This is a genomic window from Pseudomonas simiae (genome assembly GCF_000934565.1).
GTDB lineage: Bacteria > Pseudomonadota > Gammaproteobacteria > Pseudomonadales > Pseudomonadaceae > Aquipseudomonas > Aquipseudomonas simiae.
Genome location: NZ_CP010896.1, coordinates 4,170,306 through 4,631,678, shown reverse-complemented (window position 1 = coordinate 4,631,678; position 461,373 = coordinate 4,170,306). Strand labels below are relative to the sequence as shown.

Below are 461,373 nucleotides of genomic sequence, written 5' to 3'. Positions count from 1 at the left end.
CTGGTAGTAGTTCCACTGGTTCGCGGCTTCGGTCTTGATGATGGCAGCGTTGTTTTTGTCCATGGCCGCTTCACTTTCGGTGGAGCCGGCCTGGTAGCTGAGCATGGCGCCGAGAGTCGCCATGAGGGCGGTCATCACGGCGATGCGGCTGGCGAAACTGTCACCTCGCCCGTGGGCATGTTCGGTGGTGTACTCGAGGTGTTTTTCGTGGGGGCTGGGGACTTCGAAGGCTTCGGACATGGTGGCGTCTGTGAAGGGACTGAGGGAGTCTGATTCTTCACCAGTGAAGCTGTCTCAATCCTGTACGTAACGCTGCAAACCTTCCACCAGGGCGTCGAACATTACGCGGCAGCGCGGGCTGTTGCGCAGGTCTTCGTGCATCGTCACCCAGGTGTCCAGCCTGAGTGCAAAGCCTTCCGGCAGGACTCGGCGCAGGCGTGGGTCGCGCTTGGCCAGTTGGACCTGGCAGCCGCCGATGCCGGCGCCGGCGCGGATCAGGGCCAGTTGCGCCAGGTCGCTGTCGCTGCTGCAGGCGAAGGTGCTGCGTTCGAAGCCCTTGATGGCCAGGCTGCGGATAAACGCATTTTCCTGATCAAAGCCGATCACTGAGTGGCTGGCCAGGTCTTGCATGTGCAGGGGCGTGCCGTGTTGTAGCAGGTAATCATCGCGGGCATGCAGGCCCACTTCGATCAGGCCAATGCGTCGCGCCAGCAGTTGTTCCTGGCTGGGACGGACCATGCGCACGGCGATATCGGCTTCCAGTTGCAGCAGGTCGCTCAGGCGGTTGGTCAGGACCAGTTCAACCCTGAGGTGCGGGTGAGTCTGGCGCAATTGCGTGAGGATCGGCGGCAGCACTTCTACGCCGACCACTTCACTGGCGGACACGCGCACCACGCCGCGCACGTCGTCGCCTTGAGAAGAGGCCGCACGTTCAAGCGCCGCTGCCGTGCGCTCCATGGTTTCGGCGTGGGCGCGCAGGGTGCGGGCCAGTGCTGTGGGCAACAAACCGTTCGGTGAACGGGTAAACAGCACCACGCCCAGCGCCGTTTCCAGCGCGGCAATGTGCCGTCCGACCGTGGGCTGTGTAATGCCGAGCTGCCGTGCGGCCCCCGACAGCGATCCCTCCCTGAATACACCGAGGAACGATCGGTAAAGCTCCCAACCAATAGTCGATGCCATGCATAAATGTATAGCGACTGCATTGTGTTCGGCAATTTATCTATAGCGAGACTGCACACAAAATGGCCACATCAACCTCTGTGGGAGAAGGCCATGAAAAAGGTTCTGGTACTGGGTGCAACCGGCGGGATAGGCGGTGAAGTGGCGCGACAGCTGAGTGCTGCAAGCTGGGAAGTGTGTGCGTTGACCCGTGATGTCGACAGAGCCCGCAGCCAGAACGCAGCGTTTACGTGGGTTGAAGGCGATGCGCTCAATCGTGATGCGGTACTGGCGGCTGCCCGTGGCTGCGCGGTCATCGTGCACGGGGTCAACCCACCCGGTTATCGCAATTGGGCGGAGCAGGTGCTGCCGATGATCGGCAACACCATCGCAGCAGCCCTCGTCGAAGGCGCCACTATCGTATTACCCGGCACGGTCTATAACTACGGGCCGGATGCATTCCCGGTGTTGCACGAGGATTCACCTCAGCACCCGCAAACTCGCAAAGGCGCAATCCGCGTGCAATTGGAGCAGCGCTTGCTGGACGCCTCCCGTCAGGGGGCGCGGGCGCTGATCGTGCGCGCCGGGGACTTTTTCGGCGCGCGGGTGGCTAACAACTGGTTTGCCCAGGGTTTGGTCAAGCCCGGAAAGCCGGTGCAGGTCGTCAGCTACCCAGGTGCCCCGGGTGTGATGCATCAATGGGCGTATCTGCCCGATGTAGCGCGCACGATGGTCGAGCTGATTGAGCGTCGAGCAACCCTCGACGCCTTCGCCTGCTTCCACATGGCCGGGCACGTGGATGCGGATGGCACGCAGATGGTCCAAGCGATTCAGCGCGTAATGCTGCGTAGGACGGGGCATCAACCGCGCGTCAATCGTTTCCCGTGGTGGTTGCTGAAAGTGGCGGCACCCTTTGTCGTCACCCTGCGCGAGATGCAAGAGATGCGCTACCTGTGGCAAACCCCCTTGCGCATGGATAACCAACGCCTGTTGGTGGCCCTGGGCCATGAGCCGCATACGCCGCTCGAAGCCGCGGTGGAAGCTACGTTGGCCAACCTTGGTTGCTTGCCTGCGCACGCCTGATCAAGCACGCATACACCGCGATATTGATCAGCAGCACCACCGTCCCGAGCGCCAATTGAACCCCAGGGGTCAGCCCCGCCGGGTAGATCAGCGTGAGGATGTAATGCTCGACAAAACCACCGCCGTAACCGTCTTGTCCGGCGAGGTGACGAAGCAGGTTTTCCCACCGGGTCAACGGGCAGGGCAGGTGCAGCACTTCCACCGCCACGCCCCAGGCGGCCGCCGGCAAATGCAGCCAGATTACCCGGCGCCATTTGAGCGCGAGCAAGCCGCCAAACAGCACGAACAGGATAAAGGTGAGGTGAAACAGCACCAGGCTGTCGGCAGCGAGACGGAAGAGCATTGCGGGTACTTCGAAAGGAGGGGGCTACAGTCTAAAGGGTTGCTTGCCGGCAAGTGTGGCCGTTATTGTGCTGAATCCTTTTAGTCCTCTCCCAAGGTTCTGTTGCGATGAATGCACCGCGTACCGCAGTCGGTCCAATCAAGGCCGTGATTTTCGATATGGACGGGTTGTTGCTGGATACCGAAGGCATCTACACCGAAGTTACGCAGATCATCGCCGAACGCTACGGCCGTACCTACGATTGGGGCATCAAGCAGCACATCATCGGGCGCGGTGCCCAGGACTTGGCTGACTACGTGGTGAAGGCGCTGGATTTGCCGATCACACCGGCGCAGTTCCTGGAAATACGCGAGCCGCTGATGAGCGAGCGCTTCCCCAAGGCATTGGGCATGCCTGGCGCTGAAGCTTTGGTGCGGCACTTGAAAGCGCACAATATCCCGATTGCGGTGGGCACCAGTTCGTCGCGCAATTCGTTCGGCCACAAGACCACGCTGCACCGCGAATGGTTTGGCCTGTTCGATACCATCGTCACCGCTGACGACCCGGAAGTCGGTGCCGCCAAGCCTGCGCCGGACATCTTCCTCACCGCCGCCCGCCGCCTGGGCGTTGCGCCCGAGGACTGCCTGGTGTTCGAAGACTCGCCGTTTGGCGTCACCGCCGCCAAGGCCGCGCACATGACCGCCATCGCCGTGCCGGATGAAGCCATGGCCGACAGCAAGTACCACCATGCCGACCAGATCATCCGCAAGCTCGCGGACTTTGACCTAGCGGCCTATGGCTTGCCGCCCCGTCCCTGAATCAAACACAGGTCAACCCTGTGGGAGCGGTCTTGCTCGCGAAAGCGGTGTATCAGTCGATGTATTAAGTGACCGATACTCAGCCTTCGCGAGCAAGCCCGCTCCCACAGGGTTTTGCAGTGTTTAAGAAGTACTAGGCGCTGAAGCCACCATCGATGGTCAAACTGGCACCTGTGATGTAACCCGCTTCCGGCCCTGCGAGGTAAGCCACAAAGCTGGCGATCTCTTCCACATGCCCGTAACGCCCCACCGCCATCAGCCCGATCAAGCTTTCGGCAAAATCGCTGTTCGCCGGGTTCATATCGGTGTCCACCGGCCCAGGCTGCACGTTGTTGATGGTAATGCCGCGTGGCCCCAGATCTCGCGCCAGGCCCTTGGTCAACCCCACCAGCGCCGCCTTGCTCATGGCGTACGGGCCGCCACCGCCAAACGGCATGCGCTCGGCATTGGTGCTACCAATGTTGATCACCCGACCGCCGTCAGCCATATGCTTGGCCGCTTCCTGGGTCGCGATAAACACGCTGCGTACGTTGATCGCTAACGTCTGGTCAAAATCTTCCAGCTTGAAATCTTCCAGCGGCGCGATGGCCAGTACACCGGCGTTGTTCACCAGAATGTCCAGGCGACCAAAGGCTTCGACGGTGGCGTTGACGGCGTTGCGGATCGCCCCGGCATCGGCGCTGTCGGCGTGGATCGCCAGGGCTTTGCCGCCCTCGCTGATCACGCTGTTCTGCAGTTCTTCAGCCTTGGCGACCGAGCTGACGTAAGTAAAGGCGACTGCTGCACCCTGCGCTGCGAGGCGCTTGACGATGGCGGCGCCGATGCCGCGGGAACCGCCTTGGATCAAGGCGACTTTGCCGCTGAGGTTCTGTGTGGTCATGTCGATCTCCTAGCTGTTCAAGGCAGGATGCCTTGTTGTTGGGGGCGAGTATCGACCTCGCCAGTCCCTCCCGGTAGACCGTGATTGCTATAGTCTGTGTAAACCAAAAGTTTAGAGTGAGTCGATATGGAGAGCTTTGGCAGTATCGAATGCTTCGTGCGCAGCGCTGAAGGCGGCAGTTTTGCGGAGGCTGCCCGGCACCTGAGCCTGACCCCGGCAGCCGTCGGCAAAAGTGTCGCCAAGCTGGAGGCGCGCCTGGGGGTGAGATTGTTCCAGCGCAGCACTCGGCGTCTCACCCTGACCGAAGCCGGAAAACTGTTTCTGGAAGAGGTCAGCGGTAGCCTCACCACCATCCAGAACGCCATGGCCAACCTGGCGAGCGCTGAAGGGCGGCCGGTAGGGACGCTCAAGGTCAGCATGGGCACCGTGTTTGGCAATCGCTATGTGGTGCCACTGCTGGGGGAGTTCATGCAGCGCTTTCCAGACATCAGCCCGGATTGGCATTTCGATAACCGTCAGGTGGACCTGATCGGCCAAGGTTTCGATGCGGCCATCGGCGGCGGTTTTGAACTGCCCCAGGGGGTCGTGGCGCGTAAACTCACACCGGCACATCGGGTATTGGTGGCGTCGCCGGATTACCTGGCGCGACGCGCGCCGGTATTGACCCCAGAGGACTTGGCGCGCTGCACGGGGATTCTCATCCGCTCCCCCCAAACCGGCCGCGTACGCTCCTGGCAGTTGACCAGCACCGAGCGTGAACACCGCCCGCTGGTGCTTAAGTCGAGAATGACCATGAGCGACTCTGAAGCTGCCTGCTGCGCCAGCGCGCAGGGCCTGGGCATCGCCCTAGTGAGCATGCCCATGGCCGTGCCGTTTCTGGACAGCGGCGCGGTGGTGCGGGTGCTGCCCGACTGGTATGTCGACGACGGCAACATCTCCATTTACTACGCCGAACATAAACTGCTACCCGGCAAGACCCGCGCGTTTGTGGATTTCATCATCGAGCAGTTTGCCGAACAGCAGTTGAGCCAGCGTTTTAACGCGGCCAGCCGATGATTTTTTTCGGCCTTGGCGTCGCATAAGTCCTGATCTTCGACGTCGACAACCCCAACCGCACCAGCGATTCGGCGATGGTCACTGCGGCGGTTACGCCGTCCACCACTGGCACGCCGGTGCGCTGGCGGATCTGCTCGTCCAGCCCGGCCATGCCGCCGCAGCCCAGGCAGATCACTTCAGCCTTGTCTTCGCTGATGGCCAGTTCCGCCTGGCGCACGATGGCTTCCATCGCCGCCCGCGGGTTTTCTTCCAACTCCAGCACTGCCATGCCGCTGGCCCGTACCGAGGCACAGCGTTGATACAAGCCGGCCAGTTTCAGGCGGTCTTCGATCAGCGGCACGGTGCGGTCCAGCGTGGTCACCACCGAATAGGCATGGCCCAGAAACATCGCGGTACTGGCGGCCGCTTCGGTGATGTCCACCACCGGCACGTTGAGCAACTCCTGCAAGCCTTCGCGGCCGTGCTCACCGTAACCGGCCTGGATCACCGCGTCGAACGGCTGGTCGTAGGCCATCACGCGGTCCATCACGGCGATGGCCGCCAGGTAGCTTTCAAAGTTGCCTTCCACCGACTCCGCGCCGAAGTAGGGCGTGAGCCCGACAATCTCAGTGCCCGGCGCAGCCACAGCCCGTGCCTGCTGGGCGATGGTTTCAGTGATGGATTCGGTGGTGTTGACGTTGACCACGAGGATACGCATGGAGTGTCCTTGATTAATGACTGACGTTATCGACTGCAATGCTTTCGCCGCTGACATCGGCGTAGAACGGCTGACGCTTGGCGATCAGCAGGTAGAGCAACCCTGCAATACCAGCGCCAAACATCCAGGAAAACGGTGAAACACTGGCGAAACCGGGCAGCAGCGCCAGGAGAATGGCGATCACGGCTGCGGGAATGAATGCTGCCACCGCGCGTAAATTGACCCCACGGCTGTAGTAATAAACGCCATTTGGGTCTTCGCTATACAGCTGCAACACGTCCACCCGGCTTTTACGGATCAGCCAGTAATCAACCATGATCACCCCATACAACGGCCCCAGCAGGGCACCCAGGCCGGAGAGGAAATACACAATCACCAACGGGCTGTTGTAGAGGTTCCACGGCAGGATCAGCACCGCCACGGTGGCACTGATCAACCCCGCGCGGCGGAAGTTCAGGTACTTGGGCGCCAGGTTGCTCAGCACAAAGGCTGGTGCGACGAAGTTGGCCATGATGTTCACTGCCACGGTAACGATCAGGAACGCCAGGCAACCGAGCACCAGGAAAAAGGTGCTGGGAATGGCCGCGATGATTTCAGTGGGGCTTTCGATCACCCGGCCGTTAAGCTGGAATTGCCCGCCGCACAGCAGCACGGTGATCGCGGCAAACACCAGGATATTCACCGGCAGGCCCCAGAAATTGCCGACCTGGATGGTCTTGCGGCACGGCGAAGAGCGGGCGAAGTCGCAGAAATTGAGGATCAGCGTGCCGTAGATCGCCAGCCACAGCGCGCCACCGGCAAAGATATTGCGCCACATCTCGCCGCCGCACAGCGGGTCGCGGATCGACCAGGCGATGTTCCCGCCCGTCTGGAAGTACATCCAGCCGGCCAGTGACGCTACCGTCAGCAGAATCACCGGTCCGGCGAAGCCTTCGTAGCGGCGCACCATCTCCATGCCGTAAGCCAGGATCACCAGCTGCACCAGCCAGATCGCCACAAAACAGGCCCAGCCGAGGGACGACAGGCCCAGGATCGAGTTGTGGTCATAGTCGGCAAAACCTGGATGAATTGCCGTCAGCAACACGCGGAAAACCACCGAGGCCAGGTAGGTCTGGATACCGAACCAGGCAATCGCAATCACTGCGCGGATCAACGCCGGAATCTGCGCGCCATGGATGCCGAAGCTGATTCGACTCATCACTGGGAACGGCACACCGGTCTTCTGCCCCATATAACCCGATAGGTTCATGAAGAAGTACACCAACGCCGCGCCGATACCCAGGGACAACAGAATTTGCCAACCGCCCAGACCCAAGGCATACAAGCTAATGGCGAAGGAATAGTTGGCGATGTTGTGCACGTCGTTGGTCCACAGTGCAAAGATGCTGTAGCGCCCCCAGCGTCGGCCTTCGACCTTGGTCGGGGCCAGGTCTTTGTTGTGCAGCCGTGGGCTCAGCACCAGGGGGCCGGGGCTTGTCGCTTCGGGGTTGAGGGGCGAGGAGGGCAGATCCAGTGCGATATTGTTCGAGAGGCTTGGACGCATTCCGGCAGGCTCCAGCGCATCGGCAGCCAGGCCGCAGATGGCAAAGTGTATGTATGTTTTGTATTTATTGTATACAAAGTGCATTTCACCTTAAGCCACTTACGTGCCAGTTTTTGATCTATGAAAGCTGGAGGTAATTTCCTTTTTGCATGTTCTTGAAATAACTATCTGAATTACAAACGATATAAATTGACCGTTTGAACAGCTATTTATTTTGCTGTGGGAAGCGTGCGATGCACGGTGGGAAACTGCGGGCGGATAGAGGTGTTACGTTAGGGTGCGGATCACAGAAAATTGCACACATAAATGCCACCTATGGTTACATCTGTGTGTACACCTTCAGTGTTAAACACATAACAAATGTGGGAGCGGGCTTGCCCGCGATGACGGAAAATCAGTCACGCAGATAGCGACTGATCCACCGCGATCGCGGGCAAGCCCGCTCCCACATTGATTACTTGATCGCGAAGCCCTTAGGCCTTGCTGATGATGTTCCCGGCATGCAGGCCGCATTCCTTCTGCGTGGCTTCTTCCCACCACCAGCGACCTTCGCGTTCATGCTGGTTTGGCAGCACCGGCCGGGTGCAGGGCTCGCAGCCGATGCTGATAAAGCCGCGCTCATGCAGGCTGTTGTACGGCAGCTCCAGCATGCGGATGTAACCCCAGACTTCCTCACTGGTCATCTGCGCCAGCGGGTTGAACTTGTACAGCGTGCGTTCCGGGGTGGAGAAGGCTGTGTCAATTTCCAGCGCCGCCACTTGGCTGCGGGTACCGGGACTCTGGTCACGGCGCTGGCCGGTGGCCCAGGCATTCACGCCTGCGAGTTTGCGGCGCAGCGGCTCGATCTTGCGCACGCCGCAGCATTCGCCATGGCCGTCCTTATAGAAGCTGAACAGGCCCTTCTCTTTGACGAAGGGTTCCAGCTTGCTCTGGTCCGGCGAGATCAGCTCGATGTCGATTTTGTAGAACTCGCGTACCTGCTCGATGAACCGGTAGGTCTCCGGGTGCAGGCGGCCGGTGTCGAGGCTGAATACCTTGACGTTCTTGTTCAGCTTCCAGGCCATGTCGACCAGCACCACGTCCTCGGCACCGCTGAAGGAAATCCACAGGTCATCACCGAACTGGCTGAACGCCAGCTTGAGAATATCCTGGGCGGATTTGTTGGCGTAAGTCGCGGCGAGTTCAGCGACGTCGAAGGCTTGGTTCATCAGGACGGTTCCTACAGGTCAGTGGCGCTGAGCGCTCTATAGGGGAGCGATGGTATCAAAATCCGCTCTGCGTTGCGGCGGTGAGCTTGAATCGCTAGAGTTCGGCAGTCCTTTTGCTCGCTCAACCAACAAACTACAAATGGGAGTGTCTTGTGGAAATTGCCTGTCTCGACCTGGAAGGGGTGTTGGTTCCGGAAATCTGGATCGCCTTCGCCGAAAAAACCGGTATTGAATCCCTGCGGGCGACTACCCGGGACATTCCCGACTATGACGTGCTGATGAAGCAACGCCTGCGCATCCTCGACGAACACGGGCTCAAGCTCGCCGACATCCAGGCAGTGATCGCCACTCTCAAGCCGCTGGACGGCGCCATCGAATTCGTCAACTGGCTGCGCGAGCGCTTCCAGGTGGTGATCCTGTCCGACACCTTCTATGAATTTTCCCAACCCCTGATGCGCCAACTGGGTTTCCCGACCCTGCTGTGCCATCGCCTGATTACCGACGACACCGATCGCGTGGTCAGTTACCAACTGCGCCAGAAAGATCCGAAGCGCCAATCCGTGCTGGCCTTCAAGAGTCTGTACTACCGGGTGATCGCCGCCGGCGACTCTTACAACGACACCACCATGCTGGGCGAAGCCGACTGTGGGATTCTGTTCCATGCGCCGGAGAACGTGATCCGCGAATTCCCGCAATTCCCGGCGGTGCATACGTTCGAGGATCTGAAGCAGGCGTTCATCAAGGCGTCGAATCGGCCGTTGAGCCTGTAGGTTTTTCGCCAAGGCTGGTGGCCCCTTCACAGGCAAGCCAGCGCCCACACGTGAACAGGTTTACACGTCAAAATGTGGGAGCCGGGCTTGCCCGCAATGAGGTCCTTACAAACACTGTAATTTCAGACGCCAGCCAGCAAGCGCTCATAAGGAATACTTAAGCCTTCATGCAGGCGCTTGATCATCGACAAGCTCAGCTTGCGCTTGTGATTCAATACTTCGGACACACGCCCGCTTGTCCCGATGAAAGGCTCAAGATCCCGAGCGGTCATGCCCAACTGCTCCATGCGAAATTTAATCGCTTCCACTGGATCCGAAGGAGGCATTGGATAATGTTCTGCCTCGTATTTCTCTATGAGGACTGCAAGAATTTCGAGCTCGTCACCTTCCGGTGAGCCGACTTCGGCTCCCCATAGCTGCTCGACGCGCGTGAGTGCCGCGGTCAGGTCTTCCTGGGAATGTATAGGTTTGATGTTCATCACACGGTCTCCGCGTTGATCTGGTCGTACTGCGCATGCGTCCCCACGAAACGTATGAACCCAAGCTGGCGCTGGTAATCGATCGCCATGATCACTCGATATTTGTTGCCGCCCACGTTGAAGGCAACCCTGCCACCTTTCAGGATACTTGCCGCTCTAAGCTCTGCTTTGAGTGCTTGCGGCGTTGGGTAAGTGGCTTTCTCCAAATGACGGTACAGTTCGACCAGCGGTGTTTTGGCGTCGGAATAAGCTGAGTGGCTTTCCCAGAATATTCGTAGGGTTGAGAGAGCGATTATGCGCATCGCTGCATCCTCCCAATTTGGGAGAATATAGGCGCGGTTGGATCGAGATGCAATCTCGGAAACAATTTCTTAAGAGTAAGCAGTCGGTTCATGTGATCCCTCACAGGCGGCTAGTGGACGGTCCGAGCCGGACGCTATCTTCCAGCTCGAATGTCGTCCATAGACGTTCTGATTCAGGTTTTTTCCTGCCGGGCGGCTTTGCGTCCGAGAGCCAGGAGGGGCTTGGCGACTACAGGTTTTCCAAAGTGTGTAACAACACCTTCACCTTGGTCAGCGACTCCTGGTACTCCGCTTCCCACTGCGAGTCCGCGACAATCCCGCCGCCCCCCCAGCAACATACCTGCCCATCCTTGACCAGCAGGCTGCGGATGGCGATGGAGCTGTCCATCTCGCCACGCACGTCCAGGTACACCAGCGAACCGCAGTACAACCCGCGTCGCGTCGGCTCCAGCTCGTCGATGATCTGCATCGCGCGGATCTTCGGCGCGCCGGTGATGGAGCCGCCGGGAAAGCTGCCGGCGATGAGGTCGAGGGCGTCTTTGCCGTCGGCCAATTCGCCGATAACGCTGCTCACCAGGTGGTGCACGTTGGGGTAGCTTTCCAGGTTGAACAGTTCCGGCACGCTCACCGAGCCGGTGCGGCAGGTGCGGCCGAGGTCGTTGCGCAGCAGGTCGACGATCATCAGGTTTTCGGCGCGGTCTTTGGGACTGGCCAGCAGTTCGGCGGCGTTGGCGGCGTCCTCTTCGGGCGTCAGACCGCGTGGGCGAGTGCCTTTGATGGGGCGGGTCTCGACGCGGCGCTCGCTGACATGCACGAAACGCTCGGGCGACAGGCTCAGCACCGCGCCGTCGTCCGGCAGGCTCTGGAACCCAGAGAACGGCGTCGGGCAGGCTTCGCGCAGGGCGCAGTAGGCGACCCAGGGATCGCCGACACACGACGCACGGAAGCGCTGGGCAAAGTTGACCTGGTAGCAGTCGCCGGCCTGGATGTAGTCCTGGATGCGCACGATTGCCTGGCGGTAGGCCTCACCGGTGAGGTCCGGGGCCATGGGGCCGTTAAGTTTGAAGGTCGCTGTGTTGTCGGCTACCGGCCGACCGAACAGGGTGATCAAGCGTTGCCGCTCTGTCTCCGCCAGTGCGGGATGAAACACAAGCTGGCTGGTCCGGGCCTGATGATCACTGATCAGCGCCCAGGCATACAGCCCGAAACGCGCATCCGGCAGGTGCAGATCGTCCACGGCAAGGTGTGGCATTTGCTCAAGGTGCCGGCCGAAGTCATAGCTCAAATAGCCGATCAGGCCACCGGCAAACGGCAGTTCACACCCGGTGGGCAGGTCTGCTTTCCCCAACTGGGTAAGGTTTTTCCGCAAGCGTTGCAGGAAATCACTACCACTTTCGTCAGGTGAAACCGTCAAGGTTGCAAGTGGCCAGGCACTCAGCACGTCATACCGCCCACGCTCGGCTGCCGGTCGCCCGCTATCCAGCAGCACCGCGCCAGGCGCGTGGCGAATCGCCGCAAAATACTCGGCGGGGTTAGCCCGATAGGGCAGCGTATATACGGAGCAGGTCGACATGCGGGGTGGATCAGCTAATGGCGCGGGGGAGGGGATTGTAGTCCCCTGTAGGATTTGCTCCTAGAGGGGATGTCGGGGATAAGGCGATGAAAAGTCGCGTTAACCTTCTACGGGCGGAATATGCCCAAACATTTCCTGCGCAAACTTCACCCGCTCCTCCGGCGTTTCCGTCACGCCAGCGGCGTTCAGCTCTTCCAGCCGCGCCTCTACTGCATGAGTTCGCAGGGTCAAACCGCAGTCGTTGGCGATCTGGATATTCAGCCCCGGCCGCGCATTCAGCTCAAGAATCAGCGGACCTTTTTCCTGGTCCAGCACCATGTCCACGCCGATGTACCCCAGCCCACACAACTCATAGCAACCCGCCGCAAGCTTCATGAACCCGTCCCAGTTGGGCAGTTGCACGCCATCCACCGCGTTGGTTGTGTCGGGGTGTTTGGTGATGATGTTGTTGAGCCAGGTGCCGCGCAGGGTCAGGCCCGTGGCGAGGTCCACACCCACGCCGATGGCGCCTTGGTGCAGGTTGGCCTTGCCGCCCGATTGACGGGTCGGCAAGCGCAGCATGGCCATCACCGGGTAGCCCATCAGCACGATAATGCGGATGTCCGGCACGCCTTCATAGCTGATGCTCTTGAAGATCTGGTCAGGCACCACGCGGTACTCAATCAACGCGCGGTCGCGGTGGCCGCCGAGTGAATACAGGCCGGTGAGGATGCTGGATATCTGATGTTCGATCTCTTCGTGGCTGATGATCTTGCCGGACACCGTGCGATAGCGCCCTTCAAAGCGGTCCGCCACCACCAGGATGCCGTCACCGCCGGCACCTTGCGCTGGTTTGATCACGAAATCGCTGCGCCCGCCGATGATCTCGTCGAGCTTGTCGATTTCCTTCTCGGTGGAAATCACCCCGTACATTTCCGGCACATGGATGCCGGCGGCCAGTGCGCGTTCCTTGGTGATGATCTTGTCATCCACGATGGGGTACAGGCTGCGCTTGTTGTACTTGAGCACGTAGTCGGCATTACGCCGGTTGATGCCCATGATTCCCCGCGCTTCCAGCGCCTTCCAGGTCTTCCAGAAACCGAACATTACTGGTCAGCCTTCAAGAAGGCCTTGAAACGCACCAGCTCGGTCAAGCGGTAGCCGCGATAACGACCCATGGCCAGCATGAAGCCCACCAAAATCAGCAGGATGGCCGGGAAGGTGAATACAAAGTAGATCAGCTCCGGCACGCTCATGATCAGGTGCGCCAGGGACGCGGCGAACAGCGTGCCAATCGCCACCTTCAGCGCATGGTTGGCGCCACGCTCTTCCCAGGTGATCGACAGGCGTTCGATGGTCATGGTCAAGATCACCATCGGGAACAGCGCCACCGACAGCCCGCGCTCCAGCCCCAGTTTATGGCTGAACAGGCTGATGGCCGCGATCAGCACTACCACGAACGTCAGCACCACCGACAGTCTTGGCAGCATCTGCAGCTTCAAGTGTTCCAGGTACGACCTGAGGGACAGCCCCAGCGCCGTGATAATCGTAAACAGCACAATCCCGAAGCCCAACTGCGTCTCTCGGAACGCCAGGGCGATCAGCACCGGCGTGAACGTGCCCAGCGTCTGCAAGCCGATCAGGTTGCGCAGGATCAGGATCACCAGCACACCGATCGGGATCATCACCATGATCATGAAGGTCTGCTGGGTTTGCAGCGGCAGGCCATACAGCGAGTATTCGAGGAAGTTGGCGTCGGTGTTCTCGTCGGTCAGCTTGGCCAGGCGAATGGCGTTCATCTCGCTGTTGTTCAGGCTGAAGGTTACCGTGGCTTTCTTGCCGCCATCGACGGTGATCAGGTTTTCATCGCCGGTCCACCACAGCAGGCGGTCGGCGGGCAGGCCTTGTTCGCCGGTTTCCGGGTTGAAGTACAGCCAGTCATTGCCGTTGAAGCTGCGCAGCCACAGTTCCGGGGTTTGCGGCTGGTCGGCGACCAGGCGGATGGTGTGGACCTTTTCCACCGGCACGTGGGCGATGGACAGCAGCAACTCGACGATCTTGGCCTTGTGCGGCGTAGACGGATCGCCCGCCAGCAACAGCTTCACGTTGTCATCGTTGAGGTTGTTGGTGCGCTTGATGGCTTCGCTGATAAACGTCTCGACGTCGGCCGAGTGCTGGCGGATCGGCGCCAGCAGGGCTTCGGCAGCGATCTTTTCCGGGCCTTCCACGGCAATGCTGTCGCGGAAGGTCGGGCCCTTGATCTTGACCTTTTCACCGCTGTAACGCTTGGTGAGGACCAGGCGGTAATACAGGGTCTGGTTGCCCTTGGCGCGGCGGGCCGACCAGGTCACCTTGCGGTTGCCATCGGTGCGGTTGACGCTCACGCCGTAGTTGTTCGAGATGAAGCTCTCGTTGAGGCTGACGAAGTCGCGGCTCAGGGGCGGCACGAACATCTGGATCTTCACCGGGTCTTTCGGGCTGGCGACGAACTCGACCTTGGCGTCGATGTTCCACAAGTCGTCGGTGGCGTCCTCGGTGACGGGGATCCCCAGCACGAAGATCTGGTAAGCGGTGACCGAAATACCCAGCACCACCAGGATGGCGATCAGGATTTTCAGGTGCAGGGTCAGAGAGCGCATTCGGTTTACTCGGCGGTATGAGCGTCGGCGGCGCAGGCGGGTTTGCCTGCTGCGTATTTAAGACTGGGGTCGACCAGCGCATCAAAGCGTTTCAGCGCTTCGGAGCCGATCAGCAGCGGGTATTGGAAAGCGCTGCGGTCAGTCAAGTTCACTTCGATGCTGCGTAAAGCAGTGCCCATGCAGATATCCAGGGCAATCACCGGACGGGCGGTGTAGTTCTTGTCCTCATCGGGGTCGTAGTCACCGGCGCGGCGCTTGATCTTGCTGACGCGGGCCAGGGGGCGTTCGATGGGGTGGGAATGGGCGGTGTCGATGGCCAGGTAGAAGCGCACCCAGGATTCGCCGTTGCGCTTGAAGCGCTTGATATCACGGGCACTGAGGGAGGCGGTCTTGGCACCGGTGTCCAGTTTGGCGGCGACTTCCAGGTCGATCCCGGCCAGTTGGGCATATTCGTTGAGGCCATACACGGTCTTCTCGGCGGCAACGCCAAGGCCCGGTGCGGTCAGGAGGCAAGTCAATAAAAGGAAGGGCTTGAGTCTCATAAATCCCGAGGCGGTGCAGTGCGATGTTCAATTCAAGGCGACTGGCATTACTGCGCAAGCTCCCTCGTGCGCCGTTTCATCTCGCGATGTCAGGCAAAAGTGGCGTGCATTCTAACATGATGCTTTTTTGGCGCCAGCGCTGGCAGGCGGCCATGCTCTGGAAGAGTGCAACAGCGGTTATTAGACGATTGTCGACAATGTGCATTTATTCTTTGACTATCCAGGGCTGATTGGCTAGTTTTTGCGGCATTGCTTTTAAAGGTGTCGACAATATGCTGGATCAGCTGGAATCCCCAGTGGTGGCGCAAGACGATTCCCAGACCATGTCCGAGAACGTCTTCCGGCGTATCCAGGCCGCCATCGTCAAGGGTGAGATCGCGCCCGGCAGCAAGATTTCCGAGCCGGAACTGGCGCGCACCTACGGCATCAGCCGTGGGCCGCTGCGCGAGGCGATTCACCGCCTGGAAGGCCAGCGCCTGCTGGTGCGCGTGCCGCATGTCGGCGCGCGCGTGGTTTCGTTAAGCCATGCCGAGCTGGTCGAACTCTATGAAATCCGCGAATCCCTCGAAGGCATGGCCTGTCGCCTGGCCGCCGAGCGCATGACCGACGCGGAAATCGAAGAGCTGCGCCAGGTGCTGCACACCCACGAACGCGACGAAGCCTTCCAGGCCGGCCTCGGTTATTACCAGCAGGAAGGTGACTTCGACTTTCATTACCGGATCATTCAAGGCGCCGGTAACCGTACTCTGACCCAAATGCTCTGCGGCGAGCTGTACCAATTGGTGCGCATGTACCGCATCCAGTTTTCCGCCACCCCCAATCGTCCACGCCAGGCCTTTGCCGAGCACCACCGCATTCTTGACGCGATTGCCGATCGCGACGGTGAACTGGCCGAACTGTTGATGCGCCGGCATATCGGCGCGTCAAAACGCAACATTGCCCGTCACTTCCCGGACGGTACTGCCCAATCACGAGGTGAATGATGAGTTCCAATAATAAGACGACTCCAGGCCAGCGTTTTCGTGACGCGGTCGCCAGCGAGCATCCTTTGCAGGTGGTCGGTGCGATCAACGCCAACCACGCTCTGCTGGCCAAACGCGCCGGGTTCAAGGCGATCTACCTGTCGGGTGGCGGCGTAGCTGCCGGTTCCCTCGGCGTGCCGGACCTGGGCATTACCGGCCTGGATGACGTGCTGACCGACGTACGCCGCATCACCGACGTGTGCGACCTGCCGCTGCTGGTGGACGTCGACACCGGCTTCGGCTCCTCGGCGTTCAACGTGGCGCGCACCGTCAAGTCGATGATCAAGTTCGGCGCGGCTGCGATCCATATCGAAGATCAGGTGGGCGCCAAGCGCTGCGGTCACCGTCCGAACAAGGAAATCGTGTCCCAGCAGGAAATGGTCGACCGCATCAAGGCCGCCGTGGATGCGCGCACCGATGACAGCTTCGTGATCATGGCGCGCACCGATGCCCTGGCCGTCGAAGGTTTGGAATCAGCCCTGGAGCGCGCCGCCGCCTGCATCGAGGCCGGCGCCGACATGGTATTCCCGGAAGCCATCACTGAACTTGAGATGTACAAGCTGTTCGCGTCCCGTGTGAAAGCGCCAATCCTGGCCAACATCACCGAGTTCGGCGCCACGCCGCTGTACACCACCGAACAGTTGAAATCTGCCGATGTTTCCATCGTGCTGTACCCGCTCTCGGCCTTCCGCGCCATGAACAAGGCCGCCGAAAACGTCTACACCGCGATCCGTCGCGACGGCACCCAACAGAATGTGATCGACACCATGCAAACCCGCATGGAGCTTTACGATCGCATCGATTACCACACCTTCGAGCAAAAGCTCGACGCGCTGTTTGCAGCCAAGAAGTAACAAACAGCCTCCCTAATAAATTCAAGATTGGAGAACCGACATGGCTGAAGCAAAAGTATTGAGTGGGGCCGGCCTGCGCGGCCAGGTGGCCGGGCAGACCGCATTGTCCACCGTGGGCCAGGCCGGTGCCGGCCTGACCTATCGCGGCTATGACGTGCGCGAACTGGCCGCCGATGCGCAGTTTGAGGAAGTCGCCTACTTGCTGCTGTACGGCGAATTGCCGACCCAGACCGAACTGGCCGCCTACAGCGCCAAGCTGAGCAAGCTGCGCGACCTGCCGCAAGCGCTGAAGGAAGTCCTGGAACGCATCCCCGCCGACGCCCACCCGATGGACGTGATGCGCACCGGTTGTTCGTTCCTGGGCAACATCGAACCTGAGAAAGACTTCAGTGTGCAGCGCGACGTCACCGACCGCCTGCTGGCCGCTTTCCCGGCGATCATGTGCTACTGGTACCGCTTCAGCCACGACGGCAAACGCATCGACTGCGTGACCGACGAGCCTTCCATCGGCGGCCACTTCCTGCACCTGCTGCACGGCAAGAAGCCGAGCGAGTTGCACGTCAAGGTCATGAACGTATCGTTGATCCTCTACGCGGAACACGAATTCAACGCCTCGACCTTTACCGCGCGGGTGTGTGCTTCGACCCTGTCCGACCTGTATTCCTGCGTCACTGCCGCTATCGGCTCCCTGCGTGGCCCGCTGCACGGCGGCGCCAACGAAGCGGCGATGGAGATGATCGAGCGCTTCTCATCCGCTGAAGAAGCGGTCGAAGGCACTCTCGGCATGCTGGCGCGCAAGGACAAGATCATGGGCTTCGGCCACGCGATCTACAAAGACAGCGACCCGCGTAATGAAGTGATCAAAGGCTGGTCGAAAAAACTCGCTGACGAGGTGGGTGACAAGGTGCTGTTCCCGGTCTCTGAAGCCATCGACAAGACCATGTGGGAACAGAAAAAACTGTTCCCCAATGCCGACTTCTACCATGCCTCGGCATACCACTTCATGGGTATCCCGACCAAGCTGTTCACCCCGATCTTCGTCTGCTCACGCCTCACCGGCTGGGCCGCGCATGTATTCGAACAGCGCGCCAACAATCGCATCATCCGTCCAAGCGCCGAATACACCGGCGTAGAGCAGCGCAAGTTCGTGCCAATCGAACGTCGCTGAATGGAGAAACCGCTGATCCCGGGGTGAAACCGGATCAAAAATGTGGGAGCGGGCTTGCTCGCGAAAGCGGTGTGTCATTCAACACACATGGCGACTGTTAAACCGCTTTCGCGAGCAAGCCCGCTCCCACCTTTTGATCGCATTCCCTCCCAGGATCCGTGGGCTCCTTTTGCAACCACCGTGACCGAGTCCTGACGATGAACACTGAATTCCGCAAACCGCTTCCCGGCAGCCGCCTGGATTACTTCGACGCCCGCGCGGCAGTTGATGCAATCAGTCCCGGCGCCTACGCCACGTTGCCTTACACCTCCCGCGTGCTCGCGGAAAACCTGGTGCGTCGCTGCGACCCGGCCACCCTCAACGCGTCCCTGAGCCAACTGATCGAGCGCAAGCGCGACCTCGACTTCCCGTGGTTCCCGGCGCGTGTGGTGTGCCACGACATCCTCGGCCAGACCGCCCTGGTCGACCTCGCCGGTCTGCGCGATGCCATTGCCCTGCAAGGCGGTGACCCGGCGCAGGTGAACCCGGTGGTGCCAACCCAACTGATCGTCGACCACTCCCTGGCCGTCGAAGCCGGTGGTTTTGACCCGGACGCGTTCGAAAAAAACCGCGCCATTGAAGACCGTCGCAACGAAGACCGTTTCCACTTTATCGAGTGGACCAAGAAGGCGTTCAAGAACGTCGACGTGATCCCGCCCGGCAACGGCATCATGCACCAGATCAACCTGGAGAAAATGTCCCCGGTGATCCAGGTGCGCGACGGCGTGGCGTTCCCGGACACCTGCGTCGGCACTGACAGCCACACGCCTCACGTAGACGCGCTGGGCGTGATCGCCATTGGCGTCGGCGGCCTGGAAGCGGAAAGTGTGATGCTCGGCCGCGCCTCATGGATGCGCCTGCCGGAAAGCGTTGGTGTGGAGCTCACCGGCAAGCTGTTGCCGGGGATCACCGCTACTGACATGGTGCTGGCGCTGACTGAGTTCTTGCGTAAACAGAAAGTGGTCGGTGCCTGGTTGGAGTTCTTCGGCGAAGGTGCTTCGGCACTGACCCTGGGCGACCGCGCAACCATTTCCAACATGGCCCCGGAGTACGGCGCCACTGCGGCGATGTTCTACATCGACCAGCAAACCATCGCCTACCTCAAGCTCACCGGCCGTGAAGACGAACAAGTCACCTTGGTGGAGCAATACGCTCGCCACACTGGCCTGTGGGCCGATGATCTGAAAGGTGCGCAATACGAGCGCGGCCTCACTTTCGACCTGTCCAGCGTCGTGCGCAACATGGCCGGTCCAAGCAACCCGCATGCCCGCGTTGCCACCAGCGACCTGGCGTCCAAGGGCATTTCCGGTCAGTGGGATGAAGTGCCGGGCCAAATGCCCGACGGCGCGGTGATCATCGCAGCCATCACCAGTTGCACCAACACCAGCAACCCACGCAACGTGATTGCCGCCGGCCTGCTGGCGCGCAATGCCAACAAGCTGGGGCTGACGCGCAAGCCGTGGGTCAAATCGTCTCTGGCACCCGGCTCGAAAACCGTGGCCATGTACCTGGAAGAAGCGGGCCTGGGTCATGAGCTGGAAAAACTCGGTTTCGGTGTCGTCGCATTTGCCTGCACCACCTGCAACGGCATGTCCGGTGCGCTCGACCCCGTGATCCAGCAGGAAATCATCGACCGCGACCTGTACGCCACCGCCGTGCTTTCGGGTAACCGCAACTTCGACGGGCGTATCCACCCCTATGCCAAGCAAGCCTTTCTCGCCTCGCCGCCGCTGGTAGTGGCCTATGCGATTGCCGGCACTATCCGTTTCGACATCGAAAAAGACGTGCTCGGCCTCGACGCCAACGGCAAGGAAATCCGCCTGCAGGATATCTGGCCGAGCGACGAAGAGATCGACGCGGTGGTCAAGGCCTCGGTCAAGCCGGAGCAGTTCCGCGCGGTGTATATCCCGATGTTTGCCATCCACGAAGACACCGGCCCGAAAGTCGCGCCGCTGTATGACTGGCGCCCGCAAAGCACCTACATCCGTCGCCCGCCTTACTGGGAAGGCGCGCTGGCCGGTGCCCGTCCGCTCAAGGGCATGCGCCCGCTGGCGGTGCTGCCGGACAACATCACCACTGACCATCTGTCGCCGTCGAATGCGATCATGCTCGACAGCGCCGCCGGCGAATACCTGGCGAAAATGGGCCTGCCGGAAGTCGACTTCAACTCTTACGCGACGCACCGTGGCGACCATTTGACCGCGCAGCGCGCGACCTTCGCCAACCCGAAACTGTTCAACGAAATGGTGGTTGAGAACGGCAAGGTCAAGCAGGGTTCCCTGGCGCGGATCGAGCCGGAAGGCCAGGTCACGCGGATGTGGGAAGCCATCGAAACCTACATGGAGCGCAAGCAGCCACTGATCATCATCGCCGGCGCCGACTACGGCCAAGGCTCGTCCCGTGACTGGGCGGCCAAGGGCGTGCGCCTGGCGGGTGTGGAAGCGATTGCCGCCGAAGGTTTCGAGCGCATCCACCGCACCAACCTGGTGGGCATGGGCGTGCTGCCGCTGGAGTTCCTGCCAGGCACGGATCGCCACACCCTGAAGATCGACGGCAGCGAAACCTATGACGTGGTGGGGGCACGCACTCCGCGTGCGCAGTTGACCCTGGTAATCAACCGCAAGAATGGCGAACGTGTCGAAGTGCCGGTGACCTGCCGCCTGGACACCGCCGAAGAAGTGTCGATCTACGAAGCGGGCGGCGTGTTGCAACGTTTTGCCCAGGACTTCCTGGAATCGGCGGCGACGGCCTGAGGGGACACCATGGCACACGTAGCGCAAATCAAGATACCCGCCACCTACATGCGTGGTGGCACCAGCAAGGGCGTGTTTTTCAGCCTCCAGGACCTGCCCGAATCGGCGCAGGTGCCGGGTGCTGCGCGCGACGCCTTGCTGTTGCGGGTGATCGGCAGCCCCGATCCCTACGACAAACAGATCGACGGCATGGGCGGCGCGACATCGAGCACCAGCAAGACGGTGATCCTGGCCAAAAGTACCCGCGCCGATCATGACGTGGACTACCTGTTCGGCCAGGTCTCCATCGACAAGCCCTTTGTGGACTGGAGCGGCAACTGCGGCAACTTGTCGGCGGCGGTCGGTTCCTTTGCCATCAGCGCCGGCCTGGTCGACCCGGCCCGCGTCCCCCACAACGGCGTGGCGGTGGTGCGGGTGTGGCAGGCCAATATCGGCAAGACCATCATCGCCCACGTGCCAATCACCGACGGCGCGGTGCAGGAAACCGGTGATTTCGAACTGGACGGCGTGACCTTCCCGGCCGCCGAAGTGCAGTTGGAGTTCATGGACCCGGCGGCGGAAGAAGAGGGCGGCGGTGGTTCGATGTTCCCCACCGGCAATCTGGTCGACGACCTGGAAGTGCCCGGCGTCGGCACCTTCAAGGCCACGCTGATCAACGCTGGTATCCCGACGATCTTCATCAACGCCGAAGACCTCGGCTACACCGGCACCGAGCTGCAAGGCGCGATCAACAGCGACCCGAAAGCCCTGGCCATGTTTGAAACCGTGCGGGCGTATGGCGCCTTGCGCATGGGCCTGATCAAACACCTGGACGAAGCCGCCCAGCGTCAGCACACCCCCAAGGTGGCGTTCGTGGCCAAGCCTGCGGACTACGTGGCGTCCAGTGGCAAGGCAATCAATGCCGGGGATGTCGACCTGCTGGTGCGCGCACTGTCCATGGGCAAGCTGCACCACGCGATGATGGGCACGGCGGCGGTGGCGATTGGCACAGCGGCGGCGATTTCCGGGACTTTGGTCAACCTGGCTGCCGGTGGTGTGGAGCGCAACGCGGTGCGGTTCGGGCATCCGTCCGGCACCTTGCGCGTGGGCGCTGAAGCCACTCAGGTCAACGGCGAATGGGTGGTGAAGAAAGCCATCATGAGCCGCAGCGCGCGCGTATTGATGGAAGGTTTCGTCCGCGTTCCCGGCGACGCTTTCTAAGGTTCGACACTGCTCCCACAGTGGGGGCTTCTATCCCAAGGCTGGCGATCAGACCGGCCATGACCCCATCAACCGTTAGCCCGAGGACTGTCACCCCACCTACCTTTTGGAGAACTGCCATGAGCGCCAACGTCGACCAGAACAACCGCCCGGACTACGACCAGGTTCTGCAGGATATTGCTGACTATGTCCTCAACTACCGCATCGACTCCCGGGATGCGCTGGACACCGCCCGCAACTGCCTGATGGACACCCTGGGCTGTGGCCTGTTGGCCCTGCGCTTTCCCGAGTGCACCAAGCACCTGGGGCCCATCGTCGAGGGCACGGTGGTGCCGTTTGGCGCGCGGGTGCCGGGCACGTCGTTTCGGTTGGATCCGGTCAAGGCCGCGTGGGACATCGGCTGCATCGTGCGTTGGCTTGACTACAACGACACCTGGCTCGCTGCCGAATGGGGTCACCCCTCGGACAACCTCGGCGGCATCCTCGCTGTGGCTGATCATCTGTCGCAAAAGCGCGTGGCCAATGGCGACGTGCCGTTGACCGTGCGCGCGGTGCTGGAAGCGATGATCATGGCTCACGAAATCCAGGGCGTAATTGCCCTGGAAAACTCTTTTAACCGCGTAGGCCTCGACCATGTACTTCTGGTGAAAGTCGCCTCCACGGCTGTCACCGCCAAGCTGATGGGCGCCAACCGTGAGCAATTGCTGGCAGCCTTGTCCCATGCGTTTGTCGATGGGCAGGCATTGCGAACTTACCGGCATGCGCCGAATGCCGGCTCGCGAAAATCCTGGGCGGCGGGGGATGCGTCGAGTCGCGGCGTACGTCTGGCGGATATCGCCATGCGTGGCGAGATGGGGATTCCTGGCGTACTGAGCGCGCCGCAGTGGGGGTTCTACGACGTGCTGTTCAGCCACACCAACAAGGACCTGGCACTCAAGCCGGAGGATAGACGCGCGTTCAGCCTGTCCCAGCCTTACGGCACTTATGTGATGGAAAACGTACTGTTCAAAATCAGCTTCCCCGCCGAATTCCATGCGCAAACGGCCTGCGAAGCAGCGGTGACATTGCATCCATGGGTGAAAGATCGTCTGCATGAAATCGACCGCATCGTGATTACCACCCATGAATCGGCGATTCGCATCATCTCCAAGGTCGGCCAACTGGCCAACGCCGCTGACCGCGATCATTGCCTGCAATACATGACCGCCGTGCCGTTGGCGTTCGGCAACCTGGTGGCCGAGCAGTACGAAGACGAATTCCACGCCGCCCATCCGATCATCGATCAGTTGCGCGACAAGATGGTCATCGTCGAAGACCCACGCTACAGCCGCGAATACCTGGAGGCCGACAAGCGTTCCATCGCCAATGCGGTGCAGGTGTTTTTCAAGGACGGTAGCTGCACGGAACAGGTGGCGGTGGAATATCCGATTGGTCATCGCCGTCGTCGGGTGGAGGGCATTCCGTTGCTGGAAGACAAGTTCAAGGCCAACCTGGCGACGCGGTTCACCGGGCAGCGCAGTGCCGAGATTTTTGCACTGTGCAAGGACCAGGCACGGCTTGAAGCAACGCCAGTGAACCGCTTCGTGGACCTGTTCGTGATCTAGCAGACACCCCGTATTCATCTGTGTAAACCCTATGAATGTGGGAGGGGGCCTGCCCCCGATAGCAGTGGGGCAGTGCCCGCTGCCTCAACTGACAGACTGCAATCGGGGGCAAGCCCCCTCCCACAGTTGACCGTGTTCACTCGAATCGCAGGATTACCCGGCGGTTATGCTTGCTCTTCTTCTCGATCTTCTCGCAGAACACCCGGCCGATTTCTTCGGTGTTGATCACATGGGTGCCCCCACACGGCTGGATATCAATGCCGGCGATTTCAATCACCCTTACCGACCCCTGAATCACCGGCGGGGCCACGGCCTGTGTGCGGGTGATCTGTAGCAGAGTCGAGTATTCGGAAGCCGGCATCGACAGGGTTTTCACCGGGTGGGCCTGTTCGATCAGCGCATTGAGGTCGCGGGTGATGCTGTCTTTATCGAGGGTCATTTCCGGCAGGTCGAAATCCAGTCGGCCCTTGTCCGCACTGATGCTGCAGCCGGTGACCGGTGCGTCGATGATCGAGCACAGCAGGTGCAGGCAGGTGTGCATCTTCATGTGCTGGTAGCGCCGGTCCCAATCGAGGCCGGCATCTACTTGTACGCCTGCAGTCAACTGCGTGGGGCAGTGTTCCACCTGGTGCCAGATGATCGAGCGCAGTACCGGATCGCGCACAGTGCCGGTGACCTCGACTCGCGTACCGTCCGCCAGTGTGAAATGGCCCGTGTCGCCTGGCTGTCCGCCGCCAGTGGGGTAGAACAACGTGTGCTCCAGGGCGATGCCGTGTTCGCTGACGGCAATCACCCGGGCGCTGAAGGCATTCTGGTAGGGCGCGCTGTCGAACAGCGCCAGGGTTTCCATGGTGTGCACGGACATGTTCAACCTCCGACAATCAGTGGGCTGGCTTGCAGCAGGGAGCGCACCATTGCACTCAAGCCAGGGGGGGAGAGCAGGGTAATTTCAAATTCCGGGCCGCAGACTTTCAGGTTCAGCGGCAAGCGCGGTAAATGGCTGCCCGACTCGACGCGATGCAAGCGAAATTGCAGGTGGTGGCGCTCCTTCACCGTGGGCTCCAGCATCAGCCCCGGCAAAGGGTGGAAGTCGGCGTCCAGCACTGTCACCTTATGGCTGGCGTTGATCTCGCCCACCACATGCAATCGCTCTTCCAGGGCGAAGGCTCCGAGGTAGTTGCTGTGGTCCGATTCATCGTTTTTTTGCAGCTGGATCTGGTTCACCACCTTCACCTTGGTGCCGGCGGGGACGTCCTGGGTGATCACGCAGGACGGGCTGATAAACACGTTATCGCCGATCAGCACATAGCCCAGCACGCGGGCACCGGAGCCTACCTCGACGTTGTTGCCCAGGCGTGGGTGGCGCTTGCCGTCGGGGTTGTTGGCGATGCCTCGGGCGCCCAGGGTCACGCCGCAGAGGATGTAGCAGTCGTTGCCGATCTCGCAGGTTTCGCCGATCACCGTGCCGTAGCCGTGGTCCAGCACGAAGCGTCGGCCGATGCGTGCCGCTGGGTGAATCTCGGCACCGGAAAGCACCTTGCCCTGGTTGCTCAGCTTGAGGGCAATGCGCGAAAACACACTATTGGTCTGGTTCGGGAAATGCCACACCAGGTGCGCCAGACGATAATACAGTACCGCCTTGAACGAGGCGTAGGACTCCAGGATTAAATCGCCGCGGCCGCGTGAGGCCGGATCACGGTAGGCATAGGCGATCAGGTCCTCAGCCACCGCCTGGGCGGCGTTCTGGATCAGCGGGGCCAGGTGCGGTTCCAGTTGTTTCATTTGGGCGGGTGTGAGGGTCTTGATGAGGTGGGTAAGCAACTCATCGTGCAGCTGTTGCATGTCGATAAAACCGCCCATGGGGGCACCCCCGCATTCTGGTTGGCTGGATACCCGTTTATTCGAAACCGGGCAGGTAGCTGTCGGCATTGTCGTAGACCATGGTCAGCACCACCGTTTCGGGTGGAAGTTCGGGGGCGAGCCTGGCGATGGCCACCATGTTGGCGGCGGACGACAGGCCCAGGCTGATGGCGTCGGTGCGCATGATGCGTTTCATCATGTCGATGCAGTCCTGGCGCGAGACCTTGAGCATGCCGTCGATCACGTCCAGGTTGAGGATGCTCGGGATCAAACCGATCGACAGGCCCTGGATGTGATGCGGCGCGTGCTGGTTTTTCAGCAGGTCGCACTCTTCCGGTTCCACGCCCATGACGCGCAGCTCCGGCCAGGCGGTTTTCAGGGTTTCGCCGATGCCGGTGATATGCCCCCCAGTGCCGATGCCGCAGACAAAGTAGTCGGCGCGTTTCTCGCCAAAGGCACGCAGGATTTCCGGTGCGGTGGTGTCGCGATGGGTCTGTGGGTTTGCGCCATTGCGTTGCTGGTTGAGCATCACGTAGCTGGGGTTTTCCAGCTGCAGTTCCATGCACTTTTCGCCATGGGAATTGTTACCCAGGCGACTGTCCGACAGCACCACCTTGGCCCCATATAAACGCAGCAGCTTCTGCTTTTCGGGGCTGTAGTTATCGGGGATCACCAACACCACTTTGTAGCCCAGTACATTGCCGGCCATCACCAGGCCGATGCCGGTGTTGCCACCACTGGGTTCGATGATGGTCTGCCCGGAATCGCGGATCAGCACGCCCCGGCGCTCGGCGTCGAGGATCATGCCCAGGGCGATGCGCGCCTTGTGGCTGCCACCGGGGTTAAGGGACTCAAGCTTGGCGTAGACCTCGATGCCGAGGTCTTCGGAAAACTGCGCCAGGCGCACGATCGGCGTTTGGCCGATCACGTCGAGAATGGAGTTATGCAACATCATTCAGCCCTCGCCTCAATACAACGGCATGTCGGGTTCGACATCGCGAACCCAGTGCTTCATGCCGCCCTGCAGGACTTTGGTATTGGCGAAACCGGCTGCCAGCAAGGTACTTGCGGCTTGCTCCGCGCGGGTGCCGGCGTAGCAAATCAGGTAGTGGGTGTTGTCCCGGCTGAGGCGGTCCAGGTGGCCGTCCAGCTCGGCCAACGGGATATGCACCACGCCCGGCAATTTGCACACTTCCAGTTCGCTGGCGTCGCGCACATCCAACAGCACATCGGCGCTGCTGTGGTGTTCGAGTACTTGTTTGAGTACCTGCGGCTTGATATAGCGCTCTTCGGCCAGCGACGGTGGGCTGGGCATGGTATCTGCGCAGGCGGCCGGTGCCCGGGTCTCGCTGTGGCGCAGCGCTGAGCAGCACGGGCAGTCGGCGCGGCGCTTGAAGCGGATTTCACTGAATTTCATCGCCAGCGCGTCGAAGCGCATCAGACGACCGGATAACGGTTCACCAATACCGATCAGTAGCTTGATGGCCTCGGTGGCCTGGATCATCCCGACCACACCGGGCAGCACGCCGATCACCCCACCGGCACTGCAATTGGGCGCGAGTTCTGCAGGCGGTGCGCTGGGGAACAGGCAGCGGTAGCACGGCCCGCCTTTGTAGTTGAGCACGCTGATCTGCCCGTCGAAGCGGTAGATCGCGCCGTACACCAAGGGCTTACCCAGTTGCACGCATGCGTCGTTGACCAAGTAGCGGGTATCGAAATTGTCGGTGCCGTCGATCACCAGGTCGTAGGCGCCCACCAGCTCCAGCGCGTTGTCGGCGTTCAGGGCGGTGTCGTGGGCGTTGATCTGAATATGGCGGTTCAGGTCCTGCAAGCGCTGCCTGGCGGATTCCACCTTGGGCATGCCGAGGGTGCTGTTGCCGTGGACGATCTGGCGTTGCAGGTTGCTGCTTTCGACCACATCGAAGTCCACCAGTCCCAGGGTGCCTACGCCGGCAGCCGCAAGGTAAAGGCTGATGGGCGAACCCAGACCGCCGGTGCCGATGATCAGCACCTTGGCTTTCTTGAGGTTCAACTGACCTTCGCGACCCACGCCTGGCAGGGTGATGTGGCGCACATAGCGTTGTACTTCTTCATTACTCAGCGCGTCGACGTCCATGCCGCCGGACGTGGCCAGGAGCACTTCGATTTTGGCTTTTTCCGGCAGTGGGTCATCAGCACCGATCAATGCTTCCTCGGCAGTGAACAGGAAGTGCTCCTTGAGCTGGTGGTTTTTTTCGTGAAACAGGTGGGGGCGCAGCTGCGGGTGACTGCTGCAGAGGTTTTCAATGACTTCGCGCAATGTCGATCCGGAGCCCTCAAGGGTCGATTCCGGCAGCTTGGCCACGCGAACCAGAATGTCGGGGAAAGAGACAGCGTTCATGGACAACTCCGTGTGCAGGTCGTTGAAAGGTTGAAGAGCGAAATGCTTGCCATCCCAGGCAAACAGCTTGGAGCCCAGCGCCTGGCCCCGGCGAACGTCGACCACCAGGTAGCTGACGGGGTAGATCGGCTCACCCATGAACAGCGCCTTGTCTTGGTCTTCGTCGCTGAAATAGGCACCCACATCCGGGTGCGAGTGGTAGATCACCACCACTGGGTTGTCGCTGCGAAACGCCTTGTTCATCAGCAGGGTGTCGGCCACCGAAAACGTGTAGCCGTTGGCCGCGCTGCGCGGGTACATCTCGGGGTGCTTGCGGTGCAGCTCATTCTGGATATTGCTGCCCAGGTACACGCTGCCGTCGGCGAAGACGAAGCCACAGCATTCTTCGGGGTAGCTGCAGCTGGCGTGGGCGTAGATCTGTTCCAGGGCTTTTGGGCGGAGGACGTCCATGTTTCTCTCGCAGGGTTGTAGAAGGGTCAATTTTTCTTGGCCAGGAGTTTTTCTACCGGCAATTTGGTGATCGCAAAACCGGCCAGCAGGATGGCCGAATACAGCATCAGGTCGCGGGAAATCGATACGCCTTCGTACCAGGCGCCGATGATGACCGCGAACACCGGAAAGATGATGAACACAAACGACAGGATGATCGGGCTCAAGCGCTTGAGCAGCATGAAGTAAACGATGAAGCCGCCCACCGAAGCCACCAGGCCCAGGTAGAACAGCGCGCCCCAGGAACGGAGAGTGATGGCTTCGAAGGTCGGCGTTTCAAACCACAGTCCGGCGACGAACAGCATCAGCCCGGCAATGCCGATGGGCAGGGTGTTGTAGGTGATCACACTGATCGCGCTGCCTTTCTGCTTGGTAATCACGTAGCACAGGGCATGCATGATCGCGGCGGTGAGGATTGCCAGTACGCCGAAGAACTCCGCATGGTCCAGGTGCAGGCCCTGGCTCTTGATGATCATGTAGAGGCTGCCGAAACCGATGCCGATGCCAACCACCTGGGAAAGGTAGATGCGCTCGCGCAGGAACAATGCGGAGAAGATCAGGATGAACACCGGCATGCAGCTGAACAGCAGCGCCGTAAGGCCGGACGACACGTGCATCTCGCCATAATTGAGCAGGTAGTAGGGCACGCTGAAGTAGGACAGGGTCACGAACACGAAGAACCAGCGGCTTTCACGGGGGAACAGGATCGGCTCGCGACGCACCATGGCAAAACACAGGAACAACGGGAAGGCGATCAGGAAGCGCAGACCGGCGGACGTCAGTGGCGGCACGCTCTCCACTGCGATCTTGATCCCCAGCCACGTGGTGCCCCAACTCAGGCACACGATCAGGAACATCACGCTGGTGATCAGCCCGGCCAACCACTGTTTTTGGGTTTTGGTCTTGGCGGTGTTTTCGAGAACGGCGGACATTGGCATCGTTTATTGCTTCCCTGAGCCAGAATTGAACTCTATATTGAGCTTGTAATGAGTTGTAAAATTCGGCGATTGAACCCGTAAAAGCACACTATTAGGGCGAAAGATGGCTGTCAAAACAAATATTGACATGGTGTCAATTATGCGTGAGGGGTTGTCCAACGGTCAGGGCGTGAAGTACAAGCGCCTGTCCGATGTCATGGAACGGGGCATCCTTGAAGGCTTGATTGAACCAGGACGAAAACTGCCTCCCCATCGGGTGCTGTCCGACAACCTGGGTGTGACGATCGGCACCATCAGCCGAGCCTACGGCGAACTGGAACGCCTGGGGCTGGTTGTGGCGCGCGTCGGTGACGGCACCTTCGTGCGCAAGCGTGGAATGGAGCGCCAGCGCGACGAAGGCTTTCGCAATTTCAGCGAAGAGCCGCGCCAGTACTTCGACATGAGCCGCAATATGCACATTCCGGGTCAAGAGACCGTTTTCCTGGCCCAGAGCTTCCAGACCCTGTCGACCAACACCAAATTCCTCCAGGACATCAGTGCCTACACCCCGGATGCCGGCCTGCCGCGCTACCGTGAAGCGGGCGCGCAATGGCTGGTGCAGCGTGATTTTCACCCGATCCCCGAACAAGTTATTTGCGTCAATGGCGGCCAGCACGGCTTGCTGTGCTCGATGATGGCGCTGTTGCGGGCCGGCGATACGGTGGTCACCGAGCAACTGACGTATCCGGGCCTGATCACCGCTGCGCGGATGCTGGGTATCCGGTTGATCGGCCTGGAGATGGACGAAGAAGGCGTGCTGCCGAGTGCGCTGGACGAAGTCTGTCGAAATCACCGGGTTTCAGCGCTGTACTGCACCCCGACTATTCAGAACCCCACCACGGCGGTACTTTCGGTGGCGCGCCGCGAAGCATTGGTCAAAGTGTGTCGCGAGCACAATCTGCTGATTCTTGAAGACGAAGCCCACGGTGTACTGGTCGAAGACCGGCCGCCGCCCCTCAGTCATTTCGCCCCGGAACGGACGATTTTGATCAGCAGCCTCAGCAAAGCCGTGTCAGCCGGGCTGCGTGTGGGCTATGTGCATGCGCCACCGGCGTTGGTCAGCCGTATTTCGGCGGCGCTGCGTTCGACTTGCTGGATGGCCACGCCCGTCACCCTGGAACTGGCTACCCAGTGGATCGAAAACGGCACGGCGGAATACCTGTTGCGCCAACAAATCAACGAGATCAGCCGACGCAAAGCCTTGGTGCGCGACTTGCTGACCGGGCTGGAATACCGCACCCACCTCAACAGCCCACATTTCTGGATTGAAGTGCCGGAGCCGTGGCGAGCGTCGGAAATTGAGGCGGAGCTCAAGCAGAATAATTACCTGATCGCCACCGCCGAGGCGTTTGCCGTGGGACAGACGGCGGTGCCGCAGTTCATTCGGGCGAGTATCTGCAATACGTCGGGGGATGATCAGTTGCTGAGGGCGGGGTTTGATGCGCTGGCGACCGCGTTGGGGCAGGGCGGTGGAAGGTTTCACCTATAACTGCGTGATCGTTCTTCGCGAGCAAGCCCGCCCACATTTGACTGCGTTGTAGGCTTGAGCACGGTCAAATGTGGGAGCTGGCTTGCCTGCGAAGGGCCAGTCCGGACGACACAACTATTTGAATCTACGCTCCACGCCTTTCTCCACCAGAATCTTCGCGGAAATCTCTTCCACCGAAAAATGCGTGGAATTGATATGTGCAATATTCTCGCGGCGGAACAGATTTTCTACTTCGCGGACTTCGAACTCGCACTGTGCGTAGCTGGAATACCGGCTGTTGGGCTTGCGCTCATTGCGGATCGCCGTCAGCCGGTCCGGGTCGATGGTCAGCCCAAACAGCTTATGCGAATGCGCACGCAGGGCGGCCGGCAGCGTCAAATGCTCCATGTCGTCTTCGGTCAGCGGGTAGTTAGCCGCGCGGATGCCGAATTGCATGGCCATGTACAGACAGGTGGGCGTTTTGCCGCAGCGGGACACGCCCACCAGGATCAGGTCGGCCTTGTCGTAGTAGTGGGTGCGGGCGCCGTCGTCGTTGTCGAGGGCGAAGTTCACCGCCTCTATACGCTCCATATAGTTGGAGTTGTGCCCAATGGAATGGGACTTTCCTACCGAGTACGACGAATGCTCACTCAGCTCTTGTTCCAGTGGCGCCAGGAATGTCGAGAAAATGTCGATCATGAAACCATTCGACGTTGCGAGAATCTCACGAATGTCTTGATTGACGATGGTGTCGAAAATGATCGGACGAAAACCGTCTTTTTCAGCCGCCAGATTGATTTGTTGTACCATGGCCCGCGCTTTATCCACGCTGTCGATGTACGGCCGCGTAAATTTGGCGAAGGTAATGTTTTCGAACTGCGCGAGCAGGCTTTGACCCAATGTTTCGGCTGTGATGCCCGTGCCGTCGGAGATAAAGAAAGCAGATCGTTTCATTTGAGCCCTGGGCCTTAAGCTGATGGCGAATCTTGGATATGATAGGCGCGATTTTGCCGTCCCGCAGTGGGCCGCATTCTCACTTATTTTCCAGGTCCAGGCCACAAGCGCTGGTACTCGCTCCTACTGAGCAGCCGGCGTCCTGAGCTTTTCCAACACAGTTAGTGGAGAGATCACCTTGGTAGAGTACGTAGTTTCCCTCGATAAGCTCGGCGTCCATGATGTAGAGCACGTGGGGGGCAAGAACGCATCCCTCGGCGAGATGATCAGTAATCTTGCAGGCGCTGGTGTGTCGGTGCCCGGTGGTTTCGCCACCACGGCCCAGGCTTACCGCGATTTCCTCGAACTGAGCGGCCTCAATGCTCAGATCCACGCCGCGCTGGACGCCCTGGACGTCGATGACGTCAATGCCCTGGCCAAGACCGGTGCCCAGATCCGCCAATGGATCATGGAAGCCGAGTTCCCAGAGAAGCTCAACGAAGAAATCCGCACCGCCTTCGCCACGCTGTCGGCCGGTAACCCGGACGTCGCCGTTGCCGTGCGCTCCTCGGCCACCGCCGAAGACTTGCCGGACGCTTCCTTCGCCGGCCAGCAAGAAACTTTCCTGAACATACGCGGCGTGGAAAACGTGATCCGCGCGGCCAAGGAAGTATTCGCTTCGCTGTTCAACGATCGCGCCATTTCCTACCGCGTACACCAGGGTTTCGACCACAAGCTGGTGGCCCTGTCTGCCGGTGTGCAGCGCATGGTGCGTTCGGAAACCGGCACCGCCGGCGTAATGTTCACCCTCGATACCGAATCGGGCTTCCGTGATGTGGTGTTCATCACCGGCGCCTACGGCCTGGGCGAGACCGTCGTACAAGGCGCGGTCAACCCCGACGAATTCTACGTACACAAGGGCACCCTCGAAGCGGGCCGCCCGGCCATCCTGCGCCGTAACCTGGGCAGCAAGGCCATCAAAATGATCTACGGCGACGAGGCCAAGGCCGGTCGTTCGGTGAAAACCGTTGAAGTCGATAAGGCTGAACGCGCGCGTTTCTGCCTGACCGACGCTGAAGTCAGCGAATTGGCCAAACAAGCGATGATCATCGAAAAGCACTACAAGTGCCCGATGGACATCGAGTGGGCCAAAGACGGTGACGACGGCAAGCTGTACATCGTGCAGGCCCGTCCGGAAACCGTGAAAAGCCGTACCTCGGCCAATGTCATGGAGCGCTACCTGCTCAAAGAAACCGGCACTGTGCTGGTGGAAGGCCGTGCCATCGGCCAGCGTATCGGTGCCGGCAAGGTGCGGATCATCAAGGACGTGTCCGAGATGGACAAAGTCCAGCCAGGCGACGTACTGGTCTCCGACATGACCGACCCGGACTGGGAACCGGTGATGAAGCGCGCCAGCGCCATCGTCACCAACCGTGGCGGGCGTACCTGCCATGCGGCGATCATCGCCCGTGAACTTGGGATTCCTGCGGTCGTGGGCTGCGGCAACGCGACCCAACTGCTCAAAGATGGCCAGGGCGTCACCGTTTCCTGTGCCGAAGGCGACACCGGTTTCATCTTCGAAGGTGAGCTGGGCTTCGATATCAAGCAAAACTCCATCGACGCCATGCCGGACCTGCCGTTCAAGATCATGATGAACGTCGGCAACCCGGACCGCGCCTTTGATTTCGCGCAGTTGCCGAACGCCGGTGTGGGCCTGGCCCGCCTGGAGTTCATCATCAATCGCATGATCGGCGTGCACCCCAAGGCCCTGTTGAACTACGACGGCCTGCCGCTCGACATCAAGGAAAGCGTCGACAAGCGCATCGCCGGCTACAACGACCCGGTAGGTTTCTACGTCGAGAAACTGGTGGAAGGCATCAGCACCCTCGCGGCGGCGTTCTACCCGAAAAAGGTCATCGTGCGCCTGTCGGACTTCAAGTCCAACGAATACGCCAACCTGATCGGCGGCAAGCTCTATGAGCCGGAAGAAGAAAACCCGATGCTGGGTTTCCGTGGCGCCTCGCGTTACATCAGCGAAGCGTTCCGCGACTGCTTCGAACTGGAATGCCGCGCCCTCAAGCGTGTGCGCAACGAGATGGGCCTGACCAACGTCGAGATCATGGTGCCGTTCGTGCGTACCCTGGGCGAGGCGAGCCAAGTGGTCGACCTGCTGGCTGAAAACGGCCTGTCCCGTGGCGAAAACGGCCTGCGCGTAATCATGATGTGTGAACTGCCGTCCAACGCCATCCTGGCCGAGGAGTTCCTGGAATTCTTCGACGGTTTCTCCATCGGCTCCAACGACCTGACCCAGCTCACCCTGGGCCTGGACCGTGACTCCGGGATCATTGCGCACCTGTTCGACGAGCGAAATCCTGCGGTCAAGAAGCTGCTGGCCAATGCCATCCAGGCCTGCAACAAGGCCGGCAAATACATCGGTATCTGCGGCCAAGGCCCTTCCGATCACCCTGACCTGGCCAAATGGCTGATGGAGCAGGGCATCGAAAGCGTTTCGCTGAACCCCGATTCCGTGCTGGAAACCTGGTTCTTCCTGGCGGAAGGCCAAGCGTCCGCCTAAGACCGTCACGTCAAAAGTGCCGGTCACCCGTTGTGGGTGACCGGCATTCTTATCTGTGCAGGGCGGAATTCCTTCCGGACGCCGCCCTTTTTTGTGCAAGAGCATTATGCAAAGCAGCAGCAACCTGTTTCCCGTCGCCCTGATCAGCGCTGAACGTCGTGGCGACCTGAGTGAAGACGTGTACCGACTCAAACCCGGCAACAGTCCCGACGGCACCGTCGAGCTAGCGGTTACCCGTTTGGGCCTGGCCGATGTCCCGGAAAACCGGGGCATCCCGGTCATTTTGTTGCATGGCAGTTTTTCCAATCGGCGTTTCTGGTACTCGCCCAAGGGTATCGGCCTGGGCGCTTACTTGGCGCGCGAGGGGTTTGATGTCTGGATCCCGGAAATGCGCGGCCATGGCCTGTCCAAGCGCAATCATGACTACGCGCGCAACCGCGTCGCTGACTATGCGCGTTACGATTTGCCGGCCATCAGCGCATTCGTGCGTGAGCAAAGCGGGCAGATTCCCCATTGGATCGGCCATTCGCTGGGCGGTACCAGCTTGGCGGCCGCTCTTGGCGGGCAGCACCTTGGTGCGCCGGCTGTGGCGTCGGTGGCGCTGTTTGGCTGCCAGGTCAGTCGCACTCATTGGCCGTTGAAACTGCCACCGGTGGAGTGGACAGGCCGCTTGCTGTTGAAACGCTTCGGCGAGGTCTCTGGCTCGCGCCTGAAGCGGGGCCCCGAGGACGAACCGGCGGGCGTGATGATCGAAGCTATGCGCTGGAATGGCCTGTTTGGCCGCTTTGGCGAAGGCAAGAATGATTGGTGGAAAGGCTTGGCCGAGGTCGATGTGCCGCTGTTGGCCGTCAGCGCAGCCGGGGATCATCAAGACCCCGACTGGGCCTGTCGCAAGCTGTTCGAGCAAATGGGCTCCGAGCACCGTCAGTACCTGTGCCTGGGCCGACAACAAGGCTTTACCGGGGATTTCGGGCATGTGGAGATGCTCGTCAGCAAAGCTGCCCAGTCCGAAGTGTGGCCGTTGGTGGCGCAGTGGCTGAAAGATCCGCTCACACCGCTGTCAGGCGCACAGGCCGAGGTGCGGGCCGCGGTTTGAGGCGGTGCTCTGCCAAGGGCGTTTCGCTTGTGTGTGGTTGCGGCTAAGATATGACGCGTTAAACGCTTCTGGTCATATTCAGTCGCGCAGTGGCTATTGCGTTGCGGCGAGGCGGATGGGATGTTTCGCACCTGCTTGGGCTGGCGCTTCTTTCGAAAGACACTTCTTTGACAGAAAGGAATTTTTCAATGAACCATTACGTGACCCCCGACCTGTGCGACGCCTACCCAGACCTGGTGCAGGTGCTCGAACCGATGTTCAGCAATTTCGGCGGCCGGGACTCCTTCGGCGGCGAGATCGTCACCATCAAGTGCTTCGAAGATAATTCCCTGGTCAAGGAACAAGCCGATCAGCCGGGTGCCGGCAAGGTGCTGGTGGTCGACGGCGGTGGTTCCCTGCGTCGCGCGCTGCTGGGCGATATGATCGCCGAGAAAGCGGCGAAGAACGGCTGGGAAGGGCTGGTGATCTACGGTTGCATCCGTGATGTTGACGTCATTGCCCAGACAGATCTGGGCGTACAGGCCCTCGCCAGCCATCCGATGAAGACTGACAAGCGCGGTATTGGCGACCTGAACGTGGTCGTCACGTTCGCAGGTGTGACCTTTCGTCCGGGTGAATACATCTACGCCGATAACAATGGCGTGATCGTTTCCCCCAGCCCGCTGAAAATGCCTGAATAAGACAGGAGTAAGGATGTTCGAGGAAGAAAACGCGCAATGGGGCCTGGTGCATGCCCTGGTGCTGGACGGTAAAGGCGGTGCGCGTTCGATTGCCCGGACTGAGCTCGACGAATTGCAACTGCAGCCCCAGGAAAGCCTGTGGCTGCATTGGGATCGCAGTCACCCGCAAACCCAGACCTGGCTGCGCAAATCCAGCGGCTTGAGCGAATTTGCCTGTGACTTGTTGCTGGAGGAGAACACCCGTCCGCGCCTGTTGGCGCTGCCGGACTCCGAATTGCTGCTGTTCCTGCGCGGGGTCAACCTCAACCCCGGTGCAGAGCCGGAAGACATGGTCTCGGTGCGCATCTTTGCTGCCGCCAGCCGCGTTATTTCCCTGCGCCTGCGGCCGTTGCGCGCCACTGACGAGCTGTTGGTGCAATTGGCGGACGGCAAGGGGCCTAAGACCGCGTCGGAACTCATCCTTTATATGGCGCAGTACCTGACCAATAAAGTGCAGGATTTGGTCTCCGACCTGTCTGAAATCGTCGACGCAGAGGAAGAAAAACTCGATACCGACGAACGGTATACCCCGGAACATGGCAGCGTTCTACAGATCCGTCGACGAGCCGCAGGGCTGAAGCGATTTTTGGCGCCGCAACGGGATATTTTTGCCCAGCTCACGCGGATCAAATTGCCGTGGTTCTGTGACGACGATGCCGACTACTGGAACGAATTGAACAACAGCCTGACCCGCTATCTGGAAGAGCTCGAATTGACCCGAGAGCGCGTGGGGCTTGTGCTGGAGGCTGAAGACCGGCGTTTGAGCGTGCGCATGAATCGCACCATGTACCGCTTCGGGATCATCACTGGGATCTTTCTGCCGATGAGTTTTTTGACCGGTCTGCTGGGGATCAATGTGGGGGGGATTCCGTTCTCCTCCAGCCCCTATGGATTCATGGTTGCGTGCCTGTTAATGGTCTCGGTGGCGCTCGGACAATGGTGGCTTTTTCGACGACTGCGCTGGGTTTGAGCTGAATATGACCTGAACGTAGGAAGGGGCGTATGTGACCCCAATAATTTTACCCTCGTCTTTTAAAACACTTGCGAGAGGTTTTTATGCACGATCCGTTCGAACAGTCTTTGCGTGACATGCTCAATGCCTCGCCGTCCAACCGCGACGACGATGCTTGCCTGGGCCGCGTGTTGAAAACCGCCAACCGTCAGGTGGGGGCGGGTGACCTGTTCGGTCTGCTCGGCCGTTGGGTGCCGGCGCTGATGATGGCCCTGAACAATGGTTCGGCCCATGTATCGCCCGTGTCCCGTCGTAAATCTCTTGCTCGCACTGCTGATAAGGCTGATTGAATATGGAACTTGATCTCTGGACCCAGAGCCTGGTCACCGCGATGACCGCATTGTGGACCAAGGTGGCGAATTTCATTCCCAACCTGTTTGGTGCCCTGGTGCTGGTGTTGCTGGGCTTTGTCGTGGCCAAGTTGCTCGACACCCTGCTGTCCAAATTGCTCGCAAAACTGGGCCTGGATCGCTTGATGGCAGGCACCGGCCTGACCAAGCTGCTGGGTCGCGCAGGGTTGCAGGTGCCGATCTCCACCTTGATCGGCAAGATCGTTTATTGGTTTGTTTTGCTGATTTTTCTGGTTTCTGCGGCTCAATCGCTTGGACTTGAGCGAGTTTCAGCTACGCTCGACATGCTGGCGCTGTATTTGCCGAAGGTTTTCGGCGGCGCGCTGGTATTGCTGGTAGGTGTTTTGCTGGCGCAACTGGCCAATGGGCTGGTGCGCGGCGCTGCCGAAGGCGTGGGTTTGGATTATGCTGCCGGCCTGGGACGAATCGCCCAGGGGCTGGTGATCATCATCAGTATTTCGGTCGCGATCAGCCAGTTGGAGGTCAAGACTGACCTGCTCAACCATGTGATTGTGATCGTTTTGATTACCGTTGGTCTGGCCGTTGCGCTGGCCATGGGCTTGGGAAGCCGGGAAATTGCCGGTCAGATTCTTGCGGGAATCTATGTGCGTGAGTTATATCAGGTTGGGCAACAGGTGCGTGTGGGCGAGGTCGAAGGGCAAATTGAGGAGATCGGTACGGTCAAGACGACGGTGCTGACCGATGACGGAGACCTGGTGTCGCTGTCCAATCGGATTCTCCTGGAGCAGCAGGTCAGTAGCCGCTAAACCGGCAAACCCTGCTAATGTACGCCGCCGCTGGCCCGGCTGACCGGGTTGTGGCGGACATTGACCTGACTGTCGGCACGACTTGTTTTGAATAAAGCCCAAACGTTGTCCACGCGCTATGACCCCCGTGAGCTCTCTGATGAGGAGTTGGTCGCGCGCTCGCACACGGAGCTGTTTCACGTAACTCGCGCGTACGAAGAATTGATGCGCAGATATCAACGCACTTTGTTCAACGTTTGTTCAAGGTATTTAGGGAACGATAGAGATGCGGATGATGTCTGTCAGGAAGTGATGCTCAAGGTGCTGTACGGCCTGAAGAACTTCGAGGGCAAATCGAAGTTCAAGACATGGCTATACAGCATCACGTACAACGAGTGCATCACGCAGTATCGGAAGGAACGGCGAAAGCGTCGCTTGATGGACGCGTTGAGTCTTGACCCCCTTGAGGAGGCGTCTGAAGAAAAGGCGCCGGCACCCGAGGAGAAGGGTGGACTTGATCGCTGGTTGGTGTATGTGAACCCGATTGACCGGGAAATTCTGGTGCTACGATTTGTCGCAGAGCTAGAATTCCAGGAAATCGCTGACATCATGCACATGGGTTTGAGTGCTACAAAAATGCGTTACAAACGTGCTCTTGATAAATTACGTGAGAAATTTGCGGGCGAGACTGAAACTTAGTGCGTGGCAAATATCTCTTACGTGTAGGCAAGTTCTGTTAGACTTGTCGCCGAGTTGTCCCCCGGTTTGTGGGACTGCTTTACAATCACCAGATGGGGATTTAACGGATGAAACTGAAAAACACCTTGGGCTTGGCCATTGGTTCTCTTATTGCCGCTACTTCTTTCGGCGTTCTGGCACAAGGCCAAGGCGCAGTTGAAGGCGAGCTGTTCTACAAGAAGCAGTACAACGATAGCGTCAAGCACATCGAAGACGGCTTCAATCCTGGCGCTCGCATCGGTTACTTCCTGACCGACGACCTGTCCTTGAACCTGTCCTACGACAAGACCAACCACACCCGTTCGAACGACGGTACTGGTAACCAGAAGATCAAAGGCGATACCGGCAGCCTGGTTGCCCAGTATCACTTCGGTCAAGCTGGCGTAGACAGCCTGCGTCCATACGTAGAGGGCGGTTTCGGCCACCAGAGCCGTACCAACGTTCAAGCTGACGGCCACAGCGGTCGCGACCAGACTACCTTCGCTACCGTTGGTACTGGCGTGAAGTACTACTTCACCAACAACCTGTACGCTCGTGCCGGTGTTGAAGCTGACTACGGTCTGGACAACGGCAAGTGGGACTACTCCGCACTGGTCGGCCTGGGCGTGAACTTCGGCGGTAACGCTGGCGCAGTTGCTCCAGCTCCTACCCCAGCACCAGCTCCAGAGCCAACTCCAGAGCCAGAAGCTCCAGTTGCTCAGGTTGTTCGTGTTGAGCTGGACGTCAAGTTCGACTTCGACAAATCCGTTGTTAAGCCTAACAGCTACGGCGACGTGAAAAACCTGGCCGACTTCATGGCTCAGTACCCAGCTACCAACGTAGAAGTTGCTGGTCACACTGACTCCGTAGGTCCAGACGCTTACAACCAGAAGCTGTCCCAGCGTCGTGCTGACGCTGTTAAGCAAGTCCTGGTTAAAGACGGCGTTGCTCCTAGCCGTATCACCGCAGTAGGTTACGGTGAGTCCCGCCCAGTTGCTGACAACGCAACTGAAGCTGGTCGCGCTGTTAACCGTCGCGTAGAAGCGTCGGTTGAAGCTCAAGCTCAGTAATTACTGAGTGGTAGAAAAAAGCCCGGCTTAGGCCGGGCTTTTTTTCGCCTGTGATTTGCCTCAGGCGCTCACGGCCTGAGCGAGGCAAGCGGCCTGGCCTGGGGCTGCAACACGGCCAATCACCAGGATGGCCGGGCTTTTCAAGGCAAATGCCTGTGCATCTTCGTGCATACGCCACAGCGCGCTGCGACATTCCCTTTGCTGGGGCAGCGATGCGTTCTCGATCATCGCCACTGGCATATCCGCCGCCATCCCGCCGTCCAGCAGTTGCTGGCAAATTTCCTCCAGCTTCGCCACGCCCATGTACACCACCAGGGTTGTCCCACCTTCTGCCAGCGCACGCCAATTCAGGCTGCTGTCGTCCTGGGTATGCGCCGTGACCAGCGTCACGCCCCGACTCACGCCGCGCAAGGTCAGTGGCACCGCGCAATTCGTCGCGCCTGCCAACCCTGCGGTAATGCCGTTGACCAACTCCACCTCGACGCCCCGTTCACGCAACCACATCGCCTCTTCACCGCCGCGTCCGAAAATGCACGGGTCGCCGCCTTTGAGGCGTACCACGCACTTGCCCTGGCGCGTATAGCGCAGCATCAGCCGGTGGATGAAATCTTGCGGGGTCGACCGGCAGCCACCGCGTTTCCCCACGGTGACCACCCGCGCGTTCGTGCAATGTTCCAGCACGGCCGGGTTGACCAAGTCATCGATCAGCACCACATCGGCCTCACGCAGGGCGCGTACCGCCTTGAGGGTCAGCAACTCCGGGTCACCCGGACCCGCGCCCACCAGCCAGACTTTTGCATTCATAGGGTGTTCCTCGTCCAGGGATGACATCAGCGGTGAAAGAGTGAGTACAACAGCACCAGATTGATCAACAGCGAAAGCAGCGCCAGCGTGCGCCAGACCTTCAAGGGTTCACGCTCCAGCAATGGCTTGGGGCGGACACTCAGTTCCTGCCGGTCAGCCTGTTCCAGCACGCGCAACCACTCTTCGGCGGTTTCATAGCGATGGGCTGGATGGGCGGCCACGGCCCGTTCCAGGCTGAGGGGAAGCCAATCCGGCAGGTCGGGGCGGTAGCGGCTGGCGCTGACAGGCTGAGTGAACCGGGGCCGTTGGAAGGCCTCGATTTCGCCGTAGGGGTAATGTCCGGTCAGCAGGTAATACAAGGTTACGCCTACGCTGTATAAGTCCTGTTGAGTCGTAGGGCGCTCGCCGTTGAAGGCTTCAGGTGCAATAAAGCTAGGCGTGCCCGGCAGCGCATGGACGTGGTCTTCAGACAGGCCTGGGCAATACGCCAGGCCGAAATCCAACACACGTAATTCGCCGTCTTCCCCCAGCAGCAGGTTTTCGGGCTTGAGGTCGCGATGCAGGATCTGCCGACGGTGCAAAATGCCCACGGCCCGCAGCAGACGTTCGGCTATTGCCTGCCATTGTGCCAAGGGCAGTGGGCCTTGACGCTGGAACAGTTCGGCCAGGGTCTGGCCCGAATACTCACGCATCACATAATACAAATGCTGACGCGCGCTACCGGCATGGACCTCAGGGAACGCCCGCCCCGCAACCCGCCGCAGAAACCATTCCTCCGACAGTAAGGCCTGGCCGGCGTCGTGATCATCGTCGCGGCTCAAGGGCAGGGTTTTCAGCAGCCAGGGTTGCTGCTGGGCATCGCGCACCCGGTAGAGCAATGACTGCCGGCTTTGCGCCAATACGCTTTCCACCTGCCAGCCTTCAAAGTGTTGCCCGGCTTTCAACAAGGGCGGCAGTGGCCATTGCTGCAACTGCACCAGCGCATCGCCGAGGGTGGCTGCGCCGAGGGCGTCGATACGCACGAGCAGCGCGCTGGCATTGTCCTGGCTGCCTGCCAGGTGCGCGGCATTCACCAGGGTGTTGACCGCCAATTCCATGTCTGTTTGTTCGCGCAAAATCGTCTGGATACTGGGATCACCCAGGGTTGCCCACACGCCATCACTGACCAACAGGAAACATTCGCCTTCACGCAGCTGACCGTCGAGAAAATCCACCACCAGATGCTGATCCAGGCCAAGGGCGCGCTTGAGCACGTGCTGCATGCCCGGTTGCTCCCACACGTGATCCTCGGTGATGCGCTGTAATTGGCCAGCGAACCAACGATACGCCCGACAATCGCCGACATGCGCCAGGGTAAAACGCTGGCCGCGAAACACCAGCGCACTCAGGGTGGTCAACAGAGGCTGGCCACCGCCATTGGCTTGCAGCCAGCGATTCTGTGCCAGTAGCAACCGCTCCAGGGCCTGGGCCACGCCCCAGGTTTGCGGCGTGGCGTAGTAGTCCAGGGCCAGCGCCTGCAAGGTCGAGCGCGCAGCCAGGCCGCCGTCGGCGCACTGGCTCACCCCATCGGCGATGGCACATAAGTAGCCTTTGCTCGCCGCCAGTTCGGCCACAGGCGTGACCACCCGCAGTGCGTCCTGATTTTCCGTCCGTGGCCCGATGGCACTGGCCTGGGCGACGCTCAGTTGCAGGCTCATCAGACCCGCGCAGCCGTGACGGCAGCCGAGCCCCAGGTGGTTCTCCAGCGACGCTTCACGCCGTGCAGGCCGAACCAGGCCAGCACGCCCAGGCTGGCGAACAACCACAACGCCAGCTGATAGCTGCCGGTGCTTTGCTTGATCGCACCCATGCCCGCCGCCAAGGCAAAGCCGCCGATACCGCCGGCCATGCCGATCAGGCCGGTCATCACGCCGATTTCACGGCGGAAACGCTGCGGCACGAGTTGGAACACTGCGCCGTTTCCTGCGCCGAGACCCAGCATGGTGCAGACGAAGAGCGCGAGCGCCGCAACGGGACTCGGTAGGTTGAAACCCACCGCTGCGATACAGATCGCCGCCACGCTGTACATGCCCAGCAGCGTACGGATCCCGCCGAAGCGGTCCGCCAGCGCGCCGCCCAGTGGGCGCATCAGGCTACCGCCAAAGACACAGGCGGCGGTGTAGTAACCAGCGGTCACCGGGCTCAGGCCGTATTGGTCGTTGAAATAACCGGGCAGGGCGCTGGCCAGGCCGATAAAGCCCCCAAAGGTAACGCTGTAGAAAAACATGAACCACCAGCTGTCACGGTCGCCCAGGGCCTTGAAGTAGTCGGCCATGGACTTCGCCTTCGGCCGTTCTGGTGCATTGCGCGCCAGCCAGGCAAAGACAATCAGGGTCAGCACCAAGGGGATCAGCGCGAAGCCGAACACGTTGCTCCAGCCAAAGGCGGCCGCCAATACCGGTGCCAGCAACGCGGCGAACACCGTGCCGGAGTTGCCCGCGCCCGCGATGCCCATGGCTTTGCCCTGGTGTTCCGCTGGATACCATTGGGAGGCCAGCGGCAGTGCGACCGCAAACGATGCACCGGCCATGCCGAGAAACAAGCCCAGCAACAGCGCTTGTTCGTAGCTGTGGATCCCAAGTTTCCAGGCGCCGAACAGGGCGCAGATGACAATCACCTGGCCAATCAGGCCGGCCGTCTTCGGCGACAGCTTATCCGCCAGCATGCCCATCAGAAAGCGCAACACCGCGCCCGCGAGAATCGGTGTAGCGACCACCAGGCCGCGTTGTTGAGTGGTCAGGTGCAGGTCGGCGGCAATCTGCACGGCCAGTGGGCCCAGCAGGTACCAGACCATAAAGCTCAGGTCGAAATACAGGAACGCGGCAAACAGGGTCGGGGTGTGCCCGGATTTCCAGAAGCTTGATTTCATCACGCACCTCAACGGTTGGGAGTCTTGTAAGAAGGCCAAAACGAAAAAACGCCGCCACCGGGTTCGCGTGAGCAAACCGGGTGTGCGACGTCTTTGTCGTGGAGGGGCAACCGCCGTTGGCTACCTGTGATCAATCCTTAGCAAGAGCTGCGCCACATCAGCCAAGCAGCTCACTCATGGCGATAATCTGCTCTGCCACCTGAATCAGTTTCTGCTGGCGGCTCATGGCTTGGCGGCGCATCAGGGTGTAGGCCTCTTCCTCATTGCAGTCCTTCATTTTCATCAGCATGCCCTTGGCCAACTCGATGCGCTTGCGCTCGGCCAACTGTTGGTCCCGCGCCTGGAGCTGCGCGCGCAAGGCCTGATCGCTTTCGAATCGGGCCATGGCCACGTCAAGGATCGGCTGCAGGCGCTGGGCCTGGATGCCTTCGACGATATAGGCGCTGACGCCGGACTTGATCGCCTGGCGCATCACGTTCGGGTCGTGTTCGTCGGTGAACATCACGATAGGCCGGGGTTGGTCACGACTGACCAGCACCACTTGCTCCATTACATCGCGGCCCGGTGACTCGGTATCGATCAGGATCACATCCGGGCGCACCGTTTCGACGCGCGCGGGCAGGTCGATGGTCAGGCCCGACTCATCGATGACGTCAAAACCGGCTTCGATCAGCGCAGTCCTGAGTCGGCCTACTTTGCGCGGCGTGTCGTTGATCAGCAGGATTCGCAGCATGGACGTCCTCCTGTCAGCGCAAGGCTTGGCGGTGGGTGGTATCGGCCAGGGCGTGCAGGCGGAAGCTGCGGGCATAGCCGGCGGGGTCGGAGCCGTCCCAGACTTTGCCGTCGATCAATTGGCTGCTGCGCATGTCCGGGTGTTTTGTGGCGATACCCAGCGCAGCGGCGGCCTGGCGATACAGCGGCAGTTGCTGCACCTGGCGCGCAACGCCGAGGTAGTCGGGGTCTTCGCGCAACAGACCCCACCGCCGGAACTGGGTCATGAACCACATGCCATCAGAGAGGTAGGGCAGGTTCACTTCACCGTCGGCAAAAAATCGCAGCGCGTGGGGATCCTGCCAGTGATTGCCCAGGCCGTCGTCATAGGTCCCCAGCAGGCGCGGCTCGATGCAGTCAAGCGGGGCGTCGAGGTATTCGCGGCCACTGAGCAATTGCGCGGTGGAGCGGCGGTTTTCGCTGCTTTCTTCGATAAAGCGGCTGGCCTCCAGGATCGCCATCACCAGCACGCGTGCAGTGTTGGGATACTGGTCCACGAAAGCCTGAGTGCAGCCGAGCACCTTTTCCGGATGATCCGGCCAGATCGCCTGGGTCGTCGCCAGGGTAAACCCTTGGTTCTGCTTTACCGCGCTGGCGCACCAGGGCTCGCCGACACAAAAACCATCGATGCGTCCGGCTTGCAGGTGCGCAACCATTTGCGGCGGCGGGACCACCACGCTGTCCACGTCCTGCAACGGGTGAATGCCCTGGCTCGCCAGCCAGTAATACAACCACATGGCGTGGGTGCCTGTGGGAAACGTCTGGGCGAAGGTCAGTTTTGTTCGGCTTTGGTGCACGTGGCGATCCAGTGCCTCAGGAGTGATCACCCCTTGTTGCTGCAAGCCGCGGGACAGGTTGATGCTCTGGCCGTTCTGGTTGAGCCCCATCAGCACGGCCATGTCGGTGGGGGCGACACCGCCGATGCCCAAGTGCACGGCGTAGATCAGCCCGTACAGGCTGTGGGCGGCGTCCAGCTCGCCGCTGACCAGTTTGTCGCGCAGGTTGGCCCAGGACGTTTGGCGCTTGAGGTTCAAGGTCAGGCCGTAGGGTTGAGCGAAGCCCTGGGTGGCTGCCACCACCATTGAGGCGCAGTCGCTCAAGGCCATGAAGCCCAGGTCGAGACTGCTTTTTTCCGGTGCATCACTGCCGTTGACCCAGGCCAGCGGGTCATTCATCGGGCTGTTGCCATCCGAATCGTTCATCAACACCTACCTTTTCTTTCAAAAAAAAGCGTCGTTCCCTCAGATGGCGGTGTAAGCCAATGCGGGTAACGACGCCTTTGTCCGTAAGCTCGCTCCGCCATTGGCGCGTGCTCTGATACAGAGTTCATAGCAAGGCACATGCCACGGGTGAGTGGGCCTGGAAAGTCATCAACTTTTCATCAAGATTGAAAGCGGGCGGGCTCTCAGTATGGCCACACCTTCAATGCCCGATCACCCAGGAACTCCCCACGGTGCACGCCGACTTTCTCGCGACGATTTCCTTCCGCCGGTACTGCCGTTGGATGCTGTTTTCTGCGCTGTTGCTGGGAAGTGCGCTGGCCTGGGGCACGCTTTACCAGGCTCAGGACGAAAGTCTGTACACGGTGCTCACCGCACTCTCGGAGCCACTGGGGTTACCCATCGTCGTCAGTCGCGAAGTCGCACGCAAACGTCTCAGCGCCGCCCTGGATTTCAATGCGCCACAACAGACCCTGGAGGCGCTTGCACTTCAACAAGGGTTGATCTGGTACAGCGACGGGCAGGCGCTGTACGTCTATGACGCGGGCGAAGCCAAAAACTCTGCGGTCACCTTGCGACACATTTCCGTCGACAGGCTGCGTAGCCTCATGCGCCGCTCGGGCCTCGATGAGTCACGCTATCCCTTGCGGGAAAGCGGAGCGCGCACGTTCTATGTGTCCGGTCCACCGAATTACATCGATCAGGTGCTGCGTCTGGCCCAGTTGATGGACCGGCAAAGAGCGGAGTTGCGGGTAGGCGCTCAGTCCTTTGCCGTCGTCCAGGTGCTCAATACCGATGTGGCAGACCGGCAGTACGGTACGCGCGCTAACCCGGTCACCGTGCCGGGGATGGCGTCGATGATCGAAACCTTCCTGGCCGGCGAACACAAGGGGTTGCTCTCGGACAAGAGCCTCGGCGTGATCGCTTACCCGGATAGCAACAGCTTGTTGATCAAGGGCAAGCCGGCCCAGGTGAGCTTCATCCAGAAACTGGTGGCGGAACTCGACATCCCCAAGCGAGCGATCGAGGTCTCGCTGTGGCTGGTGGATGTTGAGCGCGAAGAATTGAAGAAGCTGGGCCTGGCCTGGGACGAAGAAACGAAGGCGTCGACCACGCGAGTCCTGGCTCCTTTGGACGATAGCCACCTTATGGCAAAGGTCGGTGCATTGGAGCGCCGTCGACGAGCGAAGGTAACGACATTGCCGGTGATCCTCACTCAGGAGAATGTGCCGGCGGTGTTCCAGGACAATCATACGTTTTACCTGCCACCCCGCGGAGATGATCGCGCTGACTGGAAACCGCTGCGTTATGGCACCCAGGTCAGCGTACTGCCGCGTTTTGTCGAGGCTAACCAGATCGAGATGCGTCTTGAGGTGGAAGAAGGGCGCCTGATGAGTGAGGCGAGCCAGCGTGAGAAAAACGCGGCGGTGAGGCAAGTCGGCATCAACAGCGTGGTCCGAGTGCCTCAGGCCAGGCGCCTGTGGCTGGGGGCGTTTCAACGGGAATCAGAAGGGCGGGGGGCTGGTCGTCCGGCCCAGGCGCGCCTGTTTGTGATCCAGGCCACGGCGGTGGGTAGTGAGTCGAAGGGGCTGGAAGAGGCGGGAGGACCACCGCCCATGACTGCGGCGCAATATGAGCGTGTCCAGCGTGCGTTTGTAAGGCCGCAGCGCGATGTCTCACCGTAAACAAGGTGTTAACCCATGCATCTGGAAATTCTTCTACAGGAACAACTGATCAGCCGCAGGCGCCTGGCAGCCTTTGCGCCCGGAAAGGTGTTGCCGTTGATGCCAGAGATCATCCACTGCGTGGAGGTTCGGGTGAATGGGCAATTGCTGGCGTTGGGCGAGTTGGTGCAGTTAGAGGACCGGCTAGGGGTTGAACTGCATGAGGTGTATCAGACGTGGCTGCCTGGAGGAGCAGGGTAGCGAAACCTCCTACAGTGCTTTTTCAAACGCCGCCTGATGTATGGGTTTTTTCCTAGGGCGAGCCATGAGGCAGGTTTTTACAGTGGTGACATGGGCACATGGGCCAGTGATTGGAATGAGGACGTCAATGTCATTAGTCGGAGGTCGGGGTAGCAATGGCTGTCAAGGATGATGGAGGGGCGACGACTACCCTGGTTTTTGCGCGTTGGAAGCTGCATGACCACGGTCGCCTGACGGGTGAAGGGTCGGATGTGCAGTTACCCCCTAAGGAATGGCAGGTGTTGCGGCTATTGTTGGTGTCTGGTGGTGCCTTGATGACCAAGGATCGCTTGCTGGAACTGGGCTGGCCGCAGGGGGAGGTTGCCGAGGAATCGTTGACGCGCTGCATTTATTCGCTGCGCAAGTACCTCGGTGCCGACAAGGGGTTTATCAAGACGATCTACGGCCGGGGGTATCGCTTTATCTGTCCGGTGAGCACAGTGTCGGGTTGTGCGGAACAAGTGTGTTCGGCCTGCGGCCACGTCAGCCAGGGTGTGTTGAAACGTGGCTAGGTTCTGGAGGAAGGGCTTGTTGCTGGGCGCTGTGATAGTCAGTAATCAGGCGTTGGCCTACTGCTGGGAGGAGGCCGCCAGCCACTACCAAATCGAGCCGGAGTTGCTGCAAGCAATCGCCGTCGTGGAGTCGGGTAATCGTGCGCAAGCGATGAATCATGCCAACCGTAATGGCACCCGGGACATCGGGCTGATGCAGATCAACAGCATTCATCTGCCACGTCTGCTCAAGCAAGGTATTACCGAGGACCGCTTGATCAATGAGCCATGCTTGTCGGTTGAGGTGGGGGCTTCGATCCTGGCCGAGTTCATTCAGCGTTTTGGTTACAACTGGACAGCTGTGGGTTCCTATAACGTGGGAACAGGCGGCGGGCCCGAGCGTGAGGCGCTGCGCCTGCAATATGCACAGAAAATCTGGGCGTATTACGAGCAGTTGGTCGCGCACCGTTACTGACATTGAGGTTCACGCCTCGCGCGTGCCCTCTCACCCCGGCTATAATCGCCGCCACCTTTCGCCGCCTTCGAGTCTAGCCCACCCATGTATACCCTGGCCCGCCAGCTGTTGTTCAAACTCTCCCCGGAAACTTCCCACGATCTGTCCTTGGACCTGATCGGTGCCGGTGGACGCCTGGGGCTCAATGGCCTGGTATGCAAGGCACCGGCGAAAATGCCGGTCTCGGTGATGGGGCTCGATTTCCCCAACCCGGTCGGGTTGGCGGCTGGCCTGGATAAAAACGGCGCGGCCATCGATGGCTTTGCACAGCTGGGTTTCGGTTTCGTCGAAATCGGCACCGTGACCCCGCGACCGCAGCCGGGCAACCCCAAGCCGCGCATTTTCCGCCTGCCGGAAGCCGAGGCGATCATCAACCGCATGGGCTTCAACAACCTGGGCGTTGATCATCTGCTGTCGCGGGTTCAGGCGGCGAAGTACAAGGGCATCCTCGGTATCAATATCGGCAAGAACTTCGATACGCCGGTCGAGCGTGCCGTCGACGATTACCTGATCTGCCTGGACAAAGTCTACGCCCACGCCAGCTACGTCACGGTCAACGTCAGCTCACCCAACACCCCGGGCCTGCGCAGCCTGCAGTTCGGGGACTCGCTCAAGCAACTGCTCGAAGCCCTGCGTCAGCGCCAGGAAGACCTGGCCGTGCGCCATGGCAAGCGCGTGCCGCTGGCCATCAAGATTGCCCCGGACATGAGCGACGAAGAAACCGTATTGGTCGCCCAGGCCCTGGTGGATTCGGGCATGGACGCGGTGATTGCGACCAACACCACCCTCAGCCGCGTAGGTGTCGAAGGCCTGGCCCATGGTGACGAGGCGGGCGGTCTGTCGGGTGCTCCGGTGCGCGAGCAAAGCACTCATATCGTCAAGGTGCTGGCCGCCGAACTGGCTGGACGCTTGCCGATCATCGCCGCCGGTGGCATCACCGAAGGTAGGCACGCGGCCGAGAAGATCGCCGCGGGTGCCAGCCTGGTGCAGTTGTACTCCGGTTTCATTTACAAAGGGCCGGCCCTGATCCGCCAGTCGGTGGATGCGATTGCCGCCCTGCGCTGATGCTTCTCATGTCGGAGTGGTCGTGTTCGCGAAAGCGGTGATTCAGTAACAGATAGGCTGGCTGACCCACCGCTTTCGTGAGCCCGCTCCCACACAGATTATTCTCCAGCCAATAAAAAGGGCTCCATTAAGGAGCCCCCTGGGCCGAAGCCCGCCGCCCGGATGGGGCGTGCATGGTAAGTCGTTACATATTCAGAAGTGGTGATGTCGGAATTAATTGCCCTTGATTAGCCGACGGCGTGAAGTTCGTTGAGTCTGTGGATGCCCGCAGTGCCAGTCATACCGTCCCAGTTGTCGCCGCGTCCTTCTCGCCAGCCGTTGATCCAGGCTTGGCGTACCGACGGTAGAGTAAATGGGCAAAGCTCACGGGATTTGCCATGAACGCCATATTGATATCCGCGTAAAAATGCTCTTTCCAACGGATCACGCTTAAGTCTTCTCATAGGGTGTTTCCCTCACTTGTTGACTGTCTTGATATCCTTCGGTCTCGTCTGAGGCCGGGCAGAGTTTTTCTGCCGTTGGTGGGCTCGCTGCCGGCGTGGCGAGCCTGAGTGTCGGCGTCGTTACGGCGCCAACCTGTGTTGAGTTCTAACCAATAGGTCACATGGATTCAATGATCGTTTTGTCATAAGCACGTAACGATAACGATGCTATAGCCATAAGCTGGGATGGCTTTTCGCCCCATTTGTTGGGCAAAGCCAGCTATGATGCACCCTGCATAGAGGATGGGTTTAATCCTTTAGTGAGAATACCCGCCCGTTGCAGTCGGTTATTATTCGACGAAGGGTCGGAATATTTCTTTTTGTTACGGCTAATTGTTTATCTGCCCCGTCAATAAAGGCCCAAGCGCCTGTTGGAAAGGGGTGGGACGGCACATTCGTGCCACGCGAGCACTCTTCAAGAAAAGTGCTTGATTGAAAACCGAGCCGGCGATGCGTCGCCCGTTCATTTATTGCTGAAAAGCCTGGAATGCCCCATGTCGGACCGTTTTGAACTCTTCCTCACCTGCCCCAAGGGCCTCGAAGGCCTGCTGATCGAGGAAGCCGTCGGGCTTGGCCTTGAGGAAGCCCGTGAGCACACCTCGGCCGTGCGCGGCATGGCCGACATGGAAACCGCCTACCGCCTGTGCCTCTGGTCGCGCCTTGCCAACCGCGTGCTGCTGGTACTCAAGCGCTTCCCGATGAAGGACGCCGAAGACCTCTACCACGGCGTCCTGGACATCGAGTGGGCCGACCATATGGTGCCGGACGGTACCCTGGCGGTTGAATTCAGCGGCCACGGCTCGGGCATCGACAACACCCACTTCGGCGCGCTGAAGGTCAAGGATGCGATCGTCGACAAGCTGCGTACGCCGACCGGCGAACGCCCGTCCATCGACAAGATCAACCCGGACCTGCGCATCCACCTGCGCCTGGACCGTGGCGAAGCGATCCTGTCCCTCGACCTGTCCGGCCACAGCCTGCACCAGCGTGGTTATCGTTTGCAGCAGGGTGCTGCACCGTTGAAGGAAAACCTGGCGGCCGCGATCCTGATCCGTGCCGGCTGGCCGCGCATTGCTGCTGAAGGCGGCGCGCTGAGCGACCCGATGTGCGGCGTGGGCACCTTCCTGGTGGAAGGCGCAATGATCGCCGCCGACATGGCGCCCAACCTGAATCGTGAACTGTGGGGCTTCACCACCTGGCTTGGGCACGTCCCGGCGCTGTGGAAGAAACTGCACGCGGAAGCGGCTGAACGCGCCGCCGTCGGCATGAACAAGCCGCCGCTGTGGATCCGTGGCTACGAAGCCGACCCACGGCTGATCCAACCTGCGCGCAACAACATCGAGCGCGCAGGCTTAAGCCATTGGATCAAGGTGTACCAGGGCGAAGTCGGCACCTTCGAGCCACGCCCGGACCAGAACCAGAAAGGCCTGGTCATCTGTAACCCGCCTTATGGCGAGCGTCTGGGTGACGAAGCCAGCCTGTTGTACCTCTACCAGAACCTCGGCGAGCGTCTGCGCCAGGCGTGCATGGGCTGGGAGGCGGCGGTGTTCACTGGCGCGCCGGACCTGGGCAAGCGCATGGGCATCCGCAGCCACAAACAGTATTCGTTCTGGAACGGCGCGTTGCCGTGCAAGCTGCTGCTGATCAAGGTCAATCCGGACCAATTCGTCACTGGCGAGCGTCGCACCCCGGAGCAGCGCCAGGCTGAGCGTGAGCAAGCCGCTTACGACCAAGCCCCGGCTGAGCCGCAGGAGCGCCAGTACAACAAGAACGGCAACCCGATCAAACCCGCACCGGCCCCTGTCGTCGAGCAGGCGCGCCTGAGCGAGGGCGGGCAGATGTTTGCCAACCGCCTGCAAAAAAATCTGAAGCTGCTAGGCAAGTGGGCCAAGCGCGAAGGCGTGGATTGCTACCGTGTGTACGACGCCGACATGCCGGAATACTCCATGGCGATCGACCTGTACCACGATTGGGTGCACGTGCAGGAATACGCGGCGCCGAAATCCATCGATCCGGAAAAAGCCTCCGCACGCATGTTCGATGCCTTGGCGGCGATTCCCCAAGCGCTGAACATCGACAAGAGCCGCGTGGTGGTCAAGCGTCGCGAGCGTCAGAGCGGTACCAAGCAGTACGAGCGTCAGAGTGCGCAGGGCAAGTTCACTGAAGTCAGCGAAGGCGGCGTGAAGTTGCTGGTCAACCTCACCGACTACCTGGACACCGGCCTGTTCCTCGACCACCGTCCGATGCGCCTGCGCATCCAGAAAGAAGCGGCCGGCAAGCGTTTCCTCAACCTGTACTGCTACACCGCGACCGCCAGTGTGCACGCGGCCAAGGGCGGTGCACGCAGCACCACCAGTGTCGACCTGTCCAAGACCTACCTGGACTGGGCGCGTCGCAACTTCTCTCTCAACGGTTTCTCCGACAAGAACCGCCTGGAGCAGGGTGACGTGATGGCGTGGCTGGAGGCCAGCCGCGATGAGTTCGACCTGATCTTCATCGACCCGCCGACCTTCTCCAACTCCAAGCGCATGGAAGGCATCTTCGACGTGCAACGAGACCACGTGCAGTTGCTCGACCTGGCCATGGCCCGCCTGGCACCGGGCGGCGTGCTGTATTTCTCGAACAACTTCCGCAAGTTCGCGCTGGAGGACAACCTCAGCGAACGTTATGCGGTCGAGGAAATCAGCGACAAGACCATCGACCCGGATTTTGCGCGCAATGCGAAGATCCATCGGGCATGGAAAATCACCGCACGCTGATCGCCCCCTGTAGGAGCGAGCTTGCTCGCGAAAAACTCACTGTCGACGCGTTTTCATGAATAAACGCGGCGTCTTCAAGTTATTCGCGAGCAAGCTCGCTCCTACAGTTCTTTTGGCTGGTCAAATACGGGGCTGATGGCTATAACTTAAGGTCCAGCCAAAGTGACACCCCCGCACGCTGGCGTTGTGAGTGTTGCCTATGCCGTTGCAAGCCGTCCGCCCGAAAATCCTAGGCTTTATCAGTGAGCAGGCGTCGGCTTGGCTGGTGGCAATAGTGGTGTTACTGGCAGGGTTTACCTTGACGGCGATTGTCGCCTGGGCAGCTTCCGACCTCTATCAGCAGCAGGTGCGCCAGCGCTTTCAGTTGCTGGTCAATGAGCGCTACACCCGCCTGCAGGAACGTTTCGAAGACCAGGAGCAACGGCTGAACAGCCTGCGGCGCTTCTTCGTCAACTCCGACACTGTGTCCCGCGAAGAATTCGACGGGTTTGCCCAGCCCCTGTTGCTGCGTGCCCGCGCTTACTCCTGGGCGCCACGGGTGTATCGCGAACAGCGCAGCCAGTTCGAGCAAGACGTATCCAGCCAGCTCGGCACACCCTTTGTCATCCGTGAGTTGAATTCGGCCGGTGAGCTGGCCCCAGCGCCCGAGCGCGACGAATACGTACCGGTGTTGTACAGCCAGACTCAAAGCTTGTTGGGCGCGCCCTTCGGCTTTGATCTTCTGGCCCAGCCCCTGCGGCGTTCAACCCTTGAGCGTGCACAAAAGACCGGCAGGCTGGCGGTGTCCCAGCCCATGCAATTGGTGGGGGTGGAGCCGGTCTATGCCACTGGGGTTTTACTGGTGGCGCCGGTCAGCCACCTGGGCACTTCTGATCAGTCCCAGCACGAGCCCTTTGGTTATGTGATGGCCGTGATCAGCATACGCCAGCTGGTGGCCGACGGTTTGCCCAAGCCGGACCGGGACAACCTGGTGATGCAGATCATCGACACGTCCGACCTGCAGAAGCGCGTGCTCTTCGAGTCCAGCAATGTGGTGGGCGACAGCGACCTTGTCGGCGCACGTCGTCTGACGCTGGGTGACCACGTGTATGCCTTGAATCTGCGCCCGAGCCAGGTATTCGACCATGCCAACCACTCCTCGCTGAACACGATCCTGTTCATGGGCGGCCTGCTGAGCCTGCTCCTCAGTGCTTTGCTCTATGTGCTGGTGAGCCAGCGTCAGCGCGCATTGAAGCTGGTGGAGCAGCGCACTGCCCAGTTGCGCCTGCGCGAGCAGGAGTTGCGCGGCGCCCATGGCCAATTGCGCAGCGTGCTGAATGCCGCGACCCAGGTGGCGATCATTGCCACCGACCTGCGCGGCGTCATCAATACCTTCAACGCCGGTGCCGAGCAGATGCTGGGCTTCAAGGCCGAGCAAGTGGTGGGCACGCACACCCTGGAAAGCCTGCACGTGGCGGCGGAGCTGGAAGCGCGCTCGGCGAGCCTGAGTATGGCGTTGGGCAAGCGCATCCCGGCGAGCCAAGCCATGCTGGTGGAAAGCCCTGACAACCTGCATGAAGCCCACGAGTGGACCCTGATCCGCGAGGATGGCAGCCAGTTGACCGTCAACATGCTGGCCACGGTGTTGCTGGACGACCATGGTTTATGGATCGGCCACCTGGCAATTTACCTGGACATCACCGAACAGAAACGTGCCTACGAGGCATTGGCGGCCCGCGACCGCCTGCTCAAAAAACTCAGCGCCCATGTGCCCGGAGGGATCTTCCAGTTCACCCTGGAACCCCAGGACAACTGGAAATTCATCTATGCCAGCGACGGCATGCGCGACATCTATGAAATCGAACCCAATATATTGCAGCAGGATGCGAAGCGGGTCTTCGAGCGTATCCATCCGTTGGATGCGGAGCGGGTGCGTGCTTCGATCCGCTTGTCAGCGTTGCAGTTGAGCCATTGGCGCGAGGAATACCGCGTGGTGTTGCCGCAACGGGGCCTGCGTTGGATTCGGGGTGAAGCGACTCCGGAAGAGTTACCAGCAGGCGGTACGTTGTGGCATGGGTACGTGTCGGATATTTCCGATCTTAAGCGGGTGGAAGAAGAACTGCGTGCGCTCTCCATCACCGACTCCCTGACCGGAATCCATAACCGACGCTATTTCCAGGATCGTCTCAAGGCGGAGATGGTAAGGCTCAACCGCACTTCGGGAAACTTGTCGGTGATCATGCTTGATATCGATCACTTCAAACGCATCAACGACCAGCACGGGCACGCCGTCGGCGATGGTGTATTGCAGGAACTGTGCAGGCGCATCAGCCAGCGCCTGCGCCGCACCGACGTGTTCTGTCGCCTGGGCGGCGAGGAATTCATGGTGCTGTGCCCGCACACCGATGGCGAACAGGCCTACAGCCTGGCCATGGAATTATGGGCGTCGCTGCGCGGTGCGCCGATGGACCCAGTCGGTATCGTCACTGCCAGCTTTGGCGTGGCCAGTTGGCGGGTCGATGAAGGCATCGACGGGCTGCTGTTGCGCGCCGACTCGGCCGTGTACGTGGCCAAGCAGGCGGGCAGGGACCGGGTGGAAGCCGAGCGCTTGCGTGCTTGAGACCGCCGCAGGCCAATGTGGGAGCGGGCTTGCTCGCGAATGCGGTAGACCAGCCACTCCATTTGGCGACTGATACGCGGCATTCGCGAGCAAGCCCGCTCCCACAGGGGGACTGCGTTACCGTCTTAAAGGACGGGAGCGGCCGCCACTGCCTTAGGCTGGCGATACAAATCCAGCAGCACCTGATCCAGCACCGACGAAGCGCCCCATGGCTTTGGATCGTTGAGGATCGCCACCACGGCCCAGGTATTGCCATTGTTGTCACGGCTGAACCCGGCGATGGCACGTACGGTGTTCAACGTACCTGTCTTGACGTGGGCTTCGCCGCGCATGGCGGTGGTTTTCAGGCGTTTGCGCATGGTGCCGTCGGTGCCGGTGATCGGCATCGAGCTGATGTATTCCGCGGCGTAAGGGCTTTTCCACGCGGCTTGCAGCATGGTCGCCATTTCGCGGGCGCTGACGCGTTCGGCACGGGACAGGCCGGAACCGTTCTCCATCACCAGGTGCGGCGCGGTGATGCCTTTCTTCGCCAGCCACTGGCGCACGACGCGTTGTGCAGCCTTGGCGTCGTCGCCATCGGCATCGTTGCGGAACTGCGCACCCAGGCTCAGGAACAACTGCTGGGCCATGGTGTTGTTACTGTATTTATTGATGTCGCGGATGATTTCAGCCAGGTCCGGCGAGAACGCCCGGGCCAGCACCTTGGCATCCTTGGGCACTGGCGCCTGGATATCCCGGCCCTGGATGGTGCCGCCCAGTTCCTTCCAGATCGCGCGCACGGCGCCAGCGGTGTAGGTGGCGTGGTCCAGCAGCGACAGGTAGGTCTGCGAACTGCAGCCATCGGCCAATTGGCCGCTGACCGTGACCGTCACGCTGCCATCGGCGGCGGTGACCGGGTTGTAGCGCACGTCGCCGGTGCACTGCTTGGCGTTGGAGACCTTGACCTGGTTGTCGATGCGGATGCTGGCAATCGGCGGCTCGACCGACACCAGCACCCGGCCGGAATCATTGCGAGTCACAAAACGCAGGGCTTTGAGGTTGACCAGCAGCGCGTCCGGCTTGACCAGGAACGGTTTGTTCTCATCGTTGCCGTCGTCATTGAATTCCGGCAACAGCGGCTGGTTGAAGAAACTGCGGTCCAGCACCAGGTCGCCGGTGACTTGCTGCACGCCGTTGGCGCGCAGGTCGCGCATCAGCAGCCAGAGTTTTTCCATGTTCAGCTTGGGGTCGCCGCCGCCCTTGAGGTACAGGTTGCCGTGCAGCACGCCACCGCTGAGGGTGCCGTCGGTATAGAACTCGGTTTTCCACTGGTGGTTGGGGCCGAGCATTTCCAGGGCCGCGTAGGTGGTGACCAGCTTCATGGTAGAGGCGGGGTTCACCGAGACGTCGGCATTGAAGACGGTAGGCGTACCCGGGCCGTTCAGGGGGATCATCACCAGGGACAGCGCTGTGTTTTGCATTTTGGCTTTGGTCAGCGCCTGTTGAACACTCGGCGGCAGGGTGGTGTTGACGGGGGCAGCGGAGACGGAAAAGGCCACTGGCAGAATAAGGCCGGCAAAAAAGATTGAACGCAACGATTTGATCATAAGAAGTAAAACCCTACTGCTGAGGAGGGTGAAAAAGTTGAGGGGGAAATAAGAAAAATCCCTCAATGGTCATGAAAGTGTCGGCATTATGCCCCAAGGTAGAGTCACTTGTAGCTGAACCATAGCGGGTATTCGGCGTTTTTTTTACAGGCATTGTGCCGCCTGTCCCAGAGAGTCGGGCAATCGTCGCCTTAAACTGCTAAAGTGCCGCCCGTTATTACTTATGAGGATTGTTCCAATGGCGACTAACCGTTCCCAGCGTCTGCGCAAAAAACTGTGCGTTGATGAATTTCAAGAGCTGGGTTTCGAACTGAACCTGGACTTCAAAGAAGGCCTGAGTGAAGAAGCTATCGACGCTTTCCTCGAAGCATTCATCAAAGAAGCCATGGAAGCCAACGGCCTGGGCTATGTTGGCGGTGATGACTACGGTCTGGTCTGCCTGCAGAAGCGTGGCTCGGTCTCCGAAGAGCAACGTGCTGCTGTTGAAGCCTGGCTGAAAACCCGTTCCGAGCTGACCAAGGCTGAAGTCAGCCCGCTGCTGGACGTGTGGTATCCGGAAAAGCCGATCAACGCGGCTAAGTGATACTAAATAAAACGGCGACCTGAGGGTCGCCGTTTTTTTATGCCTTGCGCCAATTCAGAATCAGCAGCGTCAACACCCCCGCCACAATCCCCCAGAACGCCGACCCGATGGAAAACAGTGTCAAGCCCGACGCCGTGACCATAAAGGTGATCAGCGCCGCTTCCCGCTCCTTCGGCTCATTCATGGCGATGCTTAGCCCATTGATGATCGAGCCAAACAACGCCAGGGCCGCAATCGACAGCACCAGCTCTTTGGGCAAGGCTGCGAACAACGCCGCCAAGGTCGCGCCGAACACCCCGGCAATCCCGTAGAACACCCCACACCACACCGCTGCTGTGTAGCGCTTGTTACGGTCTTCATGGGCATGCGGCCCGGTGCAGATGGCCGCACTGATCGCTGCCAGGTTGATGCCGTGGGAGCCGAACGGCGCCAGCACCAGGGACGCCAGGCCGGTGGCGGTGATCAAGGGGGAGGCGGGCACGTTGTAACCGTCGGCCCTGAGCACGGCAACGCCGGGCATGTTCTGCGAGGTCATCGCGACCACGAACAGCGGAATGCCGATGCTGATGGTCGCCGCCAACGAGAAGTGCGGCGTTGTCCACACGGGCGTTGCGACTTCCAGGTGAAAACCGCTGAAGTCCAGCAGCCCCATCAACCCCGACAATGCGGTGCCGATCAGCAGCGCGGCCAGCACCGCATAACGCGGCGACAGGCGCTTGATCACCAGGTACGTGATGAACATCCCCAGCACCAGCCCGGTGCGATGCTGCGCGGCGACGAAGATCTCGCTGCCGATCTTGAACAGAATCCCTGCCAGCAAGGCGGCCGCCAACGATGCCGGGATGCGCTTGACCAATTTTTCAAAGCTGCCGGTCATCCCGCAAATCGTCACCAGCACGGCGCAGGTGATATAGGCACCGATGGCCTCGCCATAACTCACACCGCCCAGGCTGGTGATCAGCAGCGCGGCACCCGGTGTCGACCAGGCAATGGTGATAGGGGTGCGATAGCGTAGCGACAGGCCGATGCTGCACACTGCCATGCCGATGGAAATCGCCCAGATCCATGACGAAATCTGCGCCGTGGTCAAACCGGCGGCTTGCCCGGCCTGGAACATCAGGACCAGGGAGCTGGTGTAGCCGGTCATCATGGCGATGAAGCCAGCGACAACGGCCGACGCAGACGTGTCGGCCAACGGGCGCAAAGGCGCTTGGGTGGCGTCGTTCATGAAGAGGTGTTCCTTTTACCTGGGTTTTAGCCGGTGACGGCGCGGATTCAAGCCTAAACTCAAACGTAACGACTCATTGCAATACAGCCGACGGCGCAAACAGCCGTACAGTGTGTTGGCGCACTGGGTTGTGTACAATGTGCCCTGTTTTTAGGTGATACTTGCCAGCGACCCGCTGTTGCCGTATTACCGTTAATTCGCCGCCGTTCTCCAAACCCGAGTGCCCATGAACGAACAGTTGCAACCTCTCAAGAAACAACCGCGAGCCGGCAAGGCCGGTCGCAGCGGAACCCAGGACGATATCGTCTACGCGCATATCTTCGAAGCGATCCTCGAACAACGCCTGGCACCCGGTACCAAATTGAGTGAAGAGGCACTGGGCGAAATCTTCGGCGTCAGCCGCACCATCATCCGCCGCGCCCTGTCGCGCCTGGCCCATGAAGGTGTGGTGCTGCTGCGGCCCAATCGCGGCGCGGTCGTGGCCAGCCCGAGCGTCGAGGAAGCACGCCAGGTATTTCTCGCGCGGCGTCTGGTGGAGCGGGCAATTACCGAGTTGGCAGTCCAGCACGCCACGGCCGACCAATTGGCCGAGTTGCGTCAGATGGTCAACGACGAGCGCGACAGCTTTTCCCGTGGCGATCGCGGCGCGGGTATCCGCCTCTCCGGTGAATTCCACCTCAAGCTGGCCGAAGCGGCGAAGAACGCGCCGCTGATCAGTTTCCAGCGTAGCCTGGTGTCCCAGACTTCATTGATCATCGCCCAGTACGAAAGCGGCAACCGCTCGCACTGTTCCTACGATGAGCACACCCAGTTGATCGACGCGATCGAAGCACGGGACGCGGCGTTGGCGGTGAACTTGATGATGCATCACATGGATCATATCGACAGCAAGCTCAACCTCGACGAAGAGAGCGCGTCGGATGATCTGCATGCGGTGTTCTCGCACCTGTTGCAGACCAAGAAGCCGGGGCGCTCCTCGGTAAAACTGTAGTTACCCTGGTTCACCTGGGACTAAAAATGTGGGAGCGGGCTTGCTCGCGAATGCTGAGTGTCAGTCACCCGATGTATTGACTGATCCAGCGCATTCGCGAGCAAGCCCGCTCCCACATTTGGTTCCGGCGTGCTTCAGATCAGCGCTGATGCACCAACTGGCCGGCCGCATAGGTCTGCAACACCGTCCGATCATCCCCCAGCGTCATCAGCACGAACAACGTCTCGGCGATGGTCTTCGCCTGCTTCAAGCGATAGCTCAGCAGCGGTGTCGCGTTGTAATCCAGCACTAGGAAGTCCGCATCGGTGCCCGGTTGCAGCGTGCCGATCTTGTCTTCCAACCGCAGCGCCCGCGCACCGCCCAGGGTGGCCAGGTACAGCGACTTGAACGGGCTCAAGCGCGCACCCTGCAGTTGCATGACCTTGTAGGCTTCGTTCAGGGTCTGCAGCAGCGAGAAGCTGGTGCCGCCGCCCACGTCGGTGCCCAGGCCCACATTCAGTTTGTGCTTCTCGGCCATCGGCAGGTTGAACAAGCCGCTGCCGAGGAAGAAGTTCGAGGTCGGGCAGAATGCGACCGCCGAGCCGGTCTCCGCCAACCGCGCGCACTCGTCATCGCACAGGTGCACGCCATGGGCAAACACCGAGCGTTCGCCGAGCAATTTGTAATGGTCATACACATCCAGGTAGCCGTTGCGCTCCGGGAACAGTTCCTTCACCCATTCCACTTCCTGCTTGTTCTCGCTGATGTGCGTCTGCATGTACAGGTCTGGGTATTCGCCCAGCAGTTGCCCGGCCAGTGCCAGTTGTTCCGGCGTGCTGGTCGGCGCAAAGCGCGGCGTCACCGCGTAATGCAGGCGGCCCTTGCCGTGCCAGCGCTCGATCAGCGCCTTGCTTTCCTGGTAGCCGGATTCGGCGGTGTCGGTCAGGTAGTCCGGCGCGTTGCGATCCATCATCACCTTGCCGGCGATCATGCGCAGATCGAGTTTCTCAGCGGCTTCAAAGAACGCGTTCACCGATTGCGGATGCACGCTGCCAAACACCAGCGCGGTGGTGGTGCCGTTGCGCAGCAGTTCCTTGATGAAAATATCCGCGACTTCTTCGGCGTGGGCCTTGTCGGCGAACTGGCTTTCGCACGGGAAGGTGTAGGTGTTGAGCCAATCCAGCAACTGCTCGCCATAGGCGCCGACCATGCCGGTTTGCGGCAGGTGGATATGGGTGTCGATCAGGCCGGGGGTGATCAGCGCGTCCTGGTAGTGGGTGATGTCGATATCGGCAGGCAGGGTCGGCAGCAAGTCGCTGGCATGGCCGACAGCGCTGATCTGGCCGTTTTCGATCACCAGCAGGCCGTCTTCGAAATACTCATAGGAGGCTTCGATCCCCACTTCAGCAGGGTCGGCGATGCTGTGCAGGAGGGCGGCACGGTAGGCTTTACGCGTTAAAGGCATGGCGATCTCAATTCAAATGGCTTGGCTGCGGCGTGAAGCCGGCAGCAGTTTGGCAATAGGTTCGGCGCTGGCGGTGTGCTGGCCGAAATTGGCGTTATAGGTGGCGATGATTTCGCCGGCGATGGAGATGGCGATTTCCACCGGCAACTTGCCCTTCACCTCGGTGAGGCCCATGGGGCAGCGCATCCGTTGCAAGTGCGCGGTGTCGAAGCCGCGATCTCGCAGGCGGTGTTCGAACTTGACGCGTTTGGTCTTCGAACCGATCAGGCCGAAGTAGGCAAAGTCATTGCGTTTGAGCAGGGCGGCGGTGAGTTCCAAGTCCAGCGCATGATTGTGGGTCATGACGATGCAGTAACTGCCCACTGGCAGGTCAGCAATTTCGTCGACCGGCTCTTCGCTGACGATTTTACGCACGCCCTGGGGTATATGTGCCGGAAACTCCTGGTCACGGGAATCGATCCAGCGCACCCGGCACGGCAGGCTGGCCAGCAACGGCACCAGTGCACGGCCGACATGGCCAGCGCCAAATACCGCGATCTGCGCCTGCACTTGGCCCATGGGTTCGAAGAGCAGCACGGTCACGCCACCGCAGCACTGACCCAGGCTGGCGCCCAGGCTGAAGCGCTCCAGATGAGTGTTCTGCTGACCGCGTACGAGCATGTCGCGGGCGATCTGCATTGCCTTGTATTCCAAGTGCCCGCCACCGATGGTGTCGAAACTCTGCGCGGCGCTGATCACCATTTTGGAACCGGCATTGCGTGGCGTGGAGCCGAGCTCTTCGATGATGGTTACCAGGACGCAGGGTTCGCCCCTGTTTTGCAGGTCGGCGAGGGCGCTGATCCAGTTGTTCATGTCTACCTCAACCTTTCTGTTGTCAGTTCGGCCGTCTTCGCAGGCACGCCAGCTCCCACATTTTATGGGGTTCACACATCAAAATGTGGGCGCCGGGCTTACCCGCGATGGCAGCGCCTCGGTCTAGAGCGAAGCCATCTCGGTTTCAATCTCAACGGCCCTGGCCGCATTCAACTGCCGCATCTGCTCACACCCCCACAACACCCGCTCCGGTGTCGCCGGCGCATCGATCTTGGGCTGATGGCGATAGTCACCCAGGCTCGCCACCGCATCCTTGATCGCGCACCACGACGCGATGCCGAGCATGAACGGCGGTTCGCCCACGGCCTTGGAATGGAACACCGTGTCTTCCGGGTTCTTGCGGTTTTCCACCAGCTTCACCCGCAGGTCCAGCGGCATGTCGGCCACGGCCGGGATCTTGTAGCTGGCCGGGCCGTTGGTCACCAGCTTGCCTTTGTCGTTCCACACCAGTTCTTCCATGGTCAGCCACCCCATGCCCTGGATAAAGCCGCCCTCCACCTGGCCGATGTCGATGGCCGGGTTCAGCGAGGCGCCGACGTCGTGCAGGATGTCGGTGCGCAGCATCTTGTATTCGCCGGTCAGGGTGTCGACGATCACTTCGCAGCACGCCGCGCCGAACGCAAAGTAGTAGAACGGCCGACCGCGCGACTGGCTGCGGTCGTAGTAGATTTTCGGGGTCTTGTAGAAGCCGGTGCTCGACAGCGAGACCTGGGCGAAATACGCCTGCTGGATCAACGCCTCGAAGGTGAGGATCTGATCGCGCACGCGCACATGACCGTTGTGGAACGCCACATCCGCTTCGCTCACGTCGTATTTGCGTGCGGCGAACTCCACCAGGCGCTGCTTGATGGTTTCGGCGGCATTCTGCGCAGCCTTGCCGTTCAAGTCGGCACCGCTGGAAGCGGCGGTCGGCGAGGTGTTGGGTACCTTGTCGGTGTTGGTGGCGGTGATTTGAACGCGGTCGATTTCCACTTGGAACACTTCGGCCACAACCTGCGCGACCTTGGTGTTCAAGCCCTGGCCCATCTCGGTGCCGCCGTGGTTCAGGTGGATGCTGCCGTCGGTGTAGATATGGATCAGCGCACCGGCCTGGTTGAGAAAGCTGGCCGTAAACGAAATACCGAATTTCACCGGGGTCAGCGCCAAGCCTTTTTTCAGGATCGGGCTGTGGGCGTTGTACAGGCGGATCGCTTCGCGACGCTCGGCGTATTGGCTGCTGGCTTCAAGCTCGGCGGTCATCTCTTCGAGCATGTTATGCTCGACGGTCTGGTAGTAGTGCGTGACGTTGCGCTCGTTCTTGCCGTAGTAATTGATCTTGCGCACCGCCAGCGGATCGAGGCCCAGATGGCGGGCGATGGCGTCCATCACTTCCTCGATGGCGACCATGCCTTGCGGGCCGCCGAAACCGCGATAGGCGGTGTTGGACGCCGTGTTGGTCTTGCAGCGATGGCCGTTGACCGTGGCATCGCCCAGGTAATACGAGTTGTCGGAGTGGAACATCGCGCGGTCGACAATCGAGTTGGACAGGTCCGGTGAGCAGCCGCAGTTGCCCGCCAATTCCAGGTTGATTCCGTGCAGGCGGCCCGTGTCGTCGAAGCCCACGTCGTATTCGATGTAGAAGGGGTGGCGCTTGCCGGTCATCAACATGTCTTCGACACGCGGCAGGCGCATCTTGGTCGGCTGGCCGGTGAGGCGCGCGACCACCGCGCACAGGCACGCCGGGCTTGCGGCCTGAGTTTCCTTGCCGCCGAAACCACCCCCCATGCGACGCATGTCCACGACGATTTTGTTCATCGACACGTCCAGCACTTCGGCCACCAGTTTCTGCACTTCGGTGGGGTTCTGCGTGGAGCAATAGACGATCATGCCGCCGTCTTCGGTGGGCATTACCGAAGAAATCTGGGTTTCCAGGTAGAAGTGTTCCTGGCCGCCGATGTGCAGGGTGCCTTGGATGCGGTTTTTCGCGGTCGCCAGTGCGCCTGCCGAATCACCGCGCTGATGGGTGTGGCTGTCGAGCACGAAATGCTTCTTGCGAAACGCCTCGACCACGTCCAGCACGGGTTCCAGGTCTTCGTATTCGATCACGGCGGCCATCGCGGCTTTACGCGCGGTTTCCAGATCGCGGGCGGCTACCGCCAGCACGACCTGGCCGACGAACTGCACCGTATCGATCGCCAACAATGGATCGCCCGGCATCAATGGGCCGATGTCCTTCAGGCCCGGCACGTCTTCATGGGTGATGACAATCCGCACGCCTTCAAAGGCGTAGCAGGGCGCGGTGTCGATGCTGATGATCCGGGCATGGGCACGGTCGGACATGCGCGCATACAGGTGCAATTGGTTGGGGAATTCCAGGCGGTCATCGATGTACTGCGCTTCGCCGCACACATGTTTGGCGGCGCTGTCGTGCTTGACGCTGCGGCCCACGCCAGAGGTGAGGTCCTGTGCGAACAGCTCGGCGAGTTCGGCCTGGGTTTTAACGACGGCGTGATGGTTAGACATAAGCGGTCACCCGAGTCTCGATGTGCGGCGTTTGCAGTTCGATGAAGTATTTGCGCAGCAGGTTCTGGGCGCTGAGCAGTCGGTATTCCTTGCTGGCGCGGAAGTCCGACAGCGGGGTGAAATCCTCGGCGAGGGCGGCGCAGGCCTTTTCCACGGTGGCGCAGTTCCAGGTGGCGCCGACCAACGCCGCCTCGCAGTTCTTGGCGCGTTTTGGCGTGGCGGCCATACCGCCGAACGCGACGCGAGCCTCGCCGATCACACCGTTATCGATCTTCAGGTTGAACGCGGCGCAGACGGCGGAAATATCATCGTCCAGGCGCTTGGAGACCTTGTAGGCACGGAACAAGGCGTGGCCCTTCGGAACGATGATCTTCTCGATGAACTCGCTGTCCTGGCGCGCCGTGACGCGGTAGTCGATGAAGTAATCCTCCAGCGCCAAGGTGCGGCGGGTTTCGCCCTTGCACAGTACGATCTGCGCGCCGAGGGCAATCAGCAGCGGCGGCGAGTCACCGATCGGCGAGGCGTTGCCGATGTTGCCGCCCAGGGTGCCCTGGTTACGGATCTGCAGGGAAGCGAAACGGTGCAGCAGTTCACCGAAGTCCGGGTATGCGTGGTGCAGCGCGGTGTAGCAATCGGAGAGGGCGGCGGCAGCGCCGATTTCCAAGCGGTCGTCGAAGTCGTCGATACGCTTCATTTCTTCAATATTGCCGACGTAGATCATCACCGGCAGCGTGCGGTGGAACTGAGTGACTTCCAGCGCCAGGTCGGTGCCGCCGGCCAGCAGCCGGGCTTGCGGGTAGGCGTCGTAGAGATCGGCGAGGTCGGCGACGGTCAGCGGCACCAGGCAGCGCTTGTCGCCGCTGTTGAGTTCACCGGTTTGCGTCGGCGCAATGGCCTTGAGGCGGGCGATGGTCTCGGCTTGGCGGCTGTCGAACTGATCCTGGGGTTTGTTGCAGCAGGCCTGTTCGGCGGCGGCGAGAATCGGGCGATAACCGGTGCAGCGGCACAGGTTGCCGGCCAGGGCTTCATGGGCCTTTTGGTTGTCGGGGGCGTCGCTGTTCTTTTGCAGGGCGAACAACGACATCACGAAACCGGGGGTGCAAAAGCCGCACTGCGAACCGTGGCATTCGACCATGGCCTTCTGGACGCTGTGCAGTTGACCCTGGTGCTTGAGGTCTTCGACGCTGATCAGTTGCTTGCCGTGCAACGACGACACAAAGGTCAGGCACGAATTGAGACTGCGATAACGAATCTGCTCGGCGCCGGTGTCATCCGTGTGCAGCTCGCCCACCACCACAGTGCAGGCACCGCAATCGCCGCTGGCGCAGCCTTCCTTGGTACCGGATTTGCCCAGGTGCTCACGCAAATAGTTGAGCACAGTCAGGTTGGGGTCCAGGGCGTGCTCGCTACGGAGTTCCTGGTTAAGTAAAAACTGGATCACGGAAGGCCTCGCAGACTCATTATTGTTGTTAACCGCTTTGCGCCGAATCTAGTCATGTCTGACTTTTCGGTCAACGATTTTCTGACCAGAAGGTCAAGAAAATGCGGTCGCAACAATTTCAATTATGGTCCAGTCTTCTGGAACCGGCGTTTTTAGGGGCTTCTGGGTGTTCATCTGTGCTTATTCCGTGCCAAATTCTGAAAGGTGGGCGTAGCGCCATCAGCCAGCCAATGCGCTACACTGCCGCGCTTGTACCGATAGAAGATTTTGAAGGTAAAACATGACGTTCAAGGCGCCGGACAGTCTCGCCGAGCAAATTGCTCACCACCTCGCCGAACGCATCATTCGCGGCGATCTCAAGCCTGGAGAGCGGATCCAGGAGCAAAAGGTCACGCTGGCGCTCAATGTCAGCCGTGGCTCCGTGCGCGAAGCCTTGCTGATTCTCGAACGCCGCCACCTGATCGCGATCCTGCCGCGCCGTGGCGCCCACGTCACAGAGCTCACTGCGCACAAGGTGCAGAGCCTGTGCACCTTGATGGGCGAGCTGTACATCCTGCTCGGCAATGCGGTTGCCCAAGGCTGGCAGACGCAGGCCGACATGGCGCCGTTCGTGCAGATCCAGCAGCGCCTGGTCACCAATTTCGAGCGTCAGGACATCCGCGCCTTCGTTGAAGAAAGCTTCAATGTAATGCGCGCCGCCTATCCTTTCGCTAACAACCCGTACCTGCAGGAAACCGTCGAGAACCTGCAACCGGCGATGAACCGCGCCTATTACCTGGCGCTGGATCAGCGCAAGGCGTCCATGAGCGAGTACCTGGCGCTGTTCGAGCAACTGCTCGCCGCGGTACTGGCCCGTGACCTGCCGCACATTCGTCAAGTGCTGTCGACCTACGGCGAGCGCAGTTGCGCGCTGGTCATCGCTGCGTTGGCGGACGCCTAAGCGTGCGGCTCAAGTGCATCAAACTGGCGGGGTTCAAATCCTTCGTCGACCCGACCACGGTGAACTTCCCCAGTAACATGGCGGCGGTGGTCGGGCCCAACGGTTGCGGCAAGTCGAACATCATCGACGCCGTCCGCTGGGTGATGGGCGAGAGCTCGGCCAAAAACCTGCGTGGCGAGTCGATGACCGACGTCATCTTCAATGGCTCCACCAGCCGCAAGCCGGTGAGCCAGGCCAGTATCGAACTGGTGTTCGACAACTCCGACGGCACCTTGATCGGCGAGTACGCGGCCTACGCGGAAATCTCGATCCGCCGCAAAGTGACCCGCGACAGCCAGAACAGCTACTTCCTCAACGGCACCAAGTGCCGACGCCGCGACATCACGGATATTTTCCTCGGCACCGGCCTCGGCCCGCGCAGCTACTCGATCATCGAGCAGGGCATGATCTCCAAGCTGATCGAAGCCAAGCCCGAAGACCTGCGTAACTTTATCGAGGAGGCGGCCGGCATCTCCAAGTACAAGGAGCGCCGCCGCGAGACCGAAAACCGTATCCGCCGCACCCATGAGAACCTCGCTCGCCTGACCGACCTGCGCGAAGAGCTGGAGCGCCAGTTGGAGCGCCTGCACCGCCAGGCCCAGGCTGCCGAGAAGTATCAGGAGTACAAGGGCGAGGAGCGCCAGCTCAAGGCGCAATTGTCGGCTTTGCGTTGGCAGGCGTTGAATGACCAGGTGGGGCAGCGCGAAGCGATCATCGGCACCCAGGAAATCAGCTTTGAAGCCCTGGTGGCCGAGCAGCGCAACGCCGACGCCAGCATCGAACGCTTGCGTGACGGCCACCATGACCTGTCCGAACGCTTCAATCTGGTGCAGGGTCGCTTCTATTCGGTGGGCGGCGACATTGCCCGCGTCGAGCAAAGCATCCAGCACGGCCAGCAGCGCCTGCGTCAGTTGCAGGATGACTTGAAGGAAGCCGAACGCGCGCGGCTGGAAACTGAATCGCACCTGGGCCACGACCGCACCTTGCTGCTGACCCTCGGTGAAGAGCTGGACATGCTCACCCCCGAACAGGAAATCACCAGCGCCGCCGCCGAAGAAGCCGCTGCCGCGCTGGAAGAATCCGAAACCACCATGCACGGCTGGCAGGAGCAGTGGGACACCTTCAACCTGAAGTCTGCCGAACCACGGCGCCAGGCCGAGGTGCAGCAGTCGCGTATCCAGCAGCTGGAAACCAGTATGGAGCGCCTGGCCGAGCGCCAGCGTCGTCTGCAGGAAGAGCGTGTGTTGCTTGCCGCCGACCCGGAAGACGCGGCGATCATGGAATTGAGCGAGCAGCTGGCTGAAAGCGAAATGACGCTGGAAGAGCTGGAAGCCAGTGAAGAGCAACAAGTGGAGCGCCTGGAGCAATTGCGTCAGCAACTGCAACAGGCGACCCAGGCACAGCAACAGGCCCAGGGTGATTTGCAGCGGCTTAATGGCCGCCTGGCGTCCCTGGAAGCCTTGCAGCAAGCCGCCTTGGACCCCGGCACCGGCACCGCTGAATGGCTGCGTGACCAGCATTTGGCCGAGCGCCCGCGCCTGGCGGAAGGCTTGAAGGTCGAGGCGGGTTGGGAGTTGGCGGTTGAAACTGTCCTCGGTGCCGATCTCCAAGCCGTCTTGGTGGATGATTTTGGCGGCTTCGACCTGGCCGGTTTTGCCCAGGGCGATTTGCGTTTGCTCAGCCCTGCGGCGGATGGCACGCGGGTGCCGGGCAGTTTGCTGGATAAGGTTGAGGCGGCGATTGATCTGTCGCCGTGGCTGGGCCAGGTCAAACCGGTTGAATCACTTGAGCAGGCCCTGGCCCAGCGCGGCCAACTGGCGGCCGGCGAAAGCCTGATCAGCCGCGACGGCTACTGGGTCGGCCGCCATTTCCTGCGCGTACGCCGCGCCAGTGAAGCCGAAAGTGGCGTCCTGGCCCGTGGCCAGGAAATCGTCAATCTGATCGCCGAACGCGAAGAGCGCGAAGCCACCCTCGAAAGCCTGGAAACCGAACTGCAAACCCTGCGCGCCACCCAGCGTCAGCAAGAGACCGGCCGCGAACACCTGCGCCGCCTGTTGCAGGACGAAGCGCGCCAGCAAGGCGAATTGAAAGCCCAACTCTCCGCGAGCAAAGCCAAGGTCGAGCAATTGACCTTGCGCCGCACCCGCCTCGACGAAGAAGTCGCCGAGATGGGCGAGCAGCGCGCCCTGGAACACGAACAGATCGGCGAAGCGCGTCTGCACCTGCAGGAAGCCCTCGACAGCATGGCGCTCGACACCGAGCAGCGTGAATTGCTGCTGGCCCAGCGCGACAGCCTGCGCGAACGCCTCGACCGCGTGCGCCAGGAAGCCCGTCAGCACAAGGATCATGCCCACCAGTTGGCGGTGCGCCTGGGTTCGCTCAAGGCCCAGCACGCGTCCACGGCCCAGGCCCTTGAACGCCTGGAGATGCAGTCCGAACGCCTCACTGAAAAGCGCGAGCAACTGAGCCTCAACCTGGAAGAGGGCGAAGCGCCGCTGGAGGAGTTGCGCCTCAAGCTGGAAGAATTGCTCGACAAGCGCATGACCGTCGACGAAGAACTCAAGACCGCGCAAATCGCTCTGGAAGACGCCGACCGCGAATTACGCGACGCCGAAAAACGTCGAACCCAGGCCGAGCAGCAATCCCAGCTGATCCGCGGTCAGCTCGAACAACAGCGCATGGAATGGCAAGCCCTGACCGTGCGCCGCAAGACCCTGCAAGACCAATTGCTGGAAGACGGCTACGACTTGCACGGCGTGCTCAATACCCTGACCGCCCAGGCCAACGAGAAAGAAGCCGAAGAAGAGCTTGAGCGGATTGCTGCACGTATCCAACGCCTCGGCGCGATCAACTTGGCGGCCATCGACGAATACCAGCAACAATCCGAGCGTAAACGTTATCTGGATGCCCAGGACGCTGATTTGGTCGAAGCCCTGGACACCCTGGAAAACGTGATCCGCAAGATCGACAAGGAAACCCGAAACCGCTTCAAAGATACCTTTGATCAGATTAATAGCGGTTTACAGGCGTTATTCCCAAAAGTTTTCGGCGGTGGCAGCGCTTACTTGGAACTGACGGGCGAAGATCTACTCGATACAGGGGTGACGATCATGGCGCGGCCTCCGGGCAAGAAGAACAGCACCATCCATTTGTTGTCCGGCGGCGAGAAAGCCCTGACCGCATTGGCTCTGGTATTTGCCATCTTCAAGTTGAACCCGGCGCCGTTCTGCATGCTCGACGAAGTTGACGCCCCGTTGGATGACGCTAACGTTGGACGGTATGCGCGGTTGGTCAAAGAGATGTCCCAGACCGTGCAGTTCATCTATATCACCCACAACAAGATCGCCATGGAGATGGCTGACCAATTGATGGGGGTAACGATGCACGAGCCGGGCTGTTCGCGTTTGGTCGCGGTGGATGTGGAAGAAGCGATGGCGATGGTGGAGTCTTGATCCTTGTTGGGACAGAATTTTTATAGCGCGCGGTAAGACGCTTTACCGGTCTGGCGAAAGTGGCAAATGGACATATTTGTTCAAGGCTTTTTGACAGACGGTGTAAAGTTATCTTTGGTCGTGCTAGTTTAATGTCAAATTTTCGTATGCGTGGGCAAAACGTCAGTCAGAACATAGAGTTGGCGCCACGTTTTAAAGCGGTTTGCACGTTGCTAAACCCCTTATTTTTCAGCATTTTTTATTAGAGGCACGGGATTACATGGAAATCGGTCTGCGCGAGTGGCTGATCGTCATCGGCATTATTGTCATTGCCGGTATTCTTTTTGATGGCTGGCGCCGCATGCGCGGTGGCAAGGGCAAGCTCAAATTCCGTCTGGACCGCAACCTGTCCAACTTGCCTGACGACGACGGCAGCGCCGAGCTGCTGGGGCCGCCCCGTGTGCTGGATACCCATAAAGAACCGCAGCTGGACGAGCACGACTTGCCGTCCATGAGCGCGCCGGTGCGAGAAGCGCGCGAGCCGTCTTCCAAACGCGGCAAGCGCGCCGCGCCGGTGGTGGCAGAGTCACGTCAGGCTGATTTGGACCTGGACGTCGATGACGGCCCGAGCTTCAGCAGCCGCGACGATGATTTCCCGGACGAAAACGCTGGCAAGAACGCCCCGCGCCAATCCGTGAACGACCAGCCTGCCGCCGAAGAAGTGTTGGTGATCAGCGTGATCTGCCGCGACGCCGCCGGCTTCAAGGGCCCGGCTTTGTTGCAAAATATTCTGGAAAGCGGCCTGCGCTTCGGCGAGATGGATATTTTCCACCGTCACGAAAGCATGGCGGGTAACGGCGAAGTGCTGTTCTCCATGGCCAACGCGGTCAAGCCAGGCACCTTCGATCTGGACGATATCGACCTGTTCAGCACCCCGGCGGTGAGCTTCTTCCTCGGCCTGCCAGGTCCGCGTCACCCGAAACAGGCTTTCGACGTGATGGTGGCCGCAGCCCGCAAGCTGTCCCAGGAACTGAACGGCGAACTCAAGGACGACCAACGCAGCGTCCTCACCGCCCAGACCATCGAGCATTACCGTCAGCGCATCGTCGAGTTCGAGCGTCGCGCCCTGACACAGAAACGCTGAGGTTCGATCTTAAGCGTTGTCTGTAGAATCCGTGCACTAACATATTGAGCAGCTTCGGCTGCTCTTTTGCTTTATGAGAGAACACCCATGACCGCCGCCCACACCCGCATCCTCGAACTGCGCGCTGAACTGGATCAGCACAACTACCGTTACCACGTCCTCGACGAGCCGAGCATTCCGGACGCCGAGTACGACCGTCTGTTCCATGAGCTCAAGGCCCTGGAAGCCGAGCATCCGGACCTGGTCACGCGCGATTCTCCGACGCAGCGGGTCGGCAGTGCGGCGTTGTCGGCGTTCACCCAGGTCAAGCATGAGATCCCCATGCTCAGCCTCGGCAACGCCTTTGACGAAACCACCATGCTGGAATTCGATCGCCGGGTCACCGAAGGCCTCGACCTGCCGGCCGGTGATCTGTTTGGCAGTGGCGCGGCGGTGGAGTACAGCTGCGAACCGAAGCTGGATGGCCTGGCGGTCAGCCTGCTGTATCAGGACGGCGAACTGGTTCGCGGCGCCACCCGTGGCGACGGCACCACCGGCGAAGACATCAGCGTCAACGTGCGCACCGTGCGCAATATTCCGTTGAAGCTGCACGGCAGTGGTTGGCCGGCGACCCTGGAAGTGCGCGGTGAAGTGTTCATGTCCAAGGCCGGTTTCGAACGGCTCAACGCCTCGCAGCTGGAAGTCGGCGGCAAGACCTTCGCCAACCCGCGCAACGCCGCTGCCGGTAGTTTGCGTCAGCTGGATTCGAAGATCACCGCCAGCCGTCCGCTGGAATTCTGCTGCTACGGTGTGACCACTGATATCAGCGACACCCATATCGGCAACCTGCAACAGTTGCAGAAATGGGGCATGCCCATCAGCCGTGAGTTGAAGTTGGCAAAGGGTATCCAGGATTGCCTGGAGTACTACCGCGATATCGGCGAGCGGCGTAACAGCCTGCCGTATGAGATCGACGGCGTGGTGTTCAAGGTCAACAGCATCGCTTCCCAGCGAGAACTGGGCTTCCGCGCCCGTGAACCGCGCTGGGCCATCGCGCATAAATTCCCGGCCATGGAAGAGCTGACTGAGCTGCTAGACGTGGAATTCCAGGTTGGTCGTACTGGCGCCGTCACGCCGGTGGCACGCCTCAAGCCGGTCAAGGTCGCGGGTGTCACCGTGTCCAACGCGACCCTGCACAACATGGATGAAGTGGCGCGCCTGGGCGTGATGATCGGTGATACCGTGATCATCCGCCGCGCCGGGGATGTGATCCCGCAGGTGGTCTCAGTGGTGCTTGAGCGGCGTCCGGAAAACGCCCGTGCGGTGCCGATCCCGCAGAGCTGCCCGGTGTGTGGTTCCCACGTGGAGCGCACGCAACTGGTCAAACGCAGCAAGGGCAAGGAAACCGTCAGCGAGGGCGCGGTGTACCGTTGCGTCGGGCGTCTGGCCTGTGGCGCGCAGCTCAAGCAGGCGATTATCCATTTCGTCTCACGCCGCGCCATGGACATTGACGGCCTGGGCGACAAAACCATCGAACAACTGGTGGATGAAAAACTCATCGGCTCGCCGGCCGACCTCTACAAACTCAAGTACGAACACATCATCGACCTGGAAGGCTTTGCCGACATTTCCAGCAAGAAGCTGATCACCGCCATCGAAAACAGCAAATCCCCGACCCTGGCGCGCTTTATCTATGCGCTGGGCATTCCTGATGTAGGCGAGGAGACCGCCAAGGTGCTGGCGCGCTCCCTGGCCTCCCTGGAGCGCGTGCAGAAGGCCTTGCCCGAAGTGCTGACGTACTTGCCGGACGTGGGCCTGGAAGTGGCGCATGAGATCCACAGTTTCTTTGAAGACAGCCATAACCAGGACGTGATCGGCGCGCTGCTGTCGCCGGAAGAGTGCGGCCTGCAATTGCAGGATCAGGGTGACCTGAGTGCCGAATTCGCCGCCAGCACCACACTGGGCGGGTTGCTCGACAAGCTGCACGTACCGAGCGTCGGCCCGGGCGCCGCGCAAAAGCTGGCGGACAAGTTCGTCACCCTCGAAGGCGTAATCAAGGCCGACTGGCTGGACATGCGCCAGGCCCTGCCGGAGAAACAGGCCAAGGCCGTGCGCGAGTTCTTCGATAATGCCGACAACGCCCACCGCGCCCTGGCCATCGAGCAGCAGCTCAAAGACTTCGGTATGCATTGGGACAGCGAGAAGAAGGTGGTCGAAGGCTTGCCCGAAGCCGGGCACACCTGGGTACTCACCGGTTCGCTGGAGTTGATGAGCCGCGACGTGGCCAAGGAGAAGCTCGAAAGCCTGGGCGCCAAGGTGGCGGGATCTGTGTCGGCGAAGACCCACTGCGTGGTGGCTGGGCCGGGCGCCGGTTCCAAGCTGACCAAGGCCAGCGAATTGGGCTTGAAGGTGCTGGATGAAGAAGCCTTCGTCGCCTTCCTCGCCAGGAACAACATCAAGGTCTGAACCGATCCCACTGTAGGAGCGAGCTTGCTCGCGAAAAACTTGAGAGCGTCTCGATAAACCAGGAACGCTGCGTCATCGTTGACGTTCTTCGCGAGCAAGCTCGCTCCCACAGAAGCCATGTTGAACGATCGGTAGCGGGAAATGATCTAGTCTCAGTCACCCAGGGAGAGATCGCCATGTTCCGCTACTTCGAGCAACTCAGTTCGCGCATCGCTGCACCGTTCGTAGCCGGCACATCCCGCGACAGCAAAGTGTGGCAGTGCCGTTGCGGCCAATCGCTGTTCTTTCGCAACAGCCAATGCCTGGCCTGCCAGGCGCTGCTCGGCTACCAAGCCCAACAAAGTCGTCTCGCCTCCCTGCAACCCGGCCCCGTCGAAGGCACCTGGCTGCAGGACGGCAACCTCGACGCCGGTGCTTTCCGCCGCTGCGCCAACCTCGATACACCGGCCGCTTGCAACTGGCTGATCCCGGCCCACAGCACCGCGCCGCTGTGCGTGGCGTGCAGCCTGAACCGCACCATTCCTGACTTGTCGATCGCGCAAAACCACGAACGCTGGCGCAAAGTCGAAACCGCCAAGCGCCGCCTGGTAGCACAGCTCATTAGTCTGGGTTTACAAGTGGTTCCCAAAAGCGTCGACGAAGACACGGGCCTGGCCTTCGACTTCGTCGGCATCGACCTGGAAGGCAACGCGCCCATGACCGGCCACGCCAACGGCCTGATCACCCTGGACATCAAGGAGGCCGACGACGCCCACCGCGAGAAAGTCCGCGTACAAATGCGCGAACCCTACCGAACGTTGCTCGGGCACTTTCGCCATGAGGTCGGCCACTACTACTGGGATCGCCTGATCGCCAATACCCACTGGCTTGAACCGTTTCGCCACCTGTTCGGCGACGAACGCGCCAGTTACGCCGACGCCCTCGACCAGCATTACCAAAACGGCCCACGCCCAGACTGGCAACAAACCTGCGTCAGCGCCTACGCCACCATGCACCCCTGGGAAGACTGGGCCGAAACCTGGGCGCACTACCTGCACATGATGGACGCCGTCGACACCGCCCTCGGCTTTGGCATGAGCGCCCGTGAGATGGACCTGGATTACCAGCCATTCCCGCTCACCACCCTGTACGACCCCGAACACCCCGGCGGCGTGGCCTTCCTGTCGTTCGTCAACGCCTGGATCGAACTGGCCGGCATGCTCAATGAACTGTCACGCAGCATGGGCCAACCGGACTTCTATCCCTTCGTGCTGCCACCGGCGGTGATTGCCAAACTGCACTTTATTCACTTGGTCATTCAGGAAGAAGGCGGCAGGGCCGACGAAGCCGTTCTTTTGTAGGCGCGAGCTTGCTCGCGAAGAGCGTCAACGATGACGCAGTGTTCCTGGTTTATCGAGGCGCTCTCAAGTTTTTCGCGAGCAAGCTCGCTCCTACAGAGAATTATGTGAATCCACCAGTCAAGTGCTTGAACCATCGAATATTTTTAATCCGCCGCCAACGGTTGTAACTTCCGATGAGATCGGTACAATGGCCCCGCTTGCCGAGAGGCAGGCGTCGTTATGGTGACCCCATCGGTCCCCCCGCAACGATTACCCGTGAACCTGGTCAGAGCCGGAAGGCAGCAGCCACAGCGGGAACATTGTGTGCCGGGGTGTGGCTGGTGGGGTTGCCTCCATAACGCTCTTCCTTGCAACATCTCCTCAAATTCAATTCAAAAAAATGCTTTCAAGCCATCTGCCATCGCGCAGTCCATGGCGGCATACTCCAGTGCCTGGCATCCGGAGACAACACACGTGGAAAAAGTCGACGACCTCACTCGCGAAAAACTGCGGGAGTGGCAGATGCGGCGCCTGGAGATCAAGGACCGCATTCAATCGCATCCTGAACAGACCCTGGAATTGTCGAGGGTGCTGGACCTCATGGACGACGAGCACGCGGAAATCCTCAGCCAGGCGGAAATGATCCGGTCTGCGGACGCGTCCCAAGAGCCCGCACCGCCCGCCGAGGCCGTGCCGACGCCCCTCACGGGCGCCTACACGCTGCAGTTGAATGTGGCCGCGCAAAGTGCCGAGGACCTGCGCCGGTTGCTGGATATGGCGGTCTTCGAACTCCAGCAGCAGGTCAATGCGATGGCCGCTAAGGCTGACGCGGGTCCCCATTGCGGCGGTATGTCTGGCTCCCTGGGGGAGTATCGGTTTGAACTGGGCGGTCAGGGCAATGCCTGATTCCCTGGCGGCGAGGCACTATGCAACCGGAACACTTTGATTTATCCAGTCCTGTCTTCCTGCCCGTCACGGATGAAACCTGCACGGGCCTGCTCGGGACGGACGGCGCCAAGACGCTGATGGGCCTGACAGACCCGGAGCTGGCTGCCGTGCTGGTCATCCAGAACCTGGCCCAGGCGGCGGAAAAAGACCTGACCTGCGCTGGCGCCGAGCGCATTTTGGCCAAGCTGCTCGACTGGGCGGTGGACAACCGGGCAGAGGGCGCCGCGACGTTGTTGTCCGAAGCCCAGCGGTTGTTCGATCCCCGCAAGCTGTACTTCGGTTTCAACGCCCTTAAAACGGTCAATCTGCGCCTGCTCTCGCCTGAAGAAGTCGCAGCGCGGGATTACCTGCTGCCCACCGGCAAATGGGATATTGGCTACAAGGTCCGTCATCTGCGCAGCAACGATCCGTTCAGCCAGCAGATGGTCACGCCCCGGCACCGCGAGCGCTGGCTCAGCCCGGCCCAGGACAAGCTGGTGCGGACCTTCCGCGCCAACCTCAACGAAGACCTGCATGTCCAAGGTTACGCCGGCATCGGTAAGAGCCACCTGCTGGGCGCCTTGATGGAGTGCCTGCGGCCCGCCCAGACCTTGATACTGGCGCGTACCGGGGCGAAGCTCGCCACCTTGCGTGAACGCATGGGTTTGGCCAGGGACAGCAAGACCGGCTCGACCTTTGCCGCCTTCGCCAAAGCGCTGTTACAGGGGCAACGACCGTCCGTGCAGGCCTCGCCGGCCCGGTTGCCCGGCAAACACGAAGTGTCGCAGACCCTCAATATCCATGGCTGGCGCGGTCACGATGGCGCGGCGACGCTCGATATCTGCCTGAAGGTGCTCGACAGCTATTGCCATTCCAACCATCACAGCCTGTCGGCCCGGCACTTGCCGCATTTCAAGCAACCCTTGTCCAACGTGGATGCCCAGGCGTTGCTGGAGTACTCCAGCCGGTTGTGGACGTATCTGGACGCCAATCCGCAATGGGCCGGTCAGACGGCCTTCGCAGCGCTGTTGCTGATCAAGCGTGCGAGCCTCGATGGCTGCGAGGTGCCGCCCCGGTACACTCATGTGCTGATCGATGAAGCCCAGGACATTCCACCTTCGTTGTTGCAGATCATCGAACGCGGCCGCCAGGTGCTGATCACCCTCGGCGATGAGTACCAGCTGGCCAGCGGTGTGATGGTCAGGCGCAAGCGCGAAGTCCGGCACACCGACATCAATTACTCCGTGCGCTCGGGCCGCAACGTCGAGCGCCTGGTCAACCCGTTGATCAGCGTGCACTCGCAGAAGGGCAAGACGCCCTTCGAAGGCGCGCGGGATGCCGACGTTGGCATTGAGCATTACCCTCAGGGCTTCGTACCGCCGGAAGGCTGCGCGGTATTGACCGCGTCCCATTGGGACACCATGAAATGGGCGATTCAATTGCAGCAGGCCAACTGCCCGTTCGGTTTCTTCGACAGTGCAGCGCAGCAGGATCTCCAGCGCTTCATGATCAGCGTCATCGCGCTGTTCAAGCCGGAGTTCTACAGCAACGAGCACAACGACAATGGCGCCCATGCTTACTTCAGTGACATGGACGATTGGCAACAGGTACGCGATGCCAGCCAGTACGACGAGTCGTTCCTGTGGGTCGAGAGCGAGCTGGAAAAAGGCTTCAATGTCGCCGATATCACGCGTTTGAACCGCCTGAGCGGCGTCCCTGGCAAACGCTGCCTGCTGATGCTGGCGGAGGAGGCGGGCGGCATGGAGTTCGACCGGGTGCTGCTGACGCCCGAACTGCTGACCAACGTGAAATTCAAGGACGCCTACGCGTTCGACCAGCGGCTGTGTGCGGTATACATCGCCATTTCCCGGGCGCGGATGCAGCTTTACCTGCCTTACGACGTGGTCGAGTGGATTGATTTCCACACGTATCAGAAAACCCGTGAATTCCACGGTTACTGATTTAATTAATTCGGCTGTTTCACAACTTTCAGCGGTCGCTCTGGACAACCTAAAACCACCTTGTTAGTTTCCGCCAGCCACTTGTTTCAGAGTGTGACAAGGGTGCGGAGTTGATATTGAAGTGCCATCACCTCTTTAACTAACAAGGATGTCTGTGATGAAAAGCCTGCAAGGGTTGCCCCGTCTTATCAGTGCTTCGGTAGGCGCGCCCGGTAAAGCCCGCAACTTGCCCGCCGATGTGCAGTGCATTCAGTATTTATTCAATTTGATCATTCCCAAACTGGGCTTCCCACTGGCTGAAAACGGTAAGTGCGACGGTCAGTTGGTGCAGTGCATCAGCCAGTATCAGTTCCGTCACCTCAAATATGCGCACCCCGATGGTGTGATCGACCCGACCGGTAAAACCTTCAACAGCCTCATCGAAGAAGCGGTGAAGGTACCGGTGAAGGCGTTCCCGAGCATGCGTATCCCGACCTTCCTGAATGTGTTCGGCAACAACCAGGCAGATGCGGTGCAGGCCACGGTCAATGTGTATCTCGACCGCATGCGCGCGATGATCGAGGCCGAGAAACGCAACCGCCAATTGATGCTCCAGGCCACGTGTGACGGGGGGATGACCCTCAGCGAGACCGACTTCCAGAACGCCGCCACGCAGTTGGGTGGCGGTATTTCGGTGAACATCATCAAGGCCTTCGCCACCGTGGAGTCCGGCGGACGTTCGGGGTTCGGTCCGGCCAAATTGCCGGTGATCGCGTTTGAAGGGCACCTGTTTCGCAAGTACACCAAGCATATCTACGACCAGGCGCACCCGCTGCTGTCCTACCCCTACAAGAAAAAGGCCGGGCCGCAGTGGCAGACCAATAACAAGGACCAGGCCAAGGCCTGGGAAACCATGGCCACTGCCTTTGCGCTGGATCAGGAAGCCGCGTTGATGTCGGCGTCCTGGGGCATGTTTCAGATCATGGGCTTCAATTACGCCTCATGCGGTTACAAGACAGTGTTTGAATTCTCGGCGGCATTAAAAGTGAATGCCGGCAACCAACTAAAGGCGTTCCTTGGTTTTTGCAGCAAGAGCCCGGCGTTGATGAAGGCCATGAAAAGCAAAGATTTCACCAGCATGGCACGTAACTATAACGGCGAGGACTACGGCAACTATGACGTCCTTATGCAGAAAGCCTACGAGAAACTGGAAGGGAAAAAGTAAAATGATGCGTTATCTAGCAGTGGGTGTGTTGTCGTTGTGCGCCGTAGCCCCCGTCTTCGCCGGCTCGCCTGCATTGCATTCCGGCAAGTACGAAGGGCTGATGCTGGCGGTGACGCCCGAGCACCAGGTGGAAGGTTACTACTCGGAAGAAATGGGCGAGGGCGTGACCCGCAGCTGCAGTTTCTACCTGCAAGGCAAGCCCGCCGCGCTGACCACTTGGCTCGATGACGCTTATCCCGGCAGCGTGGCGCCTTCCTCCGACGGCGTGACCCTGACCGTGGCGCAAGGCCGCCAGCATCCCGGTTGCCTCAACGTGCTGATGCCGGAGATTGCCACCGGCCTGGACCTGAGCCAGACCGCAAGCAAAAAATGGATTGGCTTGGTGAAGGTCTCCGCCGACAAGGCTTACCTGCTGAAAAACCCAAATGCCAAGCCTGCTAAACGCCCGTACATCGTCAAGAACGACGTGGTCGGTGTCCTGGCATTCAAGGATGGCTGGGCCCAGGTCGAGTTCATCAATGCCGATGATCGCTCGTTTACGGGGTGGATCAGCCAGGATCAGTACGCGCGGTTAGCGGCCCCCCAGAGCTGATCTCGACAACGATAACAATCTAAGTGTGGGGGCAGTCCCCAAATGTTGGATCTTCATTAACCGAATGTTTCGCGCAGTAATCCGGCAAACGCATCCCGTGCCAGGTGCCGCTGCGTGTCCTTGTGCCAGAACAGCAGGTTTTCCACCGCCTGCAGTTCCTCGAACCGGTACGACGCCAGCTGGTTGGCCTGCTCATAGCGGGCCAGGATGCCTTCCGGTGCCAGCGCCACACCAATCCCTGCACTCACACAACCAATGATCGTGCCCCAACTGGCGTAGCTGGCGATGGCCGGTTTGAAGGCGTGGGGCTTGACCCAGTTTTCCAGCGCCGCCCGATAGGGACAGCCGGGTGGCCACACCAGGAGGGTGCGCCCGGCCAGGTCTTCGGCGCTGCGGATCGGCTCGCTGGAGGCGCTGGCGATCAGTACTAGGCGTTCGCTGTAGACCACGCTGTGTTCGAGCTTTGCGCGTTTGTTGCCGGCGGCCACCAGCGCCACATCCAGGCGATGGTGCTGCAGGTCATCGAGCAGCTCGCCCCAGGCACCGGTTACCAGTTCCAGGCTGACATCCGGGTAGCGCCGGTGATACTCCGCCAGCAGCGGCGGCAGGCGGCCACTGGCGCTGGACTCCACTGCGCCGATACGCAGGGTGCCACGGGGAATGGCATTGGCGTCCACGGCGCGTTTGGATTCGTCCACCAGGGCCAGGATACGCTCGCAGTACTCCAGGAAAATCTCACCCGCCGCACTGATCGCCAACCCGCGCCCGGCACGGATGAACAGTGGCGTGCCCAACTCGCTCTCCAGCTGCTTGATCCGCGTGGTGATGTTGGACGGCACGCAGTGCAATTGCACGGCGGCTTGGGCCACGCTGCCGGTTTGCGCCACGGCTCGCACCATTTTCAGTTGGGCCAGTTCCATTGCTCAGTTCCAGTGATTTCAGAAGTCAGAAACGGTTAATTGTCCTACGCGTTGCTCGGGCCAAGACTGACAGCATTCCTTCTCAGTATTCGGATGCCGTCGATGAACACCCCGTCCCCCCTGAAGCTTACGCTAGTCATCGCCAGCGTCATCCTTTGTTGGGCCTATTCGCCGATTGGCGTACACATGGGGCTGCTCAGCTACGGCCCTGGTCAGCTGGCGCTGTTGCGGTTCTTGATCGCTTCGGTGTTCATGGCCGGTGTGGCGCTGGTGATGGGCATCGGTCGGCCACGCCTGTGGGATCTACCGTGGCTGCTGGTGTTGAGTTTTTTCGGGGTATTCCTGCACCACACCAGCCTCAATTACGGACAGCAATTCGTGACGGCGGGGGCGTCCAGCGTGCTTGCGCAATCGGCGCCGCTGTTCAGTGTGTTGATTGCGTTTTTCTGCTTGAAGGAACGGGTCAGCCTCTGGCGCTGGAGCTGTGTGCTGCTGGGGTTGCTCGGTGTGCTGGTGGTGATCTGGGGCGATCACGGGGTGGGGAATATCGACCCGCGCGGCTTGCTGCTGCTGTTGGCGGCGGTGTCGTGGAGCCTGTACTTCGCCATCCAGAAGCACTACGCCCACCGCTACAGCCCGCTGACGATGGCGTGCTACATGGTCTGGGGCGGCACCCTGATGCTTTGCGTGAACCTGCCGGGCCTGTCGTCTGCCGTGGTACAGGCGCCGTTGCCGGAAAACCTTGCGGTGCTGGTGCTTGGGATTTTCCCCAGCGCCTTGGCGTACCTGGCCTGGGGTTATGTGTTGAAACATGTCGAGGTCAGCCGTGCGTCGGTAGCGATGTACCTGATCCCGCCCGTGGCCATGATGATGGCGGCGACGCTGTTGGGTGAACACATCACCCTGCAAGTGGTGCTGGGCGGTGTGATCGTGTTGGCCAGCGTGGCCGCCATCAGCCTGGAAGGGCGCTGGCGCTCAGTCGCTCAGGCAAAACGCGCGCAGCCGGTGGCCGTCGAGGTCCTGGGCGACGAAGGTGTAGCCGAAATCCAGGGTGGTCGGTGACTGGATGATCGTCGCGCCGCGCGCTACCCACTGGTCGTGCAACGCGTCCACAGCGGCCTTGTCGGCCAGAGACAGGCCCACTTCACCCCCGCCGCCCGTGAGCTGCGCCGCCGGCTGCACGGTATGACGTGACCACAATCCCAGCTTCACGCCATTGTCGAGCATGAACAGGGCGAAGGTCGGGTTGAGTTCCACGGGCGGCTTGTCCAACAGGCGGCTATAGAAGTTGGCGCTGGTGGCCGGACTGTCGACGTACAGCAAAAAGTAATGGGCGACGGTGTACATGTTGGCTCCTTGGAAGCGCGTGTTGTGAGGGGCCGAGTCTATAAGGCGGTGCTGTCAGTTCCTGTCAGGAGTCTCATCGGTGTGGAGCTGGATGATTTGCTCGATCTCGCCCGACATCTTCATAGCGGTGGGGGCGCTGCAAGGCTGCCCGTGGCCATCATTCATAAAACGCCCAGATGTGTGCGCCTAAGCTCTCCGGGTTCAGGCCTTTTCGGGGCCAGTCACAAGGGCTTAGTCAGATTAGGCAAGCATGCCGGATGCAATTTCCCCCTTGCTCCGCTAGCATTACCGGCTTCTGTTTCCCAGTTGCGACGGTTTTCGATGAGTTATCAGGTTCTTGCACGTAAATGGCGTCCGCGCTCGTTCCGCGAAATGGTCGGCCAGACCCATGTGCTCAAGGCTCTGATCAATGCCTTGGACAGCCAACGGCTGCACCACGCGTACCTGTTCACCGGTACGCGGGGGGTGGGCAAGACCACCATTGCGCGCATCATCGCCAAATGCCTGAACTGTGAAACCGGGATCACGTCGACGCCCTGCGGCACCTGTTCGGTGTGCAAGGAAATCGACGAAGGACGTTTTGTCGACCTGATCGAAATCGACGCCGCGAGCCGCACCAAAGTTGAAGACACCCGCGAGCTGCTCGACAACGTGCAGTACGCGCCGAGCCGTGGCCGCTTCAAGGTTTACCTGATCGACGAAGTGCACATGCTCTCCAGCCACTCCTTCAACGCCCTGTTGAAAACCCTGGAAGAGCCGCCGCCCTACGTCAAATTCATCCTGGCCACCACCGACCCGCAGAAACTTCCTGCAACGATTCTGTCGCGGTGCCTGCAGTTCTCCCTGAAAAACATGACCCCCGAGCGCGTGGTGGAGCATTTGACCCACGTGCTGGGTGTCGAGAACGTACCGTTCGAAGACGACGCATTGTGGCTGCTCGGCCGCGCCGCCGATGGCTCGATGCGTGACGCCATGAGCCTCACCGACCAGGCCATCGCCTTTGGTGAAGGCAAGGTCATGGCCGCCGACGTGCGCGCCATGCTCGGCACCCTCGACCACGGCCAGGTTTTCGACGTGCTGCACGCGCTGATCGAAGGCGACGCCAAGGCGCTGCTCGAAGCCGTGCGCCATCTGTCGGAACAAGGCCCTGACTGGAACGGTGTGCTTTCGGAAATCCTCAATGTGCTGCACCGCGTCGCCATCGCCCAGGCCCTGCCTGAGGGTGTCGACAACGGCCATGGCGACCGCGATCGCGTGTTGGCCCTGGCCCAGGCGTTGCCGGCCGAAGACGTGCAGTTCTATTACCAGATGGGTTTGATCGGCCGCCGCGACCTGCCCCTGGCACCCGACCCGCGTGGTGGCTTTGAAATGGTGCTGCTGCGGATGCTGGCGTTCCGGCCCGCCGATTCGGCCGATGCGCCGAGACAGCCGCTAAAGCCAGTGGGGATCAGCCAGGCCACAGTTGATTCCGCCAAACCAGTGGCTGGCGCGGCGGTGGTAGCGCCAGTGGTTGCTGCGCCTGCGCCCGTAGCACCTGTGCCAGAGCCTGAGCCTGTGGTCGCTGCACCCGTGGTCGAGCCGGAACCGGTTGTCGTGCCTGAGTCGGTCGTCGACCTGCCCTGGAATGATCCGGTTGACGCTGAAGTCGAAGCTGAGCAATTGCCCGCCGTGGAGCCCGTGCTGGATACCACCGGCGAGCAGCCCGAGTTGACTCCGATGCCTACCCCGACCCCGGACAGCGTGGTGCCTGACGCCCCTGAATGGGTCAGCGCGCCGGTTCCCGAGCCGACCGTGGCCCAGGTGGAAGCGGCGACGCCGGGTATCGACCTCGACGACGAGCCGCCGCTGGACGAAGACTACATCGAGCCGGATATGGATTCGGCCTACAGCTACCTGGACGACCTGGCCAGCGAACACACCACCGAGCCGGCCCCCGAGCCCGAGGCGGAACCCGCTGCCGCACCGGCGACCGGCCTGGCCCTGCAATGGCTGGAATTGTTTCCGAAACTGCCGATTTCCGGCATGACCGGCAGCATCGCCGCCAACTGCACCCTGATTTCCATCGACGGCGATCACTGGCTGTTGCACCTGGACCCGGCCCACAGCGCCCTGTTCAATGCGACCCAGCAACGCCGCTTGAATGACGCGCTGAACCAGTACCATGAGCGCACGCTGAGCATTACCATCGAGCTGATCAAGCCCGAGCAGGAAACCCCGGCCCAGGCCGCGACCCGCCGGCGCATCAACCGTCAGCGTGAGGCCGAGGACTCGATCCATGGTGATCCGCTTATCCAGCAAATGATGCAACAGTTCGGTGCGGTCGTCCGTCACGATACTATTGAACCTGTCGAAGCTCCGGTGCCTCAGGCGTCCTGATACCGGGCTACTAATTTGATCCACGTACTTTGAGGTGATTCCCATGATGAAAGGTGGCATGGCCGGCCTGATGAAGCAGGCGCAGCAGATGCAGGAAAAGATGGCCAAGATGCAGGAAGAACTGGCCAACGCCGAAGTCACCGGTAAAGCCGGTGGCGATATGGTCAGTGTGGTGATGACCGGTCGTCACGACATCAAACGTGTGAGCATCGACCCAAGCGTGCTGCCAGGCGTCGGCGAAGATGATCTGGAAATGCTTGAGGCCTTGTTCGCGGCGGCCGTCAACGACGCCGTGCGCAAAATCGAAGCCAACAGCCAGGAAAAAATGGGCGGCGTGACCGCTGGCATGCAATTGCCTCCGGGCATGAAGCTGCCGTTCTGATCCTGTCGCTTTAGCTAGACTCCAATGCCAGGCCTCGTGCCTGGCATTTTTGTTTGTGCCAAATCTGATCGAACCCTGGCACAGCACGCATGGTCTGCACCCTATACCGATGGATTCGATAAAGGACCCCCTTCATGCCTCAAGAACCGACCCTGAACCAGCGCATTGTCCTGGTCTCACGCCCCCAGGGCGCACCGACCCCGGAAAACTTCCGTTTGGAACGCGTGAATCTGCCGGAGTTGGCGGACGGCCAAGTCCTGCTGAAGACGTTGTACCTGTCCCTGGACCCCTACATGCGCGGGCGCATGAGTGACGCGCCGTCCTACGCAGCACCGGTGGAAATCGACGAAGTAATGACCGGTGGGGCTGTCAGCCGTATCGAACAATCGCGTAATCCGAAATTCGAAGTGGGCGATCTGGTGGTGGGTGCCACGGGGTGGCAGAGCCACTGCATCTCCGATGGCCGTAACCTGATGCCAGTGCCCAAGGGACTGGCCAGCCCGTCCATGGCCTTGGGTGTGCTGGGCATGCCGGGCATGACCGCCTACATGGGCTTGATGGACATCGGCCAGCCCAAGGCCGGGGAAACCCTGGTAGTCGCCGCAGCGTCTGGCGCGGTGGGTTCGGTGGTGGGGCAGGTGGCCAAGCTCAAGGGCTTGCGCGTGGTCGGGATCGCTGGGGGCGCAGACAAGTGCCGCTACGTGGTAGATGAGTTGGGCTTTGATGTCTGCGTCGATCACAAGAGCGCGACCTTTGCCAATGACCTGGCCCTGGCGTGCTTCAAGGGCGTTGATATCTATTTTGAAAACGTCGGAGGCAAGGTGTTCGATGCCGTGGTGCCGCTGCTCAATCCCAAGGCGCGCATCCCACTGTGCGGGTTGATCGCCGGTTACAACGCCCATGAAGCCCCCAGTGGTCCTGATCGCCTGCCAGCCTTGCAGCGAACGCTGCTGACCAAGCGGGTGCGCATCCAGGGCTTTATCGTGTTCGATGACTACGGCGATCGCCAGCCCGAGTTCCTGAGCGCCATGGCGCCGTGGGTGCGAGACGGCAAGATCAAGTTCCGCGAGGATGTGGTCGAGGGCCTGGAGCAGGCGCCGGAGGCCTTTATCGGTCTACTGGAAGGACGCAACTTCGGCAAGTTGGTCGTGCGCATTTGACGCTAATCCGGGGCGCGGGTATAAACCGCGTCTCGTTGTTTTGTCGGACCCTTCGCCCATGAGCTTCAGCCCCCTGATTCGCCAACTGATCGACGCCCTGCGCACTTTGCCAGGTGTCGGCCAGAAAACCGCCCAGCGTATGGCGCTGCAACTGCTGGAGCGTGATCGTAGCGGCGGCACCCGGTTGGCCCAGGCCCTGAGCCAGGCCATGACCGGTGTGGGTCACTGCCGCCAGTGCCGCACGCTGACCGAAGAAGAACTCTGTCCGCAATGCGCCGACCCGCGCCGCGACGACACGCTGCTGTGCGTGGTGGAAGGGCCGATGGATGTGTACGCGGTGGAGCAGACCGGCTACCGCGGCCGCTACTTCGTGCTCAAGGGCCATCTGTCGCCGCTGGACGGCCTGGGCCCGGAAGCCATCGGCATTCCGCAATTGGTGGCGCGCATCGAAGCACAGGGCACTTTTACCGAAGTGATCCTGGCCACCAACCCGACGGTGGAAGGCGAGGCGACCGCACACTACATTGCCCAACTGCTGACCAACAAAGGCCTGATCACCTCGCGCATCGCCCATGGCGTGCCGCTGGGGGGCGAGTTGGAGTTGGTGGATGGCGGCACGCTGGCGCATTCCTTCGCTGGCCGCAAACCCATCGCACTCTAAAGAACACCGCCCCACAAATGGGGGAGCAAACCAGCTCCCACTGTATTTTGTGGGGTTGTTCAGTGTTTTGTCTTGCTTGATAACCAAGCAAGCGCTTGGTAAGTTCGCTCCATCTCGCCATGGAGCTTGCCGATGTCTGCCTATCAGGACTACTTCGACCCCAGCCACCAATTGGTCCGCGACAGCGTGCTTCGCTTCGTCAAGCGCGAGCTGTTGCCGGGCATCGAGCAGTGGGAGGAGGCGGAAAGCTTCCCCCGTGAGCTGTACCTCAAGGCCGGCGCGGCGGGAATCCTTGGCATCGGTTACCCCGAAGCGCTGGGCGGCAGCCACGAGGGCGATCTGTTCGCCAAGGTGGCAGCCAGCGAAGCACTGATGCGTTGCGGCTCCGGTGGCGTCGTGGCGGGGTTGGGGTCGTTGGATATCGGCTTGCCGCCCGTCGTCAAATGGGCGCGGCCTGAAGTGCGCGAGCGTGTGGTGCCGCAGGTGCTGTCGGGTGAAAAGATCATCGCCCTGGCGATCACTGAACCGGGCGGCGGTTCCGATGTGGCCAGTCTGCAGACTCGCGCCATTCGCGACGGCGAGCATTACCGCGTCAGCGGCAGCAAGACGTTCATCACCAGCGGCATCCGCGCCGATTTCTATACCGTGGCCGTGCGCACCGGCGCGCCGGGCTTTGCCGGCATCAGCCTGCTGCTGATCGAAAAAGGCACCCCCGGTTTTACTGTCGGCCAGCCCCTGAAGAAAATGGGCTGGTGGGCGTCGGATACGGCTGAATTGTTTTTCGATGATTGCCGAGTACCCGTAGGCAATTTGATTGGCGCCGAGAACATGGGCTTTGCCTGCATCATGGGCAACTTCCAGAGCGAGCGCCTGGCCCTGGCCTTGATGGCCAACATGACGGCGCAGATGGCGTTGGAGGAAAGCCTCAAATGGGCTGCTCAGCGCGAAGCCTTCGGCAAACCCATCGGCAGATTCCAGGTGATCAAGCATCGCCTGGCGGAGATGGCCACCGCCGTAGAGGTTTCACGGGAATTCACCTACCGCCAGGCGGCCAAGATGGCCGTGGGCATCAGCGTGATCAAAGAGATCTCGATGGCCAAGAACCTCGCCACCGACACCGCCGACCGCGTCACCTACGACGCCGTGCAGATCCTCGGGGGCCAGGGTTACATGCGCGGTAGCCTGGTGGAACGGCTGTATCGCGACAACCGTATCCTGTCCATCGGTGGTGGCACCCGCGAGGTGATGAATGAAATCATCAGCAAGCAGATGGGGTTGTGATCTGCGCTGTTCTTGTGGGCCTCATCGCGGGCAAGCCCGGCTCCCACATCTGATAGCGTTCACAGATATGAATGTGTGAACCCAATCAAATGTGGGAGCCGGGCTTGCCCGCGAAGAGGCCGGCCCTGGCAACCTTAACGTTCAGTCAATGCAAACTGCGTCAAACAAAACGTCGGAATCCCCATGTCTTCCAGGCGTTGCGACCCGCCCAGCTCCGGCAGATCAATGATCGCCGCCGCTTCGAAGATCGTCGCCCCCATGCGTCGTACCAGGTTCGCCGCCGCGATCAGGGTGCCGCCGGTGGCGATCAGGTCATCGAACATCAACACTGAATCGCCCTCGCACAGGCTGTCGGCATGCACTTCCAGGAACGCTTCGCCGTACTCGGTTTGATAACCCTCGGCCAAAACGTCTGCGGGCAGCTTGCCCTGCTTGCGGAACAGGATCAGCGGCTTGTTCAACTGGTAGGCGATGATCGAACCGATCAGGAAACCCCGGGCATCCATCGCGCCGATATGGGTGAAATCGGCTTCGACATAACGCTGGGCAAAGCTGTCCGCGACCAGGCGCAGCGCGCGCGGCGATTGGAACAGGGGCGTAATGTCACGGAAGATCACCCCAGGCTTGGGGAAGTCGATGACGGGGCGGATCAGGGATTTGATGTCGAACGAATCGAAGGTCATCGTCGAAGAGTCCTGGGGCTGGAAACGGACTCGAAGTATACCTGCGGCCTCGCCGGTTGGCGCGGCCGCAAGTGTCTGGATCAACCCTCCAGCGAACCACCCGCCAGCGCACACAGCTGGATCGGGTCGAGGATATGCACTTCCTTGCCTTCGGCGGCCAGCAGTGAGTTCTGCTGAAAGCGCGTAAACACACGGGACACGGTTTCCACCGCGAGGCCCAGGTAGTTGCCGATTTCGTTGCGCGACATGCTCAGTCGGAACTGGTTGGCCGAGAAACCACGGGCACGGAAACGCGCCGACAGGTTGACCAGGAAGGTGGCGATGCGCTCGTCGGCAGTTTTCTTGGACAACAGCAGCATCATTTGCTGGTCGTCGCGAATCTCGCGGCTCATCACGCGCATCAACTGGCGACGCAGTTGCGGCAATTGCAGGGCCAGTTCATCCAAGCGTTCGAAGGGGATTTCGCACACCGATGTGGTCTCAAGGGCCTGGGCCGACACCGGGTGAATCTCGGTGTCCATGCCCGACAAGCCGACCAGTTCGCTGGGCAGGTGGAAGCCGGTGATCTGCTCTTCGCCGCTGTCGCTCAGGCTGAACGTCTTCAATGCACCCGAACGTACTGCATAAACGGAATCGAACTTGTCGCCCTGGCGAAACAAAAACTCGCCTTTCTTCAACGGGCGGCCACGTTTAACGATGTCGTCCAGCGCATCCATGTCTTCCAAATTCAACGAAAGTGGCAAGCAGAGGGGGGCCAGGCTGCAATCCTTGCAGTGGGCCTGGCCGTGAGCGCGCAGTTTAACTGGCTCGGACATTTCTTAAATCCTTGTGGGAAAACACACATAAGACGTAAGGGTAACGCACTGGGGGCCAATCAGGCCAGCGTGTACAAAAAACCGCCAGCGGTATAAAGCTTTTTGTATCGGGGCCGATACAACGGGCATACCTATTCGTCGGAGCTCGGATCATGTCTGTTATTGCGGCCTACAACCCTGCCATTCGTATCCCGACTGTGCCGGACGCAAAGCCGATTACCGAGACCAAGGCAACAACACCGGTCATTGAAGCTGCCACTGAAACCAAAGTGGTTGAAGGTGTGACCGTGACTATTTCCGCCGATGCATTCAAGGCCGCAGGTGCGGCCAAGAGTTCCAATGCGGATATCGATGACAGTGGCCTGGACGACAACGTCAAGCAGGTGCTGAAAATGATCCGTCAGTTGAAACAACAGATTGCCGAAAAACAGGCCGAGCTGGCGGCCGTTGCAGCGGCCAATAACCTCTCCCCCGAAGAGGCCCGAGCCAAGACCAGTGCTTTGCAGAGCGAGATAAGCTCTCTGCAGGCGGGCCTGATGTCAGCTCAGGCTTCGTTGGCCAAGGCGATGAAAGGCATGAGTGCCGAGGACTCGATGAAAGCCGCCTCGCTGTCGATGTAAATCAGATCACCCGTGAAAATCGTTGCCTGTTCTGGTGTTCCAGATAGGCATCGAACACCATGCACACCGAGCGCACCAACAAGCGCCCCGCCGGCAGTACGCGAATGCCCTGGGCGTCGAGTTCGATCAGGCCATCCTCGGCCATCGTCTCCAGCTGCGGCCATAGTTCGTCGAAATACCCGCGAAAATCAATATTGAAGGCCTGCTCGATCGCTTCGAATGCCAGGCTGAAATTGCAGATCAACTGCTGAATTACCTCCCGCCGCAATCGATCATCCGTGGTGCACACCAGCCCACGGCTGGTAGCCAGCTGTGCGCCGGCCAATGCGTTCTGGTAGCCGTTGAGGTCGCTGCTGTTCTGGCAGTACAGGTTGCCGATCTGGCTGATCGCCGACACCCCGAGCCCGATCAAGTCGCAGTGCCCGTGGGTGGTGTAGCCCTGGAAGTTGCGTTGCAGGGTGCCTTCTTCCTGAGCGATGGCCAGCTCGTCGTCGGGCAGCGCGAAATGGTCCATGCCGATGTAACGGTAACCGGCCTGGGTCAGTTGCTCGATAGTGGTTTGCAGCATCAAGAGCTTTGAGGCCGGGGAGGGCAGGTCCTCGGTGTTGATGCGCCGCTGGGGCATGAAACGCTCCGGCAGGTGCGCGTAGTTGAACACCGACAACCGGTCGGGTTGCAGCTTGATGACTTCTTCCACGGTACGCGCAAAATTGATCGGCGTTTGCTTGGGCAGGCCGTAGATCAGGTCGATATTGATCGAGCGAAATTGCAGCGTGCGCGCCGCATCGATCACCGCGCGGGTTTCTTCCAGGCTTTGCAGGCGATTGACCGCCCGTTGCACCTCGGGATCGAGGTCTTGCAGGCCGATACTCACGCGGTTGAAACCCAGCTCACGCAGCAGGCCCATGGTGGCCCAGTCGGCTTCGCGAGGGTCGATTTCGATGCCGTAGTCGCCCGAGTCGTCATCCAGCAGATTGAAGTGCTGGCGCAGGCAGCCCATGACCTGGCGCAGTTCGTCGTGACTGAGAAAGGTCGGGGTGCCGCCGCCGAAGTGCAGTTGCTCAACCCGCTGTTTCGGGTCGAGGTGGCAGGCCATCAGCTGGATTTCCTGCTCCAGGCGTTGCAGGTAGGCCTGGGCGCGACCCCGGTCCTTGGTGATGACCTTGTTGCAGGCGCAGTAGTAGCAGATGTTCGCGCAGAATGGCACATGCACATACAACGACAACGGCCGCGCGGCCTTGCGGCTGTCGCGCAGGGCGTGGAGCAGGTCGAAGGTGCCGACCTGGCTGTCGAATTGTACGGCGGTGGGGTAGGACGTGTAGCGCGGTCCCGCCAAGTCGTAGCGGTGAATCAGATTGGCGTCCCAACGAATGGCGTCGAGCATGCGGGCGTTCCCCCGGATAGGCTAGTGGGCCGAGTCTAGGGGCGTGGCGGGGATGGCATCTTGACTTGCATCAACGGGGAGCGGCGCTATGCCACATGGCGATTTAATGGCCCATTAGCCAGTGCTGGTGTGGGCCGGGTAATGTCCAGATACCGAAGAGCATGACCAGCAAACCACCCGCCATCCGCACGCTGCGCTTTCGCAATAACGCCGTCACCCGTTCAGCGGCCAACCCCGTCGCCAGCAAGACCGGCCAGGTGCCCAGGCCAAATGCGAGCATCAGCAGCCCGCTGTCCCAGGCATTGCCTTGGCTCGCCGCCCACAGCAGGGTGCTGTAGACCAACCCACACGGCAACCAACCCCACAGCGCGCCCAACAGCAATGCGCGCGGCACGCTGGACACGGGCAGCAAACGGTTGGCGACGGGCTGTATGTAGCGCCACAGGCCGCGTCCGAGGCTTTCGATACGGGTGAGGCCACTCCACCAGCCGGCCAGGTACAAGCCCATGCAGATCAACAACAACCCGGCCAGTACACGCATGAACAGGGCGGCCGGGCTGTTGGCGACTGCCCAACCCGCCAGGCCGATCAACACCCCGGCCGCGGCATAGCTGAAGATGCGCCCCAGATTGTAGGCCAGCAGCAGTTGAAACCTGCGACCGCGCTGTTCCTTGGGGATCGCCAGGGTCAGCGCACCCATCAGCCCGCCGCACATGCCCAGGCAATGGCCGCCGCCCAGCAGGCCGAGGATCAGTGCGGAGACCAGCAGGGGCGCCAGTTCAAGCATGGGGCGGGTCTTTAGGCGGTTGCTCGGGGTGGTTGGCTTCTTCGACGCCGGCCAGGTGGTTCGGGTCCTGATCGTCGAACAGCACGCTATGGGCGGGGCCGTCGAGGTCGTCGTACTGGCCGCTGTCCACCGCCCAGAAGAAGATGTAGATGGCCACGCCCACTAACAGCAGCGCCGCCGGAATCATCACGTATAAAGCTGGCATCTGCACTCCATGTCCCTGCGGCTCACACCGGCAGCGGGCGGGTTACTGAGGGGGCTCGGGTCGCCGGCGCGCTCGGCAGGCGAGTCAGGCGCAGGGCGTTGAGCACCACGGTCAACGAACTGAGGGACATGCCCACGGCCGCCCAGATCGGGGTGATCCAACCCAGGGCGGCAAACGGCAGCATAAGGCCATTGTACAGCCCGGCCCACAGCAGGTTTTCAATGATCACCCTACGGGTGCGCCGCGCCAGGGTGAAGGCTTGTACCAAGGCGTCCAGGCGGTTGGACAGCAGCACGGCATCGGCGCTGGTCTTGGCCAGGTCGGTGGCCGTGCCCATTGCCACGCTGATGTCGGCGGCGGCAAGCACCGGTACATCGTTGACCCCATCGCCGAGCATCAGCACCTTGCGGCCTTCCTTGTGCAGTTGTTGCAGGACTTGCAGCTTGTCATCGGGGCGCAGGCCGCCGTGGGCCTCATCGATACCCAGCTCAGCAGCGACACTGGCGACCATCGGCGAGCTGTCTCCGGACAACAACAGTGTGCGCCAGCCGCGCGCCTTGCACGCGGCCAGCAATGCAGGGGCGTCGCTGCGCAGGCGGTCGTCGAGCACGAACCAGGCCAGGGCGCCTTCGCGGTCGCCCAGCAGTAGCCACTGGCCCGACACTTGCGGTTCGGCAGGAATCGGGCAACCACTGAGTTCACACACAAAACCGGGTTGGCCAATGCGCAATACGCGCTCGCCGACGCGCCCTTCCAGGCCCAGCCCTGGCGAACTGATGACCTCATCAGCGGCCAGTGGCGCTCGCCCAAAGGCGCGGGCAATCGGGTGTTCGGAACGGTTTTCCAGGGCGGCGGCGAGGCTCAGGCACAGGTCGGTGCTCAGGGGGCCGAGGGGCCGGATGGCCCTTAATGCCAGGCGCCCTTCGGTCAGGGTGCCGGTCTTGTCGAAAATCACCGTGTCGATCTGGTTCAACCCTTCCAGCACATGGCCTCGGGTCAACAGCAGGCCGAGTTTGTGCAAGGTGCCGGTGGCGGCGGTGAGGGCGGTGGGGGTGGCCAGGGACAGTGCGCAAGGGCAGGTCGCCACCAGCATTGCCAGCACAATCCAGAACGCCCGCGACGCGTCCAGCTCCCACCACAGCAGGCCGATCAGCGCGGCGGCCATCAGCGAACACAACAGGAACCACTGCGCGGCGCGGTCGGCGATTTGCGCCAGGCGCGGTTTCTCCGCCTGGGCCCGTTCCAGCAGGCGCACGATGGCGGACAGGCGGGTGTCGTGGCCCAAGGCGCGCACTTCGACGGTCAGCGCGCCTTCGACATTGAGCGTGCCTGCCGTGACCGCGTCGCCAGCCTGGCGGGGTTGCGGCAGGTACTCGCCGGTTAGTAGGGATTCATCAATGCTCGATTGGCCTTCCAGAATCACGCCATCCGCTGGCAGCACGGCGCCCGGATGCACCAACACACGATCGCCCAGCGCCAGTTCGGGCAGCAAGATGCGTTCGCTCTGGCCGTCGGCCTTGAGCCGCAGGCACGACGCGGGCAGCAAGTTGACCAACTGCGCGGTGGCCGCGGCCGTGCGTTCACGGGCGCGGCGCTCAAGGTAGCGACCGGCCAGCAGAAACAGCGCGAACATGCCCACCGCGTCGAAGTACAACTCACCCACGCCGGTGATCGCGGTCCAGATCCCCGCCAAATAAGCACCGCCGATGGCCAGTGACACCGAAACGTCCATGGTCAGGTGGCGGGTGCGCAAGTCGCGCATAGCCCCCTTGAAAAACGGTGCGCAGCTGTAGAACACGATGGGTGTTGTAAGAAACATCGCCACCCAGCGCAGGATCACGTGCAGCTCCGGGCTGAGGTCTATATTGAATTCCGGCCAGGTGGCCATGGTTGCCATCATCGCCTGGAACCACAGCAGACCCGCCACGCCCAATTGGCGCAAGGCCAGGCGGTTTTCGCTGGCCAGTTGCTCGGCGGCGCGGTCCGGCTGATAGGGGTGGGCAGCGTAGCCGATATGGCGCAATTCGCTGAGCAGCTGGCTCAGCGGCAGTTGCCCGTCGGCCCAGCGCACCTGCAGTCGATGGTTGGACAGGTTCAACCGCGCCTCGGCCACAGCGGGCAGGCTGCGCAGGTGTTTTTCGATCAGCCAGCCGCAGGCCGCGCAGCTGATGCCTTCCATCAACAAGGTGGCTTCGGCCAGTTCGCCTTCGTGGCGCACGAAAGGTTTTTGCACATCGGCGCGGTCATACAGCGCCAGCTCGTCCACCAGTTGCACCGGCAATGCCTCAGGGTTGGCCGAGGCTTCGCTACGGTGCTGGTAGTAGCTTTCCAGGCCGCCGGCGACAATCGCTTCGGCCACTGCCTGGCAGCCGGGGCAGCAGAGTTCGCGGCGTTCGCCGAGGATCACTGCGGTGAAGCGGCTGCCGGGCGGGACGGGCAGGGCGCAGTGGTAGCAGGGGATCGGGCTGGTCATGGTTATGGATCTTAGTCGGCTGTGAGGGCCTCATCGCGGGCAAGCCCGGCGCCCACAGGGGACCGCGATCCAATGTGGGAGCGGGCTTGCCCGCGATGCGCGAAGCGCAGGTTCGTTACTTCTTCAGGTCTTCGGCACCCTGCAACGGTTCATCGCCCAACAGCAAGTCCTTGTCGTGGCTGACCTGTTCTTCTTCGAACATGCGCCAGGTGCGGTCGCCTTCCACGCCGAGCAACTCGACGAAGCGACGGCCTTCGACCTTGTCGGTGACTTGGCCGATGTAGCGGCCAGGCTCGCTGGCGCTGCGGGCCAGGTTGATCTTGCGATCCTTCTCCGGCTGGGTCGGAGAAATCAGGTTCAATTCCAGGGTAGTCGGGTTGCTGTTGCCGGTGAGGTTCACCTCGACTTCACCGGTCAGCTCATCCAGGTGCACCTTGGCGCGCAGTTGCAGGGTCTGGGCCAGCAGTTCGCGGTCCAGGGAGCGGTTGATGCCTTTGCCGGCCTCGTAGTAGTTGTCGTTGACCAGGTTGTCCGGGTTATTCACTGCGATAGTCACCATGGACAGGGTCAGCGTCACCGAGCAGGCCAGGATGGCAATGATGATCCAGGGCCAGAGGTGCTTGTACCAGGGGCTTGCGGCAGTTGCTACGGACATTGTTCGGTTCTCTTGATTAACGAACTTGCGGGCCGATGAATCGGCTCTTGGCTTCAATGTGGACGCTGGCGTCATCGGCATCGGTGAGGATGAATTTCACCTCGTTGGTGCTCGACGGCAATTGTTCCGGCGCACTCGACAGCTCGACCGGCATGCTGACGATATCACCGGCAGCCACCTTGATTTCGCGGCGGCCTTGCAGCTTGAGGTCCGGCAGGCCGGCGGCGTCGAGCACGTAGGTGTGGTCGCGCTGATCCTTGTTCATGATCTTCAGGCTGTAGACGTTTTCGATGCGGCCTTCGGCGTTTTCGCGATACAGCACACGGTCCTTGCTCACGTCGAAACCCACCAAAGAGCGCATGAAGAACGCCGCCACCAACAGGCTGATCATCGCCAGCAGCACCAGCGCATAACCGATCAGGCGCGGGCGCAGCTTGTGGGTTTTTTGCCCCGACAGGTTGTGTTCGGTGGTGTAGCTGATCAGGCCGCGCGGGTACTCCATCTTATCCATGATGTTGTCGCAGGCGTCGATACACGCGGCGCAGCCGATGCACTCGATCTGCAGCCCGTCGCGAATGTCGATGCCGGTGGGGCACACCTGCACGCACATCGTGCAATCGATGCAATCGCCGAGGCCCTGGGCCTTGTAGTCGACGCCTTTTTTGCGCGGGCCACGCAGTTCGCCACGGCGTGGATCGTAGGAAACGATCAGGGTGTCCTTGTCGAACATCACGCTCTGGAAGCGTGCATACGGGCACATGTAGATGCACACCTGTTCGCGCAGCCAGCCGGCGTTGCCATAGGTGGCGAGGGTGAAGAACCCCACCCAGAAATACGACCAGCCATCGGCCTGGCCGGTAAAGAAGTCGAACACCAGTTCGCGGATCGGCGAGAAATAGCCGACAAAGGTCATGCCGGTGACAAAACCGATCAGCAGCCACAGCGTGTGTTTGCTGAACTTGCGCAGGAATTTGTTGGCACCCATCGGTGCTTTATCGAGCTTGATGCGCTGGTTGCGGTCGCCTTCGGTGACCTTTTCACACCACATGAAGATCCACGTCCACACGCTTTGCGGACAGGTGTAGCCGCACCACACACGACCGGCATACACCGTGATAAAGAACAGGCCAAACGCCGCGACGATAAGAATGCCCGAGAGCAGGATGAAGTCCTGGGGCCAGAAGGTCGCGCCAAAAATAAAGAACTTACGCTCCGGCAGGTTCCACCACACGGCCTGGTGGCCACCCCAGTTCAGCCACACGGTGCCGAAGTAGAGCAGGAAAAGACCGGCACCACCGAGCATGCGCAGATTGCGGAACAGGCCGGTGAAGGCACGGGTGTAGATTTTCTCTCGCGAGGCGTAGAGGTCGACGGTTTTACTGTCGGAACCGTTTGTGTGTTTGGCAGGCGGGGTAACGTCATGTACCGGTATCTGGTTGCTCATCATTGCATCCCACGGCGGTGGAGATTTGCCTCGGCCAGTACGTGCCAACCGGGGTCAAATTAAGGGTGTTGCAGTGGCCTGATGATACGCCCCTGAGGGTATGCCAGGGGTGCGACCTTTGGTCGCGTTGGGGAAAATCAATTGATGGTGTACGTGATCTGGATCAATTGACTTGGCAAGTATGGACGGTTTTTGCGGGTAAGGCGGTCATTCGTCCCATGGGTTAATCAGTGAAACGCCGCTGGATTTGAAATCACTGACATTGCGCGTAACGACGGTTAACCCATGTACCAGAGCAGTAGCGGCGATCAGTGCATCGCTTTCATTGGCCCGGTCAGGAACATGCAGATGTGCACAGCGCAGTGCAACCGCAGCATCCACCGACAGAATCCTGGCATCAAAAGCGGGCATTACATGGCGCTTGAGCCAGGTTCTCAGCACCTTCCCTTGTGCCGGGTTTCGGCGCTCAACACGCAAGACCCCGGTTTCCAATTCTTTCAGCGTAATCGCTGAAATAAACATGCGTGGAGCGATCACACTTTTGGCCCAGGCGACCACCTTTGCATCGGCGTGGGGTTTACGCAGTTCGGAGATAACGTTGGTGTCGAGCAGATACATCAAGAGAGGTCCACGGGTCGATGAGTGATCACGGCACGTTCGGTTTCGAAGTCGATATCGGCCGCTTCCGGCATCACTAGCAGATCAACGATATCGGCATTGAGCCCTGTCAGTTTCTGGTAGTCCTCAATACTTAGCAGTACATGGGCAGGCTTGCCGCGATCGGTGATAAAAACCGGCCCCTGGCGGGCGGCTTTTTTGGCACCACTTGTGTCTTGGTTGAATTCGCGGCTGGAAATGGTTGTGATGGTCATGAGGTGACCCCCTCCGTCAGACTTCATGTAGTTACGTTACTACTTGGAAGTCGACGGCGGCAAGTCGGAGGCTACAAACGGTCATGTGCTCCAATTTGAACAGCTTCTGGGAGCCAGAAAGACCAAAGCCCCGCCAGCTTGCGCTGCACGGGGCTCTGGTCTTTTCGAGTGGTTACTGCTCTTCAGCCTTCTTATCCCCATGGGACAAGCTGTACACATACGCTGCCAGCAAGTGCACTTTGTCGTTGCCTTGCAGTTGCTCCTGAGCAGGCATCTGGCCCTGGCGGCCCCAGCGGATGGTCTGTTGCAGTTGAGCAAAGCTCGAACCGTAGATGAACGCGCCCGGATGGGTCAGGTCGGGCGCGCCCATGGCAGGGGTGCCTTTGCCGGCAGGACCGTGGCAGGCCACGCAGTTGGCGGCGAAGAGTTTCTCGCCGTTGGCCACATCGGCTTTCACGCCTTCGGGCAGCTTGCGGCCGTCAAGGTTGGTGACGACGAACGCCGCCACATCACTGACGCCTTGCTCCTTGAGGATATCCAGCCAGGCCGGCATCACCGCATGGCGGCCTTTCATGATGGTTTCCTTGATGGTGGCCGGCTCGCCACCCCAGCGCCAGTCGGCATCGGTCAGGTTGGGGAAGCCATAGGCACCCTTGGCGTCGGAACCGTGGCACACCGAGCAGTTGGAGGCGAACAGGCGGCCGCCCATCTTCAAGGCTTGTGGGTCCTTGGCGACTTCTTCAATCGGCATCGACGCGAATTTGGCGAAGATCGGGCCGAACTTGGCGTCCGACTTGGCCATTTCCTTTTCCCATTCGTGCACGCCGGTCCAGCCGGTCTGGCCGTTGGCGAAGGGGGTTTGCTTGTCGTTGTCGAGGTAGCTGTAGCCCGGCAGCAGGCCCTTCCAGTTACCCAGGCCGGGGTACAGCGCCAGGTAGCCGAGGGCGAAGATGATGGTGCCGACGAACAGCATGAACCACCACTTGGGCAGGGGGTTGTCGTACTCCTCGATGCCGTCGAACGAGTGGCCGACGGTCTCGTCGGTTTGCTCGGCGCGCTGGCCCTTGCGGGTCGACAGCAGCAGCCAGGTCAGGGCGAAGATGGTACCCAGGCTGAGGACTGTGACGTACAGACTCCAGAACGTAGTCATTCTTTGTTACTCCTAGAAGCTTGCTCGACGTGCTTGATGGCTTCGGGATCATCCGCAAAGGGCAGCAAGGTCGCGTCTTCAAACTCCGACTTGCGCTTGGGGCTGAACACCCACAACGCCAGGCCGATAAAGGCCACCATCACCACAACGGTGCCCAGGCCACGAATCATCCCGATATCCATGAAGAATCACCGTTTGCTTTTGATGATGGTGCCCAGGCCTTGCAGGTAGGCCACCAGTGCGTCCATTTCGGTCTTGCCCTTTACGGCTGCGGCTGCACCGGCGATGTCTTCGTCGGTGTAGGGCACGCCCAGGGTGCGCAAGACTTCCATCTTCTTCGCGGTGTCCTTGCCGTCGAGCTTGTTTTCCACGAGGAACGGGTACGCCGGCATTTTCGATTCAGGCACCACGTTGCGCGGGTTGTACAAGTGCGCGCGCTGCCAGTCATCGGAGTAACGCCCGCCGACACGGGCCAGGTCCGGGCCGGTGCGCTTGGAACCCCACAGGAACGGGTGGTCCCACACGCTTTCGCCGGCAACCGAGTAGTGGCCGTAGCGTTCGGTTTCGGCGCGGAACGGGCGGATCATCTGCGAGTGGCAGCCGACACACCCGTTGGCGATGTAGACGTCGCGGCCTTCCAGTTCAAGGGCGGTGCGCGGCTTCATGCCTTCGACCGGCTTGTTGGTCACGTCCTGGAAGAACAGCGGAACGATCTGGGTCAGGCCGCCGATACTCACGGCGATGACCATGAAGAAGGCCAGCAGGCCGATATTCTTCTCGACTACTTCATGCTTCATCAGTGAGCTCCCACAACGGCGATCTTGGCGGCGGCTTCGGCTTCTGCCGGGTCGGAGGCACGCACGGTGCGCCAGACGTTGTAGGCCATGAACAGCATGCCGGCGGCAAAGAACGCACCGCCCAGGGCGCGGACGATGTAGCCCGGGTGGCTGGCTTGCAGCGCTTCGACGAAGGAGTAGGTGAGGGTGCCGTCATCGTTGATCGCACGCCACATCAGGCCTTGGGTGATGCCGTTGACCCACATCGAGGCGATATAGAGCACGGTGCCGATGGTGGCCAGCCAGAAGTGGGTGTTGATCAGCGCGACGCTGTGCATCTGCACGCGGCCGAACAGTCTGGGGATCATGTGGTAGATCGCACCGATGGAGATCATCGCCACCCAGCCGAGAGCGCCGGCGTGTACGTGGCCGATGGTCCAGTCGGTGTAGTGGGACAGTGAGTTGACGGTCTTGATCGCCATCATCGGCCCTTCGAAGGTCGACATGCCGTAGAAGGCCAGCGATACCACGAGGAAGCGCAGGATCGGGTCGGTGCGCAATTTATGCCACGCGCCCGACAGGGTCATCATGCCGTTGATCATGCCGCCCCAGCTCGGGGCCAGCAGGATGATCGACATCGCCATGCCCAGCGACTGCGCCCAATCCGGCAGCGCGGTGTAGTGCAAGTGGTGCGGACCGGCCCAGATGTACAGGGTGATCAGCGCCCAGAAGTGCACGATGGACAAGCGATACGAGTAAATAGGACGTTCGGCCTGTTTCGGCACGAAGTAGTACATCATCCCCAGGAAACCGGTGGTGAGGAAGAAACCTACGGCGTTGTGGCCGTACCACCACTGGATCATCGCATCCGTGGCCCCGGCGTAGGCCGAGTAGGACTTGAACAGGCTGACCGGCAACGAGGCGTGGTTGACGATGTGCAGCATCGCCGTCACCAGGATGAACGCGCCGTAGAACCAGTTGCCCACATAGATGTGCTTGGTCTTGCGCTTGACGATGGTGCCGAAGAACACCACGGCATAGGTCACCCACACGATGGCGAGCAAAATGGCGATGGGCCATTCCAGCTCGGCGTATTCCTTGGTGGTGGTGTACCCCAGCGGCAGGGTGACGATGGCGCCGACGATGACCGCTTGCCAACCCCAGAAGGTGAAGGCCGCGAGGCTGTCGGAGATCAGTCGCGTCTGGCAGGTTCGCTGCACGACATAGTAGGAGGTGGCAAACAATGCACATCCGCCGAAGGCGAAGATCACCAGGTTGGTGTGCAGCGGGCGCAGGCGGCCAAAGGTTGTCCATGGCAAACCGAAATTCAATTCCGGCCAAACCAGTTGCGAGGCGATGAACACCCCGAGCCCCATGCCAAGGATCCCCCAGACCACCGTCATGATGGCGAACTGGCGGACTACCTTATAGTTATAAGCAGTCGGACTGATTGCTGTGCTCATTCTAAGGTTCCACGGTTTAGGTTTTTTTATAGGTAAAATCGGCCGCAAGTATGTAGAAAGCGAGGGGCCATTGCAACGCAATGGCTGACCTGTATCAATGCGTTCCACGCCAGATTCTGCGCCCTTTCCATGTTTGGCGTAAGGACAAAATTCGAAATCAAAAGCTGATCGAGTGGACAGGAAAATTTTGGGGTCGCAACGAATGCCGTCGCGTACGCCAGGATTGGTCCGCTTTGGGAACAAGCGTAGACCCGAAAGTGAGGGGGGGAAAGGTGGGCTTTGGAAGGGTGTGACACTTGGTCGCGTGCGAAGTCGAGCTGCCGCCCCATGGTGGGGCGGCAGTTCAGGGGTTACTCGGGCTGGCTTTCTGGCGTTGCGCCATCAGCGTTGTGGGATAGGCTGTAAACGTAGGCGGCCAACAGGTGCACCTTGTCATTGCCTTGCAGCACTTCCTGCGCCGGCATCTGGCCTTGGCGGCCGTGACGGATGGTCTGCTGCAACTGCGCGAGGCTGGTGCCATAGATGTAGCCGGCCGGTTTGGTCAGGTCGGGCGCACCCATGGCTTCCATGCCGTGGCCTTCCGGACCGTGGCAGGCAACACAGGTGGTGTTGAACGCCGTTTGGCCAGCCGCCAGGTCGGCAGTGCTGTCAGCCGGCAGGGGCAGCTTGGCCACGTCGTGACGCACATAGGCGGCGACGTTTTTCACACCTTCATCGCCGAGCATGTCACCCCAGGCCGGCATCGCGGCATGACGGCCGTTCAGGATGGTGGTCTTGATTGCCTCGGCCGAACCGCCCCAGCGCCAGATGTTGTCCGCCAGGTTCGGGAAACCAAACGCGCCCTTGGCGTCCGAGCCGTGGCACACCGCGCAGTTGGAGGCAAACAGGCGACCGCCCATTTTCAGCGCTTGCGGGTCTTTGGCGACTTCTTCCACGGGCATGGCCGAGAACTTGGCGAAGATCGGCCCGAACTTGGCATCGGCCTTGGCCATTTCCTTGTCCCATTCCTTGGTCTGGGTCCAGCCGTCTTGATAGCCTGGCAACACGCCTTTCCAGTTGCCCAGGCCCGGGTAGAGGATCAGGTAGCCGACCGCAAACACCAGGGTGCCGGCGAACAGCATGAACCACCACTGGGGCAGGGGGTTGTCATATTCCTCGATGCCGTCGAAGGCGTGGCCCATGGTCTGGTCGACGCTGCCCTTGGTCTCGCCCTTGCGGGTGCCGACCAAAAGCCAGGTCAGGCCGATCAGGCTGCCGAGGGTCAGTACGCAGATCCATGTACTCCAGAATAGGGTCATGGCCGAGTGCTCCTTATTGCAGGCTCTTCTTGAGCGTCGGATGGAGAAGGTTCATCGGCGAAGGGCAGCAGGCGCGCCTGCTCGAATTCCGCATTGCGCCGGTTGTTGAACACCCACAACGACAGGCCGATAAAGGCGATAGCAACCACCAGCGTGCCGAGGCCGCGGATGGTGCCCGCATCGAATTCAAATCCCATGGCTCACCTCTTGCTCTTGATGGCAGTGCCGAGCACTTGCAGGTACGAGACCAGTGCATCCATCTCGGTCTTGCCCTTGAGGCTGGCCACGGCACCATTGATGTCGTCGTCGGTGTACGGCACGCCGAGGGTGCGCATCACGTTCAACTTGGTCTCGGTGTGGCTGCTGTCGACGGCGGCGGTGACCAGCCACGGGTAGGCCGGCATTTTCGACTCGGGCACCACGTTGCGCGGGTTGTACAAGTGCGCGCGGTGCCAGTCGTCCGAGTAGCGGGCGCCGACGCGTGCCAGGTCCGGGCCGGTGCGCTTGGAGCCCCACAGGAACGGGTGGTCCCACACGCTTTCGCCCGCCACCGAGTAGTGGCCATAGCGTTCGGTCTCGGCGCGGAACGGGCGGATCATCTGCGAGTGGCACTGTACGCAGCCTTCGCGGATGTAGATGTCACGGCCTTCCAATTGCAGCGCGGTGTAGGGCTTCATGCCTTCCACCGGTTTATTGGTGACGTCCTGGAAGAACAGCGGGACGATCTGGGTCAGGCCGCCGATGCTCACGGCCAGCACCATGAGCAGCATCAGCAGGCCGACGTTCTTTTCAATCGTTTCGTGTTTCATCACAGACTCCTCAGGCCAGCTGCGCAGTGGTGGTGGCTTCGACGGGCTGCGCCGAACGCACGGTGCGCCAGGTGTTGTAAGCCATCAGGAACATGCCGCAGAGGAACACCGCACCGCCCACCAGCCGCACGATGAAACCAGGGTGGCTGGCCACCAGGGTTTCGACGAAGGAGTAGGTCAAGGTGCCGTCTTCGTTGATTGCACGCCACATCAGGCCCTGGGCGATGCCGTTGACCCACATCGAGGCGATGTAGAGCACGGTGCCGATGGTGGCCAGCCAGAAGTGCGCGTTGATCAGGCCGAGGCTGTACATCTGCTCGCGGCCGAAGACTTTCGGGATCATGTGGTACAGCGCGCCGATGGAGATCATCGCCACCCAACCGAGGGCGCCAGCGTGTACGTGGCCAATGGTCCAGTCGGTGTAGTGGGAGAGGGCGTTGACGGTCTTGATCGCCATCATCGGGCCTTCGAACGTCGACATGCCGTAGAAGGCCAGGGAGACGACAAGGAAGCGCAGGATCGGGTCGCTGCGCAATTTATGCCAGGCACCCGACAAGGTCATCATGCCGTTGATCATGCCGCCCCAGCTCGGTGCCAGCAGCACCAGCGACATCACCATGCCCAGGGACTGTGCCCAGTCAGGCAGCGCGGTGTAGTGCAAGTGGTGTGGGCCGGCCCAGATGTACAGGGTGATCAGCGCCCAGAAGTGCACAATGGACAAGCGATAGGAATACACCGGACGCTCGGCCTGCTTGGGCACGAAGTAATACATCATGCCGAGGAAGCCGGCGGTGAGGAAAAAGCCTACCGCGTTATGCCCGTACCACCACTGCACCATGGCATCCGTCGCACCGCCGTAGAGGGAGTAGGACTTGGTCAGGCTGACCGGGATTTCCAGGTTGTTGACGATATGCAGGATCGCCACGGTGATGATGAACGCACCGAAGAACCAGTTGCCGACGTAGATGTGCTTAGTGTTGCGCTTCATCACCGTGCCGAAGAACACGATGGCGTAGGCCACCCAGACGATGGTGATGAGGATGTCGATCGGCCATTCCAGCTCGGCGTATTCCTTGGAACTGGTGTAGCCCAGCGGCAAGCTGATCGCGGCCAACAGGATGACCAACTGCCAGCCCCAGAAGCAGAACGCGGCGATCTTCGGCGCGAACAGCCGGGTTTGGCAGGTGCGTTGTACCGAGTAGAAAGAGCTGGCGAATAGCGCGCAGCCGCCGAAGGCGAAGATCACCGCGTTGGTGTGCAACGGGCGCAGGCGGCCGAAGCTGGTCCAAGGCAAGTCGAAGTTGAGTGCAGGCCAGACCAATTGGGCGGCGAGAAAAACCCCGAGCCCCATGCCGACGATGCCCCACACCACCGTCATAATGGCGAATTGGCGGACCACCTTGTAGTTATAGGCGGTACTTAAAGTAGTGTTCATGGTTCCCCATCCACGGTTCAACCCAAGCAAGTGCGGCACTTGGGCTGGAGTTATAGGCAGACTGAATAGCGAGGCAAGCATGGGCAAAGAGCACAAGGCCAGTATTGACGGGGATCAATGGGCGCAGTGTGTGCGGGAACACGGCTGGTTGTGGGATGTCGCGTCGACGGTTGCGGGACGTGAACCTGTGACGCTGATCCTGGCCCACGGCGCTGGTGCACCGATGGACTCATCCTTCATGAACGACATGGCTGCACGCCTTGCCGGGCATGGGGTCAGCGTGTTGCGCTTCGAGTTTCCCTACATGGCTCAACGCCGTGTCGACGGCGGCAAGCGCCCGCCGAACCCGGCACCGAAACTGCTGGAAGCCTGGCGCGAGGTGATTACCGAGGTGCGACGTCATGTCGCTGGGACACTGGCCATTGGCGGCAAGTCCATGGGCGGGCGCATGGCCAGTTTGTTGGCTGATGAAGTGGGCGCCGATGGGTTGGTGTGCCTGGGGTATCCGTTCTATGCGCCGGGTAAACCGGAGAAACCACGCACTGAGCATCTGGCTGGGTTGAAGACGCCGACCTTGATTGTGCAGGGCGAGCGCGATGCCCTGGGGAATCGGGCGACGGTGGAGGGGTATGTGTTATCGCCGAGCATCGAGGTGATGTGGTTGGTGGCGGGGGATCATGATTTGAAGCCGTTGAAGGCCTCGGGGTTTACGCATGAGCAGCATTTGGCGGCTGCAGCGGCGAAGGTCGCTGAGTTTCTCGGCGCCTGTTAGGGACCCTTCGCGAGCAAGCCCGCTCCCACATTTGAATGCATTCACACATCAACATGTGGGAGCGGCCTTGCTCGCGAAAGCGGTCTACCGGTTAAACCGCTCCACCAGCGAATACTGGGTATTCGCCGTATGGGTCAGCTCTTCACTCAACTGCGCCGAGTTCATCGCCTGTTCCGACGTCTGGTCCGCCAACAGCGCAATCGTACTGATATTACGGCTGATCTCTTCTGCCACCGAGCTTTGCTCTTCGGTCGCTGCCGCGATCTGGGTAGTCATGTCGGTGATATGCGCCACCGCTTCACTGATGCCCACCAACGCCTGATCGGCCTCCATCACCCGCGCCACGCCTTCTTCGGCCTGGCGATGCCCGGCGTCCATGGTTTGCACGGCGGCGGCAGCGGTCTGCTGCAGCTTGGCGATCAAGGCATGGATCTGCCCGGTTGATTCAGCGGTGCGCTGTGCCAGTTGACGGACTTCGTCGGCGACGACCGCAAAACCACGGCCCATCTCGCCGGCACGGGCCGCTTCGATGGCGGCGTTGAGTGCCAGCAGGTTGGTCTGGTCGGCAATGCCTTTGATCACATCGACCACGCCGCCGATTTCATCGCTGTCCTTGGCCAGTTGGGTGACGGTCACACCGGTCTCGCCCACGGCCACTGACAGACGCTGGATCGCCTCGCGGGTTTCCCCGGCGATATCGCGGCCGCGACCGGTCAGGCGGTTAGCCTCCTGGGTCGCATCGGCGGTACGCTGCACGTGGCTGGCGACTTCCTGCGTGGTGGCTGCCATCTGATTGACTGCGGTCGCCACCTGTTCGGTCTCGACGCGCTGGCGTTCCAGGCCACTGGAGCTGTTATGCGCCAGGGTGTTGGACTGCGCGGCTTGGTCGTTGAGGTGTTCGGCGGTGTCCTGCAAGCGCGTCAGGCAAGTCTTCAGACGTGCCTCCTGGCTGAGGATCGACATTTCCAGACGCGCCTGGGCGCCACGGCTGTCGGTGTACATCTGCGCGATCAACGGGTCGGACGTGGTCTGCTCAGCCAGGCGCAGCAAGCGTTTGAGGCCGCGCTGTTGCCAACTCAGGCCCAGCAGGCCCAACGGCACCGACAACCCCGCCGCCAGGGCAAAGCCCCAGTGGGAGTTCAGCGACGCACCAATCATGAAGCTCAATTGGCTCACCAGGATAAACGGCAGCCAGTCCTGCAACACCGGCAGCCACTTGTCCCGTTGGGGGATCGCCGACTTGCCCTGGTTGATGCGGTGGTAGAGCGCTTCGGCACGGCGGATCTGCTCGGCGGTGGGCTTGATGCGCACCGATTCGTAGCCGACCACCTGATTGCCTTCGAAAACGGGCGTCACGTAGGCGTTAACCCAGTAATGATCACCGGTCTTGCAGCGGTTCTTGACGATGCCCATCCATGGCAAGCCTTGTTTGAGCGTGGACCACATGTGCGCGAACACCGCCGGCGGCACATCCGGGTGACGCACCAGGTTGTGCGGGGCACGCACCAGTTCGTCGCGGGAGAACCCACTGATCTCGACGAAAGCGTCGTTGCAGTAGGTGATCACGCCTTTGGCATCTGTGGTGGAGATCAACCGTTGCTGAGCGGGGAAGGTACGTTCGCGCTGGGTAACGGGTTGGTTATTACGCATGATTGTTCAATCCGCAAGGCTTTCAAGGGTTGTCGGCCGCAGCGGGCTTTTATTTAGCTTAATTTTGTAATAATCAGCTGGCCAGCATCGGGTAGGTAAACAACCCGAAGTGAAGCAGATTCAGGCCAAAGTGCGTGGCAATGGCTGCACCCAGTCCGCCAAAGCGATAAGCGAGGCCATAACCGACGCCTGCAATGCTCGCCAGCAGTACCCAATGCCAGCCTGCCCCAAAGTGCACCAGGCCAAATAGCAGGGATGCCAGCAGCAACGCGAGGTTTTCTCCATAGGGCAGGTGCTTGAAGCGCCTGCTCAAGCCGCCTTGGACATAACCACGAAACAGCGCTTCTTCGACAAGAGTCACCAGCAGCAAATTATTCAGCACCCATAACCAGGCCTGTTCCGGCCATTTCGGCGCCCAGGTGATCATCCCCAGCAAGGCGGCGCCGCCCAAGGCCGCGATGGCGGTGAGCGTCAAGGCGAGGGCGGCCACGCAGATCGATAAACGCAGCGAACGCCGCGCCACAATCCACGGGCAGGCCAGCAGCAGCCAGAAGCCAATCAGCGGTTTGTCCTGGTTCAGGTACATCGAGAAGGGCACGGCATCGTCCGTGAGGCGTTGCGGCGCAATGCCACGTCCGTTGTAGAAACCGGGCAACCAGTGCATCGCCAGGCCCAGGGCCAATACGATAAACAGCCCGTGACCCAGGTAGCGCGCCCACGGCGTGCGTTGCTGGCGTACGGCGTAGGCGGCGATCAGCAGCAGGGCGATGGACACGCCTGCCAGCGCCCCCAGCTGCCCGTAGATCAAGGCCAGCAGATAGCCGATGGAAAGAAGCGCCAGGTACAGCCAGGGCAATGCGATCATGGGGAGTCCTTGGAAAAATCTGGGCGGCATTATAGCGAGCCATCTCACAGGGCCCACATGAAAACTCCGCCATTCAGGGTGATTGCAAAACCTATCAACGGCTGGTTATAGTCCGAGTCTCTTCATCCCTTCACACAAGATCAGCCCATGTCAGCTCTCCAGCGCACAGCAGTAGTCGATTCAGCGGTCAACGCTGCGGTCGAGCCGTGCGGAGAAAAGCAGCCTGTGCAGATCAGTCACTACCCCCCACCTGTCAGCAGCACGCCGGTGTACGCAGTCGTATCACCGCCGGGTGTTGGTATTTCGGGCTGATCAGCTGATTGCTGTTCCCGTCTGCCCGCCTGAAAAAACCTTGAACTTCAGCTTTTGCTGAGTCGGCTTTTTTGCCTGATTACAGGTGGTAACCATGTCTGTTCTTTCGAAACAATCCGTGGCCGCGGCGGCGTCGACGAGCCTGTTTGTCCTGCTGTGGAGCAGCGGGGCGATCTTCTCCAAATGGGGCCTGGCCCACGCGTCCCCCTTCGCGTTTCTGCTCATCCGCTTTGCCATCGCTCTCGCGGGCCTGATGGTGCTGATACCGATCCTCAAGCTGAAACTGCCGCGCCCCGGCAAGCCGCTGTTGTACGCAGCGGCGACGGGGTTGGTGTTATTGGGGGCCTACCAGATTTTCTATCTGTTGGCCCTGGACCTGAGCGTCACCCCCGGCGTGATGGCAACCATCATGGGCGTACAGCCGATCCTCACCGTGGTGCTGATGGAACGCCAGCGTTCGCTGCGCCGCGTGTTCGGGCTGGGCCTCGGGTTGGCGGGGCTGATCATGGTGGTGTATCAAGGCATCGGTCTGTCCGGCATGTCCCTGGCGGGCATGCTGTTCGGGCTGTTGGCCCTGGCCAGCATGACCTTCGGCTCGATCATGCAGAAGCGCATCACCGACAACCCCTTGGGCACGCTGCCGGTGCAGTACCTGGCGGGGCTGCTGCTGTGTTCGGTATTCGTGCCCTTTCAGCCGTTCCACTTTGAATACAGCAGCAGCTTTTACCTGCCGGTGCTGTGGATGGGGCTGGTGGTATCGTTGCTGGCAACGCTACTGCTGTACCGCCTGATCGCCCGAGGCAACCTGGTGAACGTCACCAGTCTGTTTTACCTGGTACCGGCGGTGACGGCGGTGATGGACTACCTGATCTTTGGCAACAGGCTCGCGATGCTGAGCGTGTTGGGGATGGGGTTGATCATTGTTGGGTTGGTGTTTGTGTTTCGCAAAGGTTAGGGACGCGTGCCCTCCTGCGTCGTTGTGGGCGCAGGAGGGCCAGGCCGGAGGGGCTACTGGCTCAGTGTCTCGGCCAGGGATTTCACGTATTCGCGTAATTCCGGTACAGCCGTCGCTTCCCAGTCACGTGCCTGGAGGAAGGGGCCGACGTAATACAGCCAGCTTGATTCTGTCCCGTCACACCCTACCAGGGCGCCGGAAGGGGCGATGGCCATGCTTGTTCCAAGTGCGTCCGGAATCAGCAGGCCGCCGATTCGCAGTGATTCCAGTAAGGGGTCGTCCAATTCTCGCAGGTCAAATGCCGGTGTCGTACAGTTGATCACTGCGCCGACTTCAATGCTGTCCTGGATGCAGGTGCCCCGGCGTTGAAAACTTACACTGACATGATCTTCATTGGGGGTGTAGCCGGTTACCCGTCCCGCAAAAAGTTTGAGTTTGCCGCTGGCGATCTCGGCCTGCAGGCGTGCTCCTGGCTGTGGGGCGCAACGGTGGCGATGAGTATCCCAGTACGGGCGCACATGACGCAAAAAGCGCTGTCGCTCGATAATGGGCAGTGCATGCCATAGTTGAGCCGTGGTTGACCTGAGCCCGCCGATGACGTCCCTCCAGTCCCCCCCGGTACGCGCTTGGTGCATGATTGCGTCACGGACTGTGCGCAGATAGTGACGGATCGTGCAGTTGTCTAACATTCGTCGGGACAGGTGTTCATCATAAGAAGGGCGTGCGTTCAGCACCCGATGAGGTTGTGGGGCGAGGCCTCGACGAGATACGGCATAAATCATTCCCTGATGCCCACGGTCACGCAGGTCAAGCACGACGTCCAGCATCGTCAGTCCGCTACCGATGAGAAAAATGGGGGCGTCCGAGCCGACATTGCTGAGTGCGTCGGCTTTCCAGGGGTCATGTATGTAGCGCGGGTTTGCGTAAAACAGTTGGTGCCCTGCTGCGCTGGACGGTTTTTGGCGGGCGCAGCTGCCGATACTCAAGACGACCTTGTCGACCTCCAAATGATCGCCGTTGTTCATGATTAAGCGCGCCCCATCACGCTCTGCGTTGGGTATCACCTCAACAACCTCGCCGATGACATTGTGCAGTTCGCAACCTTTAGCTGCGTTTTGCGAGGCGTTGCTCAACAATGACTCCAAATAGTCACCGTAAAGGCGTCTTTGCACAAAGGATCCGGACGTGATGTTGGAATCATGGTTCTTGGCGAACGCATAGAAACTGTCTTCATCGTCACTCAGGGCGTTCATTCTGCCCGCGGGGACGTTGAGTAGATGCGCGTAAGAGCGGGTTCCATAGGCAATGCCACGCGCAATTGCGCCAGGCCGGCTAATCAACAGGATTTTCTGTCGCGCGCCGGTTGGATTACGCAGTAAACGCACTGCTAGCGTCGAGCCGCAAAAGCCTGCACCAATAATTGCGATGGTCTGGGTCTTCATCCTTGCTCCAGTGTGGATGGGGGGGGGCTCACCTGACAACGTGAGACGTCCAATTTTTTTTGAGAGCGGGTGGTCCTGCAAGCGATGAGCGCATAGTGACGCGGATGGCGGCACCATTCCAGTGCTCAACGGGTAGGCTCGAGCGTTTATTGATAGGGGTCAATGGGCGTGCGGCTATATAGGGAATTAAAACTCAGAAGCTCGAATGATGTTAATGAGCCATATCGATCAAAAGTTAAGTACGTGCTTGGCTGTAATTAGTGAACTTTCTTACAGGCCATGCTGTCACTGTTCCTTGGCGCCAAGTTAGTCATATAGCCCATAGCACAAAAATTCTTTCACGAGTAACGTCTTAGTAATAACCCGATGGATATTTCTGGGTGGGTTAAGCCGGCGATTTTCACCTTTCAGGCGCTCTAGCTTCAAGGTGTGTGCCATGCAGCCTTCCGGGCCGTGCCAGGCCTGACTATTACGCCCGACCATTGGTTGTGATACAAGATTGTACGTTCTGAATATAACTGCAATAATTCCAGCTTTCTTAGGGCACATACCGCAGATTCCTACAGGCGAGTAAGTGCGTTGCAGCGGGATATTTGTGTCTATTACTACATTGCATAGTCCTTCTCGTCTTCAACCAAGCGATGTTTGCGAAGCAAAAGTTGTCGTATTGATGTGTACGTACAACGGCCAGGCATTCCTTGCAGAGCAGCTTGACTCGTTTGAACGGCAGACCCATTCCAACTGGACGTTGATGGTGTCGGACGACGGTTCTCAGGATGGAACCCTTTCGCTGTTGGAAGACTACGGTCGCCGCTGGGGTCATGCTCGCCTGGGAATAATGATGGGGCCTAAGAGAGGATACGCTGCCAATTTCCTCTCGTTGACCTATCGAGTGGATGATGCAGATTTCTTTGCCTGGTCCGATCAAGACGACATCTGGAGCGAGGACAAGCTGGAGGTGGCGCTGGCGTGGTTGCGAACCGTGCCAACCCATGTGCCTGCGCTTTATTGCGGTCGTACTCAGTTGATCAGCGAAACGGGCGTGCATCTCGGCTATTCGCCGCGTTTTCGACTCGCTCCCGGTTTTGGCAATGCACTGGTTCAGAGTATTGCGGGGGGGAACACGATGGTTTTCAACAAAGCCGCTCGTGCGCTGTTGTGCGAGGCGGGCTACGACCTGAGTGTGCCTGCTCACGACTGGTGGCTTTATCAGTTGATCTCGGGGGCAGGCGGACGTGTTCACTATGATCCGCAGCCTAAGATGAAATATCGTCAGCATGCTGAGAATGTGATTGGTAGTAATGCTGGTTGGGCGGCACGATTAGTTCGATTGCGGATGGTTTTTCAAGGGCGTTTCCATGAATGGAATGACCAGAACATCCGGGCCCTCGATGCCATGCAACACCGTTTGTGCAAGCAAAATCAAGGGACGCTTGAGTGCTTCAAGCAAGCACGGACGCAGACCGTCTTTCGCAGAATCTCTGGTGTCTGGTTGGCGGGACTTTACCGGCAAACCCTGCTGGGGAATTTGGGGCTTCTGCTGGCAACTATAATGAAGAAGCTCTGAATTCTCTCGAGCGTAAATCCGCACATTCAGCGGATGAGCTTTGGTCAGCACGTCGTTGGCGACGGCCAATTTTCGGTGATTTTCGAGGGCGCTACGCTCTGCTTTTGCGATCATAGATAGGCACTTGAGTGCTAGAACTGTCCCGGTCCCTGTTTTCAAGTTAGCCAATATTAGAGTGTTCGATAATGCATCCAGTTGACGCGAATAAAAATGTAGTGATCGTTCTGGGGATGCATCGCAGTGGCACCAGCGCTATCGCTGCGGGGCTTGAGCAGCTCGGCCTGAGTATGGGAAGTTCTTTGTATCAAGGCGACGAATGGAATCCCAAGGGGTATTTCGAAGAGCGCCAGGTTGTCGAGTTCAATAACAGGCTGCTTGCCTTGCAGAACTGCCGCTGGGACTCCCCCTTGCCTCCAGTGTTGGGGAGTGGAGGGCAATGGGAGGCATATGTCGGTGAAGCTGTCGAGCTGGTCCGAGGTTTGTTTGGCGACGCGCCTGCCTGGGGATTCAAAGACCCACGGATGTGTCAGTTGGCCCCTTTTTGGGGGAGAGTGTTCTCGCAGTTGGAGGTCAAGCCGCAGCTGATGTTAGTGGTGCGTCATCCAGCTGAGGTAGTGCATTCGCTGGCTCGACGTGATGGCATTTCCGTTGAGCGTGGGGCCTGGCTGTGGATGACACATTTGCTTGGGGCCTTGGAATACTTAGATAACGCTGAAGACATGCGATTTTTCGCATTCGATCATTTGCTTTTGCAACCGGCCGACTTTCTTTCAGACGTCGCGAGCTGGCTTAAGTTGACACCCGCCCAAGACACCGTTGAGCGCTTCGCCGGCGACTTCATTGCACCAACATTATCCCATGGCTCGGACGCCCGACATCTGAGCCTCCCGGGGCTAGTTCTGAGAGCTTATGAGGCTGTGCATGGTGCTATCGAGGAGGGCATGACCCCCAGGGCCTTTCGAGAGAGTGCTCAGTGGATTCGTATAACATCTGAATTTCAGCGTGATATCATCCCGAAACTTTTGTCAGTACAAGCGTTTTACAAGGATGATCGGCAGCTTTCGACCTTAGAGTCCCGAATTGTTGCTTTGAGTGAGGGATTGGCAATGGCTGAAAAATTGGCAGTCGAACGTCTGGATGAGATGCAGAGACTCGATACTCAGCTTATTCAGACCAGTGATGCTCTGGCCCGCGCTGAACTGATTGTGTTGGAACAGCGGTCGACGCTTGAGTGTGCAAACGAGCAGCTCGGTAGCGAGCCCGTCGACCAGGCCACGGGCGCGCACTCGCCGTTGGCTGAATCTCAATTTCAGCGAGAAGCATCAGCGCAAATAGAAGCGCTTGATTGCCGTCTTCGCGACGCCGAAACACTTGCGGTTGAGCGTTTGGAGCACATAAATAGGCTTGATGCCCAATTGAGTCAAACCAGTGCCGCGCTTGACCGTGCTGAGCACATCGTGTCGGATCAACAGGCTGCGCTCGAGCGTCAAAACGACGCCTATGCTCTGTTCCGTGGGGCTGAGTTGATCGCGATTGAACGTTTGGAACATATACAAAAGCTCGATGCTCAGTTGATCGAAATGAGTGCCGCGCTTTCCCGCGCCGAAGGCATCGTCGTTGAGCAACAGCAGGCATTCCAGCAAAGAGATGCGATGCAAGCAGGCTTACTGGAAGCAGAGAGACTTGCTTTTGAGCGTTTGGCAGAGATGCAGAAACTCAATGCTCAGCTTATCCAAACCTCGGATGCTCTGGCTCACGCTGAACGAATCGTACAGGAGCAACAGGACGCGTTGGAACGCGCATATTTACTGGTGTCGCGTAGAGAGATGACGCCAGTAGGTGTAGCGGAGTCATTGCAAAACGCGACGCTGGACCCTCAAATTAAGTAGGTGGCTTTGGCTTATGTCAAAGAACCGTTGTGGTAGTGAGTTGATAGTGGAACCGATATACATGGATGTAGTTGATCCCAGCCTGCAGTATGGCAGCACCCAAGAAGTACTATCGACAACGTTAATCTGTCAGACAGACCATCTCGTACGCCATCCCCATGGCCTGTTCGGATTCGGATGGGCTCTGGATCATGAACATGTAATTGTTCAGGCCTACCTTCATATGCATTTTGCGGGGGGGCGGCTTGAGCGCGTTGCAGTATCCTTGGGCCGGTCGCGGGAAGACGTTGCCGCAGCGTTCCCTGGTAACGCCCAGGCGGCCAACTCTGGTTATATGGTAATCGCCGGGTGGGGAGCTGAGGCGCCCGAAAGGTGTGAACTCGTTTTTGAAATGCGCGCTGGCGTGATAGCTCGTCATGAGCTTGCTTTGCCAGCACACGACGCAGTGCAAAGTACTGAAGTGTCGCAGAGTCTGTATCTCGCTAAGCGAGCCTGGGCCTATCTGCGTCGAGGAAGTATCAAGACGCTGGTCAGAAAGTGCCTTCGATATCGTGGGCGAAACCCTACGCTGGTGAACTCTGACGAGACTGCTCTCGCGGCACGTCTGAAAAACCGCCCATGCCGCCTGGTGATCGATCATTCGATGGGAGGCGGAGCCAATCTGTTTCGCGAGCGCGTGGTTACTGATTGGCGATCCTCGGGCGATACCGTGATATTGCTTAGTTTTCGCGTTTCTTCCATGCAGACTTTTGTGGAAGTACGAGACCGCAGCGGAACCTATTCATGCCAATTGCCCAGCTTGGACAGCTTTGTCGAGTTGCTGGTGCGCATGGATCTTAAGCAAGTGTTTTTCAACTGCGCCGTATCTTTTCCGCATCCGCAAAGCCTTAGAACGTTCATGCTGGCGTTGAAGCAACGGACCAATGCCAGCCTGATCGTGGCCATACATGAGTACTTCCTTGTTTGCCCTTCGCATTTCCTGCTCGACGATGGTGGGCAATATTGCGGCATACCGTCTGTGTCGCGCTGCAATGCCTGTTTGAGCAATCATCCGGACGGATTCGTCTCCCTAACGGGGGAGCGCTCGATCGTACGTTGGCGTGAAATGTGGGGAGAGCTGCTGGATGCGGCCGACGAAATTCGCTGCTTTTCACAATCTTCTTGTACGTTACTTGAGCGTGCCTACCCGGGGATCGGGGGACGCGCGAAGCTCTTTCCTCATTATGTGGAGCCCCTTCGCGAAGTTAGCGTCCCCGCACCGCCGCGAAAGTATCTGACGATTGGAGTAATAGGTTCGATCTCCCACCACAAGGGCGCAGGCATCCTGCAAGATCTGGCGGCGGCGATTCATCAAGTGGGCGCGCCGGTGCGAATCGTCGTCGTGGGAAGTGTCGACGCGCCATGCCACCCGGAAGTGGTGAAAGAAACAGGCCCCTATGCACAAGACGATTTACCCAAAATCGTTGAAAAGCATGGCATCAGCATGGCTTTTCTGCCTTCAATTTGCCCTGAAACATTCTCATTTGTCGCGCATGAAATACTGTCGATGAAGCTACCGCTGATCTGCCTGGACCTGGGGGCTCAAGCTGACCTGGTTCGCAGTCTTGAAACCGGCTATATCGCGACGCGGCAGGATGGCCCAAGCTTGCTTGAGGATATCCTGGCTTTTGAGCGTTCTCTTCACCCTTTAAGTATTAAGGTCATTTCTTGAAAAAAATACACGTTTACACCAGTGCCGCCTGTAACTACATTCCGAAAGTTCGAGCATTGGTAGAGTCGATCAAAAAATTCCATCCTGATTGGGTCGTGCATTTGGCTCTGTCGGATGAAGTGCCCGCCGGTCTGGATCTTTCCGCAGAGCCGTTTGATGAAATTCACCCGATCAGCAGCCTGGATATTCCGAATGCAAATGGCTGGGCGTTTTGTCACACGATCGTAGAGTTGTCGACAGCCATCAAGCCGTTCCTCCTGGCACGACTGCTTGATCGTCCAGATTGTGCCGGGGTCATCTACCTTGATCCAGATACTGTACTTTTTTCACCTCTGCATGATGTGCTGGAAGCTATCCAGCATTCAAATATCGCTCTGACGCCTCACCAGGTCACTCCAGAGCCAACGTTAGCCGCCATCATGGATAACGAGATCTCCAGCCTGAAACACGGCATTTATAACCTGGGCTTCCTTGCCGTTGCGCCAACGGAAATAGGTAAACAGTTCGCGAGATGGTGGTCAGACCGTCTTTATTATTTCTGCCGCGCTGAAATTCACAACGGCTTGTTTACTGATCAGCGTTGGATCGATCTGGTACCGGCTTTTTTCGAGGGTGTATGCATCCTGCGAACTTCGCGTCTGAACGTCGCCCCGTGGAACATTACGACTCGACAAATTACAGGTGAATTACCGGATAACGTCATGGTGGATGGACAGCCTCTCGGCTTCTATCACTTCACAGGGTTTGACAGTGGTGCGCATCGGACCATGGCGTGGAAAAACGCAGCTAACCAGCCAACGGCACATGCGTTGATCAATTGGTATACGGAGACTATTGCTGACCTGGGCAAGGATCCTTTAAGCCAAGTGCCGTGGGCGTTCTCTCGTTTTGCAGACGGTACTGCTATTCCCAAGGCCGCACGCCTCATTTATCGAGAGCGACTGGACCTGCAGCAAACCTTTCCTGATCCTTTTGCAACCGAAGGCGGCGGTTACCTCGCGTGGTGGGAATCCCAGGGGCGTGTGGAGTTCCCGGCACTTTTTGATCCAGCCACTTCTGCAGCGGAGATGCTTCGGGTGACGTCTGCGTTGACGCCGGGTTATCAAGCAGGTGGGGTACCGGTTGTCTTCAGTTCCAGCCGTGTGCGTGAGCATTTGGGTCAAGTACTGGACGACCCTCGTCACGGAGTGTTGTTGGCCAAGCGTGCGTGGGAAGTGCTTCGCACGGAAGGTGTTCCAGGAATCATGAAGCGTATTTCCCGATGATTCTGCCCGCTGAACAGGACTGGACGCAATGTCAATTATAGATGTTAACCAACGGCGCGCCGTGACAAGTCAAAGCAAGTTGTCTGCGCTGGTGACTGTCAATTCGAGCCCTGTGAGCCGCCTCGTTGTTTTGCTCACCTTCGTTCTTGCATGCGCTGCCATTGCGATACATGCCCCGGGGCAGATGTCGATGGACACGAGCATCCAACTTTACGAAGCCAGCCTCGGGCAGTCCGTAAGTTGGGGGCCGCCGTTCATGTCGGCCCTGCTCAGGTGGATGGGGGGTGGGGAGCTTTCGGCTGCGTTGTTTGTGATGATCAATTCGGTTCTTCTTTATGGGGCCTTTGCCGTTGTCACCTTAACAATGCTGCAAGTGCGCGCTGCTCAAGGCCTTAATACTATCCCTACATGGCGGGTCGTTATTGCGTTCTTGCTGATCATGAATCCGATTGTTTTCATTTATGTGGGAATTGTCTGGAAAGATGTGCTTTTCGCGTCATTGTTAACAGCGGCGTGTGCATTTGCGATCGCGGCAACCGTAGGTTCGCCTCTGCGTCGTTATTGCTGTATCGGCTTGTCGATAGTCTTGCTAGCTGCCGGATACCAGGCTCGTCAGCAAGGGGTTTTCATGGCACCGATCCTCTTACTGTCACTTATGGTCGCCGTTTATTCCTTCAGGCCGACTAAGAAAGTTCTGGCTTCGTCAGTGATCATTGTTTTATTCGTGAGTGTTGTTCTGGGCATTCAGCACCAGGTCGCATCGTCGGTGAAAGGCGCCGGTGATCGCGCCAGTTCTGTGGGCTTTCGCAGCATCATACAGTTTGATCTTGCCGGCATTGTCAGTAACTCAAAGCTTCCCCCTGCCGAGATGGCACTCCCTGTGACGCAAGAGCAGCTTTCTGCAATCAAGTCCGCCTACGACCCGGCCAGGATTGACTTTCTTGATCTGAATCCGGTTGTTCGTGCTTGGTTCGCTTCCATACCCAGCGAAACGCTCCGGCATGAATGGTGGGTGATGGTGAAGCAAAATCCGGGCGCCTATTTGGAGCACCGTTTAACGACCTACGCGACTTTGCTGGGGCTACGAGGACTAAATGGCACTCTGCCGGTCTTTGTCGGAGTTGAAGGCAACCCTGAGTACCTGACTGCAGCCCATGTGAGGCCAGGAACCACGTCAAGAGCTCAAGTAGTTTATGACATGGCCGTGTCTTTTTTCAGTTGGCCGATTTACCGTCACGCTTTCTGGATGTTGTCGCTTATAGTGATTGTGGCTGTGGGCGCGCTCAAGATTTCTCCGGGGCCAGTTAAAGCGATTGGTGGCGTGATTGCACTGGCCACAGTCTTGATGTACGGGTCCTTTCTACCGACGAGCATTGCTTCGGATTTCAGGTATTTATTTGCGACGATACCGTTAGTCATGATGTTGGGCTTGATCCTGTTGTTCGGTGCCGGTGAAAAGAGAGTCGCGGAGGGTGAATGACAAACCGATGGCAACGCACTGTGCATTCAAACGTCCAAGTCTGCCTAAGATGAATATCAATTCGGTTTCTCATTGCTGAGCAGCCCGCCCAGCGGTTTTGTCAAATCACTGGGTCTTTTAATCTCGGCCATAGGCTGTCTTATACGTGTGACCCCAAGACGGCCTATCCAAGCTCCGCTCGGAAAGGTTAAACGTCAGGTTTGAGGAGAGCCATTATCAATACCTATATGGAATACGATCTGCAGGGCGACGTGAGAGGTAGGCCATGAATCCTCATGCCCCCCAACCGATTACGATTGGATCACTGCTACGTAGTTTGTGGGTGAATCGCCAGCTTATTGCTCAAATGACAAGGCGAGAGGTGATCGGTCGCTATAAGGGATCATTCCTTGGTTTGGGGTGGTCGTTTCTCAATCCCTTACTAATGCTCGCGGTGTACACCTTTGTCTTTTCTGTTGTATTTCGTTCACGCTGGGGGATAGCGGAGAGTGGCGGCGAGGAAAGCAAGGCGATGTTCGCCGTTGTGCTATTTGTCGGTATGATCGTGTATGGCTTGTTTGCTGAGATACTTAATCGCGCACCCAGCTTGATTGTCGGTAATGTCAATTATGTGAAAAAAGTAGTTTTTCCTCTTGAGATCTTGCCCGTCGTTGCCGCCTGTGCGGCGCTTTTTCATGCACTGGTTAGCCTGACGGTCTGGCTAATGGCATACACATTACTTATTGGTGTGCCTCACTGGCACGTGCTGTTTCTTCCTCTTGTGCTATTTCCGTTATTGGTCCTTGCGTTAGGACTTGCATGGTTTCTTGCAGCCCTTGGCGTTTTCTTGCGGGATGTCGGGCAAACAGTGGCCATTATCACCACCATGATGATGTTTTTGGCGCCGGTGTTCTTTCCCGTCAAAAACCTCCCGCCGGAATTTCAACCGCTTATCATGGCGAACCCCCTGACATTTATAATTGAACAATCTCGCGATGTTTTAATCTGGGGGAAAATGCCGGATTTCATGGGGTTGCTTAATTACTTTATTGTCGCGCTGGTGATGTTCTGGGCAGGGTATATCTGGTTCCAGAAAATGCGAAAAGGATTTTCTGATGTGCTCTGATATTGCGATAAAGGTAAATGCTGTTAGTAAGTGCTTTCACATTTATGACAATCCGCGTGATCGCTTTCTGCAAATGTTTAATGGTCGACGAAAACAATATTTCAGAGAGTTCTGGGCGCTGCGTGATATTTCTTTTGTTGTAAGAAAAGGTGAGACCGTTGGCATCATTGGTCGCAATGGCAGTGGTAAGTCTACCTTGCTGCAAATTATTTGCGGAACGCTAACGCCGACCGCTGGAGATGTTCAGACTTCTGGGCGAGTAGCTGCATTACTTGAGTTAGGTTCAGGGTTCAATCCAGACTTCAGTGGGCGCGAAAATGTCTATATGAATGCCGCAGTGCTTGGCTTGTCGCGGGAGGAAACAGACGCTCGATTTTCCCAAATCGAGGCATTCGCAGAAATAGGCAATTTTATTGATCAGCCGGTCAAGAGCTATTCCAGCGGCATGATGGTGCGCCTTGCTTTTGCGGTGGCGATTAATGTTGATCCGCAAATTCTCATCGTTGACGAAGCATTGTCAGTGGGCGATGAGCTGTTTCAACGTAAGTGTTTTGCTCGAATTGAAGCGATTAAAGCCAACGGTGCGACAATCCTCTTTGTATCGCATTCCGGCAGTGCCGTTGTTGAGCTGTGTGATCGCGCTATTCTTTTGGACAATGGTGACAAGCTTACGGAAGGTGCTCCCAAGAATGTAATCGGGAAATATCAAAAGTTGCTTTATGCTCCTGCCGAGAAGGTTGAGGGTATTCGTGCAGCGGTGAGCGCTGAAGGGGATGTATCGCTGTCGACGTTGAATTCAATCGCAGGGGCGAATGCACACGCCTCCTCGAAGAATACTACGGATGACGTTGAGGAATTTTACGACCCCCATTTGAAATCCCAAAGTGAACTCGCCTATGAATCCCATGGTGCAGTCATTAATTTGCCGCAGATTGTTAATCTGGCAGGCGAGCCGGTTAATTGCCTGGCGCGAGGGAGAACCTATCGCTATACCTATAAAACTGATTTTTCCGTTGCGGCAACCGGTGTGCGTTTTGGCATGATGATTAAAACACTGGCTGGCGTCGAGTTGGGGGGCGCGGCCACCGCGACCAGTCCTCAAGACGCGGTCAGCTATGTATCGCCCGGAACCATCATTCAGGTTGAGTTTGCCTTTGAGTGTAATCTGAACCCAGGGACGTATTTTGTGAATGCAGGCGTGTTGGGATCAGTCAACGGGGAGGAAACATACCTCCATCGGCTACTGGATGCATGCTTGTTCCGAGTGCTGCCAGTGACTGAGCAGTTAGCAACAGGCGTCATAGATTTTAAATGTGTTTCTGATGTACTAATCTCCAGCAGTGAAAGCGTTTAGCACATGAATAATCAACTTTTAATGAGTCCTTTTTAATGGTTAATAATTTGGTGTTTCAAGCGTCTAGCGTCAGTGCCGACGCCAGAGCCACGATGAAAGGGCAGAAGCCCTTAGTATTGTGGTTAACCGGCCTGAGTGGCGCGGGGAAAACTACCGTTGCCAACGCAATTGAAATCGCTTTGGTTGAACGAGGTCGACACACTTTCTTGATCGACGGCGACAATGTTCGCCTAGGGTTATGTCGGGATCTAGGCTTCAGCGACGCTGATCGTGAAGAAAATATCCGGCGTGTTGCGGAAGTGTCACGGTTGTTCGTCGATGCAGGACTGATTGTGATTACCTCGTTTATCTCGCCATTCGAGCGGGATAGAGCGCTTGCGCGCGAAGTTATCGGTGCGGATGCATTTATGGAAATATTCATTGATGCGCCGCTTTCCGAGTGCGAACGCCGTGACCCGAAGGGGCTTTATGTAAAAGCCCGTAAGGGATTGATCAAGAAATTTACCGGTATCGACTCTATCTACGAAGCGCCTCTTGCGCCAGATATACACCTCAACACGTTGAACGATGATGTAGCAACGGTGGTTTCTACGGTGATGACTTATCTGGATGAGCGCGCGTTGGCGTAGATAATGTGGCGCGGGCTCAGGACTTCACGATTACAGTAATGCCTAGCATAATAATTGCTACGCCGACGAAATACTGTGGTTGAAAGCGTTCTCCAAATACAAAGTGACTGCCTATGGGGACTAAGACGAATGCCAGCGCCATCAGCGGGTATGCCTTGCCTAAATCAATTTTTTGCAATACCCATATCCAGGCTATTGTAGTGATTCCGTACAGTGCAAAAGCTGAAAACAAGGTGATCAATGTTTTGGTATCAAACCAACTGCCACTTTGATGAACGGAAAGGGCACTAAGTTTAAATAGGATTTGTCCGGTCGCAATGCCGATGACACAGGCAAACGCTATCAGGTAAATCATGAGCGTTGGTCCCTTTTAGGCAGTATGTGTTTCTTGCGTAACACGTGGAAGGCTCGCCGTGGCGAAGAAGAAATATCATGGCCTATGAAGGCCAGTAGAAGCTGGAAGCCGATTATAACAGGCAGTGCAGACAGCATGACCGTGCCGGCAGGGGTCGGGACATTTTGCTGCAACGACTCTATCCAGTGGCTAATTCCAAACGTTGAGCCGGCGGTCAGCAAGATAAGACCGAAAGGCAACTCTATCGATGCCAGCGACATGCCGCGGAGATAGTAGTTGTAGAAGATACGTTTTCCAAAGTTTCGAATATGCTTAATTAAAAACTCTCCAATCACCTTAGACACTTTAAGGTTGCTGACTTCATCTTCATACTTTGCGTCCATAGGGATGTCGATCACCACAGCGCCCAATGTGTTAAGACGGAATAGCATGTCGGTTTCAAAGAAGTAGCGCTGGCTAATCTTGTCAAGCGGAAGGTGTTTGGCTACTTCGCTATGTATAGCCGTGTAACCATTTGTCGGGTCAAACAGTTCCCAATAGCCGGAGGACAGTTTTGTCATAAATGACAGTACAGCGTTTCCGAAAAGCCGAATTTTCGGCATTTCGGATATTTTTTCCAAATTGAAAAAACGATTGCCTTTGGTGTAGTCGGCGTTGCCTGCGATGATAGGGGATACAAAGTCACTGATCAGGCTTGGGTCCATTTGGCCATCACCGTCAATTTTGACGATGATATCAATTCCATCTGCGATAGCGGTCCGGTAGCCCGTCATGACTGCACCGCCAACGCCCAAGTTGACAGGGTTACGCAACACGATTACCCGTTCGTCTGTGCAGTGTTGAATGACGAAGTCGCCTGATCCATCCGGGCAGCAGTCGTCAACGACGTAGATCTTACAAACTTCCGGCCCGATCAACCGAATAACTTCTAAGATGTGGCTCTTTACTTTATAGCTGGGAATCAGAACCGCTATTTTCGTCGTTTGATCTGACACGCGAGTGCTCCATCTCTCATGTAAAAAATAAAAGTGAGACTAGCATACTCACTTGTGATGAAGAACCGTTGGGTGTGATTAAATTGGTTGTCGTCTGATACAACGCTTGATTGAACGAGAATAGGGTCTACTCATTTGTAAATGGCAGCGGGCGTCAGAGTGCTTGATCATTTGGTCGAGAGGAAGGTGTGGCTGTGACGGAGCGCTGGTCTGTTGAAAATTGACACCTTGCAGGCGTTGGAGGGGATTTTACGAGGAGATCTCTCGTAAGGGATAATCGAGTCGCTGGTTCATGAAGGAGCAGTGAATTTTGCAGGCTTGGACGACGGTGCAGGGGCTGCATTTTTATCGAGGTTGCCAATCCGGGACGGGTAAGCAACCTGATAAACAGGAGCCTCGAAATGCTCTAGCTTAGGTCTGTTAGAGGCAATTAATGATGAACTTGATTCAGGTGCGACAACTTTTTATGAAGTTGCGCGACTGCAAGGCACATAGTAGGCCAGTCTAAAAAGCCCCGTTGTTCATAATACAGAGGCTGTTGATGTGGTGGCTGTTGTAAGCGATGCCGGTCCACCCCTTGTAAAGACTGAACGCCGTAATAAAAATAGTGCCCTCCCACAAAGGGAAATAAACCTAACCAGCTGCGCCATTGAGACGGATAGGAGAGGCAAAGTCTGATGTAGCGAAAGCGCGCTCGCCAGGCAATGGGATGTCGCTCAGCGGGGCCATTTTCTGGCAGCGGCGACATCACACGAAAAAACGGACCTCGACAATTTCGAGCATTGTAGAGTGGGTATTGCCAGACTGTGGCTGGCTGCGCGCGTGCGCTCATCAACTCAACGACAATAGCATGTAGTACGTCGTGGTCAGGGTGTCCGCCTTCCCAGGCGGGTACGAAACAGGCCTGAAGCGTTGGGTGATCATTAAGGAACGCATCGAGCCAGTCGACAAATACGTCGACATGCTGATGCAGTTGACCATCCGTAATTGACAGCTGCCGGCCTATAAAAAAGATATCATCCACTGCAACCCCCAGTTTTTGCAGCACTGCTCGAGACTCACGGTCTCGGAGATCTGGGTCAGCAGTTGCGGAGCCGTCGGTTACGTAGATGCAACGCACACTTCGGCCGGCCGCTAACTCGTGTTCGATTTGATGGAATAAACCAAACTCATCATCTTGGTGAGGCATAAAAAATACAGACGTGGGCTTCATGCAGGGCCTCCCGAAATTAGGGTATATCAATGGTGTCGAGATTTAGGCGTTTTATTTTTTTAAGAAACAGGGTGTTCCTTTCTACGTCTTCGGTGAGGCATTTGTATCCAAAACTTCTCGGTTCGAAAAGAAAGCCAGGAATCTTAATGAAAAACGGGCCGGGTCTATATGCGGATAGGGTAATCACCAGCCCAATATTAGAAGAGTACAACCCATCTGGACCGAGCAGGTTGATAAGCAGAGGCTTTTTCCTCGTGAACCATCCCCCTGTGGGCCTGACGGCTTTCCATAAACCATCTTCTTTGATTGACTGTCTAAAAAACCGCCAGAAAAACGGTATGCCGACATACAAAAACAAGTTTCCATCAAGCGTCCAGCCCAAGCCTTTTTCGCGAATTCTCCGAATATTCTTATTGGGGTAACCACAAACGACGTCAATATCATCGTCTGCAAACGATTTATATAAACGCTTACCAAGGATAATCGACGACCCTTTTTGGGTTCCATCGGACATAGTATCTGTAGAGAGGAAAACAGCAGAACCTTCATGGCTGAGTTTCAGACCGCAGTACGCGGCCACCATGGTGCCATCCTTGATGGAGTAACAAATTCTTGACTCATTTAGCAAGTACTTTTGGAACACGAGCGTTGCGTTGCTTTCGGAGCCGCCGAAACATCTCTGGAAGAGGCGAGTCCATTGGGAAGTGAAGGCGTCGTTGAAATCACTGCGTCCGGCTATGTGAATGCCGTCATCCAATAAGCTGCTCATGAATAAGTCCCTCTCCTTGTGAAAACTTTAAATATTAATAGCGCACAATTGATTGAATGGTGCATTGCCTTTTTGCTTTGTCAGCAGCATAGCCAGTAGGCGAGTCACGAACGGGAAATTGTAAAGGGTTGGAAGAAAACCTACAAACCGTTTGATCGGGTCAGTCGGTCATCGCGGTAGGGAGATCTGCATGCTGTTCTGTCGCAAAATTCAGCAGCATTTTAACCTGAGCCGACTCGGTACCAAGTGAAGCGCTAAGCACAGCGCAAACCGCCTGAGTACGGCGATGAAACGGCCTGCTTGGTGATTGTGAGAAAACGGATGGCCACCCACTTGGCTACGTGATGATAAATCTTGGTCTGGCAGTGCGGATTTTGTTCAGTTGTCGCTGTTTTATGGTAGATTTCCGCAAAAATTTACTATGGACGGAAAAGAAATGGTTTTCAGCTCGGTCGTATTTATTTTTTACTTTTTACCCGTTTTTTTATTGATTTATTATTTGACAGGCGTTAGGAACGCCGTGCTGCTGACGGCGAGCGCAGTATTTTATGTGTGGGGGGAGGGGCTTTATTTACTATTGCTAATAGCATTGTTGGCCCTTAACTACAGTGCAGGAAAAATAATAGGCGCAGCAGCTGGGCAGCAACGCAAGTGGACGTTGGGTGTATTTATTTTTATAAACCTTATGGTGTTGGGGGTCTTTAAGTATAGCCAGTTTTTTGTAGATATTATATCGGGTCTTATGGGGAGCGAGCCTCCCCACCTCAATATGCACTTACCTTTGGGGATTTCCTTTTTTATTTTTCAGTTGGTATCTTATCTGGTAGAGGTTTACCGTCAAACGATCAAGCCAGAGAACAGCATTATACGGCTGTCTACATACGTAATGATGTTTCCACATCTGGTGGCGGGTCCGATTGTTCGTTATACCGATATCAACGACGAGCTGCATCATCGGACAGTCGGTATTGAGAAGTTTGGTTTGGGTGTTCAGTATTTTATCGTAGGCCTGTGTCAGAAAGTGATGATTGCCAACTCGGTCGCGCCGGCGGCTGATCACTTGTTTAGTCTTGATCCGACAGGCGTCACATCCGCCGTCGCTTGGATCGGTGCAACAGCTTATACAGTGCAGATCTATTTTGATTTTTGTGGTTACTCCAATATGGCTATTGGTCTTGCCTTTATGTTGGGGTTCAGGTTCCCCAAGAACTTTGACTATCCATACTCATCCAAGTCGATCACTGAGTTCTGGCGGCGCTGGCATATGTCTCTCTCGTTCTGGTTTAGGGACTATGTGTATATACCGTTAGGCGGGAGCCACGGAGGAGAGATTTCGACCATTCGAAATCTGTTGATTGTATTTTTTGTGACGGGCCTCTGGCACGGTGCGGCATGGACCTTCATTTTCTGGGGCCTGTTTCACGGCGTATTCGTTGTATTGGAACGTGTGTTTTTAAAACGTGCGCTTGAAGCGGCCCCTGATTTTTTGGCACGCCTCTACACATTGCTTGTCGTCATGGTGGGATGGGTCTATTTCAGAGCCGATAGCTTTGATCAGGCCTGGGTTATTCTAAAAGCGATGGCTGGGTTTGATAGTGCGCTGCAGGAATGGCAGCCCATGATGGTGTGGATGACGCCTGAAACAGTGGTTGCCTTGATTGCCGGAGTAGTTCTTTCATTTCCGGTTATTCCATGGGTATGTGCGCGGCTAAAGTTCACAAGCGTCAATGGATCTACTGAGCCGGGCAGGCATGGTCGTGATGCAGCGGATGTTCATGCGCTGCCTGCGTTTCTGTTGGTAGGCGGTCTGGTCTGTAGTGTGGTTTTGCTGGCCAGCAGTTCGCTTAATCCCTTTTTATATTTTCGATTCTGAGGCGCGTAAATGAGCTATGCTTCTGAAAGTAGTGAGCGGTCTACTGCGACTAAGCGCACCTATCACTGGTGGTCGTTGATAGGAGGGGTAGTGGCAGTAGTTGTCGTCGTTCATCTGTTTCCCCTGTTCAACATTCCTGAGCCTGGGCTGGCTGAAAATAGGGTGCTTGCAAGTGCTCCTTCAGTGCCAAAAAGCCTGTCTGACTGGGCAGTATTGCCAGCAAAGTTGGACGCGTTTGCGATCGACCAGTTTCCACTGCGCACACACATGATTTCGACGTTGAATTTGATTCGGTACACACTCGGATATTCAGGTTCGAAGCGGATTATTGTGGGTCAGAATGGTTGGCTGTTTTATGATGATGGCAGTCACTTGGTGCAGATGTCAGGCGCGTTAATCCTGGATAAACCTAATATTGATGCCTGGGTCAGCGGCTTTCGCCAGCGTGTGGAATACCTGAGCAAGAGGGACGCAAAGTTTTATTTCATGGTGGCGCCTGTAAAGGAAGATATCTACCCCGAAAATCGACCTTATTGGATGCCTGAACAAAGAGTCAATACAGAGGTCGATGAGATCATTAAGGCTTCCAAAGAAGCGGGGATCGATCAGATCGTGGATCCGCGTGTAGCGATCTTCCAGGAGCGCCATAATCAAAAGCTTTATGATGAGTACGATACACACTGGACAGGGTTGGGTGCTTACATTGCCTACAACCAGCTAATGACCAGAATGTCTGTAGACTTTACCGATATGCAGCCATTGCCTCTGGCCGCCTTTACACCGGTAGTACTACCAATGGTGGGGACCGCTAGAGATTTGTCCTTAATGCTTGGGATTGCAGGTTCTGTTCCGCACGATCGAGTTTCGTTTGCCGAGATGTTGACCCATCCCCTCGAAAAGACGACATTTTTGAGTGATAACCATAGTTGGGTTGGGCCACAAGTTCTTCATACCGATGCCAAAACGGGAAAAACACTGCTTCTGTTGAGGGATTCTTTTTCAACTGAACTGCTCCCATTCCTCAAGGAGCATTTTGATAAGATTGTTACAGCGCATGTTCAAGACGGTTTTTTTCGAACGGATCTCATTGAACAGTTCAAGCCAGACGCCGTTGCGGTTGTCATTATCGAGACCGGAGCGCGGCATACAATGGGAATGATGCCCGCCCTAGAGTCTCAATGAATAGCTGGTTTATAACTGCGTGTTTCTGAATATTTAGCGTCATGCCGAAGACGGTGACCGACGTAGTCGTCAAAGCCGTCGGGTTCTTATCTGGCTGAAGATGCGCCCCACCGTGAAGCTGGTGGGGTTTAGGGGGGAGGCTTATTTTGAGCAGTAAAACGTATCTCTCCAGCCTTCGCTGTAATCGACCAGTGCACCTTTGACTTCAGGCTTTTCTGAAATGTATTCATCCCAGTCGAAGGTCTTTGTGGTGTACCCGAAGTGTTTGGCGATGAAGCGTACAGCGCTTCTTGATGGGCGCCCTACAAGGGTCTGTCCATGCCGAGTCAGTGAATCGGAATAGGCCATCTGTTGGTCATCTACCGGGTCAAGCAAGAGCTGGACACCGTAGGGGTTGCCAAACACTACACGAGGGTCACTGGTTTCACCTTCCGGAAACTCATCCACAGTCGGAGTGACCTCGGTGTCGATCACTACCAGTTTAGCCCCTGTACGTTCGATCAAGTCAAATAACTCGGCATGTCGAATAGTGTGGTAATAAAACCCAAGGCAGAAAACAACGTCAAATTCTTTATTGCTGAGGTGGTCGAAGACATCACCGCATAAAAACTCAAAACGCGAAGGGTCGATGCTGTACTCGTTAAATGTCTCTATGGCGTTTTTTATTAGCTCTTGCCTGGGCTCAATACCCGTTACATGAGCTGCACCTGCCTGCAGCGCTGCAAATGACCAACGTCCATCATGGCTTGCTATATCAAGGACACGCTTACCCTTTATAAACTCTATATTTCTTTCCATTATCGCGGTGTGCCGCGAATTCAGGCGGTCTGGAAAAGGGCTGGTTTGGCTGGTTTTATAAAACCTTGGGAAATTATCAAAAAAACCCATATGGCTCCCATACACGCAACTCGGTGAGAGTTGACGTTGAAATGAATAAGGTTCCGATAATACACGACGTACCTGTTGGCGGGAGACCGTAGTCGGATTTATTCGTCTTAAGCAGATGTCCGGATGTGCGGCCTTTATCACCGAGAGTCAAAACACTCAAACAGCTCGCTCACGATTTTTCGGCCTCAACACCAACCACAACGCCCCCCCAATCAACACCCCCCCATACACATGCGCCATCGACAACGGCTCCCCCAGCCACAACGCCCCCCACAACACCCCAAACGGCGGAATCATAAACGTCACCGTCATCGACTTAACCGGTCCAATCGACGTCAGCAGCCTGAAGTACAGGATGTAGGCAAACGCCGTACACACCAGCCCCAGCCCCAGCAACGACCCCCACACCTGCCATCCACCCCAGCTCGCCGGCGGTTGGCTGATGGCGCTGTAGGCAAAGAACGGCAGCAGGAAGAGGGTGGCGCCAAGCATGCTGCCCAGGGCTGATAGGCGGCTGTCCAGGCCACCGCGCTGATCCAGCCAGCGCCGCGCCAGGAACCCGGCAAAGCCGTAACAGGTGGTCGCGAGCAAACAGGCCAGTGCACCCGTCAGCAATTCCAGGTCAAACGCCACCGGCCCGGCGCGGGTCAGCACGCCCACACCGAACAGTCCCAGACATACTCCGGCGATTTTCGACGGTGTGAGACGTTCGCTGAAGAACAGCCCGCCAATCAACACGCCCATCAACGGTGTGGTGGCGTTGAAGATCGCCGAGTAACCCGCCGGCAGCACCTGGGCCGCCACCGAATACATGGTCGCCGGGATGCCGGAGTTGATCACTCCCAATAGCAACACAGTCCTGAACTTGCCTTGAAAATCCCAGTTCACCCGCATCACCGCCAAAATCACTAGCAACCCGGCTGCGGCGATCGATACGCGGAAAAACGCCGTCGGCACCGTGCCGATCTCGGGCGCAATGATGCGCATAAACAGGAAACTCGCGCCCCAAATGGCGGCGAGCCCCAGCAAGTACAAGGTGTCGACAGGTCTCACGGAATACTCCTACATCAATAAGGCGGCGAGTGTTACACGCCCCCTTTACTGATTACAGGACAAACCGCGCCACCAGCCCATTCAGGTCCACCGCCAGGCGCGACAGTTCCTGGCTGGCCGCTGACGTCTGGGTGGCGCCGGCAGCGGTCTGGGTGGACAGGTCGCGGATGTTAACCAGGCTGCGGTCCACATCGCGTGCCACCAGCGCCTGCTGCTCGGCGGCGCTGGCGATCACCAGGTTGCGCTGGCTGATCTGCGAGATGGCCGCGGTGATTTTCTCCAGGGCGCTGCCTGCGCTGTTGGCGCGTTGCAGGGTGTGGCCGGCCTGTTCGGCGCTGCTGTTCAGGGCTTCGACGGTGCCTTGGGTGCCCTGCTGGATACCGGTAATCATCTGCTCGATTTCTTCGGTGGAGTCCTGGGTGCGCTGCGCCAGGGAGCGCACTTCGTCGGCCACCACGGCAAAACCACGCCCGGCCTCGCCCGCGCGGGCCGCTTCAATGGCGGCGTTGAGCGCCAGCAGGTTGGTCTGCGCGGCGATGCCACGGATCACCTCCAGCACCTTGCTGATGTCCTGGGCCTGTACGGCCAGGCCTTCGGCCTTGTTCGACGCGCCGAGCACCTCGTCCACCAAGTTCTGGATCGAGCTGATGGTTTCGCTGATCTGGTAGTGGCCGTGCTTGCTGTCCTCGTCGGAGGCCTGGGAAGCTTCGGCGCTGGACACCGCATTGCCCGCTACTTCATCCACCGCCGCGCTCATTTCGGTCACGGCGGTGGCAGCCTGTTCGATCTCGTCGTTCTGCGCTTGCAGGTCACGGGTGCTTTGTTCCATCACCGAACTCATCTCTTCGGCAGCGCAACCCAGTTGCTGCGCCGACTCACTGATGCCGCGGAGGGTGCCTTGCAACTGCGCCTGCATGGTGGCCAAGGCTGTGAGCAATTGGGCGGGCTCGTCCTTGCCACTGACGGCGATCGGCTGGCTCAAGTCGCCGCTGGCAATGGTGCGTGCCACAATCAGCGCCTGGCCGAGGGGGGCGGTGATGCTGCGGGTCAGCAGCCACGCCAGCAGTAAGGTGGCGGTCAGCGCGAGCACAATGATCGAGCCGACGATCCACTGCGCGCTGGAATAGGTCTGTGCGGCTGAATCCACAGCGGTTTGCACACCGCTCTGGTTGAAGGTAATCATGTCCGTCAGGCTTTTGTTGAGGATCACACCCTGTGGTGCGAGGCGGCTGTTGAGCAGGTCGATGGCGTCTTGTTGCTGGTCCTTGTCTACCAGGGCAACGATTTGTCCGACAAGGCTCAGGTAAGCGTTCGCATTACCTTCGAGCTGCGTGAGCATTTCGCGCTCTTCATCGCCGCTGAGCAGGGTTTTGTGATGGTCGAGCAGGGTTTGCAGCTCGGTGTGCTGGCGGGTGATCAGGGCTTTGCTGTTGTCGCGGATCCGCGATTCGTCGGTGGTCGCCAGGCGCAATGCCTCCAGGCGGATGCTGGCGACAATGGCCGCGCTGTCGTGGATGTTCTCGATGCTGGGCATCCACGATGCTTCAATGACCAGCGCGCTTTGCCGCAACTTGGCCATCTGACCAAGGCCGAACATTCCTACAATCACCAGCAAGCTGGCCAAAACCCCAAAACTCAGACTGGCACGCAGACCGATCCTCATGTTCCTCAATGACATCTCAATGCTCCTTGGGCGATTAGAACCTGTTCCCGGATCGGTCTTCGGACCTTGTTAGGGTGGGAGAGGGCGCGCTATATATCAAAGTGCTATCACTGTGGTAATCAGGGTTTCCCTTAGTTGGATCCACAGCGCTGCGCGGTAACCGCGCCCGGCGTTGTGCGCGGTTTTCCAGTATCAACCTGCCAGGTCCCGCCATTGCAGGGGTGTGAGTAAAACGCGAAGAGACTTCGGGGTGCGTTTATTGACCGAATGGTCTGCTTTAGAAAATTGCAAATAAATGTACGAAATGAACGAAGTTGTACAAGACAGTGCAAGAAATGACTCTTCTCCTGTTCTCGTACACTGGCTAAGCTCAGGGCATCCAGATGCCCGTTCGAGGTTTCCCGCATGTCGCAATCCGCCCTCGCTGTCGCCCAGATGATCCTCGATGGCTTCGACGATTACCGTGAGCACTTCCGCCAGATCACCGATGGCGCCCGCGAGCGTTTTGAGAGGGCTCAGTGGCAGCAGGGGCAGGCGGCGTCGGCGGCACGGATCAACCTCTATGAAGAAAAGGTCAGTGAAGTGACTACGCGCCTGCGCGAACACTTCGATGACGGCACACTGCTTGATATCGACACGTGGCCCGTGGTGAAAAGCGCCTACATCGGGCTGATCGACCTGCGTTTCGACGATGAACTGTCCGAGACCTGGTACAACTCGATCTTCTGCGGGCTGTTCAGTCATGACCTGATCAGTGACGGCTGCATGTTCATCCACACCACCCGGCCCAGCCTGCGCCGGGCACGGGCCGCGCAGACGCGCACGTACACGCCCGCCGGGAACATCCCGCAAATGCTCGCGCAGATCTTTGCCGACTACCGTTTCAGTGAACCCTACGCGGACCTGGCAAGCGACCTGCACCGCCTCGAAACCCAACTGCGGGAAAACCTGCCGGACTGGGTGTGCAAGGACCCGGACCTCAAGGTCGAGCTGTTTTCCTCGGTGCTCTACCGCAACAAGGGCGCCTACCTTGTAGGACGCATCTATACCCGCGACGAACAATGGCCGCTGGTGATTCCCCTGTTGCACCGTGAAGGGCAGGGCATCCAGATCGACGCGTTGATCACCGACGAAGCTGAGGTGTCGATCATCTTTTCGTTCACCCGCTCCTACTTCATGGTGGATGTACCGGTGCCGGCGGAATTCGTCGGCTTTCTCAAGCGTATCCTGCCGGGCAAGCACATCGCCGAGCTGTACACTTCCATCGGCTTCTACAAGCACGGCAAGTCGGAGTTTTACCGCGCGCTGATCAACCACCTGGCGACCACCGATGATCAATTCATCATGGCCCCCGGCGTGCGTGGCATGGTCATGAGCGTGTTTACCCTGCCGGGCTTCAACACGGTGTTCAAGATCATCAAGGACCGCTTTTCGCCGTCGAAAAACGTTAACCGCGCCACGGTGATCGAGAAGTACCGCCTGGTTAAAAGCGTCGACCGGGTCGGGCGCATGGCCGATACCCAGGAGTTCGCCGACTTCCGTTTCCCCTTGAGTAAATTCGAGCCCGAATGCCTGGCCGAACTGCTGGAAGTCGCCGCCGGTACCGTCGAAGTGGAAGGCGACACCGTGTTGATCCGCCACTGCTGGACTGAACGACGCATGACCCCGCTCAACCTCTATCTCGACAACGCCAACCCCGCCCAGGTGCGTGAAGCCCTGGAAGACTACGGCCTGGCGATCAAGCAACTGGCGGCGGCGAATATCTTCCCCGGCGACATGCTTTTGAAGAACTTCGGTGTCACCCGCCACGGCCGTGTGGTGTTCTACGACTACGACGAAATCTGCTTTCTCACCGAGGCCAACTTCCGCCACATCCCCGCGCCGCGCACCCCCGAGGATGAAATGGCTTCGGAACCCTGGTATTCCATTGGCCCGCTGGATGTATTCCCCGAGGAGTTCCCGCCGTTCCTGTTCGCCGATGCTGGCCAGCGCAAGCTGTTTGATGAGCTGCATGGCGAGCTGTACAACGCCGATTACTGGAAAGGGCTGCAGGAGGCGATTCGTGCCGGTAAGGTCATCGACGTGTTCCCGTACAGGCGCAAAGACCGCGATAACGAATGAGGGGCGCGCGCTTTGGCGGTTTTCTGCGACAATCCGCCCCCTGCATAAATAGACGACCTATACGTACCTGATGACTGATCAAGCGCCCGCTATCGACCAATTGCTGAACAACCTCGACCACGCCATGCTCGCCGACCGCCACCGCTTGCGGCGGCAGCTGCTTGAGCTGCGCAAGAAGCCCGACGAGGAAAAGTTGGCGCAGTGGGTTGCGCGCATGCAGGCGTCCTGCGCCCAGGTCACGGCGCGGCGTGCCAGCCTGCCGGTGATCCGTTATGACGACAGCCTGCCGATCGCGGCCAAGCGCGATGAAATCAAAGAGGCGCTGAACAAGCACCAGGTGCTGATCATTGCTGGCGAGACCGGTTCGGGTAAAACCACCCAGTTACCGAAGATCTGCCTGGAAATCGGGCGTGGCCAGTTCGGCCTGATCGGTCACACCCAGCCACGCCGGATTGCCGCGCGTAGCGTGGCCAGCCGCGTCGCCGAAGAGCTGGCCACGCCCTTGGGCGCGCTGGTCGGCTATCAGGTGCGCTTCGAAGACCAGAGTGACTCCAACACCCTGATCAAGCTGATGACCGACGGCATCCTGCTGGCGGAAACCCAGAACGATCGCTACCTGGAACGCTACGACACGATCATTGTCGACGAAGCCCACGAACGCAGCCTGAACATCGACTTCTTGCTGGGCTACCTGAAAACCCTGCTGCCGCGTCGCCCGGACCTGAAGGTCATCATCACCTCGGCGACCATCGACCTGGAGCGCTTCTCCAAGCATTTCGACGATGCGCCGATTGTCGAGGTGTCGGGCCGTACTTTCCCGGTAGACACCTGGTATCGCCCGCTGACCTTGGAACAGGATGAAGAAGGCAACCGCGTCGAGGACGACTTGACCGTTGACCAGGCGATCCTCGCCACCCTGGATGAAATCGCCGCCTATGAGCGCAGCGAACGGCGCAGCCCCGGCGATGTGCTGGTGTTCCTGCCGGGAGAGCGTGAGATTCGTGACGCTGCCGAGATGCTGCGCAAGGCCCAGCTCAAGCACACCGAAATCCTGCCGTTGTATGCGCGCCTGTCGCCAGCCGAACAGCAGCGCATCTTCCAATCCCACCCGGGGCGTCGCGTGGTGCTGGCGACCAACGTTGCGGAAACCTCCCTGACCGTGCCGGGCATTCGTTATGTGATTGACAGCGGCACCGCGCGCATCAGCCGTTACAGCTACCGCGCCAAGGTGCAGCGTCTGCCGATCGAGGCGATCTCCCAGGCCAGCGCCAACCAGCGTAAAGGCCGTTGCGGCCGGGTCGAGCCCGGCATTTGCGTGCGCTTGTACAGCGAAGAGGATTTTATCGGGCGTCCGGAGTTTACCGATCCCGAAATCCTGCGCACCAACCTCGCCGCAGTGATCCTGCAGATGCTGCACCTGCGCCTCGGCGAGATCACCGATTTCCCGTTTATCGAACCGCCGGACGGCAAGGCCATCAGCGACGGCTTCAACCTGCTGCAAGAGCTGTCGGCGGTGGACCGCAACAGCCAGCTCACGCCACTGGGTCGCCAATTGGCACGCCTGCCGGTGGACCCGCGCATGGGCCGCATGCTGCTGGAAGCCGCCAAGCTCGGCAGCTTGCAGGAAGTACTGATCGTCGCCAGCGCCATGTCGATCCAGGACCCGCGCGAGCGTCCGCCGGAACGCCAGCAAGCCGCGGATCAGGCTCACGCACAGTGGAAAGATCCGGATTCGGACTTTGCCGGGTTGGTCAATCTATGGCGCGGCTTTGAAGAGCAGCGCCAGGAACTCACCGCCAGCCCGCTGCGCAACTGGTGCCGCAAGAACTTCCTCAACTACCTGCGTTTGCGCGAGTGGCGCGATTCCCATCGTCAGTTGAGCCTGATCTGCCGCGACATGCAGCTGACGGTCAACAAAGAACCGGCGGACTTCCCGAAACTGCACAAGGCGGTGTTGTCCGGGCTGCTCAGCCAGATCGGCCAGAAAACCGAAGACGGCGATTACCTCGGCGCGCGTCAGCGCCGCTTCTGGATTCACCCGTCGTCGGGCATCGGCAAAAAGCGCCCGCAATGGCTGATGACCGCCGAACTGGTGGAAACCACCAAGCTGTATGCGCGCATGGTCGCCAAGATCGACGCCGACTGGATCGAGCCGCTGGCTGGTCACCTGATCAAGAAAAACCACTTCGAACCCCATTGGGAGAAGAAGCGTGGGCAGGTCGTGGCCTTTGAGCAGATCACGCTGTTCGGGCTGATTGTGGTCGGGCGTCGCCCGGTGCATTACGGTCCGATTGACCCGGTGGTGTCCCGCGAGCTGTTTATCCGCGAGGGCCTGGTGCGTGGCGAGATCCAGTCGCGGGCCAAGTGCCTCACGGCCAACCAGCAACTGCTGGAACAGCTCGACGAGTTGGAAGCCAAGGCGCGCCGTCGTGACATTCTGGCGGATGAAGAAACCCTGTATGCCTTCTACGACGCGCGGTTGCCGGCGGAGATCCACCAGACTGCGACCTTCGACAGCTGGTACAAAATCAACAGCCAGAAAGACCCCCAACTGCTGATCATGCGCGAAGAGGACGTGCTGGCCCGCGAAGCCAGTGAAGTCACCGCCGCGCATTATCCGGACACCCTGCACCTGGGCGACCTCGAACTGGCGTTGAGTTACCACTTCGAGCCCAACCACCCGCGTGACGGCGTGACCTTGCGCGTGCCGGCACCGTTGCTGCCGGCCTTGCCACCCGAGCGTCTGGAGTGGCTGGTGCCGGGGGTGATCGAAGCCAAGTGCATTGCCCTGGTGCGCAACCTGCCCAAGGCCCTGCGCAAAAACTTCGTGCCGGTGCCGGACTTCGTCAAGGCCGCGCTGCAACGCATCGAGTTCGGCCAGGGTTCGTTGCCCCAGGCGCTGGGGCGCGAGTTGCTGCGCATGACGGGTGCGCGGGTCAGCGATGAAGCCTGGGCCGAAGCCGCGCAGCAGGTGGAAAGCCACCTGAAGATGAACCTGGAAGTGGTCGACGGCCAGGGCAAGTTCCTGGGTGAAGGCCGCGACCTGGCCGAACTGACCGCGCGCTTTGCCGAGGCCAGCCAGGCCGCGCTGGCAGTGCCGCAAACCGCGAAAAGCCAACAGCCGGTTGAAGCCAAAGTGTTTGCGGCGGTGGCGGAAAAGACCCAGCAGAAGATCGCCGGGCTGTCGATGACGGTGTATCCGGCGTTGGTGGAAGAAGGCGGCACGGTCAAAGAGGGGCGCTTCTCCACCGCTGCCGAAGCTGAATTCCAACATCGCCGCGCCTTGCAACGCCTGCTGATGCAGCAGTTGGCAGAACCGGCAAAATTCCTGCGCGGCAAATTGCCGGGCTTGACTGAGCTGGGCCTGATGTACCGCGAGCTGGGCCGCATCGATGCGTTGGTAGAAGACATCCTGCTGGCCAGCCTCGACACCTGCGTACTCGAAGGCGAAACCAACCTGCCGCGTGATGGTGCCGGTCTGGCTGCCTTGGCCGAGCGCAAGCGCGGCAGTTGGACCGAACACGCCGAGCGCCTGGCGCGCTTGACCCTGGATGTGCTGAAACTGTGGCACGGCCTGCAAAAACGCTTCAAAGGCAAGATCGACCTCGCCCAAGCCGTGGCGCTGAACGACATCAAGCAGCAACTGAGCCACCTGGTGTACCCAGGTTTCGTGCGGGAAACCCCGGCGCACTGGTTCAAGGAGTTGCCGCGTTACCTCAAGGCCATCGAGTTGCGCCTGGAGAAACTGTCGAGCCAGGTGCAAAAGGACCGGGTGTGGAGCGGCGAACTGGCCGGCTTGTGGACGCACTACGAAAACCGTCTGAAAAAGCATGCCCAGGAAGGCAAGCGCGATCCTCAGCTGGAGCTCTATCGCTGGTGGTTGGAGGAATACCGGGTGTCGTTGTTTGCTCAGCAATTGGGCACCAAAGTGCCGATTTCCGATAAGCGCCTGAGTAAACAGTGGAGTTTGGTGGAGGCCTGAGATCGTTCCCGGTCTCAAGGACGACGCAGGTCCAATGTGGGAGCAAGCCCGCCCCCACACTCGTTTTAGGGTGCTTCGGTGAATGCAGTGTTTATTGGGGATATGGCGCCAAAACCCTGGGTTTGTGGCAAACTTCGCGGTTATAAATGCCGGGATCGTCGTGAAGGGCTGCGACGCGATGGAATAAAGCGATGCCAGTTTGATGTCCGCTGGGCGGGATCGAACTACTTATAGTTTGGTACGACGGTACCAATATCTTCTGCCTGACAGATTTAGAGGAACGACCGTGCATAACGTCGTCATCAGCGGCACTGGCCTGTACACCCCGGCCAACAGCATCTCCAACGAAGAGCTGGTGCAGTCTTTCAATGCCTACGTGCATCAGTTCAACAGCGACAACGCCGCCGCCATCGAGCGCGGTGACGTGCAGCCGCTGACTGAATCCAGCGCAGCCTTCATCGAAAAAGCCTCGGGCATCAAGAGCCGCTTTGTGATGGACAAGGACGGCATTCTCGACCCGCAGCGCATGGCCCCACGCCTTCCCGAGCGCAGCAACGACGAATGGTCGGTGCTCTGCCAGATGGCCGTCGGCGCCGCCGAACAAGCCCTGCAACGCGCGGGCAAGACCGCCGCCGACATCGACGGGGTGATCGTCGCCTGCTCCAACTTGCAACGTGCCTACCCGGCCATCGCCATTGAAGTCCAGGAGGCCCTGGGTATCGAAGGTTTTGGTTTTGACATGAACGTGGCGTGTTCCTCGGCCACCTTCGGCATCCAGAACGCGGCCAACAGCATCCAGCTGGGCCAGGCGCGGGCGATCTTGATGGTCAACCCGGAAGTCTGCACCGGCCACCTGAATTTCCGCGACCGCGACAGCCACTTCATCTTTGGTGACGCGGCCACGGCCGTGGTGCTGGAGCGCGCCGACCTGGCGACTTCCGAGCATCAGTTCGACGTGGTGAGCACCAAGCTGCTGACCAAGTTCTCCAATAACATCCGCAACAACTTCGGCTTCCTCAACCGCGCCGCGGAAGAAGGCATCGGCGCGCCGGACAAGCTGTTCGTGCAGGAAGGCCGCAAGGTGTTCCGCGACGTGTGCCCGATGGTGGCCGAGCTGATCGGTGTGCATTTGGAAGAAAACCAGCTGAACGTGGCCGATGTGAAGCGCTTCTGGCTGCACCAGGCCAACCTGAGCATGAACCACCTGATCGTGAAGAAACTGCTGGGCCGCGAAGCCTCGGTGGAAGAAGCGCCGGTGATCCTCGATACTTACGCCAATACCAGTTCGGCGGGCTCGGTGATCGCCTTCCACACCTATCAGGATGATTTGCCCAAGGGCTCCGTGGCGGTGCTCAGCTCGTTTGGCGCGGGCTATTCAATCGGTAGCGTGATCCTGCGCAAACGCTAAGACAATCGAGGTCTTGAATGGCAGCAGCGGACGACGCGCACCTGCTTGAACGGCTGCTCAAGGGTGAGCAGCGGGCCTACAAGGAACTGGTCACCACCTACCAAAGCGCCATGCGGGCGGTGGCCTACGCCATCGTCGGCCAGCGTCACGCCGACGAAGTCGTGCAGGACGCCTGGCTGTCGGTGGTGCGCAACCTGGCCAAGTTCCAAGGGCGTTCCAGCCTCAAGACCTGGCTGCTGACCATCACCGCCAACGCCGCCAAGGGGCGCTACAAGCAGAATCGTCGCGAAGTGTTGCTCGACGACCTGCCTTCGCCCCACGGTACCCTTGGTGATGACCGTTTCTCCCCCGATGATGGTCACTGGGCCGTTGCCCCCTACGCCTGGCACCAGGACACCCCGGAAGCCCTGCTGACCGAGGATGAACTGCGCAAATGCCTGGAGCATACGTTGCTGAGCTTGTCTGAGTTGCAAAGCAGCGTGCTGGTGTTGCGTGAGCGCCAGGGGCTGGAGTTGGAAGAGATTTGTAATCTTCTGACGCTGTCGCTCTCCAATGTCCGTGTGCTGTTGCATCGAGCGCGGCTTAAAGTCTTCGCCACGGTGGAGCATTTTGAGGAAACGGGCGAATGTTAACCTGTAAAGAACAAGTGGCACGTTCCAGTGACTATCTCGATGGGCAATTGACCTTTCGCGAGCGTCTGCTGGTGCGTCATCACTTGATGTTCTGCCCGAACTGTCGCCGGTTTATCCGCCAGATGCGCCTGATGCAGGCGACGCTGAAGATCATGCCGGATGAGCCGGTAGAGGGTGTGGAGGCCTTGGCGCAGCGTCTGGCTGACGAGCGGCTCAAGCATCACAAAGACGGGGAATAAGCAGGCTCGCGTGGGTAGAGCGAACGGATGATGGGGAGCGATCCACCCACGCAAGACGGGTTCTGCCACCTCGGGCCGTCCTGGCCCAAGGTTTTCAACACTGAGCGTTAGAACTTGGCTTCTGCATCGAGCTGCAGGGTGTTGGTGTTCGCATCACGCTGGGTGCGGCTGGCGTAGTCGGCCTTGGTCAGGAAGTAGGTGGCACCGAGAGCGAAGTTCTTGTCGATGTCGTAGCTGACCTTCATCTTATGCCCGCGCGAACCGGTGGTGCCGTTGGCGAAGTCCGAGTCGGTGAAGGCACCCACCACGGCATTACGTTGAATGTCGCGGTAGTTGTAGTCCAGGTTGAAACCGAACACCTTGGACTTGGCGCCGATCAGCCAGGCGGTGTCCTGGTCGGTCACGGCATCGTTGTTTTTCACGTACTGGCCGTAGAACGCCAGCGGTACTGCCAGGCCGCCGATGTCGGCTTGGGCAAAACCTTCATACAAACGGAACTGGTTGTCGGCCGAGTTACCGTTGACCGCCAGTGCGCAAGGCGTGGTGGTGGTTGTGCAACGGCTGTCCTTGTCGTTCTGGTAGGCGTAGACGCTGCCGCCCAGGGTCATTTTCAGGTTGTCGGTGACCGAAAAGCGCGTCCCCAACTGGCCAGAGGTCAGGCGCAGGTCGTGGCGGAATTGCACGCCGTCGCCGTCGACGTTGTCCTTGAGGTTGTAGTTACCGAGGCTGCCGAACAGCTCGGCACTGCTGCCCAGTGGGTATTTGTAAGTCAGGGCCAGGCCTTCGGGGTTGATGTCGCTATCCCAGATGACGTCGCCCATGCTCACCCACGGTTGCAGCATTTTGCCGCCGATCACGTGCAGGTTCTTGATCTGGTCCGGGTGATAGTCGATGTAGCCGAGGTCCAGCCAGATCGACTTCTTGTCGAAGTAGTTGTCCTGGTCCTGGTTGGTCGAACGAGCATCGTCGCTGCTGCCGGTGGCAATGCGGATGCCCGTGTCGACTTGCGAGTTGATCTCGGTGTAGGCGCCCAGGCGGGCACGGATGCGTTGACGGTCCTTGTCGCGGCCGCCATTGTTGGATTCGCCCTGGATTTTCACGGTTTCCTGGCGGAAACGTACGTCACCCTTGAACTGAGTCTTGGCCGCCCAGGCCAGCTTCTGGTCGAAGCTGCTCAGCTCGTTGGTTTTCTTCGCGGTGGCCGCGATCTGTTCGTTGGTCTCTTGTTGAGCTTGCCGTGCGATCTGCTGTTCTTTCTGGTCTTTGGCCAGTTCGCTTTGCAGTTCGGTGTACTGCGCTGCGGTGATCTGGCCGTTGGCCTTGAGCATGTCGAGCAATTTAGCGTCGACTGCAGCGCTGGCTGGAACGCTCAGGGCCAGTAACAGGCCGCCGCACAGAACCGCCGCAGTTTTAGTGGAAGCAAGACGCATATCAATCTCCGAAAGTGAGGAGGGATGGCTAACCATCCAGGACACAACCGACCGATGACGGACGGAAAAATAGCCGCCGGGTAGAACCAGGCGCTCTAAAAACAGGCGTCAGTATCACGATCGTTTATGACGGAGCAGTGGCGAAGTGATGTCATCTAGATGACAAATTTTTCATGTTCGGAACTATTGGTTTAGTGCCTTGTCGCGCGAAACGGGGGTGTGCCAAGGCCGGCAATCAGCGATACTCGCCAGGCTTTCACGCCCCAAACCAGTGAGGATGCCGATGCCGTTGCAACGCCTGGACAGCCTGTCCGAAATCGCCCCGCAAACCTGGGATGCACTGGTGCCACAGGCCCAGCCGTTCGTGCGGCACGCGTTCCTGAGCGCATTGGAAGACAGCGCCAGCCTGGGCCCGCAATCGGGTTGGCAGCCGGAGCATTTGTTGCATTGGGAGGGCGATCGGCTGGTGGCGGCGCTGCCCAGTTACCGCAAGTGGCATTCCTACGGCGAATATGTGTTTGATCACGGTTGGGCGGATGCCTGCGAGCGGGCTGGCATTGAGTACTACCCTAAGTTGCTGACTGCCGTGCCTTTCAGTCCGGTCAGTGGGCCACGCCTGCTGGCGGCGAGTGCAGACGAGGGTTTCGAACTGCTGAAAAGCCTGCCGGGTTACCTGGAAATTGAAGGCCTCTCCAGTGCTCACATCAACTTCACTGACGAGCTGGCCGACGCCGCGCTGGCCCAACATCCGGGCTGGCTGCAGCGCCTGGGCTGTCAGTTTCACTGGCAGAACCGGGGTTACCGCGACTTCCAGGACTTTCTCGATGCGCTGAGTTCGCGCAAGCGCAAACAGATGCGCAAAGAGCGCGAACAAGTGGCGGGGCAGGGCATCGACTTCGAGTGGTTGCGCGGCCACGAACTGAGCGAGGCGCAGTGGGATTTTGTCTACGCCTGCTACGCCAACACCTACGCTATCCGCCGGCAATCGCCCTACCTGACTCGCGCGTTCTTCAGCCTGCTGGCCGAGCGCATGCCCGAAGCGATCCGCGTGGTACTGGCCAAACAAGGCGCACGCCCGGTGGCCATGGCCTTCAGCCTGATCGGCGGCAACAGTTTCTACGGTCGCTACTGGGGCTGCCTGGCGGAGTTCGACCGCCTGCATTTCGAAACCTGTTTCTATCAAGGTATGGACTACGCCATTGCCCACGGCCTGCAACGCTTCGACGCGGGGGCACAGGGTGAGCACAAGTTGATTCGCGGGTTTGAGCCGGTGATTACACGGTCATGGCACTACCTGCGCCATCCGGGTTTGAAGAATGCCGTGGAGGATTTCCTCGAGCGTGAGCGGATGGGGATCGTGGCGTATGCCGAGGAGGCGAGGACGGCCCTGCCTTATCGGCAGGTGTAACGCTCGGGTCCCGCTGTAGGAGCGTGCTTGCTCGCGAAGAACCAAGACCCCACGTAAAACCAGACCGCCCGCGTTATCCTTGACGTTTTTCGTGAGCACGCTCGCTCCTGCAGAGGGGGCTAGGTCGGTTCCTCCTTGCCCAGCCAGCGGTAGGTGACACCACCGATTACCGCGCCCAGGATCGGCGCGAGCCAGAACATCCACAATTGCTGGATCGCCCACCCGCCGACGATCAGGGCCGGACCGGTACTGCGGGCCGGGTTGACCGAGGTGTTGGTCACGGGAATGGAGATCAAGTGGATGAGTGTCAGCGCCAGGCCGATGGCGATGGGCGCAAGGCCCGGCGGGGCACGGCGGTCGGTGGCGCCGAGGATGATCACCACGAACATGGCGGTCATTACCAGCTCACAGACAAACCCCGCCACCATCGAATAACCGCCGGGCGAGTGCTCGCCATAGCCGTTGGACGCCAGGCCCGACGCCAGTTCGAACCCCGGTTTACCACTGGCAATGAAATACAGCAGCGCAGCGGCGATCGTACCGCCGACCACCTGCGCCACGATGTACGCCGGCAGTTCCCTGGCCGGAAACCGTCCGCCCACGACCAGCCCTACCGACACCGCCGGGTTGAGGTGACAACCGCTGATATGCCCGATGGCGAACGCCATGGTCAGCACCGTGAGCCCGAATGCCAGGGACACACCCAACAACCCGATCCCGACTGCAGGAAACGCTGCGGCCAACACCGCACTCCCGCAACCGCCCAACACCAACCAAAACGTACCTAACCCCTCTGTGATTGAACGCTTGAACAAAGACATGCAACCCGTCCTTGATAGATCGCTCTACCGGATCTGTAAATCAGTGATGCTCCCTGCAGATTTACTTCAGCGCCCGTCTGGGCACTGCACTGATTACAGCACGGTTGCGGCACAAATCCAGAGCATGAAAAAGCGCCAGGGGCCGATGAGTTCGCAAGCCTGGCGCTGAGCGAATGTGGGAGCGAGCTTGCTCGCGAATGCGGAGTGTCAGTCACTGGATGTCTTGACTGATCCAACGCATTCGCGAGCAAGCCCGCTCCCACATTTTTGATTGTGTATAAGCTCGGAATTGTCAGTCGATACCGACAAACCCACCCGTCTGATGCTGCCACAACCGCGCATACAGCCCGCCATGGGCGAGCAATTCGGCGTGGCTGCCGCTCTCGGCAATCTGGCCTTTCTCCAGCACCACCAGGCGATCCATTCGCGCAATGGTCGACAACCGGTGTGCAATTGCGATCACCGTCTTGCCCTGCATCAGGGTTTCCAGACTCTCCTGAATGGCGGCTTCCACTTCCGAGTCCAGCGCGGAGGTGGCTTCGTCCATGATCAGGATGGGCGCGTCCTTGAGCAGCACGCGGGCAATGGCGATACGTTGGCGTTGGCCGCCGGAGAGTTTTACCCCGCGCTCACCGACATGCGCGTCCAGTCCGGTGCGGCCCTCGGAGTCCGACAGCAGCGGGATGAACTCATCGGCGCGCGCCTTGTGCACGGCGGCCCAGAGTTCTTCATCGGTGGCGTCCGGTTTGCCGTACAGCAAGTTGTCGCGGATCGAGCGGTGCAGCAGCGACGTGTCCTGGGTGATCATGCCGATCTGTTCGCGCAAACTTTCCTGGGCGACATCGGCGATGTTCTGGCCGTCGATCAGGATGCGCCCACCTTGCAGGTCGTAGAGGCGCAGCAGCAGGTTGACCAGGGTCGACTTGCCCGCACCGGACGGGCCGATCAGGCCGATCTTTTCACCGGCCTTGATCTCAAGGTTGAGGCCGCCAATGATCCCGCTCTTCTTGCCATAGTGGAAATCCACCTGCTCGAAGCGCACTTCGCCATGGGGCACGCTCAGGCGCGGGGCATTGTCGCGGTCGATCACGGCCAGCGGTTGGGCGATGGTCTTCAGGCCGTCCTGCACTTGGCCGATGTTTTCGAAAATGCCGTTGACCACCCACATGATCCAGCCGGACATGTTGACGATACGGATCACCAAACCGGTGGCCAGTGCAATCGCGCCCACCGAGATCAGCGACTGCGTCCACAACCATAGCGCCAGGCCGGTGGTGGTGACGATCAGCAGGCCGTTCATGGTGGTGATCACGATGTCCATGCTGGTCACCACGCGGCTGGCCAGCTGGGTTTTTTCGGTCTGCTCGATGATCGCTTCCTTGGCGTATTCCTGCTCATAACGGGTATGGGCGAATAACTTCAAGGTGGTGATGTTGGTGTAGCCGTCGACGATGCGGCCCATCAATTTGGAGCGCGCTTCGGAAGAAATCACCGAGCGCTCCTTCACCCGTGGCACGAAGTAGCGCAGCGCCAGGCCGTAGCAAATGATCCAGGTCACCAGCGGGATCATCAGACGCCAGTCGGCTTCGGCAAACAGCACCAGGGAACTGATGGCGTAGATCACTACGTGCCAGATCGCATCCACCGCCGCCACCGCAGAGTCGCGCAGGGAGTTGCCGGTTTGCATGATGCGCTGGGCAATACGCCCGGCGAAATCGTTCTGGAAAAAATTCAGGCTCTGCTTGAGCACGTAACTGTGGTTCTGCCAGCGGATCAGGCTGGTCATGCCGGGGCTGATGGTCTGGTGCACCAGCAGGTCATGCAGGGCGCCGAAGATCGGGCGCAGCAGCAAGGCGACCACGGCCATCCAGATCAGCTCGGTGCTGTGAACCTGGAAGAAGTCTGCGGGCGGCGTGCCCTGGGCCAGGTCGATGATGCGACTCAGGTAGCTGAACAGCGCGACTTCGATCAGTGCACCGATCAGGCCCACCACCAGCAAGGCGGCGAAGTGCGGCCACACCTGGCGCAGGTAGTAGAGGTAGAAAGGCAGGACTTTGTCGGGCGGGGCGGCGCTGGGGGCGTCGCGGAAAATATCGATCAGTTGTTCAAAACGACGATAGAGCATTAGGTATGACCCGCGTGGCGGGCTCTCCTTTCAAATGCGCGCGCGGCCTTGTGGGCTGCGCGCGGAACTACCTGCTACCTCAGTCGATGCGCTTGGCCGACTTGATGTACACAGGATCGATTGGCACGTTCTGCATGCCCTGCTTGGTAGTGGTCTGCGAATTGACGATCACATCAACCACGTCCATGCCCTTGACCACCTTGGCGAATACGGCGTAACCGGCATCACGACCCGGGTCGAGGAAGGCATTGTCGGCGACGTTGATGAAGAATTGGCTGGTGGCCGAGTTCGGGTCATTGGTGCGCGCCATGGACAGGGTGCCACGTACGTTATGCAGGCCGTTGCTGGCTTCGTTCTTGATCGGGTCCTTGGTTGGCTTTTGGGTCATTGCCTGGGTGAAACCACCGCCCTGGACCATGAAACCTGGGATTACGCGGTGGAAGATCGTGTTGGTGTAGAAGCCGCTGTCGACATAGGCCAGGAAGTTCTTGGTGCTGATCGGCGCTTTGACCGGGTCCAGTTCGATCTCGATGTCGCCATTGGTGGTGGTGATCAATACGTGGGGCGCCTTGGCTGGCTCGGCGGCCATCAGGTTGGCGGCGAACAGAACAGAACCGGCAAAGAAGGCGATTTTTTTCAGCATGGGTCAGTGATCCTGGGTAGTGGTTTCGACTGTCTTTAGAAAATCGAGCAAGGTTGCGTTAAAGACTTCGGGTTGGTCCAAGGGCGTGGCATGGCGGGAATCCTCGATCACCACCAGTCGCGCATTGGGTAGCAGTTTTACATAGTTTTCTTTCTGCGCCACAGGGGTGTAGTCATGGTCGGCGCTGATGACCAGGGTTGGACAGGTGATTCTGGAAAGTCGTTCCTGCACGCCCCAGCCCACGATTGCATCGAAGCTGGCGAGATAAGCACGTTTGTCGTTTTTTGCCCAGCGTTCGGCCATCTTGCGGCGCAGGTCGGCCTGCTGCGGCTTGGGAAACAAGCGGTCGCCCAGCGCCTTACCAATGGTGGCCAGGCTGAATACACGTGCCAGGCTCCAACGTTTAGCCCATTGCCAGTAGTCATCGGCACTGCGCACCTTCACCTCCGGTGCGCTGTTGACGATGCACAGGCTCTTGACCTGTGCGGGTTCATCCACCGCCAGTTGGAATGCGATCATGCCGCCCATGGACAAGCCCACCACGTGGGCGGCTGGCAGGTCCAAGTGTTCGATCAGCGCCAGCAAATCCAAGGTGAAGCCCTGAATGCTGTAGCGTTCTCGCGGTTTGTCCGAGCGTCCGTGACCCCGTACATCCACCACGATCAGGCGGTAATGCCTGGCCAACACTGGAATCTGCAGCTCCCAATCCTGGCTGCTGGAGCCCAGGCCGTGGATCAGGATCAGCGGCGTACCGTGGCCGTATTCCTCATAGTGCAGGCTGCATCCTTCGTGGTCGAACCAGGCCATGCATGAACTCCGTTTCAGGCTTGCTGAGGGGCGGCGAAAGGCGCGTCCAGCGGGGCGGTGTCAAAGGTGCGCAGCAGTTCCACAAGGATCTGCGTGGCGGGCCCCAGGGGTTTGTCCTTGTTTGAGTACAGGAAGAACGTGGGGTGACGGCTGCCGCCCTGTTCCAAGGGGAGTTGCTTGAGCACGCCTTCGGCGAGTTCGCGTTCGATCATGTGTCGGGGCAGCCACGCAAAACCCAGGCCGCTGCCCACGAAGGCGGCGGCGGTGGCCAGGCTGCCGACGGTCCAGCGTTGCTCGGCGCCGAGCCAACCCACATCCCGGGGTTGCTGACGGCCGGAATCGCGGATCACCACTTGCATCTGGCTTTCCAGGTCCTGAAAGCTCAGCTCGCGATTCAAACGGTGCAAGGAATGCTCGGGGTGTGCCACGGCGACAAATTCCACATCGCTCATTTCCGTGCCCAGGTAACCCGGGATGCTGAAACCGGAAATCGCCAGGTCGGCTACGCCTTCCATCAGCAACTCTTCGACACCCGACAGTACCTCTTCACGCAGGCGCACACGGCAACCCCGGCTCTGCGGCATGAACGCGGTGAGCGCGCGCACCAGGCGTGCGTTCGGATAGGCCGCATCCACCACCAGCCGCACCTCGGCTTCCCAACCTTGTTCCATATGGTGCGCGAGGTCTTCCAACTGGCTGGCGTTTTTCACCAGTTGCCGGGAACGGCGCAACAGCACTTCACCGGCGTCGGTGAGTACCGCTTTGCGCCCGTCGATGCGCAGCAGCGGCACACCCAGTTGGTCTTGCATGCGGGCCACGGTGTAGCTCACCGAAGACTGCGAACGGTGCAGCGCTTCAGCCGCCTGGGCGAAGCCGCCATGGTCGACCACGGCTTGCAGCGTGCGCCATTGATCGAGGGTAACGCGGGGCGCTTTCAAGATGGGTTCCTCTTGTCCTAAGCTGACAGTCCTTATTGGAGACTGCCGAATGAGAAAATTCTGTTATGTGTTGCTGGCACTGCTGCCGCTGAGCGCATTTGCCTACCCCATCGACGTGACCAAAAAGATCGACGGCGTCAGCATCGATTACACCGCCTCCGACGTGGACGGCGATATCAGTTCGATTCAACTCAATAACTACGGCAAGCAAGACGCGGTCTGCTCGGTAATCTTCACCAACGGCCCGGAATCGCCGCGTCGCCGTACGGTCACGGTGCCGGCGGGCAAAAGCACCAACACCACGGTCAGGTTCAACCGCGCCATTATCAAGATGCGGATCGCCCTGTCGTGTGCGCCGAAGTGACCGAGCAGCGGAGCATGCTCCGCTTATAAACAAATTTATAGATGGGTTATAGCAGTTTTTTGCGCTTTTTAATCGAATTGGCTATGTTTAATCTTCACTCCATCGCCTTACAGCAACTTCTGATGGAGCCTACAACGCCATGTCCAATGTTCTGATCATCGAAAGCAGCGCCCGCCAGCAGGATTCGATTTCCCGCCAACTGACCCAGCAATTCATCAGCCAATGGCAGGCCGCCCATCCGGCTGATCAGATCACTGTGCGTGACGTGGCCCTCAACCCGGTCCCACACTTGGACGCCAACCTGCTCGGCGGCTGGATGAAGCCCGCGGATCAACGCAACGACAGCGAGCAGGCGTCCCTGGACCGCTCCGATGAGTTGACCCGCGAACTGCTGGCCGCCGACGTTCTGGTGATGGCCGCACCGATGTACAACTTCGCCATCCCCAGCACCCTTAAAGCCTGGCTGGATCACGTGCTGCGCGCAGGTGTGACCTTCAAATACACCGCCACCGGGCCACAGGGCCTGCTGACCGGCAAACGTGCCATCGTGCTCACGGCGCGCGGCGGCATCCATACCGGTGCCAGCTCCGATCACCAGGAACCTTACCTGCGCCAGGTCATGGCCTTTATCGGGATTCACGACGTCACCTTCATCCACGCCGAAGGGGTGAACCTCAGTGGTGACTTCCAGGAGAAAGGCATCAACCATGCCAAAGCGCTGCTGGCCCAGGTCGCCTGATCCGTTAATCGTCAGATAATCCCGCGATGGTTATCTAGTGCCACGCAAACCCTTCAAGTACGCGTAACAGACCTCCCTTTGCACTTTCTGCTCCTGAGTGCTCCTGCCCGACTGCCGCTTTAGCGAGGTCGGGTTTTTTTTGCCCCGAGTTTCTTCAACCGCCGAAAACCTTTAATGTCCCGCCCATTCGAAACGAGGCGCGCATGGGCTACTTACTGGTTGTCACCCTGATTCAGGCATTTTCCTTCAGCTTGATCGGCGAATACCTCGCCGGTCACGTCGACAGCTACTTCGCCGTGCTGGTGCGCGTGGTGCTGGCTGGGTTGATCTTCATCCCGCTGACCCGCTGGCGCTCGGTGGAGCCGGCCTTCATGCGTGGCATGCTGGTGATTGGCGCGCTGCAGTTCGGGGTGACCTACGTGTGCCTGTACCTGAGCTTTCGCGTGCTCACGGTGCCGGAGGTGCTGCTGTTCACCATCCTCACGCCGTTGCACGTGACCCTGATCGAAGACGCCCTCAACCGTCGCTTTAACCCTTGGGCATTGATCGCCGCGTTGGTGGCAGTGGCGGGCGCAGCGGTGATTCGCTTCGACCAGATCACCCCGCACTTTCTCGGCGGCTTCCTGCTGCTGCAGTTGGCCAACTTCACCTACGCCGCCGGGCAGGTGATGTACAAGCACTTGGTGGCGCGCTATCCGAGCGATCTGCCGCATTACCGGCGCTTTGGCTACTTCTACCTGGGTGCTTTGTTGGTGGTACTGCCGGCGTTCCTGCTGTTCGGCAAGGCCAACTTCCTGCCCGATGCGCCGCTGCAATGGGGCGTGCTGGTGTTCCTTGGGTTGGTCAGTACTGCGCTGGGCATGTACTGGTGGAACAAGGGCGCCTGCCTGGTGCAGGGCGGCACCCTGGCGGTTATGAACAACTTACATGTACCGGTGGGCTTGCTGCTCAACTTGCTGATCTGGAACCAGCACGAACCGCTAGGGCGGTTGGCCTTGGGCGGGTTGGTGATTTTGGCGGCGGTGTGGATGAGTCGGTTGGGTGTACGCAAGGCGCCAGCGCCACGCTGACGCCCTTGCAGGAGCAAGCCGGTAAGCACTGTTAACTTGAATGCTGTTCGATGGCCGGCAAATGACTGGCCCCCAACACCGCCGGCAACACCCCCGCACGCAAATCATTCCCACTCGGCTGCTGATACAGGCTCAAGCCAAACTCCGGCAATACCGCCAGCAGATAGTCAAAAATATCCCCCTGGATACGCTCGTAATCCGCCCACGCCGTGGTGCGGGTAAAGCAGTAGATCTCCAGCGGCACGCCTTGGGCGGTGGTTTGCATCTGGCGCACCATGCAGGTCATGTTCGGCTGGATGTCCGGGTGGCTCTTCAAGTACGCCAGGGCGTAGGCGCGGAAGGTGCCGAGGTTGGTCATGCGCCGGCGGTTGGCCGACAGTTGCGCGCTGTGGCCCTGGGCTTCGTTCCAGGCCTTGAGCTCGGCCTGCTTGCGCCCGATGTAGTCAGTCAGCAGGTGCACCTGGGTCATGCGCAGCTCTTCGTCGTCGCGCAAAAAGCGCACGCCACTGGCGTCGATGAACAGGCTGCGTTTGATCCGTCGTCCGCCGGAAGCCTGCATGCCACGCCAGTTCTTGAACGACTCGGACATCAGGCGCCAGGTGGGGATGGAGACGATGGTCTTATCGAAGTTCTGCACCTTGACCGTGTGCAGGGTGATGTCTACCACGTCGCCATCGGCGCCGACCTGGGGCATTTCGATCCAGTCGCCGACCCGCAGCATGTCGTTGCTGGTCAGTTGCACGCTGGCGACAAACGACAACAGCGTGTCCTTGTACACCAACAGGATCACCGCCGACATGGCGCCAAGGCCCGAGAGCAGCAACAGTGGCGAGCGATCGATCAGGGTGGCAACGATGATGATCGCGCCAAACACGAACAGCACCATCTTCGCCAACTGCACGTAGCCCTTGATCGAGCGGGTGCGCGCGTGTTCGGTGCGAGCGTAGATATCCAGCAGGGCATTGAGCAGGGCGCTGGTGGCCAGCACCAGGAACAGGATGGTGATTGCCAGGGCCACGTTGCCGATGAACAGGATGGCGGTCTTGCTCAGGTCGGGCACCAGGTAAAGGCCGAATTGAATCACCAAGGACGGCGTCATCTGCGCCAGGCGATGGAAGACCTTGTTGTGCCGCAGGTCGTTGAGCCAGTGCAGCGCCGGTTGCCGGCCGAGCAGTTTGACGGCGTGGAGGATGAGGTAACGTGCCACTCGTCCGAGCAACAGGGCCACTACCAGCAACACCAGCAAGCCGAGGCTGGCATGCAGCAGCGGGTGTTCGTCGAGGGCGCCCCAGAGGTCTTGGACGTTGAGCCAGAGCTGTTTGATATCCATGGGTGAAACCGATTCTTCTATAAGACAACACGGGGCGATTAGAGCATTTAAGTGCAACAAAGTTGATGACATGGACAAATGCCCTGACAAAAAAGCGGCTGATTAGCACTGTTCGCGTAAAGAAACTCGGTTTGGACGCCCGAAACCGGTAACCTATGCAGCTGATTTTTGTATTTCTTCGAGGTAGCACCCGTGTTTTCCCAATTCGCCCTGCACGAACGCCTGCTCAAAGCCGTGGCCGAGCTTAAATTTGTCGAGCCTACGCCGGTGCAAGCAGCGGCCATCCCGCTCGCGCTCGAAGGGCGTGACCTGCGGGTGACAGCTCAAACCGGTAGCGGCAAGACCGCCGCTTTCGTCCTGCCTGTGCTGAACCGCCTGATCGGCCCGGCCAAGGTTCGTGTGAGCATCAAGACCCTGATCCTGCTGCCGACCCGCGAGCTGGCTCAGCAGACCCTGAAGGAAGTCGAGCGCTTCTCGCAGTTCACCTTCATCAAGTCCGGCATCATCACCGGCGGTGAAGACTTCAAGGTCCAGGCCGCCATGCTGCGCAAGGTGCCGGACATCCTGATCGGCACCCCGGGCCGCATGATCGAGCAACTCAACGCCGGCAACCTCGACCTCAAGGAAGTCGAAGTGCTGGTGCTGGACGAAGCCGACCGCATGCTCGACATGGGCTTTGCCGACGACGTCCAGCGTCTGGTGAGCGAGTGCGTCAATCGCCAGCAGACCATGCTGTTCTCCGCCACCACCGGCGGTTCGACCCTGCGTGAGATGGTCGCCAAGGTGCTGAACAACCCTGAGCACCTGCAGGTCAACAACGTCAGCGACCTGAACGCCACCACGCGCCAGCAGATCGTCACCGCCGATCACAATGTGCACAAAGAGCAGATCCTCAACTGGCTGCTGGCCAATGAGACCTATCAGAAAGCCATCGTGTTCACCAACACCCGCGCCGCCGCCGACCGCATCTACGGCCGCCTGGTGGCCCAGGAATACAAGGCATTCGTGCTGCACGGCGAGAAAGACCAGAAGGACCGCAAACTGGCCATTGACCGCCTCAAGGCTGGCGGCGTGAAGATCCTGGTAGCCACCGACGTAGCCGCCCGCGGCCTGGACGTCGACGGCCTGGACCTGGTGATCAACTTCGACATGCCCCGCAGCGGCGACGAATACGTACACCGTATCGGCCGTACCGGGCGTGCCGGCAACGATGGCCTGGCCATCTCGCTGATCTGCCACGGCGACTGGAACCTGATGTCGAGCATCGAGCGCTACCTCAAGCAGTCGTTCGAGCGCCGCACCATCAAGGAAGTCAAAGGCACCTACACCGGGCCGAAGAAGGTCAAGGCGTCGGGCAAGGCCGTGGGCGTGAAGAAGAAAAAGACCGACGCCAAGGGTGACAAGAAGAAAACCGGCGCCAAGTCGCCGACCAAGCGCAAGATCGCCAACCGGCCGAAGACCGACAACCTGTCGCTCGTCAGCAAGGACGGCATGGCGCCTCTCAAGCGCCGCAAGCCGGAAGCCCCGGCTGCCGAATAAGGCTTGAGTGATGTGAAAAAACCGGACAATTGTCCGGTTTTTTTATGCCTTCAGTTTTTGGCCTTGGCCGCTGCTTCCTTGAGTTCCTTCAGACGAGCGTCGATCAACTGGCACTTGTCCGGGAACTCCGCACTTTCAGTGTCCAGGTCCATCTTCTGCAGTTCATCGTTCATTTCCTTGGCCTTGGTCGGGTTCTGCTCGGTCAGCTTGGCCACTTCCTGGGCCAGTTGCTCGCGCTTGGCCGTGGCCTCGTCCGGCGTACAGGCCCAGGCGGGCAGGGCGGCCAACAATGTGGCCGCGAGCGTCAGGTTCATCAGGGTTTTCATGGGTGGACCTCCTTGGCAGGGATATTCAGTGGAGGTCGCCGATACCCGGAAAGTTCACGGGAATGACGCTCGTCTCCTGGGCTGAACGGCCAGTGATGCGGCGGGTCACACCTTTAACGGGCTACCTTCCATCCGCCCGCAGGAGAAATCAGGATGACGACTTACAACTGGGATCTGATCGAACGTCTGCTGCACGAAGTGCAGAACGGCGAAGGCAGTTTCGCCCCGCGCAAATACGCCGAGCAGGAAGCGGCCGAGAAGGCCACGGCGGGCGAGTCCACCGGCAATCTGGACGCGCTCAAGAAGACGGCTGCGGATTATGAAGCGCTGCTGTTCAAGCGCGGTTTTATCGAGTCGCGCCCTGAAGACGAGGGCGGCAATGGCGAGAATTTCATCCTGACCCCGCTGGGCGCGCAGTTGCTGGCGCTGATCGACAGTTCGATCCCTGGCAATGACCACCCGCGCCAAGTGCTGGATGAGCAGCCCGATGCGCTGGACCCGGCGACCTTTGCCGAGGTGGCTTCCAAGGCTCAGATCGCCTGATCGACGTCACGCCTCGGCACAGTCGCAACGTCGGGGCGAAACTGTCAGATCGGTAATCTGTCGCTAAGCTGGCTGACAGCCAGCCCTGCCTACTCTGCTGCCATTCAACTCATGGAATTGAATCGGCATGCACTCCAACACTACCCGACGTACCTTCGTCAAAGGCCTGGCTGCCGGTGGCTTGCTGGGCGGGCTCGGCCTTTGGCGCAGCCCGGTCTGGGCCGTGACCAGTCCGGGCGAACCCACGGTGCTGGCAGGCACCGAGTTTGATCTGTTCATCGACCAAACCCCCGTCAACCTCACCGGCCGCCACCGCACTGCGCTGACGATCAACGGCAGCCTGCCCGGCTTGCTGCTGCGCTGGCGCGAAGGTGACACCGTGACCTTGCGCGTGAAAAACCGCTTGGCCGAACCGACGTCGATCCACTGGCACGGCATTCTCCTGCCGTCGAATATGGACGGCGTACCGGGCTTGAGCTTCAAGGGTATCGAGCCGGGGGGCGTGTTTGTCTACCAATTCACGGTCAAGCAGCACGGCACTTACTGGTACCACAGCCATTCCGGGTTCCAGGAACAGCAGGGCGTGTATGGCCCACTGGTGATCGACCCGAGAGAGCCCGAGCCCTACACCTACCAGCGCGACTACGTGGTGATGCTGTCGGACTGGACCGACGAAGACCCTGTCGCCTTGATGAAAACCCTTAAGAAACAGTCCGACTACTACAACCTGCACAAGCCCACCATGGGCGACTTCGTGCGGGATGTGGGCAAGCAAGGCTGGTCGGCCACGATTGCCGATCGCCTGATGTGGGCGCAGATGAAGATGAACCCCACGGACCTGGCCGATGTCAGCGGCGAGACCTACACCTACCTGCTTAACGGCCAGCCGCCGGAGCGCAACTGGACGGGTGTGTTTCAGGCGGGCGAGACAATCCGTTTGCGCTTTATCAACGGCTCGGCAATGAGCTACTTCGATGTGCGCATTCCGGGGCTGAAGATGACCGTGATAGCCGCCGATGGCCAGCCCGTGCAGCCGGTGGGTGTCGACGAGTTCCGTATCGCCGTGGCGGAGACCTTCGATGTATTAGTCGAGCCGACGGCCGAGGCCTACACGCTGTTCGCCCAGTCAATGGACCGCAGTGGTTATGCCCGCGGCACGCTTGCCAGACAAACCGGGGCGACGGCCCCCGTACCGGCACTGGATCCGCGACCCTGGATCACCATGGACGACATGGGCATGGGCGGCATGGACCACGGTGCCATGGCGGACATGCCGGATATGGCGGGCATGGATCACAGTGCCATGTCGATGCAGGCCCACCCTGCCAGCGAGCAAGACAACCCGCTGGTGGATATGCAGGCCATGAGCCCGGTGCCCAAGCTCGACGACCCCGGCATCGGCCTGCGCAACAACGGCCGGCGCGTCCTGACTTATGCCGACCTGCGCAGCACCTTTGAGGACCCTGACGGGCGCGATCCCAGTCGCACGATTGAACTGCATCTCACCGGTCATATGGAGAAATTCGCCTGGTCCTTCAATGGCGTGAAGTTCTCCGATGCCGAGCCGTTGCAACTGGCCTATGGAGAGCGGGTCAGGCTGGTGCTGGTTAACGACACGATGATGAGTCACCCCATTCACTTGCACGGTCTGTGGAGTGATCTGGAAGATGAAAACGGCCAGTTCCAGGTGCGCAAGCACACCATCGATATGCCCCCGGGCTCACGGCGCAGCTACCGAGTGACTGCCGACGCGCTGGGGCGTTGGGCCTACCACTGCCATCTGCTGTACCACATGGAAATGGGCATGTTCCGTGAGGTGCGCGTGCATGAATGAGGACGCAAGCATGAGCCGTCGAATTTCACCTGTTTTGCTTGCGCTGGCGTTTGCTCCGCTGGCGCAGGCCGACGAGTTCCAAGGCATGAGCCCAGCGACACCGGCGCTCACCGAAAGTCGCACACCGATTCCCGTGTTGACTGACGCTGATCGTGCTGCGATCTACAACGCGCCCGGTGGGCACCGTGTCCACGACCATGGCATCAACTCGCTGCTGCTGATCAACCAGTTGGAATGGCAGGGCGGCGAGGGCGACGGCGCGCTGAACTGGGATATTAAGGGGTGGGTCGGTGGTGATATCGATCGCCTATGGCTACGCAGTGAAGGCGAGCGCAGTGCCGGTCGCACCGAAAGCGCCGAAGCCCAGGCGTTGTGGGGGCATGCCATCAGTCCCTGGTGGGACGTGGTCGGCGGCGTGCGCCAGGACTTCAAACCAGGGGACGGCCAGACCTGGGCGGCGTTCGGCGCCCAGGGCATGGCTCTTTACAACTTTGAAGCCGAAGCCACGGTATTTGTCGGTGAGTCTGGGCGTACCGCTGCGCGGTTGGAGGGCGATTACGACTTCCTGCTGACTAATCGGCTGATCCTGCAGCCCACCGCCGAACTCAACTTGTATGGACGCAATGATCCGCAGCGCGGCGTCGGTTCGGGCCTGTCGGACAGTGAGTTAGGCCTGAGACTGCGTTACGAAGTACGCCGCGAATTTGCGCCGTATGTGGGCGTGACATGGCATCGCAGCTACGGCCAAACCGCGCAATACGCCCGAGATGACGGCGAAGACACGAACCAGGTGCGCTGGGTCGTGGGTATGCGCTTGTGGTTCTGACGTTTTTATTTTTCCTATAACTCGCCGCCATGAGCGGCCTGGAGCCTTGCATGTCGATGTTTAAAACCGCCCTGGCGGGCGTTGTGCTGTCGGCCGGTGTGATCATCAGCCTGGGGGCCTCGGCCCATCCGAAGTTGTTGTCGTCCACGCCAGACTCCGGTGCCCAGGGCGCGGCACCGGCAGTGATTGAATTGCGTTTCTCAGAAAACCTGTTGACGCAGTTCTCCGGCGCCAAGCTGATCATGACCGATATGCCCGGCATGCCCCATTCTCCGATGCCGGTAAAGGCCAGTGTCGCGGCCAGTAGCGATCCTAAGGTGATGTTGATCAAACCGGCCTCCACACTGACGACCGGGACCTATCGGGTTGATTGGCGCGCCGTATCGTCCGACACGCACCCGATCCTTGGCAACGTGGTGTTCAGCGTCCAGCCATGAGTGAACTGGTCGCGGTGTTACTGCGTTTCGCGCTGTATCTGGACTTGATGCTGGTGTTTGGCCTGGGGCTGTTTGGCCTGTATGCAGACAGCAGGTTGCTGAATCTGAAGCCGTTGCTGCGGAGGTTGGTGGGGCTGGGGGTGCTGCTGTCGTTGGCGTCGCTGCTGTCCATGACCCAGGCCATGAGTGGCGCCGAGAATTGGCCAACACTGTGGATGCACCTGCAGATGATGCTCTGGCAGACCGAGCTGGGCTGGACTTGGTGGTTGCGCATTGCGGCGCTGGTGCTGGTTGTGCTCAGTACCCGATTGGCCACTTTGTTCGGCGGTGTCGCGTTGGTGACGCTGGCGTGGGCTGGGCATGGCGTGATGCATGAGGGCTCGTTGGGGGGGTGGCATTTGCTAAGCGACAGTGCGCATCTGCTCGCTGCGGCGGGCTGGGTCGGGGCATTGGCGGCGTTCGGGCTGATGCTAGCGAGTGCGTCTGAGCAGGCGGTGCCGGTGTTGGCACACGCATTGACGGGCTTCGAGCGTGTTGGTGTGGTCTTCGTTGCGGTACTGATGGGTACGGGCGTGGCGAATTATCTGTTTGTGGTCGGGCCGAACCTGGATGGCATCACCGGCGGTGTCTACGCAATCCTGTTGTGCTTGAAGTTGGGGGCTTTCGGCTTGATGTTGGGGCTGGCGGCGCTCAATCGCTCGCACTTGACGCCCCTGCTTCAGCGCTCCCTCGCGGCGGGTGACCACCGAGCGGCACGTCAAGCCTTGCGTCGCAGCATCACCCTGGAGTTTGGGGCGGCGGTTTTGATCCTGGGGCTGGTAGCCTGGCTGGGGACCTTGGCTCCCCGCTAGGGCTGCACGCTCTTCAGGCACTTAAGCGCCTGGAAATCGCTGCGCACCTTGTCGATTTTCTGGGTGAGCTTCTGTCGTTGTTGCACGGTGCTTTCGGCCATCACGTCGACAATCAGGCTGCGGGCCGCGGCTTCCGTCTGAGCATAGGCGGTGCGGTATTGCGGGGTCCAAAGGCTTTCGCGGTCCACCAGCAACTGCTGCATTTTCTGCGGGAAATCGGCGTTTTTGCGCTGTTGCACGGCATCGATAAATTGCGCCTGCCAGCGGGCGCGGTTGCCGATCCATTCCTGGTTCTGCTCGCCCAGTGCGATGGACCAGGCCGTCACACGGTTCTGCTGGCTGGCGCTGAGCGGGCCGATCCAGGCGTCCAGGCGCTTGTTCATGCGCTCGGCGCGCTCCTTGATCTGCTGGGCCAGGGGCGGCTTGAGGTATTCGTCCTGGCGCTTGCGCAAGTCCTTGGCCAGGGCCGCGCTCATGTCCTGGACCTGCTGATCGTCCAGGCCTTGGAGCAGTTCGATGGCAGACGGCGTGATCTCACGGGCGACTTCGTCGATGGCCAGTTTGGCTTCGGTGGTACGGGCTTGTAGCGCGGCGTCGGTGACCTGGTTGTCGTCGGCCATCCGTTGCAAGCGGTCCAGCCAGTCCAGATAGCCTGGCAATTGCGTGGTGCAGTGCCAAGCCAGGTGTTCCTTGAGTGTGTCGTTGAACCAGCTCTTCTGCCCGGCGTTCATGTCCAGGTAGTCATTGAGGGTCCAGGGAATGATCACGTCCAGGTTACGATAGGCGAGGCCCACGCGATTGCAACCGGCGAGCACCAGGCTCAGGGTCAGTAATGCCACCAGTAATTTGAGCCGACGCAGCATGGGCGGGTCCTTCGCAGAGTGGGTTATCACATGTGAACCCGCGCCGGGTGCGACAGTTCAGCCCATCAATAAAACGACCGCGCGGCCTTCAGCGTCAACAGGCCATCGCATTGCGAATTGTGTCCGGAATAGGCCGAGCAATCTCCGCCGCTGAGGCTGGAATCGCTGTAGATCAGGTTCAAGTCCACGCCCATCCACTGCCGGGAGAATTGCACCGACCAGTCGCTGAAGGTATGAATGGAGCCTCCATCGACCGAAACCGGGGTGCCCAATTGATGAGTGGTGTATTTCATGCTGACGCCGATGCCAAACGGTTGGGTGCCGCCGAGGTCGGCAAACAGGGTGCTGTCCTGGCGGTCCGGATCGTTACTGAAGGACGCACCGAAGCGGTTGCCCAATAGATTCAGGCCGCCGTAGAACTCCTGGCTGTCGAGGGGGCTGAGCTTGGGGTAGCTGTAGTGGATCAGGCCCACTTCGTAGCCCAGGGTTTGGTCGAAGGGGTGCTTGAAGCCCATGTAGGAATCGACTTCGAGGTTGCTGGACGAGGACAGGCCCATGTTTGGGGAGAACTGCCCGAAGTACAAGCCGCTGTCGTGGCTCAGGTCCAGCCCACCATGGAACGAATCGCTGCCGGGAGACGTCGGCTTGACGAGTCCTTGGGCCATGCTGCGGCTGGGTGTGGTGCCCAGTTTCAAGTCGAAATCACCCAGTTCACGCTGAAAGATCTGCGCTTCGGCGAGAGGGCTGGCGACCAGGGCACCGACCAGGAATATGCAGGATTTGAACATGCTTCACTCCATGAAAAGCGAGGAGCAGTGACGGAGAAAATCGGGCAGATGCCCGTGCTAGACGTGTGCAAGCATACCGGCGAATGCGTGGCGGTGAGGCCCGTTCGTCGATTGGTGCGGTTACGAAGAGAGTGCAGGGAGCATTTCGGGCTCTAGTCCTAGCGCCTTGAAGGCAAGACGCTTAGGGACCAGGTGTGTTGCGCAGTATTACTTCTTACCCAGGCTGATCTGCTTGGATGGGCCGAAAGTCTGGCCGCTCACGCCCTTGGCAATCTGCTGGATTTCGCCGCCGGACTTGAGAAATGCAGCAATCTGGCTGTTGATCGATTCGCTGGTTTCAACGGCGGGAGCTGGCTTTGCTTTGCTGTTGGATGCTTTTACGCGCATGGCGGCCACTAACCTGTAGAAAATTAACTTGGCCAGGCATCGTACAGGAAATACTTGACAATTGCTTGGTAAATATCCCTCAGGAATAACAGGGGCCATGGGAAATAGCCGAAGTTCATCTTTGAAATAAACCCCTAACTTACTGTTTTAACTCGAAACCATGGATCTATCGGTGCATGGCCGGCTGGGAAAAATTAGCTGATTGATCGGACGAGCGGGGCGATGCCACTGCAATGCCACGTCAGCCCGCGATTTTTCGGGCACGCGCGCGTGGCGGGCGCAAGTCGGGTAGAATGCCGCCCACGTAATGAGGGTATTGAAAATGGCTTTGGTCGGGCGCTACAACAGCTTGCAAGTGGTTAAACATACTAACTTTGGTTTGTACCTGGACGGTGCGCAAGATGGCGAAATCCTCTTGCCTAATCGGTATATCCCCAAAGATATTCCCAGTGAAGATGAAGACTGGCTTAACGTTTTCATTTATCTGGACAGCGATGACAAACTTATCGCCACGACTGAAAAACCCAAAGTTCAAGTGGGTGAGTTCGCCAGTTTAAAAGTGGTGGAAGTCAACAGTATTGGCGTGTTCCTCGACTGGGGTTTGCCCAAGGACCTGCTGCTGCCGTATTCGGAAGAAAAACGCCAGTTGAGCGCCGGTGAATACTGCGTGGTGCACGTCTACCTCGACAAACACACCAAGCGCATCACCGCCACCGCACGGCTGGACCGTTACTTGGACAAGACGCCGGCTAACTACCAGGTGGGTCAGGAAGTCGACCTGCTGGTGGCCGAAGCCACTGATATGGGCTTCAAGGCGATCATCAACAACAAGCACTGGGGCCTGATTCACAAGAACGAAGTGTTCAAGTTCCTGCGCCCAGGTAAAGAAGAAAAAGGCTTTATCAAAGAGATCCGTGCCGATGGCAACATCAGCCTGAGCCTGCAACCGGTCGGTCAGGAAGCGGCCTCCAGTCTCAACTCGAAGATCCTTGCCAAGTTGCGTGAAAACAACGGCAGCCTGCCGGTCAGCGACAAGAGTGATCCGGCAGTGATCAGCAACTTGTTCGGCGTGAGCAAGGGCAACTTCAAGAAGGCCATTGGTGCGTTGTACAAGCAGGGCCAGATCGTGATTCACGCGGATCGCATTGAACTAAGCTGACCCCGTTTCGTTCTTCTGTAGGAGCGAGGGGGACCCCTGGTCCTTGCTCGCGAAAAAGGTACATCCGACACCGTGATGCGCCAGGAATATTTTCGCGAGCAAGCTCGCTCCTACAAAGGGCTGCACCCATGTCGAAAAAGACGTTGTTCGCCTACCTCGGCACGTTGCTCGCGTTCCTGATCCTGGACGGCCTCTGGTTAGGTGTCCTCATGGGCCCCACCTATAAGTCCCTGCTGGGGCCGCTGATGCTGGATCAGCCTCGCCTGTTGCCCGCAACACTCTTCTATCTCCTCTATGTGCTCGGTTGTGTCGTGTTTGTGGTCTTGCCCAGCGCAAGCTGGCAACGCGCCGCACGCCTGGGCGCCTTGCTGGGCCTGGTCGCCTACGGCACCTATGACCTGAGCAATTGGGCCACGCTGCAAGGGTGGTCTGCGCAGTTGGCGGTGATGGACATGGCGTGGGGCACCTTCCTGACTGCAGCTTGCTGCACGGCGGGTTATCTGTGTGCACATCGAGTGCAGCGCTGATTGTGTACAGGATTTCTGTGCACCGTTGCTGAGCGCGTTACCCATCGCTAAGCCTGTATCAGCCCCTTTGGGACGCCGTTCCAGAGGGATTGGGTTCAATTGGCACGCATTCTGCTGACTGTCTCGTATACAAACCATGCCGCCTCCCGTATGCACCCTGCAACGGAAGCGCAGGCCCGTATTTCGAGGAGCCCAGCGATGACCGAACAATTGCCCAAAGGCTACAGCCCGCGCCTATACAACCAGGACCTGGGCCCGCTGCCGCAAAAGTGGAACTGGTACAACATCTTCGCCTTCTGGATGAGTGACGTGCACAGCGTCGGCGGTTATGTGTTTGCGGCCAGCCTGTTCGCCCTGGGCCTGGCCAGTTGGCAGGTGCTGATCGCCTTGCTCGCTGGTATCTGCATCGTGCAGTTGATCGCCAACTTGGTGGCCAAGCCGAGTCAGCAAGCCGCTGTGCCTTATCCCGTGATCTGTCGCCTGTCGTTTGGTGTATTTGGTGCGAACATTCCTGCGGTGATACGCGGCTTGATCGCCGTGGCCTGGTACGGGATTCAGACGTACCTGGCGTCGAGCGCCTTGATCATCGTGGTGCTGCGTTTCTTCCCACAGATGGCGGTGTATGCAGAGCCGCATTTCGCAGGTTTGTCCTACCTTGGCTGGTTTGGTTTCCTCAGTCTGTGGTTGCTGCAAGCGGCGGTATTCTGGGCCGGCATGGAATCCATCCGCCGTTTTATCGATTGGGCCGGGCCGGTGGTCTACGCGGTGATGTTCGCCCTGGCGGGTTGGATCGTGTGGAAGGCGGGCTGGTCGAACATCAGCTTCACGCTGGCAGAGAAATCCCTGTCGGGCTGGCAGGCATTCGGCCAAGTGATTGTGGCGACGGCGTTGGTGGTGTCGTACTTCTCCGGGCCGACCCTGAACTTCGGCGACTTCAGCCGCTACTGCCGCAGTATGCAAGACGTGCGACGCGGCAACTTCTGGGGGCTGCCGGTGAATTTCCTGGCATTTTCGCTGGTGACCGTGGTGATCGTCTCGGGCACCTTGCCGGTGTTTGGCGAAATGCTGCATGACCCGATCGCTACGGTTTCGCGGATTGATAACAGCATGGCGGTGTTGCTGGGGGCCTTTGCCTTTGTCACCGCAACCATCGGTATCAATATCGTCGCCAATTTCGTGTCCCCGGCGTTTGACTTCGCCAACGTCGCGCCGAGCAAGATCAGTTGGCGCGCGGGCGGGATGATCGCCGCCGTGGCGTCGATTTTCATCACGCCGTGGAACCTGTTCAATAACCCGCTGATGATCCATTACACCCTGGATATTCTCGCGGCCTTCATCGGGCCTCTGTTCGGCATCCTGCTGGTGGATTTCTACCTGATCAAAAAACAGAAGATTGACGTGGATGCGCTGTTTGATGACAGCCCGAGCGGGCGTTATTACTTCGATGGCGGGGTGAACTGGACGGCAGTCAAGGCGCTGGTGCCCGCGACGCTGGTGGGCGTCGCGATCACATTCACGCCAGCGCTGCAGGGCATGGCCAACTTCGCCTGGTTTACCGGCTGCTTCCTGGGTGGGCTATTTTTCCTGGTGTTGACGCGGCGTGAACAGGTGCGTGTGCCTGCGCCGCTGGTTGCCGGCTGATCAATATCGAGCCCGCCACCAGCAAACCGGCACCGGCGACCACCAGTGCCGGTTGCAGCCCACCACTCAGGTGGCTGCTGACCGAGGCCAGCAACGGGCCACTCAATTGGCCGATGGCGAAACTGGCGGTCAGCATCCCGGTGTTGCGCTGGTAGCCGTGGGGCGCGACGTCCCGCAGGCGTGCCATCACCAATTGCATACAGGCCAGGAACGGCCCGCCGCATAGCAACACCCCCAGCGCCAGGCCCCAGCCGTTGCCGAGCAAACAGGCGAATACCCCGGCCGCTTGCAGCCACAATGTGGTCATCAGCCAGCGGCGAGTGGTGTCTGGATCCTTGCGGCGCAGGGTCGCCACCACCACGCCGATCGCGGCGGCCAGGCCAAAGCATGGCCAGAACAGGTCGGCTTGCCAGGCGCCCTTGAACTGCGCGCTGGCCATCTGCGACAGGAATGTCGCTGGAATGATGTAGCCAAGGCCATACAACACATAGATCCAGCACAAATGCGCGATGCTGGCATTGCGGCCTGCGTCGACGTGGCCGGCAACGGGCGTGCCGGTGGCAGAGGGTTTGGGCAGGAAGGGCAGGATGGCCAGCAACATCACCAGCGCCACCCCGCCATACACCAGCCACAACGTGGCCGAGTTTTGCCCCATCAGGTTGGAGCCGAGTGCCAGCAAGCCGGTCAACAAAATCCCCAGTCCCGGCCCGGCGAAGACCAAGGCGCCCAGGCGCGGACGCCCTGCGGCAATCGCCAGCGGCTGGCTCAGGCTGGTGATCATTACCAGGGCCCAGGCACTCGCGACACCGGTGCCAAAGCGCAACAACAGATGCGGCCAGAACCCGTGGGCCCAATACGACGCCAGGGTCAGCAGTACACACAACCACAACCCGCCATAGAGACGTCCGCGCACATGATGATGGCTGCGCGCAAAGATCGAATCCACTGCGCCGACGAAGTAGCCCAGGTAGTTGGCGGCGGCGATCAGGCCGGCGCCGGTCAGGTCGATCTGCCCTTCACTGAGCAGATGGGGCATTTGTGGGGTGAGGGCAAAGCGGCCAATGCCCATCGCCATCATCAGGGCGACAAAGCTGGCGAGTAAGCGGACTAAAGGAGACATGGTCGGTGTTCCTGCGGGTAAAGGAATACCCTCAGGCTAAAGCGGATTGACTTTCTGCAAAAATGAATAATAGTGAGTAACTTGTTCAGTTTTGGAGAAAGGTATGGAGTTCAGTCAATTGCGCATTTTTCAGGCGGTGGCGGAAGAGGGCTCCATTACGCGCGCGGCGGACCGCTTGCATCGGGTGCCATCGAACCTGTCGACGCGGCTCAAGCAAATGGAGGAGCAGCTCGGCGTAGAGTTGTTTGTGCGTGAGCGTCAGCGCTTGCAGCTTTCTCCTGCCGGCAAGGTGTTGCTGGACTACAGCACTCGACTGCTGGCCCTGCACGACGAAGCCCACGGCGCGGTGCAAGGTGGCCAACCGGCCGGCGATTTTGTTTTAGGCAGCATGTACAGCACCGCGGCGGTGCATTTGCCGAAGCTGCTGGCGCGCTACCACAAGGCTTATCCGATGGTGAACCTTCAGGTGCAATCGGCGCCCAGCGGTGAATTGCTCGAAGGTCTGATTACCGGCCGCCTGGATGCGGCATTTGTGGATGGCCCCATCACGATCGCCTCCCTGGACGGTGTTGCCCTGTGTGAAGAGCGCCTGGTGCTGATCTGCGAGGCCGACCATCCGCCGGTACAGGGTCCCCAGGATGTGGCGGGACGATCTGTCTTCACGTTCCGCCGCAGTTGCGCCTATCGCACCCGTCTGGAAACCTGGTTTTCCCATGAGCGCGTGGCCATGGGCCGGGCGATTGAGATCGAGTCGTATCAAGGCATGCTGGCGTGCGTGATCGCCGGGTCCGGAGTGGCGTTGATGTCCGAATCAATGCTTGAGAGCCTGCCAGGCAAGGACAGCGTGTCCGTTCATCCGCTGAAAGGGCCTTTTGCCACTGCGACCACCTGGCTGATGTGGCGAAAGGGTATGCTCGGCGCTAACCTCAATGCATGGATCGACCTGCAGCAAGCCGGCAAGACTGCGGTCCTGCAAGACACGCGCGCCATTGCTTGAGCGATCCGTCAGGATTTTGATGAATTCGGTAATAGTTCGTTGTGGTTTCGTTCAAGCATTACGTAGGACTTAGGGCTACTATCAGTGTAGGAAAAGGCGAAAGAACTTGCGCCTACCAGCATTACCCTCAAAGGGGGCAACCATGAAAGAGAAAATTCAAAACTGGCTCCATGATCTGGGTGTTGCACTGGGCTTGATCGAGCCTCCGCTGCAGCCCGTGCCGATTCGCACCGATGACGAGCAACGTCGTCCACGTCGCAGGTAAGTCCTGTAAGCGCTCACGCAATTGCGATGGGCGCACGCTGCATGACGAGTACGACTGGGCGTCTTGTTACCTTGAAGGCACGCTGAACGATCATGGCAAGGCGTGTACTTGGCGGGAGTAACAGGGGAGGTCCTGTGCCCGACAACCGAGCAGTATTTTGGCTGCAAGGCGTGCGGTGATTTGTTTGAAGCGTCCAGCCGGAATGCTGAATAAAAAAAACGGGCACGACATCCGACGTCGCACCCGCTGAAGAAACCGCTTTAACTCCCGGTTTTATCTCAAACTGCGCTAGCCGCAACGCCCGCTGGGCGGCGCGACAGCAAACTCACCACCACAAAACTTACCAACCCCACCGCCAGGCTGTAGTAGATCGGCGTGTTTGCATCCAGCCCATCCTTGATCATGAACACCAGCGCAGTGACAAAGCCCAGCGTCATGGAGGTAATCGCGCCGGATGTGGTTGCGCGTTTCCAGAAAATCGCCCCGATCAACGGGATCAACATGCCGCCCACCAACAGGTTGTAAGCCAAGGTCAGGGCACTGATCACATCGTTCACCACCAGTGCGATACCCAGCACGGCAATACCGGTCAGCAGGGTGAACAGGCGGTTGACGCCCAGGCTCGACTGTTTGCCGCCCCGCAGGCGCGGCAGCAGGTCTTCGGTCAGTACGGTGGAGGCGGCGAGCAGGCCGGCGCTGGCGGTGGACATCATCGCGGCCAGTGCTGCGGCAATCACCAGGCCACGGATCCCGTCCGGCAGCGACATTTTGACGATGGCGGCAAAGGCGTTGTTGACGTTGTCCAAGTCCGGGATCAGCACATGCGCCGCCATACCGATCAGTGCACAGGCCAGGCCGTAGAGGATGCAGTAGAAGCCGGCGAAAGTGCCTGCGTACTTGGCGACTTTTTCGTCACGGGCGGTGAACACCCGTTGCCAGATGTCCTGTCCGATCAGGATGCCGAAGAAGTAGATCATGAAGTAGGTGATGATCGTGTCCCAGCCGATGGCGGTGAAGCTGAAGCTCGACGCTGGCAGCTTGGCAACCAGTTCGTCCCAGCCGCCGACGCGGTACAGGCAGATTGGCAGCAGGATGAACATCAGGCCGACGGTCTTGATCACGAATTGCACGATGTCGGTGAGGGTCAGCGACCACATGCCGCCGATGGTCGAGTACACCACCACCACACCGCCGCCGAGCAGTACCGAGATCCAGAATGGCAGGCCGAACAGCACTTGCAGCACGGTGCCGATGGCCAGGATCGAGGTCACGCCAATCATCAGGGCGTAGGCCAGCATGATCACGGCGCTGGCCTGGCGGGCCATGGGGTTGTAGCGTTTTTCCAGCACCTGGGTCACGGTGAAGATCTTCAGCTTCAACAGCGGCTTGGCCAAAAACAGGTTCAGCGCAATGATGCCCGCGCCCAGCGCGGCACACAGCCAGAAACCGGAGATGCCATGTACATAGCCCAGGCGCACGGTGCCGACGGTGGATGCACCGCCCAATACCGTGGCGGCCATGGTGCCCATGTACAGCGACGGGCCCAGGTTGCGACCGGCCACCAGGTAGTCTTCATGGGTCTTGGCACGGCGCATGCCGTAGTAGCCGAGCACGAGCATGCCAGCGGCGTAGATGAGTACGACGAATAAATCCAAAGCCATGACGGCGGTTCTCCGATTATCTTTTTTATGAGGGTCAGGCGGCCTGTTGCAGCGCCGGTTTAACGCGCGCATCCGTGCGCTTGCTGCGGGAGTCGGTCGGCCCGTAGACAGCCGCCGGTTCCGGGAACACGCGAAGCAAGGTCAGGTACATCAGCGAGGCCAGTCCCAAGGTCACCGGCAGGCTTATATCGATGCCTTCGGCGAGGTTGCCCAGTGGCCCGACAAACTGCCCCGGCAGGTTGACGAAGCACAGCCCCACCAGCGCACTCGGAATCCACGCCCCCAGCCCGCGCCAGTTCCAGCCGTGGCTGAACCAGTAGCGCCCGCCGGTTTCACCCCGGGTGAACACCTGCAGGTCATCCGGGCAATAGAAGCCGCGACGCACGATCAGGCCGATGATCATCATCACCATCCACGGCGTGGTGCAGGTGATGATCAGTACGGCGAAGGTCGACACGCTTTGCACCAGGTTGGCGGCGAAACGGCCGATAAAAATGAAGGCAATCGACATCACCCCGATCAGCAACGTGGCCTTGACCCGCGACAGCAGGCGCGGAAACACGCTGGACATGTCCAGCCCGGTGCCATACAGCGACGTAGTCCCGGTGGACATGCCGCCGATCACTGCGATCAGGCACACCGGCAGGAAGAACCAGCTCGGCGCCACCGCCAGCAAACCGCCGACATAGTTGTTGGCCGCGATGTAGTCCGGTGCCTTGATTGCCACGATGGTCGCGGTGGCCAGGCCGAACAGGAACGGGATCAAGGTCGCGATTTGCGCCAGCACCACTGCCAGCATGATGCGTATTTTTGGCGTTTCACGCGGGATGTAGCGCGACCAGTCGCCGAGGAACGCACCGAAGGAAATCGGGTTGCTCATGGCCACCAGCGCCGCGCCGATGAAGGCGGCCCAGAAGCCGGTCTGGCCCAGCGCGACAGTGCCGGCGAAGTGGCTGTCGAACGCGGGGGCAAACGCGAAGATCCCCAGCAGGAACAGCAGGCTCGCCGCCCACACTGCAATGCGATTGACCCACAGCATGAAGCGAAAGCCGTAGATGCACACGGTCAGCACCAGGATCGCAAACACGCCGTAAGCCAGGCCCAAGGTCAGGTCAGTTTCCGGCAAGCCGATCAGACGTTTCGCACCGCCCACCAGAGCATCACCTGAACTCCACACTGACAGTGAGAAGAAGGCGATCGCCGTCAGCAGCGAGAGAAATGAACCGACAATCCGCCCGTGAACACCAAAGTGCGCACCGGAAGACACGGCGTTGTTGGTGCCATTGATCGGCCCAAACAGGCCCATGGGGGCCAGGATCAGCGCACCCACCAGTACGCCCAGCACAATCGCCCAGACGCCGGCCTGGAATGACAGGCCGAACAGCACGGGGAAGGAACCCAGCACGGCGGTGGCAAAGGTATTGGCACCGCCGAAGATCAGTCGGAACAGATCCTTGGGGCCGGCGGTACGTTCGTGGTCCGGGATCTGCTCGACCCCATTGGTTTCTATCTTGCGAATACTTTTATGGTTGTTTTTATTATTCATGATCTGCTCCGATCACATTGGCTAAGGGGGCGGCAGCCCTTCCGGCATAGCGGACAAATGTTCGTGACAGGCCAGCCACAGGCCTTGTTTTTGTTCTGTGCGGGATCCTTGTCGTTTGAAGACAATGGTCTCGCGTTCCTGGCTAAAAAATTGCTCCCCGTTCATGCGCAGCTCAGTGGCCACGTCATGCATGAAAATCGCCACGTCGCCCTGCAGGCTGACAACGGCGTTGCTCGAGGCGCAGGACAGCACCTCGAACCCCTCGTCCCGACGCCATTGATCCCACAACGCCTGGTAGGCATCGCGACTGAGCAGCGGCTGGGGCAGGGTGTAGAACACGAAGCTGGCATCCGCCGTGAACGCGCCGAAGTAGGCGGTGCGGTCATTGCGGGCGAAGGCCGCCACCAGGTCGGCAGCGGCTTGCAGCACTTCGTGGGTGCTCATCAGCGATGCGCCACACCCGGCAGCACGCAGAGCATCTCGTACAGCAGGTTGGCGCCCAGCAGCGAAGTGTTGCCGGTGGTGTCATAGGGCGGGGAAACCTCTACCAGATCGCAACCAATCAGGTCGAGTCCCTGGCAGCCACGGATGATTTCAATGGCCTGGATGGTGGTCAGCCCACCGATTTCCGGGGTGCCGGTGCCGGGGGCCCAGGCCGGGTCGATGCCGTCGATGTCAAAGCTCAGGTACACCGGGCCGCCGCCGACTTTTTCCCGGACTTCGGCCATCAATGGCGCGAGGGAGTGGTGCCAGCATTCTTCGGCCTGGACCACACGGAAGCCCTGTTTGCGGCTCCAGTTGAAGTCTTCGGCGGTGTAGCCCTGGGCGCGAAGGCCGATCTGCACCACACGGTCGCAATCGAGCAAACCTTCTTCTACCGCGCGGCGGAACGTGGTGCCGTGGGCGATTTTCTCGCCGAACATATGGTCGTTGACGTCGGCGTGGGCGTCGATGTGCACCAGCCCGACCTTGCCATGTTTCTTGTGGATCGCCCGCAGGATCGGCAGCGTGATGGTGTGGTCGCCGCCCAGCGTCAGCGGGATCACGTCATGTTCGAGGATCTCATCGTAGGCTTCTTCGATGATGCGCACGGCGTCGAGCAGGTTGAAGGTATTGATCGCCACGTCGCCAATGTCGGCCACCGACAGCGAATCGAACGGTGCGGCACCGGTGGCCATGTTGTACGGACGGATCATCACGGATTCGGCGCGGATTTCACGCGGCCCGAAACGGGTGCCAGCACGCAGCGAGGTGCCGATGTCCAGTGGCACGCCGATAAAGGCGGCGTCCAGGCCCTTGGCCGTTTGCAGGTGGGGAAGACGCATCATGGTGGCGATGCCGGCGAAGCGCGGCATTTCGTTGCCGCCCAGTGGTTGGTGAAAAATCTTGTCCACAGGAGTGCCTCATCGTTGTTTTGTTTGTTAGGGGCCGATTCTGCGAAATGTGTCGATACGAAAGAATCGGCAGGGGCAAATACTTAGTTCAGGTTTTTCTAAACTAATGCAGGCAGGTAGACTGCAGGCATCCACACCTGGAGCCGACCATGGCCAGCGCCTTGCCCGACCTGAAACTCCTGCGCATCTTCGTCAGCGTTGTGCGGCACCAGGGGTTCGCCAATGCCCAGCACGAACTCAATCTGTCCACCTCGGCCATCAGCACGTACATGAGCCAGCTGGAATCGGCGTTGGGCTTGGTGCTGTGCCATCGTGGGCGGGGCGGGTTCAGCCTCACCAGCAAGGGTGAGTTGTTCCATCAGGAAACCCTGCGCTTATTGGGCGAGCTTGAAGGCTTCGAGCAATACGCCGCCGCGCTCAAAGGCGAGCTGCGCGGTACCCTCAAACTGGGCGTGCTTGATTCCACCGTCAGCGACAAGGCCTTGCCGTTCGCCGAAGTGATCGGCGCCTACAGCCTGGAACACCCGGCGGTACACCTGCATCTGTCGGTGATGAGCCCCTACGAACTGCAACTCGGTGTGCAGGACAATCGCCTGGACCTGGCCATCGGTGCCTTTTCCAACCGGATGAGCGGGCTGATCTACATGCCGCTGTACCGCGAACAACACTGGCTGTATTGCAGCACCCGGCACCCGCTGTTCAACGAGCGACGCATCCCCGAACAAGTGATCACCCAGCAACGCATGGTCGGTCGCGGCTACTGGAGCCAGGCTGAACTGGCGCGCCACGGCTTCAAACACAGCGCCGCCACCGTGGAAAGTATGGAGGCACAACTGATCCTGGTGCTGTCCGGTGCCTATATCGGTTACTTGCCGGAACACTACGCCCAGGCCTGGGCCGACAAGGGCGACCTGCGCGTATTGCTGCCGGCGACCTTTGGCTACCAGGCACCGTTCTCGATGATCATGCGGCGTGGCCGCAGCCGTGAGCCGCTGATCCAGACCTTTCGCGACTTGCTCAAGACTCAGCTCAACCAGGCCTGATAAAACCATGTCCAGACCCCAATGTTCACATTGCCTCAGGCCTGCCACCCACTGCCTGTGCGCGCTGATCCCCAGCCTCGACAGCCGCACCCGTGTGTTGCTGTTGCAGCACCCGAGCGAGGTCAATCATGCGTTGAATACTGCACGGTTGGCGGCGTTGGGGTTGAGCAATGCGCAATTGGTGGTGGGGGAGATATTTGAGGATCTACCGAGCCTGTTGCACCCGCCCGGTTATCAGGCGCGGCTGTTGTTTCCGGCTGAGGATGCCCAACCACTGCAGGCCTACGCGCCCGGCAGTCAGCCATTGCTACTGGTGGTCCCCGATGGCACGTGGCGCAAGGCGCGCAAACTGTTGCACCTCAATCCCTTGCTGGCGGCGTTGCCCCGGGTGACCTTGGCCGAAGGCGCTGCGTCCCGCTATCGATTGCGCAAGGCCCCCGGACCGGGCGCGCTGTCGACAGTGGAAGCGATTGTGCAGGCGTTGCAGGTATTGGAATACCCCACCTCGTTCGAACCGTTACTGCAACCCTTCAACGCGTTGATCGACGGGCAAATTGCGGCCATGGGGCAGGCGGTGTACCAGAAGAACCACACATGAGTCTGCGTATTACATAGCTACCCAATGCGCGCGCGGCAACTGAGTAGGGTGGTCATTTTTCAAGGATAGAAAAATGGCTGAGCCTCCTGCCTATACACCCTCATTGGCTGCCTTCACGGCCGAACAAACGGCTTCGGGACCGTTTCTGACCAGGGACGAATGGTCTTCACTGCAAGCCCTGGACGCTGTGCGAAGCAAGTTCGACGGGTTTCTTGACGGGCTCGACGATGAAGAAAAACGTGAATATGTACGCCTGCAAAAGGCTTGGGTTCAGGCCCGGAAAGCCGTTGAAGACGGTGTCCCCCGGTTTATCGAACGTTTTGAACAGCAGTCCCTGGCGTCCCTGCGCGATGCTTTAAAAACACTGACGGGTTCAGACGTCGACCCGAAAACCGCAAGGATCTACACCCGCTACCTGGCGCCTGCTCGCCGCGTTCGTCGTGAGGCCCAGGGTGATCAGGTGAAGGTTGCCAGCCTGACCTTATGGGAAGCGGCATGCATGAATTACGACGGCGTGACCGGCTGGAGTTTTCCTGGGAATACGGGGATAGCGGACGCCAGCTATATGGACTCGTCCATCAATGCCAGTGCGGCAGCATTCATTGCCTTGGTACGCAAGCTCAATATTGGCGAGACACTCAGAACGTCTCTTGCCCAGGCATTACGCGCGTCCTCCTCCCTGGGCGATGCAATCATGAGGCAGGCAAGCGCCGAATTTGAGTTCGCGTTGATCAATGCCCTCAAGGACCGCGCGACCAGCCGCGTGGACAAAGCCAAATACCACCAGTTGAAGCGTGCGCTCGTCGGTGAAGTGCGTTGGGGCCAGATTGAAGAAATGCATCTGTTTATCCCCCACGGTATCGACAACATCAGCTGGGTCCCTCAACACATTGGCTTGACGGGCCAGTATGTAGGGTCACCGCCTGGAGACAGTGTGAAGATTCCTCATATCGTCTTTTCAGTGAGCGGCTGCAAAGGTGCCTTCAGCTATTTCCCCCATCGACCGTCGGGGGCCCTGCTTCACTACGACAGCCACCGGGAAGCATGCACGGAGTTTTACATGGCCTTTCAGGCCTCCTATGGCAACGGTGACGTGTCGTGGCTGTACCCGTTGATGACCTTGCGTGACAGTGTCCGGCTCAAGCAGATAGCGACATCTCAGCCTCGCCCCGAGCAGCTTTCCCCGCAGGCCGAAGTGCTTTATGACCTCGTTGAGTGGTTGCCGAAGACCACGCTTGTGAAGCGCGTCGGATACGTCCGACAGTCGGTCGAAAAGACCCCAATGGTCTGCTTGCATGATTTTTACACCGCACGTTGTCGCACCAACCTGCAGGAACTGGCAGCCGAAACACCCGGCTGGATGGTGACGATCAGCCGTGTTTTTCAAACGGTGCTCGGCGAGACGCTTGATCTGTTGCTGATTCCGGCGCCGGGCCCACTCAAAGGCCTGGGACGGCTCAGGGCCGTTGCGATGTTTGCCGTCCTCACGCAGTCCTTGATCGAGGGGGGAGCCATGGCAGTGCAGGGTGACTCGGTTGAGTTGCTCCAAACCTTGGTCGACCTGGCTGATTTGCTGATCAGCAGCCGCTTGCATACTCGCCTGGCACGCAGCGTGATGCGTCGCCACCAAGCGCTGTACCGCCAGTTGTCCCCACCAGGCAGCGTTGCCGGTGAGCGGGTCGATACCGCGCTGTTGGAGAGAATGCTCGGCGCCTCGCAGGCGCCGGTCAAGTCGTTGAACGCAGTGCTTGAGGCGAGCAATACGCCTCGACAACTCCTCGACAAGGTCTGGGAGGGCGAGCGACCGTCGGCTTCCCTGGTGGAGGCTTCGCAGCGCTTTAATGTCGATCGTCTGATCGATTGGGCGTCAAGCCCGTCGCCACCCAGTCATCCACCGCCGACTCAGGCGTTCGAAGTGCTGGGGCCGTTGGTCACTCAATTGGCGCAATGGCCGGTTGATACTGCCTTGAGCGTCGAGAACCCGCAGGGCCTGGAGTTGCGACGTTACACGCAGCAGGCGGGCCGTCCCGCTTCTCGGGTGGTCACGGTGACCCGTCAGGAGAACTTCCAGTTCGCCTACTCATCCCCGCGTCGTTTTACTGCGAATTTTCTCCAGGCTGTGGTGGACTTGTTGCCTGCCGTGTTTTCGGCCGGAGAACCGCCGTTGCGCCAGCAGTTGGCGCTGCGGGCCCGCACCGTGAGGCTTGAGCTGTTCGAGGCACTTACACGCTTTGCCCAGGCCGATCGCGCAACGGCCTCTGGCGCGCCGACGGCGATCAAGAACCTGTTGCCTGAGCGCTTGGGGTCTGATCAGCCCGAACCCGCGGTCATCAGTACCCTACGGGCGTTGCACCCCGAAGTCAGTCTGCCCCGCTTGTTGGAGGTGCTGGATCAGCAGCCTCTTTCTTCCCACCAGCAGACCCAACTGTTGGCGTCAAAACTGCAACCCGAGGCGCTCTATACCGCCTTGCGCAGTGCACGGCGGGCAGCCCGCCGAGAGGCGATGATCGACGGGATTTTCCATGGGCGCCGGTACGACGCGCAGACCCTGCGCTGGGCAGGCGAATTTGCCGGCGCAGTATTAAAAAGCGTCACTGGCCAAGCCTTGGTCATCAGTCGCGCCGATCAGCCGGTGCACTATATGTCGAAAGGTGCCAAAGACCGGACTGTGGTGGTGCTGGACCATGGCCGGGGGCGCTTTGCGCCGTTTGATCATCGCACCTCCCTTGCGGGCGCGAGGCTCGGTACTCCCGACGGTTTTTACCAGGCCATCCTGAACCAGTTAACCCATAACGAACGCGTCCGGCTCGGGCTTGAAGGCCCCCAGGCGGTCACCGATTTCCGTCACCGGATTGCCCGCGCCATGCTCGACCATCGTACGGTCGAGGGGCAGTTTTACCCTCACCAGCGCGACATCGCGCAGTATTCCAGTGCTGCGGATACCATGGGCCTGACCCCTGACGCACTCGGTCTCTTTCGCCAGGGCGCGGACTGCTTTCTGTATATGGACGGCTTGTGTTTCAACGTCTCCCAGGCTGGCCCGACCCTGCCATGGCGCATTCCACACCCCACATTGCACGATGCTTACGCCCCGGTGTTGACGCATAACGGCGCAGGTGCCTGGCGCCATGAATGGGAAACGCCGCTGACCTGGGATGGCCACAAACCGTTTTATCGCCTCGGGCCCGCCGTTGGAGCATGGTCGCCGGATGCTATCAACCAGATTCAACAGGTCAGCGGCGTGACCCCGGCGATGCTGCGTCGCGTGCACCTGCGTAACGAGCGCCCACCTGCGATTTTGATGGAGACCATCGAGCGATTCACGTTGCATCGACGGGTCAAGGCGGGCGTGGAGACGGGATGGGATTTTTTTGACGAGTTACTGGGTGAAATAGGGCCTGAAAGCGCCGATGTGTTGGTGGGCAGTGCGGGCTTGAGCCGCGCTGATCAGGTCAGGCGGCTCGAAACCTTTGTTGCGCAGGACAAGCCAGGTATGGCGCGGCTTTTTTTCAAGGCGTTGCTTCATAAAAGCGCGTTGTCTTCGGAGCCCCTGGCACAGGTGCTGCAGCGTGATTTTCCCAGTTTGACAGCGCAAATCGCCGAAGACCTGGTGCGCGATCTCACCCCGGTTGAGCGTCGAAGCCTGGAGGCCGGCCGTGTCCCGTTGACCAAAACCAAAGCCATCCGCTGGTGGATAGAGTACCTGCGCAAGACCAGGGCGATGGAGGGTGTGCACCTGGGAGGTGCGGCAAGTGCGGACAGCTCAAAGCTGATCCTTCATACAGTGGCCGAGATGGACGGCTGGTCTGTTCAAGCACGGGTTGAAGTACGTGAGCGCGGGCGGCTCATTGACAGTGTCGGCCCTGCTGAAGGGCGGCCCAAGCGGGTGCTGGAGGCGCTTGATGGCCGCTATCAGGCCTTTGCTCCCCAATCGAACGGCACGTTGCAACCGCTCGGAAACCCTGGCGATTTTCTCACGGTCTTACTCGACGCTTTACCTCCCCCTGAGCGTCAGGCGATGGGATATACCCATGCGAGTGGCGTTGAAGAGTTGACCCAGGAGATCGGTTATCGCTTGGAGCGTCACTGGGAGTTTGCCGAAACCCTGCTCGAAATAGGGCGTCGCCCTTGGTACAACCCGCCGCGTCGCGTGGCGGATGGGCGGATTGGTTATCCGTTGAGTGGCGGCAATGAGCTGGGGGCAGTGGACCGTGACCAAGTCGCACGGTTGCGGCAGTTATTTCCGACGAAAACCGATGAACAGGCGTTTGAGATCCTTGAGAATCTGAGTGACTCCGTTCAGGAGCGTGAGGACGCGATCAACACCCTGTTCCGAGAACGCGACGCCTTGAATGACAGCCTTGAACGCTGGTGCTTGCTGGGGAAACCCGAGCAACTCAAGGCACAAGTCGAGGCCTCCGCGCGAATTCGACGTTGCTGGAGCAAAGAGGACTCCCCGCGCGGGGTGATGTTTGAGCTCTATCTGGATGACCTGGCCCTGGAAGACTTGCCACAGGTGACGGCGCATTTCGGTCATGTCATGCAACTGAGCCTGCGGAACAATCAGTTACAAGCGCTGCCGATGAAGTTCCTCGGGCGCTTCCCGGCGCTGCGGACGCTGTTTCTCGACGGCAACCGCTTGGACCATGTGCCTCAGGGCTTGTCTGCGCTTCAACACTTGAAACAACTCAGCCTGGCGAACAATCGCATTCAGCCTGAATCAGCGGATATCAGACGGTTGCAGGGCCTGACGCGCTTGACCACGTTGAATCTGTCCAACAATCCCCTGGGCAGAGGGAAGCGCTTGAACGTGTATGCGCTGACTGCGCTGGAGGTCCTCAAGCTCAGGAATACTCAACTCGATCTTTTGCCTCTGTGGGTGGTGATGCTGCCAAGACTTCGCACGTTGGATCTGCGAGACAATCGTTTCAAAGTGTTGACCCACTCTGATCTTCACCTCAATGAAACCGTGTACCGCGCCATGAACCTTCACGGTAACGCGCTTTCCCAGGCGACCTTGCGGCTGCTCAGCCAATACCGGAGACGGCCGGGTTATCAAACGATCGATTTTGGCCTGTGGCACGACGGGGCATTTCCGTTGCCCTCGGTTGAACGCTGGCTATTGCCGGTGCCGCTGAATGAAGTGCCGCAACGGCGGGCTGAATGGGCGCTGTTGGCCGGAGCGCAAATGGCGGACGGTTTCTTTAACCTGCTGTGGAACGTGTCTTCCTATCCGCCGTTGATTGCCCCGGAGCATCACGCCTTGCGCCAGGACATTACGCGGCGCGTCTGGCAGTTGATTGACGGGGCCAATCACAACGGGCGCCTGCAACAAATCCTTTTCCAGGCACCTTTGCGGTACATGAGCGGGGGGATCGACGGGTGGCTGTTGTGCCTCAATGAGATCGAACTGGCTATGTTGCCGGTACAGATGCTCGCCGGAAACGTGGATGCCGCAGGCCCGGATTTTGTGAATTATTACCGAGCCCTTCGCCGGCTGGGTGCCATCGACCACCACCTGTTGAGGGCGTTTCCGCAGCAGTCTGCGCAGGAAGCCTGCGTGCGTTTCCTGGCCTATCGAATCGCGCTGGCGTCGAGTCTGGACTTGCCTCTTGCATTGCCGGGCCGGTTCGACGCCGCCACTGCGGTGCCGGATGCGCCTTCGGTGATCCGAATACTCCGACTGATCAAAAATGAGGAGTTGAATCTGAATTGGCCCAGTCGGCTTGAAAACGAGGAGTACTGGGTCGAGTTCCTGGAGCGCAAGTACCCGCAACGTTTTGAGGCTGCGCTGGCGCACTACCAGCGTGAGCTGGAACGGGCCACCGACAAAGTCACGAATGGCGACATAAACGAGGGAACCTACAAACACGCGCTCGAAAGCCTTGCTGTACAGATGCGCCAAGCCAAGGCCGATCTGGTCCGCGTGTTGACCCTTCAGGAGTGGACGGAATTTGTAATTGCCTGAGCCAATACTTATGCCTTTAAGGAATAGGCACCACACTTTGCGTGATATGGCCCGCCGGCCTTTCCCGGTATGATGTTCGCCCCCGCAGTCTGGATTGCGAATACGCCATGACCTTGCAGTACCCTACAATCGCCGATTGCGTCGGCAACACGCCCCTGGTCCGCTTGCAACGCATGGCGGGAGACACCAGCAACACCCTGCTGCTCAAGCTCGAAGGGAACAACCCGGCCGGTTCAGTGAAGGACCGCCCGGCGCTGTCGATGATCACCCGTGCGGAGCTGCGCGGGCAGATCAAACCCGGCGACACCTTGATCGAAGCCACCTCGGGTAACACCGGCATCGCCCTGGCCATGGCCGCCGCGATCAAGGGTTACAAGATGATCCTGATCATGCCCGACAACGGCAGCGCCGAACGCAAAGCGGCGATGACCGCCTACGGTGCCCAACTGATCCTGGTCACCCAGGAAGACGGCATGGAAGGTGCGCGCGATCTGGCTGAACGCATGGCTGCCGAAGGCCGCGGCCTGGTGCTGGACCAGTTCGCCAACGGTGACAACCCCGAGGCGCACTACACCAGCACCGGCCCGGAAATTTGGCGCCAGACCCAGGGCACCATCACTCATTTCGTCAGCTCCATGGGCACCACCGGCACCATCATGGGCAACTCGCGCTACCTCAAGGAGCAGAACCCGGCCATCCAGATCGTCGGCCTGCAACCGATGGAAGGCTCTGCCATCCCTGGTATCCGTCGTTGGCCCGAAGAGTATCTGCCGAAGATCTACAACTCGAGCCGCGTCGACCGCATCATTGATATGGCGCAGCGCGAGGCCGAAGACACCACCCGCCGCCTGGCCCGTGAAGAGGGCATCTTCTGCGGCGTGTCTTCCGGTGGCGCGGTGGCGGGTATGTTGCGCTTGTCCAAAGAGGTGGAAAACGCGGTGATCGTCGCGATCATCTGTGACCGAGGCGACCGTTACCTGTCGACCGGCATCTTCGACGAACCCAACTGATGGCCAAGCACGAGAGAGGCCTGCGCTTCCAACCGACGGGCGGCAGCCGCGCCCCGCAGATCCCTGTGGGCAAGAAACAGCGCCTGACCATCGAGCGCCTGGCCAACGACGGCCGAGGCATCGTGTTCTTTGAAGGTCGCACCTGGTTCGTGAACGGCGCGCTGGCGGGCGAAGAAGTCGAAGCACGGGTGCTGGGCACCCATGGCAAGATCGTCGAGGCGCGCACCGAGCGGGTGTTCAGTGCCAGCGAATTACGCCGTCCGGCGCCGTGCGCGCATTTCGGCCGCTGCGGCGGTTGCAGCGTGCAGCACTTGCCCCACGGCGAACAACTTGCCCTGAAACAGCGCATGCTTGCCGAGCAACTGTCCCGCGTGGCGGGTGTCGAACCGCAGGAGTGGGCCGCGCCCTTGAGCGGGCCGGAATTCGGTTACCGTCGCCGCGCCCGCGTGGCCGTGCGCTGGGACGCCAAGACGAAACAGCTGGAAGTGGGTTTCCGCGCGGTGGCTAGTCAGGACATCGTCGCCATCGACGAATGCCCGGTGCTGGTACAGGCCTTGCAGCCGATCATGCAGCGCCTGCCCAACATGCTGCGTCGCTTGAGCAAACCTCAGGCGCTGGGGCATGTGGAGTTGTTCAGTGGTACGTCCGTGGCCGTGTTGCTGCGCCATATGGCGCCGCTGTCGGAAGCGGACCTGCAGGTGCTGAAAGAATTCTGTGCCTTCCATGAAGCCCAATTGTGGCTGCATGGCGAGGGCCAGCCGGAACCGGTTGAGGCCGATTCGGTGCTCGGGTTTCGCCTGAGTCACTGGGATCTGGAGCTGGCTTACCGGCCCGGAGATTTTGTCCAGGTCAATGCCGGGGTCAATGAAGCGATGGTTACCCAGGCCTTGGAATGGCTGGCGCCACAACCCGATGAACGGGTGCTGGACCTGTTTTGCGGCCTGGGCAACTTCGCCCTCCCACTGGCGCGCCAGGTGCGTGAAGTGGTGGCGGTGGAGGGGGTGCAGACCATGGTGGAGCGGGCGGCCGTCAACGCCGTCAGCAACGATTTGCATAATGTGCAGTTTTTTCAGGCTGATTTGTCCCAGCCTTTGACTGACGCGGAATGGGCCAAACAAGGCTTTTCTGCGGTACTCTTGGACCCACCCCGTGATGGTGCCCTGGAGGTTGTGCGCAAGCTCGCGACCCTGGGAGCCAAGCGTCTGGTGTATGTGTCCTGCAATCCGGCCACGCTGGCGCGGGACACGGTTGAGTTGGTCAAGCAAGGCTACCGGCTAAAACGTGCCGGGATCCTCGACATGTTTCCGCAAACCGCGCATGTCGAGGCCATGGCGTTATTTGAAGCGGGCTAGGATGCCCGTTTAATCCGACCGGCCTGTCGTCTCCAGGGCCTGTGATCTGCCAGGGAGCAGTAGAAGGTCGGCGATGAATTCTGGCGCATCGAAGGTGCGTCGTAGGGAAGGTAAGCAAGATGGTACAGGTGAGAGCACACCAGCCGATCAACACCGACGGCAGTATCAATCTCGAGGCATGGCTGGATCATGCCATCAGTGTCGACCCGGCACTGGACCGTGAAGCCTTGAAAGCAGCCTGCGAGTTCGCTCGCGAGTCTGAGCAGCAAGACAATGCTTCCAAGAACCTCTGGGCCGAAGGCACTTCAAGCTTTCGCACCGGGTTGGAAATCGCCGAGATCCTCGCCGATCTCAAGCTGGACCAGGATTCACTGATCGCCGCCGTGCTGTATCGCGGCGTGCGGGAAGGGCATATTCAGTTGGCGACCGTGGGCCAGCGTTTCGGCTCCGTGGTGGCCAAGCTGATCGACGGTGTGCTGCGCATGGCTGCGATCAGCGCCAGCCTCAGCCCGCGTCAGTCCATGGTGCTGGGCACCCAGGGCCAGGTCGAGAACCTGCGCAAGATGCTGGTGGCGATGGTCGACGACGTCCGCGTCGCCCTGATCAAGCTGGCTGAGCGTACCTGCGCAATCCGTGCGGTGAAAACCGCCGACGACGAGAAGCGCAACCGCGTTGCCCGCGAAGTCTTCGACATCTATGCACCGCTGGCGCACCGTCTGGGGATCGGCCATATCAAGTGGGAGCTGGAGGACTTGTCCTTCCGCTACCTTGAACCCGATCAATACAAGCAGATCGCCACGCTGCTGCACGAACGGCGGCTCGACCGTGAGCGCTTCATCACCGACGTGATGAACCAGTTGCGCTCCGAGCTGCAGGCCACCGGTGTCGAAGCCGACATCAGCGGCCGTGCCAAGCACATCTATTCCATCTGGCGCAAAATGCAGCGCAAGGGCCTGGCGTTCAGCCAGATCTACGATGTGCGCGCCGTGCGCGTGCTGGTGCCGGAAATGCGCGACTGCTACACCGCGCTGGGTATCGTCCACACCTTGTGGCGGCATATTCCCAAGGAGTTTGACGACTACATCGCCAACCCCAAGGAAAACGGCTATCGCTCGCTGCACACCGCGGTGATCGGCCCCGAGGGCAAGGTGCTGGAAGTGCAGATCCGCACCCACGCCATGCACGAAGAGGCGGAGTTGGGTGTGTGCGCGCACTGGCGCTACAAGGGCACCGACGTCAAGGCCGGGTCCAACCAGTACGAGGAGAAAATCTCCTGGCTGCGTCAAGTGCTGGAATGGCACGAAGAACTGGGCGACATTGGTGGCCTGGCCGAACAGCTGCGCGTGGATATCGAGCCTGATCGGGTCTACATCTTCACCCCTGACGGCCATGCCATCGACTTACCGAAGGGCGCGACGCCGCTGGACTTCGCCTACCGCGTTCACACCGAGATCGGTCACAACTGCCGGGGTGCCAAGATCAACGGGCGCATCGTGCCGCTCAACTACAGCCTGCAGACCGGTGAACAGGTCGAAATCATTACCAGCAAGCACGGTACGCCGAGCCGCGACTGGCTGAACCCGAACCTGGGCTACATCACCACGTCGCGGGCGCGGGCGAAGATCGTCCACTGGTTCAAATTGCAGGCGCGCGACCAGAACGTCGCCGCCGGCAAAACCTTGCTTGAACGCGAATTGGGGCGTCTCGGCCTGCCTCAGGTGGACTTCGACAAGTTGGCCGAGAAAGCCAACATGAAGATCGCCGAAGACATGTTCGCCGCCCTCGGCGCTGGCGATTTGCGCCTGGCGCAATTGGTCAACCTGGCCCAGCAACTGGTCGAGCCGGAACGTGGCAGCGAACAGCTGGAACTGATTCCACGCAAGGCCACCGGCTACAAGCCTGGCAAGCGCGGCGATATCCAGATCCAGGGCGTGGGCAACCTGATGACGCAAATCGCCGGCTGCTGCCAGCCGCTGCCGGGCGACGCCATTGTCGGTTACATCACCCAGGGCCGCGGCGTGAGCATTCACCGCCAGGACTGCGCATCGGTGCTGCAATTGGGCGGGCGTGAACCGGAGCGGATCATCCAGGTGAGCTGGGGCCCGGTGCCGGTGCTCACCTACCCGGTGGATATCATCATTCGCGCCTATGACCGTTCCGGTTTGCTGCGGGATGTGTCGCAAGTGCTGCTCAACGAGCGGATCAACGTGCTGGCGGTCAACACCCGCTCGAACAAAGAGGACAACACTGCGTTGATGTCCCTGACCATCGAGATTCCGGGGCTGGACGCGTTGGGACGGTTGCTGGGGCGGATCTCCCAGTTGCCGAACATCATCGAGACACGCCGCAACCGTACCCCATGAACATCTGGATGAGCACAGTCTGAACGGTGGGAGGGGGCTTGCCCCTCCCACCGTTGACCGGCGGTGTTCATACCTGATCGGAAGTAGAATGATGTATTCACTGGATGACCTGCTGCACCTGATGAGCCGCCTGCGCGACCCGAAGTACGGGTGCCCGTGGGACATCAAGCAAACCTACGCCACCATCGTCCCGCACACGTTGGAAGAAGCCTACGAAGTCGCCGACGCCATCGAGCGCGGTGACTTCGATCACCTGCAAGGCGAGTTGGGCGACCTGTTGTTCCAAGTGGTGTATTACAGCCAACTGGCGCGGGAAGAAGGGCGCTTCGAATTTGCTGGGGTGATCGACAGCATTACGCGCAAGTTGATCCGTCGCCATCCCCATGTGTTTCCAACCGGTGATCTGTATGCACCCCTGGATATCCCGCAGTTGAGTGAAGAACAGGTGAAGGAGCGCTGGGAGCAGATCAAAGCCGAGGAACGGTCGGAAAAGTCCGACGCGCCGGAGCAGCTTTCCTTGCTGGACGATGTGCCCACGGCGCTGCCGTCCCTGTCCCGCGCCGCCAAATTACAGAAGCGCGCCAGCCAGGTCGGCTTCGATTGGCCCTGCGCCTTGCCGGTGGTGGACAACGTGCGCGAAGAACTGGATGAAGTGCTCGAAGCCATGGCCGACAACGATTCGGTGGCCATTGCCGATGAGGTCGGCGACCTGCTGTTCGCGGCAGTCAACCTGGCCCGTCATCTCAAGGTCGACCCGGAAACCGCGCTGCGTGGCGCCAATGCCAAGTTCGAACGTCGCTTCCGATTTATCGAACAGGCATTGCGCGATACGCACCAATCCATAGAAGATTGCACCCTCGAAACGATGGACGCCCTGTGGGGCGAAGCCAAACGTCAGGAAAAGAATGTGTCCAGCTGCGGTTGAGCAGTTGCCTAAGTGAGTAAGCACCATGAGCCTTTCCCTTCGCGACCAGTTGCTCAAAGCAGGTCTGGTCAACCAAAAGCAGGCCAAGCAGGTCGGCAAAGAGAAACAGAAGCAGCAGCGCCTGGTCCACAAAGGCCAGATCGAGGCGGATGACACCCAGGCCCGCCTGGCGGCCGAAGCGCAGGCCGAGAAGGTCAAACGCGACCAGGAACTGAACCGCCAACAGCAGGAAAAAGCCGAAGCCAAGGCCCGCACCGCCCAGGTCAAGCAACTGATCGAGACCTCGCGCCTGCCCAAGCTGACCACCGAGGACTACTACAACTTCGTGGATGACAAGAAGGTCAAGCGCCTGTCGGTCAACACGTTGATGCGCAACAAGCTGAGCAACGGCTCCCTGGCCATCGTGCACCACGGCGGCGGCTACGAGGTGATCCCGCGCGAGGCCGCACTGAAGATCCAGGAGCGCGCACCAGAGCGTATCGTGCAGCTCAATATCCTGACGGAAAGCCAGGTGCCGGATGAGGATGATCCGTACGCGGCCTACCAGATCCCGGATGATCTGATGTGGTAAAGCTGTAGGCCTGAAGGAGGGTGAGTACGCTTGCCCTGCGCTGCGTAGCAGTGCGAAAAACACAAACCCCGCTCAAAGGCGGGGTTTGTTTTTGCAGGGGCCCAGCTGCGTGGGCCCGGCCTCTGCACAATTTCAGAGTCTCAGGAGCTTTGCGCCTGGCGTCTCATCTCAAGGGCTTCGAGCTCGTTTTTATAATTATGAGCGTCGCTCTCGTTGTGAAACATGCCGACCAACAGGTCTTGTTGGTGTACATCCCAGATGTGAATCCCATGGCCCAGTGCTTCGTGGGACATATGTTCGTCGTCGCGTTCAGTTACTTTTACAGTCATCTGCTTGCTCCAATCTCTGGTGGATCTGCGGCAAGTCGTCGCAGGCCTTTGTTATATGATTTGTTAGCTTGCTAAGTAAACCGACTTTTCGTGCAACAATTCATTGCGGAAAACGCAACAGTGCTGCAGGCCGCGAAAACCGTGACATTGCGTCGCAGGGTGCTGAGTTTTATGACAAAAGTTTCATGTTGGCGTAAGGCTTCAGCCTCTAGTGATTGAGCCGCCGCTATCGCAGGCAAGCCAGCTCCGACCTTTTGAAAAGCATTCCAAATGTGGAAGCTGGCTTGCCTGCGATAGCGCGAGAAGCTTCAAGACAAAACGAGCAGACGAAAAAAAGCCCCGCATTCCGCGAGGCTCTTTTTTGATTCACCAGCGCATCAGCTACCTTTGACAGCCTTACCGTCAACGGTACCGTCCTGCAGCATGATGTTGTATTCCTTACCGTCGGTTTCCACCTGACGCAGGGCAACCAGGATGCCGCCCTGGTCCTTGGCAAACCACATCTGGGTGATGCGCTTGCTCTGAGTCGGGTCACGCACGCGCTCTACCTTGATCGCGTCGATGGATCCCACCTTGGTCTGGACCTTTTCCGGGCCGATCACGCGGAAGTCGTAGGTGTCGACGTCAGTGCCTTCCACCACGTTGTAGCTCATGCTCTTCTTGCCGGCAGCCACATCGCGCTGCAGGGCCAACTGGTAGGTCGACTTGTCGAGCATGCTGCTTTGCAGGGGCACGTTGACTGGGTCTTTGTTCTCAAAACCGGTGACTTTCTTGGCGGTTTGATCGAAGTCCAGGTTGATCTTCTTTGCCTTGCCCAGACCGCCGCGTTCGAAGGTGTAGCTCTTCGGTTGCAGGGTGTCCTTGTCAAACAGGATCACACTGGTTTCGGTCAGGCTGGCGATCATCATCGAAGCCTTGAAGTTCAAGGTCCAGGTGCCGTCGCTGTTCTTGGTCAGGCTGCGTTCTGCCGAGCCACTCATGGGCAACTGTTTCCAGTCGGCGGTATAGCTGGCGGAGAATGGATGTAAATCTGCTGCTTGCACGGCAGGCAAGGCAAACAGAGCAAAAGCGAAGAGCAAGGCGCGACGCATAAAATCTCCTAGGTTCGAATCAAGTGGCCGCTGGCCGCGAGTAACTGACCGTCCAATAATGCACCCTGGTCACCAAGAATCAACCGTCCCTCGGCAAACCAGCGAACGGCCAGCGGGTAAATCCTGTGTTCCTGGGTATGAACCCGTTGCGCAAGTGTCTGCGCCGAGTCGTCAGACTCTACCGGAACCACTGCCTGTACGACCAGAGGCCCGCCATCGAGTTCCTCGGTGACAAAGTGCACGCTGCAGCCGTGCTCGCTGTCGCCGGCGTCGAGCGCACGCTGGTGCGTGTGCATGCCCTTGTATTTGGGCAGCAGGGACGGGTGGATATTGAGCAGGCGCCCTTCGTAATGCCGCACGAAATCAGCGCTGAGGATGCGCATGAAGCCGGCAAGTACCACGAGTTTGGGGTTGAAGGCGTCGATCAGTTCGATCAAGGCGCTGTCGAAGGCCTCGCGGCCTTCGAAAGCCTTGTGATCCAAGGCGCGGGTGTCGATACCCGCGTCCCTGGCGCGTTGCAGGCCGTAGGCATCGCTGCGGTTGGAGATCACCGCAGCGATGCGCACCGGGCTGTCGCCGGTGCGCGTGCTGTCGATCAAGGCCTGCAAGTTACTGCCGGTGCCGGAAAGCAGCACCACGACATCACAGGTCTGAGGCATCAGTGAGCCTTGAGGTTCTTCAGTTCAACCTGGGCCGCGCCTTCAGGGGCGGTAGCGATCTGGCCGATGACCCAAGGCTGCTCGCCGGCTTCACGCAGTACATTCAGCGCGGTTTCAACGTGCTCTTGAGCCACGCAGATGACCATGCCCACGCCGCAGTTCAGTACGCGGTGCATTTCGGTTTCGTCGACGTTGCCTTTCTCTTGCAGCCAGTCGAATACCGCAGGACGCTGCCAGCTGGCCACGTCGACGATCGCCTGGGCGCCTTTTGGCAGGACGCGCGGGATGTTGTCCAGCAGGCCGCCGCCGGTGATGTGGGCCATGGCTTTGACCGCGCCAGTGTCCTTGATCAGCTTGAGCAATGGCTTGACGTAGATGCGGGTCGGGGCCATCAGCAGGTCGGTGAGCGGCTTACCGTCGAGCTGAGTGTTCTCGATCTCGGCGCCGGACACTTCGATGATCTTGCGGATCAGCGAGTAACCGTTGGAGTGCGGACCGGAAGAGGGCAGGGCCAGCAGGGCGTCACCGGCGGCAACCTTGGAGCCGTCGATGATTTCGGCTTTTTCCACGACGCCGACGCAGAAGCCGGCCAGGTCGTAGTCTTCGCCTTCGTACATGCCTGGCATTTCAGCGGTTTCGCCGCCGACCAGGGAGCAACCCGACAGTTCGCAGCCGGCGCCGATGCCGGTAACCACTTGTGCAGCGGTGTCCACGTTCAGTTTGCCGGTGGCGTAGTAGTCCAGGAAGAACAAGGGCTCTGCGCCGCACACCACCAGGTCATTGACGCACATGGCAACCAGGTCGATGCCAATGGTGTCGTGCTTGTTCAGGTTCAGTGCCAGGCGCAGCTTGGTGCCCACGCCGTCGGTACCGGAAACCAGTACAGGCTGCTTGTAGCCGGCCGGGATTTCGCAGAGGGCGCCAAAACCGCCCAGGCCGCCCATGACTTCGGGGCGCGCAGTGCGCTTGGCGACGCTCTTGATGCGTTCGACCAATGCTTCACCGGCGTCGATGTCTACACCGGCGTCCTTGTAGCTCAGGGAGGGTTGCTTGCTCATGATCCAGGCCTTTAGGGGGGATTCAGGGGTAACGACCGAGCGGGCAGGCGCTTTTGGTAAAAGGCCCAGCCGTTGACGGTCTGCGAAGGCGCGCGATTTTATCAGGCTTGAGGGGCAGCGGCCATCCTCGGGCCGACGGGCAGGGCCATATAGGCAAAAAAAGCCGGTTAAAAAAATGCTAATCGGCTCTGCTTTGGCGTGTATTAAGGTATAGCCTTTAACCCGCTATCGTTATGACAGTACAAAAACTGCCGAGGCCTTGTGAATGTTTTACCGGTCGCCATGGTCACAGCCTTGGCAAACCGGATCCACGCGGTCTGTTGCAGCCGCTAAATTTGTCGTTCGGGAATCTTCCATGCGTCTGTGTAAATTCTTCTTTGTAGGCTGCTTGTCGTTGCTCAGCCTGGCGAGTCATGCCGAAACCCTCAATGGCCTTTATCAAGTACTTGAACCCGTCAGCAGCCAGTCGCCCCAGGAGCGCGACCAGGCCACCCAGCGCGCCGTGCAGACCCTGGTGATCCGCCTGACCGGCGACGCCAAGGCCGCCGACGGCCCGGGCCTGGCGGCCGTTCGTAAAGATCCGCAACAAATCATCAGCCAGTACGGCTATGACGCCGGCCCGCCGGAAAGCCTGCAAGTGGATTTCGACCCGGTGAGCACCGATCGCGTCCTGCGTGAAGCCGGCTTGTCGATCTGGGGCAGCAATCGACCGTCGATTCTAGGCTGGTGGCTGAACGACTCCACCGAAGGCAGCAGCCTCGTTGGCGATGGCCAGACCGTCGCCCAAGCGTTGCGCCGTGCTGCGCAACACCGTGGCTTGCCGTTGCGCCTGCCGCTGGGCGACCTGGATGAGCAGGTGGTCGCTACCGCGCCGAACCTGGAAAGTGCCGACGCTACGCCGCTGCGCACCGCCTCCGAGCGTTACGGCGCCGATGCCTTGCTGGCCGTGCATGCGCGCCAGGAAGGCAGTCAATGGCAAGCCAAATGGCGCTTGTGGCTGGGCGACAAGAGCGAGCAGGGCACGGTTCAAGGGGCCGACACCGGCGCCGTGGCCGATGCGGTGATGCTGGCGGTGAGCCAGAAGCTCGCGCCGCGCTTCGCGGTCAAGCCCGGCGTGAGCACCGAACAGTTGCTGGAAGTGCAGGGCATGACCCTGGAGCGTTATGCCGCACTGGGTCATCTGCTGGAGCCTTTAGGCGGTCAGCCGCAGTCAGTGGATGGCAATCGCATCGTGTACCGCGTCAACGGCAGTGCCGATCAGTTGCGCACCCAGTTGAGCCTGGCCAAGTTGCAGGAGATTCCTGCGGGTGAGGCGCCGGTCCAGCAATCGGCAGTGGATGGCGCGCAACCGGCAATGGCACCCGAGCCTCAGGCGCAATTGCGTTTTCGTTGGTAGCAGTTTTCTTCTTTATATAGATGGAGTGGTTTATGGCGGATACGCGTCGTTGGGTGTGGCTTGGCGGGATTGTCCTGCTGTGCGTCTTTGTGTTCTTGCTGCATTCGATCTTGACGCCGTTCCTGGTCGCGTTGCTGCTGGCCTATCTTTTCGATCCGGTGGTGGATCGTCTGGAGAAGGCCGGGCTGTCGCGTACCTGGGGCGTGGTGGCGGTGTTCGCGCTGTTTACCCTGATCATCACGGCGTTGGTGCTGGTACTGGTGCCGATGCTGGCCAAGCAGCTGTTCCGACTCTATGAGCTGGCGCCGCAGATGCTCGATTGGCTGCAGCACACGGCAATGCCATGGGCCCAGGCCAAGCTGGGATTGGCGGATGGCTTCTGGAAGTTCGACAAGGTCAAGGCCGCGATCAGCGAGCACATGGGGCAGACCACCGATATCGTCGGCGTTGTACTAAGCCAAGCCACTGCGTCCAGCCTGGCGCTGATCGGTTGGCTGACCAATCTGGTACTGATCCCGGTGGTCGCGTTCTACCTGCTGCGCGACTGGGACCTCATGATGGCCAAGATCCGCAGCCTGCTGCCGCGTGACCGTGAGGAACGCATCGTCTCCCTCGCCGAAGAGTGCCACGAGGTACTGGGCGCCTTCGTGCGTGGCCAACTGCTGGTGATGTTGGCCCTGGGGATCATCTATGCGGCTGGCTTGATGGCCATCGGCCTGGAATTGGGCCTGCTGATTGGCCTGATCGCCGGCCTGGCTGCGATCGTGCCCTATATGGGCTTCGTGATTGGTATCGGCGCGGCACTGGTGGCCGGGCTGTTCCAGTTTGGTGGTGACTTGTACCCAATGTTGGGCATCGTGGCCGTGTTCATGGTCGGCCAGGCTCTGGAAGGCATGGTGCTGACGCCGCTGCTGGTCGGCGATCGGATTGGCCTGCACCCGGTGGCAGTGATCTTTGCGATCCTGGCGGGCGGTGAGCTGTTTGGCTTTACGGGCATCTTGCTGGCGCTGCCGGTGGCGGCAGTGATCATGGTGCTGGTGCGCCATGTGCACGATTTGTACAAGGATTCGGATGTGTATACAGGGGTTGAAGACCCGGATCTGTAACTTTGTCATCACAAGAAAAAATCGGAATCCGCTAAGGATTCCGATTTTTTTATGCCTGTGGCTCTGAGCCCCGTCGTAGTTAAGAACGTCGCCGGACCGCAGTTTTCACGTTTTCAGCCAGGCGTTTCTCCACGCCACCAGGTGTTCTTCCTTGAGTATCCAGTTCTTGAGCACCGCGCTACGCAGCGCGTCTCCGGCTCGAGCGCTGGCGTCCCGTTCGGTAAGGTGCTCGCGAATGGCGGCAATCCAGTCTTTAGGCGTGTTTCTGACCCGGGTCACCGGCAACTCACCGCTGTAACAACGAATATCCGAGCAAATCACCGGAAAACCACAGGCGCCATATTCCAGTAACCGCAAATTGCTTTTGCAGGCATTGAAAAAGTTGTCTTCCAGCGGCGCCAAGGCCAGATCCAGGTTCAAACCGGCCAGCCGTGATGGGTACTTTTCGATTGTCACACCTTGGTGGAATTCGTGGACATAGGGGCGTAGTTCCGGTGGGCACATACCCATGAATACCCATTCCACATCCTGCGCCAGCTCGCGAACCACTTCGGCGATAACTCGCAGGTCGCCGCCGTGACTTGAACCACCGGCCCAGCCGACCCGTGGCTTGCGGCCTTGTTGGCGATGGCTGGTCAGATCGTTCCACCATGTGCCTGGCAGGCGGTTTTCCATCACGCGGATGTCTGCATTGAAGTGTTCCAGCGCATCGGCGAGCGGCTGGGTCGACACCACCAGCCGGTCGCAGAGGCCGATAGCTTGTTTCAGACGGTTTGCGGTGTCTTTGGGAAACAACTGGCGACTTGCGTTGCCGGTGGGGACATCAAGAATATAGTCATCCAGTTCATAGACCTTGAACGCCTTGGAGAATGCTTTGGTGTTCTCGATAATCTCCAACTGAGGTGTAGTGAATTGCCGCTGGAAAATGATCGTATCCGGCGCATGGCGCTCCACTTCTACAGGTTGTAGTAGCCAGTCGCTGACCGCGCCCTCGATCAGCCCCGCTGCCTTCAGGGCAGCAAAAGGTTGGCGCACGCGGTAGTGCCCACTGCCGAAAAAATCGCCGGGGTAGCAAAGGGCGTAAGGCAATTGATGGCTGGCGAACGGATGCCAGCCCGCGTCGCTACGGCATTCATAGGCAAATCCGCGGCCTTCCAGTGTCAGGTTGCGGTTATAGGCCGGGTCATTGGCGAGCTGCGGCAGCCAGCGCTGGTACATCACCGATTGCTCGCGTTTGAAGCGCTCGCGTTTGGCTTCCAGTCTGGTCGTGTCGACCTTGTTCTGACTGACGTTGGCTTCGTGCATCAGCAATGCATAAGGTGTCCAGACAATCAGTTGCCCGGCTTGGCCCACTTTCAGGCAGAGGTCTACGTCGTTGAATGAAACCCCCAGGCTCGTCTCGTCCATTCCACCCACCTGGTGGTACAGGTCGGCACGGATCATCAGGCAGGCAGCGGTGACCGCGCTGTAGTTCTGGTCAACTTGCAAGCGATGAAGGTAGCCGTTGGACTGTATGGGGTCGCCGACAAAGGGGTGGTCCGCTACGCCGTGCAAACCGAGCACCACGCCCCCGTGCTGAATAGTCCCGTCGAGTAACAACAACTTGGCGCCGACTATCCCCACTTCCGGCCGCTGGGCGTGATGGAGCATGGCGCCGAGCCAGTCGCCATCAATGACCGCAGTGTCGTTGTTGAGGAGCACCAGGTATTCGCCACGGGCTTGGCTGGCGGCGTAGTTATTGATGGCTGAATAGTTGAACGGATGCGGGTAGCGCAGTATGCGTACCTTGGCGTTATTCAACTGCTCCATGCCCGTGAACCACTCACGGGCCTGCGCCGTTTCACTATTGTTGTCGATGATGATCAGTTCGTAGTTCGTGTAGCGGGTTTTCTCCATCACGCTTTCGATGCAGCGCATCAACATCGGCAGTTGGTCCTTGGTCGGGATCACGATGGACACCAATGGTTGCCCGGCGTGTTGGTAAATTACGCGATTGACCATCGGCAAAGGCCCCGTACGCATTTCATGAGCCACGTCCAAACGTTGCAAGTGCGCTTGGACTATAGCTGCCGAGTGTGCAATGACCTGAGGCTCGCCGAGCCACTGGCCGAAGTTGATCTGCTGGTGCACGAGCACATCCGCGAGGTGTCCGACGGTGCCTAGCCCGTGGGTTTCTATCAGCCGAAAGAGCAGGTCATGGGGCGCGAGTTCGGCGAAGGCGGGGTCGAAGCCATTGAGATTCAACGCTGACTCGCGACTGAATGCCAAGGCTCGGCCAACATAGGGATAACTACGCAGCAGGTCCAGATTAAGGTCAGGCTTGAACACCGGGTCTTGGTAACCGGTAGCGGTCAGCGAATCTTCATCGGTGTAGCACATGCTGATGCCCGGGTTAAGGGCGATGCCCTCTGCCAGCAATAGCAACGCGTGGGGATCAAGTCGGTCGCCGCCCCGTAGCAGGTAGCACCAGTCGACCTGGATGGCCTGAAGCAGCTCATTGAGCTGGCTGGGCCAGGACTCCGCCAGCGGTAGCCAGACCAAGTTATCGGCCGGTGTCATCCCGGCCGGCTCGCTGTTTGACAGCACCACGATGGCCGCCGCCTTGTAGAGTTGGCGGTTGATGCTTTCCAGGCTGGCACGTAGCTGCGCAATATCACCGGTAGTATCGGTCAACACCACCAATACGTCGGTGTGCTGTGGCCAGCCAGCCAGCCGTGTTGGCAAGCCTTCGAAGTCCGCGGTAGACAGTTGTCGGGTATCCAGCCATCGCCGATACTGGTCGATATTGCGCTGGTGTTTGCCTGCATTCGCCAGCACGCCGAAGAAGCGCTCGATAGCGTGTGCCAGCGTGCCGGTAAGCTGACCGCGTTCAGTGTCGAAATCTTTGCCGGTGAGGTTCATCCGTTCCAAGGGGGCCAACGCTTCAATGCGTACAAAGAACATGGAGCCGGCAAAAAAATCCGCATCGTCGATTCGTTGTGAATCAATCCCGGCGCGTTCGGCCAGGGCCAGCAGGCGCTGACGGTCTTCTTCTTCAAGGTCCTGAGTGACTTGCGCCCGGTAAGGCTCTGTGCCGAGCAGTGGATGGTGCGATGGGGCGGCAAGATATTCTACCGACTGCCGGAATCGCACAGGGCTGAGCAAATCATCGAAAAGGTCATGTGCCCAGGAGCTCTCGGTGCCCATATGGGCCGAGCGTTTGGTGTGCAGCTTGACCAGCGTGGTGATGTTGTCGGCACGCAAGTTCGCAAGTACGTGGAGGAATGGCAGGGCATCCCTACCGTGATCGGGCACCCGATAGAGCGAGTATTTCAAACCGCTGACGGCGAGGTGGCTGTGTACGGTGTCTTCCAGGCCGGCTACGCACGTTACGTATAGATGCAGGCGTTCATGCAGCAGGACCAGGCGGCGCAAAATGTCTAGCAGCACACCTGGAAGATACACATGGATCACCACGCCAATGGGAGGCTCGCCGTCTTCGAGAACGGGCTGCTCGGCGACAAGTACTTCGCACTCGCCGACAAGCGGGGCGGCACTGTGCGAGGTAATGAGTGGCTGGAAATCGCAAGCCAGGTAGGCGCCCTGTACATGAAACAGCTCAAAGGCCTCAGGGGCTGACAAGGGGGCACGTCGCACCTGCGATGAAGGCTGCGGGTTGTAGAGCCCCAGTGCGTGGATCTGGCGGGTGAAATTGGCGAGGCCCTGATCGAACAGATCCTGCATATCTGGCTGGTTCTGGCGTTGCTCGGCATGCCGGCGAAAGAGTGACAGGGGCTCCTGTATGAAAGCGAGATGGCCGTGTTGCAGCAGGTTCACAAACATGGCCAAGTCGTTAATGGCACGAATAACGACGCCGCCCAAAGCGCAGATATGTGGCGCTTTGTCGATCAGTTGGGCGCGACGAAACATCACTGTGCTAGGTTCGCCAATGAAATTGACAGGCCAGTCGCACAGTAGCGAAATGAGGTCTGCACCCTGCAGGCAGGCGTCTTTGTCGAATACTTCACACGTCTGGAGGATGTCAGGCAGTGGCTCGTCTTCGGTTCCAATCAGTCGGCGCCGTGAAGTGACCAGCGAGATATCGTTACGTGCCTCAAGCACGGCGGCAAGGCGCTCGACGCAATTGGGCAGCAACAGATCGTCGTCATTGAGAAACTTGATGTATTCGCCCCGGGATTCTTCCAGGCAGCGACTGAGGTTGAGCTGGCCACCCAACTGCTGTTCGTTGTGCAGGTAGCGCACCGGCACTGCGGTCTGTGCAGCAAGACGCTCGGTGATCAGGCGGATGCCGTCGTCACGACAATCGTCTGTGATCACTATCTCCAGATTCGCGTAGCTCTGGTTCAGTGCGCTACTCAGCGCGGCCTCGAAGAACCGCGGGTTATAGGCAGGTATCGCAATGCTGACCAGCGGTAAGCGGCTGGTCGGGAGGGTATTGGTCATGCTCACACCAACTTGAACAGGGGGCGAAGGTAGAACTCGCTGAGGCCGCCTTCACGGCCGAGGCGATCACAGGTTTCAGCTTGAGCGAGGGCGCCGGGGCTATCGAACAGCTCGATTTTCCGTGTGTGCGGGTCCAATACCAACCCGATGTGTTCGATCTCCCAGCCGGTGCCTCTCAGTGCTGCATCGACGTAAGCGAGTTTTTCGGCCAGTACATTGCGACCCGCCACGGGTTGCGCGGTGTCGCCACCCCAATTGAAACCCATCTGGTAGAGGAGGCAGCCGGCTGACGGGCGAAGCGCCTTCAGAAAACCCTGGATATAACCTTGCAGGGCATGTTTGTCGGGCACAAGCGCGGCATCGAAATCGACTCCTGCATGATGTAATACGTTGAACAACAACAACGTATCGAAATGCCCCGGCATCGCCTGCGCGACTGCGTAGTCGAGGGCTTGCTGTACGACCTCGACGTTGTTCAAATCGAACTCGACGCTCAAGGCGCGAATAAAGTTGGCGCTGGTCTCGTCCAGCTCCCAGGCAACGCAGTGGCTGCTGGGGTAAGTATGAGCGAGGGTGGTGCTGAATAGTCCGGTATTGGCGCCGACATCCAGCAGCCGTTGGCCGCTGAAGTCGAAGTGCGCTTCCAGGTATTCCAGGCGGCCGTGGTCGGCACGCCAACGCGGGTTCACCGGTACGTCAAAGCCTAGTCGTTCTGTCACGAAAGCAGGCAGCGGTTGGTAACAGGCGTGTTTCCCGGAGTGCATATACAGCGCCAGTAGTTGTTCTTTGGTCATTGGCGTTTGCCTGAACGAAGGAATTCGAAGAAGAACAGCCTCAGGCTGTCAGTGGCGAACCAGATGTCATAGCGCGGCAGCCAACAGCAGGCCTTGAGCAGCCAGCTGCGAGCGCCGGCGAAAAAGCGCATGTCACTGCGTGGCTGTCCGACAAAGCCGCCGAGCCAGAGGTACTTGTCCCGTTGCCAGACGCCTAGAAAACGCTGTTGCGCGGCCATTTGCGGCGTCTGGTGCCGATCTTGCACCAACCAGCTGGCGCGGAAGCCATTTTCAAGCGCCAGTTGCATCGGCCCCCAAAGGCGTGGGTTTGCCTCGATGATGAAGTGTTGGCCGGCGCTTTCCATCACCTCAAACATGATGAAGCCGCAATAGTGATGCTGTTCAAGCAATGCCCGCAGGCGCTGGTCGGTATTTGTATCGGGGCAGCGCACCAGCTCGGCGGCAACCATCGATTTGCCTGCCGCCTGCTGGGCGATGTTGCGTTGATAGAGCGCGACGACACCCGCGTCGTTGCGGAAATAGAGATAGTAAAAACTTTGTCCGTCTATATAGCGTTGAATGAGGTAGCGTGCGGCATCGTAGTGGCGTGCATGTTCAGCATACTCGGCAGCACTACGCACCAGCAGCGGGTAAAGGCGCTGGCCATGGGGGCCGCTTTCGACCCTGGGCTTGAGCACAAAGGGCAACTGGCCTTCAGACAATTGCTCGATTTGCGCGGGTATTTTCAGGCCGACGACTTTTGCCGCCGCCAAGAGTTTTTCCTTATCGGAAAACAGATGGTAAATAGCCGGGCTGACAGATATACCCTGGATGCCTTCCAGGGATAACCAGTCTTGCATGCCCATCAGCAGACGGTTTATCGACTCGGCGCTCGGGGCGATGGTCAGCGGGCGTGTGGGGTGGCTGGCCTTGATGTCGAGCAGTAGGCGCTTGAATTCATTTTCATCAAGGGCCTCCTGAGTGCGTTGTGCAAACAGGTAGCGGCGAAGGCGTGTGCGATATAGCGCATCTTGAGTGTTGCGTGTGATTAATACGAAGTCGATGCGGTCGCGCTGAAGGGAGCGACAAAAAGCGCCGACCGCGCGCTCGTTGGCCCCGGTGAATATGATCACCAAAGGCTTTTCAGCGGGTGTCATCGTCATCGCGCAGCCAGTTGTTCAGCGAGCAATTCGGCCAGGCATTCTATGACTCTATCCACGCATTGATCGCTGAGTGAAAGATGAAACGGCAATCCCAGCAAACGCTCCGCTAATTGGTCAACCACTGGCAGCGGGCCAGCCGTATAGGCTTGGAAAGCGGGGTGGCCATGCAGCGGAGGGCAGTACCAGCGCCGGGTTTCGATGTCTTTGCCCAGCAGGCGCAACTGAATATCTACACCGCGTAACCCCGCGGGCAGCATTACGGGCATCAGGCTGTACACGCCATCGACGGGCTTGGACTGGAGTTTCAGTGCAGGGATTTTTTCATTTAGGCGTTCTACGTAGCGTTGATGCAAATTGCGTCGTGCTTCTGCGACAGTTGGCCAATTGTCCATCGCGGCCAGTGCGACGGCGGCGTGGTATTCGCTCATCTTGCCGTTCTCGCCGGCCTCGAAGACCAGGCCTCCACTCTGTGCATCGATGCCGAAGTTACTTAATGCTCGCATGCTTTGGGCGTAGGCGTGGTGGCGCGAAGCCACGAAACCACCTTCACCTCCCCCTAGGGATTTGGTGGCGTGCAGGCTGAAGGCGACTTTGGTCGTCAGTCCAATCTGCTGGTTACCCCAGGCGCCTGCGGCATCGACGACCACCGGAATTCCGGTTTCGGCACTAAAAAGATCCCAGCCAGCGACATCTTGAGCGCAACCGTACGTGGACACCGGCATCACTGCATCGAAGGGCACTTCGGCCAGCACTGCGCGTGCTATGGCGGGGGTCAGCAACCAATTGTCAGGATCGACGTCGCTGATAAGCGGCGTGAGTCCGGCCCGGATGATTGCGGTAGCCGTGGCAACGAACGTCAATCCGGGTACCAATACGCGGCCGCTCTTGCGAAGCTTCAGGGCTTCCAATGCAATTTGCAGCGCACACGTACCATTCGCCATAGACACAACATGGACTTGCGCGGGCTCGCGACTGAAAGAGCGCGATAGCCGGCCCTCTAGCTCATTGACCAGCGGGCCGAAGTTGGTGTACCAGCGGTTTTCATCGATTTGCTTCCAGTACGCAAGAATCTGCTCGACTTTGGGCATTTCCGGAACGAGCAGCTTGATGATGTTTTTCATGGTACGCACAACCGTCAATGAAATGTCGTTCTTGGCAATATGACGAGGCGAAGCAGGAAACATACCAATTTGGTAAAGGGTCGGCTTGGTGGGTTCGCGGTTCTGCGGCATCGAACAATTTGCATAAAACCAACAAGTTAACGCAAACCTTTGATTTTGCTTGGGGTCTGTTGCATTGTGCGCCCGGCGTCACGGGTATAAACTTTGCAAACTTTACACAGAGGCCACTAACGGTTCGTTTGGAGCCGTTCAGTCAGCATGAAACCGATTCAGCTGCCCTTGGGTGTGCGTCTGCGTGACGACGCCACCTTTATCAACTACTACCCAGGCGCCAATGCCGCTGCACTCGGCTATGTCGAGCGGCTCTGCGAAGCCGACGCCGGGTGGACCGAAAGCCTGATCTATTTGTGGGGCAAGCACGGCGTAGGGCGTACCCACCTGTTGCAGGCCGCGTGCCTGCGTTTCGAGCAAATGGGCGAGCCGGCGGTTTACCTGCCCCTGGCTGAGTTGATGGATCGCGGTATCGGCATTTTCGACCATCTTGAGCAGTACGAGCTGGTGTGCCTGGACGATCTGCAAGCGATCGCCGGCAAGGCGGAATGGGAAGAGGCGCTCTTTCACTTGTTCAACCGTTTGCGTGACAGTGGTCGGCGCCTGCTGATTGCCGCGTCTACCTCGCCACGGGAATTGCCGATCAAGCTGGCCGACCTCAAGTCGCGGATGACCTTGGCGCTGATCTTCCAGATGCGCCCGCTCTCCGACGAAGACAAATTGCGTGCCTTGCAACTGCGTGCTTCCCGTCGTGGCCTGCACCTCACCGATGAAGTGGGGCATTTTATTCTCACTCGCGGTACACGCAGCATGAGCGCATTGTTCGATTTGCTCGAACAGCTCGACCAGGCCTCCTTGCAGGCCCAGCGCAAGCTGACCATTCCCTTCTTGAAAGAAACCCTCGGCTGGTAGACAGCCCTTTGTTTTTGCCGCGTTCGGCAAATTCCAGGCGCCAGAAAACCTGCGCTTGAGCCGATGTGGCTACGCAAAAGGCAGGTACGGGGTGTTAAGGGCTTAGATGTCATGGTCCAAACAAGAAGTCACATAGATCACGATTGAATTTGCAAATCGATGTGATAGAGGGCATAGTCTCGTCTTCTTTACATATCAGCCACGGTCGTGCCCATGCTAAATCGCTTCGCACCCCTCGTGCCCCTCGCACTCGTTACCCTGTTGTTTGGTTGCGCCTCCCACCCTCAACAGGTGGCAGAACAGCAAAAACCACAGGTTCAAAATCAGGCAAAATTCGTTGCTGCACAGTCTGCTTCTGTTTATGAAGAAGAGCTGGCAACTGAAAAAGAGCTGACCAACTTCTCCGGTAGCAAGCCTTACCAGCTTCCCGTTCTGGCCGACAGCATCCTCGAACGCGGCATGTCCCTGATCGGTACCCGTTACCGTTTCGGCGGCACTTCTGAAGCCGGCTTCGACTGCAGCGGTTTCATCGGCTATCTGTTTCGTGAAGAAGCGGGCATGAACCTGCCGCGCTCCACCCGCGAAATGATCAACGTGGATGCACCGTTGGTCGCGCGCAACAACCTCAAGCCCGGTGATCTGCTTTTCTTCAGTACGGCAGGGCGTGGTCGTGTGAGTCATGCCGGTATCTACTTGGGCGACAACCAGTTTATTCACTCCAGCAGCCGTCGCAGTGGCGGTGTTCGAGTCGACAACCTGGGCGACAGCTACTGGAGCAAAACCTTCATCGAAGCCAAGCGCGCACTCGCCATGGCCCCGACGACAGTTACCGCTAGCAAGTAAACTTAAAGTGATACTTGAAGTTTGACGTGTAAGCGCTAGAATCCCTGGACATTGTTGTAATCTGTTCGCGCGAGCTTTGCTTGCGCGTTCTGGTTTTCAGCGTTCGGCAGCGAAAGCCGCATCCAGACCAGGATTGTTCTGCCCATGTCGACCTCGGCCCGCCTGATCCTCATTCTTTGCGCCGCGCTGCTCAGCGCCTGCGCAAGTCGTCCACCGCCGCCCGCTCCCGTAGCGGTGAAGCCCAAGCCGGTGTTCAACTATTCCAGCCAGAATTTCTCGCCTGCGGCCGAAGACGTCCTCTTCCGTGCCCTGGGCCTGGTCGGCACGCCTTATCGGTGGGGCGGCAACACACCGGACTCCGGGTTTGATTGCAGTGGCCTGATCGGTTTTGTCTTCCGCGACGCTGCCGGCATCTCCCTGCCGCGTACCACTCGCGAATTGATCGTGATGCGTGCGCAAGATGTCAGCGAGCAGAATCTGCAGACGGGCGACCTGTTGTTCTTTGCCACGGGCGGCGGTTCACAGGTCAGCCACGCCGGGATCTACGTCGGTGAAGGCCGTTTTGTGCATGCACCGCAAACCGGTGGTACGGTGAAGTTGGACACCTTGTCCAAGGCGTATTGGCAGAATGCCTACCTGAGCGCCAAGCGCGTGTTGCCAGGCAATCTGGCGCGTAATCCTTAGAAAGCAGCGGCAGGTTTCACGCGTGAAGCTGCAAGCGGTGCGATGCCTGCTTGCGGCGATCAGCTTGAAGCTTGCAGCTCGCCCCTCAAACTACTACCCTTCGCCGCTTGTTCCAGGTGCTCTGTGACCCATGGGTCGACGGAGTGAAACAGGGAAGCCGGTGAGTGAGCGCACTTGTACACAGTGACGCCGCGATCCCGGCGCTGCCCCCGCAACGGTAAATGAGTCAAGACGCTGCCTTTTGCCACTGTATCGCTCGCGATATGGGAAGGCGCAGCGTCGGTCTGCGCTTCTATAAGACGTGCGCCACTCATGAGCCCGGAGACCGGCCTGCAACATCCAACAGCATCACGGTGGGCGATGCTTGGCTGTCTGTTTTTTCTTTTTCCTGCCCGCCGTTTTTGTCCAGCCCCAACGGAGAGCTGCCATGACCGATTCCCCCGACCGCGACGAACGCCACCTGGCGCGCATGCTGCGCAAAAAAGCCGTGATCGATGAACGCATCGCCAACTCCCCGAACGAGTGCGGCCTGTTGCTGGTGCTGACCGGCAACGGCAAAGGCAAGAGCAGCTCCGCGTTCGGCATGCTGGCCCGGGCCATGGGGCACGGCATGCAGTGCGGTGTGGTGCAGTTCATCAAGGGGCGCAACAGTACCGGTGAGGAATTGTTCTTCCGCCGTTTCCCCGAGCAAGTGCGCTTTCATGTCATGGGCGAAGGCTTCACCTGGGAAACCCAGGACCGCCAGGGTGACATCGCCGCCGCCGAAGCCGCCTGGGCGGTTTCCCGCGAGTTGCTGCAGGACCCGTCTATCGGTCTTGTCGTACTCGACGAACTGAACATCGCCCTCAAGCACGGCTATCTCGACCTGGACCAGGTGCTCAGCGACCTGCAAGCCCGCCCGCCGATGCAACACGTGGTGGTCACCGGCCGCGGTGCCAAGCCTGAACTGATCGAAATGGGCGACACCGTCACCGAAATGGGCATGCTCAAACACGCGTTCCAAGCCGGTATCAAGGCACAGAAGGGCGTCGAACTTTGAATCAGCCCCGTCATTGCCCGGCCGTCTTGATTGCCGCACCGGCGTCCGGCCAGGGCAAAACCACCGTCACCGCCGCGCTTGCCCGATTGCACCGCAACCTGGGGCGCAGGGTACGCGTGTTCAAATGCGGCCCGGACTTCCTCGATCCGATGATCCACGAACGCGCCAGCGGTGCGCCGGTGTATCAATTGGACATGTGGATGGTGGGCGAGCAGGAAAGTCGTCGCTTGCTATGGGAAGCGGCGGGGGAGGCGGACCTGATCCTGATCGAAGGCGTGATGGGCCTGTTCGATGGCACACCGTCCAGCGCCGACCTGGCGCGACACTTCGGCGTGCCTGTCTTGGGCGTGATTGACGGTACGGCGATGGCCCAGACCTTCGGCGCGTTGGCCCTGGGCCTGGCACGTTATCAGCCGGATCTGCCGTTTGCCGGGGTGCTGGCCAATCGCGTTGGCACCTTGCGTCACGCACAATTGCTCGAAGGCAGCCTCACCGAAGGCCTGCGCTGGTACGGCGCGTTATCCCGCGAGACCGGTATCGAACTGCCTAGCCGTCACTTAGGCCTGGTACAGGCGAGCGAACTGAACGACCTCGATGTGCGTCTCGATGCAGCCGCCCAAGCGCTGGGCAGCAGTTGCGAAGTGGCTTTGCCGCCGCCAGTGACCTTTGCCGCACCGGAAGTGATCGAAACCCAGCCACTGCTCAACGGTGTGCGCATCGCCGTGGCCCGCGACGAAGCCTTCGCGTTTACCTATGGCGCCAGCCTCGACCTGCTGCGGGCAATGGGCGCTGAACTGGAGTTTTTCTCGCCGATCCACGATCGCAAATTGCCTGACGTCGACAGCCTCTATCTGCCCGGTGGTTATCCGGAATTGCACCACCAGGCGCTGGCGGAAAACACCTCGATGCTTGACGCCATCCGCGCTCATCATGCCGCCGGCAAACCGCTGCTCGCCGAATGCGGCGGCATGCTCTACCTGCTGGACTCGCTGACCGACGTCGAGGGTGTTCGCGCCGAACTGGTGGGCCTGCTGCAAGGCGATGCGGTGATGCAGAAGAAACTCGCGGCCTTGGCGCTGCAAAATGTCGAATTGCCCGAAGGCACGCTGCGCGGCCATACCTATCACCACTCCCTGACCACCACCGAATGGCAGCCGATTGCCCGTGGCCTTAGCCCCAATGGCGGACGCGGTGCCGAGGCGGTTTATCGGCAGGGGCGGATGACGGCTTCCTACGTACACTTTTACTTCCCCTCGAATCCCCAGGCGGTGGCCGCATTGTTCGCGCCCGATCCTGTAGGCGCCGGCTTGCCGGCGATGAGGCCATGACCGACAACGCCTTCCCCGAGGCCGACCGCCAGGCGGTCTACCGCGCCATCGCTGAACGTCGCGACATGCGCCACTTCAGCGGCGGCACTATCGCCCCGGAATTGCTCTATCGTCTGCTCCAGGCCGCGCACCAGGCACCCAGTGTCGGCCTGATGCAGCCCTGGCGTTTTATCCGCATCAGCGACCGTCCGTTGCGTGGGCAGATTCAACAACTGGTGGAAGAAGAACGCATACGCACCGCCGAAGCCCTGGGTGAACGCTCCGATGAGTTCATGAAGCTCAAGGTCGAAGGCATTCACGACTGCGCCGAAGTGCTGGTGGCGGCGTTGATGGATGACCGTGAGCGGCACATTTTTGGGCGGCGCACGTTGCCTGAAATGGACATGGCGTCACTGTCCTGTGCTATTCAGAATCTTTGGCTGGCGGCCCGTGTCGAAGGGCTGGGCATGGGCTGGGTCTCGCTGTTCGAGCCCCAGGCCCTGGCTGATCTGCTGGGTTTGCCACCCGGCGCGAAACCTTTGGCCGTGCTGTGCCTGGGGCCGGTGGCCGAGTTCTACCCGGCCCCGATGTTGCAACTCGAAGGCTGGACCGAGCCTCGGCCGCTGAGTGACATGTTGTATGAGAATGGGTGGGGAGTGAGTCAATGAGTGTGGCCTTGCTGTGTGTCGCTGCAGTCGCGCTGGATGCGCTGCTGGGCGAACCCAGACGCTGGCATCCGCTGGTGGCGTTCGGCAATTTCGCCGGGCGTATCGAGCAACGTTTCAATACCGGTGGTCGCGGCTGGCGCAGTCATGGCGTGACCGCGTGGGTTATCGCCGTGGTGCCGCTGACTCTGCTGGCTACGGCTTTATCCTGGGCGCCGTACATCGGCTGGGTATTGGAGATCCTGGCGTTGTACTGCGCGCTTGGCATGCGCAGCCTTGGCGAGCATGTGATCCCGGTGGCCCAGGCCTTGCGCAGCGATGACCTGGACGAAGCGCGACAGCGCGTGAGCTACCTCGTAAGCCGTCAGACCAGTGAACTGGATAGCACCGAAGTCGCCCGCGCGGCCACTGAGTCGGTGCTGGAGAACGGCAGCGATGCGGTCTTCGCCGCGCTGTTCTGGTTTGTGCTCGCGGGGGTGCCGGGCGTGGTGCTTTATCGCCTGAGCAACACCCTTGATGCCATGTGGGGCTATCGCAACGAACGTTTTGAACGCTTCGGCTGGGCGGCGGCAAAGATTGACGACGTGCTGAACTACATTCCTGCACGCCTGGTGGCGTTGACCTACGCGGTACTGGGTAAGACTCGTCTGGCGCTCAAATGCTGGCGCACCCAAGGCCCGACCTGGGACAGCCCGAACGCTGGCCCGGTGATGGCTGCCGGTGCCGGCGCCCTGGGCGTGGAGTTGGGCGGCGCCGCCATCTATCACGGTGAAGTGCACCAGCGTCCGCAACTGGGCGAAGGCCCGGCGGCGGATGCCGATTCCATCGACCGGGGCTGGCAACTGGTGCAGCGCGGCGTATGGTTGTGGCTGCTGATCCTATGCGCGGGGGCGCAATTCTATGCTTGAGCACGGTGGCCGGTTGCGCAGGGCGTCGATTCAGTACGGGATAGCCGAGGCCGATTGGCTCGACCTGTCCAGCGGCCTCGCGCCCTGGCCCTGGCCGATTCCCGAGATCCCGCTGCGGGCCTGGGCGCGCCTGCCGGAAACCGACGACGGCCTGGAGCAGGCCGCCAGCGAATACTATGGCGCTGCACACCTGTTGCCGGTGCCCGGCTCCCAGGCGGCCATCCAGTTGCTGCCACGCCTGCGCCGCGCTGGCAAAGTCGGCGTGTTGTCACCGTGCTATGCCGAACACGCCGAAGCCTGGCGCCGCGCCGGCTACGTGGTGCGCGAAGTGCAAGAGCAGGAAGTCGACTTCTTCTTGGAGGGGCTCGACGTACTGGTGGTGGTCAACCCCAACAACCCCACCGGCCTGAACCTGGCCCCACAACGCTTGCTGGACTGGCATTCGCGGCTGGCCCAGCGGGGCGGCTGGCTGGTGGTAGACGAAGCGTTCATGGATGTCACCCCTCAATTCAGCCTGGCGGGCCACGCCCATCAGGTCGGCCTGATCGTGTTGCGCTCGTTCGGCAAATTCTTCGGTCTGGCCGGGGTGCGGCTGGGCTTTGTATTGGCCGAGCGCAAGCTGCTCAAGTTGCTGGCTGAACAGGTCGGCCCCTGGGCCGTCAGCGGACCGACGCGGGTGTTGGGTCAGATATGTCTGCGCGACACCACCGGTCAGGCGTTCCAACGCGTGCGTTGCATCGAGGCAGGCCAGCGTTTGTTCGCCTTGCTGGAGCGCCACGGCTTTCCCCCCCAGGGTGGCTGCGCGTTGTTTCAATGGCTGATCACGCCTCACGCCGAACGCATGCACGAATTCATGGCCCAGCGCGGCATCCTGCTACGGCTGTTTGTCCACGACAGCAGTCTGCGTTTCGGCCTGCCCGACACCGAGGCTGACTGGCTACGGCTGGACGAAGCCTTGGTCGCCTTTAAGGACGCTACATGAGCACGCTGATGGTGCAAGGCACCACCTCCGACGCCGGCAAAAGCACCTTGGTGACGGCGCTGTGCCGCTGGCTGGTCCGTCAGGGCGTGGCGGTGGTGCCGTTCAAGCCGCAGAACATGGCGCTCAACAGCGCCGTGACCGCAGAAGGCGGCGAAATCGGCCGCGCCCAGGCTGTGCAGGCCCAGGCCGCCAACCTGGCGCCGCACACCGACATGAACCCGGTGTTGCTCAAGCCTAACAGTGACACCGGCTCCCAAGTGATCATCCACGGTCGCGCCGTCACCACCATGAACGCTGTGGCCTACCACGACTACAAATCCATCGCGATGCAAGCGGTGCTGGCTTCCCACGCCCGGTTGGGCCAGGCTTACCCCGTGGTAATGGTGGAAGGCGCGGGCTCCCCGGCGGAGATCAACCTGCGCGCCAATGACATCGCCAACATGGGCTTCGCCGAAGCGGTGGATTGCCCGGTTTTGCTGATCGCCGACATCAATCGCGGCGGGGTGTTTGCCCATTTGGTCGGGACCTTGGAATTGCTATCGCCCACGGAGCAGGCACGGGTCAAGGGCTTTATCATTAACCGTTTTCGCGGTGACATCGCGCTGTTGCAACCCGGTCTGGATTGGCTGGAAGCGCGCACCGGCAAACCGGTGGTGGGCGTGTTGCCTTACGTGATGGACCTGCACCTGGAAGCCGAAGACGGCATCGACAGGCGCCAGACCGACAAGGTGGCCCAGGTACTCAAGGTGGTGGTGCCGGTGTTGCCGCGCATCAGCAACCACACGGATTTCGACCCGCTGCGCCTGCATCCTCAAGTGGATCTGCAATTCATCGGGCCAGGCCAGCCAATCCCCGCCGCCGACTTGATCATCCTCCCCGGCTCGAAAAGCGTACGCAGCGACCTGTCCTATTTGCGCACCAACGGCTGGGACACCGCCGTGGCGCGGCACTTGCGCTATGGCGGCAAGGTGCTCGGCATTTGCGGCGGCCTGCAGATGCTCGGCGAGCAGGTGCATGACCCGCTGGGCCTGGAAGGGCCTGCCGGCTCCAGCGATGGGCTTGGGCTGCTGGCGTTCAGCACTACGCTTGAAGAAGAGAAGCAGTTGCGCAACGTGCGCGGGCGGCTGTTGCTGGAGGATGCCGAAGTCTGCGGCTATGAGATTCATGCGGGCGTGACGTCTGGCGACGCTTTGTCGAACGCTGCCGTGTTGCTGGATGACGGTCGCACGGATGGCGCGCAAAGTGCCGACGGGCAAATTCTCGGCACCTACCTGCATGGCTTGTTCGAAAGCCCGGCGGCCTGCAGCGCCTTGCTGCGCTGGGCCGGTCTGCAGGATGTGCAGGCAGTGGATTACCACGCGTTGCGCGAGCGCGATATCGAGCGCCTGGCGGACCTGGTGGAGAATCACTTGGACACCGATTTATTGCGCAAGCTGTGCGGGGTCTGACGGTGAGTACGCGGTCCCGATGTGGGCGCTGGCTTGCCCGCGATAGTGGCCTTAAGGCCGAGCCTTTTCAGCCAACCCAAGGTGCTGTCCCATGCTGCAACTGATCCTCGGTGGCGCCCGTTCCGGCAAAAGCCGTCTTGCCGAAAAGCTCGCCAGCGACAGCGGCTTGCCCGTCACTTACATCGCCACCAGCCAACCGCTGGATGGCGAGATGAATGAACGCGTCGCCCTGCATCGCCAGCGTCGTCCCGATCACTGGGGGCTGATCGAAGAACCTGTCGAATTGGCGCGCGTGCTGCGCGAAAATGCCGCGCCCGCGCAGTGTCTGCTGGTGGATTGCCTGACTCTGTGGCTGACCAATCTGCTGATGCTGGAAGACTCGAATCGCCTGGTGGCTGAGCGCGATCAGTTGCTGGAAACCCTGGCCGTGCTGCCGGGTGAAATCATTTTTGTCAGCAACGAGACCGGTCTGGGTGTCGTGCCGCTGGGCGAATTGACTCGCCGCTATGTGGATGAAGCCGGTTGGCTGCATCAAGCCTTGGCCGAGCGCTGTCAGCGTGTTGTCCTGACAGTTGCCGGCCTGCCCCTGACGTTGAAAGGTACTGCGTTATGACTGACACCTGGTGGCTCAACCCCTGTAAGGCGATTGACGCGCACGCATACGAACACGCCCTGGCTCGCCAGCAGCAATTGACCAAACCGTCGGGCTCCCTCGGGCAGTTGGAGGCCCTGGCGGTGCAATTGGCCGGCTTGCAGGGCCAGGTCAAACCGTTGGTGGACCACGTGTGGATCGCCATCTTCGCGGGTGACCATGGCGTGGTAGCGGAGGGCGTGTCGGCGTTTCCTCAGGAAGTCACTGGGCAGATGCTGCACAACTTTGTCAGCGGTGGCGCGGCCATCAGCGTCTTGGCGCGACAGTTGGAGGCACAGTTGGAAGTGGTCGACCTTGGCACGGTCACGCCGTCCCTGGACCTGCCAGGTGTGCGCCACCTGAACATCGGTGCGGGCACCGCCAACTTCGTCAATGGCCCGGCAATGACCGAGGCCCAAGGGGTGCTCGCCCTGCAAGCCGGCCGCGACAGTGCGCGGCGAGCATTGGCAAGCGGGGCACAGCTGTTTATCGGTGGCGAGATGGGCATCGGCAACACCACCGCCGCCAGTGCGCTGGCGTGTGCCTTGCTCGACTGCCAGGTCAGTGACCTCACGGGGCCTGGCACTGGGTTGAATGCTCAGGGGGTCAGCCACAAGGTGGCCGTGATCGAACGCGCCCTGGCGTTACATGCCGGCCAGCGTGGTGATGCGTTGCAAACGCTGTTCAATCTCGGCGGCTTTGAGATTGCCGCACTGGTGGGCGCGTACCTGGCCTGTGCGCAGGAAGGCATCGTGGTGCTGGTGGATGGTTTTATCTGCACTGTCGCAGCGCTGGTTGCGACGCGCTTGAACCCGGCATGCCATGAGTGGCTGGTGTTCGGCCATCGCGGTGCTGAACCAGGTCATCGCCATGTGCTGCAAAGCCTCGACGCGAAGCCGCTGCTGGAATTGGGCCTGCGCCTGGGCGAAGGCAGCGGCGCGGCACTGGCGGTTCCCTTGTTGCGCCTGGCATGTGCGCTGCACGGTCAGATGGCGACTTTCGCCGAAGCCGCCGTGGCAGACCGCCCGGTATGACCTTGCGCCTGGACCTGCTGCGTCACGGCGAGACCGAGTTGGGCGGCGGCCTGCGCGGCAGTCTGGACGATGCACTCACCGCCAAGGGTTGGGCGCAAATGCGCGCAGCCGTGGTGGCGCAGGGGTCGTGGGACCGTCTGGTCAGTTCACCGCTGCAACGGTGCGCGCGGTTTGCCGAGGAACTGGGGGCTCAGCTCCATGTGCCGGTGGCCCTGGAAAAGGATCTGCAAGAGCTGCACTTCGGTGCCTGGGAGGGGCAGAGTGCGGCAGCCTTGATGGAGACCGACGCCGAAGGGCTGGGGTTGTTCTGGGCTGATCCCTACCGCTTTACACCACCGGAGGGCGAACCTGTCAGCGCCTTTTCCGACCGGGTTCTGGGCGCTGTCGCGCGCTTGCATCAGGCCTATGCCGGTGAGCGTGTGTTGTTGATCAGTCATGGCGGTGTGATGCGTCTGTTACTGGCGCAAGCGCGTGGTTTGCCGAGGGAGCAACTGTTGAACGTCGAAGTGGGCCATGGCGGGCTGTTCAGTCTGCACGTCAATGCTGGCGGCACACTGACGGAAGTGGGGTAGACATGCTGCCATTCTGGATCGCCCTGCAATTTCTCAGCAGTCTGCCGATTCGCTTGCCGGGTATGCCGCAGCCTCAGGAATTGGGGCGTTCACTGCTGTTTTATCCGGTCGTCGGTCTGTTGTTCGGTGTGTTGTTGTGGGGCCTGAACTCGGTATTGATGGGCGCGCCGTTGTTGCTGCATGCCGCATTGTTGCTGACGGCCTGGGTATTGCTCAGTGGTGGCCTGCACCTGGACGGTTTGGCGGACAGCGCCGACGCCTGGCTCGGCGGTTTTGGCGACCGCGAACGCACGCTGACGATCATGAAGGACCCCCGCAGCGGCCCGATTGCCGTGGTCACCCTGGGGATGGTGCTGCTGCTCAAGTTCACTGCGTTGGTGGCCCTGATCGAGCAACCTAACGGCGCAGCACTGATCCTGGCGCCGTTGATTGGCCGCGCATCGATGCTGGCGCTGTTTCTTACCACGCGCTATGTACGTGCCGGCGGATTGGGCCAGGCATTGTCGAATCATTTACCGAGGATCGTCGGCCAGCAGGTACTGATCCTCAGTGGTTTAGCCTGCATCCTCATCGGCGGCTTCAGTGGCGGGCTGGCTGTGCTACTTGCCGCGATCTGCTTCATAGGGTTGCGCCAACTGATGGTCAATCGGCTGGGCGGCACCACGGGCGATACCGCAGGCGCTTTGCTGGAACTGCTGGAAGTCGTGGTTCTGGTCGGCCTGGCGCTGTAACACTTTCTTGCATTTCATAAATCGCGGGTATATACACCTTCTATGCTTGCCTCCCAATGTTTGTGCACCAACCTGCGACGTGCCGCCCGTGGCGTCAGCAGGCATTACGACGGCGCCCTTGATGGCTTCGGGATCAACGTCGCCCAGTATTCTTTGTTGTGTAACCTGCAGCGCCTCGATCAGCCGAGTATTTCCAGCCTGGCGGAAGCCATGGGCCTGGATCGCAGCACCTTGGGGCGGAACCTGCGGGTGCTGGAAGGTGAGGGCCTGGTGAAACTGGTGGAAGGCGATGACCTGCGCAACCGCTTGGTGATGTTGACCGAGGACGGTGAAGCACGACTTGCCGCCGCATTACCCGCCTGGGAAGCGGCGCAGCAAAAATTGATCGATCAACTCGGCGCGGAAAAACGCGAAACCTTGTTGGCCTTGCTGGACGAACTCGCCTGAGCGCGGGGTTTGTTCGAATACAAGCGGGTATATACCCGCGAGCGGAGAATAAGAAATGACCTCGATGTGGCGCACCAGTGGTTGGATTCTTGTAGGGAGTGCGCTGATTCTGGCGTTGTCGTTGGGTGTGCGGCACGGTTTTGGCCTGTTCCTGGCGCCGATGAGCAGCGAATTTGGCTGGGGCCGTGAAACTTTCGCCTTTGCCATCGCCTTGCAGAACCTGATCTGGGGCCTGGCACAGCCGTTCACCGGCGCTTTGGCTGACCGTTTTGGCGCCACTAGAGCGGTGTTTGTTGGTGGCATCCTGTACGCGGCGGGCCTGGTGTTGATGGGCATGTCCGATTCGGCGTGGTCGTTGTCCCTCAGCGCCGGCTTGCTGATTGGTATCGGTCTGTCTGGCACCTCGTTCTCGGTGATTCTTGGTGTGGTCGGTCGGGCCGTGGCGCCGGAAAAACGCAGCATGGCCATGGGGATTGCGAGTGCTGCCGGTTCGTTCGGTCAGTTCGCCATGGTGCCGGGCACCTTGGGTTTGATCAGTTGGTTGGGCTGGTCTGCTGCATTGCTGGCGCTGGGCCTGATGGTGGCGCTGATTCTGCCGCTGGTGGCGATGCTCAAAGACAGGCCATTGCCGGTGCTGGCGGGCCAACAAACCTTGCGCGAAGCCTTGAAGGAAGCCTGCTCCCATTCCGGCTTCTGGTTGTTGGCCTTCGGCTTTTTCGTCTGCGGTTTCCAGGTGGTGTTTATCGGCGTGCATTTGCCGGCTTATCTGGTGGACCAGCATTTGCCGGCCACCGTCGGTACCACGGTGCTGGCACTGATCGGCCTGTTCAACATCTTCGGTACCTACACCGCCGGCTGGCTCGGCGGGCGCATGTCCAAACCGCGTTTGCTGACGGGGTTGTACCTGCTGCGCGCGGTGGTGATCGTGCTGTTCCTGTGGGCGCCGGTCACTGAAGTCACGGCCTACCTGTTTGGCATGGCGATGGGCTTCCTGTGGCTGTCCACCGTACCGCTGACCAACGGCACCGTCGCCACATTGTTTGGTGTGCGAAATCTCTCCATGCTTGGCGGGATAGTGTTTTTGTTCCACCAACTCGGTTCGTTCCTGGGCGGCTGGTTGGGCGGGGTGGTCTATGATCGAACCGGCAACTACGATTTGATCTGGCAGGTGGCGATCCTGCTGAGCCTGCTCGCCGCAGCCCTGAATTGGCCGGTACGTGAGCGCCCGGTGGCGCGATTGCAGGCACAGATGGAGGCGGCATGAGCAGAGTGGCACACGGTGTGATACTGGTTGCGGGGCTGGTCCTGGTGGTGTTGGCCTGGTGGGGCTGGCAGCGTGGCGGGCTGGCGTTGATGCAACTGGGCATGTCGATCTGTTAAGTTTCCGGTCTGGCTGCTTTTAGTCAGGTCTCTTCAAAGGACACATAACATGCAGATGCGTTGGCTCGCTGTACCCGTCCTGATGGCCATTGGCAGTGCTGCCCTGGCCGCCAGTTGCCCGCCGCTGTTGGAAGGCCAATTGCCCAAGCTGCGCGCCAAAGAGTCCATCGACCTGTGCCAGCGCTTTGCGGGCAAGCCGCTGGTCATCGTCAACACCGCCAGCTTTTGTGGGTTCGCCCCACAATTCAAAGGCCTCGAAGCTTTGTATCAACGCTACAAGGGCGAAGGGCTGGAAGTGATCGGCGTGCCGTCGGATGACTTCAAGCAGGAAGCCAAGACCGGCGAAGAAACCGCCAAGGTCTGCTACGTGAATTACGGCGTGACCTTCACCATGACCGAGCCACAAAAGGTCAAGGGGCCGGATGCGGTGCACCTGTTCAAGGTATTGGCGCAGCAGACCGACGCGCCGCCGAAGTGGAATTTCTACAAGTATGTGGTGGATAGGCAGGGCAAGGTGATTGCCAATTTTTCCAGCCTCACCAAACCGGACAGCCCGGATTTGATCAAGGCGGTGGAAGAGGCGTTGGCCTCCAAACCCTGACAATCGCCCATTAAAAAGCCCCGCTTCCTTTGCAGGAGGGCGGGGCTTTTTTATACGGCGTCAGATCAGAACTTGTACGTTACGCCCAGGCCAAAACCGTTGGCGCTGTTTTCGTACTTAGCATTGTAGGACTGGCCCAATGCGTTGGCACGAGCGACCTTGACTGGTTCTTCCTTGAGGTAGGAGTAAGCCAGGTCCACGGTCATATTCGGCATTACATCGTAGCCAAGGCCGAGACTGAAGATAGTCCGGTCACCGGTTGGGATACGCGGCGAACGGTCGGTGTTGTTGGTCGGCGACTGGTCGAAGGTCAGGCCGGTACGCAGCACCACTTGCTTGGTGACACGATACGAGGTACCCACGGCATAGGCCCAAGTGTCGTGCCAATTCTGGTCTTCTTTGATGGTGCCGACAATTTGCGGAGCCAACACACCGCTACCGGCTGCGGCCGATACACCTTCGTTGTTGACGGTGATGTCTTTCAGGCGGCTCCAGCGGGTCCAGGTAGCGCCTGCGTAGAGTTTCCACGCGTCGCTCATATCTTGAGTAACCGACAGGTCCCAGGATTCAGGTGTGTCGATCTTCAGCGACGCGTCGTAGCGGCCATTGTTCAACAGCGAAGCTGGAACGTTGGTGCCTTTGGTCACTTCGGTATGGCCTTCGAGCTTGTACTTCACTTTCGAGTGGTAGGTCAGGCCCACTCGCGTTGTGTCAGTAGCTTGAACCAGCAGGCCGGCATTGAAGCCGACGGCGGTGTCATCACCCTTGATCTTGATGTTGTTGGAGCCGGTACCCGCGACTGGCAGGTTGATATCGGACTCAAGCGTACCAGCGATACGGTTGATGGTCGGACCAAGACCAATGGAAACCCGATCGTTGAAGGCGTAGCTGACCGTCGGCTGGAAAGTGATGACGGTCACTTCGCTTTTGCTGCCAAAGGCTTTGCCTTGGAAGCCACTTTCGTAATCGGTCACAAGGCCAAACGGAGCATAGACGCCGAAACCGACAGCCCATTGATCGTTGAGTTTATTGGTGTAGAAACCGAAAGGAACGGCAGTGAAAGGCACCATATCGCCTTTGTTCGTGCCGCTGGAGCGGCCGCTGACATCCTTGATGTTGCTTGAGGCATCAATCGCCGCAACACCGCCAGTGACTTGCTGGCCTTCAAGGCGAGCCATACCGGCAGGGTTACCATAAACGGTGCTGGCGTTTTCGGCAGAAGAAGAGCGGCCTGCGAAACCCGTACCCATCCCGGCGACGTCTTGTTCGTTAAGGGCAAAGCCACTTGCGAAAATATGAGAAGAGGCCATGGCAACGGCGAGGCTAAGTGTGGTCTTGAGCATTACTTTTTTCATTATTAGAACTCCGTGGTGATCACCGCTGCGGAAAGTAACAATAAAATTAAGATCGCGCTATAGGCTGTAATGCAGGAGATAGAGCGGTTTTGTAGGACAATCCGACCAAAATACAGGGTTTTTGACGAATCTTGCAAATTGCCCGGTCAGCAAACCACGTGATTCATGGGTGAAACACAGGTGTGCCAGGCTTGAATGAAATCGCGCAGCCGTCCTTGTGGGTGAAAAATTTCTTTCCAGATACGTGCCATGGCCAAGACATCACCGGGTGGAGGCAGTGTAGGAGTGTGTTGTTCCACCAACAGCCAGGCGATGGCGGTGGCATAACGCAAGTTTACGGTGAGCTCCAGTTGCGGTGCGCTGAGGAACGCATGCTGGCTCGCGAGTCCGCGTACCAGGCTGGCGCGTTCGGGGTCCAGCGCCAGATAGTTGTCCCACAGGGCACGATGGCGTGGTTCGGTGATGCTGTACAGGCCGTGGCCGCGCCGGTCGTGCAAGGCGGAACCGAGTTCCGACTGGCTGGCGGCAATGCCCAGCAGGAGAGACTCAGCCGTCGGGTGATGGCGGCCGAGGTACATCAAGGTCGGCCGGATCACATATCGAGACAATTCGCTGGCAGCGATACCCATACAAGCCTCAATCCGTGAAAGTGGTCGACGAGGCCTGAGAGGGGGGCTTGGCAGCAGTGGATCGGATCTCAGGCTCGTCGGAAGCGGATCATGCCGCTTGAGTTGAAGTGTAGTGTCATATTTGTGATGTAAAGGACTGTTTTTAAAACATCTTATTCATTTAGTTATAACGGTTATATCTATTTGAACTGAGTGCAACGGCCCAATAGGTAAATTCCGGGCAATAAAAAACCCTGTTTTTTAAACAGGGTTTTTGTGTTTCAGCGACGCGGGTCGATCAGGCAATCAATGCCTGACGGGTACGCTCGATCACGGCCTGCAGCGGTTCTGCGCTGGAGTATTGATCGGGGTACAGGCGTTCGCTGTGACGAGCGATGCCGTGTTCGTTGACCAGGGTGAAGCTGAAGCAGCCTTTGCGAGCGGCCATGATCAGGCAGTTCATTGGAGCAAAAGCGTTGGTGAGGGTGCGAATGGCATCCTGAGTATGGATTTGAGCGTTCATATTATTGGTGTTCCTACAAATGACACGGATTAAGAACCGTGCAACGTTAAAACGTTCCAGTAACGTTGATCACCATTGATCAAACGAAGAACCCGACTGGAACAAAGCAGCCAGTTTGAAGCGCTAATAATTTAGGCGCGCTTGGGCTGGCAGGTAGGTACTTAGGAGGGCAGGCAACACAACAGGGGCAAAGGTTCTGGGCCCGGGGTGAAGATCCTGATCAATTTGCAGGTTGGTTCGGTCAGAGTATGGAAACTTCGCGACACCCTTTGCTTGTTCAAAGGCAGTGTCGTCGCAAGTGATACCTGGAAACCATCGAGGTGGTCGATCCCGTGTTGTGCGGGGGAGTTGTTCGACCAGAATTGACTTTCAGCTTGGTACTAACGCCGCGGATAGTAACGGATTGAAACCGGTAAGGGAAGTATGTTAGCTAAAAAACTTTTATCAGCCGCCCAACAGGCCTCGATAGACCAAGACGGTGATCGCTGCTGCCAGTGAGCAGCCCAGTCCGTAGGCTGCAAGGGTCAAGCGCAGGGATTGGCCGGTCTCGACCACCTTCATCACGTCGCCGATGTCGTTTATCCGGCCTTCGCCCAGCTCGATGCAGAGGCTGACGGCAGTGAACGCCGCCGACAGCAGGATCGCGATGGCGAACAGCGCCCCATCCGGTGACGGCAGTGCTGCATTGATCCCCAAGGAAACGGCGCAGATGGCCAATAGCAACACGGCGAATAACAGAATCCCTTTCATCAACTCACCCACTGTTGCGTTGTAGGTCGGGGAGTGTGGCGAGCCGGGAAAGATTTGAAAAGTCCCTGGTTTGTCCAGGCGGTAACATTTTTGTAGCGAGTGGCTTCAAAAAAGGCCGGCGATATAACCATCGAATGGGTACTTGTGCACATTGGTTGCGGAGTGTGTAACCGCGCTGTCAACTGCACTCCAAGGCCGCCATTTGCCTGCAATGGAAATTTAAGTCAATGAAAAATCTGGCTTTTTTTTATTGGTGAAAAAATCGTCAGTTTGACTGCGGGCCCCATTCCATGGGGCTTTGCGCGAGTTAAAGGCGTGTTGTCCACTGAGTTATCCACAGCTTCTGTGGATTGTCCCGAGCGCTTGCTCTAGAACGGGCGTGCACAGTTTTTTCAGCTTTACCTGTACGAAAAAAAGAGTAGAGTGGCGCGCCTTCCGTTCTGTCTCACAGTGCTTTATGAAGTTTCGCTCAGTATCATCTTCTGTTACCGACACCCCTCAAACTGTTACCGCTCCCAAGCGCTTCTCCTTGAAAGTTGCCTTGTGGTTGCTCGACAGTCCGCGCTTGGGTCACAACACCAACGTAAAGCACCTCGCCGGGCGTTTGCTCAAGCAGCCGGCCCGTGAAGGTGTGGTCGCTGCGCAAAGCCGCCTGGGCCAACTGATGTGCCGCGAATGCGGGAATGCCCGCGACCGCCGCATCGGCCACGACCTGCTGCGCCTGGCCGCCCGTGCCGGTGACCGCCGCGCCCAGCGCGAACTGGGTCAGGTCGAAGACTGAGCTGTCCTTAGGCCCTCTGCTCCGCTAACCTTGGTTTTTTTCGGTGATGGCAGACATGTCTATGGTTTTTGACTGGACCAGTGTTGCCTTGGGCCTCGCTGGCGCTGCCGTGCCGTTATTGGCCGTGTGCTGGCAGCTGCAGCGACGCTTGAACGCACGCATGACCGGCTGGGAACTGCTCGAAGAGCGCCTGGCCACCGCACAGCTTGCCCAGGAAGGTCTTGCCGCGCAGTTGGATGCGAGCCGCGATGAGATCAGCGATTTGAGCCAAGCCAATGCCGCCAAGCAGGCTGACCTGGCCGCTGTGCGTCGCGAAGTCGAGTTGCTGCAGATCGACCGCGACAACGCCCGCGATGCCGCTCACGCCTGGAACCTCGACCGTAGCGCCAAAGAGACCGAGCTACGCCGCCTCGATGCCTTGTCGGCGGCCTTGCGCGCCGAGCTGCGTGAACAACAGGACAGTCATCAACAACGCCTGACCGACCTGCAAGGCTCGCGTGATGAGTTGCGTGCACAGTTCGCCGAGTTGGCCGGCAGGATCTTCGACGAACGCGAACAGCGCTTCGCCGAAACCAGCCAGGAACGCCTGGGCCAATTGCTCGACCCCTTGAAGGAGCGCATCCAATCCTTCGAGAAACGCGTGGAAGAAAGCTACCAGAACGAGGCGCGCGAGCGTTTTTCCCTGGCCAAGGAGCTGGAACGCCTACAGCAACTGAACCTGCGTCTGTCGGACGAAGCCACCAACCTGACCCGCGCGCTCAAGGGGCAGAAAACCCAAGGTAACTGGGGAGAACTGATCCTTGAACGTGTGCTGGAGCATGCAGGTCTGGAGAAGGGCCGTGAGTACCAGACCCAGGTCAGCCTCAAAGGCCCGGATGGCGAGCGGTTCCAGCCCGACGTGCTGATCATGTTGCCCGGCGACAAGCAGGTGGTGGTGGACTCCAAGGTCAGCCTGACTGCGTATCAGCAGTATGTGGCGGCGGAGGATGACGTCATTGGCCAGGCAGCCCTGAAGCAGCATGTGCTGTCGCTGCGAAATCACGTCAAAGGCCTGGCCGGCAAGGACTACAAACGCCTGGAAGGCCTGCACAGCCTGGATTTCGTGTTGCTGTTCGTGCCGATCGAAGCGGCGTTTTCCGCTGCGTTACAGGCCGAGCCCAACCTGTTTCAGGAGGCGTTCGACCGCCATATCGTGATTGTCAGCCCAACCACCTTGCTAGCGACCCTACGTGTGATCGACAGCCTCTGGAAACAGGAACGCCAGAGCCAGAACGCCCGGGAAATCGCCGAGCGTGCCGGTTGGCTGTACGACAAGTTCGTGCTGTTTATCCAGGACTTGGATGAAGTGGGTAACCGTTTGCAGCAGTTGGATAAGGCTTACAGTGCGGCGCGAAACAAGCTGACAGATGGACGCGGAAATCTGGTCAGCCGGACCGAGCAATTGCGGTTGCTGGGCGCGCGGGCGAGTAAAAGCCTGCCGGCGGATTTACTGGAGCGGGCGATGACCGACTCCGATGGTGTGGCACACCTGCCCGAATAAAATACGGCGGTGTGCAAACTCCCATATTTGACCGCGCTGGATCGCCCTACAGCGGCAAATGCCGACTCAGCAACGCCCGCAACGCCGCAGGCTTCACCGGCTTGGCCAGATAATCCAACCCCGCCGCATGCACCTCGGCCACCATCTCCGGGCGGCCGTCGGCGCTGATCACCACGCCGGGAATCGGCTCCGCCAATTGCGCTCGCAGCCAACCCATCAGTTCAGTCCCGGTTTCGCCATGGTCCAGGTGGTAGTCCACCATGGCCAGTTGCGGGCGCACGCCGTCGGCGAGTAACGCTGCGCATTGGGCCTGGTCGGTGGCGGTCCACACCTCGCAGCCCCAACGCGTCAGCAGGCTGCGCATGCCGATCAAGATGCTCTCTTCGTTATCTACACACAGCACCTGTGCACCGCTCAATGGCAGGCCGTTTTCCTGGGGGGGCTTGATCGGAGCGCTGACTTGATTGCGCGCCAACGGCACGCGCACGCTGAACACGCTGCCCTTGCCTGGCCATGAGCGCACGCTCAACCGATGGCCGAGTACGCGACACAAGCCATCGGCGATCGCCAGGCCCAGCCCCAGTCCTTTCTCCGCGCGGGTCTGGTGACTGTCCAGGCGCTTGAATTCTTCGAAGATCACCTTCTGTTTATCCAGCGGGATGCCGGGGCCACGGTCCCACACTTCCAGGCACAGCTCGCCCTTGCGTCGGCGTACGCCCAGCAGTACCGGGCCGTCGGCATAACGGAAAGCGTTGGTCAGAAAATTCTGCAGGATGCGCCGCAGCAACTTGATATCGCTGTCGACGCGCAAGCGACTGCCGCGCAGGCGGAAACGCAGGCCTTGCTCCTGGGCCAGCGCTTTAAACTCCGCGCCCAAGGTGTCGAACAGTTCGTTAAGCACAAAAGGCTGGCGCTGCGGATTGATCTTGCCGTTTTCCAGGCGCGAGATGTCCAGCAGGTCGCTGATCAGGTCCTCGGCAGAGCGTAGGGAACTGTCCAGATGCTGCACCAATTGCCGGGCTTCGCTGGACAGGCCGTCGTTCTGATGGGAAAGGGCGGCGGAGAACAGGCGTGCGGCATTCAAGGGTTGCATCAAGTCATGGCTCACGGCCGCCAGAAAGCGCGTCTTCGACTGGCTCGCGGACTCGGCCACGCCCTTGGCATCGGTGAGCGCGACGTTGAGTTGCGACAGTTCGTAGGTACGCGCGGTCACCCGTTGTTCCAGGCCTTCGTTGGCCTCGGTGAGTGCCTGTTCGGCTTCGCGGAACGCGGTGATGTCAGTGAAACTCATGACGAAACCGCCGCCGGGCATCGGGTTGCCGATCAGCTCGATCACCCGGCCATTGGGGAACAAGCGCTCGGAGGTGTGCGCACGGCCCTGGCGCATCCAGTGCAGGCGGCGCGCCACGTGTACTTCGGCCTCGCCCGGCCCGCACAGCCCGCGTTCGGCGTTGTAGCGGATGATGTCGGCGATCGGCCGGCCCACGCTGATCAGCCCGTCCGGATAGTTGAACAGCTCCAGATAACGCCGGTTCCAGGCCACCAGCTTGAGGGACTGGTCGACCACGCTGATGCCCTGGGTGATGTTCTCGATGGCGCCTTGCAGCAACGCGCGGTTGAACTGCAGCACCTCCGAGGCTTCATCAGCGATGCGGACGACGTCCTCCAGCTGCATTTCCCGACCTTCAATGGCCGCTTTTACCACTGCGCGTGTCGAAGACGCTCCCAGCACGCCGGCCAATAAGCGCTCGGTATGGGCGATCCAATCGTTGTCGGCGTTCTGGTTGGGGTTGAAGCCCTTTCCCTGGCGATAGGCGAAGCGGATAAAGCTTTGCTGGGCGCGTTCTTCACCGACAAAACGCGCCGCCAGGCTGAGCAAGTCGCTGATTTGCACCGACAACATCGAGCGGGCGCTGGCGCGTTGGCTGATTTCCTGGCCGATGAAACGCCCGGCTTGCCAGTGTTCTGACACGCGTGTGCGCGACAGCATCGACACCCACACAAACAGCGTGAAGTTACCCGCCAGGGAGAACACGGTGCCCAAGGTCAATGAGGTGACGGACAGGCCCAGCGGGTGGGAGTGCATCCAGGTCAGCCCTGGGAAAAGGCTGAGGGACCAGCCCAGGCTTTTCGCCGTCACCGGTAGGACCAAGGTGTAGAACCACAGGAAAGTACCGGCTGCGAGCCCTGCGAACACACCGCGTCGGTTCGCTTGTTTCCAATACAGCGCACCGAGCATGGCCGGCGCCAGTTGGGTCACGGCGGCAAAGGCGATCTGGCCGATGGTCGCCAGGCTCGCAGTAGAGCCGAGCAGGCGATAGCTGACGTAGGCCAGCAACAGAATGATCACGATGCTCACCCGGCGTACCGACAGCATCCAGTGGCGAAACACTTCGAACGGCCGTTCGGCGCTGGAACGACGCAGCAGCCAGGGCAGCAGCATGTCGTTGGACACCATGGTCGACAGGGCGATGCTCGCCACGATCACCATGCCGGTGGCCGCCGACGCACCGCCGATAAATGCCAGCACGGCCAGCGCCGGATGGGCTTCGGCCATGGGCAGGCTGATCACATAGGAGTCCGGCAATACCGAGCTGGGCAGCAGCATCTTGCCGCCGAGGGCGATAGGGATCACGAACAACGCGGCCAGCACCAGGTACGCGGGAAACACCCACTTGGCCAGGCGCAGGTCCTGGGGATCGATGTTCTCCACCACCGTGACATGGAACTGCCGAGGCAGGCAGATAATCGCCATCATGGCCACACCGGTCTGTACCACCATTGATGGCCAGTTGACGGTCTCCTTCCAGTATTCATCCAGGCGAGGCGCGAGCATGGCCTGGCTGAACAGGTCGCCGAAACCGTCGTACAACCCGTAGGTCACAAACGCGCCGACCGCAAGAAACGCGAGCAACTTGACCAGGGATTCAAACGCAATCGCCAGCACCATGCCGCGGTGGTGTTCCGTGGCATCGAGGTTGCGCGTACCAAACACAATGGTGAACAGCGCCAGCACCAGCGAGACGATCAGCGCGGTGTCCTGGGCGCGGGTGCCGGTGGTGTCGGCGCCGGCGCCGATCAGCAGGTTGACGCCCAGTACGATGCCTTTGAGTTGCAGGGCGATATAAGGCAGCACGCCGACCAGGCAGATCAGCGCGACCACCACGGCAAGGGATTGGGATTTGCCGTAGCGCGCCGCAATAAAGTCGGCGATAGAGGTAATGTTTTCCTGCTTGCTGATCAGAATCATCTTCTGCAGCACCCAAGGTGCCAGTACCAACAACAGCACCGGTCCCAGGTAGATCGGTAAAAATGCCCACAACTGTTCGGCAGCCTGGCCTACAGCGCCGAAGAAGGTCCAACTGGTGCAATACACGGCCAGCGACAGGCTGTACACCCAGGCGCGCATACGCGGCGGCAGTGGCGCACGGCGACGATCACCGTAGAAGGCGATGGCAAACATAATGGCCATATAGGCCAGGGCAACGGTGGCGATCAGCCCGCTGGACAGCGTCATGGTAACTCCGAGCATAAGAACACCCGGGCATTCCGGGCCCGGTTGGACAGTCTCGCAGAATGCTGGGGGTTAGTCAGTGTCGACCAAGGTCTGAGCGCGACGTGATGTCGCGGCCTAGCGGGGTGGCAGGGTTTTCTGGCGCAGGATGTAAATAGTCACCAGCACCGCGCTGGTCAGCATGAAACCACGTGCCCACGGCAGTGGCACCAGGTAGCAGGAGACGCTGATGCTCAGCCACATCAGGCCGATGGCGTAGACCTTGCCCTTGAGAGGGATGCCATTGCCGTCCAGGTAATCACGGATCCATGGGCCCAGGCGCGGGTGTTGCACCAGCCAATGGTAGAAACGCGGAGAGCTTCTGGCGAAACAGGCGGCAGCGAGGAGTAGGAAGGGTGTGGTCGGCAATACCGGTAGGAAAATGCCTATCACCCCCAACGCTACGCTCAGCCAGCCGATGGCCAGCAGCCCGTAGCGCAGGAGCAGTGAACGATTGCCCATGGGTGTCACGGGCAAGCGACTCAGTGGTGACGTGGCTTGAGGATCGCCGGTTTTTCGTCAGGAGCGTTGCACAGCAGGTACAGCGCAGTCAGGGCTTCCGGGATCTGAACGATCATGTCGTCCATCAGGTTGGCATCGGCGGCGATGTCGGCGAACTCAGGCTGGTCGTCGAACAGGCCCGAACCGACCATGATCGGCAGCAGCATTTCGCTGACTTCTTCCTCGGCGGTTTCGAACCAGGCGGCTTCGCGCAGGAACACGCCTTCCATGAAGCCGATGCACCAGCCGCGCAGATCGGAGTCATCCGGTTCTTCGCCCAGGTCCAGCTCGCACGGCAGCTCGAATTCCTCGTCGGAGGCCAGTTGGCGACCGATGTGGGCCTTGAGGGCCAGCAGGGTGGATTCGATTTCTTCGCGTTGGGCGGCGTCGGTGTAGTGCGGCTCTTCGGCGAACAACGCGTCGATCCATTCACGGTCAGGTACGACTTCGGAGCAGATCGACAGGGCGGTCAGGTAGCCGTGGGCGGCCACGTAGTCCAGCGCCTCGTCATGCAGCTCATCGGCGTCGAGGAAGGCTTGCAGGCGGGTTAGTTGCTCAGCGAAGGACATTGAAGGACTACCTTGGGAATAAACGATGCTGAATTCTAGGCTTTCTTGAGCGCACAGGCCAGCCGAACGGCATTTTAGATCGCGGTCGCTATTCGTCAGTGGCGCCCTTTGCCAGGTAGCGCTCGGGTATACTGCCGCGTTTTGTGATGCCCTTGCAGGCCAAGCGCCAGTCCGCGAAAACTTCGCTTACGGATTTTTTCCCGTGAAAGCGCATTTTTTCGGCCAGCCTGTACAGAGGGATTTCGGCACTATTTTTGGAGTTTTACATGCTCGAGCAGGCACAACGCGTCCTCAAGGACATCTTCGGCTACGACAGTTTTCGTGGCCGCCAGGGTGCGATCATTGAGCGCGTGGCCAGCGGCGGTGACGCCCTGGTCCTGATGCCTACCGGCGGCGGCAAGTCGTTGTGCTTCCAGGTGCCGGCGCTGTTGCGCAATGGCCTGGCGGTGGTGGTGTCGCCGTTGATCGCGTTGATGGACGACCAGGTGGCGACCCTTGAAGAGCTCGGTGTCGCCGCTGCTTCGTTGAACTCCACCCTCAGTGCCGAGCAGCAGCGCGACCTGGCGGCGCGTATCAAGCGCGGTGAAGTGAAGATGCTGTACCTGGCCCCCGAGCGTCTGGTGCAGCCGCGCATGCTGGCTTTTTTGCAGAGCCTGGAAATCGCCCTGTTCGCCATCGACGAAGCCCACTGTGTGTCCCAATGGGGTCATGACTTTCGCCGTGAGTATTTGCAACTGGGTCAATTGGCCGAGCTGTTTCCCGATGTGCCGCGCATTGCCCTGACCGCCACCGCCGACAAGCGTACCCGCGAAGAAATCGTCGAGCGCCTGCACCTGCAGAACGCCGAGCGCTTCCTGTCGAGCTTTGACCGGCCGAATATTTTCTACCGCATCGTGCCCAAGGAGCAGCCGCGCAAGCAGTTGCTGGCGTTCCTCTCGGAGCGACGCAGCGATGCGGGCATCGTCTATTGCCTGTCGCGCAAGAAGGTCGATGAAGTCGCCGCGTTTCTCTGTGAGCAAGGCTACCCGGCACTGCCGTATCACGCCGGCCTGCCGAATGACCTGCGTGCCTACCACCAGAAGCGCTTCCTCAACGAGGAAGGCCTGATCATGGTGGCCACCATCGCGTTCGGCATGGGCATCGACAAGTCCAACGTGCGATTCGTCGCGCACATGGACCTGCCCAAATCCCTTGAGGCCTACTACCAGGAAACCGGCCGTGCCGGCCGTGATGGTTTGCCGGCGGATGCGTGGATGGTCTACGGCCTGCAGGACGTGGTGATGCTCAAGCAGATGCTGCAGAACTCCGAGGGCGACGAGCGCCACAAGCGCCTGGAGCAACACAAGCTCGACGCGATGCTCTCGCTGTGTGAGGAGACCCGCTGCCGCCGCCAGACCTTGCTGGCGTATTTCGATGAAGACATGCCCGAACCCTGTGGCCATTGCGACAACTGTGTCGACGGCGTGCAGACCTGGGATGCCACTGAGCCGGCGCGCCAAGGCTTGTCCGCTATCTACCGCACCGGTCAGCGTTACGGCGTCGGTCACCTGGTGGACGTGTTGCTGGGCAAGGACAACGAGAAAGTGCGCAGCTTCGGCCACGAAAAACTCTCGGTCTACGGCGTCGGCAAGGCCCGCGCCGAAGGCGAGTGGCGCTCGTTGTTCCGGCAGATGGTGGCGCGTGGCCTGGTGGACATCGATATCGAGGGGTTTGGCGGCCTACGTCTGAATGACAGCTGCCGGCCGTTGCTCAAGGGCGAAGTCAGCCTGGAGCTGCGCCGCGACCTCAAGCCGCAAACCACCGCCAAGAGCAGCACCAGCCAGGCCAGCCAGTTGGTGCGTGGCGAAGAACGCGAACAGTGGGAAGCCTTGCGCACCCTGCGACGCAAACTGGCGCAGGAACACAGCGTGCCGCCGTACGTTATTTTCCCCGACTCCACCTTGCTGGAGATGCTGCGCGAGCAGCCCACCAGCATGGCCGAGATGGCGCGGGTCAGTGGGGTGGGCGCGCGCAAGCTGGAGCGTTACGGCCAGGCCTTCCTCGAAGTGCTCGGCGGCCAGGCCGAGGCGCCAAAGGAAGTCGCCGATATCCGCCACGAACTGATCAGCCTGGCACGCGCCGGTATGACCCCGGTCCAGATCGCCGGTCAGTTGCAGTGCTCGGAGAAGAACGTCTACACCTTGCTTGCCGAATCCATTGGCAAGCAGCAACTGTCGTTGGAGCAGGCCCTTGATTTGCCAGAGGATCTGCTCGGTGAAATCCAAGACGCGTTCTTGGACGGAGAGGGCGAATTGCCACCTGTGGCGGAGATTGCCCCGCTGTTTACCGGGCGTGTTCCGGAAGGTGTTTTGTACTGCGTGCGGGCGGCTTTGCAGTCTGAATTCGAAATTTAGTGCGCCAATTGCGACAATGTAACGAATCAGTACATAGCAACTCTTGCCTACGGGCAAAGCTCATGCTTAGCTGACTAATAATTAGCCACACTTTATTTTCAGTCTAAAACATGAGTTTTTTATGCCGTTAACCGATCAACACCGATTTGGCATGCAATTGGCGCAAATGTCCCGTGGTTGGCGCGCCGAGTTGGACCGCCGCCTGGCCGGGCTTGGCCTGTCCCAGGCGCGCTGGCTGGTGCTGTTGCACCTGGCCCGTTTCGAAGAGGCACCCACCCAACGTGAGCTGGCGCAAAGCGTCGGGGTAGAAGGGCCGACACTGGCCCGGCTGCTGGACAGTCTGGAAGGTCAGGGCCTGGTGCAACGCCAGGCCGTGGTGGAAGACCGTCGTGCCAAGCGTATCTTGTTGTGTGACACCGCCCGTCCCTTGATCGAACAGATTGAAACCATCGCTACCGCCCTGCGGCATGAGCTGTTTGTGGGTGTGGATGAAGCTGATTTGAGCGTGTGCATGCGCGTGCATGCACACATCCTGTCGAATCTCGAAAAGTCCTGAAGAAACCACTGGGCGGGCTCACCACAAAAGCCCGTTCCCACATCGGGTTCAGCGTAAGCCTTTAGAACGTCTGCCCCAGGTTCAGGTACACCGCCTTCTGATTATCATCATTGAACCCATAGCTGAAATTCAGTGGCCCCAGCGGTGTATCGAACCCCAGGAAAATACTCGCCGCATTGATATACCCGCTGTCGAATTCATTGTCGTTGTTCCACGCCCGGCCGCGCTCCAGTGACGCGCCTAGGTACAGCGGGAAATCCAGCGGCAGGTACGAACGCGGCGTGAGCCTGCGGTAGTACACCGCGCGCATCAGGCTGATGTTCTGGCCTGAGATTGCGTCCTGGCGGAAGCCCGACAACTGTCGCGCACCGCCCAGCAGGAAGCTGGAAATCACCACGTCCGAATCATCCAGGGTACGCCCGTAGCGCCCGCCCAGCACCAGGGTATCCGGGCCGTGGCTCATGGCTTTGTCGAGCTTGAACTCCCACTGGCGGTAGCGCTGGTCCGAGCCCAGCCCAGGTTCGAACTCGCGGTAGGCCAGGCCGATGTCTTCACCGGTATGGGGGAAGTACACGTTATCCAGGGAATCGAAGGAGTACTTCAGCTCATAGAAGCCTTCGCTGAAACTTACACTGGGCAGATCCCGGTCGCCGATGCGCACATCCGCCTTACCCCAGGCTTCGCCGACGCCAAAGCGGATTTCGCCACTGTTGCCGATCTGCCGTCCAACGTTCAAGCCGAAGCCGTAGCGTTCCAGGCGGTATTCGGAGATGGGGTCGTTGTCCAGGATCAGCTCGACGTTCTGAGCCTGGGCGCTGATATACGGCGCGACAAAGTAACGCGAACCGGTGTCCATCGGCTGATAGAACTCGCTGTACAGCTCTTGGCGATCACCGATTTGTACCCGCGTCAGCCATTCGGCGCCGAGGCGGTTGATACCATTCATGCGGTAGCTGGCGCCGAGGTTGAAAGCGCTGTCGCCACGCATGTCATCCGACAGGTTCAACCCCAGTCGCAGGTAGTCGGTGCCGCTGCGTTTGCCGCGCGCACTGATCACCAGGGTGTTGTCTTGACCCTTTTTCACCACGCGGTATTGCACCTGCTCAAAATAGTCCAGGCCGTAGAGGGTGCCCATGTCCGTTTGCAGGCGGCCCAGGTTCAGCGGTTCGCCCAGGGGTTGGCGGATGTAGTAGCGGATCACGTCGTCGCTGACTTTCGAGTCGTTTTCCACGTTGATGGCGGTGATCACCGGTGTGCGTTCGCCGGGTGCACGGGCGGCCACCAATTGCGGGTCGATCGGCTCGGCAGGGCGCACGTGGGCCAGGCGGGCATCAAGGGCGCGGGTGGCGCGGTAGCCGGCATCGATCATGTCTTTGGCGCGGCCGAAGTCAGTCACGCCGTAGGCGGCGAGGGGTGGCTGGATCAGCACGTCCTTGGGATGCAGGGCCTTGAGTTGTTCTTCGGAATTGCGCCGGGTCATCAGGGTGATCGACTGGTTGAGTACGTCCACCACCGTCGCCAGTTGCTTGCGCGAACGCAGTGGGGTGCCGATGTCGACGACGATGGCGATATCCACGCCCATTTCACGCGCCACATCCAGCGGGATGTTGTCGGTCATGCCGCCGTCCACCAGCAGCCGGCCGTCCAGTTCCACTGGCGCGAATACCGCCGGGATCGACATGCTGGCGCGGATTACCTGGGGGAGGTGACCCTTGCGGAACACCACCTTCTCGCCGGTGGTGATATCAGTCGCCACGGCGCGGAAGGGGATCGGCAGCTTGTCGAAGTTACGCGTGTTGCTGCTGTGGGCGAACATGCTTTCCAGCAGCAGCGCCAGGTTCTGGCCCTGGATCACGCCCAGTGGCAGACCCAGGCTGCCGTCGTCGCGGAAGCTGAGTTTCTGCTTGACCAGGAAATCTCGGTCATCCTGCTTGCGCCGGAACGGCACGTCTTCCCGGGGCGGTGCGTCGGACAGCGCCTGTTGCCAGTCGATGCTCAGCGCCAGTTTTTCCAGCTCATCGATCTTGTAGCCCGACGCGTACAGCCCGCCGATCACCGCGCCCATGCTGGTGCCGGCAATCGCGTCGATCTGGATGCCTTGCTCTTCCAGCGCCTTGAGCACGCCGATATGGGCCAAGCCACGGGCGGCGCCGCCGGACAGCACCAGGCCGATTTTCGGACGTGGCGGTTCAACGGCGTCGGCTAGAAGAGGGATCAGGCACAGAAACAGGCAGGACAGCAGGCGGCGCATCATGAATCTCTAGGCTGGGCGATAAAGGCCGGTATTATAGCCACTCGATCCGCCGAGCCCGTTACGCCTGGAACCTCTCAAATTATGTCTTCGATCAAACCCGAGATCGTCATCACCTATTGCACCCAGTGCCAGTGGCTGCTGCGCGCCGCCTGGCTGGCGCAGGAATTGTTGAGTACGTTTGCCGATGACCTGGGGAAAGTGTCGCTGGAGCCGGCCACCGGTGGCGCGTTTCGCATCACCTGCGACGGCGTGCAGATCTGGGAGCGTAAGGCTGATGGTGGCTTTCCTGAAGCCAAGGTGCTGAAGCAGCGTGTACGCGACCGGATAGACCCGCAGCGTGACCTGGGGCACAACGATCGTACACAGTGAGAGTCACCACCTGATGAGGGCGGTGACCTTGTGGTGCAGCGTTATTTGGCCGCCATCTTTTGTTTGATGAAGCCAATAAGCCAGGTCAGCAACAGCCCACCGACGCCACCGCCAACAATATTGCTGCCGACCGCCGCCACATCCAGCGCCTCGCCGCCGGAGGTGCCCGTCAGTGCCGCGACAAGCTGACCCAGCACCAGTCCGCCTACACCACCGATAACGGTATTGAGCCCGGTCCCCAGGCTCTGTTTGGTCATTCCTGCAATGTTGCCGCCGACGGCCCCGCTGATAATCTGCACCAACAAACTGATGAACATTTCCATAGTAAAGCTCCCGCATCGCGTTGAGGTTTTGACCACTCGCGTGCAGCAACTTCAGAAAATACCCAGGCTGTCGTCGAGCTGTCGGTTATCCGTTGAACGACTACTCACTGTTGCGGATATTTAAAGTATAGATCAGACCGTTACAGCGGGCTGTTTGGCTTGGCTGGCGCTGCCCATCAGGCCGGACAGCACAATGGCGACAATGATCAGCGCGCCCCCCAGCAGCATGCGCAACGTCGGGGTTTCGGCAAACAGCAGCCAGGCCGCGGTGATGCCGTAGACCGGCTCCATGGCAAACACCACCGAAGCAGTGCGTGCCTTGATCACTGCGAGGCTGGCGACAAACAGGCTGTGGGCCAGGCCGGTGCAGAACACGCCGAGCAGGCCGATCCACAGCCAATCAAGCGCCCTGACATCCGCCAGCGCCGGGGCCGCGACGGGCAACAGGCACACCGCGACCACCACGTTCTGGCACAGCGCTGCCTGCACCGCCGGGATGCGCCCGGAACTGGCGCGGTTGTTCAGCGACAGCAGCGAAAACAGCAACCCCGAGGCGATCCCCCAGAGCAACCCGCTGGTGGCTTCGCTGGCGAGGTTGAAGTCCGGGGTCACCAGCACCAGGCCGACGCTGACCAGCGCCACTAGCATCACTTCGTTAGCCCGGATGCGCTCGCGGAAGATCAACCCTTCGAGGATCACGGTAAAGGCCGGGAACGCGGTGAAGCCCAGGGTCGCGACGGCCACGCCGGCCACCTTCACCGCTATAAAGAACGTCACCCAATGCGCCGCCAGTAATACACCGCTGACCAGTAGCCGGCGCCAGTCACGCAGCTCCAGCGTTTTCCAGGCGGTGTTGCTGGCGAACCGTGCAAACACCGCCAGGGCAACCACGGCAAACGCGGCGCGGCCAAAGACGATGACGGCCGGCGAGGCGGCGGCCAGTTTGCCGAATACGCCGGTGAGGCCAAACATCAGTGCGCCGATATGCAGGGCGCCGAGGGCTGAGCGGGGAGTCATTGCGATCCTTGAATAAAACGGGTGACAGAAGCGCAGTCTAGTGGCTCGCCAGTACAGGTGTCTGTCGCTCGGCTCGCGATTTTTATCGCGAGGCTCTCGCTACGCGTTGCGTCGCAAAGCACCCGGGGAGGCGCCAAACTCACGCAGCATCGCCGCCGCAAATGCACTTTGCGAGGTATAGCCGACGCGCTCAGCGATTTCGCCGATGGGCAACGGGGTTTTGCGCAGCAGGTCCAAAGCCATTTGCAGGCGACGGCTACGGATATAGTCCATCGGCGTCTGCCCGCATTCCGCCATGAAGCGTGCATGCAAGCGCGGCACCGACAGGTCGGCGATGCGCGCCAGGTCGGCCACCTGCAGCGGGTGTGCAACATGGCGCTCGATATGCGCGTTGAACGCCGCGTACGGCAAACGCCGGCCCAGCGCCGGTTGGGCTGGCGGATGATTGAGACTGGCCATTAGCAGGATCGCACCTTGCTGGACGATCAGCGGGTCATGCACCGGGCTGTGCGCCAGCCATTGCACCAGTTGGTGCTGCCGTGAGTCCAGGGTCAGCCGCGCCGGTTGATCCAGCAGGCGGCGACTGGCATCGGCGTGTTCCCCCAGCGATTGCAGCACCCAGTGCTCGGTGGGCACATCCAGCACCAGGCAGCGGCTGCCATCGCGACTGCAGCACGCATGGTGGGCGGAGAAGGGCAGCACCATCACGCTGCTTTCGCGCACCTGGCTGCCACGGCCGTTCACTTCCAGGTCCAGATGCCCGGACAGGCCGAACACCAATTGCGCATGGTCATGGCTGTGGGCGAGGGGCGCTTCGACGTAGTGGCGTAGGGTGAGGGCGGGTCCCATTGCGGTCTCCTGGGCGGCAAGCGGGCAGTCTACAACGCTTTGCGGGCACTGAGCGCTGTCATCAGACTGACGCATCGTTGTCATAGGCTATTAATCGCCAGGGTGCAAGCTCGCGAAAACACCGTCGAGGGATGCCCATGACCAGTGCCGAGTTCGCCAAGCCCAGCCGCAAGCAACGGGTTCGTACCCTGTGGATATCCGATGTGCACCTGGGCACCCGGGATTGCCAGGCCGAACATTTGTCGCAGTTCCTCAAGGGTTATCACGCCGACAAGGTCTACCTGGTCGGTGACATCATCGACGGCTGGAAACTGCGTGGCGGCATGTATTGGCCCCAGGCCCACACCAACGTGATCCGCCGCCTGCTGACCATGGCCAAGCGCGGTACCGAAGTGATCTACGTCACCGGCAACCATGACGAATTCCTGCGTCGTTATTCCAAGCTGATCCTGGGCAACATCCAGTTGGTGGACGAAGCGGTACACGTGACTGCCGATGGCCGGCATCTGTTGGTGATTCATGGCGATCAGTTTGACGTGATCACCCGTTACCACCGCTGGCTGGCGTTCCTTGGTGACTCGGCTTACGAGTTCACCCTCACGCTGAACCGCTGGCTGAACCACTGGCGTGCGCGCTATGGCTATGGCTATTGGTCGCTGTCTGCGTACCTCAAGCACAAGGTCAAGACGGCGGTGAACTTCATCAGCGATTTCGAAGAAGCCATCGCCCATGAAGTGACCAAACGTGAGCTGCACGGCGTGGTCTGCGGGCATATCCACCATGCGGAGATTCGCAAGGTGGGCGAGGTGGATTACCTCAATTGTGGGGATTGGGTGGAGTCGTGCACGGCGTTGATCGAGCACTGGGATGGGAGTATCGAGTTGTATCGGTTGGCGGATGCGCAAGCGAAAGCAGCACTGCTAAAAGCTGAGATGGTTGCGGGCTAGAGGATTCACACAGCCAAGCAATGTGGGAGATGGCAAGCCAGCTCCCACATGGGGTCCCGGTTTCTTCAGTTGGAAACGTCGGCGATGGCTTTGGCCAGCAATGTCAGGCGTGTCGCATCGATGCCGGCCACGTTGGCCCGTCCCGAACTCACCATATACACGCTGTGTTTCTCGCGCAGTTGCTTCACCTGTTCGGCACTCAAGCCGGTGTAGGAAAACATCCCGCGCTGCGCCCCGATATGCGCGAACCGCGCCGACAAGCCGTGTGGCGCTAACGCCTCCACCAGCCCCGAACGCAGGTGGGCGATTCGCGAACGCATGGCTTCAACCTCGTCGCTCCACCGCTTTTTCAGTTCGGCATCACCCAGGATGGTCGCCACCACCGCAGCACCATGGTCCGGCGGCGTCGACCACAGGTTACGCGCCGTGTTGGCAAGCTGGCTGCGTACATCCGTCAGCTTCTCGGCATCCGCCGCACACACGATCAACGCGCCGACGCGGTCGCTGTACAAGCCGAAGTTCTTCGAGCACGAACTGGTCACCAGCACTTCCGGCAGCTCCGCCGCAAACAGCCGCACCGCCCAAGCATCCTGCTCCAAGCCGTCGCCAAAGCCCTGGTAGGCGAAGTCGATCAGCGGCAGCAGCTGGCGCTCGCGCACGATCTGCAGTACCTGGCGCCAATCGTCCTGGGACAGGTCGAAACCCGTCGGGTTGTGGCAGCAGGCGTGCAGCAGCACGACATCGCCCTTGGGCACTGTGGACAAGGTGGCGAGCATCGCCGCCACGTCCAGGCGGTTGTCAGCGCCCACGTACGGGTAATGACTGACTGGAATGCCAGCCTTGGCAAAGATAGTTTCGTGGATCGGCCAGGTCGGATTGCTCAGCCACACGCCACGGCCCGGCAGGTTGTGCGCAATGAAGTCGGCGCTCAGGCGCAGGGCGCCAGTGCCGCCTGGGGTCTGGGTGGCGCCGGCGCGGCGCTCGCGAATCAATGCCGAATCGGCACCGAGCACCAGCTCGCTGATCAGCGTGCCGAAGGCCGCATTACCGTGGCCGCCGATGTAGGTCTTGGTGGTTTGCGTGTCCACCAGGCGCTGCTCGGCCAACTTGACCGAGTGCGGAATCGGCGTCAGGCCCTGATCGTCCTTATAGACGCCCACGCCCAGGTCGAATTTGTTCGGGTTGGTGTCGTGGGCGTACAGGTCCATCAGCCCGAGGATCGGGTCGCCGGGCACGCGGCCAATGGCATCGAAATGCATTACTTGCGGCCCTCGGCGTCCTTGGCCACTTCGTCGGTGCGCGCGGCCATGATGAAGTCGTTGCGGTGCAGGCCTTTGATGGAGTGGCTCCACCAGGTCACGGTGACTTTGCCCCATTCGGTGAGCAGGCCCGGGTGATGGCCTTCGGCTTCGGAGATTTCACCCATGGCGTTGGTAAAGGCCAGGGCGAATTTGAAGTTCTTGAACAGGAAAACCTTTTCCAGTTGCATCACGCCGTCGCGGACTTCGATGTTCCAGTCGGGGATCTGCTTGAGCAGCACCGGCAATTCTTCATCGCTGACTTGTGGGGCATCGGCGCGGCAGGCTTCGCAATGGGCTTGGTTCAACGTGGTCATGGTGGTGTCCTGAATTCGAGTGTTTGAAGATCAGTAGCGTCACCCTAAAGCAACGCGCGGCCAGGGAACAGACTCACCTGGCCTCAAGATGTAAGGTTCACGCCGCCTTGGGCTTGGGCGGAAACTTCGGTGCGTGCAGACCCAACTGCATGCCACGCTCCACCATGCCCATGATGTCCTCCTGCGCCACTTCAAACAGGCGCTTGAGGTCAGGCAGCACGAAATACAGCGGTTGCAGAATGTCGATGCGATACGGCGTGCGCATCGCTTCCAGCGGGTCGAACACTTGATGCTCGGGCTCGGACGACAGGCTGTACACCGTCTCCTTGGGCGACGACAGAATGCCGCCACCGTAGATGCGTCGACCTTCGGGCGTGTCCACCAGGCCGAACTCGATGGTCATCCAGTACAGGCGCGCCAGGTACACCCGTTGCTCCTTGGTGGCCGCCAGGCCGAGCTTGCCGTAGGTGTGGGTGAATTCAGCAAACCAAGGGTTGGTCAGCAGCGGGCAGTGGCCGAAGATCTCGTGAAAAATGTCCGGCTCTTGCAGATAGTCCAGTTCTTCGCGGGTGCGGATAAATGTCGCCACCGGAAACTGTTTGCTGGCGAGTAATTCGAAGAACGTCTGGAAGGGGATCAGCGCCGGCACACGGGCGACCTGCCAGCCAGTGGTCTCGGCCAGCACCTTGTTGATTTCATCCAGTTGCGGAATACGATCGTGGGGCAGGCCGAGCTTGTCGATGCCATCCAGGTATTCCTGGCAGGCGCGACCCTCGATCACTTTCAACTGGCGAGTGATCAGGGTGTTCCACACCGCATGTTCTTCCTGCGAGTAGTGGATAAAACCTTGCGCATCGGGCTCGCGGGCCACGTATTGCGTCTGCTTCATACGGCTCTCCTGCTAGGCATTCGTTCTTGTTATGTCCTGCGATGAGCTTATTGATACCCCGTGCGCGGCCAGATTCCATCTGTTTAAAGCGGCCACAGGTAGGAAAAGTTACCGCTTTTCGTAAAGTATTCGTTACGCTTGTGGGGGTGGCCGTTGTGCTGGGCTGTGAAAAGCCCGCAGGCTGTCACATAATCTTGACGACTATCTGCGCCCAGCGACAAAAAGACGCGGCGCCTCCCCACTTTTCGGGCCTCTTCATGCGTATCAAAGTGCACTGCCAGAACCGCATCGGCATCCTGCGGGACATCCTCAACCTGCTCGTGGAGTATGGCGTCAACGTCGCCAAGGGCGAGGTGGGCGGTGAGCATGGTAATGCCATCTACCTGTTTTGCCCGAACCTGGTGAACATGCAATTCCAGGCGTTGCGCCCGCAGTTCGAGGCGATTGCCGGGGTATTTGGTGTCAAAAGGGTAGGGCTGATGCCCAGCGAGCGTCGGCATATGGAGCTCAATGCGCTGCTTGGTGCCTTGGAGTTTCCGGTGTTGTCCATCGATATGGGCGGCTCGATCGTCGCCGCCAACCGTGCGGCGGCGCAGTTGCTCGGGGTGCGTGTGGACGAGGTGCCGGGGATTCCGCTGTCGCGCTACGCCGAGGACTTTGATCTGCCCGAACTGGTCCGCGCCAGCAAATCGCGGATCAACGGCCTGCGGGTCAAGGTCAAGGGCGACGTGTTCCTGGCGGATATCGCGCCGCTGCAATCCTCCGAACATGACGACAGCGAAGCCATGGCCGGTGCCGTGCTGACCCTGCACCGCGCTGACCGCGTCGGTGAGCGCATCTACAACGTGCGCAAGCAGGAACTGCGCGGCTTTGACAGCATCTTCCAAAGCTCCAAGGTCATGGCCGCCGTGGTACGCGAAGCCCGACGCATGGCGCCGCTGGATGCGCCTCTATTAATAGAAGGCGAAACCGGCACTGGCAAGGAACTGCTGGCGCGTGCCTGTCACTTGGCCAGCCCACGTGGGCAATCGCCGTTGATGGCGCTCAACTGCGCGGGCCTGCCCGAGTCGATGGCCGAGACCGAGCTGTTCGGCTACGGCCCCGGCGCGTTCGAAGGCGCACGCGCCGAAGGCAAGTTGGGGCTGTTGGAGCTGACGGCGGGGGGGACGTTGTTTCTCGATGGTGTCGGAGAAATGAGCGCACGCTTGCAGGTGAAATTGCTGCGCTTCCTGCAGGACGGTTGCTTCCGTCGCGTAGGCAGCGATGAAGAGGTCTACCTGGACGTGCGCGTGATCTGCGCCACGCAGGTGGACTTGTCCGAGCTGTGCGCCCGTGGCGAATTCCGTCAGGACCTCTACCACCGCCTCAATGTGTTGTCCCTGCATATCCCGCCCCTGCGCGAATGCCTCGACGGGCTGGCGCCCTTGGTGGATCACTTTCTCGACCAGGCCAGCCGGCAGATCGGCTGCCCCCTGCCGAAGCTGGCGCCGGCTGCGATGGATCGCCTGAGCCACTACCACTGGCCAGGCAATGTGCGGCAACTGGAAAACGTGCTGTTCCAGGCGGTGTCGTTGTGCGAGGGCGGGACGGTGAAGGTCGAGCATATCCGCTTGCCGGATTATGGCGTGCGTCAGCCGCTTGGCGATTTTTCCCTGGAGGGCGGCCTGGAGGACATCGTCGGCCGCTTCGAGAAGGCGGTGTTGGAAGCCTTGTACGCCGAGCATTCCAGCAGCCGACAGTTGGGCAAGCGCCTGGGGGTGTCCCACACCACCATCGCCAATAAGTTGCGTGATTACGAAATTCTCAAGGCTGACAAGTGATTGTCTGACACTCCTAGGTCAACACACATTTGATCTTTGTCGCTAATACGACCGGGGTTTGCCGTTAGCGGCAGTAGTCCGCCGTTTTTTCGACTCGCGCCCAATCACGAAATCATCACACCTCAGCGCAAACCCCCGCCCCGCCTGCACTTCATCGTCTTTTTAAAAGTTGGTTCGCAAATTGCTTAAGCCTCATCAGTACAGCGGTGGGCGGCAAGCGTCCGTCAGAAAGAGGAAAGAGCGTGGACAAGTACCTTTATGTGGCAATGACCGGCGCCAGCCAGAATGCTCTGGCGCAGAAGGCCCATGCCAACAACCTGGCGAACATTTCCACCAATGGTTTCCAACGTGATCTGGAGCAGGCGCGTTCGATGCCGGTGTTCGGTGACAGCTTTCCGGCGCGGGCGTTTGCCATGACCGAACGCCCAGCCACTGACTTCACCCCCGGCGCCATGATCGAGACCGGCCGTGACCTGGACGTTGCCGTCAATGGCGATGGCTGGATGGCCGTGCAGACCCCGGACGGTGGCGAAGCCTACGTGCGCAGCGCGAGCATGAACGTCGATGCATTGGGCGTGCTGCGCGCCGGCAACGGTATGCCGATCATGGGTAACGGTGGTCCGATTGCCGTGCCGCCGCAGCAGAAGATCGAAGTGGGTTCCGACGGCACCATCAGTATCCGTGCCATGGGCGAGGGCCCGCGGGTGATGGCAGAAGTGGACCGCATCAAGCTGGTCCAGCCTGACCTGAAGAACATGAATAAAGGCCTGGACGGCACCATCCACACCAAGGATGGCCAGCCAGCCCAAGCCGACGCGAACGTCAAGCTGACCTCGGGTTTCCTGCAGGCGAGCAACGTCAATGCCGTGGAAGAAATGACCGCGGTGCTGGCGCTTTCCAAACAGTTCGAGCTGCACATCAAGATGATGAACAGCGCCAAGGAAGACGATCAGGCCATGACTCGCGTCATGCAGATGAGCTGATAGCCGCGTCACTGAACCACGACTAATTTCGCAGCGCAGCGCCAACAAACAGGCGCACGAAGGAGAACAGCATGCTTCCGGCTCTATGGGTTGCCAAAACAGGTTTGTCCGCCCAGGACACCAACCTGACCACCATTTCCAACAACCTGGCCAACGTGTCGACCACGGGTTTCAAACGTGACCGCGCCGAGTTCCAGGACTTGCTTTATCAGATCAAGAAGCAACCAGGCGCCCAGTCGACCCAGGACAGCGAACTGCCGTCGGGCCTGCAATTGGGTACCGGTGTGCAGATCGTCGGCACCCAGAAGAACTTCAGCGCCGGTAACCTGCAACAGACCGGCCAGCCGCTGGACATGGCCATCAACGGCCGTGGCTTCTTCCAGATCCTGCAGCCAGACGGCACGACTTCCTACACCCGTGACGGTACTTTCCACCTGGACTCCAACGGCCAGATCGTCACCGCCAACGGTTTCGCCCTGGAGCCGGCCGTGGTTGTTCCTGCTGACGCCAAGACGTTCACCGTCGGCAACGACGGCACCGTGTCCATCACCGTGGCCGGCAACCCGGCGTCGCAAGTGATCGGCAACCTGCAGACCGCCGACTTCATCAACCCGGCCGGCCTGCAAGCCATGGGTAACAACCTGTTCCTGGAAACCGCCTCCAGCGGCGCGCCGCAAATCGGTACGCCTGGCTTGAACGGTTTCGGCACGACGCTGCAAAGCACCCTGGAAACGTCCAACGTGAGCACGGTTGAGGAGATGGTCAACATGATCACCACCCAACGCGCCTACGAGATGAACTCCAAGGTGATTTCCACCGCCGACCAGATGCTTTCGTTCGTAACGCAGAATCTGTAATCAAGTCTATGGGGCGCTCTTGAGGGTGCCTGCAACACCGTGAGGTAAGGGTCATGAATCGCTATGTTTCCGTTCTGGCATTGAGTGGGATTGCCGTGCTCGCGGGCTGTGTCGCCCCGACACCAAAACCCAATGACCCGTACTACGCGCCGGTGTTGCCACGTACGCCGTTGCCGGCGGCTGCCAACAACGGTTCGATCTATCAGGCCGGCTTCGAACAGAACCTGTACAGCGACCGCAAGGCGTTCCGGGTCGGTGACATCATCACCATCACCCTGAACGAGCGCACCCAGGCCAGCAAGAACGCCAACTCTCAAGTCGGCAAGACCAGCAAGGCTGGTATCGGTCTGACGTCGTTGTTCGGCGCTGTGCCCAACGTCAACAACCCATTGGGTGATGGCGACCTGAGCCTCAGCGCCGGCTACAGTGGCGACCGTGCCACCAACGGCAAGAGTGCAGCGGGGCAGGGCAACAGCCTGACCGGTTCGATCACCGTGACCGTGGCCGATGTACTGCCCAACGGCATCATCGCCGTACGCGGTGAAAAGTGGATGACCCTCAACACCGGCGACGAGCTGGTGCGCATTGCCGGCATGGTCCGTGCCGATGACATCTCCACCGACAACACCGTGCCGTCCACGCGGATTGCCGATGCACGCATCACTTATTCCGGCACGGGCGCCTTTGCCGATGCGAGCCAGCCAGGCTGGTTCGACCGTTTCTTCCTTAGCCCGCTGTTCCCTTTCTAGGTGGCCACTTTGAACTTCAAACAGCTGATGGCGGCCGCACTCCTGCTTTCCTTGAGCGCTGTCGCCCAGGCCGAACGCCTGAAGGACATCGCCAGCATCTCCGGCGTGCGTTCCAACCAGTTGATCGGCTACGGCCTGGTGGTGGGGCTCAACGGTACGGGTGACCAGACCACGCAGACCCCGTTCACCCTGCAGACCTTCAATAACATGCTCTCGCAGTTCGGCATCAAGGTGCCGGCGGGATCGGGCAACGTGCAGTTGAAAAACGTCGCGGCCGTGTCGATCAGTGCTGACTTGCCGGCGTTCTCCAAGCCGGGCCAAGTGGTGGACATCACCGTGTCGTCCATCGGTAACTCGAAAAGCCTGCGTGGCGGCACCTTGCTGATGACGCCGCTCAAAGGTATTGACGGCAACGTCTACGCCATCGCCCAGGGCAACCTGGTGGTGGGCGGGTTTGACGCCGAAGGTCGCGACGGGTCGAAGATCACCGTCAACGTGCCATCGGCCGGTCGTATTCCGGGTGGCGCCACGGTTGAACGCACCGTGCCGAGCGGTTTCAACCAAGGCAACAGCCTGACCCTGAACCTCAACCGCTCCGACTTCACCACCGCCAAGCGCGTGGTCGACAAGATCAACGACATGCTCGGCCCAGGCGTGGCCCAGGCCATCGACGGCGGCTCGATCCGTGTGACTGCGCCGCTGGATCCAAGCCAGCGTGTCGACTATTTGTCGATCCTGGAAAACCTTGAAGTCGACCCAGGCCAGGCCGTGGCCAAAGTCATCATCAACTCGCGTACCGGCACCATCGTGATCGGCCAGAACGTCAAGGTGTCGCCGGCAGCGGTGACCCACGGCAGCCTGACCGTGACCATCACCGAAGACCCGATCGTCAGCCAGCCAGGGCCTTTGTCCAACGGCCAGACGGCGGTGGTGCCACGTTCGCGCGTCAATGCTCAGCAAGAAGCCAAGCCGATGTTCAAGTTCGGCCCCGGCACCACCCTGGATGAGATTGTCCGTGCGGTGAACCAGGTGGGCGCAGCGCCCGGCGACTTGATGGCGATCCTTGAAGCGCTGAAACAGGCCGGCGCCTTGCAAGCCGACCTGATCGTGATCTGAGGCCATGGCCATGGATATGCGCAAGAGCGGTATCAGCAGCACGGCGGACTCGGGGTCTTACTCCGACTTGAACCGGCTTAACCAGCTCAAGGTCGGCGACGACAAAAACAGCGAAGGCAACATGCGCAAGGTCGCGCAGGAGTTCGAGTCGCTGTTCTTGAGCGAGATGCTCAAGTCCATGCGTTCGGCCACCGAGGCGCTGGGCAAGGACAACCCGATGAACACGCCGGCCGCCAAGCAGTACCAGGAAATGTACGACCAGCAACTGGCGGTTTCGATGTCCCGCGAAGGCGGTGGTATCGGCCTGGCTGACGTGCTGATGCGCCAGATGCAAAAGAACAAACCGGTGGAGGCCCAGGCCGCCACGTTGCAAGGCCCGGCGGCTGCCGAAGCTGTGAAGAAAGTTGATGTGCCGACGGAGATTGCGGCGGGTACCCAGGCCGTAGGTCCGTTGGGCCGCTCCAATGGCCAGCGCCCGCTGTGGGCTTACCGCGTGGCGGAGCCACAGGCCGGCGCCGTGGCCTCCCACAGCAATGACATGGAGCTGATGAATCAGCGCCGTATTGCCTTGCCAAGCAAGCTGACCGATCGCCTGCTCGCCGGCATCGTGCCGAACGCGCCAGTCGCGATCGATGCCAAAAGCGCACCGCTGCGTAACAGTGCGGCCGACGACAACGTGGTCAACAGCACCGCGCGCACGTTTGCCGTGCCGAGCGGGCGCATGCAGGTCTATGGCCGCGCCGTGGCCCAGCCACCGTTGGCGCCGGCGAAGAAAGCCTTCAGTTCGCAGGACGAATTCGTCGCCACCATGTTGCCGATGGCCAAGGCGGCTGCCGCGCGCATTGGTGTCGATCCGAAGTACCTGGTGGCCCAGGCTGCCCTGGAAACCGGTTGGGGTAAATCGGTGATGCGCGCAGAGGATGGCAGCAGCAGCCACAACCTGTTCGGCATCAAGGCTGGCCAGAGTTGGCAGGGCGGCCAGGCCCGCGCGATCACCAGCGAGTTTCGCGATGGGGCGATGGTCAAGGAGACGGCGCAGTTCCGTTCCTACAACTCGTACCAGGACAGCTTCCACGACCTGGTGACCTTGCTGCAAAGCAATGATCGCTATAAAGAAGTTGTGAAGTCGGCCGACAACCCGGAACAGTTTGTTCGCGAGTTGCAAAAAGCCGGTTACGCCACCGACCCGGCCTATGCCAGCAAGATTTCGCAGATCGCCAAAACGATGGACAGTTACCAGAACTACGCTGCCGCTGGCGCAACCACACATTTATAAGGTCTGAACCATGAGTTTGCTCAGTATCGGGATGTCAGGGCTAAACGCCTCTCAAGGAGCGTTGTCGGTCTTGAGTAACAACATTGCCAACGCCAATACCTCGGGCTACTCGCGCCAGCAGACCACCCAGAGTGCGAGTGCGTCGAACCCGTATGGCGGCGTGTTCATCGGCAGCGGCACGACCCTGGCGGACGTGCGTCGGGTCTACAACGAATTCCTCGATGCGGCCTACCAGAACAGCACCGCGCTCAACAACGATGCCAAGGCTTATTCGAGCCAAGCCAGTGCCATCGACAAAACCCTGTCGGACAAGACCACCGGCATGTCTTCGGTACTCAGTGCGTTCTTCGCCGCGGTGCAGACCTCTGCGGCAAATCCAAGCGATGTTTCCGCGCGGCAGGTGTTGCTGACCAGCGCCCAGACGTTGAGCAATCGTTTCAACTCGATTTCGACCCAACTGAACCAGCAAAAAGAGTCGATCAACGGCCAGTTGAAGACCATGAGCGATCAGGTCAACCAGTTGACCTCTTCGATTGCCTCCCTGAACAAGCAGATCACTCAGGCGCAGGGCTCAAGCAACAGCGCTCCGGCGAACTTGCTGGATGCACGTAATGAGGCAGTACGTTCGCTGAATGAGTTGGTGGGCGTCACTGCCGTCGAAAAGAACGGTGTATTCAGCGTCAGTACCGGCACAGGCCAGTCCCTGGTGCTGGGTGATCAATCCAACAGCATTTCAGCGGTGCCGAGTTCGAGCGACCCTAGCCAGTACACCATCCAGCTCAATGCAGGCGGCGGGACCTCAGTGGACATGGGTAATGTACTCAGCGGCGGCAGTATTGGCGGCTTGCTGCGTTATCGCAGCGATGTCTTGATGCCTGCCATCAATGACCTGGGGCGTATCGCAATCGTAACTGCGGACACGATCAACAGTCAGCTGGGCCAGGGCGTTGACCTGAACGGTGACTTTGGTTCGTCCTTGTTCAAGGATATCAACAGCGCCGCTGCCATTGCGCAACGTAGCGTGGGCGCGGCGGGTAACAGTGCTGGCTCCGGTAACCTGAATGTGACCATCAGTGATACCAGCAAGCTGACCCCCTACGACTATAAAGTCACCTTCACCAGCGGCAACAACTACACGGTGATGCGTTCCGACGGCAAGTCCATGGGGGCGTTCGACACCACTACCACGCCGCCGCCGGTTATTGATGGTTTCACCCTGGCCCTGGATGGCAAGGGGCCGATGGCCGCAGGCGACAGCTTCAAGGTCAGCCCTACTGCCAACGGCGCCACCAACATTGGCACCGATTTGAAGGACGCAAATAAGATCGCGTTCGCCGGGCCGTTGCTGGGTGAGGGCAGCAAGACCAACCAGGGCACCGGCACCTTTACGCCGCCAACCCTGACGGTGCCTATCGATATTCACGGTGGTGCCAATACCGCTCAACTGCGAACCGGCATTGAGCACTCGATGCCGGTAAAAATGGTGTTTGGTAAGCCCGCGGCTGACGGTACTCAGGCCTACACGGTCAACGATGCTCAAGGTAATCCAATCGGCACGGGCAGCATCATTCCGGGCCAAACCAACAAGATCACCATTGATGTGCCGATGCGTGACGCCAACGGTGCGCTGGTGGTGCCGGCCAAGAGCTTCAAGTTTGATACCGCTGTCGGTGGGGCACCCGCCGATGGCGACAGCACGACCTTTTCTTTCAATGCTTCGGGCAAGTCGGATAACCGTAACGCCCAGGCGTTGCTTGACCTGCAAACCAAGGCCACCGTCGGCCTGGCGGATGGTAGCGGTGGAGGCGTGAGCCTGGTAGCGGCCAACAGCCGGTTGGTGTCAACCGTCGGCGCCAAGGCGGCTTCGGGGATTACCGACACCACCGCCACGGGCGCACTGCTCAAGGCCAACCAGGATGCACGCAACTCGGTATCCCAGGTCAATCTGGATGAAGAGGCCGGTGACATGATCAAGTTCCAGCAGTACTACACCGCGTCGTCGCAGATCATCAAAGCTGCGCAAGAAACCTTCAGTACGCTGATCAATAGTCTTTAAGGGAGCCTGGGACGATGCGCATTTCTACCGCACAATACTTCGAAACCACTTCCGCCAAGTATTCGGATAACTACTCAAGCGTCGTGAAGGCCCAGAACCAGGCCAGCACCGGAGTGCGCGTTGAAACTGCCTCCGATGACCCGGTCGCGGCAGCGCGCCTGTTGATGCTGCAGCAACAGAAAGACATGTTGAGCCAGTTCAACGGCAACATCACTAGCTTGAAGAACTCGCTGACCAACGAAGAAAGCGTGCTGGGCTCGATCAACGACGCGCTGCAGAAAGCCAGTGAGCTGGCCTTGCGTGCGGGCGGCTCGCTGAGCGATGCCGATCGCAAGTCGATTGCCGGCGAAATTGGCGCGATAGAGGATCAAGTGCTGGGCTTGCTCAACAGCAAGGATGCGTCGGGCAACTATCTGTTCTCCGGGTCCAAGACTGCGACCCCGCCTTATAGTCGCAACAGCGATGGCACCTATACTTACCAAGGGGACGAGACCCCATTGAGCCTGCAGGTTTCGGATACGCTGAAGATCCAGGCGGGCGATACCGGCAAGAGCATCATGGGGGGAGCGGCGAATTCGGGTCGCACCCAGGCTACCTGGATAGCACCACCGATCGTCCCGCCGGCGACGGCGCCGGTGCCGAACGACAATAAAGTCTCGTTGTCGGCAGGTCTGGTGACATCGGGCACTGACTACACCAAGCAATTTGCCGACGGCCAGCCTTACAAGTTGACCTTTACCAGCAGCACCCAATACAAGGTCTCCGACAAGAACGGTAACGACATCACTTCGGAAATTCCGGGTAATGGTACTTTCGACTCCACCAAGGAAGGCGGTTCCAGCGTGAACCTGCGCGGCGTGAAGTTCGATATCACGCTGGACCTCAAGGATGTTGCGTCGGGGCCGAACGCGGATGCTCTGGTTAAGGACCGTTCGTTTAGTCTGGCCGCCAAGCCGGACACCTTCAGTGTGTCGCGTACTCCAAGCAACCCATCCACTGCGCAGTTGACCAATGCCTCGGTGACCAATCAGGCGGCGTATGCCAGCACATTCCCGGCGAACAGCGGTGCGGTGATCAAATTCACCTCTGGTACTGCGTACGAGGTGTATGCCCAGCCCTACACGGCTGACAGTAAAGCCATTGCTACAGGTGACACGGGAGGCGGCACGACGGTCACGGCGGCCGGGGTGACGTTTGATGTCAGCGGTACACCGCAAAGCGGCGATCAATTCGCAGTCGCTGCAACGACGCAGAAGACTCAGAATGCACTGGATACCCTCAGCCAGCTGCGCCATGCCCTGGAGCAACCGGCCGACGGTAATCCTGCGGCGATGATCAAGCTCAAGGATGCCCTGGATGCTTCCATCGCCAACTTTGGTAATACCCGTACCCAGGTCGATAATGTCCGCGGGTCCATTGGCGCGCGGCAGAATGCACTGGATATTCAGACCAGCGAGAACACCAGCATCGGCCTGGCTAACACCAGCACCATGAGTGATCTGGGCAATATCGATACGGCTCAAGCCGCAATCAACCTGACCTTGCAGCAAACCATGCTGCAAGCCTCCCAGTTGGCCTTCGTGAAAATCTCGCAATTGAGCCTTTTCAACAAGATGTAAGTGGCTCTACGTCAAGCGGCCCGCTCTGGAAACAGGGCGGGCCGTTGTCGTTTCTGGGGCTTAATTGTTTGAAGGTTTTGCACAAAGCACACAAAATTGAGTGACCTGTGAGTCATAAAGCGCATCTTCACTGTATCGTATGAAAAGGATAAGTCGTCACAGGGTCCTTGCGAGGCGGCTTTCAGCGAGATTTTTATGGGGTTATCCCCTTTATTGTCAGCACTCCGGGCGTAGTCCCAGGGGTGTTCTCCAGCTATTTAGTATTGGGAAGCCACAATGATTGGCATAAAAAGCATCGCCAGTTACGTGCCGGCAGACGGGATCGATAACTACGCCCAGGGTGCCAAATTCGCCAAGGATGAAGAGTTCATCATTGGCAAGATCGGTTCGGCGTTCCTGCCGCGCAAGGAAGCCGCGCAGGAAACCTCCGATCTGTGTGTCGAGGCGGTCAACGCTTTGTTTGCCAATAACCCGGATCTGAAGCGCGAGTCCATCGACGCGCTGATCGTCGTCACCCAGAACGGCGATGAAGAAGGGCTGCCGCACACGGCTGCCATCGTCCAGGACAAACTCGGCCTGCCGACCCACGTGGCAGCCTTTGATATCTCCCTGGGCTGCTCCGGCTATGTCTACGGCATCTACGCGATGAAAGGCTTCATGGAAGCCGCAGGCCTGAAAAACGGCCTGCTGATCACCGCCGACCCGTATTCGAAGATCGTCGACCCGGAAGACCGCAACACCACCATGCTGTTCGGCGATGCCGCCACCGCCACCTGGATGGGCGAAGACGCACCGTGGTTGCTGGGCAAGTCGAAGTTCGGCACCGACGGTTCCGGTGCACCGCACCTGAAGGTCAGCGACGGCGTGTTCTTCATGAACGGTCGTCAGGTGTTCAACTTCGCTTTGCTCAAGGTGCCGGCTCACCTGCATGAGCTGCTCAATGAGTCGGACCTGAAGGCTGATGAGATTGATGCCTTCTGCATTCACCAGGGCAGTGCAGCCATTGTCGACGCTGTGGCGCGTCGTTTTGAAGATGCACCGGTGGACAAGTTCATCAAGGACATGGTCGAGACCGGCAACACCGTGTCGTCGAGTATTCCATTGCTGCTGGAAAAGCACGTGATGGACGCCACCTGGAAACGCGTGGCCATCAGCGGTTTTGGTGTGGGCCTGTCGTGGGGTTCGGCGATTCTCTATCGCCCTTGATGCCTTGATAGCTTCAACAAAAAAACGCCGAGGGTCGAATGACCCTCGGCGTTTTTTATTTGGCGCCAGAAAACCCAATGAAATCGGCGTTTCGGGCCTGCGTAAACCCTTGAATTGCAAGGGGTGGCACGGCGCCAGTAAAAAAATTCAAAAAAATCCTCAAGCAACCGGCTACCACGACGATAACTATTACGTAGGTTCTCAGGCCACACCCGGCGGTTGCCAGGGCCGGAAGCCGCAGTATCCATCCAACGAGGATTTCGTCATGGCTTTAACAGTAAACACCAACATTGCTTCCATCACTACCCAGAACGGCCTTGGCAAAGCGGCCAACTCGCTGCAAACCTCCATGCAGCGTCTGTCCACTGGTCTGAGCATCAACAGCGCTAAAGACAACGCTTCGGGCCTGCAGATCTCCAACCGCCTGACCAGCCAGATCAACGGCCTGGGCCAAGCTGTAAAGAACGCCAACGATGGCATCTCCATCGCGCAAACCGCTGAAGGCGCAATGCAGGCTTCGACCGACATTCTGCAAAAAATGCGTACCCTGGCTCTGTCCTCGGCCACCGGCTCCCTGAGCGACGCTGACCGTACTTCCAACCAGGAAGAATACCAGGCGCTGACTTCGGAACTGACCCGTATCTCGCAGACCACTACTTTCGGTGGCCAGAAACTGCTGGACGGTTCGTACGGCACCAAAGCTATCCAGGTTGGCGCTAACGCTAACGAAACCATCAACCTGTCCCTGGACAACGTTGCTGCTAACAACATTGGTTCGCAGCAAATCAAGAGCGTGGGCGTTGCACCTAGCGCTTCGGGTGTTGCTGGCGGCGTGATCGGTATCACCGGTAACGGCCAGACCAACAGCGTAACCGTAGCTGCCGGCAGCTCGGCCAAAACCATTGCCAGCCAACTGAACGGCGCTGTAGGTGGCCTGAGCGCTTCCGCTAGCACTGAAGCTCAGTTTGTAGTCGGCGCTGCTGCCAAGACTGCACCGGCTACTTTCTCGATGACCGTTGGTGGCCAAACCACCACCTTCACCGGCGTGACCGACACCGCCAGCCTGGCCGACCAACTGAAGTCCAACGCTGCCAAACTGGGTATTAGCGTTAACTTCGACGAAGCCAAGCAAAGCCTGTCGGTTAAATCCGACTCCGGTGAAAACCTTGAGTTCAGCGCTGCAACCGCCGCTGGTTCGATCACTGTTGCGACCAAAGACGGCAGCGGTAGCTACGGTAGCGCCGTGGCCATCGCCAACGGCTTGAAAGCCACTGGCGCGGTGAACCTGGATTCTTCCAAAGGCTACGCTCTGAACGGCGCTGGTGTAACTGGTCTGTTCGCTGCTACTGGCACCGCCGCTGCTTCGGCCAAGACTTCTGTTGCTCAAACCGACGTGACCAGTGCCTTCAACGCACAGTCCGCCATCGCTGTAATCGACAAAGCCATTGGCGGCATCGACAGCGTACGTTCGGGCCTGGGTGCTGTTCAGAACCGTCTGACCACAACTGTAGACAACCTGACCAACATTCAGAAGAACTCCACCGCTGCACGTTCGACTGTACAAGACACAGACTTCGCTGCTGAAACAGCCGAGCTGACCAAGCAACAAACCCTGCAGTCGGCGGCTACCGCGATCCTGTCGCAAGCCAACCAACTGCCATCCGCTGTACTGAAGCTGCTTCAGTAATAACGGCGCTTGGTAACTGACGGAAGGGCGCGTTTACGTGCCCTTTCGTCTTTTCGGTTTTAGAGGAGATTGGACATGGATATGAGTGTAAAGCTAGCCTCGTCTTATCCACCGGTTGCACCTCAAAGCGCACCCGTCCCGGCAGTTGCGGACAAAGACAAAACCAGGGTCGAGGCGATTGTGCCGACCACCGGTGAGCCTGAGCGGGCTGACCTTGAAAAAGCAGTCACTGATATTCGAGAATTCGTACAAGCGGCCCAGCGCAAACTGGACTTTTCCATAGATGATTCCACCCATCGGGTTGTGGTCAAGGTTATCGCCACTGAAAGTGGTGAGGTGATTCGCCAGATCCCGTCGGAAACTGCCTTGAAGTTGGCACAGAGCCTGGCGACTGCCAGTCACGTGTTGTTCGACGAAAAGGTCTGAGCTGGCATGAAACTTGTTGCGCTGACGGATTGAAGTGTTGTTCGTCAAGAAAGCGGCAACAATCGAATTAGGAGAAAGACGATGGCGAGTACCACGGTTAACGGTGTTGGTTCGGGTATCGACATTCAGGGCATTGTGAAGTCGCTGGTGGACGCTGATCGTGCGCCCAAGCAGACCCAGATCAACACCCAGTCACAGAAAGCAACTACTCAGCTGTCGTCGATCGGCAAAATTCAGTCGGCTTTGGATGCGTTCCGGGGCGCAATCAAAAGCATGACTGATGACAATAGTTTCAGTGGCTTGACGGGTACGTCATCGAACGAGAAGGTCGCCACCATGACGACGGGGAAGGGGGCAGCCAACGGCAGCTTCAACCTAGTGGTCAACCAATTGGCCCAGCCTTCCAAGTTGTCGACCACAACGCTGACGGGGGGCGCCTCTACGGTGGTCAACAAGGGGGATACGGCCACGACATTATCCATCTCCCAGTCGGGCAAGAAGTTCGACGTGAGTGTTCCGCCAGGTGCAACCTTGCAGCAGGTGCGTGACTCGATTAACTCGCAGTTTGGCACCTCCGGCCTGAGTGCCAACATCGTGACCGATGCCAGTGGTTCGCGCATGGTATTGACCTCTACCACCGGCGGTGTGGGATCGGATCTTACCCTTTCGGGCAACTCGGGTATCGATACCGGTTACAAAGTGATCGATGAGCCCAAGAATGCCGAGTACACGATTGATGGTGTTGCCTATACGGCCAAGACCAACAACATTACGGATGCGGTCAGTGGCGTCAGTATCAAGCTGCTTTCGGTATCTCCGCCAGTCAGCAGTACCGACCCCACCAAGGCGGTCACGACTATTTCTGTCTCTACCAGTACCGCCGCGCTTAAATCCGGGGTCAAGGGTTTCGTCGATAGCTACAATGCCCTGCTCAAGGCGATGAATGCTGAAACCAAGGTGACGAAGGATGCTGCGGGTAACTCCGTGTCGGCTACTCTGACTGGTGATGCGAACATGCGCTCTTTGCAGAGCGCCCTGCGTTCCGAGTTCAATGCCTTGTCGGGGAACGGCCAGTTCAAATCCTTGGCACAATTTGGTATCGGCACCGATTCCAATACCGGTCTGTTGACCATGGATGACAAGGCCTTTGACAAGGCCGCCTTGACCAACGCAGCTGACATCAACAGTATGCTGGGCGGCAAGGACGGCTTGTTGGCCCGCATGACAGCTGCGACAGACGGCTATGCAAAGCCGACCACTGGAGTCTTCGCGACGCGCTCAAGTGCACTCTCCGACAGCCTCAAGAAGCTGACCAAGGATCAGTCGGACCTGGACGCTCACGTCCAGGACCTGACCGACAGCCTGACTCGCAAGTACGCGGCCATGGACTCCCTGGTCGCCCAGCTGCGCCAGCAGAGCAACAACATCATGGGTACTCTCAACGCGCTGAACAACCAGAAAAACAGTTGATCGCGCGCCCATGAAAAAGCCCAGGTCCATCGGCCTGGGCTTTTTTCTTAGAAAGACCATCGGGTTAAAGTTTTTTGCGGCCCAGTCGACACAATGGTTACTGAAATCCTTTTCGCTGTTACCTGTCACGAGGTAGAACCATGAATCCCATGAGAGCCCTTCGCCAATACCAGAAGGTCAATTCCCATGCCCAGATCTCCGAAGCCAGCCCGCATCGCCTGGTGCAAATGCTGATGGAGGGCGGGCTCGACCGCATGGCACAGGCCAAAGGCGCATTGGCTCGTGGGGACATCGCACAAAAGGGCCTGATGCTCGGTAAGGCCATTGATATCATCATTGGGCTGCGTGATGGCCTGGATGCGGAGAAGAGCGAAGATCCGGCTTACGTCCAGCAATTGGAAAGTCTGTACGCGTACATGACCAACCGTTTGATGGAAGCCAATCTGCACAACGATGCCAGCATGATCGACGAAGTCGCTCGGTTGCTGATTACTGTGAAAGAAGGCTGGGATGCCATCGCACTACCACAAGGTGCCGCACAATAAGGCCATCGGCCTTGAGGAATACATCATGAGCCACGCACTGCAACGCATAGACGAAACCCGCGAAGCCCTGATCGGCGCGCTGGCGGAACGGAACTGGGACGCCATCGGCGAACTCGACCTGGGCTGTCGCAACGTGATCGAGGAAGTGCTCAGCGAAGCGCCAGTGAACGAGGACGTGCTGCGAGAGAAGTTGGAAAGCTTGCTAGTGGTGTATCAGCAGTTGCTTGAGGTGACGACCGGCGAGCGCCAGGCGATTTTTGAAGAGATGTCGCTGATCAACCGAGCTAAAAACGCGTCAAAGGTTTACCATCTGTTCGGCTGAATGGGCTCAGTTGGTCCGAACGGTGCGTCATATATTTGACTGTGCCAGCATTTTTGACTTAACTAGTGCTGTTTTCAGATTTCAGACGTCTAGTAAGGTACAAAGTCTTACAGGCGCCTCGATTGCCCTCACTTCGGGGCATGAAGTTTTACTAGGGAAGTTGCTATTGCATGTGGCGTGAAACCAAAATTCTGCTGATTGATGACGATAGCGTCCGCCGCCGCGATTTAGCGGTGATTTTGAATTTTCTCGGCGAAGAAAATTTGCCCTGCGGCAGCCATGACTGGCAGCAGGCGGTCAGCTCATTGTCATCGAGCCGTGAAGTCATTTGTGTGCTGATCGGGACGGTAAACGCTCCTGGCGCTGTTTTGGGCTTGTTAAAGACACTGTCAACCTGGGATGAGTTCCTTCCCGTGTTGCTAATCGGCGATATTTCTTCCGTCGAACTGCCCGAAGACCAGCGCCGCCGGGTGCTGTCCACCCTGGAAATGCCCCCCAGCTACAGCAAATTGCTCGATTCCCTGCACCGTGCCCAGGTCTATCGCGAGATGTACGACCAGGCCCGCGAGCGCGGCCGCCACCGCGAACCCAACCTGTTCCGCAGCCTGGTCGGCACCAGCCGTGCCATCCAGCACGTGCGCCAGATGATGCAGCAAGTGGCTGATACCGACGCCAGCGTGCTGATCCTCGGCGAGTCCGGCACCGGCAAGGAAGTGGTTGCGCGCAATCTGCACTATCACTCCAAGCGCCGCGACGGGCCGTTCGTGCCGGTCAACTGCGGGGCGATCCCGGCGGAGCTGCTCGAAAGCGAATTGTTCGGTCACGAAAAGGGCGCCTTTACCGGGGCGATCACCAGCCGTGCCGGGCGTTTTGAGTTGGCCAACGGCGGTACGCTGTTCCTCGACGAAATCGGCGACATGCCGCTGCCGATGCAGGTCAAGCTGCTGCGTGTGTTGCAGGAGCGTACCTTCGAGCGCGTGGGCAGCAACAAGACCCAGAGCGTCGATGTGCGCATTATCGCGGCGACCCACAAGAACCTTGAAAGCATGATTGAGGTCGGCAGCTTCCGCGAAGACCTGTACTACCGCCTTAACGTGTTCCCGATCGAAATGGCTCCGTTGCGTGAGCGCGTGGAAGACATTCCGCTGCTGATGAACGAACTGATCTCGCGCATGGAGCACGAAAAGCGCGGTTCGATCCGCTTCAACTCCGCCGCGATCATGTCCCTGTGCCGCCACGGCTGGCCGGGCAACGTGCGCGAGCTGGCCAACCTGGTGGAGCGCATGGCGATCATGCACCCCTACGGCGTGATCGGCGTGGTCGAGTTGCCGAAGAAATTCCGCTACGTCGACGACGAAGACGAGCAACTGGTCGACAGCCTGCGCACTGACATGGAAGAGCGGGTGGCCATCAACGGCCATACCCCGGACTTCGGTTCCACCGCCATGCTGCCGCCGGAAGGCCTGGACTTGAAGGACTACCTCGGCAACCTCGAACAGGGCCTGATCCAACAGGCTTTGGACGACGCCAACGGTATCGTCGCCCGTGCCGCCGAGCGCCTGCGTATCCGTCGAACCACCTTGGTGGAGAAGATGCGCAAGTACGGCATGAGCCGCAAAGAAGGTGACGAACAGGCGGATGATTGACGCCTGTTTTTCAACTAACTGAAAAATAAGGTTATTTTTTTCGGCACGGGTATTGCTACAGCCCTCGCAACGTTCCGTTTAACTGACGGTCAGCCAAGCGAGAGAGCATGATGCCCCACGCCGCCCAACATTCTTCCAGCTCTGCCATCGCGGGGCTCGTTCCGTCTGTAGAACAGCAAAGCCGCCAGGGCCTGGAACAGGCCTTTTCGCAGTTCAGTCAGATGTCCAGCCAATTGACCGACTCTTACAGCTTGCTCGAAGCCCGGGTGTCCGAGCTTAAAGGCGAGCTGGCCGTGGTCAGTGCCCAGCGCATGGAAGAGTTGGCCGAGAAAGAACGCCTGGCCAATCGTCTGCAAAACCTGCTGTCACTGTTGCCCGGTGGCGTGATTGTCATCGACGAAGAGGGCCGCGTGCGCGAAGCCAACCCGGCCGCCTGCGACATGCTCGGCTTGCCCCTGGAAGGCGAGCTGTGGCGGCATGTCATCACCCGCTGCTTTGCCCCCCGTGAAGACGACGGTCACGAAATTTCCCTTAAGGATGGCCGCCGCCTGTCCATCGCCACCCGTTCCCTGGACGCGGAGCCGGGCCAGTTGGTGCTGCTCAACGACCTGACTGAAACCCGTCACCTGCAAGACCAGTTGGCACGCCATGAGCGATTGTCGTCGTTGGGGCGCATGGTCGCTTCTTTGGCGCATCAGATCCGCACACCGCTGTCGGCGGCCTTGATCTACGCCAGTCATTTGACTGATGAGCAATTGCCCGCCGCCACCCACCAGCGTTTTGCCGGCCGCCTCAAGGAGCGTCTGCATGAGTTGGAGCATCAGGTGCGCGACATGCTGGTGTTTGCCCGTGGCGAATTGCCGCTGACCGACCGCATCACGCCGGCGGGGTTGATGCAGGCCCTGCAAGCGGCGGCTGCACCCCATATCCAAGACGTCCAGGTGCGCTGGCAATGCGACAGCCATCTCGGTGAACTGCTGTGCAACCGCGACACCTTGGTCGGTTCACTGCTCAACCTGATCGAAAACGCCACCCAGGCCAGCGGCCCGGGCGCGCGGCTCAAGGTGCACCTGTACAACCGCGGGCAAAACCTGCGCTTGTGCATCAGCGACAGTGGCAGTGGTATCGAACCTGCCGTGTTGCAGCGTCTGGGCGAACCCTTTTTTACCACCAAGACCAACGGCACCGGCCTGGGCCTGACCGTGGTCAAGGCAGTGGCACGCGCCCATCAGGGAGAATTGCAGCTGCATTCCCGTGTTGGGCGTGGCACCTGTGCATTGATGACCTTGCCGCTGTTTTCCGGCGCGGCAAGCGCGGAGTAGAAAGGTTATGGCTATCAAGGTTCTGTTGGTGGAAGACGATCGCGCCCTGCGTGAAGCATTGGCTGACACGCTGCTGCTGGCGGGCCATGACTACCGGGCGGTCGGTTCTGCCGAGGCTGCCTTGGAGGCGGTGGAGCAGGAGTCCTTCAGCCTGGTGGTCAGCGATGTGAACATGCCCGGCATGGACGGTCACCAATTGCTCGGCCTGCTGCGTGCGCGCCAGCCGCAATTGCCGGTGTTGCTGATGACCGCCCACGGCGCCGTTGAGCGTGCGGTCGACGCCATGCGCCAGGGTGCGGCGGACTACCTGGTCAAGCCATTCGAGCCGAAAGCGTTGATCGAGCTGGTCGTGCGGCATGCCTTGGGCGTGATCCCGCCCAGTGACGGCGAGGGGCCGATTGCCTTCGAGCCGGCCAGTGCACAATTGCTGGAACTGGCGGCCCGCGTGGCGCGCAGTGATTCCACCGTGTTGATTTCCGGCGAGTCCGGCACCGGCAAGGAAGTGCTGGCGCGCTACATCCATCAGCAATCGACCCGCGCCAAGCAACCCTTTATCGCCATTAACTGCGCGGCGATCCCCGACAACATGCTCGAAGCCACGCTGTTCGGCCACGAAAAAGGCTCCTTCACCGGCGCCATCGCAGCCCAGGCGGGCAAGTTCGAACAAGCTGACGGCGGCACCATCCTGCTCGATGAGATTTCGGAAATGCCCCTGGGCCTGCAAGCCAAGTTGCTGCGGGTGTTGCAGGAGCGTGAAGTGGAACGCGTCGGCGCCCGCAAACCGATCCAGCTGGATATCCGTGTGGTTGCCACCACCAACCGTGACCTGGCGGGCGAAGTGGCGGCGGGGCGCTTCCGTGAAGACCTGTTTTACCGCCTCTCCGTATTCCCCCTGGCCTGGCGGCCCTTGCGCGAGCGCCCGGCGGATATCATTCCGCTGGCCGAGCGTCTGCTGAACAACCACGTCAAAAAAATGAAGCATGCCCAGGCGCGGCTGTCGGCCGAGGCTCAGGCCTGTCTGATCGCATACCCGTGGCCGGGCAATGTGCGGGAATTGGACAACGCCATCCAGCGCGCGCTGATCCTGCAGCAGGGTGGCTTGATCCAGCCCCAGGATTTTTGTTTGGCGATGGGCAGCGGTGCGGCGCCGTTGCCGACTCTGGCGCCCACGCCTGTGGTGGTCGAAGCCGAGACCGCCGGTGCCTTGGGCGACGACCTGCGTCGCCGCGAATTCCAGATGATCATCGACACCCTGCGTTCCGAGCGCGGCCGCCGCAAAGAGGCTGCCGAACGCTTGGGCATCAGCCCGCGCACCCTGCGCTACAAGCTGGCGCAGATGCGCGACGCCGGGATGGATGTGGAAGCGTATCTATTCGCCACATAACCGGTAACAAGGTCGACAAGGTTTGTCGCCTTTTCTTACGAGTTGATACAGAGCTGGCACCCTTGTTGCTACTTCCCTAGTAATTGCGGCGTAGCGTCAAAAAACATGCGGGTTGTCGGAGAGAGAAGTTCATGAGCCAGGGTATTGAGTTCAATCGGTTGATGTTGGATATGCGCGCCATGCAAATGGATGCCATGGCTCAACCGAAATCCGTCGCGCCAGCGCCGGAATTGGGCCAAAGCAGCTTCGCCGATATGCTCGGTCAGGCCATCAACAAAGTCAGTGACACCCAGCAAGCCTCCAGCCAGTTGGCCAATGCCTTTGAAATTGGCAAAAGCGGCGTGGACCTCACCGATGTGATGGTCGCCTCGCAAAAGGCCAGTGTTTCCTTCCAGGCGCTGACCCAGGTGCGTAACAAGCTGGTTCAGGCCTATCAAGACATCATGCAGATGCCGGTTTAAGGACGAGATTTAAGTCATGGCAGAAGCACTCGTGGACAACGCACCCGCCAAGGCAGATGGCAAGCCGCCGCTGTTTGGCCTGTCGTTCCTGGAAAACCTCTCCGAAATGACCATGCTGCGTCAGGTGGGCCTGATGGTCGGCCTGGCCGCCAGCGTGGCGATTGGTTTTGCCGTGGTGCTGTGGTCGCAGCAACCTGATTACCGGCCGCTGTACGGCAGCCTGGCGGGCATGGACTCCAAGCAGATCATGGAAACCCTGGCCGCCGCCGACATCGCCTACACCGTGGAGCCCAACTCCGGGGCCCTGCTGGTCAAGGCCGACGACGTGGCTCGTGCGCGCATGAAGCTTGCCGCCGCCGGCGTGACCCCGTCCGACAGCAATATCGGTTTTGAGATCCTCGACAAGGACCAGGGCCTGGGCACCAGCCAGTTCATGGAAGCCACCCGCTACCGCCGTGGCCTGGAAGGCGAGCTGGCACGCACCATCTCCAGCTTGAACAACGTCAAGGGCGCCCGCGTGCACCTGGCCATCCCGAAAAGCTCGGTGTTTGTACGCGACGAGCGCAAGCCCAGCGCCTCGGTGTTGGTTGAACTGTTTGCTGGCCGCTCCCTGGAGCCTGGCCAGGTCCTGGCGATCGTCAACCTGGTCGCCACCAGCGTGCCCGAGCTGAGCAAATCGCAGATCACCGTGGTGGACCAGAAGGGCAACCTGCTGTCCGACCAGGCGGAAAACTCCGCGCTGACCCAGGCCGGCAAGCAGTTCGACTACAGCCGTCGCGTCGAAAGCATGCTCACCCAGCGTGTGCACAACATCCTGCAACCGGTGCTGGGCAACGACCGCTACAAGGCCGAAGTGTCGGCCGATGTGGACTTCAGCGCCGTCGAGTCGACCTCCGAGCAGTTCAACCCGGACCAGCCTGCCTTGCGCAGTGAGCAGTCCACCAGCGAACAACGCACCGCCGCCAATGGCCCGCCGCAAGGTGTGCCGGGCGCATTGAGCAACCAACCGCCAGCCCCGGCTTCGGCGCCGCAAACCACCGGTGGCGCTACTGCCAGTGCTGGCGCGATTCAGCCAGGCCAGCCACTGCTGGATGCCAACGGCCAGCAAATCATGGACCCGGCCACTGGCCAGCCGATGCTCGCCCCGTACCCGGCGGACAAACGTAACCAGTCCACCAAGAACTTCGAGCTCGACCGTTCCATCAGCCACACCAAGCAACAACAGGGTCGCGTCAATCGCCTGTCGGTGTCGGTGGTGGTGGATGACCAGGTCAAGGTCAATGCCGCTGACGGCGCCGTCACCCGTGCGCCATGGAGCGCCGACGAATTGGCGCGCTTTACCCGTCTGGTGCAGGATGCTGTGGGTTTTGACGCCAGCCGTGGTGACAGTGTCAGCGTGATCAACATGCCGTTCTCCGCCGAGCGTGGCGAAGTGATCGCTGAACCGGCGTTCTACTCGCAGCCGTGGTTCTGGGACATCGTCAAGCAAGTGCTGGGTGTGTTGTTCATCCTGGTGCTGGTGTTTGGCGTGCTTCGCCCGGTGCTCAACAACATCACCGGCAACGGCAAAAAACAGCTGGCCCTGGCCGGTGGCGACGTCGAGCTGGGCGGCATGGGCGGCCTCGACGGCGAACTGGCCAACGACCGTGTCAGCCTCGGCGGCCCGCAAAGCATCCTGTTGCCAAGCCCGAGCGAAGGCTATGACGCTCAGTTGAACGCAATCAAGAGTCTGGTGGCAGAAGACCCGGGCCGTGTGGCCCAGGTCGTGAAAGAGTGGATCAACGCAGATGAGTGATAATCGAGCCGCTGTTGCCAAGCTCACCAAGGTCGACAAAGCCGCAGTCCTGCTGCTGTCCCTCGGTGAAACCGACGCCGCCCAAGTGCTGCGCCACATGGGGCCCAAAGAGGTTCAACGTGTGGGCGTGGCCATGGCGCAGATGCGCAATGTGCACCGCGAACAAGTCGAGCAAGTGATGAGCGAGTTCGTCGAGATCGTCGGCGACCAGACCAGCCTGGGCGTCGGCTCCGACAGCTACATCCGCAAGATGCTCACCTCGGCCCTGGGCGAAGACAAGGCCAACGGCCTGATCGACCGCATCCTGCTCGGTGGCAACACCAGCGGCCTCGACAGCCTGAAATGGATGGAGCCCCGCGCCGTTGCCGACGTGATCCGCTACGAACACCCGCAGATCCAGGCGATCGTGGTGGCGTACCTGGACCCCGACCAGGCCGGTGAAGTCCTCGGCCACTTCGACCATAAGGTGCGCCTGGACATCATCCTGCGCGTGTCGTCGCTGAACACCGTACAGCCGGCAGCGCTGAAAGAGCTCAACACGATTCTGGAGAAGCAGTTCTCCGGCAACTCGAATGCCTCGCGCACCACCTTGGGCGGTATCAAGCGCGCGGCCGATATCATGAACTTCCTCGACAGCTCGGTCGAAGGCCAGTTGATGGACTCGATCCGCGAGATCGACGACACCCTGTCCGGCCAGATCGAAGACCTCATGTTCGTGTTCAACAACCTCTCCGATGTCGACGACCGTGGCATCCAGGCGTTGCTGCGCGAAGTGTCTTCCGACGTGCTGGTGCTGGCCCTCAAGGGCTCGGACGAAAACGTCAAAGAGAAGATCTTCAAGAACATGTCCAAGCGTGCCTCGGAACTGCTGCGCGACGACCTGGAAGCCAAAGGTCCGGTGCGGGTCAGCGACGTGGAAACCGCGCAGAAAGAAATCCTCACCATTGCCCGCCGTATGGCCGAAGCCGGAGAAATCGTTCTCGGCGGGAAGGGCGGCGAAGAAATGATCTAAGGCGCCTTTCATGTCGAACAAAGATGAGGCGCCCAGCGATCTGATTCGCGCGCGGGACGTCGGTGGGTTCGACATCTGGTCGTTGCCCAGCTTCGATCCACATGTGCCCGAGCCTGAGCCTGAACCGGTTGAAGAGCCGCCGGCGGAAATGGAAGAAGTGCCGCTGGATGAAGTCCAGCCACTGACCCTCGAAGAATTGGAAGCTATCCGCCAGGAGGCCTACAACGAGGGCTTCGCGGCGGGTGAAAAAGATGGTTTTCGCAGCACCACTCTCAAGGTCCGTCAGGAAGCCGAGGAGGCGCTGAGCGCCAAATTGGCCAGCCTGGAGCGCTTGATGGGCGGCCTGTTCGACCCCATCGCCGAGCAGGATTCGCAGATCGAAAAAGCCATGGTCGAGCTGGTGCAGCACATCGCCCGCCAGGTGATCCAGCGTGAGTTGGTGCTGGACTCCAGCCATATCGAAAGCGTGATGCGCGAAGCCCTCAAGCTGCTGCCCCTGGGCGTCGGCAATGTACGGCTGTACATCAACCCCCAGGATTTTGAACAGGTCAAAGCCCTGCGCGAGCGCCATGAAGAAACCTGGCGCATCGTCGAGGACGCGTCGTTGCAGCCCGGTGGTTGTCGAGTCGAAACCGAGCACAGCCGCATCGATGCCACGGTGGAAACCCGCATCAGCCAGATCATGGCCAAGCTGCTGGATCAGGCCCACGAGCAGGTGTTGAACCCTGCCGAGCCAGACCTGAGCGTGGACCTGGACGCCCCCGATGCGCCTTGATCGCACCAGTTTCGCCAAGCGCTTGAGCGGTTACGCCGAAGCCGCCGAGTTGCCTGGCCAGCCGATCCTTGAAGGACGCCTGTTGCGCATGGTCGGCCTGACCCTCGAAGCCGAAGGCCTGCGTGCTGCCATGGGTAGCCGTTGCATGGTGATCAACGACGACAGCTACCACCCGGTGCAGGTCGAAGCCGAAGTCATGGGCTTTTCCGGCAGCAAGATTTTCCTGATGCCCGTGGGCAGCCTGGCGGGCATTGCCCCCGGCGCGCGCGTGGTGCCCTTGGCCGATACCGGCCGCCTGCCGATGGGCATGAGCATGCTCGGCCGCGTGCTTGATGGCGTCGGTCGCGCGCTGGATGGCAAAGGCGGCATGAAGGCCGAAGACTGGGTGCCGATGGATGGCCCCACCATCAATCCGCTCAACCGTAACCCCATCAGCGTGCCGCTGGACGTGGGCATCCGCAGCATCAACGGATTATTGACGGTCGGCCGCGGCCAGCGTCTGGGCCTGTTTGCCGGTACGGGCGTGGGTAAGTCGGTACTGCTGGGCATGATGACGCGCTTTACCGAGGCCGACATCATCGTGGTGGGGCTGATCGGTGAGCGGGGCCGCGAGGTGAAGGAATTCATCGAGCACAGCCTTGGTGAAGAAGGCCTCAAGCGTTCGGTCGTCGTCGCTTCCCCGGCGGACGATGCACCACTGATGCGTTTGCGCGCCGCCATGTACTGCACACGCATCGCCGAATACTTTCGTGACAAGGGCAAGAACGTGCTGTTGCTGATGGATTCGCTCACGCGTTTCGCCCAGGCCCAGCGGGAAATCGCCCTGGCCATCGGTGAACCACCGGCCACCAAGGGGTATCCGCCCTCGGTGTTCGCCAAGCTGCCCAAGCTGGTGGAACGTGCCGGTAATGCCGAGGCGGGCGGGGGCTCGATCACGGCGTTCTATACCGTGCTGTCCGAAGGTGATGACCAGCAAGACCCGATTGCTGACTCGGCGCGGGGCGTGCTCGACGGGCACATTGTGCTGTCGCGGCGTTTGGCCGAAGAGGGGCATTACCCGGCCATCGATATCGAAGCGTCCATCAGCCGGGTGATGCCGGCGGTGGTGACGCCGGAGCATATGATTCGCGCGCAACAATTCAAGCAGTTATGGTCGCGCTACCAACAGAGCCGCGATCTGATCAGCGTCGGCGCCTACGTGGCGGGCGGCGATCGCGACACCGACCTGGCCATCGCCCTGCAACCGCAACTGGTGACCTACTTGCGCCAAGGCCTCAACGACAAGATCAGCATGGGTGAAAGCGAAGCGCACCTGCAGTCGATCTTCGCCCCGGCGCCGGGCGGCTAAGCCATGGCCAACAGCCGCGCCGCACGCCTGGCTCCGGTGGTGGACATGGCCGAAAAGGCCGAGAAAACCGCCGTGCAGCGCCTGGGTTACTTCCAGGGGCAGGTGCGCTTGGCCGAGAGCAAGCTGGGCGACCTGGAGCGCTTTCGGGGCGAATACCAGCAACAGTGGATCGAGCGTGGCGCCAAAGGTGTGTCCGGCCAATGGCTGATGGGCTACCAGGGCTTTCTCAACCAACTGGAAACGGCTGTCGGCCAGCAGCGCCAGAGCCTGGCGTGGCACCAGAACAACCTCGATAAAGCCCGCGAAAGCTGGCAAGCCGCGTTTGCCCGGGTCGAAGGCCTGCGCAAGCTGGTGCAGCGCTATATCGACGAGGCGCGGGCCATCGAAGACAAGCGTGAACAGAAGCTGCTCGACGAACTCTCCCAACGCATGCCGCGCAAAGACGTCTATTGACAGTTGCCCATGGCGCCTTCTCCTGCTAAACCTTGTGTCATTGCCAATGACAAGGAAGCAGTCGCATGTCAGTCGAGTCAGACGTATCCCTGGATGGGAAGAAGTTAACGATCGTGGTCAAGGGCCGGTTCGATTTCGGCAGTCACCAGACGTTTCGTGATGCCTACGAACGGTTTTACAAGGTTCCCGAGTCGTACGTCGTCGACTTGAAGGAAACCACCTACATGGACAGTTCGGCCTTGGGCATGCTCCTGCTCCTGCGTGACCACGCGGGTGGCGACCAGTCCGAGGTCAGGGTGGTCAATAGCAACTCAGACGTGCGCAAGATCCTCGCCATCTCCAACTTCGACAAGCTGTTCGACATCAGTTGAGCGCCCTGGCCCCGGTCCTTGAACCGCTGACGATCCTGATCGCCGAAGACAGCGCCGCCGATTTGCTGTTGCTGTCGACCATCGTGCGACGCCAAGGTCACCAGGTGCTCACGGCCACCAATGGCGCTGAAGCGGTCGACGTGTTTACCCGTGAGCGCCCGCAACTGGTGTTGATGGATGCCCTGATGCCGGTGATGGACGGCTTTGAGGCGGCACGGCGGATCAAGCAGTTGGCGGGTGAAGAGTTGGTGCCGCTGATTTTCCTCACCTCCCTGCGCGAGAGCGAAGCGCTGGCCCAGTGCCTGGATGCCGGCGGTGATGACTTCCTGCCCAAACCCTACAACCAGCTTATTCTCGCGGCGAAGATCAACGCCATGGACCGCCTGCGTCGGTTGCAGGCGACGGTCTTGCAGCAGCGCGACCTGATCGCCAAGCATCACGACTATCTCCTGCATGAGCAGCGAGTGGCCAAGGCGGTGTTCGATAAGGTCGCGCATTCGGGCTGTATCAATGCCGCGCCGAATATTCGCTACCTGCAATCGCCCTATGCGCTGTTCAACGGTGACCTGTTGTTGGCGGCCTACACGCCGTCCGGTGATATGCACGTGCTGCTCGGCGACTTCACCGGCCATGGCCTGCCGGCAGCGGTGGGGGCCATGCCTCTGGCAGAAGTGTTCTATGGCATGACCGCCAAAGGCTATGGCCTCGCGCAGACCCTGCGGGAGATGAACGCCAAACTCAAACGCATCCTGCCGGTGGACATGTTCTGCTGCGCCACCCTGTTGTGTCTGAGCACGCAGCGACGGGTGGTGGAGGTATGGAACGGCGGCATGCCCGAAGGCTACAGGCATGAAATCGCCACCGGCCGGCGCACGCCGCTGGAATCGCGGCACTTGCCGTTGGGGGTACTGTCGGCGCAAGCCTTTGATGATCGTACTGAAGTCTGGCCCATGGCCCTGGGTGACCGGGTGTTCCTGCTGTCTGATGGGGTGTTGGATACCGCCGATGCCAACGATCAACTGTTCGGCGCCGAACGCTTGCAACAGGTGTTTGCCGCCAATCGCGAGCCTGATCGTTTATTTGAAGACATCGAGCAGGCCCTGGCGGCGTTTCGCGGTGAAGTGCGCGATGACGTGAGCATGGTGGAAATCACCTTGCAGCCTGACCAGCAACTGCGCGCCACGGGGCCGTTGTATGCGGACAGCGGGCAGTCGTGTCCGCTGGATTGGTCGGTGAGTTTCGAGTTTCGCGCCGAGACCTTGAAGCGTTACAACCCGTTGCCGTATCTGCTGCAACTGTTGTTGGAGATTCATGGGTTGCGTGAGCAAAGTGGGGCGCTCTACAGCGTGATGGCGGAGCTGTATTCCAATGCCCTGGAGCACGGCGTCTTGGGTCTGGACTCTCGGCTCAAGCGTGACGCCCAAGGGTTTGCCGAGTATTACCGTCAGCGTAATGACCGCCTCGCGCAACTCAATAGCGGGTATATACGGGTGCATGTGCAGGTGGTGCCGATCGGGGCAGGTGGGAAGATGACCCTGCGCATTGAAGACAGCGGTTCGGGGTTTGATGTGGAGCAGGTGCTGGCGCGGCCGCTGGATATCGACCGTCTGTCTGGCCGTGGCTTGAGTCTGGTACGGCAGTTGAGCAGCGAGGTAGGCTGGTCGGATGGTGGGCGCAGTGTGTGCGTGGAGTTTTCCTGGGAGGCTCTGGCATAATCCGCCGATTCTTGATCAAGGAGCGAGCAAGTGGTTGATCTACATCTGGACCCGGCGGTGTTGTCGGGTTTGCAGGAAGTCATGGAAGGCGAGTATCCGAAGTTGCTTGATACCTTTCTCGATGATTCCCAGAAGCGCGTCGAGGCGCTGCGCAAGGCGCGGGATGATGCGAAGGCGTTGGGGCGGATTGCGCATAGTTTCAAGGGGAGTAGCGGTAACCTTGGGGCGGTGCGGTTGGCGCAGTTGTGTCAGCGGCTGGAGGTTGAGTCGGTTGAATCCACTACGGATTTGGGGGCGCTCGTGGATCAGATTGATCATGAGTTTGCGTTGGTTAAGCCGATGTATGAGTCGGAGCGGCAGCGGTTTGGGGTTTGAGTCGCTGTAAGCGCGAAACCCTAAGCGGCCTTTACCGAGAAAATGGATATTTACTCGGTCGATATACCAACCTGGCCCAACTCTTGCTCTACCTCCAGATACTGCATCCCCGACCCCTATGCAGTGGAGACCTTTACCTATGCCAGTCGCCCCGAATTCGCTCCTTCAGGCTGCCCCCGCGGCCAAGCCTCAAGCGCCCACCGCCAACCCACCGGCAGTGGCAGCGGACCCACGGGACAAGGGCCCTGGCTTCGCTCAAGTGTTTGCCAGCCAGGGTTCCAAGCCCACGGCCAAGGCCGACGACAACGCGCCCAAATCCACCGCAGGCAAGCCTTCCGACGCCAGCGCCAAGCCGGCAGCGGGCAACGACAAGCCTGCCGCCAGCACACCAGCCGTTGCCGATAGCGGCAAACCCTTGCCTGCCACCCCTCCGGCCAACACCGACGACAGTGCCAGCAAGGATGACGACGCGCCCGCCGACCCGTCCCTGGTGCAGCAGCCCCCGGTGGACCCGGTCGTCGACCCTGCATTGATTGCCACCGTCACCCCGGTGGCCGTGCCGGTGCCGGTTGAAACCCCAGCGCCTGTCACCAACAAGGATGAAAAAGCCCTGCCGGTGGTGGCGGCGCCGGTCGCTGCGACTGAGGAGGCCAAGCCGGCCTTCGATCCAGAGGCCGATCCCTTGGACGCCATGCCCGCCGTGCGCCTGGCGATGGAGCAGGGCGGTCACGTGTCGGCCAGCAGTCAGGCCCAGGCAAAAACCGCTTCGGCACCGACTCAGGATCAACCCACCGCCGCACAGAACTTTGCCGCAGGCCTGGCCACTATGGTCGACCAGCAAGCCACCAAGGACAGCACTGACCAGGGCGGTGACAAGGCTTTCAGCGGGCTGATCGACGACGGTCTCAAGGACCTGAAGAACGCCAGCAGCGACACCCGTGTCGATGACTTCGCCAACCGTCTGGCCGCGTTGACGCAAGCCGCCACGCCGAAGACCGCCAACGCTTTGCCGCCGGTGACCAATGCGCCATTGGCCATGCACCAGAGCGGCTGGACCGACGAAATCGTCAACCGCGTGATGTACCTGTCCAGCGCCAACCTCAAGTCGGCGGAGATCCAGTTGCAGCCGGCTGAACTCGGTCGCCTGGACATCAAGGTCAACATGACCGCCGACCAGCAGGCCCAGGTCAACTTCATGAGCGCCCATCCGGTGGTACGTGAGGCGTTGGAAAGCCAGTCCGGCCGTTTGCGGGAGATGTTCGCCCAGCAGGGCATGGGCCAAGTGGATGTGAACGTGTCCGACCAGTCCCGTGGCCAGGAGCAACAGCAGCAACAGGCCCAGACCCGTGGCGTGAGCGGCAGCGGCGGGCGCGGTGGTGATAACAGCGACAGTGGTAGCCACATTGATGTGGCTGAAGCCGTGGCGCCGGTCACCTCAACCGTAATCGGCTCCAGCGCCGTCGATTACTACGCCTGACTCGAGCCCTGCACAGGCCCAAATGTGGGAGCGGGCTTGCTCGCGAAAGCGGTGTATCAGTCGCTGAATCAGTCGACTGACCTATTGCTTTCGCGAGCAAGCCCGCTCCCGCATGGGACCTGTTCCATGGCCAATATCGTAGCCCTCTTCCAAATCCACCAGACAACTCTGGCATAACACTTGCTCTTGCCTTTCCGTAGATCTATGAATTCCCGAATAGTGACGGATTATTGGCATGGCGAAGAGCGACGACGCAGCAAAAGCACCCGCAGGCAAAGGTAAGCTCAAGCTTATCCTGTTGATAGTCGTGGGCCTGCTCCTGGCCATCGGCGCCTCGGTCGGCGGCACTTGGTACATTATGCACAGCAATGCCAGCAAGCCGGCACCCGCTGCCGAAACCGCCAGTAACGTCAAGCAACCGGCAATCTTCGAGCCGATGCTTCCGGCCTTTGTCGCCAACTTCAATCAGAACGGTCGTCAGCGTTACCTGCAGGTGAGCATCACGTTGCTCGCCCGCAACCAGTCGGACCTGGACGCCCTCAAGGTGCACATGCCAGTGATCCGCAACAACCTGGTGATGCTGTTCTCCAGTCAGGCCTTCGACACACTTGCCACCCCGGTGGGCCAGGAAATGCTGCGCCAGAAGGTCACGGCCAGCGTGCAGGAAGTGGCCCAGAAGGAACTCGGCAAAGTCGTGGTCGAGCAGGCGCTCTTCACTAACTTCGTATTGCAGTAGGATCACGACATGGCCGTGCAAGACCTGCTGTCCCAGGATGAAATCGACGCGCTGCTGCATGGCGTCGACGATGGTCTGGTACAGACCGAAATGGCTGCCGAGCCCGGCAGCGTCAAAAGTTATGACCTCACCAGCCAGGATCGTATCGTCCGTGGGCGCATGCCGACCCTGGAGATGATCAACGAACGTTTCGCCCGTTACACCCGCATCAGCATGTTCAACATGCTGCGCCGTTCGGCGGACGTGGCGGTGGGCGGCGTGCAGGTGATGAAGTTCGGCGAGTACGTGCACTCGCTGTACGTGCCCACCAGCCTCAACCTGGTCAAGATCAAGCCGCTGCGCGGCACCGCGCTGTTCATCCTCGATGCCAAACTGGTGTTCAAGCTGGTGGACAACTTCTTCGGTGGCGACGGCCGTCACGCCAAGATCGAAGGGCGTGAGTTCACGCCTACCGAACTGCGTGTGGTGCGCATGGTGCTGGAACAGGCTTTCATCGACTTGAAAGAAGCCTGGCAGGCGATCATGGAAGTCAATTTCGAGTACATCAACTCGGAAGTGAACCCGGCCATGGCCAACATCGTCGGACCCAGCGAAGCCATCGTGGTGTCGACCTTCCACATCGAACTCGATGGCGGTGGCGGCGACCTGCACGTGACCATGCCTTACTCGATGATCGAGCCGGTGCGCGAGATGCTCGACGCCGGTTTCCAGTCCGACCTGGACGACCAGGACGAACGCTGGGTCAAGGCTCTGCGCGAAGACCTGCTGGACGTCGACGTTCCACTGAGCGCCACCGTGGCCCGTCGCCAATTGCGCCTGCGCGATATTTTGCACATGCAGCCGGGGGACATCATCCCCGTCGAATTGCCGGAAGAAATGATCATGCGCGCCAACGGCGTGCCGTCGTTCAAGGTCAAGCTCGGTTCCCACAAGGGCAACCTGGCACTGCAAGTGGTCGAGCCGATCAACCGTCGCTGATTCGCCCTAATTAATTTATGAATGTTTGCTCCGCCGAGGACATGTAATGGCTACCGAACACGAAAACACTTCCGCCGAAGACCAGGCCCTGGCTGACGAATGGGCGGCAGCCTTGGAAGAAACCGGCGATGTCGGCCAGGACGACATTGACGCGCTGCTGGCCGCTGACGCCGCCACCGCGCCGGCCGGCAACCGCCTGCCGATGGAAGAATTCGGCAGCGTGCCGAAAAACAACGAACCGGTGACCCTCGACGGCCCGAACCTGGATGTGATCCTCGACATCCCGGTGTCGATCTCCATGGAAGTCGGCAGCACCGAAATCAACATTCGCAACCTGCTGCAACTCAACCAGGGCTCGGTGATCGAGTTGGACCGCTTGGCCGGCGAACCGCTGGACGTGCTGGTCAACGGCACCCTGATTGCCCACGGAGAAGTGGTGGTGGTCAACGAGAAGTTCGGCATCCGCCTGACCGACGTGATCAGCCCGAGCGAACGCATCAAGAAGTTGCGCTGATATGAAGTATTCGATGGCGGGACTGTTTCTGGCGCTGCCATTGAGCGCCCTGGCGGCTGAACCGGCCGCGCACGCGACCGCCGCGGCTGCGCCGGTGGTAAGCAGCGGTATCGGCGGGCAATTGACCCAGTTGGTGCTGGGCCTGTTGCTGGTGGTGGGTTTGATCTTCGCACTGGCGTGGTTGCTGCGCCGCGTGCAGCGCGTGGGGCCGGGCAACGGCCAGGTGATCGAGATGATCGGTTCCCGCGCCCTCGGCCCGCGTGATCGGCTGGTGCTGGTGCAAGTGGGCGAGGAGCAGATCCTGCTGGGCATCACACCCGGTCGCATTACCCCGCTGCATGTGCTCAAGACCCCGGTGAGCGTGGATCAGAACCCGCCCGCCACGCCAGAATTCGCCCAGCGCCTGATGGAATTGCTGGGCAAGGATCAGAAGGATAAGAAGTAATGCGCGTTTTATTGACGCTCATGCTGTTGCTGGCGGCGCCATTGGCGTTTGGCGCCGACCCGTTGTCGATCCCGGCGATTACGCTGGGGACCAACGCGACCGGCGCGCAGGAATACTCGGTCAGCCTGCAGATCCTGCTGATCATGACGGCGCTGAGCTTTATCCCGGCGTTCGTCATGCTGATGACCAGCTTCACGCGGATCATCATCGTGTTCTCGATCCTGCGCCAGGCCCTGGGCCTGCAGCAGACGCCGTCGAACCAGATCCTCACCGGCATGGCCCTGTTCCTGACGCTGTTCATCATGGCGCCGGTGTTCGACAAGGTGAACCAGCAAGCCCTGCAACCTTACCTGGCGGAAAAAATGACCGCCCAGGACGCAATCGACAAGGCCCAGGGCCCGATCAAGGACTTTATGCTGTCGCAGACCCGCTCCAGCGACCTTGAACTGTTCATGCGCCTGTCCAAGCGGACCGACATCGCTACGCCGGATCAGGCGCCGCTGACGATCCTGGTGCCGGCGTTCGTCACGTCGGAATTGAAGACCGCATTCCAGATCGGTTTCATGATCTTCATCCCGTTCCTGATCATCGACCTGGTGGTGGCGAGCGTGCTGATGGCCATGGGTATGATGATGCTGTCGCCGCTGATCATTTCGTTGCCGTTCAAGATCATGCTGTTTGTGCTGGTGGACGGCTGGGCGCTGATTATCGGCACCCTGGCCGGCAGTTTCGGCGGGGTATAGCGCGATGACGCCAGAAGTAGCTGTCGACCTGTTCCGTGAAGCGCTGTGGCTGACCACCGTGATGGTCGCCGTGCTGGTAGTGCCAAGCCTGTTGGTGGGCCTGCTGGTGGCGATGTTCCAGGCCGCGACCCAGATCAACGAACAGACCTTGAGCTTTTTGCCGCGTCTGCTGGTGATGCTGGTTACCCTGATCGTGGCCGGCCCTTGGCTGGTGCAGACATTCATGGAATACATCCTGCAGTTGTACGGCAGTATTCCGCAGTTGATCGGCTGACCTGATGCAGTCGTTGCTGGCGTTGACCGACACCCAGATCAGCACCTGGGTGGCGTCTTTCATCCTGCCAATGTTCCGGGTGACGGCGATGTTGATGGCCATGCCGGTGTTTGGTACCACCCTCGTACCACGCCGCGTGCGCCTGTACTTTGCGGTGGCGATTACCGTGGTGATCGTGCCGGGCTTACCGCCGATGCCGCCGGTCAATGCCATCGATCTCAGTGCGTTGCTGTTGATTGCCGAGCAGATCCTGATCGGCGCGCTGATGGGCTTTTCCCTGACGCTGTTTTTCCAGGCCTTTGTGGTGGCCGGCCAAATCATCTCGATCCAGATGGGCATGGGCTTCGCCTCCATGGTCGACCCTACTAACGGTGTGTCGGCGGCGGTAATCGGTCAATTCCTGACCATGCTGGTGACCTTGCTGTTCCTGGCGATGAATGGCCATCTGGTGGCGTTCGAGGTGATGACCGAAAGCTTCACCACCTTGCCGGTAGGGTCGGGGTTGGTGGTCAATCACTTCTGGGAGGTCGTCGGACGCCTGGGTTGGGTATTCGGCGCGTCGCTGTTGCTGGTGTTGCCGGCGATTACCGCGTTGCTGGTGGTCAACATCGCGTTCGGCGTGATGACCCGTGCAGCGCCGCAATTGAACATCTTCTCGATTGGCTTCCCGTTGACCCTGGTATTGGGCATGGGGATTTTCTGGGTCGGCCTGGCCGACATTCTCAATCAGTATCAACCGCTGGCGACCGACGCCTTGCAGTTCTTACGTGATCTGGCACGGGCGCGCTGAGCCATGGCCGAGAGCGAGAGTGGTCAGGACAAAACAGAAGACCCCACGGAGAAACGCAAAAAAGACTCCAGGGAAAAGGGCGAGATTGCGCGCTCCAAAGAGCTGAATACCGTTGCCACCATGATGGCGGGTGCCGGCGCCTTGCTGATCTACGGTGGCGGCCTGGCGCTGGACCTGATGGAGTTGATGAAGCACAACTTCACTTTGCCCCGCGACGTGTTGCTCAATCCCGATGCCATGGGCCAATACCTGCTGCACTCGGGCAAGATCGCGATCCTGGCGGTACAACCGATTCTGATCACCTTGCTGCTGGCTGCACTGATCGGCCCGGTCGCCCTGGGTGGCTGGCTGTTCGCCGCCGGCAGCATGGCGCCCAAGTTCAGTCGGATGAACCCTGCTGCGGGGCTCAAGCGCATGTTTTCCACCAAGGCCCTGGTGGAGTTGCTCAAGGCCCTGGCCAAATTCATTCTGATCCTGTTTGTGGCGCTGATGGTGTTGTCGTCCGACATCGACGACCTGCTGCGCATCGCCCATGAACCGCTGGAGTCGGCAATCATCCACAGCGTGCAAGTGGTGGGGTGGAGCGCGTTGTGGATGGCCGCCGGGCTGATCATCATTGCTGCCGTGGATGCGCCGATCCAGCTGTGGGAAAGCCACAAGAAATTGCTGATGACCAAGCAGGAAGTGCGCGACGAGCACAAGGACCAGGAAGGTCGCCCAGAGGTCAAACAGCGTATTCGCCAGCTGCAGCGCGAAATGTCCCAGCGCAAGATGATGGCCGCGGTGCCCGACGCCGACGTGGTCATCACCAACCCGACCCACTATGCGGTAGCCCTCAAGTACGACCCGGAGAAGGGTGGCGCGCCGATGCTGCTGGCCAAGGGCAGCGACTTTACCGCGCTGAAAATCCGCGAAATCGCCGTGGCCAATGACATCCTGCTGCTGGAATCGCCGGAACTGGCGCGGTCGATCTTCTATTCCACTGACCTGGACCAGGAAATCCCGGCCGGACTCTACCTGGCCGTGGCCCAGGTGCTGGCGTATGTCTATCAGATCCGCCAGTACCGCGCGGGCAAGGGCAAGCGGCCTGACCCGCTCAAGGATCTGCCAATCCCGCCGGACCTGCGCCGCGATTCCTGATCGGCTCCGCCTTACCATTCCTCCTGATCGCCCGTCTACCTGTCAACTTTGACAGTAGTCATCCTCTGCGTCTCGCAGTTCTACTACAACCAGCACTGCGCGCAGGCGGTAAACAAGATGCAGGGAGAGGTGGTTTTGAAGGTGTTCAGAGGCACAGTCAAATCTTATGACCGCAAGACAGGGAAAGGTTGGATTGCCCTGGAAGGTGAGGACGACGTGCAAGTGGATCTCTTCGGTTCACGCTGCATTTGGCTTGCCGTGGGCCAGCAAGTGGAATTTCGCATGATCCACCGACCCTGTGGCGTGTATGCGTTAGACGCCACAGTTGTCCCGCACGTCCTTGAATGAGATGTGAGGACAACGGTAATGGCAACAGGCACGGTGAAATGGTTTAACGCGGAGAAGGGGTTTGGGTTTATTACCCCTGACGATGGCAGCGCTGATGTTTTTGTCCACTATTCGGCCATCAAGAGCGACGGTTTCAAGACCCTTGAAGAGGGGCAAAAAGTAGAGTTCGAAGTTACCCAAGGCGCCAAAGGTGCTCAGGCTGAAAACGTCCGCGTCCTATGAACTTCATGATTGTTTCAGTAGGCGCTAAAAAAGCGTCGACTGGGTGTACGGAGACTAGTTAGCGGCTTTCCCAGGGGCCGCCTCAACACCTTGTCGGACATTTCCGCTGTAGCAGCAGGCGGACACAAATCCAAAATGTGGGAGCGGGCTTGCTCGCGAATGCTGACGATCAGTCGCCAGATGTGCTGGCTGACCCTCCGCCTTCGCGAGCAAGCCCGCTCCCACATTTGAATCGATTTACACTTTTTTTTGGGGGGGGGGGGCGGTTGCTTGTGAGCTCGTCAACGCTCAAGCCGAAAGCGATGTAACCGGGAAAACAAAAGTTGGAAGGCTTCTTGCAATACCACCTGCAAGACGTCTGACCGCGTCAAAACTTTGCTTCAAGGAAACGAGGAATACCGGTGGTGGATCGCTCTCAAATGCTCGGCACGGCCCGGACGACCCTGACTGACCTCTCGCGAGGCAATCTGGGTGTGCCGTTGTTGTTGCTGGTGATGCTGGCAATGATGATGTTGCCGATGCCGCCGTTCCTGCTGGACGTGTTCTTCACCTTCAACATTGCCCTTTCCGTCGTGGTACTGCTGGTCTGCGTGTACGCCCTGCGGCCCTTGGATTTCGCCGTATTTCCGACCATTCTGCTGGTGGCGACCCTGCTGCGACTGGCGCTCAACGTCGCGTCCACCCGTGTGGTCATGCTCCACGGTCAGGACGGTCACGCTGCCGCCGGTAAGGTGATCCAGGCCTTCGGTGAGGTGGTGATCGGCGGTAACTACGTGGTCGGTATCGTGGTGTTCGCGATCCTGATGATCATCAACTTCGTGGTAGTAACCAAGGGCGCCGGGCGGATTTCCGAGGTGAGCGCGCGGTTTACCCTCGATGCGATGCCCGGCAAGCAGATGGCGATCGACGCTGACCTCAACGCCGGCCTGATCGACCAGAACCAAGCCAAGTCGCGCCGCCTGGAAGTGGCCCAGGAAGCCGAGTTCTACGGTTCCATGGACGGTGCCAGCAAGTTCGTGCGCGGTGATGCCATCGCCGGCCTGCTGATTCTGTTCATCAACCTCATCGGCGGTATGGCCGTGGGTATCTTCCAGCACGGCATGACCTTCGGCGATGCGGGCAAGGTGTACGCCCTGCTGACCATCGGTGACGGTTTAGTGGCGCAATTGCCATCACTGTTGTTATCTACAGCTGCGGCGATCATGGTGACTCGTGCTTCGGGCTCCGAAGACATGGGCAAGCAGATCAGCCGGCAGATGTTTGCCTCGCCCAAGGCCTTGGCCGTGGCGGCGGGCATCATGGCGATCATGGGTATTGTACCGGGCATGCCCCACGTGTCGTTCCTGAGCATGGCAGCCATGGCGGCTGGCGGTGCTTACCTGTTCTGGAAAAAGCAGAATGCGGTCAAGGTCCAGGCCCAGCAAGAGATCGCGCGCCAGCAGGAACTGCTGCCATCCCCGGCCCGCGCTCAGGAAACCAAGGAGCTGGGCTGGGATGACGTGACCCCGATCGACATGATCGGCCTGGAAGTCGGCTACCGCCTGATCCCGCTGGTGGACCGCAACCAGGGCGGCCAATTGCTCGCGCGGATCAAGGGCGTGCGCAAGAAGCTGTCCCAGGACCTGGGCTTTTTGATGCCCACCGTGCACATTCGCGACAACCTCGACCTGGCTCCAAGTGCCTATCGCCTGACCCTCATGGGCGTGATCCTGGCCGAAGCCGAGATCTACCCAGACCGCGAACTGGCGATCAACCCAGGGCAGGTGTTCGGCAGCCTCAACGGTATTACCGCCAAAGATCCGGCTTTTGGCCTGGACGCGGTGTGGATCGAAATCAGCCAGCGCAGCCAGGCACAATCCCTCGGCTACACCGTGGTGGACGCCAGCACCGTGGTCGCCACCCACCTCAACCAGATCCTGTACAAGCACTCCCATGAGCTGATTGGCCATGAGGAAGTCCAGCAATTGATGGGTTTGCTGGCCAAAGCGTCGCCGAAACTGGCCGAAGAGCTGGTGCCGGGTGTGCTGTCGCTGTCGCAGTTGCTCAAGGTGTTGCAGGCGTTGCTGGCCGAACAGGTGCCGGTACGGGACATCCGCAGCATTGCCGAGGCCATCGCCAACAATGCCGCCAAGAGTCAAGATACTGCCGCCCTGGTGGCCGCGGTGCGCGTCGGATTGTCGCGTGCAATCGTCCAAAGCATTGTAGGGCTTGACTCCGAGCTGCCTGTGATCACCTTGGAACCAAGGTTGGAACAAATATTGCTCAATAGTATTCAGAAGGCAGGACAAGGCCAGGAAGAGGGCGTTCTGCTGGAGCCAAGCATGGCTGAGAAGCTGCAGCGTTCGTTGATCGACGCCGCACAGCGCCAGGAAATGCAGGGCCAACCGGTGATTCTGCTGGTGGCAGGCCCCGTCCGGGCGATGTTGTCGCGGTTTGGACGCCTGGCAGTACCGAATTTGCACGTTTTGGCTTATCAGGAAATTCCTGACAACAAGCAAGTGACTATCGTCGCGACAGTAGGCCCCAATGGCTGAGGGTAGTGGGTTATGCAAGTGAAGCGTTTTTTCGCCGCCGATATGCGTCAGGCCATGAAACTGGTTCGTGATGAGCTGGGCGCTGACGCCGCGATTATCGGAAACCGTCGTATTGCCGGCGGTGTCGAGCTGACGGCTGCCCTGGATTACACCCCCCAGGCCCTGGCGCCGCGTGTGCCGAACATGGAGCTCGAAGACGAGCTGCGCAAGACTGCTTCACGCATTGTCTCGGCCCAGGCGGAACTGAGCATGCGCGGCGACAGCGATGCCACCACTAATCGCCAGTTGTTCGCCGGCCTGCCGCTGACCGCTTCCGAGCCGCTGGTCGAGCCGACCTTCAAAGAACCGCCACGTCCTTCTGCGCCTGCTCCGGCGCCTGCGGTTGACCAGCGGGTGTTCGACTCGATGCGCTTTGAACTCAATGGCCTGCGTGAGCTGCTGGAAGTGCAGCTTGGCTCGTTGGCCTGGAACCAGCTGCAAGGCAGCAAGCCGCAACAGGCCAACCTGTGGCGGCGCCTGCAACGTATCGGCTTGTCCGGCCCGTTGTCCCGCGACCTGCTGGCCTTGACCACCGAAATCGAAGAGCCTCGCCAGGCTTGGCGCATGTTGCTGGCCCACCTGGCACGGATGATTGTCACCCCGGAAATCGAACCATTGGAAGAGGGCGGTGTGATCGCCATGGTCGGCCCTGCCGGCATGGGCAAGACCACCACCCTGGCCAAGCTGGCGGCCCGTTACGTACTCAAATACGGCGCACAGAATATCGCGCTGGTGAGCATGGACAGCTACCGTATTGGTGCCCAGGAGCAGCTCAAGACGCTGGGCCGTATTCTCAATGTATCGGTGACTCACGTCGACCCGGGCCAGTCCCTGGCCAACGCCCTCGACCCGCTGTTGCGCAAACGCGTGGTATTGATCGATACCGCCGGCCTGCAAGCCAGCGACCCGGCATTGCGCATGCAGCTTGAAAGCCTGGCCGGACGTGGCATCAAATCGAAAAACTACCTGGTGCTTGCAACCACCAGCCAGAAACAGGTTCTTACCGCTGCGTATCACAGCTACAAACGCTGCGGCCTGGCCGGTTGCATCCTCACCAAGCTCGACGAAACCGCGAGCCTGGGCGAGGTGCTGAGCCTGGCCATCAGTCATGAATTGCCGGTCGCTTACCTGACCGACGGGCCGCGGATCCCCGATGATCTGCATCTACCGCGCCGTCATCAGTTGGTCAGCCGTGCAGTCAGCGTGCAAATGCAAGAAGAGCCTAGCGAGGAAGCGATGGCTGATATGTTCGCCGACCTTTATCACAACCCGGCAAAACGGGTCGGTTGAGGGCAGGATGAACACCGTGAAATGTACCTACATCGATGGTCTGCAAGCGATTCACGCGGCCAAGCCATGTAGCCTGCGTCTAAGCAAGACAAGGTAAAGAAATAAAATGGGCAGCATGCATCCCGTACAGGTGATCGCGGTGACCGGCGGCAAAGGTGGCGTCGGGAAAACTAACGTGTCAGTGAATTTGTCCCTGGCCCTGGCAGAGCTTGGCCGTCGCGTCATGCTGTTGGATGCTGACCTGGGCCTGGCGAACGTCGACGTTCTGCTGGGGCTGACGCCCAAACATACCCTTGCCGATGTGATCGAGGGCCGCTGCGAGCTGCGCGATGTGCTGCTGCAGGGCCCCGGTGGCATCCGCATCGTGCCGGCTGCCTCGGGCACCCAGAGCATGGTGCACCTGAGCCCGGCGCAGCATGCCGGCCTCATCCAGGCGTTCAGTGATATCGGCGATAACCTCGACGTGCTGGTGATTGACACCGCCGCCGGGATCGGCGAGTCCGTGGTCAGCTTCGTGCGCGCCGCGCAGGAAGTGTTGCTGGTGGTCTGCGACGAACCCACCTCGATCACCGACGCCTACGCCCTGATCAAACTGCTTAACCGTGACTACGGCATGAACCGCTTCCGCGTCTTGGCCAACATGGCCCAGAGCCCGCAGGAAGGGCGCAACCTGTTCGCCAAGTTGACCAAGGTCACGGATCGTTTCCTCGATGTCGCCTTACAATACGTCGGCGCAGTGCCCTACGACGAGTGTGTGCGCAAGGCTGTGCAAAAGCAGCGTGCAGTCTACGAAGCGTTCCCTCGTTCCAAGTGCGCATTGGCGTTCAAGGCTATTGCCCAGAAGGTCGATACCTGGCCGTTGCCCGCCAACCCACGGGGGCATCTGGAGTTTTTCGTCGAGCGATTGGTGCATCAGACGAGCGCAGGACCCGTGCTATGACAGCGACTGGCTACAACGCTTACAAGAGGTCTGCCCGTGACAGTCAGGGCGAGTTGATCGAGCGCTACGCGCCCTTGGTCAAGCGCATTGCCTACCACCTGCTGGCACGCCTGCCGGCCAGCGTCCAGGTCGAAGACCTGATCCAGGCGGGCATGATCGGCCTGCTCGAAGTGTCGACCAAATATGACGCGAGCAAGGGCGCGAGTTTCGAGACGTATGCGGGGATCCGTATCCGTGGCGCGATGCTTGATGAGGTGCGTAAAGGTGACTGGGCGCCGCGTTCGGTGCATCGCAATACGCGCATGGTCAGTGACGCAATTCGCGCAATTGAAGCAAAAACCGGTCGCGACGCTAAAGATCACGAAGTTGCGGCCGAACTCCAATTGAGTCTCGACGATTACTACGGGATTTTGAACGATACCTTGGGCAGCCGCCTGTTCAGTTTCGACGACCTGTTGCAGGACGGCGAACACGAAGGGCTGCACGAGGACGGCGCGAGCGCTCATATGGAGCCATCGCGTGACCTGGAAGATGAGCGTTTCCAGGGGGCGTTGGCGGACGCGATTGCCAATTTGCCGGAGCGTGAGCGACTGGTGTTGGCGTTGTACTACGACGAAGAGCTGAACCTCAAGGAAATCGGTGAGGTCCTGGGGGTCAGCGAGTCGCGGGTCAGCCAGTTGCACAGCCAGTGCGCAGCCCGCTTGCGGGGGCGTTTGGGAGAGTGGCGAGCGCGCTGACAGGCAGTGTGGGGACACTGCAGACGAGACCGTGAGGGCGACCAGCCTTCGCGGGTTCGACCCGTGGTGCCCTCGGCAGTCCTTTTTGTGTAATGCCTGTTGATTGAAATGGCGCGTCCAGGTGCTGGGCGCGTTTAAGACTGCTTGGAGGTCGAATTGGACAAGAACATGAAAATCCTCATCGTTGATGACTTCTCAACGATGCGGCGGATCATAAAAAACCTGTTGCGTGACCTTGGGTTCACTAACACGGTCGAGGCGGATGACGGCATTACGGCCATTCCGATCCTCAACAGCGGGAGCATCGACTTTCTGGTAACGGACTGGAACATGCCGGGCATGACCGGTATCGACTTGCTGCGCCACGTACGTGCTGACGAAAAGCTGCGCGGCCTGCCTGTGCTGATGGTGACCGCCGAAGCCAAGCGTGAGCAGATCATCGAAGCCGCCCAAGCTGGGGTAAACGGTTACGTGGTCAAGCCATTCACTGCATTGGCCTTGAAAGAGAAGATTGAAAAAATCTTCGACCGCATCGGTCATTGATGCTGCCACGGGGGAGCTATGGAGCATAAAGAATCATCGCAGGCCGACTTCGAGTCGACCCTGAAAAAGCATGCTCACCAGTTGGTCGAAAGCCTTGAAAAAGGTCAGTTCGGCGACGCGGTGCAGTTGATCCATGAGCTCAACCAGACCCGTGATCGCGGCCTGTACCAGGAAGTGGGCAAGCTCACACGCGAGCTGCACAGTGCGATCGTCAATTTCCAGATTGACCCACACATGCCCCAGGCTGAGGAAATCTCGCAGATCACTGATGCCACCGAACGCCTGTCCTATGTGGTCAGGCTGACTGAGGCAGCGGCCAACCGCACCATGGACCTGGTGGAAAACGCCACGCCTCTGGTCAACGGTATGGCCAACGAAGCCCAGGCCCTGAGCAACGACTGGGGCCGTTTCATGCGCCGCGAAGTCGGCGCTGAAGAGTTTCGTGAGTTGGCGCGTCGGGTCGAAGGGTTCTTGTCACGCAGCGAGCAGGAAAACCGCACGGTTTCCAGCAACCTCAACGACATTCTGCTCGCCCAGGATTACCAGGACCTCACCGGTCAGGTGATCAAGCGTGTGACCCAGTTGGTCACCGAAGTGGAAAGCAACTTGCTCAAATTGGTGCTTATGGCAGGCCAGGTTGACCGTTTTGCCGGCATTGAACATGACCGCGAAGCGATCCTCTCGGAAAAAGATCCAAAAAAACATCTCGCCAAGGGTGAAGGTCCGCAGATTCATGCCGATAAACGTGAAGACGTTGTATCGGGTCAAGATGATGTTGATGACCTGTTATCCAGTTTAGGCTTCTAAGGAGCACCCACATGAGCTTCGGCGCCGATGAAGAAATCCTTCAGGATTTCCTTGTAGAGGCCGGCGAAATTTTAGAGCAGTTGTCCGAGCAACTGGTCGAGCTGGAAAGCCGACCGGATGATGCGAACCTGCTCAATGCAATTTTTCGCGGTTTTCACACTGTAAAAGGGGGCGCCGGCTTCCTCCAGCTCCATGAGCTGGTGGAATGCTGCCACATTGCCGAGAACGTGTTCGACATCCTGCGCAAGGGTGAGCGTCACGTTGATTCGGAATTGATGGACGTGATTCTCGAAGCACTGGATGCGGTCAACGGCATGTTCAGCGAAGTCCGCGAACGTGCCCCGATCACCGCGGCCACTCCGGAACTGTTGGCTGCGCTGGCACGTTATGCGGAGCCCGCCGACCTGTCGGCTGCGCCGGTAGCAGAAGCAGCACCCGAGCCAGTGGCTGAGGCCGAGCCGGATGTGACCGACAGCGAATTCGAGCAGTTGCTTAACTCCCTCAGTGCCGTGAAGGCCGAGGCAGAAGCACCGGCTGCGGCTGTTGCCGCGCCAACCAGCGAAGACATCACTGACGCTGAGTTCGAATCCCTGCTTGACCAGTTGCATGGCAAAGGCCAGTTCGCGGCCGACGCCGTGACACCTGCCGCTGTGTCGGAAGCGCCGGCAGCACCGACCGCCAATGCCAACACCGATATCACCGACGACGAATTCGAAGCGTTGCTCGACCAACTGCACGGCAAGGGCACCTTCGTGGCCGACGCCTTGCCGGAAGTCGCCGCCACGGCCGCAGCGCCTGCCGCGGCCAGTGCAGCACCGGCCGGCGACGGCCTGATCTCCGATCATGAGTTCGAATCGCTGCTGGACGAACTGCACGGCAAGGGCAAGTTCAGCGAAGTGGCCCCAGCGGCGACGGTTGCCACGGCTGCTCCGGTTGCCGCCAAAGCTGCAGCGCCTGCCCCTGCACCAGCGGCCAAACCTGCGCCGGCTGCCGCACCTGCTCCGGCACGTGCCGCCGCCGCACCGGTTGCCGATAAACCCGCCAGTGAAGCCGAAACCACCGTGCGCGTTGATACCGCACGCCTGGACGACATCATGAACATGGTCGGCGAACTGGTACTGGTGCGTAACCGCCTGGTGCGCCTGGGCCTGAGCAGCGGCGATGAAGCCATGCAAAAGGCCGTGTCGAACCTCGACGTGGTGACCGCCGACCTGCAGACCGCCGTGATGAAAACCCGGATGCAGCCGATCAAGAAAGTCTTCGGCCGCTTCCCGCGCCTGGTTCGTGACCTGGCACGCCAGTTGAAGAAAGAAATCAACCTGGAACTGGTGGGTGAAGAAACCGACCTCGACAAGAACCTTGTCGAGGCCCTGGCCGACCCGCTGGTCCACTTGGTGCGCAACGCTGTCGACCACGGCGTGGAAACCCCGGAAGAACGCGAAGCCTCGGGCAAGTCCCGCAACGGCAAAGTGATCCTGGCGGCGGAGCAAGAGGGCGACCACATCCTGTTGTCGATCACTGACGACGGCAAGGGCATGGACCCGGCGATATTGCGCAATATCGCGGTCAAGCGTGGCGTGATGGACAAGGACGCCGCCGACCGCCTGACCGATAGCGAGTGCTACAACCTGATCTTCGCCCCGGGCTTCTCGACCAAGACCGAGATTTCCGACGTGTCCGGCCGTGGCGTCGGCATGGACGTGGTGAAGACCAAGATCAGCCAGCTCAACGGCTCGATCAACATCTACTCGACCAAGGGCCAGGGCTCGAAGATCGTCATCAAGGTGCCGTTGACCTTGGCGATCATGCCAACCCTGATGGTGATGCTGGGCAACCAGGCCTTCGCTTTCCCGCTGGTCAACGTCAACGAGATCTTCCACCTCGACCTGTCGCGCACCAATGTGGTGGACGGCCAGGAAGTGGTGATCGTGCGCGACAAGGCATTGCCACTGTTCTACCTCAAGCGCTGGCTGGTGGCATCGGCCAAGCATGAAGAGCAGCGCGAAGGCCATGTGGTGATTCTTTCGGTGGGCACCCAGCGCATCGGCTTCGTGGTCGATCAACTGGTGGGCCAGGAAGAAGTGGTCATCAAGCCTTTGGGCAAAATGCTGCAGGGAACCCCGGGCATGTCGGGTGCGACCATTACCGGTGACGGCCGGATCGCGCTGATTCTCGATGTTCCGAGCATGCTCAAGCGTTACGCCGCTCGGCGTATTTGATTCTGGTGGGGCAGGGCGGTAGTGCCCGCCCCGCCTAACGGAGTGTTTATGGCAGTCAAGGTCCTGGTGGTGGACGATTCGGGTTTCTTCCGTCGCCGCGTCTCGGAAATTCTTTCCGCCGATCCAAGCATCCAGGTGGTCGGCACGGCCACCAACGGCAAAGAGGCGATTGATCAAGCCATTGCGTTGAAACCGGACGTGATCACCATGGACTACGAGATGCCGATGATGGATGGCATCACGGCAGTCCGGCACATCATGCAACGTTGCCCGACCCCGGTGTTGATGTTCTCCTCGCTGACTCACGAAGGCGCCCGGGTCACCCTGGATGCGCTGGACGCCGGCGCGGTGGATTTTCTGCCGAAGAATTTCGAAGACATCTCGCGCAACCCCGAGAAGGTCAAGCAGATGCTGTGCGAGAAGGTGCACAGCATTTCGCGCAGTAACCGTCGTAGCCTGTTCAGTGCGCCTGCGCCAGCACCCGTTGCTGCGCCTGCTGCTCCCACCAGTTCTTCGTATAGTCGCCCGGCGCCTGCGCCGGTTGCACGGCCTGCGGCGCCGCCGGTACGTACGGCTGCACCTGCGGCGGCGTATTCGCCTGCACCCAAGCGCAAAGCCTATAAGCTGGTCGCCATCGGTACGTCCACGGGCGGCCCGGTTGCCCTGCAACGCGTATTGACCCAGTTGCCGGCCAACTTCCCGGCGCCGATCGTGCTGATCCAGCACATGCCCGCTGCGTTCACCAAGGCCTTTGCCGAGCGCCTGGACAAACTGTGCCGCATCAGCGTCAAGGAAGCCGAGGATGGCGACATCCTGCGTCCGGGTCTGGCGCTGCTGGCGCCGGGTGGCAAGCAGATGATGGTGGACGGCCGCGGCGCGATCAAAATCCTGCCGGGTGACGAGCGTCTGAACTACAAGCCATGCGTGGATATCACCTTCGGATCGGCGGCCAAGTCCTACGGCGACAAAGTTCTGGCGGTGGTGCTTACCGGCATGGGCGCCGACGGCCGTGAAGGCGCGCGCCTGCTCAAGCAAGGCGGCAGCGCCATCTGGGCCCAGGACGAAGCCAGCTGCGTGATCTACGGCATGCCCATGGCCATCGTCAAGGCCGACCTGGCTGACGCTGTCTACAGCCTGGACGACATCGGCAAGCATCTGGTGGAGGCCTGCCTCTGATGGATGTCCTGAGCCTGATCGGCATCATCATGGCGTTTGTCGCGATCATTGGCGGCAACTACCTTGAAGGCGGCCACCTCGGCGCCCTGGCCAACGGCCCGGCGGCGCTGATCGTGATCGGTGGCACCGTGGGTGCTGCGTTGTTGCAATCGCCCCTGAGCTCGTTCAAGCGTGCCATGCAGATTCTGGTGTGGATCATCTTCCCGCCACGTGTCGACCTGCCGGGCGGCATCGACCGTGTAGTCAACTGGAGTCTCACCGCGCGCAAGGAAGGCCTGCTGGGGCTGGAAGGCGTGGCCGATGCCGAGCCGGACAGCTACGCGCGCAAAGGCCTGCAATTGCTGGTGGACGGGGCCGAGCCGGAAGCGATCCGCAGCATCCTGGAAGTGGATTTTTATACCCAGGAAAGCCGCGACATCAACGCCGCCAAAGTCTTTGAAAGCATGGGCGGTTATGCGCCGACCATCGGCATCATCGGTGCGGTGATGGGCCTGATCCACGTGATGGGCAACCTGGCCGACCCTTCGCAACTGGGCAGCGGTATTGCCGTGGCGTTTGTCGCCACCATCTACGGCGTGGCCAGTGCCAACCTGGTGTTGTTGCCGGTGGCGAGCAAACTCAAGTCGATCGCCATGCGCCAGTCGCGTTACCGCGAAATGTTGTTGGAAGGTATTTTGTCGATTGCCGAGGGCGAGAACCCGCGCTCCATCGAATTGAAGCTCCAGGGCTTCATGGATTGATGGGAGGTATGCATTGTGAGCCGTCGCCGTCGCGAGCCTGAAGAACACGTCAACCATGAGCGGTGGCTGGTGTCCTACGCGGACTTCATTACCCTGCTGTTCGCCTTTTTCGTGGTGATGTACTCCATCTCGTCGATCAACGAAGGCAAGTACAAGGTCATTTCCCAGGCCTTGATCGGCGTGTTCAACGACGCCGACCGCTCGCTCAAGGCCATTCCCATCGGCGAGGAGCGACCCAAGACCGTGACCCCGGCCAAGCCGCTGGTCAACGACAGCGATGAAACCGCTGCCGGGGTGGGTGGCACCAGTGATCCGCTGAAAAGCATCGCCGATGACATCAGCGCAGCGTTTGGCGACCTGATCAGTTCCAACCAGATGACCGTGCGCGGCAACGAGTTGTGGGTGGAGATCGAGCTCAATTCCAGCCTGCTGTTTGCCAGCGCCGACGCGTTGCCGAGCGATCAAGCGTTTACCATCATCGACAAGGTGGCGGCGATCCTCAAGCCGTTTGAAAACCCGATCCATGTCGAAGGCTTCACCGACAATTTCCCGATCAGCACCGCGCAGTACCCGACCAACTGGGAGCTGTCCTCGGCGCGCGCTTCAAGCATCGTGCGCATGTTGGCGATGCAGGGCATAAACCCTGGACGCCTGGCGTCGGTGGGCTATGGCGAGTTCCAGCCGGTGGCCAATAACGCGACGGCAGAGGGCCGCGCGAAGAACCGTCGGGTGGTGCTGGTGGTGTCGCGCAACCTGGATGTGCGTCGCAGCCTGACTGGCACCGGCACCGCCAATGCAACACCGGATGCGGCCTTGAAGCGGGCTGGCACACAAACTGCACCGCCCCCTGTAAAACCGCCGGTTCGTCAGAGCGCCGTCAATTCTCCGTCGCCGGCTCAATAACCCTATGCAATGTCTCGGTCGCGCCTGTGCCTGCCGGGAGGAACCAACCGAATGAGAGTCTGGGCAGTTGCCAATCAAAAAGGTGGAGTCGGCAAGACCACCACTTCTATCGCCTTAGCCGGCTTGCTGGCCGAGGCGGGCAAGCGCGTGGTTGTGGTGGACCTGGACCCCCATGGCTCCATGACCAGCTATTTCGGCTATGACCCGGACGCGCTGGAACACAGCAACTACGACCTGTTCCTGCACAAAGGCAGCGTACCGGCCGATTTGCCTGGGCAACTGCTGCTGCCCACCAGTAACGAAAGCATTTCCCTGCTGCCGTCCAGCACCGCCCTGGCCACCCTTGAGCGCCAGTCGCCGGGGCAGAGCGGGTTGGGCCTGGTGATCGCCAAGACCCTGGCGCAACTGTGGCAGGACTTCGACTACGCGATCATCGACAGCCCGCCGTTGCTGGGGGTGTTGATGGTCAATGCCTTGGCGGCGAGCCAGCAGTTGGTGATCCCGGTGCAAACCGAGCACTTGGCCGTCAAAGGCCTGGAGCGCATGGTCAGCACCCTGGCGATGATCAACCGTTCGCGCAAACAGGCGCTGCCGTTCAGCATCGTGCCGACCTTGTTCGACCGGCGTACCCAGGCCTCCCTCGGCACCCTGCGCGTGTTGCGCGATGCCTACCCGGACACCATCTGGAACGGCTACATCCCGGTGGACACGCGCCTGCGTGACGCCAGCCGTGCCGGCCTCGCGCCGTCGCAATTCGACTCGAAAAGCCGCGGCGTACTGGCCTACCGTGCGTTGCTCAAGCACCTGCTGTCGCAGCAACTTGTGGCGCAGGTGGCGTGATGAACCGTCCCGTAGAACTCAAGACCCGGCCGCAACTGGCACTGGAATCCTACCTGGATGCCTTGTTGCAGGATGCGACCGCGCAAGAATTTCCGGAACCGATCCTGGTACTGGAACCGGCTGTTGAACCAGAAGCCGTACTGGATGAATTCCAGTTGGCGGTGTTGGAAGAGCAAGCCCGGGATGCGCGAAGCGTGGTGCCGATGACACCGCAGGTGGCGCCGGTGGTGGTTGCCCCTGCCGTGGTCGAGCCAGTGGTGGAAGTGCACCTGCCGCCGAGCATCACGCCGCCGCCGGTGGCCGGTGATGACCGCCCGAGCTGGGCTGCCGAACCGTTCGAATGCCTGCTGTTCGACGTCGCCGGCTTGACCCTGGCAGTTCCGCTGGTGTGCCTAGGCTCGATCTATTCCCTGGAGGGTCAGGAGCTGACGCCGTTGTTCGGGCAACCGGAGTGGTTTCTTGGCATCCTGCCCAGCCAGGCCGGCAACCTGAAAGTCCTGGACACTGCGCGCTGGGTGATGCCCGACCGCTACCGCGACGACTTCCGCCAAGGCTTGCAATACGTGATCTCGGTGCAGGGCTACGAGTGGGGGTTGGCGGTGCATCAAGTCAGCCGCTCGTTGCGCCTGGACCCGAACGAAATCAAATGGCGCAGCCACCGAGGCCAACGGCCTTGGCTGGCGGGCACCGTGATCGAACATATGTGCGCGTTGCTCGACGTCGCCGAACTGGCCGAGTTGATCGCCAGCGGTGCCGTTAAGGCGATGCCAGTGAACAAACGCAGTTGATTGGACAATAAGGGCCGCACGCGCGTGCGGCCAATAGAAGTACACACGCCGCCTACATCGGCATTTGAAGGGGTCAGAGATATGAACAAGTCAGCGTCCGCACAAGGTTTGGATGATCCGATCCTGCAATGGGTTACCTTCAAACTGGACAACGAAACCTACGGTATTAACGTGATGCGCGTGCAGGAAGTGCTGCGCTACACCGAGATCGCTCCGGTTCCCGGTGCGCCAAGCTATGTGCTGGGCATCATCAACCTGCGCGGCAACGTGGTGACGGTGATCGACACCCGCCAGCGTTTTGGCCTGGGCACGGTCGAAGTCAGCGACAACACGCGTATCGTCATCATCGAAGCCGACAAGCAAGTGGTCGGGATCATGGTCGACAGCGTCGCGGAAGTGGTCTACCTGCGCCAATCGGAAGTGGAAACCGCGCCGAACGTGGGCAACGAGGAATCGGCCAAGTTCATCCAGGGCGTGTGCAACAAGAACAACGAACTGTTGATTCTGGTTGAGCTGGACAAGATGATGAGCGAAGAAGAATGGTCGGAACTGGAGAGCATCTGATTGTTCCTTGAAGCTGCGGTGATCGTCCTGGCCCTGTTGTGGGCCGGGACCTTGGCGTTTCTGTTGCGCTATGTGCGTCAGCAGCGCGAATGGTTGTTGCAGCAGGCTGAGCGTGATGCTGTGCGTGACCGGCGCGTGCTTGAGTTGGTGAAGCGGGTCGATCATTACCAGCAGAGTGCGGTGAGGGTGGGGGATGAGGTGCATGAACTGCGCGCGATTCTTGCGCCGTTGCCGGACAAGCTGGCGCAGATCGAGCAGCGGGATCCTTCGAGTCTTTCGTTTGCCCAGGCTGCCAAGCTGGTGGGGATGGGGGCTACGGTGGATGAGCTGACGCAGTCGTGTGGGTTGACTCAGGCTGAGGCGCAATTGATGAGCAAGTTGCATAAGAGCTGATTGAGTGCATATCCATTATTTGGGTAACGGCTGCTATTGGTTCCGCCCCAACACTCGGCACCTCGCCTCGGCTCGGTGTGCCCTCACTCCAAAGCGTGCGTTCGGCCTGCGCGTTTGACGGGGCGCCTTAGATCACAAGCAGAAGCGCGGCGGCCTAGTAGCCGACCGGTTTCTGGAAGCCGGTCTCAGTTTCAAATGTGGGAGCGGGCTTGCTCGCGAAGGTGGCGTGTCGGCGATTACATGGCTAACTGATCCACCGCTTTCGCGAGCAAGCCCGCTCCCACAATTTAGATCTCCTATATCAGGTAGATATCAATCTGCTCTGGCTCTGGCTTTGTTTTTGATCTTTGGCGCCCCCCAAATCACTGTCGGATTACGGGCACACCGAGTGTTGGGGCTCTTTTCCAAAAGTGACCCGCCGTAAGGGCGGCACCCTAAGCAGCCGTTACCCAAAAAACGGATATGTACTCAATCATCCAATTATTTTCCCATTCGATGGCTTTTTTTTCCTCGCCAAAGGTCCACATCTTCCGAGCACCTTTGAATCCAGGAGTAACCCACCCATGACCACCCCCAAAGCCCTGTTGATCCTCCACGGCAAGCAAGCCCTCAACGAGGACGTACGCTCCGCCGTGCAGGCCCGGCGCGAGCAGGGTGGGGAGCTGGCCGTGCGGGTCACCTGGGAAGGTGGCGATGCCCAACGTCTGGTCAGCGAAGCCCTGGCCGACGGCTACACCCACATCATTGCCGGCGGCGGCGACGGCACCTTGCGCGACGTAGCCGAAGCCATGGCCCAGGCCAAGACTGACGCCAGCCTGGTGTTGATGCCCCTGGGCACCGCCAACGACTTCGCCAAGGCTGCCGGCGTGCCGCTGGAACCCGCCCAGGCCCTGGCACTGCTGGATGTGCCGCCAAGGGCCATCGACCTTGGCCAGGTCGGCGGGCAAATCTTCCTCAACATGGCCACCGGCGGTTTCGGCAGCCAAGTCACGGCCAATACCTCTGAAGACTTGAAGAAGGTCCTGGGCGGCGCCGCCTACCTGTTCACGGGTTTGACGCGGTTCAGCGAGCTAAAGGCCGCCTACGCCGAGCTGGACGGCCCCGACTTCCATTGGAAAGGCGAGTTGCTCGCCCTGGGCATCGGCAACGGTCGCCGGGCGGGCGGTGGGCATGAGCTATGTCCAGGCGCCATGGCCGATGATGGCTTGCTGGATGTCAGCATCCTGCCCGCGCCTCAGGAAGTGGTCGGTACTCTGCGAGAACTGATGAGCAATGGCTGGGGCCTGGACACCATGTTTGTGCGGGCGCGCCTGCCATGGGTGAATATCAAGGTCGCGCAGGGCCTGTACATCAACTTGGATGGCGAGCCGCTGGAGGGCGATGACCTGCACTTCGAGGCCTTGCCCAAGGCCTTGCGTGTGCACCTGCCGGTGGATTCGCCGTTAGTCGTCCAGGCTGATGATCTGCTCGCGCACCGCAAATAACACCAGGCCCGCCACGTCGAAAATCTGCAGGCGCTTCATGATCTGCGAGCGGTGCGCTTCCACGGTCTTGATGCTCAGGCCCAGGCCGTGGGCGATTTCCCGGGTAGACTTGCCGCGTACGATCAGGCGCAGAATTTCCAGCTGCCGCGCCGTGAGGTTGTGGCTATGACCCGCGGGCGGGGTTGGACCCTGGCTGCGCACCAGCGCCTGGTTGATCACCGTGTGGGCAATCGCCGGGCTCAGATAGCGCTCGTTGTTGCGCAGGGCCAGGAGCGCGTGTTCCAGCTCGTTGGCGGTGGTGTCCTTGAGCAGGTAGCCGTGGGCGCCGGATTCCAGCGCGCACATGATCAGTTCCGGGTCGGTGTGCATCGACAGGATCAGCACGCGGCTCTTGGGGTAGGCGCGCTTGAGTTGCTGCAGGGCATCCAGGCCGCCGGTGTGTTTCATCGACAGGTCCAGCAGCACGATATCGGGCAACAGGGCGCTGAACCGCTCCAGTAATTGCGCGCCATCGCTGGCTTCGCCGACCACCGTGTAGCCAGGAATGTCCTGGACCAGCGCGCGTACGCCGGCCCGGATCAGTGCATGGTCATCCACCAGGAGTAATGTGCAGGTCACTCGAGAACCTTAGGGGAACTGGCCCGTTCGAGGGCGCGGGGCGCCCAGGGGAAAAGCGCGTCGATCCGTGTCCCTTTGCCTGGCTGGCTGCTGACGGATAATGAACCGCCAAGCTGATCAATCCGCTCTGACATACCGGCCATACCTCGCTGGCCTTCCAGGCCCGGGTTGATGGCTGGCGAAAAGCCCTGGCCGTCATCGCTGATAAACAGTGACAGGCCCTCAGGCAGGCGTTGCAGGCGTACCAGCAGATTGCGCGCCTGGGCGTGGCGCAGCATGTTGGTCACCGCTTCCTGGGTAATGCGAAAGGCCGCCACGGCCATTTCTTCCGGGATGCCGGTCAGCCGTTGCTGGCATTCCAGGCTCCAGCACACCTGCGTGTTTTCAAGGGTCTTGAGCAGGTGCGCCCGCAGGCTGGCTTCCAGGCCCAGGCTGGCCAACTGGCGCGGGTTGAGGATGGCGGAGACGTCACGCACCTTGGCCAGGGTTTCATTGAGGGTGTTGCACAGCACCGTGCACTGGCTTTGTAGGTCTTCGGGCAGGCGGCGCTTGAGCCATTCGCTTTGCAGCTTGGCGGCGGTGAGCAGTTGGCCGATGTCGTCATGCAGTTCGCGACTGAGGCGGTGGCGTTCGTTTTCCTGTACTTGCAACAGGCGATCGGCCAGTTCCTGGGGCTGGAACTTGATGGCTTTGCGCGAGTGCCACTGTTGCAGGCCGACCACCACCAGTGTGGTCAGGTTGAGGATTACCAGCAGCGGCAAGGCGGCGGAAAAATGGTAGGCCCACAGGCTCAGCAGCAGCGAGCCAAGGCACAGCGCGAGGATCAGACGGCGTGCATTGCTGCGGGACGCGGACCTTGCGATGAGTGTCTTGAGGGAGGCGTACATAGCGGATGGAGCCAATGAAGGTTCGCTGCGGAAAGTCCGGTCACGGCGGCTGACAGGGCTCTGTTTGGACCGTGTAATCGAATCGTTTTTATGCATGATGAAGTTGAGTCACTTCGAGTGGGGCATAGTACCACCACTATTACCGTTGGTCGCCTGGTGCCGTGCCAGGCAAGGGGTATTAACTGCGCAAATGCTCCGGGCGGTATTCCCAGAGTTCATGGAGTAGGGGCATTATATTATTTCTGTTTGTTTGTATCGTTATTACCGTTAATGGCTAATTGATATCTTTTTCTGCGCAACAAAATGCCCTTGAATTAATGGGGATGTCGTTTTCAGATAACTTCCGGTTAAACACGACCTGATATTCGCTCAAGACGCGTGGTGCATCCGCTGCTGCGGTTTATAGCTGAAGTCTTTTTGCGGAATCTGTAGCGTGACAGTAGCAATCAGGGTTGCTTGCTCACTCTCATCCATGCCCAGTTCGCCGGTGCGGGCATCGATCAGTTCAAGCTGCCATGCCAGTAGCGTCAGGCACGCGTGCAAGGCATCCAGCGCCTGATCATGCAGTTGCATCGGGCTGGCAGCATTGGCAATCAGGTAGTGGATATGCCGGGAAAATTCGCTGATCGCCTGCAGGGCCAGGTTGTCAGCCTTCTCGGCCAGTTTCGTCAAGCTGGCCTTCATGCACTCGATGGCATCGCTGTCGTCGCGGATCAGGTGCAGATGGCTCAAGCACTCTTGCGACTTGGCCAGCAGGGTTTCTGCTTCAAGCAAAAATTCAGGAAGAGTTGTCTGCCATTCATTTGCGCTGTTCATCATACAAGTCTCCGCAACATAAGGTCGGGTGATGAGATGTCGCACCGGGTGAATGGCTTAAAAGTAGCGCTGAAATATGACTGGGATCTGTAGGTTGCTTCTGAATTGTCAGTAGGAAGATTATTAGAGTGACGGCGAGGGCTGTGCGCGGCCGTCATGAACGGGGTCAATTGCACACCTTCAATTGCCGACATTTGAATGTCTAGAAGGCCTGTGGGCCGAGGGCTTGGGATGGCAAACAAAAGCCTGACTCCATTCATGCATTGAGAATGGCGTCACATTAATGGCTATTAGATATTGCGAATATCAGGTTGGGCCTGATTGTGCATAGGGGAATCCCTTACATGGCGGAACCTTGCACCGAATTGAATGTCGTGCACCGTCGCCGTGCCGCTCTCTGGAGAGGCCAGCGCAGTAAACCATGATGTCAGTGTGACATCAATGGATTTACGTGGCATTTTACAAGGGTCAAGGTCTGGCGCTTGCCGCCGATAACAAGCTGTAAGTGAGCTGCACAACCTTTAGCGCATCAGGAGCATTTAATGGCCGGCATTCTCGACACGGTAGATCAACGCACGCAACTGGTGGGTGAGAATCGCCTGGAAATCCTCATGTTCCGCCTGTTCGGGCGTCAGTTGTTCGCGATCAACGTGTTCAAGGTGCAGGAAGTCCTGCAACTGCCCAAGTTGACCTTGATGCCGCAGCGCCACCCGTTCGTCTGTGGCGTGGTCAACCTGCGGGGCCAGACCCTGCCGGTGATTGACCTGTCCCAGGCCATTGGGATGCGCCCGCTGGTGCCGGGCCCCAACAGCACCATTATCGTCACCGAGTACAACCGCTCGGTGCAGGCGTTCCTGGTGGGCGGCGTGGACCGCATCGTCAACATGAACTGGGAAGCCATCCTGCCGCCACCGACCAGTGCCGGTCGCCAGCATTACCTCACGGCCATCAGCAAGGTCGACGACCAGTTGGTGGAAATCATCGACGTGGAAAAAGTCCTGGCCGAGATCGTGCCGTACAACGCCAAGGTCTCCCGTGAAAAACTCGAAGATCCGGTGCTGGAGCGTGCCCGTGGCCGCGAAGTGCTGCTGGTAGACGATTCCAACGTGGCCCTCTCGCAACTGCGCGACACACTCGGCCAGTTGGGGGTGAAGATGCACATCGCCAGCGACGGTCTCAAGGCGCTGAACATGCTCAAGGCCTGGGCCGACAGCGGCCAGGTGATGACCGACAAGCTGCTGATGATCTTCACCGACGCCGAAATGCCCGAGATGGACGGCTACCGCCTCACCACGGAGATCCGCAACGACCCGCGTCTGCGTGGCTTGTATGTGGTGCTGCACACCTCGCTGTCGGGCAGTTTCAACGATTCGATGGTGAAGAAGGTCGGCTGCGACAACTTCCTGTCCAAATTCCAGCCCGACAAGCTGGTGGATGTGGTGCGTCAGCGTCTCATGCTGGACGAAGTGCCCGCTTGACCTTAGGGTGATGGCTTTGTCCCTCAGGAATGCAGGCTCATGCTTCGTCTCAGCGCGTTGTACCGTTACCCCTTGAAGTCCGGCAAGGCCGAAATACTGCAGCACGTCGGCCTGGATAAACTCGGGGTGGACGGGGACCGACGCTGGATGCTGGTGGATGAAGCCAGTGGACGTTTCCTCACGCAGCGTGCCGTGGCAAAGATGAGCCAACTGTCGGCGTTGTGGAACCGCAGCGGCGGCCTCACCTTGAGTTCGCCGGGTTACACGCCGCTGGACGTGGCGCTGCCCGGCAGCGACGCCGAGTTGCGGGGTGTGACGATCTGGCGCGACACCTTGCGCGTGCCGGACGCGGGCGACGCGGCGGCCGCGTGGGTCAGCGATTTCATCGGCAAACCGACGCGCCTGGTGCAAATCCCCCTCGAACGCGCCCGCACCACTCAGGCCGGTTACGGCAAGGACGACGACCAGGTCGCGTTTGCCGACGGTTACCCGCTGCTGGTGATCGGTCAGGCGTCACTGGACGACCTTTCACAGCGCATCGGCCGCCCCATGGACATGTTGCGCTTTCGGCCCAACCTGGTCATTGAGGGCAGCGCAGCCTTCGCCGAAGATGGCTGGAAACGCTTGCGAATCGGCGACGTGGAGTTTCGTGCGGTCAAGCCGTGCTCGCGCTGCATCCTCACCACCATCGACCCGCAGACTGGCGAGCGCAGCGCTGACCGCGAACCTTTCGCCACGCTTGAGGCATATCGCAAGACCGAAGCCGGCGCGATTTTCGGCCAGAACCTGGTCAACGACGGTATCGGGCGCCTGGAAGTCGGGATGCCGGTGACGATCCTGGAGTAACTTTCCTCACGCATAAAAAAAGCCCGTCTCCTGCGAGACGGGCTTTTTTTTGCTTCCGGGAAACCCTTAGCCGCGGTATTCGCACAGGTAAGCGGTGTCCACGGCGACCTTCAGCTGGAACTTGCTGTTGGCGGGCACGTTGAACTGGCTGCCGGCGGCGAAGGTTTCCCACTCGCTGGCATCAGGCAGTTTGACGGTCAGGGCGCCAGACACCACGTGCATGATTTCACGCTGGGCGGTGCCGAACTCGTATTCGCCGGGGGCCATTACGCCGATCGTCGCCGGACCTTCTGCGGTGCCGAAAGCGATCGACTTGACGGTGCCGTCGAAGTACTCGTTGACTTTGAACATGGGCGATTCCTCGGAAAAGGGGTTGATGCTTTTATTGTAGGAGCGAGCTTGCTCGCGAAGAACGCCCAGGCACCGCGTTTAATCAGATTACCCGCTTTAGCGTTGACGTTCTTCGCGAGCAAGCTCGCTCCTACAGGTAAGCATCACCAAAAAGGGCGTCCAGTATGCCCAAGGCCAGAGGAGCTGCCTAGACCGGCAAAATCAACGGCAGCAGGCGCGCGGTGTTGCGTGCATCCTCCAGCGCCCGATGCTGTTGGCCATGGAACTGCATCCCCGCCAATTGCAGGGCGCCGTTGAGCCCCAGGGGCTTGTCCAGCCGCCTGGCCTTGGCGAAGCGCTGCTTGAGGTTCAGGTGGGGCGTGGTCGCGAGTGCGCTGGACAGGCCGTGGCGCTGCCATTCGAGCTCCAGTTGCTTACGATCGTAATCACCCCAGCTGGCCCAGCCTTCCAGGCGCGGCTGATGCTGGCCCAGCCAGCGCTCGAATAGCGGCCACACCTCGGTCATCGGCGCCGCGCCATCAATGTTTGCCTGGGTGATGTGGGTCAGTTGGCGACAAAAGGGCGTTAGCAATGGCCGGCGCAGCGGCCGCACAAAGCGCTGGAAGTGATCCAGTTCGCGGCCCTGGCGGTTGACCAGGCTCGCGCCGATCTCGATGACTTCCATCTCCGTCACGGGCCAGCCGCCTTCATCCGTTGTGGCTTCAAGGTCAATAATCAGCCAATGAGGCATCGTGCAGGTTCCCGTACTCTTCCCTTTCTGATGGGGATAGAGCGTAGCCCGGCCCTGTAGTTCCGCCTAGGGGCTAGACGATCTCCAGTAAAACTTGACGATTGCGCACCTGATCACCGGCGATTACTTGCACGCCCTTGATCACACCGTCGATACCGGCCGTCAACGGATGCTCCATTTTCATGGCTTCGAGCACCAGCAACAGTTGGCCTTTGGTCACGCTGTCGCCGGCGCTGACCCGTACATCGACAATTGCACCGTCCATCGGCGCCTTGACCGTGCCGCTGCTGACGTTGGCCTGGCGGCTGGCGACTTGCTGGGTGCGGTCAGTCACCGTGAGGCCAGGTAGCCACAGTTGGTTGCCGACGAGGTGATAGGCGGTGCGGCGACGGATGCCATTGAACACGTGGTTGGCGTGGCGGCCATCGGTGGTGAGAGGCAGGGGGGCAGCGTTGACGGTGTGGGTGTCGCCGTTGACCTCCAGGCGATAGGTGCAGGGTGCGCTGGTGTTGTTGCGCCATCCCGCCAGGCCTTGGGGATGCTGGTTGGCGCTGTGCTGGTAAAACAGTGCGGCGGCCAGGGCAAGGTGTTCTGCTGACGGCGTCAGGGGCCGGATTTCGCTGAAGTGCTCAGCAATAAACCCGGTACTGAAATCGCCGCCGACAAAGTCCGGATGCTTGAGCAGATCAACCAGCAGCGGCTGATTGGTGGTGACCCCGAGCAGCACCGTATCTTCCACCGCCCGTAGCAATTTGCGTCGCGCCTCTTCGCGGGTCGCGCCATAGGCAATGATTTTGCCCAGCATCGGGTCGTAGAACGGGCTGATGCGTTGGCCTTCCGTCACTCCATGGTCGATACGCACGCCAGCGGCCGGATTCCAGCGCAACACCTCACCGGTTTGCGGCAGGAAACCCTGGGCCGGGTCTTCGGCGTACAGGCGCACTTCCATGGCGTGGCCGTTGAGGGAGACGTCCGGCTGTGTCAGCGGCAACGGTTGGCCGGCGGCGATTTGCAACTGCCAGTCCACCAGGTCGAGGCCGGTGATCAGTTCGGTCACCGGGTGTTCCACTTGCAGACGCGTGTTCATTTCCAGGAAGTAGAACCGGCCGTTGCGGTCGAGCAGGAATTCCACGGTGCCGGCGCCGACGTAGTTCACCGCACGCCCGGCGTTCAAAGCGGCTTCGCCCATGGCCTGGCGCAGTTCGGGCGTCATGACCGGGCAGGGGGCTTCCTCTATGATTTTCTGATGGCGGCGTTGGATCGAGCAGTCGCGCTCGCCGAGGTAAATGAGGTGGCCGTGGCTGTCGCCGAACAGCTGGATTTCGACGTGGCGCGGCTCGATCAGGGCTTGTTCGAGGATCAGTTCGCCGCTGCCGAAGGCGTTTTTGGCCTCTGAGCGGGCGGTGTGCAGGTTGTCCAGCAGCTCTTCTGGGTGCTGGACGAGGCGCATGCCGCGACCGCCACCGCCGGCGCTGGCTTTGATCATCAAGGGGTAGCCGATGGCGTCGGCTTCCCGTTGCAGGGTGCTGTCGTCCTGGGCGCTGCCTTGGTAACCGGCGATGCACGGCACGCCCGCGTCGAGCATGGCGAGTTTGGACAGGCGTTTGCTGCCCATCAGTTCGATGGCTTCGGGGCTGGGACCGATAAAGGTCAGGCCGGCTTGCTGGCAGGCGCGGGCGAAGTCGGGGTTTTCGGAGAGGAAGCCGTAGCCGGGGTGGATGGCATCGGCGCTGGTGACTCTGGCAGCGTTGAGGATGGCGTCGATATTGAGGTATGACTGTTGGACCGGGGCGGGGCCGATGTGCACGGCTTCGTCGGCCATCTGTACGTGCAGGGCCTGGGCGTCGGCATCGCTGTAGACCGCCACCGTGCGATAGCCAAGGGCCTGGGCGGTGCGCTGGATGCGGCAGGCGATTTCACCGCGGTTGGCGATCAGGATTTTGCTGAATGCGGGCATGGGTGTATCCCTTGGCTGATGGGGTGTTTGAGCGGGCCTCATCGCAGGCAAGCCAGCCCCCACAGTTGTAGGTGTTCGCACCTCTGCACTGTGGGAGCTGGCTTGCTCGCGATGGCGTCACTTACACCACCGAGGCTTTCTTTTCTGCACAAACGCCTGCGTCCCCTCAATCCCTTCTTCGCTCCTTACCGCCTCGGCAAACCACTGCGCCCCTCGGTCCAGCACAGCCTCAAGCGGCTCATCCACACTCGCCAGCAACAGGGATTTGGTCCGTCCATTCGCGCCTGGTGCGCAGCGCAGCACGTGTCCCAGTACCTCATCCAACCGCTCTGCCAGCGCCTGCGGGTCGCGCTCGGTAAAATGCACCACCCCCAATCGTTCAGCTTCCACGCCATCAAACCGAGCTGCCGTCAGCGCCAACCGTCGAGCCTGGGTCAGGCCAATCCGCTTGACCACAAACGGCGCAATCTGCGCTGGTAATAATCCCAGGCTGGTCTCCGGCAATCCGAATTGCGCCTGGTGATCGGCTATCGCGATATCACTCACACACGCCAATCCAAACCCCCCGCCCAGCACCGCGCCTTGCAGCACCGCGATCACGACTTGCGGCACGCTTTCCACTTCCTGCAGCAAGGTGCCAAACGCCCGGTTCAGTGCCTGTAGTTGGCTACCCGCGGTGACGAGATCCTTCACGTCCGCCCCGGCGCAAAAATGCCCGCCTGAACCGCTGATCACCACCGCCCGCGTCTGGCTGTCCAACTTCGCCATCACGCTGCGCAGTTCATTGACCATTTCCAGGCTCATCGCATTGCGGCTTTCAGGGCGGTTGAGGGTGATGTGCAACACGCCGTTGTGCGGTTCCAGCAGCAAGGTCTTCATGATTTTTTCCCCGGCAAGGTGCCCATCAGTTTGCAGATGATGCCCAGCATGATTTCGTCGGCGCCGCCGCCGATCGACACCAGGCGCACATCGCGATAAGCGCGGGCCACGGGGTTGTCCCACATAAAGCCCATGCCGCCCCAGTATTGCAGGCAACTGTCGCTGACTTCGCGGCCCAGGCGCCCGGCCTTGAGCTTGGCCATGGAGGCCAGGCGGGTGACGTCCTGGCCTTTGATGTATTGCTCGGTGGCCTGATAGACCAGCGCGCGCAGGCATTCGATTTCGGTGGAGAGCTCAGCCAAGCGAAAGTGAATGACCTGGTTATCGATCAGCGCCTTGCCGAAGGTCTGGCGTTCTTTGCAGTAGTCGATGGTGCTGTCGATGCAGTGCTCCAGGCCCTTGATCATATTGGCCGCGCCAAACAGGCGTTCTTCCTGGAACTGCAGCATCTGCATCATGAACCCCGCGCCTTCATGGCCGATGCGGTTGCGCTGCGGCACGCGCACGTCGTCGAAGAACACCTGGGCGGTCTCGGAGCTGTGCATGCCAAGCTTTTCCAGGGGCGGGCTGACGCTGATGCCGGGGGTGTTCATCGGCACCATGATCAGCGACTTGTTGATGTGCGGTTTGTCGTCGGAAGTGTTGGCCAGCAGGCAGATGAAGTCGGCGCTGGGTGAGTTGGTGATCCACATTTTGCTGCCGTTGATCACGTAGTCGTCGCCGTCCTTGCGCGCATGGGTCTTGAGCCCGGCCACGTCGGAGCCGGCGCCGGTTTCCGAGACGCCGATGCAGCCGACCTGCTCGCCGCTGATGGCCGGACGCAGGAATTCGTCGCGCAGTTCATCGCTGCCGAAGCGGGCGAGGGCGGGGGTGCACATGTCGGTCTGCACGCCGATGGACATGGGAATGCCGCCGCAGCGAATGGTGCCGAACTCTTCGGCGGCGACGATGGAATAGCTGTAGTCCAGGCCCATGCCACCGAATTTCTCCGGCTTGGAAATGCCCAGCAGACCGAGGTCGCCAGCCTTGCGGAAGATCTCATGGATGGGAAAGCGTCCGGCTTTTTCCCATGCGTCCACATGGGGGTTGATCTCACGGTCGACGAAGGCGCGGACGGTGCGGCGCAGTGCCTGGTGTTCTTGGGTAAAGATCATTTTTATTGTTCTCCTAAAAACGCGCTACACCGAAGGTATTGGCTTGCAACTCACGCACCTGCGCCTCGTGGCAGATATCCAGCAGAAAGCCCAGCAAGGTCCGTGTATCCCGTGGATCAATCAGCCCGTCGTCCCACAAATTGGCACTGCCATAAAGCGCGGTGGATTGGCTGTCGAGCTTCTGTGCGGTGACCTGCTCCAGCATGTCCAGCACCTTGGGGTCCGGCACCAGGCCGTCCTTCAACTGCTTGGCCTCAGTGACGATGCGCAGCACTTTGCCCGCCTGCGCACCGCCCATCACCGCCGTGCGGCTGTTGGGCCAGGCGAAGATAAAGCGCGGGTCCAGGCCGCGGCCGCACATTGCATAGTTGCCGGCGCCGTAGGAGCCGCCCACCACAATCGTGAGTTTAGGCACTCGTGCATTGGCCACCGCCTGGATCATCTTCGCGCCGTGCTTGATCACGCCTTGCTGCTCTGACTCGGTGCCGACCATGAAGCCAGTGGTGTTGTGCAAGAACAGCAGCGGCGTGCGGCTTTGGTCGCACAGTTGGATAAAGTGTGCGGCCTTGGTCGCGCCCTTGGGCGTGATCGGGCCGTTGTTGCCGATCACCCCGACGGCGTGGCCTTGGATGTGCAGGTGGCCGCAGACGGTGTGGGCGTCGAACTCGCCTTTGAATTCAAGGAAGCGGGAGCCGTCGGCCAGGCGCGCGAGGATTTCGCGGACGTCGTAGGGTTTCTTCGGGTCGTCAGGGATCAGGCCCAGCAGTTCTTCGATGGGATACAGGGGTTCTGCGTAAGCACGGTTTGGCACCATTGGCAGGTGATCATTCCAGGGCAACAGGCCGACGATGTCCCGTGCGATGCGCACACCGTCGGCGTCATTTTCCGCCAGGTATTCGGCGGTGCCGGCGGTGTGTGCGTGCATCTCTGCGCCGCCCAGTTCTTCATCGGTGGCCACTTCGCCGGTTGCGGCCTTGAGCAGCGGCGGGCCCGCGAGGAACAGTTTGGCCCGGCCACGCACCACCACCACGTAATCCGACAGCCCCGGCTGATAGGCACCGCCCGCCGTGGCCGAGCCATGCACCACGGTGATCTGCGGCAAACCCATGGCCGACATGCGCGCCTGGTTGGCGAAGCTGCGCGCGCCCTCGACGAAAATCTCGGCGGCGTAGTTGAGGTTGGCGCCGCCGCTTTCGGCCAGGGTCACCACGGGCAGTTTGTTCTCCATCGCGATGTGTTGCAGGCGCAGAGATTTCTTCAGGCCGGTGGGGGAAATGGTGCCGCCCTTGATCGCGCTGTTATTGGCCACCACCAGCATGCGCACGCCCCTGACGTAGCCGATGCCGGCGATCAACCCACCGCCGGCGGCGCTGCCATCCTTGTCGTCGTGCAGCTTGTAGCCGGCCAGGCTGGCCAGTTCCAGGAACGGCGCGCCGGGGTCCAGCAACAGGGCGAGACGCTCGCGGGGCAGCAGTTGGCCGCGCTTGTCGAACTTGGGCTTGGCTTCCTGAGCCTTGGCGAGCAGGGTGTGTTCCAACTGGTGAAGGTGGGCGATGGCCGCCAGCATGGCCTCGCGATTTTGCGCGAACTGGGCGTGGTGGGTGTCGATCAAGGACTCGATTACCGGCATGGTCTATTTCTCCGCCTTGAGCACATCCGGCAGGTAGGCACGGTGAAAGCCATTGAAGGGTTCGCTCGGTGCCTGCGCCTTGTGCAACGGCCAGGCGCGGCTGCCCAGGCTGGCCGCACCGTCGATGCGCAAAGTGCTGCCACTGATGAAGGCGGCGGCGGGGCTGAGCAGGAACACGATGGCCGCGCTGACTTCCGATTCGGTGCCGATGCGCTTGAGCGGCACGTGTTCGCGCAAGGTCGGGATCACCGCCTTGAACGCGCCTTCGTAGGTGTCCATGCCGCTGGAGGCGATCCAGCCCGGCGCCACGGCATTGACCCGTACCCCGGCGTAACCCCATTCGAAGGCGGCGGTCTTGGTGAAGTTGTCCATGCCCGCGCGCGCCGCACCCGAGTGGCCCATGCCGGGCATGCCCCCCCACATGTCCGCGAGCATGTTGACGATGGCGCCGCCATGCTTGCTCATGGATTGGTTGAACACTTCCCGCGCCACCAGGAAGCCGCCGACGAGGTTGGTGCGGATTACGGTTTCGAAGCCTTTTTGGTTGATCGCCGCCAGCGGTGACGGATATTGGCCCCCCGCATTATTGACCAGGCCGTGGATCGGGCCGTGGGCATGAATGATGTGTTTGACCAGCGCCTTTACGGCCTCTTCATCGCGAATGTCGCACGCCTGCCACGCGGCGCTGCCGCCATCTTCGGCGATCTCGATCGCGACGTTTTGCAGCTTTTGCGGCTTGCGTCCCACCAGGATCACCTTGGCACCCAAGGCCGCCAACTCATGGGCGGTACAGCGGCCAATACCGCTGCCACCGCCGGTGACCATCACGGTGTGCCCGTGGAACAGGTTGGCTTTGAAGATCGAGTCGAAGGCCACGGCAACGCTCCTGTCAGGTGAGTGAATCTGCGATGTGTTGCGGCACGGCGATGGGGATTTCCAGCAGTTGCTGGGCGAAGGCTTTGCCCTGCGGGTCGATGCGCAGGCTGGCGATGCCGCCGCCGCCCAAGGCGTTTTCCAGCAGGAAGTTGAGGCTGTGGCTGCCGGGTAAATACCAGCGCTCGACGCGACCGTGAACGGGGTCCAGCACATGGCCCATCCAGTCGACGATCACTTCCGGGGTCAGCGCTTCGGCGATCCAGGGCAAGTACTCGGGGTCGCGGGCGATCACGCCGATGTTGCTGTGGTTGCCCTTGTCGCCGGAACGCGCCACGGCCAGTTTCACCAGAGGGACGCTGGCGTCGGCGCGGCCTCGGGGCTTGGGTGGGTCAATCGGTGCATCGGGCAGGGCGGGGGCGTCGGCAACCGGCAGGGAGCAGGTGTGGCGTTTGTCCTGCAAGTCGATCAACAGCTGGCAGGCGGATTTATCGATCAGGAATGAAAACAGCCGGATCAACGGGTACACGGTTGGCCGTCCGCCCACGATGCCGGTCAGGCCCGGCGCCATGCCGGTGGCGGCTTGAGCGATCTCACGTGCGAACAGCACCAATGCCTGTTTGCTCGGGTGACGCACCGCCAGTTTCACCACCACTTCGCGGCAGTCCTGACGCTTCGCGTGGGCGCCATAGGTCGCCTCACTGCCGAGCAGTTCGATATTCACCTCGGTGTAGGGCGCCCAACCGCGTTGGCTGAACAGTTCCGAGGTCTTGTGGATGATGGCCTGGCTGACCCGCTCGGCCTTTGCCACCGCATCGATCCCGGCGATCAGGCAACTGGCGGTGCAGCGGAAGCCGTCCGGGTAGGTGGCGCTGACCTTGTACTGATCGGTGGGCGGCAAGCCCCTGGCGCCGTGCAGGCGCACACAGTTTTTGCCTTGCTGCTGCAACTTGACCTGGCTGAAGTCGCAGATCACATCGGGCAGCAGATAGGCCCGCGGGTCACCGATCTCATACAGCAACTGCTCGGCCACGCTGAGTTCGCTGATCAACCCGCCCGTGCCGTCGACCTTGCCGACGGTGAACTGCCCGTCGGCGCCGACTTCTACGATGGGAAAACCGATGTGTTCGTAGTCCGGCACATCGCGCCAATCGGTGAAATTACCGCCGGTACACTGTGCGCCGCATTCGATGATATGCCCGGCCAATGCGGCTTGGGCGAGGCGGTCGTAGTCTTGCCAGGACCAGTTGAACTCATGCACCAGCGCCGCGCTGACCACGGCGCTGTCCACCACGCGACCGGTGATGACGATATCCGCGCCCAGTGCCAGTGCCTGGGTAATGCCCGGTGCGCCGAGGTAGGCGTTGGCGGACACGCACACCGGTGGCAACGGCGTGCCGTTGAACATGTCCGTGATGCCGTGCAGTTGCTTGAGTTGGGGGAGCAGGTCATCGCCCAGCAGCACGGCGATGTTCAGTTTGATACCTGCTTTGTCGCAGGCCGCTTGCAGGGCGGCGGCGCAGGCCTGGGGATGGATACCGCCGGCATTGCTGATCACACGAATGCCCTGGCGCTGGATATCCGCCAGCAAGGGCGTGAGCACTTCGACAAAATCCGTCGCGTAGCCCGCCTGGGGATCTTTCATGCGCGCGCCGGCGAGGATCGACAGGGTGACTTCCGCCAGGTAGTCGAACACCAGGTAATCCAGCTTGCCGCCGTGCACCAACTGGGCAGCGGCGGTGCAGGTGTCGCCCCAGAAGGCGCTGGCACAGCCGATACGAACTGTCTTGCTCATGAGAAATCCTTCCTCGAATGGCTGTGGGCGAGACTACCAAGCAAGCGCTTGGTTTGTAAACGCCAGTCACAAGTTTTAGCCAAGCGCTTGCTTGGGTGGCCGCCACGGCCTAAATTGCCGGCCAAGACGTCCGTGGAAGTAGAGGAGAGAGGCATGGATGAGCATAAAGCCCTGCGGGTGATGCGCACCATGGTTGAAGCCGGCCAACTGACCGACCCCGACAGCGCCCGGGGCAAGCTGCTGCAGACCGCGGCCCACCTGTTTCGCAACAAGGGCTTCGAGCGCACGACGGTGCGCGACCTGGCCGGCGCCGTGGGCATCCAGTCCGGCAGCATCTTTCATCACTTCAAGAGCAAGGACGAGATCTTGCGCGCGGTGATGGAAGAAACCATCCATTACAACACCGCGATGATGCGCGCTTCCCTTGAGGAAGCCAGCAACGTGCGTGAGCGTGTATTGGCGCTGATTCGCTGTGAATTGCAGTCGATCATGGGCGGCAGCGGCGAGGCCATGGCGGTGCTGGTCTACGAATGGCGTTCGCTGTCGGCCGAAGGCCAGGCCCAGGTGCTGGCCCTGCGTGATGTGTATGAGGCGATCTGGCTGCAGGTACTGGGTGAGGCCAAGGACGCCGGCTATATCCGGGGCGATGTATTTATTACCCGGCGTTTCCTCACCGGTGCCTTGTCCTGGACCACCACTTGGTTCCGCGCCGAGGGCAGCCTGACGCTTGAGCAGTTGGCCGAAGAAGCCCTGTTAATGGTTCTGAAAGCCGATTGAGGTGCAAGCTATTAATTTGCCGATGGAAAGTTGTCTCGCCAGACGAAAACGCCTAGCTTATCGCCATTAGCGTTTTTGAACGGTGTGTGCCTTGATGTTTTCGCCATGGCGGCTGGCTGCAGGACTTACCTTTTGGGCACTGGGCACCGCGTGGTGGGGGCAGGCTTCGGCTGCGCAACTGGTCCGCATCGGCGCGGCACATTTCCCACCCTACACCGTGCGCCCCGAGCAAGGTGCCGATACCGGGTTGCTGCCGCAACTGGCCGAGGCCCTGAACGCCTCGCAAACCGACTACCAATTTGTACTGGTGCCCACCTCTATCCCGCGACGTTTTCGCGATTTCGAGCAGGGCCGGGTGGATATGGCCATCTTCGAAAACCCTGACTGGGGCTGGCAGAAGATTCCCCACACCACGGTCGATATGGGCCTGGAAGACGCAGAGATTTTTGTCGCCCAACGTGAGGCCGGTCGCGACCAAAGCTATTTCGCTGACCTCAAGGGCAAACGCCTGGCGGTATTCAGCGGTTATCACTACGCCTTCGCCAACTTCAACCCCGACCCCAAGTACATGGCGGAGCACTTCAACGCCACGTTGACCTACTCCCATGACAGCAACCTGCTGATGGTTGCGCGCGGGCGTGCCGACATCGCCTTGGTGACCCGTTCGTACTTGAGTGACTTTATGGTGCGCAATGCGGAGATGGCGGGGCAGTTCCTGGTGTCGGAGCGCATCGACCAGGTGTATCACCACTTCGCGCTACTGCGCCCGAAAGCGCCGATCACGGGGGAGGCCTTTTCCGCATTGCTCAAGCGCTTACGTGACGATGGCGAGATGCTGAAGATTTTCGAGCCGTACCGCATTGATGTGACGGCGGTACCCTGAGTGTGGGAGCAGGCCTGCTCCCACATTTCCTACAGCGGTGTGTCACACCCTACGTGCAAACGTATCGCTATGGCTGCCCGACACTTTGCGGCAGTGCACCAGCGCATCCCGGATCATGAAGTTCACCAGGGTCGGCGATACGCCAAGTTCCTTGGCGATGTCCTTTTGCGGCACGCCGTGCAGGCGGTACATCTCGAACGCGTAGCGGGTGCGTTGCGGCAGCTCCGTCAGGGCGTCGGCGATGTTTTCCAGGGTGTTGAAATTGATGTGCGAGGTTTCCGGTGAAGCGCCGTGAATAACCACATTCAAGCCTTCCTCTTCCGTCCCGGAGTATTTGAGCTCCAGGGCCTGTTTGCGGTAGTGATCGATCGCCAGGTTGCGCACGATCTGGAACAGATAACTCAATTGAGCCTTGAACGATGACGTGATCGTCGGCGCCGACTGCAGCCGGAAGTAGGCGTCCTGCACTACGTCTTCGGCACGGGAGCGGCAGCCGGTAATACGTGCCGCGATCTTCACCAGGATCAGCCGATTATCAACGAATGCCTGGAGAAGCGGTGAGTCGCACCTGCCTGTGGATACTTGTTCCGTCATGGAAATCACCTTGTCGCAAAAGAAGTCAGGGGAGGGCGTCCTTGCTGAGGCCTCCTACACATCGGGCAACAAATTATGCTGAATGATAATGATTGTCAAATGAGAAGACGAACTAATCTTATGCTTTCTTGTTAGGTGTGAACCACGTCTCGCTCGTACCCGGCGACTAATTATTTGCCGGTGCCGTCCGTTCTTCTGGGTGACAGGTCCGTTAGCAAAACGGCCAAGGATCAGCACCCGCAGGAGGACGAAATGGGTTTTTATCGTGCATACAGCGTGTTTCAGTTTGGAGTCGTCACGCGATGAGTGCGCCGACCCGACTGCGCCTGTTCTGCCTGCCCTATTCGGGCGCCAGCGCCATGGTTTACGCGCGCTGGCGTCGGGCCCTGCCCGAGTGGTTGCAGGTATGCCCACTGGAATTGCCCGGGCGTGGCATGCGCATGGACGAGCCGTTGCAGCGCGACATCAAGGTGTTGGCGGCCCAGCTCGCCGATGAAATCAGCCGCGACCTGAACGGCCCCTACGCCTTGTTCGGTCACAGCCTCGGCGGCCTGCTCGCCTTCGAGTTGGCGCATGCGCTGCGTGCGCGCGACGTGCCGTCGCCGCTGGCCCTGTTCGCTTCCGGCACGGCCGGGCCGGCACGCCGCGACGTCAGCGAATACGCCATCGAAAAGACCGACGCACAACTGATCGCCCGCCTGCGCGAGCTGCAAGGCACCGCCGAAGAAGCCCTGACCAACCCCGAGTTGATGCAGTTGATGCTGCCGATCCTGCGCGCGGATTTCCTGCTGTGCGGCAGCTTCAGCTACGGCGAGCGCACACCGCTGGGCATGTCGATTCACGTGTTTGGCGGCAAACAGGACAGCGTGCGCGCCGACCAACTGCTCGACTGGCAACTGGATGCCGCCAGTGGCTTTTCCCTGGACATGTTCGACGGCCACCACTTCTTCCTCATACAGCACGAAAGCGCCGTGCTGCGCTGCATGCGGCGTTACGCCGAGGAACACCTGGCCCGATGGCGCAATGGCGTGGCACGTCCACTTGCCGTCGGCTGAACCAGCCCCCCCGAATTCTCGAATTTCCCGTAAGCCGATTTCAGGCAGGAACCCCATGATGGACGCCTTCGAACTTCCCCCTACCCTGGTCCAGTCCCTTCAACGTCGCGCTGCGCAGACCCCGGACCAGGTCGCCTTGCGCTTCCTCGCCGAGTCCGCCGAGCACAGCGTTGTGCTCAGTTATCGCGATTTGGATCAGCGTGCCCGCACCATCGCCGCCGCCTTGCAGGCCAATGCGGACCTGGGCGACCGTGCCGTGCTGTTGTTCCCCAGTGGCCCGGATTATGTCGCGGCGTTCTTTGGTTGCCTGTACGCGGGTGTGATCGCGGTGCCGGCCTATCCGCCGGAGTCCACCCGTCGCCACCATCAGGCGCGCCTGCTGTCGATCATCAGCGATGCCGAACCGCGTCTGCTGCTGACCATCGCCAGCCTCGCCGATGGCTTGTCGCAGCTCGAAAATGCGCCGCCCGTATTGAGCGTCGATCGGCTGGAAGGTGCCGGCAATTGGGTCGCCCCTGACCTGCATCCGGACGACATCGCCTTCCTGCAATACACCTCAGGTTCCACCGCGTTGCCCAAGGGCGTGCAAGTCAGCCACGGTAACCTGGTGGCCAACGAAGTGTTGATCCGTCGCGGTTTCGGCATCGACCTGAACCCCGATGACGTGATTGTCAGTTGGCTGCCGCTGTACCACGACATGGGGCTGATTGGCGGTCTCCTGCAACCGATCTTCAGTGGTGTGCCCTGCGTGCTGATGTCGCCGGCCTACTTCCTCGGGCGACCGTTACGTTGGCTGGAAGCGATCAGTGAATACGGCGGCACCATCAGCGGCGGTCCGGACTTCGCCTATCGCCTGTGCAGCGAAAGGGTCAGCGAGACCGCGTTGGAGCGCCTGGATTTGAGCCGGTGGCGCGTGGCCTATTCCGGCTCCGAGCCGATTCGCCTCGACACCCTGGAACGCTTCGCCGAGAAGTTCGCCGCCTGCGGTTTTACCCCGAACCATTTCTTTGCCTCCTACGGCCTGGCCGAGGCGACCCTGTTTGTCGCGGGCGGCAGCCGTGGCCAGGGCATTGCGGCGATGCGCGTCGACGATCAGGCCCTGGCCGCCAATCGCGCCGAGCCGGGGCAGGGCAGTGCGATCATGAGCTGTGGCACCCGCCAGCCGGAACACGCGGTGCTGATCGCTGACCCGCATACCCTTGCCGAGCTGCCCGACAACCACGTCGGCGAACTCTGGGCCACGGGTCCGAGCATCGCCCACGGCTACTGGCGTAACCCCGAAGCCACCGCAAAGACCTTTGTGCAACATGCCGGCCGTAGGTGGCTGCGTACGGGCGACCTGGGCTTCATCCGTGACGGTGAGGTGTACATCACCGGTCGCCTCAAAGACCTGCTGATCGTGCGCGGCCACAACCTGTACCCACAAGACATCGAGCAGACCATCGAGCGCGAAGTGGAGGTGGTACGCAAAGGCCGGGTCGCCGCATTTGCAGTGAATGAGCAGGGCCTGGAAGGCATCGGCATTGCCGCTGAAATCAGCCGCAGTGTGCAGAAAATCCTGGCGCCCGAGGCGCTGATCAAGGCGATTCGCCAAGCCGTCGCCGAGGCGTATCAAGAGGCGCCAAGCGTGGTGGTGCTGCTCAACCCTGGCGCCTTGCCGAAGACCTCCAGCGGCAAGCTGCAGCGCGCGGCCTGTGCGCTTCGTCACAAGGACGGTAGCCTCGACAGCTATGCGCAGTTCCCGAACCTGCACGCGCAGGAGGGCGATGGGGCGCTGGAATCCGAACTGCACAACCAGATTGCGGCGATCTGGTGCGAGCAGTTGCAGGTGGCGACGGTTGCGGCCGATGACCACTTCTTCTTACTCGGCGGCAACTCCATCACCGCCACCCAGGTGGTCGCACGCCTGCGCGAACGCCTCGGCCTGGAGCTTAACCTGCGCATGCTGTTCGAAGCACCGACCCTGGAAGGCTTTGCCGCCAGCGTTGCGCAGTTGCAGCAGGACGGCGGCGTCGCCCAAGGCGCGATCCACAGCCTGTCGCGCCAAGAGGAATTGCCCCAATCCCTGGCACAGAGCCGCCTGTGGATCACCTGGCAACTGGACCCCCACAGCAGCGCCTACACCATCCCCGGCGCCCTGCGCCTGCGCGGCGAGCTGGATGAAGACGCGGTGCGTACCAGCTTCCAGCAACTGATCCAGCGCCACGAAGCCCTGCGTACACGCTTCTACGAGCGCGACGGCCAGGCTTTCCAGTGTGTCGATACCAAGGCCGATTTCGACCTGCAAGTCATCGACCTCAGCGACCTGCCCGTTGCCGAGCGCGAAGCCCGTGCGCAACAGATCCGCGAAGACGAAGCGCGCACCCAGTTCGACCTGGAAAAAGGCCCGCTGTTGTGGGTGACCCTGGTGCGCCTGGACGATGAAGATCACCAACTGTTGGTGACGCTGCAACACATCATCGCCGACGGCTGGTCGCTCAATATCCTGATGGACGAGTTCTCACGCCTCTATGCCGCCGCCGTCCAGGGCCAGACACTGGAGCTGCCGCCCCTGGCCCTGCAATACGCCGACTACGGCACTTGGCAGCGCCAATGGCTGGCCGAAGGTGAAGGCCAGCGTCAACTGGCGTACTGGAAAGCGCAGTTGGGTGAAGAGCATCCCACCCTGAGCCTGGCGACCGACCACCCGCGCTCGGTACACCACCGTCACAGTGCCTCACGTCACACTGTGCGCCTTGGCGCGAGCCTCAGCGAAGCCATTCGCCAGACCGCCCGTACCCACGAGTCCACCCCGTTCATGCTGTTGCTGGCAGCCTTCCAGAGCGTGCTCTACCGTTACAGCGGCCAACGCGATATCCGCATCGGCGTGCCCAACGCCAACCGCCCGCGCCAGGAAACCCAAGGCCTGGTCGGCTTCTTCATCAACACCTTGGTGCTGCGCGCCGAGCTGGATGGGCGCTTGCCCTTCACTGAACTGTTGGCCGCGACACGCCAGGCTGCGCTGGGCGCCCAGGCCCATCAGGATTTGCCATTCGAACAACTGCTGGAGGCCTTCCCGCAGGCCCGCGAGCAGGGCCTGTTCCAGGTCATGTTCAACCACCAGCAACGCGACCTCAGCGCCTTGCGCCGCCTGCCGGGCATGCTCGCCGACGAGTTGCCGTGGCACAGCCGCGAAGCCAAGTTCGATTTGCAACTGCACACCGAAGAAGACCGCAACGGGCGCCTGAGCCTGTCGTTCGACTATGCCGATGAACTGTTCGAAAGCGCGACCATCCAGCGCCTCGCCGAGCACTACATCAACCTGTTGCACGCCATCTGCGAACAGCCCCGGCAAGCCATCGGCGACCTCATGCTGATGCAGCACGACGAACAAGCCCTTTACAGCGAAGCACCCTGCGCACCGGCCCAAGTGTGGCTGCCCGAACTGCTCAACCAGCAGACCTCGGACACCACCGCGCTGGTCTGGGGCGGCGGCAGCCTGACCTTCGCCCAATTGCACACCCAGGCCAACCGCCTGGCCCATTACCTGCGTGACAAAGGCGTCGGCCCGGACGTGTGCGTGGCCATCGCCGCCGAACGTTCGCCGCAACTGTTGATCGGCTTGCTGGCGATCATCAAGGCCGGGGGCGCTTACGTGCCGCTGGACCCGGATTACCCCACCGAGCGCCTGGCCTACATGCTCAAGGACAGCGGCGTTCACCTGCTGCTGACCCAGACCGCGCTGCTGGAGCAGGTGCCGGCTGCCTGCGGCGTGTGCGTCATCGCCATGGACAGCCTGCACCTGGACAGTTGGCCCACCCAGCCGCCCGGCCTGCATTTGCACGGTGATAACCTCGCCTACGTGATCTACACCTCCGGTTCCACCGGCCAGCCCAAAGGCGTGGGCATCACCCATGCCGCGCTGGCCGAGCGCTTGCAGTGGATGCAGGCCACTTATCCACTCAACGAAACCGACGTGCTGATGCAGAAGGCACCGATCAGTTTCGACGTGTCGGTGTGGGAATGCTTCTGGCCGCTGATCACTGGGTGCCGCCTGGTACTGGCCGGGCCCGGTGAGCATCGCGACCCGCATCGGATCGCGCAGTTGGTGCAGGAACACGGCGTGACCACGCTGCACTTCGTGCCGCCGCTGTTGCAGTTGTTTATCGACGAACCGCTGGTGGCCGAATGCACCAGCCTGCGGCGCTTGTTCTCGGGCGGGGAAGCCTTGCCCGCCGAACTGCGCAACCGCGTTCTGGCCCAGTTGCCAGCCGTGCAATTGCATAACCGTTATGGTCCGACCGAAACCGCGATCAACGTGACCCACTGGCACTGTCGCGCAGAAGACGGCGAGCGCTCGCCGATTGGTCGGCCACTGGGCAACGTGATCTGCCGCGTGCTGGATGAGCAGCTCAACCCCGTGCCGCTGGGCGTGCCGGGTGAGCTGTGCATCGGCGGTATCGGCCTGGCCCGGGGTTACCTTGGCCGCGCCGGGTTGACGGCTGAGCGTTTTGTCGCCGATCACCAAGGCGCCCGCCTGTACCGCACCGGTGACCGCGCCCGTTGGAGCGCCGACGGTGTGATCGAGTACCTCGGGCGTCTCGACCAGCAGGTCAAGCTGCGCGGCTTCCGTGTGGAGCCGGAAGAAATCGAGGCGCGCATGCTCGCCCTGGAGGGCATCGCTCAAGCTGTGGTGCTGGTGCGTGACGGGCAGTTGATTGGCTACTTCACCGCCCATGGCGACCTGGACGAACAACAGGTCAAAACCGCCCTGGCCGCGGAGTTGCCGGAATACATGGTGCCCGCGCTGCTGATGCGCCTGGACGCCATGCCATTGAGCCCCAGCGGCAAGCTGGACCGCCGCGCGTTGCCGGAGCCGGTGTGGCAAGTGCGTGAACACGTCGAACCCGAAACGCCGCTGCAACAGCAAATCGCCGCGATCTGGCGCGAAGTTCTCGGTCTGCCAAGCATTGGTCTGCGCGATGACTTCTTCGCCCTCGGCGGCCACTCGTTGCTGGCCACGCAGATCATTTCCCGCACCCGCCAGGCCTGTGATGTGGAACTGCCGTTGCGCACCTTGTTCGACGCCAGTGAACTGGGGGCGTTTGCCGAGCAGGTCGGCCTGATCCAGGCCTCGGGACAACGCAACCAACAGACCGTCATCGCCAAGGTCGACCGCGGCCAACCCGTGCCGCTGTCCTATTCCCAGCAGCGCATGTGGTTCCTGTGGCAGATGGAACCGGACAGCCCGGCCTACAACGTCGGCGGCATGGCGCGTTTGCGCGGCGTGCTGGACGTGGGGCGTTTCGAGGCGGCGCTGCAAGCGCTGATCATGCGTCACGAAACCCTGCGCACGACGTTTCCGAGCGTCGATGGTGTGGCTTATCAGAACGTTTCGCCGCAGACCGGGCTGCGCATGGATTGGCAGGATTTCTCCGCGCTGAGCGAAGCCGACCGTCAACCGCGCCTGCAGCGACTGGCTGATCATGAGGCACACACGCCGTTCAACCTGGAAACCGGGCCGTTGTTGCGTGCGTGCCTGGTCAAGGCCGGCGAGCAGGAACACTACCTGGTGCTGACCCTGCACCATATCGTCACCGAAGGCTGGGCCATGGACATCTTTGCCCGTGAACTCAGCGCGTTGTACGAGGCCTTTATCGACGAGCGCGACTCGCCGCTGGCGCCGCTGCCCGTGCAATACCTCGACTACAGCGTGTGGCAGCGTCAGTGGCTGGAGTCCGGCGAGCGCCAGCGTCAGCTGGATTACTGGACTGCGCAACTGGGCAATGAACACCCGCTGCTGGAACTGCCCGGCGACCGTCCACGCCCGCCTGTGCAAAGCCACCAGGGCGAGTTGTACCGCTTCGACCTCAGCGACGACCTCGCTGCCCGCGTGCGTGCCTTCAATGCCGAGCGCGGCCTGACCCTGTTCATGACCATGACCGCCACCCTGGCCGTGCTGCTCTACCGTTATAGCGGCCAGACCGACTTGCGTATCGGCGCCCCGGTTGCCAACCGTATCCGTCCTGAAAGCGAAGGCTTGATTGGTGCCTTCCTCAACACCCAGGTGCTGCGGTGCCAGCTCAATGGGCAGATGAATGTCGCTGAGTTGTTCGAGCACGTGCGCCACACCGTGATCGAGGGTCAGTCCCATCAAGACCTGCCGTTCGATCACCTGGTGGAGGCCCTGCAACCCCCGCGCAGCGCGGCGTACAACCCGCTGTTCCAGGTGATGTGCAACGTGCAGCGCTGGGAATTCCAACAGAGCCGCCAACTGGCCGGCATGACCGTCGAATACCTGGCCAACGATGCGCGGGCGACCAAGTTCGACCTCAACCTGGAAGTCACCGACCTCGACCATCGCCTGGGTTGCTGCCTGACCTACAGCACTGACCTGTTCGACGAGCCACGCATTGCGCGCATGGCCGCCCATTGGCGCAATCTGCTGGAAGCCTTGATCGCGGATCCGCAGCAACGCCTCAGCGAATTGCCGTTGCTGGGTGCGGATGAACAGCGTGTGTTGCAAGACAGCCTGGGCATTGAGAATGGCGAGCACCGTCTCGATCAGTGCATCCACCCACTGTTCAGCCAGCAGGTGGCAGCCCGTGGCGATGCGCCGGCGCTGACCTTTGCCGGCGTGACCCTCAGCTACCGAGAACTCGACGCCCGCGCCAACCGCCTGGCCTGGATGCTGCGCGAACGTGGCGTCGGCCCGCAGGTGCGTGTCGGCCTGGCGTTGCCGCGCTCCCTGGAAATGGTCATCGGCCTGCTGGCGATCCTCAAGGCCGGCGGTGCCTATGTGCCGCTGGACCCGGAATACCCGCTGGACCGCCTGCACTACATGATCGAAGACAGCGGCATCGGCCTGCTGCTCAGCGATGCGGCGATGTTCGAGGCCCTCGGCGAGTTACCGGCCACTGTTGCGTGCTGGTGTCTGGAGGATGACTTGCCGGTGCTGGCCAACTACCCGGCCGATGCGCTGCCGTTTATCAGCCTGCCGCAACACCAGGCGTACTTGATCTACACCTCCGGCTCCACCGGCAAGCCGAAAGGCGTGGTGGTATCCCACGGTGAAATCGCCATGCATTGCGCGGCGGTGATCGAGCGGTTTGGCATGCGCGCGGATGACTGCGAGCTGCACTTCTATTCGATCAACTTCGATGCGGCCACCGAGCGTCTGCTGGTGCCGCTGCTCAGTGGCGCACAGGTGGTGTTGCGGGCTCAGGGGCAGTGGGATGCCGAGGAAATCTGCGGATTGATACGCACCCATGGCATCAACATCCTGGGCTTCACCCCGAGCTACGGCAGCCAGTTGGCGCAGTGGTTGGCGACCCGGCAGCAGACCTTGCCGGTGCGTATGTGCATTACCGGCGGCGAAGCCCTCACCGGCGAACACTTGCAGCGCATCCGTGCCGCGTTCCAGCCGCAGGTGTTCTTCAACGCCTATGGCCCGACTGAAACCGTAGTGATGCCGCTGGCCAGCCTGGCGCCCGAGCACTTGGAGGAGGGCGCCGCCAGCGTGCCGATCGGCAGCATCATCGGTGACCGCGTGGCTTATATTCTCGACGCCGACCTGGCCTTGGTGCCGCAAGGCGCGACCGGCGAGTTATACGTGGGCGGTGCGGGTCTGGCGCAGGGGTATCACCAGCGTCCGGGCATGACCGCCGAACGTTTTGTCGCGGACCCGTTTGCGCGCAACGGCGGGCGCCTGTACCGCACCGGTGACCTCGTGCGCCAGCGCGTCGATGGCTTGGTGGAGTACCTCGGGCGTATTGACCACCAGGTGAAAATTCGCGGTTTCCGTATCGAACTGGGCGAGATCGAAACCCGCCTGCTGGAGCATGACGCCGTGCGCGAAGCGGTGGTGCTGGCGCTGGATGCGCCGAGCGGCAAACAGTTGGTGGCGTATCTGGTCAGCGATGCCGAGCACGTCGCGCTGCGTGATGCGCTGAAGGCCCATCTCAAGGCGCACCTGCCGGACTACATGGTGCCCGCGCACCTGATCGTGCTGGACAGCATGCCGCTGACCGCCAACGGCAAGCTCGACCGCCGTGCCTTGCCGCAGCCGGATCCCGAAGCCAACCGCCAACACTACGTGGCACCCCGCAACGAACTGGAAAGCACCCTGGCGGCGATCTGGTGCGCGGTGCTGAACGTGCAACAAGTCGGCCTGGACGATAACTTCTTCGAGCTGGGGGGCGACTCGATCCTGTCGATCCAGGTGGTCAGCCGTGCGCGGCAGGCCGGGATTCATTTCAGCCCTCGCGACCTGTTTCAGCACCAGACCGTGCAGACCCTGGCTGCTGTGGCTACGCGCTCCGAGCAGGTTACGGCAGAGCAGGGCCTGCTGACCGGCAGTTCGGGTCTCACGCCGATCCAGCATTGGTTCTTCGACACCGAGACCCCGAACCGTCAGCACTGGAACCAGGCGCTGGTCCTCAAGCCGCTGCAGTTGCTCGACCCCCAGCGCCTGGAACAAGCGCTGCTGGCGGTACTGGAACACCATGACGCCTTGCGCCTGAGCTTCTCCAAGCGCGACGCCCAATGGCACGCCGAACACAGGGCCGTGCCGCAGGGCGGCGTGCTGATGCAGGCGCAAGTGCGTGACATGGCGCACTGCACCGCGCTGTTCACCGACACCCAACGCAGCCTCGACCTGGAGCACGGCCCGCTACTGCGCGCCTTGCTGGTGGACGGGCCCGAGGGGCAGCAACGCCTGTTGATCGCGATCCATCACCTGGTGGTGGACGGCGTGTCGTGGCGTGTATTGCTGGAAGATCTACAAACGGTTTATCGCCAGTTGAACGATGGCCAGTCCGTCAGCCTGCCGGCCAAGACCAGTGCCCTGCGTGATTGGGCCGCGCGTTTAAAGGCGTATGCCGGTAGCGAATCCTTGCGTGAGGAATTGAGCGTCTGGCAGCACCAGTTGGCCGGCCCTGACGCCGCATTGCCGGTGGCCCGCCCACAAGGGTCGCTGCGCAACCGCGATGCCGACACCGTCAGCGTGCGCCTGGATGCCGAACACACCCGCCAGTTGCTGCAGCAAGCCCCAAGCGCCTACCGCACCCAGGTCAACGACCTGTTGCTGACCGCCTTGGCCCGCGTGTTGTGCCGCTGGAGCGGTCACGCTTGCGCGTTGATCCAACTGGAAGGCCACGGCCGCGAAACCCTGTTCGATGACATCGACCTGACCCGCAGCGTCGGCTGGTTCACCAGTGCCTATCCGCTGCGCCTGACCCCGCAAACCGGGCAGGGCGATTCGATCAAGGCGATCAAGGAACAACTGCGCGCCGTGCCGCATAAAGGCTTGGGCTATGGCGTGCTGCGCTACCTCGCCGATGACCTGTGCAAGCAGACCCTGGCCGCACTGCCGAGCGCGCAGATCACCTTCAACTACCTCGGCCAGTTCGACCAGAGCTTCGGCGCCGATGCGCTGTTCCACCCGCTGGATGAATCCGCCGGCCTGGCCCATGACCCGGACGCGCCGCTGCCCAACGAGTTGAGCGTCGACAGCCAGGTGTATGGTGGTGAGCTGGTGCTGCGCTGGACCTTCAGCCGCGAACGCCACGATCAACAGAGCATCCATGAACTGGCCGATGCCTACCTCACCGAGCTGCAAAGCCTGGTTGCACATTGTCTGGAGGACGACGCCGGTGGTCTTACACCGTCCGACTTCCCGCTGGCGCACCTGACCCAGGCGCAACTCGACAGCTTGCCGATTGCCGCCAGCGCCATCGAAGATGTCTACCCGCTGACCCCGATGCAGGAAGGCCTGCTATTGCACACCCTGCTGGAGCCCGGCACCGGCCTCTACTACATGCAGGACCGCTACCGCATCAACAGCGCCCTGGACCCCGAGCGTTTCGCCCAGGCCTGGCAGGCGGTGATCGCCCGCCACGAAGCCCTGCGCGCGTCGTTCTGCTGGAACGTCGGCGAAGACATGCTGCAAGTGATCCACACACCCGGCAGCACGCCGATTGAGTACCTGGACTGGAGCGACGATCCGGAGGACCAGCAGGAGCCGCGCCTGCAAGCGCTGCTCAAGCAAGAGCGCGAAGCCGGCTTCGATCTGCTCAACCAGGCACCGTTCCACCTGCGCCTGATCCGCGTCGGCGCCGAGCGTTACTGGTTCATGATGAGCAACCACCACATCCTTATCGATGCCTGGTGCCGTTCATTGCTGATGAATGACTTCTTCGAGCTCTACATGGCCCTCGGTGAAGGCCGCGACGCGCAACTGGCCACGCCGCCGCGCTACCGCGACTACATTGCCTGGCTGCAACGCCAGAACCTCAATGAGGCACGCCAATGGTGGCAACAGAACCTGCAAGGCTTCGAGCGCACCACGCCAATCCCGAGCGACCGGCCGTTCCTGCGTGAACACGCGGGCCACAGCGGCGGCATGGTGGTGGGCGATTGCTACACCCGTCTCGATGCCCGCGACGGTGCACAACTGCGCGAACTGGCACAGGCTCACCAACTGACCGTCAACACCTTCGCCCAGGCGGCGTGGGCGCTGGTGCTGCGCCGTTTGAGCGGCGATCGCGACGTGCTGTTCGGTGTCACCGTGGCCGGGCGCCCGGTGGAAATGCCCGAGATGCAACGCACCGTCGGCCTGTTCATCAACAGCATCGCCCTGCGGGTGAAACTGCCCGAGGACGGTCAAGCGTGCAGCGTGCGCCAGTGGTTGAGCGAACTGCTCGACAGCAATATGCAACTGCGCGAGTACGAGTACCTGCCGCTGGTGACGATCCAGGAACACAGCGAACTGCCCAAGGGCCAGCCGCTGTTCGACAGCCTGTTCGTGTTCGAAAACGCCCCGGTGGAAGTCTCGGTGCTGGACCGTGCACAAAGCCTGAACGCCACCTCGGATTCCGGCCGCACCCACACCAACTTCCCGCTGACCGCCGTGTGCTATCCAGGTGATGACCTGGGGCTGCACCTGTCCTACGACCAACGCTACTTCGACGAAACCACCGTGCAAGGCATGCTCGGCGAGTTCAAGCGCCTGCTGCTGGCGCTGGTCCAAGGCTTCCAGGGTGACATGGCCGACCTGCCACTGATTGGCGAGCAGGAGCGTGAGTTCCTGGTGGACGGTTGCAACCAGAGCGAGCACGACTACCCGCTGGAGCGCAGCTACATCGAGCTGTTCGAAGAGCAGGTCGCCGCTCATCCGCAGCGCATCGCCGCCAGTTGCCTCGACCAGCAATGGACCTATGACGAACTGAACCGTCGCAGCAACGGCCTGGGCCACGCGCTGATAGCTGCGGGTGTCGGCCTGGATCAACCGGTGGCGTTGTTGGCCGAGCGTAACCTCGACCTGCTCGGCATGATCATCGGCAGCTTCAAGGCCGGTGCCGGCTACCTGCCGCTGGACCCCGGCCTGCCGAGCCAGCGCCTGCGCAGCATCCTCGACTTGAGCCGCACGCCATTGCTGGTGTGCACCGAAGCATCCCGTGAGCAAGCCATCGAGTTGCTGGACGGTTTTGACTGCCAGCTTCTGGTGTGGGAGGAAATACCCGCGCGTGGTGAAAACCCCGGTGTCTACAGCGCTCCGGATAACCTTGCCTACGTGATCTATACCTCCGGTTCCACCGGTCTGCCCAAGGGCGTGATGGTGGAACAGCGCGGCATGCTCAATAACCAACTGAGCAAAGTGCCGTACCTGGCCTTGAGCGACGCGGATGTGATTGCGCAAACCGCGTCGCAGAGCTTTGATATTTCCGTATGGCAGTTCCTCGCTGCGCCGCTGTTCGGCGCGCGGGTGGACATCGTGCCGAACACCATCGCGCATGATCCCCAAGGCCTGCTGGAACATGTCCAGGCCCAGGGCATCACCGTGTTGGAAAGCGTGCCGTCGTTGATCCAGGGCATGCTTGCACAAGACCGCATCGGCCTGGATGGCCTGCGCTGGATGCTGCCGACCGGCGAAGCGATGCCACCGGAACTGGCGCACCAGTGGTTGCAGCGTTATCCGGAGATTGGGCTGGTCAACGCTTACGGCCCGGCGGAGTGTTCGGACGATGTGGCGTTCTATCGTGTCGACCTGGCGTCTACCCGAGGCACCTATTTGCCGATTGGTACGCCCACCGACAACAACCGTTTGTACCTGCTGGATGGCGCACTGGAACTGGTACCGCAAGGCGCGGTGGGTGAGTTGTGCGTGGCCGGCACGGGTGTCGGTCGCGGTTACGTCAGCGACCCGCTGCGCACCGCGCCCGTATTTGTGCCGAACCCCTTCGGCGCACCGGGCGAACGTCTCTACCGCACCGGCGACCTCGCGCGCCGTCGCAGTGACGGCGTGCTGGAGTACGTCGGACGTGTCGACCACCAAGTGAAGATTCGCGGCTACCGCATCGAACTGGGTGAAATCGAAGCGCGCCTGCACGAACAACCGGAAGTGCGCGATGCGGCGGTGGGCGTGCAGGAAGGCATGAATGGCAAGCACCTGGTCGGCTACCTGGTGGCGGCGGATGAAGCACTGAACCCAAGCGAACGCCTGGACCGCATCAAGCAACGCCTGCGCGCCGAACTGCCGGAATACATGGTGCCGCTGCACTGGCTCTGGCTCGACCGCCTGCCGCTCAACGCCAACGGTAAACTCGACCGCAAGGCGTTGCCGGCGCTGGAGATCGGCCAGCTGCAAAGCCAGGACTACCTGGCACCGCGCAACGAACTGGAGGCTACGTTGGCCGCCATCTGGGCCGAGGTGCTGAAAGTCGAGAGGGTAGGGGTGCAGGACAACTTCTTCGAACTGGGCGGGCACTCGTTGCTGGCCACGCAGATTGCCTCGCGGGTGCAGAAGACCCTGCAACGTGATGTGCCGCTACGCGCAATGTTCGAGTGCAGCACGGTGGCGGAATTGGCCGAGTATATCGACGGGCTGGCAGCCAATGAGGTCAGTGCCGAGAAGGTAGATCGGTTGAGTGATTTGATGGCGGAGTTGGAGGGGTTGTGAGAGGGCCGTTGGTCGGCAGCAACGTAGGGCTTCGTCAGAACTGTTAATTCTGACAGTAGGCGAAGGTGCATCAAAGGCGCTCACTAAAGGGCGGCTCTCGGCCTCGGACTGGCTGAGGGCCATAACCCCTCGAACATGGAGTTCCTGTCATGGCTAAAGAAAAAACAACAGCTGAAGTTCCCTCAGATCCTGTCGATGCAAAAACACCAAAGTCGATCAAGCCCCAAGCTCTGGAAGTTGCCGCTCCGTTAATTTCCAGTGAGGTGAATAGCATCATCGAACCCTCCAAAATGCCGGACTCCTACCTGACCGTTGACGCACGCATGGACAACCCGCCCATCACAGTCAAGTTCAGCGCAAAGGAGGTGCCTGAGCTGGTACTTGAGGATGTTGTGGATTCAAGCGGTGAGTCAGGGGCCCGGAAGATAGACATCCCTTTGGCTTACTTGACGAAACTCATGGGGTTCACGGCTCTCATTTCATATTCGGGGAAGTCACAAGGGCAGGCCGTGGAGTCGTTGGTCAAGGAGGTGGGGGTAGCGTTTTACCCTGCCAGTGAAAGTCAAAATCTTGCACCTTACTTACTTCACGAAAAAATCGTGCATAACACGCCTACCTATGACATGCACGATCACACAGGCGATGAGACGGTTCTTGTGCCGGTCCCGCCTCTTGCCAAAGCGGGGGATAAGCTTTACTGCACTGCGGCTACCGAGCAGGACGCTCCTCGGCATGTGTTTTACACAGTGGTTTATGGCTATAAGTTAACGCCTGAAGATGCTGTCCCGGGCAACGTACTTCAGTTCCCAATTCGCCGTGGTTGGTTGGCGCGACGCAAACCATGGCGATCGCTTACCCTTCAATGTGGCTGGATCACGAACGACTTGGAGGCCCAGCCTCCCGCCGAGGTTGACCCGCACCTGGAGACGCGCTTGCCGAGGAATGCGCTCGAAATTCAATATCGCCGAACTGCTGCTTTAATTGTTGACCCTCGGCTAGACCTAAAGGCACCCCATCTGCGGCAGTCTGTGGAGTACAACGGTGGTTGGTGCCTTAATCCTGAACTCACCAGAGACGGAGGGACTGTAGATGTAAGTGACCTGGATACGTATGCGGACGATCGTGTCTGCTTTTTTGTGAGCGGACCTGGTTTCGAGCAGAGACCGTTGGGTTGCGTGACCATTGAATATGACGGGGATCCGGCGTCGGTCAAACTATCGCCCTGTATCGTTGCTTGTTTGTTCAACCAGTCGATGACGCTGACCTACACGGTTGCCTTCAACGAACAAGAACAGCTATCACCTGCACAGTTGGTCAGTGTTTCGGTGCCCCGGTTCATTCACCCGAATATTGAAGAGGCAACTAACGGCACGGTAGACCTCAATATATTCCCAGGGGCCGCACTGGCTACAGTGCCTGTATGGGCGTATGCCGAGTGCTCAAGTTTTTGTTGGATGTGGATCTCGGGTGAATACGAGGACGGCAGCGCTTACCGGTACGACATTTTGCTGGATGAGCCCGTTACTGACGACTGGAAGGCTCGAGGAGTTGAGGCGCCTATTCCAAGGACTGAACTTCAAAAGCTGGCCGATTGCAGCGAATTTAAACTGCACTTCTCGGCGAGCTTTTGTGAGGCGAGTGGGCTAGAGAACGCCTATGAGTTTCCTGCTCAGACCTTCAAAATCGAGCAGGAGCCTCTGTCGCTTCCTATGCCTGCGGTGAGGCAAGCTGATGGCTCCGACCTGACCGCCTGGAATGGGCGCTACGGTGTAGATGTCGAAGTGGATTACCCAAAAAACAACAGCAGGCACAGCATCAGTGTTTGCTGGAAAAAACCGGATGGCACTTGCTGGCCGTTGGCTTCCAAACCCGGCAGTACGGCGGGGGCAGTCATCTTCACTCTGCCGCCGGAAGCCGTGATCGAAAGCATGGGCAAAACCGTGCAAATCACTTACACCGTGACCCCCGCGTGTAAGGCACAGACGTCACTGCCGTTGAACCTGACGATCAGTTTGCCGAGATACTTGCCGCCGCCCGCTGTGGAGCAGGCTACGCCGCCCGCTACCCAAAAGGGTATTTTGGATTTGAGCGCATTTTTCGGGGATGCCGTCATTACCGTGCCGAAATGGTGGTTCATGCGGGTCGGGCACAGAGGTTGGCTGCAGTGCACGGGTATTCAGGAAGATGGGACTGAACTCGTGATTAAGGTAATGCACGCTGAGATCATCACTGCTGGAGACCTGACTAACGGATTATCGCGTGAACTGTCGCGGCTAGAGCTGACAAATTACGTTAGCAACGTGGAACTGACCTTTGAATTCAAGGTGACTGTAGACGGTAGTACTGACGTGACGAAGGCGATCGTCTTTCCTTTGCTCAAGTTGATCTTTCGCAAGCGTTTGATTGATGAAACTAACTTCGATCCGGATGAGAAGGGTTGGAATGGTTGGGAAAGAGGCCGTGGCGCCGCTGACCCCAGGGATCTAGCACTTGCTTTCGGATCACATGGTTTCTGGAACGGCTATTGGCTGCGTGACTGGAGTTATACAGATACAAAGGATCCTGCTACGGATAGCGAAAAACTGTTCAAGACGTTCAACAATCTGGAAGTGGGACGCTCATATCAATTCCTAGCCTGGGTCTGTAATGACGGTAGCTCAGGTGTTTCGCCTCTGATGGCGCTAACTGTTAATAGAGCCGATTTAACCGAGGTAATAGCGCCTGGTTTAGACTGGGAGTTACTCGGAGGGACGTTCAAGGCAACTTCAAACACTGCAAGGCTCAGCGTCGACAATCGCCGGATGGGGTTCCAAAATGGCAACGACTTCAGGGTGACTTGGCTCAGACTTTACGAAGTTTAATTACGTCTCACTGAGCCGCATCAGGATAAGGTCTCTGATAGTTGGAGACCTTATTCATAAGGAAGAGTGCTTTATTTCGGCCCCAATATCTTCCCCAACTTCTCCGGCGAAGGTGCCCCCTGCTGTTGCTGCAACCCACCCTTGTCATCCAGATAGAAGATAGCCGGCGTCGCCGACAACTCCAGCCCATCCATCAATTTCATGTTCCCATCAAGCTTGGCCTCGATATCCGCCGGAATCTTCTCCAACGCCTGCAACTTGCTGCCCTTACCGGCGGCTTCGTGTTCTTCCAGGGCCTTTTGCGGGTCTTTGGCGGCAAACAGCGCGGCGGATTTGCCGGGGCTGTCTTCGCGGATGATGCCGACCATGATGTGGCGCAACTGCACTTTGCCGGCTTTTATCCACGGACGGGCTTGTTCCCAGAACATGTTGCAGTAAGGGCAGTTAGGGTCGCTGAACAGGTAGACGATGCGTGGGGCTTTAACGTCGCCGTCCTGGATCCAGCTGCTTTTTTCCATCTTGGCCCAGACTTCCTTGGCCATCGGTGCATACACCAGTTTTTCCAGGGGCGCGCTGCTCAGGTCATTGCCTTGGGCGTCGTACAGGCTACCGGCAATCACGCTTTTGCCGTCGGCGGTCAGGTACAGGGCCATGCCGCGATTCTGGTACTGGGCGGCGTAGCCGGTGAGACCGCTGGGGGCGTCGAACTTGCCGAGGATCTTGGCGCCTTTGGCCTCGATCTGTTTGATCGGTGCTGGCCAGTCAGCGGCCTGGGCCAGGGTGGCTGCAAGCGTCAGCGGCAGCAGGGTCAGCAGGTGGCAGAGGCGGGGCATGTCGGTTTCCTTGTGGCAGCAGGAGCGGAGTCGAAGGGTTCCATGGCGCGGGCCAGGCTGGCCTGGGACAGTTCGCCGAGGTGGCTGTTGATCAGGCGTCCATCGGCTTGATAGAACAACGTGGTGGGCAAGGCCATCGAGCCCACGGCCTGGCCGAGGCGACCGCTGGCGTCGAACAGGATGTTGTCCAGAGTCAGGCCTTGTGTGGCGAGGAAGGTGCTGACGCTTTGCATGCTTTCGGCCTGGTTGACGAACAGGAAGGTCACGTCGGGACGTTGATGTTGGGCACGTTCCAGCACCGGCATCTCGCGGCGGCATGGCGGGCACCAGGTGGCCCACAGGTTGATCACCAGCGGGCCGCCTTTGTAATCGGCCAGTTGCACCACGTCGCCATCGGCGTTGCGCAAGGTGATGTCCGGCAGTTGCGAGCCTTTGTCGTACAGGCTCAGGGACAGGCTGGTCAGGCCCCAGAACACCAGGCCGGTGATCACCCCAGCGCCCAGCGGCTTGCGCAGGGCTGGACGCCGCCGGCCGTAGAGCAGCGCACCCAGGATCAGCGCGATCACGCCCGGCCAGGCGAGGAAACCGCCGTCGCGCAGGTCGACCATCTGCAGTGGGGCTTGGCTGTAATCGCTCCAGTACATCAGCACAAAGCTGACGCGGGCCACCAGCATGCCCAGCAGGAAGAGGCTGAACAGCACCGATTCCGGGTTTTCACCACCACGCTTGGCCACGCGCCAGCCCACCAGGGTGGCGAGAATCAGCGCGCTGATCAGCAGGATGTGATTCAGGGCGATGGCGAAGGTGCCGATGGTCAGGGTCAGCATTCAGAGGGCGTCCCGGGTTTGCGTCCAGCGTTGCAGGAAGGCGGCGGCATCCACTTCGCCAGTGATGCGTTGGGCGCGGCGTTCTTCACCGTCCGGGCCGATCCACACGAAGCTCGGTGGGCCAGGCACTTTGTAGCGGCCGAGCAGCTCTCGGCTGGCGGCATTGTCGGCGGTAACGTCCAGGCGCAGCAGGCGTACGTCTTTCAGGGCATCCATCACCTCGGGTTTGCCGAACACCTGCTTTTCCATGATCTTGCACGACACGCACCAGTCGGCGTAATAGTCCACCAGCACCCACTGGCCTTGAGCCTTGGCGCTGTCGAGCTGGCTTTGCAGCACGACGGGATCGTTGATGGTCATGAAGGCATCGTGGGCGCTCGGTGCGGCGGCGGTCCGCGAAGCGCTGTAGACCTTCAGCGGTTGCCACAGGTCATCGCTGCCACCGGCGGCGCCCACCACCAGCAGTGTGCCCCACAGGCCGAGCACCAGGGAACCGGCGCCGAACACCTTGGCGGCCAGGCCGTATTCGCGGGCCAGGGTCCAGCCGCAGTAGGCCATCACCAGCGCGAGCGTGCCCCACAGGCCGATCCACAGGCTTTCATCGACCACCGGGCGGATCATCAGCACGGCGGTGCCGAGGAACAGGAAGCCGAAGATGCCCTTGAGCACATTCATCCAGGTGCCCGGCTTGGGCAGGAAGCGATTGCCCACGGTCACCAGCAACAACAGCGGAATGCCGATGCCGATGCCCATGGCGAACAGGATCAGGCCACCGTGTAACGCGTTGCCGCTCTGGGCGATGTACAGCAGGGCACCGGCCAGGGGGGCGGTCATGCATGGGCCCACCAGCAGGCCGGACAATGCGCCGAGAATCCCTGCGCCGACCAGGCTGCCGCCGCTTTGCTGGCGGCTGACGTTGTCCAGACGATCGCGCAGGAACGCCGGCAGTTGCAGTTCAAAGAAACCAAACATCGGCAGGGCCAGCAGCACGAACAGGGCGGCGAAGCTGCCGAGAATCCACGGCGTCTGCAGCCAGGCGGCAAGGTTGCCACCCAGCAAGGCCGCCAGCACGCCGAGCGCGGCATACACCAGTGCCATGCACACGACGTAGCTGCTGGCCAAGGCAAACCCACGACGCGGGCTGGCGCCACTGCCAACCACCAAACCGGCGAGAATCGGCAGCATCGGCAATGAACACGGCGCAAAGGCCAACAGCAGTCCCAGGCCGAAAAATATCAGCAGGCTCCAGCCCAGACTGCGTTGTTGCAGGCCACTGGCCAGGCTTTGGTCCTGGGCTTCGGCGGTCGCGGCGACGGCCGGGTTGCCCCCCAGGTCCACGGTGATCGACTGCGGCGGATAGCACAGGCCCGCATCGGCGCAGCCCTGCCAGCCCAGTTTGACCTGGCCGGTGGCGCCGGCCGGAATCTTCACTTCCAGGCCTTGGCGATACACTTCCTGGTCGCCGAAGAATTCATCGCTATGGGCCTCGCCTTGCGGCAACGTGGGCTGTTTGGCCAGTCCATCGAACTTCATGCGCTGCTTGTACAGGTAATAACCGTCGGCAATCTGCCAATACAGCTGGGTCTCGCCACTTTCAAGACGTTCGGAGGTAAAAGTGAAGGCTTTGCCCACCGGCAGGAAGTCGGGTTTGGTCTCAAATGGGTTGCCCGGCGCGGCCTGGGCGAACCCCGCGAACAACACCAGCAGAAAGGTAAACAAATGCCGCATGGTCAAGCCTTAGTTCGATGCAAGTAGGCACACAATGTGTGGCGTTGATTAACCGATGATTAACCGAGGCTATTCTAGATTGAGTGTGGGTGGTTTAGCGGCATAATCTGCACTTAATCCGCCGCACTTTTAATCACCCGATCTTTTATGAAGGGTTCACCATGCACGTACTGGTCTGTGAAGACGACGAACTGATCGCCAGCGGCATCGTGGCCGGCCTGACCGCGCAAGGTTTTACCGTGGAGCGTGTGGCCTCGGCCGGTGCCGCGCGCGCGATGCTCAGGGCGGCCACGTTCGACATCATGGTGCTCGACCTCGGCCTGCCGGACGAAGACGGCCTCAAGCTGCTGCAGCAACAGCGCAGCCAGGGCCTGGAAATCCCGGTGCTGATCCTCACCGCGCGCGATTCGGTAACCAACCGCGTCGACGGCCTGCAAGCCGGCGCCGATGACTACCTGCTCAAACCCTTCGACCTGCGCGAACTCGCCGCGCGCCTGCAAACCCTGCTGCGCCGGGTGGCGGGGCGCAGCGTCAACCTGATCGAGCATGGCCGACTGGCCTACGACCCCAGCAGCCGTGAGACTTTCCTGGGGGGCGAGCCGGTAGACCTGTCGCGCCGCGAACAGGCGCTGTTGCAAGCCCTGCTGCACAACAAAGGTCGGGTGCTGTCCAGCGAGCAACTCAAGGACAGCGTCTACGGCTTCAACGACGAGTTGGAAAGCAACGCCCTCAACGTGCATATCCACCACCTGCGACGCAAATTGGGCAATGGCATTGTCGAGACCGTGCGCGGTCTCGGCTATCGTCTGGGCCCGGCGGACGGGGGCGAGGACGCATCGTGAAAAGCCTGCGCCTGCGCCTGACATTCAAGCTGGGCGCTGCTTTTGTGTTGATCTGGGCCCTGGCGGCGGCCTGGATGCTCAACGATCTGCGTAACCAGATGATGTTCTCCCTCGATCAACGCCTGGTGGCGTCGGCGCGCATGGTGGCGGGGCTGACCGAGCAGATGCCGGGCCTGGCCAGTGTGAGCGGTGGTGCGCATTTTCATGGGGCACAGCTGAATGTGCCGGGCGGCATGGCGTGCCAGGTCAGCTCCTTGCGCGGCGAAGTGTTGGCGCGCAGCCATGCCACGCCGGATGAAGGCCTGGAATCGCGCCAGAGTGGTTTTCGTGATCAGCTGATCGATGGTGTGAACTGGCGCAGCTTCACGCTTTCCCGTGGCGACCTGTTGATCACCACGGCCGACCGTCAAGTCGAACGTGAGGCTTTGAACCTGTCGATCCTGCTGGCCGCTTCGGTGCCAGTGGGCGTTGCCATGCTCGGCTGCCTGTGCCTGTTGTGGCTGGGCATCGGTCAGAGCCTGGTACCGCTCAACCGCATGCGTGACGCCTTGATGCGGCGCAGTGCCGACTCCCTTGAACCGCTGCAGATCCACCCGTTGCCCAGCGAACTCAAGCCGCTGCTCGACACCCAGAACCAATTGTTGCAACGCATCGCCAAAACCATCGAGCGTGAACGTCGCCTCACCGGCGACGCCGCCCACGAGCTGCGCAGCCCGCTGACGGCGATCAAGACCCACCTGCAAGTGGCGCGCATGACCGACGGCGCAGCCCGCGACCAATCCCTCGCCCACGCCGAGGAAGGCGCGGACCGCCTGCACCGCACCCTGGAGCAATTGCTGTTGCTGGCGCGGGTAGAAGGCAACCTCTCATTTGACGATGGTATGCACTCCAGTGCCGAGGACGTGGCACGGCTGGCCATCCAGGATGCCAATGCCGGTGATAACACGCGCATCGACCTGATCCTGCCGGAAAACCTTTCGGCTACCCCGGTGGAAATGCCAGTGGGCCTGGCGGTCGCAGCCCTGCGCAACCTGCTGGACAACGCACTGCGCCACACGCCGGCGAACACGCGGGTGGCGCTCAGCGTGACGACCGACGCCGATAACGTCGTGTTTCGCGTGCGTGACCACGGCAAGCAGATTTCGCCGGAGGACCTGCAATACCTGACCCAGCGCTTCTGGCGCAATGGCAACAGCGAAGGCTGCGGCCTGGGCCTGGCGATTGTGCAAGCGATTGTGCAGCGCTGTTCTTGCTCGTTGAAGTTCGACAGCCAGCCGGATGGCCTGCGCGTCGACCTGGGGATGCCGCTGCGACGCTGATCACTTTTCTTTCACGCGCCACATAGTTACCGCCCTCTTGAGGATCAAGCCTTCAGGATGGCGGTAATTTTTTTGCGCTTGAACGGGCTGAACGACTCGGCCTGTATTGAAAAGGATGGTTCTCATGTTGGTCATCGATACCAGTTTCCCCGCCAAAGGCTTCAACGAACGTAACGGCGAGCCCGTGCGGCAGGTGATCCTGCATTACACCGCGGCCCCTTTTGCCTCCTCCCTGCGTACCCTGACCCAGGATGGCGTGAGTGCACACTATTTGCTGCCCGACCCTGACGATCCCCGCTATCGCGACGCAGGCTATGAAGAATTGCGGGTGTTCCGGTTGGTGGAAGAAGACAAGCGCGCCTGGCATGCCGGGGTGAGCCACTGGGCGGGGCGCGACAATCTCAACAGTCGCTCGATCGGCATCGAGATCGTCAACCTGGCACGGGATGACGGCGGCGTATTCACCTTTCCAGCCTATGGTGAGGAACAAACCCAGGTGTTGATTGCCTTGGTGCGCGACATTCTCGGGCGTTACCCACAGATTGGGCCTACCGACATTCTCGGGCATTCGGACGTTGCGTTCAGCCGCAAGAGCGATCCAGGACCATGTCTGCCGTGGCGGCGTTTGCATGACGCCGGCGTGGGGGCCTGGTTTGATGAGGCGACCCAGGCGATGTATCAACGCCGCTTTTGCCTCGGGTTGCCGTCGGAAGTCGAGGTGGAGCGCGCGTTTCAGCGCTATGGGTATGCGCCTGCGAAGAATCGGCAGGGGTTTGAACAGCGCACGCGGGCGTTTCAGATGCACTTTCGCCCACGGGATTACTCGGGGTCCCTGGACGCGCAGACCTGCGCGATTCTTTATGCGTTGAATGAAAAGTATCTGGGGTTGTGTGGTTGACGGTATTTCGCGACCGGAGGAGTAAATCCTCCTGATGCTGGTGCGTTTCCAGAACAGGAAATCCGTGCGCATGCCCCTTGGGCCAGACGCCAGCGGATCGGCAGTTTGGTCACCATCATCAGCGTATTGAGGGATCGAGAAATGTCAGTCGCTACCAGCCGTATCGAAGACGTCCAGGTGCATGAAACGCTTTACCAGTTCGACGAAACCCCGCTGCTCGCCCGTCAGCGCCAGCAGGAATCCAATGCCCGCAGCTACCCTCGGCGTATCCCCCTGGCGCTCAAGCGCGCCAAGGGCCTCTACGTTGAAGATGTGGAAGGCCGCCGTTTCATCGACTGCCTGGCCGGTGCGGGCACGTTGGCGCTGGGGCATAACCACCCGGTGGTGATCGAGGCAATCCAGCAGGTACTGGCTGATGAGTTGCCACTGCACACCCTGGACCTGACGACGCCGGTCAAGGATCAATTCGTACAGGACCTGTTCGGCCTGTTGCCGCCAGCGTTGGCGCGGGAAGCGAAAATCCAGTTCTGTGGTCCCACCGGCACCGATGCGGTGGAAGCCGCATTGAAGTTGGTGCGCACTGCCACCGGGCGCAGCACGGTGTTGTCTTTCCAGGGCGGTTACCACGGCATGAGCCAGGGCGCCTTGAGCCTGATGGGTAGCCTGGGGCCAAAGAAGCCTTTGGGTGCCTTGCTCGGTAATGGCGTGCAGTTTTTGCCGTACCCCTACGACTACCGTTGCCCGTTCGGCCTGGGGGGCGCGGAAGGCGTGCGGGTCAACCTGCATTACCTGGACAACCTGCTGAATGATCCCGAGGCGGGCGTTTTGCTGCCGGCGGCGGTGATTGTCGAAGTGGTGCAGGGCGAGGGCGGTGTGATTCCAGCTGATCTCGACTGGCTGCGCGGTCTGCGCCGAATCACCGAACAGGCGGGCGTGGCGCTGATCGTGGATGAAATCCAAAGTGGTTTTGGCCGCACCGGCAAGCTGTTTGCCTTCGAACACGCCGGCATCATTCCGGATGTGGTGGTGATGTCCAAGGCCATTGGTGGCAGCCTGCCACTGGCGGTGGTGGTGTATCGCGACTGGCTCGACACCTGGTTGCCGGGCGCCCATGCCGGCACCTTTCGTGGCAATCAGATGGCGATGGCGGCGGGTTCGGCGGTGATGCGCTACCTCAAGGACCACGACCTGGCCGGTCACGCGGCCGCGATGGGCGAACGCCTGGGCGAACACCTGCGCATCCTGCAGCGCGACTTCCCGCACCTGGGGGATATCCGCGGTCGCGGGTTGATGCTCGGTGTGGAACTGGTGGACCCGAATGGCACGCTGGATGTCCAGGGCCACCCACCCGTGCATCGCCAATTGGCGCCGCTGGTGCAGCGTGAATGCCTCAAGCGTGGCCTGATCCTGGAACTGGGTGGGCGACACGGCAGCGTGGTGCGTTTCCTGCCGCCGCTGGTGATCACTGCCGTTGAAGTCGACCTCGTGGCGGACATCTTTGGGCGTGCGTTGGCAGCGGCGGTCGCCAGCCTCTAATTTTTTGCACGCTTGGTACGTTTCTACAGATATCAGTGCTGCGCGCGGTGCGCAGCCAGGCTTTCAGCGATGGAGAACAGCAATGACCTCAGTATTTGACCGCGACGACATCCTGTTTCAGGTAGTGGTCAACCACGAAGAACAGTATTCCATCTGGCCCGATTACAAGGCCGTGCCGGAAGGCTGGCGGACGGTGGGCAAGAGCGGCATGAAGAAAGAATGCCTGGCCTACATCGAAGAAGTCTGGACGGATATGCGCCCGTTGAGCTTGCGCCAGAAGATGGACGGGGCCGCGGTCGCGGGCTGATCCACCCAGACGCTCTGTAGGCGCGAGCTTGCTCGCGAAAATCGCAAGGGCACCGCGGGCACTCAGCATGCCCGCGTTTTCGTTAACGTTCTTTGCGAGCAAACTCGCTCCTACAGGAAGGTGGGTTATTGAGGTTGGCGGGCGTACAGGTAATCCGTCGCCAACGACGCCAGCGTCCTCACCCCCACCACCAACGCCGACTCGTCCACGAAGAACCCCGGATTGTGGTTCGGCGCCGCCTTGCTCATGTCCTGATCCCTCGGCGTCACCCCCAGGAACACAAACAGCCCCGGTGCCTCCTTGGCATAAAACGAGAAGTCCTCGGCACCGCCCACCAGCGGGCCCTGCACCACGTCATCCTTGGCCGCCCAGCGCAGGCTTGGCAGCATTTTCTCGGTCAGCGCCGGGTTGTTGATGGTGGGATCGTATTTCTCGATGATGGTGACTTCGGCCTTGGCGCCACCGCTTTCGGCGATTTTCTCCACGGTCTGCCGTACATCCGCGTGCAGTTTCTGGCGGATGCCGTAGTCGTACGAGCGAATGGTGCCGCTCATGTCCATCGACTCCGGAATGATGTTGTAACGCGTGCCGCCATTGATGGTGCCAATGCTCACCACCGACGGGAATGACGAGATATCGGTGCGGCGGCTGACCACGGTCTGTAGGCCGACAATGGTCTGCGCGCCCACGGTGATCGGGTCGATGCCATCCCAAGGGCGACCGGCGTGGGTCTGTTTGCCAAGGATTTTGATGCGCAAGTCATCCGAACTCGCCAGGGTCGGTCCCGAACGGTAGGCAATCTGACCGGCGGGCACACCCGCCCACACATGCAGACCGAACACCGCGTCCGGCTTGGGCGACTGCATCACGCCTTCCTGCACCATCATTTTGGCGCCCCAGGTGTTTTTGCCGTCGGGGATGAAGTCGCTCGGGCCTTCCTCGGCCGGTTGGAAATAGAACTCCACGGTGCCCGGCAGGCGCTCGCGCATGCCGGTCAGAATCTTCGCAGTGCTTAGCAGGATGGCGACGTGGGCGTCGTGGCCGCAGGCGTGCATCACGTCAACCTCCTTGCCCAGGTAGGTGCCTTTGGCTTTGGAGGCGAAGGGCAGGTCGGCGACTTCCTTCACCGGCAGTGCATCCATGTCGGCGCGCAGGGCGACGGTGGGGCCGGGCAGGGCGCCTTTTAGCACCGCAACGACGCCCGTACGGGCGACGCCGGTTTTCACCTCAAGGCCCAGGTCGCGCAGTTGTTTTGCGACCAACTCGGCCGTGCGCGTTTCCGTGTTGCCCAGTTCCGGGTGGGCGTGGATGTCGCGTCGGGTTTCCAGCATCGCCGGTTCAAGGGCTTTTGCCTGGGCGGCGATTTCCTCACGGGCACTGTCCTGGCCGCTGCTGGCGGCTATCGCGGCACTGCTGGCAACCCCGCACAGCACGCCGAAAACCCATGGGGGTGTCAGACCGGTTAAACGCATAAGGACCTCTCCTGAGTTTATTGTTGTTGATCTTTCTCCTGCACAGTGCCGGCGGTCACTACCTGCACACTCAAGCGCGGCGTGGCCAGGTCCAGCCCGGCTTCATCCAGATGACGCTTGAGGGACAGGTTGAACGCCCGCGACACTTCCCACTGCTTGATCGGCGCGGTCTTGAAGCGCGCGCGCAGAATCGCGCTGCCCGACTCGAAACTCTCCACGCCTTGAATCTCCAACGGCGACCAGATATTGCGGCGCTGCAAGGGGTCGTTGCGCATTTTCTGGCCGACATCGCGCATCAGCTTGATGGCGTCGTCGATCTCCATGTTGTAGGGGATCGCCACCCGGAAGATCGCGTAGCCGAACTCCCGTGAGTAGTTCTTGATGCTCTTGATCTCACTGAACGGGATGGTGTGCACGATACCGTCGATGTCACGCAGGCGCACCGTGCGGATGGTCAGGCCTTCGACGGTGCCAAGGTGGCCGCCGACGTCCACGTAGTCATCGATGGCCAGGGAGTCTTCGATGATGATGAACAGGCCGGTGATCAAGTCCGCCACCAGGGACTGTGCGCCGAAACCGATAGCCAGGCCGATCACACCGGCACCGGCCAGCAATGGCGTGACGTTCATGCCCATGTTCGCCAGGGCGACGATGGCCGCGATGATGAAGATGGTCACGAACAGCACGTTACGGATCAACGGCATCATGGTCTGCGCACGGGCATTGGCCAGGCCCTTGCGCGAGCGGGTGAGGGCGTGGTGGATCGCGGTGTCGCTGAGGATCCAGATCAACCAGGCAAACAGCAAGGTCCCTGCCAGCCCAAACAGCTTGACGCTGACTTCATGGCCATCGCCTTCGGTAAAGCGGATCAGTGACAGGCCCCACACCCGCAAGCCCAACTCGATAAACGCCAGCCATACCACCAGGTGGGCCAGGGTGTAGACAAAGCTTTTCAGGCGTTCGGAATACAGCGCATGCCGCTTGTGCCCGCGCTGCGGCTTGAGGGCGTGACGGCGTACCAGGCCGTTGATCACCATGCACAGTACCAGCAGCACCGTGCACAGCAGCGACTGGCGCAATGCCGTGCTGGTATCGCCCGCCGAGACGAAGGTGGCGAACAGCGAGATGCCCACCAACAACAACGCCGGGATGTACCAGAAGGAACCGATGATTTCGATAGTGTCACTGAGGGCACGGCGTGTGAGGCGGCGCGACAGTGGCTGGTTGCGGATCAGGTGGGCGATGGGCCGGCGGAAACGCAGGATGAACACCCCGGTCGACAGCGCCGCCATCACATTGGCGACGGTCGCGGCGGTATGGGACAAGTGCTGTCCAAGCGCCGTGACCAACCGTGGGTCGCTCAAGGCTTCACCGAAGGCGGCGAAGCTGCCGATCCACCACAACGGGCGGAAAGCCTGATGACGCAGGATGTACAGCGCGCGATGGCGATGCGGACCGTCGAGCACGGAAAATGCAATCACGCAGATCGCCGAGAAACAGGTGCCTACCACCAGCGCATAGGCCAATACCATCGCCAAGGATTTGCCCAGGGACGAGGGCAGCGCATAGCTCAGGTACACCGTGATCACCAGGGCGATCAGCCATGGGCCGAGTTTACGCAGGGCGAAACGCACCATGTCCCAGGTGCGTGGGTGTTGCGGCAACTCTTCAGGCAGGCCGAAGCGTTCGCGTACGCGGTGGCTGAGCCAGATCAGCGCGGCAGCGAGCAGGCTCCATACCGCAAGGATCAAAGCAAAACCGAAAATGATCGGCAGCCATTCGTTGGCCGGCAACATCAGCGCACTGAGTTCTTCCTTGGCCAGGTCGACTTCATTGGACCAGCGCCCCAGCGGGCTGTCGGCCCCGGAAAACTGTGATTCCAGGTTGGCCAGGGTGCCGCCGATCAACCCCAGCACGCCTTCTTCGGCGGCCGGTTGGGCTTTTTTCGTGGCTTCACGCAGCTTTTTCAGGTCACTCAGCAACTGGGTGCGTTGCTGGTCGTTTTCCAGGGTCTTGATCACTTCGTCCAATGACTGCCCCAACGGCACTTGGGCCTGGGGCTGGGTCTTGTTGGTGTTGCCGAGCAGGCCGGGCAAGCCCACGGCGTGGGCAGGCGTCAGCGGCAGCAGCGTCAGCAGGGCGATCAAGCAATAGCAGGGCAGGGCAAACAGACGGGAAAGCACGAGGCGGTCAACCTTGGAAACGACGAGTTGACCGAGTGTACGAGCGCAATCGTTATTCAGCCAGTTTTGCGAGGATCTTGTACACCACGGTGCCGAGAATCAGCAGCATGCCGATCCACATGCCAAACACGCCGAGTGGCTTGTCACGGAAGTTGAAGCCTACGGCAAGCATGATCATGCCGATCAGGATCGGGATAAGCATGGCGTGGAAGGAGGACATGGAGATCATGGTGCGACGGCCTTGTCGGAGTGGGAATACTGACAAGTCTAGGCGCGATTACGGGAAATGGAATTGATGTGAGTCAGATAGCGTGGTGGGTATCTGCAATCGTCATCGCGGGCAAGCCCGCTCTCACAGTTGAAATGCATTCCCCTGTGGGAGCGGGCTTGCCCGCGATGGCCGCGCCTCGGTCTCAGGGCAAGTCGTGGCTCGCGTAGAACGCGCCCAGCACCTTCACCAGATGCGCCAGGTCATGGCTGCCGCACAGCTCACGAATGGAGTGCATGGCAAACGTCGGCAGGCCGATGTCCACGGTGCGCACGCCCAGGTGGCTAGCGGTGATCGGGCCGATGGTGGAGCCGCAGCCCATGTCGCTGCGTACCACGAAGCTCTGCACCGGTACTTCCTGGGCCATGCACAGGTGGCGGAAAAACCCGGCGGTTTCGCTGTTGGTGGCGTAGCGCTGGTTGCTGTTGACCTTGATCACCGGGCCGGCGTTGAGCTTGGGACCGTGGTTGGCGTCATGCTTCTCGGCGTAGTTCGGGTGTACGCCGTGGGCGTTGTCCGCCGACACCAGCAGGGATTTCTGAATGGTACGTACGAATTCATCACCTTCCGGCAACAAGCGACGCAGGGTCTGTTCCAGCATCGGGCCATCGGCACCGCACGCCGAGCAGGAACCGACTTCTTCGTGGTCGTTGCACACCAGCACGCAGGTTTCTTCGCTGTCGCTGGTGAGCAAGGCTTGCAGGCCGGCATAGCAGGACAGCAGGTTGTCCAGGCGTGCACCGGCGATGAAGTCGCCGTTCAGGCCGATGACTGCAGCGCTTTGGGTGTCGTAGAAGCTCAGCTCGTAGTCGAGCACCACGTCGGCGTTCAAACCATGTTCGCGTGCAAGCTGCTCGGTGAGCACGGCACGGAAGTCCACGCGCTCGTCCCCGGCAAATTGCGCGAGGATGGGTGGCAGCTCGGTCTGGGCATTGATCGCCCAGCCCTGGTTGGCTTCACGGTTTAGGTGAATGGCCAGGTTGGGGATGATAGCGATAGGCAGCTTGAAGTCGATCAACTGGCTTTCGACCTTGCCGTCGCGGCGGAACGTCACGCGGCCGGCCAGGGACAGGTCGCGGTCGAACCATGGCGCCAGCAGTGCGCCGCCATAGACTTCCACGCCCAGTTGCCAGAAACCCTGGCGTTGCAGTTCCGGCTGGGGCTTGACCCGCAGGCACGGGCTGTCGGTGTGGGCGCCGACCAAGCGGATACCGCCCTGCAGCGGCGAATGACGGCCGAGCTTGAAGGCGATGATCGAGGAATCGTTGCGGGTCACGTAATAGCGACCGTTGGCCTCGGTGGTCCAGGTTTCGCGCTCATCGAGACGCTGGTAACCGGCCGCTTCCAGGCGCTGGGCCAGGGCGGCAGTGGCATGAAAAGGAGTAGGGGAGACCTTGAGGAAGTCGATCAGGCCTTGATTCAACGCTTCGCGCATAAATAGCTCCAGACAGCAATGCGCGGAGTTTACCGTTCGATGGCCAGAAGTGCACAGAACAAATGTGGGAGGGGGCTTGCTCCCGATTGCGGAGTGTCAGTGAGCAAATACAGTGACTGACACTCCGCCATCGGGGGCAAGCCCCCTCCCACATTTACCCGTGTTCGCAGCTTAAAAGGGGGCAGGGCACTCAAAGCGCAAGCGCTCGCCGCTTTGTGGATGGGTGAAACTGAGCATGCTTGCATGCAGGCACAGCCGCGGCCAGGCAGCCAACGCTTGTTCATGGGCATACAAGCCATCACCCAGCAACGGATGCCCGATGGACAGCATATGCACACGCAACTGGTGCGAGCGCCCGGTGATCGGCGTCAGTTCCACGCGGCACCAGTCGCCACAACGCTCCAACACTTTCCAGAAGGTCAGCGCATGCTTGCCGAATTCGTGGTCCACCACATGCCGTGGTTTGGTTGGCGGGTCGTAGCGCAAAGGCAAGTCGATGCTGCCGCTGTCCAGTTCCGGTTGGCCCCAGGCCAGGGCGGTGTAGGCCTTTTCGGTTTCACGGTCGTGAAACTGGCGGGACAGTTCGCGGTGGGTGTCGGCGTCACGGGCCAGGAGGATGATGCCGGAGGTTTCCCAGTCCAGGCGATGGACGATGCGGGCTTCAGGATAGCCGTTTTCCTGCAGGCGGGTGATCAGGCAGTCCTTGTTGTCGTCGGCGCGGCCAGGCACCGAGAGCAGCAGAGTGGGCTTGTTCACCACCAGGACAGCGTCGTCCTGATAGAGGATATGGATGTTGGACAGCGGCATTAAACAGCCTCGTAACAAACGCCAACGGCGGCTCGCCCACCCGGTTCCCGAAAAGGGATCAAGGTGTGTGAGCCGCCGTGGCGACCGCCTGTTCGATCAACGATCAGGCAGGGTGATATTGAGTTCCAGAATCGAGCAGCTGCCGTCATTTTCCAGAGCGACATGCACGTCATCGTTGCCGATATTGACGTACTTGCGGATCACCTCAACCAGTTCCTTCTGCAAGGCTGGCAGGTAGTCCGGCGTGCTGCGTTGGCCGCGTTCGTGCGCCACGATGATCTGTAGACGCTCTTTCGCTACCGACGCGGTCGTAGGCTTTTTGTTGGCGCGAAAGAAGTCGAGAAATTTCATTGTTTAGTTGCCTCCAAAGATACGCTCGAAGAATCCCTTCTTCTTGACATCGAGGAAGCGGTGTTCCACGGTCTTGCCCAGCAGGCGATCCACTGCATCGCTGTACGCCTGGCCGGCGTCGCTCTGGTCGTCAAGAATCACCGGAACACCCTGGTTGGAAGCCTTCAGGACGGCCTGGGATTCTGGGATCACGCCCAGCAGGGTCACTGCGAGGATTTCCTTCACGTCTTCAACACCCAGCATTTCGCCGTTGCTGACGCGCTCAGGGTTGTAACGGGTGAGCAGCAAGTGCTCCTTGATCGGGTCCTGGCCTTCTTCGGCGCGCTTGGATTTGCTGGCCAGCAGGCCCAGCATGCGGTCCGAGTCACGTACGGAGGAGACTTCCGGGTTGGTCACGACGATGGCTTCATCGGCGAAGTACATCGCCAGGTGAGCGCCGGTCTCGATACCGGCCGGCGAATCGCAGACCACGTATTCGAAGGTTTCCTTCAGCTCGGCCAGGACTTTGCCTACGCCTTCTTTGGTCAGCGCGTCTTTGTCACGGGTCTGGCTGGCGGCCAGCACGTACAGGTTCTCAAGGCGCTTGTCCTTGATCAGGGCCTGTTGCAGGTTGGCTTCACCGTTGACCACGTTGACGAAGTCATACACCACGCGGCGTTCGCAACCCATGATCAGGTCGAGGTTACGCAAGCCGACGTCGAAGTCGACAATAACTGTCTTGTGGCCGCGCAGAGCGAGACCGGTACCGATAGCGGCGCTGGTGGTGGTCTTACCCACACCACCCTTGCCGGATGTAACCACGAGAATCTTGGCCAAGGTGTTTCACCCCTAAGGAAGAAGGACGTTTCGGTCCCTGAAAAACATCTCTTGGAACTCGCTGCAGGCGGACAGCCTTGTAGGAAAAAAATATTCCTACATAAGTAATGCCGGTTTCGCTGTGCTATCAGAGTCTAGAGATGCTTGGAAAATGCGGCAGTATCCGTTAAAGACGGATGATGTTCAACACATCGCCCGACAGGTTGACCTGCACCGAAGCCCCCCACAGCGGATCACGGCGCAAATCTTCTGAAACCTTGTACTGGCCTGCGATGGACACTAGCTCAGCGGTCAACTGCTGGCAAAAAATACGGGCCTTGGTATCACCCTTGATGCCGGCGAGGGCACGTCCGCGCATCGGGCCGTATACATGGATGTTGCCATCGGCAAGAAGTTCCGCCCCCGGGCTGACCGAAGAGATCACCACCAAGTCGCCACCCTGGGCGTAAATCTGCTGTCCGCCGCGTACGGGCGAGGTGATGATCTTTGTAGGCTTGATCGTAGGCTCGGGTGGTTTTTCCGGTTTTTTCTTCTCTTCACCGACCAATGGTTCAAGCGGACGCTCGCGCGCGCCGGACGGTGGCAGTACTGGCAGTTCAATGGCGATTGCAGCGGCAATGTCTTCAATACGGCTGGCGCGGATTGCCAGGGTACGTAGGCCATGGGAGCGGCACACGCGCATCAGACCGGGCAGGTCGATGCTGCCTTGGCCGGCCGGCAGTTTGTCCAGCGCCAGTACCAGCGGGGCATTGTTGAAGAAATTCGGCGCCAGGGCGACCTTGGCGGCGAGCTGGCGGTCCAGGGCGTCGAGGTCGTTACGGGCGAGTTCCAGCACGGTGATGGCGAGCATGCTGCCTTTCAGCTGGAACACGGGATCTTGGTCTAGCGGTTCGGTTTGGCTCATGGTCGGCAAAAGCGGCTTGTCACGAAAAGTGTCGAGACTTATAACGAGAACACTCACCCGCCGCAAGCCGAGTCGAACCGTTGTAGAATGCGCGGCCCTTGTCTTTACCGGAATCTGTAATGGATCGCCCGCGTTTTCGAGCTGTATTTCTTCACCCGCGTTTCTGGCTGTTATGGCTGGGACTCGGCCTGTTGTGGCTGGTCACTCAACTGCCGTATCGCGCGCTGCTGACCATTGGTCGCCTGCTGGGCGCCGGCATGTACCGTGTGGCCGGCGAGCGTCGCCGCATTGCCGCGCGCAATCTGGAACTGTGTTTCCCGGAAAAATCCGCCAAAGAGCGCAAACAGCTGCTCAAGGAAAATTTCGCCTCCACTGGCATCGCCTTCTTTGAGATGGCCATGAGCTGGTGGTGGTCGCGCCAGCGCCTGGCGCGCCTGGCCCACGTCGAGGGCCTGGAACACCTCAAGCAAGCCCAGCTGGATGGAAAGGGCGTGATCCTCATGGCCCTGCACTTCACTACCCTGGAAATCGGCGCGGCGTTGCTGGGGCAAAAGCACACCATCGATGGCATGTACCGCGAGCACGGCAACCCATTGTTCGACTACATACAGCGCCGTGGCCGCGAGCGCCACAACCTCGATTCCCTGGCCGTGGAGCGCGAAGACGTGCGCGGCATGCTCAAGCTGCTGCGCGCCGGCCGGGCCATCTGGTACGCGCCGGACCAGGACTACGGCGCCAAGCAAAGTATCTTCGTGCCGCTGTTCGGTATCCAGGCCGCCACCGTGCCGGCCACCAGCAAGTTCGCCAAGCTGGGCAAGGCATTGGTGGTGCCGTTCACCCAGCAGCGCCTGGCCGATGGCAGCGGTTACCGCCTGGTGATTCATCCGCCGCTGACTGACTTCCCTGGCGAGAGCGATGAAGTCGACTGCCTGCGCATCAACCAATGGGTCGAAGCTTCGGTACGTGAATGCCCTGAGCAATACCTGTGGACCCATCGCCGCTTCAAGAGCCGGCCACCGGGTGAGCCTAAGCTGTACGAAAAACGCCGCCGATAAGACAGACATTTCCCCACATGGAGTGACGCAATGCGCCCAGCTGAACCGGTTACAGGCTTGATTCTTTCCGGCGGCGGGGCGCGAGCGGCGTATCAAGTGGGGGTATTGGCGGCAATTGCCGAACTGTTGCCGCCGGGCGCACCCAACCCTTTCCCGGTGATTGTCGGCACCTCGGCCGGCGCGATCAATGCGGTGAGCCTGGCCAGTGGCGCCACGGACTTCAGGGCCGCGATACAACGTCTTACCGCTTTCTGGCAGGGCTTCCGTAGCCATCTGGTGCTGCGCAGTGATTGGCCGGGGGTGATCCGCCAGGCCAGCCGTTTCTTGATCCACAGCCTCCTGGGCCTGGGCGCTCAGGTGCCGGTGGCGCTGCTCGACAGCACGCCCCTCAAAGCGCTGCTCAAAGACAAGCTGCACTTGCCCGGCATCGATGAAGCCATTCGCAATAAGCATCTGCACGCGGTGGCGGTCACGGCCTTCGGTTACGAGTCCGGCCACGCAGTGACCTTCTACCAGGGCGGCGGCACCATCGACGCCTGGTTGCGCCATCGTCGCATCGGCATGCCCACGCAACTCACGGTTGAACACCTGCTGGCCAGTTCAGCGATTCCCTTGCTGTTTGCGCCGGTCAAACTCGACCAGGAGTATTTCGGCGACGGCGCCGTACGGCAGTCGGCGCCCATCAGTCCGGCGTTGCACCTGGGGGCCAGTCGCGTGTTGGTGGTTGGCGTCAGCGGCAACCCACGCGGCAATGAACCCGCGACGCAACGTACCTACACCGGCCAAGAGCCGACCTTGGCACAGATCGGCGGGCATATGCTCAACAGCACCTTCATTGACAGCCTGGAAAGCGATATCGAGTTGCTGGAGCGCTTGAATCAGTTCAGCCATGCCGCGCCTGGTGTGGCGGCGGTGGACGTGCTGGTGATTGCACCTAGCCAGCCGATCGATGAAATCGCCGCGCGGCACCGTCAGGAATTGCCGGCGGCATTGCGCTTGTTTTTGCGTGGGCCGGGGGCGACCAAGACGAGTGGGGCAGGGGTATTGAGTTACTTGCTGTTCGAGGCGGGGTATTGCAGCGAGTTGATCGAGTTGGGGCGCAAGGATGCGCTGGCCAAGCGCGAGGAACTCACCCGGTTCCTCGGCCTGACACCGAACCTGTAGGAGCCGGCTTGCCGGCTCCTACGAGGGTCAATCAGAAGTGATACTTGACCAGGAAGCTCGCAGTGTCCTGGTTAGTCTTGAACGCGCCCGAATCTTCGATCCCGTACTTGTTCTTCCAATAGTCGTATTCAAAGCCGACATACAACTGCTTGTCGCCCCAATGCAGCGCTTTACCCAGGTCATATTTGACCTGCGGGTTGAAGTGCAGGTTGGCGTGGTAAGTGCCACGGGCGTTCTTGTCGTTGTCGACTACCCAGTCCATAAAGCCGTCGATCAGGATATTCGAGTTGCCCACCGGGATCGTGTACGACCACACCGGAGTGATCTGCCAAACACCGTCACCCGGGCGATTGCCTTCGGTCTGGCGCTGGTAGAAGTTCAACTGGAAGTAGTCGAAACCGGGGATGTTCAGGTCAAAGCCAGGGCCGAGCAGGTACGACTCGTTATCGCCTTCGCCAAACTCGTAAGTGAACGCCAGCAGCACGTCTTTGATTGGGCCGAACGACAGGTCTTTATCAAAGATCTTGCCGAACGACAGGCGCGGGCTTATTTCACCGTAGTAAGTACTGGGGCCGACGTTGCCGTCTTCCTTGCCGTTGTAAAAGATGCGGTCGACGAAGATAAAGTTGTCGCCGTATTTCCAGGCATCGGCATGTTCGAACGTGACGGTTTGCTGGATCTGCGGGTTGACGGTAAAGCTCTTGCCCCACAGATAAGTCAGGCTGTTGTTCTGCCACTGCAACAGGTCACCGGCCACGGCTTGGCCACCGGCCAGCAGTGATCCCGCCAGCATCAGGCCTTTGAACATAGGTTTCATTCGGTTGCTCCCGAGTTAAAGTTTTATGGTTTTTCTTCTACGCAGGCGCTCTGGTGTGGCGCCTTTTGGTTCGCTGAAAAAATCGTCTGTTCGGTCAGCTTTAGTGCTTTTAGCAAGAGCTGCGCCAAGGTGTTTAAAAAGCCAAAAAATCCCTGTCGGCTGCATCGGATGCAGTCGAATTCAGAGGACTTTTGCGCACTTTGGCTGCAGACATAAGGCCGGGATAAGTTGGCCTTGCAGTCAGTTTTTACATTCGCTGTTTTTTTTTGAGTCGATTCGAGCGGGCGCGGAGAATACTGGCTCCCAGGCCGTGGCTCAAGTGCGCTGTTAGAGAGCGCGTGGGGCGAGAATGGGGCACGGCTTGTGGCCGGCCCCAAGTGAAGGGTGTGCATGTTGATATTCCTGTTTCGTTATTGTTTTTGTTAGAACGAAGGAATCAATGCGTAGGGGCAACTTCAGGGCGTTCCGCGCCGCCCAGGATGTTGAACAGGATATTCAGCGACAACGCGCTGAGCGTGGCCATGGCGATGCCGCTGTGGGTAATCGGGCTCATCCACAACGGTAGCTGCGCGAAGAACTCCGGGCGCACCACGGGGATCAGGCCCATGCCGATACTGACCGCCACCAGCAACTGGTTGCGACGGTCGGCGATGTCGGCTTCCTGCAGGATCTTGATCCCGGTCGCCGCCACCATGCCGAACATGGCGATGGCCGCGCCGCCCAGCACCGCCGGAGGAATCGACGCCACCAGGTAGGCGGCCTTGGGCAACAGGCTCAGCACGATGAGGAAGACCCCGGCCATAAGGGTGACCGAACGGCAACGCACGCCGGTCATCTGCACCAGGCCGATATTCTGTGCGAACGAGGAGTGGGTAAAGGTGTTGAAGAAACCGGCAAAGAACGACGCGCCGGCATCACACAGCAGCCCGCGGCGTAGCATCTTCGGCGTGACGTCTTGGCCGGTGATCTTGCCCAGGGCGAGGAACATCCCGGTGGACTCGACAAAGATGATCACCACCACCAGGCACATCGACAGGATCGGCGCCAATTCGAACGTAGGCATGCCGAAGTGCAAGGGTGTCACCACCTGCACCCAGGGCGCCATCGCCAGGCCGCTGAGGTCCACCATACCGAGTGCACCGCACAAGGCGTAGCCCAGGCCCATGCCAATCAGCACCGAGATGTTCACCCAGAAGCCGCGCATGAAGCGGTTGATCAGCAGGATGGTGGCGAGTACCAGTGCGGCAATCGCCAGGTAGATTGGTGAGCCGAACGTGGCGGTGGCACTGCCGCCGCCGGCCCAATTCACCGCCACTGGAAACAGCGACAGGCCAATTGCGGTGATCACTGTGCCAGTCACCAATGGTGGGAAAAAACGCACGACCTTGGACATGAACGGCGCGATGAGCATGCCAAAGAACCCGGCGGCGATGGTCGCGCCGAAGATCCCCTGCAACCCGATGCCTGGCATGCCGGCCATCGCGACCATGCTGCCGACGGCGGCAAAACTGGCGCCCATCATCACCGGCATGCGAATGCCCACCGGGCCGATGCCGAACGACTGCACCATGGTGGCGATACCGGCCACGAGCAGGTCGGCGTTGATCAGAAAGGCGATTTCTTCACGGCTCAGGCCGGCGGCCTGGCCAATGATCAGGGGCACGGCGACGGCGCCGCCGTACATCAGCAAGACGTGTTGCAGGCCTACCAGAATCAGTTGCAAGAGGGGCAGCCGCACCATGGCGGGCGCGGCGGGAATCTGCGGTTCGGCTAACTCGGTCATGCAACACCTCGGATCTTTTTTATTTTTGTGTTGTGTGGAACGCAATCTCTACAGCACCACAAATTCTCTGTGGGAGCGGGCTTGCTCGCGAATACGGTGTGTCAGTCATTGAGTGTGCTGACTGATCCAGCGCCTTCGCGAGCAAGCCCGCTCCTACATTTGGATCTGTGTGAGTCAGTCAGTTAATTGGTGCGGGCTCCCTGGTTGATCCAGGTACCAATCAAATCCCGCTCCTGTTGGGTCATCTGGGTGATGTTGCCCAACGGCATGATCTGGCTCGTCACGGCTTGCGCTTGAATACGCGCGGCCTGCTGCTGGATCTGCGCCGGTGTGTCAAACATCACCCCGGCCGGCGCGGTGCTGAACAGCGGGCTGGTGGGCTTGGCCGAATGGCACACAGTGCAACGCTGCTCGATCACGCTGTGGATCTGGCCGAAATCCGTGGTGGCCTGGGCCGGTGCCGGTTCAGCGGCCGGTGCGGCAGGTGCAGCGGGTTTCAAACCACCGCCCAGCGCCGTTTCCGGCAATGGCTGGTACTCGATGGCGGCGGGCGCCTTGGCCACTTCTGGTGCGGTCGACACCGGTTTTGGTCCGGTGACGTAGGCCAGACAGATCATCGCCAGCGCGCCAACCGGCAAGGTCCACGCATACTTCTGGCTGTTGTGACGGGTATTGAAGTAGTGCCGTACCAACACCGCCGCCACCGCGATACCCGCCAGGATCAGCCAGTTGTATTGGCTGCCGTAGGTGCTCGGGAAGTGGTTGCTGATCATGATGAACAGCACCGGCAAGGTGAAGTAGTTGTTGTGACGCGAACGCAGCAAGCCCTTGGCCGGCAGTGCCGGGTCGGGCGTGCGATTCTCTGCGATCGCTGCGACCAACGCGCGTTGCGCCGGCATGATGATGCGGAACACGTTACCGACCATGATGGTGCCGATCACCGCACCGACGTGCAGGTAGGCGCCACGGCCACTGAACACTTTGCTGAAGCCGTATGCGGCGGCAATCAACAGCACGAACAGAATGAAGCCGAGCAGGGCAGGGCGCTTGCCCAGGGCCGAGTCGCAAAGGAAGGAGTAGATGAACCAGCCGGCGAACAGTGAGCCTATGCCCAGCAACACGCCTTCCGGACCACTGAGGCTGCTGCCCGGGGCCAGCAGGTACAACGTGGGGTTCCAGTAAAACACCACGCACAGCAGCGCAATGCCCGACATCCAGGTGAAATAGGCTTCCCATTTGAACCAGTGCAGGTTGTCCGGCATGGTCGGCGGCGCCAGTTTGTATTTTTCCAGGTGGTAGATACCGCCACCGTGGATCGCCCACAAGTCACCGGCCAGGCCGCTCTTGGGGTTGACGCGATTGAGGTTGTTTTCCAGCCAGACGAAGTAGAAAGAAGCGCCGATCCACGCGACGCCCGTGATCATGTGAACCCAGCGCACGCTCAGGTTCAGCCATTCCATCAAATGTGCTTCCACAGTCCTTACCTCTCGCCTGTCACCCTTGTTGTCGGGTGATCAGACCTTCTCTTATTGGTGGGGGGCGAGGATCAACCGCTCATCCTCTTTGAAAAAATGCTCATCGCAGTTATTGCCTGTGCCACTGCGATCAACCACCAGGAAGTCATCCCGCTTTTCGATCGTCAGCACCGGGTGGTGCCAGACGCCGCGATGGTAATTAATGCCCTGCCTGCCGTTGGTGACGAAGGCGCGGACCAAGCCCGATACAGGTTCATCGCCAAGTGGCGCGACCACGATCAGAAAGGGGTTGCCGAGCAGCGGAATGAAAGCCTGGCTGCCCAGCGGGTGTCGTTCCAGCATGCACACAGTCAGCGGCATGTCCTGCGCGTCGGCGCGGAAGATGCTGATGATGGCGTGGTCTTCCGGCTGTGCGGTTTCGACCGTGGCCAATTTGTGAAAGCGCATGGTCGACCCGTTGTTGATCATGAAGTGATCGCTGCCGTCGGTTTCGATAACGTCTCCGAAAGGCGCGAAGGCTTCTTTGGTCAGGGGTTCGATCATCAGTGTGCGCATGGCTGTCTTCTTAAGTTTCCGAATTTGATGTTGTCTGGTCTACCGCTATCGCGGGCAAGCCCGGCTCCCACATTTGACCGCGTACCCCTGTGGGAGCCGGGCTAGCCCGCGATTGGGTTCACCTTTATTTCGCTACCTTGCCCAAGACGCGAAGGCGGCTCACACCACCATCCGGGAACACATTCAGGCGGATGTGGGTAATCGGCCCCAGTGCCTTGATCTGCTCGGCGAAGGTGTGTTCGGCGTGCATTTCCAGTTTCTGCGCCGGCAGCAATTCGCGCCAGAACAACGATTGGGTTTCGATCTGGCTGTCGGTGCCGCCCTTCACGAAGGCGCCCTGGATCGAGCACGTGTCCGGGTAGTTGCCCTTGAAGTGCAGGGTATCGACGATGATCTTCTCGATCTCGCCCGGGTGGCCCAGGGCGACGATCACCCAGTCATTGCCTGGCGTGCGACGACGTGCGGTTTCCCAGCCGTCACCCATGTTGATGCCACGGCCTGGGTTGAGGATGTTGCTCATGCGGCCGAAGTGTTCATCGGAGCAGGCCAGGGCGCGACCGCCGTTGAGTGCGGCAGCCAGGTCGACCTGTTCGTTGTCGCCCACCGAGGACCAGTCGCGGAACGGCACGCCGTACACGCGCAGACGGGCCACGCCGCCATCCGGGTAGATGTTGAAACGCAGGTGGCTGAACGCCTGGTCGTTGTTGATCTCGTGGTAGTGGTGGCTGTTGCCTTGCAACTCGACGGCGGACAGCACTTCCACCCACTGGGTGTTGTCATCCGGCTCGCCCGAAGCCAGGAAGCAGGCTTCCAGGGAGGCCGACGGCGGGAAGTTGCCGGTGAAGAATGAAGTGTCAATGTCCACGCCCTTGATCGAACCGGGTACACCCAGGCGGATCACTGCGCTGTCGTAGCCTTCGAAGCGCTTGCGGCGCGACTCCCAGCCGTCCATCCACTTGCCGTTGTCATCGAAAACGCCCTCCTTCCACACGGCCGGGGTCGGCTGGAACAGGCGGTTGGCGTCGGCGAACCAGTCATCGGTGACGGAGATGATCTTGGTGCCCAGGCGGGCGTCGGCCAGGTTGACGAACTTTTCGAAAGGTACGGCGTAAGCTTTCATTCTTCTTGTCTGCCTTAAAAAGAGTGGCTGGGGATGGTCGTTTAGAGGGTCAGTAATCGGAACAACGCGATCTTATTGATCTCGGCCAGTGCGCATTTGAACTCAGCGTCCGCCGAGTGGTGGATGCGCGTTTCGAACGCGGCCAGGATCTGATGTCGGTTGCTGCCTTTTACCGCCATGATGAAGGGAAACTTGAACTTGGCCTTGTAGGCATCGTTCAGCTCGGTGAAGCGTGAGAACTCTTCGGCCGTGCATTGGTGAATACCGGCGCCAGCTTGCTCATTCGTGCTGGCTTCGGTCAGTTGGCCCTGGACGGCGGCTTTGCCGGCCAGGTCCGGGTGAGCGTTGATCAGCGCCAGTTGACTGGCATGATCAGCGCTCAACAGGATGTCGCTCATGCGCTGGTGCAGGGTTTCGATCTGGTCGATCGATGCGTCCTGGCCCAGCGCGAAGGCCTTTTCGGCCACCCATGGCGAATGTTCGTAGATGTCGGCGAAGGCGTTGACGAATTCATCGCGGCTCAGGGTCGACGGCTTAAGGGTTTGGAACGCAGTCATTTCGCTGCTCCCGTGTACGGATGGGTTTCCTGCCAGTGACGGGCGATATCGACGCGGCGAGTGAACCACACGTGTTCGTGACCTTTGGCGTACTCGATAAACCGCTTCAACGACGCCAGGCGTGCCGGACGGCCGATCAGGCGGCAATGCAGGCCGATGGAAAGCATCTTCGGCGCCTCGGCGCCTTCGGCGTAGAGCACGTCGAAGGCGTCCTTGAGGTATTCGAAGAAGTCATCGCCCTTGTTGAAACCCTGCACCTGGGTGAAGCGCATGTCATTGGTGTCCAGGGTGTAGGGAATCACCAGGTGCGGCTTGCCGGTGGGGTTGTTGGGCTCCCAGTAGGGCAGGTCGTCGTCGTAGGTGTCGCAGTCGTAGAGGAAACCGCCTTCCTCCATCACCAAACGCCGGGTGTTGGGGCCGGTGCGGCCGGTGTACCAGCCCAGTGGGCGTTCGCCAGTCAGTTCGGTGAGGATGCGGATCGCTTCGAGCATGTGCTCGCGCTCCTGGGCCTCGTCCATGTACTGGTAGTCGATCCAGCGGTAGCCGTGGCTGCAGATTTCGTGGCCGGCCTCGACCATCGCGCGGATCACATCCGGGTGACGCTGGGCAGCCATGGCCACGGCGAAGATGGTCAGTGGGATATCGAATGCTTTAAACAGCTTGAGGATGCGCCACACGCCGGCACGGCTGCCGTATTCGTACAGCGACTCCATGCTCATGTTGCGTGCGCCTTGCAGCGGCTGGGCCGAGACCATTTCCGAAAGGAAGGCTTCGGACTCTTTGTCTCCGTGCAGGATGTTGCGCTCGCCACCTTCTTCGTAGTTGAGTACGAAAGACAGCGCAATGCGCGCCTTGCCCGGCCAGTGGGGGTGAGGAGGGTTACTGCCGTAACCGATCAGGTCGCGTGGGTAGTCAGCGCTCACTGCAGTCTTCCTTCTTGTTCGTCGTGTTAGCGATGAGTGATTGTATACAACTTATTGTCCACTTTGTAAGCCTAGATTTCTGCATTTTTTCCGCGGGCCACTGGAATAAACACCTGCAAGAAACTTGCCCAACCGGTCAGCTAACCTGGCAAAAATTCCTTGCGGGAGCGAGTGTGCCCGTGAAAAACGTGAGAGCGTCAACTTTCAGCCTGAACGCCAGGGTTTTTGTTGACGATTTTCGCGAGCGCGCTCGCTTCCAAAGGGGAGCGATGGCGTGTTGAATTTATTGTGTACAATTTTATTTAAAAGTGTCTTAATCAGTCACTGCCGGCTTTTTCGCTGCTCTGAAAAGGTGCGGATCACTTTTCTACTGACTATGGGAGGCGCGTAGACGCCATGGGACGTTTGACCACACACGTTTTGGACGCCGCACACGGTTGCCCCGGCAGCGCAATCAAGGTGGAGCTGTACCGCGTCGAAGGCGCACAGCTGGAGCGGGTAGCCACCGCGGTGACCAACAGCGACGGCCGCTGCGACGCACCATTGTTGCAAGGTGATGATTACCGCAGTGGGGTGTACCAGCTGCAATTCAGCGCGGGTGATTATTACCGCGCCCGTGGTGTGCAACTGCCAGATCCTGCCTTCCTCGACGTGGTGGTGCTGCGTTTCGGCATCAGCGCCGAACAGGATCACTATCATGTCCCGCTGCTGATTTCGCCTTACAGCTACTCCACCTATCGCGGTAGCTGAGCGTCACCTCGCTTCACACCCCCAAAGCTCTTCGTTGGTTTCGCCCGCGCACACTGCGGGCTTTTTTTTGCCCGTTGCACGGCTAACTATCTAGTGCCGTGGGGCGGTTGGTGATGTTTAGGCTGGGCGTTTTCCTCCTCGATAAGAAAGCATCATGACATTGCCCACGGATCACCCGAGCGCTGCGCCCTCTTTCGATCCCGACGATCCCCATGCGTTACAGTCTATTCGGGAGCCATTGATGCGGCGGATCGCCGCCGCCACCCGCCCCAGCCGTCTGATCAATCAGATCGCGCTTGCCGACTCGCGGTGTAAAGAGTCGACGCATGAACTTGCTCGCCTGATAGGGCGTTCGCCCAAAATCCTGGCGGTCATTCGCGCCCAGTTGCGCAAAGCGTTCGCAATGGAACCGGATAGCCTGTTGTTTACCGAGTCCAGGCCACCGGGCATACCCCACAAAGTCGACAGCCTGACCGACCGGGCGTTGTCGTTACTGGCCCTGCCCACGGTGGTGACCAACGTCAATCAATTCACTGCATTGAGTGTCAGGGGCGATCCGAACAAACAGTTACCGTACACGCCGCAGGAGGTTTTGCAGCGTGTTATAGCGCTGAGGCTCTTTGAGCGACTGGATCACGCGGCCTCGCGCTATTGGAACACCCTGGTGCCTGGATCCTGGCTCACACGTCGCGAGCGTTGGGTCGAGTTGCAAAAGGCGCTCTTCGCCGACCGTGCCTTCATGGCGTTGCAGTTGGAGGAGTTGACGAGTGCGGGCATGGCCATGGTGCAAGCCCTGATCGATGCTCCGGCCGCAGCAGCGCGTGAGCGCGCCGGTGGGGAGTGGGCCAGCGTGAAAGTGAGCCAATTGATGTGGCCGGGTACTCCTGCCGTCGCGATTCCCGGTGCGTTGTATCTTTACCGGGAGGGCAATTCCAGCGACGCGTCACATGTGGTTTATCTACCGGGGGCGGTTCGGAATTTTTACGAGGCCGCGTCCTTCAATGCCCTGCAGTGCGACCTGCTGGCGTTGAACGAGTCCCTGTTCCATGAGCTCTGGGATTGCTTGCCGATCAGTCGCCGTAAGGCGTTGCACCGGCCGGCAGATATATCGCCAGCGGCTGGTTTTATTTGTGGCTTGGAGGTGATGGACGATGCACTGGAGCAGGGCGCCCAGGCGTTACTGGCCGGGCAATGGAACAACGAGCTGGGATGTGCGGTAAAGGTTCATTTTGCGCACGTGTTTTCTGACCAGAAACCCGCACCTCAACCCCTGAACGCAGCGATGTTTCTTACGCATGCGCAGTGCGCCCGAAAGCAATTGGCCGGTGGCGCTCGGCTCGGCTCCATGGGCGATCACTTGCTCAGGTGGGACCAGCAACGACGCGCTGAAGAAATAGTCTTCGCCAGTTCAGCGCCGGGTTTGGCCCTGCTCACCGAGGAACAGCAGGTCAAGCGCTATGAAAAACGTCTGCTCGCACTGCTCAACCTGGATGACATCAGCGCAGAAACGCCAGCCTATCTGGAGATCATGTCCCTGATGGGGCAACTCAGCGTGCATGCCTTTGTGCTGAATACGGCGATGCAAAACGCAAGGTCCCGGCTGCTCGAGCTGGCTTTCTGGGCGGAGCGTCCTGACGGAGCAGGTAGAGCCCGACGGGTTAATCGTTTTATGCAGGCCCAGACCGAATCCTTGCGGTGTGAGGTTCAGTTGCTACACCGACTCAAGTTGATCGGTACGGCCCATCGAGATTTGGTGATTGAAGTGGTAGCGCAGCCCTCGGCAACCCGATTCGCGGACACTGATACCCGGGTGTTGTCGATTGCGGTGGGCAGCGAGCCGGACGCCTTCTACCCGCTTCATAACGTCTGGGTGATAACGACGGCGGCTGCGATGAGGGTCCCGACCCGCCAGCATCCGGTGGTGTTGTACGCGTTTGGAGTGGAGGGTGGGGTAAAGGCGTTTTCCTGTGTGGACGCATTGACCCGGAGCCTAAAGGCCAGCTTGAGCAGCCTTGACGGCTCGGTGCTGTGGGGCGCTGTCGAGCGTGATAAACGCCGCGACCTGCGTGCCCATGCGGCGCGGGCAACACTCGCTGTTCGTTACCTTGAGATCAAGGGCAAGCCAGCGCTGGCCGCACTGAAAAAATTGCTCGGTTGTTACCATCGCCTGGAGACAAGCACCGAGGACATTACACGCATTTTCAGTGAGGTAAAGGGCCCCGAGTTGAGTCGTGCGCTATTGAGGGGCGAGCTGGAGGAGCAGCTGAAAATCCCCGTCAATAATGCCCTGAGCCAGGCTTGGGCGAATGTCGAGCTACTGCGCAAAACCGTGTCTGAGGCGAAGAAACTGCCCACGTGGCTGGCATATGCCACGCGCGCCCAGCGTAAAAAATTCATGCACTTGCAGCGTCTGTACCTGAGCAGTACCTATGCCTTCGAAAACCGGCTTGAGTACGTGCTGCCTGACCTGTATACGTTCGCCCGTCGCACCTTGAAGACTCGCTTGAGTCAGGATGGTATCTCCCCGCAGTGGGATATCGATGCGCCCTTTATTGATATGCCTGATGGCGTATACGGCAGCTTTTGTGTCGGCTCAGCCACGTGCACGGTGGGCGATCGCAACATAAGACTGACCCCGACCGCTGAGCGGACAACGTTCAGTCTGCTGCAACTGGCACTGCACAACCTGGACCCGCTGGCCCCCTGGACGAAGTGGCGACTCAATCGTGCCCGTTATCTAAAGCCTGACTGGCAGCAGCGGCTCAATGCGGGTTACCTGATCAGTCTGGTGTCCTCACTGGATATCGGCGGCCAGTACGATGCGTTGATCAATGAGGTGTTTTATCCACGCGTTGACGCTCACGGAAGGCCCGGCGAAGGGCGTATTCCCGAGCTATTGAATCGTGCCTTGCGTACCGGCTTTGAGCATCATCTTTTCTCGGCCGCTCAGCGGGGGCTGTCGGCTACCGCACAGCGTGTATTCAACACGGCAATGGCGGCAAGAACACCGCAAGATCTGTTGAAAAACCAGCACCAGTTGCAGTTGTACGTGATTCAATTGGTGGGGCACACGATGCTGCATGATCGCTATATCGCGGGGATTGTGCTGGTGCACGACGAGACTTCCGGGGTGTGCGTGGTCTATTGGCCCGAGGCGGCGCAAAACCTGATACTCACCGAGTACGGCAGCCTGCAACGGGCCCATGATGAACTCAACCGTATCGGTGCATTGCCGGACAACGCCAAGGCGCTGGCGCGACAGGTCGCCCCCGGTTGGGCAATTGATCCAATAACCCATCATCCGGATGGCATCACCTTCAGTTTGCTGGACCGATTACCTGGTTTTTTCATGGTGAAGGGGGTTTGGCAGGGGCTTGAGTTTGTACGCTCATTTAGCATCAAGCACCTGGAGCCCACACCGATACCGGACCTGATTGAAGCTCAAGTCCTCGAGCAGATTGCCTGTGATCCACAGCACTGGCTGGCGGTTGTCCCAACCTCTCACAGCCATGCCCAGGCCTTGCTGTACCGCGCCAGCGTGCTTGAACTGCAACGCCGGACCCAGGCCGCCAGTGATTCCGGCAAGACGCTGCAGGAATATCGAGCTCGCCGCCTGGGTGAGCAGAGCGATGCCACCCGGCGTAGGTTGGTAGGTTTTTTTTCTCCGCTCTACGGGATGTTCAATGAAGCCTATGAGTTGTTGCTGGTCGCGCGGCGTTTTCATCGTTTTGGTGATGCTCACGATGCCGTCGATGTGGGTTTTATGAGCGTGTTTTTGGCGATCGACCTGTTTTCGAACTTCATACCCGGCCCGAGGAAGGCGGGCAGTGCCGTACCCCGTATTGCACGGCCAACACTGAGCGCCGTGTTGGGTCGGATACATCGCTTGCGCATGGCCGAAAACAGTGGGCCTTCGCGCTTTGCGCCACCCGCGGTGACTCAGCTCAAAGCGCTGGAGCGTTTCAAGGTCAAAGGCGTACCTGAGGGAGCCGTAGCGCTCAAAGGTGCCAGCGAGCGTGGTGTCTACGTGAAAAATGGCGAGTGTTTCGTGGAGGATGGCACCCACCAGTTTCCGCTTTACCGGCGCGGCAGCGAGCAGTGGTTGCGTCTGAAAAACCGGCAGTCACCGGGTCAAGACGAACTGATTCTGACTATCCACCAGCCCAGGGAATGGTTACTGAGCGCGGATGCGCCGCAACCGATGGCGGGGCCGAGTTCGGGCAGTCTCAACCCGTGGCGTCCACCCACGCCACCGCCGCCCGATTGGCGCCCACCGACTGTGCGCGGGGCAACGGAAGACGCCATTCGTCAGTCCATGACGACGTCTGACCATTGGTTGAATTGGCGTACCCAACCTCCGGACACGCAGATGAGTTCCCCGGCGCCTGGGATATTCCATAACGCGTTGGATGCCCGTGGATTTCCGCACTATCTCCTGCAGATGGCGCCCCCTGATGCAGGCGTGCTTGATCTGTGGAGTGGTTATTACAGGCTGCTCCCGCAAGGTGACCAGGCGCCCTTGGATGGCATCGTGTTTATCCACCGCAATGAGCCGCTGGTTTCACTGGCGACCCTGAGCCTTGAACGTTGGGCAAGCTCGGAGTTACACGAGCAGCCCTTTCCGGTGTCACGTAATCCTGCGGGTCACTGGCAGGTTCATAAACGCTTGTTCGATAGGCCTTTGTCGCAGTCTGTAGGCACAGCGTTCCCGACCCTTACCGCCAAAAGCCGAGAGTTTGCCGTGGCAAGGATTATTGAATTGTCAGGCCCGGAGCGTCCCGCGACGGCCAGCCACATGCTCAATGTCAGGGCGACGCTGGACAATTGGTTGCCCGCGGCCCCCGCGAGGCCGGGTCAGACGGATGATTTGCTGAGAATGCTGCGGGCCACCGAGAGGGGAAGAACATCGATATTCATTAGTCTGGAAGACAAGGCCCCAGGCTTCACTCGTGTCGATTTTCGGATCCACAATTTGGACCCGGCGCTTCGCCCCCGGGGCGGCAGGCAGACGGAGCAGCGGGGTATTGCAATGCGTCAGGCTGTCACGCGGGAGTTGCAGCAGCAGGGCTTCGATGTGCAGCAGGTTCAGGTAAGACGTTCGAATGTACTTGTACATGACCTGATCGCGACTCATGCCCTTTCCAGTTCGAACGAGGTTTACTACCTATCAACCCATTGGACTTACGCAGGTACGATAAGGTTGAACACACGGCTGACGAATGAATGGTTCAAAAAAACCTTCATCGACCATCCTCATCTGCTTCCGTTGGCAAGCGTCAAGCGTGCCATGAGGGAAAACCGTCTGATCAGGATTGTTGCAGGCATTCAATGGAGTACTGAGGGCATGAGTCAACCCAGCGTTTATTTTGCCAAAGTCAGCCCGTCCTGACCTTGATCAGCGCCATCACCCCCGCGCCGCCGAATAGCCCCGCACTGACACGGTTGAACCAGCTCTGGCCGTTGCCGCTGCGCAGATAGCGCGCAGCGCCCTGGGCGCCAAGGCCGTAGGCCAATTTGCAGAGCAGATCGAGCATGGCCCAGGTGGCGATCATGACCAACAGTTGTGAGAGGAACGGTTGCTCGCGGTTGAGAAACTGCGGCAGGAAAGCAGCAAAGAACAGGATGTCCTTGGGGTTACTGGCGCCCAGTACAAAGGCGCGGCCAAACAAGGCGCGAAAACGCGGTGTGGCGATGGCCTGGGGGACCACCGCACCCTGGGAGGGTTGGCGCGATTGCTGCCAACTCTGCCAGGCGAGGTAGAACAGGTAGAGCGCGCCGACGATCTTCAGTGCGCTGAACACTTGTTCTGAGGCCAGCAGCAACGCGCCCAGGCCAAGTGCCGAGGCGCTCAACAGACAGATTGAGGCAAACACGCCGCCAAGAAACGCCGGGTACGAGCGACGCAGACCATAGTTGAGACTGTTGCTGATCATCAACAGGGACAGTGGCCCCGGGATCAGGATCACGATCAATGCCGCGCCGCTGAACAGCAGCCAGGTTTCCAGGGTCATGCGTCACTCCTTTTTATAGAAATACGAACTTGGCGATGAAAATCGCGCACAGCACCCACAGGCTTACGGAAATGTCGCGGTACTTGCCGGTGCCCGCCTTCAGCGCCACATAGGTGATAAAGCCCAGGGCGATGCCGTCGGCGACCGAAAACGTCAGCGGCATCATAATCGCCGTGACGATCGCCGGAATGCTGTCGGTGGCTTCGTCCCAGTTGATATGCGCCATGCTCGCCATCATCAGCATCGCCACATAAATCAGCGCGCCGGCCGTGGCATAGGCTGGGATCATGCCGGCCAGCGGCGCGAAAAACATCGCGGCCACAAACAGGATACCGACGGTCACGGCGGTCAACCCGGTGCGGCCACCGGCGGCCACACCCGCGGCACTTTCCACATAGCTGGTCACCGGCGGCACGCCAACCATGGCGCCGAACACACTGGAAGCGCTGTCGGCTTTCAGTGCGCGGGAGAGGTTATCGATCTTGCCATCGGCATTGACCAAGCCGGCCCGTTGCGCGACGCCCATCAGTGTACCTGCGGTATCAAACATGTGTACAAAAAGAAATGCAAATACAACGCTAATCATGCTGACATTGAACACACCTTTAATGTCCATCGCCATCCACGTCGGCGCCAGGCTCGGTGGGGTGGAGATCATACCGTTGTAGTGCACCAAACCCAGGCCCCAGCCGGCCAGGGTCACAGCAATGATGCTGATCAGGATCGCGCCGAACACGCGGTGGTAGCTGAGGATGGCGATGAGCAGAAAGCACACGGCCGCCAGCAGCGGCGCGGGTTCATGCAGCGAACCGAGCTTGATCAGCGTGGCCGGGCTCTCGACGATAATCCCGGCGGTTTTCAGGCCGATCACCCCGAGGAACAAGCCCACCCCGGCGCCCATGGCGTGGCGCAGGCTGACGGGAATGCTGTTGAGCAGCCATTCACGCACCCGCGAGAGCGTCAGGCCCATGAACAACACGCCGGAGATAAACACCGCGCCCAGCGCGGTTTCCCAGGTGTAGCCCATGGTGCCGACCACGGTGTAGGTGAAGAACGCGTTCAAACCCATGCCCGGCGCCAGGCCCACCGGCCAGTTGGCGTACAGGCCCATCAGCAGGCAACCCAGCGCGGCGGCAATGCAGGTGGCAACGAACGCCGCGCCGTGGTCAATGCCGGCGTCGGCCATGATATTGGGGTTGACGAAGATGATGTAGGCCATGGTGATGAAGGTGGTAAGGCCGGCGATCAGCTCGGTCCTCACTGTGGTGCCATGCAAGCGCAGTTTGAACAGGCGTTCCAGCCAGCCGTTCTGTGAGGGGGCAAGGTCGAGCGTCGGGGCTTCGGATTTGCGGCTATCCACAGCGAGTACTCCTCAAGAGTTTTATTGTTATTTCCAGCGCCGGTCACGGATGGGCCGCAGCGCTTTGAGGTACTGGCGGGTTTTGTTGACCAATAGGTCAGGAACTCGCGCGAAGCGAATTATGCTTTTGTATACAAATAAAGCAAATAATGTTTTCGAATAGCCGCGTGAAGGGCTAGCTCGCGCTCAATGCCTGGTTGACGGCCAGCCATCCCGTCACCGCTTCTTCGCCCGCTTCACTGAACGCGCGTTGCAACAGTTTCACCTGTTCACGACGCAGAGAGTGCTCGAAACGCGAGCCTTCCTCAGTCAATTCCAGCAGGCGTTTGCGCTTGTCGGTCTCGGACGCAACGCTGTTCACCAAGTGCATTTCCTGCAACTGGCGCAATGGAATGTTCAGCGCCTGCTTGCTCACGCCGAGCAATTCCAGCAGTTCCTTCACGCTCAAGGCTGGGTAACGCGCGATAAAAAACACAATGCGCTGATGCACCCGGCTCAGACCACGGCGCTCAAGCATTTCGTCGGCCTTGGCGGTAAACGCCTGGTAGCCGAAGAAGAACGCTTCCATGGCTTCTTGCTGGGCGGTGGGGTTTTTAAGGTCAAGCATATTGACGTATCCGTCTAAGTTGTCGTAATTTCGGTCAATCAGTTTGACGTATTTCCCACAGGCTTCGCTACCGGTGACCTTATGGCCTTCTCTGAACGTGTTACGCGCCTCAAAAGCTCCTTGATCCGTGAAATCCTCGCGGCAGCCCAGCGCCCGCAAGTGATGTCGTTCGCCGGTGGCCTCCCGGCCGAAGCCATGCTGCCCGCGCTGGACTGGGATGACATGCCCCTCAACATCGGCCAATACGGCATGAGCGAAGGCGAGCCGCAGTTGCGTGAACTGCTCGCCGCCGAAGCCCGCGCACTCGGCGTGCCGTGCCAGGCCAGCCAAGTGCTGGTGGTCAGCGGTTCCCAGCAAGCCCTGGACCTGGCGGCCAAGCTGTACATCGATAAAGGCACCCAGGTTCTGTTGGAAGGCCCGACCTACCTGGCCGCGTTGCAGATCTTCCAATTGTTCGGCGCCGATTGCCTCACGGTACAACTGGAGGCCGACGGCCCAAACCTGAGCGCGCTGCGCGCCAGCCTCGAACGCCATCGTCCGGCATTCATCTACCTGATCCCGACGTTCCAGAACCCTTCGGCGGTGCGTTACAGCGAAGCCAAGCGCGAAGCTGTCGCCGCATTGCTCGATGAATTCGGTGTCACGCTCATCGAAGACGAGCCCTACCGTGAACTGACCTTCGATGGCGGCAGTGCCAAACCCATCGTCGGGCGCCTGAAAAAGGCCAGTTGGATCTACACCGGCACCGTGTCCAAGACCCTGTTGCCAGGCCTGCGTGTCGGCTACCTGATCGCCAGCCCGGACCTGTTTGCGCACCTGCTCAAACTCAAGCAATCGGCCGACCTGCACACCAATCGTGTCGGCCAATGGCAGGCGATGCAGTGGATCGGCAGCGAAAAATACCAGCAGCACCTGGTGGAACTGCGCAGTTTTTATCGCGAACGCCGCGATGCGTTCCAGGCTGCGCTACAGCGTCATTTTGCCGATCTGGCCGACTGGCAAGTGCCCCAAGGTGGATTATTCTTCTGGCTGACCTTGAAACAACCACTCGACACCCGCACCTTGTTGGCGCCAGCGTTGGAACAGGACGTCGCGTTCATGCCCGGTGAACCGTTCTTTTCCGAACCGGACCAACACCCTGGTTCGCTGCGGCTCAATTTCAGCCATATCGACCCGGCCCGCCTCGACGAAGGTCTCAAGCGCCTGGCCGCCGTGGTCCGGCAAGCACAGCACGCGCAAGCGGCATAAGGGGAGCCCCATGTACAAGGTTTATGGCGATTACAAATCGGGCAACTGCTACAAGATCAAATTGATGCTCAGCCTGCTGGGCATCCCGTATCAATGGGTGGATGTGGACATCCTCAAGGGTGACACCCAGACCGCCGAATTCCTGGCGAAGAACCCCAACGGCAAGATCCCCGTGCTGGAACTGGAAGACGGCACTTGCCTGTGGGAGTCCAACGCGATCCTCAACTTCCTGGCCGATGGCAGTGAGTTTCTGCCGTCCGAGCCGCGCCTGCGCACCCAAGTGCTGCAGTGGCAGTTCTTCGAGCAGTACAGCCATGAGCCGTACATTGCGGTGGCGCGGTTTATCCAGTTTTACCTGGGGCTTCCCCAGGAGCGTCTGGAGGAATACAAGAAGCTGCACAAGGGCGGTTACAAAGCGCTGAAGGTCATGGAGCGCCAGTTGCAGCTGACGCCGTACCTGGTGGGCGATCAGTTCTCCATCGCCGACGTGGCCTTGTATGCCTACACCCATGTGGCCCATCAAGGTGGTTTTGACCTGGACGCCTATCCGGGGGTGCAGGCGTGGATGGCGCGGGTAGCCAGCCATCCGAAGTATGTGCCGATGCTGGACTGATAACGGGGTCGAAATGTGGGAGCGCGCTTGCTCGCGAATGCAGTGTGTCAGTCACTGATGATTCGACTGACGCACCGCATTCGCGAGCAAGCCCGCTCCCACATTTAGCTCAAGGGTGTGTCAGGTAGTTCGTCGTGCAGCAGATCGAAGCAGCGTTGCGCTGCGGGGCTCAGCCCCATCCCGCTCCGACTGATCAAGCCGATTTCCCGATTCACGCCGGGATGCTCGATGTTGATGCGCTTCAATCCCTCCAGGCTGTCCGCCGCCGATTCCGGCAGAACACTGATCCCCAGCCCCTGGCGCACCAGCGCCAACACCGTCGACATGTAGTTGGCTTCCATGCCTGCGTTCAGGGTCAGTCGTGTCTGGTCAAACAACGCATCCACCTGCTCGCGCACACTGCTGTCGCGACCGGTGAGGATGATCGGCTGGTCCGCCAACTGCTCCAGGGTCAGTTGGGGAAAGCGGGTGAGGGGATGATCCAGCGGTACAAACGCGCACAAGCGATCATTCAGCACCGGCACGAATTCCAGGCCATGACTGAGCCGTGCGCGCACGCCGATACCAAAATCCACCTCGCCGGAACGCACCTGAGCGTGAATGCGATGGGCCACTAGATCATGCAGGCGCACCTCGATCCCGGCAAAGCGTTCGCGAAACAAGCGTAGAACCGGCGGCAAAGCGCCGGCACATACCGAAGGCAGCGCGGCGATTGTGACCACGCCTCGACGCAGGGCGGCCAGGTCGCGGGAGCCGGTGACGATGTTGTCCAGGTCCAGCAGCAGTTTTTCCATGGGGCCGCGCGCGTCCTGGCCGGCGGCGGTGATGCTGACATGGCGCGGGCTGCGGTCGAGCAGGGCGACGCCGAGCCAATCCTCCAGTTGTTGCACCTGCACGGTCAGTGCAGAAGGCGACAGATGCAGCTCATTGGCTGCCTTGGTGAAACTGCCCGTGCGGGCCACCGCCAGAAACGCTTGAATGTGTTGGATACTGTTCTTCATTTTGTTTTTCCGAACACTAGCTGGTGAATATTCCAATTTACAAAGACTAACCCGCTTCCAATACTCCGGGTAAAACAATAACCGGCCACCAAGGCCGCTCTGGAGTAACCCATGCTCGCTACCCTGGGTGTCATTACCATCCTGTGCCTGCTCGCTGCCGTCATGAGCAAACGCCTCTCGCCCCTGGTGGCCCTGATCGCACTGCCGATCATCGCCGCGTTGCTCGGCGGGTTCGGCCTGCAAACCAGCGCTTTCATCATCACCGGTATCAAGAACGTCGCCCCGGTCGTGGGCATGTTTGTGTTCGCGATCCTGTTTTTCGGGATCATGACCGATGCCGGCATGCTCGACCCCATCATCGATCGCATCCTGCGCACGGTAGGGACGCGTCCTACACGCATTGTCGTTGGTACCGCGACCCTGGCGTTGCTGGTGCACCTGGACGGCTCCGGCGCAGTGACTTTTCTGGTGACGGTGCCGGCGATGCTGCCGCTCTACACACGGTTGGGCATCGATAAACGCATCCTTGCCTGTGTCTGCGCGATGGCGGCCGGGGTCAACTTCTTGCCGTGGACCGGTCCGGTGTTGCGTTCGTCGGCCGCCCTGCACGTGCCGGTGGCAGACCTGTTCCAACCGCTGATCCCGGTGCAGATCGTCGGCCTGATCTTCGTTTTCGCCTGTGCCTGGTGGCTGGGCCGTCGCGAAGAAAAACGCCTGGGCCTCGGCGCCGGCTCCACCGTGGATGCAGTGCCCCAGCGAGTACTCAGTGACGACGATATCAAGCTGCGTCGCCCGCGCCTGTTCTGGGTCAACCTGATCCTGACCGTGCTGGTGATGGTGGTGATGATTGCCGGCTGGGTCGACCCGGTGGTGATGTTCATGCTCGGCACCGTGGTGGCGCTGTGCATCAACTACCCGAACGTCGACGCCCAGCGCGCCCGCATCGATGCCCATGCCAAGACCGCCCTGACCATGGCCAGCATCCTGCTCGCCGCCGGGGTGTTCACCGGCATCATGCAGGGCACCGGCATGCTCAAGGCGATTGCCGAAGTGGCGGTGGCGCAGATTCCCGCCGGCCACGGCAAGTTGATTCCTGCGGTGGTGGGTTTCATTTCCATGCCGTTGAGCATGTTGTTCGACCCCGATTCCTACTATTTCGGCGTGATGCCGGTGATCGCCGAAGTCGGCAAAGCCTTGGGCGTCGACCCCCTGCAAGTGGCCCAGGCCTCGTTGCTCGGTGTGCACACCACCGGCTTCCCCGTCAGCCCGCTGACGCCCGCGACCTTCCTGTTGGTGGGCCTGTGCAAGATCGAACTGGCCGATCACCAGCGCTTCACCATTCCGTTTCTGTTCGCCGCGTCGGTGTTGATGACCCTGACGGCGTTGCTCCTGGGAGTTATTTGAGATGAAAACCTTGCGCATCGGCTCCGGCGCCGGCTATTCCGGCGACCGTATCGAACCTGCCGTGGAACTGGCCGAGCAGGGCGACCTGGATTACCTCGTGTTCGAGTGCCTGGCCGAAAGAACGATTGCCTTGGCGCAACAGGCGCGGATCAACGATCCAGACGGTGGCTACGATCCGCTGCTGAGTGAACGCATGCGCCGCGTGCTGCCCTTTGTTGGCGAAAAGGACGGCCGCCGTCGCTTGCGGGTGATCACTAATATGGGCGCGGCCAATCCGGTGTCGGCCGCCAGTGAGGTGCGTCGAATAGCTAAGGAACTGAGCCTTGATCTGAAGGTGGTTGCGGTCGTCGGCGATGATGTGTTGAAGGCGTTGCGGCCCGAGTGTTTGCTGGATAACGGCCAGACCGTCGAGTCCCTTGGCGAGCGGCTGATTTCCGCGAATGCCTATTTGGGCGTCGACGGCATTCTGCAGGCGCTGCGCGCGGATGCGGACGTGGTAATCACCGGACGCGTGGCTGACCCTTCGCTGTTCCTGGCACCGCAGATGTTTGAATTCGGTTGGGCCGCGGACGATTGGCAGCGCCTGGGGCGTGGCACGTTGGTGGGGCATTTGCTTGAATGCGCCGGGCAAGTCAGCGGTGGCTATTTTGCAGACCCTGGCTTCAAGGATGTGGAGGACCTGGCGCGCCTGGGTTTCCCCCTGGCCGAGATTGACGCAGAGGGTGAAGCCTTGATTACCAAGGTGGCCGGATCCGGCGGGCGGGTCAGCGGCGCAACCTGCACTGAGCAGCTTATCTATGAAGTGCATGACCCGGCGGCGTACCTCACGCCTGACGTGACGGCCGATTTCTCTCGAGTGGGCTTTGTTGAGGAAAGTACTGATCGCGTGCGTGCCCAAGGTGCGGACGGCCGTGCACGCCCCGAAAAGTTGAAGGTCAGCGTCGGCTATCTGGACGGTTGGATTGGTGAGGGGCAGATGTCCTACGGCGGCCCTGGTGCTGTCGCACGGGCGCAGCTGGCGCGGGATGTCGTCCTCAAGCGGCTTGAGTTAATGGGCGTGAAGATGCAGGACGTGCGTGCCGAACTGATCGGCATGGACTCGCTCCACGGCCCACGCAGCACGGTCGAGCCCTGGGAAGTACGCCTGCGCGTGGCAGCGCGCTGTGACGATCGCGGCGAGGCGGTGCGGGTGGGCAATGAAGTGGAAACCCTTTACACCAACGGCCCGTCGGGCGGCGGCGGCGCGAGCAAAAGCGTACGTCAGGTGGTGGCGGTGGCGTCGTTGTTGCTACCGCGCGATAAGGTCAATCCGAGGATCGAAGCATGAAATTGCACACGCTGGCCCATTCCCGTACTGGGGATAAGGGCGATACGTCGAATATCTCGATCATTGCCTACCGTGCCGAGGATTACCCACTGCTGTGCGAACAGTTGACGGCCGAGCGCGTGGCCGAGTTTTTCGCGGGGTTGCGGGAGCCTGGGGCGGCGCCTGTGCGGCGCTATGAATTGCCGAACGTGCAGGCCCTGAACTTCGTACTGCCGGGCATCCTGCGCGGTGGGGTCACCCGTTCGCTGGCGCTGGATGCCCATGGCAAGTGCCTGGGCTCGGCGTTACTCGATCTTGATTTGGCAAGACTGAACTAAATGTGGAAGCGGCGTAAGCCTGTCAGACCGCAGCGAAGCGCTTGTCCAGATAATCAATGATCATCTTGGAGTCATACATCCAGGTGGTCTGGCCATTCTCTTCGATACGCAGGCACGGCACCTTGATCTTGCCACCTTGCTCCAGCAGGGTCTGGCGGGCCTGTTCGTTGTTCTTCGCATCTTTCAGCGCGACGGGCACATTCAGGCGGTGCAAGGTGCGGCGGGTCTTCACACAGAACGGGCAGGCGTGGAACTGATACAGGGTCAGTTCCTTGGCCGCTGCGTTCACCTGTGCCTGTTGCTCGGCGGAACGCTGTTTTTTGCGAGGGCGGGTAAGAAAGTCGCCCGCGATGATGACGTGGCCGAGGCCCACTCGAAGTGCTTTGACGAACATGGCTGAAACCTCTTGCCCATGAAGAAGGGGCCGCAGCTTACCTCAATTTTGCGGGCGAAAAAAAACCGGCGATGAACGCCGGCTTTTTCGTACTCAGCCTGTTACTTGATCAGGCTGAGGAATTCGCTGCGGGTGGCCGCGTTTTCGCGGAATTCACCCAGCATCACCGACGTGATCATCGACGAATTCTGTTTCTCCACACCGCGCATCATCATGCACATGTGCTTGGCTTCGATCACCACGGCCACGCCCAGGGCACCGGTCACTTGCAACACGGCATCGGCGATCTGGCGGCTAAGGTTTTCCTGGATCTGCAGGCGGCGGGCATACATGTCGACAATCCGCGCAACCTTTGACAGGCCCAGCACCTTGCCGCTTGGGATATAGGCTACGTGCGCCTTGCCGATGAACGGCAGCAGGTGGTGTTCGCACAGCGAGTACAACTCGATGTCCTTGACCAGCACCATTTCGCTGTTGTCAGAGCTGAACAAGGCACCGTTGGTGACTTCTTCCAGTGTCTGCTCATAACCGCGGCAGAGGTACTGCATCGCCTTGGCGGCACGCTTTGGCGTGTCGAGCAGGCCCTCGCGGGAAACGTCCTCGCCGAGTTGGCCGAGGATCGCCGTGTAATTCTGTTCCAGGGACATGAAACTACCTGTGGGATTTTCGCAAAGCGCAAGGTTACGGTGACGGGCACATCGCTGCAAGCCTGACGATGGCACTTGTTACTCGTCGCGCCCTTCCATCATGGTGCGTTTGAGCATGACATACACTGCCCCCGCGCCGCCGTGGCGGGCTTGGCATGAGGTAAAGCCGAGCACCTGGGCATGCTGGCGCAGCCAGGTGTTGACGTGGCTTTTGATCATCGGCCGCTTGCCGTCCAGCCGCACGGCCTTGCCGTGGGTGACGCGTACACAGCGGATTTCGAATCGGGTGGCTTCGGCGAGGAAGGCCCACAGGGTTTCCCGGGCTTTCTCCACGCTCATGCCATGCAGGTCAAGGCTGCCTTCGAACGGGATCTGGGCGGCCTTGAGCTTGCGCATCTGGCTTTCCTGCACGCCATCACGGGCCCACATCAGCTCATCTTCGGGGCCGACATCGATGACGAACTGGTCCGACAGGCCATCCACGGTGGTGGCCTCGGTGCGCACAGTCGCGGCCTGGCGCAGTTTGGCGATCTGCGCCCGGTCGGCCTTGGGTTTGCCGGTGTCGGCGCGGTCGTGCTTGATCGGCTTGACGCCGCGCAGCTCGTTTTTGAACAGGGAAAAATCGTCGTCTTGCATGTTGGCCTCCGCGAAGGGCGGGCAGTTTACCTAAATCGCGGCGGCCAGGGCGCAGGAAACGCTATCCAAGCGCCATCAGTCGTGCTTTTTCATCAGGTGTGAAGCGATATTCAGCGACAACGGCTGACGCATTTTCCGCCGGCTGCGTCGCCATAACCGTACGCCCAACCACAGCACCAACAGCCCGATCGCCAACAGAATCGCCGAGCCACCTGGGCTGGCATTCAGCTCGCCGAGCGCGGGCGAGTGACCAAACAGACCCGCGCCACCAGCGCCGGCCAACAGCAAACCAACTATCGCCAGCAGCGCGGCAATGCCGGCCACCAGGCGCAGACGCCAGTTGCTCGGGCCCTTGGGGCGCAAGCGACGAGCATCAAAACCATCGGATATCTTCATTCCGACCTTTCCTCCAGGGTATCGGCCCTTCGACCGGACAATACACAGGTTGTTCCGGGGGGAGGGGTAAATGCGCCAAATGAAAGGGCTTTGCGGATGAGCGGGGCAATAAACATTGCCGCGCCGCTCATCAGAAGGTCGATCAGATCAGATCTTTGGTCAACGCCAGGGTGGCGAAGTTGTCGGCCATGATGGCCATTTCAGTCTGCTGCACGTGTTCGGCGCTGAGGATGCCGCCTTTGTAAGGCAGGTCGCGGGTCGCGCAGGCGTCTTCCACCAGGGTGCAGCGAAAGCCCAGGTTCTTGGCCGCGCGCACCGTGGTGCTGACGCTGGAGTGGCTCATGAAGCCGCAAACGATCAAGTCCAGGGAACCGAGGTCCTGCAAGTGTTTTTCCAGGCCTGTGCCGTGAAAGGCGCTGGGCAGCAGCTTGCCGATGATGGTTTCGTCGCCTTCAGGCTCAAGGCCGGGAATGAATTCGCCGCGCTCACCCTGCGGGTCGAACAGGCCGCCAACGGTGCCTAGGTGACGGACATGCACGATCGGCCGCCCGGCGTTGCGTGCGGCTGACACAAGTTGCTTGATGTTGCCGACAGCCGCGTCCATGCCCGAGAGGGCGAGGGGGCCGCTGAGGTATTCCTTCTGGGCGTCGATGATCACGAGGGTCGCATGGCTGAGGTTCGCCGCTGCGTAACCACGACCGCTGAGTTGAAACATCGTCTTTGGAACGGACATTCTGGGGCTCCTGTGAGGGGGGCTTTTGCGACATTGTCCACTGGCTGAGCGGTTCTGTGAATCGCTACCATCGTAAGGTACGCCGTTGTTGGCGTGCAGCCATGTCAAGAGGTGGGCCTGTTTACCACAATGATGGCAATTTGGATGAAATCCGACGGATGGCGACGGGTTTCCGTACATCGTCGGTACAGGTGAAGGCTGTTAGAATCGCCAGTCGTTTTTTCCAGGAGCTTGCCCCCGTGACCACTTCTTCCCGCCTGCGCACCTTGCGCGACCATATCCGTTGGGCTGTCAGCCGTTTCCATGGGGAAGACCTGTATTTTGGCCATGGCACCGACAATGCCTGGGACGATGCCCGGCAACTGGTGCTCGGCGCGTTGCACTTGCCGTGGGAAATCGCCGACAGCTACCTCGACTGCAACCTGGAAGAAGAGGAAATTGCCCACCTGCAACGCTTGCTGCACCGCCGCATCCACGAACGCGTGCCGACGCCTTATCTGATTGGGGAGGCCTGGTTCTGCGGCATGTCGTTTATCGTCGATGAGCGCGTGCTGATCCCGCGCTCACCGATTGGCGAACTGATCGAAAACCGCTTCGAACCCTGGTTGGCCCAGCCACCGGCACGCATCCTCGACCTGTGCACCGGCTCCGGTTGCATCGGCATTGCCTGCGCTTATGAGTTCCAGGACGCCGAAGTGGTGCTGGGGGATTTGTCCTTCGAAGCCTTGGAAGTGGCCAACCAGAACATCGAGCGCCATGGTATCGACGAGCGTGTCTACACCGTGCAGGGTGACGGTTTTGACGGCCTGCCGGGCCAGCGCTTTGACTTGATCGTGTCCAACCCGCCGTATGTGGATGCCGAAGACTTCGCCGACATGCCCGACGAATACCAGCACGAACCGGAACTGGGCCTGGCGTGTGGCGACGATGGCCTGAACCTGGTGCGGCGCATGCTGGCCGAAGCGGCGGACCACCTGACCGAGAAGGGCCTGCTGATTGTTGAAGTGGGCAACAGCCAGGTGCACGTCGAGGCGCTGTACCCGGAAGTGGATTTTGCCTGGCTTGATTTCCAGCGCGGTGGGCATGGGGTGTTTATGTTGACGGCGGAGCAGTGCCGCCAGCATCAGGCAGTATTTGCCGCCAAGGTTTAACGGTAGGAACGCGGTCAGTGTGGGCGCTGGCTTGCCTGCGATAGCGGTGTATCAGTAGCAGATGTGGGCGCTGACCTACTGCTATCGCAGTCAAGCGAGCTCCCACATTTGATTGCGTTTGCGCCCACTAACGGTGCGTCGCAATCCAGATCAACAACCCGGCCTGAAACACCGTAAACGCCACCAGGCAAGTGATGGTAAAGCGCAACCCGCTGTCCTCGCGCTTGAACTTGATCACCTTTTCCTCTTCCTTGCGCAGCTTCACTTCCTGTTCCGCCAGGTTCTGCTCGGCTTGTTGCAGCATCTGCGCCGCTTCCAGAATCTCCACGAATTGCACTTTTTCCGTGTTCCAACTGTCCAGCACGTTGCTGACCTTGCCCGGCTGAACGTTACCTTTCAGGTGCTGCACATCGGCGTAGGCCACATCAAAGCCCTGGATGCGCAGGAAGTGATCGCGGCGCAGGCGGGTGGCTTCGTTCAGCGCATCTTTGTTGGCCAGGTCGACGCCGTCGACGCGATAGTGCGACCACTTCTTTTTCGCCCACGCTGCGCCTTGGGCGACGAGGAAGCGGCCCAAGCCACGGTTGGCCGGCTCGATTTCCAGGCTGTTACCAGGGCCAAAGTGCACGCGATGCGTATCGTGGTCGACCCAGATATCCAGCTGATTCTGTTCACGGCGCACGCGTTGGCCGGGCAACTGGATGACCATGCGCAGCAGGCTACGGTGTTTGTCATGGCGCTCGGCATAGCCGAACTGCACGAACCGCAACGGCCGCACGCCCGTGGCGCGGTCGGTGGCCAGGGGCGCCAGGCGCAGCATCTTGAAATGCTCGGCCTGCACGTCTGCCCACGGCAGGGGCGCCACGTTGACGGCCTCGGTTTGTTCAGCCGGGGTGTCGGCGGTGGATTCCGGTGTTGCTTCAGTGGTTGTCATGCGGCGCGATCCTGTCCAAGCCCAGCTAGCCGACAGTCTTTTTACTGTCGACTCTGGGCTTATCGGCCGTTTTCCCCAGGACTGGAGGCAAATTGTCGCTTAACGGGGTTGAAGTCCGTCGATAAAGCGCACCAGGCGGTTGCCTAGCTCGGCGGCAAGGGGCAGTTGCGGGTCGTTGTAGGAGGCCAATTGCTGCTTCACGTCGTTGGGCACGATACGCATCACGTGGTTCATGCCCTCGATCACTGCAAGCTGCGCGTCGGGCTTGGCGTTTTTCAGTTGCTGAGCGTCGCCCACGCCGACCTGAATATCGTGGGTGCCCTGGATGATCAGTGCCGGCATGTTCAACTTTGCAAAGGCCGCCGACGGATCGGCACGGAACAGGCTGATCAGATACGGCTGCACACTGGGTCGGAAAATGCCTTCCAGCGGGCCAGGCACATCCGCATCCACTTGGCCGGCCTTGAGGTGATCAAGAATTTGGTTGCTGCGCAGCAGCAGGGCAGGGGGCAGGTGATCGGCCAACTGTTGGCGGATGACTTGATCAACCGGGCGCGCGCTACCGGACAGCGAGACCACGCCCGCCGGGTCCAGTTGCGGCGCGGCGAGGGCGGCCACCAGCGCACCTTCGCTATGACCCAGCACAATCAGCGGGCCCAGGCGTTTGTCAGCCTTGAGCAGTTTGCCCCAGGCCACGGCGTCTGCGACGTAAGCGTCCAGGGTCAGGTTGCGTTCATCGGGGGTGGCCGCCAGGCTGGCCGCGACCCCGCGCTTGTCGTAGCGCACGCTGGCGATGTTATGTCGCGCCAGCACCCAGGCCAGGCGCTTGAGGCTGTCGTTGCGTGCGCCGTCGGCGCTGTTGCCGTTGCGGTCGGTGGGGCCGGAGCCGGCGATGATCAGCACCACCGGTACGGGTTCTTCGGATTTAGGCAGCAAAAGCGAACCAAACAGCTCGCCGCTGCCCGTGTCCAGGCTGATAGGCCGTTGCAGCACCACAGGGGAGGCGGCGAAGCCAAGGCTGGAAAACAGGGTGAGGGTCAAAAGCAGTACTCGCAGCATCATCGCGCCATCATGAGGAAGGTGCCGGTTGGACCAAGGTCTGCCGCTAAGGTTTCGAGGATGAACTACTCGGTTAGCCTGCGTATACTGGCCGCCTTAAGTTATTACGGTTGACTTGATTCAACTGATTTCACGGAGCGCCCTGCATGTCCGGCAATACCTTCGGCAAGCTGTTCACTGTCACCACCGCGGGCGAAAGCCATGGCCCGGCGTTGGTCGCCATTGTCGACGGCTGCCCGCCCGGCCTCGAGCTGTCCCTGGAAGACCTGCAGCGTGACCTCGACCGCCGCAAGCCCGGCACCAGCCGCCACACCACCCAGCGCCAGGAGCCCGACGAAGTCGAAATTCTCTCCGGCGTATTCGAAGGCCGCACCACTGGCTGTGCCATCGGCCTGTTGATCCGCAACACCGACCAGAAGTCCAAGGACTACTCGGCGATCAAGGACCTGTTCCGTCCGGCCCACGCCGACTACACCTACCACCACAAATACGGCGAACGCGATTACCGTGGCGGCGGCCGCAGCTCGGCCCGCGAAACCGCGATGCGCGTGGCGGCAGGTGCCATTGCCAAGAAATACCTGGCCACCCAGGGCATCGTGATCCGCGGCTACATGAGCCAACTGGGCCCGATTGAAATCCCGTTCAAGACCTGGGACAGCGTGGACGACAACGCTTTCTTCAGCCCCGACCCGGACAAGGTGCCTGAATTGGAAGCCTATATGGACCAGTTGCGCCGCGACCAGGACTCCGTCGGTGCCAAGATCACCGTGGTCGCCGAAGGCGTGAAACCCGGTCTGGGCGAACCGATCTTCGACCGCCTCGACGCTGAACTGGCCCATGCGCTGATGAGCATCAACGCGGTGAAAGGCGTGGAAATTGGCGCCGGCTTTGCCTGTGTGTCCCAGCGCGGCACCGAACACCGCGACGAGCTGACCCCGGAAGGTTTCCTCAGCAACAACGCGGGCGGCATCTTGGGTGGTATTTCCTCCGGCCAGCCGATTGTGGCGCACCTGGCGCTCAAGGCGACGTCGAGCATCACCACGCCGGGCCGTTCGATCGATGTGCACGGCAACCCGGTGGACGTGATCACCAAGGGGCGCCACGATCCTTGCGTCGGCATCCGTGCTACGCCGATCGCTGAAGCAATGATGGCCATCGTGTTGATGGACCACCTGCTGCGCAACCGTGGGCAGAATGCCGATGTTCGTGTGAGTACGCCGGTGCTGGGCCAGCTGTGACGACCTGCTGGAAAGAGCCAGCGTGCTGTGGTGAGCGAGCTGGCTCGCGCTGGGCGGCGAAGCAGCCGCAGTCATGACTCCGGCCCTCCCATACTGGCGCCTCTCCAGCTTCTATCTGTTCTACTTCGCCCTTCTGGGGGCGACGGCGCCATTCCTGGCGCTGTACTTCGACCACCTGGGCTTCTCCAGCGCGCGCATCGGCGAGCTGGTGGCCATCCCCATGCTGATGCGCTGCGTGGCGCCCAACCTGTGGGGCTGGCTGGGCGACTACACCGGCCGGCGCCTGGCCATCGTGCGCTTCGGCGCGGTGTGCACCCTGGCGAGTTTTTCGCTGATCTTCATCAGCCACACGTATGCCTGGCTCGCCCTGGTCATGGCCCTGCACGCGTTCTTCTGGCACGCGGTGCTGCCGCAGTTCGAAGTGATCACCCTCGCGCACCTGCAAAAACAGACCTCGCGCTATAGCCAGATCCGCCTGTGGGGCTCCATCGGCTTCATTCTCACCGTGGTGATCATGGGCCGCCTGTTCGACTGGCTGAGCTTGGACATCTACCCAGTGGTAGTCGTGGTGATCATGGCCGGCATCATCGGCGCCAGCGTGTGGGTGCCGAATGCGCAACCTGCCAGTCACGGCAATCGTCTGGCGGGCGAGGGCTTTCTCAAACAATTGCGGAGCCCCGGCGTTCTGGCGTTTTATGCCTGCGTGGCGCTGATGCAAATGAGTCATGGCCCGTATTACACCTTTCTCACCCTGCACCTCGAACATCTGGGCTACAGCCGTGGTGTGATCGGCATGCTGTGGGCGTTGGGCGTGGTGGCTGAAGTGCTGATGTTCCTTGCCATGAGCCGCATCCTCTCGCGCTTTTCGGTACGCCGGGTGCTGCTGGCGAGTTTCCTGTTGGCGGCGCTGCGCTGGCTGCTGCTGGGCTCGTTTGCCGAGTTTTTCTGGGTGCTGTTGCTGGCGCAGGTGATGCACGCCGCGACCTTCGGCAGCTTTCATGCGGCGGCGATTGCCTTCGTGCAGCGTAGTTTTGGCGACAGGCAACAAGGTCAGGGCCAGGCGCTGTATGCAGCGTTGGCCGGCACCGGTGGCGCATTGGGCGCCCTGTATTCCGGCTATAGCTGGAACCTGTTGGGGCCGACCCTGACCTTCAGCATCGCCAGCGTCGCCGCCCTGGCGGCCGCCGTTATTATCGGTTTTCGATTGCAAGAGCAGAACCAAGGAACCCTTCAATGAGTTATGTCGCTGTCTACTCCGTCGCTACATCGGATACGCCGAACAAGGTCCTGACCCATTTCGATGACATCGTCGCCACCTTGGCCGAGCATGGTGTGCGTTTCGAGCGCTGGCAGCCCGGCCCGGTCGAGAAGGGCGCCAGCGATGCCGAGCTGATCGCCGCCTGTCAGGCGCATATCGATACCCTCGGCTACCGTGCTGTCGAGGTGCTGAGGGACGCCGGTGATCAGGCGCAGAACGCCGAATTACGTGGGCAATTTCTCGACGAGCGCCGCTACAGCGAAGACGACGCGCGGTTTTTCCTCGCCGGCCAGGGCCTGTTCACGCTGCACATTGGCGACTACGTATACGCCGTACGCTGTGAGAAAAACGACCTGCTGGTAATCCCGGCCGGTATGGCGCACTGGTTTGACGCGGGCGAGCACCCGCACTTTGTGGCGTTGCGTTTATTCAATACAGCGGAGGGCGGGATTCCGGAGTTCACGGGTGACGATATTGCCCGGCGTTTTCCCGGATTGGATGATTAATCGCGAGCCATCAGAAACTTCAACCCCCGTACGTTGGAAGTTGTTGTGGGAAGAAACTTAAGCTCGTGTAGGGCCTTGCTGTTTATTCTGGGGGCCACGCTTTAATCCCACGCCTTATGTAACTCTCTTCGGTAAGCACGTTTATATCATCCGTCAATAGGAGGAATCCGAAGGGTGATAGGACGTCCGCCAATAAAAAAGGAGAGAAACTAATGAGAGGCCCAAGTAAATCGTTAGCGGCCCCGTATTTGGTGCCCAACGCAGTCAGGCGGCGTATTAATCTGGCGGGCAAGCGCTTGACGCCCACGGAGCTGGAAATACTGCGCTGGGCCTCGGAAGGCAAGACGGTGTGGGAGATCAGCCAGATACGCGCCACGTCTGAAGCCACGGTGAAATTCCATCTGCGCAATATCTACGGCAAGTTGGAAGTCAGTAACCGTGTCCAGGCGATGAACGAAGCGGCGCGCAAGGGGCTTTGCTGAAGGCATCAAAAAAAGGGCCGCGACACCCTGGGTGTCGCGGCCCTTTTCTGTATCGGCTGCTTAAGCCGAGTGGTAAGTCGGCAGGGCAAAGCGGTTCTGGCTTTGCAGCATCGAAATTTGGGGCAGGTCGCTGGCTTGTTCAGCCAGGTCGCGGCGGATGGCGCTGATCACCCAAGTCAACTGGTCGGCAGTGTGCAACTGCTGGTAGGAGATCGAACGCTTGACCTGCTTGCCTTCGCTGTTACGCAGGGTCAACAGGATGCCACCGTCGGGACGTGGCTGAGTGGTGACGTCGTAGTTGGAAAATACTGAAGCGAATTTATCTTGGATCAGGCTCATGTCTATCAGCTCCGTTGGCTCAAGTTGGCAAGCATGGAGTGATAGGTGCAGTGATTGTGCCAGCTATTGATTTTATAAAATGTCGTTATAAATCAATAATATACAAAAAGTGTAAATTTTCGATTTCGTGCAATTTGCATGAATGGCCATCATGCATCCTGCATTTTGCGTGGCTCGACACGGCTGGACGGACGCGCCATTACCCTTAAAGACTGCGCCCGCGTTGCGAAATTCCTTTTTCCATCGGTCGTTCATCGGGATACAAAACTTTTCAAATCCTGCGTGTACAGCCCAAGAGAGGCTGACGTACTTTCCTGCAAGGTTTACTAAGAATAAGAAAAAGGACGTTCCCATGAACCATTCGCCAAACGACATGATTACCTGGGGCATGATGCTGCGTAAGGTGCCCGCTATTGTCCGCGCCCTGCCACGGGTAGTGCGCGGCATGCGTGCCGCCAACGTCACCGACCCTCAGCAACCCTGCGGCCTGGGCTGGCACTTCGAGCAAGCCACCCTGCGCAATCCGGATGGCGCCGCGTTGTTGTACGCCGACCGCGTACTCAGCTACACCGAAGTCAACCAGTCGGCCAACCGTATCGCCCACCACTTGCATGCTCAGGGCATCCGTAAGGGCGATGTGGTGGCGATGTTCATCGAAAACCGTCCCGAGTTGCTGCTGAATGTGCTGGCCGTCGCCAAGTTGGGCGGTATCTGCGCCATGCTCAATACGGCGCAGACCCAGGCGGCGCTGGTGCACAGCCTGAACCTGGTGAGCCCGGCGGCGATCGTGGTGGGCGCGGAATTGGTGGCTGCCTACGAGGCCGTACGCAATCAAGTGGCGATTCCCGCCGAGCGCACCTGGTTTGTCGCTGATCAACAGGCCAGCGCGCTGCCTGACGGGTACTCCGACTTGATGGCCGCCAGCACCGAAGCCCCGGTGGATAACCCGCCGAGCAGCGCGCAGATCTTCTTCAACGACCCCTGCTTCTATATCTACACCTCCGGCACGACGGGCCTGCCCAAGGCCGGCATCATGAAACATGGCCGCTGGACCAAGACCGCCGTCAGTTTTGGCAGCATCGCTCTGGACATGGGCCCGGACGATGTCCTCTATTGCACCTTGCCGCTGTACCACGCCACCGGTCTCTGTGTGTGCTGGGGCTCGGCGATTATCGGGGCGTCGGGGTTTGCCATCCGGCGCAAGTTCAGTGCCAGCCAATTCTGGGATGACGCTCGACGGTTCAAGGCGACCACCCTGGGTTATGTCGGCGAATTGTGCCGTTACCTGCTTGATCAACCTACCAACGTCAGCGACCGCGATCATCGTGTGACCAAGATGGTCGGCAATGGCCTGCGTCCCGGCGTGTGGGCGCAGTTCAAGGCGCGGTACGGCGTTGAGCATGTCTGCGAGTTGTATGCGGCCAGCGACGGCAACATCGGCTTCACCAACATATTGAATTTCGACAACACCGTCGGCTTTTGCCTGCAGCATTGGGCGCTGGTGGACTACGCCCATGACAGCGGCGAGCCGGTTCGTGGCAGCGATGGCTTCATGCTTAAAGTGAAGACCGGCGGGCAAGGTCTGTTGCTGGCCAGGATCGATGAAAAGTCGCCCTATGACGGCTACACCGACCCGGAAAAGAACCGTAAGGTGATCCTCACCGACGTGTTCGAGAAGGGCGATCGCTACTTCAATACCGGTGATCTGGTGCGCAGCATCGGCTTCGGTCATGCGCAATTCGTCGACCGCTTGGGGGATACCTATCGCTGGAAGGGCGAAAACGTCTCCACCACCGAAGTGGAGAACGTGCTGCTGCAACACCCGCAGATCGCTGAAGTGGTGGCCTACGGTGTCGAAATCGAAAACACCAATGGCCGCGCCGGGATGGTTGCCATCACCCCGAGTGAGTCGCTGGCCTCGTTGGATATGCGTGAGTTACTGCAATTTGCCCACGGCCAGTTGCCACACTACGCGGTGCCTCTGTTCCTGCGCATCAAGGTGAAGATGGAAACCACCGGTACGTTCAAATACCAGAAGGTGAAGCTCAAGGAAGAGGCGTTCGACCCGGAGAAGGCGGGCAATGACCCGGTCTACGCCTGGTTGCCCGGTTCGGACTGCTATGTGCCGGTCACTGGGCAGCTGTTGGCGCAGATCCAGGCCGGACACTTTCGTTATTAAGCCGCGCGATTGAATATGCCTATGGAGGCTTTTGACAAAAAAGCCATGACAGGTGGGAACTCCCTCGCGACACTGGGCGCCATATAGAGGACCAGACAAGGAGCCCCACATGTCAGACCAAGCCAAACAAATGACCGATGACGAAGCCGCAGAATTTGCCGAGCAGGTGTTCGACGTCGCCCGCAAAGGCGACGCCGCCATGCTTGCCGCGCTGCTGGCCAAGGGTTTGCCAGCCAACTTTCGTAATCACAATGGCGACACCTTGCTGATGCTTGCGGCCTATCACGGTCATGCCGACGCGGTAAAAGTGCTGCTGGAATTCAAGGCTGACCCGCTGATTGCCAACGACAAGAACCAGCTGCCGATTGCCGGTGCTGCTTTCAAGGGCAACCTGGAGGTGGTCAAGGCACTGATCGAAGGCGGTGCGCCAGTGGATGCGTCTTCCTCCGATGGCCGTACGGCACTGATGATGGCCGCGATGTTCAATCGCGTGGAAATGCTCGACTACCTGCTCGGCCAGGACGCCGATCCCAAGGCCACTGATGCACAGGGCGCAACCGCGTTGGCGGCGGCACACACCATGGGCGCAGTGGATACGGCGGCGAAGTTGCAAAAACTGGTGTAGGTCGAGGAAGGCGAATCACGGGTTACAGTAGCTTGGCCCAAACATACCAAGTGAATACACCGGTAATTTGCAGCCTTGAAAAACAGTAGTAAGCGATAAGCCAGCGTTTCAAAACAATAGGGATCGCGGCGAGCTCCTCTTCGGTGATCTCGCCGCGTTTGACGTAAAGGTCCCGTTGCTGGAGAAACGTCCTCCTCTCCAGCGTACCGTTCTTGAATCGTTGGTGACGTTGTTCAATCTCGCTCAGTGCCTGCTTTACTTCGTCCACATGCTGTGCCCACGCGGAGGTCGTGCTGCCTACGCCCAGGGAGCCATACCCCAACCAACTCTGAAGCACGTCATAGTGACCAATGACTACCGTTCCCGCCGAAGCATCTTGGTCCAACCTGGGCCGTATCTCCTGTACGTGGCGCATCAGCCACGCATCATCGGCAGTACAGGCCACACCATATTCTTGCGGAATTAGCACCCTCTGACCTGGCGTGACCAAGCCATGACGCAGGTGCAGGTTCAGTGCATCGAACTTTTCACTCAACGCTCGACTTGATCCGGGTAACAAGCGCGACTTCAAACTGAGCAAATCGGTGGTGTACTGATTGATATACGCTTGGGCCATGCGCTCTGTCCTTAGAGGAACAAACAGGGTCACGGACTATAAGTAGCTGAAGGCGCCATAAATCAGCGTGATGGAATTTCGGAATTGGACTACGCATGCACCTGAGCAGGTCCTACAATTGCGCGAAGTTGTTGTACAGGGTAGCCGGTGTTATCTTCCCGGCCCCAATTCAGCCCGCTACAGGACCACGCCCATGAAAACCGCCCTCGTCGAACTCATCAGCAAAATCAGCGCCGGCGTCATGAGCGAGGACGAAGTGGCGCGCATTGCCGATGAAGCGGCCCAGGCCTACGCGGACCCGGCGGCGTTTCTGGCGGCCAACCCGGATATCAACTACGACGACAGCTTCCCGATTCCGTTGGGGGAATGGATCGTGGTCGGCAGCCTGCCAGACACCGTGCTGTTCCAGGCCGATACCTACGGCGACCTGTTCGCGCAGATCGTCGCGTCGTTCGGCCCAGGCGTGGCGTTCAACCTCAAACCCAAGCAACTGGCCAAGACCGAAGACCTCACGGCGTTGAACCGCATCCAGATCCAGATGAGTGCCCTGAGTCCGGAAGACGGTGGCTATGTGCTGCTTAACTTCAGCCAACTGCTGGATGACGAGATCCAGGCCGTGCTGGTCTACGGCAACGACCTGCCGCGGGTGCTGGAGTTGTGCGCCGAACTGGGCATCAAGGGCGAGCCGTCCCTGGAAGCGCTGAAGATCGCCGTTCACGTCTGAAATAAAACGGAACCCCCACCAGGGCTGGCTATCCTACAAGTGCATGCCCTCACTTTAGGAGCGACACCATGGGTTCCACTTTTAATGGCTTGATCGGGCTGATCATCCTGGCGCTGGATATCTGGGCGATCATCAACGTATTCAAAAGCGGCGCGAGCACGGGCGCCAAGGTGCTGTGGATTTTGCTGATCCTACTGCTGCCGGTGCTGGGGCTGATCATCTGGGCGATTGCCGGGCCGCGGGGCAATGTGCGGATTTGATTATCCGATAGATCTAGACTGAGCACCGTTCGTGTGGGAGCAAGCCAGCTCCCACATTGGTTTGCGTACACCCATTAGATTTGTGTATCGAAATATTCGTTGCACGGAATTTTCACATCCCATCCAAGACAATTCGCCGGCTTCATTTCCCTGCCAGGGGCTCTAATCCCAGTGCCACTCAAGGCGGGGCAGGGGTGCGCGTTCAGTAATTAATAGCCTTGCTGCCGTTGATCGGGCACCATTTGCGCCACTGCACTACTTCGTCACTTAAACTTCCAATGGGTCCTAAAACGACATGGCAAACCCGGACGCCCTGAATCAGCAGCGAGCTTCTAATCGCCTGCTGCAACCAACCGTCAAATCCCATCTGGCGTACACACTGCTCTGTGCACTGGTCATGATGGTGATGTTCTCCCTGCTGCGCCTCGCGCTGCTGGTGTACAACCGCGAGATGATCCTCGACACGCCGGCCTCGACCTTCCTGGAAGCGTTCGGCAATGGCACGCGCCTGGACATCCGCTTCGTGATGTACGCGTTGATCCCGCTGCTGCTGGCACTGTTCAGCGTCCGCGCCATGGCCGCGCGTGGGTTCTTCCGTCTGTGGCTGACCGTCGTGTCCAGCATTGCCCTGTTCCTGGGCCTGATGGAAATGGACTTCTACCGCGAATTCCACCAGCGCCTCAACGGTTTGGTCTTCCAGTACGTGAAGGAAGACCCGAGTACCGTGATGAGCATGCTCTGGTACGGTTTCCCTGTGGTGCGCTACCTGCTGGCCTGGGCCGTGGGTACGCTGATCCTGAGCATGGCCTTTACAGGTGCCGATCGCGCAACGCGCCCGCGCGGCCCGTTCAGCGGTGGCAGCATCGGCACCCGGCAGGTAGCGCCGTGGTACACCCGCATCGCGGTGTTTGTGGTCTGCCTGCTGATCGCCGTGGTCGCCATTCGTGGCACCCTGCGCCAGGGCCCGCCGCTGCGTTGGGGTGACGTGTACACCACCGACTCGAACTTCGCCAACCAGCTGGGTCTCAATGGCACGCTGTCGTTGATCGGCGCGGCCAAGGCACGTTTCTCCGAGCACCGTGACAACACTTGGAAGGCCACACTGGAGCAGCCGCTGGCGACCCAGACCGTGCGTGACATGCTGGTGCTGCCGACAGAAAAACTGGTGGATACCGACACCGCCGCCGTGCGCCGTGAGTTCACCCCGCCGGCCGAGAAAACCCTGCCAATCAAGAACGTCGTCGTGATCCTGATGGAAAGCTTCGCCGGTCATTCGGTCGGTGCGCTGGGCCGTCCGGGCAATATCACGCCGTACTTCGACAAACTGTCCAAGGAAGGCCTGCTGTTCGACCGCTTCTTCTCCAACGGCACGCACACCCACCAAGGGATGTTCGCCACCATGGCGTGCTTCCCGAACCTGCCGGCGTTCGAATACCTGATGCAGACCCCGGAAGGCAGCCACAAGCTGTCGGGCCTGCCGCAGTTGCTCAGCGCGCGCAAGTTTGACGACGTGTACGTCTACAACGGTGATTTTGCCTGGGACAACCAGTCAGGCTTCTTCAGCAACCAGGGCATGACCAACTTCATCGGTCGTAACGACTTCGTCGACCCGGTGTTCTCCGATCCGACGTGGGGCGTGTCCGACCAGGACATGTTCAACCGTGGTCTGGAAGAATTGAAAGCCCGTGAAGGCGGCAAGCCGTTCTATGCCCTGCTGCAAACCCTGTCCAACCACACGCCGTATGCGTTGCCGACACCATTGCCGGTGGAAAAGGTCACGGGCCGTGGCAGCCTCGACGAACATTTGACGGCGATGCGCTACTCCGACTGGGCCCTGGGCCAGTTCTTTGAAAAGGCCCGCAAGGAGCCGTACTTCAAGGAAACCCTGTTTGTGATTGTCGGCGACCACGGTTTCGGTAACGAGCAACAGATTACTGAAATGGACCTGGGCCGCTTCAACGTGCCGATGCTGATGATCGCACCGGGCATACAGGAGAAGTTCGGCGAGCGTGATCACACCGTGGGGACCCAGATCGACATCGTGCCGACCATCATGGGCCGTCTCGGTGGCGAAACCCTGCACCAGTGCTGGGGCCGCGACCTGTTGAACCTGCCGGAAGGCGACAAGGGCTTCGGCGTGATCAAACCGTCGGGTAGCGACCAGACCGTGGCGCTGCTGACGGGCGACCGCGTGCTGGTATTGCCTAAGGAAATGCCGCCTAAGCTGTGGTCGTACGAACTGGGCGCCGAGCCAAGTGGTAAGGTCATTTCCGAATCGCCAGACGAGGCCGCACTGAAGCAGAAGCTTGAATCGTTCCTGCAGACAGCGACCAAGAGTCTGTTGGATAACACCGCAGGGGTGGTAGACGGTAAGCCGGACTAATCGACCGGCAATAAAAAAGAGGCCTTCAAGAAGGCCTCTTTTTTTGCCCGGCGTTTATATTTTGCCGAGCAACAACAACACCAGCAGCACGACCAGGACCACGCCCAGGATGCCCGATGGGCCATAACCCCAGCTACGCGAGTGCGGGAACACCGGCAGGCCGCCCACCAGCAGGAGGATAAGGATAATGATCAGAATAAGGCTCATGGTTTTTTTCCTTGTAGGCCTTCTTTAAAGACCGGTTGTTTAAAAAGTAGGCCCGACTTAAAACCGACTTAAATACGGACGCCTTAATAACTCCGACTGCACCTCTTCGTGGAAAATTCCCTGTTTTTTTAAAGCATTTTGCAGTGGCGCTTATTTCTTTTACTGCGTGAACACTTTCTTCTGCTTAGTTGAAAAAGATTGAACTTAGGCTACGCCTCGCTATCCGACCGAGCCCGCGGTTTGCCAGGGCTATTCATCACTCTGATGGTGGATGGGTGTGGGAAAAACCTTCGCTACACTGCCGGTTACTTCTTCCGTGAACCACAAGGCTACTTCCTATGCAAAATCGCATGATGATCACTGGTGCCGGGTCGGGCCTGGGCCGCGAAATCGCTCTGCGCTGGGCCCGTGAAGGGTGGCAGTTGGCCTTGTCGGACGTCAGCGAACCGGGCCTGCAAGAAACCCTCAAGCGTGTACGCGAGAGCGGTGGCGACGGTTTTATCCAACGCTGCGATGTACGCGACTACAGCCAGCTCACCGCATTTGCCCAGGCGTGCGAAGTGAAGCTGGGTGGCATCGATGTGATCGTCAATAATGCCGGTGTGGCCTCGGGCGGGTTCTTCGCCGAACTGTCCCTGGAAGACTGGGACTGGCAGATCGCAATCAACCTGATGGGTGTGGTCAAGGGGTGCAAGGCGTTCCTGCCGCTGCTGGAAAAGAGCAAGGGCCGCATTATCAACATCGCGTCGATGGCTGCGCTGATGCAGGGCCCGGCGATGAGCAACTACAACGTGGCCAAGGCTGGCGTGGTGGCGCTGTCGGAAAGCCTGCTGGTGGAACTCAAGCAGCAGGAAGTCGGCGTGCACGTGGTGTGCCCATCGTTCTTCCAGACCAACCTGCTCGACTCGTTCCGTGGGCCAACCCCGGCGATGAAGGCCCAAGTGGGCAAGTTGCTTGAGAGCTCGCCGATTTCGGCGGCGGATATTGCCGATTACATCTACCAGCGCGTCGCGGAAGGCGAGTTCATGATCCTGCCCCACGAACAGGGGCGGATGGCGTGGGCGTTGAAGCAGAAGAACCCGCAGCTGCTCTATGACGAGATGACCACCATGGCCGACAAAATGCGCGCCAAAGCGCAGGCGGCCAAGGGCTGATCAGGCGCTAGTCTGTCAGGCAATTTACCTGTCTTTGTAGGTGCTGCCTGTTTTCGCCGCGAGCCATTGCTGCGACCCATCCCCTGCGCGCATGGTCAAGGTCCTTTCACTATTAAAAGGACAACCGCCATGTTGGTCTTAAGCCGCGCTGTACGCGAAGTCATCTCCATCGGCGATGACATCGCCGTACATATCCTTGAGTTGAACGGTAAACAGGTCAAGTTCGGTGTGGAAGCACCGGCCGGGGTGCATGTTCATCGCGCGGAGGTGTACCAGAAAATCCTTGAGCGCCAAGACGCCAGACACCCTCCAGTGCCTGTGCCCAACCCCTGAAACCCCGGTCAGTCGAACAGATGCTTGGGCACATCGTGCTTGAGCATCAACTGGCACTGCTCGCTTTCCGGGTCGAACACGATCAGCGCCTGGCCCTTGGTCAGCGCCTGGCGTACGCGCAGCACGCGGGTTTCCAGGGGCGTGTCGTCGCCATTGTCGGTGCCGTCACGGGTGACGAAGTCTTCGATCAGGCGGGTCAGGGTGTCGACTTCAAGTGCGTCGTAGGGAATCAGCATACAAGCCTCGGGTAATGGATCCCGGCGATGCTACTGCGCCGGGACCCCAGTTGCCAGCCTCAGGACTTGTTGCCCACCAGGCTGTCTACCGACGGCACACGTGTGTCGCTCTCCATCTGCGTCTCGTGCTCGATCTGATGACTGAACCGATCCAGGGAACCCTGGGCCGGTTGTGCATCGCTGGCGAACACCGGCGGGCTGAGAATGTAAGCGCCCAGCAAACGACTCAGGGCCGCGAGGCTATCGATGTGGGTACGTTCGTAGCCGTGGGTCGCATCACAACCGAATGCCAACAAGGCAGTGCGGATATCGTGGCCGGCAGTGACCGCCGAATGCGCATCGCTGAAGTAATAGCGGAAGAGGTCGCGGCGTACTGGCAGTTCATTGTCCGACGCCAGACGCAGCAGATGCCGTGACAGGTGATAGTCATACGGCCCGCCGGAATCCTGCATCGCCACGCTCACCGCGTGCTCGCTGGAGTGCTGGCCGGGGGCGACGGGGGCGATATCGATGCCGACAAACTCACTGACGTCCCAGGGCAGAGCGGCCGCCGCGCCGCTGCCGGTCTCCTCGGTGATGGTGAACAGTGGATGGCAGTCGATCAGCAAGGGTTCGCCACTGTCGACGATGCCCTTGAGCGCGGCGAGGAGGGCGGCGACACCGGCCTTGTCATCCAGATGACGCGCGCTGATGTGGCCGCTCTCGGTGAACTCCGGCAGTGGGTCGAAGGCCACATAATCGCCGATGCCAATCCCCAAGGAATCGCAATCGGCACGGGTCGCGCAGTAGGCGTCCAGGCGCAACTCCACGTGGTCCCAGCTCACCGGCATTTCGTCCACCGCGGTGTTGAACGCATGCCCGGAGGCCATCAATGGCAACACACTGCCACGGATCACGCCGTTATCGGTAAACAGGCTGACACGGCTACCTTCGGCAAACCGGCTCGACCAGCAGCCCACCGGCGCCAGGCTCAGGCGGCCGTTGTCCTTGATCGCGCGCACGGCGGCGCCGATGGTGTCCAGATGCGCGGACACGGCGCGGTCGGGGCTGTTTTTCTGGCCTTTCAAGGTGGCGCGGATGGTGCCGCGCCGGGTCATTTCAAACGGGATACCCAGTTCTTCCAGACGCTCGGCGACGTAGCGCACGATGGTGTCGGTAAACCCGGTGGGGCTGGGAATGGCGAGCATTTCCAGCAGGACTTTTTGCAGGTAATTCAGATCCGGTTCGGGGATGGTTCGGCTCATAAAGACTCCTGGGGTTCGGATCGTTCAGCTATGGGGAAACAGCAAATCCACAAATTTCTCCGCGGTAGGCTGCGGTTCATGATTGGCCAGGCCGGCCCGTTCGTTGGCTTCGATAAACACGTACTCGGGTTGATCGGCGGCGGGCACCATCAGGTCGAGGCCCACCATGGGGATGTCCAGGGCGCGGGCGGCGCGCACGGCGGCGTCCACCAGCGTGGGGTGCAAGATGTCGGTGACGTCTTCCAGGCAGCCGCCGGTGTGCAGGTTGGCGGTGCGGCGCACGGCCAGGGTCTGGCCACGGGGCAGGATGCTGCTGTAGTCGAAACCGGCGGCTTGCAAGGTGCGTTCGGTCTCGCCATCCAGGGGGATTTTGCTTTCGCCGTCGGTGGCAGCCTGGCGGCGACGGCTTTGGGCTTCGATCAACGCGCCGATGGAGTGATGGCCGTCGCCGGTCACCTCGGCAGGACGACGGATCGCCGCGGCGACCACCTCGAAACCGATCACCAGGATGCGCAGGTCCAGACCTTCGTGAAAGCTCTCCAGCAACACACGGCTGTCGAACTGGCGCGCGGTTTCAATCGCCTGTTGCACCTCTTCGATGCTCTGCAAATCCACCGCCACGCCCTGGCCTTGCTCGCCATCCAGCGGCTTGACGACGATGCGCTGGTGTTCATCGAGGAAGTCCAGGTTGTCATCGGCGCTGCCTGCCAATTGCTGCGACGGCAGCTTCAAACCGGCGGCTTTCAACACTTTATGGGTCAGGCTTTTGTCCTGGCACAGGGTCATGCTGATGGCACTGGTCAAATCGCTCAAGGATTCACGGCAACGCACGCGACGCCCACCGTGGCTCAAGGTGAATAACCCGGCATCCGCATCATCCACCTGTACGTCGATACCACGCCGGTGGGCCTCCTCGACAATGATCCGCGCATAGGGATTGAACTCCGCCTGCGGGCCCGGGCCGAGAAACAACGGCTGGTTGATGCCGTTCTTGCGCTTGATCGCAAAGGTGGTCAGCGCACGGAAGCCGAGCTTGGCGTAGAGGTTCTTGGCCTGACGGTTGTCGTGCAGCACCGACAGATCCAGGTAACTCAGGCCACGGCTCATGAAGTGTTCCACCAAATGGCGCACCAACACTTCACCCACGCCGGGCCGGGTGCATTGCGGGTCGACCGCCAGGCACCACAGGCTGCAACCGTTTTCCGGGTCGTGAAAGGCCTTCTGGTGATTGAGGCCCATTACACTGCCGATCACGGCGCCGCTGTCTTCATCCTCGGCCAGCCAATACACCGGGCCACCTTGGTGGCGTGGGGTGAGGCGTTCGGCGTCGACGGGCAACATGCCGCGCCCTTGATACAACTGATTCACTGCCAGCCAATCCGCCTCGGACTGCACCCGGCGAATGCGGAAACCGCGAAATACCCGAGTCGCTGGGCGATAGTCGCTGAACCACAGGCGCAAGGTATCAGACGGATCAAGGAACAACTGCTGCGGATCAATCCCCAATATCTGCTGGGGCGCGGCCACGTAGAGCGCGATATCCCTTTCGCCAGCCTGCTCGTTGAGCAACTCCTGGGCGAGGCTGGCGGGGTCTGGAAATGTATGACCGATCAACAATCGGCCCCAACCGCAATGCACGGCAATCGGTTCGGCCGCCAAGGGGCTGCCATCTTCGGCCAGGCGGGCTTGCAGGCGCTCGTAAGTGGGCGCCTGGCCTTTGAGCAAGCGTTGGCTGTAAGCCGCTGCGTGGGGTTTCATTGATCAGATTCCTTGTTCGCTGAGCCACAGGTTCAGCGCCGCCAGTTGCCACAGCTTGGAGCCGCGCAGCGGGGTCAGTTGGCCTTGCGGGTCGGTGAGCAAGCGGTCGAGCATGGTCGGGTTGAACAGGCCGCGATCCTGGCTCGGGTCGAGCAGCAGTTCACGCACCCAGTTCAGGGTATCGCCCTGCAAATGCTTGAGGCCCGGCACCGGGAAGTAGCCTTTCTTACGGTCGATGACTTCGCTCGGAATCACGCGGCGCGCGGCCTCCTTCAAGACTTGCTTGCCGCCGTCGGGCAGTTTGAACTGGCCGGGCACGCGGGCCGAGAGTTCGACCAGGCGGTAATCGAGAAACGGCGTACGTGCTTCCAGGCCCCAGGCCATGGTCATGTTGTCGACGCGTTTGACCGGGTCATCTACCAGCATCACCGTGCTGTCCAGGCGCAGAGCCTTGTCCACGGCGGCGTCGGCGCCGGGCATGGCGAAATGTTCGCGCACGAAGTCGCCGGCGGCATCATTGGCGGTCAGCCATTTCGGCGCGACAGTGGCTGCGTAATCGTCGTAACTGCGGTCGAAAAACGCGTCGCGATAAGCGGCGTAGGGATCGCTCGCGCCGTCCACCTGCGGGTACCAGTGGTAACCGGCGAACAGTTCATCTGCGCCCTGGCCGCTCTGCACCACTTTGCAATGCTTGGCCACTTCCCGCGACAGCAGGTAGAAGGCGATGCAATCGTGGCTGACCATCGGCTCGCTCATGGCACGGAACGCCGCCGGCAATTGCTCGATGATCTCGCTTTCGGCGATGCGTAACTGGTGGTGGCGGGTGCCATAGTGCTTGGCGATCAGGTCGGAGTACTGGAACTCGTTCCCGGCCTCGCCGCCGGCGTCTTCAAAACCGATGGAAAATGTCGACAGATCCTGTACGCCCACTTCCCGCAGCAGGCCGACGAGCATGCTTGAGTCGACGCCACCGGAAAGCAGCACGCCCACATCCACCGCCGCACGTTGGCGAATGGCCACGGCTTCGCGCGTGCTGTCGAGGACGCGGTCGGTCCAGTCTTCCAGGGTCAGGTTTTTTTCATCTTCATGTGGGCCGTAGGGCAGGGTCCACCAGGTTTTCTGTTCTGTCTTGCCGCTGGCGTCGATGCGCATCCAGCTCGCCGGCGGCAGTTTTTCAATGCCCGCCAGCAAGGTACGCGGCGCAGGCACCACGGCATGGAAATTCAGATAGTGATTGAGGGCGACCGGATCGAGGATCGGGTTGATATCACCGCCCTTGAGCAGCGCCGGCAATGCCGAGGCGAAGCGCAGGCGCTGGCCGGTGCGCGACAGGTACAAGGGCTTCACCCCAAGGCGGTCGCGGGCAATAAACAGGCGCTGGGCATCACGTTCCCAGATGGCAAAGGCAAACATGCCATTGAGCTTGGGCAGCAGCGCCTCGCCCCAGGCGTGATAACCCTTGAGGAGAACTTCGGTGTCGCCACCGGAATAGAAGGCGTAGCCCAAGGCTTCCAGCTCTTGACGCAATTCCGGGAAGTTATAGATCGCGCCGTTGAAGGCCAGGCTGAGGCCGAGCTGCGAATCGACCATCGGTTGGGCTGAGCCGTCCGAAAGGTCCATGATTTTCAGGCGGCGGTGGCCCAGGGCAATCGGCCCTTGGGCATGAAAGCCCCAGGCATCAGGGCCGCGTGGGGCCAAGTGATGGGTGATGCGCTCAATCGCAGCCAGGTCGGCAGGTTGGGCATCGAAACGTAATTCTCCAGCTAATCCGCACATAAATTCCTTACCGGTTTTTCCGTTGGGGAGGGGTCATTCTCAATACGCCCAAAGGGCGCGTACCCAGAAACTGACCCAGTGCTATCCGCGGAGTTTTAGACCAATAAGTTATAAGGCAAATAGCCGTGATGGCTTCAATGCCGCTCTTTGTTGACCGTTGACTTGACTCTTACCAACGCGCGCAGGGCAAACCGATTCGGGTGGCAAGCCTCGGCTACGCTGGCCGGAACCGGCAGCGGTTCGTCATTCAGCCAGGCGGCGAGCAACTCGCCACAGAGCGGCGCGGTGATCAGCCCGCGAGAGCCGTGGCCGCTGTTGATGTACACCCCCGGCAGCCATGGGCAGGGTATGTCCGGTACCTGGCGGGCATCTTTACTCAGTACCGCATAGGTGCGTTGAAACGCCTCGGTGTCGGCCAATGGCCCGACGATTGGCAGGTAGTCAGGGCTGGTGCAACGAAAGGCGGCACGGCCCTCCAGTTGTTCTGGTACCAGTTGATTGGCCCCCAGGCGCTGCACCAGGTCTTCGGAAATCTCGCGCAGCATCGCCAGGTTGCCGGCATGTTCGGCAACCGTTGGTGTGAGGTCGTCATTGTTGAAATCAAAGCTGGCGCCCAAGGTGTGTTCGCCACGCCGGGCTGGCGCGACATAACCCTCGGCGCAGACCACCGTGGCCAGGGCCGCACTGGCCGTTGTTTGCGCCAGCCGAGTGATTTGCCCGCGAATACGCTTGAGCGGCAAGTCAGCGCTCAGCGCGAATCGCTTGATGTCGGCAGCCCCGGCGAGCACGACCACCGTGGCGCTGGCCAGTACCCTATCGCCGTCGCGGGCTTGCCACTGGTCGTCGACACGGTGCAACTCAAGGGCCTCATGATGAGTGAGTACCTTAATCAGCGGATGCGCCGCTTGCCATTGGCACAGCGCCGGAGGATGCACCCAGCCACCTTCCGGGAAAAACAGACCGCCCTGGGCCAGCCTGATCCCCGCCTGTTGTTGAGCCTGATCACGGTCCAGCAGGTGCAGCAGGTCCGGTGCGAACGCGTGTGCAAGCTGTGCCTGGCGTTCGGCTTCCTTGGCGTTGAAGGCCAGTTGCAGCACGCCGCAGCCGTCCCAGTCGACGCCACGGTGCAGGTGCTCCAGCAGGCGCCGGGTGTGACCGAACCCAGCGACGATCAGTTGCGACAGCGCTGTGCCATGGGCCGACAGCTTGAGGTACAGCACGCCCTGCGGATTACCCGAGGCCTCCTGGGCCAGGCTCGCGTGGCGCTCCAGCAGGCTGACTTGCCAACCGCGTGCCGCCAGGCTGGAGGCGGTGGCGCAACCGGCCAGGCCGCCGCCGATGACCAGCGCGTGCCGTTCGCCCGCTAACGCCGCAGGGCGCGCAAACCATGGTTTGGCAGCGGACGGTGCGGGTGCGTCCGCCGGCCAGCCGAGGAATTCGCCGCGCAGGATCTCCCACTTGTGGCCAATGCCCGGTGTGCGTTTCATTTTGAACCCGGCGGCATTGATCAGCCGGCGTACCCAACCGGTGCTGGTGAAGGTGCTGATGGTCGAACCTGGAGCCGCCAGGCGCGCCAGTTCGGCAAACAGCTCGGCGGTCCACATTTCCGGGTTTTTCGCCGGGGCGAAGCCGTCGAGAAACCACGCATCGACCTGTGCGTCCAGTTGTGGCAACTGCTCCAGGGCATCGCCGATCAACAGGGTCAAGGTCACGCGACCGTTATCCAGCACCAGGCGCTGGAAACCCTGGTGAATGGCGATGTACTGGGCCAGCAGTTGCGCGGCCAAGGGCTGCAACTCGGGCCAGAGGGCGAGGGCACGTTGCAGGTCGGCGCGACTCAACGGGTACTTTTCTACGCTGACAAAGTGCAGGTGCGCACCGGCTACCGCGTGTTGTTCAAACAGTTGCCAGGCGCATAGGAAATTCAAGCCCGTGCCGAAACCGGTCTCGCCAATCACCAACCGACCGCCCACCGGCAAGGCGGCAAAGCGCTCTTGCAAACGGTTCTGCTCAAGGAACACATAGCGGGTTTCTTCAAGGCCCGACTTGTCGGAGAAGTACACATCGTCGAAGACTCGCGAACGCGGGCGGCCTTGGTCGTCCCAGTCGAGCTGGGCGTGGGTTACGGGGTTCATGGGCGGCTCATAAAAATAACGCAGGCAAAGGCAAGGCGGCCATTCTAGCCGATCACGCGTCACAGGGCTGATCCAGGGTGGTAGCCCTACAGTTTTTGCATGGGAAATACTGCTGCGCGCGCCCGCCAACCCATCAACAATCAGCGTTAATTCCGCGCAGGCCGCTGCGGTATCGTCATTCCTTGATTTTCTGGCAATAAAGGATATTGCTGATGCGGCCCAAGGATGATTTGAATAACAAGTTGAACCAGTTGACCCAGAGGCAACTGCAAGCAGCTTTACTGGAAATGACGGGCGATCTGGACAAGGCCCAACTGCTGCAAAAAAAGCTGCCGGGTTGGATGGTCAACGCGCCGCCTGGCGTGCTGCAAGCACTGGAGAGAGAGGTCGTACAGGTGGCCGGTGCCCAGGCGAGCGTCGCCGAGCGCATGAAGCCCTTGCAGGCGCTGGATGAGTTTTGCAATGAGCGGCTCAAGGACTACTGCCAGACACGGTGGCAGTTGACGCTGGAGCCCAAAAAAGATCGCTTCGTGCGTGCTGTGAACGAGTACGAGACAGAGCTTTTACCGTTGCAGTACGTGAAAAAGGTGAGGCTGGTGCGGGACAGCCTGTTGCATGTGGCGATGCAGAACTTTTCTGAGCAAGAGGCGCAAGCGCAACACTATCCGGCGGGGTCGCTGCTGCAGTCGGGGTCTGCGGCGGGGGAGGTCATCGGCCTGTCACCCCATGCGTTTGCCCAGGGGTGTCGGGCCCTGGATCTTGGCCGCTTGTATCAGCAGCACATCCGTGACGTGCTCAAACTGGACAGCGCCCCGGCGAGTGATGAGCCCTACATCAATGATGTGGCGACCGATATTGGCCGGATGAAAACCCTGGATATGAAAATCGATGCCCATATCGCCCTGATGCGGGGGGATATCACCCAGGCCATCTATGGGATGCTGTGCGCCTTGCTGGACCGCTCACTCACACCGTCCCAGGCTCAGGCGGCAGGGGTGCGCTTTCAAGGGCTTCCGGTCATTTGGCAGGGGTTGAATACACAGGGCGGTTGCTTGTGGAGCATCCTGGTGTTCTCGGGTCGATCGATTGTGCAATACCCGCATGAGCCTTGTGTGGTGTATATGCCCAATGAGCCCGAGCGGCCATTGTTTGAGTATTCCTCGCTGGACGATTTCCAGGTCTACCTTAAGCGCAAGAGTGAAGTAGCCGCCTACCGTACCTTCTTTAGCCGCTACCTGAGTCAGGGCGACCGGGCCGGTTTCTTTAGCCGTTTCGAACATGCCCACACGCTGGGGGTGCTGCAAGAAAACCGCATTACGGTCAGCCTGGCGCAGCATTTTTTCGACGCTTACACAGCAAAGCTGCAAGCCGATGCTCGGGCGCTGGCGGTGCCGGTGGCTGACGTGGATGAAGAGGTCCGTGAACATCGCTTGCAGGCGTACCTGGATGCCGGGTTGACGGTGCTCAACCTCGCCGGGTTTGTCGTCCCGGAGCTGGGGATGTTGATGACGGGCGTGGCGCTGGGCCAAATGCTCGGGGAGCTATATGAGGGCATTGAAGATTGGCGCCGGGGTGACAAGGAAGAGGCGTTCAAGCAGTTGGCGGGGGTGGCGGAAACTATCACCTCGATGGTGTTATTCGCGGCAGGGAGCAAGGTGGTCGGGTCGGTGCTCAAGCGCAGCGGCCTTAGCCTGGACAGCTTTTTTGGCAAGTATGAAGTGGTTCGCCCGGCTGATGGGAACCAGCGGCTGTGGCGCCCCAATTTCATCCAGTACGCCCACGATCGGAGCCTTATCGACGACGAGCCGGCGGACGCTTCTGGCGTCTACAAGGTGGAGGGGCATTCATATGTCGTGATCAATGATTGTGTGCACCGGGTTTCGTTCGACGCCAAACTGGGTCAGTGGCGGGCACACCACCCGGCTCGGCACACGGCTTATCGCCCCGAAGTGCTGCATAACGGTGAGGGGTGTTGGCGTTTTGCGTTGGAAAAACCTGACGAGTGGGAGGACCCCGAGTATCTCTTTTCACGCTTGAAACCGACGGGCCCCGGCGCCTCGCTCCCGCCAAGGAAACTTCTACAGATCAAGTCCATTATGGACAAACCCCACGATTGGGGCGTCTATCAGGCCCAGGAGTGCTTACCCTTTCCCGCACGCTTTCGCGACCTGTACGAGCGTTTCAGGCTGGATCAGTCCATTCGCGATTTGATCTGGCAGTTGCAAAACGGTGCCTCCCCCAGCCTCGAAAACTCAACCGTGCAGATGCACGCCTTGCCCCTGTTACAAGGGTGGCCTGAGGGACGCTATTTTGAGCTGCTGGATGCCCAGGGCAGCGTCAAGGCCCGCTACCCCGCCAACGCAGCGTCTAACCCCGTGAGCCTGCGTTTGCCGGTCACCGAGCAGATGCTCAGTGAGGGGAAAGTGTTCGATGTGCTGTTGTCCGGGCTGGATAAGCCACAAAAAATCGCCCTGCTGGGAGAGGGTGTTGCGGCCGATCAGGAGCACGCGGTGCTGTCCCGTCAGTTGCTCGCGCAGCTCAAGGCTGATCACAAGCCGTTGTTTGAGCAGCTGTATCAGGCCTATGACGGCCCAGTCCCGCCCGAAGGGGCGTTGCTCCGGCGTGCCTATCCGCAATTGCCCTGTACGCTGCTGCGCGAATTGATGGCCGAGACCTCAACGGTGCAGCGTGAGTCCCTGCACGATAATCAACGGATTCCCATGGCACTGGCCGAGGCAGTGCAACGTGCCCTTGGGGAGCAACGCCTGGACCGCGCCCTGATGGGGTTTGAGCAGCCAGAGTTGGCCAGCCTGGATACCGCGCTCCTCGCGGTCCGGTCAATGCCGCGTGTAGCGGGGTGGGGGCGGGAATTGCAGCTCGAGTTGCGTCAGGATTCGCCACAGGGCGAGTTGCTGGCCTTGGGCGCACTCACTGGGGCCAGCGTGCGGCGAGTCGTGGTCAGATCGGACGCCGGGTTTGAAGCGTTCAATGACAAGGGCCTGCGTATCGGTGGGCCTTATGCCGGACCGGACGGCCTGTTCGAGGCAATTGATGCGGCGCTGACGGGGCGCCAGCGGGTGGCACTGGGTTTACCACCCGAGGAGGCCAGCAACCTCTGGCGGTTGCGCTACATGTGCGCGTCGCAGGCGAAGGGGGAACGGGAACTGGCCGCCGAAGCGTTTTCCGGCAAAGTCAAAGAGCCCGTGCTGGAGGCAGCGTCCTGCAGAATGGCCGACTCACCGACGGGGCCGTTGGTTCATCCGCCCGCGCTGGTGCGTAAGGTGAAAGGGTTATACCCCTTGTTCAGTGACGGGCAAGTGTCGTCGTTGCTGCTGGCCTTGGGCGCAGACCATCTTTCCCGGGCCAAGGCGGTAAAGCGTCTGGAGGCAGAGCTGGCTCATTTGCGAGCACTGCTCAGGCACTGGAAGAGCGATATCCAGGGCCTGGATAAACAGCCGGGCCTGAGTGACATCCGGTATAGCCGCGAGCAGGTGGCAGAGCGCCTTGAGGCCTGTTGGCGACGTCAAAGTTTTGCTCTGAATGAACACCAGACGTCCGTACCCAGTTTAAACCTGGACGGGATGCGCATTGGTTCGTTGCCGACGCTGCCCCCTGAAATCCGTTTCGACCATGTCGAGCAGCTGTCACTCAAGAACATGCAGTTAGGCGATGATGTCGCTTATTTCCTTAAGTGTTTCAAGGGGCTGAGGCGTCTGGACCTGGACCGAAACCGTCTGACCCGATTACCGGAAATACTCTCACGCATGTTGGCGCTCGACAGTCTGTCGATGCCCCGCAACCGGTTGGCCCTGACCGAATACACCCGGGTGAAATTGGCTGACATGAGCACGTTGCGGAGGCTGGACTTGAGCCACAATCCCCTGGAAAAGCTGGTGGATGTCGGCAAGATGCGTGATTTGCATACGCTGTTATTGCAGGACACAAAAATCACCGACCTGCCCGTAGGGCTCGGGCGGTTGGCCCAGTTGGAGCAAATGGACCTTCGCGGCAACTCGATCACGGTGCTGCCCGAGTGGGTGTTTACCACGCCGCGTAGTTTCAGCCAGTCGGTTAACCTGGGCGGTAACCCGTTATCCCGTTCGACGGTCGAGGCACTTGAGCGTTATCGCGACGAAGTGGGGATTGGCATGGGGTATGTCGAGGACGATCAACCCCGCATGACTGAGTTGAAAGCCAGGGCGTTGTGGTTGCCAAAGGACACGGCCAGCCGAGATGCCCACAAACGTGCGGTTTGGGCCAACCTTCGCGACGATCCGGAATCGGCACCATTGTTCGAGTTGCTGGCCCAACTGTCAGCGACTGCGGACAGTCGTTACGTACGCGAGGATTTGACCCGGCGCGTCTGGGAGGTCTTGCAGGCGACCCATGACAGTGTCGGGCTGCGTGAGCGGGTCTTTCAACTGGCCGCTCATCCGGCGAACTGTTCAGATGGGACTGCGCAGATTTTCAGTCAGTTGGAAGTCTTGAAGGAGGTTGAGAGCGCGACGCTCCAGGCCGGTCGCGCGCAGGGCAACTCCGGGGCGCTGTTGAAGTTGAGCCGCGGTTTGTTTCGCCTTAGCGAGCTGGAAAAAATTGCTTCGACCTACGCTGCCGAACACTTTTCTGTGGACCCGCTGGAAGTCAGCCTGGCATTCCGGGTCGGCTTGGCCCAGTCCCTGCAATTGCCGGGGCAGCCCAAGCACCTGAATTTTGCACTATTCGCCAATGTGACCAACGAGGGTCTGGAGGTGGCGCACTCCCAAGTGCGCACGGCAGAACTCTCACCTGCATTCCTGCGTTTCATTACACAGTTGGCGTTCTGGAGAGCCCACCTTAAACAGCAATTTCCTGAGGCATTCCAGTCAGCGACAGCGTCCTTCGATTCGCGGCAGCAAACACTCTTCGAGAACAGCCAGAACCTCACCGACGCGCAATACCTCGAGCAAATGGAGGCCCTGCGTTCGCCGCGCCGGCGAGCAATAAGCGGCGTGGTGGAACGCCTCACGCAGCAGATGTTGAAGGATCAGGACCTGGGTATTTGCCACGTTCCGGGGAATTAGCCGTCGCCCCCGATGATTGATCCACGGCAAGCCTGTTGGAATTCCTTGACTGGCGTGGTGCCCAATCCGCTAGTCTTGAGTCATCTTGAAACGGAGCTGCCCATGTTCGAATCCGCCGAAATCGGTCACGCCATCGACAAAGACACGTATGACGCCGAAGTGCCGGCCTTGCGCGAAGCCCTGCTGGAAGTGCAGTACGAACTGCAACAACAGAAGCGCTTCCCGGTGATCGTCCTGATCAACGGCATCGAAGGCGCCGGCAAGGGCGAGACCGTCAAGCTGCTCAATGAATGGATGGACCCGCGCCTGATCGAAGTGCGCACCTTTGACCAGCAGACCGACGAAGAACTGGCCCGTCCGCCCGCCTGGCGCTACTGGCGGCAACTGCCCGCCAAAGGCCGCATGGGGATCTTTTTCGGCAACTGGTACAGCCAGATGCTGCAGGGCCGGGTGCATGGGCAGATCAAGGACGCACGTCTTGACCAGGCCATTGCCGGTGCCGAGCGCCTGGAAAAGATGCTGTGCGATGAAGGCGCGCTGATCTTCAAGTTCTGGTTTCATCTGTCCAAGAAGCAGATGAAGGCGCGGCTCAAGTCCCTGGCCGACGACCCACTGCACAGCTGGCGTATCAGCCCGCTGGACTGGCAGCAGTCCGAGACCTACGACAAATTCGTGCATTTCGGTGAGCGTGTGCTGCGTCGTACCAGCCGCGACTATGCACCGTGGCATGTGATCGAAGGGGTCGACAGCAATTACCGTGGGCTCACCGTGGGCAAGCTGCTGCTGGAGGGCATGCAAAATGCGCTGAAGCTGCCCAAAGGCAAGGCCAGCGGTATGAATCCGGCGCCGTTGATTGCGTCGGTGGACAAGAAGAGTCTGCTGGACAGCCTCGACCTGACGCAACGCCTGGAGAAGGACGATTACGAAGAACAGTTAATCACCGAGCAGGCGCGTTTCTCCGGTCTGATGCGCGACAAGCGCATGCGCAAGCACGCGTTGGTCACGGTGTTCGAAGGCAACGATGCGGCAGGCAAAGGCGGGGCGATCCGTCGGGTAGCGGCGGCGCTGGACCCACGCCAGTACCACATCGTGCCGATTGCCGCGCCCAGTGAAGATGAGCGCGCTCAACCGTATTTGTGGCGGTTCTGGCAGAAGATTCCGGCGCGGGGCATGTTCACCGTGTTCGACCGTTCGTGGTACGGCCGTGTGCTGGTGGAGCGTATCGAGGGCTTCTGCACCCCGACGGACTGGATGCGCGCTTATGGCGAGATCAACGACTTTGAAGAACAACTGCGCGACGCGGGTGTGATTGTGGTCAAGTTCTGGCTTGCCATCGACAAGGCCACCCAGCTGGAACGCTTCCAGGCCCGCGAGGAAATCCCGTTCAAGCGCTTCAAGATCACCGAGGATGACTGGCGCAACCGTGACAAGTGGGACGACTACCGTGCCGCCGTGGGCGATATGGTCGACCGCACCAGCACCGAAATCGCGCCCTGGACGTTGGTGGAAGCCAACGACAAGCGCTGGGCGCGGGTCAAGGTGCTGCGCACGATCAACCAGGCGCTGGAAGAGGCGTTCGAGAAATCCGACAAGCACGACAAGAAAGTCAAGAAAGGCAAGAAGAAGTAGGCCTATCCACAGGGTGAATGATCGTCGCGGTTGACGGGAGCTGGATCTATCCTCGGTCCATCTCCCAACCCTCACAAGATCGAGGTAGCCCATGCGTGAAGTAGTGATCGTCGACAGCGTACGAACCGGCCTGGCCAAATCCTTTCGTGGCAAGTTCAACCAGACCCGCCCGGATGACATGGCGGCCCATTGTGTCAACGCGCTGCTCACCCGCAACGGTATCGACCCGGCCACCGTGGAAGATTGCATCGTCGGCGCCGGCTCCAACGAAGGCGCCCAGGGCTACAACATCGGGCGCAACGTGGCGGTGTTGTCGCAACTGGGCACCGGCACGGCGGGCATGACCCTCAACCGCTTCTGCTCGTCGGGCTTGCAGGCGATTGCCATCGCGGCCAACCAGATCGCGTCGGGCTGCAGCGATATCATCGTCGCCGGTGGCGTCGAGTCCATCAGCCTCACCCTGAAAAGCGTCAACACCGACAACCTGATCAACCCGCTGCTGAAAGAGCAGGTGCCGGGCCTCTATTTCCCCATGGGCCAGACTGCCGAGATTGTTGCGCGGCGCTATAGCGTCAGCCGCGAAGAACAGGACATGTATGCGCTGCAAAGCCAGCAACGTACGGCCCAGGCTCAGGCTGATGGTTTGTTCGACGATGAAATCGTACCGATGGCGGTCAAGTACAAGGTCGAAGACAAGAACACCGGAGAAGCGCAGGTGCTCGATGGCGTAGTCGACCGCGATGATTGCAACCGGCCGGACACCACGCTGGCCAGCTTGCAGGGCTTGAAGCCGGTGTTCGCCGAAGACGGTTCGGTGACGGCGGGTAACTCGTCGCAATTGTCCGACGGCGCTTCGATGACCTTGGTGATGAGCCTGGAAAAAGCCCTGGCACTGGGGCTCAAGCCGAAGGCGTTTTTCCGTGGGTTCACGGTGGCCGGTTGCGAACCGGACGAGATGGGTATCGGCCCGGTGTTCTCGGTGCCCAAGCTGCTCAAGGCCAAAGGCTTGCAGGTGGCGGACATCGACCTGTGGGAACTCAACGAAGCATTCGCCTCCCAGTGCCTGTATGCGCGTAATCGCCTGGAAATCGACAATGCCAAGTACAACGTCAACGGCGGCTCGATTTCCATCGGGCACCCGTTCGGCATGACCGGGTCGCGGCAGGTGGGGCACCTGGTGCGTGAGTTGCAACGGCGTAATCTGCGTTACGGCATCGTCACCATGTGCGTGGGCGGGGGCATGGGCGCCACTGGCTTGTTCGAAGCGGTGCGCTAGTTTCAATTGGCTAAATGAGGTCAATGTGGGAGGGGGCACGCCCCCTCCCATATTTTGAAATGCGGCGTAGCCCAATCCTTTCGCTTGCCCCTAGAATGCGGCTCCACTTCCTCTGGCTTCTGGGGCACTCATGCACATCTCTTCCGGCCGCTGGGTCTATGGTTTTCTGCTGACCCTGCTGACCGCGCTGCTCTGGGGCATTCTGCCGATCAAACTCAAGCAGGTGCTGCAAGTGATGGACCCGATCACCGTCACCTGGTTTCGCCTGATCGTGGCCGGCAGTTGCCTGTTCGTCTACCTGGCGCTGACCAAGCGCTTGCCCAGACGCAGCGTGTTGGGCCCCAAGGGCGGATGGCTGGTAGGGATGGCGGTGTGTGGGCTGGTGGGCAACTACGTGTTGTACCTGGTGGGTCTGAAAAGGCTCAGCCCTGGTACGGCGCAACTGGTGGTGCAGATGGGGCCGATCTTCTTGATGATCGCCAGTGTGTTTGTGTTCAAGGAGCGCTTCAGTCGCGGGCAGGTACTCGGGCTGTTTGTGTTGATCGCAGGCTTCGGCCTGTTCTTCAATCAGCGCCTGGAAGAGTTGCTGACGTCCCTTGGCGCCTATACCGCCGGCGTGCTGACCATCCTGCTCGCCACGTCTATTTGGGTGTTCTACGCCCTGGGCCAGAAGCAGTTGCTGACGGTATGGAATTCGCTGCAAGTGATGATGGTGATCTACCTCACCTGCGCCTTGTTGCTCACGCCTTGGGCGCATCCACTGGAGGCCTTGGACCTGAGCCCACTGCAAGCCTGGCTGTTGCTGGCGTGCTGCATGAATACCCTGGTGGCCTACGGTGCCTTTGCCGAAGCGCTGGCCCACTGGGAAGCGTCGCGGGTCAGCGCGACCTTGGCGCTCACACCTCTGGTGACCTTTGTGGCAGTCGCCCTGGCGGCGTGGCTGTGGCCGGCGTATGTGCAGGCTGAAGAAATCAACGCCCTGGGTTATGCCGGGGCATTGGTGGTGGTGCTGGGCTCGGCGACCGTGGCGCTGGCGCCGTCGTTGCTCGCCGGGCTCAAGGCCCGGCGGTTACGCGTGGCGCCCTAGGCACCCAGCATATCTTCCGGACGAACCCACTGGTCGAATTCCGCATCGGTGAGGTAGCCCAGGTCCAGCGCGGCCTTCCTTAGGGTCAGGCCTTCGGCGTAAGCCTTCTTGGCGATTTCTGCCGACTTGTCGTAGCCGATGTGCGGGTTGAGCGCGGTTACCAGCATCAGACCGCGTTCCAGGTGCTCGGCCATTTGCAGGGGGTCGGGCTCAAGCCCGGCCACACAGTGTTCCTGGAAGTTGTTGCAGCCGTCGGCCAGCAGGCGGATGGATTCCAGCAGGTTGTGGATAATCACCGGCTTGTACACGTTCAACTGCAAATGCCCCTGGCTGGCGGCAATGCCGATGGTCACGTCATTGCCCAGCACTTGGCAGGCCAGCATCGACAGCGCTTCGCACTGAGTCGGGTTGACCTTGCCCGGCATGATCGAACTGCCCGGCTCGTTGGCCGGCAACTTCACCTCGGCCAAGCCGGTGCGCGGGCCGGAGCCCAGCAGGCGCAGGTCGTTGGCGATTTTCATCAGGGCCACGGCCAGGGTTTTCAGCGCGCCGTGCAAGGTCACCAGCGGTTCATGACCGGAGAGGGCGGCGAATTTGTTCGGCGCCGTGACGAACGGCAAGCCCGACAGCGCCGCCAGCTCGGAGGCAATCGCCTCGCCAAAGCCATGGGGCGCATTGAGCCCGGTGCCGACGGCCGTGCCGCCCTGGGCCAGTTCGCAGACGGCGGGGAGGGCGGCGCGAATGGCGCGTTCGGCGTAATCGAGCTGGGCGATGAAGGCCGAGAGCTCCTGGCCGAAGGTAATCGGCGTGGCATCCATCATATGCGTGCGGCCGGTCTTCACCAGCTTCATGTGCTTGGCGGCCTGCTCGGCCAGACCACCGGAAAGCGTGGCGATAGCCGGTAACAAACGCTGATGCACAGCCTGGACGGCTGCGATGCTCATCGCTGTGGGAAAGCAGTCATTGGAACTCTGGGAACGGTTGACGTGATCGTTGGGGTGCACCGGGCTCTTGCCACCGCGCTGGTTGCCCGCCAGTTCGTTGGCGCGGCCGGCGATCACTTCGTTGGCGTTCATGTTGCTCTGGGTGCCGCTGCCGGTCTGCCAGACCACCAGGGGGAATTGGTCGTCATGTTGCCCGGCGAGTACTTCGTCGGCGGCCTGTTCGATCAGGCGGGCGATGTCGGCGGGCAAGTCGCCATTACGGTCGTTGACCCGTGCCGCCGCTTTCTTGACCAGGGCCAGGGCGTGCAGTACCGCGAGGGGCATGCGCTGTTCGCCGATGGCGAAGTTCACCAGTGAACGTTGGGTCTGGGCGCCCCAGTAAGCGTCATCCGGGACATGGACTTCTCCCAGGCTGTCGGTTTCGATACGGCTCATCGGGCACACTCCTTCAGGTCTGTTTGCGCAGTTTAGGCCTTGATCGACCGGTGGGGTTCCCTAAAAGACGTTTCATCGGGTTCATCCCCCGAGAATCCTTGTCCTACGAGGCCTGGGGTTGAGCCCTAAGGTTTTTTAGGCGCAGAATGGGCGCCCTTGGGGTCTTACCTCGCCTGCTAGAAAAGGAAACTCGATGACTCGTCTTCGTGCCATCTGTACCGCGGTTGCTCTGGTTTGCGCCAGCGGCCAGGTTTTTGCCGATACCGCCAGCCACAACGCCAGTGCCGAAGCCTTCCTTACCCTGGCCCACGCTGACAAGCTGGGTACCCCGGTGTACATGCAAGTGCAGCAAATGTTCGCCCAGCGTTTCGAACAGACCAAGGCGCCTGCCGCCAAGCAGTCCGTACTGGACAGCTACCAGGCCAAGGCCAACGCTGCCCTGGACCAGGCTATCGGCTGGCCAAAACTGAAACCGGACATGGTCAAGCTCTACACCACCAACTTCAGCGAATCCGAACTCAAGGACCTGGTTGCTTTCTACCAGTCGCCGTTGGGCAAGAAAGTCCTGGAAAAAATGCCGCAACTGACCCAGCAATCGGCCCAGATGACCCAGGCCAAGCTGGAAAGCGCCGTGCCGGTGGTGAACAAGCTGCTGGAAGACATGACCAACGAACTGGCACCGGCGAAGAAACCCGCCGCCCCTGCCAAGAAGTAAGTGGAGCCGGCAATGACCATGCAACAGCGTATCGAAACGGCACTTGCCGCACTGGGCCCGAATCACTTGAGCGTGCTGGATGAAAGCCATATGCACAGCCGTGGGTTGCAGACCCACTTCAAGGCTGTGCTGGTGAGCCAGCAGTTCGATGGGCTCAACCGCGTCAAGCGCCACCAGAAGGTCTACGCCACCCTCGGTGACCTGATGAGCGAGTTTCATGCGCTGGCGCTGCATACCTACACGCCTGAAGAATGGGCGAAAATCGACGCAGCCCCGGCCTCGCCGACCTGCGCCGGCGGGCATTGAGGTTGTCTGCAGGTTTCAACCGGCGATGACCGGTTGATGCCTGCATACCCTGATACCTCCTTTCTCCAAGACATGATCCTTAGGCTTTTCTGACCATTGTGTCATTGGGGTCAGGAAATCATGCCTATTTCACTTCATCGAAACACTCCCTCACTTACGGCATTCGACCCACGTGGATTGATTGTTCGTAACGTCGAGTATCACCGCTCAAACGCACAGTCTGAACCGCAAGTGCGCATTCATCGTCAGGTGTTTGACAGTTCCGGCTTGATGATCGAGCAGTGGGATCCGCGTCTGTTGCAATTGTCGCACTCAGAGGCTGGCACCCAGGCCAATCAACGCACGGTCTACAGCCTTGGCGGGAATGCATTGCGCATCGACAGCGTGGATGCCGGCTGGCGGCTCACGTTACCGGGTGAGGCCGGGCAGTTATTGGAAGAGTGGGATGGGCGGGGCGCTCATCAGGCGCATCACTACGATCAATACGTGCGGCCCATCGCCGTTTTCGAGCAAGCGGCCAATGACGAGCAACCGCTGTGTGTCGAGCGTATTGCCTATGCTTCACACTCGCTTGAGGAAGCCGCACACAATCGCTGTGGCCGGGTGATTCGGCATGATGACGGCGGTGGTTCGTTGTTCCACGAGTTGTATGGTCTGCACGGAGAAGTTGTCCGGCAAACTCGACGCTTCCGGCAGGCGACTGCGGCGCTGGATTGGCCGCTGGACGATGCACAACGCGACGCACGCCTGGAACCTGAGCATTTCCAGGCCTCAACGGGTTTCAGCGCGCTGGGTGAGCGCTTGCATCATACGGATGCCAAGGGCAATCGCCTTGAGTATGCCTATGGCATTGACGGCCAACCGGCGAGCATCGTTGTGTTGCCCACGGGCGGCGTGCGCACGCCGCTGATGGGCCAGCGTCGCTACAATGCGGCGGGCCGAGTGATCAGTGAGCGCGCGGGGAATGGCGTTGTGCGTACCCTGCTTTACCGTGAAACCGATGGTCGCTTGCGGCAGATGAGTGCCCGTGTGCAAGGGGCGGCGAGCATAGTGCTGCAAGACCTGACCTACGATTATGATTGCGTCGGCAACATTGTGCGGATCGACGACCTTGCCCAGCCGACACAATGGTCGAGCAACACCCGGATCAGTTCGGCCTGCGTCTATGAGTACGACACATTATCGCAATTGACCAAGGCCAGCGGGCGCGAAACCGCTGGCAACCAGGGGGGACCCGCGTTACCCGCAAGGCTGGAGTTCGGCTCGACTGACGACAGCGTCTGGCGTCGCTACACCCAACAGTTCAGCTATGACGCGGCCGGCAATTTGCTTGAGTTGCAGCATGTGCCCAGCAGTGGCACGGGTTTCACGCGCCGGATGAGCGTGGCCGCCACCAGTAATCATTTCATGCCGCAGGCCGATGGCAGTGCCGTGTCGGGGTGGGGGCAGGACTTTGACCGCAACGGCAATCTGCAAGCGTTTGAGGGCCATCATGGGATGGGCTGGGATGTGCGCAATCAACTGGTGCGCATCACCCAGGTGCAGCGCGAGGGAGGAAACGACGATGAGGAGCGCTATGCGTACGACGCAACCGGTCGACGCATCCTCAAGCGCCGGGTAACCCACGCCAAGGGCGTGTCGCATACGGCGCAGGTGCGCTACTTGCCAGGGTTGGAGATTCGCCATGACAGTGCAACGGGTGAGCAACTGAATGTACTCAACCTCGATGTCGGTACCCTTACCGTCCGGCTACTGTTCTGGGATCGTCACCCTTCGGGGAGCAGCCAGGATGTGCAGATCCGTTATGGCTTGTCCGACCACTTGGGCAGCAGCACGATGGAACTGGGTGAGCAGGCACAGCTGCTCAGCCAGGAAAGCTATTATCCCTACGGTGGTACCGCGTGGTGGGCGGCGAAAAGCGCCAGCGAGGCGAGCTATAAATTCATCCGTTATTCGGGCAAGGAGCGCGATGCCAGTGGGCTGTCCTACTACGGCTTCAGGTATTACGCGCCGTGGTTGTGTCGCTGGATCAGCCCGGACCCGACCGGCGATGCCGATGGCTTGAATTTGTACGCCATGGTCGGCGGCAACCCCGTTACCAAGGTCGATGAGCAGGGGCTGACGGCGACACCGGCTTTGGAGCAGCCCCGGCAGACACAACTGCGCAGGCTTTCTATCAGTCGCAGGCTCGCGCATATGGCGCGTATTGCTCGACCCAGGATGCAGGCGGGCGCATCGGCTGCGATTCGCGATGGTTTATCCACCTATATTGCCAATGCTATTTCGACAGGTGTCGATCTGGCGGTCTTCAGCAACATCCAGCCCACCGCCCAACGCAACCAAATCTTGCGCCTTACCGTCGCGGTGCTGGATGCCGTCTCCACGGCACATATGAGCACCGGTGTCGCGGGTAACTGGACGCGATTTGCGCCACAGATCGGCGCTCTTTTTGCGGGTGCTGCGGGTGTGGGGTATACCGTTTATGGCGACTCGATAGGTGATCAAGCCGAGCACAGCTGGGACCCGGTGGCAGTCCGGCGGTTGGGTGGGCATGTACGCGCACTCTCCAGGGAACTCGTGCAGCAGGTCCTTCGTGGGCACGGTACCGGCGTCTCCTGGGGCAGCACGCCCCTGCGCGGCAGGGTCACGCGCACCGCCGGAGCAACGGCGGCCTATGGCCTCGCAACGGTGGCCAACGCGGTATACGGCGGGGAAGTGCCTGCGTTGATGCTGCCCAATGTCACACCCGCAATAGAGGCCTACGATGCAGCGATGGGAACGATGATTCGTGGAGGTCACCCGACGGCCACCCATGACTCCCATGGTCAAACCCTGCAGCTGCCGGACCCTGTCGCGACGGCGCACGGAGGGCTGAGCAGAATGTTCAATCAGGTGTGGACGCATTGGGCTGCGTCCGGTGTCGAGGCATTGGCCGTTGCGCTGACGGGCTCGCCGGTGGCCTCCCAGGGCCGGGTGACTCGCAACATTGTGATGGTGGCCCGCGGGATGATTTCTGCGCTGACCGAATGGCGTGGCTTTTTCGTACAGTTTGCCAGGCGCGGGTATTCGACCTTGGAGGCGGGCTGGCGCCGAGGCCCGCGGCCTACAAAGTAGGAGGATGAATGGGCCGCCGCAGCGGCTCATTCATATATCGACACACTACATTGCGCTCAGTACCACGTGTGCGTGTGAGCTATCTCTAGGCTTGGCTGATCGTCTGCTATTCAGGTTGTTACGCCATGTCTCATCTCCTGCACCAACATACGCCCACGCTATCGGCCATTGATCCTCGTGGTTTGGCGGTCCGCAGCGTGGCCTATCATCGTGATACCTCCCAGGACCTGCCCCGCGCACGTATTGAGCGCCGGGTGTTTGGCAGCCAAGGGAGGTTGCTGGAACAATGGGACCCACGGCTGCACGCGCTGAGTGAGTCGGCATCGGCCAGCGTCCGCCCCAATCAGCGCCAGTATTACAGCCTCTCGGGGCAATTGCTGTGTACCGACAGTGTGGACGCCGGCTGGCAGATGTCACTGTTGGGCGGGGGCGGTCAAGTGCTGGAACGCTGGGACGCCCGAGGCTCTCACCAGTGTTATGAGTACGATACCCAGGTGCGCCCCTTGGCCATCTTCGAACAAGCGGCGGATCAGCCGGCGCGGCGTTGTGTCGAGCGCCTGACCTATGCGGCAGCCGCGCCCGCCGAGAGGGCTGGCAACCGTTGTGGTCGACTGATTCGTCATGCGGACCCGGCCGGTGTTTTGTGGATGGGTGGGTACGGGATCGGTGGGAGCGTCATCAAGCAGACTCGACGGTTTCGCATGGATACTCCGACAGTTGACTGGCCGCCGAGCGATGAAACTCAAGCCGAACAGCTAGAGCCCAACGCCCATACCACGACCTGGCGCTACGATGCCTTGGGGGCGCTGTTGGAGCAGATCGACGCCAAGGGCAATCGTCGGCACCAGCGCTATGGGCAACAAGGCTGGCTGCTGGAGGTTGCGCTGACCCTGCGCGGGGGCACGCGCCAAGTGTTGATGAACCAGCGTGTGTACAACGCCAGCGGTCTGGTGGAGTCCGAACGGATGGGCAATGACGTCACCAAGAGGGCGAAATACGCCGCTGAAGATAATCGTTTGTTGCAGCTGACGGTGTATCGCAAGGGCGAGGCCGCCAAGCCTCTACAGGACCTTGTGTACGAGTACGATCCGGTAGGTAACATCCTCAGCCTCAGCGACCAGGCCCAGCCGACTAAATGGCACAGCAATGCTCGTGTTGATGCGGTCAGTCGTTACCAGTACGACAGTTTGTACCAGTTAACCCAGGCCAGCGGTCGGGAAAATGCCGGCAACAGAGGTGGTCAGGCAACTGCGGAGCGGGTGACGTTCGGTGCAACCGCTCCCGGACTCTGGCGCAATTACACCCAGCATTACACCTACGATGAGAGTGGCAACTTGACACGTCTCCGCCATGTGCCGAGCAGTGGAGCAGGTTATACCCGGGACATGAATGTAGCAGTGGGCAGCAATCGCGCCTTGTCGGTCACTGACGGAGCGCCGCAACCATGGGCAACGATGTTTGATGCCAGCGGCAACCAACAAATATTGGGCAGCGGCCAGCAGTTAGGCTGGAACGTACGTAATCAACTCACCCACGCGACGCAGGTGCGGCGCGCGCAGGTTGATCCTGATGTGGAACGTTACCTCTACGATGGCCAAGGCCAGCGGGCAGCCAAGATCAGAAGCCAGCAGGTCGCTGGGAAACCCCATACACATATCACGTGTTACTTGCCGGGTTTGCACCTGCATGGACAACCTGGCAAGCGCTTGAGCGTGCTGGAGATTGATACGGGCGGCGGCCGGGCCACGGTGTTGCAGTGGGAGGCCGGTGGCCCCAGTGATAAGAGTGAAGAACAGCTTCAGTTCAGTATCCTTGATCACCTCAATAGCCATTTACTGGAGCTGGACGGGCAAGCGCAGTTGTTGAGCCAGGAACATTATTATCCTTATGGCGCAACGGCGTGGTGGGCTACCAACGGTACGCAGAGGGCTACCTATCAGGTTCGCCGTTACGCGGGTAAGGAGCGCGACGCAACAGGGCTGTATTACTACGGATCGCGGTATTACGCGCCGTGGTTGCAACGATGGATCAGCCCGGACCCTTTGGGTGATGTGGACGGTCTGAATCTGTACGCCATGACGTTGGGCAACCCCCTGCGATTCACGGATGCCGATGGCACGCAAGCGTCGTTTGGCGAACAATTTCAACCCAGTCGAGGCGACATCATTTTCGGTAAGGGCAGTACCGTGACAAGCTACCGCAGCTTTTGGTCAAAGCTGACGGCACGTGGGGACGCAATGGTCACCTATTTCGGGGCTGAAGAGATGGGCGCGGCGATGGCAAGGTTGAAAACAGAACTCATCCCTATGTACGTTGAGTACGGGAAGGGCAGGCTCACCGACGATGAGTTTGAACAACAGCTCCAGGTGCATGGCGCACCGATCGCGCAGCAGTTCTATGACGCCATTAAGTCGAAGTATGCGGGCTGTACGTCGACTGCCGCCAACCGAGCGTTCGCGAAGAAATTCGTGAGTGACTATTCTTCTGGTACCTATTCGTTCGAGAAAACCCTTTTAGACCATGGCATGAGCTTGCGTACGTTCGAGGGCAAGCTGGTTAGTCGCGCCAGTAAGTCAGCGTTGAAAACGCTGACGGACCCTCAGAGTATTCGCCATGTGCATTTTGCGCTTGATCATCTGGATATGGCCAACGTGATCAATAAGACCGAGACCTCTTTCGCGGGTTCGGAGCTGCGCTGGCTTTATCGACATCGATCGCGCGTGCCAGGCCATGTGACGTTCTATCATCAGAAACAACAGGTTGACGCCCCTTGGCGGTCCGACCCTTCCCTTTGGCGTCGCTACAAACCGGTCAGCTCACTATCCCGCTCCAGCGGTTCAGCGCGGGCGACGCACTGACTGAACGGTTCAGCGTGGCCGCCTTGCAACGGTGGCCACGCTGGCCCAGGCTTTACTGTTCAGTCAATGGAGTTACCTGGAGTGCTCCCTCTGTGTCGTTTTCATCCTCGTTGACGGTGTACCAGGCCCAATAGGTGGTGCGCCGCATGAATCCTCCTGCGGTCAGTGTCTGTGTCGGGCGTCCGAGGGGGTCATAGAACTGTCGGTCGCAGTGGCCCAGTTCGCGCATGGATTGATCGTTGACGTAGGCGTGCTTGTCGGCGAAGTAGGGGCGGTAGACGCGAATGACCAGGCCCTTGTTGTTGTATTCGACACGCTCACTGACGCGCCAGCGGGGGTCGGCTTGCACTTGGCGCAGCTGTTTTTTCAAGGTGCCGGGTGCCTTATCGGGTACCTCATCGACCAGCAGGTTGCCCTTGTCGTCGACCGCATTGGCCAGGCCTGACTCAGTCTTTTGCTTGGTCTGCAAGGTACGACCAAAACCATCGCAACAGGTCAAGGTCATGCGGATCTGTTGGGCGGCATCGTCCGGGTAGCGGTCGGCCTGCAACATGAGCCCATGCACCGGGGTCCGACGGGCGTTGTCGATCAACGCCTTGAGTTGTTTGTCGCTGTCGCTGAGCCCCTGGCGACCGCTACCCTGGCGCGCTCGTGCGCCCAGACGTGCCCTCGCGCCCGCGCGGATATGCCCGCTGGGGAGCAGGTAGGCTTTGGCGACCCACTCTGGCTTGACCAGGGCCAAGTCGACCGCGCCCATCCAACTGAATGGGGCGTAGCAGTGTAGGCGGGCCATGCTCTGCAACACGCTTTGCGCGTGTTCTATGGCAAACCCGGGCGTTACATCCTTGAGCGGGCGGTAGCGCTCCAAGGCGTCGAAACCCACGTTGAGGCTTTGCTCGCGACCGCGAAAAGTGTTGACGAGCATTTGCCCGAAACCGTCATACAGCGCTTCTTGAATATTGCCATTGGGGTCGACAATTTTTGTCGGCAGCAGCAATCGATAGTCGTATTCGGCTTTGGTCACACAACCGTCGGGCATTTTTACACGCACAGTTTGCAACATGTAGGGGTCATGGTTGAGCGTTGTTTCACCATGGGCCTCGGTGGCCCGCAGCGCCCTTATCCGATAAAACTGGGTGGCCTTGCCATAGCGGGGAAAGTGCCGGCGAATCGACCACAGGCGATTTTCCTTGGGCGGCACCTCGCCGGGGAAGAGAAAAAACAGCTCCATGGGGTGATAGCCGCTGTCGCTGAGCTTTTGCACCAGGTCCACCGCAGGTTGGTTGGGCATCGCCGGTATGTCCTTGTAGACATTTAGGGCCTGGTCATCCAGCTCTGCGCTTTCCTGGTAATCGGTCAAGGCCTGGACAGTGGCGACGCCCGGCTCCAGGGTTTTACCGAGGCCACCGGCTTGCCGATAGCGTTGCACCGACAGGCTGCTCAGCTCACGCTTGGCACCTGCGGCCAATGGCCCGTCGAGGTTGTCGATGAACGCCTCATAGGCGATACGCTTGAGGTCTAACCCGCCAGCCGTTGGGGCTTTGCCCAGCACCAGGGCATTGTGTCGTTGGCGGTAGGGCAAGGCCAGGCGCCAGTGCGGTGCGTCGTCCAAATGAATGTGCTGTGCCAGCGTTTCGCTCAGGTAATAGAACTGCTGCGCGCTGTCATGGGTATCGTGCCACCAGCGCTTGTGATGCTCATCGATCAACACGGCGGGCGGTGAGCTGTTAGCGTTTGTACGGCGGGCATAGTGCAGGGTGACGCCGTGCACCAGGTAACCGTAGGCATCCCAGCGCAGGTTGATCTGGTGCTGGCACACGGGATCATCTTCCACCCCTTCATATTGATAGCTGATCGACTCCAGGGCTAATGGCAGTAGCCGGGCGTAGGGTGTATGGGCGCTGTTCGGCGCCAGTTCACGGATCAGATAACGCTGTTGCGTGACGGTATAGGGCACTGCGTCTTGCGCCGGGTCCGCCGCTGTCACCTCTACCCGTAGCACGCTGCCGCTGAGTGCGCGCGCCACTTCGCGTGCCAGCGACGGCGCAGGATCGCTGATCAAGTCGTCGTGATGATCCAGCGGCTGCGCCCCGGACGTCGCCTTGTATCGGCTGACCAGCGTGCGTCCCATGGCCTTGGCCTGTGGGTCGTGAGTGCTATGGCCGAGGGTGGGCATGTCGATGGATTGCCCGGTATGAAACCAGGTTTTGGTGCGCACGGGTGCGCTGAAACCCTGGAGGTGTTGTGTGTCTGTGCTGCTTTCGGTGTCGGTTTGCAGCACAAGCCCGAAGCCACGAAATTCGCGGTCCGTGCGGTCGTAATATGCCTGGCGATAGCGCCAGCGTTGGGTCAGTTGGTTGCCGGTAATTTCGTCTCGCTGGGTGTGTTGGCTGACCAGCAGCAGCGCAAAGGGTAATTGGCAGAGAGCAGGCTGGCCGTCGGCGGGGCGCTCACGTTTTTCATCCAGCCATTCCTGGGCACTGCTGCGATACTTGATCGAGGCCTGAGCCCCCATGTTGTTGTCGGTGTGCAGGAGCAGCCAGGGCTTTCGGGTAAAAAAGTCGTAGCGCCAGTGCATGGGGGTCTGGTGGGCGGCGGTCAGGATCAGGCTAGGGCAGCCCAGGCCGGTCACGTCGACGACGTTGACCTGACAGTGGTCGTCATACCGCACGCCCTCGGGCCATGGGATTTTGATCGGCTGTACCTCGAAGCCGTTGCCGCCTTTATTGAGGAAAATACTCAGGTGGTCGGCGCTCAAATACAGCAAGTCCGTAGCGCCACCTCCATTCAGGTCGACCAGCAGTACATGGGTTGCCTTGAACATTTCATAACGGAACGGCAGCGTGGCCAACACAAACCCTTGGGCAAAACGTCCTCGACCCAGGTTTGGCCAACATTTCACTTCGTTATGACGTATACGCACCAGATGCTGCTGGCCCGTGGCAAGCACATCGCTGAAGGCCACCAGTTCGTTGGGCGAGGCAGAAATGATCGGCAGGGTATCGTCGAGCGTATGAGACACCTCAATGGCGGGTTCAAAGCCTTTTTTTTGGCGATTGGCATACAGGCGCACGCTACGGGGGCCGATCATGGCAATGTCGGGATGTCCCGTCCCCATCAAGTCGGCGAGTACTCCCTGGGGATGGAAAAACTCCGACGGGAACGCATCGAACGGCGTGAAGGTTGACCAGTTGCGCTGTTCGTCCAGGCTGAAAAAGCCGCTCATTCCCGGGTGGGCAACCAGCCAGTCCAGGCGGCCATCGCCGTCCACATCCGCCAGCGCCTGGTGGATGGGCCGGGTGCTGTCGGCGACCGGCACCCGCGCCAATTCCCGGGCTTCGCCGTAAATCACCTCGTCGCCGGTTTTCGTATGCTGCGGCCGGAGGGGTTCACGGTAGTACCAACTCCTGTCAGCGCGATACAACACACCCGGTAGGCCGTCTCCATACAGATCGACCAATTGATAACGATCGCTGTCATGCAGACCGCGCAGCGAACTGAAGGGCTGATAGCCGCTCTTGTCCACCTTGAGCTGGCTCGATTGGTAAAAACACTCCAGCGGCGGGCGGCTCACGCTATTGCCCGCGCTGTCGAACGCCTGCTCATGCACTCCCATCAACAGGCTGACATGGCTGGGTGCGCGGTATTCCAGCAGCAGACGGTTGACCAGCACCGGGTCGGCGCCCATTTGCGCTTCCTTGGGGAAGTGGTGAAACATCAGCATCTGGTTGCAACAGCGCAGGGTGCGTAACTCGAAGCCGAACGAAAAATCCGAGCAGGGGTCGGGTCGTGCCGGCCATTCCCGCGTGGCCTGGTACGTCGGCCGCTTATCCAGTTCAAGGTCACGTTCGCCATAGTCAAAGAGCAACTGAAAGTGCCAACCCATGTCCGGCTTATCGTCGGTCTGCCAGAGGTAGAGCTGTTCCTGCTCCTTGGCGGTGAAGTTGCCGTAGCAGACGCGCTCCAGGTAATGCTGGGCTCGACAGTCCCTCGGGTAGCGCGAGGGGTCGGTTTCTTGTTTGTAGTGATAATAAATGTGCTCGCCGTGGGCATTCAGGCTTTCCTGCAACAACCATTGCGCCACGTGGTGTGGGCGGTCCGGATCGGCAATCCGGGCCAATGGGGTCTTCCCGTAAAAGTGCTGACTACCATCGGCACTTTGTATCAACCAGAAGCCTGCTGGATCGGTTGCACTATGCCAGTGCTCGATACGGTCGAAGCGGCTCTCGAGCCTGGGAAAGTACCGCGTGACCGTGTAGGCGATGGTCAGTGGAAAATCATTGAACGCGGTCTGGCGACGGCTGACGATTGCCCCTTCGGCGTCGCGCTCGGGTAGCCATATTTGCGCGTCGAGGCCCACTATTACGTCGTGCTCCGTGTAGGCCGGCACGCCATGGGAAGTACGCCGGCTGACGGCAGGCAGGGGCACGCTCCAACCCAATCCGAAGGGACCGTTACCGGCGCCGCTGTGGTAGGTCAGCGACAGGGCTGGCGCATAGCTGCGTGCGGGAGAAACCGGCAAGGGAATCTCAAAGGTGGCCATGCCGCTGGCGCCGACATCGCCCCAGCCTTTGCCGGTGCCTTGAATGGCACCGCCGCCTTTGGGCAGGGCCGGGGTATTGACCTGCAGGTTGAGTGTATCGTCGTTCATGCCCGGCTCCCGTTGGCAGCCGGCACCCTGGCGGTGTAGCGCAGGTGAATGACAATGTCGTTGATTGATTCAAGTACGGCTTTTTGCCGGGCAGGATTGGGGAACTCCAGGATCCAGTTGGAGATGACCCCGGTGTATTCAAATGGCAGGTAACGTGGATCGTTGTCGAAGCTGAGGGTAAACAGGCCGTTATCATCCAGCCCGCGTGACAAGGCGATTTGCTGGTGTGCCCTGAAGTCGTTTTTGGTGATGCCATCAGGCATCTGAATTTTATTACTGGTTTGGGTCAATGTCGCCTTGATGTCTTCATAAGGCCCCAGCGTGGCGGGAAGTGAGACGCTGACGTGCTTGATCCGCCGCAGGGTGTGTCCAGGATAGTCCTCATCCAGTAACGCTTGGGTCAGGGAAAAACCAATCGTGCCGCTGCTTACCAGCCCCGCCTTGTGCGCGACCCAGGTTTTGGCGGCTTGAGACGCCTGTCCCTCGGTTATGACCGAGCACTCGATCAAGCGATGGCGCAGTGACACGGTTTTGCTGATTTCCAGCTCGCGTGGCGTGTGCTGCAGGTATGCAGTGTTCATTTTTACCAGGTTCAGTTTCAAGTTTTCAGCACTCAACAGTCCTCGGGAGGCGTGGTGCCAGGCTTCACCTTGAAAGAACTGCCGGCTCTCGGCGGTCTCATACTGCCAGCAGGCTTCAGCGGCCAGGCACAGGGAGTGGACGCTGTCATACAGTGCGTAATAGAACGTGCTCAGTTGCGCAGTGAGCCATTGATAAAGCTGTGCCCCTGTAAAGCGCATGCCGAGGAGCTGGTAGGCTGACTTGGCCTGGGCCAATGCGCTGTGGGCGCTGCGCAGTTGCAGGCGAGTGGCTTTTTCCTGCTCGGCATGCACCAGCAGCAGGGCGTCGATCTGGGCCAATTCCAGGCGGGCCTGTTGTTCGGCGTGGGCCCATTCCTGGGCACGACGATTGAATTGCTCGGTGCGTTCCCGCTCGTTACCGTTGGCGCGGGCGGTGTTGGCCTCGCCCTGGGCGAAGGCCTGGTAGGCTTGGAACGCGCCCTCAAAACGCATCCCCCCGAACGACGTACCGAAGATATTGGGCGCGAGCATGGCGGCACCGGCGCCCATGCCGGCAATCGCGACTTTTCTCTCCCAGGCGGCGCTCTCCAGATAGTGTTGGCCAGCCGACATTTCACCGGTGCTGATGCCTTCGCTGAGCTGGTGCGCCAGGAAGTCCAGTCGCCCGTGGACGATTGCGCGGCTGCGACGTAGTGCGTCTTTGTTTTTTTCGTCGATGGCCAGGGCCTGGGTTTGCTGGGTCAACACCAGCTCGGCGAGTTGCCAGGCGTTCTGTTGCTGCACCTCAAGGTAGTGCGCCTGTTCCTTGCGCTCGATCAGCGTGAGTAGCGTGGTGCCGAACTGCGCCAGGCTGTCGACTGCGCTCAAGGCATGCCCCTGCATGACCTGGAACCGGTAGTGACCCACTTCAGGCCGGACCGGTGACAGGGCACTGGCGCCACCCGTGGCGCTCTGTGCGTTTCGCGTCAGCAGGGCCGCGGGGGGCAAGGGGGTCGCAAAGAGGGTTTGGCGCAACGGCTTGCCGGCAATGTCCAGATGATGGCGCAGCCCATGCAGGCGACTTTCCAATGTGTCCCAGCGTGTGACCAGTTGCGTGTTCAACGGGCGGTAGAAGTAGGGGCTGTCCGTGAGCCAGGTACGTTGCCCGGTGGTTTCACATTGCCGGGACAGTAGCGCGGTGTATTCGGGCTGTTGTTCCAACTGGCGTACTGCCGGAGAGTCCGCTTGCGCCAGTGTGCGCAATGTGCGCGAGGTCCAGGCATCGGCACGTGTGATTGTCGGGCGCAGGCCGAGCAGGTTCTGCGCCTGGATGTACCAGAGTTTGGCTTCGGCCAGGCTGTCGGGGCTTACCTGGCGATAGGCCGCATCGCCCCGGTTGATCAGAATATCCACATTGAGGAGGTACAACGCCTTGCGAAGGTAGGTCGGAAAACTGAGAGCCAGGTAATGCGGGCTCTGGGGGTGTTGGCAGGCGTAGCTCAGCTCAACGGTTTTGCTGAGCAACACACTCAGCGCCCCGGCGTCTGTTCGGCGAGGGTCGAACAAGTAGTGCAACCAGGTTTCAGCCTGAGCGTATTGCTGCTGCTGGTTGAAGCAATGTGCGAGGGTCCAAGGCAAATAGATGAACAGCTCCCGCAAACTTTTGCCGTGCGCACCCTGGAAGTCCAGGGGCACGCGTGAGGCGTCAGCCGTCAATGCCGGTTCCGTCCAATCCTCAGGGGACCGTAAAAATAAGGGGTCGAAGCTGAGCAAGGCAGTCTGGATCAATTGACTCGCAACGCTGGTATTGAGTCGGATTGCCGGGATCTTCCGGACGAAGCTTGTGGAAAAATCAATGGATTCGACCGTCTCTCCGGTTGTTTGCTGCTGGCGCATGATGCGGGGGGAATGGGCAGGCTCGTCGACGGTAAGGGATGTGTCGAGGGTGCATTTGACAGCCTTGAGCGCATAGCCGAGGACTTTCACCTCGTTCTCTTGACTCTCCAGTGTGATGACGCCATGGATCACCGTGATGGCTGATGCGGTTTGCTCATCGGATAACGTTATCCGTGTACTCGCCAGATGCCCGGTTGCTAATTCTGGGAACGCGCCCGCCAGGCTTTCGTGTTCGACGTCCGTAAAGTTAAGGATTCGGGCGGTGTTGTTATTGATGGCTTGCGGGGTGGGTACGTCTTCCAGTTTGGACTGCATGATGACGTGCTTGTAAAAACGCACCTTGGGCATGGAAGTGTTGACGGACTCAAGCCTCAGTTCATTCATGAAGTGCAGTTTTTTGTTGGCGGCCTCATCACCTGGCAGGGCGTAGCCGCTGTAGCGGTCGAGTATCGCCAGGAAGGGATCCTGATGATGGGTATATAAGTGGAGGAATGCATTTTTGTTGAGAAACTTCCCGGCCAGGGAGTATTCAGTGACGGGCTTAACTTGATTTTGTTGTCCCGGTCTCATGTCCGGCATCGTGTTCATCTGCCCCACAAGGTTCAACAATATGGAGTTTTTGTCATAGATGGCGTTGGAAAAGCTTTTTCCGGTCCTGGGGTTTTTAAAGAACATCGAGTGGTAGGTGGCGCTTCCGACGGGGTGTATCGCGCAGTCGATCCTGATGTTCGAGCCGCTCATGAGTTCAACTTCGAATGAGGTCGGGTCATGCAACGCAGATTTGGTGACCAGGGTAATGCTGAACGCGGAGTACTGGGATGCAAGGGTGATGCTGTAAGTCTGCAGAAAGGGCTGAATGGTTTTCGAGGTGAAGACGAACTCTTTGGTGACCGGATCAAAGCTTGTGGTGGCGGTATCGGCAGCCTCTATATCCTTGCTTCTGAATTCAAAGTCCCACGTTTTCTGGTGTTCGATCTCGAGTGCTTGAGCCGCTAAGGTTACGGTTCTTTTGTCCTGCTCCAGCGCTACGCGTGTCTTGAACTGTAAGTTGTCCTTGTTTATATCGAAAAACAGGCGGAAGTATTGGTGGGCAAACGGAGGGAGTAACACGCTGGAAAATACGTTGCCCGGGTCGGCGCCACCCAACAACGCGGTCTGCAGTGGCGTGTTCTTTGTAGCCTCATAGGCTTCCAGCAACCTGATGGTTTCCTGAGCGACGTCTGAGCCTGGCACGATCTTGTATCGGCCAGGGCTGCCCGCAGAAGCGACGATTTTTATACCCAGTGACTGATCGACGCGGATGGCCTGGAAAAAATCGCCCATTTGGTCGCTGCCATGATTCAGGGTGTTGGCCCTTATCCCCAGGAACAGGGTGTGGGGGGCGCGGCTATCAACCACGGCAACGGTCTGCGTGATGCTGATAAGTTGCGCCGACGTGAGTGCGTTGATGCCCCGCGTAACGCAGTGCTCTTCCAGGCCCGTGTGCGGAAGGCTCCAGGTGCCATCCAGTTTTTTATAGGAAAAACACAGGCGAAACTTCACGAACCGGCTGTTCAGCCACTCAGTCTGGCGTTGTTTTTCGTCGTCGCCGTTGTCCTCGTAGTCGCCATTGCCGTTTCCCTGTGCCTTGAAGGATTGGTAGGGCGCAGGCTTGATGCTCTCGGCCCAAACAATAAACAGCCGATGATTGAACAGGACCGGGCGAATACTGTGATCGGGTGTATCGGCGGAAAACGTCAGGTTGACGGGTTCCCAGTCTGTCCAGGCCAGGGGCGCAGGCGCGTCAGGCTTGCCGGTGGAGCGTTTGGACAGGTCCAGTGAACGCCAATAATAGAGGTTGTCGGTGGCGGACTTGCCGACGAAGTAATAGGTGCTGGTATCCAACTGCGCGACATTGCCGTCAATGTAGCCATTGAGCGTATGAATACTGGCGATCCCTTCGAACCGTGACAAATAGCCTTGTATGGCGTTCTGCACAGTGTTGGGTTGAATTCGATGTTGGTTGAGGTCGTTTTCCAGTTGCTGGAAGCTCTCGCTCTTGTCCTCACGCAGTGTGGGGTCGAGAAAGTTATGCGGGTGATAGCGCAGTTGCTGGCTGGCGCTCCACAGGGGGTAGGTGTGCAGGGACTTCTGCCAGGCCAGGCTCTCGTGGGGCGACATGCCCTGGGTCTCATAACCCGGTTCGAGGCCCGAGTGAATCCGGTTGATGTAGTGCTGCAGGCTGGTGATCGCACTGGCGACCGGGCTGGTCGGTACCGCCTGGCTGATCTGAACGTCCAATAGCCAGTAGTCGTACAGGTCGTTGGGGGTGCGCAGCGAGTCTTTAAGCTCGGTGTCGATGCAATGGGCCAGATAGTAGGCGAGCATGGCATCACGCCAGGCTTCACTGAGGTGCTGGTCGAGGGTCTCAGACATGATCATTCCTTGAGTCTGCTGGTTGAGAGAAAGCCTTTACTGACGTGCGGCGATGATGGCTTCGCCCACGAGCTTCCATTTATTGAAGTCGCTGGCGGTATCCAGCTCGCTGGCGTCGAGCAGCATTTGGCTGGCGAGGCGGGTGATGGTGCAGGCTTGCCGGCAGCGCATGATCCAATCCAGCTGGTCCATGGACTTGACCCTGTGTGTGGGCAAGGTCTCAGTGAGCGCCCTCAGTTCTTTTTCGTCCCACCCCAACCATTGACTTAGCCGGGTATCGAGGGTTTGAGACCCGTTGCTGTTGGCGCTCTCGAAATACTCCAATAGGCTGTCCTGTGCCAGGCCATACCTCTCGCAGCAGTCTCTGAAACGCTGCAACAGATAGAGCGTGCCCAGGCTCAGCTCGACCAGTTCTGTGGGGGATTTTTCGCTGTCCAGCCAATGGGGGTTGATCAGTAATTGACGCAGTGACGTGCTGTTAACCGGCAACGGCAACAGCGTGGTGATATCCGGCGCCAGCAGGATCAGGTGGGTGGGCTCAGTGTCCGTTTTTTTGAAATGTAGCCTGTAGTAGCGCTTAAGCTCATTGCTGTAGAGGGCCGGCGCCGGGTTTTCCAAAAACTGTTGGATGCACGCCTCAAGTCCCTTTGGGAGTAAATCGACCCAGCGCTTGAGCGCCGGGTTATCAGCGACGGGTTCCAGCAGTAATCGCTGGCGCAACTGCGTAACGCTGGTGTCATTGTCCCTGAGCCAGGTGACGGCCCAGTCCAATCGCATGAGCACATCGAGAAAATCCATCTCGGTGCTTAATGTGGGGTTGGCCAGCTTGCTCCAGGTGGACGGGCCGAGCAGGTCGGCCAGTTGTTTACAGTGCAAGACAGAAAGGCCGAAAACCTGGGCAATGCGTGCCAGGCGATAGATCCCGGAGTACGTGACCAGGTTCCTGTGGAGAGGGTTGGGGAACGCGTCTGTCAGCAGTTGCAGCGAGTCCGGTGTATCACTCAACGCCAACGCGGCGCAAAGCTGCTGGCGGGTATGCGAATCGAAGGTTTGGTCGTCCAGCGGTAACGGTCGCTCGGACAACAGTGTGCGATTGAACACCTGATCGAATAAGGCAGGCTCGTTGGCGCTGGCCTGCACGGGTAGGCGATCCAGCCACGCCGAAAATTCCAGCGGCTTGAGCCTGTAGCGCCCACGAAGGTAGCGGTAGACCCCCAGTGCGCGCAGGGTGGTGTGGCTTATCTGAAGATCGGCGTTGGCTGTGCCCTCAAGCATCATGGTGCTGACGATCAGCGTATCGAGTTCGGCGAATGGCAGATCGATCCACTTTTGCAGGCGGATCATCCGATGCAGACGGTCGAACCGATCGAGGCTGGTATTGAGTAGTGTCGCTGTTTTCCCGTCGGCGGATTGGCCAACCTCTAGCTTGGGCAGGCGGTCTGTGCCATTGACATAGCGGGCACCATAGGTCAGCAACTGTTTAGACGCCGAGAGGGAGGCATGGGCGGCGAAACTGTTTTGCGCCAGGAGGGCTTGTAACTGGGTAGTGTCCAGCGCCGTACATTTCAGAAAGTCGTCAAGGTTTTCTGGAGCACTGGGTCTGCCAAAGTAGGTTTCAAACAGAGTGCTTCCCGTGACGTGTGGCTGCGTCAACAGTTCTTGCTGTTGGGGATTCAGTTCGCTTAGCAGGCATTGCACGTCATTGTTGCGCGCTTTGACCGTGCCATACCGTGTGCTGCCGGCATCGTCAAACGGCAGCCGCTTGCTGATTCGATAATTCAATTCACCCAAGGCGTGCTGGGTTCCCGACAGTCCCAGGCGGCATTGAAGGTGATGATGGTGGTAAGGCAGTGTCAAGGGGTAGCGTTGCTTGCTGAGCAGCGCGCGCACCTTCTCCTGCGGGTGATGGAGTTTGATCTGTTTGCGCAACATGTCATCGATCAGCGTCAGCAGCGGGCGCTGGGCAAAGGTCGTGTCGTGGTCAATCGGTAAATTTTTCAGCTCTGGGCGCCGTTGGCTCAAGAGGATTTTGGTTTTCGTTCCCTTGCCGTTTTTTTCAAGCTGAGTTGCAAAAAGAAACAGTGCTCGCAGGTAGGCGACAGGCGAATCGATAGCGGCGATGGCATCGGGGTGGCAGGCATTGCCCCAGTCCTCATTGAGCAGGCTGGGCGCGCTCGGCTCAAGGTCGCGTTTGCTACGGGCATGAGGGGTGTTCAATGGTTGTTGGTCGTACAGCCATTGCAACTGAGTGGTGTAGGAGCATGCGTTTGTATAAGCCTGGGCGCCGTCGTCATCATTGTACTGGGCCAGTCGACGGATGAACTCGGCCTCGGGCAGCTCGACGATGTCGAAGACGCTGGTGAAGCGGAGCAGATCCATGGCAGTGGTGAAGTCGACCTTCCCAACACTTGGAGTAACGGGCTGTTCCACCAGCCTGGCCAATAACGAACGGTTTAAGGTTTCCATGTCATCGATCTTCCTGTGAGCCCAAAGGTGGATCCACTGGGCGACGCAAGACGCTATCACGCAGGTGGCTCGGGCCGAGGTCAGCCAAAGGCGTGAGCGTGTCAGGGAAATATCGTTAACGGAGTGTCGATGCGGTGGCGTCGCGGTTTTGCTAGAATGCGCGCCGCGCGACGTGGTTCGCGTTTTTAGCATCCGGTTCACCCCTTACGAGGGTAGCCACCTGGAGAGAACACCCATGACTCAACCGATTGTCGTGGCGGCACTGTATAAGTTCGTCACCCTCGAAGATTACGTCGCCCTGCGCGAGCCACTGCTGCAGGCGATGGTCGACAACGGCATCAAAGGCACCTTGCTGATCGCCGAAGAAGGCATCAACGGCACCGTTTCCGGCAGCCGCGAAGGCATTGACGGCCTGATGGCCTGGCTGAAGAACGACCCGCGCATGGTCGACATCGACCACAAAGAGTCCTACTGCGACGACCAGCCGTTCTACCGCACCAAGGTCAAGCTCAAGAAAGAGATCGTGACCCTGGGCGTCGAAGGCGTCGATCCGAACAAGAAAGTCGGTACCTATGTCGACCCGAAGGACTGGAACGCGCTGATCAGCGACCCAGAGGTGCTGTTGATCGACACCCGTAACGACTACGAAGTGTCCATCGGCACCTTTGAAGGCGCGATCGATCCGAAAACCACCAGTTTTCGCGAATTTCCCGACTACATCAAAGCCAACTTCGATCCGGCCAAGCACAAGAAAGTCGCCATGTTCTGCACCGGCGGCATTCGCTGCGAGAAAGCGTCGAGCTACATGCTCAGCGAAGGCTTCGACGAGGTCTATCACCTCAAGGGTGGCATCCTGAAGTACCTCGAAGAGGTGCCGCAGGAAGAAACCAAGTGGCAGGGCGACTGCTTTGTTTTCGATAATCGCGTGACCGTGCGCCACGACTTGAGCGAAGGCGACTACGATCAATGTCATGCCTGCCGCACACCCGTCAGTGTCGACGACCGCGCCTCCGAGCATTATGTGGCGGGCATCAGTTGCCCGCATTGCTGGGATAAGCTGCCGGAGAAGACCCGTCGCAGTGCGATCGACCGGCAGAAGCAGATCGAGCTGGCCAAGGCCCGCAACCTGCCGCACCCGATTGGCTTCAACTACAAGCAAACTCCTTCCGAGGCCTGAGCCATGTCCGCGCGCCTGCTCTATGTAATGGACCCGATGTGTTCCTGGTGCTGGGGCTTTGCCCCGGTGGCCAAAGCGTTGGTGGAGCAGGCCCAGGCGGCCGGTGTGGAGCTGCACCTGGTGGTGGGCGGCTTGCGTACCGGCAGTGGCGCGGCACTGGAGCCGACCACCCGGCGCTACATTCTGGAGCATTGGCAGGCGGTCACTGACGCTACCGGCCAGCCGTTCAAACGTGAAGGCGCGTTGCCCGACGGTTTTGTGTATGACACGGAGCCGGCGTGCCGGGCAATTGTCACCGCCCGCAGCCTGGCGCCGGATTGCGCCTGGAAGCTGCTGGGGCTGATCCAGCGTGCGTTCTATGTCGAAGGCCGCGACGTGACCCTCGCCAGCGTGTTGGTGGAACTCGCCGAGCAGGCGGGGATCCCGCGTATCGAGTTCGCCGGCGAATTCGACCGCGCCGAGCAGCATGCGGCCACGGCGGCCGATTTCACCTGGGTGCAGGACCTGGGCATCGCCGGTTTCCCGACGCTGCTGGCCGAGCGTAATGGTCAACTGGCCTTGCTGACCAACGGTTACCAGCCGCTGTCCGAGCTGTCGCCTTTGCTGGGCCGATGGCTGGAGCGAGCCACCTGTGCATGAACCCGCCCAGCGCACCGATCGCCTGACCTGGGCGGAAATTCGCCGCCTGGCCCTGCGTCACAAGAAATCCCTGTGGATCGCCAACGGCGTCGCCGTGCTGGCGACCCTGTGCAGCGTACCGATCCCCTTGCTGTTGCCCCTGCTGGTGGATGAAGTACTGCTGGGCCACGGCGACGCAGCCCTCAACGTGATGAACCACGCGCTGCCGCTGGGCTGGCAGAAAGCGGCCGGTTATATCGGGCTGATGCTGCTGGTGACCCTGTTCCTGCGCTGCGGCGCATTGGTGTTCAACGTGGTGCAGGCGCGGCTGTTTGCGCGGCTGGCCAAGGACATCGTGTACCGCATCCGCGTGCGCCTGATCGAGCGGCTCAAGCGTATTTCCCTGGGCGAGTATGAAAGCCTGGGCAGCGGCACGGTCACCACGCACCTGGTCACCGACCTCGACACGCTGGACAAATTCGTCGGCGAAACACTGAGCCGGTTCCTGGTGGCCATGCTCACGCTGGTGGGCACTTCGGCGATCCTGGTGTGGATGCATTGGCAACTGGCGCTGCTGATCCTGCTGTTCAATCCGCTGGTGATCTATGCCACGGTGCAGTTGGGCAAGCGCGTCAAACACCTGAAGAAGCTGGAAAACGACAGCACTTCACGTTTTACCCAGGCCCTGACTGAAACCCTGGACGCGATCCAGGAAGTCCGCGCTGGCAATCGCCAGGGGTTCTTCCTGGGGCGTCTGGGCCAGCGTGCCCGGGAAGTGCGCGACTACGCGATCCATTCCCAGTGGAAAACCGACGCCTCCAGCCGCGCCAGTGGTTTGCTGTTCCAGTTCGGTATCGACATCTTTCGCGCAGCGGCCATGCTCACCGTGCTGTTCTCCGACCTGTCCATCGGCCAGATGCTCGCGGTGTTCAGTTACCTGTGGTTCATGATTGGCCCGGTGGAACAGTTGCTGAACCTGCAATACGCGTATTACGCGGCGGGCGGGGCGCTGACGCGGATCAATGAGTTGCTGGCGCGTGCCGATGAGCCGCAATACGCCGGGGGCGAAGACCCATTCGTTGGGCGTGAGACCGTCGGCATCGAAGTACGTGGACTCAATTTCGGTTATGGCGAAGACCTGGTGCTTGACCAGTTGAACCTGGCCATCGCCCCCGGCGAGAAGGTGGCAATCGTCGGCGCCAGCGGCGGTGGCAAAAGTACCTTGGTGCAACTCTTGCTCGGCCTCTACACGCCCCAGGCCGGGACTATCCGTTTTGGTGGTGCCACCCAGCAGGAAATCGGCCTGGAGACGATTCGCGAAAATGTCGCCGTGGTGCTGCAACACCCTGCATTGTTCAATGACACCGTGCGCGCCAACCTGACCATGGGCCGTGAGCGCAGTGACCAGGCGTGCTGGCAGGCACTGGAAATTGCCCAACTGGATGCTACCGTCAAGTCACTGCCCTTGGGCTTGGACAGTGTGGTGGGGCGTTCCGGCGTGCGGTTTTCCGGCGGGCAGCGTCAGCGCCTGGCGATTGCGCGGATGGTGTTGGCCGAGCCGAAGGTCGTGATCCTCGACGAAGCGACTTCCGCCTTGGACGCCGCCACCGAGTACAACCTGCATCAGGCGCTCGCACGCTTCCTGAGCGGGCGTACTACACTGATCATTGCCCACCGCCTGTCGGCGGTTAAGCAGGCAGATCGAGTATTGGTGTTCGACGGCGGTCATATTGCCGAGGACGGTGATCATCAGCAATTGATTGCCGATGGCGGCTTGTACGCCAAACTCTATGGACACTTGCAACAAGTGCGTTGATTTAGCCTGGGCTGAGCTATCGGAAGCGGATATTCGCGTGCGTATCCAGCAGTGCATGTGCAAGGGACTTCATGAAGCAAAAGCGGACTCTCGGAACGCCAAAACTGTTGGGCATCGTCTGGCCCTTTATCGCCGTTGTACTGTTCCAGGCATTGTTGGGCTGCGTCAGTCTCTACGTGCTTTCGGCAGTGCGTGGCTATGTGGCCGGTGAAAGCCTGTGGTCCAAAGGCCAGAAGGACGCCATCTATTACTTGACGCTGTACGCCGATAGCCGCGACGAAACCACTTACCTCAAATATCAGCAGGCCATTGCCGTGCCTCAGGGCGGCCACGAACTGCGCACTGCCCTGGACCGTCCTACCCCTGACCTGAGCGCCGCACGCCTGGGTATTCTCAAGGGCGGCAACCACCCGGATGACGTGTCCAACCTGATCTGGCTGTACCTCAACTTTCGTCATTTCAGCTACCTGGAAAAAGCCATCGAGTTGTGGGCAGTGGGCGATGGCTACCTGATGCAACTGGATGACCTCGCCCGTGAAATGCACGGCGCGATCACCCGTGATCAGGTCAGCGCCAACGACGTACGCCAGTGGAAAGCACATATCGTTGGCATCAACGAAGGTGTGACGCCGGCTGCCAAGGCGTTCAGTGATGCGTTGGGCGAAGGCTCGCGGATGATCCTGCGGTTGCTGCTGATCACCAACCTGGCCACGGCCCTGGGGCTGATCGTGCTGGCACTGTTGCGCACCCATAAGCTGCTGACCCAGCGCCACGCGTTTGCCGACGCCCTGCAACAAGAGAAAGAGCGTGCGCAGATCACGTTGGAGTCGATTGGCGACGGGGTGATCACCACCGATGTCGACGGCGCCATCACCTACATGAACCCGGCGGCCGAAGCGCTGACCCACTGGAATTCGGCCCAGGCTCAAGGTCTGCCCCTGGCTGCGCTGTTCAACCTGCTGGATGACAATGCGCAACCAGACGGCTTTACCCTGATCGAACATATCGTCAAGGGCCAACTCAGCGGCGGCAGCGAGCATTCCAAAACCATCCAGCGCCTGGATGGCAGCACGGTCTCGGTGACGCTGGTGGGCGCGCCGATCCGCAGCACCGGCAAGGTCACGGGGGCGGTGCTGGTGTTGCATGACATGACCCAGGAGCGGCAATACATCGCCAACCTGTCCTGGCAGGCGACCCACGACGCCCTGACCGGCCTGGCCAACCGTCGCGAATTCGAATTCCGCCTGGAACAGGTACTGCATCCCACCGCCCAGCAGAATGGCGGGCGCCATGCATTGATGTTCCTAGACCTCGACCAGTTCAAGCTGGTCAACGACACCTGCGGCCACGCGGCGGGGGACGAGTTGCTGCGGCATATCTGTGCGCTGCTGCAGTCGGACCTGCGCGAAGGCGACACCCTGGCGCGGTTGGGCGGAGATGAATTCGGCATCCTGCTGGAAAACTGCCCGGCGGCGGTGGCAGAAAAGATTGCCGAGAGCCTGCGCCACACCGTGCAAAACCTGCACTTTGTGTGGAAGGGCCGGCCGTTCATGACCACCGTCAGCATTGGCCTGGTGCACCTGGGGCACACCCCGACCACCTTGGAAACCTCACTGCGCGCCGCTGACATGGCGTGCTACATGGCCAAGGAAAAGGGCCGCAACCGCGTGCAGGTGTACCACGCCGACGACTCGGAACTGTCGCTGCGCTTTGGCGAAATGGCCTGGGTGCAGCGCCTGCACATGGCGTTGGAAGAGAACCGGTTCTGCCTGTACGCCCAGGAAATCTCGCCCCTCGGGCAGACCAATGGTGGCGATGGGCATATTGAGATCCTACTGCGGCTGCACGACGAGGCCGGACGCATCATCCTGCCCGACAGCTTTATCCCCGCCGCCGAGCGTTACGGTCTGATGACGTCACTGGACCGCTGGGTGGTGGAAAATGTGTTCAAGATCATCAACCGGTGCATGCAGGAGCGGCCGGGGCTTCCCATGGCCATGTGTGCGATCAACCTGTCAGGCATCACCATTGGGGATGATGACTTCCTCGGTTTTTTACGTGAGAAGTTTCATACATACACTATTCCGCCGGGCATGATCTGTTTCGAAATAACCGAAACCAGTGCTATTGCAAACTTGGGTAGTGCGATCCGCTTTATTAATGAACTCAAAGCCTTAGGTTGTCATTTCTCGCTGGATGACTTTTGTGCCGGAATGTCCTCATTCGCCTATCTCAAACATTTACCTGTAGACTTCCTGAAGATCGATGGAAGTTTCGTAAAGGATATGCTGGACGACCCGATTAACCGCGCGATGGTCGAAGTGATCAACCACATCGGCCACGTCATGGGTAAGCGCACAATTGCTGAATTTGTCGAGACACCGCAAATCGAACAGGCATTACTCGAAATTGGTGTGGATTACGCTCAGGGCTACCTGATTGAACGACCGCAATTGTTTACCTTTGATAGCTTGCAGTGTCGACCTGTGCGGCCGCAGCCTCTGTTATTCAAGGCGCCCGGCACATTCCGCTGAAACATTTGCTGGTCTGTACAATCACACTTAAAAAGGAGCCTTAACAGTGATCGACACCTTCATCAGAACCGGCCCGCTTATGGAAGCCTCCAGTTATCCGGCCTGGGCTCAGAAACTGATCCTGGACTGTAGCGAGAGCAAGCGCCGCGTTGTCGAACACGAACTGTACCAGCGCATGCGCGACAACTCGCTCAGTGCCAAGACCATGCGCCATTACCTGATTGGTGGCTGGCCTGTGGTGGAACAGTTTGCCTTGTACATGGCACAGAACCTCACCAAGACCAAATTTGCCCGCCATCCTGGGGAGGATATGGCGCGCCGCTGGCTGATGCGCAATATTCGTGTGGAACTCAACCACGCCGACTATTGGGTGCATTGGTCCCGTGCCCACGGGGTCAGCCTGGAGGACCTGCAGGCCCAGAACGTGCCGCCGGAGTTGCATGCGCTGAGCCATTGGTGCTGGCACACCAGCTCCGCCGATTCGCTGATCGTGGCCATTGCCGCGACCAACTATGCGATCGAAGGGGCTACCGGGGAATGGTCCGCCGTGGTGTGTTCGACCGGCGTCTATGCGGCGGCTTTCCCCGAGGAAGAGCGCAAGCGTGCGATGAAGTGGCTGAAGATGCACGCCCAGTATGACGATGCGCACCCATGGGAAGCGCTGGAAATCATCTGCACCCTGGCCGGGATGAACCCGTCCAAGGAATTGCAGACGGAGCTGCGCCAAGCCGTGTGCAAGAGCTACGACTACATGTACCTGTTCCTGGAAAGCTGCATGCGTCTGGAGAAAGAAAAAGCTCCGGCCGTGGTGCGCGAGCGCCAGGCGCGGGTCGTCAGCGAAGCGTGATGTAACGGTGATGGCGGGGGCTTACCCCGCCATCGCCAGGCGGTTACGCCCTTCGCGCTTGGCCACGTACAAGGCGCTGTCGGCCCGACGCAGCAGGCTTTCGGCGGACTCAGCGGCCAGCAAGGTCGAGCAACCCAGGCTCACCGTCAATTCAATCCGCGTGTCATCCGCCCAGTAATCCTGGGTCTGTGCCGCCTGGCGCAGGCGTTCGCCAACCATCGCCGCCGCATCGCGACCCGTGTTGGACAGTAGGATCAGAAACTCTTCCCCGCCAAACCGGAACACCATGTCCACATTGCGCAACTGGCCTTTGATCGCCGCGGCGACGGCGCGCAGCACGTTATCGCCAGCGGCGTGGCCGTGGGTGTCGTTGATGGTCTTGAAGTGGTCGATGTCCAGCATCAGCAAGGACAGCGGGTTGAGGTGCCTGCGCGCCATGTCGATTTCCCGTTGCAGGGTTTGGTCCATGGCGATGCGGTTGCCGGTCTCGGTCAGCGGGTCGCGCAAGGCACTGCGGGTGGCGGCGCGGTAGAGCAGGGCGTTACGCATCGGGTAGAGCAGGGTGGCCAGCAGGGATTCGAGTTGGCCGAGTTCTTCTTCGGCCAGGCGCTGGTTGCGACGAAAGATCAGCTCGCCCAGGTGCTCGCCTTCATGGCTCAGGCTGTAACTCACAGAATGGTGGCCACGATGGCCGAACTCCAGGCGCAAATCGCTGGCTTGATGGCGGTATTGCAAGGCGTCCAAGGGCACCAGGCGCTGGATCTCACGGAAGAACACCCCGAGGATGCGCTCCGGCTCCAGGCTGGTTTGCAATTGCAGGCCCAGTTGCTGGCGAAGTTGGGCAAGGGTGGTGGGGCGACGTGGTACGAGAGATGGTTGACCAAACCCCAGGCGTTGCAATTTGGCAGTATCGAAGTCAATTGCGTTGGTCTGGGTGGGTGTTTTCATAAACGATCGGCCTCTAAGCACTTGGCTGTCTTACAGGCTCAATGAGAGTGGCGAGTGCCAAGCGTCTTACTGTTCCTTCAGTTCCGTAAAACATAGGTAACAGTCTAGACCGCTTTGCAATGGGTTATAACCCCTGGGCACTGCCGCACGTCTTGTCATCGCCTTACCTGCTAGAACAGAGTTAGAGCGAGATTCATGCCAGAGAGGTTCAACTTAATAAAAAGTCTTATAAATCAATCGACTGTTTTTACCGCCAAAAACAGTCGCTGAAGGATGACGCCAGTTAATTGGCAACTCGGCGGTGGTCTTGAAGTTTCTGTGGTTCGCACTGTTTATCGCGAATAAACAACGCCGGAATGACACCACAGATAAAATAAGCGCCGCCCATCACCCGCACACCACTGCCCATGGCGCCATGGGACGCCAGACGGCCGCCGGCACCACCGTCTTGCCGCCAGGCCCGCGGGATCGTCGAGCAGCAGGGTTAAACCAAGGTGGAGCGATCGATCTGCGCGATGGAGGTCACACCGGTGAGGGTCATGGCCACGCGCATTTCCTTGGCGAAGATGTCCAGCAGGTTTTCCACGCCGTGCTGGCCGTCGGCGGCCAGCGCATAGGCTGTCGCGCGACCCAGCAGGCAGGCCTTGGCGCCCAGGGCCAGCATGCGTACCACGTCCAGCCCGGAACGGATGCCGGAATCCACCAGCACCGTGAGGTCATCGCCCACGGCATCGGCAATCGGAGGCAGGGCCTTGGCGGTGGACAGCACGCCGTCCAGCTGGCGACCACCATGGTTGGAGACCACGATGCCATCGGCGCCGAAACTCACCGCGTCCTTGGCGTCCTGGGGGTCGAGGATACCTTTGATGATCATCGGGCCTTTCCAGAATTCGCGGATCCACTCCAGGTCTTTCCAACTGATGGAGGCGTCGAAATTGTTCGCCAGCCAGCCGATGTAATCTTCCAAGTGAGTGGGTTTGCCCAGGTATTTGGAGATATTGCCCAGATCATGGGGGCGCCCCATCAACCCCACATCAAAGGCCCATTGCGGCTTGGTGACGGCTTGCAGCATTCGCCGTTGTGCCGCGAACGGCCCGGACATGCCCGAGTGCGCATCGCGATAACGCGCGCCAGGCGTTGGCATGTCCACGGTAAATACCAGTGTGGTGACGCCCGCGGCTTGCGCGCGCTCCAGCGCGTTGCGCATGAAGCCACGGTCCTTGAGCACATACAGCTGGAACCAGATCGCCCGAGCGCTTTGCGACGCCACCTCTTCAATCGGGCACACCGACACCGTCGACAGGCAGAACGGAATGCCCTTGTTTGCCGCCGCCTTGGCCGCTTGCACTTCGCCACGTCGTGCGTACATGCCAGTCAGGCCCACCGGGCTGAGGATCACCGGCATGTCCAGTTCCTGGCCGAACAGCGTGGTCTTCAGGCTCAGGTTGTCCACGTTGCGCAGGATGCGCTGTCGCAGGCTGATCTCGGCCAGGTCCGAACTGTTCGCACGCAGCGTGTGTTCGGCGTAGGCGCCGCCGTCGATGTAGTCGAACAGGAAACGCGGCAGCTTGCGCTTGGCGGCGGCGCGGTAGTCGGAGGCGGAGGAGATGATCATTATTAGGGGCTCCACAAGGCAAGGTGCAGGCAGGATAGGCATTTCTCTGGCATGATAAAAACAACTTTTATCGATGGTAGTCAGTCGCCAAAGGAATACTGATGAACCTGAGAACATTACGCGCCTTTGTCGAAGTGGTGCGCCAGGGTGGTTTCTCCCAGGCGGCGGAGGTGGTGTCCCTGACCCAGTCCTCCGTCAGCAAGGCCGTCAAGACGTTGGAAGATGAACTGGGCACACCGTTGCTCAATCGCCTGGGCCACCGCAACGAACTGACCGCCGCCGGCGAAATCGCCTACCGTCGCGCGTTGGTCCTGCTCGCCGAGCGCAACGACTTGGTGGCCGAGATCAACGACCTGCGCGGTTTAAAGCGTGGCGTGCTGCGCATCGGCCTACCGCCGGTGGGCTGCGGTGTGCTGTTCGCGACGATGTTTGCGACCTACCGCAGCCGCTACCCGGACATCGACATCGAGCTCACCGAGTACGGCAGCAAAAAGCTGCGCGAGTGCCTGGAAGCGGGGGAGGTCGACCTGGCGGCGCTGCTGTTGCCGGTGGACGAAGATTTCGATTACCAGCCCGTGCGCAATGAGCCGCTGATGGCCGTGCTGCCCATGAGCCACCCGCTGGCCCACCTTGAGCGGATCGACTTCACCCACCTGGCCGATTCGCCGTTCATCCTGTTCGAAGCCGGTTTCGCCCTCAACGCCAAGATCCTCGCCGCCTGCGAGCGCAAAGGCGTGACCCCCAAGGTGACGGCCCGCAGCGGGCAGATCGACTTCATCATCGACCTGGTCGCCGCCGGCTTGGGCGTGGCCTTCGTGCCACGCATGCTGGCGTACAAGCATCAACACGCCGGCATCGCCCTGATCCCCTTGGACGAACCCCACACCGACTGGCACATCGCCCTGGCCTGGCGCACCAGCGCCCACCTGCCGCCGGCTGCCTTGGCCTGGCTGGAGTTGGCCAGGGAGCACGCGGTTTCAACCGGTCATCCGATTTAATCGCGCCGAATGCCAGAGAAAGCTTGACTTCTCCTTTTCAATCAGTAACATACGGCGCATTCCGCGATAGCTCAGTTGGTAGAGCAAATGACTGTTAATCATTGGGTCCCTGGTTCGAGTCCAGGTCGTGGAGCCAGATAGCGACATAAAAAGAAGCCTGCAGAGATGCAGGCTTTTTTTTGCCTTGGATTTCTCCGGGGTGATCAAGGCGCGCAGTGTGACCCGCATGAAGGTGTCAGTAATGCTGCTCAACCTTTGCAAACCTGGCGATTACACGAATGATCTTTTCGCCACGTCACCGTTTGTAGAGGCAACACGGGTGATGACGGTTTTGGATCAAATCAACGAGCGTTGGGGCAGGGGGACACTGCGCTCGGCCAGTGTGCCGGTTGATCCGGATTGGGGCATGCGTCGAGAGATGATGAGTCAGAGCTATACAACTAGGCTTGATCAGCTCTGGTCGGTCGATTGCAGGTGAGGGCTGATACCTATCAAGCTCTGTTATTCGCGCAGGGCAGTTAACGGCCCAGAGTGTGTAAAAACACCAACCGTGCTATCGCCGCCGAACTCAAATGGGAAGGAATTCCAACGTTTCAAGGTCGATCTCAGCATAACGCCCCAAATCGGCCTTGTAGAGGTAGATCCTAGAGCCCCCAAAATCCGTCTGCAAGAAAGTGATGAGCTGTCTAAGGTTGCCGCTGGCATGCGCCGTGGTCGGACTTACGACAGTCGCACATCCTGGTTCGTCGTCGTAAGTTCTGATCAGGAACATACCCCCATCGCTCAGCACGCTGTAATTATGACCACGGTACTCATACCCTAAATCGTGGTCGACATCGTCAAAACGGGTAGATTTCACTATCTTCACAGCAGCATCCAACATTCGGGTTCCACAAGAGGATCGTCTCGTGAAGCGCTTTATTCAAGGGGAGCACAGAGGTCAAGGCACCTTACTTCCCGAAAGCCTCGACGACTACGTCAGCGATACCAACCCGGTGCGTATAGTCGACGTCGTCGTCGACGAACTCGACCTGGTCAATTTGGGTGTCGACGGTGCTGTTCCTGCTCTTACGGGCCGACCTGCATACCACCCTGAGGTACTGTTGAAGGTCTATATCTATGGCGATCTCAACCGCATCTAATCGAGCCGACGCCTGGAGCGAGAAGCTCAACGCAACGTTGAGTTGATGTGGTTGACGGGTCGTTTAATGCCGGATTTCAAGACCATCGCCAACTTCCGAAAGGACAACAGCAAGGCCATCCGATGCGTCTGTCGTCAGTTCGTTGTGCTCTGTCAGCCGCTCGCATTGTTCGGAGAAAACCTGGTTTCCATCGACGCAAGTAAATTCAAGGCCGTCAACAGTCGTGACCGCAACTTCACTAGCGTCAAACTAAGGCGGCGAATGGAAGAAATTTAATCGAGCATCAGCCGCTACCTGGCCGCGCTTGATGCTGTTACCCGCCGAAGATATTGGTGCATGCGATGGTCGGTGGGTTACTTGCCCAGGCGACCGGTGGGGACTTCAAGACCGGCGCGCTGGCGGCGGGTATTAACGAAGCGGCTGTAGTTCACTTGGATTCGTTGGTTAGCGGTGATAAGAATCTGCTAGCTATGAGTTCTCAAATAGTCGGTGTTCTGGCGGCAGCTTCGCAAAAAGATGCTGATGCGAAGTCCATCGAGAAAGGTGGATGGATGGTCCATTGGTCTACCAGGGGGCGGATACGTTACTTTCCGCCGGTGCTGGCTTTGGGAAAGTCCCTCTCGTGATGGGAGCTTCGGATGGATTGAGGAAGGGTTCGATCTTCGGGGTTTTGGTTCCGAAGATGGATATTAATTTTTTCATTCCGTTGTTAGGCACGAAAACGCCATTTGGTACTGCGCTAGGTGTGTATGTCGGCGGAGTGGGTTATAAGGGCTACGGCTTTTACGAGGAGGCTAAGGGTGACGGTAAGTAAGTTGATGTCCTCAGCAATAATGGCGGCGGGTGTTTTAGTCGTAATGCTTTCCATAGGATGCCTGCTGGCATTGTTACCAGTCCTGTTTATTTCTGCAGGGTTTGAGGTGGAATTTGATGTGGTATTTGTATGGTTGGGAATGCCATTCTCGATTTTGTTTGCGTTGAGTTGGTTTTATAAGTATGCAGACTTCGCAAAATCAATCATCTTTAGGCACTAGTGAGTCGCGTGCCTGTTAGCAAGGCATGGGGTAAAGCGGATTGGCGAGGTCGGTGCGCGGAGTCTCTTGGTGACTCGAATGATGAGCGGGCGTTGCGTGTTGTACTAACGCTTTTAAAAGCTAGAGAGGAGTCGGTTGTCATTCATGCAATTGAATCAATTGAGTCTGTTTTTTGGCTGGCTACATTGACAGGGCGCAGGTCATGCGGGCTCTAGATGAGGGGTTTGAGGCAGAGAGCAGAACGTTGAAGCTCATGGCGGCTACGTTGGTCAGGAAGTTAAGTGAAGCATGAAGATTGCTCGGTAGCTGACAGAGTGCGCCTCCTTTTCCTGCTGGTCATTGCCTTGCCACGCTTTGACAACCCAATCCAACCCAACTAATTTTCGTGGCGTGCTGCGCTTATGCGGCTCACGCTATGCAGAAACCCTAGATCTCCACCACGTTCTTGCGTGGCACCGTTGCGCCTAACAGCCAGCAAATGACTGTTAATCATTGGGTCCCTGGTTCGAGTCCAGGTCGCGGAGCCAGATAGCGACATAAAAAGAAGCCTGCAGAGATGCAGGCTTTTTTTGCCTTGGATTTGCCCTGGCAACCCAAGTGCACGGTGTGATTGCTGAAAGGAGTGATCTGACGCCTTCAGTGGGCCTGGCTTGTGATGAGGCTTGCGGTCGTCGTACTCATGGATTCCTTGTCGAGTAATTCCGCACTGTCTTGATTTGAGGCAAGATGCTTGGCGTTACGGGGCTGCTTCAGTACCTTCCAGCATGTTTTTGGTGTGTCGGACAGGCTTCGCATATTTCCAGAAGACACATGGAGTGTTTACAGATGCCCTCTGAGATCGCCATTCAAGTTCGGAATGTCAGCAAGCGTTTCCAGATTTACGACAGCCCAAGGGCGCGGCTGTTGCAGGTGTTCCGCAAGAAGCGCTGTTATACGGAGTTTGTTGCCCTTGATGATGTTTCCTTTGTTGTTAACAAAGGGGAGACCGTGGGTATCGTCGGCCGCAATGGCAGTGGTAAATCCACACTGCTGCAAATGATCTGCGGGACACTGACGCCGACTGAGGGAGAGGTGTCGACCCATGGCAGAATCGCGGCATTGCTGGAGTTAGGCTCTGGATTCAACCCGGAATTCAGCGGCCGCGAAAACGTTTACATGAACGCCTCCGTCCTCGGGCTCTCCCACGCTGAAACCTCTGCTCGCTTTGCCTCTATCGAGGCGTTCGCAGAGATTGGGGATTTCATCGATCGGCCGGTAAAGAGCTATTCCAGTGGGATGATGGTTCGCCTGGCCTTTGCCGTTGCAATCAATGTTGACCCCCAGATTTTGATTGTCGATGAGGCGTTGGCGGTAGGGGATGAGCTCTTCCAGCGTAAATGCTTTGCCCGAATAGAAAGTATCAAGTCTCAGGGCGCGACCATTCTTTTCGTGTCCCATGCCAGCGACACAGTGGTAGCGCTTTGTGACCGTGCGATCTTGCTGGATGGCGGACAGAAAGTAGCGGAGGGAACCCCCAAGGCTATTGTCGGTAAGTACCAGCGCATGCTGAACGCTTCGCCCGCTAAAGCGAAAGAAATGCGCGAGCAGATGATGGCCGGTTCGGTCGAGTTTACATCGGTGGCTGAGGTTGACGCCCCGGCGCTTGATGCGAACTCCGGCTTGGCAAGCGATTATTTTGATCCCCATCTGCTCTCCAAAGCAGTGCTTTCGTATGAGGCACGCGGTGCGGTGATTGCCAATCCTGGATTGCTCAATGCACGCCGGCAAAAGGTCAACTGCCTGAAGGCAGGAGAGACCTATTTGTATACGTATCAAGTTGCGTTCGAACAGGATGCGAGTCACGTACGCTTCGGCATGTTGATCAAGACCACCACTGGCGTTGAACTTGGAGGGGGGACGTCAGCCAAGCGCATCACCGAAGGTATTGAGTTTGTTGCTGCCGGTTCGGTACTGACGGTCGAATACAGTTTTGTATGCCGTCTGAATGAAGGCCTGTATTTTCTTAATGCTGGCGTTTCCGGTGATTGCGGGGAAGGTTTTCGGCACCTGCACAGAGTGGTGGACGCGTTGTGTTTCAGAGTGAATTCGGAGCATACGCAGTACGGCGTGGGCGTCGTGGACTTTTCATGCGCTCCAGAATGGTCGTTGGCAAGGTGACGGAATGTTGAAATTTGTCGGTATCGGCGCGCAAAAAAGCGGTACCAGTTGGTTGTATGAAGTATTGAATAAACACCCATCGATTTGCTTTCCCGGTGGTAAGGAAGTTCACTTCTGGGATTCAAACATCGCCAACGGCGTGGCTTGGTATCACGGCTTGTTTAATGTCGAGGGTCGAACTGCCGGCGACATCACGCCTGCTTACGCCATCCTGTCGCCGGAAACCATTAGAGAGGTTTACTCTCATTTTCCTGCATTACGCATCGTTTTTCTCATGCGTAACCCCATGGACCGTGCGTGGTCATCGGCACGCATGGCTTTGCGTAGGGCTGAGATGGAGTATTCGGAGGCTTCTGATCAGTGGTTTATAGATCATTTTAAATCACAAGGGTCGCTGCTACGGGGCGATTATGCGACTTGCCTGAAGAACTGGATGGGGGTCTATCCACGGGAGCAACTCCTGATTGCGCGCTATGAGGAGATCGTCAAAGATCCCGTGGTTTTGGCTAATCGGGTGTTGAACCATATCGGGCTGGATGGTTTTTTTACCGATGCGCATCGCTGTGAACTTTCGCAGCCGGTGTTCGAAGGCAGTCGCCATGCGCTGCCTCCTGGTTTGGCTGAGCTATTGCGGGCGCTTTACGCCGACAAAATAGATGCGTTGAGTGAGTTTCTGGAAGAAGACTTCTCGCACTGGAAGCAGATTCCAGCGGCACCCTGCTTAAAGCCTTGAATGTTGAGTCGATAGGCACAAGCCGGCGCATCCAGCAAACTCCAGCCCCTCAATGTGATACACCTGCGGCTCGTCCGAAAAATAGTTCTCCAGCCCCAACATGAACACCCGATGGTCTTCACTCGCTTCGAAGCCCGGTGTGTGGTCTTCGAGCGATTCCCAGCGCACGATCAGGTTGAATCGCTCCGGCGTTTCGATGCCTTGCGCGAGCAAATGGCCCAAGTAGCCTTTCGCGCGGCTGAGCAACGGTGCGACCTCCGCAAATGCCAGTCGGAATGCATCGATGTGTTGTTTGTGAACGGGCAGCAGGGCGATCTCGTAAATCATGGCGTGGCGCCTTCAATAGGCGCGACGGCAATCGCAATCTTCCCTTGGACGCCGTTGTTGCGGCTCTCCAGCCGCGCATGGGCGAGTCCAATGTCGGCAAGCGCATAGACCGCGCCGACATGCGGGCGCAACTGACCCTGTACGACCAAGCTGCTTAACTCATCCAGCTTGCCGCGATTTTGCCGCGTGAACACAAAGTGATAACTCGCATTTTTGCCCCAGGCCTGGACCAGGTTTTGCGGCTGGGAGATGTCCACGATCGAGACCACACGGCCCATTTGCGCGAGCGCATCAGGGCTGCGCGACAGTGTGTTGCCGCCGAGGGTATCGAATACCACATCGACTCCACGGCCAGCCGTTTCCCGCATGATGGCGTCGACATAGTCTTCCTTTTCGTAGTCGATGATCACATCGGCGCCCATGCGTTTAACGAACTCAGCATTAGCCTCGCGCACGGTAGTGAACACCTTTGCACCAATAGCTTTTGCCAGTTGGATTGCCACATGGCCGACACCCCCAGCGCCGCCATGTATCAGGATGCTTTCGCCCACCCGCAGTGCCGCGCGCACGGTCAGCGCTTCCCATGCGGTACCGCCAACCAGACTCAGGCTGGCCGCCTCAAGGTGGCTTAACGAGAGAGGCTTCTTTGCCACAATGTTCTCGGCCGCTACATGGTATTCGGCGTAACTGCCGGGGCCGTCGAAGATCTGCGGGGTGTACCAGACTTCGTCGCCTGGTGCGAAGTTGGTCACGCCCGGCCCGATGGCTTCGACAACACCGGAGACGTCGTGGCCGGTGATGGCGGGGAGGGGCACCAGGTCGGCATAGTCGCCACGTCGCACCTGATAATCCAAAGGGTTGATGGACGTTGCGTGAACCCGAACCAGCACTTGCCCGGTGTGCGGTACCGGCTTGGGCACCTCGCAGAGTTCGAACGAATCCGGGTTGCCAAACGACTTAAGTATCTGCGCTTTCATTGCATCACCTCGTTTCGGTAAAAAGGGATATCGGGAAATCTCGATATCCTGGAGCAAAAAATTACAGGTCCTTGCCAATGATCTCGGCAAGCGCACTGATGGTTGCTTCGTTTCGCTTGTAGTAGGTCCACTGGCCAATGCGCCGTGTTTCGATCAGGCCTGCCCGATGCAGCGTGGCCAGATAATCAGACACGGTTGACTGCGACAGCCCGACGCCCTCCTGAATACTGCTGACACAGACGCCCACGGTATGAACGTCCCCTTCATCCTGTGGCGGGAAGTACTTTTCGGGATCCTTCAAACCTTTCAGGATTTCGAGTCGAGTACGGTTTGAGAGGGCTTTGAATATTTCGAGTAGGTCCATGTCGCGAGGATATCGAGATTTACCGATATGTCAATACGCAAGATAAAGTCGCGATTTTTACCGCTGTATCAAATTTCCGCCCGCCAGCCTTCCAGTGTGCGCCACAACTTCCGCATCGTCGGGTTTTGGTTTTCAATCGCGCAGTACGAGCGAATTTCCAGACGCGTACTCCATTCCTCACCTGCGGCGCGCACCAGCACGCCACGTTCAAGCTCATCGACCACCGCGCTCTGCGGCAGCCACGCCACGCCGTAACCTTCGATCGCCATGCGCATCAGCAGCATGGCCATGTCAGCTTCGTAGCAGCGTTCCAGCACCGCGGGGGCAGGGCCATTCTTGATCACGATTTCCGCAACCCGACCCAGGAACGTCGTGGCGGTGTACGCCAGATGCGGCACGGGTTTCCCTGCATTTCCCGGCAGGCGATAGAGCGGCCGGCCGCGTTTGTCCGGTGCGCACAGCGGGATAAATGCATCATGCCCCAGGGCCAGGCTGCCAAAGCGTTCCGCGTCCAGCAGGATAGGCGCCAGCGGGTGGTGGTAGACAATCATCAGGTCACAGCTGCCTTCCTCCAGTGCAATCACCGCATCATGAATATTCGCCGCCACCACCCGCGCATTGAACTGCTCGGCGTGTCGCTGGAACTGCGCCAGCCACTTGGGCAGGAAGGTCATCGACAGGCTGTGGCCGGCGGTCACCTGGATCGAGCGTCCCGGCATGCGCTCCACTTCGCGCAGGCTGGCGCGCAGGCGCATGAGGCCGGCGAGGGCATCGCGGCTTTCGCTGCAAAAGGCGACCCCTGCGGCGGTGAGTTGCACCGGGTAGGTGCCGCGGTCGACCAGCTCGACACCCACCCATTCTTCCAATGAGCGAATGCGCCGCGACAAGGCCGACTGGGTCACGCAGCGCACTTCGGCGGCGCGGGAAAAGTTCTTCCACTCGGCGATGGCCAAGAGGTCATCCAACCATTTGATCTGCATGCCGGTTCTCCAGGCGATGAGCCAGGAGTGTAAGCGGTCACGCCCAGGCCAGGCCTGGCTTTTTACAAACTATTCCAAAAGCGCATGGGGTTAGCCGGATTACTCATCATGGGGAGCGGGGGCGGTCCCTAGAATCCGCTGCATACAACAAAAGCCATCCGAGGGCCGCACCTGTGAACAAGAACAAACTCCCGCGTCGTATTGCAGTCGGCATCGCCCTGGGCGTGCTGGTGGGTTGGGCGTGTCACCACTATGCCGGCAGCGAACAAGCGGCCAAGGCGCTGGCCGGGTACTTTTCGATGGTCACCGATATCTTCCTGCGCATGATCAAGATGATCATTGCTCCGCTGGTGTTCGCCACCCTGGTGGGGGGCATTGCGAGCATGGGCAACTCGCGTTCGGTGGGTCGCATCGGGATGCGGGCGATGCTCTGGTTTGTCACGGCGTCGCTGGTCTCGCTGATGCTTGGCATGGCGCTGGTCAACCTGTTCCAGCCGGGCGCCGGGTTAAATATGCAGGTGGTGCAGCACGCCACGGCGGCGGTGCCGGTCAACACTGGCGACTTCAGCCTCAAGACCTTCATCAGTCATGTGTTCCCACGCAGCATCGCCGAAGCGATGGCCAACAATGAGATCTTGCAGATCGTGGTGTTTTCGCTGTTCTTCGGCTTCGCCCTGGCCGGCGTCAAACGTGCGGGTTATACGCGTATCACCGACACCGTGGACGAACTCGCCAAGGTGATGTTCAAGATCACCGACTACGTGATGGCCTTCGCGCCGATCGGCGTATTTGCCGCCATCGCCTCGGCGATCACCACCAACGGCCTGGGCCTGCTGGCGGATTACGCCAAGCTGATCGCCGAATTCTACTTGGGCATCGCCTTGCTCTGGGTCTTGCTGTTCGCCGCCGGCTACCTGTTTCTCGGGCGCTCGGTGTTCACCCTCGGCAAGCTGATCCGCGAGCCGATCCTGCTGGCATTTTCCACGGCCAGCAGCGAGTCGGCCTACCCGAAAACCATGGAGGCCCTGGAGAAATTCGGCGCCCCCAAGCGTGTGTCCAGTTTCGTGTTACCGCTGGGCTATTCCTTCAACCTTGACGGCTCGATGATGTACCAGGCATTCGCGATCATGTTTATCGCCCAGGCCTACAACATCGACCTGAGTTTCACCCAGCAACTGCTGATCCTGCTGACGCTGATGATCACCAGCAAAGGCATGGCCGGCGTGGCGCGGGCCTCGGTGGTGGTGGTCGCGGCGACCTTGCCGATGTTCAACCTGCCCGAAGCCGGCCTGCTGCTGATCATCGGCATCGACCAGTTCCTCGACATGGCGCGCACCGCCACCAACGTGGTGGGCAACAGCATCGCCACGGCAGTGGTCGCGAAATCCGAGGCCGAAGAAGAACCCGCTGAGCTGCCGCAGGGGGCGCGCGCATGACCACCACTTCTCGATTGGGCATCGTCGGCGGGCTCGGCTCGCTGGCGGGCGGCGATCTGTTCTACAAGCTGGTCAAATCCAGGGCCGTGCTGGAAGACCAGGGCCGTTATCATTTCCTATTCGAGCAGCACCCGTTCAAGGATGTGCGGCTGCCCCTGGATCGCCACGCGAGCATGACCGCGCGCAAATTCTATGTGTTCCAGGTGTGCAAGACCTTTGAAGACAGCGGTGTGGATGCCGTGCTGCTACCCTGTTTCGCCAGCCAGACCTTTCGCGAGGAAATCCAGCAGGAATTGGGCATCCCCTTGCTGGACATGATGCAGGCGCTCGTCCGGCACATCCTGCGTTTTGTTGCACCGGGCACCACCTTGGGGGTGATCGCGTCGGACTTCGTGCGCCACTGTGGTCTGTTTGAAAAGCACCTCGGTCAGCACTTTAACCTGGTGTATCCGGAGGACCACGCCCAGGTCGCGCTGATGGAGGCGATGTACGGCGTCAACGGCATCAAGGACGGCCACCTCGATGGCGTGCCGCTGGAGTCGGTGTACCAGGCGTGCTTGTCATTGCAAGGGCAGGGCGCCACGGTGATCGTGCCGGGCATGACCGAGCTGTCGCTGGTGTGCGGCGATCTGCAACGGCGTGGTATCAGCGTGCTCGACATCAACCAGATCTACGCCGAGTTCGCCACCCAGGCCGACGGTCCGACGCGCCAGTCGCCGTTCAAACTGGGCATCGTCGGTGGCGTCGGGCCCGCGGCGACCGTGGACTTCATGGGCAAGGTGGTCGCCCACACGCCGGCAGGCAAGGACCAGGACCATATCAAGATGGTGGTGGAGCAGAACCCGCAGATACCTGATAGAACCGCCAACCTGTTGCGCGACGAAACTGACCCTACCCTGGCCCTGTTCGCCACCTGCAAACGCCTGGAAAGCGCCGGCGCCCAAGCCATCGCGATCCCGTGCAACACTGCCCATGCGTTTGTCGAGCGCATCCAGGCGCACTTGCGCGTGCCCATCGTCAACATGCTCAGCGAGACGGTGGAGTGGATTGTGCACACCTATGGGCGTGGCCAGGCGGTTGGCTTGCTGGCGACTTCAGGCACGCTGCAAAGCCAGGTCTATCACCAGGCCGCGCGACGTTCGGGGTTGGAACTGATCACCCCCGGTTTTGATTACCAGGCGTTGGTGATGGAGGCGATCTACGGCGAGCGGGGGATCAAGGCGGGGTTTACCCAGGGCGTGTGCCGCGAGCAGTTGCTGCTGGCGGCGGAGCATCTGTGTGAACAGGGGGCGAAGGTGCTGATCCTTGGGTGTACCGAGTTGCCTCTGGTACTGGCGCATTGTGACGTGTTTGAAATCGGTGCCCACCGGGTCGCCTTGGTTGATCCCACGACCGTCCTCGCGCGTAGGTGTGTGAGCCTTTCGTCGGGGGCTTATCGCATCGGGTAAATTTTTTTTGTGGGCGCCGCTTGAAAATTTTAAGCCTGAACCTACTTAGGCTTTACGCGATGCCGAATACGGGTCGCGTACCAAATCACTTGGAGAAACCTCAGGAGATTTTGCAATGGCTACTACTCTTTCGTTGGCCCCACTGTTCCGCCATTCCGTCGGCTTTGACCGTTTCAACGACCTTTTCGAATCGGCGCTTCGCAGCGAGGCCGGTACCACCTACCCACCGCACAACGTCGAAAAGCATGGCGAGGACCACTACCGAATCGTCATTGCGGCCGCAGGCCTGGTGGAAGATGACCTGGAAATCCAGGTGGAAAAGGGCGTGTTGACCGTCGCTGGCGGCAAACGCGAACACAATGAAGGTATCACCTACCTGCACCAGGGCATCGCTCAGCGCGCGTTCCGCCTGTCGTTCCGCCTGGTTGACCACATCGAAGTGCAAGGCGCACAGCTTTCCAATGGCTTACTGAGCATCGACCTGCTCAGGGTCGTGCCGGAGGAAGCCAAGCCTAAACGCATTGCCATCGGTGGCGCTGCCAAGGCTGAGGTAAAATCCATCGGCGAGCAGTGAGTTGAAATGAATAAAGGCGCTCTTTGGAGCGCCTTTATTCGTAAGACCCTTGCTACCGTGAAGGCACATTCTTGGCGCTCGGTTCGTGCGTCGCCTTAGCGTCACGGCCCTCCCACTTGGCAATCACCAACGGCGCCAGCGCGTTGCCCAGCACGTTCAGTGCGGTAGTCGGCATCTCCATCAAGCGATACACCCCGGCAATGAACGCGATCCCTTCCAATGGCAATCCGGCACTGGCGAGCGTTGCGGAGAGAATCACGAACATGAACCCCGGCACACCCGCAGCCCCCTTTGAAGTGAGCACCATGGTCACCACCAGTAGCGCCTGATCCCCAAGGCTCAGGTCGATTCCGTATAGCTGCGCCACGAACAGCGTGCCGATCCCAAGGAACAGCGAGGCACCGTCGAGGTTGAACGAGTAACCCACCGGCACCACAAAGCTCACCAGCGAAGGCGACACGCCGTAGGTCTCGAGCTTCTTCATCAATTGCGGCATGACCGACGCTGAACTCGCCGTGGAAAAGGCCAAAATCAGTTCATCCTTGATATGGCGCATCAAGGCAAACAGATTGATCCCGCACAGGCGCGCCACCAGGTTGAGCACCACCAGTACAAAGAACGCGATAGACACGTAACTGACCATGATCAGCTTGGCCAACGGCAGCAACGAACCAAATCCGAAGTTGGCCACGGTCACAGCGATCATGCCGAACACGCCGATGGGCGAGTAGGCCATGATCATCGACGTGACCTTGAACATGGCATCCGACACGCCTCGCAGCAGCGCGATCACCGGGTCTTTGCGCTCGGCGGGCAGGCGTGCCACGCCAAGGCCGAACATCACCGCAAAAAACAGTACCGACAACAGGCTGCCCTGGGCCATGGCACTGATCACGTTATCGGGGATGATCCCGACGATAATCTGCCCCAGGCTGTGACCTGCGCCGCTGCTGGTAGGCAGGGTAATAGACGCTGCATGCAGGCTCGACAGTTCAGTGCCGGCCCCCGGCTTGAGCAGATTGCCCAGCACCAGCCCGACAATGATCGCCAAGGTGGTGATGCAGAAAAAATACCCCAGGGAGCGCGCGCCGATACGGCCCAGGGATTTACCGTCGCCGTGCCCGGCAATGCCCACCACCATGCAGGCAAACACGATGGGCACCACGATCATCTTCATCAGCTTGATAAAGATATCGCCCGCCGGTTGCAGGAGATTGTCCACCAGCCACGGCCGGGATTCGGGGAATTGGTGCAACAGGGCACCAATGGCGATGCCGGCAAGCAAGCCGATCATGATTTGCCAGACCAGCGCGATACGGGGCGTGTGCATAGGAATGCCTCATTTGAGATCAATGATTTTTAAGTTGTTGTTCTAGGCAGTCAAAACAGCGGCCGTCCGGTGGCCGCCGGGTGCAGCAAAGGGCGTCAGCGCAGGTCGCGGCACGCGTCCTTGAGACGACGGCAACCTTCTTCGATCACTTCTGGCGAGCTTGCGAAGGACAGGCGCACATAGGGCGACATGCCATACGCCGCACCGCTCACTGTGGCCAGGCCGTAGTCACGCAACAGGTAGTCCACCAGTTGGGTGTCACTGTCGAGGCGATCACCTTGCGGGGTGAGCTTGCCCATCAGCCCGCTCACGTTGGCGAACACATAGAACGCGCCGTCTGGTGGGGTACAGCTCAAGCCGGGGATGTCCGCCAGCAGAGCCAGCATGCGTGCGCGGCGTTGCTGGTATTCCTCGCGCATGGCGGCGATGGGCGCCTGGTCGCCTGTAAATGCGGCCACGGCGGCGGCCTGGCTGAGGGAGCTGGGGCAGGTAGTGGTTTGCGACAGCAGCTTGGCGATGGCCGCGATCAGCCAGGCCGGGCCTGCACCGAAACCCAGGCGCCAACCGGTCATCGCATAGCCTTTGGACGCGCCGTTGACGATCAGCGTGCGCGGCTTGAGGTCGGGCGCCAGGCGCGTCAATGGCACATGCCGGGCCCTGCCGTAGATGAAGTGTTCGTAGATCTCGTCAGCCATGATCAGCACATGGGGATGACGACGTAACACCTGCGCCAGCGCGAGCAGTTCGGTCTCGTTGTACACCGCACCACTGGGGTTGTTCGGGCTGTTGAGGATCACCCATTTGGTGCGCGCCGTGATCGCCTGTTCAAGGGCGTCGGGGGACAGCTTGAAACCCAGGCTTTCATCGCCGGGAATGATCACCGGTGTTGCATCGTTGAGCCGTGCAATGTCCGGGTACGACACCCAATAAGGCGTGTGCACGATGACTTCATCACCCCGATTCAGCGTGGCGGCCAGCGCATGGTAGATGATGTGTTTGCCGCCGCAACCGGCCACCACTTCATCCAGTCCGTAGGCCAGGTCGTTGTCCTGCTGCAGCTTGAGGCAGATGGCCTGGCGCAGGGCGAGGGTGCCGGTGGTGGATGTGTAGTGGGTGTCGCCGTTGTGCATCGCCTGGCTGGCCGCCGCAAGGATATGCGCCGGGGTGTCGAAGTCCGGCTCGCCCACGGTGAAATTGACGATATCGCGGCCTTGGGCGCGCAGTTCGGTCACCAACGCATTGGCGGCAATGCTGGGGGAGGGCGCGATGCCCAGGACGCGGTCAGACAAAAAGTGCTTCATGGCGCCAACCCTGCGTGGTCCAGGACCTTGTCGATCCAGCTCTGGCGCACGGCACCGCTGGCGATCTCGGCTTTGACGGCCTCTTCATGTTCGGCATGTTGCGCGGCACGGCGCAGCACTTCGGCGGCGTCGGCCTGGGAAAACGCGACCAGGCCGTCTTCATCACCCACCACCAGGTCGCCGGGGTTGACCAGCATGCCACCGATGGACACCGGCACGTTCACTTCACCGGGACCAGTCTTGTAGGGGCCGGTGTGCACCACGGCGCGGGCGTAGCAGGGCGTGTCGTCAAAGCTGGCGACATCGCGGATCGCACCGTCGATCACAAAGCCCACACAACCACGTTGCTGGGCGTAGAGCTTGACCAGCTCACCGATCACCGCGTTATTGGTATCGCCCTGGCCGTCCACCACCAGTACGTGACCAGGTTGCAGCAGGCTCATGGCTTTGTAGATCAGCAGGTTGTCGCCAGGTCGGGTCTTCACCGTGATCGCCGTGCCCACCAGTTTGCCGCTGCGGTTGTAGCGCGTCAGGCCGCGCGCGCCGATATGCCGGCCAAGGTTGTCGCTGATGTGTGGGGTCACCACCTGAGCGAATGCCTCGACCAGTTCGGCCGGGGCCATGGGGGCGTTGGGAAGGATGCGTGAACCGGGCAAGGACATGGCAAATCTCCAGAGTCGTTTGGATAGCGATGGGCTATGGCCGGATCTTAGGAGTGATGATCGGAGAGTTTTAGCGATATTTTATGATGTGATAGCATCGATTTTTTTCATGATAGCCTCGCCATGATCACCTTCAAGCAAATCGACGCGCTTTACTGGATCGCTGAACTGGGCAGTTTTGAAGCGGCGGCCAACAAGCTGAACATGTCGCAGTCAGCGATCTCCAAGCGCATCCAGGAGCTGGAAGAAACCTTCGATGTGGAGATTTTCGACCGCAGCAAGCGCAACGCACGGTTGACGGAAAAGGGCGGCGAGTTGCTGGACTACGCCCGCGACCTGCTCAACAGTCGCGACCAGTTACTGGAGCGGGTCAGCGCCCGTGAAGTGCTGGTGCGCAGGTTTCGCCTGGGCGTCACTGAACTCACTGCACTGACCTGGCTGCCGGCGTTGGTGGAGGCGCTGCGCCAGACCTACCCCAAGGTGCAGATCGAGCCGTCGGTGGAACTCAGCAGCGAGCTGTTTCGCAAACTGGAAAGCGACCAGTTGGACCTGGTGATCGTGCCCGACGTCTACAGCGATCCGCGCTTCCACAGCACCCCCCTGCAATGCGTGGAAAACGCCTGGATGTGCTCCCCTGGCCTGATCCCGGACGTCGACCCCATCAGCCTCGAGACCTTGGCCAGCTACACCGTGCTTACCCAGGGCGCACAGTCGGGAACCGGGATGATCTACGAGCGCTGGCTGGCGGCAAACAACGTGCAACTGCCCCGTACCCTCACCAGCCACAACCTGCTGGTGCAAGCCGGGTTGGCGCTGTCGGGGATCGGCGTGAGCTACCTGCCCTTGGCATGCCTGTCCCATCTGATCGAGCAAGGCACCTTGCGCGCGTTGGTCACAGAGCCGGCGCTGCCGGATATCCAGTATGTGGCGTTGCACCGGATGGACCGGCAATACGGGTTGAATCAAGAGGTGGCGCAATTGGCACAAGCGTGCTGCAATTTCTCGCGGCTGTTGTTCTAGGGAGCGATCATGAAACGCCATTTCGAAGATTTGCAGCTCGGCAGTATCGAACTCTTTTGCCTCGCTGCCGAAGCCAGCAGCTTCACCGCTGCCGCGCAGGTTGCCGGTGTGACCCCCGCAGCGGTCAGCCGCAGTGTCTCGCGCCTGGAAGAACGCTTGGGTTCACGGTTGTTTGTGCGCACCACCCGCAGCATCCGACTGACCGACAGCGGTCGGACCTTCTTCGAGCAATGCCGCCAGGCCCTGACCCAGTTGGTGGAAGCTCAGCAGGAAGTGATGGGCGCGCAGGCCGTGCCGTCTGGCCTGCTGCGCATCAGCATTCCCACCACCTACGCCCATCACCGCTTGCTGCCGCTATTGCCGAGGTTTCGTGCGCTGTACCCGCAAGTCACGGTGGATATCCACATCAGCAACCGCAATATCGACTTCGTCGCCGAAGGTTATGACCTGGCCATCCGCGTGCGCGCCCAGCCGGACTCGTCGCTGATTGCCCGCCTGCTGGAGGACGGCGAGCTGGTGGTGGTCGCATCTCCGTCCTACCTTAAGCGCGCTGGCATCCCACAGACGCTGGAGGATTTATCCGCCCATGAATGCATCCAGTACGAACTGCCGAGCAATGGTCGTCGGATCTCATGGCTGTTCCAGGTAGACGGTAAGGCGCAGGAGTATGCGGGGGAGGCGGGGTACAGCTGCTCCGACGATGTGCTGGGGGGTGTGACCCTGGCCATGCATGGCGCGGGGCTGTTTCAGACCTACAAGTTCATCGTCGAGCAGGCGCTGGCCAACGGTAGCCTGGTGGAGGTGTTGCAGCCGTTTGGTGGGCGCTCGCGGCCGTTTACCTTGTTGTATCCCCATGGGCGATATGTGCCGCATCGGGTGCGGGCGTTTGTGGATTTCCTGATGCAGTGTCGGGACGAATGGGCGGCGCAGTAGAGGCGGCGATATCCCAGGTCAGCAGCAGTTGGCTGATGGCCGCGTCGATAGTGGCATGGGGCACAGTGTCCCGCGCCAGAATCGAAATGCCCTGCAGGAAGCTGTCAAACACCGTTGCCATCACGGCCGGGTTGACGGTCTGTGGCAACTGCCCCAGGCGCATTGCCCGCTCTACGCACGCCACAATCCCCGCGCGGGTGCGCAGCCGCGACTGCGTCAACCCATCTGCCACCCGAGCGTTATCCGGGCTCGGCGCGCTCATCACCCCCAACGCCACCATGCACCCCTTGGGATGCCCGTCTTCACACTGCATGCGCGCCGACTGGCGCAATGCCGTTTCAACCGCCTGGCGCGGTGGCAGGCTTTCGTCCCACAAGCATTCGGTGACCCGGGCGTAGGTCGCCAGGTAACGCTGCACGCATTCGTCGAACAGCGCCTCTTTGGAGCCGAACGCCGCGTAAAAACTCGGTGCGGAGATGCCGCCACCCAAGCCGGCCTTGAGCTGGGCGAGGGAGGTGGCGTCGTAGCCGTGTTGCCAGAACAGGTGCAAGGCCTGGTCCACAGCGCGTTCGCGGTCGAAGGTACGGGGGCGGCCCATCTGTGCCATGTCAAGTCTCCGGTGGCTAGCGATATAGATACTAGTCGATACATAAGTCGTTGACAACGCGGCGCGCTCAGTTGCAACATTTGTATCGATCAGTATCTAAGTCTCGCTCAAGGAGTGTTCTGTGACACCTTCACTTACGTTATCGGCGTCATCCGACCGCCTGCCCATCGGCGCATTGCTTGCCCTGGCCATGACCGGCTTCATTTGCATCGTCACCGAAACCCTGCCGGCGGGCTTGTTGCCGTTGATCAGCGAAGGCCTGGCGATTTCGCCCTCCATGGCCGGGCAAATGGTCACCGCCTATGCCTTGGGCTCGGTGCTGGCGGTGATCCCCATGACCATCGCCACCCGTGGCTGGCGGCGGCGCAATGTGTTGTTGCTGACCATCGTCGGGTTTTTGCTGTTCAACTCCATCACGCATGGTCGTCTCATTACGGCGTGACGCTGGTGGCGCGGTTCTTTGCCGGTGTGGCGGCGGGGTTGGCCTGGAGCCTGTTGGCCGGTTACGCCCGGCGCATGGTGGCGCCGCATCAACAGGGCAGGGCGCTGGCATTGGCGATGGTTGGTACGCCGATCGCGCTGTCGTTGGGTGTGCCGTTGGGCACGTGGCTGGGTGGGTTGGTCGGCTGGCGCACAACCTTTGGCCTGATGTCGGCGGTGAGCCTGGTGCTGATTGTGTGGGTGCTGGTGAAAGTCCCGGACTATGCGCCTCAACCTACGCATCAACGTTTGTCCCTGGGCAAGGTGTTGACCACACCGGGCGTACGGCCGGTGTTGGCGGTGGTAATCAGCTGGATGCTGGCGCACAACATTCTGTACACCTACATCGCACCGTTCGTGGCGCCGGCTGGCTTGGCGGATCGGGTTGACCTGGTGTTGTTGGTGTTCGGGGTGGCCGCGCTGGCGGGAATCTGGCTCACGGCCAAATGGGTCGAGCCGCTGCTGCGCCGGACCGTGCTGGTCAGCCTGGTGGCCTTTGCCGCGATGAGCGCGGTGTTCGGCTTGCTCGGGAATGTACCCGAGGTGATCTACTTCGGCGTAGCGGTGTGGGGCCTGAGTTTCGGGGGCGCCGCGACATTGCTGCAAACCGCCCTGGCTGATGCGGCGGGGGATGGCGCTGACGTTGCGCTGTCGCTGAATGTGGTGGCGTGGAACAGCGCGATCGCCGGCAGCGGTGTGGTCGGCGGGGTATTGCTGGACACCTGGGGTGTGGCCTCATTTCCGTGGGCGATGCTGGTGCTGATCGGCGTATCGCTGGCGATTGCCTGGGGGGCCAGCGCCCATGGTTTCAAGCCGGGCGCGCGGGATGCGGGAAAACCCGCAGCGGTCGGGCACTAATTCGACATTCGCCAGTCAATAACCCTCGCAATATCATCCACTTGGCTCCGCTCGACGGAGCCTGTCGCTTCACTCCCTTTCGAAGATTTAATGCATGTACCTACGCAAAATTGCCGTTGGGCTGACCGCCCTTGTTTTGCTTTCTTCCGGGGCCAACGCCCGAAGCCTGCCGGACCTCTATTCCAAACAGGAAAAACAGCTCACCTTCGACAGCTGCGCCGATCTGTTCCCCGCCACCCCGATCAAGACCGCCACCGTCCCGGCCGCGATGAAACCCCTGGCCCTGTGCTCCGACCATTTCGCAGTGCTCTATTCGCAAACCAGCAAGACCCCTCTGGTGGTGGTCGAGCGCCTGAATGCCGCACTTCTCAAAGACGCCAAGGGCGAGGAGCGCACCAACCAGTTTTACGCCGACCCACGTATTCCCAAAAGCGGTCGTGCGGAGTTGAGTGACTACCGCGCTCAGCATCCGGCCGTGGACCGTGGCCACCAATCCCCAGCCGCCGATGCGCCGAACGCCAACGCCATGGCGCAGTCATTTGCGCTGTCGAACATGGTGCCCCAGGACCCCACCAACAACCGCAAAATCTGGAGCAAGGTCGAGGCCGACGTACGCAAGTTTGCCGTGCGCGCCGGCGGCGATGTGTACGTGTTCACCGGCCCGCTGTTCGACCCTGGCTACGGCACCATCGGCGCCAACAAGGTCTGGGTGCCGACGCGCCTGTTCAAGCTGGTGTACGACGCCTCAAGCAAACGCGCCTGGGCGTATGTGCTGCCCAATGCGGAAACACGCATTCAAAAGCCAATGGACTATGAGACGTTTGTGAAGAGCACCGGGCTCAGGTTGTTGGGGGATCTTCCGGTGTCGGGGTCGGTGGGGCGGGGCTGATAAGGGTTTATACTCGCCCCCTGACATTCAACTCCATTGACACGACCGGGATACCCCATGAGCACCTCTCTCCCTCTCACCCCCGCGCGCAGGCCCCTCGCGCCGTTGGTGGCCTTTATCATCCTGGTGCTGGGCGCCCTGTTCCTGCAAAACAGCGTCGGCTCACGCCAGGTGCTGTTGCTGGTGGTCGGCGCGGCACTGGGCTTGACGCTCTACCACGCCGCCTTCGGGTTCACCTCGGCCTGGCGCGTGTTCATCAATGATCGCCGTGGCGCCGGTTTGCGTGCGCAGATGGTGATGCTGGCGATCGCGGTGCTGTTGTTCTTCCCGGCGTTGGGGGCGGGCAGTTTGTTCGGGCAGCCGGTGGTCGGGCTGGTGGCGCCGGCCGGGCTTTCGGTGGTGTTCGGGGCGTTCATCTTTGGTATCGGCATGCAGTTGGGCGGCGGGTGTGCGTCGGGCACGCTGTTCACCGTGGGCGGCGGTAATGCGCGCATGCTGGTGACGTTGTTCTTCTTTATCTGTGGTTCGCTGATCGCCACGCACCACGTGGACTGGTGGTTTGCGCTGCCGTCATTCCCGGCGGTGTCCATCGTCAAGAGCTTCGGCGTAGTGCCGGCGATGGGCTTGAGCCTGGCGGTGTTCGCGATCATTGCGCTGGTGACCGTGCGCCTGGAGAAGGGCCGTCATGGTCAATTGGAGGAGGGCGTTAAAAGTGAGCATCAAGGCCTGCACCGCTTCCTGCGCGGCCCGTGGCCGTTGGTGTGGGGCGCAATCGGCCTGGCCTTGCTCAACTACGCCACCCTGGCACTGGCAGGTCGGCCTTGGGGCATTACCTCGGCGTTTGCCTTGTGGGGGGCCAAAGTCGCCAGCGGCCTGGGGGTGGACGTGGCCAGTTGGGCGTTCTGGCAGATGCCGGGCAACGCCAAGGCGCTTGCTGCGCCGGTGTGGGAAGATATCACTAGCGTAATGGACATCGGCATCGTCCTCGGTGCCCTGTTGGCCGCCGGCCTGGCCGGGCGTTTCGCCCCCAGCCTGAAGATTCCAACGCGCTCTCTGGTGGCGGCGGTGATCGGCGGCCTGCTGCTCGGTTACGGCTCGCGCCTGGCCTATGGCTGCAACATCGGCGCGTATTTCAGCGGCATCGCCTCGGGCAGCCTGCATGGCTGGGTATGGTTGGTGGCGGCGTTTATCGGCAACAGCGTGGGCGTGCGGCTGCGGCCGTTGTTTTTTGCGGGTGAGCGACCGCAGGTGGCGTTGAGCGGTTGCTGAATCAGTTTTCCGGGGCGTTGTCTGGCGCCTGAGCCGCTTCAGCCGCCAGCTTTTCCCGGTCCGCTTTGCTGATGTACTTGTCCTTTTTCTTCGGCGCCAATTTGGCGTTGGCCTTCTTGGCTTTTTCCTTGAAGAGCTGCTGGAGTTTTTTCTGGCGGTTCATGTCGTTCTACCCGGGTTGTACAGGGGCGGGATGATACCAGTTTCGTTCACTGGGTCGCTTTTTAGCGCCGATCTGTGCATTGAATCGCCTGGCCTTTCGCCAATAATCGGGTGCTCCAGCGCATAACGGAAGACACGGATGAGCATCCACACCCGCACCAAACGTCTGACAGTCCCGCAACTGGTCGCCATGAAAGGCCAGCAGAAGATCGTCTCCCTGACGGCCTACTCCAGTGCCATCGCCAAGTTGATCGACCCCGTGGTCGATTTCATCCTGGTCGGTGATTCCACGGCGATGGTCGGCTATGGCCGGCCCTCGACCTTGAGCATGCAGCTTGAAGAAACCATCGGCCACACCCGCGCTGTGGTCGATAGCACCCGGCTGGCGTGTGTCATTGCCGACATGCCGTTTGGCAGTTATCAGGAATCCAATGAGCAGGCCTTTCGCAATTGCGCCCAGGTACTGGCGCGCACCGGCTGCGATGCCGTCAAGCTGGAGGCCAACCAGGCCTTGGCCGGCACCGTCGAATTCCTGGTGGCGCGGGGTATTCCGGTAATGGCTCATGTGGGGCTGATGCCGCAATTCGTCAACGTGATGGGCGGCTTCAAGGCCCAGGGCCTCACCGCTGAGGCCGGCGCGCGGATTGCCGAAGACGCGCGCGCCAATCTGCAGGCGGGTGCCTTCAGCCTGTTGCTTGAAGGGGTGGCTGAAGGTGTGGCGCGTCAGATTACCCTCGACTCGAAAATGCCGACCATCGGCATCGGTGCTTCACCGGCCTGCGACGGCCAGGTGCTGGTCACTGAAGATGTGCTGGGCCTGGGCGGTGAACACCTGCCGCGCTTCGTCAAACAGTATGCGGATGTGGGGGCGGTGATCCGCGACGCCTGCGAACGGTTCGCCGAAGAGGTACGTCACGGCCGGTTCCCTGAGGCGCGGCACTGCTACGGACTCTGACGAATAGCCTGCGACAACTTCTCCACGGCCTGGGCAATATCCTTGCTCCAATCGAGGGTGAAGCTCAGACGCAGGTGCTGTTTCCAGCTGCTTTGCTGGCTGAACAGTTCACCGGGGGCGATGACGATGCGCTCGACCAGCAGGTGTTCGAACACCCGGCGCATGTCGACCGGGCGCATCGCCGCAAGCCAGAAGCACGCCCCGCCTTGTGGAGTCATGACCTCAAAGGCACCCCTGGCGTATTGGTCCAGCAGGTTTTTCATGCGGATCATGCAGTCGTGCAACAAGGCCCGCAGCTTGTGCAGGTGCGCGTCGATGCGCTTGGAAGTGAACAGCTTGGCGATCGCTTTCTGACGGATCGGTGAGAGGCGAAATGCCCGCTCCAGGAACATACGCTGCAACTGCGGCCCACACCCACGGCACAACACATAACCGTAGGGTGCCTCCGAGCCGATCACCTTATCGAAGGTCGAGAACACCAGCAGCCTCTGTGGGTCGGCAAAGTCGCGGTAGCGCGCCGGTTGGGTCGCGAAATACAAGTCGCCGTAGGTGTCGTTTTCGAACAACCAGATGTCCCGTTCCGCCAGCCACCGGCAGATCTGCTGTTTATCTTCGCTCGGCATGCGGCTGCCGTGGGGAATGTTCACGGTGGATGACAATACCGCGAGGCGGATGGGCTCATGTTCGAGCCGTTCATTCAGGGCGTGCAGGTCGAAGCGGCCGTCGGCGTCCAGGTGCAGTTCGATCACACGGATGTTCGCCGCCTGCAACTGGCGCAGGATCGCCCACGAACACGGTGATTCCACCAACGCCACCGTGCCGGCCAGGTCCAGGGCGTTAAGCGACAGCTCCAGCACGCTGTGCAGGTCCGCGCCGATGTACACCTGACCGGCCTGCCAATAGTGGTCCGTGGAACAGGTGTAGCGCTCGGCCAACGCTGCGCGCAACTCGGGCTCGCCGTAGGGCAGGTACTGCGGTGTAAGGGCGCGCGGGTAGTGGCGGGCCAGTTCGCGCTCGATCATCAGCAGCGGGTTTTCCAGCGATAGCAGGATGGCCGGGACGTCGGCGCTCAGGGCTAGCATGCCCGGTTGGCGGGAGTTGGCGAAGACCTGGTCGAGCAGGTTGGATGAGCGTTCAGTCGATAAAGGCGTGGGTATCAACCGCGTGAAATAACCGAGCTTGGGCTGGGCGTAGACCCGTCCCTCATCCTCCAGCAACGAATAGGCGTATTTGGTGGTCGACACCGACACGCCGAGGCGCTGCGCCAATTGGCGCAGGGACGGTAGTTTTTGCTCGCCTTGCGCTGAGCTGGCCTCGATCAACTCGACGAGGTAGCGATACACCGATTGATAGGCGAAGGCGGTGTCCTTGGGGTTAGCCATGCACGCTCAAGAGATAACGGCCGTGTGCGCGTCCGCTCTCTGCGGCTTATGCATGACAAACGTTGCCTTTACCCGTTTGGATACCAGCATGTAAGGCACCCAGATGAACAAGGTAATCAATGTCCGTGCCAGCTCTTTTGTCGTGTTGGAGTCGAAAATGGGTTCATCTACGAACACCAGTGAGCACACCCAGGCATCGAGGGGAATGAACACCGCCGACGCAATCACCGTCGCGATATAAACCTTGGGGAATAGATAGTGCTCGGAGATGAAAAGGTAAATGAGGTAGGCGTAGGTGGCGACAAACAACCCATTAATCAGCGCTTCCGACACCAAAATCGGCGCCCACAACGGGTTGTACAGCGTCGTCCCAGGCGTAGACAGCACGGTAAAAGTGCCATCTGCAAAAAGAGGGTAATGCACCGCGAGAAGGCTATAGGCCGTGCGGGAAATCGAGATGACCAGGCCTATTACAATGAGCACGAGCCAGCCTCGTAACCCTCTCAACGCTTCGCTTTCTTGCATGTTGCTCTCCATGGGTGACTCAGTTGATCAATGGTTGAACGATTGCTGCAGGAACGCAGTGATCAGGCCTACCACCTGTTGTTGGATTTCTGCCCTGGGCCGAGCCCCTTCACCATCCCGGCAAATCATGCCGTCCCCAGGTGAACTTTCTTCAATCAACTCCATCCCGCCCGGCTTGCAGATCGACATGAACGTGAAGTGAGTGGCATCGCCGATCTCCACGTATTGGGTCGAGGCTTTTGGCAGGCGCTTGACCAAGGCGGCGGACTCCAGGTTCGGGTCCATATCCTCCGTTGGCACGCCGCCCGCAATCACCAGCGCCGGTACGGGAAGTGCGGCCAGGCTGGCGTCGGTGAAGCCGCGCGCGAGGCCCAGGTCCAAAGACACAATGGCGGTGACGCGTTTGTCGCTCAAGTCCGCGGCCAACTGGGCTTTGCCTTCGGCTGTGCCGGCGGGGTTCATCTCGTGGTAGCCAATGCAGCCGCCGAGCTTCGGGTGTGCGTTGCATTCCTTCGTGAACAGGTCGGGATCGAAGCGTGCGCCGGCAATCTCCAACGCGGTCCAGCCGCCGAGGGAGTGGCCTACTACGGCAATCCGGTGTTCCGCCACCGCGCCAAATGGCTTGGGCTGGGCCAGGACCGCATCGATGGCGCGGCTCAGGTCAGCCGGGCGTTTCCATAACTGAGCGGCGGTCTGCGGGTTGCGATCTTTGGTGGTGGTGCCGGGGTGATTCACCGCCGCCACCATGTATCCGTTGTGCGCCAAGGCACTGGCCAGCCACACCTGTTTGCCCCAATTGCCGCCGTAGCCGTGGGAGAGCACGATCAGCGGGTGTTCACCGGCAGCCGGCGGTGCATCGGGCACAGCGAGGGCGCCGATGAAGACGGCGTTGTCGGCGATCAGCACGGGTTTGGCGGTGGTTGCCGCGGGATACCAGACGACCATCTCCAACGGGCGGCTGCTCTGCGCGTCGGGCAGGATGGCGGTCCTGAAGCCGACGGTGCTCTCGGCCGCGAGGGCGGGAGTGGCCAGGCAGAGCAGCAGCAGCGTGCGCAACGCGGTTTTCATTGTTGTTATCGTCCTTGATTCTGGTGGCGCATCATTACCCGAAACCAATCGTCTGGGTACCCCCCTTACCCTTGGTATTTGCCAACACAGCCCCATAACTAGCGTGTATCCATTGCGCGGAAGAACACACCATGACCCACTCAACCGAAACCGCGATCCTCGCCGGCGGCTGCTTCTGGGGGATGCAAGACCTGTTGCGCCGCTACCCCGGCGTGCTGCACACCCGCGTCGGCTACACCGGCGGCGATGTGCCGAATGCCACCTATCGCAACCATGGCAACCATGCGGAAGCGATCGAGATCGTGTTTGACCCGGCGGTGATCAGCTACCGGCAGATTCTGGAGTTCTTTTTCCAGATCCATGACCCGAGCACACCCAACCGGCAGGGCAATGATCTTGGGCCGAGCTATCGTTCGGCAATTTATTACCTGAGCGAGCAGCAACGGGATGTGGCCGAGGATACGGTGGCGGATGTGGATGCCTCGACATTGTGGCCGGGGCGGGTGGTAACGGAGATTGCGCCGGCGGGGCCGTTTTGGGAGGCAGAGCCGGAGCACCAGGATTATCTGGAGCGGATTCCCAACGGGTATACCTGCCACTTTATCCGGCCGAACTGGACGTTGTCGAAGCGCGGCTGAAAGGGCAGGGGCACACGGGCTTGTGTTGACACAACACCGATAGATCGCAAAAAAACCGAGCCGTCGTCAGGGGTCAGGACTTGTCGTACGCCATGTACTCGTTCTGCAACACGATATGGTCCGCCAGGTATTTCGCATCGTGCCAAACCCCATAGATAAACGACGATGCGCGGTTCACCAAATTCGGCAGGCCCAGGAAGTAAATCCCGCTCTGCGCGGAGATCCCGCGCTTGTGGAACGGCTCGCCTTTCTCATCGAATGCATCGACCTTCAACCAGCTGAAATCGAACGTGAAGCCAGTGGCCCAGAGGATCGTGGTCACGCCCGCTTCTGCCAGGTCCAGGCTCGACATCGGATTCACCAAACACTCAGGATCTGGCAACAACTCCCAGGCCTGCGGTTCCGGGGGAAACGGTAACCCGTTCGCCTCGATATAGGCATCTGCATCGCGCAGCACATCAAAGTAGGCGCGATCCCCTTGAGCCACGTTCTCGGCCAAGCCGGGTTGGAAGGTCATGACGCCGTCTTTCCAATCCTCGGTGACGCCCACCAGATGAATCCCTTGGTGCGCCAGGCGGCGGAAGTCGACCGTCTTACCGCCTTCGTAACCGCTGACCGCAAAGGCGACGTGCTTCTTCTTCGGCTGGATTTTGACTTCATCCCACAGGCCCAACGCACCCAGCCACCAGCAGTAATCGCGACCGCGATAGGCGCGGGGAGGGCGGTAGTGTTCGCCCACCGAGAGGTACACGGTCTTGCCGGCCTTTTGCAGTTCTTCGGCGATTTGCGAGCCGGAGGCGCCGGCGCCGACGACCAGTACTGCGCCTTCGGGGAGTTGGCCGGGGTTCTTGTAGGTGCAAGAGTGCAGTTGATGCAGCGGCGCGGTGGACGGGACGATGTTCGGGATGGACGGGCGCTGGAACGGGCCGGTGGCGGCGACCACATTGGCGGCTTCGATCACGCCGGCCGATGTGGTCACTTTGAAGCCGGGTCGTCCCACATGACGCTCTACCTGCTGCACCTCGACGCCGGTGCGCACGGGGGCCTGCAATTTGTCCACGTAGGCTTCAAAGTAGTCGGCCATACGCTCTTTGGGGGGGAAGGCTTCCGGCGAAATGCCTTCGAATGTGAGGCCGGGAAACCGGTCATGCCAGGCCGGCCCGTTAGCGACCAGGGAGTCCCAGCGCTCCGAACGCCAGCGTTCGGCGATGCGGTGGCGTTCCAGCACGATATGCGGCACGCCCATCAGCGATAGGTGTTCGCTCATGGCGACGCCGGCCTGGCCTGCGCCGACGACCAGAGTGTTGATTTTTTCGACGGACATAGGCGGTTCCTGCACAGTCATTAGGCGGTTTGGTCCAGCAATTCGGCCACGGCCGTGAGTGCCAGTTGGTAACCCAGCGCCCCCAGCCCGGCGATCACACCGGTGGCGGCTTTGGACACGTAGGAGTGGTGCCGGAAGCGTTCGCGCTTCCAGATATTGCTCATGTGCGTTTCGATGATCGGACCGTCGAAGGCCAGCAGCGCATCGAGGATCGGCACCGAGCTGTAGCTGAGCCCGGCGGCGTTGATCACGATGGCGTCGGCGTTCAATCGTGCCTCTTGAATCCAGTCCACCAGCACGCCTTCATGGTTGCTCTGACGAAAATCCAGGGTCAGGCCCAGGGTCGCGGCGAGGTCTTGGCAGCGGGCTTGGATGCTGGCAAAGCTTTCGCTGCCGTAGGTGCCGGCTTTGTCCAGGCCATAGAGATTGGCGTTGGGCCCGTTGAGGAAAAACACAGGGTGGGTCATGGCGTACTCCAGGTCATTCAGGGCTGCCAGTCATCCGGCACCACCGCGATCACGTCGATTTCCATCAACCACTCCGGCTGGCCCAGGCCCGAGATCACCAGCCCGGTCGAGATCGGGAATACGCCTTTGAGCCACTTGCCGACTTCCTGGTACACCGGCTCGCGGTAGCGCGGGTCGATCAGGTAGGTGGTGGTCTTCACGATGTGCGACAGATCAGAACCCGCCTCTTCCAGCAGTTGCTTGACGTTCTTCATCGCTTGCTCGGCCTGGGCGCGTGGATCGCCGAGGCCGACGAGGTTACCGTCGAAGTCGGTACCGATCTGGCCGCGCACATAGATGGTGTTGCCGGCACGCACGGCCTGGCACAGGTCGTTGTCCAGCGCCTGGTTAGGGTAGGTCTGTCGGGTGTTGAACATGCGGATGCGAGTGTGGGTCGGCATAACGGCAACTCGTGGGAAACGGGATGACGCCAGCTTCACACCGCCCTGACTCCGGCGAAACCAGCATTTGCGCGGGGTAGTGCTTAGGAAAAACCGAAGCCCCTGCAACTCATCGCCTGGCGCGTGACCCGGCACGAACCCTGCAACGCTTCCCCTACAGTCATTGTTGAGAGGGCAGGCGTGATGCTCAGTCGTATTACTCAGCGTCAACTGGAGTATTTCGTCGCGTCGGGAGAGGCGGGCAGCATCAGTGCGGCCGCTGAACGCATCCACGTGTCGTCGCCATCGATCTCGGCGGCGATCACCCATATGGAGGCCGAGCTGGGCATTCAACTGTTTATCCGCCACCACGCCCAGGGCATTTCCCTCACGGCGGTGGGGCGCCTGGTGATGCAGGAAGCCAAGCTGATCCTGGAGCAGATGACCAACCTTTACACCATCGCTTCAGAGTCCTTGAACACCGTGCGTGGGCCGTTGCGAGTCGGCTGCCTGGAGTCGCTGGCGCCGATGATCACGCCGGAACTGGTGTTTGGTTTCGGCCGGGCGTTTCCAGGCGTGCGGCTGACGCAAGCTGAGGGTAACCATGAAGAACTGCTGGAAAAACTGCGCAGCGGTGAGCTGGATATCGCCCTGACCTACGACTTGGTGACCAGCCCGGACATCGACTTCCAACCCCTGGCGCAGCTGCCGCCGTACGTGATGGTCGGCGAGTATCACCCGCTGGCGAATTCACCGGCCGTCAGCATGCAAGACCTTGAGGCTTACCCGGTGGTGCTGCTCGACACTCCGTGGAGCCGCGACTATTTCCTCAGCCTGTTCATCCAGGCCGGCACTACGCCGAACATCATCATGCGCTCCACCAACCTCGAAACGGTGCGTGCCATGGTGGGCAATGGCATCGGCTATTCCTTTGCGAATGCGCGACCCAAATCGAACCTGTCCCAGGACGGCAAGCGCGTGATCCGCCTGCGTCTGGCCGGCGCACACCGGCCGATGCGCCTGGGCTACGCCACGGCCAGCAACACTCAGCTGTCGCGCGTGGTGTCGGCGTTTGCCGAGCGTTGCCGCATGTTCGTGTCCGACCAGTACATCCCCGGCATGGCGCCGCCGAGCTTTTTCGACCCCCATGCGGTGCGGACGCTGACCGGTGTGAATTGAGGATGCTCCACAAAGGGGCACCTATCACCTGGTGGTGAGCGGGCTTGCCCCGCGCTGGCGCGGGGCAAGCCGGCTTATCACTGTAATGTCGCTGCATAGGTTCTGCCTACCCAGTGCCCCGGCTTTTACGAATTGACCCCAAGTGCCTCCCCCCACGACTCTGAACCCATCGATGTAGATCAATTTCTCAGGGCACAGCGACGATGACATTCGACTGGAATTACATGTTTGGTTTGCTGGGCGATGCCGAGTTCTGGCGGGCGACGTGGACGGTGATCAAGCTCAGTACCCTGACCTGGGTCTTGAGCATTGGCCTGGGCTTTCTGCTGGCGCTGGCCAAGCAGTCCAGGCATGGCCTGCTCAGTGTGCCGGCCCGTGGCTATATCTGGCTGTTCCGCAGCCTGCCGCTGCTGGTGTTGTTGATTTTTATCTACAACCTGCCGCAAGCGTTGCCCGGCACCTCGGCGATCCTGGCCGACCCTTTCTGGTCCGGCCTGCTGGCGCTGGTGATCTGCGAAACCGCCTACGTGGCTGAGATCCATCGCGGTGGACTGCTGTCGATTCCCAAAGGGCAGGCCGAAGCAGCGCGGGCGCTGGGCCTGAAGTTTTTCGGCACCCAATGGCGCGTGGTGATTCCCCAGGCACTGCGGGTGGCCTTGCCATCGCTGGCCAACGAATACATTTCCATCGTCAAGCTCACCTCCCTGGTGTCGGTGATTTCCCTGACTGAAATCCTGATGGTCGGCCAGCGCCTGTATTCGCAGAACTTCCTGGTGATCGAGACCATGGCGGCGGTGGCGTTCTTCTACGTGTTTATCGTCACGGTGTTCGACTTCCTGCTCAAACGCCTGGAGCGCTTTCTCGACGTCAACGAGCGCAACGTCTCCCGTGTTCCCGATGCGGCGGTGCTGGCCCTGGCCAGCCAGCAGCGCACAGCCTTGGCGCGTCCGGTCACCCACGGCGAGCCCGCGTTGCAAGCTGCGCGGTTGCACAAGGCCTACAACGATATCGAGGTGCTGGGCTCGGTCAACCTGCAAATACAGCCCGGTGAAGTGGTGTCGGTGATCGGCCCGTCCGGCTCCGGCAAGACTACGTTGATCCGCCTGCTCAATGGCCTTGAACAACTGGACAACGGCGAAATCAGGATCAACGGCCAGCCGTTCATTCACTTGAATAAAGTCGGCGCGCAGAAACCCCAGTACATCGAGCACGCCGAGCATCGCCTGAACATCGGCATGGTGTTCCAGAGCTTCAACCTGTTCCCGCATCTGACCGTGCTCGACAACCTGCTGATGGCGCCGAAATACCATCGCCTGGGCGCGACCGTCGAACTCAAGCAGCAGGCCTACGCACTGCTGCACAAGGTCGGCATGCTCGACCACGCCTGGAAGTACCCGCACCAGCTGTCCGGCGGCCAGCAGCAACGCGTGGCCATTGCCCGTGCCTTGATGATGCGCCCGCAGATCATGCTGTTCGACGAGCCCACCTCGGCGCTCGACCCGGAGAAGGTCAACGAAGTGCTGCAAGTCATCGAAGCCCTGGCCGAGGAGGGCATCACCATGGTGATCGTCACCCACGAGATGAACTTCGCCTTCAAGGTATCCGACCGCATCGTATTCATGGAGAAGGGCCGCGTGGTCTGCGACGACACGCCGGGCGCCCTGCGCAGCGGACACAACCCACGCGTGGAGGCGTTCCTCAAGGACGTCTCGTTGGCGTGACCCCCTCAACGTTCAGGACACACAACATGATCGAGCAAGCGCAAATCGAACAATTCCAGCGTGACGGTTTCTTGGTGGTCGAAGGCGTGCTGTCATCGGCGGAAGTGGCTGAGCTGCAACACGACTTCGACCAGTGGGTCGAAGAAAGCCGCGGCCACTCGCAGGGCTGGGGCGCCACCGTGGATGGCCGCGAGCGCTTTGACCTGGAGGGCGACCACCGCGCCGATCACCCGTCGCTGCGCCGGGTCAGTTCGCCCACCGAGATCTCGGCGGCCTATGAGCGCGTGGCGTTGCACTCGCGCATGGCGGCGATTTCCGCGCAGCTGATCGGCGCCAATGGCGCACGCTTTCACCACAGCAAGATCAACTCGAAACTGCCCCACACTGCGACTCAGGTGAAGTGGCACCAGGACTTCCTGTTCACGCCCCACAGCAACGACGACATCGTCACCGCCTTGCTGATGGTCAGCGAAGTGACCCCTGAAAACGGACCGCTGAACGTGATCCCCGGCAGCCACAAGGGCCCGCTCTGGTCGCACTGGCAGCACCAGCGTTTCACCGGTTCCGTGGACGACGCCGTCGTTGACGCGCACTGCCAGCACCCGGTGGCCTGCTACGGCCCCGCTGGCTCCGTGTGCTTCATGCACACCCGTCTGCTGCATGCCTCCAGCCCAAACGAGACCGAACTGCCGCGGACCCTCTTCATCAGCGTGTACGCCGCTGAAGACGCGTTGCCATTCGGCGAAAACCCATTGCCCAGTGCACACGCCGGCCTGTTGGTGGCCGGTGAAGAAAGCGGCTTGGTGCGTTCCACGGACAACCACATGCGCTTGCCGCAGAAGCCCAGTGGCGCCTCGTTCTTCGTGCAACAGGCCGGCCAAGATTCCGCCACTGCCTAACCTCCCAAAAACCTTGCAGGTAATCACCATGACAGCGTTTCGTAAAAGTATTCGTCCCCTTGCCGTGTGCCTGCTGGGCGCCGCGGTTGCGATGACTTCGTTGGCAGCTTCGGCGTTCCAGCAGGACGGCAAGATCATCGCCGGCTCCGACGTGACGTTCTTCCCTTATGAGTACATGGATAACAACAAGCCCGCAGGTTTTGACATCGAGTTCATGGACGGCTTGGGCAAGGTCATGGGCCGCAAGGTCGAAACCCTCGACACGCGTTTCCCCAACCTGATCACCGGCCTGCAGGCCGGGCGTTTCGATGTGACCAACTCGTCGATGTACATCACGGCGGAACGGGTCAAAGTCATCGATATGATCCCTTACCTCAAGAGCGGTGAGTCGATCCTCACCCTCAAGGACAGCAGCTTCCAGCCCAAGACCCCGGAAGAGTTCTGCGGCCACAAGATCGGCTCCATGGGCGCCACCTCGTGGTTGGCGCAGATGAACAAGCTGTCCACCGAGTACTGCGTGGCCAAGGGACTGAAGCCGATCCAGATCAGCGAATACAGCACCGACCCGCAGACCACCCAGGCCCTGCTGGCCCACGCGGTAGAAGCGCAAATCACCGACGCCGCCGTGGCCCGTGGCGTGATCGACAAGCTCGGCAGCCGCGTGGTGATTTCCTCCGACACGCTGATCTACCCGGTGCTGAACGGCTTTGGTGTGAAGAAGGGCAATGACACGGTGAAGAAGGCCTTGCTCGACGGCCTGGAAAAATACCGCGCCACGCCGGAATACGCCGCCTTGCTTAAGAAGTACAACTTCCAGGCACCGACCGATGCCGACATCGCGGCGCTGATGCCGAAGTAAACCTATCAGCGCGTGCCGCATTCGCGTGCGGCCGCGCCCTGCGGAGACCGATTCATGGCGTTATCCCACGAAGAACAGGCGCGCATCGACCTGGCGGCGACCTTTCGCATCATCGCGCACCTGGGCATGCACGAAGCCGTGGCCAACCACTTCAGTGCTGCGGTGTCGGCCGATGGCAAACAGTTTTTGCTCAACCCGAAGTGGAAGCACTTTTCACGTATTCGCGCGAGCGATCTGCTGTTGTTGAACGCCGATGATTCGGCCTGTGCCGATCACCCGAACGTGGACCCCACCGCCTGGTCGATCCACGGGCAGATCCATCGCCTGTTGCCGCAGACCCGCGCGGTGTTGCACTTGCACCCGGTCTACACCACGGCAGTGGCGTGCCTGGCCAAGCCGCATATCCCGCCGATCGACCAGAACACCGCGCGTTATTTCAACCGCGTGGCGGTGGACGAACTGTACGGCGGCATGGCCGACACCGAGGCCGAAGGCGCACGCCTGGCCGGGCTGCTGGATGGCAAGAGTCGGCTGCTGATGGGCAATCACGGCGTGATGGTCACGGCCGGCTCCATCGGTGAAGCCTTTGACGATATCTGGACCCTGGAGCGCGCCTGCCAGATCCTCGTCACCGCCTGGTCCACCGGGCAGCCGTTGCGGGTGTTGTCCGATGAAGTGGCGGAAAAAACCGCGCGCGGCTGGGAAGGTATTGCCGATTTCTCGCGCCGGCACTTTGAAGAAATGAAGCAGTTGATGATCGACGCAGACCCTTCCGTGCTCGACTGAGGACTCCACATGACTTTTTCCGTTGTCGCCCGCTGCGCCGAGACGGGCCAGTTGGGCATCGCCATCAGCTCTTCGAGCATTGCCGTGGGCGCGCGTTGCCCGTGGCTGCGGCCCGGCGTAGGGGCAGTGGCGTCGCAGAACATCACCTTGCCGAGCCTGGGGCCGCAGGTGCTGGACCTGTTGGAACAGGGGGTGGCGCCGAGTGAGGCGCTGGCCGCCTTGGCTGGGCAGGATCACAGTGAATATCGCCAGGTGACGGTGATTGATAACGCAGGCCGCACGGCGCATTTCAGCGGCGCGCAGACCCTGGGCATCCACCATGCGGTGAGTGGCGAGCAGTGTGTGGCGGCGGGGAATATGCTCGCCCATCCTGCTGTGATCGATGCCATGGTGGCTGCTTTCGAAAAAGCCTCCGGGCATCTGGCCGACCGCTTGCTGGCGGCGATGCACGCCGGTGTGGCTGGCGGTGGTGAAGCCGGGCCGGTGCATTCGGCGGCACTGGTGGTGGTGGATGACCTCTTGTGGCCCATCGTCAACCTGCGGGTGGACTGGGCGGATGAAGACCCCATCGGCGCCCTCGACCAGCTCTGGCAGGCTTATCGCGAGCAGTTGCAGGCCTACATCGACCGTGCCATCAACCCGCAGATCGCACCCGGCTACGCCGTACCCGGAGACGATCGATGAACAGCCGCGAACTGCTGGCGCAACTGGTGCGTTTTGACACCACCAGCCGCGAATCCAACCTGGCCCTGATCGACTTTGTGCGCACGTATTTGCAGGACCACGGTGTGGCCTGCGAGTTGGTGTACAACGAACACAAGAGCAAGGCCAACCTGCTCGCGACTATCGGCCCGGCAGAAGTGCCCGGCATCGTGTTGTCCGGGCATACCGACGTGGTGCCGGTGGAGGGGCAGCGCTGGAGCGTGGCGCCGTTTGACCTCACCGAGAAAGACGGCAAGTTGTACGGCCGTGGCACGGCGGACATGAAGGGCTATATCGCCTGTGTGCTGGCGTGCGTGCCGGCCCTGGTGAAGGCTTCGCTGCGCATGCCGGTGCACATTGCGCTGTCGTATGACGAAGAAGTCGGTTGCCTGGGTGTGCGTTCGCTGATCGAGCGATTCCATGAGCAACCGGTCAAACCGCTGCTGTGCGTGATCGGCGAACCCACCGAACTCAAGCCGGTACTCGGCCACAAGGGCAAACTGGCGATGCGTTGCCACGTGCATGGAGCGGCGTGCCATTCGGCCTATGCGCCGGCGGGCGTAAATGCCATTGAATACGCCGCGTGTTTGATCAGCGAACTGGTGCGGCTCGGCGAAACGCTCAAGGCGCCGCCGCATCTGGATCAGCGCTTTGCTCCGGCGTTTTCCACGGTGCAGACCGGCCTGATCAACGGCGGCAAGGCACTGAACATCGTTCCGCAGGACTGCAGTTTCGATTTCGAAGTGCGTTCCTTGCCCGCCCAGGATCCCTGGCAGGTTGCCCGGCAATTGCAGGCATACGCCGAGCAAACCCTGTTGCCGGCGATGCGGGCGGTGAGCGAGCAATCGGCGATCAGCCTCAGCGAGTTGTCCAGCTATCCGGGGTTGGCCACGTCGCTGGAAAGCCAGGCCGCCGAGTGGGTGGCGCAGTTCTGTGGCTCGCGGGAGTTCGCCACCGTGGCCTTTGGCACTGAAGGCGGATTGTTTGACCAGGCCGGCATTCCCACGGTGGTGTGCGGGCCGGGCAGCATGGAGCAGGGGCACAAGCCGGACGAGTTTATCAGCGTGGCGCAGTTGCAGGCCTGTGATCGGATGCTGGCGCGGGTGCTGGAGTTTGTGAGCCAGCCTGCAAACTAAGGTATACACGGCCCATACCCAAGTAGGATTACGAGCGGTGTTGCCCCGTCGCACACTGTTTTGCAGTGCGATGCACTCGCCGCAAACAACCGGAGAGCGACCATGCAAACCCCGCTGGAAGTCCTGATGAACCAGGGCACAGCGGGGTGTCTGTGACCTCTGGCCGTTATACCTGTGCCACACCCACCCGCCACTGCGCAGGCGGCAGGATCCCATTCACCAGGTAATTGCCCACAATCCGCGACTTGTACACGCGCGGGTTGTGGTTCGCCAGGGTTCGCGCGTTTCGCCACAGCCGGTCCAGCGCCTTGTTGCTGGCGGTGGCACTGGCGCCCAGTGCATCGAACAGCGCCGTGGTGGCCGCCAGTGTCGCATCCACCACCGGGTTCACGGCCAGGCACACTTCCAACTCAGCCAGCGCGACCTGCGGATCGTCATCGTGCAACGGTTGGTCATGGGCGATTACATACTGCGCGGTGTGCTCCAGCCGTTGCGCCGCTTGCTGGGCGATGGCTTGCGCAGCGTAGGCCTGGCTGGCGACTTCGCCGATCACTTGCAGCAGTTGCACGTCCTGGCCGGCGGTGTCGGCATTGCCGGTGGTGAAGGTGCGCGCGCGTTGGCGGAGTTCTTCGGCGCCGCTGAGGGCGGCGCGGCGGGCGATGCCGGCGAGGGTACTGAGGTGGTAGAGCTGGAAGAACGATTGACCGTGGCCAAAGCGCTGTTGGGTGAGGCGTACGTCGTCGTCCACCACGGGCGCGTTGTCGAAGATGCAGGTGCCGCTGGCGGTGAGGCGTTGGCCGAAACCGTTCCAGTCATCGACGATCTGCACGCCGGGGGCCTTGAGGTCGACGACCACGCTGTAGATCGTGCCGTCTTCGCCGGTGGCGATGGTGTTGATCAGGTCGCTGTAGAGCGCGCCGGTGGTGTAGAACTTTCTGCCGCTGATGCGCAAGGCGCCAGCTTCGTCACGGTGCAGGCGGGTTTCGAAATCGCCGCGGGTCTGGTTGCCGACTTCGGTGCTGCCGGGGGAGAGCAGGGCGCCCTGGCCGAGCCGGTCTAGCCATTTGGCGCGCCAAACCCGGTCCTTGGCACTGAGCACGTCTTCGCAGAAACCGAAGTGCCCACGCAGGGCTTGGGTGATGTTGGAGTCGGCGGCGGACAGTTCCGTGAGCAACGTCAGCAATTCGACCAGCGTCGCATCCTGGCCGCCGTAACTGGCCGGCAGACGCCAGCGCGGCAAGCCCAAGGCGTTCAGTTGCTGGATCACGGTGGCGAGGCTGCCGCGTGTCTGATCCGCCACCGCCGCCTGCGCGAGAATCTGCGCAAAGAGGGGACGAAACGGCGCGGCCAGTTGTTCGTAGCGGGCGGTGGGCGGTGTGCCCCAGATATTCAAAGTGGGAATCGACATGCAATGGACCTTGCAGAAA

Annotated in this window: 397 protein-coding genes, 1 tRNA gene, 1 other RNA gene, 6 pseudogenes and 1 riboswitch (1 of these 406 cut by a window edge); of the genes and pseudogenes, 232 read left to right on the top strand and 173 right to left on the bottom strand. The window is 60.2% G+C overall.

Annotated elements, in window-relative coordinates; translation table 11 throughout:
• Positions 1–240, bottom strand: the 5' end (the start) of a protein-coding gene (locus tag PF1751_RS20920; RefSeq protein WP_044287688.1) for a DUF4337 domain-containing protein. It extends 339 nt beyond the left edge of the window; 240 of the gene's 579 nt are visible here — the first part of the coding sequence; it begins with the start codon at positions 238–240; its stop codon lies off the left edge, out of view.
• A gap of 54 nt (positions 241–294) precedes the next feature.
• Complete coding sequence (locus PF1751_RS20915; protein WP_044287686.1) at positions 295–1,179, bottom strand: LysR family transcriptional regulator; 885 nt, start codon at positions 1,177–1,179, stop codon at positions 295–297.
• A gap of 93 nt (positions 1,180–1,272) precedes the next feature.
• Between PF1751_RS20915 and PF1751_RS20910 the strand changes: the two genes are divergently transcribed.
• On the top strand, positions 1,273–2,241 hold the full coding sequence (locus PF1751_RS20910) for an NAD-dependent epimerase/dehydratase family protein (RefSeq protein ID WP_044287684.1): 969 nt from the start codon (positions 1,273–1,275) through the stop codon (positions 2,239–2,241).
• Here the strand turns inward: PF1751_RS20910 and PF1751_RS20905 are convergent.
• A complete protein-coding gene (locus tag PF1751_RS20905; protein WP_044287682.1) occupies positions 2,201–2,584 on the bottom strand; it encodes a DUF2784 domain-containing protein in 384 nt (127 codons plus the stop codon). The genes PF1751_RS20910 and PF1751_RS20905 overlap by 41 nt on opposite strands.
• A gap of 107 nt (positions 2,585–2,691) precedes the next feature.
• On the opposite strand from PF1751_RS20905, the gene PF1751_RS20900 reads away from it, so the two are divergent.
• The gene (locus tag PF1751_RS20900) at positions 2,692–3,381 is read left to right on the top strand and encodes an HAD-IA family hydrolase (RefSeq protein ID WP_010208454.1); all 690 of its coding nucleotides are present in this window, start codon (positions 2,692–2,694) and stop codon (positions 3,379–3,381) included.
• A gap of 133 nt (positions 3,382–3,514) precedes the next feature.
• Here PF1751_RS20900 and PF1751_RS20895 read toward each other — a convergent pair whose 3' ends face one another.
• Complete coding sequence (locus PF1751_RS20895) at positions 3,515–4,261, bottom strand: 3-oxoacyl-ACP reductase family protein (protein WP_010208456.1); 747 nt, start codon at positions 4,259–4,261, stop codon at positions 3,515–3,517.
• A gap of 126 nt (positions 4,262–4,387) precedes the next feature.
• Here PF1751_RS20895 and PF1751_RS20890 point away from each other — a divergent pair, with 126 nt between their 5' ends.
• Positions 4,388–5,317, top strand: coding sequence for a LysR family transcriptional regulator (locus PF1751_RS20890; RefSeq protein WP_044287679.1), 930 nt, complete (start codon positions 4,388–4,390; stop codon positions 5,315–5,317).
• Here the strand turns inward: PF1751_RS20890 and PF1751_RS20885 are convergent.
• The 3 genes from PF1751_RS20885 to PF1751_RS20875 form a co-directional block, all read right to left on the bottom strand.
• On the bottom strand, positions 5,298–6,014 hold the full coding sequence (locus PF1751_RS20885; protein WP_021491510.1) for an aspartate/glutamate racemase family protein: 717 nt from the start codon (positions 6,012–6,014) through the stop codon (positions 5,298–5,300). The two genes, PF1751_RS20890 and PF1751_RS20885, sit on opposite strands and share 20 nt — an antisense overlap.
• 13 nt (positions 6,015–6,027) lie before the next feature.
• The gene (locus PF1751_RS20880; RefSeq protein ID WP_044287677.1) at positions 6,028–7,557 is read right to left on the bottom strand and encodes an NCS1 family nucleobase:cation symporter-1; all 1,530 of its coding nucleotides are present in this window, start codon (positions 7,555–7,557) and stop codon (positions 6,028–6,030) included.
• A 473-nt stretch (positions 7,558–8,030) separates the two neighbouring features.
• Complete coding sequence (locus tag PF1751_RS20875; protein WP_010208461.1) at positions 8,031–8,765, bottom strand: phosphoadenylyl-sulfate reductase; 735 nt, start codon at positions 8,763–8,765, stop codon at positions 8,031–8,033.
• A 152-nt stretch (positions 8,766–8,917) separates the two neighbouring features.
• On the opposite strand from PF1751_RS20875, the gene thrH reads away from it, so the two are divergent.
• Positions 8,918–9,535 (top strand): bifunctional phosphoserine phosphatase/homoserine phosphotransferase ThrH, encoded by a 618-nt coding sequence (gene thrH / locus PF1751_RS20870; RefSeq protein ID WP_010208462.1) that lies wholly within the window; start codon positions 8,918–8,920, stop codon positions 9,533–9,535.
• A 122-nt stretch (positions 9,536–9,657) separates the two neighbouring features.
• On the opposite strand, the gene PF1751_RS20865 is transcribed toward thrH, so the two are convergent.
• The 6 genes from PF1751_RS20865 to rloA form a co-directional block, all read right to left on the bottom strand.
• Positions 9,658–10,014 carry a helix-turn-helix domain-containing protein gene (locus PF1751_RS20865; RefSeq protein WP_010208463.1) on the bottom strand — a complete coding sequence of 119 codons (357 nt, stop codon included), beginning with the start codon at positions 10,012–10,014 and terminating at the stop codon, positions 9,658–9,660.
• The gene (locus PF1751_RS20860; protein WP_010208464.1) at positions 10,014–10,316 is read right to left on the bottom strand and encodes a type II toxin-antitoxin system HigB family toxin; all 303 of its coding nucleotides are present in this window, start codon (positions 10,314–10,316) and stop codon (positions 10,014–10,016) included. Before PF1751_RS20860 ends, PF1751_RS20865 begins: the two co-directional genes overlap by 1 nt.
• A gap of 229 nt (positions 10,317–10,545) precedes the next feature.
• Complete coding sequence (pabB, locus tag PF1751_RS20855) at positions 10,546–11,889, bottom strand: aminodeoxychorismate synthase component I (RefSeq protein WP_044287675.1); 1,344 nt, start codon at positions 11,887–11,889, stop codon at positions 10,546–10,548.
• A 99-nt stretch (positions 11,890–11,988) separates the two neighbouring features.
• Entirely contained in the window at positions 11,989–12,975 is a 987-nt protein-coding gene (locus PF1751_RS20850; RefSeq protein ID WP_010208468.1) for an alpha-L-glutamate ligase-like protein, read from the bottom strand.
• Positions 12,975–14,507, bottom strand: a complete 1,533-nt coding sequence (gene rloB, locus PF1751_RS20845) for an osmotic stress tolerance membrane protein RloB (RefSeq protein ID WP_010208469.1) — start codon at positions 14,505–14,507, stop codon at positions 12,975–12,977. The genes PF1751_RS20850 and rloB overlap by 1 nt, the downstream gene beginning before the upstream one ends.
• A 5-nt stretch (positions 14,508–14,512) precedes the next feature.
• The gene (gene rloA, locus PF1751_RS20840; RefSeq protein ID WP_021491515.1) at positions 14,513–15,049 is read right to left on the bottom strand and encodes a retropepsin-like aspartic peptidase RloA; all 537 of its coding nucleotides are present in this window, start codon (positions 15,047–15,049) and stop codon (positions 14,513–14,515) included.
• Positions 15,050–15,321: 272 nt separating this feature from the next.
• Here rloA and PF1751_RS20835 point away from each other — a divergent pair, with 272 nt between their 5' ends.
• The 6 genes from PF1751_RS20835 (at position 15,322) to prpD (ending at position 23,689) form a co-directional block, all read left to right on the top strand.
• On the top strand, positions 15,322–16,032 hold the full coding sequence (locus tag PF1751_RS20835; RefSeq protein ID WP_021491516.1) for a GntR family transcriptional regulator: 711 nt from the start codon (positions 15,322–15,324) through the stop codon (positions 16,030–16,032).
• Positions 16,032–16,925, top strand: coding sequence for a methylisocitrate lyase (gene prpB, locus PF1751_RS20830; protein ID WP_021491517.1), 894 nt, complete (start codon positions 16,032–16,034; stop codon positions 16,923–16,925). The genes PF1751_RS20835 and prpB overlap by 1 nt, the downstream gene beginning before the upstream one ends.
• Positions 16,926–16,965: 40 nt before the next feature.
• Positions 16,966–18,093, top strand: coding sequence for a bifunctional 2-methylcitrate synthase/citrate synthase (prpC, locus tag PF1751_RS20825; protein ID WP_010208473.1), 1,128 nt, complete (start codon positions 16,966–16,968; stop codon positions 18,091–18,093).
• A gap of 197 nt (positions 18,094–18,290) precedes the next feature.
• Positions 18,291–20,885: a Fe/S-dependent 2-methylisocitrate dehydratase AcnD gene (gene acnD / locus PF1751_RS20820; RefSeq protein ID WP_010208475.1), complete on the top strand. Its 2,595-nt coding sequence runs from the start codon at positions 18,291–18,293 to the stop codon at positions 20,883–20,885.
• A gap of 9 nt (positions 20,886–20,894) precedes the next feature.
• The gene (prpF, locus tag PF1751_RS20815) at positions 20,895–22,085 is read left to right on the top strand and encodes a 2-methylaconitate cis-trans isomerase PrpF (protein ID WP_042571959.1); all 1,191 of its coding nucleotides are present in this window, start codon (positions 20,895–20,897) and stop codon (positions 22,083–22,085) included.
• A gap of 119 nt (positions 22,086–22,204) precedes the next feature.
• A complete protein-coding gene (gene prpD / locus PF1751_RS20810) occupies positions 22,205–23,689 on the top strand; it encodes a 2-methylcitrate dehydratase (protein WP_021491519.1) in 1,485 nt (494 codons plus the stop codon).
• Positions 23,690–23,825: 136 nt separating this feature from the next.
• Here the strand turns inward: prpD and PF1751_RS20805 are convergent, their stop codons facing one another.
• From PF1751_RS20805 to PF1751_RS20785, 5 genes are read right to left on the bottom strand one after another with little or no spacing between them, the layout of a single operon-like run.
• On the bottom strand, positions 23,826–24,554 hold the full coding sequence (locus tag PF1751_RS20805; protein ID WP_010208482.1) for an alanyl-tRNA editing protein: 729 nt from the start codon (positions 24,552–24,554) through the stop codon (positions 23,826–23,828).
• A 2-nt stretch (positions 24,555–24,556) separates the two neighbouring features.
• The gene (locus PF1751_RS20800) at positions 24,557–25,549 is read right to left on the bottom strand and encodes a serine O-acetyltransferase (RefSeq protein WP_010208483.1); all 993 of its coding nucleotides are present in this window, start codon (positions 25,547–25,549) and stop codon (positions 24,557–24,559) included.
• A gap of 37 nt (positions 25,550–25,586) precedes the next feature.
• Positions 25,587–26,501 (bottom strand): PLP-dependent cysteine synthase family protein, encoded by a 915-nt coding sequence (locus PF1751_RS20795; protein ID WP_029529061.1) that lies wholly within the window; start codon positions 26,499–26,501, stop codon positions 25,587–25,589.
• Positions 26,502–26,516: 15 nt separating this feature from the next.
• On the bottom strand, positions 26,517–28,379 hold the full coding sequence (gene moeB, locus PF1751_RS20790) for a molybdopterin-synthase adenylyltransferase MoeB (RefSeq protein WP_044287673.1): 1,863 nt from the start codon (positions 28,377–28,379) through the stop codon (positions 26,517–26,519).
• Positions 28,380–28,405: 26 nt separating this feature from the next.
• Positions 28,406–29,299, bottom strand: coding sequence for a DMT family transporter (locus tag PF1751_RS20785; protein ID WP_162098521.1), 894 nt, complete (start codon positions 29,297–29,299; stop codon positions 28,406–28,408).
• A gap of 160 nt (positions 29,300–29,459) precedes the next feature.
• Between PF1751_RS20785 and PF1751_RS20780 the strand changes: the two genes are divergently transcribed.
• Positions 29,460–30,884, top strand: coding sequence for an aminotransferase-like domain-containing protein (locus PF1751_RS20780; RefSeq protein WP_021491523.1), 1,425 nt, complete (start codon positions 29,460–29,462; stop codon positions 30,882–30,884).
• Positions 30,885–30,998: 114 nt separating this feature from the next.
• Here PF1751_RS20780 and ppsR read toward each other — a convergent pair whose 3' ends face one another.
• The gene (gene ppsR, locus PF1751_RS20775; RefSeq protein WP_003193298.1) at positions 30,999–31,817 is read right to left on the bottom strand and encodes a posphoenolpyruvate synthetase regulatory kinase/phosphorylase PpsR; all 819 of its coding nucleotides are present in this window, start codon (positions 31,815–31,817) and stop codon (positions 30,999–31,001) included.
• 178 nt (positions 31,818–31,995) lie between these two features.
• Between ppsR and ppsA the strand changes: the two genes are divergently transcribed.
• From ppsA to PF1751_RS20735, 8 genes are all read left to right on the top strand, one after another.
• A complete protein-coding gene (ppsA, locus tag PF1751_RS20770; protein ID WP_021491524.1) occupies positions 31,996–34,371 on the top strand; it encodes a phosphoenolpyruvate synthase in 2,376 nt (791 codons plus the stop codon).
• A gap of 106 nt (positions 34,372–34,477) precedes the next feature.
• A complete protein-coding gene (locus tag PF1751_RS20765) occupies positions 34,478–35,467 on the top strand; it encodes an alpha/beta fold hydrolase (RefSeq protein ID WP_044287671.1) in 990 nt (329 codons plus the stop codon).
• A 188-nt stretch (positions 35,468–35,655) separates the two neighbouring features.
• Positions 35,656–36,147 (top strand): ribonuclease E activity regulator RraA, encoded by a 492-nt coding sequence (rraA, locus tag PF1751_RS20760; RefSeq protein WP_010208490.1) that lies wholly within the window; start codon positions 35,656–35,658, stop codon positions 36,145–36,147.
• A gap of 13 nt (positions 36,148–36,160) precedes the next feature.
• Positions 36,161–37,156, top strand: coding sequence for a zinc transporter ZntB (locus PF1751_RS20755; protein ID WP_010208492.1), 996 nt, complete (start codon positions 36,161–36,163; stop codon positions 37,154–37,156).
• Between the two features lie 86 nt (positions 37,157–37,242).
• Positions 37,243–37,488, top strand: coding sequence for a hypothetical protein (locus PF1751_RS20750; RefSeq protein ID WP_010208493.1), 246 nt, complete (start codon positions 37,243–37,245; stop codon positions 37,486–37,488).
• A 2-nt stretch (positions 37,489–37,490) separates the two neighbouring features.
• Positions 37,491–38,315: a mechanosensitive ion channel family protein gene (locus tag PF1751_RS20745; RefSeq protein WP_003175519.1), complete on the top strand. Its 825-nt coding sequence runs from the start codon at positions 37,491–37,493 to the stop codon at positions 38,313–38,315.
• Positions 38,316–38,402: 87 nt separating this feature from the next.
• A complete protein-coding gene (gene sigX, locus PF1751_RS20740; protein WP_010208495.1) occupies positions 38,403–38,993 on the top strand; it encodes an RNA polymerase sigma factor SigX in 591 nt (196 codons plus the stop codon).
• Positions 38,994–39,100: 107 nt separating this feature from the next.
• Entirely contained in the window at positions 39,101–40,081 is a 981-nt protein-coding gene (locus PF1751_RS20735) for an OmpA family protein (RefSeq protein ID WP_010208496.1), read from the top strand.
• Positions 40,082–40,141: 60 nt separating this feature from the next.
• Here the strand turns inward: PF1751_RS20735 and cobA are convergent, their stop codons facing one another.
• From cobA to PF1751_RS20710, 5 genes are all read right to left on the bottom strand, one after another.
• Entirely contained in the window at positions 40,142–40,885 is a 744-nt protein-coding gene (gene cobA, locus PF1751_RS20730) for a uroporphyrinogen-III C-methyltransferase (RefSeq protein ID WP_010208497.1), read from the bottom strand.
• 26 nt (positions 40,886–40,911) lie between these two features.
• A complete protein-coding gene (locus PF1751_RS20725; RefSeq protein WP_010208498.1) occupies positions 40,912–42,582 on the bottom strand; it encodes a bifunctional protein-serine/threonine kinase/phosphatase in 1,671 nt (556 codons plus the stop codon).
• On the bottom strand, positions 42,582–43,793 hold the full coding sequence (locus PF1751_RS20720) for a nitrate/nitrite transporter (RefSeq protein ID WP_010208500.1): 1,212 nt from the start codon (positions 43,791–43,793) through the stop codon (positions 42,582–42,584). Before PF1751_RS20720 ends, PF1751_RS20725 begins: the two co-directional genes overlap by 1 nt.
• A 157-nt stretch (positions 43,794–43,950) precedes the next feature.
• Positions 43,951–44,526, bottom strand: coding sequence for an ANTAR domain-containing response regulator (locus PF1751_RS20715; RefSeq protein WP_010208501.1), 576 nt, complete (start codon positions 44,524–44,526; stop codon positions 43,951–43,953).
• Positions 44,527–44,539: 13 nt separating this feature from the next.
• Positions 44,540–45,766, bottom strand: coding sequence for a CmpA/NrtA family ABC transporter substrate-binding protein (locus PF1751_RS20710; protein ID WP_044287670.1), 1,227 nt, complete (start codon positions 45,764–45,766; stop codon positions 44,540–44,542).
• A gap of 251 nt (positions 45,767–46,017) precedes the next feature.
• On the opposite strand from PF1751_RS20710, the gene sctC reads away from it, so the two are divergent.
• The 5 genes from sctC to PF1751_RS20685 all read left to right on the top strand — a co-directional run bounded on the left by sctC (position 46,018) and on the right by PF1751_RS20685 (position 49,818).
• Positions 46,018–47,469, top strand: a complete 1,452-nt coding sequence (gene sctC, locus PF1751_RS20705) for a type III secretion system outer membrane ring subunit SctC (protein ID WP_021491528.1) — start codon at positions 46,018–46,020, stop codon at positions 47,467–47,469.
• A 15-nt stretch (positions 47,470–47,484) separates the two neighbouring features.
• Positions 47,485–47,709 (top strand): FliM/FliN family flagellar motor switch protein, encoded by a 225-nt coding sequence (locus PF1751_RS20700; protein WP_010208506.1) that lies wholly within the window; start codon positions 47,485–47,487, stop codon positions 47,707–47,709.
• Positions 47,710–47,864: 155 nt separating this feature from the next.
• Positions 47,865–48,260 carry a winged helix-turn-helix domain-containing protein gene (locus PF1751_RS20695; protein ID WP_042571955.1) on the top strand — a complete coding sequence of 132 codons (396 nt, stop codon included), beginning with the start codon at positions 47,865–47,867 and terminating at the stop codon, positions 48,258–48,260.
• Positions 48,253–48,714: a transglycosylase SLT domain-containing protein gene (locus tag PF1751_RS20690; RefSeq protein ID WP_029529065.1), complete on the top strand. Its 462-nt coding sequence runs from the start codon at positions 48,253–48,255 to the stop codon at positions 48,712–48,714. Before PF1751_RS20695 ends, PF1751_RS20690 begins: the two co-directional genes overlap by 8 nt.
• 84 nt (positions 48,715–48,798) lie before the next feature.
• The gene (locus PF1751_RS20685; RefSeq protein WP_010208511.1) at positions 48,799–49,818 is read left to right on the top strand and encodes a quinone-dependent dihydroorotate dehydrogenase; all 1,020 of its coding nucleotides are present in this window, start codon (positions 48,799–48,801) and stop codon (positions 49,816–49,818) included.
• A 227-nt stretch (positions 49,819–50,045) separates the two neighbouring features.
• Here PF1751_RS20685 and rmf read toward each other — a convergent pair whose 3' ends face one another.
• Positions 50,046–50,261 (bottom strand): ribosome modulation factor, encoded by a 216-nt coding sequence (rmf, locus tag PF1751_RS28565; protein WP_002553055.1) that lies wholly within the window; start codon positions 50,259–50,261, stop codon positions 50,046–50,048.
• A gap of 533 nt (positions 50,262–50,794) precedes the next feature.
• Here rmf and rlmKL point away from each other — a divergent pair.
• Together rlmKL and PF1751_RS20675 are read left to right on the top strand one after the other, a co-directional pair.
• Positions 50,795–53,059, top strand: coding sequence for a bifunctional 23S rRNA (guanine(2069)-N(7))-methyltransferase RlmK/23S rRNA (guanine(2445)-N(2))-methyltransferase RlmL (rlmKL, locus tag PF1751_RS20680; protein ID WP_042571954.1), 2,265 nt, complete (start codon positions 50,795–50,797; stop codon positions 53,057–53,059).
• 199 nt (positions 53,060–53,258) lie between these two features.
• The gene (locus PF1751_RS20675; RefSeq protein ID WP_021491533.1) at positions 53,259–55,658 is read left to right on the top strand and encodes a sensor domain-containing diguanylate cyclase; all 2,400 of its coding nucleotides are present in this window, start codon (positions 53,259–53,261) and stop codon (positions 55,656–55,658) included.
• Positions 55,659–55,783: 125 nt separating this feature from the next.
• Here the strand turns inward: PF1751_RS20675 and dacB are convergent, their stop codons facing one another.
• The gene (gene dacB, locus PF1751_RS20670) at positions 55,784–57,244 is read right to left on the bottom strand and encodes a D-alanyl-D-alanine carboxypeptidase/D-alanyl-D-alanine endopeptidase (RefSeq protein WP_010208514.1); all 1,461 of its coding nucleotides are present in this window, start codon (positions 57,242–57,244) and stop codon (positions 55,784–55,786) included.
• A 238-nt stretch (positions 57,245–57,482) separates the two neighbouring features.
• On the opposite strand from dacB, the gene PF1751_RS20665 reads away from it, so the two are divergent.
• Positions 57,483–57,827 carry a YggL family protein gene (locus tag PF1751_RS20665; RefSeq protein ID WP_010208515.1) on the top strand — a complete coding sequence of 115 codons (345 nt, stop codon included), beginning with the start codon at positions 57,483–57,485 and terminating at the stop codon, positions 57,825–57,827.
• A gap of 37 nt (positions 57,828–57,864) precedes the next feature.
• On the opposite strand, the gene PF1751_RS20660 is transcribed toward PF1751_RS20665, so the two are convergent.
• Complete coding sequence (locus tag PF1751_RS20660; RefSeq protein WP_044287668.1) at positions 57,865–59,055, bottom strand: benzoate/H(+) symporter BenE family transporter; 1,191 nt, start codon at positions 59,053–59,055, stop codon at positions 57,865–57,867.
• 226 nt (positions 59,056–59,281) lie between these two features.
• Here PF1751_RS20660 and PF1751_RS20655 point away from each other — a divergent pair, with 226 nt between their 5' ends.
• Positions 59,282–60,046: a GntR family transcriptional regulator gene (locus tag PF1751_RS20655; protein WP_042571911.1), complete on the top strand. Its 765-nt coding sequence runs from the start codon at positions 59,282–59,284 to the stop codon at positions 60,044–60,046.
• A 139-nt stretch (positions 60,047–60,185) separates the two neighbouring features.
• On the opposite strand, the gene guaD is transcribed toward PF1751_RS20655, so the two are convergent.
• From guaD to xdhA, 4 genes are all read right to left on the bottom strand, one after another.
• Positions 60,186–61,490: a guanine deaminase gene (gene guaD / locus PF1751_RS20650; protein WP_010208518.1), complete on the bottom strand. Its 1,305-nt coding sequence runs from the start codon at positions 61,488–61,490 to the stop codon at positions 60,186–60,188.
• Positions 61,491–61,502: 12 nt separating this feature from the next.
• A complete protein-coding gene (gene xdhC / locus PF1751_RS20645) occupies positions 61,503–62,342 on the bottom strand; it encodes a xanthine dehydrogenase accessory protein XdhC (RefSeq protein WP_010208519.1) in 840 nt (279 codons plus the stop codon).
• A gap of 123 nt (positions 62,343–62,465) precedes the next feature.
• On the bottom strand, positions 62,466–64,865 hold the full coding sequence (gene xdhB / locus PF1751_RS20640; RefSeq protein WP_010208520.1) for a xanthine dehydrogenase molybdopterin binding subunit: 2,400 nt from the start codon (positions 64,863–64,865) through the stop codon (positions 62,466–62,468).
• Positions 64,858–66,306: a xanthine dehydrogenase small subunit gene (xdhA, locus tag PF1751_RS20635; protein ID WP_010208521.1), complete on the bottom strand. Its 1,449-nt coding sequence runs from the start codon at positions 66,304–66,306 to the stop codon at positions 64,858–64,860. The genes xdhB and xdhA overlap by 8 nt, the downstream gene beginning before the upstream one ends.
• Positions 66,307–66,586: 280 nt before the next feature.
• Here xdhA and PF1751_RS20630 point away from each other — a divergent pair, with 280 nt between their 5' ends.
• From PF1751_RS20630 to PF1751_RS20590, 11 genes and pseudogenes are all read left to right on the top strand, one after another.
• Positions 66,587–67,246, top strand: coding sequence for a GntR family transcriptional regulator (locus PF1751_RS20630; RefSeq protein ID WP_010208523.1), 660 nt, complete (start codon positions 66,587–66,589; stop codon positions 67,244–67,246).
• Positions 67,247–67,248: 2 nt separating this feature from the next.
• Complete coding sequence (smc, locus tag PF1751_RS20625; RefSeq protein ID WP_010208525.1) at positions 67,249–70,737, top strand: chromosome segregation protein SMC; 3,489 nt, start codon at positions 67,249–67,251, stop codon at positions 70,735–70,737.
• Between the two features lie 259 nt (positions 70,738–70,996).
• Entirely contained in the window at positions 70,997–71,860 is an 864-nt protein-coding gene (gene zipA / locus PF1751_RS20620) for a cell division protein ZipA (protein WP_010208526.1), read from the top strand.
• A gap of 87 nt (positions 71,861–71,947) precedes the next feature.
• Positions 71,948–74,305: an NAD-dependent DNA ligase LigA gene (gene ligA, locus PF1751_RS20615; RefSeq protein WP_044287667.1), complete on the top strand. Its 2,358-nt coding sequence runs from the start codon at positions 71,948–71,950 to the stop codon at positions 74,303–74,305.
• 176 nt (positions 74,306–74,481) lie between these two features.
• Positions 74,482–75,645, top strand: a complete 1,164-nt coding sequence (locus PF1751_RS20610; protein ID WP_010208528.1) for a zinc-binding metallopeptidase family protein — start codon at positions 74,482–74,484, stop codon at positions 75,643–75,645.
• Between the two features lie 8 nt (positions 75,646–75,653).
• Positions 75,654–75,740 (top strand): annotated as a pseudogene (locus PF1751_RS29565) (outer membrane lipoprotein carrier protein LolA); the annotation flags it as partial.
• 134 nt (positions 75,741–75,874) lie between these two features.
• An RNA gene (ffs, locus tag PF1751_RS28560) (signal recognition particle sRNA small type) lies at positions 75,875–75,971 on the top strand.
• Positions 75,972–76,098: 127 nt separating this feature from the next.
• Positions 76,099–76,530 (top strand): hypothetical protein, encoded by a 432-nt coding sequence (locus PF1751_RS20605; RefSeq protein WP_042571910.1) that lies wholly within the window; start codon positions 76,099–76,101, stop codon positions 76,528–76,530.
• A 20-nt stretch (positions 76,531–76,550) separates the two neighbouring features.
• Positions 76,551–78,512, top strand: coding sequence for a DEAD/DEAH box helicase (locus PF1751_RS20600; protein WP_042571909.1), 1,962 nt, complete (start codon positions 76,551–76,553; stop codon positions 78,510–78,512).
• Positions 78,513–78,669: 157 nt separating this feature from the next.
• The gene (locus PF1751_RS20595) at positions 78,670–79,716 is read left to right on the top strand and encodes an N-acetylmuramidase family protein (protein ID WP_010208531.1); all 1,047 of its coding nucleotides are present in this window, start codon (positions 78,670–78,672) and stop codon (positions 79,714–79,716) included.
• 1 nt (position 79,717) lies between these two features.
• Positions 79,718–80,308: a hypothetical protein gene (locus PF1751_RS20590; RefSeq protein ID WP_021490925.1), complete on the top strand. Its 591-nt coding sequence runs from the start codon at positions 79,718–79,720 to the stop codon at positions 80,306–80,308.
• A gap of 56 nt (positions 80,309–80,364) precedes the next feature.
• On the opposite strand, the gene PF1751_RS20585 is transcribed toward PF1751_RS20590, so the two are convergent.
• Complete coding sequence (locus PF1751_RS20585) at positions 80,365–81,228, bottom strand: LysR family transcriptional regulator (protein ID WP_010208534.1); 864 nt, start codon at positions 81,226–81,228, stop codon at positions 80,365–80,367.
• Positions 81,229–81,330: 102 nt separating this feature from the next.
• Here PF1751_RS20585 and PF1751_RS20580 point away from each other — a divergent pair, with 102 nt between their 5' ends.
• Positions 81,331–82,290: a DMT family transporter gene (locus tag PF1751_RS20580; protein WP_010208535.1), complete on the top strand. Its 960-nt coding sequence runs from the start codon at positions 81,331–81,333 to the stop codon at positions 82,288–82,290.
• Here PF1751_RS20580 and PF1751_RS20575 read toward each other — a convergent pair.
• Positions 82,204–82,575 (bottom strand): VOC family protein, encoded by a 372-nt coding sequence (locus PF1751_RS20575; RefSeq protein WP_044287664.1) that lies wholly within the window; start codon positions 82,573–82,575, stop codon positions 82,204–82,206. The genes PF1751_RS20580 and PF1751_RS20575 overlap by 87 nt on opposite strands.
• Before the next feature lie 321 nt (positions 82,576–82,896).
• Between PF1751_RS20575 and dnaX the strand changes: the two genes are divergently transcribed.
• From dnaX to PF1751_RS20550, 5 genes are all read left to right on the top strand, one after another.
• Positions 82,897–84,951, top strand: a complete 2,055-nt coding sequence (gene dnaX, locus PF1751_RS20570; RefSeq protein WP_042571906.1) for a DNA polymerase III subunit gamma/tau — start codon at positions 82,897–82,899, stop codon at positions 84,949–84,951.
• Positions 84,952–84,994: 43 nt separating this feature from the next.
• Positions 84,995–85,333: a YbaB/EbfC family nucleoid-associated protein gene (locus PF1751_RS20565; RefSeq protein ID WP_003175481.1), complete on the top strand. Its 339-nt coding sequence runs from the start codon at positions 84,995–84,997 to the stop codon at positions 85,331–85,333.
• A 134-nt stretch (positions 85,334–85,467) separates the two neighbouring features.
• On the top strand, positions 85,468–86,493 hold the full coding sequence (locus tag PF1751_RS20560; RefSeq protein ID WP_010208538.1) for an NADP-dependent oxidoreductase: 1,026 nt from the start codon (positions 85,468–85,470) through the stop codon (positions 86,491–86,493).
• A 58-nt stretch (positions 86,494–86,551) separates the two neighbouring features.
• Positions 86,552–87,154, top strand: coding sequence for a recombination mediator RecR (gene recR, locus PF1751_RS20555; protein ID WP_010208540.1), 603 nt, complete (start codon positions 86,552–86,554; stop codon positions 87,152–87,154).
• Between the two features lie 132 nt (positions 87,155–87,286).
• A complete protein-coding gene (locus PF1751_RS20550) occupies positions 87,287–88,435 on the top strand; it encodes an acyl-CoA dehydrogenase family protein (protein WP_010208541.1) in 1,149 nt (382 codons plus the stop codon).
• Positions 88,436–88,569: 134 nt separating this feature from the next.
• Here PF1751_RS20550 and PF1751_RS20545 read toward each other — a convergent pair whose 3' ends face one another.
• Positions 88,570–89,118 carry an adenine phosphoribosyltransferase gene (locus tag PF1751_RS20545; protein ID WP_010208542.1) on the bottom strand — a complete coding sequence of 183 codons (549 nt, stop codon included), beginning with the start codon at positions 89,116–89,118 and terminating at the stop codon, positions 88,570–88,572.
• Positions 89,119–89,198: 80 nt separating this feature from the next.
• Positions 89,199–89,933 (bottom strand): fumarate/nitrate reduction transcriptional regulator Fnr, encoded by a 735-nt coding sequence (gene fnr, locus PF1751_RS20540; RefSeq protein WP_010208544.1) that lies wholly within the window; start codon positions 89,931–89,933, stop codon positions 89,199–89,201.
• A gap of 152 nt (positions 89,934–90,085) precedes the next feature.
• On the opposite strand from fnr, the gene PF1751_RS20535 reads away from it, so the two are divergent.
• Positions 90,086–90,553 carry a FlxA-like family protein gene (locus PF1751_RS20535; RefSeq protein ID WP_010208545.1) on the top strand — a complete coding sequence of 156 codons (468 nt, stop codon included), beginning with the start codon at positions 90,086–90,088 and terminating at the stop codon, positions 90,551–90,553.
• A gap of 1 nt (position 90,554) precedes the next feature.
• On the opposite strand, the gene hemN is transcribed toward PF1751_RS20535, so the two are convergent.
• From hemN to ccoN (PF1751_RS20455), 16 genes are all read right to left on the bottom strand, one after another.
• Positions 90,555–91,937, bottom strand: a complete 1,383-nt coding sequence (hemN, locus tag PF1751_RS20530) for an oxygen-independent coproporphyrinogen III oxidase (RefSeq protein WP_010208547.1) — start codon at positions 91,935–91,937, stop codon at positions 90,555–90,557.
• 103 nt (positions 91,938–92,040) lie between these two features.
• A complete protein-coding gene (locus PF1751_RS20525) occupies positions 92,041–92,724 on the bottom strand; it encodes a sulfite exporter TauE/SafE family protein (protein ID WP_010208548.1) in 684 nt (227 codons plus the stop codon).
• Positions 92,717–92,929: a cbb3-type cytochrome oxidase assembly protein CcoS gene (ccoS, locus tag PF1751_RS20520; protein ID WP_010208549.1), complete on the bottom strand. Its 213-nt coding sequence runs from the start codon at positions 92,927–92,929 to the stop codon at positions 92,717–92,719. The genes PF1751_RS20525 and ccoS overlap by 8 nt, the downstream gene beginning before the upstream one ends.
• A gap of 22 nt (positions 92,930–92,951) precedes the next feature.
• Complete coding sequence (locus PF1751_RS20515) at positions 92,952–95,402, bottom strand: heavy metal translocating P-type ATPase (RefSeq protein ID WP_044287662.1); 2,451 nt, start codon at positions 95,400–95,402, stop codon at positions 92,952–92,954.
• 115 nt (positions 95,403–95,517) lie between these two features.
• Complete coding sequence (locus PF1751_RS20510; RefSeq protein ID WP_010208551.1) at positions 95,518–96,057, bottom strand: FixH family protein; 540 nt, start codon at positions 96,055–96,057, stop codon at positions 95,518–95,520.
• Between the two features lie 16 nt (positions 96,058–96,073).
• Positions 96,074–97,501 (bottom strand): cytochrome c oxidase accessory protein CcoG, encoded by a 1,428-nt coding sequence (gene ccoG / locus PF1751_RS20505; RefSeq protein ID WP_010208552.1) that lies wholly within the window; start codon positions 97,499–97,501, stop codon positions 96,074–96,076.
• Between the two features lie 207 nt (positions 97,502–97,708).
• On the bottom strand, positions 97,709–98,119 hold the full coding sequence (locus PF1751_RS20500) for a type II toxin-antitoxin system VapC family toxin (protein WP_044287660.1): 411 nt from the start codon (positions 98,117–98,119) through the stop codon (positions 97,709–97,711).
• The gene (locus tag PF1751_RS20495) at positions 98,119–98,373 is read right to left on the bottom strand and encodes a type II toxin-antitoxin system Phd/YefM family antitoxin (protein ID WP_010208555.1); all 255 of its coding nucleotides are present in this window, start codon (positions 98,371–98,373) and stop codon (positions 98,119–98,121) included. The genes PF1751_RS20500 and PF1751_RS20495 overlap by 1 nt, the downstream gene beginning before the upstream one ends.
• Positions 98,374–98,545: 172 nt before the next feature.
• Positions 98,546–99,523 carry a cytochrome-c oxidase, cbb3-type subunit III gene (gene ccoP / locus PF1751_RS20490; RefSeq protein WP_010208556.1) on the bottom strand — a complete coding sequence of 326 codons (978 nt, stop codon included), beginning with the start codon at positions 99,521–99,523 and terminating at the stop codon, positions 98,546–98,548.
• A complete protein-coding gene (locus PF1751_RS20485) occupies positions 99,520–99,705 on the bottom strand; it encodes a CcoQ/FixQ family Cbb3-type cytochrome c oxidase assembly chaperone (protein WP_003175465.1) in 186 nt (61 codons plus the stop codon). Before PF1751_RS20485 ends, ccoP (PF1751_RS20490) begins: the two co-directional genes overlap by 4 nt.
• 6 nt (positions 99,706–99,711) lie before the next feature.
• A complete protein-coding gene (ccoO, locus tag PF1751_RS20480; RefSeq protein WP_003193167.1) occupies positions 99,712–100,320 on the bottom strand; it encodes a cytochrome-c oxidase, cbb3-type subunit II in 609 nt (202 codons plus the stop codon).
• Complete coding sequence (gene ccoN, locus PF1751_RS20475; RefSeq protein WP_021490916.1) at positions 100,320–101,762, bottom strand: cytochrome-c oxidase, cbb3-type subunit I; 1,443 nt, start codon at positions 101,760–101,762, stop codon at positions 100,320–100,322. The genes ccoO (PF1751_RS20480) and ccoN (PF1751_RS20475) overlap by 1 nt, the downstream gene beginning before the upstream one ends.
• A gap of 350 nt (positions 101,763–102,112) precedes the next feature.
• The gene (gene ccoP / locus PF1751_RS20470) at positions 102,113–103,060 is read right to left on the bottom strand and encodes a cytochrome-c oxidase, cbb3-type subunit III (protein ID WP_021490915.1); all 948 of its coding nucleotides are present in this window, start codon (positions 103,058–103,060) and stop codon (positions 102,113–102,115) included.
• Positions 103,057–103,257, bottom strand: coding sequence for a cbb3-type cytochrome oxidase subunit 3 (locus tag PF1751_RS20465; protein WP_010208563.1), 201 nt, complete (start codon positions 103,255–103,257; stop codon positions 103,057–103,059). Before PF1751_RS20465 ends, ccoP (PF1751_RS20470) begins: the two co-directional genes overlap by 4 nt.
• 3 nt (positions 103,258–103,260) lie before the next feature.
• Positions 103,261–103,869, bottom strand: a complete 609-nt coding sequence (gene ccoO / locus PF1751_RS20460; protein WP_010208565.1) for a cytochrome-c oxidase, cbb3-type subunit II — start codon at positions 103,867–103,869, stop codon at positions 103,261–103,263.
• Positions 103,870–103,879: 10 nt separating this feature from the next.
• Positions 103,880–105,304, bottom strand: a complete 1,425-nt coding sequence (ccoN, locus tag PF1751_RS20455) for a cytochrome-c oxidase, cbb3-type subunit I (protein WP_021490914.1) — start codon at positions 105,302–105,304, stop codon at positions 103,880–103,882.
• A gap of 79 nt (positions 105,305–105,383) precedes the next feature.
• Here ccoN (PF1751_RS20455) and PF1751_RS20450 point away from each other — a divergent pair, with 79 nt between their 5' ends.
• The gene (locus PF1751_RS20450; protein ID WP_010208569.1) at positions 105,384–106,076 is read left to right on the top strand and encodes an alpha/beta family hydrolase; all 693 of its coding nucleotides are present in this window, start codon (positions 105,384–105,386) and stop codon (positions 106,074–106,076) included.
• 84 nt (positions 106,077–106,160) lie between these two features.
• Here PF1751_RS20450 and PF1751_RS20445 read toward each other — a convergent pair whose 3' ends face one another.
• Together PF1751_RS20445 and PF1751_RS20440 are read right to left on the bottom strand one after the other, a co-directional pair.
• Complete coding sequence (locus PF1751_RS20445) at positions 106,161–107,726, bottom strand: methyl-accepting chemotaxis protein (RefSeq protein WP_010208570.1); 1,566 nt, start codon at positions 107,724–107,726, stop codon at positions 106,161–106,163.
• Between the two features lie 73 nt (positions 107,727–107,799).
• Positions 107,800–108,591: a CPBP family intramembrane glutamic endopeptidase gene (locus tag PF1751_RS20440; RefSeq protein WP_044287656.1), complete on the bottom strand. Its 792-nt coding sequence runs from the start codon at positions 108,589–108,591 to the stop codon at positions 107,800–107,802.
• 406 nt (positions 108,592–108,997) lie between these two features.
• Between PF1751_RS20440 and PF1751_RS20435 the strand changes: the two genes are divergently transcribed.
• Positions 108,998–109,858: a DMT family transporter gene (locus PF1751_RS20435; protein WP_044287654.1), complete on the top strand. Its 861-nt coding sequence runs from the start codon at positions 108,998–109,000 to the stop codon at positions 109,856–109,858.
• A 53-nt stretch (positions 109,859–109,911) separates the two neighbouring features.
• On the opposite strand, the gene PF1751_RS20430 is transcribed toward PF1751_RS20435, so the two are convergent.
• A complete protein-coding gene (locus PF1751_RS20430) occupies positions 109,912–111,300 on the bottom strand; it encodes an FAD/NAD(P)-binding protein (protein ID WP_010208576.1) in 1,389 nt (462 codons plus the stop codon).
• A gap of 595 nt (positions 111,301–111,895) precedes the next feature.
• Between PF1751_RS20430 and PF1751_RS20425 the strand changes: the two genes are divergently transcribed.
• From PF1751_RS20425 to cysC, 8 genes are all read left to right on the top strand, one after another.
• Positions 111,896–112,867, top strand: a complete 972-nt coding sequence (locus PF1751_RS20425) for a glycosyltransferase family 2 protein (protein WP_029529069.1) — start codon at positions 111,896–111,898, stop codon at positions 112,865–112,867.
• A gap of 185 nt (positions 112,868–113,052) precedes the next feature.
• The gene (locus PF1751_RS20420) at positions 113,053–114,756 is read left to right on the top strand and encodes a sulfotransferase family protein (RefSeq protein ID WP_044287651.1); all 1,704 of its coding nucleotides are present in this window, start codon (positions 113,053–113,055) and stop codon (positions 114,754–114,756) included.
• 61 nt (positions 114,757–114,817) lie between these two features.
• The gene (locus tag PF1751_RS29365) at positions 114,818–116,467 is read left to right on the top strand and encodes a glycosyltransferase (RefSeq protein ID WP_175439676.1); all 1,650 of its coding nucleotides are present in this window, start codon (positions 114,818–114,820) and stop codon (positions 116,465–116,467) included.
• A complete protein-coding gene (locus PF1751_RS20410; protein ID WP_010208582.1) occupies positions 116,464–117,732 on the top strand; it encodes a hypothetical protein in 1,269 nt (422 codons plus the stop codon). The genes PF1751_RS29365 and PF1751_RS20410 overlap by 4 nt, the downstream gene beginning before the upstream one ends.
• Before the next feature lie 28 nt (positions 117,733–117,760).
• A complete protein-coding gene (locus tag PF1751_RS20405) occupies positions 117,761–119,212 on the top strand; it encodes a hypothetical protein (protein ID WP_010208583.1) in 1,452 nt (483 codons plus the stop codon).
• A 265-nt stretch (positions 119,213–119,477) separates the two neighbouring features.
• The gene (locus PF1751_RS20400; protein WP_038453610.1) at positions 119,478–120,317 is read left to right on the top strand and encodes an ABC transporter permease; all 840 of its coding nucleotides are present in this window, start codon (positions 119,478–119,480) and stop codon (positions 120,315–120,317) included.
• Positions 120,307–121,671 carry an ABC transporter ATP-binding protein gene (locus PF1751_RS20395; RefSeq protein WP_175439675.1) on the top strand — a complete coding sequence of 455 codons (1,365 nt, stop codon included), beginning with the start codon at positions 120,307–120,309 and terminating at the stop codon, positions 121,669–121,671. Before PF1751_RS20400 ends, PF1751_RS20395 begins: the two co-directional genes overlap by 11 nt.
• A gap of 35 nt (positions 121,672–121,706) precedes the next feature.
• On the top strand, positions 121,707–122,300 hold the full coding sequence (gene cysC, locus PF1751_RS20390; protein WP_010208590.1) for an adenylyl-sulfate kinase: 594 nt from the start codon (positions 121,707–121,709) through the stop codon (positions 122,298–122,300).
• A 16-nt stretch (positions 122,301–122,316) separates the two neighbouring features.
• Here cysC and PF1751_RS20385 read toward each other — a convergent pair whose 3' ends face one another.
• The 4 genes from PF1751_RS20385 to PF1751_RS20375 form a co-directional block, all read right to left on the bottom strand.
• Positions 122,317–122,655 carry an EamA family transporter gene (locus tag PF1751_RS20385; RefSeq protein WP_010208592.1) on the bottom strand — a complete coding sequence of 113 codons (339 nt, stop codon included), beginning with the start codon at positions 122,653–122,655 and terminating at the stop codon, positions 122,317–122,319.
• Positions 122,652–123,650 (bottom strand): glycosyltransferase family 2 protein, encoded by a 999-nt coding sequence (locus PF1751_RS20380; RefSeq protein WP_010208593.1) that lies wholly within the window; start codon positions 123,648–123,650, stop codon positions 122,652–122,654. Before PF1751_RS20380 ends, PF1751_RS20385 begins: the two co-directional genes overlap by 4 nt.
• Before the next feature lie 430 nt (positions 123,651–124,080).
• Positions 124,081–124,863, bottom strand: a complete 783-nt coding sequence (locus tag PF1751_RS28555) for a PIG-L deacetylase family protein (protein ID WP_080923226.1) — start codon at positions 124,861–124,863, stop codon at positions 124,081–124,083.
• A 16-nt stretch (positions 124,864–124,879) separates the two neighbouring features.
• Positions 124,880–125,632 carry a hypothetical protein gene (locus tag PF1751_RS20375; protein WP_010208595.1) on the bottom strand — a complete coding sequence of 251 codons (753 nt, stop codon included), beginning with the start codon at positions 125,630–125,632 and terminating at the stop codon, positions 124,880–124,882.
• 382 nt (positions 125,633–126,014) lie between these two features.
• On the opposite strand from PF1751_RS20375, the gene PF1751_RS20370 reads away from it, so the two are divergent.
• Both PF1751_RS20370 and PF1751_RS20365 read left to right on the top strand, forming a co-directional pair.
• Positions 126,015–127,505, top strand: a complete 1,491-nt coding sequence (locus tag PF1751_RS20370; protein WP_144407269.1) for an MBOAT family O-acyltransferase — start codon at positions 126,015–126,017, stop codon at positions 127,503–127,505.
• A gap of 9 nt (positions 127,506–127,514) precedes the next feature.
• A complete protein-coding gene (locus PF1751_RS20365; RefSeq protein ID WP_010208598.1) occupies positions 127,515–128,687 on the top strand; it encodes an alginate O-acetyltransferase AlgX-related protein in 1,173 nt (390 codons plus the stop codon).
• 141 nt (positions 128,688–128,828) lie between these two features.
• On the opposite strand, the gene PF1751_RS20360 is transcribed toward PF1751_RS20365, so the two are convergent.
• The 3 genes from PF1751_RS20360 to PF1751_RS20350 all read right to left on the bottom strand — a co-directional run bounded on the left by PF1751_RS20360 (position 128,829) and on the right by PF1751_RS20350 (position 132,291).
• Positions 128,829–129,575 (bottom strand): class I SAM-dependent methyltransferase, encoded by a 747-nt coding sequence (locus PF1751_RS20360; RefSeq protein WP_044287646.1) that lies wholly within the window; start codon positions 129,573–129,575, stop codon positions 128,829–128,831.
• Positions 129,576–129,731: 156 nt separating this feature from the next.
• Positions 129,732–130,628, bottom strand: coding sequence for a DMT family transporter (locus tag PF1751_RS20355; protein ID WP_044287644.1), 897 nt, complete (start codon positions 130,626–130,628; stop codon positions 129,732–129,734).
• 52 nt (positions 130,629–130,680) lie between these two features.
• Complete coding sequence (locus tag PF1751_RS20350) at positions 130,681–132,291, bottom strand: methyl-accepting chemotaxis protein (protein ID WP_010208602.1); 1,611 nt, start codon at positions 132,289–132,291, stop codon at positions 130,681–130,683.
• 405 nt (positions 132,292–132,696) lie between these two features.
• On the opposite strand from PF1751_RS20350, the gene aceK reads away from it, so the two are divergent.
• From aceK to PF1751_RS20325, 5 genes are all read left to right on the top strand, one after another.
• Entirely contained in the window at positions 132,697–134,412 is a 1,716-nt protein-coding gene (gene aceK, locus PF1751_RS20345; RefSeq protein ID WP_010208603.1) for a bifunctional isocitrate dehydrogenase kinase/phosphatase, read from the top strand.
• A gap of 70 nt (positions 134,413–134,482) precedes the next feature.
• The gene (gene hrpA / locus PF1751_RS20340) at positions 134,483–138,394 is read left to right on the top strand and encodes an ATP-dependent RNA helicase HrpA (protein WP_044287642.1); all 3,912 of its coding nucleotides are present in this window, start codon (positions 134,483–134,485) and stop codon (positions 138,392–138,394) included.
• A 286-nt stretch (positions 138,395–138,680) separates the two neighbouring features.
• Positions 138,681–139,802 (top strand): beta-ketoacyl-ACP synthase III, encoded by a 1,122-nt coding sequence (locus PF1751_RS20335; RefSeq protein WP_010208605.1) that lies wholly within the window; start codon positions 138,681–138,683, stop codon positions 139,800–139,802.
• A gap of 17 nt (positions 139,803–139,819) precedes the next feature.
• Complete coding sequence (locus tag PF1751_RS20330) at positions 139,820–140,434, top strand: RNA polymerase sigma factor (RefSeq protein ID WP_044287640.1); 615 nt, start codon at positions 139,820–139,822, stop codon at positions 140,432–140,434.
• Positions 140,428–140,673, top strand: a complete 246-nt coding sequence (locus PF1751_RS20325) for an anti-sigma factor family protein (RefSeq protein WP_010208608.1) — start codon at positions 140,428–140,430, stop codon at positions 140,671–140,673. The genes PF1751_RS20330 and PF1751_RS20325 overlap by 7 nt, the downstream gene beginning before the upstream one ends.
• Positions 140,674–140,780: 107 nt before the next feature.
• On the opposite strand, the gene PF1751_RS20320 is transcribed toward PF1751_RS20325, so the two are convergent.
• Complete coding sequence (locus PF1751_RS20320) at positions 140,781–142,103, bottom strand: putative porin (protein WP_010208610.1); 1,323 nt, start codon at positions 142,101–142,103, stop codon at positions 140,781–140,783.
• 283 nt (positions 142,104–142,386) lie between these two features.
• Here PF1751_RS20320 and PF1751_RS20315 point away from each other — a divergent pair, with 283 nt between their 5' ends.
• The gene (locus PF1751_RS20315) at positions 142,387–143,511 is read left to right on the top strand and encodes a GNAT family N-acetyltransferase (RefSeq protein ID WP_044287638.1); all 1,125 of its coding nucleotides are present in this window, start codon (positions 142,387–142,389) and stop codon (positions 143,509–143,511) included.
• Between the two features lie 119 nt (positions 143,512–143,630).
• Here PF1751_RS20315 and aqpZ read toward each other — a convergent pair whose 3' ends face one another.
• The 5 genes from aqpZ to PF1751_RS20290 form a co-directional block, all read right to left on the bottom strand.
• A complete protein-coding gene (aqpZ, locus tag PF1751_RS20310) occupies positions 143,631–144,332 on the bottom strand; it encodes an aquaporin Z (RefSeq protein WP_044287636.1) in 702 nt (233 codons plus the stop codon).
• A gap of 292 nt (positions 144,333–144,624) precedes the next feature.
• Positions 144,625–146,457 (bottom strand): ABC transporter ATP-binding protein, encoded by a 1,833-nt coding sequence (locus tag PF1751_RS20305; RefSeq protein ID WP_044287635.1) that lies wholly within the window; start codon positions 146,455–146,457, stop codon positions 144,625–144,627.
• Between the two features lie 79 nt (positions 146,458–146,536).
• Positions 146,537–147,100: a peptidylprolyl isomerase A gene (locus tag PF1751_RS20300; RefSeq protein ID WP_010208614.1), complete on the bottom strand. Its 564-nt coding sequence runs from the start codon at positions 147,098–147,100 to the stop codon at positions 146,537–146,539.
• Between the two features lie 3 nt (positions 147,101–147,103).
• The gene (locus tag PF1751_RS20295; RefSeq protein ID WP_042571888.1) at positions 147,104–147,907 is read right to left on the bottom strand and encodes an alpha/beta fold hydrolase; all 804 of its coding nucleotides are present in this window, start codon (positions 147,905–147,907) and stop codon (positions 147,104–147,106) included.
• A 14-nt stretch (positions 147,908–147,921) separates the two neighbouring features.
• Positions 147,922–148,845 carry a PA3225 family LysR-type transcriptional regulator gene (locus PF1751_RS20290; protein WP_010208617.1) on the bottom strand — a complete coding sequence of 308 codons (924 nt, stop codon included), beginning with the start codon at positions 148,843–148,845 and terminating at the stop codon, positions 147,922–147,924.
• Between the two features lie 49 nt (positions 148,846–148,894).
• Here PF1751_RS20290 and PF1751_RS20285 point away from each other — a divergent pair, with 49 nt between their 5' ends.
• From PF1751_RS20285 to PF1751_RS20275, 3 genes are all read left to right on the top strand, one after another.
• On the top strand, positions 148,895–149,209 hold the full coding sequence (locus PF1751_RS20285) for a hypothetical protein (protein ID WP_044287634.1): 315 nt from the start codon (positions 148,895–148,897) through the stop codon (positions 149,207–149,209).
• 139 nt (positions 149,210–149,348) lie between these two features.
• Positions 149,349–149,948 (top strand): FMN-dependent NADH-azoreductase, encoded by a 600-nt coding sequence (locus PF1751_RS20280; RefSeq protein ID WP_010208620.1) that lies wholly within the window; start codon positions 149,349–149,351, stop codon positions 149,946–149,948.
• Positions 149,949–150,151: 203 nt separating this feature from the next.
• Positions 150,152–151,018: a carboxylate/amino acid/amine transporter gene (locus tag PF1751_RS20275; RefSeq protein WP_010208622.1), complete on the top strand. Its 867-nt coding sequence runs from the start codon at positions 150,152–150,154 to the stop codon at positions 151,016–151,018.
• A 31-nt stretch (positions 151,019–151,049) separates the two neighbouring features.
• Here the strand turns inward: PF1751_RS20275 and PF1751_RS20270 are convergent, their stop codons facing one another.
• Complete coding sequence (locus PF1751_RS20270; RefSeq protein WP_021490884.1) at positions 151,050–152,348, bottom strand: mechanosensitive ion channel family protein; 1,299 nt, start codon at positions 152,346–152,348, stop codon at positions 151,050–151,052.
• A 192-nt stretch (positions 152,349–152,540) separates the two neighbouring features.
• Here PF1751_RS20270 and PF1751_RS20265 point away from each other — a divergent pair, with 192 nt between their 5' ends.
• Entirely contained in the window at positions 152,541–153,887 is a 1,347-nt protein-coding gene (locus tag PF1751_RS20265; RefSeq protein ID WP_010208624.1) for a DEAD/DEAH box helicase, read from the top strand.
• Between the two features lie 50 nt (positions 153,888–153,937).
• Here PF1751_RS20265 and PF1751_RS20260 read toward each other — a convergent pair whose 3' ends face one another.
• Positions 153,938–154,213, bottom strand: coding sequence for a hypothetical protein (locus tag PF1751_RS20260; RefSeq protein ID WP_010208625.1), 276 nt, complete (start codon positions 154,211–154,213; stop codon positions 153,938–153,940).
• Positions 154,214–154,366: 153 nt separating this feature from the next.
• Between PF1751_RS20260 and PF1751_RS20255 the strand changes: the two genes are divergently transcribed.
• The 5 genes from PF1751_RS20255 (at position 154,367) to copD (ending at position 158,704) form a co-directional block, all read left to right on the top strand.
• On the top strand, positions 154,367–154,756 hold the full coding sequence (locus PF1751_RS20255; protein WP_010208626.1) for a hypothetical protein: 390 nt from the start codon (positions 154,367–154,369) through the stop codon (positions 154,754–154,756).
• Positions 154,757–154,883: 127 nt separating this feature from the next.
• The gene (locus PF1751_RS20250; protein WP_044287632.1) at positions 154,884–156,590 is read left to right on the top strand and encodes a copper resistance system multicopper oxidase; all 1,707 of its coding nucleotides are present in this window, start codon (positions 154,884–154,886) and stop codon (positions 156,588–156,590) included.
• A gap of 10 nt (positions 156,591–156,600) precedes the next feature.
• The gene (locus PF1751_RS20245; RefSeq protein ID WP_044287631.1) at positions 156,601–157,416 is read left to right on the top strand and encodes a copper resistance protein B; all 816 of its coding nucleotides are present in this window, start codon (positions 156,601–156,603) and stop codon (positions 157,414–157,416) included.
• 50 nt (positions 157,417–157,466) lie between these two features.
• Positions 157,467–157,853 carry a copper homeostasis periplasmic binding protein CopC gene (gene copC, locus PF1751_RS20240; protein ID WP_010208629.1) on the top strand — a complete coding sequence of 129 codons (387 nt, stop codon included), beginning with the start codon at positions 157,467–157,469 and terminating at the stop codon, positions 157,851–157,853.
• The gene (gene copD, locus PF1751_RS20235; RefSeq protein WP_044287630.1) at positions 157,850–158,704 is read left to right on the top strand and encodes a copper homeostasis membrane protein CopD; all 855 of its coding nucleotides are present in this window, start codon (positions 157,850–157,852) and stop codon (positions 158,702–158,704) included. The genes copC and copD overlap by 4 nt, the downstream gene beginning before the upstream one ends.
• Here copD and PF1751_RS20230 read toward each other — a convergent pair.
• The 3 genes from PF1751_RS20230 to PF1751_RS20220 form a co-directional block, all read right to left on the bottom strand.
• The gene (locus tag PF1751_RS20230; RefSeq protein WP_044287629.1) at positions 158,701–159,567 is read right to left on the bottom strand and encodes a DUF6279 family lipoprotein; all 867 of its coding nucleotides are present in this window, start codon (positions 159,565–159,567) and stop codon (positions 158,701–158,703) included. The two genes, copD and PF1751_RS20230, sit on opposite strands and share 4 nt — an antisense overlap.
• 65 nt (positions 159,568–159,632) lie before the next feature.
• Positions 159,633–160,355: a TorF family putative porin gene (locus PF1751_RS20225; RefSeq protein ID WP_042571885.1), complete on the bottom strand. Its 723-nt coding sequence runs from the start codon at positions 160,353–160,355 to the stop codon at positions 159,633–159,635.
• Between the two features lie 207 nt (positions 160,356–160,562).
• Positions 160,563–160,742, bottom strand: coding sequence for a hypothetical protein (locus tag PF1751_RS20220; RefSeq protein ID WP_003193095.1), 180 nt, complete (start codon positions 160,740–160,742; stop codon positions 160,563–160,565).
• Between the two features lie 322 nt (positions 160,743–161,064).
• Here PF1751_RS20220 and PF1751_RS20215 point away from each other — a divergent pair, with 322 nt between their 5' ends.
• The 3 genes from PF1751_RS20215 to PF1751_RS20205 all read left to right on the top strand — a co-directional run bounded on the left by PF1751_RS20215 (position 161,065) and on the right by PF1751_RS20205 (position 164,069).
• Entirely contained in the window at positions 161,065–161,901 is an 837-nt protein-coding gene (locus PF1751_RS20215; protein ID WP_010208634.1) for a CvfB family protein, read from the top strand.
• A gap of 128 nt (positions 161,902–162,029) precedes the next feature.
• Positions 162,030–162,428, top strand: coding sequence for a DUF2177 family protein (locus PF1751_RS20210; protein WP_021490878.1), 399 nt, complete (start codon positions 162,030–162,032; stop codon positions 162,426–162,428).
• Positions 162,429–162,626: 198 nt separating this feature from the next.
• Positions 162,627–164,069 carry an NCS1 family nucleobase:cation symporter-1 gene (locus PF1751_RS20205; protein WP_010208638.1) on the top strand — a complete coding sequence of 481 codons (1,443 nt, stop codon included), beginning with the start codon at positions 162,627–162,629 and terminating at the stop codon, positions 164,067–164,069.
• Here the strand turns inward: PF1751_RS20205 and PF1751_RS20200 are convergent.
• Positions 163,981–165,189: an MFS transporter gene (locus PF1751_RS20200; RefSeq protein WP_021490877.1), complete on the bottom strand. Its 1,209-nt coding sequence runs from the start codon at positions 165,187–165,189 to the stop codon at positions 163,981–163,983. The genes PF1751_RS20205 and PF1751_RS20200 overlap by 89 nt on opposite strands.
• Before the next feature lie 103 nt (positions 165,190–165,292).
• On the opposite strand from PF1751_RS20200, the gene ptrR reads away from it, so the two are divergent.
• Together ptrR and PF1751_RS29675 are read left to right on the top strand one after the other, a co-directional pair.
• A complete protein-coding gene (gene ptrR / locus PF1751_RS20195; RefSeq protein WP_021490876.1) occupies positions 165,293–166,186 on the top strand; it encodes a putrescine utilization regulator PtrR in 894 nt (297 codons plus the stop codon).
• 142 nt (positions 166,187–166,328) lie between these two features.
• Positions 166,329–166,451, top strand: coding sequence for a PA1414 family protein (locus PF1751_RS29675; protein WP_003193089.1), 123 nt, complete (start codon positions 166,329–166,331; stop codon positions 166,449–166,451).
• A gap of 278 nt (positions 166,452–166,729) precedes the next feature.
• On the opposite strand, the gene PF1751_RS20190 is transcribed toward PF1751_RS29675, so the two are convergent.
• Genes PF1751_RS20190 through speB form a run of 4 tightly spaced genes read right to left on the bottom strand, consistent with a single transcriptional unit; the run spans position 166,730 to position 171,052 of the window.
• Positions 166,730–168,112, bottom strand: a complete 1,383-nt coding sequence (locus tag PF1751_RS20190; RefSeq protein WP_010208642.1) for a sodium:solute symporter family protein — start codon at positions 168,110–168,112, stop codon at positions 166,730–166,732.
• Between the two features lie 34 nt (positions 168,113–168,146).
• Positions 168,147–169,658, bottom strand: a complete 1,512-nt coding sequence (locus PF1751_RS20185; RefSeq protein ID WP_021490874.1) for a purine-cytosine permease family protein — start codon at positions 169,656–169,658, stop codon at positions 168,147–168,149.
• A 21-nt stretch (positions 169,659–169,679) separates the two neighbouring features.
• A complete protein-coding gene (locus tag PF1751_RS20180; protein ID WP_010208645.1) occupies positions 169,680–170,102 on the bottom strand; it encodes a YybH family protein in 423 nt (140 codons plus the stop codon).
• Positions 170,102–171,052 carry an agmatinase gene (gene speB, locus PF1751_RS20175; protein ID WP_021490873.1) on the bottom strand — a complete coding sequence of 317 codons (951 nt, stop codon included), beginning with the start codon at positions 171,050–171,052 and terminating at the stop codon, positions 170,102–170,104. Before speB ends, PF1751_RS20180 begins: the two co-directional genes overlap by 1 nt.
• Before the next feature lie 149 nt (positions 171,053–171,201).
• On the opposite strand from speB, the gene PF1751_RS20170 reads away from it, so the two are divergent.
• The 8 genes from PF1751_RS20170 (at position 171,202) to PF1751_RS20135 (ending at position 184,882) form a co-directional block, all read left to right on the top strand.
• Positions 171,202–172,095 (top strand): LysR family transcriptional regulator, encoded by an 894-nt coding sequence (locus PF1751_RS20170; protein ID WP_021490872.1) that lies wholly within the window; start codon positions 171,202–171,204, stop codon positions 172,093–172,095.
• Positions 172,096–172,102: 7 nt separating this feature from the next.
• Positions 172,103–172,693: a tRNA-uridine aminocarboxypropyltransferase gene (locus PF1751_RS20165; protein WP_044287628.1), complete on the top strand. Its 591-nt coding sequence runs from the start codon at positions 172,103–172,105 to the stop codon at positions 172,691–172,693.
• A 73-nt stretch (positions 172,694–172,766) separates the two neighbouring features.
• Positions 172,767–178,661: an NEL-type E3 ubiquitin ligase domain-containing protein gene (locus PF1751_RS20160; RefSeq protein WP_044287627.1), complete on the top strand. Its 5,895-nt coding sequence runs from the start codon at positions 172,767–172,769 to the stop codon at positions 178,659–178,661.
• A 107-nt stretch (positions 178,662–178,768) separates the two neighbouring features.
• Positions 178,769–179,671: a cysteine synthase CysM gene (gene cysM, locus PF1751_RS20155; RefSeq protein WP_021490869.1), complete on the top strand. Its 903-nt coding sequence runs from the start codon at positions 178,769–178,771 to the stop codon at positions 179,669–179,671.
• Positions 179,671–181,023: a 23S rRNA (uracil(1939)-C(5))-methyltransferase RlmD gene (rlmD, locus tag PF1751_RS20150; RefSeq protein ID WP_044287625.1), complete on the top strand. Its 1,353-nt coding sequence runs from the start codon at positions 179,671–179,673 to the stop codon at positions 181,021–181,023. Before cysM ends, rlmD begins: the two co-directional genes overlap by 1 nt.
• Before the next feature lie 119 nt (positions 181,024–181,142).
• A complete protein-coding gene (relA, locus tag PF1751_RS20145; RefSeq protein WP_021490867.1) occupies positions 181,143–183,386 on the top strand; it encodes a GTP diphosphokinase in 2,244 nt (747 codons plus the stop codon).
• Positions 183,387–183,477: 91 nt separating this feature from the next.
• Positions 183,478–184,311: a nucleoside triphosphate pyrophosphohydrolase gene (gene mazG / locus PF1751_RS20140; protein WP_010208655.1), complete on the top strand. Its 834-nt coding sequence runs from the start codon at positions 183,478–183,480 to the stop codon at positions 184,309–184,311.
• Positions 184,312–184,336: 25 nt separating this feature from the next.
• Positions 184,337–184,882, top strand: coding sequence for a DUF2058 domain-containing protein (locus PF1751_RS20135; protein ID WP_010208656.1), 546 nt, complete (start codon positions 184,337–184,339; stop codon positions 184,880–184,882).
• Between the two features lie 140 nt (positions 184,883–185,022).
• Here PF1751_RS20135 and PF1751_RS20130 read toward each other — a convergent pair whose 3' ends face one another.
• The 4 genes from PF1751_RS20130 to purM form a co-directional block, all read right to left on the bottom strand.
• Positions 185,023–185,211 carry a hypothetical protein gene (locus PF1751_RS20130; protein ID WP_044287624.1) on the bottom strand — a complete coding sequence of 63 codons (189 nt, stop codon included), beginning with the start codon at positions 185,209–185,211 and terminating at the stop codon, positions 185,023–185,025.
• A gap of 377 nt (positions 185,212–185,588) precedes the next feature.
• Positions 185,589–186,302, bottom strand: a complete 714-nt coding sequence (locus tag PF1751_RS20125) for a DUF3108 domain-containing protein (protein WP_010208658.1) — start codon at positions 186,300–186,302, stop codon at positions 185,589–185,591.
• A gap of 8 nt (positions 186,303–186,310) precedes the next feature.
• The gene (purN, locus tag PF1751_RS20120) at positions 186,311–186,961 is read right to left on the bottom strand and encodes a phosphoribosylglycinamide formyltransferase (RefSeq protein WP_042571878.1); all 651 of its coding nucleotides are present in this window, start codon (positions 186,959–186,961) and stop codon (positions 186,311–186,313) included.
• The gene (gene purM / locus PF1751_RS20115) at positions 186,961–188,019 is read right to left on the bottom strand and encodes a phosphoribosylformylglycinamidine cyclo-ligase (RefSeq protein WP_010208661.1); all 1,059 of its coding nucleotides are present in this window, start codon (positions 188,017–188,019) and stop codon (positions 186,961–186,963) included. The genes purN and purM overlap by 1 nt, the downstream gene beginning before the upstream one ends.
• Positions 188,020–188,374: 355 nt before the next feature.
• On the opposite strand from purM, the gene PF1751_RS20110 reads away from it, so the two are divergent.
• Entirely contained in the window at positions 188,375–189,415 is a 1,041-nt protein-coding gene (locus tag PF1751_RS20110; protein WP_044287622.1) for a DUF2066 domain-containing protein, read from the top strand.
• Between the two features lie 32 nt (positions 189,416–189,447).
• Entirely contained in the window at positions 189,448–190,521 is a 1,074-nt protein-coding gene (locus PF1751_RS20105; protein WP_010208663.1) for an AI-2E family transporter, read from the top strand.
• 105 nt (positions 190,522–190,626) lie between these two features.
• Here PF1751_RS20105 and PF1751_RS20100 read toward each other — a convergent pair whose 3' ends face one another.
• From PF1751_RS20100 to PF1751_RS20085, 4 genes are read right to left on the bottom strand one after another with little or no spacing between them, the layout of a single operon-like run.
• Positions 190,627–194,964, bottom strand: coding sequence for a glycosyltransferase (locus tag PF1751_RS20100; RefSeq protein ID WP_074900381.1), 4,338 nt, complete (start codon positions 194,962–194,964; stop codon positions 190,627–190,629).
• A gap of 2 nt (positions 194,965–194,966) precedes the next feature.
• On the bottom strand, positions 194,967–195,758 hold the full coding sequence (locus PF1751_RS20095) for a class I SAM-dependent methyltransferase (protein WP_044287621.1): 792 nt from the start codon (positions 195,756–195,758) through the stop codon (positions 194,967–194,969).
• On the bottom strand, positions 195,755–196,900 hold the full coding sequence (locus tag PF1751_RS20090; protein WP_044287620.1) for an ATP-grasp domain-containing protein: 1,146 nt from the start codon (positions 196,898–196,900) through the stop codon (positions 195,755–195,757). Before PF1751_RS20090 ends, PF1751_RS20095 begins: the two co-directional genes overlap by 4 nt.
• Positions 196,897–198,132 (bottom strand): DegT/DnrJ/EryC1/StrS family aminotransferase, encoded by a 1,236-nt coding sequence (locus PF1751_RS20085; RefSeq protein ID WP_010208668.1) that lies wholly within the window; start codon positions 198,130–198,132, stop codon positions 196,897–196,899. Before PF1751_RS20085 ends, PF1751_RS20090 begins: the two co-directional genes overlap by 4 nt.
• A gap of 147 nt (positions 198,133–198,279) precedes the next feature.
• Here PF1751_RS20085 and hda point away from each other — a divergent pair, with 147 nt between their 5' ends.
• The 16 genes from hda (at position 198,280) to PF1751_RS20005 (ending at position 212,256) form a co-directional block, all read left to right on the top strand.
• Positions 198,280–198,984, top strand: coding sequence for a DnaA regulatory inactivator Hda (gene hda / locus PF1751_RS20080; protein WP_010208669.1), 705 nt, complete (start codon positions 198,280–198,282; stop codon positions 198,982–198,984).
• A gap of 213 nt (positions 198,985–199,197) precedes the next feature.
• Positions 199,198–199,827: a C40 family peptidase gene (locus PF1751_RS20075; protein ID WP_010208671.1), complete on the top strand. Its 630-nt coding sequence runs from the start codon at positions 199,198–199,200 to the stop codon at positions 199,825–199,827.
• 144 nt (positions 199,828–199,971) lie between these two features.
• The gene (locus tag PF1751_RS20070) at positions 199,972–200,511 is read left to right on the top strand and encodes a C40 family peptidase (RefSeq protein WP_010208673.1); all 540 of its coding nucleotides are present in this window, start codon (positions 199,972–199,974) and stop codon (positions 200,509–200,511) included.
• Between the two features lie 97 nt (positions 200,512–200,608).
• Positions 200,609–200,859: riboswitch (cobalamin riboswitch) on the top strand.
• A gap of 79 nt (positions 200,860–200,938) precedes the next feature.
• Complete coding sequence (gene cobO, locus PF1751_RS20065) at positions 200,939–201,550, top strand: cob(I)yrinic acid a,c-diamide adenosyltransferase (protein ID WP_044287619.1); 612 nt, start codon at positions 200,939–200,941, stop codon at positions 201,548–201,550.
• Positions 201,547–202,878 (top strand): cobyrinic acid a,c-diamide synthase CobB, encoded by a 1,332-nt coding sequence (locus tag PF1751_RS20060; RefSeq protein WP_021490864.1) that lies wholly within the window; start codon positions 201,547–201,549, stop codon positions 202,876–202,878. Before cobO ends, PF1751_RS20060 begins: the two co-directional genes overlap by 4 nt.
• Entirely contained in the window at positions 202,875–203,525 is a 651-nt protein-coding gene (gene bluB, locus PF1751_RS20055) for a 5,6-dimethylbenzimidazole synthase (protein WP_044287618.1), read from the top strand. The genes PF1751_RS20060 and bluB overlap by 4 nt, the downstream gene beginning before the upstream one ends.
• Positions 203,522–204,430 (top strand): adenosylcobinamide-phosphate synthase CbiB, encoded by a 909-nt coding sequence (gene cbiB / locus PF1751_RS20050; RefSeq protein WP_021490863.1) that lies wholly within the window; start codon positions 203,522–203,524, stop codon positions 204,428–204,430. Before bluB ends, cbiB begins: the two co-directional genes overlap by 4 nt.
• Positions 204,423–205,412 (top strand): threonine-phosphate decarboxylase CobD, encoded by a 990-nt coding sequence (gene cobD / locus PF1751_RS20045; RefSeq protein ID WP_010208682.1) that lies wholly within the window; start codon positions 204,423–204,425, stop codon positions 205,410–205,412. Before cbiB ends, cobD begins: the two co-directional genes overlap by 8 nt.
• A complete protein-coding gene (locus PF1751_RS20040; RefSeq protein WP_044287616.1) occupies positions 205,409–206,860 on the top strand; it encodes a cobyric acid synthase in 1,452 nt (483 codons plus the stop codon). Before cobD ends, PF1751_RS20040 begins: the two co-directional genes overlap by 4 nt.
• A 91-nt stretch (positions 206,861–206,951) precedes the next feature.
• Complete coding sequence (cobU, locus tag PF1751_RS20035) at positions 206,952–207,473, top strand: bifunctional adenosylcobinamide kinase/adenosylcobinamide-phosphate guanylyltransferase (RefSeq protein ID WP_010208684.1); 522 nt, start codon at positions 206,952–206,954, stop codon at positions 207,471–207,473.
• On the top strand, positions 207,470–208,525 hold the full coding sequence (gene cobT / locus PF1751_RS20030; protein WP_021490859.1) for a nicotinate-nucleotide--dimethylbenzimidazole phosphoribosyltransferase: 1,056 nt from the start codon (positions 207,470–207,472) through the stop codon (positions 208,523–208,525). The genes cobU and cobT overlap by 4 nt, the downstream gene beginning before the upstream one ends.
• Entirely contained in the window at positions 208,522–209,097 is a 576-nt protein-coding gene (gene cobC / locus PF1751_RS20025) for an alpha-ribazole phosphatase family protein (protein ID WP_010208686.1), read from the top strand. The genes cobT and cobC overlap by 4 nt, the downstream gene beginning before the upstream one ends.
• Positions 209,098–209,099: 2 nt before the next feature.
• Positions 209,100–209,828: an adenosylcobinamide-GDP ribazoletransferase gene (locus tag PF1751_RS20020; protein WP_010208687.1), complete on the top strand. Its 729-nt coding sequence runs from the start codon at positions 209,100–209,102 to the stop codon at positions 209,826–209,828.
• A 42-nt stretch (positions 209,829–209,870) separates the two neighbouring features.
• On the top strand, positions 209,871–210,275 hold the full coding sequence (locus PF1751_RS20015) for a MarR family winged helix-turn-helix transcriptional regulator (RefSeq protein ID WP_010208689.1): 405 nt from the start codon (positions 209,871–209,873) through the stop codon (positions 210,273–210,275).
• A 64-nt stretch (positions 210,276–210,339) separates the two neighbouring features.
• Complete coding sequence (locus PF1751_RS20010; RefSeq protein WP_162098522.1) at positions 210,340–211,539, top strand: MFS transporter; 1,200 nt, start codon at positions 210,340–210,342, stop codon at positions 211,537–211,539.
• Positions 211,540–211,704: 165 nt separating this feature from the next.
• Complete coding sequence (locus PF1751_RS20005; RefSeq protein ID WP_010208695.1) at positions 211,705–212,256, top strand: glutathione peroxidase; 552 nt, start codon at positions 211,705–211,707, stop codon at positions 212,254–212,256.
• Between the two features lie 65 nt (positions 212,257–212,321).
• Here PF1751_RS20005 and PF1751_RS20000 read toward each other — a convergent pair whose 3' ends face one another.
• The 4 genes from PF1751_RS20000 to PF1751_RS19985 form a co-directional block, all read right to left on the bottom strand.
• The gene (locus tag PF1751_RS20000) at positions 212,322–213,611 is read right to left on the bottom strand and encodes an OmpP1/FadL family transporter (protein ID WP_044287614.1); all 1,290 of its coding nucleotides are present in this window, start codon (positions 213,609–213,611) and stop codon (positions 212,322–212,324) included.
• Between the two features lie 146 nt (positions 213,612–213,757).
• Complete coding sequence (locus PF1751_RS19995) at positions 213,758–214,240, bottom strand: hypothetical protein (RefSeq protein WP_010208697.1); 483 nt, start codon at positions 214,238–214,240, stop codon at positions 213,758–213,760.
• Positions 214,241–214,517: 277 nt separating this feature from the next.
• Complete coding sequence (locus PF1751_RS19990; protein ID WP_010208698.1) at positions 214,518–214,742, bottom strand: hypothetical protein; 225 nt, start codon at positions 214,740–214,742, stop codon at positions 214,518–214,520.
• A gap of 444 nt (positions 214,743–215,186) precedes the next feature.
• A complete protein-coding gene (locus PF1751_RS19985; protein ID WP_010208700.1) occupies positions 215,187–215,492 on the bottom strand; it encodes a hypothetical protein in 306 nt (101 codons plus the stop codon).
• Between the two features lie 457 nt (positions 215,493–215,949).
• On the opposite strand from PF1751_RS19985, the gene PF1751_RS19980 reads away from it, so the two are divergent.
• On the top strand, positions 215,950–216,273 hold the full coding sequence (locus PF1751_RS19980; RefSeq protein ID WP_029529074.1) for an SEL1-like repeat protein: 324 nt from the start codon (positions 215,950–215,952) through the stop codon (positions 216,271–216,273).
• A 175-nt stretch (positions 216,274–216,448) separates the two neighbouring features.
• On the top strand, positions 216,449–217,813 hold the full coding sequence (locus tag PF1751_RS19975; protein ID WP_175439678.1) for a DNA recombination protein RmuC: 1,365 nt from the start codon (positions 216,449–216,451) through the stop codon (positions 217,811–217,813).
• Between the two features lie 46 nt (positions 217,814–217,859).
• Here PF1751_RS19975 and PF1751_RS19970 read toward each other — a convergent pair whose 3' ends face one another.
• From PF1751_RS19970 to PF1751_RS19960, 3 genes are all read right to left on the bottom strand, one after another.
• Positions 217,860–221,330, bottom strand: a complete 3,471-nt coding sequence (locus PF1751_RS19970; RefSeq protein ID WP_044287611.1) for a hybrid sensor histidine kinase/response regulator — start codon at positions 221,328–221,330, stop codon at positions 217,860–217,862.
• Between the two features lie 114 nt (positions 221,331–221,444).
• Positions 221,445–221,828: a YbaN family protein gene (locus tag PF1751_RS19965; RefSeq protein ID WP_010208705.1), complete on the bottom strand. Its 384-nt coding sequence runs from the start codon at positions 221,826–221,828 to the stop codon at positions 221,445–221,447.
• A 20-nt stretch (positions 221,829–221,848) separates the two neighbouring features.
• Positions 221,849–222,436, bottom strand: a complete 588-nt coding sequence (locus PF1751_RS19960) for a UPF0149 family protein (protein ID WP_010208706.1) — start codon at positions 222,434–222,436, stop codon at positions 221,849–221,851.
• A 266-nt stretch (positions 222,437–222,702) separates the two neighbouring features.
• On the opposite strand from PF1751_RS19960, the gene recQ reads away from it, so the two are divergent.
• Both recQ and PF1751_RS19950 read left to right on the top strand, forming a co-directional pair.
• Positions 222,703–224,829: a DNA helicase RecQ gene (gene recQ, locus PF1751_RS19955; protein ID WP_021490852.1), complete on the top strand. Its 2,127-nt coding sequence runs from the start codon at positions 222,703–222,705 to the stop codon at positions 224,827–224,829.
• Positions 224,830–224,950: 121 nt separating this feature from the next.
• Positions 224,951–225,385 (top strand): MarR family transcriptional regulator, encoded by a 435-nt coding sequence (locus tag PF1751_RS19950; protein WP_010208708.1) that lies wholly within the window; start codon positions 224,951–224,953, stop codon positions 225,383–225,385.
• 61 nt (positions 225,386–225,446) lie between these two features.
• Here PF1751_RS19950 and PF1751_RS19945 read toward each other — a convergent pair whose 3' ends face one another.
• Positions 225,447–227,636: a patatin-like phospholipase family protein gene (locus PF1751_RS19945; RefSeq protein ID WP_010208711.1), complete on the bottom strand. Its 2,190-nt coding sequence runs from the start codon at positions 227,634–227,636 to the stop codon at positions 225,447–225,449.
• Between the two features lie 84 nt (positions 227,637–227,720).
• On the opposite strand from PF1751_RS19945, the gene PF1751_RS19940 reads away from it, so the two are divergent.
• Positions 227,721–228,008, top strand: coding sequence for an Rdx family protein (locus PF1751_RS19940; protein WP_021490851.1), 288 nt, complete (start codon positions 227,721–227,723; stop codon positions 228,006–228,008).
• Positions 228,009–228,049: 41 nt separating this feature from the next.
• Here PF1751_RS19940 and PF1751_RS19935 read toward each other — a convergent pair whose 3' ends face one another.
• From PF1751_RS19935 to PF1751_RS19925, 3 genes are all read right to left on the bottom strand, one after another.
• On the bottom strand, positions 228,050–228,331 hold the full coding sequence (locus tag PF1751_RS19935) for a hypothetical protein (protein ID WP_010208716.1): 282 nt from the start codon (positions 228,329–228,331) through the stop codon (positions 228,050–228,052).
• A 132-nt stretch (positions 228,332–228,463) separates the two neighbouring features.
• On the bottom strand, positions 228,464–229,348 hold the full coding sequence (locus tag PF1751_RS19930; protein WP_044287609.1) for a DMT family transporter: 885 nt from the start codon (positions 229,346–229,348) through the stop codon (positions 228,464–228,466).
• A 99-nt stretch (positions 229,349–229,447) separates the two neighbouring features.
• Positions 229,448–230,197: an AraC family transcriptional regulator gene (locus PF1751_RS19925; RefSeq protein WP_044287607.1), complete on the bottom strand. Its 750-nt coding sequence runs from the start codon at positions 230,195–230,197 to the stop codon at positions 229,448–229,450.
• Between the two features lie 137 nt (positions 230,198–230,334).
• Between PF1751_RS19925 and PF1751_RS19920 the strand changes: the two genes are divergently transcribed.
• Positions 230,335–231,144, top strand: a complete 810-nt coding sequence (locus tag PF1751_RS19920; protein ID WP_010208719.1) for a UDP-2,3-diacylglucosamine diphosphatase — start codon at positions 230,335–230,337, stop codon at positions 231,142–231,144.
• Positions 231,145–231,209: 65 nt separating this feature from the next.
• On the opposite strand, the gene PF1751_RS19915 is transcribed toward PF1751_RS19920, so the two are convergent.
• From PF1751_RS19915 to phhA, 3 genes are all read right to left on the bottom strand, one after another.
• The gene (locus PF1751_RS19915; protein ID WP_044287605.1) at positions 231,210–232,403 is read right to left on the bottom strand and encodes an amino acid aminotransferase; all 1,194 of its coding nucleotides are present in this window, start codon (positions 232,401–232,403) and stop codon (positions 231,210–231,212) included.
• On the bottom strand, positions 232,403–232,759 hold the full coding sequence (locus tag PF1751_RS19910) for a 4a-hydroxytetrahydrobiopterin dehydratase (protein WP_010208721.1): 357 nt from the start codon (positions 232,757–232,759) through the stop codon (positions 232,403–232,405). The genes PF1751_RS19915 and PF1751_RS19910 overlap by 1 nt, the downstream gene beginning before the upstream one ends.
• Before the next feature lie 97 nt (positions 232,760–232,856).
• The gene (gene phhA / locus PF1751_RS19905) at positions 232,857–233,648 is read right to left on the bottom strand and encodes a phenylalanine 4-monooxygenase (protein WP_044287603.1); all 792 of its coding nucleotides are present in this window, start codon (positions 233,646–233,648) and stop codon (positions 232,857–232,859) included.
• 257 nt (positions 233,649–233,905) lie between these two features.
• On the opposite strand from phhA, the gene PF1751_RS19900 reads away from it, so the two are divergent.
• The 51 genes from PF1751_RS19900 (at position 233,906) to yegS (ending at position 286,101) form a co-directional block, all read left to right on the top strand.
• Positions 233,906–235,468 carry a sigma-54-dependent phenylalanine hydroxylase transcriptional regulator PhhR gene (locus PF1751_RS19900; RefSeq protein WP_010208723.1) on the top strand — a complete coding sequence of 521 codons (1,563 nt, stop codon included), beginning with the start codon at positions 233,906–233,908 and terminating at the stop codon, positions 235,466–235,468.
• Positions 235,469–235,710: 242 nt separating this feature from the next.
• Complete coding sequence (locus PF1751_RS19895) at positions 235,711–236,451, top strand: flagellar basal body rod protein FlgF (RefSeq protein ID WP_010208724.1); 741 nt, start codon at positions 235,711–235,713, stop codon at positions 236,449–236,451.
• A 71-nt stretch (positions 236,452–236,522) separates the two neighbouring features.
• Positions 236,523–237,308: a flagellar basal-body rod protein FlgG gene (gene flgG, locus PF1751_RS19890; RefSeq protein ID WP_005790105.1), complete on the top strand. Its 786-nt coding sequence runs from the start codon at positions 236,523–236,525 to the stop codon at positions 237,306–237,308.
• Positions 237,309–237,361: 53 nt separating this feature from the next.
• Positions 237,362–238,057 (top strand): flagellar basal body L-ring protein FlgH, encoded by a 696-nt coding sequence (gene flgH / locus PF1751_RS19885; RefSeq protein WP_010208725.1) that lies wholly within the window; start codon positions 237,362–237,364, stop codon positions 238,055–238,057.
• Between the two features lie 27 nt (positions 238,058–238,084).
• Positions 238,085–239,173 carry a flagellar basal body P-ring protein FlgI gene (locus PF1751_RS19880; RefSeq protein WP_033901075.1) on the top strand — a complete coding sequence of 363 codons (1,089 nt, stop codon included), beginning with the start codon at positions 238,085–238,087 and terminating at the stop codon, positions 239,171–239,173.
• 4 nt (positions 239,174–239,177) lie between these two features.
• Positions 239,178–240,449: a flagellar assembly peptidoglycan hydrolase FlgJ gene (flgJ, locus tag PF1751_RS19875; RefSeq protein ID WP_042571869.1), complete on the top strand. Its 1,272-nt coding sequence runs from the start codon at positions 239,178–239,180 to the stop codon at positions 240,447–240,449.
• 10 nt (positions 240,450–240,459) lie between these two features.
• Entirely contained in the window at positions 240,460–242,505 is a 2,046-nt protein-coding gene (flgK, locus tag PF1751_RS19870) for a flagellar hook-associated protein FlgK (protein WP_029529075.1), read from the top strand.
• A 14-nt stretch (positions 242,506–242,519) separates the two neighbouring features.
• Positions 242,520–244,124, top strand: coding sequence for a flagellar hook-associated protein 3 (locus PF1751_RS19865; protein ID WP_042571868.1), 1,605 nt, complete (start codon positions 242,520–242,522; stop codon positions 244,122–244,124).
• 276 nt (positions 244,125–244,400) lie between these two features.
• Positions 244,401–245,330: a ketoacyl-ACP synthase III gene (locus tag PF1751_RS19860; RefSeq protein WP_010208730.1), complete on the top strand. Its 930-nt coding sequence runs from the start codon at positions 244,401–244,403 to the stop codon at positions 245,328–245,330.
• A 265-nt stretch (positions 245,331–245,595) separates the two neighbouring features.
• Positions 245,596–247,017, top strand: a complete 1,422-nt coding sequence (locus tag PF1751_RS19855) for a flagellin N-terminal helical domain-containing protein (protein ID WP_029529076.1) — start codon at positions 245,596–245,598, stop codon at positions 247,015–247,017.
• 75 nt (positions 247,018–247,092) lie between these two features.
• Positions 247,093–247,443, top strand: a complete 351-nt coding sequence (locus PF1751_RS19850) for a flagellar protein FlaG (RefSeq protein WP_010208733.1) — start codon at positions 247,093–247,095, stop codon at positions 247,441–247,443.
• Between the two features lie 81 nt (positions 247,444–247,524).
• Positions 247,525–248,913: a flagellar filament capping protein FliD gene (fliD, locus tag PF1751_RS19845; protein ID WP_010208734.1), complete on the top strand. Its 1,389-nt coding sequence runs from the start codon at positions 247,525–247,527 to the stop codon at positions 248,911–248,913.
• A gap of 140 nt (positions 248,914–249,053) precedes the next feature.
• The gene (fliS, locus tag PF1751_RS19840) at positions 249,054–249,458 is read left to right on the top strand and encodes a flagellar export chaperone FliS (RefSeq protein WP_010208735.1); all 405 of its coding nucleotides are present in this window, start codon (positions 249,054–249,056) and stop codon (positions 249,456–249,458) included.
• Between the two features lie 25 nt (positions 249,459–249,483).
• Positions 249,484–249,780 (top strand): flagellar protein FliT, encoded by a 297-nt coding sequence (gene fliT, locus PF1751_RS19835; RefSeq protein WP_010208736.1) that lies wholly within the window; start codon positions 249,484–249,486, stop codon positions 249,778–249,780.
• Positions 249,781–249,950: 170 nt separating this feature from the next.
• Positions 249,951–251,426, top strand: coding sequence for a sigma-54 dependent transcriptional regulator (locus PF1751_RS19830; RefSeq protein WP_010208737.1), 1,476 nt, complete (start codon positions 249,951–249,953; stop codon positions 251,424–251,426).
• A 110-nt stretch (positions 251,427–251,536) separates the two neighbouring features.
• Positions 251,537–252,748, top strand: a complete 1,212-nt coding sequence (locus tag PF1751_RS19825; RefSeq protein WP_031290412.1) for a sensor histidine kinase — start codon at positions 251,537–251,539, stop codon at positions 252,746–252,748.
• 7 nt (positions 252,749–252,755) lie between these two features.
• Positions 252,756–254,132: a sigma-54-dependent transcriptional regulator gene (locus PF1751_RS19820; protein ID WP_021490840.1), complete on the top strand. Its 1,377-nt coding sequence runs from the start codon at positions 252,756–252,758 to the stop codon at positions 254,130–254,132.
• Positions 254,133–254,263: 131 nt separating this feature from the next.
• Positions 254,264–254,593, top strand: a complete 330-nt coding sequence (gene fliE / locus PF1751_RS19815) for a flagellar hook-basal body complex protein FliE (protein WP_010208741.1) — start codon at positions 254,264–254,266, stop codon at positions 254,591–254,593.
• Positions 254,594–254,609: 16 nt separating this feature from the next.
• Entirely contained in the window at positions 254,610–256,388 is a 1,779-nt protein-coding gene (fliF, locus tag PF1751_RS19810; protein ID WP_010208742.1) for a flagellar basal-body MS-ring/collar protein FliF, read from the top strand.
• Positions 256,381–257,400: a flagellar motor switch protein FliG gene (gene fliG, locus PF1751_RS19805; protein WP_010208743.1), complete on the top strand. Its 1,020-nt coding sequence runs from the start codon at positions 256,381–256,383 to the stop codon at positions 257,398–257,400. Before fliF ends, fliG begins: the two co-directional genes overlap by 8 nt.
• Before the next feature lie 10 nt (positions 257,401–257,410).
• Positions 257,411–258,175, top strand: a complete 765-nt coding sequence (gene fliH, locus PF1751_RS19800) for a flagellar assembly protein FliH (protein WP_042571867.1) — start codon at positions 257,411–257,413, stop codon at positions 258,173–258,175.
• On the top strand, positions 258,165–259,523 hold the full coding sequence (gene fliI / locus PF1751_RS19795; protein ID WP_021490838.1) for a flagellar protein export ATPase FliI: 1,359 nt from the start codon (positions 258,165–258,167) through the stop codon (positions 259,521–259,523). The genes fliH and fliI overlap by 11 nt, the downstream gene beginning before the upstream one ends.
• Positions 259,524–259,526: 3 nt before the next feature.
• Positions 259,527–259,976, top strand: a complete 450-nt coding sequence (gene fliJ / locus PF1751_RS19790; protein ID WP_010208747.1) for a flagellar export protein FliJ — start codon at positions 259,527–259,529, stop codon at positions 259,974–259,976.
• 65 nt (positions 259,977–260,041) lie between these two features.
• On the top strand, positions 260,042–260,347 hold the full coding sequence (locus tag PF1751_RS19785; RefSeq protein WP_010208748.1) for an STAS domain-containing protein: 306 nt from the start codon (positions 260,042–260,044) through the stop codon (positions 260,345–260,347).
• A complete protein-coding gene (locus PF1751_RS19780; RefSeq protein ID WP_044287602.1) occupies positions 260,344–262,062 on the top strand; it encodes an ATP-binding SpoIIE family protein phosphatase in 1,719 nt (572 codons plus the stop codon). The genes PF1751_RS19785 and PF1751_RS19780 overlap by 4 nt, the downstream gene beginning before the upstream one ends.
• A 30-nt stretch (positions 262,063–262,092) precedes the next feature.
• Positions 262,093–262,437 (top strand): Hpt domain-containing protein, encoded by a 345-nt coding sequence (locus PF1751_RS19775; protein WP_010208750.1) that lies wholly within the window; start codon positions 262,093–262,095, stop codon positions 262,435–262,437.
• A 139-nt stretch (positions 262,438–262,576) separates the two neighbouring features.
• Positions 262,577–263,914, top strand: a complete 1,338-nt coding sequence (locus PF1751_RS19770) for a flagellar hook-length control protein FliK (RefSeq protein ID WP_021490836.1) — start codon at positions 262,577–262,579, stop codon at positions 263,912–263,914.
• A 235-nt stretch (positions 263,915–264,149) separates the two neighbouring features.
• Positions 264,150–264,650, top strand: coding sequence for a flagellar basal body-associated protein FliL (gene fliL / locus PF1751_RS19765; protein WP_010208753.1), 501 nt, complete (start codon positions 264,150–264,152; stop codon positions 264,648–264,650).
• Positions 264,651–264,659: 9 nt separating this feature from the next.
• Complete coding sequence (gene fliM, locus PF1751_RS19760; protein WP_010208755.1) at positions 264,660–265,628, top strand: flagellar motor switch protein FliM; 969 nt, start codon at positions 264,660–264,662, stop codon at positions 265,626–265,628.
• Between the two features lie 46 nt (positions 265,629–265,674).
• Positions 265,675–266,142, top strand: a complete 468-nt coding sequence (fliN, locus tag PF1751_RS19755) for a flagellar motor switch protein FliN (protein WP_010208756.1) — start codon at positions 265,675–265,677, stop codon at positions 266,140–266,142.
• Position 266,143: 1 nt separating this feature from the next.
• On the top strand, positions 266,144–266,587 hold the full coding sequence (gene fliO, locus PF1751_RS19750; protein ID WP_010208758.1) for a flagellar biosynthetic protein FliO: 444 nt from the start codon (positions 266,144–266,146) through the stop codon (positions 266,585–266,587).
• Positions 266,587–267,330: a flagellar type III secretion system pore protein FliP gene (gene fliP, locus PF1751_RS19745; RefSeq protein WP_010208759.1), complete on the top strand. Its 744-nt coding sequence runs from the start codon at positions 266,587–266,589 to the stop codon at positions 267,328–267,330. The genes fliO and fliP overlap by 1 nt, the downstream gene beginning before the upstream one ends.
• Positions 267,331–267,334: 4 nt before the next feature.
• Positions 267,335–267,604: a flagellar biosynthesis protein FliQ gene (gene fliQ / locus PF1751_RS19740; protein ID WP_010208761.1), complete on the top strand. Its 270-nt coding sequence runs from the start codon at positions 267,335–267,337 to the stop codon at positions 267,602–267,604.
• Between the two features lie 4 nt (positions 267,605–267,608).
• Positions 267,609–268,394 (top strand): flagellar biosynthetic protein FliR, encoded by a 786-nt coding sequence (gene fliR / locus PF1751_RS19735; protein ID WP_021490834.1) that lies wholly within the window; start codon positions 267,609–267,611, stop codon positions 268,392–268,394.
• Positions 268,395–268,397: 3 nt separating this feature from the next.
• Entirely contained in the window at positions 268,398–269,534 is a 1,137-nt protein-coding gene (flhB, locus tag PF1751_RS19730; RefSeq protein ID WP_010208764.1) for a flagellar biosynthesis protein FlhB, read from the top strand.
• Positions 269,535–269,900: 366 nt separating this feature from the next.
• Positions 269,901–270,104 (top strand): transcription antiterminator/RNA stability regulator CspE, encoded by a 204-nt coding sequence (cspE, locus tag PF1751_RS19720; protein ID WP_010208766.1) that lies wholly within the window; start codon positions 269,901–269,903, stop codon positions 270,102–270,104.
• A gap of 419 nt (positions 270,105–270,523) precedes the next feature.
• Positions 270,524–272,638 carry a flagellar biosynthesis protein FlhA gene (gene flhA / locus PF1751_RS19715; protein WP_197999020.1) on the top strand — a complete coding sequence of 705 codons (2,115 nt, stop codon included), beginning with the start codon at positions 270,524–270,526 and terminating at the stop codon, positions 272,636–272,638.
• 12 nt (positions 272,639–272,650) lie between these two features.
• Positions 272,651–273,967, top strand: a complete 1,317-nt coding sequence (gene flhF / locus PF1751_RS19710; protein ID WP_044287601.1) for a flagellar biosynthesis GTPase FlhF — start codon at positions 272,651–272,653, stop codon at positions 273,965–273,967.
• A gap of 106 nt (positions 273,968–274,073) precedes the next feature.
• Positions 274,074–274,907, top strand: a complete 834-nt coding sequence (gene fleN, locus PF1751_RS19705) for a flagellar synthesis regulator FleN (RefSeq protein WP_003192912.1) — start codon at positions 274,074–274,076, stop codon at positions 274,905–274,907.
• Positions 274,904–275,644 carry an RNA polymerase sigma factor FliA gene (fliA, locus tag PF1751_RS19700; RefSeq protein WP_010208770.1) on the top strand — a complete coding sequence of 247 codons (741 nt, stop codon included), beginning with the start codon at positions 274,904–274,906 and terminating at the stop codon, positions 275,642–275,644. Before fleN ends, fliA begins: the two co-directional genes overlap by 4 nt.
• Before the next feature lie 168 nt (positions 275,645–275,812).
• Complete coding sequence (locus tag PF1751_RS19695) at positions 275,813–276,187, top strand: chemotaxis response regulator CheY (RefSeq protein ID WP_162098512.1); 375 nt, start codon at positions 275,813–275,815, stop codon at positions 276,185–276,187.
• An 18-nt stretch (positions 276,188–276,205) separates the two neighbouring features.
• Positions 276,206–276,994, top strand: coding sequence for a protein phosphatase CheZ (locus PF1751_RS19690; protein ID WP_010208772.1), 789 nt, complete (start codon positions 276,206–276,208; stop codon positions 276,992–276,994).
• Positions 276,995–277,005: 11 nt separating this feature from the next.
• Positions 277,006–279,213 (top strand): chemotaxis protein CheA, encoded by a 2,208-nt coding sequence (locus PF1751_RS19685; protein ID WP_010208773.1) that lies wholly within the window; start codon positions 277,006–277,008, stop codon positions 279,211–279,213.
• A 48-nt stretch (positions 279,214–279,261) separates the two neighbouring features.
• Positions 279,262–280,389 carry a protein-glutamate methylesterase/protein-glutamine glutaminase gene (locus PF1751_RS19680; RefSeq protein WP_010208774.1) on the top strand — a complete coding sequence of 376 codons (1,128 nt, stop codon included), beginning with the start codon at positions 279,262–279,264 and terminating at the stop codon, positions 280,387–280,389.
• Positions 280,389–281,129: a flagellar motor protein gene (locus PF1751_RS19675; RefSeq protein ID WP_010208778.1), complete on the top strand. Its 741-nt coding sequence runs from the start codon at positions 280,389–280,391 to the stop codon at positions 281,127–281,129. Before PF1751_RS19680 ends, PF1751_RS19675 begins: the two co-directional genes overlap by 1 nt.
• A gap of 15 nt (positions 281,130–281,144) precedes the next feature.
• Entirely contained in the window at positions 281,145–282,032 is an 888-nt protein-coding gene (motD, locus tag PF1751_RS19670) for a flagellar motor protein MotD (RefSeq protein WP_010208779.1), read from the top strand.
• Between the two features lie 51 nt (positions 282,033–282,083).
• Positions 282,084–282,872 (top strand): ParA family protein, encoded by a 789-nt coding sequence (locus tag PF1751_RS19665; RefSeq protein ID WP_010208781.1) that lies wholly within the window; start codon positions 282,084–282,086, stop codon positions 282,870–282,872.
• Positions 282,872–283,660 (top strand): CheW domain-containing protein, encoded by a 789-nt coding sequence (locus PF1751_RS19660; RefSeq protein WP_010208784.1) that lies wholly within the window; start codon positions 282,872–282,874, stop codon positions 283,658–283,660. Before PF1751_RS19665 ends, PF1751_RS19660 begins: the two co-directional genes overlap by 1 nt.
• Positions 283,661–283,741: 81 nt before the next feature.
• Positions 283,742–284,224, top strand: coding sequence for a chemotaxis protein CheW (locus PF1751_RS19655; protein WP_010208785.1), 483 nt, complete (start codon positions 283,742–283,744; stop codon positions 284,222–284,224).
• Positions 284,225–284,617 carry a DUF2802 domain-containing protein gene (locus tag PF1751_RS19650; protein ID WP_010208786.1) on the top strand — a complete coding sequence of 131 codons (393 nt, stop codon included), beginning with the start codon at positions 284,225–284,227 and terminating at the stop codon, positions 284,615–284,617.
• A gap of 563 nt (positions 284,618–285,180) precedes the next feature.
• Positions 285,181–286,101: a lipid kinase YegS gene (gene yegS / locus PF1751_RS19645; protein WP_044287600.1), complete on the top strand. Its 921-nt coding sequence runs from the start codon at positions 285,181–285,183 to the stop codon at positions 286,099–286,101.
• On the opposite strand, the gene PF1751_RS19640 is transcribed toward yegS, so the two are convergent.
• The 3 genes from PF1751_RS19640 to PF1751_RS19630 form a co-directional block, all read right to left on the bottom strand.
• Positions 286,060–286,719, bottom strand: coding sequence for a response regulator transcription factor (locus PF1751_RS19640; RefSeq protein ID WP_010208790.1), 660 nt, complete (start codon positions 286,717–286,719; stop codon positions 286,060–286,062). The two genes, yegS and PF1751_RS19640, sit on opposite strands and share 42 nt — an antisense overlap.
• Positions 286,716–287,606, bottom strand: coding sequence for a sensor histidine kinase (locus PF1751_RS19635; protein WP_042571862.1), 891 nt, complete (start codon positions 287,604–287,606; stop codon positions 286,716–286,718). Before PF1751_RS19635 ends, PF1751_RS19640 begins: the two co-directional genes overlap by 4 nt.
• A gap of 369 nt (positions 287,607–287,975) precedes the next feature.
• Positions 287,976–288,425: a hypothetical protein gene (locus tag PF1751_RS19630; RefSeq protein ID WP_021490826.1), complete on the bottom strand. Its 450-nt coding sequence runs from the start codon at positions 288,423–288,425 to the stop codon at positions 287,976–287,978.
• 539 nt (positions 288,426–288,964) lie between these two features.
• On the opposite strand from PF1751_RS19630, the gene PF1751_RS19625 reads away from it, so the two are divergent.
• Entirely contained in the window at positions 288,965–289,900 is a 936-nt protein-coding gene (locus PF1751_RS19625; RefSeq protein WP_010208794.1) for a chemotaxis protein CheV, read from the top strand.
• Positions 289,901–289,939: 39 nt separating this feature from the next.
• Positions 289,940–290,746: an MOSC domain-containing protein gene (locus tag PF1751_RS19620; protein WP_010208795.1), complete on the top strand. Its 807-nt coding sequence runs from the start codon at positions 289,940–289,942 to the stop codon at positions 290,744–290,746.
• 66 nt (positions 290,747–290,812) lie between these two features.
• Here the strand turns inward: PF1751_RS19620 and ppnP are convergent, their stop codons facing one another.
• The 9 genes and pseudogenes from ppnP to PF1751_RS19580 form a co-directional block, all read right to left on the bottom strand.
• Entirely contained in the window at positions 290,813–291,097 is a 285-nt protein-coding gene (gene ppnP, locus PF1751_RS19615; protein ID WP_010208796.1) for a pyrimidine/purine nucleoside phosphorylase, read from the bottom strand.
• A gap of 32 nt (positions 291,098–291,129) precedes the next feature.
• A pseudogene (locus PF1751_RS29560) lies at positions 291,130–291,219 on the bottom strand (outer membrane lipoprotein carrier protein LolA); the annotation flags it as partial.
• Positions 291,220–291,284: 65 nt separating this feature from the next.
• Positions 291,285–291,827: a 3'-5' exonuclease gene (locus tag PF1751_RS19610; protein WP_021490825.1), complete on the bottom strand. Its 543-nt coding sequence runs from the start codon at positions 291,825–291,827 to the stop codon at positions 291,285–291,287.
• A gap of 73 nt (positions 291,828–291,900) precedes the next feature.
• Positions 291,901–293,784: an acetyl-CoA carboxylase biotin carboxylase subunit gene (locus PF1751_RS19605; protein ID WP_044287599.1), complete on the bottom strand. Its 1,884-nt coding sequence runs from the start codon at positions 293,782–293,784 to the stop codon at positions 291,901–291,903.
• A 117-nt stretch (positions 293,785–293,901) separates the two neighbouring features.
• Positions 293,902–294,663 (bottom strand): enoyl-CoA hydratase/isomerase family protein, encoded by a 762-nt coding sequence (locus PF1751_RS19600; protein ID WP_044287598.1) that lies wholly within the window; start codon positions 294,661–294,663, stop codon positions 293,902–293,904.
• Positions 294,660–295,817: a citronellyl-CoA dehydrogenase gene (gene atuD / locus PF1751_RS19595; RefSeq protein WP_010208800.1), complete on the bottom strand. Its 1,158-nt coding sequence runs from the start codon at positions 295,815–295,817 to the stop codon at positions 294,660–294,662. The genes PF1751_RS19600 and atuD overlap by 4 nt, the downstream gene beginning before the upstream one ends.
• 13 nt (positions 295,818–295,830) lie before the next feature.
• The gene (gene atuC, locus PF1751_RS19590; RefSeq protein WP_042571859.1) at positions 295,831–297,447 is read right to left on the bottom strand and encodes a geranyl-CoA carboxylase subunit beta; all 1,617 of its coding nucleotides are present in this window, start codon (positions 297,445–297,447) and stop codon (positions 295,831–295,833) included.
• A gap of 3 nt (positions 297,448–297,450) precedes the next feature.
• Entirely contained in the window at positions 297,451–298,323 is an 873-nt protein-coding gene (locus tag PF1751_RS19585) for an SDR family oxidoreductase (protein ID WP_042571858.1), read from the bottom strand.
• Positions 298,324–298,336: 13 nt separating this feature from the next.
• Complete coding sequence (locus PF1751_RS19580; protein ID WP_010208804.1) at positions 298,337–300,115, bottom strand: acyclic terpene utilization AtuA family protein; 1,779 nt, start codon at positions 300,113–300,115, stop codon at positions 298,337–298,339.
• A 153-nt stretch (positions 300,116–300,268) separates the two neighbouring features.
• Between PF1751_RS19580 and PF1751_RS19575 the strand changes: the two genes are divergently transcribed.
• Both PF1751_RS19575 and PF1751_RS19570 read left to right on the top strand, forming a co-directional pair.
• Positions 300,269–300,892 carry a TetR/AcrR family transcriptional regulator gene (locus PF1751_RS19575; protein ID WP_044287597.1) on the top strand — a complete coding sequence of 208 codons (624 nt, stop codon included), beginning with the start codon at positions 300,269–300,271 and terminating at the stop codon, positions 300,890–300,892.
• 94 nt (positions 300,893–300,986) lie between these two features.
• Complete coding sequence (locus tag PF1751_RS19570) at positions 300,987–301,775, top strand: substrate-binding periplasmic protein (protein WP_044287596.1); 789 nt, start codon at positions 300,987–300,989, stop codon at positions 301,773–301,775.
• 42 nt (positions 301,776–301,817) lie between these two features.
• Here the strand turns inward: PF1751_RS19570 and PF1751_RS19565 are convergent, their stop codons facing one another.
• The gene (locus tag PF1751_RS19565; RefSeq protein ID WP_005789991.1) at positions 301,818–302,369 is read right to left on the bottom strand and encodes an RNA polymerase factor sigma-70; all 552 of its coding nucleotides are present in this window, start codon (positions 302,367–302,369) and stop codon (positions 301,818–301,820) included.
• A gap of 302 nt (positions 302,370–302,671) precedes the next feature.
• On the opposite strand from PF1751_RS19565, the gene PF1751_RS19560 reads away from it, so the two are divergent.
• From PF1751_RS19560 to PF1751_RS19550, 3 genes are all read left to right on the top strand, one after another.
• The gene (locus PF1751_RS19560; protein WP_021490819.1) at positions 302,672–303,424 is read left to right on the top strand and encodes a thioesterase II family protein; all 753 of its coding nucleotides are present in this window, start codon (positions 302,672–302,674) and stop codon (positions 303,422–303,424) included.
• Between the two features lie 55 nt (positions 303,425–303,479).
• Positions 303,480–316,361 (top strand): non-ribosomal peptide synthetase, encoded by a 12,882-nt coding sequence (locus PF1751_RS19555; RefSeq protein WP_044287595.1) that lies wholly within the window; start codon positions 303,480–303,482, stop codon positions 316,359–316,361.
• Between the two features lie 149 nt (positions 316,362–316,510).
• Positions 316,511–319,222 carry a hypothetical protein gene (locus tag PF1751_RS19550; RefSeq protein WP_010208809.1) on the top strand — a complete coding sequence of 904 codons (2,712 nt, stop codon included), beginning with the start codon at positions 316,511–316,513 and terminating at the stop codon, positions 319,220–319,222.
• A 71-nt stretch (positions 319,223–319,293) separates the two neighbouring features.
• On the opposite strand, the gene dsbG is transcribed toward PF1751_RS19550, so the two are convergent.
• The 3 genes from dsbG to dsbD are packed head-to-tail and all read right to left on the bottom strand — an operon-like array spanning position 319,294 to position 322,610.
• Positions 319,294–320,055 carry a thiol:disulfide interchange protein DsbG gene (dsbG, locus tag PF1751_RS19545; RefSeq protein WP_010208810.1) on the bottom strand — a complete coding sequence of 254 codons (762 nt, stop codon included), beginning with the start codon at positions 320,053–320,055 and terminating at the stop codon, positions 319,294–319,296.
• Entirely contained in the window at positions 320,031–320,882 is an 852-nt protein-coding gene (locus PF1751_RS19540; RefSeq protein ID WP_010208811.1) for a TlpA disulfide reductase family protein, read from the bottom strand. Before PF1751_RS19540 ends, dsbG begins: the two co-directional genes overlap by 25 nt.
• The gene (gene dsbD, locus PF1751_RS19535) at positions 320,883–322,610 is read right to left on the bottom strand and encodes a protein-disulfide reductase DsbD (protein ID WP_010208812.1); all 1,728 of its coding nucleotides are present in this window, start codon (positions 322,608–322,610) and stop codon (positions 320,883–320,885) included.
• A 161-nt stretch (positions 322,611–322,771) separates the two neighbouring features.
• On the opposite strand from dsbD, the gene PF1751_RS19530 reads away from it, so the two are divergent.
• The 5 genes from PF1751_RS19530 (at position 322,772) to PF1751_RS19510 (ending at position 327,512) form a co-directional block, all read left to right on the top strand.
• On the top strand, positions 322,772–323,452 hold the full coding sequence (locus PF1751_RS19530; protein WP_010208813.1) for a response regulator: 681 nt from the start codon (positions 322,772–322,774) through the stop codon (positions 323,450–323,452).
• A complete protein-coding gene (locus PF1751_RS19525; protein WP_010208814.1) occupies positions 323,449–324,771 on the top strand; it encodes an ATP-binding protein in 1,323 nt (440 codons plus the stop codon). The genes PF1751_RS19530 and PF1751_RS19525 overlap by 4 nt, the downstream gene beginning before the upstream one ends.
• 124 nt (positions 324,772–324,895) lie before the next feature.
• A complete protein-coding gene (locus PF1751_RS19520) occupies positions 324,896–325,669 on the top strand; it encodes an N-acetylmuramoyl-L-alanine amidase (protein ID WP_010208815.1) in 774 nt (257 codons plus the stop codon).
• 141 nt (positions 325,670–325,810) lie between these two features.
• Positions 325,811–327,205, top strand: coding sequence for an aspartate aminotransferase family protein (locus tag PF1751_RS19515; protein ID WP_010208816.1), 1,395 nt, complete (start codon positions 325,811–325,813; stop codon positions 327,203–327,205).
• Positions 327,206–327,287: 82 nt separating this feature from the next.
• Complete coding sequence (locus PF1751_RS19510) at positions 327,288–327,512, top strand: MbtH family protein (RefSeq protein ID WP_010208817.1); 225 nt, start codon at positions 327,288–327,290, stop codon at positions 327,510–327,512.
• A gap of 125 nt (positions 327,513–327,637) precedes the next feature.
• On the opposite strand, the gene PF1751_RS19505 is transcribed toward PF1751_RS19510, so the two are convergent.
• From PF1751_RS19505 to minC, 8 genes are all read right to left on the bottom strand, one after another.
• Complete coding sequence (locus PF1751_RS19505) at positions 327,638–328,984, bottom strand: amidohydrolase (RefSeq protein ID WP_010208818.1); 1,347 nt, start codon at positions 328,982–328,984, stop codon at positions 327,638–327,640.
• Positions 328,985–329,001: 17 nt separating this feature from the next.
• Complete coding sequence (locus tag PF1751_RS19500; protein ID WP_010208819.1) at positions 329,002–331,167, bottom strand: mechanosensitive ion channel family protein; 2,166 nt, start codon at positions 331,165–331,167, stop codon at positions 329,002–329,004.
• A 52-nt stretch (positions 331,168–331,219) separates the two neighbouring features.
• Positions 331,220–331,396 (bottom strand): hypothetical protein, encoded by a 177-nt coding sequence (locus PF1751_RS29300; protein ID WP_010208820.1) that lies wholly within the window; start codon positions 331,394–331,396, stop codon positions 331,220–331,222.
• A 184-nt stretch (positions 331,397–331,580) separates the two neighbouring features.
• The gene (locus PF1751_RS19495) at positions 331,581–332,870 is read right to left on the bottom strand and encodes a M18 family aminopeptidase (protein ID WP_010208821.1); all 1,290 of its coding nucleotides are present in this window, start codon (positions 332,868–332,870) and stop codon (positions 331,581–331,583) included.
• A 171-nt stretch (positions 332,871–333,041) separates the two neighbouring features.
• Positions 333,042–333,677: an RluA family pseudouridine synthase gene (locus PF1751_RS19490; protein ID WP_010208822.1), complete on the bottom strand. Its 636-nt coding sequence runs from the start codon at positions 333,675–333,677 to the stop codon at positions 333,042–333,044.
• 96 nt (positions 333,678–333,773) lie between these two features.
• Positions 333,774–334,028, bottom strand: a complete 255-nt coding sequence (gene minE / locus PF1751_RS19485) for a cell division topological specificity factor MinE (RefSeq protein ID WP_010208824.1) — start codon at positions 334,026–334,028, stop codon at positions 333,774–333,776.
• A 3-nt stretch (positions 334,029–334,031) separates the two neighbouring features.
• Positions 334,032–334,844 carry a septum site-determining protein MinD gene (minD, locus tag PF1751_RS19480; protein ID WP_003175251.1) on the bottom strand — a complete coding sequence of 271 codons (813 nt, stop codon included), beginning with the start codon at positions 334,842–334,844 and terminating at the stop codon, positions 334,032–334,034.
• A gap of 166 nt (positions 334,845–335,010) precedes the next feature.
• Positions 335,011–335,748 carry a septum site-determining protein MinC gene (gene minC, locus PF1751_RS19475; RefSeq protein ID WP_010208827.1) on the bottom strand — a complete coding sequence of 246 codons (738 nt, stop codon included), beginning with the start codon at positions 335,746–335,748 and terminating at the stop codon, positions 335,011–335,013.
• Positions 335,749–335,867: 119 nt separating this feature from the next.
• Between minC and PF1751_RS19470 the strand changes: the two genes are divergently transcribed.
• The gene (locus tag PF1751_RS19470; protein WP_010208829.1) at positions 335,868–336,803 is read left to right on the top strand and encodes a lipid A biosynthesis lauroyl acyltransferase; all 936 of its coding nucleotides are present in this window, start codon (positions 335,868–335,870) and stop codon (positions 336,801–336,803) included.
• 30 nt (positions 336,804–336,833) lie between these two features.
• The gene (locus PF1751_RS19465) at positions 336,834–337,967 is read left to right on the top strand and encodes a patatin-like phospholipase family protein (RefSeq protein ID WP_021490810.1); all 1,134 of its coding nucleotides are present in this window, start codon (positions 336,834–336,836) and stop codon (positions 337,965–337,967) included.
• 31 nt (positions 337,968–337,998) lie between these two features.
• Here the strand turns inward: PF1751_RS19465 and PF1751_RS19460 are convergent, their stop codons facing one another.
• From PF1751_RS19460 to puuE, 8 genes are all read right to left on the bottom strand, one after another.
• Positions 337,999–338,784: an outer membrane protein OmpK gene (locus PF1751_RS19460; protein ID WP_010208831.1), complete on the bottom strand. Its 786-nt coding sequence runs from the start codon at positions 338,782–338,784 to the stop codon at positions 337,999–338,001.
• A 23-nt stretch (positions 338,785–338,807) separates the two neighbouring features.
• Positions 338,808–339,176: a hypothetical protein gene (locus tag PF1751_RS28950; RefSeq protein ID WP_139136431.1), complete on the bottom strand. Its 369-nt coding sequence runs from the start codon at positions 339,174–339,176 to the stop codon at positions 338,808–338,810.
• A 44-nt stretch (positions 339,177–339,220) separates the two neighbouring features.
• On the bottom strand, positions 339,221–340,567 hold the full coding sequence (locus PF1751_RS19455; RefSeq protein WP_010208832.1) for a nucleobase:cation symporter-2 family protein: 1,347 nt from the start codon (positions 340,565–340,567) through the stop codon (positions 339,221–339,223).
• 182 nt (positions 340,568–340,749) lie between these two features.
• A complete protein-coding gene (locus tag PF1751_RS19450) occupies positions 340,750–342,042 on the bottom strand; it encodes a urate hydroxylase PuuD (protein ID WP_044287594.1) in 1,293 nt (430 codons plus the stop codon).
• A gap of 51 nt (positions 342,043–342,093) precedes the next feature.
• Entirely contained in the window at positions 342,094–342,597 is a 504-nt protein-coding gene (locus PF1751_RS19445; protein WP_010208834.1) for an ureidoglycolate lyase, read from the bottom strand.
• A 124-nt stretch (positions 342,598–342,721) separates the two neighbouring features.
• A complete protein-coding gene (alc, locus tag PF1751_RS19440; protein ID WP_010208835.1) occupies positions 342,722–343,717 on the bottom strand; it encodes an allantoicase in 996 nt (331 codons plus the stop codon).
• Between the two features lie 41 nt (positions 343,718–343,758).
• Complete coding sequence (gene uraD, locus PF1751_RS19435; protein WP_010208836.1) at positions 343,759–344,274, bottom strand: 2-oxo-4-hydroxy-4-carboxy-5-ureidoimidazoline decarboxylase; 516 nt, start codon at positions 344,272–344,274, stop codon at positions 343,759–343,761.
• Entirely contained in the window at positions 344,271–345,197 is a 927-nt protein-coding gene (gene puuE / locus PF1751_RS19430; RefSeq protein WP_010208837.1) for an allantoinase PuuE, read from the bottom strand. Before puuE ends, uraD begins: the two co-directional genes overlap by 4 nt.
• A 396-nt stretch (positions 345,198–345,593) precedes the next feature.
• Here puuE and uraH point away from each other — a divergent pair, with 396 nt between their 5' ends.
• Together uraH and PF1751_RS19420 are read left to right on the top strand one after the other, a co-directional pair.
• Entirely contained in the window at positions 345,594–345,947 is a 354-nt protein-coding gene (gene uraH, locus PF1751_RS19425) for a hydroxyisourate hydrolase (RefSeq protein ID WP_021490807.1), read from the top strand.
• 154 nt (positions 345,948–346,101) lie between these two features.
• Complete coding sequence (locus tag PF1751_RS19420; RefSeq protein ID WP_044287593.1) at positions 346,102–351,336, top strand: dermonecrotic toxin domain-containing protein; 5,235 nt, start codon at positions 346,102–346,104, stop codon at positions 351,334–351,336.
• Here PF1751_RS19420 and PF1751_RS19415 read toward each other — a convergent pair.
• The 3 genes from PF1751_RS19415 to PF1751_RS19405 form a co-directional block, all read right to left on the bottom strand.
• On the bottom strand, positions 351,323–351,958 hold the full coding sequence (locus tag PF1751_RS19415; RefSeq protein ID WP_010208841.1) for a LysE family translocator: 636 nt from the start codon (positions 351,956–351,958) through the stop codon (positions 351,323–351,325). The two genes, PF1751_RS19420 and PF1751_RS19415, sit on opposite strands and share 14 nt — an antisense overlap.
• A gap of 13 nt (positions 351,959–351,971) precedes the next feature.
• Positions 351,972–353,318, bottom strand: coding sequence for an NCS2 family permease (locus tag PF1751_RS19410; RefSeq protein WP_021490805.1), 1,347 nt, complete (start codon positions 353,316–353,318; stop codon positions 351,972–351,974).
• Positions 353,319–353,493: 175 nt separating this feature from the next.
• Complete coding sequence (locus tag PF1751_RS19405) at positions 353,494–353,925, bottom strand: MarR family winged helix-turn-helix transcriptional regulator (RefSeq protein WP_010208844.1); 432 nt, start codon at positions 353,923–353,925, stop codon at positions 353,494–353,496.
• Between the two features lie 81 nt (positions 353,926–354,006).
• Here PF1751_RS19405 and PF1751_RS19400 point away from each other — a divergent pair, with 81 nt between their 5' ends.
• Both PF1751_RS19400 and PF1751_RS19395 read left to right on the top strand, forming a co-directional pair.
• Complete coding sequence (locus tag PF1751_RS19400; RefSeq protein WP_021490804.1) at positions 354,007–355,173, top strand: aminotransferase-like domain-containing protein; 1,167 nt, start codon at positions 354,007–354,009, stop codon at positions 355,171–355,173.
• 10 nt (positions 355,174–355,183) lie between these two features.
• Positions 355,184–355,786, top strand: a complete 603-nt coding sequence (locus PF1751_RS19395) for a glutathione S-transferase family protein (protein ID WP_021490803.1) — start codon at positions 355,184–355,186, stop codon at positions 355,784–355,786.
• Positions 355,787–355,890: 104 nt separating this feature from the next.
• On the opposite strand, the gene PF1751_RS19390 is transcribed toward PF1751_RS19395, so the two are convergent.
• Positions 355,891–356,787 carry a LysR family transcriptional regulator gene (locus PF1751_RS19390; protein WP_010208849.1) on the bottom strand — a complete coding sequence of 299 codons (897 nt, stop codon included), beginning with the start codon at positions 356,785–356,787 and terminating at the stop codon, positions 355,891–355,893.
• 111 nt (positions 356,788–356,898) lie between these two features.
• Between PF1751_RS19390 and PF1751_RS19385 the strand changes: the two genes are divergently transcribed.
• The 3 genes from PF1751_RS19385 to PF1751_RS19375 are packed head-to-tail and all read left to right on the top strand — an operon-like array spanning position 356,899 to position 359,835.
• Positions 356,899–358,191, top strand: a complete 1,293-nt coding sequence (locus tag PF1751_RS19385) for a CitMHS family transporter (protein WP_016976366.1) — start codon at positions 356,899–356,901, stop codon at positions 358,189–358,191.
• A 1-nt stretch (position 358,192) separates the two neighbouring features.
• Positions 358,193–359,518 carry an acyclic terpene utilization AtuA family protein gene (locus PF1751_RS19380; RefSeq protein ID WP_021490802.1) on the top strand — a complete coding sequence of 442 codons (1,326 nt, stop codon included), beginning with the start codon at positions 358,193–358,195 and terminating at the stop codon, positions 359,516–359,518.
• Complete coding sequence (locus PF1751_RS19375; RefSeq protein WP_010208852.1) at positions 359,515–359,835, top strand: AtuA-related protein; 321 nt, start codon at positions 359,515–359,517, stop codon at positions 359,833–359,835. Before PF1751_RS19380 ends, PF1751_RS19375 begins: the two co-directional genes overlap by 4 nt.
• Before the next feature lie 22 nt (positions 359,836–359,857).
• On the opposite strand, the gene PF1751_RS19370 is transcribed toward PF1751_RS19375, so the two are convergent.
• The 5 genes from PF1751_RS19370 to PF1751_RS19350 form a co-directional block, all read right to left on the bottom strand.
• Positions 359,858–360,229 (bottom strand): glutathione S-transferase N-terminal domain-containing protein, encoded by a 372-nt coding sequence (locus PF1751_RS19370; protein ID WP_044287592.1) that lies wholly within the window; start codon positions 360,227–360,229, stop codon positions 359,858–359,860.
• Positions 360,230–360,330: 101 nt separating this feature from the next.
• On the bottom strand, positions 360,331–360,876 hold the full coding sequence (folE, locus tag PF1751_RS19365) for a GTP cyclohydrolase I FolE (protein ID WP_003236739.1): 546 nt from the start codon (positions 360,874–360,876) through the stop codon (positions 360,331–360,333).
• Positions 360,877–360,954: 78 nt separating this feature from the next.
• The gene (locus PF1751_RS19360) at positions 360,955–361,512 is read right to left on the bottom strand and encodes a Smr/MutS family protein (protein ID WP_042571845.1); all 558 of its coding nucleotides are present in this window, start codon (positions 361,510–361,512) and stop codon (positions 360,955–360,957) included.
• A gap of 75 nt (positions 361,513–361,587) precedes the next feature.
• Positions 361,588–361,908, bottom strand: a complete 321-nt coding sequence (locus PF1751_RS19355; protein WP_044287591.1) for a hypothetical protein — start codon at positions 361,906–361,908, stop codon at positions 361,588–361,590.
• A 142-nt stretch (positions 361,909–362,050) separates the two neighbouring features.
• Entirely contained in the window at positions 362,051–362,641 is a 591-nt protein-coding gene (locus PF1751_RS19350) for a cysteine hydrolase family protein (protein WP_010208860.1), read from the bottom strand.
• A gap of 239 nt (positions 362,642–362,880) precedes the next feature.
• On the opposite strand from PF1751_RS19350, the gene prmB reads away from it, so the two are divergent.
• A complete protein-coding gene (gene prmB / locus PF1751_RS19345) occupies positions 362,881–363,792 on the top strand; it encodes a 50S ribosomal protein L3 N(5)-glutamine methyltransferase (protein WP_044287590.1) in 912 nt (303 codons plus the stop codon).
• A 127-nt stretch (positions 363,793–363,919) separates the two neighbouring features.
• Here prmB and PF1751_RS19340 read toward each other — a convergent pair whose 3' ends face one another.
• Together PF1751_RS19340 and PF1751_RS19335 are read right to left on the bottom strand one after the other, a co-directional pair.
• A complete protein-coding gene (locus tag PF1751_RS19340) occupies positions 363,920–364,726 on the bottom strand; it encodes a hypothetical protein (protein WP_010208862.1) in 807 nt (268 codons plus the stop codon).
• 99 nt (positions 364,727–364,825) lie between these two features.
• Complete coding sequence (locus PF1751_RS19335) at positions 364,826–365,788, bottom strand: alpha/beta hydrolase (RefSeq protein WP_044287589.1); 963 nt, start codon at positions 365,786–365,788, stop codon at positions 364,826–364,828.
• A 143-nt stretch (positions 365,789–365,931) separates the two neighbouring features.
• Between PF1751_RS19335 and aroC the strand changes: the two genes are divergently transcribed.
• From aroC to PF1751_RS19315, 4 genes are all read left to right on the top strand, one after another.
• Positions 365,932–367,023, top strand: coding sequence for a chorismate synthase (gene aroC / locus PF1751_RS19330; protein WP_010208866.1), 1,092 nt, complete (start codon positions 365,932–365,934; stop codon positions 367,021–367,023).
• Between the two features lie 73 nt (positions 367,024–367,096).
• Positions 367,097–368,260 (top strand): MFS transporter, encoded by a 1,164-nt coding sequence (locus PF1751_RS19325; RefSeq protein ID WP_010208867.1) that lies wholly within the window; start codon positions 367,097–367,099, stop codon positions 368,258–368,260.
• Complete coding sequence (locus PF1751_RS19320; RefSeq protein ID WP_044287588.1) at positions 368,257–368,787, top strand: acireductone dioxygenase; 531 nt, start codon at positions 368,257–368,259, stop codon at positions 368,785–368,787. Before PF1751_RS19325 ends, PF1751_RS19320 begins: the two co-directional genes overlap by 4 nt.
• 212 nt (positions 368,788–368,999) lie before the next feature.
• The gene (locus PF1751_RS19315; protein WP_010208869.1) at positions 369,000–369,269 is read left to right on the top strand and encodes a response regulator transcription factor; all 270 of its coding nucleotides are present in this window, start codon (positions 369,000–369,002) and stop codon (positions 369,267–369,269) included.
• A gap of 60 nt (positions 369,270–369,329) precedes the next feature.
• On the opposite strand, the gene PF1751_RS19310 is transcribed toward PF1751_RS19315, so the two are convergent.
• On the bottom strand, positions 369,330–369,608 hold the full coding sequence (locus tag PF1751_RS19310; RefSeq protein WP_010208870.1) for a DUF3509 domain-containing protein: 279 nt from the start codon (positions 369,606–369,608) through the stop codon (positions 369,330–369,332).
• A 352-nt stretch (positions 369,609–369,960) separates the two neighbouring features.
• Here PF1751_RS19310 and PF1751_RS19305 point away from each other — a divergent pair, with 352 nt between their 5' ends.
• Together PF1751_RS19305 and PF1751_RS19300 are read left to right on the top strand one after the other, a co-directional pair.
• Positions 369,961–371,787 (top strand): long-chain-acyl-CoA synthetase, encoded by a 1,827-nt coding sequence (locus tag PF1751_RS19305; protein ID WP_010208871.1) that lies wholly within the window; start codon positions 369,961–369,963, stop codon positions 371,785–371,787.
• Positions 371,788–371,896: 109 nt separating this feature from the next.
• Positions 371,897–372,412: an ankyrin repeat domain-containing protein gene (locus PF1751_RS19300; protein WP_010208872.1), complete on the top strand. Its 516-nt coding sequence runs from the start codon at positions 371,897–371,899 to the stop codon at positions 372,410–372,412.
• A 22-nt stretch (positions 372,413–372,434) separates the two neighbouring features.
• On the opposite strand, the gene PF1751_RS19295 is transcribed toward PF1751_RS19300, so the two are convergent.
• The gene (locus PF1751_RS19295) at positions 372,435–373,028 is read right to left on the bottom strand and encodes a hypothetical protein (RefSeq protein ID WP_050513948.1); all 594 of its coding nucleotides are present in this window, start codon (positions 373,026–373,028) and stop codon (positions 372,435–372,437) included.
• 193 nt (positions 373,029–373,221) lie between these two features.
• On the opposite strand from PF1751_RS19295, the gene PF1751_RS19290 reads away from it, so the two are divergent.
• The 3 genes from PF1751_RS19290 (at position 373,222) to PF1751_RS19280 (ending at position 376,395) form a co-directional block, all read left to right on the top strand.
• Entirely contained in the window at positions 373,222–373,752 is a 531-nt protein-coding gene (locus tag PF1751_RS19290; RefSeq protein ID WP_042571839.1) for a hypothetical protein, read from the top strand.
• A gap of 68 nt (positions 373,753–373,820) precedes the next feature.
• On the top strand, positions 373,821–374,012 hold the full coding sequence (locus tag PF1751_RS19285) for a PLDc N-terminal domain-containing protein (protein WP_003172956.1): 192 nt from the start codon (positions 373,821–373,823) through the stop codon (positions 374,010–374,012).
• 295 nt (positions 374,013–374,307) lie between these two features.
• A complete protein-coding gene (locus PF1751_RS19280) occupies positions 374,308–376,395 on the top strand; it encodes an LTA synthase family protein (RefSeq protein WP_010208877.1) in 2,088 nt (695 codons plus the stop codon).
• A gap of 54 nt (positions 376,396–376,449) precedes the next feature.
• Here the strand turns inward: PF1751_RS19280 and PF1751_RS28545 are convergent, their stop codons facing one another.
• The gene (locus tag PF1751_RS28545) at positions 376,450–376,602 is read right to left on the bottom strand and encodes a DUF3309 family protein (protein ID WP_010208879.1); all 153 of its coding nucleotides are present in this window, start codon (positions 376,600–376,602) and stop codon (positions 376,450–376,452) included.
• A 338-nt stretch (positions 376,603–376,940) separates the two neighbouring features.
• On the opposite strand from PF1751_RS28545, the gene PF1751_RS19270 reads away from it, so the two are divergent.
• The gene (locus tag PF1751_RS19270; protein ID WP_010208880.1) at positions 376,941–377,756 is read left to right on the top strand and encodes an SDR family oxidoreductase; all 816 of its coding nucleotides are present in this window, start codon (positions 376,941–376,943) and stop codon (positions 377,754–377,756) included.
• Between the two features lie 129 nt (positions 377,757–377,885).
• Complete coding sequence (gene csrA / locus PF1751_RS28540) at positions 377,886–378,089, top strand: carbon storage regulator CsrA (protein ID WP_080923223.1); 204 nt, start codon at positions 377,886–377,888, stop codon at positions 378,087–378,089.
• A gap of 8 nt (positions 378,090–378,097) precedes the next feature.
• On the opposite strand, the gene PF1751_RS19265 is transcribed toward csrA, so the two are convergent.
• The 5 genes from PF1751_RS19265 to mnmC all read right to left on the bottom strand — a co-directional run bounded on the left by PF1751_RS19265 (position 378,098) and on the right by mnmC (position 385,238).
• Positions 378,098–378,325 carry a YheU family protein gene (locus PF1751_RS19265; protein WP_003192759.1) on the bottom strand — a complete coding sequence of 76 codons (228 nt, stop codon included), beginning with the start codon at positions 378,323–378,325 and terminating at the stop codon, positions 378,098–378,100.
• A gap of 59 nt (positions 378,326–378,384) precedes the next feature.
• A complete protein-coding gene (locus PF1751_RS19260; RefSeq protein ID WP_044287587.1) occupies positions 378,385–379,569 on the bottom strand; it encodes an osmoprotectant NAGGN system M42 family peptidase in 1,185 nt (394 codons plus the stop codon).
• 24 nt (positions 379,570–379,593) lie between these two features.
• Entirely contained in the window at positions 379,594–381,327 is a 1,734-nt protein-coding gene (ngg, locus tag PF1751_RS19255; RefSeq protein WP_044287586.1) for an N-acetylglutaminylglutamine synthetase, read from the bottom strand.
• Between the two features lie 3 nt (positions 381,328–381,330).
• A complete protein-coding gene (locus tag PF1751_RS19250) occupies positions 381,331–383,103 on the bottom strand; it encodes an N-acetylglutaminylglutamine amidotransferase (protein WP_010208886.1) in 1,773 nt (590 codons plus the stop codon).
• Between the two features lie 134 nt (positions 383,104–383,237).
• Complete coding sequence (gene mnmC / locus PF1751_RS19245; RefSeq protein ID WP_044287585.1) at positions 383,238–385,238, bottom strand: bifunctional tRNA (5-methylaminomethyl-2-thiouridine)(34)-methyltransferase MnmC2/FAD-dependent 5-carboxymethylaminomethyl-2-thiouridine(34) oxidoreductase MnmC1; 2,001 nt, start codon at positions 385,236–385,238, stop codon at positions 383,238–383,240.
• A gap of 212 nt (positions 385,239–385,450) precedes the next feature.
• On the opposite strand from mnmC, the gene PF1751_RS19240 reads away from it, so the two are divergent.
• From PF1751_RS19240 to PF1751_RS19225, 4 genes are all read left to right on the top strand, one after another.
• Positions 385,451–390,298 carry an NEL-type E3 ubiquitin ligase domain-containing protein gene (locus tag PF1751_RS19240; protein ID WP_044287584.1) on the top strand — a complete coding sequence of 1,616 codons (4,848 nt, stop codon included), beginning with the start codon at positions 385,451–385,453 and terminating at the stop codon, positions 390,296–390,298.
• Between the two features lie 102 nt (positions 390,299–390,400).
• Positions 390,401–391,927 carry a polyphosphate:AMP phosphotransferase gene (pap, locus tag PF1751_RS19235; protein WP_010208889.1) on the top strand — a complete coding sequence of 509 codons (1,527 nt, stop codon included), beginning with the start codon at positions 390,401–390,403 and terminating at the stop codon, positions 391,925–391,927.
• Between the two features lie 91 nt (positions 391,928–392,018).
• Positions 392,019–393,203, top strand: coding sequence for a thiolase family protein (locus tag PF1751_RS19230; RefSeq protein WP_010208890.1), 1,185 nt, complete (start codon positions 392,019–392,021; stop codon positions 393,201–393,203).
• A 130-nt stretch (positions 393,204–393,333) separates the two neighbouring features.
• Positions 393,334–394,290: a DMT family transporter gene (locus tag PF1751_RS19225; RefSeq protein WP_010208891.1), complete on the top strand. Its 957-nt coding sequence runs from the start codon at positions 393,334–393,336 to the stop codon at positions 394,288–394,290.
• On the opposite strand, the gene PF1751_RS19220 is transcribed toward PF1751_RS19225, so the two are convergent.
• Entirely contained in the window at positions 394,287–395,669 is a 1,383-nt protein-coding gene (locus PF1751_RS19220; protein ID WP_042571834.1) for a class II fumarate hydratase, read from the bottom strand. The two genes, PF1751_RS19225 and PF1751_RS19220, sit on opposite strands and share 4 nt — an antisense overlap.
• Before the next feature lie 193 nt (positions 395,670–395,862).
• Here PF1751_RS19220 and PF1751_RS19215 point away from each other — a divergent pair, with 193 nt between their 5' ends.
• The 4 genes from PF1751_RS19215 (at position 395,863) to PF1751_RS19200 (ending at position 402,662) form a co-directional block, all read left to right on the top strand.
• Positions 395,863–396,384 (top strand): DUF2059 domain-containing protein, encoded by a 522-nt coding sequence (locus PF1751_RS19215; protein WP_010208895.1) that lies wholly within the window; start codon positions 395,863–395,865, stop codon positions 396,382–396,384.
• Between the two features lie 12 nt (positions 396,385–396,396).
• Positions 396,397–396,690 (top strand): BolA family protein, encoded by a 294-nt coding sequence (locus PF1751_RS19210; protein ID WP_010208898.1) that lies wholly within the window; start codon positions 396,397–396,399, stop codon positions 396,688–396,690.
• Positions 396,691–396,921: 231 nt separating this feature from the next.
• Positions 396,922–399,804: an RHS repeat-associated core domain-containing protein gene (locus tag PF1751_RS19205; RefSeq protein ID WP_080923222.1), complete on the top strand. Its 2,883-nt coding sequence runs from the start codon at positions 396,922–396,924 to the stop codon at positions 399,802–399,804.
• Positions 399,805–399,929: 125 nt separating this feature from the next.
• Entirely contained in the window at positions 399,930–402,662 is a 2,733-nt protein-coding gene (locus tag PF1751_RS19200; RefSeq protein ID WP_044287582.1) for an RHS repeat-associated core domain-containing protein, read from the top strand.
• A gap of 52 nt (positions 402,663–402,714) precedes the next feature.
• Here PF1751_RS19200 and PF1751_RS19195 read toward each other — a convergent pair whose 3' ends face one another.
• Genes PF1751_RS19195 through PF1751_RS19185 form a run of 3 tightly spaced genes read right to left on the bottom strand, consistent with a single transcriptional unit; the run spans position 402,715 to position 414,650 of the window.
• Positions 402,715–407,313, bottom strand: coding sequence for a SpvB/TcaC N-terminal domain-containing protein (locus PF1751_RS19195; RefSeq protein ID WP_044287581.1), 4,599 nt, complete (start codon positions 407,311–407,313; stop codon positions 402,715–402,717).
• On the bottom strand, positions 407,310–412,184 hold the full coding sequence (locus PF1751_RS19190; protein ID WP_044287580.1) for a Tc toxin subunit A-related protein: 4,875 nt from the start codon (positions 412,182–412,184) through the stop codon (positions 407,310–407,312). The genes PF1751_RS19195 and PF1751_RS19190 overlap by 4 nt, the downstream gene beginning before the upstream one ends.
• Positions 412,185–412,220: 36 nt before the next feature.
• Positions 412,221–414,650, bottom strand: coding sequence for a Tc toxin subunit A (locus tag PF1751_RS19185; protein WP_010208907.1), 2,430 nt, complete (start codon positions 414,648–414,650; stop codon positions 412,221–412,223).
• 235 nt (positions 414,651–414,885) lie between these two features.
• On the opposite strand from PF1751_RS19185, the gene trhO reads away from it, so the two are divergent.
• From trhO to PF1751_RS19160, 5 genes are all read left to right on the top strand, one after another.
• Positions 414,886–415,827, top strand: coding sequence for an oxygen-dependent tRNA uridine(34) hydroxylase TrhO (gene trhO, locus PF1751_RS19180; RefSeq protein WP_010208911.1), 942 nt, complete (start codon positions 414,886–414,888; stop codon positions 415,825–415,827).
• Between the two features lie 36 nt (positions 415,828–415,863).
• Positions 415,864–416,466, top strand: a complete 603-nt coding sequence (locus PF1751_RS19175; protein ID WP_175439633.1) for a DsbA family protein — start codon at positions 415,864–415,866, stop codon at positions 416,464–416,466.
• On the top strand, positions 416,459–418,261 hold the full coding sequence (locus PF1751_RS19170; protein ID WP_010208913.1) for an ABC transporter ATP-binding protein: 1,803 nt from the start codon (positions 416,459–416,461) through the stop codon (positions 418,259–418,261). The genes PF1751_RS19175 and PF1751_RS19170 overlap by 8 nt, the downstream gene beginning before the upstream one ends.
• Before the next feature lie 71 nt (positions 418,262–418,332).
• A complete protein-coding gene (locus PF1751_RS19165) occupies positions 418,333–420,795 on the top strand; it encodes an EAL domain-containing protein (RefSeq protein ID WP_021490788.1) in 2,463 nt (820 codons plus the stop codon).
• Positions 420,796–420,874: 79 nt separating this feature from the next.
• A complete protein-coding gene (locus PF1751_RS19160; protein ID WP_197999029.1) occupies positions 420,875–421,642 on the top strand; it encodes an iron-containing redox enzyme family protein in 768 nt (255 codons plus the stop codon).
• 21 nt (positions 421,643–421,663) lie between these two features.
• Here the strand turns inward: PF1751_RS19160 and PF1751_RS19155 are convergent, their stop codons facing one another.
• Positions 421,664–422,590: a GGDEF domain-containing protein gene (locus PF1751_RS19155; protein ID WP_010208916.1), complete on the bottom strand. Its 927-nt coding sequence runs from the start codon at positions 422,588–422,590 to the stop codon at positions 421,664–421,666.
• A gap of 484 nt (positions 422,591–423,074) precedes the next feature.
• Positions 423,075–424,205, bottom strand: a complete 1,131-nt coding sequence (gene lldD, locus PF1751_RS19150; protein WP_021490786.1) for an FMN-dependent L-lactate dehydrogenase LldD — start codon at positions 424,203–424,205, stop codon at positions 423,075–423,077.
• A 101-nt stretch (positions 424,206–424,306) separates the two neighbouring features.
• Here lldD and PF1751_RS19145 point away from each other — a divergent pair, with 101 nt between their 5' ends.
• From PF1751_RS19145 to PF1751_RS19135, 3 genes and pseudogenes are all read left to right on the top strand, one after another.
• Positions 424,307–425,203: a LysR family transcriptional regulator gene (locus PF1751_RS19145; RefSeq protein ID WP_021490785.1), complete on the top strand. Its 897-nt coding sequence runs from the start codon at positions 424,307–424,309 to the stop codon at positions 425,201–425,203.
• Positions 425,204–425,263: 60 nt separating this feature from the next.
• Positions 425,264–425,339: transfer RNA gene (locus PF1751_RS19140), tRNA-Asn, on the top strand.
• A gap of 93 nt (positions 425,340–425,432) precedes the next feature.
• A pseudogene (locus PF1751_RS19135) lies at positions 425,433–425,681 on the top strand (DUF4113 domain-containing protein); the annotation flags it as partial.
• Positions 425,682–425,771: 90 nt separating this feature from the next.
• Here the strand turns inward: PF1751_RS19135 and PF1751_RS19130 are convergent.
• On the bottom strand, positions 425,772–426,086 hold the full coding sequence (locus PF1751_RS19130; RefSeq protein ID WP_021490784.1) for a hypothetical protein: 315 nt from the start codon (positions 426,084–426,086) through the stop codon (positions 425,772–425,774).
• A gap of 25 nt (positions 426,087–426,111) precedes the next feature.
• Here PF1751_RS19130 and PF1751_RS19125 point away from each other — a divergent pair.
• From PF1751_RS19125 to PF1751_RS19090, 5 genes and pseudogenes are all read left to right on the top strand, one after another.
• Positions 426,112–426,618 (top strand): annotated as a pseudogene (locus tag PF1751_RS19125) (transposase); the annotation flags it as partial.
• A 44-nt stretch (positions 426,619–426,662) separates the two neighbouring features.
• Positions 426,663–426,917 (top strand): annotated as a pseudogene (locus PF1751_RS29940) (hypothetical protein); the annotation flags it as partial.
• Complete coding sequence (locus tag PF1751_RS19115) at positions 426,893–427,159, top strand: hypothetical protein (RefSeq protein WP_010208925.1); 267 nt, start codon at positions 426,893–426,895, stop codon at positions 427,157–427,159. The pseudogene PF1751_RS29940 and the gene PF1751_RS19115, both read left to right, overlap by 25 nt.
• A gap of 1,045 nt (positions 427,160–428,204) precedes the next feature.
• Positions 428,205–429,536, top strand: coding sequence for an ABC transporter ATP-binding protein (locus tag PF1751_RS19095; RefSeq protein ID WP_010208927.1), 1,332 nt, complete (start codon positions 428,205–428,207; stop codon positions 429,534–429,536).
• 4 nt (positions 429,537–429,540) lie between these two features.
• Positions 429,541–430,269, top strand: a complete 729-nt coding sequence (locus PF1751_RS19090) for a sulfotransferase family protein (protein WP_010208928.1) — start codon at positions 429,541–429,543, stop codon at positions 430,267–430,269.
• On the opposite strand, the gene PF1751_RS19085 is transcribed toward PF1751_RS19090, so the two are convergent.
• From PF1751_RS19085 to PF1751_RS19070, 4 genes are all read right to left on the bottom strand, one after another.
• Positions 430,258–430,596 (bottom strand): antibiotic biosynthesis monooxygenase family protein, encoded by a 339-nt coding sequence (locus PF1751_RS19085; protein ID WP_010208929.1) that lies wholly within the window; start codon positions 430,594–430,596, stop codon positions 430,258–430,260. The genes PF1751_RS19090 and PF1751_RS19085 overlap by 12 nt on opposite strands.
• Complete coding sequence (locus PF1751_RS19080) at positions 430,593–431,573, bottom strand: zinc-dependent alcohol dehydrogenase family protein (RefSeq protein WP_044287579.1); 981 nt, start codon at positions 431,571–431,573, stop codon at positions 430,593–430,595. The genes PF1751_RS19085 and PF1751_RS19080 overlap by 4 nt, the downstream gene beginning before the upstream one ends.
• A 61-nt stretch (positions 431,574–431,634) precedes the next feature.
• Positions 431,635–431,937 (bottom strand): ArsR/SmtB family transcription factor, encoded by a 303-nt coding sequence (locus PF1751_RS19075; RefSeq protein WP_010208932.1) that lies wholly within the window; start codon positions 431,935–431,937, stop codon positions 431,635–431,637.
• A 68-nt stretch (positions 431,938–432,005) separates the two neighbouring features.
• Positions 432,006–432,917 carry a LysR substrate-binding domain-containing protein gene (locus PF1751_RS19070; RefSeq protein ID WP_021490775.1) on the bottom strand — a complete coding sequence of 304 codons (912 nt, stop codon included), beginning with the start codon at positions 432,915–432,917 and terminating at the stop codon, positions 432,006–432,008.
• Positions 432,918–433,090: 173 nt separating this feature from the next.
• On the opposite strand from PF1751_RS19070, the gene PF1751_RS19065 reads away from it, so the two are divergent.
• From PF1751_RS19065 to PF1751_RS19055, 3 genes are all read left to right on the top strand, one after another.
• Complete coding sequence (locus tag PF1751_RS19065; protein WP_010208934.1) at positions 433,091–434,353, top strand: dicarboxylate/amino acid:cation symporter; 1,263 nt, start codon at positions 433,091–433,093, stop codon at positions 434,351–434,353.
• Complete coding sequence (gene cuyB, locus PF1751_RS19060; RefSeq protein WP_044287577.1) at positions 434,350–435,801, top strand: cysteate racemase; 1,452 nt, start codon at positions 434,350–434,352, stop codon at positions 435,799–435,801. Before PF1751_RS19065 ends, cuyB begins: the two co-directional genes overlap by 4 nt.
• A 115-nt stretch (positions 435,802–435,916) precedes the next feature.
• Entirely contained in the window at positions 435,917–436,375 is a 459-nt protein-coding gene (locus PF1751_RS19055; protein ID WP_010208936.1) for an Hsp20 family protein, read from the top strand.
• 52 nt (positions 436,376–436,427) lie between these two features.
• On the opposite strand, the gene PF1751_RS19050 is transcribed toward PF1751_RS19055, so the two are convergent.
• The 3 genes from PF1751_RS19050 to PF1751_RS19040 form a co-directional block, all read right to left on the bottom strand.
• On the bottom strand, positions 436,428–437,705 hold the full coding sequence (locus PF1751_RS19050; RefSeq protein ID WP_042571826.1) for a cation:dicarboxylate symporter family transporter: 1,278 nt from the start codon (positions 437,703–437,705) through the stop codon (positions 436,428–436,430).
• A gap of 95 nt (positions 437,706–437,800) precedes the next feature.
• On the bottom strand, positions 437,801–439,006 hold the full coding sequence (locus PF1751_RS19045) for a pyridoxal phosphate-dependent aminotransferase (protein ID WP_044287576.1): 1,206 nt from the start codon (positions 439,004–439,006) through the stop codon (positions 437,801–437,803).
• Positions 439,003–439,668 (bottom strand): RraA family protein, encoded by a 666-nt coding sequence (locus tag PF1751_RS19040; RefSeq protein ID WP_010208940.1) that lies wholly within the window; start codon positions 439,666–439,668, stop codon positions 439,003–439,005. The genes PF1751_RS19045 and PF1751_RS19040 overlap by 4 nt, the downstream gene beginning before the upstream one ends.
• A gap of 123 nt (positions 439,669–439,791) precedes the next feature.
• Between PF1751_RS19040 and PF1751_RS19035 the strand changes: the two genes are divergently transcribed.
• Complete coding sequence (locus PF1751_RS19035; protein ID WP_044287575.1) at positions 439,792–440,688, top strand: LysR family transcriptional regulator; 897 nt, start codon at positions 439,792–439,794, stop codon at positions 440,686–440,688.
• Positions 440,689–440,697: 9 nt separating this feature from the next.
• Entirely contained in the window at positions 440,698–441,621 is a 924-nt protein-coding gene (locus PF1751_RS19030) for a LysR family transcriptional regulator (RefSeq protein ID WP_010208945.1), read from the top strand.
• On the opposite strand, the gene PF1751_RS19025 is transcribed toward PF1751_RS19030, so the two are convergent.
• A complete protein-coding gene (locus tag PF1751_RS19025) occupies positions 441,524–442,228 on the bottom strand; it encodes a TetR/AcrR family transcriptional regulator (RefSeq protein WP_021490772.1) in 705 nt (234 codons plus the stop codon). The two genes, PF1751_RS19030 and PF1751_RS19025, sit on opposite strands and share 98 nt — an antisense overlap.
• Positions 442,229–442,349: 121 nt before the next feature.
• On the opposite strand from PF1751_RS19025, the pseudogene PF1751_RS19020 reads away from it, so the two are divergent.
• The 3 genes and pseudogenes from PF1751_RS19020 (at position 442,350) to PF1751_RS19010 (ending at position 445,724) form a co-directional block, all read left to right on the top strand.
• Positions 442,350–443,566: pseudogene (locus tag PF1751_RS19020) on the top strand (MFS transporter).
• 94 nt (positions 443,567–443,660) lie between these two features.
• Positions 443,661–444,455, top strand: coding sequence for a DNA/RNA non-specific endonuclease (locus PF1751_RS19015; protein ID WP_010208951.1), 795 nt, complete (start codon positions 443,661–443,663; stop codon positions 444,453–444,455).
• 57 nt (positions 444,456–444,512) lie between these two features.
• Positions 444,513–445,724 carry a YeeE/YedE family protein gene (locus PF1751_RS19010; protein ID WP_010208952.1) on the top strand — a complete coding sequence of 404 codons (1,212 nt, stop codon included), beginning with the start codon at positions 444,513–444,515 and terminating at the stop codon, positions 445,722–445,724.
• A gap of 1 nt (position 445,725) precedes the next feature.
• On the opposite strand, the gene PF1751_RS28535 is transcribed toward PF1751_RS19010, so the two are convergent.
• Entirely contained in the window at positions 445,726–445,887 is a 162-nt protein-coding gene (locus tag PF1751_RS28535) for a DUF2986 domain-containing protein (protein WP_010208953.1), read from the bottom strand.
• Positions 445,888–446,025: 138 nt separating this feature from the next.
• Between PF1751_RS28535 and panB the strand changes: the two genes are divergently transcribed.
• On the top strand, positions 446,026–446,841 hold the full coding sequence (panB, locus tag PF1751_RS19005; protein ID WP_021490770.1) for a 3-methyl-2-oxobutanoate hydroxymethyltransferase: 816 nt from the start codon (positions 446,026–446,028) through the stop codon (positions 446,839–446,841).
• Here the strand turns inward: panB and PF1751_RS19000 are convergent.
• The 3 genes from PF1751_RS19000 to PF1751_RS18990 are packed head-to-tail and all read right to left on the bottom strand — an operon-like array spanning position 446,829 to position 449,816.
• Positions 446,829–448,223: an aminotransferase-like domain-containing protein gene (locus PF1751_RS19000; protein ID WP_042571821.1), complete on the bottom strand. Its 1,395-nt coding sequence runs from the start codon at positions 448,221–448,223 to the stop codon at positions 446,829–446,831. The two genes, panB and PF1751_RS19000, sit on opposite strands and share 13 nt — an antisense overlap.
• A gap of 6 nt (positions 448,224–448,229) precedes the next feature.
• The gene (locus PF1751_RS18995) at positions 448,230–448,748 is read right to left on the bottom strand and encodes a DUF2569 domain-containing protein (protein ID WP_010208957.1); all 519 of its coding nucleotides are present in this window, start codon (positions 448,746–448,748) and stop codon (positions 448,230–448,232) included.
• Positions 448,749–448,775: 27 nt separating this feature from the next.
• Positions 448,776–449,816, bottom strand: coding sequence for an alpha/beta hydrolase family protein (locus PF1751_RS18990; protein ID WP_021490767.1), 1,041 nt, complete (start codon positions 449,814–449,816; stop codon positions 448,776–448,778).
• 131 nt (positions 449,817–449,947) lie between these two features.
• Between PF1751_RS18990 and msrA the strand changes: the two genes are divergently transcribed.
• Positions 449,948–450,454: a peptide-methionine (S)-S-oxide reductase MsrA gene (gene msrA / locus PF1751_RS18985; RefSeq protein WP_010208960.1), complete on the top strand. Its 507-nt coding sequence runs from the start codon at positions 449,948–449,950 to the stop codon at positions 450,452–450,454.
• Between the two features lie 73 nt (positions 450,455–450,527).
• Here the strand turns inward: msrA and PF1751_RS18980 are convergent, their stop codons facing one another.
• The 3 genes from PF1751_RS18980 to PF1751_RS18970 are packed head-to-tail and all read right to left on the bottom strand — an operon-like array spanning position 450,528 to position 452,685.
• Positions 450,528–451,778, bottom strand: coding sequence for a flavin-containing monooxygenase (locus PF1751_RS18980; RefSeq protein ID WP_044287574.1), 1,251 nt, complete (start codon positions 451,776–451,778; stop codon positions 450,528–450,530).
• Between the two features lie 20 nt (positions 451,779–451,798).
• Positions 451,799–452,245: a type II 3-dehydroquinate dehydratase gene (locus tag PF1751_RS18975; RefSeq protein ID WP_010208963.1), complete on the bottom strand. Its 447-nt coding sequence runs from the start codon at positions 452,243–452,245 to the stop codon at positions 451,799–451,801.
• Between the two features lie 17 nt (positions 452,246–452,262).
• The gene (locus PF1751_RS18970; protein ID WP_010208964.1) at positions 452,263–452,685 is read right to left on the bottom strand and encodes a RidA family protein; all 423 of its coding nucleotides are present in this window, start codon (positions 452,683–452,685) and stop codon (positions 452,263–452,265) included.
• Positions 452,686–452,868: 183 nt separating this feature from the next.
• On the opposite strand from PF1751_RS18970, the gene PF1751_RS18965 reads away from it, so the two are divergent.
• The 7 genes from PF1751_RS18965 (at position 452,869) to argE (ending at position 459,946) form a co-directional block, all read left to right on the top strand.
• Positions 452,869–453,843, top strand: a complete 975-nt coding sequence (locus PF1751_RS18965) for a LysR family transcriptional regulator (RefSeq protein WP_044287573.1) — start codon at positions 452,869–452,871, stop codon at positions 453,841–453,843.
• A gap of 203 nt (positions 453,844–454,046) precedes the next feature.
• Entirely contained in the window at positions 454,047–455,564 is a 1,518-nt protein-coding gene (locus tag PF1751_RS18960) for an amino acid ABC transporter permease/ATP-binding protein (RefSeq protein ID WP_044287572.1), read from the top strand.
• A 26-nt stretch (positions 455,565–455,590) separates the two neighbouring features.
• The gene (locus PF1751_RS18955) at positions 455,591–456,463 is read left to right on the top strand and encodes a phytanoyl-CoA dioxygenase family protein (RefSeq protein WP_044287571.1); all 873 of its coding nucleotides are present in this window, start codon (positions 455,591–455,593) and stop codon (positions 456,461–456,463) included.
• A 28-nt stretch (positions 456,464–456,491) separates the two neighbouring features.
• Positions 456,492–457,322, top strand: a complete 831-nt coding sequence (locus tag PF1751_RS18950) for an ABC transporter substrate-binding protein (protein WP_021490763.1) — start codon at positions 456,492–456,494, stop codon at positions 457,320–457,322.
• A gap of 54 nt (positions 457,323–457,376) precedes the next feature.
• Positions 457,377–458,108 carry a class II aldolase and adducin N-terminal domain-containing protein gene (locus tag PF1751_RS18945; protein ID WP_010208969.1) on the top strand — a complete coding sequence of 244 codons (732 nt, stop codon included), beginning with the start codon at positions 457,377–457,379 and terminating at the stop codon, positions 458,106–458,108.
• A 9-nt stretch (positions 458,109–458,117) separates the two neighbouring features.
• Positions 458,118–458,792 (top strand): DUF1028 domain-containing protein, encoded by a 675-nt coding sequence (locus PF1751_RS18940; RefSeq protein WP_044287570.1) that lies wholly within the window; start codon positions 458,118–458,120, stop codon positions 458,790–458,792.
• The gene (gene argE, locus PF1751_RS18935; protein WP_042571814.1) at positions 458,789–459,946 is read left to right on the top strand and encodes an acetylornithine deacetylase; all 1,158 of its coding nucleotides are present in this window, start codon (positions 458,789–458,791) and stop codon (positions 459,944–459,946) included. The genes PF1751_RS18940 and argE overlap by 4 nt, the downstream gene beginning before the upstream one ends.
• Positions 459,947–460,112: 166 nt before the next feature.
• Here argE and PF1751_RS18930 read toward each other — a convergent pair whose 3' ends face one another.
• Positions 460,113–461,354 carry an acyl-CoA dehydrogenase family protein gene (locus PF1751_RS18930; protein ID WP_042571813.1) on the bottom strand — a complete coding sequence of 414 codons (1,242 nt, stop codon included), beginning with the start codon at positions 461,352–461,354 and terminating at the stop codon, positions 460,113–460,115.
• Between the last annotated feature and the right edge of the window lie 19 nt (positions 461,355–461,373).

What these genes read in the sequence shown, in the direction of transcription:
- PF1751_RS20915 (WP_044287686.1), bottom strand. Translation starts at nt 1,179, where the DNA reads ATGGCATCGACTATTGGTTGGGAGCTTTACCGATCGTTCCTCGGTGTA.
- PF1751_RS20910 (WP_044287684.1), top strand. Translation starts at nt 1,273, where the DNA reads ATGAAAAAGGTTCTGGTACTGGGTGCAACCGGCGGGATAGGCGGTGAA.
- PF1751_RS20905 (WP_044287682.1), bottom strand. Translation starts at nt 2,584, where the DNA reads ATGCTCTTCCGTCTCGCTGCCGACAGCCTGGTGCTGTTTCACCTCACC.
- PF1751_RS20900 (WP_010208454.1), top strand. Translation starts at nt 2,692, where the DNA reads ATGAATGCACCGCGTACCGCAGTCGGTCCAATCAAGGCCGTGATTTTC.
- PF1751_RS20895 (WP_010208456.1), bottom strand. Translation starts at nt 4,261, where the DNA reads ATGACCACACAGAACCTCAGCGGCAAAGTCGCCTTGATCCAAGGCGGT.
- PF1751_RS20890 (WP_044287679.1), top strand. Translation starts at nt 4,388, where the DNA reads ATGGAGAGCTTTGGCAGTATCGAATGCTTCGTGCGCAGCGCTGAAGGC.
- PF1751_RS20885 (WP_021491510.1), bottom strand. Translation starts at nt 6,014, where the DNA reads ATGCGTATCCTCGTGGTCAACGTCAACACCACCGAATCCATCACTGAA.
- PF1751_RS20880 (WP_044287677.1), bottom strand. Translation starts at nt 7,557, where the DNA reads ATGCGTCCAAGCCTCTCGAACAATATCGCACTGGATCTGCCCTCCTCG.
- PF1751_RS20875 (WP_010208461.1), bottom strand. Translation starts at nt 8,765, where the DNA reads ATGAACCAAGCCTTCGACGTCGCTGAACTCGCCGCGACTTACGCCAAC.
- PF1751_RS20865 (WP_010208463.1), bottom strand. Translation starts at nt 10,014, where the DNA reads ATGAACATCAAACCTATACATTCCCAGGAAGACCTGACCGCGGCACTC.
- PF1751_RS20860 (WP_010208464.1), bottom strand. Translation starts at nt 10,316, where the DNA reads ATGCGCATAATCGCTCTCTCAACCCTACGAATATTCTGGGAAAGCCAC.
- pabB (WP_044287675.1), bottom strand. Translation starts at nt 11,889, where the DNA reads ATGTCGACCTGCTCCGTATATACGCTGCCCTATCGGGCTAACCCCGCC.
- PF1751_RS20850 (WP_010208468.1), bottom strand. Translation starts at nt 12,975, where the DNA reads ATGTTCGGTTTCTGGAAGACCTGGAAGGCGCTGGAAGCGCGGGGAATC.
- rloB (WP_010208469.1), bottom strand. Translation starts at nt 14,507, where the DNA reads ATGCGCTCTCTGACCCTGCACCTGAAAATCCTGATCGCCATCCTGGTG.
- rloA (WP_021491515.1), bottom strand. Translation starts at nt 15,049, where the DNA reads ATGAGACTCAAGCCCTTCCTTTTATTGACTTGCCTCCTGACCGCACCG.
- PF1751_RS20835 (WP_021491516.1), top strand. Translation starts at nt 15,322, where the DNA reads ATGCTGGATCAGCTGGAATCCCCAGTGGTGGCGCAAGACGATTCCCAG.
- prpB (WP_021491517.1), top strand. Translation starts at nt 16,032, where the DNA reads ATGAGTTCCAATAATAAGACGACTCCAGGCCAGCGTTTTCGTGACGCG.
- prpC (WP_010208473.1), top strand. Translation starts at nt 16,966, where the DNA reads ATGGCTGAAGCAAAAGTATTGAGTGGGGCCGGCCTGCGCGGCCAGGTG.
- acnD (WP_010208475.1), top strand. Translation starts at nt 18,291, where the DNA reads ATGAACACTGAATTCCGCAAACCGCTTCCCGGCAGCCGCCTGGATTAC.
- prpF (WP_042571959.1), top strand. Translation starts at nt 20,895, where the DNA reads ATGGCACACGTAGCGCAAATCAAGATACCCGCCACCTACATGCGTGGT.
- prpD (WP_021491519.1), top strand. Translation starts at nt 22,205, where the DNA reads ATGAGCGCCAACGTCGACCAGAACAACCGCCCGGACTACGACCAGGTT.
- PF1751_RS20805 (WP_010208482.1), bottom strand. Translation starts at nt 24,554, where the DNA reads ATGTCCGTGCACACCATGGAAACCCTGGCGCTGTTCGACAGCGCGCCC.
- PF1751_RS20800 (WP_010208483.1), bottom strand. Translation starts at nt 25,549, where the DNA reads ATGGGCGGTTTTATCGACATGCAACAGCTGCACGATGAGTTGCTTACC.
- PF1751_RS20795 (WP_029529061.1), bottom strand. Translation starts at nt 26,501, where the DNA reads ATGTTGCATAACTCCATTCTCGACGTGATCGGCCAAACGCCGATCGTG.
- moeB (WP_044287673.1), bottom strand. Translation starts at nt 28,379, where the DNA reads ATGGACGTCCTCCGCCCAAAAGCCCTGGAACAGATCTACGCCCACGCC.
- PF1751_RS20780 (WP_021491523.1), top strand. Translation starts at nt 29,460, where the DNA reads ATGGCTGTCAAAACAAATATTGACATGGTGTCAATTATGCGTGAGGGG.
- ppsR (WP_003193298.1), bottom strand. Translation starts at nt 31,817, where the DNA reads ATGAAACGATCTGCTTTCTTTATCTCCGACGGCACGGGCATCACAGCC.
- PF1751_RS20765 (WP_044287671.1), top strand. Translation starts at nt 34,478, where the DNA reads ATGCAAAGCAGCAGCAACCTGTTTCCCGTCGCCCTGATCAGCGCTGAA.
- rraA (WP_010208490.1), top strand. Translation starts at nt 35,656, where the DNA reads ATGAACCATTACGTGACCCCCGACCTGTGCGACGCCTACCCAGACCTG.
- PF1751_RS20755 (WP_010208492.1), top strand. Translation starts at nt 36,161, where the DNA reads ATGTTCGAGGAAGAAAACGCGCAATGGGGCCTGGTGCATGCCCTGGTG.
- PF1751_RS20750 (WP_010208493.1), top strand. Translation starts at nt 37,243, where the DNA reads ATGCACGATCCGTTCGAACAGTCTTTGCGTGACATGCTCAATGCCTCG.
- PF1751_RS20745 (WP_003175519.1), top strand. Translation starts at nt 37,491, where the DNA reads ATGGAACTTGATCTCTGGACCCAGAGCCTGGTCACCGCGATGACCGCA.
- PF1751_RS20735 (WP_010208496.1), top strand. Translation starts at nt 39,101, where the DNA reads ATGAAACTGAAAAACACCTTGGGCTTGGCCATTGGTTCTCTTATTGCC.
- cobA (WP_010208497.1), bottom strand. Translation starts at nt 40,885, where the DNA reads ATGAATGCAAAAGTCTGGCTGGTGGGCGCGGGTCCGGGTGACCCGGAG.
- PF1751_RS20725 (WP_010208498.1), bottom strand. Translation starts at nt 42,582, where the DNA reads ATGAGCCTGCAACTGAGCGTCGCCCAGGCCAGTGCCATCGGGCCACGG.
- PF1751_RS20720 (WP_010208500.1), bottom strand. Translation starts at nt 43,793, where the DNA reads ATGAAATCAAGCTTCTGGAAATCCGGGCACACCCCGACCCTGTTTGCC.
- PF1751_RS20715 (WP_010208501.1), bottom strand. Translation starts at nt 44,526, where the DNA reads ATGCTGCGAATCCTGCTGATCAACGACACGCCGCGCAAAGTAGGCCGA.
- PF1751_RS20710 (WP_044287670.1), bottom strand. Translation starts at nt 45,766, where the DNA reads ATGAACGATTCGGATGGCAACAGCCCGATGAATGACCCGCTGGCCTGG.
- PF1751_RS20700 (WP_010208506.1), top strand. Translation starts at nt 47,485, where the DNA reads ATGCATCTGGAAATTCTTCTACAGGAACAACTGATCAGCCGCAGGCGC.
- PF1751_RS20695 (WP_042571955.1), top strand. Translation starts at nt 47,865, where the DNA reads ATGGCTGTCAAGGATGATGGAGGGGCGACGACTACCCTGGTTTTTGCG.
- PF1751_RS20685 (WP_010208511.1), top strand. Translation starts at nt 48,799, where the DNA reads ATGTATACCCTGGCCCGCCAGCTGTTGTTCAAACTCTCCCCGGAAACT.
- rmf (WP_002553055.1), bottom strand. Translation starts at nt 50,261, where the DNA reads ATGAGAAGACTTAAGCGTGATCCGTTGGAAAGAGCATTTTTACGCGGA.
- rlmKL (WP_042571954.1), top strand. Translation starts at nt 50,795, where the DNA reads ATGTCGGACCGTTTTGAACTCTTCCTCACCTGCCCCAAGGGCCTCGAA.
- PF1751_RS20675 (WP_021491533.1), top strand. Translation starts at nt 53,259, where the DNA reads ATGCCGTTGCAAGCCGTCCGCCCGAAAATCCTAGGCTTTATCAGTGAG.
- dacB (WP_010208514.1), bottom strand. Translation starts at nt 57,244, where the DNA reads ATGATCAAATCGTTGCGTTCAATCTTTTTTGCCGGCCTTATTCTGCCA.
- PF1751_RS20665 (WP_010208515.1), top strand. Translation starts at nt 57,483, where the DNA reads ATGGCGACTAACCGTTCCCAGCGTCTGCGCAAAAAACTGTGCGTTGAT.
- PF1751_RS20660 (WP_044287668.1), bottom strand. Translation starts at nt 59,055, where the DNA reads ATGAACGACGCCACCCAAGCGCCTTTGCGCCCGTTGGCCGACACGTCT.
- PF1751_RS20655 (WP_042571911.1), top strand. Translation starts at nt 59,282, where the DNA reads ATGAACGAACAGTTGCAACCTCTCAAGAAACAACCGCGAGCCGGCAAG.
- guaD (WP_010208518.1), bottom strand. Translation starts at nt 61,490, where the DNA reads ATGCCTTTAACGCGTAAAGCCTACCGTGCCGCCCTCCTGCACAGCATC.
- xdhC (WP_010208519.1), bottom strand. Translation starts at nt 62,342, where the DNA reads ATGAACAACTGGATCAGCGCCCTCGCCGACCTGCAAAACAGGGGCGAA.
- xdhB (WP_010208520.1), bottom strand. Translation starts at nt 64,865, where the DNA reads ATGTCTAACCATCACGCCGTCGTTAAAACCCAGGCCGAACTCGCCGAG.
- PF1751_RS20630 (WP_010208523.1), top strand. Translation starts at nt 66,587, where the DNA reads ATGACGTTCAAGGCGCCGGACAGTCTCGCCGAGCAAATTGCTCACCAC.
- zipA (WP_010208526.1), top strand. Translation starts at nt 70,997, where the DNA reads ATGGAAATCGGTCTGCGCGAGTGGCTGATCGTCATCGGCATTATTGTC.
- ligA (WP_044287667.1), top strand. Translation starts at nt 71,948, where the DNA reads ATGACCGCCGCCCACACCCGCATCCTCGAACTGCGCGCTGAACTGGAT.
- PF1751_RS20610 (WP_010208528.1), top strand. Translation starts at nt 74,482, where the DNA reads ATGTTCCGCTACTTCGAGCAACTCAGTTCGCGCATCGCTGCACCGTTC.
- PF1751_RS20600 (WP_042571909.1), top strand. Translation starts at nt 76,551, where the DNA reads ATGCAACCGGAACACTTTGATTTATCCAGTCCTGTCTTCCTGCCCGTC.
- PF1751_RS20595 (WP_010208531.1), top strand. Translation starts at nt 78,670, where the DNA reads ATGAAAAGCCTGCAAGGGTTGCCCCGTCTTATCAGTGCTTCGGTAGGC.
- PF1751_RS20590 (WP_021490925.1), top strand. Translation starts at nt 79,718, where the DNA reads ATGATGCGTTATCTAGCAGTGGGTGTGTTGTCGTTGTGCGCCGTAGCC.
- PF1751_RS20585 (WP_010208534.1), bottom strand. Translation starts at nt 81,228, where the DNA reads ATGGAACTGGCCCAACTGAAAATGGTGCGAGCCGTGGCGCAAACCGGC.
- PF1751_RS20580 (WP_010208535.1), top strand. Translation starts at nt 81,331, where the DNA reads ATGAACACCCCGTCCCCCCTGAAGCTTACGCTAGTCATCGCCAGCGTC.
- PF1751_RS20575 (WP_044287664.1), bottom strand. Translation starts at nt 82,575, where the DNA reads ATGTACACCGTCGCCCATTACTTTTTGCTGTACGTCGACAGTCCGGCC.
- dnaX (WP_042571906.1), top strand. Translation starts at nt 82,897, where the DNA reads ATGAGTTATCAGGTTCTTGCACGTAAATGGCGTCCGCGCTCGTTCCGC.
- PF1751_RS20565 (WP_003175481.1), top strand. Translation starts at nt 84,995, where the DNA reads ATGATGAAAGGTGGCATGGCCGGCCTGATGAAGCAGGCGCAGCAGATG.
- PF1751_RS20560 (WP_010208538.1), top strand. Translation starts at nt 85,468, where the DNA reads ATGCCTCAAGAACCGACCCTGAACCAGCGCATTGTCCTGGTCTCACGC.
- recR (WP_010208540.1), top strand. Translation starts at nt 86,552, where the DNA reads ATGAGCTTCAGCCCCCTGATTCGCCAACTGATCGACGCCCTGCGCACT.
- PF1751_RS20550 (WP_010208541.1), top strand. Translation starts at nt 87,287, where the DNA reads ATGTCTGCCTATCAGGACTACTTCGACCCCAGCCACCAATTGGTCCGC.
- PF1751_RS20545 (WP_010208542.1), bottom strand. Translation starts at nt 89,118, where the DNA reads ATGACCTTCGATTCGTTCGACATCAAATCCCTGATCCGCCCCGTCATC.
- fnr (WP_010208544.1), bottom strand. Translation starts at nt 89,933, where the DNA reads ATGTCCGAGCCAGTTAAACTGCGCGCTCACGGCCAGGCCCACTGCAAG.
- PF1751_RS20535 (WP_010208545.1), top strand. Translation starts at nt 90,086, where the DNA reads ATGTCTGTTATTGCGGCCTACAACCCTGCCATTCGTATCCCGACTGTG.
- hemN (WP_010208547.1), bottom strand. Translation starts at nt 91,937, where the DNA reads ATGCTCGACGCCATTCGTTGGGACGCCAATCTGATTCACCGCTACGAC.
- PF1751_RS20525 (WP_010208548.1), bottom strand. Translation starts at nt 92,724, where the DNA reads ATGCTTGAACTGGCGCCCCTGCTGGTCTCCGCACTGATCCTCGGCCTG.
- ccoS (WP_010208549.1), bottom strand. Translation starts at nt 92,929, where the DNA reads ATGCCAGCTTTATACGTGATGATTCCGGCGGCGCTGCTGTTAGTGGGC.
- PF1751_RS20515 (WP_044287662.1), bottom strand. Translation starts at nt 95,402, where the DNA reads ATGACCAGCCCGATCCCCTGCTACCACTGCGCCCTGCCCGTCCCGCCC.
- PF1751_RS20510 (WP_010208551.1), bottom strand. Translation starts at nt 96,057, where the DNA reads ATGTCCGTAGCAACTGCCGCAAGCCCCTGGTACAAGCACCTCTGGCCC.
- ccoG (WP_010208552.1), bottom strand. Translation starts at nt 97,501, where the DNA reads ATGAGCAACCAGATACCGGTACATGACGTTACCCCGCCTGCCAAACAC.
- PF1751_RS20500 (WP_044287660.1), bottom strand. Translation starts at nt 98,119, where the DNA reads ATGTATCTGCTCGACACCAACGTTATCTCCGAACTGCGTAAACCCCAC.
- PF1751_RS20495 (WP_010208555.1), bottom strand. Translation starts at nt 98,373, where the DNA reads ATGACCATCACAACCATTTCCAGCCGCGAATTCAACCAAGACACAAGT.
- ccoP (WP_010208556.1), bottom strand. Translation starts at nt 99,523, where the DNA reads ATGACTACGTTCTGGAGTCTGTACGTCACAGTCCTCAGCCTGGGTACC.
- PF1751_RS20485 (WP_003175465.1), bottom strand. Translation starts at nt 99,705, where the DNA reads ATGGATATCGGGATGATTCGTGGCCTGGGCACCGTTGTGGTGATGGTG.
- ccoO (WP_003193167.1), bottom strand. Translation starts at nt 100,320, where the DNA reads ATGAAGCATGAAGTAGTCGAGAAGAATATCGGCCTGCTGGCCTTCTTC.
- ccoN (WP_021490916.1), bottom strand. Translation starts at nt 101,762, where the DNA reads ATGAGCACAGCAATCAGTCCGACTGCTTATAACTATAAGGTAGTCCGC.
- ccoP (WP_021490915.1), bottom strand. Translation starts at nt 103,060, where the DNA reads ATGACCCTATTCTGGAGTACATGGATCTGCGTACTGACCCTCGGCAGC.
- PF1751_RS20465 (WP_010208563.1), bottom strand. Translation starts at nt 103,257, where the DNA reads ATGGGATTTGAATTCGATGCGGGCACCATCCGCGGCCTCGGCACGCTG.
- ccoO (WP_010208565.1), bottom strand. Translation starts at nt 103,869, where the DNA reads ATGAAACACGAAACGATTGAAAAGAACGTCGGCCTGCTGATGCTGCTC.
- ccoN (WP_021490914.1), bottom strand. Translation starts at nt 105,304, where the DNA reads ATGAACACTACTTTAAGTACCGCCTATAACTACAAGGTGGTCCGCCAA.
- PF1751_RS20450 (WP_010208569.1), top strand. Translation starts at nt 105,384, where the DNA reads ATGGGCAAAGAGCACAAGGCCAGTATTGACGGGGATCAATGGGCGCAG.
- PF1751_RS20445 (WP_010208570.1), bottom strand. Translation starts at nt 107,726, where the DNA reads ATGCGTAATAACCAACCCGTTACCCAGCGCGAACGTACCTTCCCCGCT.
- PF1751_RS20440 (WP_044287656.1), bottom strand. Translation starts at nt 108,591, where the DNA reads ATGATCGCATTGCCCTGGCTGTACCTGGCGCTTCTTTCCATCGGCTAT.
- PF1751_RS20435 (WP_044287654.1), top strand. Translation starts at nt 108,998, where the DNA reads ATGTCTGTTCTTTCGAAACAATCCGTGGCCGCGGCGGCGTCGACGAGC.
- PF1751_RS20430 (WP_010208576.1), bottom strand. Translation starts at nt 111,300, where the DNA reads ATGAAGACCCAGACCATCGCAATTATTGGTGCAGGCTTTTGCGGCTCG.
- PF1751_RS20420 (WP_044287651.1), top strand. Translation starts at nt 113,053, where the DNA reads ATGCATCCAGTTGACGCGAATAAAAATGTAGTGATCGTTCTGGGGATG.
- PF1751_RS29365 (WP_175439676.1), top strand. Translation starts at nt 114,818, where the DNA reads ATGGATGTAGTTGATCCCAGCCTGCAGTATGGCAGCACCCAAGAAGTA.
- PF1751_RS20405 (WP_010208583.1), top strand. Translation starts at nt 117,761, where the DNA reads ATGTCAATTATAGATGTTAACCAACGGCGCGCCGTGACAAGTCAAAGC.
- PF1751_RS20400 (WP_038453610.1), top strand. Translation starts at nt 119,478, where the DNA reads ATGAATCCTCATGCCCCCCAACCGATTACGATTGGATCACTGCTACGT.
- PF1751_RS20395 (WP_175439675.1), top strand. Translation starts at nt 120,307, where the DNA reads ATGTGCTCTGATATTGCGATAAAGGTAAATGCTGTTAGTAAGTGCTTT.
- cysC (WP_010208590.1), top strand. Translation starts at nt 121,707, where the DNA reads ATGGTTAATAATTTGGTGTTTCAAGCGTCTAGCGTCAGTGCCGACGCC.
- PF1751_RS20385 (WP_010208592.1), bottom strand. Translation starts at nt 122,655, where the DNA reads ATGATTTACCTGATAGCGTTTGCCTGTGTCATCGGCATTGCGACCGGA.
- PF1751_RS28555 (WP_080923226.1), bottom strand. Translation starts at nt 124,863, where the DNA reads ATGAAGCCCACGTCTGTATTTTTTATGCCTCACCAAGATGATGAGTTT.
- PF1751_RS20375 (WP_010208595.1), bottom strand. Translation starts at nt 125,632, where the DNA reads ATGAGCAGCTTATTGGATGACGGCATTCACATAGCCGGACGCAGTGAT.
- PF1751_RS20365 (WP_010208598.1), top strand. Translation starts at nt 127,515, where the DNA reads ATGAGCTATGCTTCTGAAAGTAGTGAGCGGTCTACTGCGACTAAGCGC.
- PF1751_RS20360 (WP_044287646.1), bottom strand. Translation starts at nt 129,575, where the DNA reads ATGGGTTTTTTTGATAATTTCCCAAGGTTTTATAAAACCAGCCAAACC.
- PF1751_RS20350 (WP_010208602.1), bottom strand. Translation starts at nt 132,291, where the DNA reads ATGAGGATCGGTCTGCGTGCCAGTCTGAGTTTTGGGGTTTTGGCCAGC.
- aceK (WP_010208603.1), top strand. Translation starts at nt 132,697, where the DNA reads ATGTCGCAATCCGCCCTCGCTGTCGCCCAGATGATCCTCGATGGCTTC.
- hrpA (WP_044287642.1), top strand. Translation starts at nt 134,483, where the DNA reads ATGACTGATCAAGCGCCCGCTATCGACCAATTGCTGAACAACCTCGAC.
- PF1751_RS20330 (WP_044287640.1), top strand. Translation starts at nt 139,820, where the DNA reads ATGGCAGCAGCGGACGACGCGCACCTGCTTGAACGGCTGCTCAAGGGT.
- PF1751_RS20325 (WP_010208608.1), top strand. Translation starts at nt 140,428, where the DNA reads ATGTTAACCTGTAAAGAACAAGTGGCACGTTCCAGTGACTATCTCGAT.
- PF1751_RS20320 (WP_010208610.1), bottom strand. Translation starts at nt 142,103, where the DNA reads ATGCGTCTTGCTTCCACTAAAACTGCGGCGGTTCTGTGCGGCGGCCTG.
- PF1751_RS20315 (WP_044287638.1), top strand. Translation starts at nt 142,387, where the DNA reads ATGCCGTTGCAACGCCTGGACAGCCTGTCCGAAATCGCCCCGCAAACC.
- aqpZ (WP_044287636.1), bottom strand. Translation starts at nt 144,332, where the DNA reads ATGTCTTTGTTCAAGCGTTCAATCACAGAGGGGTTAGGTACGTTTTGG.
- PF1751_RS20305 (WP_044287635.1), bottom strand. Translation starts at nt 146,457, where the DNA reads ATGCTCTATCGTCGTTTTGAACAACTGATCGATATTTTCCGCGACGCC.
- PF1751_RS20300 (WP_010208614.1), bottom strand. Translation starts at nt 147,100, where the DNA reads ATGCTGAAAAAAATCGCCTTCTTTGCCGGTTCTGTTCTGTTCGCCGCC.
- PF1751_RS20295 (WP_042571888.1), bottom strand. Translation starts at nt 147,907, where the DNA reads ATGGCCTGGTTCGACCACGAAGGATGCAGCCTGCACTATGAGGAATAC.
- PF1751_RS20285 (WP_044287634.1), top strand. Translation starts at nt 148,895, where the DNA reads ATGAGAAAATTCTGTTATGTGTTGCTGGCACTGCTGCCGCTGAGCGCA.
- PF1751_RS20280 (WP_010208620.1), top strand. Translation starts at nt 149,349, where the DNA reads ATGTCCAATGTTCTGATCATCGAAAGCAGCGCCCGCCAGCAGGATTCG.
- PF1751_RS20275 (WP_010208622.1), top strand. Translation starts at nt 150,152, where the DNA reads ATGGGCTACTTACTGGTTGTCACCCTGATTCAGGCATTTTCCTTCAGC.
- PF1751_RS20270 (WP_021490884.1), bottom strand. Translation starts at nt 152,348, where the DNA reads ATGGATATCAAACAGCTCTGGCTCAACGTCCAAGACCTCTGGGGCGCC.
- PF1751_RS20260 (WP_010208625.1), bottom strand. Translation starts at nt 154,213, where the DNA reads ATGAAAACCCTGATGAACCTGACGCTCGCGGCCACATTGTTGGCCGCC.
- PF1751_RS20255 (WP_010208626.1), top strand. Translation starts at nt 154,367, where the DNA reads ATGACGACTTACAACTGGGATCTGATCGAACGTCTGCTGCACGAAGTG.
- PF1751_RS20250 (WP_044287632.1), top strand. Translation starts at nt 154,884, where the DNA reads ATGCACTCCAACACTACCCGACGTACCTTCGTCAAAGGCCTGGCTGCC.
- PF1751_RS20245 (WP_044287631.1), top strand. Translation starts at nt 156,601, where the DNA reads ATGAGCCGTCGAATTTCACCTGTTTTGCTTGCGCTGGCGTTTGCTCCG.
- copC (WP_010208629.1), top strand. Translation starts at nt 157,467, where the DNA reads ATGTCGATGTTTAAAACCGCCCTGGCGGGCGTTGTGCTGTCGGCCGGT.
- copD (WP_044287630.1), top strand. Translation starts at nt 157,850, where the DNA reads ATGAGTGAACTGGTCGCGGTGTTACTGCGTTTCGCGCTGTATCTGGAC.
- PF1751_RS20230 (WP_044287629.1), bottom strand. Translation starts at nt 159,567, where the DNA reads ATGCTGCGTCGGCTCAAATTACTGGTGGCATTACTGACCCTGAGCCTG.
- PF1751_RS20225 (WP_042571885.1), bottom strand. Translation starts at nt 160,355, where the DNA reads ATGTTCAAATCCTGCATATTCCTGGTCGGTGCCCTGGTCGCCAGCCCT.
- PF1751_RS20220 (WP_003193095.1), bottom strand. Translation starts at nt 160,742, where the DNA reads ATGCGCGTAAAAGCATCCAACAGCAAAGCAAAGCCAGCTCCCGCCGTT.
- PF1751_RS20215 (WP_010208634.1), top strand. Translation starts at nt 161,065, where the DNA reads ATGGCTTTGGTCGGGCGCTACAACAGCTTGCAAGTGGTTAAACATACT.
- PF1751_RS20210 (WP_021490878.1), top strand. Translation starts at nt 162,030, where the DNA reads ATGTCGAAAAAGACGTTGTTCGCCTACCTCGGCACGTTGCTCGCGTTC.
- PF1751_RS20205 (WP_010208638.1), top strand. Translation starts at nt 162,627, where the DNA reads ATGACCGAACAATTGCCCAAAGGCTACAGCCCGCGCCTATACAACCAG.
- PF1751_RS20200 (WP_021490877.1), bottom strand. Translation starts at nt 165,189, where the DNA reads ATGTCTCCTTTAGTCCGCTTACTCGCCAGCTTTGTCGCCCTGATGATG.
- ptrR (WP_021490876.1), top strand. Translation starts at nt 165,293, where the DNA reads ATGGAGTTCAGTCAATTGCGCATTTTTCAGGCGGTGGCGGAAGAGGGC.
- PF1751_RS29675 (WP_003193089.1), top strand. Translation starts at nt 166,329, where the DNA reads ATGAAAGAGAAAATTCAAAACTGGCTCCATGATCTGGGTGTTGCACTG.
- PF1751_RS20190 (WP_010208642.1), bottom strand. Translation starts at nt 168,112, where the DNA reads ATGGCTTTGGATTTATTCGTCGTACTCATCTACGCCGCTGGCATGCTC.
- PF1751_RS20185 (WP_021490874.1), bottom strand. Translation starts at nt 169,658, where the DNA reads ATGAATAATAAAAACAACCATAAAAGTATTCGCAAGATAGAAACCAAT.
- PF1751_RS20180 (WP_010208645.1), bottom strand. Translation starts at nt 170,102, where the DNA reads ATGAGCACCCACGAAGTGCTGCAAGCCGCTGCCGACCTGGTGGCGGCC.
- PF1751_RS20170 (WP_021490872.1), top strand. Translation starts at nt 171,202, where the DNA reads ATGGCCAGCGCCTTGCCCGACCTGAAACTCCTGCGCATCTTCGTCAGC.
- PF1751_RS20165 (WP_044287628.1), top strand. Translation starts at nt 172,103, where the DNA reads ATGTCCAGACCCCAATGTTCACATTGCCTCAGGCCTGCCACCCACTGC.
- PF1751_RS20160 (WP_044287627.1), top strand. Translation starts at nt 172,767, where the DNA reads ATGGCTGAGCCTCCTGCCTATACACCCTCATTGGCTGCCTTCACGGCC.
- cysM (WP_021490869.1), top strand. Translation starts at nt 178,769, where the DNA reads ATGACCTTGCAGTACCCTACAATCGCCGATTGCGTCGGCAACACGCCC.
- rlmD (WP_044287625.1), top strand. Translation starts at nt 179,671, where the DNA reads ATGGCCAAGCACGAGAGAGGCCTGCGCTTCCAACCGACGGGCGGCAGC.
- relA (WP_021490867.1), top strand. Translation starts at nt 181,143, where the DNA reads ATGGTACAGGTGAGAGCACACCAGCCGATCAACACCGACGGCAGTATC.
- mazG (WP_010208655.1), top strand. Translation starts at nt 183,478, where the DNA reads ATGTATTCACTGGATGACCTGCTGCACCTGATGAGCCGCCTGCGCGAC.
- PF1751_RS20135 (WP_010208656.1), top strand. Translation starts at nt 184,337, where the DNA reads ATGAGCCTTTCCCTTCGCGACCAGTTGCTCAAAGCAGGTCTGGTCAAC.
- PF1751_RS20130 (WP_044287624.1), bottom strand. Translation starts at nt 185,211, where the DNA reads ATGACTGTAAAAGTAACTGAACGCGACGACGAACATATGTCCCACGAA.
- PF1751_RS20125 (WP_010208658.1), bottom strand. Translation starts at nt 186,302, where the DNA reads ATGCGTCGCGCCTTGCTCTTCGCTTTTGCTCTGTTTGCCTTGCCTGCC.
- purN (WP_042571878.1), bottom strand. Translation starts at nt 186,961, where the DNA reads ATGCCTCAGACCTGTGATGTCGTGGTGCTGCTTTCCGGCACCGGCAGT.
- purM (WP_010208661.1), bottom strand. Translation starts at nt 188,019, where the DNA reads ATGAGCAAGCAACCCTCCCTGAGCTACAAGGACGCCGGTGTAGACATC.
- PF1751_RS20110 (WP_044287622.1), top strand. Translation starts at nt 188,375, where the DNA reads ATGCGTCTGTGTAAATTCTTCTTTGTAGGCTGCTTGTCGTTGCTCAGC.
- PF1751_RS20105 (WP_010208663.1), top strand. Translation starts at nt 189,448, where the DNA reads ATGGCGGATACGCGTCGTTGGGTGTGGCTTGGCGGGATTGTCCTGCTG.
- PF1751_RS20100 (WP_074900381.1), bottom strand. Translation starts at nt 194,964, where the DNA reads ATGACCAATACCCTCCCGACCAGCCGCTTACCGCTGGTCAGCATTGCG.
- PF1751_RS20095 (WP_044287621.1), bottom strand. Translation starts at nt 195,758, where the DNA reads ATGACCAAAGAACAACTACTGGCGCTGTATATGCACTCCGGGAAACAC.
- PF1751_RS20090 (WP_044287620.1), bottom strand. Translation starts at nt 196,900, where the DNA reads ATGACGATGACACCCGCTGAAAAGCCTTTGGTGATCATATTCACCGGG.
- PF1751_RS20085 (WP_010208668.1), bottom strand. Translation starts at nt 198,132, where the DNA reads ATGCCGCAGAACCGCGAACCCACCAAGCCGACCCTTTACCAAATTGGT.
- hda (WP_010208669.1), top strand. Translation starts at nt 198,280, where the DNA reads ATGAAACCGATTCAGCTGCCCTTGGGTGTGCGTCTGCGTGACGACGCC.
- PF1751_RS20075 (WP_010208671.1), top strand. Translation starts at nt 199,198, where the DNA reads ATGCTAAATCGCTTCGCACCCCTCGTGCCCCTCGCACTCGTTACCCTG.
- PF1751_RS20070 (WP_010208673.1), top strand. Translation starts at nt 199,972, where the DNA reads ATGTCGACCTCGGCCCGCCTGATCCTCATTCTTTGCGCCGCGCTGCTC.
- cobO (WP_044287619.1), top strand. Translation starts at nt 200,939, where the DNA reads ATGACCGATTCCCCCGACCGCGACGAACGCCACCTGGCGCGCATGCTG.
- bluB (WP_044287618.1), top strand. Translation starts at nt 202,875, where the DNA reads ATGACCGACAACGCCTTCCCCGAGGCCGACCGCCAGGCGGTCTACCGC.
- cbiB (WP_021490863.1), top strand. Translation starts at nt 203,522, where the DNA reads ATGAGTGTGGCCTTGCTGTGTGTCGCTGCAGTCGCGCTGGATGCGCTG.
- cobD (WP_010208682.1), top strand. Translation starts at nt 204,423, where the DNA reads ATGCTTGAGCACGGTGGCCGGTTGCGCAGGGCGTCGATTCAGTACGGG.
- PF1751_RS20040 (WP_044287616.1), top strand. Translation starts at nt 205,409, where the DNA reads ATGAGCACGCTGATGGTGCAAGGCACCACCTCCGACGCCGGCAAAAGC.
- cobU (WP_010208684.1), top strand. Translation starts at nt 206,952, where the DNA reads ATGCTGCAACTGATCCTCGGTGGCGCCCGTTCCGGCAAAAGCCGTCTT.
- cobT (WP_021490859.1), top strand. Translation starts at nt 207,470, where the DNA reads ATGACTGACACCTGGTGGCTCAACCCCTGTAAGGCGATTGACGCGCAC.
- cobC (WP_010208686.1), top strand. Translation starts at nt 208,522, where the DNA reads ATGACCTTGCGCCTGGACCTGCTGCGTCACGGCGAGACCGAGTTGGGC.
- PF1751_RS20020 (WP_010208687.1), top strand. Translation starts at nt 209,100, where the DNA reads ATGCTGCCATTCTGGATCGCCCTGCAATTTCTCAGCAGTCTGCCGATT.
- PF1751_RS20015 (WP_010208689.1), top strand. Translation starts at nt 209,871, where the DNA reads ATGCTTGCCTCCCAATGTTTGTGCACCAACCTGCGACGTGCCGCCCGT.
- PF1751_RS20010 (WP_162098522.1), top strand. Translation starts at nt 210,340, where the DNA reads ATGTGGCGCACCAGTGGTTGGATTCTTGTAGGGAGTGCGCTGATTCTG.
- PF1751_RS20005 (WP_010208695.1), top strand. Translation starts at nt 211,705, where the DNA reads ATGCAGATGCGTTGGCTCGCTGTACCCGTCCTGATGGCCATTGGCAGT.
- PF1751_RS20000 (WP_044287614.1), bottom strand. Translation starts at nt 213,611, where the DNA reads ATGAAAAAAGTAATGCTCAAGACCACACTTAGCCTCGCCGTTGCCATG.
- PF1751_RS19995 (WP_010208697.1), bottom strand. Translation starts at nt 214,240, where the DNA reads ATGGGTATCGCTGCCAGCGAATTGTCTCGATATGTGATCCGGCCGACC.
- PF1751_RS19990 (WP_010208698.1), bottom strand. Translation starts at nt 214,742, where the DNA reads ATGAACGCTCAAATCCATACTCAGGATGCCATTCGCACCCTCACCAAC.
- PF1751_RS19985 (WP_010208700.1), bottom strand. Translation starts at nt 215,492, where the DNA reads ATGAAAGGGATTCTGTTATTCGCCGTGTTGCTATTGGCCATCTGCGCC.
- PF1751_RS19980 (WP_029529074.1), top strand. Translation starts at nt 215,950, where the DNA reads ATGAAGTTTCGCTCAGTATCATCTTCTGTTACCGACACCCCTCAAACT.
- PF1751_RS19970 (WP_044287611.1), bottom strand. Translation starts at nt 221,330, where the DNA reads ATGACGCTGTCCAGCGGGCTGATCGCCACCGTTGCCCTGGCCTATATG.
- PF1751_RS19965 (WP_010208705.1), bottom strand. Translation starts at nt 221,828, where the DNA reads ATGGGCAATCGTTCACTGCTCCTGCGCTACGGGCTGCTGGCCATCGGC.
- PF1751_RS19960 (WP_010208706.1), bottom strand. Translation starts at nt 222,436, where the DNA reads ATGTCCTTCGCTGAGCAACTAACCCGCCTGCAAGCCTTCCTCGACGCC.
- recQ (WP_021490852.1), top strand. Translation starts at nt 222,703, where the DNA reads ATGCTCGAGCAGGCACAACGCGTCCTCAAGGACATCTTCGGCTACGAC.
- PF1751_RS19950 (WP_010208708.1), top strand. Translation starts at nt 224,951, where the DNA reads ATGCCGTTAACCGATCAACACCGATTTGGCATGCAATTGGCGCAAATG.
- PF1751_RS19945 (WP_010208711.1), bottom strand. Translation starts at nt 227,636, where the DNA reads ATGCGCCGCCTGCTGTCCTGCCTGTTTCTGTGCCTGATCCCTCTTCTA.
- PF1751_RS19940 (WP_021490851.1), top strand. Translation starts at nt 227,721, where the DNA reads ATGTCTTCGATCAAACCCGAGATCGTCATCACCTATTGCACCCAGTGC.
- PF1751_RS19935 (WP_010208716.1), bottom strand. Translation starts at nt 228,331, where the DNA reads ATGGAAATGTTCATCAGTTTGTTGGTGCAGATTATCAGCGGGGCCGTC.
- PF1751_RS19930 (WP_044287609.1), bottom strand. Translation starts at nt 229,348, where the DNA reads ATGACTCCCCGCTCAGCCCTCGGCGCCCTGCATATCGGCGCACTGATG.
- PF1751_RS19925 (WP_044287607.1), bottom strand. Translation starts at nt 230,197, where the DNA reads ATGGGACCCGCCCTCACCCTACGCCACTACGTCGAAGCGCCCCTCGCC.
- PF1751_RS19920 (WP_010208719.1), top strand. Translation starts at nt 230,335, where the DNA reads ATGACCAGTGCCGAGTTCGCCAAGCCCAGCCGCAAGCAACGGGTTCGT.
- PF1751_RS19915 (WP_044287605.1), bottom strand. Translation starts at nt 232,403, where the DNA reads ATGCATTTCGATGCCATTGGCCGCGTGCCCGGCGACCCGATCCTCGGG.
- PF1751_RS19910 (WP_010208721.1), bottom strand. Translation starts at nt 232,759, where the DNA reads ATGACCACGTTGAACCAAGCCCATTGCGAAGCCTGCCGCGCCGATGCC.
- phhA (WP_044287603.1), bottom strand. Translation starts at nt 233,648, where the DNA reads ATGAAGCAGACGCAATACGTGGCCCGCGAGCCCGATGCGCAAGGTTTT.
- PF1751_RS19900 (WP_010208723.1), top strand. Translation starts at nt 233,906, where the DNA reads ATGCGTATCAAAGTGCACTGCCAGAACCGCATCGGCATCCTGCGGGAC.
- flgG (WP_005790105.1), top strand. Translation starts at nt 236,523, where the DNA reads ATGCTTCCGGCTCTATGGGTTGCCAAAACAGGTTTGTCCGCCCAGGAC.
- flgH (WP_010208725.1), top strand. Translation starts at nt 237,362, where the DNA reads ATGAATCGCTATGTTTCCGTTCTGGCATTGAGTGGGATTGCCGTGCTC.
- PF1751_RS19880 (WP_033901075.1), top strand. Translation starts at nt 238,085, where the DNA reads ATGGCGGCCGCACTCCTGCTTTCCTTGAGCGCTGTCGCCCAGGCCGAA.
- flgJ (WP_042571869.1), top strand. Translation starts at nt 239,178, where the DNA reads ATGGCCATGGATATGCGCAAGAGCGGTATCAGCAGCACGGCGGACTCG.
- flgK (WP_029529075.1), top strand. Translation starts at nt 240,460, where the DNA reads ATGAGTTTGCTCAGTATCGGGATGTCAGGGCTAAACGCCTCTCAAGGA.
- PF1751_RS19865 (WP_042571868.1), top strand. Translation starts at nt 242,520, where the DNA reads ATGCGCATTTCTACCGCACAATACTTCGAAACCACTTCCGCCAAGTAT.
- PF1751_RS19860 (WP_010208730.1), top strand. Translation starts at nt 244,401, where the DNA reads ATGATTGGCATAAAAAGCATCGCCAGTTACGTGCCGGCAGACGGGATC.
- PF1751_RS19855 (WP_029529076.1), top strand. Translation starts at nt 245,596, where the DNA reads ATGGCTTTAACAGTAAACACCAACATTGCTTCCATCACTACCCAGAAC.
- PF1751_RS19850 (WP_010208733.1), top strand. Translation starts at nt 247,093, where the DNA reads ATGGATATGAGTGTAAAGCTAGCCTCGTCTTATCCACCGGTTGCACCT.
- fliD (WP_010208734.1), top strand. Translation starts at nt 247,525, where the DNA reads ATGGCGAGTACCACGGTTAACGGTGTTGGTTCGGGTATCGACATTCAG.
- fliS (WP_010208735.1), top strand. Translation starts at nt 249,054, where the DNA reads ATGAATCCCATGAGAGCCCTTCGCCAATACCAGAAGGTCAATTCCCAT.
- fliT (WP_010208736.1), top strand. Translation starts at nt 249,484, where the DNA reads ATGAGCCACGCACTGCAACGCATAGACGAAACCCGCGAAGCCCTGATC.
- PF1751_RS19830 (WP_010208737.1), top strand. Translation starts at nt 249,951, where the DNA reads ATGTGGCGTGAAACCAAAATTCTGCTGATTGATGACGATAGCGTCCGC.
- PF1751_RS19825 (WP_031290412.1), top strand. Translation starts at nt 251,537, where the DNA reads ATGCCCCACGCCGCCCAACATTCTTCCAGCTCTGCCATCGCGGGGCTC.
- PF1751_RS19820 (WP_021490840.1), top strand. Translation starts at nt 252,756, where the DNA reads ATGGCTATCAAGGTTCTGTTGGTGGAAGACGATCGCGCCCTGCGTGAA.
- fliE (WP_010208741.1), top strand. Translation starts at nt 254,264, where the DNA reads ATGAGCCAGGGTATTGAGTTCAATCGGTTGATGTTGGATATGCGCGCC.
- fliF (WP_010208742.1), top strand. Translation starts at nt 254,610, where the DNA reads ATGGCAGAAGCACTCGTGGACAACGCACCCGCCAAGGCAGATGGCAAG.
- fliG (WP_010208743.1), top strand. Translation starts at nt 256,381, where the DNA reads ATGAGTGATAATCGAGCCGCTGTTGCCAAGCTCACCAAGGTCGACAAA.
- fliH (WP_042571867.1), top strand. Translation starts at nt 257,411, where the DNA reads ATGTCGAACAAAGATGAGGCGCCCAGCGATCTGATTCGCGCGCGGGAC.
- fliI (WP_021490838.1), top strand. Translation starts at nt 258,165, where the DNA reads ATGCGCCTTGATCGCACCAGTTTCGCCAAGCGCTTGAGCGGTTACGCC.
- fliJ (WP_010208747.1), top strand. Translation starts at nt 259,527, where the DNA reads ATGGCCAACAGCCGCGCCGCACGCCTGGCTCCGGTGGTGGACATGGCC.
- PF1751_RS19785 (WP_010208748.1), top strand. Translation starts at nt 260,042, where the DNA reads ATGTCAGTCGAGTCAGACGTATCCCTGGATGGGAAGAAGTTAACGATC.
- PF1751_RS19770 (WP_021490836.1), top strand. Translation starts at nt 262,577, where the DNA reads ATGCCAGTCGCCCCGAATTCGCTCCTTCAGGCTGCCCCCGCGGCCAAG.
- fliL (WP_010208753.1), top strand. Translation starts at nt 264,150, where the DNA reads ATGGCGAAGAGCGACGACGCAGCAAAAGCACCCGCAGGCAAAGGTAAG.
- fliM (WP_010208755.1), top strand. Translation starts at nt 264,660, where the DNA reads ATGGCCGTGCAAGACCTGCTGTCCCAGGATGAAATCGACGCGCTGCTG.
- fliN (WP_010208756.1), top strand. Translation starts at nt 265,675, where the DNA reads ATGGCTACCGAACACGAAAACACTTCCGCCGAAGACCAGGCCCTGGCT.
- fliO (WP_010208758.1), top strand. Translation starts at nt 266,144, where the DNA reads ATGAAGTATTCGATGGCGGGACTGTTTCTGGCGCTGCCATTGAGCGCC.
- fliP (WP_010208759.1), top strand. Translation starts at nt 266,587, where the DNA reads ATGCGCGTTTTATTGACGCTCATGCTGTTGCTGGCGGCGCCATTGGCG.
- fliQ (WP_010208761.1), top strand. Translation starts at nt 267,335, where the DNA reads ATGACGCCAGAAGTAGCTGTCGACCTGTTCCGTGAAGCGCTGTGGCTG.
- fliR (WP_021490834.1), top strand. Translation starts at nt 267,609, where the DNA reads ATGCAGTCGTTGCTGGCGTTGACCGACACCCAGATCAGCACCTGGGTG.
- flhB (WP_010208764.1), top strand. Translation starts at nt 268,398, where the DNA reads ATGGCCGAGAGCGAGAGTGGTCAGGACAAAACAGAAGACCCCACGGAG.
- cspE (WP_010208766.1), top strand. Translation starts at nt 269,901, where the DNA reads ATGGCAACAGGCACGGTGAAATGGTTTAACGCGGAGAAGGGGTTTGGG.
- flhA (WP_197999020.1), top strand. Translation starts at nt 270,524, where the DNA reads ATGCTCGGCACGGCCCGGACGACCCTGACTGACCTCTCGCGAGGCAAT.
- flhF (WP_044287601.1), top strand. Translation starts at nt 272,651, where the DNA reads ATGCAAGTGAAGCGTTTTTTCGCCGCCGATATGCGTCAGGCCATGAAA.
- fleN (WP_003192912.1), top strand. Translation starts at nt 274,074, where the DNA reads ATGGGCAGCATGCATCCCGTACAGGTGATCGCGGTGACCGGCGGCAAA.
- fliA (WP_010208770.1), top strand. Translation starts at nt 274,904, where the DNA reads ATGACAGCGACTGGCTACAACGCTTACAAGAGGTCTGCCCGTGACAGT.
- PF1751_RS19695 (WP_162098512.1), top strand. Translation starts at nt 275,813, where the DNA reads ATGAAAATCCTCATCGTTGATGACTTCTCAACGATGCGGCGGATCATA.
- PF1751_RS19690 (WP_010208772.1), top strand. Translation starts at nt 276,206, where the DNA reads ATGGAGCATAAAGAATCATCGCAGGCCGACTTCGAGTCGACCCTGAAA.
- PF1751_RS19685 (WP_010208773.1), top strand. Translation starts at nt 277,006, where the DNA reads ATGAGCTTCGGCGCCGATGAAGAAATCCTTCAGGATTTCCTTGTAGAG.
- PF1751_RS19680 (WP_010208774.1), top strand. Translation starts at nt 279,262, where the DNA reads ATGGCAGTCAAGGTCCTGGTGGTGGACGATTCGGGTTTCTTCCGTCGC.
- PF1751_RS19675 (WP_010208778.1), top strand. Translation starts at nt 280,389, where the DNA reads ATGGATGTCCTGAGCCTGATCGGCATCATCATGGCGTTTGTCGCGATC.
- PF1751_RS19665 (WP_010208781.1), top strand. Translation starts at nt 282,084, where the DNA reads ATGAGAGTCTGGGCAGTTGCCAATCAAAAAGGTGGAGTCGGCAAGACC.
- PF1751_RS19660 (WP_010208784.1), top strand. Translation starts at nt 282,872, where the DNA reads ATGAACCGTCCCGTAGAACTCAAGACCCGGCCGCAACTGGCACTGGAA.
- PF1751_RS19655 (WP_010208785.1), top strand. Translation starts at nt 283,742, where the DNA reads ATGAACAAGTCAGCGTCCGCACAAGGTTTGGATGATCCGATCCTGCAA.
- yegS (WP_044287600.1), top strand. Translation starts at nt 285,181, where the DNA reads ATGACCACCCCCAAAGCCCTGTTGATCCTCCACGGCAAGCAAGCCCTC.
- PF1751_RS19635 (WP_042571862.1), bottom strand. Translation starts at nt 287,606, where the DNA reads ATGTACGCCTCCCTCAAGACACTCATCGCAAGGTCCGCGTCCCGCAGC.
- PF1751_RS19630 (WP_021490826.1), bottom strand. Translation starts at nt 288,425, where the DNA reads ATGATGAACAGCGCAAATGAATGGCAGACAACTCTTCCTGAATTTTTG.
- PF1751_RS19625 (WP_010208794.1), top strand. Translation starts at nt 288,965, where the DNA reads ATGGCCGGCATTCTCGACACGGTAGATCAACGCACGCAACTGGTGGGT.
- PF1751_RS19620 (WP_010208795.1), top strand. Translation starts at nt 289,940, where the DNA reads ATGCTTCGTCTCAGCGCGTTGTACCGTTACCCCTTGAAGTCCGGCAAG.
- ppnP (WP_010208796.1), bottom strand. Translation starts at nt 291,097, where the DNA reads ATGTTCAAAGTCAACGAGTACTTCGACGGCACCGTCAAGTCGATCGCT.
- PF1751_RS19610 (WP_021490825.1), bottom strand. Translation starts at nt 291,827, where the DNA reads ATGCCTCATTGGCTGATTATTGACCTTGAAGCCACAACGGATGAAGGC.
- PF1751_RS19605 (WP_044287599.1), bottom strand. Translation starts at nt 293,784, where the DNA reads ATGCCCGCATTCAGCAAAATCCTGATCGCCAACCGCGGTGAAATCGCC.
- PF1751_RS19600 (WP_044287598.1), bottom strand. Translation starts at nt 294,663, where the DNA reads ATGAAGACCTTGCTGCTGGAACCGCACAACGGCGTGTTGCACATCACC.
- atuD (WP_010208800.1), bottom strand. Translation starts at nt 295,817, where the DNA reads ATGATCTTTACCCAAGAACACCAGGCACTGCGCCGCACCGTCCGCGCC.
- atuC (WP_042571859.1), bottom strand. Translation starts at nt 297,447, where the DNA reads ATGCCGGTAATCGAGTCCTTGATCGACACCCACCACGCCCAGTTCGCG.
- PF1751_RS19580 (WP_010208804.1), bottom strand. Translation starts at nt 300,115, where the DNA reads ATGAGCAAGACAGTTCGTATCGGCTGTGCCAGCGCCTTCTGGGGCGAC.
- PF1751_RS19575 (WP_044287597.1), top strand. Translation starts at nt 300,269, where the DNA reads ATGGATGAGCATAAAGCCCTGCGGGTGATGCGCACCATGGTTGAAGCC.
- PF1751_RS19570 (WP_044287596.1), top strand. Translation starts at nt 300,987, where the DNA reads ATGTTTTCGCCATGGCGGCTGGCTGCAGGACTTACCTTTTGGGCACTG.
- PF1751_RS19565 (WP_005789991.1), bottom strand. Translation starts at nt 302,369, where the DNA reads ATGACGGAACAAGTATCCACAGGCAGGTGCGACTCACCGCTTCTCCAG.
- PF1751_RS19560 (WP_021490819.1), top strand. Translation starts at nt 302,672, where the DNA reads ATGAGTGCGCCGACCCGACTGCGCCTGTTCTGCCTGCCCTATTCGGGC.
- PF1751_RS19555 (WP_044287595.1), top strand. Translation starts at nt 303,480, where the DNA reads ATGATGGACGCCTTCGAACTTCCCCCTACCCTGGTCCAGTCCCTTCAA.
- PF1751_RS19550 (WP_010208809.1), top strand. Translation starts at nt 316,511, where the DNA reads ATGGCTAAAGAAAAAACAACAGCTGAAGTTCCCTCAGATCCTGTCGAT.
- dsbG (WP_010208810.1), bottom strand. Translation starts at nt 320,055, where the DNA reads ATGCCCCGCCTCTGCCACCTGCTGACCCTGCTGCCGCTGACGCTTGCA.
- PF1751_RS19540 (WP_010208811.1), bottom strand. Translation starts at nt 320,882, where the DNA reads ATGCTGACCCTGACCATCGGCACCTTCGCCATCGCCCTGAATCACATC.
- dsbD (WP_010208812.1), bottom strand. Translation starts at nt 322,610, where the DNA reads ATGCGGCATTTGTTTACCTTTCTGCTGGTGTTGTTCGCGGGGTTCGCC.
- PF1751_RS19530 (WP_010208813.1), top strand. Translation starts at nt 322,772, where the DNA reads ATGCACGTACTGGTCTGTGAAGACGACGAACTGATCGCCAGCGGCATC.
- PF1751_RS19520 (WP_010208815.1), top strand. Translation starts at nt 324,896, where the DNA reads ATGTTGGTCATCGATACCAGTTTCCCCGCCAAAGGCTTCAACGAACGT.
- PF1751_RS19515 (WP_010208816.1), top strand. Translation starts at nt 325,811, where the DNA reads ATGTCAGTCGCTACCAGCCGTATCGAAGACGTCCAGGTGCATGAAACG.
- PF1751_RS19510 (WP_010208817.1), top strand. Translation starts at nt 327,288, where the DNA reads ATGACCTCAGTATTTGACCGCGACGACATCCTGTTTCAGGTAGTGGTC.
- PF1751_RS19505 (WP_010208818.1), bottom strand. Translation starts at nt 328,984, where the DNA reads ATGCGTTTAACCGGTCTGACACCCCCATGGGTTTTCGGCGTGCTGTGC.
- PF1751_RS29300 (WP_010208820.1), bottom strand. Translation starts at nt 331,396, where the DNA reads ATGATCTCCATGTCCTCCTTCCACGCCATGCTTATCCCGATCCTGATC.
- PF1751_RS19495 (WP_010208821.1), bottom strand. Translation starts at nt 332,870, where the DNA reads ATGCGCGAAGCGTTGAATCAAGGCCTGATCGACTTCCTCAAGGTCTCC.
- PF1751_RS19490 (WP_010208822.1), bottom strand. Translation starts at nt 333,677, where the DNA reads ATGCCGCTGTCCAACATCCATATCCTCTATCAGGACGACGCTGTCCTG.
- minE (WP_010208824.1), bottom strand. Translation starts at nt 334,028, where the DNA reads ATGAAATTTCTCGACTTCTTTCGCGCCAACAAAAAGCCTACGACCGCG.
- minC (WP_010208827.1), bottom strand. Translation starts at nt 335,748, where the DNA reads ATGAGCCAAACCGAACCGCTAGACCAAGATCCCGTGTTCCAGCTGAAA.
- PF1751_RS19470 (WP_010208829.1), top strand. Translation starts at nt 335,868, where the DNA reads ATGGATCGCCCGCGTTTTCGAGCTGTATTTCTTCACCCGCGTTTCTGG.
- PF1751_RS19465 (WP_021490810.1), top strand. Translation starts at nt 336,834, where the DNA reads ATGCGCCCAGCTGAACCGGTTACAGGCTTGATTCTTTCCGGCGGCGGG.
- PF1751_RS19460 (WP_010208831.1), bottom strand. Translation starts at nt 338,784, where the DNA reads ATGAAACCTATGTTCAAAGGCCTGATGCTGGCGGGATCACTGCTGGCC.
- PF1751_RS28950 (WP_139136431.1), bottom strand. Translation starts at nt 339,176, where the DNA reads ATGCACACCCTTCACTTGGGGCCGGCCACAAGCCGTGCCCCATTCTCG.
- PF1751_RS19455 (WP_010208832.1), bottom strand. Translation starts at nt 340,567, where the DNA reads ATGACCGAGTTAGCCGAACCGCAGATTCCCGCCGCGCCCGCCATGGTG.
- PF1751_RS19445 (WP_010208834.1), bottom strand. Translation starts at nt 342,597, where the DNA reads ATGCGCACACTGATGATCGAACCCCTGACCAAAGAAGCCTTCGCGCCT.
- alc (WP_010208835.1), bottom strand. Translation starts at nt 343,717, where the DNA reads ATGAAAGCTTACGCCGTACCTTTCGAAAAGTTCGTCAACCTGGCCGAC.
- uraD (WP_010208836.1), bottom strand. Translation starts at nt 344,274, where the DNA reads ATGACTGCGTTCCAAACCCTTAAGCCGTCGACCCTGAGCCGCGATGAA.
- uraH (WP_021490807.1), top strand. Translation starts at nt 345,594, where the DNA reads ATGGGACGTTTGACCACACACGTTTTGGACGCCGCACACGGTTGCCCC.
- PF1751_RS19420 (WP_044287593.1), top strand. Translation starts at nt 346,102, where the DNA reads ATGACATTGCCCACGGATCACCCGAGCGCTGCGCCCTCTTTCGATCCC.
- PF1751_RS19415 (WP_010208841.1), bottom strand. Translation starts at nt 351,958, where the DNA reads ATGACCCTGGAAACCTGGCTGCTGTTCAGCGGCGCGGCATTGATCGTG.
- PF1751_RS19405 (WP_010208844.1), bottom strand. Translation starts at nt 353,925, where the DNA reads ATGCTTGACCTTAAAAACCCCACCGCCCAGCAAGAAGCCATGGAAGCG.
- PF1751_RS19400 (WP_021490804.1), top strand. Translation starts at nt 354,007, where the DNA reads ATGGCCTTCTCTGAACGTGTTACGCGCCTCAAAAGCTCCTTGATCCGT.
- PF1751_RS19395 (WP_021490803.1), top strand. Translation starts at nt 355,184, where the DNA reads ATGTACAAGGTTTATGGCGATTACAAATCGGGCAACTGCTACAAGATC.
- PF1751_RS19390 (WP_010208849.1), bottom strand. Translation starts at nt 356,787, where the DNA reads ATGAAGAACAGTATCCAACACATTCAAGCGTTTCTGGCGGTGGCCCGC.
- PF1751_RS19385 (WP_016976366.1), top strand. Translation starts at nt 356,899, where the DNA reads ATGCTCGCTACCCTGGGTGTCATTACCATCCTGTGCCTGCTCGCTGCC.
- PF1751_RS19380 (WP_021490802.1), top strand. Translation starts at nt 358,193, where the DNA reads ATGAAAACCTTGCGCATCGGCTCCGGCGCCGGCTATTCCGGCGACCGT.
- PF1751_RS19375 (WP_010208852.1), top strand. Translation starts at nt 359,515, where the DNA reads ATGAAATTGCACACGCTGGCCCATTCCCGTACTGGGGATAAGGGCGAT.
- PF1751_RS19370 (WP_044287592.1), bottom strand. Translation starts at nt 360,229, where the DNA reads ATGTTCGTCAAAGCACTTCGAGTGGGCCTCGGCCACGTCATCATCGCG.
- folE (WP_003236739.1), bottom strand. Translation starts at nt 360,876, where the DNA reads ATGTCCCTGGAACAGAATTACACGGCGATCCTCGGCCAACTCGGCGAG.
- PF1751_RS19360 (WP_042571845.1), bottom strand. Translation starts at nt 361,512, where the DNA reads ATGCAAGACGACGATTTTTCCCTGTTCAAAAACGAGCTGCGCGGCGTC.
- PF1751_RS19355 (WP_044287591.1), bottom strand. Translation starts at nt 361,908, where the DNA reads ATGAAGATATCCGATGGTTTTGATGCTCGTCGCTTGCGCCCCAAGGGC.
- PF1751_RS19350 (WP_010208860.1), bottom strand. Translation starts at nt 362,641, where the DNA reads ATGTCCGTTCCAAAGACGATGTTTCAACTCAGCGGTCGTGGTTACGCA.
- PF1751_RS19340 (WP_010208862.1), bottom strand. Translation starts at nt 364,726, where the DNA reads ATGACAACCACTGAAGCAACACCGGAATCCACCGCCGACACCCCGGCT.
- PF1751_RS19335 (WP_044287589.1), bottom strand. Translation starts at nt 365,788, where the DNA reads ATGATGCTGCGAGTACTGCTTTTGACCCTCACCCTGTTTTCCAGCCTT.
- aroC (WP_010208866.1), top strand. Translation starts at nt 365,932, where the DNA reads ATGTCCGGCAATACCTTCGGCAAGCTGTTCACTGTCACCACCGCGGGC.
- PF1751_RS19325 (WP_010208867.1), top strand. Translation starts at nt 367,097, where the DNA reads ATGACTCCGGCCCTCCCATACTGGCGCCTCTCCAGCTTCTATCTGTTC.
- PF1751_RS19320 (WP_044287588.1), top strand. Translation starts at nt 368,257, where the DNA reads ATGAGTTATGTCGCTGTCTACTCCGTCGCTACATCGGATACGCCGAAC.
- PF1751_RS19315 (WP_010208869.1), top strand. Translation starts at nt 369,000, where the DNA reads ATGAGAGGCCCAAGTAAATCGTTAGCGGCCCCGTATTTGGTGCCCAAC.
- PF1751_RS19310 (WP_010208870.1), bottom strand. Translation starts at nt 369,608, where the DNA reads ATGAGCCTGATCCAAGATAAATTCGCTTCAGTATTTTCCAACTACGAC.
- PF1751_RS19305 (WP_010208871.1), top strand. Translation starts at nt 369,961, where the DNA reads ATGAACCATTCGCCAAACGACATGATTACCTGGGGCATGATGCTGCGT.
- PF1751_RS19300 (WP_010208872.1), top strand. Translation starts at nt 371,897, where the DNA reads ATGTCAGACCAAGCCAAACAAATGACCGATGACGAAGCCGCAGAATTT.
- PF1751_RS19295 (WP_050513948.1), bottom strand. Translation starts at nt 373,028, where the DNA reads ATGGCCCAAGCGTATATCAATCAGTACACCACCGATTTGCTCAGTTTG.
- PF1751_RS19290 (WP_042571839.1), top strand. Translation starts at nt 373,222, where the DNA reads ATGAAAACCGCCCTCGTCGAACTCATCAGCAAAATCAGCGCCGGCGTC.
- PF1751_RS19285 (WP_003172956.1), top strand. Translation starts at nt 373,821, where the DNA reads ATGGGTTCCACTTTTAATGGCTTGATCGGGCTGATCATCCTGGCGCTG.
- PF1751_RS19280 (WP_010208877.1), top strand. Translation starts at nt 374,308, where the DNA reads ATGGCAAACCCGGACGCCCTGAATCAGCAGCGAGCTTCTAATCGCCTG.
- PF1751_RS28545 (WP_010208879.1), bottom strand. Translation starts at nt 376,602, where the DNA reads ATGAGCCTTATTCTGATCATTATCCTTATCCTCCTGCTGGTGGGCGGC.
- PF1751_RS19270 (WP_010208880.1), top strand. Translation starts at nt 376,941, where the DNA reads ATGCAAAATCGCATGATGATCACTGGTGCCGGGTCGGGCCTGGGCCGC.
- csrA (WP_080923223.1), top strand. Translation starts at nt 377,886, where the DNA reads ATGTTGGTCTTAAGCCGCGCTGTACGCGAAGTCATCTCCATCGGCGAT.
- PF1751_RS19265 (WP_003192759.1), bottom strand. Translation starts at nt 378,325, where the DNA reads ATGCTGATTCCCTACGACGCACTTGAAGTCGACACCCTGACCCGCCTG.
- PF1751_RS19260 (WP_044287587.1), bottom strand. Translation starts at nt 379,569, where the DNA reads ATGAGCCGAACCATCCCCGAACCGGATCTGAATTACCTGCAAAAAGTC.
- ngg (WP_044287586.1), bottom strand. Translation starts at nt 381,327, where the DNA reads ATGAAACCCCACGCAGCGGCTTACAGCCAACGCTTGCTCAAAGGCCAG.
- PF1751_RS19250 (WP_010208886.1), bottom strand. Translation starts at nt 383,103, where the DNA reads ATGTGCGGATTAGCTGGAGAATTACGTTTCGATGCCCAACCTGCCGAC.
- mnmC (WP_044287585.1), bottom strand. Translation starts at nt 385,238, where the DNA reads ATGAACCCCGTAACCCACGCCCAGCTCGACTGGGACGACCAAGGCCGC.
- PF1751_RS19240 (WP_044287584.1), top strand. Translation starts at nt 385,451, where the DNA reads ATGCGGCCCAAGGATGATTTGAATAACAAGTTGAACCAGTTGACCCAG.
- pap (WP_010208889.1), top strand. Translation starts at nt 390,401, where the DNA reads ATGTTCGAATCCGCCGAAATCGGTCACGCCATCGACAAAGACACGTAT.
- PF1751_RS19230 (WP_010208890.1), top strand. Translation starts at nt 392,019, where the DNA reads ATGCGTGAAGTAGTGATCGTCGACAGCGTACGAACCGGCCTGGCCAAA.
- PF1751_RS19225 (WP_010208891.1), top strand. Translation starts at nt 393,334, where the DNA reads ATGCACATCTCTTCCGGCCGCTGGGTCTATGGTTTTCTGCTGACCCTG.
- PF1751_RS19220 (WP_042571834.1), bottom strand. Translation starts at nt 395,669, where the DNA reads ATGAGCCGTATCGAAACCGACAGCCTGGGAGAAGTCCATGTCCCGGAT.
- PF1751_RS19215 (WP_010208895.1), top strand. Translation starts at nt 395,863, where the DNA reads ATGACTCGTCTTCGTGCCATCTGTACCGCGGTTGCTCTGGTTTGCGCC.
- PF1751_RS19210 (WP_010208898.1), top strand. Translation starts at nt 396,397, where the DNA reads ATGACCATGCAACAGCGTATCGAAACGGCACTTGCCGCACTGGGCCCG.
- PF1751_RS19200 (WP_044287582.1), top strand. Translation starts at nt 399,930, where the DNA reads ATGTCTCATCTCCTGCACCAACATACGCCCACGCTATCGGCCATTGAT.
- PF1751_RS19195 (WP_044287581.1), bottom strand. Translation starts at nt 407,313, where the DNA reads ATGAACGACGATACACTCAACCTGCAGGTCAATACCCCGGCCCTGCCC.
- PF1751_RS19190 (WP_044287580.1), bottom strand. Translation starts at nt 412,184, where the DNA reads ATGTCTGAGACCCTCGACCAGCACCTCAGTGAAGCCTGGCGTGATGCC.
- PF1751_RS19185 (WP_010208907.1), bottom strand. Translation starts at nt 414,650, where the DNA reads ATGGAAACCTTAAACCGTTCGTTATTGGCCAGGCTGGTGGAACAGCCC.
- trhO (WP_010208911.1), top strand. Translation starts at nt 414,886, where the DNA reads ATGACTCAACCGATTGTCGTGGCGGCACTGTATAAGTTCGTCACCCTC.
- PF1751_RS19175 (WP_175439633.1), top strand. Translation starts at nt 415,864, where the DNA reads ATGTGTTCCTGGTGCTGGGGCTTTGCCCCGGTGGCCAAAGCGTTGGTG.
- PF1751_RS19165 (WP_021490788.1), top strand. Translation starts at nt 418,333, where the DNA reads ATGAAGCAAAAGCGGACTCTCGGAACGCCAAAACTGTTGGGCATCGTC.
- PF1751_RS19160 (WP_197999029.1), top strand. Translation starts at nt 420,875, where the DNA reads ATGGAAGCCTCCAGTTATCCGGCCTGGGCTCAGAAACTGATCCTGGAC.
- PF1751_RS19155 (WP_010208916.1), bottom strand. Translation starts at nt 422,590, where the DNA reads ATGAAAACACCCACCCAGACCAACGCAATTGACTTCGATACTGCCAAA.
- lldD (WP_021490786.1), bottom strand. Translation starts at nt 424,205, where the DNA reads ATGATCATCTCCTCCGCCTCCGACTACCGCGCCGCCGCCAAGCGCAAG.
- PF1751_RS19145 (WP_021490785.1), top strand. Translation starts at nt 424,307, where the DNA reads ATGAACCTGAGAACATTACGCGCCTTTGTCGAAGTGGTGCGCCAGGGT.
- PF1751_RS19130 (WP_021490784.1), bottom strand. Translation starts at nt 426,086, where the DNA reads ATGTTGGATGCTGCTGTGAAGATAGTGAAATCTACCCGTTTTGACGAT.
- PF1751_RS19115 (WP_010208925.1), top strand. Translation starts at nt 426,893, where the DNA reads ATGGATGGTCCATTGGTCTACCAGGGGGCGGATACGTTACTTTCCGCC.
- PF1751_RS19095 (WP_010208927.1), top strand. Translation starts at nt 428,205, where the DNA reads ATGCCCTCTGAGATCGCCATTCAAGTTCGGAATGTCAGCAAGCGTTTC.
- PF1751_RS19090 (WP_010208928.1), top strand. Translation starts at nt 429,541, where the DNA reads ATGTTGAAATTTGTCGGTATCGGCGCGCAAAAAAGCGGTACCAGTTGG.
- PF1751_RS19085 (WP_010208929.1), bottom strand. Translation starts at nt 430,596, where the DNA reads ATGATTTACGAGATCGCCCTGCTGCCCGTTCACAAACAACACATCGAT.
- PF1751_RS19080 (WP_044287579.1), bottom strand. Translation starts at nt 431,573, where the DNA reads ATGAAAGCGCAGATACTTAAGTCGTTTGGCAACCCGGATTCGTTCGAA.
- PF1751_RS19075 (WP_010208932.1), bottom strand. Translation starts at nt 431,937, where the DNA reads ATGGACCTACTCGAAATATTCAAAGCCCTCTCAAACCGTACTCGACTC.
- PF1751_RS19070 (WP_021490775.1), bottom strand. Translation starts at nt 432,917, where the DNA reads ATGCAGATCAAATGGTTGGATGACCTCTTGGCCATCGCCGAGTGGAAG.
- cuyB (WP_044287577.1), top strand. Translation starts at nt 434,350, where the DNA reads ATGACCACCACTTCTCGATTGGGCATCGTCGGCGGGCTCGGCTCGCTG.
- PF1751_RS19055 (WP_010208936.1), top strand. Translation starts at nt 435,917, where the DNA reads ATGGCTACTACTCTTTCGTTGGCCCCACTGTTCCGCCATTCCGTCGGC.
- PF1751_RS19050 (WP_042571826.1), bottom strand. Translation starts at nt 437,705, where the DNA reads ATGCACACGCCCCGTATCGCGCTGGTCTGGCAAATCATGATCGGCTTG.
- PF1751_RS19045 (WP_044287576.1), bottom strand. Translation starts at nt 439,006, where the DNA reads ATGAAGCACTTTTTGTCTGACCGCGTCCTGGGCATCGCGCCCTCCCCC.
- PF1751_RS19040 (WP_010208940.1), bottom strand. Translation starts at nt 439,668, where the DNA reads ATGTCCTTGCCCGGTTCACGCATCCTTCCCAACGCCCCCATGGCCCCG.
- PF1751_RS19035 (WP_044287575.1), top strand. Translation starts at nt 439,792, where the DNA reads ATGATCACCTTCAAGCAAATCGACGCGCTTTACTGGATCGCTGAACTG.
- PF1751_RS19030 (WP_010208945.1), top strand. Translation starts at nt 440,698, where the DNA reads ATGAAACGCCATTTCGAAGATTTGCAGCTCGGCAGTATCGAACTCTTT.
- PF1751_RS19025 (WP_021490772.1), bottom strand. Translation starts at nt 442,228, where the DNA reads ATGGCACAGATGGGCCGCCCCCGTACCTTCGACCGCGAACGCGCTGTG.
- PF1751_RS19015 (WP_010208951.1), top strand. Translation starts at nt 443,661, where the DNA reads ATGTACCTACGCAAAATTGCCGTTGGGCTGACCGCCCTTGTTTTGCTT.
- PF1751_RS19010 (WP_010208952.1), top strand. Translation starts at nt 444,513, where the DNA reads ATGAGCACCTCTCTCCCTCTCACCCCCGCGCGCAGGCCCCTCGCGCCG.
- PF1751_RS28535 (WP_010208953.1), bottom strand. Translation starts at nt 445,887, where the DNA reads ATGAACCGCCAGAAAAAACTCCAGCAGCTCTTCAAGGAAAAAGCCAAG.
- panB (WP_021490770.1), top strand. Translation starts at nt 446,026, where the DNA reads ATGAGCATCCACACCCGCACCAAACGTCTGACAGTCCCGCAACTGGTC.
- PF1751_RS19000 (WP_042571821.1), bottom strand. Translation starts at nt 448,223, where the DNA reads ATGGCTAACCCCAAGGACACCGCCTTCGCCTATCAATCGGTGTATCGC.
- PF1751_RS18995 (WP_010208957.1), bottom strand. Translation starts at nt 448,748, where the DNA reads ATGCAAGAAAGCGAAGCGTTGAGAGGGTTACGAGGCTGGCTCGTGCTC.
- PF1751_RS18990 (WP_021490767.1), bottom strand. Translation starts at nt 449,816, where the DNA reads ATGAAAACCGCGTTGCGCACGCTGCTGCTGCTCTGCCTGGCCACTCCC.
- msrA (WP_010208960.1), top strand. Translation starts at nt 449,948, where the DNA reads ATGACCCACTCAACCGAAACCGCGATCCTCGCCGGCGGCTGCTTCTGG.
- PF1751_RS18980 (WP_044287574.1), bottom strand. Translation starts at nt 451,778, where the DNA reads ATGTCCGTCGAAAAAATCAACACTCTGGTCGTCGGCGCAGGCCAGGCC.
- PF1751_RS18975 (WP_010208963.1), bottom strand. Translation starts at nt 452,245, where the DNA reads ATGACCCACCCTGTGTTTTTCCTCAACGGGCCCAACGCCAATCTCTAT.
- PF1751_RS18970 (WP_010208964.1), bottom strand. Translation starts at nt 452,685, where the DNA reads ATGCCGACCCACACTCGCATCCGCATGTTCAACACCCGACAGACCTAC.
- PF1751_RS18965 (WP_044287573.1), top strand. Translation starts at nt 452,869, where the DNA reads ATGCTCAGTCGTATTACTCAGCGTCAACTGGAGTATTTCGTCGCGTCG.
- PF1751_RS18960 (WP_044287572.1), top strand. Translation starts at nt 454,047, where the DNA reads ATGACATTCGACTGGAATTACATGTTTGGTTTGCTGGGCGATGCCGAG.
- PF1751_RS18955 (WP_044287571.1), top strand. Translation starts at nt 455,591, where the DNA reads ATGATCGAGCAAGCGCAAATCGAACAATTCCAGCGTGACGGTTTCTTG.
- PF1751_RS18950 (WP_021490763.1), top strand. Translation starts at nt 456,492, where the DNA reads ATGACAGCGTTTCGTAAAAGTATTCGTCCCCTTGCCGTGTGCCTGCTG.
- PF1751_RS18945 (WP_010208969.1), top strand. Translation starts at nt 457,377, where the DNA reads ATGGCGTTATCCCACGAAGAACAGGCGCGCATCGACCTGGCGGCGACC.
- PF1751_RS18940 (WP_044287570.1), top strand. Translation starts at nt 458,118, where the DNA reads ATGACTTTTTCCGTTGTCGCCCGCTGCGCCGAGACGGGCCAGTTGGGC.
- argE (WP_042571814.1), top strand. Translation starts at nt 458,789, where the DNA reads ATGAACAGCCGCGAACTGCTGGCGCAACTGGTGCGTTTTGACACCACC.
- PF1751_RS18930 (WP_042571813.1), bottom strand. Translation starts at nt 461,354, where the DNA reads ATGTCGATTCCCACTTTGAATATCTGGGGCACACCGCCCACCGCCCGC.